The sequence below is a fragment of the Pseudonocardia sp. TMWB2A genome, from assembly GCF_017312135.1.
Window position 1 is genome coordinate 3237231 of the sequence record NZ_QKQY01000002.1, and the last position, 461373, is coordinate 3698603.

The 461373-nt window shown below is 74.4% G+C and carries 344 protein-coding genes and 10 pseudogenes (2 of these 354 running past the window's edge); 162 read left to right on the top strand and 192 right to left on the bottom strand.

All coding sequences use genetic code 11. The features are described 5' to 3' along the window. Positions 1-918, top strand: partial view of an FAD-dependent oxidoreductase gene (locus tag DMP17_RS30150; protein ID WP_337831282.1) — the 3' portion only. The gene continues 771 nt to the left of window position 1, outside the view; 918 of the gene's 1689 nt are visible here — the last part of the coding sequence; its start codon lies off the left edge, out of view; it ends in the stop codon at positions 916-918. A gap of 61 nt (positions 919-979) precedes the next feature. Here DMP17_RS30150 and DMP17_RS30155 read toward each other — a convergent pair whose 3' ends face one another. After that, complete coding sequence (locus DMP17_RS30155) at positions 980-1903, bottom strand: TIGR03621 family F420-dependent LLM class oxidoreductase (RefSeq protein ID WP_337831283.1); 924 nt, start codon at positions 1901-1903, stop codon at positions 980-982. A 92-nt stretch (positions 1904-1995) separates the two neighbouring features. On the opposite strand from DMP17_RS30155, the gene DMP17_RS30160 reads away from it, so the two are divergent. Both DMP17_RS30160 and DMP17_RS30165 read left to right on the top strand, forming a co-directional pair. Beyond that, positions 1996-3159, top strand: a complete 1164-nt coding sequence (locus tag DMP17_RS30160) for a CaiB/BaiF CoA transferase family protein (RefSeq protein ID WP_337831284.1) — start codon at positions 1996-1998, stop codon at positions 3157-3159. Positions 3160-3266: 107 nt separating this feature from the next. Further along, positions 3267-4409 (top strand): aromatic ring-hydroxylating oxygenase subunit alpha, encoded by a 1143-nt coding sequence (locus DMP17_RS30165; RefSeq protein WP_337831285.1) that lies wholly within the window; start codon positions 3267-3269, stop codon positions 4407-4409. Positions 4410-4430: 21 nt separating this feature from the next. Here the strand turns inward: DMP17_RS30165 and DMP17_RS30170 are convergent, their stop codons facing one another. Continuing rightward, a complete protein-coding gene (locus DMP17_RS30170; protein ID WP_226356776.1) occupies positions 4431-5036 on the bottom strand; it encodes a TetR/AcrR family transcriptional regulator in 606 nt (201 codons plus the stop codon). 39 nt (positions 5037-5075) lie between these two features. Next, positions 5076-6104, bottom strand: a complete 1029-nt coding sequence (locus DMP17_RS30175; protein WP_337831286.1) for an LLM class F420-dependent oxidoreductase — start codon at positions 6102-6104, stop codon at positions 5076-5078. 85 nt (positions 6105-6189) lie between these two features. Between DMP17_RS30175 and DMP17_RS30180 the strand changes: the two genes are divergently transcribed. The 3 genes from DMP17_RS30180 (at position 6190) to DMP17_RS30190 (ending at position 8730) form a co-directional block, all read left to right on the top strand. Next, positions 6190-6951 (top strand): SDR family oxidoreductase, encoded by a 762-nt coding sequence (locus tag DMP17_RS30180; protein WP_226356778.1) that lies wholly within the window; start codon positions 6190-6192, stop codon positions 6949-6951. Positions 6952-7042: 91 nt separating this feature from the next. Continuing rightward, complete coding sequence (locus tag DMP17_RS30185) at positions 7043-7885, top strand: enoyl-CoA hydratase/isomerase family protein (protein WP_226356779.1); 843 nt, start codon at positions 7043-7045, stop codon at positions 7883-7885. Then, entirely contained in the window at positions 7882-8730 is an 849-nt protein-coding gene (locus DMP17_RS30190; protein WP_337831287.1) for a glucose 1-dehydrogenase, read from the top strand. Before DMP17_RS30185 ends, DMP17_RS30190 begins: the two co-directional genes overlap by 4 nt. A gap of 45 nt (positions 8731-8775) precedes the next feature. On the opposite strand, the gene DMP17_RS30195 is transcribed toward DMP17_RS30190, so the two are convergent. Then, on the bottom strand, positions 8776-10302 hold the full coding sequence (locus DMP17_RS30195) for a class I adenylate-forming enzyme family protein (protein ID WP_226356781.1): 1527 nt from the start codon (positions 10300-10302) through the stop codon (positions 8776-8778). Positions 10303-10336: 34 nt separating this feature from the next. Further along, a complete protein-coding gene (locus DMP17_RS30200) occupies positions 10337-11713 on the bottom strand; it encodes an MFS transporter (protein WP_337831288.1) in 1377 nt (458 codons plus the stop codon). 339 nt (positions 11714-12052) lie between these two features. On the opposite strand from DMP17_RS30200, the gene DMP17_RS30205 reads away from it, so the two are divergent. Both DMP17_RS30205 and DMP17_RS30210 read left to right on the top strand, forming a co-directional pair. After that, a complete protein-coding gene (locus DMP17_RS30205) occupies positions 12053-13390 on the top strand; it encodes an MFS transporter (RefSeq protein ID WP_337831289.1) in 1338 nt (445 codons plus the stop codon). Positions 13391-13513: 123 nt separating this feature from the next. After that, on the top strand, positions 13514-14662 hold the full coding sequence (locus DMP17_RS30210) for a thiolase family protein (RefSeq protein ID WP_337831290.1): 1149 nt from the start codon (positions 13514-13516) through the stop codon (positions 14660-14662). A 672-nt stretch (positions 14663-15334) separates the two neighbouring features. On the opposite strand, the gene DMP17_RS30215 is transcribed toward DMP17_RS30210, so the two are convergent. Further along, positions 15335-15949 (bottom strand): TetR/AcrR family transcriptional regulator, encoded by a 615-nt coding sequence (locus DMP17_RS30215; RefSeq protein WP_226356785.1) that lies wholly within the window; start codon positions 15947-15949, stop codon positions 15335-15337. Between the two features lie 94 nt (positions 15950-16043). Here DMP17_RS30215 and DMP17_RS30220 point away from each other — a divergent pair, with 94 nt between their 5' ends. Together DMP17_RS30220 and DMP17_RS30225 are read left to right on the top strand one after the other, a co-directional pair. Beyond that, positions 16044-16982, top strand: coding sequence for an alpha/beta fold hydrolase (locus tag DMP17_RS30220; protein WP_226356786.1), 939 nt, complete (start codon positions 16044-16046; stop codon positions 16980-16982). Positions 16983-17189: 207 nt separating this feature from the next. After that, entirely contained in the window at positions 17190-17615 is a 426-nt protein-coding gene (locus tag DMP17_RS30225) for a VOC family protein (RefSeq protein WP_226365385.1), read from the top strand. Here DMP17_RS30225 and DMP17_RS30230 read toward each other — a convergent pair. The 10 genes from DMP17_RS30230 to DMP17_RS30275 are packed head-to-tail and all read right to left on the bottom strand — an operon-like array spanning position 17591 to position 51347. Then, positions 17591-18391, bottom strand: coding sequence for a thioesterase II family protein (locus DMP17_RS30230; RefSeq protein ID WP_226356788.1), 801 nt, complete (start codon positions 18389-18391; stop codon positions 17591-17593). The genes DMP17_RS30225 and DMP17_RS30230 overlap by 25 nt on opposite strands. Beyond that, on the bottom strand, positions 18388-19521 hold the full coding sequence (locus DMP17_RS30235; protein ID WP_226365384.1) for a class II histone deacetylase: 1134 nt from the start codon (positions 19519-19521) through the stop codon (positions 18388-18390). Before DMP17_RS30235 ends, DMP17_RS30230 begins: the two co-directional genes overlap by 4 nt. A gap of 1 nt (position 19522) precedes the next feature. Then, positions 19523-19828 (bottom strand): hypothetical protein, encoded by a 306-nt coding sequence (locus DMP17_RS30240; RefSeq protein ID WP_208818543.1) that lies wholly within the window; start codon positions 19826-19828, stop codon positions 19523-19525. 30 nt (positions 19829-19858) lie between these two features. Continuing rightward, a complete protein-coding gene (locus DMP17_RS30245) occupies positions 19859-23797 on the bottom strand; it encodes an aminotransferase class I/II-fold pyridoxal phosphate-dependent enzyme (protein ID WP_337831291.1) in 3939 nt (1312 codons plus the stop codon). Continuing rightward, positions 23794-24912 carry a DNA alkylation repair protein gene (locus DMP17_RS30250; RefSeq protein WP_226356792.1) on the bottom strand — a complete coding sequence of 373 codons (1119 nt, stop codon included), beginning with the start codon at positions 24910-24912 and terminating at the stop codon, positions 23794-23796. Before DMP17_RS30250 ends, DMP17_RS30245 begins: the two co-directional genes overlap by 4 nt. Before the next feature lie 45 nt (positions 24913-24957). Then, the gene (locus tag DMP17_RS30255) at positions 24958-31035 is read right to left on the bottom strand and encodes a beta-ketoacyl synthase N-terminal-like domain-containing protein (protein ID WP_337831292.1); all 6078 of its coding nucleotides are present in this window, start codon (positions 31033-31035) and stop codon (positions 24958-24960) included. Position 31036: 1 nt separating this feature from the next. After that, positions 31037-39688 carry an SDR family NAD(P)-dependent oxidoreductase gene (locus DMP17_RS30260; protein ID WP_337831293.1) on the bottom strand — a complete coding sequence of 2884 codons (8652 nt, stop codon included), beginning with the start codon at positions 39686-39688 and terminating at the stop codon, positions 31037-31039. After that, a complete protein-coding gene (locus DMP17_RS30265; RefSeq protein WP_337831294.1) occupies positions 39685-48909 on the bottom strand; it encodes an amino acid adenylation domain-containing protein in 9225 nt (3074 codons plus the stop codon). The genes DMP17_RS30260 and DMP17_RS30265 overlap by 4 nt, the downstream gene beginning before the upstream one ends. Further along, a complete protein-coding gene (locus DMP17_RS30270) occupies positions 48906-50075 on the bottom strand; it encodes an aromatic ring-hydroxylating oxygenase subunit alpha (RefSeq protein WP_226356796.1) in 1170 nt (389 codons plus the stop codon). Before DMP17_RS30270 ends, DMP17_RS30265 begins: the two co-directional genes overlap by 4 nt. Positions 50076-50105: 30 nt before the next feature. After that, on the bottom strand, positions 50106-51347 hold the full coding sequence (locus tag DMP17_RS30275) for an NAD(P)/FAD-dependent oxidoreductase (RefSeq protein ID WP_337831295.1): 1242 nt from the start codon (positions 51345-51347) through the stop codon (positions 50106-50108). A gap of 204 nt (positions 51348-51551) precedes the next feature. Between DMP17_RS30275 and DMP17_RS30280 the strand changes: the two genes are divergently transcribed. Together DMP17_RS30280 and DMP17_RS30285 are read left to right on the top strand one after the other, a co-directional pair. Next, positions 51552-53135, top strand: coding sequence for an acyl-CoA carboxylase subunit beta (locus DMP17_RS30280; protein WP_443217923.1), 1584 nt, complete (start codon positions 51552-51554; stop codon positions 53133-53135). 74 nt (positions 53136-53209) lie between these two features. Further along, entirely contained in the window at positions 53210-53413 is a 204-nt protein-coding gene (locus DMP17_RS30285; protein WP_308253128.1) for a hypothetical protein, read from the top strand. Here DMP17_RS30285 and DMP17_RS30290 read toward each other — a convergent pair. Further along, positions 53346-53681, bottom strand: a complete 336-nt coding sequence (locus DMP17_RS30290; RefSeq protein ID WP_226356799.1) for a hydroxyisourate hydrolase — start codon at positions 53679-53681, stop codon at positions 53346-53348. The two genes, DMP17_RS30285 and DMP17_RS30290, sit on opposite strands and share 68 nt — an antisense overlap. Positions 53682-53956: 275 nt before the next feature. Between DMP17_RS30290 and DMP17_RS30295 the strand changes: the two genes are divergently transcribed. After that, positions 53957-56827, top strand: coding sequence for an AfsR/SARP family transcriptional regulator (locus DMP17_RS30295; RefSeq protein WP_337831296.1), 2871 nt, complete (start codon positions 53957-53959; stop codon positions 56825-56827). 138 nt (positions 56828-56965) lie between these two features. Here the strand turns inward: DMP17_RS30295 and DMP17_RS30300 are convergent, their stop codons facing one another. Beyond that, positions 56966-57712: a Crp/Fnr family transcriptional regulator gene (locus tag DMP17_RS30300; protein ID WP_226356801.1), complete on the bottom strand. Its 747-nt coding sequence runs from the start codon at positions 57710-57712 to the stop codon at positions 56966-56968. A gap of 163 nt (positions 57713-57875) precedes the next feature. Further along, positions 57876-59369 carry an MFS transporter gene (locus tag DMP17_RS30305; RefSeq protein ID WP_226356802.1) on the bottom strand — a complete coding sequence of 498 codons (1494 nt, stop codon included), beginning with the start codon at positions 59367-59369 and terminating at the stop codon, positions 57876-57878. A 78-nt stretch (positions 59370-59447) separates the two neighbouring features. Here DMP17_RS30305 and DMP17_RS30310 point away from each other — a divergent pair, with 78 nt between their 5' ends. Together DMP17_RS30310 and DMP17_RS30315 are read left to right on the top strand one after the other, a co-directional pair. Further along, a complete protein-coding gene (locus tag DMP17_RS30310) occupies positions 59448-60059 on the top strand; it encodes a TetR/AcrR family transcriptional regulator (protein ID WP_337831297.1) in 612 nt (203 codons plus the stop codon). A gap of 487 nt (positions 60060-60546) precedes the next feature. Next, positions 60547-61438, top strand: a pseudogene (locus DMP17_RS30315) (IS5 family transposase); the annotation flags it as partial. A gap of 106 nt (positions 61439-61544) precedes the next feature. On the opposite strand, the gene DMP17_RS30320 reads toward DMP17_RS30315, so the two are convergent. The 4 genes from DMP17_RS30320 to DMP17_RS30335 all read right to left on the bottom strand — a co-directional run bounded on the left by DMP17_RS30320 (position 61545) and on the right by DMP17_RS30335 (position 66360). Beyond that, positions 61545-62870, bottom strand: a complete 1326-nt coding sequence (locus DMP17_RS30320) for an enolase C-terminal domain-like protein (RefSeq protein ID WP_337831298.1) — start codon at positions 62868-62870, stop codon at positions 61545-61547. Further along, positions 62867-64375 carry an aldehyde dehydrogenase (NADP(+)) gene (locus DMP17_RS30325; RefSeq protein WP_337831299.1) on the bottom strand — a complete coding sequence of 503 codons (1509 nt, stop codon included), beginning with the start codon at positions 64373-64375 and terminating at the stop codon, positions 62867-62869. Before DMP17_RS30325 ends, DMP17_RS30320 begins: the two co-directional genes overlap by 4 nt. A 34-nt stretch (positions 64376-64409) precedes the next feature. Further along, entirely contained in the window at positions 64410-65342 is a 933-nt protein-coding gene (gene kdgD / locus DMP17_RS30330) for a 5-dehydro-4-deoxyglucarate dehydratase (RefSeq protein ID WP_337831300.1), read from the bottom strand. A 103-nt stretch (positions 65343-65445) separates the two neighbouring features. Beyond that, positions 65446-66360: a LysR family transcriptional regulator gene (locus tag DMP17_RS30335; RefSeq protein WP_337831301.1), complete on the bottom strand. Its 915-nt coding sequence runs from the start codon at positions 66358-66360 to the stop codon at positions 65446-65448. 192 nt (positions 66361-66552) lie between these two features. Here DMP17_RS30335 and DMP17_RS30340 point away from each other — a divergent pair, with 192 nt between their 5' ends. Then, a complete protein-coding gene (locus DMP17_RS30340) occupies positions 66553-67938 on the top strand; it encodes an MFS transporter (RefSeq protein WP_337831302.1) in 1386 nt (461 codons plus the stop codon). 61 nt (positions 67939-67999) lie between these two features. Next, positions 68000-69265 carry a glucarate dehydratase family protein gene (locus DMP17_RS30345; RefSeq protein ID WP_337832751.1) on the top strand — a complete coding sequence of 422 codons (1266 nt, stop codon included), beginning with the start codon at positions 68000-68002 and terminating at the stop codon, positions 69263-69265. A gap of 131 nt (positions 69266-69396) precedes the next feature. Here DMP17_RS30345 and DMP17_RS46515 read toward each other — a convergent pair whose 3' ends face one another. After that, positions 69397-69864 carry a nitrilase-related carbon-nitrogen hydrolase gene (locus DMP17_RS46515; RefSeq protein ID WP_443217924.1) on the bottom strand — a complete coding sequence of 156 codons (468 nt, stop codon included), beginning with the start codon at positions 69862-69864 and terminating at the stop codon, positions 69397-69399. A gap of 224 nt (positions 69865-70088) precedes the next feature. Here DMP17_RS46515 and DMP17_RS30355 point away from each other — a divergent pair. Continuing rightward, a pseudogene (locus DMP17_RS30355) lies at positions 70089-70986 on the top strand (IS5 family transposase). A 398-nt stretch (positions 70987-71384) separates the two neighbouring features. Further along, positions 71385-71720, top strand: coding sequence for a winged helix-turn-helix transcriptional regulator (locus tag DMP17_RS30360; protein ID WP_337832752.1), 336 nt, complete (start codon positions 71385-71387; stop codon positions 71718-71720). Positions 71721-71724: 4 nt separating this feature from the next. Here the strand turns inward: DMP17_RS30360 and DMP17_RS30365 are convergent, their stop codons facing one another. From DMP17_RS30365 to DMP17_RS30395, 7 genes are all read right to left on the bottom strand, one after another. Beyond that, entirely contained in the window at positions 71725-72630 is a 906-nt protein-coding gene (locus tag DMP17_RS30365; RefSeq protein ID WP_337831304.1) for a shikimate dehydrogenase, read from the bottom strand. Then, positions 72627-73601: an MsnO8 family LLM class oxidoreductase gene (locus DMP17_RS30370; protein ID WP_337831305.1), complete on the bottom strand. Its 975-nt coding sequence runs from the start codon at positions 73599-73601 to the stop codon at positions 72627-72629. Before DMP17_RS30370 ends, DMP17_RS30365 begins: the two co-directional genes overlap by 4 nt. Further along, positions 73598-74491: a hypothetical protein gene (locus DMP17_RS30375; protein WP_226356544.1), complete on the bottom strand. Its 894-nt coding sequence runs from the start codon at positions 74489-74491 to the stop codon at positions 73598-73600. Before DMP17_RS30375 ends, DMP17_RS30370 begins: the two co-directional genes overlap by 4 nt. An 11-nt stretch (positions 74492-74502) precedes the next feature. Then, positions 74503-76116, bottom strand: coding sequence for an ABC transporter ATP-binding protein (locus DMP17_RS30380; RefSeq protein WP_337831306.1), 1614 nt, complete (start codon positions 76114-76116; stop codon positions 74503-74505). Continuing rightward, positions 76113-76973, bottom strand: coding sequence for an ABC transporter permease (locus DMP17_RS30385; RefSeq protein ID WP_337831307.1), 861 nt, complete (start codon positions 76971-76973; stop codon positions 76113-76115). Before DMP17_RS30385 ends, DMP17_RS30380 begins: the two co-directional genes overlap by 4 nt. Further along, positions 76970-77938, bottom strand: coding sequence for an ABC transporter permease (locus DMP17_RS30390; RefSeq protein ID WP_226356547.1), 969 nt, complete (start codon positions 77936-77938; stop codon positions 76970-76972). The genes DMP17_RS30385 and DMP17_RS30390 overlap by 4 nt, the downstream gene beginning before the upstream one ends. A 69-nt stretch (positions 77939-78007) precedes the next feature. Continuing rightward, positions 78008-79630, bottom strand: a complete 1623-nt coding sequence (locus DMP17_RS30395; RefSeq protein ID WP_226365459.1) for an ABC transporter substrate-binding protein — start codon at positions 79628-79630, stop codon at positions 78008-78010. A gap of 389 nt (positions 79631-80019) precedes the next feature. On the opposite strand from DMP17_RS30395, the gene DMP17_RS30400 reads away from it, so the two are divergent. Beyond that, on the top strand, positions 80020-82674 hold the full coding sequence (locus DMP17_RS30400; protein WP_337831308.1) for a BTAD domain-containing putative transcriptional regulator: 2655 nt from the start codon (positions 80020-80022) through the stop codon (positions 82672-82674). Between the two features lie 161 nt (positions 82675-82835). Further along, positions 82836-85517, top strand: coding sequence for a LuxR C-terminal-related transcriptional regulator (locus DMP17_RS30405; RefSeq protein WP_337831309.1), 2682 nt, complete (start codon positions 82836-82838; stop codon positions 85515-85517). Here the strand turns inward: DMP17_RS30405 and DMP17_RS30410 are convergent. Beyond that, positions 85501-86568 carry a 3-dehydroquinate synthase family protein gene (locus DMP17_RS30410; RefSeq protein ID WP_337831310.1) on the bottom strand — a complete coding sequence of 356 codons (1068 nt, stop codon included), beginning with the start codon at positions 86566-86568 and terminating at the stop codon, positions 85501-85503. The two genes, DMP17_RS30405 and DMP17_RS30410, sit on opposite strands and share 17 nt — an antisense overlap. Further along, on the bottom strand, positions 86565-87023 hold the full coding sequence (locus DMP17_RS30415; protein ID WP_226356552.1) for a type II 3-dehydroquinate dehydratase: 459 nt from the start codon (positions 87021-87023) through the stop codon (positions 86565-86567). The genes DMP17_RS30410 and DMP17_RS30415 overlap by 4 nt, the downstream gene beginning before the upstream one ends. A gap of 210 nt (positions 87024-87233) precedes the next feature. Here DMP17_RS30415 and DMP17_RS30420 point away from each other — a divergent pair, with 210 nt between their 5' ends. The 10 genes and pseudogenes from DMP17_RS30420 to DMP17_RS30460 all read left to right on the top strand — a co-directional run bounded on the left by DMP17_RS30420 (position 87234) and on the right by DMP17_RS30460 (position 114909). After that, positions 87234-88400: a DegT/DnrJ/EryC1/StrS family aminotransferase gene (locus DMP17_RS30420; protein WP_226356553.1), complete on the top strand. Its 1167-nt coding sequence runs from the start codon at positions 87234-87236 to the stop codon at positions 88398-88400. Then, a complete protein-coding gene (locus DMP17_RS30425; RefSeq protein WP_337831311.1) occupies positions 88397-89494 on the top strand; it encodes a Gfo/Idh/MocA family protein in 1098 nt (365 codons plus the stop codon). The genes DMP17_RS30420 and DMP17_RS30425 overlap by 4 nt, the downstream gene beginning before the upstream one ends. Continuing rightward, positions 89491-90177 carry an HAD-IA family hydrolase gene (locus DMP17_RS30430; protein ID WP_226365455.1) on the top strand — a complete coding sequence of 229 codons (687 nt, stop codon included), beginning with the start codon at positions 89491-89493 and terminating at the stop codon, positions 90175-90177. Before DMP17_RS30425 ends, DMP17_RS30430 begins: the two co-directional genes overlap by 4 nt. Positions 90178-90228: 51 nt before the next feature. Then, positions 90229-103167, top strand: a complete 12939-nt coding sequence (locus tag DMP17_RS30435; protein WP_337831312.1) for an SDR family NAD(P)-dependent oxidoreductase — start codon at positions 90229-90231, stop codon at positions 103165-103167. 20 nt (positions 103168-103187) lie between these two features. Continuing rightward, a pseudogene (locus DMP17_RS30440) lies at positions 103188-107825 on the top strand (SDR family NAD(P)-dependent oxidoreductase); the annotation flags it as partial. A gap of 252 nt (positions 107826-108077) precedes the next feature. After that, a pseudogene (locus DMP17_RS46520) lies at positions 108078-108344 on the top strand (acyl carrier protein); the annotation flags it as partial. A gap of 2 nt (positions 108345-108346) precedes the next feature. Then, positions 108347-111394, top strand: a pseudogene (locus DMP17_RS30445) (type I polyketide synthase); the annotation flags it as partial. Further along, on the top strand, positions 111381-112154 hold the full coding sequence (locus DMP17_RS30450) for an arylamine N-acetyltransferase family protein (protein ID WP_337831315.1): 774 nt from the start codon (positions 111381-111383) through the stop codon (positions 112152-112154). The pseudogene DMP17_RS30445 and the gene DMP17_RS30450, both read left to right, overlap by 14 nt. After that, positions 112151-113722 carry a bifunctional 3-(3-hydroxy-phenyl)propionate/3-hydroxycinnamic acid hydroxylase MhpA gene (gene mhpA, locus DMP17_RS30455; RefSeq protein ID WP_337831316.1) on the top strand — a complete coding sequence of 524 codons (1572 nt, stop codon included), beginning with the start codon at positions 112151-112153 and terminating at the stop codon, positions 113720-113722. The genes DMP17_RS30450 and mhpA overlap by 4 nt, the downstream gene beginning before the upstream one ends. Beyond that, a complete protein-coding gene (locus DMP17_RS30460) occupies positions 113719-114909 on the top strand; it encodes a 3-deoxy-7-phosphoheptulonate synthase (protein ID WP_337831317.1) in 1191 nt (396 codons plus the stop codon). Before mhpA ends, DMP17_RS30460 begins: the two co-directional genes overlap by 4 nt. Before the next feature lie 10 nt (positions 114910-114919). Here the strand turns inward: DMP17_RS30460 and DMP17_RS30465 are convergent, their stop codons facing one another. After that, positions 114920-116344 (bottom strand): MFS transporter, encoded by a 1425-nt coding sequence (locus DMP17_RS30465; RefSeq protein ID WP_337831318.1) that lies wholly within the window; start codon positions 116342-116344, stop codon positions 114920-114922. A 275-nt stretch (positions 116345-116619) separates the two neighbouring features. Between DMP17_RS30465 and DMP17_RS30470 the strand changes: the two genes are divergently transcribed. From DMP17_RS30470 to DMP17_RS30480, 3 genes are all read left to right on the top strand, one after another. Next, the gene (locus DMP17_RS30470; protein ID WP_226356563.1) at positions 116620-117510 is read left to right on the top strand and encodes an ROK family protein; all 891 of its coding nucleotides are present in this window, start codon (positions 116620-116622) and stop codon (positions 117508-117510) included. A gap of 50 nt (positions 117511-117560) precedes the next feature. Beyond that, positions 117561-118265, top strand: a complete 705-nt coding sequence (locus tag DMP17_RS30475; protein WP_337831319.1) for a thioesterase II family protein — start codon at positions 117561-117563, stop codon at positions 118263-118265. 183 nt (positions 118266-118448) lie between these two features. After that, positions 118449-118835: a DoxX family protein gene (locus DMP17_RS30480; protein ID WP_337831320.1), complete on the top strand. Its 387-nt coding sequence runs from the start codon at positions 118449-118451 to the stop codon at positions 118833-118835. A gap of 119 nt (positions 118836-118954) precedes the next feature. Here DMP17_RS30480 and DMP17_RS30485 read toward each other — a convergent pair. After that, positions 118955-119728, bottom strand: a pseudogene (locus DMP17_RS30485) (IS256 family transposase); the annotation flags it as partial. Between the two features lie 50 nt (positions 119729-119778). Here DMP17_RS30485 and DMP17_RS30490 point away from each other — a divergent pair. Beyond that, positions 119779-119931 (top strand): hypothetical protein, encoded by a 153-nt coding sequence (locus DMP17_RS30490; protein WP_337832753.1) that lies wholly within the window; start codon positions 119779-119781, stop codon positions 119929-119931. A 130-nt stretch (positions 119932-120061) separates the two neighbouring features. Here the strand turns inward: DMP17_RS30490 and DMP17_RS30495 are convergent, their stop codons facing one another. Together DMP17_RS30495 and DMP17_RS30500 are read right to left on the bottom strand one after the other, a co-directional pair. Continuing rightward, the gene (locus DMP17_RS30495) at positions 120062-121813 is read right to left on the bottom strand and encodes an ABC transporter ATP-binding protein (protein WP_337831321.1); all 1752 of its coding nucleotides are present in this window, start codon (positions 121811-121813) and stop codon (positions 120062-120064) included. A 4-nt stretch (positions 121814-121817) separates the two neighbouring features. Further along, on the bottom strand, positions 121818-123566 hold the full coding sequence (locus DMP17_RS30500; protein ID WP_337831322.1) for an ABC transporter ATP-binding protein: 1749 nt from the start codon (positions 123564-123566) through the stop codon (positions 121818-121820). A 259-nt stretch (positions 123567-123825) separates the two neighbouring features. Between DMP17_RS30500 and DMP17_RS30505 the strand changes: the two genes are divergently transcribed. The 5 genes from DMP17_RS30505 to DMP17_RS30525 all read left to right on the top strand — a co-directional run bounded on the left by DMP17_RS30505 (position 123826) and on the right by DMP17_RS30525 (position 142702). After that, a complete protein-coding gene (locus tag DMP17_RS30505) occupies positions 123826-124056 on the top strand; it encodes an MbtH family protein (RefSeq protein ID WP_337831323.1) in 231 nt (76 codons plus the stop codon). 73 nt (positions 124057-124129) lie between these two features. Then, positions 124130-124543: an aspartate 1-decarboxylase gene (gene panD / locus DMP17_RS30510; protein ID WP_010227757.1), complete on the top strand. Its 414-nt coding sequence runs from the start codon at positions 124130-124132 to the stop codon at positions 124541-124543. A gap of 8 nt (positions 124544-124551) precedes the next feature. After that, complete coding sequence (locus DMP17_RS30515; protein ID WP_337831324.1) at positions 124552-126183, top strand: (2,3-dihydroxybenzoyl)adenylate synthase; 1632 nt, start codon at positions 124552-124554, stop codon at positions 126181-126183. Between the two features lie 2 nt (positions 126184-126185). Continuing rightward, positions 126186-141599, top strand: a complete 15414-nt coding sequence (locus DMP17_RS30520) for an amino acid adenylation domain-containing protein (protein WP_337831325.1) — start codon at positions 126186-126188, stop codon at positions 141597-141599. Continuing rightward, a complete protein-coding gene (locus DMP17_RS30525; protein ID WP_337831326.1) occupies positions 141596-142702 on the top strand; it encodes a TIM barrel protein in 1107 nt (368 codons plus the stop codon). Before DMP17_RS30520 ends, DMP17_RS30525 begins: the two co-directional genes overlap by 4 nt. Before the next feature lie 92 nt (positions 142703-142794). Here DMP17_RS30525 and DMP17_RS30530 read toward each other — a convergent pair whose 3' ends face one another. The 5 genes from DMP17_RS30530 to DMP17_RS30550 are packed head-to-tail and all read right to left on the bottom strand — an operon-like array spanning position 142795 to position 147696. Beyond that, a complete protein-coding gene (locus DMP17_RS30530) occupies positions 142795-143619 on the bottom strand; it encodes a siderophore-interacting protein (protein ID WP_337831327.1) in 825 nt (274 codons plus the stop codon). Next, complete coding sequence (locus DMP17_RS30535) at positions 143616-144467, bottom strand: ABC transporter ATP-binding protein (protein ID WP_060573135.1); 852 nt, start codon at positions 144465-144467, stop codon at positions 143616-143618. Before DMP17_RS30535 ends, DMP17_RS30530 begins: the two co-directional genes overlap by 4 nt. Then, entirely contained in the window at positions 144464-145555 is a 1092-nt protein-coding gene (locus DMP17_RS30540; protein ID WP_337831328.1) for a FecCD family ABC transporter permease, read from the bottom strand. The genes DMP17_RS30535 and DMP17_RS30540 overlap by 4 nt, the downstream gene beginning before the upstream one ends. Continuing rightward, positions 145552-146622, bottom strand: a complete 1071-nt coding sequence (locus DMP17_RS30545) for a FecCD family ABC transporter permease (RefSeq protein WP_337831329.1) — start codon at positions 146620-146622, stop codon at positions 145552-145554. The genes DMP17_RS30540 and DMP17_RS30545 overlap by 4 nt, the downstream gene beginning before the upstream one ends. A 30-nt stretch (positions 146623-146652) precedes the next feature. Further along, positions 146653-147696: an ABC transporter substrate-binding protein gene (locus tag DMP17_RS30550; protein WP_337831330.1), complete on the bottom strand. Its 1044-nt coding sequence runs from the start codon at positions 147694-147696 to the stop codon at positions 146653-146655. Positions 147697-148236: 540 nt separating this feature from the next. Here DMP17_RS30550 and istA point away from each other — a divergent pair. From istA to DMP17_RS30570, 4 genes and pseudogenes are all read left to right on the top strand, one after another. Continuing rightward, a pseudogene (gene istA / locus DMP17_RS30555) lies at positions 148237-149045 on the top strand (IS21 family transposase); the annotation flags it as partial. A 305-nt stretch (positions 149046-149350) separates the two neighbouring features. Further along, positions 149351-150097: a 4-hydroxy-tetrahydrodipicolinate reductase gene (dapB, locus tag DMP17_RS30560; protein WP_337831331.1), complete on the top strand. Its 747-nt coding sequence runs from the start codon at positions 149351-149353 to the stop codon at positions 150095-150097. A 91-nt stretch (positions 150098-150188) separates the two neighbouring features. Next, positions 150189-151835, top strand: coding sequence for a (2,3-dihydroxybenzoyl)adenylate synthase (locus DMP17_RS30565; protein WP_337831332.1), 1647 nt, complete (start codon positions 150189-150191; stop codon positions 151833-151835). A 3-nt stretch (positions 151836-151838) separates the two neighbouring features. Then, the gene (locus tag DMP17_RS30570) at positions 151839-153065 is read left to right on the top strand and encodes an FAD-dependent oxidoreductase (protein WP_337831333.1); all 1227 of its coding nucleotides are present in this window, start codon (positions 151839-151841) and stop codon (positions 153063-153065) included. Positions 153066-153139: 74 nt separating this feature from the next. Here the strand turns inward: DMP17_RS30570 and DMP17_RS30575 are convergent, their stop codons facing one another. After that, positions 153140-153373: an MbtH family protein gene (locus DMP17_RS30575; RefSeq protein WP_337831334.1), complete on the bottom strand. Its 234-nt coding sequence runs from the start codon at positions 153371-153373 to the stop codon at positions 153140-153142. A gap of 300 nt (positions 153374-153673) precedes the next feature. On the opposite strand from DMP17_RS30575, the gene DMP17_RS30580 reads away from it, so the two are divergent. After that, a complete protein-coding gene (locus DMP17_RS30580) occupies positions 153674-161452 on the top strand; it encodes an amino acid adenylation domain-containing protein (protein ID WP_337831335.1) in 7779 nt (2592 codons plus the stop codon). A 94-nt stretch (positions 161453-161546) separates the two neighbouring features. On the opposite strand, the gene DMP17_RS30585 is transcribed toward DMP17_RS30580, so the two are convergent. From DMP17_RS30585 to DMP17_RS30620, 8 genes are all read right to left on the bottom strand, one after another. Beyond that, entirely contained in the window at positions 161547-162245 is a 699-nt protein-coding gene (locus DMP17_RS30585) for a formyltransferase family protein (RefSeq protein WP_337831336.1), read from the bottom strand. Positions 162246-162330: 85 nt separating this feature from the next. Beyond that, positions 162331-164067 (bottom strand): ABC transporter ATP-binding protein, encoded by a 1737-nt coding sequence (locus tag DMP17_RS30590; protein WP_337831337.1) that lies wholly within the window; start codon positions 164065-164067, stop codon positions 162331-162333. Continuing rightward, positions 164064-165695, bottom strand: a complete 1632-nt coding sequence (locus tag DMP17_RS30595) for an ABC transporter ATP-binding protein (protein WP_337832754.1) — start codon at positions 165693-165695, stop codon at positions 164064-164066. Before DMP17_RS30595 ends, DMP17_RS30590 begins: the two co-directional genes overlap by 4 nt. Before the next feature lie 170 nt (positions 165696-165865). Continuing rightward, a complete protein-coding gene (locus DMP17_RS30600; protein ID WP_337832755.1) occupies positions 165866-166678 on the bottom strand; it encodes an ATP-binding cassette domain-containing protein in 813 nt (270 codons plus the stop codon). Between the two features lie 20 nt (positions 166679-166698). Next, positions 166699-167775 (bottom strand): FecCD family ABC transporter permease, encoded by a 1077-nt coding sequence (locus DMP17_RS30605; protein ID WP_337831338.1) that lies wholly within the window; start codon positions 167773-167775, stop codon positions 166699-166701. Further along, positions 167772-168704, bottom strand: coding sequence for a FecCD family ABC transporter permease (locus tag DMP17_RS30610; RefSeq protein WP_337831339.1), 933 nt, complete (start codon positions 168702-168704; stop codon positions 167772-167774). Before DMP17_RS30610 ends, DMP17_RS30605 begins: the two co-directional genes overlap by 4 nt. 98 nt (positions 168705-168802) lie before the next feature. Next, complete coding sequence (locus DMP17_RS30615; protein WP_337831340.1) at positions 168803-169774, bottom strand: ABC transporter substrate-binding protein; 972 nt, start codon at positions 169772-169774, stop codon at positions 168803-168805. A gap of 129 nt (positions 169775-169903) precedes the next feature. Next, on the bottom strand, positions 169904-171727 hold the full coding sequence (locus DMP17_RS30620; protein WP_337831341.1) for a siderophore-interacting protein: 1824 nt from the start codon (positions 171725-171727) through the stop codon (positions 169904-169906). Between the two features lie 290 nt (positions 171728-172017). Here DMP17_RS30620 and DMP17_RS30625 point away from each other — a divergent pair, with 290 nt between their 5' ends. After that, positions 172018-173472 carry an AraC family transcriptional regulator gene (locus DMP17_RS30625; protein ID WP_337831342.1) on the top strand — a complete coding sequence of 485 codons (1455 nt, stop codon included), beginning with the start codon at positions 172018-172020 and terminating at the stop codon, positions 173470-173472. Between the two features lie 131 nt (positions 173473-173603). Beyond that, positions 173604-175094: an FAD-dependent tricarballylate dehydrogenase TcuA gene (gene tcuA / locus DMP17_RS30630; protein ID WP_337831343.1), complete on the top strand. Its 1491-nt coding sequence runs from the start codon at positions 173604-173606 to the stop codon at positions 175092-175094. 39 nt (positions 175095-175133) lie between these two features. Here tcuA and DMP17_RS30635 read toward each other — a convergent pair whose 3' ends face one another. Both DMP17_RS30635 and DMP17_RS30640 read right to left on the bottom strand, forming a co-directional pair. Continuing rightward, positions 175134-175421 (bottom strand): phosphopantetheine-binding protein, encoded by a 288-nt coding sequence (locus DMP17_RS30635; protein ID WP_337831344.1) that lies wholly within the window; start codon positions 175419-175421, stop codon positions 175134-175136. Between the two features lie 122 nt (positions 175422-175543). Next, entirely contained in the window at positions 175544-176368 is an 825-nt protein-coding gene (locus DMP17_RS30640) for an alpha/beta fold hydrolase (RefSeq protein WP_337831345.1), read from the bottom strand. A 222-nt stretch (positions 176369-176590) separates the two neighbouring features. Between DMP17_RS30640 and DMP17_RS30645 the strand changes: the two are divergent. From DMP17_RS30645 to DMP17_RS30650, 3 genes and pseudogenes are all read left to right on the top strand, one after another. After that, positions 176591-188686: pseudogene (locus tag DMP17_RS30645) on the top strand (amino acid adenylation domain-containing protein); the annotation flags it as partial. A gap of 274 nt (positions 188687-188960) precedes the next feature. Beyond that, positions 188961-189230 carry a thioesterase domain-containing protein gene (locus DMP17_RS46525; protein ID WP_443217925.1) on the top strand — a complete coding sequence of 90 codons (270 nt, stop codon included), beginning with the start codon at positions 188961-188963 and terminating at the stop codon, positions 189228-189230. Then, positions 189199-189555 (top strand): hypothetical protein, encoded by a 357-nt coding sequence (locus DMP17_RS30650; RefSeq protein WP_337831347.1) that lies wholly within the window; start codon positions 189199-189201, stop codon positions 189553-189555. Before DMP17_RS46525 ends, DMP17_RS30650 begins: the two co-directional genes overlap by 32 nt. Before the next feature lie 366 nt (positions 189556-189921). Here DMP17_RS30650 and DMP17_RS30655 read toward each other — a convergent pair. The 6 genes and pseudogenes from DMP17_RS30655 to DMP17_RS30680 all read right to left on the bottom strand — a co-directional run. Continuing rightward, positions 189922-190583, bottom strand: a pseudogene (locus tag DMP17_RS30655) (DDE-type integrase/transposase/recombinase); the annotation flags it as partial. A 165-nt stretch (positions 190584-190748) separates the two neighbouring features. Further along, a complete protein-coding gene (locus DMP17_RS30660; RefSeq protein WP_337831348.1) occupies positions 190749-192509 on the bottom strand; it encodes an acyclic terpene utilization AtuA family protein in 1761 nt (586 codons plus the stop codon). Next, positions 192506-193342 (bottom strand): TIGR03084 family metal-binding protein, encoded by an 837-nt coding sequence (locus tag DMP17_RS30665; RefSeq protein ID WP_337832756.1) that lies wholly within the window; start codon positions 193340-193342, stop codon positions 192506-192508. The genes DMP17_RS30660 and DMP17_RS30665 overlap by 4 nt, the downstream gene beginning before the upstream one ends. A gap of 2 nt (positions 193343-193344) precedes the next feature. Continuing rightward, a complete protein-coding gene (locus tag DMP17_RS30670) occupies positions 193345-194106 on the bottom strand; it encodes an enoyl-CoA hydratase/isomerase family protein (protein WP_226356819.1) in 762 nt (253 codons plus the stop codon). A 1-nt stretch (position 194107) separates the two neighbouring features. Continuing rightward, positions 194108-196096: an ATP-binding protein gene (locus DMP17_RS30675; protein WP_337831349.1), complete on the bottom strand. Its 1989-nt coding sequence runs from the start codon at positions 196094-196096 to the stop codon at positions 194108-194110. Between the two features lie 9 nt (positions 196097-196105). Next, a complete protein-coding gene (locus DMP17_RS30680) occupies positions 196106-197707 on the bottom strand; it encodes an acyl-CoA carboxylase subunit beta (RefSeq protein ID WP_337831350.1) in 1602 nt (533 codons plus the stop codon). 305 nt (positions 197708-198012) lie between these two features. Here DMP17_RS30680 and DMP17_RS30685 point away from each other — a divergent pair, with 305 nt between their 5' ends. Further along, positions 198013-199731, top strand: coding sequence for an AMP-binding protein (locus tag DMP17_RS30685; protein ID WP_337831351.1), 1719 nt, complete (start codon positions 198013-198015; stop codon positions 199729-199731). Positions 199732-199809: 78 nt separating this feature from the next. On the opposite strand, the gene DMP17_RS30690 is transcribed toward DMP17_RS30685, so the two are convergent. Together DMP17_RS30690 and DMP17_RS30695 are read right to left on the bottom strand one after the other, a co-directional pair. Further along, positions 199810-200733 carry a DUF5996 family protein gene (locus tag DMP17_RS30690; protein ID WP_337831352.1) on the bottom strand — a complete coding sequence of 308 codons (924 nt, stop codon included), beginning with the start codon at positions 200731-200733 and terminating at the stop codon, positions 199810-199812. 32 nt (positions 200734-200765) lie between these two features. Next, positions 200766-201512, bottom strand: a complete 747-nt coding sequence (locus tag DMP17_RS30695) for a flavodoxin family protein (protein WP_337831353.1) — start codon at positions 201510-201512, stop codon at positions 200766-200768. A gap of 81 nt (positions 201513-201593) precedes the next feature. Between DMP17_RS30695 and DMP17_RS30700 the strand changes: the two genes are divergently transcribed. Then, positions 201594-204389 carry a helix-turn-helix transcriptional regulator gene (locus tag DMP17_RS30700; RefSeq protein WP_337831354.1) on the top strand — a complete coding sequence of 932 codons (2796 nt, stop codon included), beginning with the start codon at positions 201594-201596 and terminating at the stop codon, positions 204387-204389. Positions 204390-204506: 117 nt separating this feature from the next. On the opposite strand, the gene DMP17_RS30705 is transcribed toward DMP17_RS30700, so the two are convergent. Then, entirely contained in the window at positions 204507-205169 is a 663-nt protein-coding gene (locus DMP17_RS30705; protein ID WP_337831355.1) for a TetR/AcrR family transcriptional regulator, read from the bottom strand. A gap of 112 nt (positions 205170-205281) precedes the next feature. On the opposite strand from DMP17_RS30705, the gene DMP17_RS30710 reads away from it, so the two are divergent. The 5 genes from DMP17_RS30710 to DMP17_RS30730 are packed head-to-tail and all read left to right on the top strand — an operon-like array spanning position 205282 to position 211621. Next, complete coding sequence (locus DMP17_RS30710; RefSeq protein WP_337831356.1) at positions 205282-206592, top strand: MFS transporter; 1311 nt, start codon at positions 205282-205284, stop codon at positions 206590-206592. 53 nt (positions 206593-206645) lie between these two features. Beyond that, positions 206646-207578: a sugar phosphate isomerase/epimerase family protein gene (locus DMP17_RS30715; protein ID WP_226356828.1), complete on the top strand. Its 933-nt coding sequence runs from the start codon at positions 206646-206648 to the stop codon at positions 207576-207578. A 26-nt stretch (positions 207579-207604) separates the two neighbouring features. Next, positions 207605-209176, top strand: coding sequence for a GMC oxidoreductase (locus DMP17_RS30720; RefSeq protein ID WP_337831357.1), 1572 nt, complete (start codon positions 207605-207607; stop codon positions 209174-209176). A gap of 34 nt (positions 209177-209210) precedes the next feature. Next, a complete protein-coding gene (locus DMP17_RS30725) occupies positions 209211-210503 on the top strand; it encodes a Gfo/Idh/MocA family protein (RefSeq protein WP_226356830.1) in 1293 nt (430 codons plus the stop codon). Next, the gene (locus tag DMP17_RS30730) at positions 210500-211621 is read left to right on the top strand and encodes a GDSL-type esterase/lipase family protein (RefSeq protein ID WP_337831358.1); all 1122 of its coding nucleotides are present in this window, start codon (positions 210500-210502) and stop codon (positions 211619-211621) included. Before DMP17_RS30725 ends, DMP17_RS30730 begins: the two co-directional genes overlap by 4 nt. Before the next feature lie 84 nt (positions 211622-211705). Here the strand turns inward: DMP17_RS30730 and araA are convergent, their stop codons facing one another. Genes araA through araB form a run of 3 tightly spaced genes read right to left on the bottom strand, consistent with a single transcriptional unit; the run spans position 211706 to position 215635 of the window. Beyond that, on the bottom strand, positions 211706-213217 hold the full coding sequence (araA, locus tag DMP17_RS30735; RefSeq protein ID WP_226365349.1) for an L-arabinose isomerase: 1512 nt from the start codon (positions 213215-213217) through the stop codon (positions 211706-211708). 31 nt (positions 213218-213248) lie between these two features. After that, the gene (locus DMP17_RS30740) at positions 213249-213935 is read right to left on the bottom strand and encodes an L-ribulose-5-phosphate 4-epimerase (RefSeq protein ID WP_226365348.1); all 687 of its coding nucleotides are present in this window, start codon (positions 213933-213935) and stop codon (positions 213249-213251) included. Beyond that, complete coding sequence (gene araB, locus DMP17_RS30745) at positions 213932-215635, bottom strand: ribulokinase (protein WP_226356834.1); 1704 nt, start codon at positions 215633-215635, stop codon at positions 213932-213934. Before araB ends, DMP17_RS30740 begins: the two co-directional genes overlap by 4 nt. Positions 215636-216193: 558 nt before the next feature. Between araB and chvE the strand changes: the two genes are divergently transcribed. From chvE to mmsB, 3 genes are all read left to right on the top strand, one after another. Continuing rightward, positions 216194-217324 (top strand): multiple monosaccharide ABC transporter substrate-binding protein, encoded by a 1131-nt coding sequence (gene chvE / locus DMP17_RS30750; RefSeq protein ID WP_443217983.1) that lies wholly within the window; start codon positions 216194-216196, stop codon positions 217322-217324. A gap of 89 nt (positions 217325-217413) precedes the next feature. Beyond that, positions 217414-218931: a sugar ABC transporter ATP-binding protein gene (locus DMP17_RS30755; protein WP_337832757.1), complete on the top strand. Its 1518-nt coding sequence runs from the start codon at positions 217414-217416 to the stop codon at positions 218929-218931. Then, a complete protein-coding gene (mmsB, locus tag DMP17_RS30760) occupies positions 218928-220178 on the top strand; it encodes a multiple monosaccharide ABC transporter permease (protein ID WP_337831360.1) in 1251 nt (416 codons plus the stop codon). Before DMP17_RS30755 ends, mmsB begins: the two co-directional genes overlap by 4 nt. Positions 220179-220253: 75 nt before the next feature. Here mmsB and DMP17_RS30765 read toward each other — a convergent pair whose 3' ends face one another. The 5 genes from DMP17_RS30765 to DMP17_RS30785 form a co-directional block, all read right to left on the bottom strand. Continuing rightward, positions 220254-221261 carry an aldose epimerase family protein gene (locus DMP17_RS30765; protein WP_337831361.1) on the bottom strand — a complete coding sequence of 336 codons (1008 nt, stop codon included), beginning with the start codon at positions 221259-221261 and terminating at the stop codon, positions 220254-220256. After that, complete coding sequence (gene yjfF / locus DMP17_RS30770) at positions 221258-222283, bottom strand: galactofuranose ABC transporter, permease protein YjfF (protein ID WP_226356838.1); 1026 nt, start codon at positions 222281-222283, stop codon at positions 221258-221260. Before yjfF ends, DMP17_RS30765 begins: the two co-directional genes overlap by 4 nt. Further along, positions 222280-223461 (bottom strand): ABC transporter permease, encoded by a 1182-nt coding sequence (locus DMP17_RS30775; RefSeq protein WP_374203876.1) that lies wholly within the window; start codon positions 223459-223461, stop codon positions 222280-222282. The genes yjfF and DMP17_RS30775 overlap by 4 nt, the downstream gene beginning before the upstream one ends. Continuing rightward, entirely contained in the window at positions 223442-225016 is a 1575-nt protein-coding gene (locus DMP17_RS30780) for a sugar ABC transporter ATP-binding protein (RefSeq protein ID WP_337831362.1), read from the bottom strand. Before DMP17_RS30780 ends, DMP17_RS30775 begins: the two co-directional genes overlap by 20 nt. A gap of 109 nt (positions 225017-225125) precedes the next feature. Further along, positions 225126-226139, bottom strand: coding sequence for an ABC transporter substrate-binding protein (locus DMP17_RS30785; protein WP_226356840.1), 1014 nt, complete (start codon positions 226137-226139; stop codon positions 225126-225128). A 451-nt stretch (positions 226140-226590) separates the two neighbouring features. Between DMP17_RS30785 and DMP17_RS30790 the strand changes: the two genes are divergently transcribed. Continuing rightward, a complete protein-coding gene (locus DMP17_RS30790; RefSeq protein ID WP_337831363.1) occupies positions 226591-227580 on the top strand; it encodes a LacI family DNA-binding transcriptional regulator in 990 nt (329 codons plus the stop codon). Positions 227581-227591: 11 nt separating this feature from the next. Here DMP17_RS30790 and DMP17_RS30795 read toward each other — a convergent pair whose 3' ends face one another. After that, positions 227592-228587, bottom strand: coding sequence for an LLM class flavin-dependent oxidoreductase (locus tag DMP17_RS30795; protein ID WP_337831364.1), 996 nt, complete (start codon positions 228585-228587; stop codon positions 227592-227594). Positions 228588-228715: 128 nt separating this feature from the next. Between DMP17_RS30795 and DMP17_RS30800 the strand changes: the two genes are divergently transcribed. Further along, positions 228716-229090 carry a phosphotransferase gene (locus DMP17_RS30800; RefSeq protein WP_308016745.1) on the top strand — a complete coding sequence of 125 codons (375 nt, stop codon included), beginning with the start codon at positions 228716-228718 and terminating at the stop codon, positions 229088-229090. Between the two features lie 25 nt (positions 229091-229115). Here DMP17_RS30800 and DMP17_RS30805 read toward each other — a convergent pair whose 3' ends face one another. Then, entirely contained in the window at positions 229116-229610 is a 495-nt protein-coding gene (locus tag DMP17_RS30805) for a MarR family winged helix-turn-helix transcriptional regulator (RefSeq protein WP_443217926.1), read from the bottom strand. Between the two features lie 68 nt (positions 229611-229678). On the opposite strand from DMP17_RS30805, the gene DMP17_RS30810 reads away from it, so the two are divergent. Beyond that, positions 229679-230122, top strand: coding sequence for a Rid family hydrolase (locus tag DMP17_RS30810; RefSeq protein WP_226356843.1), 444 nt, complete (start codon positions 229679-229681; stop codon positions 230120-230122). Positions 230123-230129: 7 nt separating this feature from the next. Here the strand turns inward: DMP17_RS30810 and DMP17_RS30815 are convergent, their stop codons facing one another. After that, on the bottom strand, positions 230130-230612 hold the full coding sequence (locus DMP17_RS30815; protein WP_337831365.1) for a CGNR zinc finger domain-containing protein: 483 nt from the start codon (positions 230610-230612) through the stop codon (positions 230130-230132). Positions 230613-230708: 96 nt separating this feature from the next. On the opposite strand from DMP17_RS30815, the gene DMP17_RS30820 reads away from it, so the two are divergent. After that, positions 230709-231575, top strand: coding sequence for an alpha/beta fold hydrolase (locus tag DMP17_RS30820; RefSeq protein ID WP_337831366.1), 867 nt, complete (start codon positions 230709-230711; stop codon positions 231573-231575). Between the two features lie 28 nt (positions 231576-231603). Here DMP17_RS30820 and DMP17_RS30825 read toward each other — a convergent pair whose 3' ends face one another. Then, entirely contained in the window at positions 231604-232239 is a 636-nt protein-coding gene (locus DMP17_RS30825) for a TetR/AcrR family transcriptional regulator (protein ID WP_226356846.1), read from the bottom strand. A gap of 129 nt (positions 232240-232368) precedes the next feature. On the opposite strand from DMP17_RS30825, the gene DMP17_RS30830 reads away from it, so the two are divergent. Beyond that, complete coding sequence (locus DMP17_RS30830) at positions 232369-232986, top strand: hypothetical protein (protein WP_337831367.1); 618 nt, start codon at positions 232369-232371, stop codon at positions 232984-232986. A gap of 44 nt (positions 232987-233030) precedes the next feature. Here DMP17_RS30830 and DMP17_RS30835 read toward each other — a convergent pair whose 3' ends face one another. The 6 genes from DMP17_RS30835 to DMP17_RS30860 all read right to left on the bottom strand — a co-directional run bounded on the left by DMP17_RS30835 (position 233031) and on the right by DMP17_RS30860 (position 242407). Continuing rightward, entirely contained in the window at positions 233031-234587 is a 1557-nt protein-coding gene (locus DMP17_RS30835) for an FAD-dependent oxidoreductase (RefSeq protein ID WP_337831368.1), read from the bottom strand. A gap of 100 nt (positions 234588-234687) precedes the next feature. Further along, positions 234688-236406, bottom strand: a complete 1719-nt coding sequence (locus tag DMP17_RS30840; protein ID WP_337831369.1) for an ABC transporter ATP-binding protein — start codon at positions 236404-236406, stop codon at positions 234688-234690. A 157-nt stretch (positions 236407-236563) separates the two neighbouring features. Continuing rightward, on the bottom strand, positions 236564-237682 hold the full coding sequence (locus DMP17_RS30845; protein ID WP_337831370.1) for a sensor histidine kinase: 1119 nt from the start codon (positions 237680-237682) through the stop codon (positions 236564-236566). Continuing rightward, positions 237679-238332: a response regulator gene (locus DMP17_RS30850; protein WP_226356850.1), complete on the bottom strand. Its 654-nt coding sequence runs from the start codon at positions 238330-238332 to the stop codon at positions 237679-237681. Before DMP17_RS30850 ends, DMP17_RS30845 begins: the two co-directional genes overlap by 4 nt. Positions 238333-238403: 71 nt before the next feature. After that, positions 238404-239735, bottom strand: coding sequence for an alpha/beta hydrolase (locus DMP17_RS30855; RefSeq protein WP_226356851.1), 1332 nt, complete (start codon positions 239733-239735; stop codon positions 238404-238406). After that, positions 239732-242407, bottom strand: coding sequence for a phosphatidylglycerol lysyltransferase domain-containing protein (locus DMP17_RS30860; RefSeq protein ID WP_337831371.1), 2676 nt, complete (start codon positions 242405-242407; stop codon positions 239732-239734). Before DMP17_RS30860 ends, DMP17_RS30855 begins: the two co-directional genes overlap by 4 nt. Positions 242408-242631: 224 nt before the next feature. On the opposite strand from DMP17_RS30860, the gene DMP17_RS30865 reads away from it, so the two are divergent. The 3 genes from DMP17_RS30865 (at position 242632) to DMP17_RS30875 (ending at position 246386) form a co-directional block, all read left to right on the top strand. Beyond that, positions 242632-243924: a cation:proton antiporter domain-containing protein gene (locus tag DMP17_RS30865; protein ID WP_226356853.1), complete on the top strand. Its 1293-nt coding sequence runs from the start codon at positions 242632-242634 to the stop codon at positions 243922-243924. A 94-nt stretch (positions 243925-244018) separates the two neighbouring features. Next, the gene (locus tag DMP17_RS30870; protein ID WP_226365336.1) at positions 244019-245938 is read left to right on the top strand and encodes a S9 family peptidase; all 1920 of its coding nucleotides are present in this window, start codon (positions 244019-244021) and stop codon (positions 245936-245938) included. A 91-nt stretch (positions 245939-246029) separates the two neighbouring features. After that, the gene (locus tag DMP17_RS30875) at positions 246030-246386 is read left to right on the top strand and encodes a VOC family protein (RefSeq protein ID WP_226356855.1); all 357 of its coding nucleotides are present in this window, start codon (positions 246030-246032) and stop codon (positions 246384-246386) included. Between the two features lie 9 nt (positions 246387-246395). Here DMP17_RS30875 and DMP17_RS30880 read toward each other — a convergent pair whose 3' ends face one another. The 5 genes from DMP17_RS30880 to DMP17_RS30900 all read right to left on the bottom strand — a co-directional run bounded on the left by DMP17_RS30880 (position 246396) and on the right by DMP17_RS30900 (position 252630). Continuing rightward, positions 246396-248522: a DEAD/DEAH box helicase gene (locus DMP17_RS30880; RefSeq protein ID WP_337831372.1), complete on the bottom strand. Its 2127-nt coding sequence runs from the start codon at positions 248520-248522 to the stop codon at positions 246396-246398. Positions 248523-248837: 315 nt separating this feature from the next. Beyond that, entirely contained in the window at positions 248838-249833 is a 996-nt protein-coding gene (locus DMP17_RS30885; protein WP_226356857.1) for an amidohydrolase family protein, read from the bottom strand. A gap of 82 nt (positions 249834-249915) precedes the next feature. Continuing rightward, complete coding sequence (locus DMP17_RS30890; protein ID WP_337831373.1) at positions 249916-250539, bottom strand: TetR/AcrR family transcriptional regulator; 624 nt, start codon at positions 250537-250539, stop codon at positions 249916-249918. Between the two features lie 32 nt (positions 250540-250571). Then, positions 250572-251879 (bottom strand): cytochrome P450, encoded by a 1308-nt coding sequence (locus DMP17_RS30895; protein ID WP_226356859.1) that lies wholly within the window; start codon positions 251877-251879, stop codon positions 250572-250574. A 91-nt stretch (positions 251880-251970) separates the two neighbouring features. After that, complete coding sequence (locus DMP17_RS30900; protein ID WP_226365334.1) at positions 251971-252630, bottom strand: HAD family hydrolase; 660 nt, start codon at positions 252628-252630, stop codon at positions 251971-251973. A gap of 129 nt (positions 252631-252759) precedes the next feature. Between DMP17_RS30900 and DMP17_RS30905 the strand changes: the two genes are divergently transcribed. Continuing rightward, a complete protein-coding gene (locus DMP17_RS30905; protein ID WP_226356861.1) occupies positions 252760-253257 on the top strand; it encodes a bifunctional nuclease domain-containing protein in 498 nt (165 codons plus the stop codon). A gap of 16 nt (positions 253258-253273) precedes the next feature. On the opposite strand, the gene DMP17_RS30910 is transcribed toward DMP17_RS30905, so the two are convergent. From DMP17_RS30910 to DMP17_RS30925, 4 genes are read right to left on the bottom strand one after another with little or no spacing between them, the layout of a single operon-like run. Continuing rightward, positions 253274-254116 (bottom strand): glycosyltransferase, encoded by an 843-nt coding sequence (locus DMP17_RS30910; RefSeq protein WP_226356862.1) that lies wholly within the window; start codon positions 254114-254116, stop codon positions 253274-253276. Next, positions 254113-255399, bottom strand: coding sequence for a bifunctional PIG-L family deacetylase/class I SAM-dependent methyltransferase (locus DMP17_RS30915; RefSeq protein ID WP_337831374.1), 1287 nt, complete (start codon positions 255397-255399; stop codon positions 254113-254115). The genes DMP17_RS30910 and DMP17_RS30915 overlap by 4 nt, the downstream gene beginning before the upstream one ends. Beyond that, the gene (locus DMP17_RS30920) at positions 255399-256454 is read right to left on the bottom strand and encodes an acyl-CoA dehydrogenase (protein WP_337831375.1); all 1056 of its coding nucleotides are present in this window, start codon (positions 256452-256454) and stop codon (positions 255399-255401) included. The genes DMP17_RS30915 and DMP17_RS30920 overlap by 1 nt, the downstream gene beginning before the upstream one ends. 53 nt (positions 256455-256507) lie before the next feature. Then, positions 256508-258100 (bottom strand): phytoene desaturase family protein, encoded by a 1593-nt coding sequence (locus tag DMP17_RS30925; protein ID WP_337831376.1) that lies wholly within the window; start codon positions 258098-258100, stop codon positions 256508-256510. A 169-nt stretch (positions 258101-258269) separates the two neighbouring features. Between DMP17_RS30925 and DMP17_RS30930 the strand changes: the two genes are divergently transcribed. Both DMP17_RS30930 and DMP17_RS30935 read left to right on the top strand, forming a co-directional pair. Then, positions 258270-259298, top strand: a complete 1029-nt coding sequence (locus tag DMP17_RS30930) for a LacI family DNA-binding transcriptional regulator (RefSeq protein ID WP_226356870.1) — start codon at positions 258270-258272, stop codon at positions 259296-259298. 100 nt (positions 259299-259398) lie between these two features. Further along, positions 259399-261621: a cytochrome P450 gene (locus DMP17_RS30935; RefSeq protein WP_337831377.1), complete on the top strand. Its 2223-nt coding sequence runs from the start codon at positions 259399-259401 to the stop codon at positions 261619-261621. A 13-nt stretch (positions 261622-261634) separates the two neighbouring features. Here DMP17_RS30935 and DMP17_RS30940 read toward each other — a convergent pair whose 3' ends face one another. The 8 genes from DMP17_RS30940 to iolC all read right to left on the bottom strand — a co-directional run bounded on the left by DMP17_RS30940 (position 261635) and on the right by iolC (position 270883). Continuing rightward, entirely contained in the window at positions 261635-262792 is a 1158-nt protein-coding gene (locus DMP17_RS30940; protein WP_337831378.1) for a Gfo/Idh/MocA family protein, read from the bottom strand. Next, entirely contained in the window at positions 262789-263142 is a 354-nt protein-coding gene (locus DMP17_RS30945; protein ID WP_226365323.1) for a universal stress protein, read from the bottom strand. The genes DMP17_RS30940 and DMP17_RS30945 overlap by 4 nt, the downstream gene beginning before the upstream one ends. A 22-nt stretch (positions 263143-263164) precedes the next feature. Next, complete coding sequence (locus DMP17_RS30950) at positions 263165-264583, bottom strand: sugar porter family MFS transporter (RefSeq protein WP_337831379.1); 1419 nt, start codon at positions 264581-264583, stop codon at positions 263165-263167. 125 nt (positions 264584-264708) lie between these two features. Further along, positions 264709-266214: a CoA-acylating methylmalonate-semialdehyde dehydrogenase gene (locus DMP17_RS30955; protein WP_337831380.1), complete on the bottom strand. Its 1506-nt coding sequence runs from the start codon at positions 266212-266214 to the stop codon at positions 264709-264711. A 14-nt stretch (positions 266215-266228) separates the two neighbouring features. Then, complete coding sequence (iolD, locus tag DMP17_RS30960; protein WP_226356876.1) at positions 266229-268148, bottom strand: 3D-(3,5/4)-trihydroxycyclohexane-1,2-dione acylhydrolase (decyclizing); 1920 nt, start codon at positions 268146-268148, stop codon at positions 266229-266231. Between the two features lies 1 nt (position 268149). Next, entirely contained in the window at positions 268150-269019 is an 870-nt protein-coding gene (gene iolB, locus DMP17_RS30965; RefSeq protein WP_337831381.1) for a 5-deoxy-glucuronate isomerase, read from the bottom strand. After that, positions 269016-269915 carry a class I fructose-bisphosphate aldolase gene (locus tag DMP17_RS30970; protein ID WP_443217927.1) on the bottom strand — a complete coding sequence of 300 codons (900 nt, stop codon included), beginning with the start codon at positions 269913-269915 and terminating at the stop codon, positions 269016-269018. Before DMP17_RS30970 ends, iolB begins: the two co-directional genes overlap by 4 nt. Next, complete coding sequence (gene iolC / locus DMP17_RS30975; protein ID WP_337831382.1) at positions 269912-270883, bottom strand: 5-dehydro-2-deoxygluconokinase; 972 nt, start codon at positions 270881-270883, stop codon at positions 269912-269914. Before iolC ends, DMP17_RS30970 begins: the two co-directional genes overlap by 4 nt. A gap of 132 nt (positions 270884-271015) precedes the next feature. On the opposite strand from iolC, the gene DMP17_RS30980 reads away from it, so the two are divergent. After that, the gene (locus DMP17_RS30980) at positions 271016-271768 is read left to right on the top strand and encodes a GntR family transcriptional regulator (protein ID WP_062402928.1); all 753 of its coding nucleotides are present in this window, start codon (positions 271016-271018) and stop codon (positions 271766-271768) included. 29 nt (positions 271769-271797) lie between these two features. Here DMP17_RS30980 and DMP17_RS30985 read toward each other — a convergent pair whose 3' ends face one another. From DMP17_RS30985 to DMP17_RS31000, 4 genes are read right to left on the bottom strand one after another with little or no spacing between them, the layout of a single operon-like run. Further along, a complete protein-coding gene (locus DMP17_RS30985) occupies positions 271798-272679 on the bottom strand; it encodes a sugar phosphate isomerase/epimerase family protein (RefSeq protein ID WP_337831383.1) in 882 nt (293 codons plus the stop codon). After that, complete coding sequence (locus DMP17_RS30990; protein WP_226365317.1) at positions 272676-273677, bottom strand: Gfo/Idh/MocA family protein; 1002 nt, start codon at positions 273675-273677, stop codon at positions 272676-272678. The genes DMP17_RS30985 and DMP17_RS30990 overlap by 4 nt, the downstream gene beginning before the upstream one ends. A 43-nt stretch (positions 273678-273720) precedes the next feature. Beyond that, positions 273721-274503 (bottom strand): SDR family oxidoreductase, encoded by a 783-nt coding sequence (locus tag DMP17_RS30995; protein ID WP_226356881.1) that lies wholly within the window; start codon positions 274501-274503, stop codon positions 273721-273723. After that, positions 274500-275690: a phytanoyl-CoA dioxygenase family protein gene (locus DMP17_RS31000; RefSeq protein WP_337831384.1), complete on the bottom strand. Its 1191-nt coding sequence runs from the start codon at positions 275688-275690 to the stop codon at positions 274500-274502. The genes DMP17_RS30995 and DMP17_RS31000 overlap by 4 nt, the downstream gene beginning before the upstream one ends. Before the next feature lie 89 nt (positions 275691-275779). Here DMP17_RS31000 and DMP17_RS31005 point away from each other — a divergent pair, with 89 nt between their 5' ends. Then, entirely contained in the window at positions 275780-276790 is a 1011-nt protein-coding gene (locus DMP17_RS31005) for a LacI family DNA-binding transcriptional regulator (RefSeq protein WP_226365314.1), read from the top strand. An 83-nt stretch (positions 276791-276873) separates the two neighbouring features. On the opposite strand, the gene DMP17_RS31010 is transcribed toward DMP17_RS31005, so the two are convergent. The 4 genes from DMP17_RS31010 to DMP17_RS31025 form a co-directional block, all read right to left on the bottom strand. After that, positions 276874-277881, bottom strand: a complete 1008-nt coding sequence (locus DMP17_RS31010; RefSeq protein WP_226356884.1) for a Gfo/Idh/MocA family protein — start codon at positions 277879-277881, stop codon at positions 276874-276876. Beyond that, a complete protein-coding gene (locus DMP17_RS31015) occupies positions 277881-278696 on the bottom strand; it encodes an ATP-binding cassette domain-containing protein (RefSeq protein WP_226356885.1) in 816 nt (271 codons plus the stop codon). Before DMP17_RS31015 ends, DMP17_RS31010 begins: the two co-directional genes overlap by 1 nt. Positions 278697-278703: 7 nt before the next feature. Then, positions 278704-279786, bottom strand: a complete 1083-nt coding sequence (locus DMP17_RS31020) for an ABC transporter permease (protein WP_226365312.1) — start codon at positions 279784-279786, stop codon at positions 278704-278706. A gap of 68 nt (positions 279787-279854) precedes the next feature. After that, positions 279855-280829, bottom strand: coding sequence for a substrate-binding domain-containing protein (locus DMP17_RS31025; RefSeq protein ID WP_226356887.1), 975 nt, complete (start codon positions 280827-280829; stop codon positions 279855-279857). Between the two features lie 180 nt (positions 280830-281009). Between DMP17_RS31025 and DMP17_RS31030 the strand changes: the two genes are divergently transcribed. Then, on the top strand, positions 281010-281771 hold the full coding sequence (locus DMP17_RS31030; protein WP_337831385.1) for a GntR family transcriptional regulator: 762 nt from the start codon (positions 281010-281012) through the stop codon (positions 281769-281771). Between the two features lie 7 nt (positions 281772-281778). Here the strand turns inward: DMP17_RS31030 and DMP17_RS31035 are convergent, their stop codons facing one another. Beyond that, the gene (locus tag DMP17_RS31035) at positions 281779-282816 is read right to left on the bottom strand and encodes a LacI family DNA-binding transcriptional regulator (RefSeq protein WP_226356889.1); all 1038 of its coding nucleotides are present in this window, start codon (positions 282814-282816) and stop codon (positions 281779-281781) included. A 146-nt stretch (positions 282817-282962) separates the two neighbouring features. Between DMP17_RS31035 and DMP17_RS31040 the strand changes: the two genes are divergently transcribed. From DMP17_RS31040 to DMP17_RS31050, 3 genes are read left to right on the top strand one after another with little or no spacing between them, the layout of a single operon-like run. Beyond that, positions 282963-283889, top strand: coding sequence for a sugar phosphate isomerase/epimerase family protein (locus DMP17_RS31040; RefSeq protein ID WP_226356890.1), 927 nt, complete (start codon positions 282963-282965; stop codon positions 283887-283889). Positions 283890-283924: 35 nt separating this feature from the next. Further along, positions 283925-284920, top strand: coding sequence for a Gfo/Idh/MocA family protein (locus tag DMP17_RS31045; protein ID WP_337831386.1), 996 nt, complete (start codon positions 283925-283927; stop codon positions 284918-284920). Next, positions 284917-285804, top strand: coding sequence for a sugar phosphate isomerase/epimerase family protein (locus tag DMP17_RS31050; RefSeq protein ID WP_337831387.1), 888 nt, complete (start codon positions 284917-284919; stop codon positions 285802-285804). The genes DMP17_RS31045 and DMP17_RS31050 overlap by 4 nt, the downstream gene beginning before the upstream one ends. A 6-nt stretch (positions 285805-285810) precedes the next feature. On the opposite strand, the gene DMP17_RS31055 is transcribed toward DMP17_RS31050, so the two are convergent. Further along, positions 285811-286293 carry an Lrp/AsnC family transcriptional regulator gene (locus DMP17_RS31055; protein WP_443217928.1) on the bottom strand — a complete coding sequence of 161 codons (483 nt, stop codon included), beginning with the start codon at positions 286291-286293 and terminating at the stop codon, positions 285811-285813. Between the two features lie 81 nt (positions 286294-286374). On the opposite strand from DMP17_RS31055, the gene DMP17_RS31065 reads away from it, so the two are divergent. Both DMP17_RS31065 and DMP17_RS31070 read left to right on the top strand, forming a co-directional pair. Then, the gene (locus DMP17_RS31065) at positions 286375-286995 is read left to right on the top strand and encodes a LysE family translocator (RefSeq protein WP_337831388.1); all 621 of its coding nucleotides are present in this window, start codon (positions 286375-286377) and stop codon (positions 286993-286995) included. Positions 286996-287025: 30 nt separating this feature from the next. After that, on the top strand, positions 287026-287589 hold the full coding sequence (locus tag DMP17_RS31070) for a hypothetical protein (RefSeq protein WP_337831389.1): 564 nt from the start codon (positions 287026-287028) through the stop codon (positions 287587-287589). A gap of 283 nt (positions 287590-287872) precedes the next feature. On the opposite strand, the gene DMP17_RS31075 is transcribed toward DMP17_RS31070, so the two are convergent. From DMP17_RS31075 to DMP17_RS31090, 4 genes are all read right to left on the bottom strand, one after another. Continuing rightward, positions 287873-288673, bottom strand: coding sequence for a glycosyltransferase family 2 protein (locus DMP17_RS31075; RefSeq protein ID WP_337831390.1), 801 nt, complete (start codon positions 288671-288673; stop codon positions 287873-287875). Further along, positions 288670-289704 (bottom strand): glycosyltransferase, encoded by a 1035-nt coding sequence (locus DMP17_RS31080; protein ID WP_337831391.1) that lies wholly within the window; start codon positions 289702-289704, stop codon positions 288670-288672. The genes DMP17_RS31075 and DMP17_RS31080 overlap by 4 nt, the downstream gene beginning before the upstream one ends. After that, a complete protein-coding gene (locus DMP17_RS31085; RefSeq protein ID WP_337831392.1) occupies positions 289701-290762 on the bottom strand; it encodes a glycosyltransferase in 1062 nt (353 codons plus the stop codon). The genes DMP17_RS31080 and DMP17_RS31085 overlap by 4 nt, the downstream gene beginning before the upstream one ends. 146 nt (positions 290763-290908) lie before the next feature. Further along, complete coding sequence (locus tag DMP17_RS31090; RefSeq protein ID WP_337831393.1) at positions 290909-291811, bottom strand: WcbI family polysaccharide biosynthesis putative acetyltransferase; 903 nt, start codon at positions 291809-291811, stop codon at positions 290909-290911. 75 nt (positions 291812-291886) lie between these two features. Here DMP17_RS31090 and DMP17_RS31095 point away from each other — a divergent pair, with 75 nt between their 5' ends. Genes DMP17_RS31095 through DMP17_RS31110 form a run of 4 tightly spaced genes read left to right on the top strand, consistent with a single transcriptional unit; the run spans position 291887 to position 296282 of the window. Further along, entirely contained in the window at positions 291887-292900 is a 1014-nt protein-coding gene (locus tag DMP17_RS31095) for a glycosyltransferase family 1 protein (RefSeq protein WP_337831394.1), read from the top strand. Next, complete coding sequence (locus DMP17_RS31100; protein ID WP_337831395.1) at positions 292897-293856, top strand: hypothetical protein; 960 nt, start codon at positions 292897-292899, stop codon at positions 293854-293856. Before DMP17_RS31095 ends, DMP17_RS31100 begins: the two co-directional genes overlap by 4 nt. Beyond that, positions 293853-295103 carry a glycosyltransferase family 2 protein gene (locus DMP17_RS31105; RefSeq protein WP_337831396.1) on the top strand — a complete coding sequence of 417 codons (1251 nt, stop codon included), beginning with the start codon at positions 293853-293855 and terminating at the stop codon, positions 295101-295103. Before DMP17_RS31100 ends, DMP17_RS31105 begins: the two co-directional genes overlap by 4 nt. A 45-nt stretch (positions 295104-295148) precedes the next feature. Continuing rightward, on the top strand, positions 295149-296282 hold the full coding sequence (locus tag DMP17_RS31110; protein ID WP_337831397.1) for a hypothetical protein: 1134 nt from the start codon (positions 295149-295151) through the stop codon (positions 296280-296282). 347 nt (positions 296283-296629) lie between these two features. On the opposite strand, the gene DMP17_RS31115 is transcribed toward DMP17_RS31110, so the two are convergent. The 5 genes from DMP17_RS31115 to DMP17_RS31135 all read right to left on the bottom strand — a co-directional run bounded on the left by DMP17_RS31115 (position 296630) and on the right by DMP17_RS31135 (position 302329). Then, positions 296630-297877: a hypothetical protein gene (locus DMP17_RS31115; protein ID WP_337831398.1), complete on the bottom strand. Its 1248-nt coding sequence runs from the start codon at positions 297875-297877 to the stop codon at positions 296630-296632. Positions 297878-297988: 111 nt separating this feature from the next. Further along, entirely contained in the window at positions 297989-299731 is a 1743-nt protein-coding gene (locus tag DMP17_RS31120; protein WP_337831399.1) for a DUF222 domain-containing protein, read from the bottom strand. Between the two features lie 155 nt (positions 299732-299886). Then, entirely contained in the window at positions 299887-300861 is a 975-nt protein-coding gene (locus DMP17_RS31125; RefSeq protein ID WP_337831400.1) for a heme-dependent oxidative N-demethylase subunit alpha family protein, read from the bottom strand. Continuing rightward, the gene (locus DMP17_RS31130; protein WP_337831401.1) at positions 300858-301796 is read right to left on the bottom strand and encodes a PDR/VanB family oxidoreductase; all 939 of its coding nucleotides are present in this window, start codon (positions 301794-301796) and stop codon (positions 300858-300860) included. The genes DMP17_RS31125 and DMP17_RS31130 overlap by 4 nt, the downstream gene beginning before the upstream one ends. Next, positions 301793-302329 (bottom strand): dimethylamine monooxygenase subunit DmmA family protein, encoded by a 537-nt coding sequence (locus DMP17_RS31135; RefSeq protein WP_337831402.1) that lies wholly within the window; start codon positions 302327-302329, stop codon positions 301793-301795. The genes DMP17_RS31130 and DMP17_RS31135 overlap by 4 nt, the downstream gene beginning before the upstream one ends. A 72-nt stretch (positions 302330-302401) precedes the next feature. Here DMP17_RS31135 and DMP17_RS31140 point away from each other — a divergent pair, with 72 nt between their 5' ends. The 3 genes from DMP17_RS31140 to DMP17_RS31150 all read left to right on the top strand — a co-directional run bounded on the left by DMP17_RS31140 (position 302402) and on the right by DMP17_RS31150 (position 305560). Then, positions 302402-303382, top strand: coding sequence for a hypothetical protein (locus tag DMP17_RS31140; RefSeq protein ID WP_337831403.1), 981 nt, complete (start codon positions 302402-302404; stop codon positions 303380-303382). Positions 303383-303437: 55 nt separating this feature from the next. After that, the gene (locus tag DMP17_RS31145) at positions 303438-304100 is read left to right on the top strand and encodes an SDR family NAD(P)-dependent oxidoreductase (RefSeq protein ID WP_337831404.1); all 663 of its coding nucleotides are present in this window, start codon (positions 303438-303440) and stop codon (positions 304098-304100) included. Positions 304101-304201: 101 nt separating this feature from the next. After that, complete coding sequence (locus tag DMP17_RS31150; RefSeq protein WP_226356911.1) at positions 304202-305560, top strand: AI-2E family transporter; 1359 nt, start codon at positions 304202-304204, stop codon at positions 305558-305560. Here the strand turns inward: DMP17_RS31150 and DMP17_RS31155 are convergent. Next, complete coding sequence (locus DMP17_RS31155) at positions 305545-308088, bottom strand: HAD-IC family P-type ATPase (protein WP_337831405.1); 2544 nt, start codon at positions 308086-308088, stop codon at positions 305545-305547. The two genes, DMP17_RS31150 and DMP17_RS31155, sit on opposite strands and share 16 nt — an antisense overlap. A gap of 82 nt (positions 308089-308170) precedes the next feature. Next, a complete protein-coding gene (locus tag DMP17_RS31160) occupies positions 308171-309343 on the bottom strand; it encodes an acyl-CoA dehydrogenase family protein (RefSeq protein ID WP_337831406.1) in 1173 nt (390 codons plus the stop codon). Between the two features lie 126 nt (positions 309344-309469). On the opposite strand from DMP17_RS31160, the gene msrA reads away from it, so the two are divergent. Continuing rightward, complete coding sequence (gene msrA, locus DMP17_RS31165) at positions 309470-309982, top strand: peptide-methionine (S)-S-oxide reductase MsrA (RefSeq protein ID WP_226356914.1); 513 nt, start codon at positions 309470-309472, stop codon at positions 309980-309982. A gap of 90 nt (positions 309983-310072) precedes the next feature. Here the strand turns inward: msrA and DMP17_RS31170 are convergent, their stop codons facing one another. Then, positions 310073-310645, bottom strand: coding sequence for a L,D-transpeptidase (locus DMP17_RS31170; protein WP_226356915.1), 573 nt, complete (start codon positions 310643-310645; stop codon positions 310073-310075). Positions 310646-310959: 314 nt separating this feature from the next. On the opposite strand from DMP17_RS31170, the gene DMP17_RS31175 reads away from it, so the two are divergent. After that, a complete protein-coding gene (locus tag DMP17_RS31175; protein WP_226356916.1) occupies positions 310960-311538 on the top strand; it encodes an Rv1733c family protein in 579 nt (192 codons plus the stop codon). Between the two features lie 34 nt (positions 311539-311572). Here the strand turns inward: DMP17_RS31175 and DMP17_RS31180 are convergent, their stop codons facing one another. Further along, positions 311573-312031 carry a pyridoxamine 5'-phosphate oxidase family protein gene (locus DMP17_RS31180; protein WP_226356917.1) on the bottom strand — a complete coding sequence of 153 codons (459 nt, stop codon included), beginning with the start codon at positions 312029-312031 and terminating at the stop codon, positions 311573-311575. 81 nt (positions 312032-312112) lie between these two features. On the opposite strand from DMP17_RS31180, the gene DMP17_RS31185 reads away from it, so the two are divergent. The 12 genes from DMP17_RS31185 (at position 312113) to DMP17_RS31240 (ending at position 323296) form a co-directional block, all read left to right on the top strand. Continuing rightward, entirely contained in the window at positions 312113-313120 is a 1008-nt protein-coding gene (locus DMP17_RS31185) for an AraC family transcriptional regulator (RefSeq protein ID WP_226365287.1), read from the top strand. Positions 313121-313131: 11 nt separating this feature from the next. Next, entirely contained in the window at positions 313132-313716 is a 585-nt protein-coding gene (locus DMP17_RS31190; protein ID WP_337831407.1) for a dienelactone hydrolase family protein, read from the top strand. Beyond that, positions 313713-314663: a LysR family transcriptional regulator gene (locus tag DMP17_RS31195; RefSeq protein ID WP_226356920.1), complete on the top strand. Its 951-nt coding sequence runs from the start codon at positions 313713-313715 to the stop codon at positions 314661-314663. Before DMP17_RS31190 ends, DMP17_RS31195 begins: the two co-directional genes overlap by 4 nt. Positions 314664-314748: 85 nt before the next feature. Next, positions 314749-316056 (top strand): FAD-dependent oxidoreductase, encoded by a 1308-nt coding sequence (locus DMP17_RS31200; RefSeq protein WP_226356921.1) that lies wholly within the window; start codon positions 314749-314751, stop codon positions 316054-316056. Between the two features lie 48 nt (positions 316057-316104). Continuing rightward, positions 316105-317385: an aconitase X catalytic domain-containing protein gene (locus DMP17_RS31205; RefSeq protein WP_337831408.1), complete on the top strand. Its 1281-nt coding sequence runs from the start codon at positions 316105-316107 to the stop codon at positions 317383-317385. Beyond that, positions 317382-317834, top strand: a complete 453-nt coding sequence (locus tag DMP17_RS31210; RefSeq protein WP_226356923.1) for an aconitase X swivel domain-containing protein — start codon at positions 317382-317384, stop codon at positions 317832-317834. Before DMP17_RS31205 ends, DMP17_RS31210 begins: the two co-directional genes overlap by 4 nt. Then, positions 317831-318271 carry a Rieske (2Fe-2S) protein gene (locus tag DMP17_RS31215; protein WP_226356924.1) on the top strand — a complete coding sequence of 147 codons (441 nt, stop codon included), beginning with the start codon at positions 317831-317833 and terminating at the stop codon, positions 318269-318271. The genes DMP17_RS31210 and DMP17_RS31215 overlap by 4 nt, the downstream gene beginning before the upstream one ends. Next, positions 318268-319404: an amidohydrolase family protein gene (locus DMP17_RS31220; protein WP_337831409.1), complete on the top strand. Its 1137-nt coding sequence runs from the start codon at positions 318268-318270 to the stop codon at positions 319402-319404. Before DMP17_RS31215 ends, DMP17_RS31220 begins: the two co-directional genes overlap by 4 nt. Continuing rightward, a complete protein-coding gene (locus DMP17_RS31225) occupies positions 319401-320516 on the top strand; it encodes an amidohydrolase family protein (RefSeq protein ID WP_337831410.1) in 1116 nt (371 codons plus the stop codon). The genes DMP17_RS31220 and DMP17_RS31225 overlap by 4 nt, the downstream gene beginning before the upstream one ends. Then, positions 320513-321541: an ABC transporter substrate-binding protein gene (locus DMP17_RS31230; protein ID WP_226356927.1), complete on the top strand. Its 1029-nt coding sequence runs from the start codon at positions 320513-320515 to the stop codon at positions 321539-321541. The genes DMP17_RS31225 and DMP17_RS31230 overlap by 4 nt, the downstream gene beginning before the upstream one ends. A 47-nt stretch (positions 321542-321588) precedes the next feature. Beyond that, entirely contained in the window at positions 321589-322437 is an 849-nt protein-coding gene (locus tag DMP17_RS31235) for an ABC transporter ATP-binding protein (RefSeq protein WP_226356928.1), read from the top strand. Positions 322438-322441: 4 nt separating this feature from the next. Next, positions 322442-323296 carry an ABC transporter permease gene (locus tag DMP17_RS31240; protein ID WP_083474056.1) on the top strand — a complete coding sequence of 285 codons (855 nt, stop codon included), beginning with the start codon at positions 322442-322444 and terminating at the stop codon, positions 323294-323296. Positions 323297-323328: 32 nt separating this feature from the next. Here DMP17_RS31240 and DMP17_RS31245 read toward each other — a convergent pair whose 3' ends face one another. From DMP17_RS31245 to DMP17_RS31275, 7 genes are all read right to left on the bottom strand, one after another. Further along, complete coding sequence (locus DMP17_RS31245; RefSeq protein ID WP_337831411.1) at positions 323329-324171, bottom strand: alpha/beta fold hydrolase; 843 nt, start codon at positions 324169-324171, stop codon at positions 323329-323331. Between the two features lie 31 nt (positions 324172-324202). Further along, complete coding sequence (locus DMP17_RS31250; protein ID WP_226356930.1) at positions 324203-324829, bottom strand: TetR/AcrR family transcriptional regulator; 627 nt, start codon at positions 324827-324829, stop codon at positions 324203-324205. Continuing rightward, positions 324822-326792 carry an MFS transporter gene (locus DMP17_RS31255; RefSeq protein ID WP_337831412.1) on the bottom strand — a complete coding sequence of 657 codons (1971 nt, stop codon included), beginning with the start codon at positions 326790-326792 and terminating at the stop codon, positions 324822-324824. The genes DMP17_RS31250 and DMP17_RS31255 overlap by 8 nt, the downstream gene beginning before the upstream one ends. Before the next feature lie 167 nt (positions 326793-326959). Continuing rightward, a complete protein-coding gene (locus DMP17_RS31260) occupies positions 326960-327907 on the bottom strand; it encodes an acyl-CoA desaturase (protein WP_374228608.1) in 948 nt (315 codons plus the stop codon). 76 nt (positions 327908-327983) lie between these two features. Continuing rightward, positions 327984-329063, bottom strand: a complete 1080-nt coding sequence (locus DMP17_RS31265; protein WP_226356932.1) for an LLM class flavin-dependent oxidoreductase — start codon at positions 329061-329063, stop codon at positions 327984-327986. After that, on the bottom strand, positions 329064-329705 hold the full coding sequence (locus tag DMP17_RS31270; protein ID WP_337831413.1) for an isochorismatase family protein: 642 nt from the start codon (positions 329703-329705) through the stop codon (positions 329064-329066). After that, positions 329702-330358, bottom strand: a complete 657-nt coding sequence (locus tag DMP17_RS31275) for a GntR family transcriptional regulator (RefSeq protein WP_226356934.1) — start codon at positions 330356-330358, stop codon at positions 329702-329704. The genes DMP17_RS31270 and DMP17_RS31275 overlap by 4 nt, the downstream gene beginning before the upstream one ends. Before the next feature lie 138 nt (positions 330359-330496). Here DMP17_RS31275 and DMP17_RS31280 point away from each other — a divergent pair, with 138 nt between their 5' ends. The 4 genes from DMP17_RS31280 to DMP17_RS31295 all read left to right on the top strand — a co-directional run bounded on the left by DMP17_RS31280 (position 330497) and on the right by DMP17_RS31295 (position 333032). Further along, positions 330497-331396: an isocitrate lyase/PEP mutase family protein gene (locus DMP17_RS31280; RefSeq protein WP_337831414.1), complete on the top strand. Its 900-nt coding sequence runs from the start codon at positions 330497-330499 to the stop codon at positions 331394-331396. Between the two features lie 182 nt (positions 331397-331578). Beyond that, the gene (locus DMP17_RS31285) at positions 331579-331779 is read left to right on the top strand and encodes a hypothetical protein (RefSeq protein ID WP_337831415.1); all 201 of its coding nucleotides are present in this window, start codon (positions 331579-331581) and stop codon (positions 331777-331779) included. After that, positions 331776-332216, top strand: coding sequence for a DUF2795 domain-containing protein (locus DMP17_RS31290; protein ID WP_337831416.1), 441 nt, complete (start codon positions 331776-331778; stop codon positions 332214-332216). Before DMP17_RS31285 ends, DMP17_RS31290 begins: the two co-directional genes overlap by 4 nt. A gap of 351 nt (positions 332217-332567) precedes the next feature. Beyond that, entirely contained in the window at positions 332568-333032 is a 465-nt protein-coding gene (locus tag DMP17_RS31295; RefSeq protein WP_337831417.1) for a sodium-independent anion transporter, read from the top strand. 20 nt (positions 333033-333052) lie between these two features. Here the strand turns inward: DMP17_RS31295 and alc are convergent, their stop codons facing one another. The 6 genes from alc to DMP17_RS31325 are packed head-to-tail and all read right to left on the bottom strand — an operon-like array spanning position 333053 to position 339071. Continuing rightward, complete coding sequence (gene alc / locus DMP17_RS31300) at positions 333053-334045, bottom strand: allantoicase (RefSeq protein ID WP_100877899.1); 993 nt, start codon at positions 334043-334045, stop codon at positions 333053-333055. Beyond that, on the bottom strand, positions 334042-335208 hold the full coding sequence (locus DMP17_RS31305) for a glycerate kinase (protein WP_337831418.1): 1167 nt from the start codon (positions 335206-335208) through the stop codon (positions 334042-334044). The genes alc and DMP17_RS31305 overlap by 4 nt, the downstream gene beginning before the upstream one ends. Continuing rightward, positions 335205-336995, bottom strand: coding sequence for a glyoxylate carboligase (gene gcl / locus DMP17_RS31310; RefSeq protein WP_337831419.1), 1791 nt, complete (start codon positions 336993-336995; stop codon positions 335205-335207). Before gcl ends, DMP17_RS31305 begins: the two co-directional genes overlap by 4 nt. Beyond that, entirely contained in the window at positions 336992-337873 is an 882-nt protein-coding gene (locus DMP17_RS31315; protein WP_337831420.1) for a 2-hydroxy-3-oxopropionate reductase, read from the bottom strand. The genes gcl and DMP17_RS31315 overlap by 4 nt, the downstream gene beginning before the upstream one ends. Further along, on the bottom strand, positions 337870-338658 hold the full coding sequence (locus tag DMP17_RS31320) for a hydroxypyruvate isomerase family protein (protein WP_337831421.1): 789 nt from the start codon (positions 338656-338658) through the stop codon (positions 337870-337872). The genes DMP17_RS31315 and DMP17_RS31320 overlap by 4 nt, the downstream gene beginning before the upstream one ends. A gap of 20 nt (positions 338659-338678) precedes the next feature. Continuing rightward, positions 338679-339071, bottom strand: coding sequence for an allophanate hydrolase-related protein (locus DMP17_RS31325; protein ID WP_226356942.1), 393 nt, complete (start codon positions 339069-339071; stop codon positions 338679-338681). A 225-nt stretch (positions 339072-339296) separates the two neighbouring features. Here DMP17_RS31325 and DMP17_RS31330 point away from each other — a divergent pair, with 225 nt between their 5' ends. The 6 genes from DMP17_RS31330 (at position 339297) to DMP17_RS31355 (ending at position 344881) form a co-directional block, all read left to right on the top strand. After that, a complete protein-coding gene (locus tag DMP17_RS31330; protein ID WP_255655331.1) occupies positions 339297-340835 on the top strand; it encodes an NCS1 family nucleobase:cation symporter-1 in 1539 nt (512 codons plus the stop codon). Further along, positions 340835-341569, top strand: a complete 735-nt coding sequence (locus DMP17_RS31335) for an aspartate/glutamate racemase family protein (RefSeq protein ID WP_226356944.1) — start codon at positions 340835-340837, stop codon at positions 341567-341569. The genes DMP17_RS31330 and DMP17_RS31335 overlap by 1 nt, the downstream gene beginning before the upstream one ends. Further along, positions 341566-342975, top strand: a complete 1410-nt coding sequence (gene allB / locus DMP17_RS31340; protein ID WP_226356945.1) for an allantoinase AllB — start codon at positions 341566-341568, stop codon at positions 342973-342975. Before DMP17_RS31335 ends, allB begins: the two co-directional genes overlap by 4 nt. Positions 342976-342984: 9 nt before the next feature. After that, positions 342985-343806 carry an IclR family transcriptional regulator gene (locus tag DMP17_RS31345; RefSeq protein ID WP_337831422.1) on the top strand — a complete coding sequence of 274 codons (822 nt, stop codon included), beginning with the start codon at positions 342985-342987 and terminating at the stop codon, positions 343804-343806. A 158-nt stretch (positions 343807-343964) separates the two neighbouring features. After that, positions 343965-344237 (top strand): type IV toxin-antitoxin system AbiEi family antitoxin domain-containing protein, encoded by a 273-nt coding sequence (locus tag DMP17_RS31350; RefSeq protein ID WP_337831423.1) that lies wholly within the window; start codon positions 343965-343967, stop codon positions 344235-344237. Beyond that, positions 344234-344881: an endonuclease domain-containing protein gene (locus DMP17_RS31355; RefSeq protein ID WP_337831424.1), complete on the top strand. Its 648-nt coding sequence runs from the start codon at positions 344234-344236 to the stop codon at positions 344879-344881. Before DMP17_RS31350 ends, DMP17_RS31355 begins: the two co-directional genes overlap by 4 nt. A 96-nt stretch (positions 344882-344977) precedes the next feature. Here DMP17_RS31355 and DMP17_RS31360 read toward each other — a convergent pair whose 3' ends face one another. The 4 genes from DMP17_RS31360 to uraD are packed head-to-tail and all read right to left on the bottom strand — an operon-like array spanning position 344978 to position 348210. Beyond that, positions 344978-346456, bottom strand: coding sequence for a nucleobase:cation symporter-2 family protein (locus DMP17_RS31360; RefSeq protein WP_337831425.1), 1479 nt, complete (start codon positions 346454-346456; stop codon positions 344978-344980). Between the two features lie 28 nt (positions 346457-346484). Next, the gene (gene pucL, locus DMP17_RS31365) at positions 346485-347399 is read right to left on the bottom strand and encodes a factor-independent urate hydroxylase (RefSeq protein WP_337831426.1); all 915 of its coding nucleotides are present in this window, start codon (positions 347397-347399) and stop codon (positions 346485-346487) included. Positions 347400-347401: 2 nt separating this feature from the next. Further along, on the bottom strand, positions 347402-347707 hold the full coding sequence (locus tag DMP17_RS31370) for a hydroxyisourate hydrolase (RefSeq protein ID WP_100877890.1): 306 nt from the start codon (positions 347705-347707) through the stop codon (positions 347402-347404). Further along, positions 347704-348210 (bottom strand): 2-oxo-4-hydroxy-4-carboxy-5-ureidoimidazoline decarboxylase, encoded by a 507-nt coding sequence (uraD, locus tag DMP17_RS31375; protein ID WP_226356950.1) that lies wholly within the window; start codon positions 348208-348210, stop codon positions 347704-347706. The genes DMP17_RS31370 and uraD overlap by 4 nt, the downstream gene beginning before the upstream one ends. A gap of 359 nt (positions 348211-348569) precedes the next feature. Between uraD and DMP17_RS31380 the strand changes: the two genes are divergently transcribed. Further along, positions 348570-350213 carry a purine-cytosine permease family protein gene (locus tag DMP17_RS31380; RefSeq protein WP_226356951.1) on the top strand — a complete coding sequence of 548 codons (1644 nt, stop codon included), beginning with the start codon at positions 348570-348572 and terminating at the stop codon, positions 350211-350213. Between the two features lie 58 nt (positions 350214-350271). Here DMP17_RS31380 and DMP17_RS31385 read toward each other — a convergent pair whose 3' ends face one another. The 6 genes from DMP17_RS31385 to DMP17_RS31410 are packed head-to-tail and all read right to left on the bottom strand — an operon-like array spanning position 350272 to position 354758. Then, the gene (locus tag DMP17_RS31385; RefSeq protein ID WP_226356952.1) at positions 350272-351024 is read right to left on the bottom strand and encodes an urease accessory protein UreD; all 753 of its coding nucleotides are present in this window, start codon (positions 351022-351024) and stop codon (positions 350272-350274) included. A 1-nt stretch (position 351025) separates the two neighbouring features. Beyond that, complete coding sequence (gene ureG, locus DMP17_RS31390; protein WP_337831427.1) at positions 351026-351751, bottom strand: urease accessory protein UreG; 726 nt, start codon at positions 351749-351751, stop codon at positions 351026-351028. Then, positions 351741-352424 (bottom strand): urease accessory protein UreF, encoded by a 684-nt coding sequence (locus DMP17_RS31395; protein WP_337832760.1) that lies wholly within the window; start codon positions 352422-352424, stop codon positions 351741-351743. Before DMP17_RS31395 ends, ureG begins: the two co-directional genes overlap by 11 nt. After that, on the bottom strand, positions 352421-354136 hold the full coding sequence (locus DMP17_RS31400; protein ID WP_337831428.1) for an urease subunit alpha: 1716 nt from the start codon (positions 354134-354136) through the stop codon (positions 352421-352423). The genes DMP17_RS31395 and DMP17_RS31400 overlap by 4 nt, the downstream gene beginning before the upstream one ends. Next, the gene (locus DMP17_RS31405) at positions 354133-354459 is read right to left on the bottom strand and encodes an urease subunit beta (RefSeq protein ID WP_226356955.1); all 327 of its coding nucleotides are present in this window, start codon (positions 354457-354459) and stop codon (positions 354133-354135) included. Before DMP17_RS31405 ends, DMP17_RS31400 begins: the two co-directional genes overlap by 4 nt. Further along, a complete protein-coding gene (locus tag DMP17_RS31410) occupies positions 354456-354758 on the bottom strand; it encodes an urease subunit gamma (protein ID WP_020622559.1) in 303 nt (100 codons plus the stop codon). The genes DMP17_RS31405 and DMP17_RS31410 overlap by 4 nt, the downstream gene beginning before the upstream one ends. Positions 354759-355007: 249 nt before the next feature. Here DMP17_RS31410 and DMP17_RS31415 point away from each other — a divergent pair, with 249 nt between their 5' ends. From DMP17_RS31415 to yidC, 3 genes are all read left to right on the top strand, one after another. Then, positions 355008-356933, top strand: coding sequence for a solute carrier family 23 protein (locus DMP17_RS31415; protein ID WP_337831429.1), 1926 nt, complete (start codon positions 355008-355010; stop codon positions 356931-356933). A gap of 91 nt (positions 356934-357024) precedes the next feature. Further along, positions 357025-357363, top strand: a complete 339-nt coding sequence (locus DMP17_RS31420; RefSeq protein ID WP_226356957.1) for a DUF6412 domain-containing protein — start codon at positions 357025-357027, stop codon at positions 357361-357363. 97 nt (positions 357364-357460) lie between these two features. After that, positions 357461-358360, top strand: coding sequence for a membrane protein insertase YidC (gene yidC, locus DMP17_RS31425; RefSeq protein WP_337831430.1), 900 nt, complete (start codon positions 357461-357463; stop codon positions 358358-358360). A gap of 7 nt (positions 358361-358367) precedes the next feature. Here yidC and DMP17_RS31430 read toward each other — a convergent pair whose 3' ends face one another. Beyond that, entirely contained in the window at positions 358368-359921 is a 1554-nt protein-coding gene (locus DMP17_RS31430) for a PucR family transcriptional regulator (RefSeq protein WP_337831431.1), read from the bottom strand. Between the two features lie 92 nt (positions 359922-360013). Between DMP17_RS31430 and DMP17_RS31435 the strand changes: the two genes are divergently transcribed. Genes DMP17_RS31435 through DMP17_RS31445 form a run of 3 tightly spaced genes read left to right on the top strand, consistent with a single transcriptional unit; the run spans position 360014 to position 364921 of the window. Next, positions 360014-361390, top strand: coding sequence for an 8-oxoguanine deaminase (locus DMP17_RS31435; protein ID WP_337831432.1), 1377 nt, complete (start codon positions 360014-360016; stop codon positions 361388-361390). A 4-nt stretch (positions 361391-361394) separates the two neighbouring features. After that, positions 361395-362201 carry an FAD binding domain-containing protein gene (locus DMP17_RS31440; RefSeq protein ID WP_337831433.1) on the top strand — a complete coding sequence of 269 codons (807 nt, stop codon included), beginning with the start codon at positions 361395-361397 and terminating at the stop codon, positions 362199-362201. Continuing rightward, positions 362198-364921, top strand: a complete 2724-nt coding sequence (locus DMP17_RS31445; RefSeq protein WP_337831434.1) for a molybdopterin-dependent oxidoreductase — start codon at positions 362198-362200, stop codon at positions 364919-364921. Before DMP17_RS31440 ends, DMP17_RS31445 begins: the two co-directional genes overlap by 4 nt. 25 nt (positions 364922-364946) lie before the next feature. On the opposite strand, the gene hchA is transcribed toward DMP17_RS31445, so the two are convergent. Beyond that, positions 364947-365825 (bottom strand): glyoxalase III HchA, encoded by an 879-nt coding sequence (gene hchA, locus DMP17_RS31450; protein WP_337831435.1) that lies wholly within the window; start codon positions 365823-365825, stop codon positions 364947-364949. A 140-nt stretch (positions 365826-365965) separates the two neighbouring features. Between hchA and DMP17_RS31455 the strand changes: the two genes are divergently transcribed. Then, complete coding sequence (locus tag DMP17_RS31455; RefSeq protein ID WP_337831436.1) at positions 365966-367021, top strand: alcohol dehydrogenase catalytic domain-containing protein; 1056 nt, start codon at positions 365966-365968, stop codon at positions 367019-367021. 708 nt (positions 367022-367729) lie between these two features. On the opposite strand, the gene DMP17_RS31460 is transcribed toward DMP17_RS31455, so the two are convergent. After that, complete coding sequence (locus DMP17_RS31460) at positions 367730-368464, bottom strand: GntR family transcriptional regulator (RefSeq protein ID WP_202968498.1); 735 nt, start codon at positions 368462-368464, stop codon at positions 367730-367732. A gap of 125 nt (positions 368465-368589) precedes the next feature. Between DMP17_RS31460 and DMP17_RS31465 the strand changes: the two genes are divergently transcribed. From DMP17_RS31465 to DMP17_RS31485, 5 genes are read left to right on the top strand one after another with little or no spacing between them, the layout of a single operon-like run. Further along, positions 368590-369765, top strand: a complete 1176-nt coding sequence (locus tag DMP17_RS31465; protein ID WP_337831437.1) for a TIGR03364 family FAD-dependent oxidoreductase — start codon at positions 368590-368592, stop codon at positions 369763-369765. A 14-nt stretch (positions 369766-369779) separates the two neighbouring features. Then, on the top strand, positions 369780-370691 hold the full coding sequence (locus DMP17_RS31470; RefSeq protein ID WP_337831438.1) for a phosphate/phosphite/phosphonate ABC transporter substrate-binding protein: 912 nt from the start codon (positions 369780-369782) through the stop codon (positions 370689-370691). Continuing rightward, on the top strand, positions 370688-371431 hold the full coding sequence (locus DMP17_RS31475; RefSeq protein WP_226365258.1) for a phosphonate ABC transporter ATP-binding protein: 744 nt from the start codon (positions 370688-370690) through the stop codon (positions 371429-371431). The genes DMP17_RS31470 and DMP17_RS31475 overlap by 4 nt, the downstream gene beginning before the upstream one ends. Next, on the top strand, positions 371428-372258 hold the full coding sequence (gene phnE / locus DMP17_RS31480) for a phosphonate ABC transporter, permease protein PhnE (RefSeq protein ID WP_226365257.1): 831 nt from the start codon (positions 371428-371430) through the stop codon (positions 372256-372258). The genes DMP17_RS31475 and phnE overlap by 4 nt, the downstream gene beginning before the upstream one ends. Beyond that, the gene (locus tag DMP17_RS31485) at positions 372255-372929 is read left to right on the top strand and encodes a phosphonatase-like hydrolase (protein WP_337831439.1); all 675 of its coding nucleotides are present in this window, start codon (positions 372255-372257) and stop codon (positions 372927-372929) included. The genes phnE and DMP17_RS31485 overlap by 4 nt, the downstream gene beginning before the upstream one ends. Here the strand turns inward: DMP17_RS31485 and DMP17_RS31490 are convergent. Next, positions 372917-373204, bottom strand: a complete 288-nt coding sequence (locus tag DMP17_RS31490) for a YrhK family protein (RefSeq protein WP_337831440.1) — start codon at positions 373202-373204, stop codon at positions 372917-372919. The two genes, DMP17_RS31485 and DMP17_RS31490, sit on opposite strands and share 13 nt — an antisense overlap. A gap of 56 nt (positions 373205-373260) precedes the next feature. After that, entirely contained in the window at positions 373261-373734 is a 474-nt protein-coding gene (locus DMP17_RS31495) for a MarR family winged helix-turn-helix transcriptional regulator (protein WP_226356971.1), read from the bottom strand. Between the two features lie 84 nt (positions 373735-373818). Here DMP17_RS31495 and DMP17_RS31500 point away from each other — a divergent pair, with 84 nt between their 5' ends. Further along, positions 373819-375621, top strand: coding sequence for an ABC transporter ATP-binding protein (locus DMP17_RS31500; RefSeq protein WP_337831441.1), 1803 nt, complete (start codon positions 373819-373821; stop codon positions 375619-375621). Between the two features lie 19 nt (positions 375622-375640). Here the strand turns inward: DMP17_RS31500 and mdlC are convergent, their stop codons facing one another. Continuing rightward, positions 375641-377230 (bottom strand): benzoylformate decarboxylase, encoded by a 1590-nt coding sequence (gene mdlC, locus DMP17_RS31505; protein ID WP_337831442.1) that lies wholly within the window; start codon positions 377228-377230, stop codon positions 375641-375643. A 40-nt stretch (positions 377231-377270) separates the two neighbouring features. Then, a complete protein-coding gene (locus tag DMP17_RS31510; RefSeq protein WP_226356973.1) occupies positions 377271-377492 on the bottom strand; it encodes a hypothetical protein in 222 nt (73 codons plus the stop codon). Between the two features lie 199 nt (positions 377493-377691). On the opposite strand from DMP17_RS31510, the gene DMP17_RS31515 reads away from it, so the two are divergent. Both DMP17_RS31515 and DMP17_RS31520 read left to right on the top strand, forming a co-directional pair. Further along, positions 377692-378609, top strand: a complete 918-nt coding sequence (locus DMP17_RS31515; protein ID WP_226356974.1) for an MEDS domain-containing protein — start codon at positions 377692-377694, stop codon at positions 378607-378609. After that, positions 378606-379547, top strand: coding sequence for an ATP-binding protein (locus DMP17_RS31520; RefSeq protein WP_226356975.1), 942 nt, complete (start codon positions 378606-378608; stop codon positions 379545-379547). Before DMP17_RS31515 ends, DMP17_RS31520 begins: the two co-directional genes overlap by 4 nt. 21 nt (positions 379548-379568) lie before the next feature. Here DMP17_RS31520 and DMP17_RS31525 read toward each other — a convergent pair whose 3' ends face one another. Continuing rightward, entirely contained in the window at positions 379569-380336 is a 768-nt protein-coding gene (locus DMP17_RS31525) for a PIG-L deacetylase family protein (protein ID WP_226365251.1), read from the bottom strand. A gap of 14 nt (positions 380337-380350) precedes the next feature. Then, positions 380351-380773: a hypothetical protein gene (locus DMP17_RS31530; RefSeq protein WP_337831443.1), complete on the bottom strand. Its 423-nt coding sequence runs from the start codon at positions 380771-380773 to the stop codon at positions 380351-380353. Positions 380774-380822: 49 nt separating this feature from the next. On the opposite strand from DMP17_RS31530, the gene DMP17_RS31535 reads away from it, so the two are divergent. Next, positions 380823-381986, top strand: coding sequence for an SGNH/GDSL hydrolase family protein (locus DMP17_RS31535; protein WP_337831444.1), 1164 nt, complete (start codon positions 380823-380825; stop codon positions 381984-381986). Between the two features lie 27 nt (positions 381987-382013). Here the strand turns inward: DMP17_RS31535 and DMP17_RS31540 are convergent, their stop codons facing one another. After that, positions 382014-382703, bottom strand: coding sequence for a DUF4190 domain-containing protein (locus DMP17_RS31540; RefSeq protein ID WP_226365249.1), 690 nt, complete (start codon positions 382701-382703; stop codon positions 382014-382016). Between the two features lie 183 nt (positions 382704-382886). Here DMP17_RS31540 and DMP17_RS31545 point away from each other — a divergent pair, with 183 nt between their 5' ends. From DMP17_RS31545 to DMP17_RS31555, 3 genes are all read left to right on the top strand, one after another. Continuing rightward, positions 382887-383564 carry a maleylpyruvate isomerase family mycothiol-dependent enzyme gene (locus tag DMP17_RS31545; RefSeq protein WP_337831445.1) on the top strand — a complete coding sequence of 226 codons (678 nt, stop codon included), beginning with the start codon at positions 382887-382889 and terminating at the stop codon, positions 383562-383564. 70 nt (positions 383565-383634) lie between these two features. Beyond that, the gene (locus tag DMP17_RS31550; RefSeq protein ID WP_337831446.1) at positions 383635-387045 is read left to right on the top strand and encodes a bifunctional proline dehydrogenase/L-glutamate gamma-semialdehyde dehydrogenase; all 3411 of its coding nucleotides are present in this window, start codon (positions 383635-383637) and stop codon (positions 387043-387045) included. A 40-nt stretch (positions 387046-387085) separates the two neighbouring features. Further along, entirely contained in the window at positions 387086-387934 is an 849-nt protein-coding gene (locus tag DMP17_RS31555) for a CBS domain-containing protein (RefSeq protein ID WP_226356982.1), read from the top strand. 3 nt (positions 387935-387937) lie between these two features. Here DMP17_RS31555 and DMP17_RS31560 read toward each other — a convergent pair whose 3' ends face one another. Next, positions 387938-388243: a hypothetical protein gene (locus DMP17_RS31560; RefSeq protein WP_226356983.1), complete on the bottom strand. Its 306-nt coding sequence runs from the start codon at positions 388241-388243 to the stop codon at positions 387938-387940. 244 nt (positions 388244-388487) lie between these two features. Here DMP17_RS31560 and DMP17_RS31565 point away from each other — a divergent pair. Next, positions 388488-389113, top strand: a pseudogene (locus tag DMP17_RS31565) (class II aldolase/adducin family protein). Here the strand turns inward: DMP17_RS31565 and mtnA are convergent. Both mtnA and DMP17_RS31575 read right to left on the bottom strand, forming a co-directional pair. Further along, positions 389031-390086, bottom strand: a complete 1056-nt coding sequence (gene mtnA / locus DMP17_RS31570) for an S-methyl-5-thioribose-1-phosphate isomerase (RefSeq protein WP_226356985.1) — start codon at positions 390084-390086, stop codon at positions 389031-389033. The pseudogene DMP17_RS31565 and the gene mtnA sit on opposite strands and share 83 nt — an antisense overlap. Before the next feature lie 104 nt (positions 390087-390190). Further along, positions 390191-391543 (bottom strand): PQQ-dependent sugar dehydrogenase, encoded by a 1353-nt coding sequence (locus DMP17_RS31575; protein WP_337831447.1) that lies wholly within the window; start codon positions 391541-391543, stop codon positions 390191-390193. Between the two features lie 69 nt (positions 391544-391612). Here DMP17_RS31575 and DMP17_RS31580 point away from each other — a divergent pair, with 69 nt between their 5' ends. Continuing rightward, positions 391613-392032, top strand: coding sequence for an SRPBCC family protein (locus tag DMP17_RS31580; protein ID WP_208825606.1), 420 nt, complete (start codon positions 391613-391615; stop codon positions 392030-392032). On the opposite strand, the gene DMP17_RS31585 is transcribed toward DMP17_RS31580, so the two are convergent. Genes DMP17_RS31585 through DMP17_RS31595 form a run of 3 tightly spaced genes read right to left on the bottom strand, consistent with a single transcriptional unit; the run spans position 391969 to position 395296 of the window. Then, on the bottom strand, positions 391969-392856 hold the full coding sequence (locus tag DMP17_RS31585) for an alpha/beta fold hydrolase (RefSeq protein ID WP_226356987.1): 888 nt from the start codon (positions 392854-392856) through the stop codon (positions 391969-391971). The two genes, DMP17_RS31580 and DMP17_RS31585, sit on opposite strands and share 64 nt — an antisense overlap. Further along, complete coding sequence (locus tag DMP17_RS31590; protein WP_337831448.1) at positions 392853-393713, bottom strand: SDR family NAD(P)-dependent oxidoreductase; 861 nt, start codon at positions 393711-393713, stop codon at positions 392853-392855. The genes DMP17_RS31585 and DMP17_RS31590 overlap by 4 nt, the downstream gene beginning before the upstream one ends. After that, complete coding sequence (locus DMP17_RS31595) at positions 393713-395296, bottom strand: flavin-containing monooxygenase (RefSeq protein WP_337831449.1); 1584 nt, start codon at positions 395294-395296, stop codon at positions 393713-393715. The genes DMP17_RS31590 and DMP17_RS31595 overlap by 1 nt, the downstream gene beginning before the upstream one ends. Positions 395297-395414: 118 nt before the next feature. On the opposite strand from DMP17_RS31595, the gene DMP17_RS31600 reads away from it, so the two are divergent. The 5 genes from DMP17_RS31600 to DMP17_RS31620 all read left to right on the top strand — a co-directional run bounded on the left by DMP17_RS31600 (position 395415) and on the right by DMP17_RS31620 (position 401536). Then, complete coding sequence (locus tag DMP17_RS31600) at positions 395415-396446, top strand: AraC family transcriptional regulator (RefSeq protein ID WP_226365241.1); 1032 nt, start codon at positions 395415-395417, stop codon at positions 396444-396446. Positions 396447-397186: 740 nt separating this feature from the next. Beyond that, entirely contained in the window at positions 397187-397828 is a 642-nt protein-coding gene (locus tag DMP17_RS31605; protein WP_337831450.1) for a GntR family transcriptional regulator, read from the top strand. A gap of 51 nt (positions 397829-397879) precedes the next feature. Continuing rightward, positions 397880-398884 carry a 1-aminocyclopropane-1-carboxylate deaminase gene (locus DMP17_RS31610; protein ID WP_337831451.1) on the top strand — a complete coding sequence of 335 codons (1005 nt, stop codon included), beginning with the start codon at positions 397880-397882 and terminating at the stop codon, positions 398882-398884. A gap of 62 nt (positions 398885-398946) precedes the next feature. Continuing rightward, positions 398947-400140 carry a M20 metallopeptidase family protein gene (locus DMP17_RS31615; RefSeq protein ID WP_337832761.1) on the top strand — a complete coding sequence of 398 codons (1194 nt, stop codon included), beginning with the start codon at positions 398947-398949 and terminating at the stop codon, positions 400138-400140. A 109-nt stretch (positions 400141-400249) separates the two neighbouring features. Continuing rightward, positions 400250-401536: an MFS transporter gene (locus tag DMP17_RS31620; protein ID WP_226356993.1), complete on the top strand. Its 1287-nt coding sequence runs from the start codon at positions 400250-400252 to the stop codon at positions 401534-401536. Between the two features lie 5 nt (positions 401537-401541). On the opposite strand, the gene DMP17_RS31625 is transcribed toward DMP17_RS31620, so the two are convergent. The 6 genes from DMP17_RS31625 to DMP17_RS31650 all read right to left on the bottom strand — a co-directional run bounded on the left by DMP17_RS31625 (position 401542) and on the right by DMP17_RS31650 (position 407129). Beyond that, complete coding sequence (locus DMP17_RS31625) at positions 401542-402549, bottom strand: DUF5914 domain-containing protein (RefSeq protein ID WP_337831452.1); 1008 nt, start codon at positions 402547-402549, stop codon at positions 401542-401544. Between the two features lie 23 nt (positions 402550-402572). Beyond that, on the bottom strand, positions 402573-404183 hold the full coding sequence (locus DMP17_RS31630) for an FAD-dependent oxidoreductase (protein ID WP_337831453.1): 1611 nt from the start codon (positions 404181-404183) through the stop codon (positions 402573-402575). Then, positions 404180-404938, bottom strand: coding sequence for a class I SAM-dependent methyltransferase (locus DMP17_RS31635; protein WP_226356996.1), 759 nt, complete (start codon positions 404936-404938; stop codon positions 404180-404182). Before DMP17_RS31635 ends, DMP17_RS31630 begins: the two co-directional genes overlap by 4 nt. An 85-nt stretch (positions 404939-405023) precedes the next feature. Beyond that, entirely contained in the window at positions 405024-406142 is a 1119-nt protein-coding gene (locus DMP17_RS31640; RefSeq protein WP_226356997.1) for a polyprenyl synthetase family protein, read from the bottom strand. 215 nt (positions 406143-406357) lie between these two features. Continuing rightward, the gene (locus DMP17_RS31645; protein ID WP_226365236.1) at positions 406358-406753 is read right to left on the bottom strand and encodes a hypothetical protein; all 396 of its coding nucleotides are present in this window, start codon (positions 406751-406753) and stop codon (positions 406358-406360) included. Between the two features lie 46 nt (positions 406754-406799). Further along, entirely contained in the window at positions 406800-407129 is a 330-nt protein-coding gene (locus tag DMP17_RS31650; RefSeq protein WP_226356999.1) for a hypothetical protein, read from the bottom strand. A gap of 91 nt (positions 407130-407220) precedes the next feature. Here DMP17_RS31650 and DMP17_RS31655 point away from each other — a divergent pair, with 91 nt between their 5' ends. After that, positions 407221-408087 (top strand): hypothetical protein, encoded by an 867-nt coding sequence (locus DMP17_RS31655; RefSeq protein ID WP_337831454.1) that lies wholly within the window; start codon positions 407221-407223, stop codon positions 408085-408087. Here DMP17_RS31655 and DMP17_RS31660 read toward each other — a convergent pair. Beyond that, positions 408041-409237 (bottom strand): acyl-CoA dehydrogenase family protein, encoded by a 1197-nt coding sequence (locus DMP17_RS31660; RefSeq protein ID WP_226357001.1) that lies wholly within the window; start codon positions 409235-409237, stop codon positions 408041-408043. The two genes, DMP17_RS31655 and DMP17_RS31660, sit on opposite strands and share 47 nt — an antisense overlap. 31 nt (positions 409238-409268) lie before the next feature. Then, complete coding sequence (locus DMP17_RS31665) at positions 409269-410486, bottom strand: CaiB/BaiF CoA transferase family protein (RefSeq protein ID WP_226357002.1); 1218 nt, start codon at positions 410484-410486, stop codon at positions 409269-409271. A gap of 57 nt (positions 410487-410543) precedes the next feature. On the opposite strand from DMP17_RS31665, the gene DMP17_RS31670 reads away from it, so the two are divergent. The 3 genes from DMP17_RS31670 to DMP17_RS31680 all read left to right on the top strand — a co-directional run bounded on the left by DMP17_RS31670 (position 410544) and on the right by DMP17_RS31680 (position 412964). Beyond that, positions 410544-411254: an IclR family transcriptional regulator gene (locus DMP17_RS31670; protein WP_226357003.1), complete on the top strand. Its 711-nt coding sequence runs from the start codon at positions 410544-410546 to the stop codon at positions 411252-411254. 46 nt (positions 411255-411300) lie between these two features. Continuing rightward, entirely contained in the window at positions 411301-412398 is a 1098-nt protein-coding gene (locus tag DMP17_RS31675; protein WP_337831455.1) for a baeRF2 domain-containing protein, read from the top strand. Between the two features lie 86 nt (positions 412399-412484). Then, complete coding sequence (locus DMP17_RS31680) at positions 412485-412964, top strand: SRPBCC family protein (protein ID WP_226357005.1); 480 nt, start codon at positions 412485-412487, stop codon at positions 412962-412964. Here DMP17_RS31680 and DMP17_RS31685 read toward each other — a convergent pair. Next, a complete protein-coding gene (locus DMP17_RS31685) occupies positions 412961-413389 on the bottom strand; it encodes a DoxX family protein (RefSeq protein ID WP_226357006.1) in 429 nt (142 codons plus the stop codon). The two genes, DMP17_RS31680 and DMP17_RS31685, sit on opposite strands and share 4 nt — an antisense overlap. An 88-nt stretch (positions 413390-413477) precedes the next feature. On the opposite strand from DMP17_RS31685, the gene DMP17_RS31690 reads away from it, so the two are divergent. From DMP17_RS31690 to crcB, 6 genes are all read left to right on the top strand, one after another. Beyond that, complete coding sequence (locus DMP17_RS31690; RefSeq protein ID WP_226357007.1) at positions 413478-413765, top strand: hypothetical protein; 288 nt, start codon at positions 413478-413480, stop codon at positions 413763-413765. Positions 413766-414114: 349 nt separating this feature from the next. Further along, a complete protein-coding gene (locus DMP17_RS31695) occupies positions 414115-414582 on the top strand; it encodes a MarR family winged helix-turn-helix transcriptional regulator (protein WP_226365233.1) in 468 nt (155 codons plus the stop codon). An 85-nt stretch (positions 414583-414667) separates the two neighbouring features. Further along, positions 414668-415108, top strand: a complete 441-nt coding sequence (locus tag DMP17_RS31700; protein WP_226357009.1) for a MarR family winged helix-turn-helix transcriptional regulator — start codon at positions 414668-414670, stop codon at positions 415106-415108. Then, complete coding sequence (locus tag DMP17_RS31705) at positions 415105-416352, top strand: MFS transporter (protein WP_337831456.1); 1248 nt, start codon at positions 415105-415107, stop codon at positions 416350-416352. Before DMP17_RS31700 ends, DMP17_RS31705 begins: the two co-directional genes overlap by 4 nt. Further along, positions 416349-416738, top strand: a complete 390-nt coding sequence (locus DMP17_RS31710) for a fluoride efflux transporter FluC (RefSeq protein ID WP_337831457.1) — start codon at positions 416349-416351, stop codon at positions 416736-416738. Before DMP17_RS31705 ends, DMP17_RS31710 begins: the two co-directional genes overlap by 4 nt. After that, complete coding sequence (gene crcB, locus DMP17_RS31715) at positions 416735-417103, top strand: fluoride efflux transporter CrcB (RefSeq protein WP_226357012.1); 369 nt, start codon at positions 416735-416737, stop codon at positions 417101-417103. Before DMP17_RS31710 ends, crcB begins: the two co-directional genes overlap by 4 nt. 27 nt (positions 417104-417130) lie before the next feature. Here crcB and DMP17_RS31720 read toward each other — a convergent pair whose 3' ends face one another. Continuing rightward, entirely contained in the window at positions 417131-418054 is a 924-nt protein-coding gene (locus DMP17_RS31720; protein WP_337831458.1) for a LysR family transcriptional regulator, read from the bottom strand. 27 nt (positions 418055-418081) lie between these two features. Further along, positions 418082-418597 (bottom strand): mycothiol transferase, encoded by a 516-nt coding sequence (locus DMP17_RS31725; RefSeq protein ID WP_337831459.1) that lies wholly within the window; start codon positions 418595-418597, stop codon positions 418082-418084. Positions 418598-418650: 53 nt separating this feature from the next. On the opposite strand from DMP17_RS31725, the gene DMP17_RS31730 reads away from it, so the two are divergent. After that, positions 418651-420954: a molybdopterin-dependent oxidoreductase gene (locus DMP17_RS31730; RefSeq protein ID WP_337831460.1), complete on the top strand. Its 2304-nt coding sequence runs from the start codon at positions 418651-418653 to the stop codon at positions 420952-420954. On the opposite strand, the gene DMP17_RS31735 is transcribed toward DMP17_RS31730, so the two are convergent. The 6 genes from DMP17_RS31735 to DMP17_RS31760 all read right to left on the bottom strand — a co-directional run bounded on the left by DMP17_RS31735 (position 420935) and on the right by DMP17_RS31760 (position 426681). Continuing rightward, a complete protein-coding gene (locus tag DMP17_RS31735) occupies positions 420935-422332 on the bottom strand; it encodes a sugar porter family MFS transporter (protein WP_226357016.1) in 1398 nt (465 codons plus the stop codon). The genes DMP17_RS31730 and DMP17_RS31735 overlap by 20 nt on opposite strands. Before the next feature lie 44 nt (positions 422333-422376). Next, on the bottom strand, positions 422377-422859 hold the full coding sequence (locus tag DMP17_RS31740; protein WP_337831461.1) for a DUF4188 domain-containing protein: 483 nt from the start codon (positions 422857-422859) through the stop codon (positions 422377-422379). 63 nt (positions 422860-422922) lie between these two features. Next, a complete protein-coding gene (locus DMP17_RS31745) occupies positions 422923-424107 on the bottom strand; it encodes a CaiB/BaiF CoA transferase family protein (protein WP_337831462.1) in 1185 nt (394 codons plus the stop codon). Between the two features lie 50 nt (positions 424108-424157). Next, positions 424158-425429: an HNH endonuclease gene (locus DMP17_RS31750; protein ID WP_337831463.1), complete on the bottom strand. Its 1272-nt coding sequence runs from the start codon at positions 425427-425429 to the stop codon at positions 424158-424160. A 152-nt stretch (positions 425430-425581) separates the two neighbouring features. Beyond that, positions 425582-426214 (bottom strand): hypothetical protein, encoded by a 633-nt coding sequence (locus DMP17_RS31755; RefSeq protein WP_337831464.1) that lies wholly within the window; start codon positions 426212-426214, stop codon positions 425582-425584. Between the two features lie 107 nt (positions 426215-426321). Beyond that, positions 426322-426681: a YchJ family protein gene (locus DMP17_RS31760; RefSeq protein ID WP_337831465.1), complete on the bottom strand. Its 360-nt coding sequence runs from the start codon at positions 426679-426681 to the stop codon at positions 426322-426324. A 129-nt stretch (positions 426682-426810) separates the two neighbouring features. Here DMP17_RS31760 and cobT point away from each other — a divergent pair, with 129 nt between their 5' ends. Genes cobT through cobM form a run of 3 tightly spaced genes read left to right on the top strand, consistent with a single transcriptional unit; the run spans position 426811 to position 430535 of the window. After that, on the top strand, positions 426811-428529 hold the full coding sequence (gene cobT, locus DMP17_RS31765) for a nicotinate-nucleotide--dimethylbenzimidazole phosphoribosyltransferase (RefSeq protein ID WP_308016673.1): 1719 nt from the start codon (positions 426811-426813) through the stop codon (positions 428527-428529). Next, positions 428522-429733 carry a precorrin-6y C5,15-methyltransferase (decarboxylating) subunit CbiE gene (gene cbiE / locus DMP17_RS31770; RefSeq protein WP_226365224.1) on the top strand — a complete coding sequence of 404 codons (1212 nt, stop codon included), beginning with the start codon at positions 428522-428524 and terminating at the stop codon, positions 429731-429733. The genes cobT and cbiE overlap by 8 nt, the downstream gene beginning before the upstream one ends. A 10-nt stretch (positions 429734-429743) precedes the next feature. Next, complete coding sequence (gene cobM, locus DMP17_RS31775) at positions 429744-430535, top strand: precorrin-4 C(11)-methyltransferase (protein ID WP_226357023.1); 792 nt, start codon at positions 429744-429746, stop codon at positions 430533-430535. Here the strand turns inward: cobM and zwf are convergent. Further along, a complete protein-coding gene (gene zwf, locus DMP17_RS31780; protein ID WP_251782743.1) occupies positions 430529-432046 on the bottom strand; it encodes a glucose-6-phosphate dehydrogenase in 1518 nt (505 codons plus the stop codon). The two genes, cobM and zwf, sit on opposite strands and share 7 nt — an antisense overlap. Before the next feature lie 119 nt (positions 432047-432165). Then, complete coding sequence (gene galK / locus DMP17_RS31785) at positions 432166-433302, bottom strand: galactokinase (RefSeq protein WP_337831466.1); 1137 nt, start codon at positions 433300-433302, stop codon at positions 432166-432168. A 122-nt stretch (positions 433303-433424) separates the two neighbouring features. On the opposite strand from galK, the gene DMP17_RS31790 reads away from it, so the two are divergent. Continuing rightward, entirely contained in the window at positions 433425-434162 is a 738-nt protein-coding gene (locus DMP17_RS31790) for a GNAT family N-acetyltransferase (RefSeq protein WP_226357026.1), read from the top strand. 5 nt (positions 434163-434167) lie between these two features. Here the strand turns inward: DMP17_RS31790 and DMP17_RS31795 are convergent, their stop codons facing one another. Then, positions 434168-435346: an ROK family transcriptional regulator gene (locus DMP17_RS31795; RefSeq protein WP_337831467.1), complete on the bottom strand. Its 1179-nt coding sequence runs from the start codon at positions 435344-435346 to the stop codon at positions 434168-434170. Between the two features lie 139 nt (positions 435347-435485). On the opposite strand from DMP17_RS31795, the gene edd reads away from it, so the two are divergent. The 3 genes from edd (at position 435486) to nhaA (ending at position 439306) form a co-directional block, all read left to right on the top strand. Beyond that, positions 435486-437327 carry a phosphogluconate dehydratase gene (gene edd, locus DMP17_RS31800; RefSeq protein ID WP_337831468.1) on the top strand — a complete coding sequence of 614 codons (1842 nt, stop codon included), beginning with the start codon at positions 435486-435488 and terminating at the stop codon, positions 437325-437327. Between the two features lie 25 nt (positions 437328-437352). Further along, positions 437353-437970, top strand: coding sequence for a bifunctional 4-hydroxy-2-oxoglutarate aldolase/2-dehydro-3-deoxy-phosphogluconate aldolase (gene eda, locus DMP17_RS31805; RefSeq protein WP_337831469.1), 618 nt, complete (start codon positions 437353-437355; stop codon positions 437968-437970). A gap of 97 nt (positions 437971-438067) precedes the next feature. Beyond that, positions 438068-439306, top strand: coding sequence for a Na+/H+ antiporter NhaA (nhaA, locus tag DMP17_RS31810; RefSeq protein ID WP_443217984.1), 1239 nt, complete (start codon positions 438068-438070; stop codon positions 439304-439306). A 6-nt stretch (positions 439307-439312) separates the two neighbouring features. On the opposite strand, the gene DMP17_RS31815 is transcribed toward nhaA, so the two are convergent. Together DMP17_RS31815 and DMP17_RS31820 are read right to left on the bottom strand one after the other, a co-directional pair. Beyond that, the gene (locus DMP17_RS31815; RefSeq protein ID WP_226357031.1) at positions 439313-439540 is read right to left on the bottom strand and encodes a hypothetical protein; all 228 of its coding nucleotides are present in this window, start codon (positions 439538-439540) and stop codon (positions 439313-439315) included. After that, positions 439537-439719, bottom strand: a complete 183-nt coding sequence (locus tag DMP17_RS31820; RefSeq protein WP_226357032.1) for a hypothetical protein — start codon at positions 439717-439719, stop codon at positions 439537-439539. The genes DMP17_RS31815 and DMP17_RS31820 overlap by 4 nt, the downstream gene beginning before the upstream one ends. Before the next feature lie 223 nt (positions 439720-439942). Between DMP17_RS31820 and DMP17_RS31825 the strand changes: the two genes are divergently transcribed. The 4 genes from DMP17_RS31825 to DMP17_RS31840 all read left to right on the top strand — a co-directional run bounded on the left by DMP17_RS31825 (position 439943) and on the right by DMP17_RS31840 (position 446343). Further along, positions 439943-441169, top strand: coding sequence for a metallophosphoesterase family protein (locus DMP17_RS31825; RefSeq protein WP_337831471.1), 1227 nt, complete (start codon positions 439943-439945; stop codon positions 441167-441169). After that, positions 441166-444705, top strand: coding sequence for an AAA family ATPase (locus DMP17_RS31830; protein ID WP_337831472.1), 3540 nt, complete (start codon positions 441166-441168; stop codon positions 444703-444705). The genes DMP17_RS31825 and DMP17_RS31830 overlap by 4 nt, the downstream gene beginning before the upstream one ends. Before the next feature lie 26 nt (positions 444706-444731). Further along, positions 444732-445664, top strand: coding sequence for an aldose 1-epimerase family protein (locus tag DMP17_RS31835; RefSeq protein ID WP_226357035.1), 933 nt, complete (start codon positions 444732-444734; stop codon positions 445662-445664). Between the two features lie 79 nt (positions 445665-445743). Beyond that, complete coding sequence (locus DMP17_RS31840; RefSeq protein ID WP_443217985.1) at positions 445744-446343, top strand: malonic semialdehyde reductase; 600 nt, start codon at positions 445744-445746, stop codon at positions 446341-446343. Positions 446344-446364: 21 nt separating this feature from the next. Here DMP17_RS31840 and DMP17_RS31845 read toward each other — a convergent pair whose 3' ends face one another. From DMP17_RS31845 to DMP17_RS31880, 8 genes are read right to left on the bottom strand one after another with little or no spacing between them, the layout of a single operon-like run. Then, positions 446365-447948 (bottom strand): ABC transporter ATP-binding protein, encoded by a 1584-nt coding sequence (locus DMP17_RS31845; RefSeq protein ID WP_337831474.1) that lies wholly within the window; start codon positions 447946-447948, stop codon positions 446365-446367. After that, positions 447945-448808: an ABC transporter permease gene (locus tag DMP17_RS31850; RefSeq protein WP_337831475.1), complete on the bottom strand. Its 864-nt coding sequence runs from the start codon at positions 448806-448808 to the stop codon at positions 447945-447947. Before DMP17_RS31850 ends, DMP17_RS31845 begins: the two co-directional genes overlap by 4 nt. Next, a complete protein-coding gene (locus tag DMP17_RS31855) occupies positions 448805-449779 on the bottom strand; it encodes an ABC transporter permease (protein WP_226357039.1) in 975 nt (324 codons plus the stop codon). The genes DMP17_RS31850 and DMP17_RS31855 overlap by 4 nt, the downstream gene beginning before the upstream one ends. Then, on the bottom strand, positions 449776-451326 hold the full coding sequence (locus DMP17_RS31860; protein ID WP_226357040.1) for an ABC transporter substrate-binding protein: 1551 nt from the start codon (positions 451324-451326) through the stop codon (positions 449776-449778). Before DMP17_RS31860 ends, DMP17_RS31855 begins: the two co-directional genes overlap by 4 nt. A 51-nt stretch (positions 451327-451377) precedes the next feature. After that, positions 451378-451839 carry a thioesterase family protein gene (locus DMP17_RS31865; protein WP_337831476.1) on the bottom strand — a complete coding sequence of 154 codons (462 nt, stop codon included), beginning with the start codon at positions 451837-451839 and terminating at the stop codon, positions 451378-451380. After that, positions 451836-452819 (bottom strand): 3-hydroxyacyl-CoA dehydrogenase NAD-binding domain-containing protein, encoded by a 984-nt coding sequence (locus DMP17_RS31870; RefSeq protein ID WP_337831477.1) that lies wholly within the window; start codon positions 452817-452819, stop codon positions 451836-451838. Before DMP17_RS31870 ends, DMP17_RS31865 begins: the two co-directional genes overlap by 4 nt. Further along, a complete protein-coding gene (locus tag DMP17_RS31875) occupies positions 452812-453705 on the bottom strand; it encodes a 3-keto-5-aminohexanoate cleavage protein (RefSeq protein WP_337831478.1) in 894 nt (297 codons plus the stop codon). Before DMP17_RS31875 ends, DMP17_RS31870 begins: the two co-directional genes overlap by 8 nt. Beyond that, positions 453702-454622 (bottom strand): TetR/AcrR family transcriptional regulator, encoded by a 921-nt coding sequence (locus DMP17_RS31880; protein WP_226357044.1) that lies wholly within the window; start codon positions 454620-454622, stop codon positions 453702-453704. The genes DMP17_RS31875 and DMP17_RS31880 overlap by 4 nt, the downstream gene beginning before the upstream one ends. A gap of 208 nt (positions 454623-454830) precedes the next feature. Here DMP17_RS31880 and DMP17_RS31885 point away from each other — a divergent pair, with 208 nt between their 5' ends. Both DMP17_RS31885 and DMP17_RS31890 read left to right on the top strand, forming a co-directional pair. Beyond that, the gene (locus tag DMP17_RS31885; protein WP_337831479.1) at positions 454831-456312 is read left to right on the top strand and encodes a mannitol dehydrogenase family protein; all 1482 of its coding nucleotides are present in this window, start codon (positions 454831-454833) and stop codon (positions 456310-456312) included. A gap of 80 nt (positions 456313-456392) precedes the next feature. Then, positions 456393-456938: a dihydrofolate reductase family protein gene (locus DMP17_RS31890; protein ID WP_226357046.1), complete on the top strand. Its 546-nt coding sequence runs from the start codon at positions 456393-456395 to the stop codon at positions 456936-456938. A gap of 12 nt (positions 456939-456950) precedes the next feature. On the opposite strand, the gene DMP17_RS31895 is transcribed toward DMP17_RS31890, so the two are convergent. Continuing rightward, the gene (locus DMP17_RS31895; RefSeq protein ID WP_337831480.1) at positions 456951-457574 is read right to left on the bottom strand and encodes a TetR/AcrR family transcriptional regulator; all 624 of its coding nucleotides are present in this window, start codon (positions 457572-457574) and stop codon (positions 456951-456953) included. A gap of 144 nt (positions 457575-457718) precedes the next feature. Between DMP17_RS31895 and DMP17_RS31900 the strand changes: the two genes are divergently transcribed. Continuing rightward, on the top strand, positions 457719-459143 hold the full coding sequence (locus DMP17_RS31900) for a carboxypeptidase regulatory-like domain-containing protein (RefSeq protein WP_337831481.1): 1425 nt from the start codon (positions 457719-457721) through the stop codon (positions 459141-459143). Here the strand turns inward: DMP17_RS31900 and ppgK are convergent. Together ppgK and pgm are read right to left on the bottom strand one after the other, a co-directional pair. Continuing rightward, positions 459112-459861: a polyphosphate--glucose phosphotransferase gene (ppgK, locus tag DMP17_RS31905; RefSeq protein ID WP_226357049.1), complete on the bottom strand. Its 750-nt coding sequence runs from the start codon at positions 459859-459861 to the stop codon at positions 459112-459114. The genes DMP17_RS31900 and ppgK overlap by 32 nt on opposite strands. Beyond that, a protein-coding gene (gene pgm / locus DMP17_RS31910) for a phosphoglucomutase (alpha-D-glucose-1,6-bisphosphate-dependent) (RefSeq protein ID WP_226357050.1) crosses the window boundary here: on the bottom strand, positions 459858-461373 show its 3' portion. It continues 140 nt past the right edge of the window; only the last 1516 of its 1656 coding nucleotides appear in the window; the start codon falls outside the window, past its right edge; it ends in the stop codon at positions 459858-459860. Before pgm ends, ppgK begins: the two co-directional genes overlap by 4 nt.

A 461373-nucleotide genomic window follows, 5' to 3' on the forward strand; every position in this document is an offset into this window, starting at 1 on the left:
GCCCTCGACGTGGCCCGCATCCTGGTCGCAGGGACGGACCACCTGGCGGCCACCGACATCTCCTCGGCCGCGCTCGACGGGCTCTCCCGGAGTGCGGTGCGCGAGGTCGTGGTGCTCGGCCGCAGGGGGCCCGCGCAGGCGTCGTTCACCACGCCGGAGCTGATGGCGCTCGGTGATGTCGAGGGCGTCGACGTGATCGTCGACCCGGACGAGGTCCGGCTGGACGAGGCGTCCGCGGCGCAGCTCGCACGCGAACCGGACCCCGTGGTCATGCTCAAGCTCGAGGCTCTGCGGGAGCTGGCCGAGCGCGAGCCCGCGGGCCATGACCGGCGCATCGTCCTGCGGTTCCTCGCGTCGCCGGAGGAGGTGGTCGGCCGGGACCGGGTCGAGGGCCTGCGCGTCGCGCGCACCGCGACCGAGGTCGACGGGGACCGGATCGTGGCCCGGCCGACCGGGGAGACCTCCGACATCGGGTGCGGCCTGGTCCTGACCTCGGTCGGGTACCGCGGCGCCCCGGTGCCCGGTCTGCCCTTCGACGAGCGACGCGGCGTGCTGCCGAACGACGGTGGCCGGGTGGTCGATCCCGGGACCGGCGAGCCGGTGCCGGGCACCTACACCGCGGGGTGGATCAAGCGGGGACCGAGCGGGGTGATCGGCACCAACCGCTGGTGCTCCGAGGACACCGTGCGCGCTCTGCTGGAGGACTACTCCGCCGGGCGTCTCGACCCGCCCGCCGCCGGTGGGCCGGAGTTCGCCGAGCTCGTCGCGCGGCGGCGCCCCGAGGCACTCGGTCTCGCGGCCTGGAAGGCGATCGACGCGCACGAACGACGGGCCGGCCGCAGCGCGGGCAGGCCACGGGTGAAGCTCGTCGACCTGCGGGACATGCTCGACGTGGTCGAGGCCGCGTCGAGCCGCTGAGCCCGGCGCACGTCGCACCGGCCCCGGCCGCGCTCCGGCGGGGCCGGGCCGGTGCGTGCGGTCAGGTCCCGGTCAGCTCCGCGACGACCGGTGCCATCCGGTCGAGCAGCACCTCGTTGACCGTCAGGTAGCCCACCCCGGTCTCCGCGCGGCGTCGGCGCAGCTCGTCGCAGATCGCGGCGGTGTCGCCCACGAGCACACCGGGGAGCCGGGGCACCTCGGCGGGCGGCACGTCGAAGGTGTCGGCCAGCTTGTCGATGCGGGCCGTGTCCGCCCGGTCGACGACAGCGGTGATCGACATGTGCAGCTCGACCGTGGCCCCGCGGCGGGCTGCGGCCTCGCGGATCCGGGCCGCCTTCGCCGCCACCGGACCGCGACCCGTCGTCCGTGCCGCGGCCCGGCCGATCCGCCCGGAGCGCATGTCCGGCGCGATGCCCACGATGTCGGCGTGCCGGGCCGCGAGATCCAGCACCCGTCGCCCGCCGCCGCCCACGAGCAGCGCCGGTGGGTGCGCGGTGGCGCAGCCCTCGGGCATCGCGTCCAGTGAGTAGTGCGTCCCGGCGAACGACGTCCGGCCCGCCCAGCACCCGCGGATCAGCTCCAGGGCCTCGCCGAGGCGGTCCACCCGCGCGGCCGGCTCCCGGAACGGGTGGCCGAGCATCGTGTGGTCGGCGGCCATCCAGCCCGCGCCGATGCCCAGCTCGAAGCGGCCGCCGGTCTCGGCGGCGAGCCACGCCGCGTCCCGCGCGACGACGGCCGGGTGACCGGTCTCGTTGTCCAGCACCAGGGTGCCCACGGTGAGGTGCGTCGTGGCGGCCGCCGCCATCGCGAGGGAGGGCAGCGGCGGGACGGAGGGGACGCTGAAGTGCTGCGGCACCTGCAGCACGGAGAAGCCCGCGTCCTCGACCCGTCGGGCCAGCGTCGTCCAGCCCCCGGGGCTGCTGGTGGCACCGGTGCTGAGGACGCCGAAGCGGAAGATCGACACGCTCTCATCCTACGGGCATAAGGTTTCCCGCGGCCTGAGATGTTTGACGAATCTTGTCTCATGTGTCACCGTCGAACGGTGAGGGGAGAACGATGAGCGGGTACTCGTTGCTGGAGGGCGTGCGGATCGTCGAGGTCGCGCAGCTGGCCCCGTCCTCGGTCGGCGGCCACCTCGCCGACCTCGGTGCGGACGTCATCAAGATTGAGACGCCGGGCCGCGGTGAGGGGGTCCGCCACGCCGGGGCGCGTGCCGTCGGCGGCCCGGACGGCCCCGGATTCATGCATCTGCGGTGGAACCGGGGGAAGCGCAGCGTCGAGCTCGACCTGCGCACCGAGGAGGGTGCCGCCACCTTCCTGCAGCTCGCCGCCACCGCCGACGCGGTGGTCGAGGGCACCCGGCACGGATACCTCGACCGTCTCGGGCTCGGCTGGGAGCGACTGCGTGCGCAGCGTCCGTCGACGGTGCTGTGCGAGGTCTCGGGCACCGGGGCCGACGGTCCGTACCGTGACCTCGCGACCGGAGGGATGTGGTTCGACGCCTACGCCGGGCTGCGCACGGTCGACACCCGGCAGCCCTCGCCGCCCGGGGTGATGGGCGGGTCGGGCGAGACCCCGCAGGCGATGTACGCCGTCGGTGCCTACGGCGCGATGGCGGTGCTGGCCGCGGTCCTGCGCGCCCGGTCGACCGGGGACGGCACCCGCGTGCAGGTCAGCAGCGCCGACGTCGCGATCGCCTGGATGCCCGACAGGATCGACGCCGCGCTGAACGCCGACCGCACCCATGCACGGCCCGGCTGGACCCCCGACGGGCGGCTGCCGGACTGGCCGCTGCTCGACGCGTACGCCACCGCGGACGGCGGCGCGATCGTCTTCGGCTCGCACACGCCGAAGTTCTGGCAGGCGTTCTGCGGCGCGGTCGGGCGGCCCGACCTGCTGGAGGTCGACCTCACGTCGGTGGACGAGGGCTCGGAGGACCGTGCCCGGCACGTGTGGCGTGAGCTCGATGCGCTGTTCCGGACCCGTACCCGGGCCGAGTGGACCGAGCTGTTCCTCGCGCACGACATCGCGGGGGGCCCGGTCAACACCGTGGCCGAGCTCCTCGAGGACCCGCACTTCACCGCCCGCGCCACCACCTACGAGCAGGACGGGCACCGCTTCGCCGCCAGCCCCGTCCGGGTCGTCGGCCAGGAGTTCGCGCCGGGACGGGCACCGGACCTGGGTGCCCACACCGAGGAGGTGCTGTCGGAGCTGCGGTGAGCGACCGCTCCGCTCCGCACGATCCTGCGCGCGTGCCCCGCGCGCCCCGTACCAGGCGCCGCCCGACCCGGGTGACGCCGGCCACCACCACTCCGGGGGACCGAACCATGACCCTGTTGAACAACGACGTCGCCCACACCCTGGCCGAGCACCTCCGTGCCGGGACCACGGAGATGTCCCCGACCGACCTGCGGGTCCCGATCTCGCACTTCGTCAGCGAGGACCGGGCGGCTCGGGAGCGGGCGCTGCTCCAGCGGCTCCCGGTGATCATCGGACACGGCTCGGAGATCGCGGCCCCGGGCAGCTTCATGACCCGTGAGGTGCTCGGCATCCCGCTCATCACCGTCCGCCGGTCCGACGGCTCGGTCGCGTCCTACCTGAACATCTGCCGGCACCGCGGCGGCCGGGTGGAGGACCAGCCGTGCGGGTCGAAGCGCATCTTCACCTGCCACTACCACGGCTGGAGCTACTCCCGCGAGGACGGCGGGTTGCGCGGCGTCCCCTACGACGACTTCTACACCCACGTCGACAAGGACCGGCACTCCCTGCACCGGGTCCGCACCGAGGAGCGGCACGGGTTCCTGTTCGCCGTGCTGTCCGGCGACCAGGACTGGAACCTCGACGAGTGGGTGGGACCCGAGGTCGACGCCCAGCTCGAGCCGTTCGGCCTGGGCGGCGCGGAGATCTTCCTCGACAGGTCGTTCACCCTGGACATCAACTGGAAGCTCGTGCTCGACGGCGCGATCGACGTGCTCCACCCCAAGTTCCTGCACCCGAACGGCGTGGGCAAGCTGATCGAGACCAACACCAGCGTCTGGCGCCAGTACGGCCGGCACGGGCAGTCCTTCAGCCCCCGGACCCGGATGGGCGACCTCGCGCGTGCCGGCGAGGACGTCGACGCCGACTTCCGGCTGATGGGCTCCAACCTGTTCCTCTACCCGAACTCGATGGTGATCTCCACGCCCGACCACGTCGAGTTCTGGACGGTCTGGCCGGACGCCGACCCGAACCGGTCGACGACGCAGATCCGGTTCCTGGTGCGCCCGGAGAAGCGGACCGAGAAGATCGAGAAGCGGGTGCTGCGCAGCTGGGAGATCCTGGAGCAGGCAGCGGTCGAGGAGGACTGGCCCATGGAGCTGTCGATCCAGCGCAACGCCGCGGCGTGGCCGCACGGCACCTACCTCTACGGCCGCAACGAGCAGTCCTGCCAGCACCTGCACCGTCAGCTCGCCGCCGACCTGGGGGAGTGACCGCACCGGTGCCGGCCGGGATCACCCGGCCGGCACCAGCGCCGGCACGACGAAATCGGCCACCAGCCTGCGGATCCGGTCGAAGTCGTCCGGTGTGTCCCTCAGCTGGATGATGAACATGATCTCGAGCCGGGAGATCCACTCGCAGAGCCCGACGAGGTCGACGTCCTCGCGGATCTCCCCGGCCTCCCGGGCGGCGGTCAGGATCGGCTCCCAGAACATGCGGGTCAGCTCGGTCGCCAGTCCGGTCGAGCTGAGCAGCGTGTTCGCCAGGGCCATCTGCTCGGGTGAGACCAGCGCGTGCATGAGCGGGTCCCGATGGCCCACCCGGACGTTGAGGGTGATCCCCTCGACCACGCGCTCGGTGAGCGTGTCCATCGCCATGATCCGCGACCGGCTGCGCGCGATGTTCATCTCCGCGCGGCGCCGGACGAGCGCGGTCAGCAGGCTCTCCCGGTCGGAGAACGTCCGGTAGAGGGTCGCGCGCGAGATCTCCGCCGCCGACGCGACGTCCTCCATCGTCGTCTTGCCGATGCCGTAGTGGGCGAAGCAGGCATCGGCGGCGTCGAGGATCCGTTCGACCGCCGCGGAGGGCCGGGCGGTCACCGGAGGTGGGCGGTCGGGCACCGGATCAGCATACGGAGCACCGGCCCGCGGTCCCGACGCTCACCCGCCGACCACCTCGGCGATCCGGGCCAGTCCGCGGGGGCCGGCCCGGACGATCAGGGTGTCGACGACGGTCTCCTCCCACCGGCACAGCTCCTCGCGCACCTTGGCCGGCGGCCCGATCAGAGCGGTGTCCTCGACCATCGCGGTCGGGACGGCGGCGGCCGCCTCCTCACGCCGCCCCTCGAGGAAGAGGTCCTGGATCCGTTCGCAGGCGGCCTCGTGGCCCAGCCGGGCGAACACGTCGCGGTGGAAGTTCGTGTCGCGCGCGCCCATGCCGCCCACGTACAGCGCGAGCATGGGCCGGATCCGGTCGGCGGCCCGCTCCACGTCGTCGTCGACGACCACCGGCACGGTCGCCGCCACGCGGAAGTCCGCGGGCGTCCGCCGGGCCCCCGGCCGGGCGAACCCCTCGGCGAGCGCCTCGCGGTAGAAGCCGTCGAGCCGCGGGGAGAAGAACAGCGGGAGCCAGCCGTCGGCGATCTCGGCGGCCAGCGCGACGTTGCGCGGCCCCTCGGCCGCGAGGTGGATGGGCAGGTCGGGGCGCAGCGGGTGCACGGTGGAGCGCAGCGGCGTCCCGAGCCCGGTCCCGCCCGGGTGGGGCAGGGGGTAGTGCTCCCCGTGGTTCGTCACGCGCTCCTCGCGGGCGAGCACGCGGCGGACGATCCCGACGTACTCCCGCGTCCGCGCGAGGGGACGTGGGTACGGCTGCCCGTACCAGCCCTCGACGACCTGCGGGCCGGACACGCCCAGGCCGAGGACGAACCTGCCGCCGGAGAGATGGTCGAGGGTCATCGCCGCCATCGCGGTGGCGGTCGGCGTGCGTGCCGACATCTGCAGCACGTTGGTCCCCAGGGTGATCCGCCCGGTCGACGCGCCCCACCACGCCAGCGGCGTCAGGCAGTCGGATCCGTAGGTCTCCGCGGTCCAGGCCGAGTCGAAGCCGAGGTCCTCGGCCCGGCGCAGGGACTCCTGCGCGCCGCGGGGCGGACCGGCTCCCCAGTAGCCGAGGTGCAGACCGAGACGCAACGGGACCTCCGGATGCTGTTGAAACAATAGACGATACTCGTATCACGTGTCACGATGCGGAGGAAACCGACGAGAGGATCTCCACGTGCCGTCGCCCCCTGACACGCCCACGCGGGTCGCGTTGCTGACCGGAGGAGCCCGCGGGATCGGCGCCGCCATCGCGCGTCGGCTCGCCGCGGACGGCCACGCCGTCGCCGTCAACTACGCCACGAGCGCCGCGGCCGCGGAGGAGCTGGTGGCGGAGATCGGGAGATCCGGGGGGACGGCCCGCTGCTGGCGCGCCGACATCTCCGACCCCGATGCCGTGACCGGGCTGGTCGAGGCGGTGACCGCGGCATGGGGCGCACCGTCGGTGCTGGTCAACAACGCCGGGCTCAACATCACCGCGTCCGCCCGCAGACTCGACCCCGCGGACTGGGACCGGGTGATCGGAGCGAACCTCAGCGGGGCGTTCTACTGCACGCACGCCGTGCTCCCCGCGATGTACGCCGCGGGGCGGGGGCGGGTGGTGTTCGTGGGCAGTGCGGCCGCGGGCCGCACGGTGCTGCCCGGCACCGGCGCCTACGCCGCCGCCAAGGCCGGGGTCGGCGCGCTGGTCGAGGTGCTGGCGAAGGAGACCGCCCGCCGGGGGATCACCGTGAACTCCGTGATCCCCGGTTTCGTCGACACCGACATGACCCGCGGCGAGGGCGACGAGGCGATGGCGGTCATGCGCGCGCAGTGGCCCGAGGTCCCGGCCGACGCGATCGCCGATGCGGTGTCCTACCTCGTGTCCGACCGCGCGGCACACGTCTCGGGGGAGCAGCTCGGCGTCTGGCTGGGCGGACCCTCCGGGCAGCTCCGGTGAGCCGCCCCGTCCCACCGCCCGCGCGCCCGGCGAGCACCTGCCGGCGCGCCCTCCACCCATGCCGGAGCACGACACCCGAGGAGCCGACACGATGACCACCGACCGGACCGCACCGGGGGAGGCCGCCCCCGCCGTCCTCACCGACCGCCCCGAACCGGGCATCCTGCGGATCACCCTGAACCGCCCCGGGGCCCTCAACGCAATGAACACCGACCTGATCGAGGCCCTGCACGAACAGCTGCGTGCGGTCCAGGAGGACTCCGAGGTGCGTGCGGTCGTGCTCACCGGGGCCGGACGGGCGTTCTGTGCGGGCATCGACCTGGGCGGGTACGGCGTCCCGCCGCAGAGCCCGGCCGAGGAGGAGGGGCGCTCGCAGGCCGGGATGCGCGTCCAGCAGCACATCTCCAGCCTCGGCGAGGCGTTCCGCCGTGTCCGGGCACCGATCATCGGGGCGGTCAACGGTGCGGCGGTCGGCGGGGGCATGGCCCTCGCGGTGTTCTGCGACATACGGCTGATGGCCCGTTCGGCGATCCTGGAGGCTTCGTTCATCCGGCGCGGGCTCGGCGGGACCGACATCGGCCTGAGCTGGCTGCTGCCCCGCATGATCGGGTTCGCGCGGGCGACCGACATCATCCTCACCGGTCGCAGGGTCGATGCCGAGGAGGCGGAACGGATCGGCCTGGTCTCCGCGGTCGTCGACGACGAGGTCCTGCAGGAGGCCGCGCTGGAGCGGGCCCGTCTCATCGCCGGGCACAGCCCGTTCGGTGTGTGGATGAGCAAGGAGGTGCTGTGGGCGAACCAGGAGATCGCGAGCTTCCAGGCCGCGGTCGAGCTCGAGAACCGCTCGCAGATCCTGACCGCGCTCACCAGGGACCACCGCGAAGCGGTGACGGCCTTCCTGGAGAAGCGCCCGGCCGTGTTCCGGAACCGATGACCGGCCCCGCCCTGGCCGGCCGGACCGCCCTGGTGACCGGCGCGGCCAGCGGCATCGGCGCCGCCGTCGCCACGCGTTTCGTCGCCGAGGGGGCCTCGGTACTGCTCTGCGACGTCGACGAGGAGCGGGGCACGGCGCTGGCCGCGGAGCTGGGGACCGCCGCGCGGTTCCGGAGGGTCGACGTGACGGAAGAGGACGACGTGGCGGGCGCCGTCGCCGAGGCCGTGGAGCGCCACGGCCGGCTCGACTGCATGGTGAACAACGCCGGCGCGGTCGGGCGGTGGCGCTTCGTCGACGACGTGCCGGCCGCGGAGTGGGACGCCGCGTTCGCGCTGCTCTGCCGCTCGGTCCTGTTCGGGATCAAGCACGCGGTCGCGCCGATGCGGGCGGCCGGAGGTGGCAGCATCATCGCCACCGGAAGCGTCGCGGGACTGCGCACCGGCTACGGGCCGCACGCCTACGGTGCGGCGAAGGCGGCCGTGGTCCAGCTGGTCCGCAGTGCGGCGGTGGAGCTCGCCGCGGACCGGATCCGGGTGAACACGCTCGTGCCGGGCGGCGTGGCCACCCGGATCGTGGGGCACGGCGCCGGCCTGACGGGTGACGCGCTGGACCGTTCGGTGGACCTGGTCCGGGCCGACCTGCGCTCGTTGCAGCCGATGCCCCGGGCCGGTGAGCCGGACGACCTCGCCGCCGCCGCGGTGTTCCTGGCCTCGGACGCCTCGGGCTTCGTCACGGGGCAGGAGCTGGTCGTGGACGGGGGCGCCTCGGTCGGCCGGCAGTGGCCCGCGGACGCGGTGCGGATGGCGGAGCGGGCGCGGCAACGCGACCGCGAGCGCGGCCGGTGACGGTGCGGTCCCGGACCGGGGTCCGGTCCGGGACCGCACCTGCCGTCAGGCTCTGGCCTCGTCCTTCAGCGCCACCGCCTCGGGCGGCACCTCGGTGAACCGCTCCCGCAGCGCGGCCTTGGTCAGCTTGCCGGAGAAGGTCCGCGGCAGCGGCTCGGGCGAGGCGAGAGCATGCCGGGGCTGCTTGAACCGGGCGAGTCGCGTGCGGGCCGTGGCGGCGAGCTCGGCGACCACGGCGTCCGGGTCGCGCTCGGAGTGGAACACGACCATCGCCACCTCGCCCCAGGTCTCGTCCGGCACGCCGATCACGGCGAGGTCGCTCACTCCCGGTACCGCCGCCAGCACCTTCTCGATCTCGGCCGGGTAGACGTTGATCCCGCCCGAGATCACCAGGTCCTTGCTGCGGTCGACGATGTACAGGAAGCCCTCGTCGTCCATCCGGCCCAGGTCGCCGGTGCGCAGCCATCCGTCGACGACGGTCTGTGCCGTGGCCTCCGGCCTGCGCCAGTACTCGCGCATCACGTGCGGACCGCGCACGAGCACCTCGCCGACGTCGCCGACGGCGGCGTCGACCCGGATCGAGGTGCCGACCAGGGCCCGTCCGCAGGACTCCGGGCGCTGCAGGGCGTCGTGCCAGGCCAGGCTGGTGACGAGCCCGGAGGCCTCGGTCAGGCCGTACACCTGGTTGAGCGGCACACCCCGCTCCCGGTAGACGCGCAGGGTCTCGGTCGCGACCGGGGCGCCACCCGCGGCGGCGTAGGTGAACGCGGCGAGGTCGGCGTCGGCGAAGCCGGGGTGTGCGGCCATCCGCTGCCAGATCACCGGGACGAACGTCGCCGCGGTGACCCGTTCGCGCACCATGATGTCGATGCTGCGCTCCGGATCGAAGTCGGCGAGCAGGACCATGGTCGCGCCCGGGTAGATCACGAGCTGGACGAACACCGAGACGACCGACCCGGTGTAGACCAGGGGAGCGGGGACCAGGACGCGGTCCCGCCACGACAACGAGTGCGCGATCATCTGCGACTGCGCCGGTGCGAGCACACTGCGGTGGGTCAGCAGCGCACCCTTCTGCACGCCCGTGGTGCCGGAGGTGTAGCAGATGAAGGCGCCGTCGTCGTCGGCGATGTCGGCGGTGGGGGCCGGGCCGGGCGTGCCCTGGAGGGTGTCGAAGCCTGGGACGTCGGTCGAGCCGAGCGACACGACCTGGTGGCGCCCGGCCTCCGCGCTCCCGGCGACCAGGTGCAACAGCCTGTCCTCGGTCACGACCAGCACGCAGTCGGCGTCGGCCAGCAGCTCGTCGATCTCCCCGGCCAGCAGCCGGAAGTTCAGCGGCACGCAGACCGCGCCGAGCTTGAGGACCGCGATCATGGTGCGGGCCAGCTCCGGGCGGTTGTGCATCAGCACGGCGACGCGGTCGCCGTGCCCGACCCCGCGGGCCGCGAGACCGCGGGCGAGGTCGTCGGTCGCGGCGTCGAACGCGCTCCAGGACTCGGCGGTGCCCTCGAAGGCGATCGCGTCGTGGTCGGGACGGGTGCGCGCCCAGAATCGGACGAGTTCGGGAACGTTCATCGGCTGCTCCGGTGGTGGGTCGGTCGGGAACGGGTCAGGAGGACGTCGCGGCGGTGGACCCGGCCGCGGCGGGGGCCGTCGCCCGGCGGGCGCGGTGCACGCGGACGACGAGGAGGGCGAGCGAGACGGCCCCGATCGCCGCCGGGACGGCGATCAGCTGGAAGATCACGCCGCCGGCGACGCCCGCGGCCATCAGCGCCCCGCCGGCGAGCGGGGCGATCAGCGACCCGATCCGCCCGGCGCCGAAGGACCAGCCGACACCGGTCGCCCGGATGTCGAGCGGGTAGATCTCGGCGGTGATGGTCGACAGGGCCTGGTTGACGCCCACGGCGAAGAAGCCGATGAGGCAGATCAGGACGGTCAGCAGCACCGGCTGGTCGAACACCGCCGGTACGGCGAGGATGACCACGACCGCGACCGGCAGGCCGACGGTGAGCGAGGCGTAGTCGCGGCGGCGGTCGATGATCACGCCCTGGGTCAGGCCGCCGACGGTGTTGGCCAGCAGGCACAGCGACATGGCCAGGATGGCCACGCCGGGGTCGACGCCCACCTGGCCGAGCAGGGTGGGCAGCCAGCTGTAGAGGAAGTAGACGATCACGTAGGTCGCGAACCAGGTGATCCACAGCAGCGTCGTCGCCGGCGCGCGACCCCCGGTGAACAGGGCGCGGACCGGGATCCGGGTGGTGCGGGCGGGGGCCGGACCGGCCGCGGGGTCGTCGAGCCGCACCGTGGCGGCCTCGGGGGAGATGCGGCCGAGCAGTGCACGGGCGCGGTCGTGCCTGCCCCGCCGCACGAGCATGCCCAGGGAGTCGGGCAGCAGTCGCCAGCACACCAGCACGAGTACGACGGGGAGGACGGCACCGATCAGGAAGACCGACCGCCAGCCCAGTGTCGGGACCGCCGCACCGGCCACGATGCCGCAGAGGAAGCCGCCGATCGTGATGCCGCACAGGACGACGAGCACCGCCTTCCCGCGTGCCCTGGCCGGCATGTACTCGGCCGACAGCGCCACGAGGTTCGGCACCACCGCGCCGAGCCCGATGCCCGCGACGATCCGTACCGCGGCCAGCTCGCCGACCGTGGAGACCAGGGGGATGACGGCGGTCGCGGAGCCGTAGAGAAGGGTCGAGCCCAGGAGCACGGTGCGCCGGCCGATCCGGTCGGCGAGCGGTGCGATCACGGTGGTGCCCACGACCATGCCGATGAGGCCGATCGTGATCGCCGGTCCGAACGTCGACGCCGGCACCGCCCACTCCGCTGCCATGGCCGGCAGCAGGTAGCCGATCGCGAGTGCGTCGAACCCGTCGGCCAGGCCGAGCAGGAAACACAACAGGACGGTCCGTTTCTGGAACCAGGAAACGGGACTCCGGTCGATGACCTCACGCATCGACTGTCCGGGCTGCTGCGGCATTGCATCCTCCGCTCCGGCGAGCGCTCCGGCGGCCGCAACGGTGCGACCCGGCCGGCGCTCGCCTGTCCAGAGTGACACGTGAGACAAAAGACGTCCACAGTCTCATGACGCTGCCCGGCCGACGGTTCGTCGGGCCTGCGAGGTTGGTCCGGATCGCCCTTGACGGCGTTTTATCTACGACCATAAGGTGAGTCGGGCGGTCCGGTACACGGCGAGTTCGTGCCTCCGGCGGCTACTCCCGGCCGGGCGCCGCGACGGCTCAGCGCGTGTGCCCGGCGGTCCCTCGGCGATTCCGCGCCCCTTCCCGGTCGGTCGTACCGACGTACACGGAGGACAACGATGTCCAGATCCACCACACGGAGCGCCGGTTTCCGGACGGTCGTGTTCACCTGTCTCGCGGTGACGGTCCTCGACGGCGTCGACCTGCTCATGTTCGGCGCCGTCCTGCCGGTCCTGCTCGGCGAGCAGGTGTGGGGCATGACGACGGTCGAGGCCGGCTTCGTGGGCAGCCTGTCCCTGTTCGGGATGATGATCGGCGCGATGCTGGCCGGCTACCTGACCGACATCGTCGGGCGGCGGCCGATCGTGCTCGCCTGCGTCGCTAGCTTCAGTGTCTTCACCGGTCTGTGCGCCATCGCCCCCAGCCTGGAGATCTTCGGCCTGTTGCGCTTCCTGGCCGGTCTCGGCTTCGGTGGTGCGCTCCCGACGGTCATCGCCCTCACCATGGAGTACGTGCGGATCGACCGCCGCCAGTTCTACAACGGCGTGGTCCAGACCGGATTCCCGATCGGCGGCGCGCTGGTGTCGGTGGTGGCGATCGTGGTCATCCCGTTGTTCGGCTGGCAGTCCCTCTTCGGCGCCGCGGGCCTGATCGGGCTCGTGCTGTTCGCGGTCGCCTACCGCAACCTGCCGGAGTCGTTCGCCTTCCTCGTCGCCCGCGGCCGGCACGACGAGGCGGCCGAGCTGGCCCGCCGGTTCGACATCGGCACCGGCGCGGAGTCCGGCCTGGCCGTGGCCGGTGGCGACGCCCCGGCCGCTCGTCGTTCGGCGCTGCAGCTGCTCGCCGCGCCCGGGTTCCGCGTCGCCTCGCTGCTGTTCCCGCTGATCAGCTTCTTCGGTCTGCTGGTCGCCTACGGGATGAACACCTGGATCCCCCAGATCCTGCGCAGCACCGGCTACGACCTCGGATCCGCGTTGTCGTTCATGCTCGCGTTCAACCTCGGCAGCGCGGCGGGGATGGTCGTGCTGACCGGTCTCGCGGACCGTTTCGGGTCCCGCCGGATCATCGCCTCCGGTTTCCTGGCCGGGGCGGCCGCCGTCGCGTCGCTCACCCTCGCACCGGTCCAGGCGGTCGTGTTCGCCATCGTGCTGGTCATCGGGTTCTGCTCGTCGTCGCAGTCGGCGGTGTACGGCTTCGCCGGCGTCTACTACCCCCCGGCCGCCCGGGGCACCGCGCTCGGCCTGTGCGCCGGCCTCGGCCGGCTGGGTGGTGTGGTGGGCCCGATCATGGTCGGGATCGTGATCGCCACCCCGGCGGGGGCGGGCGGGGTGTTCTGGGCCTTCACGGTCGTCGGCCTCGCCGCCGCGTTGCTCGTGGCGGTGGTGCCGCGCAGCGGTCTCACCGACCGCCGGCGTCCCCCGGCGTCGACGGGGACTGCGGAGCAGGTCGCGGCGTGACGAGCCCGGGCCGGGCTGCATCACGCAACACATGACGGACGACGTCATTGATCATCCGGTGGTTCCGGCGGCATCGCTCGTGGTGCGCCCGGAACCGCCTGACATCGAGCTCTGGAGGTAGTCGTGCGGGATGCGGTCATCGTCGAGGCGGTGCGGTCTCCGGTCGGGAGGCGCAAGGGGGGACTGGCCGGGGTGCACCCGACCGACCTGTCGGCCCACGTGCTGCGCAGCCTGGTGGAGCGGTCCGGTGTGGACCCGGCCCACATCGAGGACGTCATCTGGGGCTGCGTGTCCCAGGCCGGGGAACAGACCTTCGACATCGGCCGCAACGCGGCACTGGCCGCCGGGTTCCCCGAGACCGTCACCGGTGTGACCGTGGACCGGCAGTGCGGGTCGAGCCAGCAGTCGGTGCACTTCGCCGCGGCCGGGCTGATCGCGGGCCAGTACGACGTCGCCGTCGCCGGTGGTGTCGAGTCCATGACGCGCATCCCGATGTTCTCCTCCAGCCAGGGGCAGGACCCGCTGGGCTCGGACTTCGCCGCGCGTTACGGGGTGGCCCCCAACCAGGGCGTCGGCGCGGAGATGATCGCCGAGAAGTGGGGCTTCTCCCGTACCCGGCTCGACGAGTTCGCGCTGCTGTCGCACGAGCGTGCCGCGCAGGCGCAGGACGACGGCCGCTTCGAGGGCCAGATCGCACCCATCGCGGGCGTTTCGGCCGATGAGGGCATCCGCCGGGGCGGCACCCTGGAGGGCCTGGCCCAGCTCAAGACGGTGTTCAAGGACGCCGACCAGGGTGGCGTGATCCACGCGGGCAACTCCTCGCAGATCTCCGACGGCTCCGCGGCGTTGCTGATGACCACCAGCGAGAAGGCCAAGGAGCTGGGTCTGACCCCGATCGCGCGGGTGCACACCGCGGTGCTGGCCGGTGCCGACCCGGTCATCATGCTGACCGCCCCGATCCCCGCGACGCAGAAGGCACTCACGCGCTCCGGCCTGTCGCTGGACGAGATCGGCGCGTTCGAGGTCAACGAGGCCTTCGCCCCGGTGCCCCTGGCCTGGCTGGCCGACATCGCTGGTGAGGACACCTCGGTCGCCGAGCGGCTCAACCCCAACGGCGGCGCGATCGCACTCGGTCACCCGCTGGGCGGTTCCGGCGCGCGGATCATGACCACCCTGATCCACCACATGCGCGACAACGGCATCCGTTACGGCCTGCAGACCATGTGCGAGGGCGGCGGCCAGGCCAACGCCACCATCCTCGAGCTCCTCTGACACCCGCACGACCCGGAGGGCAGCCACAGATGGACGTCGACGGATCGGCCGCCGTCGTCACCGGCGGTGCGTCGGGCCCCGGCGTCGGCGGGGTCGGGGAGCGGTCGGACGGCATGCACTCGTCCCGTGAGGCCCCCGGCGGGCCGGGGGAGTGCGCCGTCGACACGGGTCGATCGACGAGGCCGGGCTCCACGGTCGCGGGCGCTGCTCGGCCCACGGTCCACGCAGGTGCCGGCGACCACGCCCCGCCGCCCCACCACGGCCGTCGGTGCCGCCGGGGCGGCGCCGGCGTCGTGACCGTGGGCGTCGCATGATCGCCCACGGTCGACGCGGCAGGTGGTACGGGTTCACTGCGGACGAGGCGGCGGACGCCCGGTCGACCGACCGGATCCGTGTGGACGCGCCCGTGGTGGCGACGTACGACGACCGTCACGTGGACGGCCGTGGGACGCCCTTCGACTGCTTCAACAGTGGCGCGGGGTGTGGACGAGGCGCCGCGGTCGGCCGATCCTCGACCGAGGCAGGTCTCGGCCGGTCGATCCTGTCGCGTCCTCCGTCAGAAGCGTGAGCTGACGGTCGCCGACCTGGCGGATGCGTCGGGCTCACTCGGCAGGTTGCTGGACCTCGGTCTCCGGTCGACACGATGCCTCCTCGGGTGGGGTCGGCATGCGGCTACTGCTCGGTTCCGCCACACCGGCCAGGAACCGCTGCCAGCGCCTGCTGCACGGGAACGAGGGCGACGGCGACGACGGCACGCAGGTCGGTGGCGGCCGCACCGCCCCGGCTCAGGACGGCGAGCGACTGGTTGACCGCCGCGAGGTGCAGGGCGAGGTCGTCGCGCCGGGCGGACGCGACCGGGGCGCTGTCGAGGGCCCTCCGGAGCCGCCCGCGCTGGTGGCCGACGAGCGCGGACGCGCGCGCGGCGACCGCGACGGGCAGCGACGGTGCGGTCATCACGGTCTGTGCCACCAGGCAGCCGTCGGGACGTGACGGATCGGCGATGCGGTCCAGGGTGACGTCGAAGAAGGCGGCCACCGCCTCGGACGGATCCTCCGCAGCGTTCGCGAGTGCCGCGTCGTAGAGCTCGCCGTAGCGTCGCGCGTACCGCTCGAGGCACGCCAGGAACAGCGCCTCCTTGTCCCCGAACGTGGCGTAGAGCGAGCTGCGGCCCAGTCCCGTCGCCGCCGTCAGGTCATCGACGGTGGTGGCGGTGTACCCGCGCTCCCAGAAGACCGTCATCGCCTGATCGAGTGCCGCGTCGACGTCGAACTGCTTGCGTCCTGCCATCCGCCGTGCGCCTCCTGTCGCGTCGTCCCGGGCACAATCTTGGACTGATCAGTTCAAGATGCCATAGGCTCGTCCTCCCAGGGAGGAGAGCACGATGACCGCACCCGCTCACAGTGACGTCGACGTCCCGTTCGACGTTCTCCAGGGCTTCACCCACCGCATGGTCGACGTCGACGGGGTGTCGCTGCACGCCGTCGACGGTGGCGTCCCGGGGGCTCGCACCGTGGTCCTCCTCGCCGGCGCGCCGCAGACCTGGTGGGCCTGGCGCCTGGTGATGCCCGTCCTCGCCGGGGCCCACCGGGTCGTGGCCCTCGACCTGCCCGGGCAGGGACACTCCGACCGGCCCGCCGACGGCTACGACACCCGCAGCGTGGCGCGGGTCGTGCGGCGGGCCGTCGAGATCCTCGGGGTCGGCGAGCACTGGCTCGTCGCCCACGACATCGGGGCGTGGGTCGCCGTGACCTACGCCCTCGACGCGCCAGCGGCCGGCGACGGGCCCGATCTGCTCGGCCTCGCCCTGCTCGACGCCGGGATCCCCGGCGTCAGCCTCCCCACCAGCGTGTCCCTCGATCCGGCGAGCGCGCAGAAGCTCGCCCACTTCGCCTTCAACCTCGTGCCGGACCTTCCCGAGACGCTCATCAGCGGGCACGAGCGGGACTACGTGGCCTGGTTCCTGACCCACAAGGCCGCCTCGGCCGACGTGTTCTCCGATGCCGACATCGACCGGTACGCGCGTCTGTTCGCCGCGGCCGGCGGGGTCCGGGCGATCCTCGCCTACTACCGGGCCGCGCCGGAGTCGGCGAGGCAGAACCGCGAGCTCGCGGCCCGCCGGAGGATCGACGTGCCCGTCGCGGCGGTCTCCGCCGAGCACGGCTCGATCCCCGACATGGCGGCAGCCGTGCGGCCGCTCGTCGGCGACGCGGCCGACGTCCTCGACGTCCGGGCGGCCGGTGCCGGTCACTTCGTGCCCGAGGAGGCCCCCGGCCAGGTGGTCGGCGCCATCGAGGAACTCGTCGCCCGCAGCCGCCCCTGAACCGGGGCCTCCGGCGCGGGCCGGGCCGGCGGAGGGCGGCGCCGACCACCGCAGGTCCCGTCTCCGTCGGGCCGGACGGACAGGGTGCGGCGTAGCCGCGCGACCGCCACGGCCGCGGTGCGCCCGGTCGAGATCGCCCATCCGGGACGGAGCGGACGCCGCGTCCCTCGCTATGATCGTCGGGTCTTCTGGACGACGGGGAGTGTCATGCGGCCTGCCAGTGTGTATCCGGTCCTGTGTACGGAGAAGATCGAACAGTCGAAGGACTTCTACGTGGGTCGCCTCGGCTTCGAGACGACGTTCGAGGCCGACTGGTACGTCAGCCTCCGGTCACCCGGCTCGCGTCCGTTCGAGCTCGCGTTGATCGCCCACGACCACCCCACGCTGCCGAGCGCCTACCGGCGGCCGGTACAGGGCCTGCTGGTGAACATCGAGGTCGACGACGTCGACGCCGAGTGGAAGCGGGTCGTCCTCGACGGCGGTGTGCCCGCCGAGCTCGAGCTGCGGGACGAACCGTTCGGGCAGCGACACTTCATCGTCGCGGACCCGAACGGTGTCCTGGTCGACGTCATCACCCCCATCGAACCCACGGCGGAGTTCGCGGCCCTCTACGCCGAGGACGCCACCGCCTGAGTGACGGTCGGCTCCACGCCCGGGTCTCCGCGCAGCGCGTCGACCAGGACCGGGACGACCACCTCCGCCACGGGGCGCCGGTACAGGTAGAAGTGTCCTCCGTCGAACGACAGGCGACGGAAGCCGGACGTCGTCTCCACCGACCAGAGGAACATGCGCTCGGCGATCACGATCGGGTCGTCGGTCGCGCAGAGCGCGACGATCGGGACCGAGGTACCGGTCGGTGGGCGGCGGTAGGTCTCCAGCGCCTCCAGGTCCGCCCGGATGGCGGGCAGCGAGGGGCGGAGCAGCCCTCCCACGTCGGCGACGCCGTCCGGTGCCCCGCCGATGCGGTGCACGTGCCGGACCAGCTCGTCGTCGGGTAGGCGGTGGGAGTAGGGCGGCCTGCTGGGGAAGCACGGCGGCTGCCGTGCCGACACCGCGACGAGCCGCGGCCCGGCTCCGCGTCGTTCGAGCGAGCGGGTGAGCTCGTAGGCCAGCACACTGCCGAAGCTGTGCCCCACGACGACGGTCGGCAGCGGGTCGCGCGCTGCGAGCGCGTCGGCCAGGGCCGCCACGATCGGCCCGGTCCGGCGGAGCGGCTCCTCCGCCGACCGTGTCCCGCGGCCCGGCAGCTGGGCGGCGAGCAGTTCCACGTCGTCCGGGACGAGCTCCATCCAGGACCGGAAGGCCGACGGCCATCCACCGGCGTGGGGCAGGACCACGATCCGGCCGACGGGCTCCGGCCGGTGCGTACGGCCGGACCGTCGTCCGAGCGCGGTGAGCCACCCGGTCACGACGCCACCGCCGCGGCCGAGAGCAGCGGGTGGTGCGTCCGGAGGTGGTCGAGGACGCGCCGCTGGTGCGCGGCGAGCCGCTGTCCCGGCAGGTTCTCCAGGGAGTGCAGGAACGGGTCGTCCGGAGCGGGCAGACCGGCGACCGCGGCGGCGACCGCGAGCAGCAGGGTGGGCTGGTACCAGGCCGAGTAGCCACCCTCGTGGGCCAGGACGATGCGCCCGGCGCAGAGCTCGTCCGCCAGCTCGCAGAGCGAGGTGACGACGCTGTGGAAGGTGCGGCTGGTGGCCATCATCCGGCCCATCGGGTCGTGGGCGCCGGCGTCGAGCCCCGCCGCGACCAGAACGAGGTCCGGGGCGAACGCGCGGGCGACCGGGGCGACGACCGTCTCCATCGCCGCCAGGTACCCGCCGTGCCCGGTGCCCGCCGGGAGCGGCACGTTCACCGTGGTGCCCGCCCCCGCACCGGACCCGGTCTCGGCGGCCGTCCCCGAGGCGGGCGGGAACAGTCCGTCCTGGTGCAGCGACACGTAGCAGACGTCCGGGTCCTCCCAGAACACGTGCTGCAGGCCGTTGCCGTGGTGGACGTCGAGGTCGACCACGAGCACGCGGCGCGCCCCGTTCCGCTGGGCGACCCGGGTGGCGACGGCGAGGTTGTTGAACAGGCACAACCCCATCGCCCGGTCGGGCTCGGCGTGGTGGCCGGGTGGACGGACGAGGCAGTAGGCGCGCCGGTGCCCACCGGCCAGGACCTCCCGGACGGCCGCGGTGCAGGCACCGACGGCCAGACGGGCGGCGGCCGCGCTGTGGTGCCCCGCGGGGGCGTACACCCCGGCGTCGCCGCCCCGGGCGGAGGTGGCCTCCACCCGGTCGACGTGGGCGCGGGTGTGGACGAGGAGGAGGTCCGCGTCGGGGGCGGGTGCGGGGGTGTGGCGGGTGAACCGGTCGAGGACACCGGACAGCCGGACGAGCCCCTCCGCACGCCGGAGGTCCGGGTCGACCGCGAACTGTCGCAGCGGCTCCACCCCCGGGCCGACCGGGAGGTGGCCACTGCCCGCGCCCGGGTCGTGCCAGAAGCACAACTCGTGCGAGAACCATGCCGGTGGCGGCCCGGCCGGCCCACCCGCGGTCATCTCAGACCGCCGCGCCGGCGCGGACGACCGAGACGCCGGAGACCCGGGAGATGTGCCCGGTGTGGAACTCCCGGTCCGCAGCGGGGGTCCGCTTGGTGGTCAGGACCGTGTCGAGCAGCGCCAGCACCTGCTCGGCCTCGGACGTCGTCGGTGCCCGGTCGCCGATCTCGGCCTCGATCTCGCGGATCCGTCCGGCCGGGGCGATGACCCCCGCCTCGTACTCGGCCGTGTCGTCGTTGTGGTTGCGCGTGCAGGCCACCGCCCGCAGCACGGCACCGAAGAACGCCTTGCCGTTGATCTCACCCATGATGATTCCCTTCGGGACGGAGTGGACGGTTCAGACGAGCCCGAGCCGGCGGCCGGCGCGGGCGAGGACCTCGACGGCGAGATCGATGTCGTTGTCGGTGTGGGACAGGTTCACGATGGTCCGCAGCCGGGGGAGGCTGCGCGGCACCGCCGGGTAGACGATGGGCTGGACGAACACGCCGTCGGCCTGGCACAGCCGGGCGAGGTCCTGGGCCTGGGCGTCGTCGCGGCAGAGCACCGGCACCACCGGCGACTCGCTGTTCAACGTGTCGAAGCCGAGCCGGTGCAGCGCGTCGCGGTAGCGCCCGGTGCGGCGGCGCAGCTGCTCGGCCATCCCCGGCGCGGCCGTCATGACCTCGACGGCGGCCAGCGCGGCGGCCGCGTTCGCCGGGGTGACGGCGGCGGAGAACATCCAGCCGCGCGCGTTGTTCTTCAGCGCGAACACCAGGTCCGCGGATCCGGCGACGTAGCCGCCCGCGCTGGGAACGGTCTTCGACAGCGTGCCCATCTTGATCGCCACCCGCTCCGGGACGATGCCGAAGTGCTCGGTGATGCCGCGGCCGGTCCGCCCGAGCACCCCCATGCTGTGGGCCTCGTCGACCATCAGCGGGGCGTCGTGACGCTCGCAGAGCTCGACGATGCCCGGCAGCGGGGCGAGGTCGCCGTCCATGCTGAACACGGCGTCGGTGACGACGAGCCTTCCGCCGTCGCCGGCCTGGCGCAACGCGCGCTCGAGGTCGTCGAGGTCGTTGTGGGCGTAGGTCAGGACCCGGGCCCCCGACAGCCGGTAGCCGTCGAGGATGCTGGCGTGGTTGTAGACGTCGCCGATCACCGTGTCACCGGGCCCCACCAGCGCGCCGACCGTGGCGACGTTCGCCATGTAGCCGCTGGAGTAGACGATCGCGTCCTCGGTGCCCAGGAACCGGGCGATCGCCAGCTCCAGCTCGCGGTGCAGGTCGAGGGTCCCCGCCAGCAGCCGGACGCCGTGTGCTCCGGTGCCGTGCCGGCGCACCGCCTCCTGTACCCGGGCCCCGATGTAGTCGTGCCCGATCAGGCCCAGATAGCTGTAGGAGGCGAAGTTCAGGTACCACCGACCGTCGAAGCGGATCCAGGAGCCCGTCTCCTCCTCGACGACCGGCTCGTAGAAGTAGCGGCCCTCGGCGACGACGGCCCTGTCCTCCCGGGACAGGTCGTCGATGCGGCGGTCGAGGAACCCGCCGGACGGCCGGTCGGTCAGCCTGCCCGGGAGGGTGCGTCCCGGGACCCCCGCGGGCGCGGCCGGGAGCGTGGGGGGCTCCGGGCGGCGCGCCGGCGCCGCGGGCCCGGGGAGTGTGTCCCTCCCGGCGGTCCGCGGGCCCGGCGCGGAGCCCGTGGGCGGCCCGCCCGCGGGAGACGCGGGAACGGCGGCCGGCGGGGGTACGGGGGCCTGCGCGGGACCGGAGGCTCCGGAGACCGCGACGGCGGGCGACGGGGCGGCGGACCCGTCCGGCCCGGTCCGGAACCGGTCCCAGTCCGGCCGGAAGGCCGCGGGGTCCGGCGTCGTCGACCGCTCGTCCCGCGGGGCGGTCCCGCCGGTCTGCGGCGCGGGGTCCGGCCCGCCGGTGGCGGAGACGGGCGAGGGCCCGCCGCCGGCCGCGGGCGTGGCGACCGGCGTGGGCGTGGCGACCGGTGCGGGTGGGGCGAGGGGCGTGGTGGTCGCGGCGGGGGGCGGTCCGAGGTGGTCGAGGAGGTCCTGCACCCGGGTGAGCTCGAACAGGAGTGCGGGGTCCACCTCGTAGCCCGCCTTCGCCAGGCCCGCGGTGATCTCGACGGCCATCATCGAGTCCAGCCCGAGCTCGAGCAGGTCGTCGCCCGGCGCGACCGCGGGCAGGTGCATCGTGGAGGTCAGGATGGAGCTCACGGACGTCCACGCCTCCGTGGTGCCCAGCGTGCTGGTCATCGGTTCGTCCTTCGGTCGGGCGGGTGCGGACAGGACGTACTGGCCGGGCGGGCGGCCCAGCACCTCGGACAGCAGGGCCAGACCCGCGTCCGGTTCGAGCGCCGGGATGCCGCGGGCCGCGGCCGCGGCGACCACGTCCTCGCCCATCCCGGCGTTCCACAGGCCCCAGTCGAGGCTCCACCAGCGCTCCCCGTCGGAACGGCGGCGGGCGGCGTAGCCGTCGAGGAAGGCGTTCGCGGCGGCGTACGCGCTCTGCCCCAGGTTCCCCTGGACCGCGCTGATCGAGCCGAACAGGACCACCGCACCTGGGCGGTGGTCGCTGTCGAACAGCGCGTCGAGTGCCTGCACACCGGAGATCTTGGGGGCCAGGACCTGCGCGATCCGCTCAGGAGTGAGCGTCCGGGCCAGACCGTCCCGCAGCACCCCGGCCGCGTGGACCACCAGGTCGAAGCGGTCGCGGCCCAGAGCGGGGTCCGGGTCGGTGACGTCGGTGGTGAGCACCCGTACCTCGCACCGCCCACGCAGCCGGTCGACCCGGGCCGCCCGCCCGCCCGCGGGCGGGGTGCGCCCCACGAGCGTGAGGTGTGCGCACCCGAGTGCGGCGAGCCGCTCCGCGGTGAGCAGCCCCAGCCCGGTCAGACCCCCGGTGACCAGGACCCGCTGTCCCCGCGGCTCGAACGGCGGCCCCTCCGCGGGGCCGGCCGGGCTCGCGTGCGGGACCAGGTGCGCCCCGTCGCGGAAGCGGTGCTCGCCGCCGTCGTACGGGACGGTGGGCGGTGCCGTCGGCGCGGACGTGTCGAGGTCGACCAGCGTGACCGGTGTCCGGGGGTGCTCGGTGCGCACCGAGCGGAACAGTCCCCACAGCGCGGTGTGGGACGGGTCGGGACGCACGCCGTGGGCGTCCCGGGTGAGCACGGTCAGTGCCGGGAACGGCCGCGCGGTGGCCAGCACCCGTACCAGTGCGGCCGCCTGCTGCACCACGGCCGAGGGGTCCTCGCCACCGGCCGGGGCGTACACGACGAGCCCCGGCGGGTCGTCGGCCAGCCGGGCCCGCAACGTCCCGTCGGCGACGGCGTCGAGACCGAGACGTCCGACCGGCCCCGCGGGCCCGGGGACCTGACCCAGGACCAGCGTCCGCGGGGGCGTCGACGGCGCCGGGGGAGCCGTCGCGGCACGCCAGCCGGGGACCGTCGTCGCACCGGGCGGGCGACCGGGCGCGGTCCCGGTGGCCGGCCGGGGCCGGGGGACGGCGGGCCGGTCCGGACCGCCGGGGACGGCCCGCAGCACGATCCGGTCCAGCTCGAGGACGACCTCACCCTGTTCGGTGCAGACCGTCGCCCTGCCCCGGCACCCTGCCGCGTCCGGGCCGCCCGGGGTCCGTTCGACGAGGGCGAGCAGCGTGCCGCGGACCGGGCGCCGGACCGTGACCCGCCCGATGTACCACGGCAGGCACGGACCGGCCGCCCCGTCGTCGAGCAGCCCGAGCCCCTGGAGGACGGCGTCGAGCACGGCCGGGTCGACGACGGCGCCCGGCTCGGCGGCCGCGGGGCGCAGCACCCCGAACAGCCGGTCGCCGTCGCGGCGCAGGGAGCGGATCACCCGGTACCGCTCCCCGTAGGCGATCCCGCTCCCCGCGCGCCACCCGTCCAGGACCGCCAGCGGGGTCTCCGGTCCGGCGGAGGCCTCCATGGCGGCGGTGTCGAGATAGGTCGGAGGGGGCAGCGGGGCGCCGGCGGCGACGGCGCGGGCGTGCAGCCGGGCCGGTGCGACCGGGTCGGCCGCGGGGCGCGAGCGCAGGGCGAGCGCACCGTCGTCGGCGACGTCGACGCCGAGCTCGACCCCGCCGTCGCCGACGGTGAGCGGCTCGGCCAGCACCACGTGCTCGAGCCACCACCGCCGCGACGACCGCCCGGCGCCGACGGCCTGCAGCATCAGGTCGATCTGGGCCGCCGCCGGCAGCACCCCCACCCCGCCAATGCGGTGGTCGGCGACGACCGGGTCCTCGGCGGTGACCGTGCGGCGGCCGGTCATGTGACGAGCTCGAATCCGTCGCCGGCGACGACCCGCCCGTTGACCTGGAGATCGACGACGTGGGTGCCGGGGTAGTACCGGCGGGTCGTGACCTCGCGGACGGGGTGACGCTTCTCCAGCACCCGGCTCTCGCCGGGCCCGAGCTCGACCGCGGCGAGCTTGAACACCTTGGGCAGGGTCCGCCCGTTGCCCCGCACGTGGTGCACCACGTAGTCGACGGCGACGGTGTGCGCCCGCCGGTCGGTGTTGCGGATCTCGGCGCGCAGGGTGACCGACTCGCCGAGCCGGATGGTGGCCGGGCTGAGCACCAGCCGGTCGGCCCGGACGTGCTCCCCGCCGGTCACGCCGGACAGGGCGAGCGCCCGCTGGTCCCCGTTCTTCACCAGCACCCGCAGCGCGTGCCTGCTGATCCACCCGGTCTCCGGGGTCGGGCTCTCCACCGCCCAGCGCTCCAGCACGTCCAGCACGGAGTCCGGGTGGTCGCGGGCGATGTCGTTGAGGTTGTTCGCGACCGACTTGCGGACGTAGGGCGACGGGTCCGAGCGCAGCACCTCCAGGACCTCCAGCACCGGAGCGGGGTCCTCGACGAACCGGTGCAGGGTCCGGGCCCACGGCAGCCGCGGCCGGATGCCCTCGCTCGCCAGACGTCGCACGTTGAGGCTGGGTGACCCGGCCCAGGACCGCACCCGGTCCATCGTGGCGTCGTGGTGGCGGTCCAGGTAGGGACGGATCGCGTACTCGCCGGTGTGCCTGCGGGTGATCTGCTCGATCGCGTCGAGCGACTCCTCCGGATGACCGAGGCCGTGGTCCTCCACGAACCGGGCCACCGGCATCAGGTACCAGCTGGTGTTGAACATGCCCTCGCCCTCGCCGAGCTCGTCGCCGAGCACCGACAGCAGGATCGCGAGTGCCTGCGGGTAGTCCCCGGGCAGCCTGGTGCGCAGGCCGTCGGACAGGACCCGGACGCGGTCCTTCAGCTCGAGCGGGGGCACCAGCGCCCCGACCTCGGCCACGTAGCCGTCGAGGTCGAACGGCGGGTGCACCTGTGCCACCAGGTCGCCGAGCAGGCGGGCCGCCCCGCTGTCGAAGTGTCGCTTCAGGCCGTACTCCGTCATGGACGTACTCACTCTCCGGGGTCGCTGGGGAACCGTGCGTCGACGCTAGAGGCTCGTCCTATCGGTCAGCTTTCGCTCCTGTCGTCCGGTGTCCCCGTCGCCGACCCAGTAGCGGCTACGGGCGAACGGGAACCGGGGGAGGTCCGCGATCCCGGGGCCGGGCCGCCGCGGCGCCCCCGCCGGGTCGATGTCGGGATCGGCGGTGTTGTGGTGGTCGCACAGGTGGCGGTGCAGGGTGTCGTCGCGTCCCCGCGCGAGGGTCGAGCGGACGAACCCGGCCTCCGGGGCCAGGTCCGCGGCCAGCCGGGCGAGCACGGGCTGGGGCCCGATCTCCCAGTAGCCGGCCGGGGCCGTGCGGTGCACCTCCGACAGCGCCTCGTGGAACAGCACCGGTGTCACGAGGCCGTCGGCCCAGGTCTGCGGGTCGGTCGCGGTCGCCGCGGTGTGCCGGGTCCCGGTCACCGTCGAGGTGAAAGCGATCTCCGGCGGCCGCAGCCCCGACGTCGCGAGCTCGGCCCGCAGCGCCGGGACCGCCCCCGCCATGTCCCGCGAGTGGAAGGCGTGGCTGACGCTCAGCGGCGTCACCGCCACCGGTCGTGCGGCGGCGGCGAGGCTCGTCCGCAGGGCCGCGACACGCTCGCGCGGTCCGGCGACGGCGGTGTTGGACGGGCCGTTGTGCGCGGCGATCTCCAGCTCCGGGTGGTCCCGCAGCAGCCCGGCGACGGTCGCCCGGTCGGCGTGCACCACGGCCATCGAGCCGGTCGCCGGCCGGTCGAGCATGGCCCGTCCCCGGCAGGCGGTGACCCGCATGAGCTCGGGCAGGGCCAGGCAGCCCGCGGCCCAGGCAGCGGTGAGCTCACCGACGCTGTGCCCGATCACGTGCCCGGGGCGGACCCCCCAGGAGTCCAGCAGCCGGACCAGGCCCACCTGGACCGCGACGATCGCGACCTGCGCATGGTCGGTGCGGGTCAGCACCCGGGCCTCGGAGTGGAACAGCAGGTCGTGCAGCCCGACCGTGAGCCAGGGCGCCAGCAGGGACGCGCAGTCGTCGACGGCCGCGCGGAACACCGGCTCGTCGCGGTAGAGCACGGACCCCATGCCCGGGTACTGCGAACCCTGCCCGGTGAACAGGAACACCGGCGGTCCGCCCGCTCCCGTACCGGCCCGGGCGACCGGTGCCGCGTCCGGAGCGGTCGCGGCGACGGCGTCGAGACGCGCGGCGAGCTCGGCGCGTGTCGTGCCGTGCACGGCCACCCGGTGCCGCTGGCGGGCCCGGCCCGCGCAGGCCGTCCACGCGACGGCCGCGAGGTCGTCGTCGCCGGGCAGGGCGGCGACCGTGCGGGCGTAGCGGCCGGCGAGGTCGCGCACCGCGTCCTCGGTCGGCGCGGACACGGTCACCACGTGGTTCCGTCCGGCAGGGGCGGCAGCACGGTCGGCGACGGCGGGTTCCTCCAGCACGACGTGGGCGTTCACCCCGCCCATGCCGAAGGCGGACAGCGCCGCCCGGCGGGGCCGGCCGTCGACCCGGTGCCAGGGCAGCGGGTCGACGGCGGGGAAGAAGGGCGTGTCCTCGAACCGGATGTGGTCGTTCGGCCTGGTCAGGTGCAGGGTGGGTGGGATCGTCGCGTGCTCGAGGGCGAGCAGGACCTTGACCAGCCCGGCCAGCCCGGCGGCGGGTTCGAGGTGGCCGATGTTCGACTTCACCGAGCCGATCGCGCAGAACTGACGACGGTCGGTGTGCGGACGCCAGGCCCGGGTCAGCCCGTCGATCTCGATCGGGTCGCCCAGGCTGGTGCCCGTGCCGTGCGCCTCGACCAGCGAGATGGAGTCGGGGGACACGGCGGCGTCGCGCAGGGCCGCGGTGATGACGTCGCGCTGGGCGGTCGGGCTCGGGGCGGAGTAGCGGCTCGTGCGGCCGCCGTGGTTGACGGCGGCGCCGATGACGAGTCCGCGGACCCGGTCGCCCTCGGCGGCGGCGTCACCCGCGCGGCGCAGCACGACCGCGGACGCGCCCTCGCCGGGGACGAACCCGTCGGCCTCGGCGTCGAAGGCGGCGCACCGGGCCCTCGGGGAGAGGGCCCGCATCGCCCCCATCGAGGTGAAGTACTCGGGGCTGATCGCGGCGTGCACCCCCGCGACCACGGCGGTGTCGATGTCGCCGGACCGCAGGTGCGCCAGGGCGGTGTGCAGCGCGACCAGGGCCGACGAGCACAGGGTGTTGACGACCATGCTCGGCCCGGTCCAGTCCATCAGGTGCGAGAACCGGTTCGGGATCATCGCCTCGAGGCCCAGCCCCCGGCCGTCGCCGACGCCCAGCCGGGCGCGTTCCTCGTGGTAGTGGTCGTGGCTGTAGGCGATCCAGAGTCCGGTCCTGCTGCCCTCGGCGCGCGGACCGATCCGGCCACCGTCCTCCAGCGCCTCCCAGATCGTCTCGTAGACGATCCGCGCCTGTGGGTCGATCATCGGGGCCTCGCGCGGCGAGATGCGGAACGGTGCCGGGTCGAACCGGTCGATCGACGGCAGGAACGACGCGCGGGGCCCGTCCCCCTCGTGGCCGGTCCACCGTCCGGGTGGGAGCCCGTCGACGGTGTCGACCCCGTCGCGCAGCAGCTGCCACATCTGCTCGGGTGTCGAGGCGCCGGGCACCCGGATCGCCATCCCGACCACAGCGACGTCACGCGACGGGTCCCGGTCCGTCCGCCCGGCCGGATCCGGCTCGGCCGGGGCCACCGCCGCCGGTGCCGCCACCGGTGCCGCCGCGGGTGCTGTCGCCGCCGGCGGGGTGGCCGCCGGAGACGGTGTCCGGGTGGGGGCCGCGGGTGGGGGTGTCCCGGCGACGGGAGGCCGCCCGGTCCCGCCGCTCCCGGCACCGGGGGTGACGGGCCGCTCGCTGCGCAGCGCGCGCACCAGCGCCGGTGCATCCTCGGCCAGGAACGCGGCGAACCGCTGCGGGGTCGGGAACTCGAAGAACACCGTCGGGTAGAGCGACAGGTCCCGTTCGCGGGACAGACGCTCGCTCAGCTCCACCAGCCCCACCGAGTCGAAGCCCGCGGAGAGGAACTCCTCGTCCGCGGCGTCGCGGCCGAGTCCGGTCTCGGCCAGGAACCAGTCCAGCACCACGGCGGGCGCCGGCCGCCCGTCCGGGCCGGACGGGTCGCCGGCCTCCGCGGCCTTCGCGGTGACCGGAGCCGGGGCCGGCGCGGCCGCCGGAGCCCGGGCGGGCCCGTCGGCCGTCCGCACGGACGCCTCCGTGTCGGCCTGCGGGGCGAAGGCCGTGGGCGGAACCCGCTTGGAGGAGATGTCGCGCAGGACGAGCAGGACCTCGCCCTCGTCGTCGGTGACGGTCTGGGTGACCCGGCACGCCTCCTCGTTCCAGAAGCCGACCCGGGTGTGGACGAACGCGGCCCGCTCCAGCGACCCGTGCACCTGCACCGCGCCGATCGACAGCGGGATGAACACCGGTGCGTCGGCCCGGCCGGCGATCGGGTGGTCGAGGTCGAGCGCGGCGATCGTGACGCTGTCGAGGAGCCCCGGGAACAGCTCGACGTCGGCGTCGTTCCAGCGGCGCTGCCGTGCGCCCTCGATGCGGGCGAGCGTGCCGTCGGGGACGGCCGCGACCCAGGAGATGTTGCGGTAGTAGCGGCCGTGCCGGTAGCCGAGCGCCCGCAGCCTGCGGTACAGCGTCGTGCCGGACCGCAACGGCCCGCAGGTCCCCAGCAGGGGAGCGAGGTCCAGCCGGTCCGGTGGCCCCCCGGCGCCGGGGAGGTAGCGCCCGTGCGCGTACGGCCCGTCCGGGCCGCGAAGCTCGAACGCGCCGTCGCCGGTCGCCCGGCACGTCACGAGCTCCGGGTGGGGCGCGCGCAGCGGGCGGTGGAAGACCAGGTCGGCCAGCCCGCCGAAGCCGCCGGTCGCGGCGACCGCCCCGGCCCGCAGCAGGTCGAGCCAGGCCATCCCGGGCAGCATCGCCGTCCCGAAGACGGAGTGCTGGGCGATAGGGGTCTCACCGGGGCCGTGGAGACGCTCGAACGCGAATCCGTCCGGACCCTGCGGCTCCAGCACCCGCAGCGGCCCGCCGGGCGTGGCCGAGCGCTGCGGTTCCCGCAGGTCCAGCACCCGTCCGTCGGCCTGGGCGACGGGCACGTCGGCCCGCCGGAACCAGCGGCCACCGCGATGGCCGTCCCAGTCGAGGTCGTGTCCGTCGGCGTACAGCGCGGCCAGGACCGCGTCGAGCCGTCGGACGAGGTCGTCGGGGCCGGTCGTGCCGTCGAGGGGGCCGGGACCGCCGATCGGGCTCCCGGTGGCCAGCAGCGCCGCGACCGTCGCGGTGGGGTCCGGGTCGTCGCCCAGCGCGAAGGCGGCGGCCGCGGCGCCCGGGCCCTCGGCGGGCAGCGCCGCGCCGGGTGCCCCCAGTGCGGCCAGCGCGACCGGCCAGGCGATCGCCCCGCAGAGAGCGGCCCGGCGGCCCCCCCAGCCGTCGACCGGGTCCCCGGTCGCCGCGACGAACCGGTCCACCAGACGTGCCACGGCCGGCACGTGCGCCGACAGCCAGGGCAACCACCGCGCGGCGTCGCCGCCCGGCACCGACGGCGCGGTGGCCCGCCGCGGTGCGGGCCCCGGCCCGGTACGCAGCAGGGTGCGTCGCAGGGCCGCGCCGAGTGCGTCGGCGTCGTCGCCGCACACGGCGACACGCACGGCGCGGTGCGGCCGGGACAGCCTGCTGGTGGCGCAGGCGTCGTCGAGCCCGTCGCCGAGCCGGGGGAGTGCCTCGAGCCACTGGGCCGCCAGCTCGCGCAGTCCGTCGTCGGTCCGTGCGGACAGCGTCAGCACGAACGGTCCGGTGCCGACCGACGGCGGCGCGGGGGCCGCCGCGGTGACCACGGCGTGCACGTTCGTGCCGCCGAACCCGAACGCGCTCAGCCCGGCGCCGCGGACCGGGACGGCCGGCCACGTCTCGGCGGCACCGGTCAGCCGCAGCGGGCCGCCGTCGATCTGCAGACGCGGGTTCGGCTGCTCGACGCCCACGCCGGGGAGGACCCCGTCGCCGAGCGCGCAGAGCAGCCCCGCCAGGCCGGCGAGACCGGCGGCGGAGTGCAGGTGCCCGATGCGGCGCTTGAGCGAACCCAGCGCGACCGAGCCCGGCGCGACCCCGTGCCGGGTGAACACCTCGGTGAGGGCGCGGACCTCGATCGGGTCGCCGATCGCGGTGCCGGTGCCGTGCGTCTCGACCATCTGCACGGTGGCGGGGTCGACCCGGCGGTAGACCTCGTCGAGGAGCTCGACCTGGGCCTCCAGGTTCGGGGTGGTGACCCCCATCGTCGCGCCGTCGTTGTTGGCGGCGACGTGCGCGACGGTCCCCAGCACGCGGTCACCGTCCCGCCGCGCCGCGGCCAGCGGTTTCAGCACCAGCGCCACCGCGCCCTCCCCGGGCACGTAGCCGTCGGCGCGGCGGTCGAAGGTGCGGCACAGCCCGTCGGCGGACAGCGCCCCGGCTCCGTCGAGCAGCCGGTAGGTGAGGGGGTCGACGAGCAGGTCCACCCCGCCGACCACGGCCAGGTCGCAGTCACCGCTGCGCAGGCTCAGCCCTGCCAGCCACAGGGCGGTCAGCGACGACGAGCACGCCGTGTCGACCACCAGCGCCGGACCCGCGAGGTCGAGCCGGTCGGCCAGCCAGGCCGCGGCGAAGTTCTGGGACCGGCCCCACAGCGTCGCGGCGGGGGGTCCGGCGGGGACCTGCGGGCCGGGCGTGCCCGCGTCGTAGCCGTAGGCGTTCATCCGGCCGCCGACGAAGACCCCCGCCCGCAGGCGTCGGCGACCCCGGTACCCGGACTCCTCGAGCGCACGGGCACCGACCTCCAGCATCACCCGGTGCTGCGGGTCGATGCGGACCGCGTCCTCGGCGGACAGACCGAACGCCTCGTGGTCGAACGCGTGCGGGTCCTGCAGGAACGCGCCCCGCAGATCCGGGCGCGGGAGCAGCTCCGGGGCCCAGCGCGCGGCCGGGACCGGCGACACCGTGACGGTGTCCCCGGCCAGGAAGGCGCGCAGGTCGGTGACGTCCTCCGCCCCGGGGAGCCGGACGGCCAGTCCGATGACGGCCAGGTCGTGGGTCGGGTGGTCGGTCATGTCAGGCCTTCCCGTCCGTGCGAGGGTCGTCGAGATCGCTCAGCAGGCTGCGCAGGTCGCCCGGCGCATCCGGCGCCGGATGTGGCGCCGGCATCGGCGGCGCCGGGGCCGGTCCGGGTGCCGTACCGCTGACGGCGGTGACGAGGTCGGCGACCGTGTGGGCCCGCAGCAGGACCGAGGGGTCCAGTGACCGGCCGCTGCGGGCCTCGATCGCCGCGGTCAGCTCGGCGACGGTGATGGAGTCGAGGCCGAGTGAGCCGATCGTGACGTCCCCGGGGTCCTCGCCCAGGACGGCGTCGAACGCACCGGACACGGCCGCTGCCGCCGCCGCGCGGCCCGGTGCGGCCGGGCCGGCCGGGTCCGGGGCCGCGCCGGGGTCGCGGGGTGCCGCGGACGCCGGAGCCGGGGCGGGTGTGTCCCCGGTGGGCTGCGCGGCGGTGCCGAGGACCACGACCGCGCCGCCGTGGTCGAACGAGGCGGCGAACGTGGCCCGGCCCTGCTGCGGGGTGAGCGAGTGGCGGACGGCGAAGGCGGGGTCGGCGGTCATGCCGGTGCCGGTCCAGTCGGGCCAGGCGTGCGCGGTCACCCGCAGCGCGGGGGTGTCCTCCCGCTCGGCCAGCGCGAGCTGGTAGGCGTTGGCGGCGGCGTAGTCGACGACACCGCGGCCCGCCTCCGGCAGCCACCCGGCCACCGAGGAGGCCAGGGCGACCCAGCGTGCCCCGTGCCGGCGGGCCAGCGCGACGACGGCGTCGGATCCGGTGGTCTTGGGGGCGAGCACGCGTTCGGCGTCGGCGGAGCTCCGGCGGATGAGTGCACCTACCGGGTTCACGACCCCGGAGCAGTGCACGACCCCGCGCAGCGGTCCCCACCGTTCGGCGGACCGAGCGACGACGGCGTCGAGTCCGGAGGGGTCGGTCACGTCCGCGCGGGCGCAGGCCACCTCCGCCCCGGCGACGGCGGGCGGCTCGACGACCGACCGGCCGACCACGACGATCGCCCGGGCCCCGCGTGCGGCCAGCGCGGCGACGAGCTCGCGGCCCACCGCGCCGTGACCACCGACGACCAGGTGGAAACCGGAGGCGTCGGCGTCGCGGGGCGTCTGCTGCGCCAGCCGCTCGTGGTCACGGTGGAGCCGGCTCCCGGCCCGCAGCGCCCGCTCGGCCGGCTCGCCCGGCTCGGCCGCCGCGAGCGCGTACAGTTCGGCGGGCAGCTGCTCCACGGCGGCCGTGTCGTCGCGCCGGATGTCCACGGTTGCCGCCGACCAGCGGCGTTCCGCCGCGGCCGCGCGCACCGCCGCGCCACGGGCGACCGCCCACGGTCGCAGGTCGGCCCCCTCGCGCGGATCGACGGCCGCGGCGTCGTGCAGCACCCAGAGACAGACCGCGCCGGTCCGCAGCCCGGCGGCGACGCCGCGCAGCCGCTCCCAGAACCCGGCCGTGGTGGAGCCGGGGTCGTCGAGCACGACCACGGCGTCCGCGGCGGACAGCCCGTCGGCCGGGAGGCACCCGTCGGCGACGAGCCGGTCGAGCAGCGCGGCCCGCCGGTCGGGCCCGCCGCCGTCGACGAGCACGGCCAGGCCCACCGGGGGCCGCCCCGCCGGGGTGGACCCCGTGCGCCACACCGGTCGCGCCACCGTGGGCGGAGGCGCCGGGTCCCGCGGCCGGTCACCGGTGGTGTTCCAGTGGGCCTCGTCGGCGAAGGGATAGCCGGGCACGGTGGTCCGCCGCGCGGTCGGCGCGGAGAACGCCGCCCAGTCGAGCCCGTCGGCGCCGGCCAGGGCCGCGGCCACGAGGTCGTCCGGGCCCGCGGGTGCCGACGCCGGCGCCGCCGCGCCGCCGCGCACCACCGGGGCGGCGCCGGAGGCCACCGCGAGCAGCCCGGTCCGCAGCTCGGCCGCGGACCGGCCGGCGACGGCGGCGCGCCGGGTGAGCTGGGCGCGGCCGGTGTTCGCGGTGTGCACGACGTCGGCGAGCTCGGTGTCGTCCCCGGCGGCGCCGATCCGGTCCGCATAGGCGCGGGCCAGCCGCCGCACCCCCTCCTCGGTCGCCGCGGAGATCCGCAGCGCGTGCTCCCGGGCCGGGATCGGTGTGCGGGGCCCGCCCGCGGGCGGTTCCTCGACGATCACGTGGGCGTTGACGCCGCCCATGCCGAAGGCGGAGAGCGCGGCGCGGCGGGGGGCACCGTTGCGGTGCCACGGGGTGGGGGTGAGGACGGGGTGGAACGGGGTGTGCTCGAAGCGGATGCGGTCGTTGGGCCGATGGAGGTTGCGGGTCGGGGGAAGGGTGTCGTGGCGGAGAGCCAGGATGATCTTGGCGAGCCCGGCGAGGCCCGCGGCGGGCTCGAGGTGGCCGATGTTGGTCTTCACCGAGCCGATGGCGCAGTACTGGCGCCGGGTGGTGTGCGGGGTCCACGCGCGGGTCAGCGCGTCGATCTCGACGGGGTCGCCCAGCGCGGTCCCGGTGCCGTGGGCCTCGAGGTAGCCGATGGTGTCGGGGGAGACCCCGGCGTCGTGCAGCGCCGCGGACACCACCTCCTGCTGGCCCGCCACCGACGGCACGGTGAGCCCGGAGGTCCGGCCGCCGTGGTTGACCGCGGTGCCGGTGACGACGGCGTGGACGGGGTCGCCGTCGGCGAGCGCGTCGCGCAGCGGCTTCAGGACGACGGTGACGACGCCCTCGCCGGGGACGAAGCCGTCGGCGTCGTCGTCGAAGGCGCGCGCGGAACCGCTGGGGGACAGCGCCCCCAGGTTGCCCATCGCCGTGTAGTGCAGCGGTGAGAGCGCGAGCCGGACCCCGGCGACGACGGCGTGGTCGCACTCCCCGTCACGCAGGCTGCGGACGGCGGTGTGCAGGGCCACCAGGGACGACGAGCAGAGCGTGTCGACGGTGAGGCTGGGGCCGTGCAGGTCGAAGAACCAGCTGACCCGGTTCGCCAGGAACGCGTTGTGGTTACCGAGGCCCGCGGCGGCGTCCAGCTCGCGGTCCACGTTGTACTCGCGGTAGTGCTGGTAGCTGGCGCCGACGAACACCCCGGTGCGACGGGGAGCGGCGGTCGGGTCGACGCCGGCGGACTCCCACGCCTGCCACACCGTGCGCAGCAGCCACCGTGCCTGCGGGTCGAGCAGGCGGGCCTGACGCGGGTGGAGCTCGAACAGGCCTGCGTCGAAGCCTGCGATCCCGTCGACGAACCCGCCGAGCGGCCGGTCCTGCCCGTCCCACCGCTCCGGCGGCGCCGGGCGCAGGGCGTCGCGCCCGTCGCGCAGCAACGGCCACAGCCCGTCGATGTCGTCGGCGCCGGGCAGGACCCCGGCCAGGCCGATGACGGCGACGTCGTGCCGGTCGCCGGTGGGCCGGTCGGGGAACGTGCGGCGGGCCGCGACCGCGGGAGCCACCGCCTCCTCCACGGCCTCGACGAGTGCGGCGTCCGCGACCGGCGGCGCCTCGTGCCCGGCTCCGGCCGTGTCCCCGGAGGCCGTGTCCCCGGAGGCCGTGTCCCCGGAGGCCGTGTCCGCGGAGGCCGGTGGCCCGTCCGGGAGCCCGAGGGCGACGGCGAGGGCGCGGCCGTCGCGGGCGGCCAGGACCTCGACCGGCGACACCGGGGCCCCTCCGGCGGCGCCGAGCTCCGCGGCGACCTCACCGGCGAGCATCGAGTCCATGCCCACGGCGGACAGCGGTGTCGTCGCCGCGACCGAGGGGTCGGCCAGGACCCCGCGCAGGATCTCCAGCAGCCCGGCCGCGGTGAGCGACGACCCGGGAGCCGTGTCGTGGGCGTCCGCCGTCCGGGAGGGTCCGCCGGTCCCCGCCACGGGCCGGAACCGGATCCCCTCCAGGACGAGGACCGGCCCGTCGGCGCCGATCAGCCAGGCGTCCGCGACGTGGGTCCCGTCGTGCCAGCCCCGTGACCGCAGCCGGACCGCGACCGCGTCGGCGGGGTCGCCGGTCGCGACGACCCGGGCGATGCCCACCGGGAGCAGGGCGGTGTCGGACAGCGCCGGGTCCCCGAGGGTCAGCACCGCCATCGCCTGCAGTGCCGCGTCGACCGCGGTGACCCGGTCGGCCGCCGACCCGTCTCCCGGCAGCAGTTCCGCGGTCACCGCACCCGTCCCGTGCCGGATGCCGTCGATGCGGCGCAGCGCCGGCGCGTAGCGGGTGCCGTGGGTGTCGAACCAGGCGTAGAGCCCCGCGGGGTCGAGCTCGCGCGGGCACGGGGTGTCGTCGGGTGCGGGCGGCCGCACCGGTCCGGGCTCCGGGCGCAGCCGGGCGATCACGCGGCCGTCCTGGTGCAGGGTCGCCACCGCGCCGTCGGGGAGGTCGTCGAGATCGTGCTCGGGACGGGTGGTGCCCGTGCCGCGGGTGGGGAAGGTGACCTCCCGCAGTACCGGCGCCCGGTCGAGCCCCAGGCACAGCAGCAGCGCCGCGGGCACCGTCGGCCGTCCGAAGACCTCGTGCCCGGCGATCAGGGCGGCCGACGCGGCCGCGTCCGGCGCGGTGGGCGACGGCTGCGGGCGCGGGGTCCGGAAGGGGTAGGGCGGCAACGGCGCACGCCGGTCGGCGGCGCCCGGCCCGAGGGGCCCGCGAGGTCCGCCGGCGGCCCAGGCCCGGGCCGCCCCGGCGAGGCCGGCGACGGTGTCGTCGGTGTCGTCGGGGTGGACGACGGCCCCGGCGCCGCGACCGGCGGCACGGTGCAGCCCGTCGGCCAGCTCGCCGGCGCCGCGGGCGACGACCGCGACCCGCAGGGCCAGGTGCCTGCGGCCCTGCCCGGCCGCGGTGTACAGCACGCCGGGGTCGGCCCCGGCGCGTACCACCGCGAGCAGGTCGGCGATCCGCCGGGTCAGGGCCTCCGGCGTGTGCGCCGACAGGTGCAGGACACCGGCGGCGCCGGGGTCGTGTCCGGCCCCGGTGGCCTCCGGCCAGTCCTCGACGACGACGTGGGCGTTGGTGCCGCCCATGCCGAAGGCACTGATCCCGGCCCGTCGCGGCCGGTCGCCCGGGGCCCAGCCGGTCGGTGCGGCGGGGATCGCCAGGACCCCCTCGGGCATCCGCAGCCGGTCACCGGTCCCACGGTGCCCGGCGACCGGCGGGATCTCGCCGTGGCGCAGGCACAGCAGGACCTTGACCAGGGAGGCGAGGCCGCTGGCCGGTTCGAGGTGGCCGATGTTGCCCTTCAGCGCCCCGAGGAGCACCGGGGCGGCCCGCTCCGGGCCGAACACCTCGGCGAGCGCCGCGATCTCGATCGGGTCGCCGAGCGGGGTCGCCGTGCCGTGGGTCTCCACGAGGTCCACCGACGACGCGTCGACGCCCGCGTCGGCGAGCGCGGCCCGCAGGACGTCGGCCTGCGCGGCGCTGCGCGGCACCGACAGTGCGCCCGCACGGCCGCCGTGGTTCGTCGCGACCCCACGGATCACGCCGTGCACGTGGTCGCCGTCGCGGAGCGCGTCGGCCAGGGGGCGGAGCAGGACGGCCACCGCGCCCTCGCCGGGGACGAAGCCGTCCGCCGCCGCGTCGAACGGGCGGGGCAGGTCGGCCGACAGCGCGCCGAGCCGGCTGAGGCTGCGGTAGTACCAGGAGGTCAGGCCGACGTGGCAGGCGGCGACGACCGCCGTCCCGCACCGGCCGGCCCGCAGCGCCGACACCGCCTGCTCCAGGGCGACCAGCGACGACGAGCACAGTGTGTCGACGGTCAGCGAGGGCCCGGTCAGGTCCAGCGCGTAGGAGATGCGGTTGGCGAGCAGTGCGTTCATCGAGCCGAGCGCGGTGTGCGGACCGACCCGGTCGAGGCCGGCCGCGTCGCGGTGGTGGGTGTAGGTGGCCCCGACGAACACCCCGACGTCGCGCCGGTCCGCGGCACCGCCCTCCTGCACGACCGACCAGGCGTGCTCCAGCAGCAGCTTCTGCTGGGGATCCATCTCGGCGACCTCGCGGACGGCGAGCTCGAAGAACCGGGGGTCGAGCCGGTCGATGTCGTGGAGGAAGGCGCCGGTGCCGCAGTAGGTGCCGGTGGTGGCGGTGTCCCTGTCCTGGAGCACCTCGCCGACGTCGAAACGCTCGGGCGGCACCGGACCGAAGGCGGTGTCGCCGCGGCGCAGCATCGCCCAGAGACCGTCGAGGTCGTCGGCGCCGGGCAGGTCGCCCGACACCGCCACGACCGCGATCGCCCCGTCGGGCACCTCGCGCGGCCCGGGCCCGCCGGCGGCGGGCGCGGCGGGTGCGGTGGCGGGGACCGGCGCCGGAGCGGGGACCGGCCCGGGCTCCCCGCCGGCCGGGGCGACGCCGTGCCGGTCGCGGAGCGCCGCGACGACCGCACGGACGTCGGGATGCTCGAGGAACAGGGTGGGGGGCAGCGTGACGTCCCAGCGCCTGCCGAGGGACTCGCTCAGCTCCACGCTCGTGATCGAGTCCATGCCGAACTCGGCGAATGCGGTGTCCGCGGCCAGGTCCTCGGCGCCGAGCCGGGCGACCAGCGCGGCGGTGACCTCGGCGGCGAGCGGATCGGCCGGGCCGGAGCCCGACGGCGGTGCGGTGCGGGCGGACGTGGTCCGGGCCGGCGGGGGTGCGGCGGCGGGAACGGGCTCCGGGGACCCGGGTTCGCGGTCCGGGTGGGCCACCACCACCTGTCGTTCGCCGGACAGGACCGCGGCGGTGAGCGCGTCCAGGCCCTCGGTGGTGCCGAGCGGGTGCACGCCCCGGCGGCGCAGCCGGTCGGCCACCTCCACCCCCATCCCGATCTCGCCCCACAGACCCCAGTCGATGCTGGTCCAGGGCGCGCCGAGCCGGTGTGCCGCGGCGTCGAGGTGGGCGTTGGCGGCGGCGTACCCGGCCTGGCCGAGGTTGCCGAAGGCGCCCGACACGGAGCCGAACAGCACGGCGAGCTCCAGCTCGGTCCCGGCGACGGCGGCGACGAGCTCGCGCAGGCCGTCGGCCTTCGGTGCGACCACCGCCCGCAGGTCCTCGGCGGAGACGCTCCGCAGGAGGCCGTCGCGCAGCACCCCGGCCGCGTGGACGACGCCGCGCAGGGGCCGTCCGCCCAGGTCCGCGACGAGCGCGGCGAGCGCGCCGGGGACCGCGACGTCGATCGCGTGGGACCGCACGAGCGCACCGTGCGCGGTGATCGGGGCCGTCGCCGACGGGTCCAGCCGGGACCCGCCCGAGCGGCTCACCAGGTGGATCTCGCCCGCACCGTCGCGGGCGAACCGCTCCGCGACCGCGAGCCCCAGCCCGCCGTGCCCGCCGAGCACGAGGTAGGCGCCGTCGGGCCGCACCGGCAGGCGCGTGCCGGGTCCGGCGGGCAGCGGCTCCCAGACCGGGCTCAGCCGCGCGTCACCGCGGATCGCGCTCTCCGGCGGGCCCGCGCCCAGGTCCGGGCCGGTGACGGCCCCGCCGGGCGCGGTGTCGACCATCCGCAGCGACAGGCCCGGGTACTCGATCGCCGCGGTCCGCAGCAGCCCCCAGACCGACGCGCGGCCGGGGTCGGGCCGGTCCCCGGGCGCGGCCGCGGCGGCCCCCTCGGTCAGCACGACGAGGCGCAGCCCCGGCCCGCGCCGGGCGGTCAGCGACCGGACGACCCGCAGTGTGTCGAGCAGGTCCCGGTCCCCGGAGGGATCCCCGGTCGCGGTGGCCAGCACGACCCCGTCCGGGCGGTCGTCCGCGGCCGGATCGCCCCAGAGCCGGGCGAGGCCGTCGTCGTCGGGGACCCCCGTCGTGACCTCCTCGACCCGCGACCCGGCCGATCGCAACGCGTCGGCGGCCGACGCGCCGGCGCATCCGGGGGCGCCGGGGTGCAGCACCACCCAGCGGCCGCCGGGGGCGGGTGCCGGGGCGGGCCCGGACGGCACCCAGCGCAGCGTCCGCATCGGCGCGGGCGCCGGTTCCGGTACCGCTGCCGGCCCCGAGAGCGCGGTCGCCACGACCGCCGCGCGCATCCGCAGCCCGAGCAGCTCGGCCACGACCCGGCCGGTCCCGTCGACGACCACCGCGTCGCACCGCCCCGTCCCGTTCCCGGCCGGCTCCGGACACCGAGCGCGCACGGTCACCTCCGGACCCCGCAGCGGCGCGTGCACCACGACCCGGTCGACGCCGACCGGGTACAGCGGGCGCACGTCCTCGGGTGCCGTCGCCCCCTGGAGGACCAGGGCGGACAGCTGCAGGACACCGTCGAGAAGCAGGGGGTGCCCGATCCACGGGCGCGTGTCCTCGCTGCGCAGCACGGCCTCGGCCGCCCCGTCGCCGACGACCAGCGAGGACAGCGTCCGGAAGGACGGCCCGTACTCCAGCCCGGCTCCCGACCAGGCCGCGTAGACCCGCTCCGGGTCCCAGGACGTGCCGTCGACCGCGGGTGGCGGCGCCGCCGCGGCCGGCGCCGCCACGGTGCCGGCGGGGGTCGCCGTGCCGACCGGCCCGCCGATCCCGTCGGCGTGCAGCCGCACGGTGCCCGGAGCGGCCCCGGAGCCGACCAGCCGCACCGTCGCGGAACCGCCGTGGGGGAGGACGACCGGCCTGCGGAACGACACGTCCCGCAGCGCTGTGCCCCCCGTCGCGACGAGCGCCAGCTCGATCTGGACGGCGGCCGGCAGCAGCGCCCGGCCGTCCTTGCGGTGGTCGCCGACGAGCGGGTCGGCGTCGGTGAAGGTGAGCTGGAGCAGCTCCGAGTCGGTCATGACGCCAGGCCTCCGGAACGTCCGTCGAGGAAGGGGTGACGGGCCGCTGCCGCGGCGCCGTCGGTCGGGGCGGCCACCGGGGGCACGCCGGGCAGGGCGGAGTGCCGGACGCGGGCGAACGGGTAGGTCGGGATGCGGACGGTGACGTGCGGCTTGCCCCGGTGGTGGGCGGCCGGGTCCAGGCCCGCGTCGGTCTCGTCGTGGTGGTCGGCCAGCGCGCGGTGCAGCGGCGCCGTGCCCTCGTCGCGCCGCAGCGTGGCGCGGAACCGGGTCCGGCCCTCGCGCGGGGCGACGATCCGGCGCAGCAACGGCAGCAGCGCGGGCTGCGGACCGATCTCCCACCAGACGTGGGCCTGCTCCTCCGGCACCCGGGCGTCGAGCTCCGCGGCCGCCGGCCCGAACAGCACCGGGGCACGGACCGCCCGGGCGTAGGACGCCGGGTCGGTGGCGGTCTGCGACGTGTGCAGCCCGCCTGTCAGGGTCGAGGCGAACGGGATCGACGGCGCCCGCAGCCCGAGACCGGCGAGGTGCTCGGCGAACGGGTCGACGACACCGGCCATCGCCGCGGAGTGGAAGGCGTGCGCCACCGGGAGCGCGGTGGCCCGCACGGCACCGGAGGCGAGGAGGGCGGCCACCGCGTCGGCGGGACCGGTGACCGTCGTCGCGCCCGGGCCGTTGTCGGCGGCGATCTCCAGGCCCGGGTGGGCCGCGATCGCGGCCCGGGTGAGGTCGAGGTCGCCGCGGACGACGGCCATCGCCCCCGGTCCGGGCGCGGACGCCATCAGCCGCCCCCGCAGGGCGGTGGCGCGCAGCAGCTCCGGCAGGTCGAGCACCCCGGCGGCCCAGGCGGCGGTGAGCTCGCCGACGCTGTGCCCGACGACGGCGTCGGGGCGCACCCCCCAGCTTGCGAGCAGGGTGACCAGGGCGATCTGGGTCGCCACGATCGCCGGCTGGGCGTGGTCGGTGCCCAGGAGCGGGTCGCGTTCCAGCAGCGTCTCCAACGGCACGTCGAGGTGGCCGCGCAGTGCGGCGGCGCACTCGTCGAACACGGCCGCGCAGACGGGTTCGGACCGCCACAGCGCGCGGGCCATGCCTGCCCACTGGGCGCCCTGGCCGGTGAAGGCGAAGGTCACCGGGGTGGGTGCGCGCCGGGCCGGGGCGGGCGCCGGCCCGGTCCCGTCGGCGACGGCGTCCAGCGCCGCGACCATGCCGTCCCGGTCGCGGGCGTGCAACAGCCGCCGCCACCGCTGCCCGGCCCGCCCGGTGTTCGCGGTGCGGGCGACGTCGTCGAGCCGGTCGCCGGGGCGGGTGCGCAGGTGGTGGGCGTAGCCGGCCGCGACGGCACGCAGCCCCTCCTCGGTCGGCGCGGTCACCCGCAGCACGTGCGACCCGGCCGGCTCCTCGGCCGGACGTGCGGGTCCGCTGCGCAGCGGTGGTTCCTCGACGATGACGTGGGCGTTCACCCCGCCCATGCCGAAGGCGGACAGCGCCGCCCGGCGGGGGGCGCCGTCGCTCCGGTGCCACGGCATCGGCTCGACGACGGGGAAGAAGGGCGTGTTCTCGAACCGGATGTGGTCGTTGGGCCGATGGAGGTTCCGGGTCGGGGGGAGGGTGTCGTGGCGGAGAGCCAGGATGATCTTGGCGAGTCCGGCGAGGCCCGCGGCGGGTTCGAGGTGACCGATGTTGGACTTGACCGAGCCGATGGCGCAGTACTGGTGACGGCCGGTGTGGGGGCGCCAGGCCCGGATGAGCCCGTCGATCTCGATGGGGTCGCCCAGGCTCGTACCGGTGCCGTGGGCCTCGACGAGGGTGATGGTGTCGGGCGAGACGCCGGCGTCGCGCAGGGCGGCGGTGACGACGTCGCGCTGGGCGTTGGTGGTCGGCACCGTCACCCCGGCGGCCCGGCCGCCGTGGTTGACCGCGGTGCCGGTGATCACCCCGTGGACGGGGTCGCCGTCGGCGAGCGCGTCGCGCAGCGGTTTGAGGACGACGGTGACGACGCCCTCGCCGGGGACGAAGCCGTCGGCGTCGTCGTCGAACGCCCGCGAACCACCGGTCGGGGAGAACGACCGCAGACGGGATCCGAGCTGGAAGTACTGCGGCGACAGGGCCATGTGCACGCCGGCGACGAGCGCCACCCGGCACTCGCCCTCGCGCAGGCTGCGGACGGCGGTGTGCAGCGCGACCAGCGACGACGAGCAGAGCGTGTCGATCGTCATGCTCGGGCCGCGCAGGTCCATGAACCAGCTCACGCGGTTGGCGAGCATCGCGTTGTGGTTGCCCAGCCCGGCAGCGGTCTGGACGACGTCACCGACGACCTGGTCGCGGTAGTGCTGGTAGCTGGCCCCGACGTAGACGCCGACGGTCGTGTCCGCGGTCCGTCCGGACAGGCCGGCGTCCTCCAGCGCCCGCCACGCCGACTGGATCAGGTGGCGCTGCTGCGGGTCCATCCAGCCGGCGTCGTTCGGCGCGATCCGGAAGAAGGCCGCGTCGAAGCCCTCCAGGTCGTCGACGAACCCCGCACGGCGCAGGTAGACGGTGCCGGGGGTGGAGTCGGTCGCGTAGTACTCGTCGAGGTTCCAGCGGTCGGTGGGGACCTCGGTCAGGCAGTCCCGGCCCTCGACGAGCACGTCCCAGAGCCCGTCGACGTCGCCGGCGCCGGGGAACACCCCGTCGACGCCGATGATCGCGATGTCGTGCAGGCCGCGGTCGTCGGTGGGCCGGTCGTCCCGGCCACGGTCCGCCGGGGCCGGCTCCGGTGCCGCCGGCTCGGTCGTCGACGGCGCGGGCGGCACGTCCGGTACCGGGACCGTACCCGGCCGGACGACGTCGGAGCCGCCGGGGCCGGTCGCGGAACCGTCGTCGGTCCCCTCGGCGGGCGTCGAGGTCACGCCGTAGACCTCGCGCAGCTCCCGCACCAGGCCGTCGAGCGTGCCGACCTCGAGCACCAGCGTCATCGGCAGGTCCACACCGAGACGGTCACGCAGGTCCTGGGCGACCGAGACGGCCAGCATCGAGTCCAGGCCGAGCTCCTGCAGCGGCCGGTCGGGCTCGACCTCGGCCGTGTCGATCTCCAGCACCCGGGCGATCCACTCCGCCACGACGGCCCCGAGGTCCCGCCCACCGGCGTCGGGGCGGTGCGCCCCACCGCCGGCCGGCGCCGGGTGCCCGTTCGTCGCCGGTGACGCGGTCACCGCGGGGACCCCGTTCCGCACGGGCCCGTCCCCGGTGGACCCGGCCGCGTCGTCGTCGGACGGGACCGGCCCCGTCGCGGCGAGCCGGGTCCAGGTGACCCGTTCGGCCCGCAGCAGGACCTCGTCGCCGGCGTGGACGGTGATGTCGGCGACGACGGTCCGGTCGTCCCCGGACCCGCGGTCGGTCCGCTGCGCAAGCACGGTGAGGCGCGGCGGCAGCGGGCCGTGGACGGTCAGCCGGTGCACCGAGAACGGCACGTAGAGGCCCCGCGCCCCGCAGGCGGCGAGCGCGACCTGGAACGCGCCGTCGAGCAGCGCCGGCTCGAGCACACCGGTGACGTCGCCGTCGAGCGCGAGCTCGCCGGTGGCGACCCCGTCGCCCACGACGAGCGTGCGCAGGCAGCGGAAGCGCTCGCCGTAGGCCAGGCCGTGCCGTTCCAGGTCGCGGTAGAACGCGGCGATGTCGGCCGCGTCGCCGGTGGCCGGTTCCACGGCGGCGGGGCGTGCCGGGACGGTGTCGAGAAGCCGGGCGTCGCACACCAGCACCCCGTCGCCGTCGCGGAACCGGACGGTCCCGTCCGCGAGCCGTGCGGACAGGAGCGTGGGCGGACGGACCACCGCCCGGAACGTCATGTCCTGCAGGGCGAACGGCAGTCCGCCCCGCAGCTCCGCGACCTTCTGCGGGTAGGCGGCGCCGGGCAGTACCGGTGCGCCCAGCACGACGTGCCCCTCGGCCTCGGGCAGCTCGCCCCACTCCCGGTCCCGTGTCCCGCCGAAGACCGACGCGGCGGCTCCGAGGGCGGCGCCGGGATGGACCTGGCCCCCGCGCCGTGCCGCCCGTGCGGCGGGGCGTTCCAGCCAGAGCCTGCGCTCCTCCAGCGGGACGGTCGGGATCCGCACCGCCCGGGCGGTGCCGGTGACCACGGGTGCGCCGCCGGCGACGAACCGTCGTGCGGCCTCGTCCAGGGTCGCCCGGTCGTCGCCGTGCACCCCGAACCGCTCCGGCGGCGACGACGGGTCGGCCGGTGCCACCCCGGTGTGGCTGGAGCGGCTGTCCCGGTTCCCGGCGAGGAACAGCATGAGCTTGTCCTCCAGCTGCTCCGCCGAGTCGACGACGCAGGCGAACCGGTGGGCGCGGTGGTGCCGGCGCAGGGCGGTGGCGCACAACGCCGCCAGGCCCGGTCGGTGCTCGGACCGCAGGAACAGCAGGAACCTCTCCGCGAGGCGGTGCAGCGCGCGCTCCGAGCCCGCGGACAGCACGAGCAGGCCCGGGCCGCGGTCGTCGTGGGTGGGGGCCGGGACGGCGGCGAGCACCGCGTGGGCGTTCACCCCGCCGAACCCGAAGCTGCTCACCCCCGCCACCCGGGGTCCGGTCCAGGGCACCGGCCGGTCCGGCACGAACAGCGGGGAGGCCTCGAACCGGAACCGGGCGTTGGGGGTCTCGATCCCGGGGGTCCCCGGAACGGTGCCGGCCTGCAGCGCCAGGACGGTCTTGATCAGACCGGCGAGCCCGGCCGCGGGCTCCAGATGGCCGACGTTGCTCTTGACCGAACCGATCGGGACCGACCCCGCGGCGGCGGGGCCGAGGGCCTCGCCGAGCGCCTCGAGCTCGACCAGGTCGCCGAGCCGGGTCCCGGTGCCGTGGGCCTCGACGTAGCCGATGCCGTGCGGGCCGACCCCCGCGGCCGACAGGGCCTCGCGGACGACCTCGGTCTGCGCGGGGCCGCTGGGCGCGGTGAGGAACCCGGCCCCGGCGCCGGTGTGGTTCACCGCGACGCCGCGGACGACCGCGAGGACGGCGTCGCCGTCACGGACGGCGTCGGAGTACCGCTTCAGGACGATCGCGGCCGCACCCTCGCCGCGCACGTAGCCGTCGGCGTCCTCGTCGAAGGCCCGGCAGCGGCCGCGCGGCGAGAGCATGCCGTTGCGCGCGAACGACCGTGACTTGGACGGCGTGAGGATCAGGTTGGCCGCCGCGACCACCGCGGCGTCGCTCTGCCGGGCACGCAGCTGCAGCACGGCCTGGTGCAGGGCGACCAGCGACGAGGAGCAGGCGGTGTCCAGGCAGAAGCTGGGCCCGGTCCAGTCGAACACGTGCGACACCCGGTTCGCCAGCAGCGCCATCGCCGAGCCGGTGGCCGCGTGCGGGTCGGCGTGGCCGTCGGCTGCGGCCACGAGCTCGCCGAAGTCGCCGGCGATGGTCCCGACGAACACCCCGGTGCGGCGCCCGAGGGACGCCGGGTCGTGCCCGGCGGACTCCACGGCCTCCGCGGTGACGGTGAGCAGCAGCCGCTGCAACGGGTCGGTGCGGCGGGCCTCGCGGTCGGACATGCCGAAGCGGTCGGGGTCGAACAGCTCCACGTCGGCCAGCCAGCCGGCCCGCGTCTCGTCGTCGTCGGACCACAGGGAGTCCCAGCCCCGGTGCCCGGCCGGGGCCGGGCCGACCGCGACGTGGCCCCCGGTGAGGGCCGCCCAGAACTCGTCCGGGGTGGCCGCGCCGGGGAACCGGCAGGCCATGCCGACGACGGCGACCGGCTCGTCGGCGGCCGGCCCCTGCGCCGGGGGCACCTCGTGCGGGGCACGCTCCGTCACGGCCGCCGCCGGACCGGTGGACGCGGGGACGGGCACCGCCGCCGGGCCGGTGGGAGCGGGGACGGGTGCCGGGGTGGGTGCGGCGGCGACCTGCTGCTCCCGGGGTGCGCCCGCCCGACCCAGGAGCGCGGCCAGCCGCGCCGGGGTGCCGGTCGCGAGGATGCCGGTCGGTCCCACCTCGGACCCCAGCCTGCGGGTGAGCGCGGTGGCCGCGGTGACCACCGTGATCGAGTTGCCGCCGAGGTCGAAGAAGTTGTCGGTGGGCCCCAGGGCGGCGATGCCCAGCACCTCGCCGAGGACCTCCCCGATCGCGGCGACCGGGTCGTCCGTCGTGGCCCCGGCGGGCGGCTGCCCGGAGCCCGCCCGCAGGATGGTGTCCCGGGTGGGGACCGGCAGCCGTGCCCGGTCGACCTTGCCGTTGCCGGTGAGCGGGAGGTCCGCGACCGGGACGAACGCGGCGGGGACCATGTAGCCGGGCAGCTCGCGGCGCAGCGCCGCGGTCAGCTCCTCGCGGTCGCAGGGCCCGGTCGTCGTGAGGTAGGCGGTCAGCTGCGGTTCGCCACGACCCTCGAACGCCGCCGCCACGACCACGGCCGCGCCGACCGTCGGCCGGCGCTCCAGCACCGCCTCGATCTCGCCCGGCTCGATGCGGAAGCCGCGGATCTTGACCTGCGCGTCGGCCCGGCCGAGCCACTCCAGACGGCCGTCGGTGTGCAGCGCGACCAGGTCACCGGTCCGGTAGTACCGGGTTCCGGAGCGCGGGTCGTGGACGAACACCTCGGCGGTGCGCTCCGGGCGGTTGACGTACCCGCGGGCCAGGCCGGTGCCCGACAGGTGGAGCTGACCGGTGCCGCCGGGGGCGACGGGTTCGAGGTCGTCGTCGAGCACGTGCAGCCCGATCCCCGGCAGCGGTGCCCCGAGACCGATCACGGCGGCGTCGTCGATCCGGGCACAGGTCACCCAGATCGTGGCCTCCGTCGGGCCGTAGAGGTTCCACAGCGCCCGGCCGCCCAGCAGGCGTTCGGCGACCGACCGGGGGAGGGCCTCCCCACCGGACAGCACCGTCAGACCGGGGTGCGGGGTCCACCCGTCGTCCAGCACGATCCGCCACAGGCTGGGGGTCGCCTGGGCGACGTCGACACCGGCCAGCAGCCCGGCCAGTGCGCCCGGGTCCGCCGCCTCGGAGCGCGACGCGAGCACCACGCAGCCACCGGTGGTCAGCGGCAGGAACAGCTCGAGCAACGAGATGTCGAACGCCGTCGTCGTGTGGGCGAGGACCCGGTCACCCGGTGCGCTGCCCAGCACCCCGGCGATGCCGGTCAGGAAGTTGCCCAGCGCGGCGTGCCCGATCTCGACGCCCTTCGGCTCACCGGTCGAGCCGCTGGTGAACAGCACGTAGGCGAGGTCGGTGGGGTCCACCGCGGGCGGCACGGCCAGCACCCGGCCGTCGTCGACGCCGATGCGTCGGACGGTGCCGAGCTCGTGGCCGAGCTGCTCGCAGGCCGCGTCGGCCAGCACCGGACCGGCGCCGGCCACCTCGAGGTAGCGCCGTAGCCGCTCCCGGGGGAACCCCGGGTCGAGCGGGAGGAACGCCGCCCCGCAGCGCAGCACGCCGAGGACGGCGGGCAGCAGGTCGGGACCCCGTCCGGACAGGACCGCGACGATGTCGCCGGGGCCGACGCCCTCCTCGTACAGCGAGGCCGCCACCGCGTCGGCCCACCGGTCCAGCTCGGTGTAGCTGAGGGTGCGTCCCCCGCAGCGCACCGCGTCCGCGTCGGGGTGGGCCGCCACGGCGGCGTCGAACAGCTCCAGGACGGTAGCCGGAGCCGGAGCCGGAACCGCGTCCGGGGCGGGGCCGGCGGGCGACGGCGCGGTCCCCGCGAGGGCCCGACGGGCCTGTTCCTCGACCTCCTCGGCCAGGTCCAGGGCCGCGGCCCCGTCGAGCCAGGTCGCCCGTACGCACAGCAGCGGTGCCGTCCCCGGCACCGACACCAGCGCGACCTCGGTGTCCGGGTCGATGGACGCGTCCTGGTCGTGCTCGCGCCGCAGCAGCGCGGCGCGGGTGAAGGAGGGTGTGTCCGAGCCGAGCGGGCGCGGCGCGAGCCCGGCCCGGATCTCCAGGTCCGCGGCGTAGCCCACCCGCTCGTCCGCCTCGGCACAGGCCCGTTCGAACGACGACGGTGTCGTGGCGTCCCAGCGGACCGGGACGCGTTCGGCGACCAGCTGCGCGGTGACCTCGCCGGTCGTCCGCGCGGCGGTGGTGGACCACGCCACGTCGAAGACCGGTGCGCCGGTGCGCCGGGACAGCACCTGCAGCAGTGACTGCTCGACGAGCGCGGTCTCCTCGGGAGCGGCGGGGACGACGGCCAGGGGGAGCCGCGAGTAGTGGGCCGTCGCGGCGGAGAAGTCGTCGGCCGCGAGCGGGACCGGGCGGATGTCGTCGAGCCGGTCCCGCCACCAGGTCTCGTGGGGGCGCACCGCGCGCAGCGCCGCGGTGACGGCGGCGAGCCGCGCGGGGTCCACGGGGGGCAGCGGCGAGCCCACGACGGCTCCCAGCCGCTGCGCGGCCGCGGTCCCGGACAGTCTGCTGCCGTCGGCCGCGGTGAGGTCCGAGAGCACGAGGTCGGCGTCGGTGCAGGCCACGGTGATGGAGGAGGGGAGCACCGAGGTGACGGTCGGTCCGGCCCGGTGCACCTCCCGCGGGACGGCGCGCAGCTGCCGGCACAGCACGGCACCGGCGCCGGTGAGCACGGCCGGGATGCCCAGTGGGTTCGGGAACGACCCGAAGTCCATCGCCCGGCCCAGCCGCTCCGCCCGGTCGGCCGGGGTACCGGGGTGGACGAGCCCGTCGTCCATCCGCGCCGCCCGTCGGTGGAACCGCCGCTCGCGGCCGCCGACGTCGACCGGCGTCGGCAGTGTCCGCCGGACGAGGTCCCCGACGATCCCGTCGAACAGCGCGATCCCCGCCTCGGTGGCCTCCCAGGTGAGCGAGAGCCCGGTCGAGTGCGGGCGCACCGGGAACCACCGCTCGGCCAGCACCGGCCCGGCGTCGACCCGGTCGGCCATCACGTGCCAGGTCACCGCGTGCCGGGGCGCGCCGTCGAACACCGCCCAGGCCGCGACGTTGCTGCCGGCGTAGTGGGGCAGCGGGCCGTCGTGGAAGTTGACCGCCGCGATCGACGGCAGCGCGAGGACCTCGGCCGGGAGGACCCGCTGGTTCACGATGCTGAACAGGAAGTCGGCCGGCTCGGCGGTCAGCGCCGCGACGAGGTCGTCCGACGCGGGACGGCAGGGGACGCCGTGCTCCGCGGCCCAGGCACGGACCAGCGGGTCGTCGCTGAACACCCCGCGGACGGTCGCACCGGCGGCGAGCAGCGCGTCGCCGCAGCGGGTCAGCACCCGGGTGCCGCCCAGGAGGTGGCAGGTGGCGCTCACGTCGCGGTCCCCGTTCCCCCGGCGGCGGGGTCGGTGGCCCGTGCGACCCAGGCGTCGATCTGGGAGACGACCTCCTCGTCGAGCGAGAGCTGACCCGGGCTCCACAACGGGTTCGACAGCCCCCGGTGGGTGCGCTCGCACAGTTCCCAGTCCTCGTGGTTGGCCTTGTCCCACAGGGCGAAGACCGCCTCGTGGGAGAAGTCCGGGCGCGCGGTCTCGGAGGGGTGGAACAGCCAGAAGTGGCGGACGGTGCAGGTTCCGGGGCTCTCCGGCCACACCCACTGCGCCATCACGTAGTCCGCGGTGAACCCGAAGAGCAGGTTCGGCAGGATCGTGATCCAGTTGATCTTCTGCAGGTCGCCCTCGGGGACCGACGGGATGGGACGACGGTCGCTGCGGCCGGTCGAGGACACCGAGTTGTAGCCGTCGCGGATGACCTGCCAGGCGCCGACGAGGTCGCCACCGAGCATGTAGGTGCCCGCGTCGTCGAAGTCGGTGACGCGGTGCAGGTCCTTGTGCGCGGTCGGGAAGTGCAGGCTCTCGTTGACGTTGTGCGCCACCAGCTTCCAGTTCGAGGCGACCGGGTAGTCCTTGGCCTGTACGACCTGCAGGTCGGCCAGCTCGTAGGCGCGGGCGAACTCGCCGAACTCGGCGAGCGCGTCGTCCAGGTCCGGCGCGTCGTCGGAGAAGCTGACGAACACCATGCCGAAGCGGACCTCGGTCCGGATCGGGATCAGGCCGTTCTCGCCCTTGTCGAAGAAGTGGTCCAGGTAGGTGCCGTTGAGGCTCTTCAGCGCGCCGTTCCGGTCGTAGACCCAGCAGTGGTAGAGGCAGACGATGCTCTGACGCCGCCCGCTCGGCTCCTCGACGAGCTTGTAGCCCCGGTGCCGGCAGTAGTTGTGGTAGGCGCGGACGCCCTCGTCGCCGTGGAGGAGCAGGATCGACCCGGTGCCGATGTCGAGCGTGGTGTAGCTGCCCTTGTCGCCCAGCCGGGAGACGTGGTCGACGGGCAGCCAGCGGCGCCCGTAGATCTCCTTCATCTCCCGGCGGAACTGCTCCTCGCCGGTGTAGAAGTCGTGGGAGCGACCGGTACCGCCGGTGGCGAAGTAGTCGCGGTCGGGGTCCTGCTCGCCGATCCGGTCGAACATGCTGGGGACGCTGGTCATCGTGGGCTCCTCGCGGCGGGCTGGTGGAGGTCAGGCCGTGGGGTCGTAGACGCGCCGCTCCTCGGGGAGCCCGGCGTCGTCGTAGAGGGACTGGAGGCCCTCGGGGGAGAAGATCTCGTGGTCGGGGACCCCGCCCGCGATCCAGCCGAGCATCGCCCGGGTCCACTTGTCACTGGACCCGGCGGCCTCCAGGACCGCCTGGAAGAAGGGCGGTAGCTCCGCGAGCTCGGCCACGGTGGTCGTGTAGTCGTAGAGCACCGCGGTGTCCTCGTCGCGGCGCTTGCCGTACTCCGCGAGCGCCGCGGAGGGGTCGGTCTCCCCGGACGCCGACCGGGTCACCGCGTCCGCGAGCATCTCCGCCTGCAGGAACGCGTCGGTGATGCCCCAGCCGGTCAGCGGGTCCTTGTGGTAGCCCGCGTCGCCGACCAGCGCCCAGCCCGGGCCCGAGGCCTGCCGGTAGAAGTTGTCCGGGTACCGCATCGGGACGAGGGGCTCGAGCGCCCGCCCGCGGTCGCGCATCTGCTCGCCGAGCTCGGGTGCGACATCGTCCAGCACGGCCTGGAAGTGGCGCGGCACGTCCTGGCGGAACTCGCGCAGCAGTTCCTTGCGGCCGATCACGGCGACGAGCTGGCCACCGTTGGTGGGCCAGGTGCCGGCCCAGGTGCCGTGGTGCCCGGTCCGGTGGTGCAGGCCCCAGTCGTCGAGGCCCTCGAAGTAGGAGTAGTAGGTGAAACCCGCGGCCGGACGGACGTTGTAGGTCTCCGCGCCGACGCGCTTCGCGACCGTCGAGTGGGCACCGTCGGCGCCGACGACCAGGGCGCCCCGGAACTCGCTGTCGACACCGGAGGCCGAGCGCCCCCGCACCCCGACCACGCGCCCCTCGTCCCAGATCACGTCGGTCACGGTGAAGCCGTCGACGACCTCCGCTCCCGCCCGCCGCGCGGCGTTGACCAGGATCTCGTCCAGGACGACCCGGCGCGGGCAGTAGACCGCGTCGATCCCGTCGACGGGGTCGGCGAAGCCGATCATCGTGACGTCGCGGTGGGCGTAGTGCATCGACCGGGACGCGGGCGTACCCGCGGCGACGACCTCGTCCAGCAGGCCCCACGCCTGCAGCCGCGCCAGACCCGCCTGGTGGAGGTAGTGGGTCGACACGGTGTCCGAGGGCAGCGCGGCCCGGTCGAGGACCAGCACGCGGTGGCCCCGGCGGGCCAGCAACATGGCCAGCGGGGACCCCCCGCACCGGGCTCCCACGATGATCGCGTCGTACATGCTGGTGCTCCTTGTCGGTCGAACGCCGGGCGAGCTGCCCGAATGGGTTCCGGTGCAGTTGGTACGCATGCCCGGCACGGGCGGCCGCTCAGAACTGCGCGTCGCCCCGGACCGCCGCGAGGCTGCTCAGAACTGCGCAGGGCACCGGCCCGCCGCGTCCTAGCGTCGGGCCGCGCGAACCGTGCAACCGAGAGGAGCGGCCCCGTGACCGTCCTGGAGAACCGTCCGCCCGACCGTGCGGCGCCACCCACCCTGCGCGGACTGGTCGAGGAGCTGCACCGGCGGCGGGAGGCCGTCGTCGCAGGCGACGCCGAGGCCACCGCCCGGCAGCACGCACGCCGCAAGCTGACCGTGCGCGAGCGGCTGGACCTGCTGTTCGACGAGGGGTCGTTCGTCGAGGTGGAGGCGATGCGCCGGCACCGGGCGAGCGCGTTCGGGATGGACCGCAGGCGCCCCGAGACCGACGGCGTCGTCGCCGGGTGGGGCACGGTGCACGGGCGCACGGTCTTCGCCTACGCCCACGACTTCCGGATCTTCGGGGGCTCGCTGGGCGAGGCGCACGCCGAAAAGATCCACAAGGTGATGGACCTGGCGCTGTCCGCCGGCGCCCCGCTCGTGTCACTCAACGACGGGGCCGGCGCGCGCATCCAGGAGGGGGTGACGGCCCTGGCGGGCTACGGCGGCATCTTCCGGCGCAACGTGGCCGCCTCCGGGGTGATCCCGCAGATCAGCGTCATGCTGGGTCCGTGCGCGGGCGGGGCCGCGTACTCGCCGGCCCTGACCGACTTCGTGTTCATGGTCCGTGACGTGGCCCAGATGTTCGTCACCGGGCCGGACGTGGTCGCCGCGGTGACCGGCGAACAGATCGGGCACGACGCCCTGGGCGGCGCCGACGTGCACGCGACGACCGGCGTGGCCACCTTCGTGCACGACGACGAGCGGTCCTGCCTGCTCGACGTCCGCCACCTGGTGGCGCTGCTGCCCGCCCACGGGGACGAGGCCCCGCCCGCGACACGGGTCGAGGACCCGCCCGGGCGGCTCTGCGAACGGCTCCTGGACCTGGTGCCGGCCGACCCGTCGAAGCTCTACGACATGCGGGAGGTCGTCGAGGAGATCGTCGACGACGGCGAGCACATGGAGCTCCACGAGTTCTGGGCACCCAACATCCTGTGCACCCTCGCGCGGATCGGCGGGCGGGTCGTGGGGATCGTCGCGAACCAGCCGCTCGTGCAGGCGGGCGCCCTCGACATCCCGGCCTCGGAGAAGGCGGCCCGCTTCGTCCGCACCTGCGACGTCTTCAACATCCCGCTGGTCACGCTCGTCGACGTGCCCGGGTTCATGCCCGGTACCCGCCAGGAGCACGGCGGGATCATCCGGCACGGCGCCAAGCTGCTCTACGCCTACTGCGCCGCCACGGTGCCCCGGATCCAGGTCATCCTGCGCAAGGCCTACGGCGGGGCCTACATCGTGATGGACTCCCGCTCCATCGGGTGCGACGTGTCCTTCGCCTGGCCGGGCAACGAGGTGGCGGTCATGGGGCCCGACGGGGCCGCCAACGTCATCTTCCGTCGGGAGATCGACGCCGCGGACGATCCGGAGGACGTCCGCGGCCGGCGGACGGCCGAGTACCGGGAGGAGCTGGTCCACCCGTATTACGCGGCCGAACGCGGCCTGGTGGACGACGTGATCGACCCGCGGGACACCCGTCGGCTGCTCCACCGGACGCTGGAGATGCTGCACGACAAGCACGTCGGCGAGGCCGCCCGGCACGGGAACCCGCCGCAGTGAGCAGCCGGCCGGTGGTCGATCTGCGAGTCCTGCGCGGTACCCCCACCGACGACGAGCTGGCCGCACTCGTCGCCGTGCTGGCGGCGCTCACCCCGGTGGCACCGTGCGTGCCGCGCCGGTTCGCGCCGCGATCGGCCGCGCGCTCGCGCCGTCGCGGACCCGGACGGCCCGCGCGCGCGGGCCGGGCGCCGTCCGGCAGGCGACCGCCGCTCACCCGGTCTGGCCGGCCCAGACCGCGTACCCGTGCGGGGCGATCTGGAGGACGACGGTCCGGGTGACGCCGGGACCGACGGTCCCGGCGTTCACCGTCACGTCGTCGGTCGTGCAGCGGACCCCCTGCGCGGCGAAGTAGCGGCGGGTGTCGAGGACGACGCGTACCGCTCGGCGGTGCCGGTGGGGCGCCGCGCCGGTCAGCACGCCCGAGCCGTCGGTCAGGGTGGTGTGGACGACCTCCCACCGGCCGCCCACCTCGTGCTCCACCCGGGCGTGCAGCTCCACGGCCGGACGGCCGTGGAGCAGGTCGTACACCTGGACCGTCACCGACACCGGATCACCTCTCCACATGGGTGAGTCGGTGCGACCGTTCGGCCCAGGGGGGACGAGGCGGGGCGGGCGGACCTGGGGAACAGGGCGACGTTTCGTCCGATGTGCACCACTCGTTCGTGGACTTCTGTAGACGATCTCTCTACTGTCGGTGACGGTTTCACGACGGATCGCGGCAGTGGCCATGGGGGGCGTCGGTGCGGCTGAGGGTTCTCGGTGCTCTCGACGTCCAGCGCGTGACGGGTGACGTCGTCGATCCGGGAGGTCCACGACTCCAGGTGGTCCTCGCATGCCTGCTCCTCGAGTGTCCGGCGGCGGTCTCCACCGAACGTCTCGTCGACGCGGTGTGGCCGGACGCCCCGCCGGCGACGGCCCGCAGCCAGATCCAGATCTGCGTCTCGCACCTGCGGCAGCGCCTGGGGACGAGCAGCGCCCGGATCGTCACCCGGCGGTCCGGGTACGCGCTCGAACCGGGCGGGGCCGAGCTGGACCGGCTGGAGTTCGAGCGCGCCGTCGACCGCGCCCGCGAGCTCGTGCGGTCCGGCCGGATCGCGGAGGCGGTCACCGTCCTGCGCGGGTCGCTCGACCTGTGGCGGGGACCCGTCGTCCTCCCGGAGATCAGCAGCCCCGTGGTGCGTGACCGGGCGGTGGTGCTCGAGGAGAGCCGCGCGATCGTCGTCGAGGAGCTGGCCGCGCTGATGCTGTCGGGGGGCAGGCACTCGGAGCTGGTGCCGCTCCTCAGCCGCGAGATCCTGGACTACCCGCTGCGCGAGCAGATGCGCAGCCAGCTCATGCTGGCCCTGTTCGGGGCGGGCAGGCAGGCCGACGCGCTGCGGGAGTACCGGCGCGCCCGTGACGTGTCGATCGCCGAGCTCGGCATCGAGCCCGCGGAACCACTGCGCTCGCTGGAGGCCGCGATCCTGCGCGGCGACACCTCGCTGCTGCGGGGGCAGTCCCCGGCGACGACCCCCGCACCGGCTCCCGCGATGCTCCCGGCGGGCGTCGGTGACTTCACGGGACGGGCCGACGCGGTCCGGGACATGCTCGCCGCGGTCCACGGGGGAGCCCGCAACGGGACCGGCGCCGCGGTGCTCGTCCTGTCCGGCCACGGCGGGGTCGGCAAGTCCGCGCTGGCCCTGCACCTCGCCCACCGCATCGCCGACAGGTTCCCCGACGGCCGGTTCTACGCCTCGATCGGCAGCGACCCGGCGGGCACGGACCGGGCGCTCGAGCGCTTCCTGCGCGCGCTGGGGACGCCGCCCAACTCCATCCCGGAGTCGTCCGAGGAGCGGCAGGCGGCCTTCCACGAACGCATCGCCGGCCGTTCGGTCCTGATCGTCGTCGACGACGCCACCATCGAGTCCCAGCTGCTTCCGCTGATCCCCCCGGACTCGTGCGGTGCGCTGATCGTCACCAGCAGACGCCGCCTGACCGCGCTGCCGGGGGCGACCCGGTTCGAGATCGGGGCCTTCGCCCCGGCCGAGTCGCTGGCGCTGCTGGAACGCATCCTCGGGAGCGAACGCATCCGCGCCGACCCCGACGCCGCGAGCACCCTGGCGCGGTACTGCGGGCACCTCCCGCTCGCGGTGCGGATCGCGGCGGCCCGCCTCGCGGCTCGGCCGCACTGGACCCTGCGTGCCATGTGCGCGCGGTTGGCCGACGACTCGGCGCAGCTCGACGAGCTCCAGCACGGGGACATGGCCGTGCGGGGGAGCCTGCTGCTGACCTACGAGTCGCTGGCCCCGGAGACCCGCCGGCTGCTGCGGCTGCTGTCGCTGCTGGACAGCCCCCGGATCGGCGGGTGGACGTGCGCGGTGCTGCTGGGCTGCGACGCCCGCACGGCGGAGGGCCGTCTCGACGAGCTCGTCGAGCTGCACCTGCTCGAGATCGTCGCCGTCGACGCGGACGAGCCGCTGTCCGGGCAGTTCCGGCTGCACGAGCTGGTCCGGCTCTTCGCCCGGGAACGGGCGATGGCCGAGGAGACGGCATCCGGGCGTGTCGAGGCCATCACCCGTGTCGTGCAGGCCTTCCTCCGGCTGGTCGAGCAGACCCACCTGCACGAGTACGGCGGGGACCTGCTGCTGCGCGGCGACGGGCCGCGGACGGTGCTGGACAGCCGGATCACCGACCGGCTGCTCGCCGAACCGCTCGTGTGGCTGCGCCGGGAACGGGCCGCACTGGTCGCCACCGTCTCCCAGGCGTCGGCCCTGGGGCTGCACACGGAGTGCTGGTCCCTCGCGGTCACCGCGGTCGTGCTGTTCGAGGCCTACGGGTTCTACGACGAGTGGCGGTCCACCCACCTCACCGCGCTGAGCGCGGTGGTCCGGGCGGGGGACCGTCGCGGCGAGGCGGCGGTCCGCTACTCGCTCGGGTCGCTCGAGCTGTTCGAGCAGCACTACGGCAGTGCGCGGGCCGACCTCGACCGCTCCTCGGCGCTGTTCGCCCAGCTCGCCGACGACTACGGCGGGGCGCTCGTGGGTCGCAACCTCGCCATCCTCGACCGGCTCACCGGGGACTACGACCGTTCGGGTGCGCGGTCCCGGGCCGCGCTCGCGGTCCTGCGTTCGCACGGCGACCACTCCGGTGAGGCCCACGTCCTGGCCAACCTGGCCCAGCTCGCCATGGACACCGGCCGGGTCGACGAGGCCCTGGCCGTCATCGACGGCGCCGCACGCGCGGCGGAGGACCTGCCGAACCGCAGGCTCGCCGCGCAGATCACCCACCGGCGCGGGCTCGTCCACCTGCGGCGTGGCGAGGGCGAGACCGCGGAGGCGCTGTTCGGCGAGGTGCTCACCTTCGCCCGCGCCGTCGACGACCGGTCGGCGGCGCTGCACGGGATGGTCGGGTTGGGCGAGGCACTGGAGCTGCGAGGTGACCCGGTCGCGGCGCGGCGCTCGTTCGAGCAGGCCGCCGCGCTCGCGGCGACCCTGGGCGAGAAGCGGATGCGTGCCCACGCGCTGCTCGCGATCGGTCGGCTGGACCTGCGCCTGGGCGACCGTGTCGCGGCCGCCGCGGCGGCGGTCGAGGCGCTGCGGGTGGTCGAGGGGAGCGGCCTGCCCCTGCTGGAGCAGCGGTGCCGATCCGCGTTGGCGGCGGCGCGTGCGGACACCCCCGGAGGGGCGGCGGGCGGTGCGCGGCCGCCGCCCTGACCCCGGGGGCGGCACCGCGTCAGTCCCAGACCGTGTTGCGCGGTCGTCGTGGGGCGATGACGGTTCCGGTGGGAGTGTGCGTCATGACCGGCTGGCTCCTTCGTGGTGGTGGCGACCGCGTCCGGCGGTCCGGAGCGGTCAGCCGGCGTCGGCTCGGGCGTCGAGGTAGAAGCGGAGGGCCGCCGGTCGCACCCGCAGGACGCGCCCGGTACGGAACTCGACCGCTCCCGCCTCCTCGAAGCGGCGCAGGAAGTACCCGATCCGTGACCGGGTGGTGCCGACGATGTGCGCCAGCTCCTCCTGCGTGATGCGGTCGTGGATGGTGACCCCGGCGGGCCCCGGGCGTCCCAGCCGGTCGGCGAGGTCGAGCAGGGTCACCCCCAGCCGTTGCTCGCTGTCATCGGTCACGAGGTGGCTGATCGAGGTCTGCTGTTCGGCCAGCCGGCCCGCGAGGTGCTGGATGAGGTGCCGGTGGAGCACCCGTCCGTCCAGGGCGCGGAAGAGCGACTCGGCGGAGAAGCGCAGCATGTCCACCGGGTCCATCGCCACGGCCGTCTCGGTGCGTGCCCCGTCGAGGAGGGCGAGCTCGCCGACGACCTCCCCGGCTCCGTAGATGCGGAGCAGGCACATCTTGCCCGACCGGGAGTGCACGATGGTCTTCACCCGTCCCGCGAGGACGAGGTAGATCGACTCGTCGGGATGCTGTCCGCGGTAGACGGTGCTCCCCCCGGCGAACGACGTCCGTGTGTAGGAGAGCTGTCCTCTCCGGACGAGGTCGCCGAGCAGTTCCGGGAACTCCGTCCGGGCCGTCGTCCCGGTGTTCCCGGGACGACGGCTCGGCAACGGTTCCAGCTGCCCCACCATCACCTGCGCGAGGTCCCCCACAGCGCCTCCATGGCGTCTCGGACTCCTGCCCGGTCTGGGCGGTGAGTTCGGTACGTCCGACGGTAGGTGTGTGGGCTATCGGGGCCCTATCGAGTTGTATGTCCGGTACGGGCCTGATGGTGACGATCGGGTGTGTCCGGTCGTCGCACCCGGGCCGGGCCGGTCAGCTCCTGCTGCGCAGCCCGAGCACGATGGCCACGGCCATCACCGCGGAGAGCACGGCGCTGACGAGCCCGATCGTCGAGAGCGCCGAGGTGAACGCCTGGGTTCCGGCCGCGACCAGCTCCGCGCCCTCGGCACCGGGCAGCCCCCCGGCGGCCTCGACGGTGCCGGCGAAGGTGTCGGTGCCACCCGCGACCGGTGCGTCCGCGAGCTGGGTCCGGTAGATGAACGTGCCGAGCGCGCCCAGCACCGCGACACCGAGCGCCATGCCGAGCTCGGTGCTGGTCTCGGAGACGGCGGCCGCGGAGCCCGCCTTCTCCGGCGGGGAGGACCCGACGATCAGGTCGGTGCCCAGTGCGATCAGCGGACCGCCACCGGCGTAGGTCAGGCTGAAGCCGACCACGGCCACCCACAGGGCGCTCTCGGGGCCGACCGTGGCGAGCATCAGGTGCCCGACGATGGAGATCAGCAGACCGCCGGCGACGATGTGCGCCGGGGCGAAGCGGCCGGCCAGGGCCGGTGCGGCCATCGAGGTCACGATCAGGCCGAGCGCCGCGGGGAGCAGCCAGAGGCCGGCCGTCATGGGGGACTGGCCCTGGGCCAGCTGCAGGTACTGGGTGACGTAGAGGTAGGTGCCACCGGCGACGAACATCGCCATCAGCATCGCCACCGCCGCGGTGCTGAACGCCGGGCTGCGGAACAGGGTGAGGTCGATCAGCGGCGTGGTCAGGCGACGCTGCCGGCGGGCGAAGACGTAGCCGAGTGCCGCGCCGACGACGATCGCGACCGTGGCGACGACGGTGTTGCCGCCGACGGCCAGCTCCTTGAGGCCGTAGACGACGGGCATGATCGCCCCGAGGGAGAGGGCGACGCTCACCAGGTCGATCGGGTCCGCCTCCGGGGCGCGGTACTCGGGCAGCAGCAGCGGCCCGGCGACGAGCAGCAGCGCCATGACCGGGACCGCGATGAGGAAGACCGATCCCCACCAGAAGACCTGCAGCAGTGCGCCACCGATCACCGGGCCGAGTGCGATGCCGACCGAGAACATGGTGACCCACAGCCCGATGGCCATGCCCCGCTGGCGCGGGTCGACGAACATCGCGCTGATCAGCGACAGCGTGGAGGGCATCAGGGTCGCGCCGGCGATGCCCAGGGCGGCCCGGCTGATCAGCAGTGCCTCCGGCGTGGTGGCCAGGGCGGCGACGATCGACGCGACGCCGAAGGCGGCCGCACCGATGAGCAGCAGCTTCCGGCGCCCGATGCGGTCGCCCAGGCTGCCCATCGTGACGAGCAGGCCGGCGATCATGAAGCCGTAGATGTCGATGATCCACAGCATCTGCTGTGCCGTGGCGCCGAGGTCCAGGGTGATGGCCGGACCGGCTAGGTGCAGGACGCTGACGTCCATCGAGACGAGGAGGGTGGGCAGTGCCAGTACCGCGAGGCCGAGCCATTCGCGGGTACCGGCGCGCTGCTCGCGAGGCGCGACGGTGGTCATGTCGGGACTCCTTGGGGAGATTTGGCGTACCATCGGTACGTACGAGGAGACCGTAGCAGATTCACGTACCATCGGTACATGAGTTCGGGAGGGTTGATGACCGGAGTGCGGATCCGGCAACGGGAGCAGACGCGGAAGGCCTTGATCCACGAGGCGCGGACGTTGTTCGCGCAGCGTGGCTACGGCGCGGTCGGGCTGGCCGAGATCGTGGCCGCCGCGGGCGTCACCAAGGGCGCCCTCTACCACAGCTTCGACGGCAAGATCGGCCTGTTCCGCGAGGTCCTGGCCCAGGTCCAGACGGAGGTGGCCGAGCGGGTGTCCACATCGGTCTCCTCCGATGCGGACCCCTGGACCTCGTTCGTCGCCGGCTGCCGGGCGTTCCTGTCGGTGTCGAACGACCCGGAGCTGTCGCGGATCATGCTCATCGACGGGCCTGCCGTCCTCGGCTGGTCGGAGTGGCGCCGGCTGGACGAACAGACCTCCGCGCGTCACCTGGCGGAGTCGCTGCAGCAGCTCGTCGACGACGGGGTGATCGTGTCCCAGCCCGTCGAGCCGCTGACCCGGCTGCTCTCCGGCGCGATGAACGAGTCAGCTCTGTGGCTGGCCGAGTCCGGGGGCGCGGGGGACGGCGAAGCCGTCTGGAACGCTTTCCACGGGCTGTTGTGCTCGCTCCGTGACCGGCAGTTGTAGCCGGGCGCTGATGGACCGATCGGTCGTCATCGCCGTCACGATCATTGACCGATACGTGTGGAGCAAACGTGGAGCACGCTGCTCCACGGTGCGAAATGGGGTCAGGGTTCTGCTCCACGATTGTTGTGCCGTTCGGGTGAATCTCGTGCGGTGTTCTGCGGTTGGGTGCAGATCGGTGCCGGAGCGGTGGGTGTGCGCTCGGGGTGGTCGACCGGGTGTGGGTGTCGGGTAAAGGGGGCGGACCCGGGAACCTGTGGCTGCCTCGCCGCCCGGCGGAGTCTGAACCGGCGCTGTGTCCTCGGCGGGATTCGATAAAGATCTGAATGAGACCGACGGTGATTCTCGTCGGCTGACATGCTGACTGTTGACAGTCCCGAGGGCCTCGATGGTCGTGTGTCATGAAGAGGGTTCGGTGTCGGTCTCAGCCGGTCGTTCGCTAGGGCGTGTCTCCTAACCCGGCCGTTCGGGAGTGCGGGATGATCATCGGGTGTCGCGCCGTGCTGTCCTGAACGATGCTCAGTGGGCTCGGCTTGAGCCGTTGTTGCCGTCCTCGGACGGCCTGCCGGGACGGCCGTTCGCCGATCACCGTCGGGTGGTCGAGGGGATCATCTACCGGTTCCGCTGCGGGCTGGCCTGGCGCGATGTCCCGGTCGAGTTCGGGCCATGGCAGACGCTGTGGAAACGCCACCGCCGCTATGCAGGTGACGGCACCTGGGATCACGTTCTCGCAGCTCTGCTGGCCGATGCCGACTCCGCCGGTCTGGTGGACTGGGCGGTCAGCGTCGACTCGTCGATCATCCGCGCCCACCAGCACGCCGCGACCCTCACCCGTGACACAGGGGGCAGGATCGAACTACAAGAATCGGCTGATCGAGCCGCCCGATCACGCCTTGGGCCGGTCCCGCGGCGGGCTGACCACGAAGATCCACCAGCTCGTTGACGGACACGGCCGCCCGCTGGTCGTGCTCGTCGGTCCCGGCCAGGCCGGCGACGCCCCGATGTTCGGGCACCTGATGAGTGACCTGCGTATCGACCGGGTCGGTCCGGGCCGGGCGCGGACCCGCCCCGAGCGGGTCCGCGGCGACAAGGCCTACTCCTCACGCGCGATCCGCCGGCACCTGCGCGAACGACGGATCGTCGCGGTCATCCCGGAACCGGCTGACCAGCAGGGACACCGGAAACGCCGCGGCTCCCGCGGCGGTCGGCCACCGGCGTTCGACCGCGAGGACTACCGCGGCCGCAACGTCGTCGAACGCGGGTTCTGCGACGTCAAACAGTGGCGCGGCCTGGCGACCCGCTACGACGAACTCGCCCTGACCTACCGCGGCGGGGTCGTCCTGAAGACCATCGTGACCTGGCTACGCGCGTTAGGAGACACGCCCCAGGCCCCGACGACTGGGTGCACCGGCGCCGCAGGGTCCCGGTCCGCCCGGACGGCTCGACCGCCTGGATGTAGCCCGGCGGTCGAGCGGTCGGGGCACAGGGTCAGCGCACGAGGGCGGGTGCCTTCGGGTCGAAGGTCCAGCCGGGCACCACGTACTGCATCGCCGCGGCGTCGTCGCGGACGCCGAGACCGTGGTCGAGGTAGCGCTGGTGCGCCGCGACGAGCGCGTCCTCGTCGAGGGTGACGCCGAGCCCCGGGGCGTCGCCCACGGCGATCCGGCCGTTCTCGATCCGGAACGGCGCTGTGGTCAGCGCCTGCCCGTCCTGCCAGATCCAGTGCGTGTCCAACGCCGTGATTTCTCCCGGGGCGGCCGCCCCGACCTGGGCGAACATCGCCAGCGAGATGTCGAAGTGGTTGTTGGAGTGCGAGCCCCAGGTCAGCCCGAAGTCCGCGCACAGCTGGGCGACGCGGACCGCGCCGCGCATCGTCCAGAAGTGCGGGTCGGCCAGCGGGATGTCGACGGCGTGCTCCCGCACGGCGTGCGCGAGCTGGCGCCAGTCGGTGGCGACCATGTTCGTCGCCGTCGGCAGCCCGGTCCGGCGGCGGAACTCGGCCAGCACCTCGCGGCCGGAGTAGCCGCCCTCGGCGCCGCACGGGTCCTCGGCGTAGGCCAGCACGCCGTGTGCGTCCCGCAGCAGCCGCACGGCGTCGTCGAGCAGCCAGCCGCCGTTCGGATCCAGGGTGATGCGGGCGTCGGGGAAGTGCGTGGCCAGCGCCCGAACCGCCGCATACTCCTCTTCTGGGGCGAGCACCCCGCCCTTGAGCTTGAAGTCGGCGAACCCGTAGCGCTGCTGCGCCGCCTCGGCGAGTGCGACGACGGCGTCCGCGTCGAGCGCCGGTTCGCGACGCAGCGCCTCCCAGCGGTCGGTCGCGCCGGTGCCGTCGACGTAAGGCAGGTCGGTGCTGGTGCGGTCGCCGACATAGAACAGGTAGCCGAGCACCGGGACGTCGGTGCGGCGGCGGCCCTCGCCAAGCAGCTCGCACACCGGCACGCCCAGGGCCTGGCCGTGCAGGTCCAGCAGCGCCGACTCCAGCGCGGTCACCGCGTGCACGGTGACCCGCTGGTCGAAGGTCTGCAGGCCGCGCCCGCCCGCGTCGCGGCCCGCGAACCGGCCCGCGACGGCGTGCAGCAGTGAGCCGTAGCGGACCACCGGTGCGCCGACCAGCAGTTCGGCCGCGTCCTCGACGGTGGCCCGGATCGCCTCCCCGCCGGGCACCTCGCCGAGCCCGGTGCGGCCGTCGGAGTCGGTGATCACGACGACCGTGCGGGTGAAGAACGGCCCGTGCGCCCCGCTGAGGTTGAGCAGCATGCTGTCGTGCCCGGCGACGGGCACCGCCCGCACCGCCGCGATCGTGGCTCCACTCACGGCAGGACCAGCACGCCGTCGATCCGGCGGGGGAGGTCGATCGGCCCGTCGACCAGCTCGGTGGGAAGCAGCTCGGCAGGTGCGTCCTGCCAGGTCACTGGGCGCAGGAAGCGCCGGATTGCGGTGGTGCCGACCGAGGTGTGCTGAGTGTTGGTCGACGGCCACGGACCGCCGTGGTGCTGGGCCCAGGACACCGCGACCCCGGTCGGGAACCCGTCGAACAGGATCCGGCCCGCCCGCGGCCGTAGCGCGGCCGAGACGGCGCCGGGCAGCTCGGTCTCGCCCGTACCGCGGTGCACGGTGGCGGTCAGTGACGACGGCAGCGCCGCGAGCAGCGCGAACAGCTCGTCGGCACCGTCGTAGCGGACGACGACACCGAGCGGGCCGAAGCACTCCTCGGTCAGGCCGTCGGGCAGCCCGTTCGCGGCCAGCAGCAGGGGTGTGGCGGTGAAGCCGCCGGTGTCCTCCCCGGTGGTCCCGGTGGCGACGGTGGTGACGCCCGGCAGCCCGCGCAGGCGCTCGGACAGCGTCCGGTAGCCCTGTGCGATCCCGGCGTTGAGCAGCACCGGCGCGGCGGCGTCGCGCACGGCGCCCGCCATGGCGTCCAGCACGGCGTCGCCGTCGGGGCCCGCGGGCAGCAGCGTGAGACCGGGCTTGGTGCAGAACTGGCCGCCGCCCAGGGTGAACGAGCCCACCAGGCCGGTCCCCAGGGCGGCCGCCCGCTCGGCGGCCGCGGCCGGGGTGACGAGGACCGGGTTGAGGCTGGCCAGCTCGCCGAAGAACGGGATCGGCTCCGGCCGCCGTTCGATGATCTCCATGAGGGCTTTCCCGCCGGTCAGCGAGCCGGTGAACCCGACCGCGCGGATCTGAGGGGCGGCGACCAGCGCGGCCCCGGCGGCGAGACCGTGGACGATCCCGGTCGTGGCGTCGGGCGCGCCCGCCTTCGTGGCGGCCGCAGCCAGGATCTCCGCGCACAGCTGCGAGGTGGCCGGGTGCGAGCCGTGCGCCTTGATCACGACCGGGTTGCCCGCTGCGAGCGCGGCGGCGGTGTCGCCGCCGGGTACGGAGAAGGCGAGCGGGAAGTTGCTCGCGCCGAACACGGCGACCGGGCCCAGGGGGACGAGCATCCGGCGTAGGTCGGGGCGCGGCCCCATCGGGGTGTCCCCGGCGTGGTCGACGGTGGCCTCGACGTACGAACCCTCGCGCAGCACCTCGCCGAACAGACGCAGCTGGAAGCAGGTGCGGGTGAGCTCGCCGTTCAACCGGCCCGGGCCCAGCCCGGTCTCGCGGTCCGCGACGGCGACGACGTCCTCACGGCGCGCCTCCAGCGCGTCGGCGAGGGTGTCGAGCAGCTCGGCGCGACCGGTGCGGCCCAGCGCCTCCAACCCGGGCGCGGCTGCTGCGGCGGCGGCGACCAGCGCGTCGACCTGGTCGGGGGTGGTCTCGGTGGTGACGGTCTCGACGGCCGCGCCGGTGCGCGGATCAATGCTCACGACGTCGGTCACGGGTTTCTCCTCCAGCAGGGGGTCACGCCGGGGTTCAGGCGGCGTGTGCGGCGGGCACGACGGCGTCGATCAGGGTCGCCAGCTCGTCGCGCTCGGCGTCGGTCAGGTCGGTCAGCGGGGGGCGGACGCGGCCGCCGTCGCGCCCGACCGCGGTGAGCCCGGCCTTGACGATCGAGACGGCGTAACCCCTCCGCTGGTCGCGCAGCACGGTGTACGGCAGCACGAAGGTGTTGAGCAGACGGTAGACCTCGGTGCGGTCCTGGGCCCGGACCGCGGCGTAGAAGCGCAGCGCGAACTCCGGCAGGAAGTTGAACAGCGCCGAGGAGTAGGTCGACACGCCCAGCTGCAGCAGCGGCAGCGCGAAGGTCTCGGCGGTGGGGAGTCCGCCGACGTAGACCAGGCGGTCGCCGAGCCGGGCGTAGGTGCGGGTCATCCGTTCGATGTCGCCGACGCCGTCCTTGAGCCCGATCAGGTTCGCGTTGCGCTCGGCGATCCGGGCGACGGTGAGGTCCTCCAGTACGGCGTTGGCCCGGCTGTAGGCGATCACACCCAGGTCGGTGGCGGCGCAGACGGCGTTGACGTGGGCGGCCAGCCCGTCCTGGGAGGCCTCGGTCAGGTACGGCGGGAGCAGCAGCAGACCGTCGGCGCCCGCGTCCTGCGCGGCGCGGGCCTGGGCGACGGCGGCCGCCGTGCCGCCGGTGGCGGGGGCGAGGACCGGGACCCGTCCGCCGACCTCGTCGACGGCGATCCGCACGACCCGGTCGATCTCGGCCGGGGTGAGGGAGAAGCCCTCGCCGGTGCCGCCCGCGGCGAACAGGCCGGCCACGTCGTAGCCCGCCTGCCAGTCGAGGTGCTCGCGGTAACGGGCCTCGTCGACTTGCAGCGCGTCGTCGAAGTGGGTCACGGGGAACGACAGCAGACCGGACGCCACACGGCCGGCCAGCTCGTCAGGATGCATCGTCGCCACGGCGTTTCGTCCTCGCTTCTGGGGTGCGCACCGCCCGGGAACGGCGGTGCGGGGCACGGTACGACCCACGCTAGGAACCGTCGGTGATGCTGTACAGAACCGATTAGGCATCGTGTGATGCCTCGGAGGAATGGGATTCGAGGAGTCGCAGGGCCGACCACAGGGCCGGGTTGCGGGAGTCCCGGCGCCAGATCAGGTGCAGCTCGACGGGGTCGGCGGGCACGTCGGCGGGCACGGCCAGCTCGGCGAACGCGACGCCGTCGATGCCGAGGCGGCGGGCCGAGGCGGGCACGAAGGCCAGCCCGCGGCCCGCCTCGACCAGCCACAGCATGGTGAGGATCTGACCGACGGTGTGCACCACGCACCGATGGTCGACGTGGAGCAGGCGGACGATCAGGTCGTAGAAGTACCGCGCTTCCAGCGGCGAGTGCATGATCAGTGGCTCATTGGCGAGGTCGGCCGCCGTCAGCGGTCGCCCGGCCCCCAGCAGCGGGTGCCCGGTGGGCAGTGCGACGAGCATAGCCTCGCGGTGCAGGAGGCGGGAGCCGAATGCGTCGGGATCCACCGGTGGTCGCCCAACCCCGAGGTCGATCCGCTCGTTGTGCAGATCCGCGACCTGGTCGCGGGTCACCCGCTCGGACAGTGCCAGCTCGACCTCCGGCAGCCCGACGGACAGCGCGTTCAGCAGCGCGCCCAGCCCGCCGAACGTCGACGCGGCGGTGAACGAGATACGCAGCAGCCCGGCCGACCCGGCGGAGACCCGGCGGGCCAGGTCTGGTGCAGCGTCTGCCAGCGCGAGCAGTCGGCGGGCCTCGGCGAGGAAGACCTCGCCCGCCGGCGTGAGTGCGACGTTGCGGTTGTCGCGTTCGAGCAGCTGAGCCCCCACGGTCCGTTCCAGTTTTTGGATCTGCCTGCTCAACGGTGGCTGGGTCATCTGCAGCCGGGTCGCGGCCCGGCCGAAGTGCAGCTCGCGGGCGACGGTGACGAAGCCGCGCAACTGCTCCAGCGTGAAACTCATGCCGTGAAGGTATCAAGTACGGCTGTGACTGACCGTGTGCAAATCGTGGCGCTCCGCCCGCGGCACACAGCGATGCCGAGACAGCATGGCTCAATGCAGAACGAGTTCTGTACGAGTATTGCACGCCACATCTAGCGTCGACCGCGAATCGAGCGGAACCCGCACGTTTCCTTCCACAGATGTGAGGAATTCATGAGGTCATCACCCACGCCGCCGACTGAGGTAGCCGACGACCCCGCCGAGCTCCGCAGCGCCGTGGCGAAGTTCTTCCGGCGGGCCATGCCGCTGCTGGTCGTCATGCTGGTGATCAACCAGATGGACCGGACCAACATCGGGTTTGTGCAGAAGCACCTGGAGGCCGACCTCGGCATCGGTGCGGCCGCCTACGGTCTGGGCGCCGGCCTGTTCTTCATCGCGTACGCGATCTTCGAGGTGCCCAGCAACATGCTGCTGGAGCGGTTCGGGGCCCGCGTGTGGCTGGCCCGGATCATGGTCAGCTGGGGCGTCGTCACCTTCGCGATGGCGTTCGTGACCGGCCCGACCAGCTTCTACATCGGCAGGTTCCTGCTCGGCGTGGCCGAGGCGGGCTTCTTCCCGGGGGTCATGTTCTACCTGACCCGCTGGCTCCCCGACCGCTACCGCGGACGTGCGGTCGCGATCTTCCTCGGCGGCTCGTCGACCGCCTACATTCTCACCGGACCGATCTCCGGCGGGCTCCTGGAGCTCGACGGCGTCGCCGGGGTGGCGGGCTGGAAGTGGATGTTCGTGGTCCAGGGCGTGGCGTCGGTCCTCGTCGGGTTCTACGCGCTGATCAAGCTCGTCTCCAAGGTCGACGACGCCCGCTGGCTCAGCGCCGGGGAGAAGCAGGCGCTGGCTGCGGCCGTGGCGGCCGACGACGTCCGTCGGACGAACTCGGCGGGCTCGGCGACGGTGTCGAAGATCCGCCTGGCCCTGCAGCCGCAGGTCCTGCTGCTGTGCCTGATCTTCTTCGCGATGACGCTGAACGGCTACGCCGTCACGTTCTGGCTGCCGAGCATCGTCGACAAGATCGGCGACCTGTCCGACTTCAGCATCGGCCTCATCTCGGCCGTTCCGTGGATCTTCGCGCTGGTCGCGATGCTGCTCCTGGGCCGCTACACCGACCGGACCGGCGTGCGGCGCCCGTGGGTGCCCGTGATGATGCTGCTCGCCGCAGTCTCCACGTTCGTCTCGACGCTGGGCACCCCGATCCTGGGTGTGGTGATGATCGGTGTCGCCGCCGTCGCCTTCAAGTGCGCGGCCTCCCAGTTCTGGCCGATCGCCCAGCAGGCCATGCCGCTGTCGGTCGTCGCGGCGGGTATCGCGCTGATCAACTCGCTGGGGAACCTCGGCGGGTTCGTGGCCCCGACGGCGTTCGGCCTGATCGAGGAGAACACCGGCAGCACCGACCTGGCCATGTACGGCCTGTCGATCGCCTCGGTGCTCGCGGCGGGCCTGTGCCTGCTGATCCGCGCCGTGCCGCGGGCTGAGGCGGGCGAGGGACTGCCCGCCACCCCGGCCACCACCCCGGCCGCCGCTCCGCAGTCCGGCGCATCCTGACCGCGCCCGGTCCCCGCCGGCCCACCCCTGCCGTCGCCCGTCCCGAGGAGACACGATGAACATGGCAGCCCCGCACCGCATCAGCTCGGTCACCGTCACGCCGGTCGCCTTCCGCGACCCGCCGTTACTCAACAACGTCGGCGTGCACGAGCCGTACGCGATCCGCGCCGTCGTGCAGGTCCACACCGACCAGGGCCTGACCGGGCTGGGCGAGACCTACGCCGACGCCGCCCACCTCGACCGCGTCCGCCAGGTCGCGGACCGGGTCGTCGGCCTCGACGTGTGGGACGTGCACGCCCTGGAGCGGACGGTCCGCAGCACCCTGGAGGGCGAGGCCGGGCACGACAGCGGCGGCACCGGCGGCATGATCAGTACCGGGATCGCGGACCGGGTGCTGTCCCCGTTCGAGGTCGCCCTGCTCGACCTGCAGGGCCGCGAGACGGGTCGCCCGGTGTCGGCACTGCTCGGCGGGGCCGTCCGGGACCGCGTCGACTACTCGGCGTATCTGTTCTACAAATGGGACGCCCACCCCGGCGGCGAGGCCGACGCCTGGGGCGCCGCGCTCGACCCGGCCGGGATTGTCGCCCAGGCCCGAACGATGATCGACGACTACGGCTTCACCGCGATCAAGCTCAAGGGCGGGGTGTTCGAGCCGGACGCCGAGATCGCCGCGATCCGGGCGCTGGCCGACGAGTTCCCGGGCCTCCCGCTGCGTCTGGACCCGAACGCCGCCTGGTCAGTGTCAACCTCCGTCCGGGTCGGGCGCGAACTCGGTGACACCCTGGAGTACCTGGAGGACCCGGCCAAGGGCATCCCGGCGATGGCCGAGGTCGCGACGCAGGTGCCGCAGCCGCTGGCGACCAACATGTGCGTCGTCGCCTTCGACCACCTCGAACCCGGACTGCGGCAGAACGCGGTCGGGGTGATCCTCTCCGACCACCACTACTGGGGCGGACTGCGGCGCTCGGCGTCGCTGGCACGGATCGCGGGCACCTTCGGGATCGGGCTGTCCATGCACTCCAACAGCCACCTCGGGATCAGCCTCGCCGCGATGACCCACCTCGCGGCCGCGACCCCGGAGGTCACCTACGCCTGCGACACCCACTGGCCGTGGAAGGACCCGGCCGAGGACGTGATCGTCGACGGGGTGTTCTCCTTCGAGAAGGGCGCGCTCACCGTCCCCATCACGCCCGGCCTGGGCGTCGAACTCGACGCAGACCGGCTCGGGGCACTGCACGAGCAGTACCTGCGGTGCGGCATCCGCAACCGGAACGACACCGGGTACATGCAGTCGATCGTCCCCGGTTTCGAGGTCCCCACCTGGTGATCCGCCGGTCGGCCAGGTAAGGGGTGCGCCCGCCGCGAGGTGAGCGTGCCCCGGTCCAGCTCGGCGCGCACCCCGTCCGGCGCGGGCGACGCCACCGTCCGGTCCGGCCACACAGGACGGCACGCCGTAGGTCAGCGAACCCTCGGTCCCGCAGTAGCTGGCGTAGGCCACGTAGACCTGCACCGGCGGGACGTGGTCGTGGGGGAGCATGTTCGCGGTCGGAACGAGGACCGCGTCCGCCCCGGCCAGTGCGAGTGACTGGACGGTCTCGGGGAGCTCGACGTCGTAACAGACCAGCAGGCCCAGGCCCCAGCCGTTCCAGCGCAGACGGCGGGTGGGCCGGCACCGGCGGTGAAGCAGGTCCGGTCGAGCTCGCCGCAGAGGTGGGTCTTGCGGTACCCGGCGAGCCGGACACCGTTCGGACCGACCAGTGTCACGGCGTTGAACACGTCGTTGCAGACCCACTCGGGATGGCCGTGGAGCACCGCGGTGCCGGTCCGGGCGGCGATCGCGGCGACGGCCGCCGCGGTGGGGCCGTCGGTCGGCTCGGCGAGCGCGCGCACCGCGTCCGCGCCGATGTCGTAACCGGTCAGGAACATCTCCGGGGTGACGACGAGGTCGGCGTCGCCTGGTGCAGGCCGCCGCCAGCCGCGCCACGTTCGCGGCGACCCCGCGCGGGTGCGAGGGCACCTGCAGCAGCGCGACGCGCATCAGTCGGGCATCGCGCGCGGCGCCAGCTCGGCGAAGCGGTCCCCGGGGCCGGGATATTCGACTAGGACGTGTCTCCTAATCTGGTCGCTCGGGACTGCGGGATGATCGTCGGGTGTCGCGGCGAGCTGTCCTGAACGATGCCCAGTGGGCGAGGCTTGAGCCGTTGTTGCCGACCTCGGACGGTCTGCCGGATCGCCCGTTCGCCGATCACCGCCGGGTGGTCGAGGGGATCATCTACCGGTTCCGCTGCGGGTTGGCCTGGCGTGACGTTCCGACCGAGTTCGGGCCCTGGCAGACGTTGTGGAAGCGGCATCGCCGCTACTGCGGTGACGGCACCTGGGATCGGGTTCTCGCAGCTCTGCCGGCCGATGCCGACTCCGCGGGGCTGGTGGACTGGGCGGTGTCGGTGGACTCGTCGATCATTCGTGCTCATCAGCACGCCGCGACCCTCAAGCGGGACACAGGGGGCAGGATCGAACTACAAGAATCTGCGCGTGGAGCCCGACGATCACGCACTCGGTCGGTCCCGCGGCGGGCTCGGCACGAAGATCCACCAGCTCGTTGACGGCCGCGGCCGTCCGCTGGTCGTGCTCGTCGGTCCCGGCCAGGGCGGTGACGCCCCGATGTTTGTGCACCTGATGAGTCATCTGCGTATCGACCGGGTCGGCCCCGGTCGTCCGCGGACTCGCCCGGAGCGGGTCCGCGCAGACAAGGCCTACTCCTCGCGTGCGATCCGCCGGCATCTGCGTGAGCGCGGGATCGTCGCGGTCATTCCCGAGCCTGCTGACCAGCAAGGGCATCGGAAACGGCGAGGTTCGCGCGGCGGTCGACCACCCGCGTTCGACCGTGTCGACTACCGCGGCCGCAACGTCGTCGAGCGCGGGTTCTGTGACGTCAAGCAGTGGCGCGGCCTGGCGACCCGCTACGACAAACTCGCCCTGACCTTCCGTGGCGGAGTCGTGCTGAAGGCGATCATCACCTGGCTACGGGCTTTAGGAGACACGCTCTAGTTGCCGCTGGGTCGCGGTAGCCCGAACTCTCGGCAGGCTGCTCTGATGAGCGAGAGCAGTATCGTGCACGTCGATCCCAGGACGTGACCCGGGTTCCTGCACTTCTGCAGGTGGCGCGATCTCGTGGAGGGGGACGTGGACGATCAGCCTGCGCTGTCCCGGCTTCCGAACCGTCCGACCATGCGTGCGTCGGCGCTGTTGTCAGCTCCAGCAGGGCATTCGGACCCTGTGAGGTGGTAGGCGACGACGTCGTCGTGATCGCCATGATTGCCTCGTTCTGCTGTGGATCCGCCGCTTGGTTACGTACAATTACAGAGGTGTCGAGTAGTGACCACGAGGCGGCGGCCGACCAGAGCGGTCGGACCGGGCCGGCCGGCGGGCATGACGCCGTCCGCCATATGTGCCCGTTGAACGAGGTCCTGGACCGGGTCAGCGGGAAGTGGGCGATCGGCGTCCTCACGCTCATCGGCGCGGAGGAGGTCGCGCGCTTCACCGAGCTCGAGCGCGGCATCCCGGGCATCAGCAGACGGATGCTGACCTTGACGTTGCGGAACCTCGAGCGGGACGGGTTGCTGACCCGCACGGTGTACGCGACGGTGCCGCCCAGGACGGAGTATCGGTTGACCGAGGCGGCCCGGGAGCTCGCGCAGACCCTGTCGCTGCTCACCGACTGGGCCAAGCGGCACCAGACGCACATCCAGGTGTCCCGCCTCGACTACGACGGGACCCACTGACCTCTCACGGGTGAGTCGCCTCGAACCGCCTCAGCATGCGGTCGGCGTCGGCCCGTCGGCCGGTGAGGACCTCGAACCCGTCCGCCGCCTGCAGCACGACCATCGGCCCACCCCCCAGCACGCGGCAGCCTGCCCGCTCGGCCCCGATCAGCAGGGCGGTGCGGCGTGGCCGGTAGACGATGTCACTGACCCACAGACCTGGGTGGAGCGCAGACGTGGGCACCGGATGTCCCTCGTGGCCGGTCATGCCGACCGGCGAGGCGTTCACGATCCCGGTGACGTCGGTGAGCAGAGCGGGCAGGTCGTCGGGCCGACCCGTGCGTAAGGTCCGGTCCCGGTGTCGTCGTCGGAGCGTCGCTGCGAGCGCCGACGCCCGGTCGTGGTCGATGTCGACCACCCAGAGGTGTGCGACGCCGATCGAGAGCAGCGCGTGGGCGACCGCCGAGCCCGCCCCACCGGCACCGACCAGCACGACGGAACGCAGGTCGTCGTCGGTCAGTCCCCCTGGCAGACAGGTACGGAGGCTCCGCGCGTACCCGGACCAGTCCGTGTTGTGACCGATCGCCCGTCCCCGGTCGAAGACGACGGTGTTGACCGCGCCGATGGCGGCCGCGTCGGGGGTGATCGCGTCGAGGAGGGGGATGATCGTCTGCTTGGCCGGGTGGGTGACGGTCACCCCCTGCCAGCCCGCGGCCCGGACCTCCCGCAGGACACCGCCCAGGACCTCGACACCGTGACCGAGTTCGTCGAGATCGAGGAGGGCGAACGCCGCCCGGATGCCGTGGGCGGCGGCCTCGGTCTCGTGCAGCAGGGGTGAGGCGGACGTCGTGATGCCGGACCCGATCAGTCCGGCCCGGTAGGTGGTCGATGGGCTCCCCAGGAGCTCGGGGTCGAGCACGGTCGTGGTCATCGCGACGGACCGGCCACGGCGGAGCGGATGCGGTCGCCCTCGCCGAGCGCGGCGACGATGCGGCCGAGACTGCCCAGCTTGTCCTCGCCGTCGGTCAGGTTGGAGGTCAGCATGAGCTCGTCCGCCCCGGTGGTCTCGGCCAGTGCGTGCAGGCGTCGTCGCACCGTCGCCGGCGAACCGACGGCCTGCTCGTCGAGCAGCCGGGCGGCGTCGTCGAGCTGGTCGGAGGTCCAGGGCAGGGCGGCCGCCACGTCGGGAGCGGGGAACGGGCTCCGAGGGCCGAGCCCCGCGACACCGAGCGCGGGTGCGAGCGCAGGGGCGACGAGCCACCGGGCGTGGGCGTCGTCCTCGCCGCAGACGGTGTGGACGGTGAGCATGGCGTGCGGGACGGAGCGGGTGGGCCCCGGACGGAAGTTGCTCCGGTAGGTCTCCAGCGCCCGGACGGCGTCGGTGGGGCCGAAGAAGTGGTGTGCGAAGGCGTACGGGAGACCCCGCTCGGCGGCGACGAGTGCGCTGGCGACGCTCGAGCCCACGAGCCAGACCTCGGCGGGGGCGCTCGCGTGCGGCAGGGCCGATCCGAGCGGGTCGGTCAGATGGCCGCCGAGCTGGTCGAGCTGCGCGTCGAGGGAGACCGTGGTGCCGCCGCCCCGCCCGACACCGAGATCGATCCTGCCGGGGTACAGGGCTGCGAGGACCCCGAACGCCTCGGCGACGGCCCGTGGCTGCCGCCCGGAGAGCAGGACGGCTCCGGAACCGATGCGCAGGGTGCGGGTCCGTGCGGCGATGGCGGCGATGAGTACCTCGGGGGTGGAGCTCGCGATGCCGGGCATGCCGTGGTGCTCGGCGACCCAGAACCGGGTGAAGCCGAGCCGGTCGGCGCGGCGGGCGAGGTCGACGGTGGTGGCGAGTGCCCGTTCCGGGGACTGCCCCTCACCGACCGGGGCGAGGTCGAGCAGGGACAGAGGAATCATCGGGGGCCTCCGGAGCGGACGCCCGCCGGGCCGGGGAGGGCGCCGACGGCGACCGTGAGTTCGGAGACCTGGACGGCCTGGGCGCGGACCTCGGCGTCGGTGACACCGCGACGGCGGTCGTGCAGGCGCTGGGCCTGCTCGACGGCCTGGTCGGCCCGTCGTATCGCGGCGGCGGTGGCGGCGGTCGTGCCGTAGGTCGTGCGGGCGGCGAGGGCGATGTCGAGCAGGACGAGGTCGAGGGTGGGGGCCAGCAGCCCGTTGTAGGGGCGGGGCTCGAACCGCTTGTCCACGTGTCCCAGGGCACCGGTCCAGGGGATGTCCGCGTCGCTGACCTCGATGCGGGCGCCATCGTGACCCGGGACGCTGATCCCCGGGTGGGAGGTGTAGGCGAGAGCGCTGATCGGTGTCGCCACGTCGGAGCGGGCGCCCTGCAGAATGGTGATCGTCGAGACGTCGGCGCCCACGGCGGGTGCGATGCGGCCGTCGAAGAGCATGGCCTCGCCGTCGTCGACGACGGTGAGCTCCGCGGCGCAGGGGTCGGACGCGCCGCAGTAGAACCACCTGCTCCGGGTGGAGACCTCACCGATGTGGTCGATCTTCTCGTCGGTGCCGATGAACTCGGCGATCCAGTACCAGACGTAGTGGCGTCCGAGCAGCTCGGCGATGGTGGGGTCGACGCGTGCGATCTCACGGACGACCCGGTGCGCGACGCGCCACGGTTGCTCCGCGCCGCCGTGGCGGGCGGGACCGAGCAGGGTGGTCAGGCCGTTGTCGGCGAGTGCGGCCACGGCGTGCCGGCGACGAGCGGCTCCGTCGGTGTCGGGCAGGTCCTCGGCGAAGGAGCGAGCGACCTTCTCCCACCAGGCGGCATCATCGGCTGTGTCGGGCACGGGTGCACTCCTCAGGGGTGGGACGGCGTCGTCACCGGCCGGTGGCGACGGGGATCGGGGACCGCATCGAGCAACGCCCTGGTGTAGGCGTCCTGCGGGTCGGACAGGACCGTCGCGGCAGGCCCGTGCTCGACGAGACGGCCGGTGCGCATGACGGCGACGTCGTGGGCGATCTCGCGCGCGACGGCGAGATCGTGGGTGATGAACAGGTAGCCGATGCCCCGGTCACGCTGCAGCCCGGAGAGCAGATCGAGGATGCGTGCCTGGACGGACACGTCGAGTGCCGAGACCGGTTCGTCGAGGACGACGAGCTCGGGGTCGAGGGCGAGGGCCCGCGCGACGGCCACCCGCTGGCGCTGACCGCCGGAGAGCTCCGCAGCCCGCCGGTGGAGGGCGTCGGCGGGGAGGTGCACGACGTCGGCGAGCTCGGCCGCACGTCGTCGACGATCGGCGGAGCTGCCGATGCGGTGCGCGTGCAACGGGTCCGCGATGATCGCCTCGACGGTCAGGCGCGGGTTCAGCGCCGTGAACGGGTTCTGCTGCACGAGCTGGACCCGGCGGCGCAGCGCGCGCAGCTCGGGCCCACGGGTGGTGGTGACGTCGAGACCGTCGAGGGTGATCCGGCCGGTGTCGGCGTCGACCAGCCGCAGCACCAGCCGTCCGACGGTCGTCTTCCCGGAACCGGACTCGCCGACCAGCGCAAGGGTGCGCCCGCGGGAGACGGTGAGGTCCAGCGCCTCGACCGCGGGTCGCTCGGCCGCCCGGCCGGTGCGGGACGGGTAGGTCTTGCCGACCCCGTCGAGCACCAGGAGCGGCGGCTCGTCGGCGTCGCGACCGACACGCTCGCTCACGCCGTCGCGCCGCGGTGCGGCGGCGGCCAGCTCGCGGGTGTAGGGGTGGCGCGGAGCGTCGAACACCTGGGCGGGATGGCCGGACTCGACGAGCTCTCCGGCCCGCATCACCAGCACCCGGTCCGCGCGCTCGGCGGCGACCGCGAGGTCGTGGGTGACGAGCAGCAGGCTGGTGCCGCTCTGCGCAGTCAGGGCCGCGAGATGGTCGAGGATCTGCTTCTGGACCGTCACGTCCAGCGCGCTGGTGGGCTCGTCGGCCACGATCAGCGCCGGGCCCCCGGCCAGCGCGGCCGCGATGAGGACCCGCTGGCGCATCCCCCCGGACAGCTCGTGCGGGTACCGGTGCGCGACCCGGTCCGGATCGAGTCCGGCACGGGCGAGCGCCTCCCGGGCGAGGGCCGCGGCTGCGCGCCCCGTAGCGAGACCGTGGATCTCCAGGACCTCGGCGACCTGCCGTCCGACCCGCATGACGGGATCGAGCGACGCGCCGGGGTCCTGGGGGACGAGGGCCACGGTGCGGCCCCGCAGCCGGCGCAGCTCACGGTCGTCCGACGCGGCGAGGTCGGTGCCGCGAACCACGACCCGTCCGGCGGTGACCGCCGCCCCCGGGGGCAGCAGTCCGAGCGCGGCGTGGGCCAGGGTGGACTTGCCCGAGCCGGACTCGCCCACGAGCGCGACCGTCTCACCCGGGTCGACGTGGAAGGACACGCCGCGCACGGCCTCGACGGACCCGTAGCGGACCGCGAGACCCTCGACCGTCAGCACCGGGTTCATCGCGGTCTCCGTCCGACGAGCAGCGACAGCCGGTTCGCGGCCAGCACGGTGGCCACGATCGCCAGGCCGGGAAAGGTGGTGAGCCACCACGCCGTGCGGAGGGAGTCGCGACCGGCGGCGACCATGGCCCCCCACTCCGGGGCGGGGGGCTGGGCGCCGTAACCGAGGAAGCCGAGCGCGGACACGGACAGGATGGCGGCGGCGAGCTCGAGGGCGGCGAGGGCGAGCAGTGGGGTGACGGCGTTGGGGAGGACGTGGCGCAGGGTGAGCCGCAGCGGCCGGTTCCCGCTGACCTGCGCGGCCTCGATGTAGGGGGAGGTCCGTACCTTGAGGACCTCCGACCGCAGGACCCGGGCGATGCCCGCGATGCTGCCGAGCGAGACGGCGAACGCGACCGCGGCGGTACCCACGCCGAGCACGGTGATCAGCGCGAGCGACAGCAGGATCCCCGGCACGGCGAACAGGACGTCCACCACCCGCATGACGACGATGTCGACGGCCCCGCCCGCCAGCCCGGCCAGCAGCCCCAGCGCGGAGCCGAACAGCACGCCCATCGCCACCGCGAGCACCGCCGTGCGCATCGTGAGCCCGGTGCCGTGCACCACGCGGGTGTAGAGGTCCCGCCCCACCGCGTCGGTGCCCAGCCAGTGCTCGGCCGAGGGAGGTTCCAGCTTCAGCGCCGGCACTCCGGCGAGTGGGTCCCCCGCAGCGAGCAGGTGCGGGACGAACACCGCGACCGCGACCGCGAGCAGCCATCCGCAGGCGAGGACCAGGCCCATCGGCGGCCGGCGACGATGGCGTCCCCCGGCCGGTCGCTGCGGTGCCGTGACGGGGGGATCCTCGAGGGCGAGCGTCATGCCGCACCTCCCGGCACCGAACGGGCCGGCCGTCGGCCGGCGACCCGGATCCGGGGGTCGAGGACCGGGTAGAGCAGGTCGACCACCAACCCGGTCAGCACGAACACGATCGCGGCGAGGACGACGACGCCCTGCACCACCGCCACGTCCTGCTGCTCGACGGCCTGTGCCACGACCCGGCCCAGACCGGGCCGGGAGAACACGGTCTCCACGACCACCGCCCCCGACAGCAGCCCGCCGACGATCAGCCCGGTCATGGTCACGGTCGGCAGAGCGGCGTTGCGCAGGGCGTGCCGCAGCAGGACCCGGCCGGTTCCGGCGCCGCGGGCGCGGATGGTGTGGATGTAGGGCTCGGCCAGCGTGGCGTCGAGGCTGCGGGTCAGCAGCTGGGCGATCGTGGCGCCGGTCGGGACGGCCAGCGCCACCGCCGGCAGCACCAGCGAGGCGGGGCCCTGCGCACCGAACGCGGGGAACAGCGGTATGCCGAAGGCGAACCACTGGATGAGCAGCAGCCCGAACCAGAAGGCCGGAACCGCGACCCCGAGAGGCGGGAGCACGCCGAGCAGCTGGGCGAGCCACCGCCGACCCGTCCCGACGGTCACCAGCGCCAGCACGGTCCCGCCGACGACGGCGACCGTCAGCCCGGCGGCCGTCAGCTGCAGTGTCGAGAGCAGGGCCTCGCCGACCACGTCGAGCACCGGACGGTTGCTGACGACCGAGTGCCCCCAGTCCCCGACGGCCGCGGCGCCCAGGCGGGTCGCGTACTGGACGACGAGTGGACGGTCGAACCCGTACTCGTGGCGCAGACCGTCGAGCTGGGCTGGGGTGAGGAACCCGACGCCCGTGCCCGCCATCAGGGTCACCGGGTCCCCGGGCAGCACGTAGAGCACCGCGAAGGTGATGGTGTAGGCGGCCCAGACCACCAGCAGGGCCTGCCCGAGGCGGCCCAGGACGTAGCGAGTCAAACGGAGCGCTCCCAGTTCGTGACCGTCAGGGGATCACCGGCTCCCGTGCGGGCGGGAGCCGGTGATCGCTCAGGTGGGGTCCTTCCAGGCGCCGACCAGCAGGTCGGGCCGCGAGTCCGCGCCGAGCACCACGCCGTGCACACCCCTGGTGGTGGCGACGATCCCGGTGTTCTCGTAGACCGGGACCTGGTAGTACTGCTCGGCGATCCGCTTCTGCACGTCCGCGAGCACCCCGAAGCGGACGGCCTGGTCGACGGAGGCGAGCTGGCGGGTCAGCAGGCCGTCGAGGGTCGGGTCCTTCACCTTGTAGAAGTTGGTGCCGCTCGCGGAGTACACGGTGCGCAGGATGTCCGGGTCCGACGCGCCGCCGGCGATCCACGCCGCGTCGAACGCGCCGCTCTGCCAGGCGGCCAGGAAGTCCGGCGCCGCCCCACCCGAGAGCACGAGCTCGACGCCCGCGGCGCGGAGCTGCTGCTGCAGCACCTCGACCGCGCTCTGGGTCTGGCCCGACGTGTTCATGTAGATCAGCTTCAGGGACAGCCGGTTCCCGTCCTTCGCCCGGATGCCGTCCGGGCCGGCAACCCACCCGGCGGAGTCCAGGTCGCGCCCGGCCGCGGCCGCGTCGAACCCGAACCACGAGCTCTGGTCGGACCACCCGGGGGTCGCCGCGGACAGGATGCTGGTGCCCACCGCGAACTCGTCGGTCACCGCGGTGTCGCGGATCTGCCCGGCGTCCACGGCGTGGGCGATGCCCCGCCGCACGGCGAGGTCACCCGTCGCGGGCCGGGACACGTTGAAGTAGAGGCCGTTGACGTAGCCCGGCGTGGAGCGGCTCACCACGGTGCCCGCCCCTTCCAGCTCGCCCACCGCCGTCGGGTCGACACCGTTGATCACATCGACCGAGCCGGAGGTCAGGCTGCCCGACCGGACCGTCGACTCGGGCACGACCGTGAAGTCGATCGCGTCCAGGTGCGCTGCCCCGGTGGTGGCGAACCCGGCGGGTGCCCACGCGTAGTCGGGCCGCCGCACCAGGGTGGTGGAGACGTCCTTGGTGTAGTTCTGCAGGACGAACGGACCCGAGCCGACCACGCCCTTGCCGGTCGCGCGCTCGTCGTAGGGGATCCTCGTCGTCGCCTGCGACACGATGCCGAGCATCACGCCCGCCGTGTTGGCGGGGAACGCGGCGTTCGGTGTGGAGAACCGGACCGTCACGGTGTCGGCGTCGACCGCGTCGGTGGTCCGGTAGCCGCTGAAGAAGCTTGCCGTGCCGGGACTCTTCGCCTTGTTCGCGACCAGGTCGTCGAAGGTCGCCTTGACGTCGTTCGCGGTGACCTTGCTCCCGTCGGAGAACGTGGCGTCGTCACGCAGCTCGAAGGTGAACGCCGTCGCGTCGGCGTTGCTCGACCAGCTCTTCGCCAGCCACGGTTCGAGCTTCTTGCTGTTCGGGTCGAGGTACAACAACGAGTCGAACAACTGCCGGGTGACCGTCCACGAGTCGTTGCCGGCATTGTTGCCGGACGGGTTGAACGACAGCGGATCGGTGCTCAGGGCGTAGGTGAGCCTGCCGCCACTGACCGGTTCGCCGGTCGGGGGCGTCCCGCTCGCCGCCGGGCCGGTCGAGCAGGCGCTGAGCAGAACGGCGATGGCTGCCAGGGCGGCGCCCGCGCCGAGTGTGGCGCGTCGAATGGACACGGTCGGTGGTCTCCTCGTGCGGGAAAGGGTGCCGGCGGCCCAGTCGAGAACTCGGCTCGGCGGGACGAGGGGCTGGATTTGCGCCGACGCTACGTGAGCGGACGGCGACGAAACCCCTGTCCGGGCCCCTACCGACCCCTATCGACATTGTCCGGTCACATTCCCTGGTGTTCCGCGATCCGGGATTGTCGTCGTCGGGCGGCCACGAATGGGGGACGGGCCGTTATCGTGTCCTCGCGCGCCCGGGAGCACGGCCGCGACGACGGCCGACGAGAGGACCGACGCGATGTCGACCCACGCGCGATGTGCCGGCACCGGGACCACCGGCCCGAGTGCCGTCCGTCCCGGACCGTCATCGGGTACATCGGAGTTCGCGTCGGGAGTGTCGGATGCAGTTCAACGTGCTGGGGTCGATCGAGCTACGCTCCGCCGGTAGAGCGCTCGCGCTCGGTGGGGTCCACCAGCGGGCGACGCTGGGCTACCTGCTGCTGAACGCGAACCGTACGGTGGCGACGAGCCGCCTGGTCGATGCGCTGTGGGGCGAGGACCCGCCGCCGACGGCCCGCAAGATGCTGCAGAACGCGGTGTCCGGGCTGCGGCAGCGGATCGCCGAGGCCGCGAGTGGCGCGGTGGAGGTGGAGCTGGTCACCCGGGCGCCGGGGTACCTGCTGCGGGTGCCGGAGACCCGGGTCGACATGCTGCGGTTCCAGGCGCTGACCGAGTGGGGGCGGACCCGGCTGGCCGTGGGCGACTGGGCGGGGGCCGCGCAGGCACTGCGGGACGGGCTGGGCCTGTGGCGCGGTCCTGCGTTCGCCGACCTCGCCGAGACGGGCATGGACTGGCCGGAGCTCGCCGCCCTGGAGAAGGCCCGGCTGGCGGCCTTCGAGGACCGTGTGGAGGCCGAACTCGCCCTCGGTCGGCACCAGGAGATCCTGCACGAGCTCGAAGCCGCCCGTGATGCCGAGCCCGCTCGTGAGCGGCTGTGCGGCCAGCTGATGCTGGCGCTCTACCGCTCGGGTCGCCAGACCGACGCCCTCGACGTGTTCCGTCGGGCCCGCAGCGCGCTGCGGACCGAGTACGGGCTGGACCCCGGTCCCGAGCTGCAGGAGCTGGAGCGGGCGATCCTGCACCACGACGAGGTGCTCACCCCGGTTGCGGCGCCCGGGGACACTCCGGCCCCGGCCGAACCGGCCACGCCTGCTGGTGTGCCCGAGACGGGTGCCGGTCCCGGGACGGTGTACGAGCGCAAGTGGGTCAGCGTGTTGCTGGTGCGGGCGGAGCCCGTGGACCGGGACGACGACCCCGAGGCGGTGGCCGAGCGCGCACGCGAACTGCGGGCGGTGCTGGAGGCGGAGGTGGGCATCTTCGGCGGGACCCTGCACAGTCGGCTGGGCACGACCTGGCAGGCGGTCTTCGGTCTGCGCCGCACCCACGAGGACGACGCCGAGCGGGCGATCCGGGCGGCCTGCTCGATCAGGCGCCGGCTCGACGGCAGCGCCGGACCCGTGGGACCTCGCGCGCGTGCCGGGTTCGCCGTCGCGACCGGCGAGGCGCTCGTGACCGCCCGGGCAGCGGGCGACGCGGAGGTGACCGGCGAGGTGGTCGACGGCTGCCTGCAGCAGCTCGCCGACCTGGGCCCGGGTGAGGTGCGGGTCTGTGCTGCAAGCCGGCTGGCCAGCCGGGGCGCGGTCGCCTACGCCCCGGACGGTCAGGTCCTCGGGGTACGACCGGAGCACGAGAACGCCACGTTCAGCGGACCGTTCGTCGGGCGCACCGCCGAGACGGCGATGCTGACACAGCTGGTCGAGGAGGTCGTCCGGGCCCGGCTGCCGCAGTCGGTGATGCTGTTCGGCGAGCCGGGCGTCGGGAAGAGCCGCGTGGTCCGCGAGTTCCGCACCCTGGTGGAGGGACGGGCACAGGTCGTCACGGGCCGGACACCGCGGTTCGGGTGGAACGCGCCGGTCACGCCACTCGCCGGCGTCGTGAAGGAATGCTGCGGCATCTCGGCCGCCGACGACGGCCCGACCGGGCTCCGCAAGCTCACCCGCGCCGTGCACGGCCTCGCCGACGACGCCCGCACGGCCGAGTGGATGGTGTCGGGCCTGCGCCCGCTCGTCGAGCTGTGCGAGAGCACCCGCGCCCCCGTCGAGGTCGAGCAGGTGGCGGCGGCGTGGATCCGCTTCATCGAGGAGTTCGCGCGGCGCAGGCCGCTGGTCGTCGTCCTCGAGGACCTGCAGACCGCGGACGCGGCGCTGCTCGACCTCGTCGAGGGGCTCGACCGCAGGCTCGGCCCGGTGCCGTTGCTCGTGCTGGCCACCGCGCGACCGGAGCTGGTCCGCCGGCGCCCGGGCTGGGGTGGCGGCACCACGGCCACCACGGTCCGGACCGTGGGACCGCTGTCCGACGACGAGATCCGAGAGCTGGTCGGGCTGCTGGACCGCCGCCTGCGCGAGGAGGCCGCGCCCGGAGGGACGGGCGGGTCGCCGCTGGTCTGCGGAGCCCAGCTCGTCGACCGGGTCGGCGGCAACCCCTTGTTCGCCAGCGAGTACGTCCTGATGCTGCGGTCCGACATCGGGGGCCGGGCTCCGGTGATCCCCACGCTCACGATCCCGTCCGCGGACGGCGGGGAGCCCGGTGAGCCGGGGACCGGGCGGATCCGGATCCCGCATGCCGTCCACACCATCCTGGCGGCGCGCCTGGACACGCTCCCGCAGCGGGAGAAGTCCGTGCTGCAGGACGCCGCGGTCATCGGTACCGAGGTGTGGGTCGGGCCGCTCCGCGAGATGAGCGGCGCCGACGAGCAGGAGGTCGCCGCCGTCCTCGACCGGTTGGAGCGGCACGGCCTGCTGATGCGCAGCGGACGGCGCCCCGACACCGGAGAGCTGGTGTACGCCTTCCGGCACCCCCTGCTGCGGCACGTGGTCGTGTCCCAGCTGCGTCGCCGGGACCGCCTCGAGCGGCGGACCCGGTGGGCGACGGCTCGTGGCCGCGCGTACGCAGGGGCCGAGACTCCCGTCCCGACGCGGGGTCGGCTCTCGGGGTGAACCCGGACCACGGCGGGCGATGACGGGACAGTTCCCGCCCAGTGGGTGCCCTCGGTGACGATCGGGGCGCGGGTCAGCCGATGGTGGCGAGGGCAGCGGCGTCCTGCGACGTCCGGCGTGTCACGACCCGTAACCCGGAGTGACGTGAAGGAGTCGTGGTCGTGGTCGGACGGGATGTGGTGGACCGCCGGATCGGGGAGCTGCTGGGCGGCGAGCCGTGTGGTGGATGCGCGCTCCTGGTCGAGGGGCCGGTCGGCGTCGGACGGACCGCGGTGCTGCGGGCGATCGCCGACCGTGCCGCGCAGCGCGGCCATGCCGTGCTGTCGGCGACCGGCTCGCGCGCCGAGCGGACCGTGCCGCTCGGGTTCGCCCGGCAGCTGGCCCCCCGCCGGTCACCGGACCCGGTGACGCCCGAGGACCGGGTGCTCCGGTTCGCGTCGCTGGCCGGGGACGTCGTCGAGCAGGCGGGGGGAGCCGACTCGCGGCTGATGCTCGTGCTCGACGACCTCCAGCTCGCCGACCCCGAGTCCCTGGAGTTCGTGCTGTTCCTCCTCCGGCGGATACCCGCACGCCAGGTCGTGCTGGTCGCCGCGTTGCAGACCCCGGTCCCCGCCGCGGCGGACTCCGTGGCCTTCGTCGCGGAGCTGTCCCGGACGTTGCGGGTCGAGCGCCTGCGCATCGACCGCTTCTCCCCGGACGAGGTGCGGGAGCACCTGGCCGCGCGCCTGGGCGCGGAGCGGGCGGCGGAGCTGGCCGGGCGCGCGGTCGCGCTGTCGGGCGGCAGTCCGCTGCTGCTCGACGCGCTGGTCGAGGACAACGTGCGGGGGGCCGCCCCGGCGTTGGAGGGGTACGCCCGGGCGGTCGCCGGCGGGATCCATCGCGGTGGACCCGTGGTGACCGAGGTGGCAGCCGCGCTGGCCGTCCTCGGACACTTCTGCTCGGCCCCGGCCGACTCGGTCACGGAGATCGCGCGGGTCGCCCAGGTCGGCCGGGAGGCCGCGGAGGTGTCCCTGCAGACCCTCGCGCAGGCGGGGCTGCCCGCCGAGCCGCGGTTCCCGGACGCCGCGGTGCGCGACGCCGTGCTCGATCGCGTCGACCCGGCGCGCCGGGCCGACATGCACCTCGCGGCCGCGGGTGTGGCGCACGAGTCCGGGCGGCCCGCCACGGTGGTCGTCGACCACCTCCTGGCGGCGGCGGACCGGTGCCGACCGGGCGCTCCGTGGGCGGTCGACGCGCTCGTCGAGGCGGCCGACCGGGCGGTGCTCGACGACGAGCCCGAACACGCGGCCCGGTGCCTGCAGGTGGCCCGGCACCACGGCGCGGCGGAGCGGGCGGCGTCGCTCGCGGCCCGGCTCGCCGCGGTGCTGTGGCGGGTCCGTCCGCTCGCGGCGCTGCCCCCGCTCGACGAGGCGCTGCGCCGGGGCGCCGGCGACCACGACGCCGCGGAAGCCGTGCGGCAGCTGGCGTGGCACGGCCGCATGGCGGAGGCCACCGCGCTCCTGGCGGACCTGGCGCGGCGCGCCGAACTGGACACGCCGACGCTGTCGGCGTTGGAGACGTGGGCGCGCCACCGCGCCCCCGGGGCGATCGCGGTGCCGAGGCAGCCGTGGGCGGGCCGGGCCCGGGAGACCCGGGTGCGGCCGGAGACCGACCCGTGGCTGCAGTCCGCGGCCCTGCTCGCCGACGCCCTCGAGCACGGGACCCCCGGTCACGTCGTGACACACGCCGAGATCGTGCTGCGCGACGTGCGGCACGGCCGGGGGAGCACCTGGTCCGAGGAGGCGATGGTGCTCGCTCTCGAGGTGCTGGCCCGGGCCGGCCGGGCGGCCGACGCGCTGGCCCGCGGGGAGCAGCTGCTGGCCGAGGGGCAGCCGGTGACGGGGCAGGCGAGGACCGCGGCGGTGCTGGCCGCGATCGCCCTCGAGCAGGGCGACCTCGCCGCGGCCACGCGGTGGGCCGCCGACGCCCTGCGCGTCCTGCCCGTGGCCGCGTGGGGGATCGAGGTCGGGGCGCCGCTCGGCGTGCTGGTGGATGCACTCGTCGGGACCGGGCGGCTCGACGAGGCCGCCCGGTGGTTGGTGAGCACGGTTCCGGCGGCGATGGACGTGGGGCTCGCGGGGTTGCGCTACCGCCTCGGCCGGGCCCGGTTCCGGATGGCGACGGGGCACCCCGCGGCGGCCTTGGCGGACTTCACCGAGTGCGGGGCGATGCTCACCCGCTGGGGACGTGACGTCGCGGGCGAGTCGGTCGCATGGCGCCTCGGGACCGCGACGGCCCGGCTGCAGCTGGGAGAGTCCGCCGAGGCGCGCCGGATCGCCCACGAGCTGGTCTCGACCCGGGACCCACGGACCCGCGCGTCCGCGTTGCGGGTACTCGCCGCGGCGAGCGCGGCGGAGCGTCGGATCGGCATGCTCACCGAGGCCCTGGAGCTGTTCGAGTCGGCGGGCGACATCGTCGGGCAGGCCTTCGTCCTGTCGGACCTGAGCGAGGCCTACCGCGCGGCGGAGGAGATCCGCACCGCACGGCTGACGTCGCGGCGTGCCCTGCATCTGGCCCGGGTCGCCAGCGTCGCCCCGCTCGTGCGGGAGCTGGAGCACGTCAGCGGGGCCGACCAGAGCGACACCGACGGTCCCGGGACCGTGGCCTCCGCCCTCTCGGACTCCGAGCGGCGGGTGGCGGGTCTGGCCGTGCGGGGCTACTCGAACCGCGAGATCGGGGCGCGCCTGTTCATCACGCCCAGCACGGTCGAGCAGCATCTGACCCGGGTCTACCGCAAGCTCGGCGTGCGCCGGCGTCGCGACCTCCCGCCGGACCTGTGGGCCGAGGTCAACCGGGCGAGCTGACCGGCCCGGTCCCGGCGGGGAGCGGGGAGGGCGGCATGGCCCGCAGGGCCCGGGTCACCACGTCGACCGGGACGTCCGGCACCAGCTCGGGTCCGGCGGGCCCGTCGAGCACGAACGTCAGGCCGTGCGCGACCGCCTTCTTGTCCGAGCGCATGAGGGTGACGAGTCTGTCGACGCCGACCCCGTCCGGCAGCGTGGTCGGCAGCCCGTAGTGCGCCACGACCTCCCGGTGCTCGGCGGCCCGCGCCGCGTCGATGCGGCCGAGCTCGTGTGCCAGCACCCCGGCGAACACCGTACCGACCGCGACCGCCTCGCCGTGGCGGAGCCGGAACCCGGTCGCCACCTCCAACGCATGGCCGAGGGTGTGCCCGTAGTTGAGGACGTGACGGCGCCCCGCGTCCCGCTCGTCGCTCGCGACGACGGCGGCCTTCATCGCCACGCTCGTCGCGATCTGCTCTGCCAACGGTCGCCCGCGCAGGTCGCCGGTGCCGATGAAGTGGGCCCGGGCGATCTCGCCGAGCCCGTTGGTGTGCTCGCGGGCGGGAAGCGTGCGCAGGTAGTCGGTGTCGCACAGCACCGCGGCGGGCTGCCAGTAGGCGCCGACGAGGTTCTTGCCCTCGGGCAGGTTCACCGCGGTCTTGCCACCCACGCTCGCGTCGACCTGCGCCAGCAGCGACGTGGGCAGGTGGATCACGGGGACGCCCCGGTGGTACAGCGCGGCGGCGAGCCCGACGACGTCGGTCGTGGTGCCACCGCCGCAGGACACCACCGCGCCGGCCCGCGTGAGCCCGGCCGCGGCGAACTCCCGGCACAGGGACTCCACCTGGCCGAGGGTCTTGTCGTGCTCCCCGTCGGTCAGCGTGACCTCGACCGCCGGCACTCCGGGCGGCGGCACGGCCCCGGCAGGCCGGGCCGAGACGACCACGACCCGGTCGGCGCCGAGCCCGGACACGATGCGGGGCAGGAGATGCCGGACCCCGGATCCGATGTGGACGTCGTAGGAGCGGGCACCGAGGTCCACCCGCACCCGGTGCGCGTCGTCGCGGCTCACCGTGTGCCCGCCCCCGGCTCCGGAGCAGGGACCAGGTCGAGCAGTGCCCGGGCGGCGAGCCGGTAGCCGGTCGCGCCGAGCCCGACGATCACCCCGGCCGCCAGCGCGGACAGGATCGACTCGTGGCGGAAGGTCTCCCGGGCCCAGACGTTGGACAGGTGGACCTCGACCCATGGCCGCGGGTAGGCGGCGAGGGCGTCGCGCAGGCTCCAGCCGTGGATCATCAGGGCCCCGGGGTTCACGATCGCACCCACCGTGTCGTACCTGTCCTGCACCGCGCGGACCAGCTCACCCTCACCGTCGAGCTGTACCGACTCCACGGTCCAGCCTCGGCCGGCGACCTCGGCCGCCACGTGCTCGGCGATCTGGTCCAGCGTCGTCGTCCCGTAGATCTCCGGCTGTCTCGTCCCCAGCGTTCCCAGATTGGGCCCGTTCAACAGAAATAGCGATGGCACAGTTCTCCTCGCAGATGGTGTCGTAATGCACGAACAATTCTAGGAGAATCTTCCGGGGTTGGCGGCCGAGGCGATGAAATAGGGGTTCCTAGGGGGCGTTAGGGGCGGTGACGCCCCGATTTACCAGGGTTACTCTCGAATGGTCCCGGCAGGTGTCGGGCAGTTTCCCGCGATGTCGCGCATTCCACCGTCAGAGAGAAGTGATGCGTCATGGCCGACCACCTGCAGCCCGCGCCGGAGCTCCCGGCGTGGCCTCAGTACTCCGATTCCGAACGGACCGGTCTGATCCGGGCACTGGAACAGGGGCAGTGGTGGCGGATCGGGGGCAGCGAGGTCGACTCCTTCGAGCAGGAGTTCGCGCAGTACCACGGATCCGAGCACGCGCTCGCCGTGACCAACGGCACCCACGCCCTCGAGCTCGCCCTCGAGGTCCTCGGCGTCGGGCCGGGCACCGAGGTGGTGGTCCCCGCGTTCACGTTCATCTCGTCGTCCCAGGCGGCCCAGCGGCTCGGCGCCACGGCGGTCCCGGTCGACGTGGACCCGCAGACCCTCAACATCGACCCGGACGCGGCCGCCGCCGCCATCACGCCGCGGACCCGGGCGATCATGCCCGTGCACATGGCAGGCCTGGTCGCCGACATCGACGCCCTGAACAAGATCGCCGCGGACAGCGGGGTGTCGATCGTGCAGGACGCGGCGCACGCCCACGGCGCCCGCTGGCGGGGGAAGCGGATCGGTGAGCTCGGCTCGGTGGCGGCGTTCAGCTTCCAGAACGGCAAGCTGATGACCGCGGGCGAGGGCGGAGCCGTCCTGTTCCCCGACGCCGGGCTGTACGAGGAGGGCTTCGTCCGGCACAGCTGCGGGCGACCGCGGACCGATCGCGGCTACTTCCACCGCACCTCCGGGTCCAACTTCCGGCTCAACGAGTTCTCGGCGAGCGTGCTGCGGGCCCAGCTGGAGCGGCTCGACGGCCAGATCGAGACCAGGGAGCAGCGGTGGCCGCTCCTGCGCTCACTGCTCGCCGAGATCCCGGGGGTCGTACCTCAGGCCGACGACGAGCGCGCCGACCGGAACCCGCACTACATGGCGCTGTTCCGGCTGCCGGGCATCGGCGAGGAGCGCCGCAACCTGCTCGTCGACCAGCTGGTGGCGCGCGGCCTGCCGGCCTTCGTCGCGTTCCGCGCCGTCTACCGCACCGCCGCGTTCTGGGAGACCGGCGCCCCGGACGAGAGCGTGGACGACCTCGCACGCCGCTGCCCGAACTCGGAGGAGATCACCGCCGACACCGTCTGGCTGCACCACCGGACCCTGCTCGCCCCGGAGGCCGACATCGAACGGGTCGCCGCGATCGTCGCCGAGACGGTGGCGGCACTGTGAGCGCAGCCGTCCGGGTCGCCGTCGTCGGTGCCGGGTGGGCGGCGCGGTCCATCTGGTTGCCCAGGCTCGCCTCGCTCCCCGGCTACGTCGTCACCGCCCTGGTCGACGCGGATCCCCGGGCGTCGGCGGCCGCTGCGGACCTGGCCCCCGCGGCGGCCCGGTACACCGGCGCCGACCAGCTCGATCCCGCCGCGATCGACCTCGCTGTCGTGGCGGTGCCCAACCACGCCCACGCCGCCGTCGCGAGCGGTCTGCTGCGGCGCGGGATCGCCGTCTTCGTGGAGAAGCCGGTCTGCCTGGACGCTGCACAGGCCGCCGAGCTGGCCGAGGCCGAGCGGGTGGGCGGGGCGGTGCTGCTCGCCGGCAGCGCCGCCCGCTACCGGGCCGACGTCCGTGCCCTGGTGGATGCCGCGGCCACGGTGGGCGAACTGCGCCACGTCGACCTCTCGTGGGTCCGTGCGCGGGGTGTCCCGGACGCGGGCGGCTGGTTCACCGACCGTCGGACGGCAGGCGGCGGCGCGCTCCTCGACCTGGGATGGCACCTCCTCGACGCCGCGACCCCCGTACTGGGACGGCTGGAGGCCGAGCACGTCGCGGCCGCGGTGTCCGGCGACTTCGTCAACGATCCCACCCGGCGGGCAGGATGGCGCCCCGACGCCGACACCCGCGAGCGGGCCCACGGTGACGTCGAGGACACCGTGCGCGCCTTCCTCGTCACCCGGTCCGGCGTGTCCGTGTCCCTGCGCGCGAGCTGGGCCTCGCACGAGGTGCGGGACACGACGGTGCTGACCGTCGAGGGGAGCCGGGCCGTCGTGCGGCTGCGGGCGACCTTCGGCTTCAGCCCCCATCGCGAGGGCGGATCGACCCTCACCACCACACGTGCCGGGGTGACCACCGAGCTCGACCCGGTCGACGAGCCGATCGGGAGCGAGTACGACCGCCAGCTCGTCGAGCTGCCGGCGCTGCTGCGCGACCCGAGCAGCCGCGGGGTGGCCATCGCGGAGGCCGAACGGGCCGTCGCCCTGATCGACCGGATCTACACCTCGGCCCGGGCCACCGAGCCGACCACGCTGGGAACGGGGAGCCGACCATGACGGTGCACACCGAGTCGTCGCACGTCCTCACGGTCGTCGGACCGACCACCCCCGCCGACGCCGTCGTCTTCGACCTCGACGGAGTCCTGGTGGACAGCTTCGACGTGATGCGCGAAGCGTTCGGCATCGCCTACGCCGAGGTCGTCGGACCGGGAGAGGCTCCGTTCGCCGAATACAACCGGCATCTCGGCCGGTTCTTCCCCGACATCATGCGGATCATGGGGCTCCCCCTGGAGATGGAGGAGCCCTTCGTACGGGAGAGCTACCGCCTCGCGGACCGCGTGTCGCTGTTCCCCGGGGTCGCCGATCTGCTGGCCGAGCTGGACGCCCGGGACGTGCCGCTCGCGGTCGCGACCGGCAAGGCGGGGGTCCGTGCCCGGTCCCTGCTCGACGGGCTGGGGGTGCTCGGCAGGTTCCGCCACGTGATCGGGTCGGACGAGATCAGCCGGCCGAAGCCCGCCCCGGACATCGTGCTCCGCGCGCTCGACCTGCTCGACGTCGCGCCGGAGCGGGCCGTGATGGTCGGTGACGCCGTCACCGACCTGCGCAGCGCACGCGGGGCGCGGGTCCGCTCGGTCGCCGCGCTCTGGGGCACGACCGAGGAAGCGGCGCTGCGGGCCGAGGGGCCGGACGTGGTCGCCACGGTCCCGACCGACGTGTTGGCGCTCGTCCGAGCCGCCTGAGCCCGACACCGCAGAGACGAGCCGCCGCGGCGGCCGGAGAGAACGAGGACCATGCGAAGCGATCTGATCCGCCCGCTGCCGGAGACCCTGCTGGCGCACGCGGCGGAGTCCGGCACCACCGTCGCTTTCCGGGACGCGCGCCGCGCGGTCACCTACGCCGAGCTCGAGGCCCGCACGGCGCGGCTCGCCGGGCACCTGGCGTCGGGCGGGGTGGGCCGCGGTGACCGGGTGGCGATCCTGCTGGGCAACGCGGTCGAGGTGATCGAGGGCTACCTCGCCGCGACCCGGGCGGCTGCAGTGGGTGTCCCGCTGAACCCGCAGGTCAGCGCGAGCGAGCTCGACCACCTGCTCGGGGACAGCGGAGCGCGGGTCGTCGTGACCGACCGGGCGCGGGCAGCCCTCGTGCGCCGCATCGCAGCGCGCGACGTCCGGGTCCTGGTGACGGGGGAGGGGCGGCTCCCCGACGGCACGGAGTCCTTCGAGGCGCTCGCCCGGACCGCGCCCGCGGTGTCCGCCCGCGACGACCTCGACCTCGACGAGCCGGCGTGGATGCTCTACACCTCCGGGACGACCGGGCTGCCGAAGGGCGTGCTCTCGACCCAGCGCAACGCCCTCTGGTCCGTCGCGTCCTGCTACGTGCCGATCCCCGGACTCTCGGCCGAGGACCGGGTGCTCTGGCCACTGCCGCTGTTCCACAGCCTGTCCCACATCGCGGGCTTCCTCGCCGTGGTCTCGGTGGGGGCCACCTCCCGCATCCTGGACGGGTTCGCCGCCGACGAGGTCCTCGCCGCTCTGCGGGAGGACCGAACCACCTTCCTGGCCGGCGTCCCGACCGTCTACCACCACCTGGTCGCGGCGGCTCGCGACACCGGCTTCACCGCTCCGGACCTGCGCATCGGGCTCGTCGGTGGCGCCGTGACCACCGCCGCGCTGCGGGCCGACGTCGAGGAGATCTTCGGCGTGCCGCTGCTCGACGCCTACGGCAGCACCGAGACCTGCGGCTCCATCGCCATGGTCCGGCCGGACGGACCACGGGTCGACGGCTCGTGCGGGCAGCCGGTGCCCGGGCTGGAGGTCCGGCTGGTCGACACGACGACGGGTGCGGACACCGCGACCGGCGCGGAGGGCGAGGTGTGGGTGCGCGGGCCCAGCGTCGCGGTGGGCTACCACCGCCGGCCCGAGGAGACCGCAGCGGCGTTCGGCGGCGGGTGGTACCGCACCGGCGACCTGGCCACACAGGACGGAGCCGGGTTCCTGACGGTCACCGGCCGGATCAAGGAGCTGATCATCCGGGGTGGGGAGAACATCCACCCCGTCGAGGTCGAGACCGTGCTGCGGCGCGGTGCCGGTGTCCGGGACGTGGCCGTCGGCGGCCGCCCGCACCCCGTGCTGGGCGAGGTCCCCGTCGCCTACGTGGTGCCAGGGCCGGACGGTCGCGACGGCCTCGACCCGGGCGCCCTCCTCGCGGCCTGCCGCACCGAGCTGTCGCCGTTCAAGGTGCCCGAGGAGATCCGACTGATCGCCGAGATCCCGCGCACCGCGTCGGGAAAGGTGACCCGCCACCTGCTCCTCGAGCGGCCCTCCCGGCTGGTCGCGACCGGTGCGAGCCACCACGAGCACCTCCTGCGCGTCGAGGACGGGCGCCTGGTCCGCGTGCCCGCCGGCGACACCGGCCCGGCGGCCCGGATCGCCGATCCCGTGCTGGTCACGGGCGCGGACTCGGCCGTGGCCGCGGCGGTCGCCACCCACCTCGTCGGTGCGCACGGGGTGCGCGAGGTCGTGCTGCTCAGCGACTGGGGCCAGGCCGACGGCGCCGGGCCGCTCGCCGAGGAGCTGCGCCGCCAGGGCGCCCGGGTCGTCGTCGTGGCCGGCTCGCCGAATGACCCCGAGCTGGTGCGCGTCGCCGTCGGCGCCGCGGGCGGTCGGTTCGGCACCGTCGTCCAGACACACCCGACCGCCGACCCGGGGCGGGTCGCGGCGGTCCTGGTGGACGTCGCGGCCTCGGCACCGGAGACGACCCTCGTGGTCCTGACCGCGCTGGCCCCGGGTGACGGCTACGGCACCGCAGGGGCCGCTCGCGCCCTGTCCGAGTGGGCGGCGGCCCGGCGTGGTGGCGGACTCCCCACCACGGTGCTCGCGGTGGGGCCGACGGCTCTCGACCCCACCGTCCTCGACACCCTTCCCGACACGGCACCCGGCCTCGGGGCGACCGTGCCGCTGGAGCCGGCGGAGCTGCTGTCGGCCTTCGACGCCGCCCTCGACCAGCCCCCCGGCGACTCGGTGATCCTGCGGCTCGACGAGCGCGCGGCGGCGGAGGTGCCCACACTGCGCCACCTCGTCGTCGAGCAGACGGGCCCGGGTTCGGGTGAGGGCCGGGCCCGGCTCGACGGGCTCACCGCGGCCGAACGGCGCCGGACGCTGGTCGGGGCCGTGCGCTCGGCCGCGGCCGAGCTCCTCGGCGTGCGCGACCCCGCCGACCTGCGCCCCGACCGGCCGTTCCGGGAACTCGGCCTGAGCTCGCTCGCCGCGGTCCGGCTGCGGACCGTCCTGGCCGCGCACTTCGGTGTCACCCTGTCCGCGACGGCGGCCTTCGACCACCCGACCCCGGACGCACTCGCCGACCACCTCGACGAGGTGCTGCGCGGCGGTCGCACCTCCTCCGTGGCGGTCCGGGAGCGGACGGCCGCGCCCGGCGAGCCCATCGCGATCGTGGCCGCGAGCTGCCGTCTGCCCGGTGGTGTGACCTCGCCCGAGGACCTCTGGCGGCTCGTCGCGGAGGAACGCGACGCGATCGGCGACTTCCCGGTCGACCGGGGCTGGGACGTCGAGGGCCTCTACGACCCCGAGCCCGGCCGTCCCGGGCGCACCTCGGTCCGACGCGGCGGGTTCCTCTACGACGTCGCCGACTTCGACGCGGACCTCTTCGGCATCTCCCCGCGCGAGGCCGCCGCGGCCGACCCCCAGCAGCGGTTGCTCCTGGAGCTGGCCTGGGAGGCCTTCGAACGCGCGGGGGTGGACCCGCGGTCGCTGCGTGGTGCCGACGTCGGCACCTTCACCGGCGTCATGCACCACGACTACGCGAGCCGCCACGACCAGGTCCCCGACGAGGTGGCGGGCTACCTCGGGATCGGGACGGCGGGCAGCGTCGCCTCGGGGCGGATCGCCTACACGCTGGGGCTGGAGGGGCCCGCGATCACGGTGGACACCGCGTGCTCGTCGTCGCTGGTCGCGCTGCACCTGGCGGTGCAGTCGCTGCGCAGCGGCGAGAGCACGCTGGCCCTGGCGGGCGGGGCGGCCGTGATGGCGACCCCGGGTGTCTTCCTGGAGTTCTCCCGGCAGCGCGCGCTCGCCCCGGACGGACGGTGCAAGGCCTTCGCCGACACCGCGGACGGGACGGGCTGGTCCGAGGGGGCCGGGCTGCTGCTGCTCGAGCGGCTGTCCGACGCGCGCAGGCTGGGCCATCCGGTGCTGGCCGTGGTGCGCGGCACCGCGGTCAACCAGGACGGCGCGTCGAACGGGCTGACCGCGCCGAGCGGCCCGTCGCAGGAGCGGGTGATCCGTGCGGCCTGGGCCGACGCCGGTCTCTCCGGGGCCGACGTCGACCTCGTGGAGGCCCACGGGACGGGGACGACGCTGGGCGACCCGATCGAGGCCCAGGCGCTGCTGGCCACCTACGGCCGGGAGCGGACGGCGGACCGGCCGCTGCACCTCGGCTCGCTGAAGTCGAACATCGGGCACACCCAGGCGGCCGCGGGCGTCGCCGGGATCATCAAGGTGATCGGTGCGCTGCACGCGGGGACGCTGCCCCGCACCCTCCACGTCGACCGGCCGTCCGCACAGGTGGACTGGACGAGTGGAGCCGTCGAGCTGCTCACCGAGGCTCGGCGGTGGACCGCGGCGACCGGGCCCCGGCGCGCCGCGGTGTCGTCGTTCGGGGTCAGCGGGACGAACGCGCACGTGATCGTCGAGGAGGCGCTCGACCCTGCGGTGGTGTCCGCGCCGCGGGTGGCACCTGCCGCCGTCCCCTGGATCGTCACCGGGCGGGGCGACGCGGCTCGGGAGGCGTTCGCGTCCCGGCTGCGGGCCGCGCTGGACACCGAGGACGCGGCCGGGAAGGAGCACACGCTCGCCGATGTCGGGTGGTCGCTGGCCACCGCGCGCGCGACGCTGGACCATCGCGGGGTCGTGGTCGCCTCCACCACGGGGGAGGCGCTGGCCGGGCTCGACGAGCTCGCCTCGGGCGCGCCCGCCGCGGTGGTCACCGGGGTCGCGGACGTCGCGGGCCGGACCGTGTTCGTGTTCCCCGGGCAGGGTGCGCAGTGGGTGGGGATGGGCACGGAGCTGGCCGAGTCCTCCCCGGTGTTCGCCGAGGCCGTCGACGAGGTCGCGGCCGCGCTGGCGCCGCTCGTCGACTGGGACCTGTGGGCGGTCCTGCGGTCCGAGCCGGGCGCACCGTCGCTGGAGAGGGTGGACGTGCTGCAGCCGGCGTCCTTCGCGGTGGGGGTCGGCCTGGCCCGGCTCTGGGGAGAGTTCGGGATCGTGCCGGACGCCGTCGTCGGGCACTCCCAGGGTGAGGTCGTCGCCGCGCACGTGGCCGGGGTGCTCGGCCTGGCCGACGCCGTGGAGGTCGTGGTCGCGCGCAGCCGTGCGATCGCCTCGGGGCCGGCGGGTCACGGGGGGATGCTCGCCGTCTCGCTCGCCGAGGACGAGGCGGTGGCCCGGGCGAGGGGCCGCGTCGAGCTCGCCGCGGTCAACGGACCCTCCGCGGTCGTGCTCGCGGGAGAGCGGACCGCCGTCGCGGACCTGGCCGCCGAGCTGGAGGCCGACGGTGTCCGGGCCCGGGTGATCCCGGTGGACTACGCGTCGCACACCGCGGCGGTCGACCCGACCCGGCCGGAGATCCTCACCGCGCTGGCCGGCATCCGGCCCGGCCGGGCCCGGATCCCGTTCTGGTCCACCGTGGAGGACGGGTGGGTCTCCGGCGAGGAGCTCGACGCCGGCTATTGGTTCCGCAACCTCCGCAGGCCGGTCCGCTTCGGTGCGGCCGTGGACGGGCTGGTGGGCGCCGGGTTCGCCGCGTTCGTCGAGGTGAGCCCGCACCCCGTGCTGACCTACCCGATCGAGGCGGGCCTGGAGCGCCTCGACGTCGCCCGTGCCGTCGTCACCGGCACCCTGCGCCGCGACGACGGCGGCCTCGGCCGGTTCCTGCGATCGGCGGCGGCGCTGTTCGTGCGGGGGCTGCCGGTCGACTGGGCGCCGGTCTTCGCGGGGACGGGTGCGGTGCGCGTCGACCTGCCCACCTACCCGTTCCAGCGGGAGCGGTTCTGGCTCGGGTCGACGGCGCCCGCCGGGGTGGCGGCGGCCGGGATCGAGGCGGCGGACCACCCGCTGCTCGACGCCGTGGTCCCCCTCGCGGGCCGCGACGCGAGCCTGGCCGTCTCGCGGCTCTCCGTCCGGGACCATCCCTGGCTCGCCGACCACGTGGTCGACGGCGCGGTCCTGCTGCCCGGCACGGCGCTGCTCGACGCGGTGGCCGCGCTCGCCGACCGGCTGGGCGCACCCGTGGTCGAGGAGCTCACGGTCTCCGCACCGATCGTCGTCCCCGCCGCGGGGGCGATCGACCTGCAGGTCGAGGTCGGCCCGGAGGAGGGTGGACGGCGCGCGGTGGCCGTGCACGTGCGGTCGCGGCCGGAGGAGCCGTGGGCCGAGCACGCCACCGGCACCCTCCTGGCCGACACACCCGCGCCGCGCGCGGAGACGACCGCCTGGCCGCCGGCGGGGGAGCCGGTCGAGGTCGCCGGGCTCTACGAGCGGCTGACCGTCGACTACGGGCCGGGCTTCCACGCGGTGCGCGCCGTGTGGCGCGACGACGAGCGGGTGCACGCCGAGATCACCCTGCCCGACGCGGTCGACGCCGCGGGCTACGGCCTCCACCCGGCGCTCCTCGACGCCGCCCTGCACCCGGTGCCGGTGACCGACCTGCTCGACGCCGGCCGGGGCGCGCGGCTGGCCTTCTCGTGGGCAGGCGTCCGCCGGTACGCCACGGGAGACCGGACACTGCACGTCACCCTCGTGCCCGCCGGGCCGGATGCGATCTCGCTCCGTGCGACCGACCCGTCCGGCGCCCCGGTGCTGGAGGTCGACCGGCTCGTCCTGCGGCCGGTCCCGGCGGCACGCGACGACTCGCTGTTCGAGATCGCCTGGGTGGTGGCACCCGGCGGTGACGATCCCGGCGAGCTGCGGCTCATGGCCCCGGACGAGGACCCGGCGGGCCCGGGGACCCCGGTCCTGGTGCCGGGGACCGGCCCGGTCGGGCCGAGCGTGCCGGAACGGGCGCGTGCCGCGGGGCTCGGTGCGCTGACGGCGCTGGCGAGGTGGCTGGGCGACGAGTCCGTGACCGACGTCGTCGTCGCCGTGCAGGCCGGTGACCCGGCGGGGGACGTCGTCGCCGGGCTCGTGCGCTCCGCGCAGTCCGAGCACCCCGGCCGGATCCGCCTGCTGGAGCTGGACCGGGTCGACGAGGCGGCCGTCCGGACCGGCCTCGCCGTCGACGGCGACGAACCGCGGGTCGCCGTCCGGGACGGGATCGCCCTCGTGCCGCGCATGCGCCGGGTGCAGGTGCCGGACGCCCGTCCGGCCTGCCTCGCGGGCGGCGCGGTGCTGGTGACCGGGGCGACCGGCGGGCTGGGTCGGCTGGTCGCCCGGCACCTGGTGACCGCACACGGGGTGTCCGAGCTGGTCCTCGTGACCCGCTCCGGAGTGCCGGACGCACAGCGCGAGGAGCTGGTCCGCGCCGGTGCCTCGGTGCACGTGGTGGCCGGCGACGCGGCGGACCGCGCGGTCCTCGCGGAGGCCCTGGAGCTCGTCGGGGACCGGCTCGTCGGCGTGGTGCACGCCGCGGGGATCGTCTCCGACGGTGTCCTCGCCGCCCTCGACGCGCAGCGGTGGGACCGGGTCGTGCGCACGAAGGCGGACGCGGCCTGGCACCTGCACGAGCTGACCGCCGGTCGGGACCTGGCGGCGTTCGTCCTGTTCTCGTCGGCGGCGTCGACCTTCGGCGGGGCGGGACAGGCCAACTACGCGGCGGGCAACGCGTTCCTGGAGAGCCTCGCGGCCAGGCGCCACGCCGCCGGGCAGCCCGCGACCGCGCTCGCCTGGGGTCTGTGGGAGCAGCAGGCGGGGATGGGCGGCCGGCTCGCCGAGGCCGATCTCGCCCGGATGGCCCGGGTCGGCACCGTGGCGCTGTCCGACGAGGAGGGTCTCGCGCTGTTCGACCGGGCCCTGGCAGGTGACGCGCCCACACTGGTGCCGATCCGGCTCGACCTGGCCGCGGTGCGCGCCTCCGGCGAGGTGCCCGCGCTCCTGCGCGAGCTGGCCCCCCGCCGGGCGACCGTGCCGAGGACGGAAGGCCTGGCCGGACGCATCGCCGGTCTCCCCGAGAAGGAGCGGGCCGCCGCCGTCCTCGACGAGGTCCGGACCCACGTCGCGGACGTCCTCGGCCACGGTGCGGCGACGGCGGTCGACGCCGCGCGCGCGTTCAAGGACCTCGGGTTCGACTCGCTCACCGGGGTGGAGCTGCGCAACCGGCTCACCGCGAGCACGGGCGTGCGGCTCCCGGCCACCGTGGTGTTCGACCATCCGACCCCGGAGGCGCTGGCCGCGCACCTGCTGACCGAGCTCGTCGGCCTGCGACGTGGCGTGCCCACCGCGCCGACGCGTCGCGTCGCGACCCCGGACGACGACGCGGTCGCGATCGTCGCCGCGGGCTGCCGGTTCCCCGGCGGCATCACCTCCCCCGACGCGCTCTGGCGGTTCGTCGAGGCCGGGGGCGACGCCATCGGTCCCTTCCCCACCGACCGCGGCTGGGACCTGGACGCGGTGTTCGCGGCCGATCCCGACCGCGCGGGCACGACGTACGTCCGAGCGGGCGGCTTCCTCGACGACGTCGCCGGGTTCGACGCCGAGTTCTTCGGCATCAACCCGCGCGAGGCACTGGCGATGGACCCGCAGCAGCGGCTGCTGCTGGAGGTGTCCTGGGAGACCCTGGAGCGGGCGGGCATCGACCCGGCCGGGCTGCGCGGCGGCCCCACCGGCGTGTTCGTCGGCACCCACGGTCAGGACTACGGCACGGGTGACCAGCGCGGCGCGGGGGCCGACGAGGGCTACCTGGTGACCGGCAACGCGGGCAGCGTGCTGTCCGGCCGGATCGCCTACGCGCTCGGCCTGGAGGGGCCTGCTCTCACCGTCGACACGGCCTGCTCGTCGTCGCTGGTGGCGCTGCACCTGGCCACCCGCGCGCTGGCCGCGGGCGAGGTCTCGCTGGCGCTGGCGGGCGGGGTGTCGATCATGTCGACGCCCGACGGCATCGTCGGGTTCTTCCGGCAGCGCGGGCTGGCCGAGGACGGGCGCTGCAAGGCGTTCGCCGAGGGTGCCGACGGCTTCGGGATGGCCGAGGGAGTGGGGGTGCTGCTGCTCGAGCGGCTCTCCGACGCGCGCAGGCTCGGCCATCCCGTGCTGGCGGTGGTGCGCGGCAGCGCGGTGAACCAGGACGGCGCGTCGAATGGGCTGACGGCCCCGAACGGACCGTCCCAGGAGCGGGTCATCCGGGCCGCCTGGGCGGACGCCGGCCTGGCCGCGGCGGACGTCGACGTCGTCGAGGCGCACGGGACCGGCACCGCGCTCGGCGATCCGATCGAGGCCCAGGCGCTGCTCGCCACCTACGGCCGGGACCGTGCGGACGCGGCACCGCTGCTGATCGGGTCGGTCAAGTCGAACATCGGCCACACCCAGGCCGCCGCCGGTGTCGCGGGCGTCATCAAGATCGTCGAGTCGCTGCGGCACGGCCGGTTGCCCGCGACCGCGCACGTCGACCGGCCGTCGTCGCACGTGGACTGGACGAGCGGAGCCGCGGAGCTGCTGACCGCGCCACGGGAGTGGCCCGCGGGGGAGCGGACGCGGCGGGCGGGGGTGTCGGCCTTCGGGGTCAGCGGCACCAACGCGCACGTGATCCTGGAGGAGCCGCCGGCCCCCGAGACACCCGAGACACCCGAGGCTCCCGAGCCGGTCGAGGAGCGGCCCGCCGCGACGCCGGTGCCCTGGCTGGTGTCGGGGCGGACCGAGCAGGCGTTGGCCGCGCAGCAGGCGCGGCTCGCGGACCTCCTCGACGAGCGTCCCGACCTCGCCCCCGCGGACGTCGCGCTGTCGCTGGGCCTGCGGTCGGCGTTCCACCACCGCGCGGTGGTCCTGGCGGCCACCCGCGAGGACGGGGTCGCCGGGCTGCGGTCGGGCGCCCAGGTCCTCACCGGGGAGGCCGACGTGACGGGCAAGCGGGTGTTCGTCTTCCCCGGCCAGGGCACGCAGTGGGTGGGCATGGGCGTGGAGCTCGCCGCGGCGTCGCCGGTGTTCGCCGCGGCACTGGACGAGGTGGCCGAGGCGCTCGCCCGGTACGTGGACTGGGACCTGTGGGCGGTGCTGCGCTCCGAGCCGGGAGCGCCGTCACTGGACCGGGTCGACGTGGTGCAGCCGGCGTCGTTCGCCGTCGGGATCGCTCTCGCGGGGCTCTGGCGTTCGCTCGGGGTGGAGCCCGACGCCGTCGTCGGGCACTCGCAGGGCGAGGTCGCCGCCGCGTACGTGGCCGGGGCGCTCACCCTGGACGACGCCGTGCGGGTCGTGGCGCTGCGCAGCCGGGTCATCGCGCAGCGGCTCGCCGGCCGCGGCGGCATGGTCTCCGTCGGTCTCCCCGCCGCCGACGCGGCCGAGCGGCTGCGGGCCTGGCCCGAGCTCGAGACCGCCGCGGTCAACGGCCCGGGCTCCGTCGTGGTGGCAGGTCCTCCGCAGGCCCTGGACGAGGTGGTCGCGGTGCTCGACGCCGACGGTGTCCGGGTGCGCCGGATCCCGGTCGACTACGCCTCGCACACCTCGGCGGTCGAGGCGGTCGAGGCCGACCTCGCCGCGGCACTGGCCGGGCTCGCCCCCCGGGCGGGCTCGGTGCCGATCTGGTCCGGCGTGGACGGTGGCTGGGTCTCCGGCGAGGCCCTCGACGCGGCCTACTGGTACCGCAACCTGCGCAGCCCGGTCCGCTTCGGGGAGGCCGTCGCCGGGCTGGTCGAGGCAGGGCACCGGGCGTTCGTCGAGGTCAGCGCCCACCCGGTGCTCACCTTCGACGTCGCCCAGGAGCTCGACCTCCACGACCAGCCGACGGTGGTGACCGGCACCCTCCGGCGCGACGACGGCGGTCCGGCGCGGTTCCTCGCCGCCACCGCGGCACTCGCGGTCCGCGGGATCGGCGTCGACTGGTCCCCCCTGATCGAGGGCGCCCGGCCCGTCGCACTCCCCACCTATGCGTTCCAGCACCAGAGGTTCTGGCTGGACGCGGTGCCCGGCGGTGTCGGTGACGTGCGCACCGCCGGCCTCGACCCCGTGGAGCACCCCCTGCTCGGCGCGGTCGTCGGTCTGCCAGGGGCGGGCGGTGCGGTGGCGACCGGTCGGGTCTCGCTCGCGACCCACCCGTGGCTGGCCGACCACGCGGTCACCGGCACGGTCCTCGTGCCCGGTGCCGCGATCCTGGAGCTCGTCGCGCGGGTCGCCGACGAGGCCGGCCTGGCCGCCGTCGACGAGCTGGTGGTGGAGGCCCCACTGCTGCTGCCGGAACGCGGTGCCCTGCAGCTGCGGGTGACCGTGACGGCCGACGGCGGGATCGAGCTGCACGCCCGGACCGAGGACACCGGGCCCGACGGCGTATGGACGCGCCACGCCCGCGGCCGGGCGGTCACGGAGCCGTCCCCGGCGCCGGCGGACCAGGGCACGGTGCCCACGCAGTGGCCGCCCGGCGACGCCGAGCCCGTCGAGCTGGACGAGTTCTACCCGCGGCAGGCGCAGGCAGGGCTGGAGTACGGGCCGGCGTTCCGGGGCCTGCGGGCGGCGTGGCGGCGCGGCACCGAGGTGTTCGCCGAGGTCGCGCTCCCGCCGGAGCTGCGGGGCAGCTCCTTCGGGTTGCACCCGGCGCTGTTCGACGCCGCCCTCCAGTCGGCGAACCTGGGGGCCGCTCCCCAGGCCGGATCCGACGAGGTGCTGCTGCCCTTCGCATGGCACGGGTTCGCGCTGCGGCGGACCGGCGCGACCACGCTGCGGGTGTACGCCGCACCGAGCGCCGACGGCGTGCAGGTGAGTGTCGCGGACCCGACGGGCGCACCCGTGGCGTCGTTGCGGTCGCTGGTCCTGCGGCCCGCGCCGCGGGCCGGCCTGACACCGCGGGCCGGGGCGCTGTACCGCACCGAGTGGGTGCCCGTCACGGCGTCCGGCCGTGGTGACACGCCGCCCGTGCTGGACCTGAGGCCGGGCGCGGTCGGGACCGTCCTGGACCGGGTGCGGGCACTCACCGGGTCCGCCCTCGCCGGTGTCCAGACCCACCTCGCCTCCGCCGCGGCGGAGCCCCTGGTCGTCCTGACCGGTGGCAGCGACGACCCCGCGGCCGCGGCCGTCTGGGGACTCGTCCGGTCCGCGCAGACCGAGCACCCCGGACGGTTGGTCCTCGTCGACACCGACCAGCCGGAACCGCCCCTGACCACCCTGGTCGGGGCGGGTGAGCCCCAGCTGCGCCTCCGCGACGGGCAGCTCGCGGCGCCCAGGCTCGTCCCGGTGCCGTCCGCGCCTGCCACCCGGGGGTTCGGCGCGGGCACCGTGCTCGTCACCGGAGGCACCGGAACCCTGGGCGGCCTGGTCGCCCGGCACCTGGTCACCGACCACGGGGTGCGACGGCTGCTGCTCACGAGCCGCAGCGGGCCCGGTGCGCCCGGCGCCCGGGAGCTCCGGTCGGAGCTCGTGGCGCTGGGTGCGGAGGTGTCCCTCGTCGCCGCCGATGTCGGGGACCGGGCACAGGTCGCCGCGCTGCTCGATGCCGCGCCGGATCTGACGGGTGTGGTGCACACCGCGGGAGTGCTCGACGACGGTGTGGTCGAGAGCCTCACCCCGGCTCGGCTCGACACCGTGCTCCGTGCCAAGGCGGACGCCGCATGGCACCTGCACGAGCTGACCGAGGGTCGGGACCTCGCCGCCTTCGTGCTCTTCTCCTCCGGGGCGGGCACCTTCGGCAGCGCGGGCCAGGCGAACTACGCGGCCGCCAACGGCTTCCTCGACGGGCTCGCCCGACGGCGGGCGGCCGCCGGGCTCCCCGCCCTCTCGCTGGCGTGGGGGTTCTGGGAGCAGGCCAGCGCGCTCACCGGTGAGCTCGGCGACGCCGGGCGGGCCAGGTTGGCGCGCGGCGGCGAGGCCGGGCTGTCGAACGGGGAAGGCCTCGCCCTCCTGGACGCCGGCCTGGTCGCGGGGGAGGCCGCACTGGTCGCGACGGCGCTGGACCTCGGCGCGGTCCGGCGACTCCCGGACGTCCAGCCCCTGCTTCGGGGGCTCGTCCGAGCCCCACGACCGACCCGCCACGCGGCACCCGAGGGCGGTGACACCCCGGTGGACCTGCGGACCCGGCTCGCGGGCCTGGAGCCCGCGGCCAGGGGGCGTGCCGTGCTGGACCTCGTCCGTGGCCTGGCCGCGGACGTGCTGGGCCACGACGGGCCGGCGGCGGTGCGGCCCGGCCGGGCCTTCACCGACATCGGCATCGACTCGCTCACGGCTGTGGAGCTGCGCAACCGGATCGCCGCGGCCACCGGCGAACGCCTTCCGGCCACGGCGGCGTTCGACCACCCGAACCCGGCCGCCCTCGCCGCCGTGCTCCGGGAGCGCCTCGGGGTCGACACAGGGTCCGAGGCAGGGGCCGACGCGGGGCCGGACGCAGGGTCCGCCCCGCCGCCGGACCCGGCCCTCGCCGAGCTCGACCGGCTGGAAAGGGCGCTGGCAGCGGCCGACGGCGGCGTCCGGGAGCAGGTCGGGCTCCGGCTCGCCGAGCTGGCCCGCTCCTGGGCCGGGCGCACCGGTCCGGACGTCGAGACCGACACCGACGACGAACTCTTCGCGCTCCTCGATCAGGAACTGGGACGGTAGCGATGGCGGACGACGACAAGCTGCGCGAGTACCTCAAGGCCACGCTCGGCGAGCTGCGCCGGACGCGGGCCCGGCTGCAGGAGCTGGAGGACGCGCGCTCCGAGCCGATCGCGGTCGTGTCGGGCGCCTGCCGGCTGCCCGGCGGGGTGCGCACCCCGGAGGACCTGTGGCGGCTGGTGGCCGAGGGCCGCGACGCGATCGCGCCCTTCCCGGTCGACCGCGGCTGGCCGCTGGACGCGCTGTTCGACGACGACGCCGACCGGGTCGGCACCACCTACGCCACTGAGGGCGGATTCCTCGACGAGGCGGGCGGCTTCGACGCGGCGCTGTTCGGCATCTCCCCACGCGAGGCACTGGCGATCGACCCCCAGCAGCGGCAGCTGCTGGAACTGGCCTGGGAGGCCTTCGAACGGGGGCGGATCGACCCGACCTCGCTCCGCGGCGCCCCGGTCGGCGTCTACGCGGGCCTGATGTACCACGACTACGCGGCGAACCGGATCACGCTGCCGGAGGGACTGGAGGGCTACTTCGGGATCGGCAACTCGGGCAGCGTCGCCTCGGGCCGGATCTCCTACACCCTGGGCCTGCAGGGTCCGGCGCTCACCGTGGACACGGCGTGCTCGTCGTCGCTGGTGGCGGTCCACCTCGCGGTTCGGTCCCTGCGCTCGGGGGAGACCGACCTCGCGCTCGCCGGTGGCGCCGCGATCATGGGCACCCCCGAGGTGTTCGTGGACTTCGCCCGCCAGCGCGGCCTGGCCCGCGACGGGCGCTGCAAGGCGTTCGCCGACGGCGCGGACGGCACCGGCCTGGCCGAGGGCGCCGGGCTCCTGCTGCTGGAGCGCCTCTCCGACGCCCGCCGCCACGGCCACCCGGTGCTCGCGGTGATCCGCGGGACCGCGGTCAACCAGGACGGGGCCTCGGCCGGGCTCACGGCACCGAACGGTCCGTCGCAGGAGCGGGTCATCCGCGCCGCGCTGACCGACGCGGGCCTGACCACCGCCGACGTCGACCTGGTCGAGGCGCACGGCACGGGCACACCGCTCGGGGACCCGATCGAGGCCCAGGCCGTCCTCGCCACCTACGGGCAGGGCCGCAGCCCGCGGCGGCCCGTCCACCTGGGCTCGGTCAAGTCCAACCTCGGCCACACCCAGGCCGCGGCGGGGGTCGCCGGGATCCTGAAGGTGATCGGCGCGCTGCGCCACCGGACGCTGCCCAGGACCCTGCACGCCGAGACGCCGACGTCGAAGGTCGACTGGTCCGACGGCGACGTGGCGCTGCTCACCGACAACAGGGACTGGGCCTCGCCGGACGGGCCCCGTCGGGCGGCAGTGTCCTCGTTCGGGGTGAGCGGGACGAACGCGCACGTGGTGCTCGAGGAGGTGACGCCCGAGGAGGTGCCCCGCACGGCACCGACGGGCGCGCCGGTGCCGCTCGCGATCTCCGGGCGATCCGCTGCGGCACTGCGGGCCCAGGCGGAACGCCTGCTCGCCGTCGGCGACCGGGACCCGCGCGCCCTCGGGTTCGGCCTCGCGACCACCCGGGCCGCTCTCGACGAGCGCGCGGTCGTGGTCGCGGCGCGCGCCGAGCGGACCGCCTCCGGCCTGCGCGCGCTCGCCGGCTCCCGGCCCGCGGCGAACCTGGTGACCGGCCGCGCGGACATCGACGGTCGTACGGTCCTGGTCTTCCCCGGTCAGGGTGCCCAGTGGTCCGGGATGGGCGCTGCGTTGCTGGACGAGTCTCCCGTGTTCGCCCACGCCTTCGGCGAGGCGGCCGCGGCCCTGGCCGAGCTGGTCGACTGGGACCCGGTGGCCCAGGTGCGGGCGGTGCCCGGACCGACCCGGGTCGACGTCGTCCAACCGCTGTCCTTCGCCGTGGCCGTGGGGCTGGCCGCGCTGTGGCGGGCCCACGGCGTGGTGCCGGACGCGGTCGTCGGCCACTCCCAGGGCGAGATCGCCGCGGCGTACGTGGCGGGCGTCCTGTCCCTGTCGGACGCGGCCCGGGTCGTCGTCGCGCGCAGTCGTGCCATCGCCGCGGGCCCGGCCGGGGGCGGCGGGATGCTGGCGGTCGGACTGCCCGAGGCGCTGGCGCGGAACCGGGCCGCGGGGCGGGCCGAGGTCGCCGCGGTGAACGGACCCTCGTCGGTGGTGCTCGCGGGCGAGCGGGCGGCCCTCGACGACCTGGCCATCGAACTCGACGCGGCGGGGGTGCGGGTCCGTCGCATCCCGGTCGACTACGCCTCGCACACCGCCGCGGTGGACCACACCGAGACGGAGATCCTGCGGGCTCTCGACGGGCTGCGACCGGGGCGGCCGCTCGTGCCCTTCTACTCCACGGTCGATGGGCGTTGGGTGCGGCCGGGCGAGCTCGACGGCGACTACTGGTACCGGAACCTGCGCCGGACCGTCCGGTTCGCCGAGGCGGTCGAGGCACTGGTCGCGGACGGGCACCGGGCGTTCGTCGAGGTCAGTCCGCACGCCGTGCTGACCGGCGCGATCGAGGAGGCGCTCGACGCGGCGGGCGAGCCGTCGGTGGTGACCGGGACGCTGCGCCGCGACGACGGCGGCCTCGACCGGTTCCTCGCCTCGGCCGCACAGCTCTGGATCCGTGGGGTCCCGGTGGACCTGCGGCCCGCGTTCGGTGCCGAACCCCCCGGGCCGGTCGACCTCCCCACCTACCCGTTCCGTCACGAGCGGTACTGGCTGCGCCCCGGCGACGGCCGGAACCTCCACCACCCCCTGCTCGACGCCGTGGTCTCGCTGCCCGAGACCGGTGGCGCGGTCGGATCGGGGGTCCTCTCCCTGTCCCGGCACCCCTGGCTGGCCGATCATGCGGTCGAGGGCCGGGTCCTGCTCCCCGCCACCGGGCTGCTGGAGCTCGTGCTGCCCGCAGCCGAGGAGTCCGGGTCCCCAGTCGTGGAGGAGCTGCTGGTCGAGGAGCCGCTGACGCTGCCGGACCGCGGCGCGGTCGAGGTCCGGGTGACCGTGGGCGAGGTCGACGGCACGGGCAGGCGTCCGGTCGGCGTCCATGCCCGACGACAGGACGGCCCGGACGACTGGACCCGCCACGCCCGCGGCTACCTCGGTGTCGGCGAGCACCCGGCCGGACAGGTCCTCGCGGACCCCGGGGAGGTGATCGCGCTCGACGCCTTCTACACCGACCTCGGTGACCGGGGGTACGGGTACGGCCCCGCCTTCCGCGGTCTGCGAGCGGCGTGGCGGACGACCGACGCGGACGAGATCGTCGTCGACGTCGCCCTGCCCGCGGAGGCGGTGACCGACGGTCCCCCGTTCGTCGTGCACCCTGCGCTGCTCGACGCGGCCCTGCAGGCCACCAGCCTCGTGCGGCCCGCCGAGGCCCGCCGTCGGTTGCTCCCCTTCGCCTGGGAGGGCGTGCGGGTACACGCGACCGGGGCCACCGCCCTGCGGGTGCGCGTGCGGCGGCTCGGCCAGGACGTCTTCGCACTCGTGGCCACGGACCCGGCGGGCGGGCTCGTGGCGACGGTCGAGGCGCTGACACTGCGGCCCGCCGCGGAGGCGACCCTGCGGCCCGCCGCGGAGGCGGGACCGGCCCCGGTCGACGACCTGTACCGGGTCGTGTGGCGTCCGCTCGTCCTGGCAGGCGCGTCGGCCACGGACCTGCCGCCCGTCGTCGACCTCACCGCCGCGGACCCGGGAGCACCGCCCGCCGCCGCCCGGGCCGCCGCGACGACCGTGCTCGACGCGCTGCGCGCCGTCGAGGGTCCGGTGGTCGTCGTGACCGGCGCGGACCTCGACGACCCGGTCACCGGGGGCGTGTGGGGCCTGGTGCGCACCGCGCAGTCGGAGGAGCCCGGCCGGATCACGCTGGTCGCCGCCGCGGACGCCGCGGACCCCCTGCTGCCCGCCGTCGTCGCGTCGGGGGAGCCGCAGGTGCTGCTCCGCGCAGGCGAGGCCTTCGTGCCCCGGCTCGCCCGCGCGTCCGCCGGAGGCACCGGTCGCCCGTGGGACCCCGACGGGACGGTGCTGATCACCGGCGGCACGGGCACCCTCGGAACCGCCGTGGCCCGGCACGTCGCCCGCACCCGTGGCGTCCGGCACCTCGTGCTCGTCGGCCGCACCGCGACGGAGGACCCCGCGCTGCGGGCCGAGCTGGCCGAGATCGGCACGCAGGTGCGGTTCGCCGCGGCCGACGTCGCCGACCGGGCGGCACTGGCGGCCGTGCTCGCCGCGGTCCCCGCAGGCCATCCGCTGACGGCGGTGGTCCACGCGGCGGGTGTGCTCGACGACGGCGTGCTGACCGCACTGACTCCCGAGCGGGTGGACGCGGTGTTCCGGCCCAAGGTCGACGGCGCCTGGAACCTGCACGAGCTGACCCGGGACGCCGACCTGGCGGACCTGGTGCTGTTCTCCTCGGGCGCCGGCACGTTCGGCACCCCGGGGCAGGGGAACTACGCGGCGGCCAACGGGTTCCTCGACGGGCTCGCCGCCCTGCGCCGCGCCGCGGACCTCCCCGCCGTCTCGCTGGCCTGGGGGCTGTGGTCGGAGACCAGCGGCCTCACGGCCGGGGCGGACCGCCGCCGGCTCGACCGCGCGGGGCTGCGCGGGCTCTCGACGGAGGAGGCGCTCGCGCTCTTCGACGCGGGCCTGGGCGGTGCGGACCCGGTGGTGCTGCCGACCCGTTTCGACGTCGCGGCCCTGCGCGGACAGGCAGCGGACGGGACGTTGCCCGTCCTTCTGAGAGACCTCGTCCGGGCCCCGCGCCCCACCGCCCCCACGGGCGCCGCCGGGACGCCGTCCGCACCCCCGGTGTCGCTGCGGGACCGACTCTCGGAGCGGACCGACGCCGACCGGGTGCGCGAGCTCGTCGAGCTGGTCCGCAGGCAGACCGCGGCGGTGCTCGGCCACGCCGACATCGACGCCGTGGCCGCCACCCAGGCCTTCCGTGAGGCCGGGTTCGACTCGCTCGCCGCCGTCGAACTGCGCAACCGGCTGGCCGCCGCGGCCGGGGTGCCACTGCCCGCGACGGTGGTCTTCGACCATCCGACGCCCACGGCGCTCGCCCGGCGGCTACGCGACGAGCTGTGGGGCGAGCCCGCACCGGACGTGCCGGCGGCCGCGGCGCCGGGCGAGATCGACCTCATCGAGTCCATGCAGGTCGACGACCTGATCGCACGAGCGTTGGGAGGTGCCGGCCGATGACCGACGACCGGTTGGTGGCGGCTCTGCGGGCCGCGTTGGTGGAGAACGAGCGGCTGCGCAGCGGCGCGGTGACGCGCGCGGAGCCCATCGCCGTCGTGGCGGCGGCCTGCCGGCTGCCCGGCGGTGTCCGTTCACCGGAGGACCTGTGGGAGCTCGTCGCCGCGGGCCGGGACGCGGTCGCGGAGTTCCCGACCGACCGCGGCTGGGACGTCGAGGCCCTCTACGACCCCGACCCCGGCGCGGCGGGCCGCTCGTACGTCCGGGAGGGCGGCTTCGTCGACGGCGCGGGGGACTTCGACGCCGGCTTCTTCGGCATCTCCCCGCGCGAGGCGCTGGCGATGGACCCGCAGCAGCGGTTGCTGCTCGAGCTGTCCTGGGAGCTCGTGGAACGGGCCGGCATTGACCCCACGTCGCTGCAGGGCAGCGACACCGGGGTCTACACCGGTGTGATGTACCACGACTACGCCTCCGGACTGCGCGAGGTGCCCGAAGGGTTGGAGGGCTTCCTCGGTACGGGCAACTCCGGGAGCGTGGTGTCCGGGCGGGTCGCCTACACCCTCGGCCTGCAGGGGCCCGCGATCACGGTGGACACGGCCTGCTCCTCCTCGCTGGTCGGCGTGCATCTCGCGGCGCAGGCGCTGCGGGCCGGCGAGTGCTCGCTCGCACTGGCCGGCGGTGTCGCCCTCCTCTTCGGACCCGCGCCGTTCGTCGAGTTCTCCCGCCAGCGCGGGCTGGCCCCGGACGGACGCTGCAAGGCCTTCGCCGACGCCGCGGACGGCACCGGCTGGGCCGAGGGGGCCGCGGTGCTCCTGCTCGAACGCCTGTCCGACGCCCACCGCAACGGCCACCCCGTGCTGGGGCTCGTCCGGGGCTCCGCGGTCAACCAGGACGGCGCGTCGAACGGGCTCACCGCCCCGAACGGGCCCGCCCAGCAGCGGGTGATCACGCGGGCGCTCGCCGATGCCGGACTCGGCCCGGCCGACGTCGACGCAGTCGAGGGGCACGGGACGGGGACCACGCTGGGCGACCCGATCGAGGCCCAGGCCCTGCTGGCCACCTACGGGCGCGACCGGCCCGCCGACCGGCCCCTGCTGCTCGGCTCGCTCAAGTCCAACATCGGCCACACCCAGGCGGCCGCCGGGGTCGCGGGGATCATCAAGATCCTCGAGGCGCTGCGGCACGGTGTCCTGCCGGCCACCCTGCACGTGGACCGGCCGTCGTCACAGGTGGACTGGTCCGGCGGCGCGGTCGAGCTGCTCACCGAGGCACGGCGGTGGCGACCGGGTGGGAGCCCGCGTCGGGCCGGTGTGTCGTCCTTCGGGGTCAGCGGCACGAACGCGCACGTGATCGTGGAGGAGGCCCCGCCCGGGCCCGTGGACGACGGCCCGACGGGCCCGCCACCCGAGACGGTCCCGCTCGCGGTGTCCGGCGTCGACGGCGAGGGACTCCGGGCCCAGGCCGCCCGGCTCGCGGACGCCCTGGACGTCGGAGAGGCCGGGCTCGCCGACGTCGCCCTGTCCCTCGCCACCGACCGGGCGGCGCTGGCCCACCGCGCCGTCGTCGTCGCCGGGTCCCGCGCGGAGGCGGTCTCGGGGCTGCGTGCGTTGGCCGTGGGCGACCCGGCCCCCCGGTTGGTCACCGGGTCCGCCCGGGTCGACGGCCGGATCGCCCTGGTCCTGCCCGGCCAGGGCGCGCAGTGGGAGGGCATGGGCGCCGAGCTCCTGACCTGGCCGCGCTTCGCCGAGGTGGTCGACGAGGTGGCCACGGCGCTGCGCCCGCACGTCGACTGGGACCTGCGCGCGGTGCTGACCCGGGCACCGGGCGCTCCCGGTCTGGACCGGGTGGAGGTGGTCCAGCCGGCGTCGTTCGCGGTCGGGGTGGCGCTGGCCCGGCTCTGGGAGTCCTTCGGGCTCCGCTCGGACGCGGTCGTGGGCCACTCACAGGGCGAGATCGCCGCCGCCACCGTGGCCGGTGCCCTGTCGCTCGCCGAGGGCGCGCTCGTCGTCGCGGCGCGCAGCAGGCTGATCGCGCAGACGCTGTCCGGACACGGGGGCATGGCCTCGCTGGCGCTCACCGCCGACGAGGTCGCGGACCGGCTGCGGCACCGGGCGGGCGCGCTCGAGATCGCGGCGGTGAACAGCCCCCGTTCGGTCGTCGTGGCCGGTGATCCGGACGCGGTCCGTGAGCTGGTCGCCGAGGTCGAGGCCGAGGGCGGCCGGGCACGCCTGGTCCCCGTCGACTACGCCTCGCACACCGCCCACGTCGAGAAGATCGAGACCGAGCTGCGCGAGGCGCTGGTCGACGTCCGCCCGCGGGCCTCGACCGTCCCGTTCTACTCGACCGCCGAGGGGGCCTGGGTCGACGGCACCGCGCTCGACGCCGACTATTGGTACCGCAACCTCCGGCGCCCGGTCGGTTTCGCGGCCGCCACGTCGGCCCTGCTCGCGCAGGGCTATCGGGTGTTCGTCGAGGCCGGCGCCCACCCCGTCCTGACCAGCGCCGTCCAGGAGAGCCTCGACGGTTCCGGAGCGGTCGCGGCCGTGACGGGCTCTCTACGCCGCGACGACGGCGGACCCGCCAGGTTCCTGACCTCGCTGGCGACCCTGCACGTCCACGGCGTGCCCGTGGACTGGTCCCCGCTCTACGACGGCACGTCCACCCGCCCGACCACCCTGCCGACCTACGCCTTCGCGCGCCGACGGTACTGGCTCGAATCGGAGAACTCCCAGGTGACGACCACGCCCGAACCGGAGACCGCGGCCGAGGAACCGGATATCGCCGCCCTGCCCGAAGCGGAGCGGGTGGCCCTACTGACCGACATCGTGCGCGCCGCCGCTGCCGCGGTCCTCGGACATTCCGGACCCGAGGCCGTCGCGCCGGACGCGGTGTTCTTCGAGACCGGGTTCACCTCGCTGACCGCAGTGGAGGTGCGGGACCGGCTGGCCGCGCGGACCGGCCTGGAGCTCCCCTCGCTGCTGATCTTCGACCACCCCACGCCGCAGCTGCTCGCCGACCACCTCGCCCAGGAGCTCGCCGATGTTCGACGTTGACCGCTACCTCGCAGTCCTCGGGCAGCCGAGCCGTCCCGAGCCGACGCGCGCGACCCTCGCCCAGCTGCACCGGCGCCACCTGGCGACCCTCCCGTACGACAGCTCGCTCAACGCCGGCCGGGGGCTCGCCCTGTGGGCCGGGATCGACATCGACGTCGACACGGTCTTCGACGAGATCGTCACCGGAGACCGCGGTGGCGTCTGCTACGAGCTCAACGGCCTGTTCCGGGAGCTGCTGGCCCGGCTCGGCTACGAGGTGGGGGTGCTCGCGGCCGGGATCCGGCAGGTCGACGGCTCCTTCGGCCCCGACCTCGAGCATGTCCTGTCCTTCGCGCGGGTCGACGGCGAGCTGCTGCTGGTCGACGTCGGGTTCGTCGGGCCCTCCTACCTCGAGCCGCTGCCGGTGAGCGAGCAGGTCCAGCACCAGGCGGGCAGCGACTTCCGGGTCGTCCCCGACGGCGGCTACCAGGTGGTGCAGCGGCGCGGTCGCGCCGGTGACTGGCAGCCCGTCTACCGGCTGCACCCCCGCCCCCGCGACCTGGCCGAGTGGCAGCGGCCGGACACCGGGCTGGAGGAGTTCGCGCGCCTGCTCGCGGGTGCGGGCACGGTGGTGCGGGGCCGGGCCACCGACACCGGCCAGAAGATCCTCATCGGGCGCAGGCTGCTCGTCGTCGACGACGGCAAGGACACCCTGCGCGGCCTGGTGACGCAGACGGACCTCGACGAGGCCGTGGCGGACATCCTGCGGCGGCCGGCGTGAGCGGGTCCCGCCTGGAGTCCGACGTCGTCGTGGTCGGGTTCGGCCCCGTCGGGCAGGTGGCGACCCTGCTGCTGGCGCGTCCGGGTCGACGTGTGGTGGTCCTCGAGCGGTGGCCCCGGCCCTACCCGATGCCCCGGGCGGTCTCCTTCGACGGCGAGTCCGGCCGGATCCTCGCCGCCACCGGCATCGGTGACCGGCTCGCCGAGGTGACGGAGCCCTCCCGGGACTACGTCTGGCAGAACGGCGCGGGCACCGTCCTGTTCGAGGTCGACGTCTCCGACCGCGGCCGGTCGGGCCACCCGGACTCCAGCGCGGTGTACCAGCCGGGCCTGGAGGCGGCGCTGGCGGAGCGCGCGGAGTCCCTGCCTGGGGTCACCGTGCTGCGGGGCCACGAGGTCGTCGCGCTCGACCAGGCGGCCGAGCGGGTGCGGGTGGTGACCGCCGGGCCGGAGCCCCTCGTCGTCGAGGCCTCGTGGCTCGTCGCATGCGACGGCGCCAACAGCACCGTGCGCTCGGCACTCGACCTGCCCGTGACCGACTTCGGCTACTTCGACGACTGGCTGACCTGCGATGTCACCGTGCACGACGGCCGGGCCTTCGAGCCGAACAACCTGCAGGTCTGCGATCCCGCCCGGCCCCGCACCGCCGTGTCGGCTGGTCCCGGTCACCGGCGGTGGGAGTTCCTGCGGCTGCCCGAGGAGGATCCGGCCGAGTTCGGCACGGTCGAGTCGGCGTGGCGGCTGCTGGCGCGCTTCGGGCTGGACCCGGACAACGCCACGCTCGACCGGCACGCGGTCTACACCTTTCAGGCGCGCTTCGCGAACGACTGGCGCTCCGGACGGGTCCTGCTCGCCGGGGACGCCGCGCACCTGATGCCGCCGTTCGCCGGGCAGGGCATGTGCTCGGGGCTTCGGGACGCGGCGAACCTCGGGTGGAAGCTCGACCTCGTCCTGCGGGGCGCGGCCGCCGACTCGCTGCTGGACAGCTACACCGTCGAACGCCGGGCGCACGTGCAGCACGCCATCGGCATGTCGATGAACCTCGGCCGGGTCATCTGCCAGACCGACCCGAAGGCCGCCGCGGACCGCGACACGGCGATGGCGGCCGCGGCCGCGCGCCGGCGCGGGACACCGGCCGAACCCGCGGTCACCGCGCTGACCCGCGGGGTGGTCCGCAAGGACGCCACCGGGCTGGGCGGCGTGCTCGGCCCGCAGGGCACGGTGACCCGCGACGGCGTGACCGGGCTGTTCGACGAGGTCGTCGGCACCGGGTTCGTCCTGCTCACGACCCTGCCCCTCGACGAGATCCTCGATGCGGCCCTGCGCGCCCGGCTCACGGGGCTCGACGCCCACCTCGTGCAGGTCGTGCCCCGCGGGGTCGAGGCGCCGGGTGCCGTCCAGGACGACGACGAGGTCTACCTGCCCCTGCTGGACGAGGCCGGCGCCGTCGCGGCGCTGGTCCGCCCCGACTTCTACCTCTTCGGCGGGGCGAGCGACGCGGCCGGGGTGCGAGCCCTGGTCGACGACCTCGCCACCCACCTCGGCTCGGAAAGGCTCTCCCCGGTATGACCTCCCTCGCCCCCGCGCTGCCGACCGACCCGCTCGGTCCGGCCGGCGCGCGCATCGCCGCCGCCACCGCGCGTCCCGCCCTCCAGCAGCCCGACTGGCCGGACCCGGAGCGGGTCGCGGCCGTCCGGCGGGCGCTGGCGCTCATGCCACCGCTCGTCGCCGCCCGCGAGGTCGACGGTCTGCGCACCCGCCTCGCCGAGGTCGCGCGGGGCGAGGCCCTCGTCGTGCACGGCGGCGACTGCGCGGAGACATTCGACGGCAACACCCGCGAGCACCTGCTGGGCAACCTCGCGACGCTCGACGCCGTCGCCGACGTGCTGCGGGGCGGCGCGAACACCCCGGTCGTGCGGATCGCCCGGATGGCGGGCCAGTACGCCAAGCCGCGCTCGAACTCCTCGGACGCCGACGGCCTGCCGGTCTACCGGGGGGACATCGTCAACTCGGCGACCGGGACGCGCGCCGCCCGCGCGGCCGACCCCCAGCGGATGCTGCGCGCGTACGCGGACGCGGCGAGCGTCCTGGACCGCATCCGGACGCACCCGCAGAAGGTGTTCGCCGGGCACGAGGCGCTGCTGCTGGACTACGAGTCCGCCCTGGTCCGACGCTCCACGGCCGGCCTCTACGGGGGATCGGGCCACTTCCTCTGGATCGGCGAACGCACCCGGCACGCCGACGGGGCGCACGTCGCCCTGCTCCGCCTGCTGGACAACCCCGTCGGGATCAAGATCGGGCCGGGAGCGACACCCGCCGAGGTCTCGTCCTACCTGCGGCTGCTCGATCCGGGCCGCCTCCCGGGGCGGCTCTCGCTGATCGTCCGGATGGGTGCCGAGCGGGTGGCGGATGCGCTGCCGCCGATCCTGGCGGCCGTCGCGACCGCCGGACATCCGGTCGCGTGGCTGTGCGATCCCCTGCACGCCAACACCGAGACCTCCGCCTCGGGACTGAAGACCCGCCGTCTGGACCGCGTCCTGGCCGAGGTGCGCGCCTACGCCGCGGCGCACCGGGCGGTGGGCACCCACCCCGGCGGTCTGCACCTCGAGCTCACCGGCGACGACGTCACCGAGTGCGTCGGCGGCGCCGTCGCACCCGGTGACCTCGGCGACCGCTACCGCACCGCCTGCGACCCGCGGCTCAACCGCGCGCAGGCGGTCGAGGTCGCCGCGGTCGCCGCGCACGAGTTCGCCTGACCGGACCCGCTCATGCGCCCGTCAGCTGCTCCTGCGGGGCGGTGCGCGAAGGGCGCAGGATGGCCGCGGCCAGGCCGACCCCGACCAGGGTGACCGCCGCGGCCACCCACCCGGCGAGCCGCAGCCCCGCGACGACGGCGTCCGGGGTCGCGTCGGGGCCCAGCCCGGCGCCGGCCACCGCGACCAGGGCGGCCAGGCCGACCGCTGAGCCCAGGTACTGCGAGGTCGAGGCCAGGGCGGAGGCGACGCCCTGCTGTTCGGGTGCCACGCCGGTGGACACCGAGACGAACAGCGGGGGGAACGCGAGCCCGGCCGAGGTGCCCCACAGGAGCACACCGGGCAGGACGGCCCAGTAGGAGCCGCCGACGGACATCCCGAGGGCCAGCACCACCAGCGACGCGGTCACGCCCGTCATACCGATGACGAGGGTGGTGCGGATGCCGAGCCTGCCCAGCAGCAGGGGGACCAGCGTCATCGACGCGAGCAGGCTGCAGATGCTGAGCGGCAGGAAGGCGAAGCCCGCGGTGAGCGGGGAGTAGCCCAGCACCGTCTGCAGGTAGGTGGTGAACAGGTAGTACTGGGTGCCGACGGTCCCCATGAAGACGAAGATCACCACGGTGGCGGCGACGATGTTGCGGTTGCCGAACAGGCGTAACGGCACGAGCGGGTCGCGGGTGCGGGACTCCACCAGCACGAACAGGCCCACCAGCACCAGGCCGAGCGCGAGCGCGCCGACGCCGCGCAGGGTGAGCCAGCCGACCTCCGGGCCCGACACCAGGCCGAGCACGACGAGGGTGAACCCCGCGGTGGCGAGGACGGCCCCCGGCAGGTCGAACCCGCCCGCACTCGTCGCACGGTCGCGGGTCAGCAGGGACGGCGTCGCGGCGAGCGCGAGGGCCATCAGCGGCACGTTGACGAAGAAGACCCATTCCCAGCCGAGCAGGCTGGTGAGCACCCCGCCGCCGAGGGCGCCGACCGCGGCGCCGGTCGCGCCCGCGGCTCCCCAGACCGCGAGGGCCTTGTTGCGTGCGGGGCCCTCCGCGAAGTGCGCGGTGACGAGCTTGAGGGTGGACGGGGTGAGCAGCGCCGCGCCGAGTCCCTGTACCGCGCGGGCGAGAACGAGCACGGTCGGTCCGCTCGCGAGGCCCGCGACCAGCGAGGACAGTCCGAAGACCACGAGCCCGACGACGAACATGCGCCGCGCTCCCAACCGGTCCGCGGCCCGCCCGCCGAGCAGGAGGAAGCCGCCGAGGACGACGGTGTAGGCGCTGACGACGGTCTGCAATGAGTGCTCGGAGAAGCCGAGGTCGCGGCCGATCTCGGGGAGCGCCACGAAGACGATGTCGAAGTCGATCGCGGTCATGAACTGGGCGAACGCGAGCAGGGCCAGGGTGAGCCCCGGCCGGGGGACGGTACGGGACGGAGCGGTGGACACGGGGGGCCCTTCGTCGAGACGGGTGTGCGTCTCGCAGCATCGGTGGGCAGCGCGACCGGCAGTAGAGGGAACATTCGGGTCGCCTGGGGAACAGCGATGTGACCGTCCTGGTCGGCGCGGGCCCGACGACGTCGCTGTGGCCCGGATCACCGAACGTGCCCGGCCGGTGACCATGGGATGAGCCCGCGATGGGCGTCGCCGCCGATGCTGACCTGCGACGGCTACCCGAGCAGGTGAGGACGGACGATGCCCGACACACCCGTGCGGTGCGACCGGTGAGCATCCTGGCGATCGACATCGGCGGGACGAAGGTCGCCCTGCGTCGCGAGGGAGCCGGAACCCCACCGCACGAGACGGTCGTGCGGTGGTCAGAGGGGGCGAGCAGGTCCGACGATCTCGCTCTCCTGCGCGCAGCGGTGGCCACGATGGGGAGCGGATCCCGCGCCGTCGGCGTGTCCCTCCCCGCGACCGTCGCCGTGTCGGGGAACGTGACGAGCTGGCCGAACCGCCCGAGCTGGGTGGGCCTGGACTGGGCCGGGTTCGTCGCGGATCTGTTCCCCGCGACCCCCACCGCGACCGCGGACGACGGAGATCTCGCGGCGCTGGCCGAGGCCGAGCACGCCGGCCGGTCGGATGTGGTCTACCTCGGGGTAGGAACCGGTGTGGGCGGCGGGATCGTCTCCGACGGCCGGCTGCTCCCTCGGTCGGGACGCGGATCCTGCGAGGTGGGGCACATGATCGTCGCGCTCGACGGCCCACGATGCGACTGCGGCAGACGCGGATGCCTGCAGGGGATCGCATCCGGGCCCGCGGTGCTGCGGGCCGCGGGCGCCGCGTTCGGACACGAGACCGGCCATGAGCAGCTGCTCGACGGATGGCGCGCCGGTGCCCCGTGGGCGGATGGGGCGGTCCGGGCGGCGGGTCGGGCGTTGGCCGCCGCGGTCATCGGGGTGGGGGAGCTGTTGCGGGTCGATCTCGCCGTGATCGGCGGAGGGTTCGCCGCCGGTGTCACGGACCTGGCAGCCGTCGTCGCGGACGAGGTGGCGGGACACGCGCGGGTGGGGCATCCCGTCCCGGAGGTCCGTGCGGCCGCGCTCGGGGGGACGTCGTCCCTCCACGGGGCGCTGTCGCTGGCCAGGTCCCTCCGGGCCGAGGCCGTGCCGTGAGCCCGGCTCCCGGGCCCGCGTTGGCGGCGGCTCGCCCCTGGCTGGTCCCCGTGCGTGACGTCGACCCCGCGGCGCCGTTACTCCTGTGCTTCCCGCACGCGGGCGGTACCGCCGCCTACTTCCACCGCTGGTCGGTCGAGCTGGCGCCGGACGTGGCGGCCCTCCCCGTCCACTATCCGGGGCGTTTCGACCGCCGGTCCGAGGCCGCCCCCGACGATCTCATGACCCTCGCCACCGCGGTGGCCGATGTCGTCGCGCCGCTCGCCGCGTCGCGGCGCACCGTCCTGTTCGGGCACAGCATGGGCGCCGTGGTCGCCCACGAGGTGAGCCGGGTGCTGCAGGCCCGCGGTGCACCGTCCGCCGCTCTGGTGGTGTCCGGACGACGGTCACCGCGGTCGGCCTGCACCGAGCGGTTGCCGGCCGACGACGAGGCCGTGCTCGCGGACGTCCGGCGGCTCGGCGGCCGCGGAACGGCGTTGCTCGACGATCCGGACGTGCGCGCGGCCTTCCTACCGGTCATCCGCGGTGACTACGGGCTCCTCGACCGCCACCGGTTCCGCCAGGGCCCGCCACTGGACATCCCGGTCACCGCCGTCGTCGGGGACGCCGACCCCCGCGCCACGGCCGCCGACGCGCACGGGTGGGGCGCTGTCACGACGGGGCCCTTCCGGCTGTTCACCCGCCCCGGCGGGCACTTCTACCTCGACAGCGACACACCGTTCCTGTTCGAGATGGTCAGGAGACTGCTCGAATGACCTGCTCCCGAGCTGCTCCCGGCGCCGGGTGGTGGCTCCACGGCCGTGTCGATGGGCCGAGTGGACGAGCGATGACCCGGCGATGGGCGGTGGATGGGCCGCGGATCGGAGCATGGGCTCGACCGTCTGCGTCACCTGCGGTCCGACCTCGGGACGACAAGTCCCGGACGAAGGGAGTCCTCCATGCGCGTCGCACTCGGTGTCCTGTCGGTACTCGGCGCGATCGCCTTCCTCGCCATCGGCGGCGGCAAGATCGTCTCGACGGCGACGTTCGTGGACCAGCTGGGTCTGTCGGCGGCGCTGGTGGTGGTCATCGGACTGCTCGAGGTCGCGGGCGCGCTCGGCCTGCTGGTGGGGCTCCGCGTGCGTGCCATCGGACTCGCCGCGTCCACCGGCCTCCTGCTCCTGCTCCTGGGCGCGGTCGGCTTCCACCTGCTGCGCGGTGACCTGATCCCGGCAGGCACGTCCGCGCTCGTCCTGCTCGTGGTCGCGGGCGCACTGACGGCGCTCCACGCGCTCCTGGCGCGTCCGGTGTCCGCTGCCCGGACGACCACGGAGCCCGCAGCCTGACCCTTCCGGGTACGGGAACCGGCGGTACCGCAACCGCGAAGGCCGCCCGGCCCGGTCCTGGTGTCTACCCTGCTCGCCCGGGACTGTCCGATCAACGGTGTAACCGGCGTTGATGGGCTTCAGGTGTTGCTCGCGACGATACGGCCTTCGAAGGTGATCGCGAACGCGTTCAGTGCCGGCTTCCAGCGCATCGACCACCGCGCCCTGCCCTTCCCGGTCGGGTCCAGGGACCGGGTGACCAGGTAGAGACACTTCAGCGTGGCCTGCTCGGTGGGGAAGTGCCCGCGGGCGCGGACTGCGCGCCGATAGCGAGCATTCAAGGATTCGATCGCGTTCGTGGAGCAGATGACGCGGCGGATCTCCACGTCGTAGTCCAGGAACGGCACGAACTCCGACCACGCCCGCGTCCAGAGCGTGCCGATCGCTGGGTACTGCTCGCACCAGCGTCCGGCGAACTCGTCGTAGCGGGCCTGGGCGGCCTGCTCGGTCGGCGCGACGTAGACGGGCTTGAGGTCCTTGGCCATGGCTTCCCAGTCGCGGCGGGAGGCGTAGCGGAAGGTATTGCGGATCAGGTGCAGGATGCAGGTCTGCACCACGGTGGCCGGCCAGACGGTGGTGATCGCGTCCCCGAGCCCGGTCGGGCCGTCGCAGACCGCGATGCACACATCCGCGGTGCCCCGGTTCTTGATCTCGGTGAGCACCGCGAGCCAGTACTTCGCGCCCTCGCCGCCGACACCGGCCCAGATCCCGAGCACGTCACGGCGACCGTCGACGGTGACGCCGATGACGACGTAGAAGGGCCGGTTGGTGACCTGGCCGTCGCGGACCTTGACGTGGATCGCGTCGATGAAGATCACCGGATAGACCGGGTCAAGGGGCCGGTTCTGCCACTCGGGGATCGTGGCGGACCCGTGAGCAGGCCGAGAACGAGCTGTTCGCCTACATCGACGGTTGGTACAACACCGAACGCATCCAGGCTCGCCTCGGGTGGCTCTCACCGGATGAGTACGAGGCCACCTGGCGCGCGCGGGAGGACGTCCTGGACGATCAACCCGGATCACCCGCCGACGGGGCCGCCCCGGCCCCGGTCAGCTAACCAGCACTCCGAGCTGGCGGGGGAACCTCAGGTTGCTGCGATCGGCACATCGGGTCCCGTTCGTGTGGCGTGGGGTCGAATCGGAGCCAAGCGATCCGGTGGCCGGGGCGGGCTCACCGTTCGTCTGCGATCACTGGGCGTTGCCGCCGCTCCAGGAGCGCCACAGCTGCGCGTACGGCCCGTCCACTGCGGTCAGTTCGGCATGTGTGCCTACTTGCACCACCCGCCCGCCGTCCATGACGACGATCCTGTCGCAGGTCGCGGCCTGTGAGAGCCGGTGCGCGATCACCAGTCCTGCCCGTCCTCGCAGCGCAGCCTCCGAGCAGCGGTCGAGAAGCTCGGCCTTGCTCGACCCGGCCTCCGCGGTCGCCTCGTCGAAGATCGCCAGTTCGGGGTCGGCGAGCAGCGCCCTGGTCAGCGCGACCTGCTGCGACTGCGCCGAGGTCAGGGTGTGCCCGGCCGCTCCCAAGGTCGTGTCCAGACCGTCGGGCAGCAGATCGAGCAACCCGGCCGCGCCGGTCGTGTCGAGTGCGGCCACGATTCGGGCGTCGTCTGCTTCCGGTGCGGCCAGGGCCAGGTTCTCCCGCAGCGTGCCGGCGAAGACGTGGGCGTCCTGGGTGATCAGGATCGTGTGATCAGGTCGGGTGACGGCGCCGTGGTCGGGTTGGTGGATCCCGGCGAGCAGGCTCGCGACGGTGGTCTTTCCTGCACCGGACGTGCCGACCAGCGCGACCCGTTCGCCGGGCCCCACGGTGAGGTCGATCCCGTGCAGTACCCGTGGTCCACCTGGGTAGCCGAAGCTGACGCCGTGCAGCCTGGCTACCGCGGTGTCCGCCGACGTCGCGGTCGGCGGCCCTGCCGGTCTGTCGTGCGCGGGCACCGTGATCACACCGACGATCCGGTTCAGCGCGGCGATGGCCGCCTGCAGGACATCGATCACCATCAGCAGCAGGGTGATGGGAGCGAACAGCCGCAGGAAGAACAACATCGCCGTGGTCGCGGTACCGACGGTCGAGGTCCCGGCTCCGATCAGCAGGCAGCCGGTGATCAGGATTGCGGACAGGCCAAGGTACTCGGCCAGGTTCAGTCGTCCGACGAACATGTTCTGCACGGTGCGGGCACGCATGGTGTGACGCAGCATCGTCCACGATGCCTTGATCACCCGGTGGTGGCGGTGCGGGCCGAGTCCGTAGGCCTGCACGGTCTGGAATCCGTGCAGCGACTCCAGTACCTGTTGGGCGCGTGCACCCGCCGCGGCTCGCTGTGCCGCGTAGATCCTCGGCGCGGTAGCGAGGTACCAGCGCAGAGCGACCAGGTACACCGGCAGTGTCAGTGTCAGCGCGAGTCCGTATCTCCAGTCCAGCGCGGTCAGGCCGGCCAGCGCGACCACGATGGTGAACGCCGCCGAGGTGAGTGCGGGGATCACCCGTTGCGCGGACCCGGCGATCTGCGCGACGTCGTCGCTCGCGCGGGCGATCAGGTCACCGGTCCCGGACCGTTCCACGACGCTCTGTGGCAACCGCATCGCGTTGGCCACCAGCCGTTCGCGGAGCTCGGCCAACATCGTCTGGTACAGCCGACCCGCCAGCACGGCGGTGACAGCGGCTCCCGCCGCACCGGTCGTGGTCGCACCCACCATCGCGGCGATGCTCCACCCGACAGTGGTCGCGTCGGCGGTCCCGGCGGCGACGGAGTTGATGAGGCGGCCGAGTACTACCGGCATGGCGAGTTCGAACGCGGCGCTACCGAGCCCGCACAGCACGACGGCGAGGAGCCGGAGCCGGTGCCCGCGGCTCGCCCGCACGAGCTCACGCCATGTCTCGCTGCCGGTGGCGACGGGCAGGCCCCCGACCGCCGTCGCGCCGTCCGCTGTGGTCGTCACCGGCTCACCGGAGCCCTGGCGTGGACGACCGGCGGCCCAGCTCGACGACCCGGTCGCAGCCCTCGAGCAGTACCGGCGAGGTGGTGATCACCAGGGTCGACCGGCCCGCGCGCGCTGCGCGCAGCCGCTGGGCGATCGCAGTGCCGGTCACCGAGTCGACCGCAGTCGCCGGTTCGTGAAGGACCAGCACGGCGGGATCGCGGTTGTAGGCCCTGGCCAGGGCCAGGCGCTGGCGCTGACCGCCGGAGAGTCGGTTGCCGTTCTCACCGACCTGGGTGCTGAGGCCGTGGTCGGCGCCGAGGGTGAAGTCCTCGCAGACGGCGGCCCACAGTGCCGCAGTCCGTCGCTCCGCCGGGACGCCGGGCAGGTCCAGGTTGTCGGCGACGGTCCCGCTGAACAGGCTTGCCTCGTGTGGCGCGACGAGAACTACCTCCCGGTAGCCCGCCGGATCCAGTCGCCCAGCCGGGTCCCCGTCGACCAGGACCGTCGTGGCACCGTCACTGTCGCGGGGAGAGGCCAGCGCCTGGACGATCCCGGCGGCGGTCCGTTCGTCGGTGTGCAGCCCGAGCAGGTCCCCCGGGGCGAGGTGGACCGGGGCGTGCCCGTCGATGCTGATCTCCAGGGTCGGCAGGTGTGTGGGTGCCGGGGCGGGTATCCGCACCGAGTGGTCGCCGGTTCCCGGGGCGCTGTGCAGCAGGTCCAGCACCCGTGCGCCGGAGCCCACCGCTGCCGCCCACACGGCGCCCGCGTTGGCGGTCAGCATGTTCAGCGGCGGGAGGAGTGCCTGGGTGAGCCCCGCGACCGCGATGAGCTCGCCGATGGTAATTGTCCCGGTGACCGCGAACCAGCCCGCCAGCCCGGCGACCGCGGCCACGAACACGCCGCCGATCGTGTTGCTCCCGGCGAGGTAGCGGCCGAGGGCGTCGGTGTTGCGGTACGCGCCCTCGAGGGCGGTCCGGCTCTCCTGGTGGTAGCGGCGGGTCGCCTCGTCCTCAGCTCGGATGCCCTTGATGACCCGGTAGCCGGTGACGAGGTCGGTGGCCCGGCCGACAGCGTCGGCGAGAAGTGCCTGGGCGTGCCGCGCAGTCCGTGCGAACGGCCCGCTCAGCGCGCCCATCAGCCAGACCACGACCGGTGCGCCCAGCAGCACCACGGTCCCGATGGGCCAGTGGATCATCAGCAGTGCCACCGCGATGAACGCGATCCCGGCCAGCTCGCCGACCGGGTAGACACCCAGGTTCACCGCTGTCGCAAGTCGGGTGACGTCGTTGGTCGTGGTGGACAGGAGCGATCCGTTGGCCTGTCGTACTCGTCCGTCGAGCGGGTGGAGGACCGTGCCGGACAGGGTGCTGCGCAGCCGGTGCTCGACCATCTGGACCGCTCGTGCGGCGAGCTGCGCGCTGAACCGTGTGCCCACGGCCAGGAACACGAAGTTCGCCCCCAGAAGTAGCAGCCATCCGGTCAGCTGGACGAAGTTGCCGCTCCGCAGCGCCCGGTCGATCGCCAGCCCCATGATCACCGGTACCAGCGCGGTGCAGGTGTGCTGGATGACGGCGAGCCCCGCAGCCGGGACCGTCAGCTTCGGCGCCGAGGTGGCGACCCGGGCGGTGAACCGCCGCGCGCTGATCCGCCCGTCGACGGTGAACGGATCCACCGCGAGTGGGTCCGGCGGGACCTGCAGGAACACCGGAAACCGGCGGGTGAGCCGGCCGCGGCCGAGGTCCGCCGGGTCGGCGAGGCGGTTACCACGCACGAGCTGCTTGGGAAGTCGTCATGTCATCCATTGCGATGGTCGGTGTGGGCGTCTGGCAGCCGTCCAGGGAAAAGGGCAGGCTAACCAAAGCGAACAGAGTCGACGAAGCGGACAAAGCGGTGACTCTACCCACATAAGTAAAGCTAGCCTAAACTAAGAGTCAAGACCTATTGTCCGTTTCCGGATCCCGCACCGGCATCGACCACCGCGTCGACCGTGCCACGACCGGCGGGACGCAACCCCGACGAAGACGGATGCGATGGCCACGAACCCGTTCGACGACGCCGACGGAAGCTTCTACGCACTGGTCAATCGCGAGGGTCAGTACTCGCTGTGGCCGACGTTCCAGGTGGTGCCGAGCGGGTGGACCGTCGCCCACGGCGACCCCGCGGGCAGACCACGCCAGGAGGTCCTCGACTGGATCGAACAGACCTGGACCGACCTGCGCCCGCGATCGCTGCGAGACCGCGCCGACACCGCGAGCCCGTGACCGGGCCCGCCGCGACCTGTCCGCGGGACACGTCCGCAACGTCGCTCTGATAGCCGATCCCGAGAGGAACCCGATGCTTCGCACCGTCCTCGGTGGAAAGATCCACCGCGCGACCGTGACCCAGGCTGACCTGCACTACGTCGGTTCGCTCACGCTGGACTCCACGCTGGCTGCCGCCGCCGGACTGGTCGAGGGCGAGAAGGTACAGGTCGTCGACATCACCAACGGCGCGCGGCTCGAGACGTACGTGATCCTGGGCGAGCCCGATTCGGGCGTCATCTGTATCAACGGTGCCGCCGCCCACCTGGTCCACCCCGGTGACCTCGTCATCATCATCTCGTACCTGCTCGCCGAGGACGCCGAACTCGCCGGACACGACCCGCGCGTCGTCCACGTCGACGCCGAGAACCGCATCGTCAAGCTCGGCGAGGACCCGGGTGAACCGGTGCCCGGGGCGACCGACCAGTTCGATTCCCGGGTCTCGTGAACCCCGCGATGCCCGGGCCCCAGCCGCTCGTCCTCGACGGCGTCGTGGGATACCCCGAAGAGATCGCCGCCCGCTACCGGCGGGACGGCTACTGGATCGACCAGACGTTCTCCGAGATGTTGTTCGAGACCGTCGACCGGGTGCCCGACGACGTCGCGATCATCGCCGGCGACACGCGGTTGAGCTACGCCGAGCTCGGCGAGCGGGTGCTGCGCCTGGCCGCCGGATTCCGCGACCTGGGGATCGGGCGCGGCGACCGCGTCGTCGTCCAGTTGCCCAACGTCGGGGAGTTCATTCCGCTGGTGTTCGGACTGTTCGAGCTCGGCGCGATCCCGGTGCTGGCGCTCGCCGCGCACGAGCGCAGCGAGATCGCGCACTTCGCCGACCTGGCCGAGGCGCGTGCCTATGTGACCGTGGACCGGCACGACGGCGTCGACCTGGGCGCCCTGGCGGCGCAGATCGCGGAGTCCTCGCCGACCGTGGAACACACCGTCGTCCTGGACCGGTCCGGTGGAGGCGCGGCCCTCGAGACGCTGCTGGCTCACGACCCGCTGCCCCGCGAGCGTCGCTGCCTACCGGGAGACGTCGCGTTCCTGCAGCTCTCCGGTGGTACGACCGGGACATCGAAGCTCATCCCGCACACCCACGAGGCGTATCTCGGGTCGATGCGGCAGGCGGTGCGCGTGGGAGGGACCACCGCGTCGTCGGTCCAGCTGGTCGTGCTGCCGATGCCACACAGCTTCGCGATGCGCTCCCCGGGGTTCCTGGGGGCCCTACACGTCGGCGCCACCGTCGTCGTGGCTTCCGACCCCAGCCCGGACACGGCGTTCGCGCTGATCGCCCGGCACCGGGTGACCGAGACCGCACTGGTCCCGCCGTTGGCCCTGTTGTGGCTGAACTCGTCGCTGCGGCCGGAGACGGACCTGTCCAGCCTGCAGGTCGTCCGGGTCGGCGGCGCGAAGTTCGGCGCCGAGGCGGCCCGGCGCATCCGGGAGGAGCTGGGCGCGACGCTGCAACAGAGCTACGGCATGGCCGAGGGGTTGCACACCTTCACCGATCTCGACGCCGACGAGGACACGATCACCACCCGGCAGGGCAGGCCGACCTCCGAGGCCGACGAGATCCTGGTCGTGGACGACGAGGATCGGCCGGTCCCCCCGGGCAGCCCCGGGCACCTGCTGACCCGCGGGCCGGCCACCGTGCGCGGCTACTACCGCACTCCCGCCCACGACGCGCAGGTCTTCACTGCAGACGGCTTCTACCGCGTCGGCGATCTCGTCGAACAGGACGACCGCGGCTACCTCACGGTGGTGGGGCGGGCGAAGGACCAGATCAACCGGGGCGGCGAGAAGATCGCGCCCGAGGAGGTCGAGAACCACCTCCTCGCCCACCCCGCGGTGCACGACGCCTCGGTCGTCGGGGTCCCCGACGACGCGCTCGGCGAGCGCACGAAGGCCTACCTCGTGCCGCGTCAGGGGGCCGACCGGTCCGCCCTCACCGTCGCCGGGGCACGGTCGTTCCTGCGGGAGCGCGGGCTGGCGGCATACAAGCTCCCCGACCTCGTCGAGGTCGTCGAGACCTTCCCGAGCACGGTGGCCGGCAAGGTCAGCAAGCGGGCTCAGCGAGCGAAGAAGGAGTGAAGGTGACGCCTCCGGTGCGCCTGCCGTTGTCCGTGGCGCAGCGCGGGGTCTGGTCCGCGCAGCAGCTGTTCGCGGACTCGACCGTCTACCGCGTCGGCCAGATCATCTGGTTGTCCGCACCGGTCGACCCCGACCGATTCGTCGCCGCGATCGACGCCGCCGTCGCCGAGACCGAGGCGCTGCGCGTCCGGTTCGACGTGTCCGGCGGCGTCCCGACGCAGTGGGTCGACGACACGGTGACGGTGCCGACCGAGGTGCACACCGACCCGTTCGACGATGCCGCAATCGTCGAACGGGCCCGGGTGGACTACCGCTCGGGCGCGACCGAGGAGGCGTTGTACGCGTCGTCGTCGATGTTGTTGCGACGCAACGCAGGCGGCTGGGCGTGGGCGTTCACCCACCACCACCTGATGCTCGACGCCTACGGGGTGGCACTGTTCGTCCGGCGGGTCTCCGAGCACTACACCGCACTGCGAAGCGAGGACACCGCGCCGGAACCGTGGTTCGGACGCCTGGCCGACGCGGTCGGCGACGGCGGCGGGCCGGATGCGGACGGCGAGGCCTACTGGCGCTCAGTGCTCGACGTCGAGGGCGACGACCGCGGCGACGCGGGCGAGCTGGCCGACGCGTTCACGTTCGAGCCGCACACCGTTTCGGTCCCGCTGGCCGCAGATGTGCGGGACCGGCTGGGCGTCTATGCCCGGACGGCCCACCTGTCCTGGCCGGACACCCTGGTCGCGCTGTGGGGCGTGTTCACCGCCCGCAGCACACATGCCGACAGGATCGCGGTTCGGATGCCGTTCATGCTGCGCGGCGGGCCGGCGCTGCTGCGCACTCCGTCGATGGCGTCGCGAATCTTCCCGGTCGTCGTCGGCATCACGCCCGCGATGCCGCTGACCGACGTTCTCCGGGCGACCTCGGCGCAGATCCGGGGCGTCGAGAAGTATCAGGGGATCGAGGACTCGCAGCTGGCCCGGTTGTGGCCCGGCGGCGAGGCCGACTACTTCGCGCTGCCGGTCGCCAACGTCAAGGTCCTCGACTACGAGGTCGATTTCGCGGGCACCCCGGGCGTCGAGCAGACCGTCAACCCGGGCCCGGTCGGGCGGCTCGACCTGTCGGTCTACAACGACCCTGTGCACGGCTTCCGGCTCGATCTGCGCGGCCGCGAGCCGTCCTACGCCGGGCAGCCTCTGGAGTCCTGGGCCGGCCGGTTCGCCGCGTTCCTGGACACCGCGCTCGAGCTCGGCACCGAGGTCACCCTGGCCGAGCTCGACCGGGCCCTGGCCGTCGACGCTCCCGTCGCGCCGGCGACCGGTACCGCGAGCATCGAGGGCACCGTGCTCGCGCTGCCCGCGACCACCGTCGACGACCTCGTGCGGGCCGAGGCCGCCCGGTCGGCCGACCGGATCGCCGTCGTCGGGGACGCCGATGGGACGCGCTGGACCTTCGCCGATCTCGACGCCCGGGTGAATGCGCTGGCCACGCTGCTCGTCGAGCGCGGGGTGCGGGCCGGGGACCGGGTGGGTGTCCTGCTACCGCGGTGCCCCGACCTCGTCGTGGCGCTCGCCGCGGTGCTGCGCGCCGGTGCCGGTTATCTACCCGTCGACCCGGCGCTGCCCGCCGGACGGATCGCGGCGATCGTCACCGACGGCGGGCCGCGACTGACGATCACCGACTCCGATGGCGCGGACCGTGTGGGCTCGGACGTCTTGCTGCTCGACGACGCCACGGTCGCCGCCGCGTTGCACCGCGGTCGCGCCACACCGCCGGAGCTGTCCCGGGCCCCGACTGCGGACGACCCCGTCTATGTCATTTTCACCTCCGGCACGACCGGGCGCCCCAAGGGCGTCGTTGTCCCGCACCGGGCGCTGGTCAGCCGGCTGGCCTGGGGCCGGTCCCGCTACCCGCTCGCGGACGGGGAGATCGTGCTGATGAAGACCCCGGTGTCGTTCGACGTGTCCGCGCCGGAGGTGTTCGCCCCGCTCACCGAGGGCGGGACGCTCGTCGTCGCTGCCGACGAGCGACACGGTGACCCCGAGTACCTGCACGACGCGGTCCGCCGCCACGGCGTGAACCGGATCAACTTCGTGCCCTCGATGGGCGAGGAGTTCATACGGGCCGGCAGCGCGTTGCTGCCGTCGGTGACCACGACGATGGTCGCGGGCGAGGCCTTCCCGACCACGCTGTCCGCAGCGCTGAGCACGATCACCGGCGGCACCGTCCTCAACGTGTACGGGCCCACCGAGACCGGCGAGATCACCCATCACGAGGTCGATCCCACCGCGGTACCGGCCGGCGCGGTGGTGCCGATCGGGATCCCGATGGCCAACACCCGCGCCCGGGTGCTCGACTCGTGGTTGCGCGAGGTCGGCCCGGGAGTGCCCGGCGAGCTCTATCTCGGTGGGGCTCAGCTCGCCGAGGGTTACGCCGGCCGGCCGGGGCTGACAGCGGAGCGGTTCGTCGCCGACCCCGGCTCAGCGGTGGGGGAGCGCCTCTACCGAACCGGCGACCTGGTCTCGCACGACCAGTTCGGCGTGCTGCACTACCTCGGCCGGGCCGACGATCAGATCAAGATCCGCGGGCACCGGGTCGAGCCCGGTGAGGTCGGGAGCGCGCTTGAGCGCCACCCGTCGGTGACCCGGGCGATCGTGGTCGCCCACGAGCACCCGGTGGCCGGGACCCGCCTGGTCGGCTACGTGACGACGGTGGGCACGGCGTACGGCGCCGCCGGGGACCCCGACGAGCTGCGGGAGCACCTCGCCGCGCTGCTGCCGGGCCACATGGTCCCCGCCGCGATCGAGGTGCTCGAGGCGTTCCCGGTCACCCCGAACGGGAAGATCGACCGCAGGGCTCTGCCCGAGCCCACCGGCCTGACCGCGGCCACCGGCCGCGCGCCCAGCACCCGCACCGAGCTCGCGCTCGCCGCCGCGTTCCGCGAGGTGCTCGGGTTGCCCGTCGACACTGAGCTGGGCGTCGACGACGACTTCTTCGCCCTCGGCGGGCACTCGCTGCTCGCGACACGTGTGGTGGCGCGAGTGGGTGCCGCGGCGGGCGTCCGGATCACCCTGCGCGATGTGTTCGACCGGCCCACCGTGGCCGGGCTCGCGGACCTGCTCGGCGAGCTGCCCGCCACGGCTCCGGCTGCGCCGGTGCCCGCACCGCGCCCGGACCGGATCCCGGCGTCGGCGGGGCAGCGGGCCCTCTGGCTCGTCGAGCAGCTCGGCGGACCCGGCGGGCGCTACGTCGTTCCGACCGTCGTGCGGCTGACCGGTGCGCTCGACGAGGACGCGCTGGAATCCGCGCTGCGCGACGTCGTGACCCGGCACGAACCGCTGCGCACCCTGCTGCAGGAACACGACGACCAGCTGCTGCAGGTGATCGTGGATCCGGCCGAGACGGCGGACCGGGTGAGGGTCGCTGTCGAGGATCACGTGGGGGCGTCCCGGGCGGTCGTCGAGGACCGGGTGGCCGCGGTGGTGCGGGCCCGGTTCGACCTGGGCGCGGATCTCCCGGTGCGGGCGGTGGTGCTGCGGACCGGTGCCGGTGCGGACCCGGAGTGGCGGCTGGTGCTGGCGGTGCATCACCACGCGGTGGACGAGTGGTCGTTGCCGTCGTTGCTGGCGGACCTCTCGGCGGCCTACCGGGCGCGGGTCGCCGGTGCGGAGCCCGGGTGGGCGCCGCTGCCGGTGCAGTACGCCGACCACACCCTCGCCGAGCTCGCCGCACTCGGCGATCCCGACGACGAGGGCTCGGTTCTGGCCGGGCACCTGCGGTACTGGCGCGACGCGCTGGACGGCGCGCCGGACGAGTCGACGATCAGCCCGGACCGGGCCCGACCGGCAGCGCCGACGCACCGCGGACAGGACGTGCCGTTCGCCCTGGAGCCGTCGCTCGTCACGGGCCTGCACGAGACCGCCCGCGCGCGGGGACTGACCCCCTTCATGCTCGCGCAGGCCGCCGTGGCGCTCGCGGTGTCCGCACTCGGTGGCGGGGACGATGTCGTCGTCGGGTCCCCGGTCGGCGGCCGCACCGCCGACGGCGTCGCCGACGCCGTCGGCTACTTCGCCAACATCGTGCCGGTCCGGCACCGGATCGGTGCCGCCGACACCGTCGCCGACGTGCTGGCCCGGGCCCGCGAGACGGTGCTCGACGGGTTCGCCCACCAGGAGGCCCCGTTCGAGAAGATCGTCGCCGCGGCCGGCGCCGCCCGGGACACCGGCCGCAATCCCGTCTACCAGGTGATGCTCACCCATCAGCAGCTCACCGGCGAGCCGTACCCGCTCGCGCTACCCGGCGTCGGCGTCCACCCGGACTCCGCGGACATCGGTGCGGTCAAGACCGACCTCGACGTCTACCTCACCGACGCTCCGGCCGGGATCGAGGGCTTCGTCTCGGCGGCGACCGACCTGTTCGACCGGGCGACCGTGGAGCGGTTCGTCGCGGTGTTCACCCGGGTGCTGGAGGTCGTCGCGACGGACCCGGGGCGGGCGGTGGCGCGGTTGGACGTGCTGCCGGCGGCGTCGTCGTCCGAGGTGACGACCTGGTCGCTGGGCCCGGATGTCGACGCGCCGGCCGCCACTGTGGACGGGTTGCTGCGTGAGCAGGTCCGGTCCACCCCGGACGCTCCGGCGGTGCTCGATGCGACCGTGGGGATCCGGTGGACCTTCGCCGAGCTGGACGCCCGGATCGACGCGTTCGCCGCGACCCTGACCGCCCGCGGTGTGGTCACCGGCGACCGGGTCGGAGTCCTCCTGCCGCGCAGCGCCGATCTGGTGGTCGTGCTGGCCGGGGTGCTGCGTGCCGGTGCCGCCTACGTCCCGCTCGACCCTGCGCACCCCACCGCGCACGTGGCCCGCATCGTCGAGGTGAGCCGACCCCGGCTGGTCGTCAGCGATCCGCCCACCGTGCGGGCGCACCGGGCGGTCATCGACGCCGTTCCGCACCTCGTGGTCGAGGGCGGCACGGTCGAAGGCGGCACGGTCGACGGGACGGTCCCGGCCGTGAACGGCGCGATGGCGCCGGTCCTGAGCCCGCACGACACCGCCCAGGTGATCTTCACCTCCGGCACGACGGGTGAGCCGAAGGGCGTGCAGCTCTCGCACGGCGCGATGGTGAATCGGCTCGGCTGGGGCGCAGTCCTGCTCGGCCTCGACGGCGACGCCGTCGGGCTGGTCAAGAGCGGTGTGGGATTCGTCGATGCCGCGACCGAGCTGTTCGGCCCGCTCACCGCCGGCGCGGCGGTCGTCGTCGTGGCCGACGAGGACGCGAGGGACGCGATCGGCCTCGCCGCCGCCGTCCGGGTGTACGGGGTCACCCATCTGCTCACGGTGCCGGGGCTCGCCGACACCATGGCCGGGGTCGACGACACGGCGTTCGGGTCGCTACGGCACTGGGTGTCCTCCGGGGAGGCACTCACCCCCGGCACCCGCGACACCATGCACCGAGTCGCCCCGCACGCGGTCCTGCACAACTTCTACGGCTCCACCGAGGTCACCGGCGACGCCACCGCCGTCCGCGTCGACCCCGGCGGGGAGTTCCGCCCTGGCACCGGCGGCGCCGTGGTGCCGATCGGTCGCCCCCAGCCGGGCGTCTCCACCCGGGTACTGGACAGGTGGCTGCGTCCGGTCGCCGCCGGTGTCGCGGGCGAGCTGTACGTCGGTGGCGTGCAGTTGGCCGACGGCTATCTGGGGCGCGCCGTCGCGACCGCGGAACGGTTCGTCGCCGACCCGTTCGGGGCCCCCGGCGCCCGGCTCTACCGGACCGGGGACCTGGCTCGCTGGAACTCCGACGGTGCCCTGGAGTACCTGGGCCGCGCCGACGACCAGGTCACGATCCGCGGACACCGGGTGGAACCGGACCGGACCCGGGCCGTGCTGCGCGAGCACCCGGCCGTCACCGGTGCCGTCGTCCTCGGCCGGGAGCACCCGGCCGGCGGCACCCGCCTGCTCGCCTGGGTCACCACCGGCGGTCCCAATCCTGATCTCGCCGCGGAGCTGCGCGAGTTCGTGGCGTCCCGGCTGCCGGATTACATGGTCCCCGCCGCGTTCGAGGTGCTCGAGGAGTTCCCGCTCACCCCGAACGGCAAGATCGATCGCCGGGCGCTGCCGGTTCCGGAGGCCAGCGGTGCTACGAGCGCCGGCCGGGCCCCGCGCACCGATGCTGAGCGGCTGCTGGCCTCGGCGTTCGCCGACGTCCTGGCGCTGCCCGCGGGCACCGAGCCGGGGATCGACGACGACTTCTTCCGCCTCGGGGGGCACTCGCTGCTCGCGACCCGGCTGGTGGCGCGGGTGGGTGCCGCATCCGGTGCTCGGATCACCCTGCGGGACGTGTTCGACCGGCCCACCGTCGCCGGGCTCGCCGCGCTCGTCGAGAACAGCACCGCCGCCCAGCCGGTCGCGACGCTCGGCGAGATCGCCCGCCCGGCCGCGATCCCGGCGTCCTACGGGCAGCAGTCGCTGTGGTTCGCCGACCGGATGGGCGGCCCCGAGGGCCGATACGTGGTGCCGATCGTGGTGCGGCTGACCGGGAGGCTCGACGAGCCGGCGCTGCAGGCGGCGCTGCGCGACGTCGTGATCCGGCACGAGGCGCTACGCACCGTGCTGCGCGAGGGCGACGGCCGCCTGCTGCAGGAGATCCTGGACCCCGGGGACGTCCCGGCCCGGGTGGCGGTCGCGGTGGAGGACCTTGTCGGTGCGGCCCCGGCGGCCGTCGAGGACCGGGTGGCCGCGGTGGTGCGATCGCGGTTCGACCTGGCCTCCGAGCTGCCGGTTCGCGCGGTGTTGCTGCGCACCGGTGCCGGTGCGGCACCGGAGTGGCGGTTCGTGGTCGCGGTGCATCACCACGCGGTGGACGAGTGGTCGTTGCCGTCGTTGCTGGCGGACCTTTCGGTGGCCTACCGGGCGCGGGTCGCCGGTGCGGAGCCCGACTGGGCGCCGCTGCCGGTGCAGTACGCCGACCACGCCCTCTGGCAGCGCACGCACCTCGGCCGCCCGGACGACGAGGGCTCGGTGCTGGCCGGGCACCTGCGGTACTGGCGCGACGCGCTGGACGGAGCGCCGGACGAGTCGACGATCAGCTCCGACCGGCCGCGACCGGTCGAGCCGACACACCAGGGCGAGGACGTGCCGTTCGCCCTCGAGCCGCCCGTGGTGGACGGTCTGCGGGAGGTCGCCAGGGCACAGGGCGTCACGTCGTTCATGGTGTCCCAGGCCGCAGTGGCGCTGGCGGTGTCCGCACTCGGCGGGGTCGACGAGGTGGTCGTCGGCTCCCCGGTGGGCGGCCGCACCGAGGAGGGCGTCGCCGAGATCGTCGGCTACTTCGCGAACACGCTGCCGCTGCGGCACCGGATCGGTGCCGCCGACACCGTCACCGACGTGCTGGCCCGGGCGCGGGAGACGGTGCTCGACGGGTTCGCCCACCAGGCAGCCCCGTTCGACCAGATCGTCACCGCAATCGGGGCGCAGCGCGCGGCCGACCGCACGCCGCTCTACCAGGTCATGCTCACCCACCTTCAGCGCAGCGGCACCGAACAGGAGCCCCTGGCACTGCCCGGTGTCCGGGCCCGGCGCGAACCGGCCGAGCTCGGCGCGGTCAAGACCGATCTCGACATCTACCTGATCGACGGCGCGGACGGGGTCGAGGGCTTCGTCTCGGCGGCGACCGACCTGTTCGACCGGGCGACCGTGGAGCGGTTCGTCGCGGTGTTCACCCGGGTGCTGGAGGTCGTCGCGACGGACCCGGGGCGGGCGGTGGCGCGGTTGGACGTGCTGCCGGCGGCGTCGTCGTCCGAGGTGACGACCTGGTCGCTGGGCCCGGATGTCGACGCGCCGGCCGCCACTGTGGACGGGTTGCTGCGTGAGCAAGTCCGGTCCACCCCGGACGCTCCGGCGGTGCTCGATGCGACCGTGGGGATCCGGTGGACCTTCGCCGAGCTGGACGCCCGCATCGACGCGATCGCCGCCCGGGTCGCGGCGCGGGGTGTCACGGTGGGCGACCGGGTCGCCGTCCTCCTGCCGCGCAGCGCCGACCAGGTCGCCGTGCTCGCCGGGCTGCTGCGCGCCGGCGCGGCCTACGTACCCGTCGACCCGGCCCATCCGGCGGCGCACGTCGCCCGGATCCTCACCACGGCCACTCCGGCCCTGGTGGTCACCGACCGGGCCACGGCCGCCGCGCACGACCTTCCCGCGGATCGGCTGCTGCTGGTCGACGAGCCCGCCGCCGAGGCGGACCGGTGGTCGGGCCCGGCCCGGCCGGTGACCCCGCGCGACACCGCCCAGGTGATCTTCACGTCGGGCACGACCGGGGAGGCCAAGGGCGTCGGGCTCCCGCACGGCGCGGTCGCCGACCGACTCCGCTGGGGCAATGCGCTGCTGGAACTCGACGGCACCGCCGTGTGCCTGGCCAAGAGCGGCGCCGGCTTCGTCGACGCGGTGACCGAGCTGTTCGGGCCACTGACCGCGGGGGCCGCCGTCGTGGTGGTCGGCGACGGGACGGCGCGCGACGCGGGCGCACTGGCCGAGCTGATACGCGAGCACCACATCACCCATCTGCTGACCGTGCCCGGCCTCGCCGACACCCTCGCCGACTCCCGCACCGGCAGCGGACCGGGGTTCGGCTCGTTGCGGCACTGGGTGTCGTCCGGGGAGCCGCTGACGGCGGCCGGCCGGGACGCCATGCGTCGTGCCGCCCCGCACGCCGTCCTGCACAACTTCTACGGGTCCACCGAGGTCACCGGAGACGCCACCGCCGCCCGCATCGACACCGGGGATCCGGACCGGCGGGTGGCGATCGGCCGCCCGCAGCCCGGGAGCTCCGCACGTGTGCTGGACCGGTGGCTGCGACCGGTGCCCGCCGGTGTCGCCGGGGAGCTCTACGTCGGCGGCGGGCAGCTCGCCGACGGTTACCTCGCGCTGCCGGGGCTCACCGCCGAGCGGTTCGTGGCAGACCCGTTCGGCCACCCCGGCTCCCGGCTCTACCGCACCGGGGACCTGGCCCGTTGGACTGCCGGCGGCGAGCTGGAGTTCCTCGGCCGTGCCGACGACCAGGTCACGATCCGCGGACACCGGGTCGAGCCGGAACAGGTCCGCGGTGTGCTGCGGGAGCACCCGGCGGTGACCGGCGCCGTCGTCCTCGCGGCGGAACGACCCACCGGCGGGCCGCAGCTGCTCGCCTGGGTCACCGCCGGTGGTCCCGATCCCGGCCTCGCCGGGGAGCTGCGCGAGTTCGTGGCGTCGAGGCTGCCGGAGTACATGGTGCCCGCGGCGGTGACGACGCTGGCGGAGTTCCCCCTCACCCCGAACGGCAAGATCGACCGCAGGGCGCTGCCCGCGCCGGACCTCACCGAGGGGGCGGGGGCCGGTGGGCGCAGCCCGGAGACCGCGACCGAGCGGGCGCTGGCCGAGCACTTCCGAGAGGTCCTGCGGCTCGACGGAGGCGCCGGTCCGCGTGCGGCTCTCGCGGTCGATGCGGACTTCTTCCGTCTCGGCGGGGACTCACTGCTCGCAGCCCGGCTGCTCACCCGCATCAACACCACCTTCGCGTCCGCCCTGCGGCTGCGGCACGTGTTCGGTACCCCGACGATCGCCGGACTGGCCGAGGCCGTCACCGGGGTGGCCCGGCACGACGGCTCGCCGGTGTCGCCGATCACCGAGGTGGTCCGCCCCGATCCCGTCCCGGCGTCCTACGGCCAGCAGGCGCTGTGGCTGCTCGACGAGCTCGGGATGGGACCGGCCTACCAGGTCGGGATCGTCCTGCGGATTCCCGGCGGCGCCGACCCCGCCGCCCTGCACCGCGCGGTGGCCCGGTTCACCGAGCGGCACGAGATCCTGCGCACGGCGTTCGTCGCCGGACCGGACGGCGAGCTGACCCAGCTCGTCCGGCCCCCGGACGACGCGCCGGTCCTGGCGGTCGAGACCGTCGCGGCGGACGCGGTACCGGCCCGGATCGGTGCGCTGCTGGCGCAGCGATGCGACCTGGCCGCCGACGGCGGTGCCGGGTTCACCCTGCTGCGTACCGGCGGCGACGACCTGCTCGTGGTGCACGGCCACCACATTGTCATCGACGAGGGTTCGGTCCGGCCGCTGGTCCGCGACCTCGACGTGCTCTACGACGCCGAGCTGTCCGGCACCGCGGCCGCGCTGCCGCGGCTGCTCGTGCAGTCCGCGGAGTTCGCGGTCTGGCAGCGCAGCACGCTCGGCGACCGGGACGACCCGGACTCGCGTTTCCGGGGCGAGCTGACGTTCTGGGAGAAGGCGCTCGCCGACCTGCCGGCCGAGACCCCGCTGCCGCTCGACCGGCCCCGGTCGGAGACCACCTCGCGCACCGTGCGCACCGTCCGCGACCCGCTGCCGGCCGCCGACTCGGCGGCCGTCGAGCGGCTGCTGGCCGAGCGACGGGCGACCCCGCTGCAGGGGCTGATCACAGCACTGGCGCTGGGTCTGTGGACCGAGGGCGCCGGGAACACGGTGCCGGTCGGCACCCCGGTCGAGCTGCGCGACCAGCCGGAGCTCGACGACGCCGTCGGGTACTTCGTCAACACCGTCGTCGTCCGCGCCGAGATCGACGAGACGGTCGGCTTCGGCACGCTGCTGTCCGGTGTCCGGGACCGGGTGGTCGACGCGGGCGAGCACAAGACGGCGCCGTTCGACAGCGTCGTGGAGGCCCTCGGACCGCCGCGGATCCCCGGCGTCAGCCCGCTGTTCCAGGTGATGGCCGCATTCCTGGACGACACCGCCCGCGACCCCGTGGCCGGGCGTCTGGTCCCGGACCCTGCGGCGGTGGCCGAGGCCACCGGCGACCGGCCCGCGCTGTTCGACCTGGTCTACGCGATCGTCCGGCGTCCGGACGGCGCGCTGGACCTGCAGCTCAACGCCACCCGCGAGCTGTTCACCGCCGACACCGGTGCCCGGCTGCTCGCCGGGGTGCGCCGGTTCCTCGTGCTGGGGGCCCGGTACCCGCAGCTACCGCTGCGGCACCTGGTCGAGCTGGTCCGGGCCGTCACCGACCCCGCGGACCTCGGTGCCGCACCGGACGGGCCGGGGGCGAGGATCCCGCTGCCCGGCTTCACCCCGGACGAGACGACGTCCTGGCGGGCGGCCGCCGAGTACCTGCGCCACGTCGTCCCCGGGGCCGGGATGCTCGCGCTCGAGGTACGCGACGACGGCACCGGCGAGCTGACCGGGACTCCCACCGGCCCGGACGCGGCCGCGCTGCTGGCCGGCCTCGCCGGCGAACTCGTGGAGAGCTACCGGTCCACCGTCGCGGTGCGTCTGGAGTGGCCCGACGACACCGCACGGGGGACGCTCGCGGGGGTGCGGCCGAGGCTGCGCCGGGCCGACCGTGCCCGGGTCTCCCGGGCCGATGCGCGGCGGATCCGGGCCGAGCACGGCGAGGACAGCAGGTTACTGCCGTTGTCGTCGCTGCAGAGCGGACTGCTCTACCACATGGTGCGGGCCCGCGAGACCGGCGATCACAACGCCTACGTGTCGCAGATCCTGCGCGAGATCGAGGGCGAGGTCGACCCGGCGCACCTGGAGTCCACCACTTGCCGGGTGCTGGAGCGGTACCCGAACCTGCGGGCCGCGTTCGTGACGCTGCGCGACACCGAGGTCCAGGTGATCCCGCAGCGCTCCGAGGTCCCGTTCCGGGTCGTCCGGCTCGACCCGCCGGGCGGCCCCGGGCGTGCGGAGTTCCTGGAGGCCGAGCGCCAGGAGCCGTTCGACTTCGCGACCGGGCCGCTGATCCGGTTCACCCTGCTCGAGCACGGGCCGGGGGCCTGGACGTTCGCGATGACCTTCGAGCACATCCTGATGGACGGCTGGTCGATCAACGCGCTGCTCGGCGAGATCGTCGACGCCTACGCCGATCCCGGACTGCTCGACCGGGTCCGGCCCGTGTCGTTCGAGTCCTACCTGGATTGGCGCGAGACCCGCGACGCCGCGGCGGGCGACCGCGCGTGGGCGGGCTACCTCGCGGAGGTCACCGAGCCGACCCTGCTCTGGCCCGAGGGCGGTGACCTGGGTCTGACCCGGGTCGAGACCGGGGACCTGCACCGGGATCTGAGCCCGGCCGAGGCCGCGACCGTGTACGCGGCCGCCCGCAGGGCCGGGGTCACCGTGGGCACGCTGCTGCAGACCGCGTGGGCGGTGACCCTGGGCCGGGTGACCGGCCGCGGTGATGTCGTGTTCGGCAACACCGTCTCCGGACGGCCACCGGAGCTGCCCGGTTCGGACCGGATGATCGGGCTGCTGTTCAACACACTGCCGATGCGGGTCCGCGCCCGCCCGGACGAGACCGTCACCCAGCTGCTGGCCCGGGTCCGGTCCGAGCAGCTCGAGGTGCTCGACCACCCGGACGTCGAGCTGACCCGGATCCAGAACGCGGCCGGGCTGGGTGCCCTGTTCGACACCCTGTTCGTCGTCCAGAACCTGCCCTTCGACCCGTTCGAGCCGGAGACGACGCCGGTCGGCGGGCTGCGGGTGACCGGCGGGACGGTGAACGACGCCACCCACTACCCGGTCACCGTGGCGGTGAACCCGTGGGAGCACGACGGCGCCGCGACCGTGCACGTCCGGCTGTCCTACCGGCGCGACGCACTCGACGAGGCCGCCGCCGAGCGGCTGACCGAGCGCTACCTGCACGTACTGCGCGCGCTCGCGGCCGGTCCGGACACCGCACTGGGGCGGATCCCGGGCTACCTGCCCGGCGAGGACGCTCCGTCGCCGGCCGGTGTCACCCGGGCCGTCCCCGAGGTGACGGTCGCCGACCTGCTGCGTGCCCAGGTGGCCCGCTCACCGCAGGAGACCGCGCTGGTCGCCGGGGACCGCAGCTACACCTTCGACGGGTTCTCCGCCGAGGTGCACCGGTACGCGCGGGTGCTGCTGGCCCGCGGCGTGCGGCCCGAGCACCGGGTGGCGCTGCTGCTGCCCCGCGACGAGCGCATGGTGATCGCGATGTTCGCGGTCTTCGCGGTCGGCGCCGCCTACGTGCCGATCGATGCCGAGCACCCGGACGAACGGATCGCGACGATGTGCGACATCGCCCGGCCCACCGTGACACTGGTGACCGGCCGCGATGCGGCACGCCTGCCCGGCACCGCCGCCGGGCAGGTGCTCGACCTCGACGAACCCGTGCTGCGCGCGGAGATCGCCGACGCCGGCCAGGGCCCGGTCACCGACGCCGAGCGCGGCGGCCCGATCGACCCCGACCACCTCGCCTACATCATCTTCACCTCGGGCTCGACCGGGCTGCCCAAGGGAGTCGCGGTGGGCTACCGCGGCCTGACCAACATGTACGCCAACCATGTCGAGGAGATCTTCGACCGGGTCGTCGCGCACCAGGGCGGTCGCCGGATGAAGATCGCCCACACCACGTCGTTCTCCTTCGACGCGTCCTGGGAGCAGCTGTTCTGGCTGCTCAACGGGCACGAGGTGCACGTGATCGACGAGGAGCTGCGGCGCGAGCCACAGCAGCTGCTGGCGCACTACGACGACGCCCGGATCGACGGGTTCGACGTCACGCCGTCCTACGGGCAGGTGCTGGTGGACCAGGGTCTACTCGACCGGGACCGGCCTGCCGGTCGATCGGTCGCCGCGGACGCGCCCGGGGTGGTGTTCGTGTCGCTGGGCGGCGAGGCCGTGCCGGACACGCTGTGGCGGCAGCTGCGTGAGGCGCCGGGGGTGGAGTCCTACAACCTGTACGGCCCCACCGAGTACACGATCAACGCGCTCGGCGCGGACCTGGCCGACACGGCGACCTCCAGCGTCGGCCGGCCGATCTTCAACTCGCGGGCCTACATCCTCGACGACAACCTCCAGCCCGCGCTGCCGGGTGTACCGGGGGAGCTGTACCTCGCCGGCGCCGGGACCGCCCGCGGATACTGGGCCCAGCCCGGGCGCACCGCGGAACGGTTCGTCGCCTGCCCGTGGGAACCCGGGACCCGGATGTACCGCACCGGGGACCTGGCCCGCTGGACACCCGGCGGGACGATCGACTACCTCGGTCGCGCCGACGACCAGGTGAAGATCCGTGGCTACCGGATCGAGCCGAGCGAGGTCGCCGACACTCTGGCCGGGGACCCGCAGGTCGCCAGGGCTGCGGTGATCGCCAGGGCGGACGCCCGGGGGGCGCTGCAGCTCTACGGCTACCTGGTCCCCGCGGCGGACGGGCCCGGCACCGTGGACCTCGACGCCGTCCGGGCCCGCGCGCGCACCCTGCTCCCGGACTACATGGTCCCGGCCGGGCTCGCCGCTCTCGACGATCTGCCGCTGACCGTGAACGGCAAGATCGAGACCAAGGCGCTGCCGGTGATCGAGTCCGCGGCCGCGGAGTACGTGGCACCGGCGTCCGGGACCGAGGTGGTGGTCGCCGGTGCGGTCGCCGAGCTGCTCGGCACCCGGGAGGTGTCGGTGTCGGCGAACTTCTTCGACGTCGGCGGCAACTCTCTGCTGGCCATGCGACTGGTCGCCCGGCTCAACGAGCGACTCGGCTCGGAGCTGCTGGTGTCCGACGTCTTCGCCGCGCAGGTGCTCGGCACCCTCGCCGCGGTGGCCGACGACCGGTCCGCGCCGTCCACCTCCGAGGACGTGGCCGGCGACGTGGCCGGCGCTGTCCTGGTCCCGCTGCGGGCCGCGGCGGCAGGTCGGCATCTGTTCTGCGCACACGCCCGCTACGGGCACGCCTCGCTCTACTCCGCGCTGGGCAGGTACCTGCCTGACGGTGTCGGCCTGGTCGGGCTGCAGGACCCGGCGCACGCCGGGCTCGGCGCCGAGTTCGGCTCGATGGCCGAGCTGGCCACGGTCTACGCCGACGCCGTCCAGCGGGTGCAGCCGCACGGCCCCTACGACCTGCTGGGCTGGTCGTTCGGCGGCCACATCGTGGTCGCCGTCGGGCGGGAGCTCGTCGGCCGCGGGGAGCGGATCGGGTCGGTCACGATCGTCGACACCACCCCGACGGGGCCGGATCACGCACCGGGGCCGGGCGACGTCCTGCCTCGCCCGGGGGTACCGGTCGCCGAGGACGAGCAGCGGCAACGCGAGTTCCTCGACGTCAACTCCGCCGAGCTGCGCGCGCTGCTCGGGCCCGAGGTGAGCGCCGAGCTCTCCGCCGAGGCGCTCACAGCGTTCGCGGTCGCCGGCCTGCGCTGCGAGCGGCACATGGCCGAGCGGACCGTCGGCGAGCTCGACGCCCCGGCGCTGCTCGTCGCGGCGGGTGCGCCGGCCGAGGCCGACCGCGCCGCGGGCACCGGGATCGCCGCGTGGGGCGCGCACCTGCCCGGGGCCCGCACCGAGTACGTCGACGGCGAGGACCACCACTCGATCATCGACCCGGACCGCGGCCTGCCGCGCTGGGCCGACCACCTGACCGGGCTGCTCGAGGGCGGCACCGCGGGGACCACGCACGAGGAGAGGAAACGATGAGTCTCACCGCCGCCGATGTGACCGCGGACGTCGCGGAGGCGCTGTTCCTGCAACCCGCGGAGCTGGACCACCAGCTGGACCTTCGCGACCAGGGGATGGACTCCGTGCGCACGATGGAGCTGGTCGACCGGTGGCGCCGGGCGGGGGTGCCCGGGATCAGCTTCATCGCGCTGGCCGAGGACCGTCGCCTGGAGCGGTGGATCGAGGTCGTGCGCGAGCTGCAGCCCGTCGCGGCAGAACCGCCCTCGCTGCGCACCTGCATCGCGACGGTGTCGCTGGGCGGTTCGCTCACCGACAAGCTGGACGCCGTCGCGGCGGCCGGGTTCGACGGCATCGAGCTGCTCGACGCGGACCTGCGCGACTCGTCGCTGTCCGCGTCCGAGGTGGCCGCCCGCTGTGCCGACCTGGGACTGACCATCGACGCCTACCAGCCGTTCCGGCGTGCCGAGGGGGTCAGCGCGGCCGAGTTCACCGACGTGCTGGCGCGCTTCCGTGGCGAGCTCGACGTCATGGCCGGGCTGGGCACCGGCTCCATCCTGGTCGTGTCCAACACCGACGACGACGCCGACCCGGACCGCGACCTGTCGGCCCGGCAGCTGTCCGCGCTCGCCGACGCCGCCGCCGAGCGCGGCATGTCGGTGACCTACGAGGCGCTGGCCTGGGGCACCCACGTCGGCCGTTTCGCCGATGCCTGGGACGTGGTCCGCCGCGCCGGCCACCCGGCCCTGACGGTCACCGTCGACACCTTCCACATGATCAGCCGCGGCGAGGACGCCGGGGCCCTGGACGGCGTCCCGATGGACAAGATCAGCCTGGCCCAGGTGGCCGACGCGCCGATGCTGTCGATGGATCTCAAGCAGTGGAGCCGCAACCACCGGTGCCTGCCCGGCGACGGCGAGTTCGACCTGCGCACACCGTTGCGGGCGCTGTGGGCGGCGGGCTACCGCGGCCCGCTGTCGCTGGAGATCTTCAACCCGGAGATCCGGGCGCAGCCCCCGCACGATGTCGCGGCCCGCGGTGCGCGGGCCCTCGACGCGCTGCTCGCCGAGCTGGACGGGGCCGTGCCGGGGCCGGACGCGAGCGGGGACCCGGTCCGGGCCTAGCCACGCGGCCCGGCGACGCACCCGGTGATCGGGGGTCGGGTGGGGCCGAGCGCGGTACGCGCGGCCCTACCCGGCCCCCGGTTCCAGGTGGCTCAGATCTGCCCGACGGCCTCGCGCTTCTCGGACTGGAACACGTCCTCCTTCCGGCCGTGCGCCCAGTAGGCCGACAGCGACAGCTGGGACCGGTCGAGGCCGCGCTCGTCGGTGAGGTGTGGGCGCAGCGACTTCATGGCGGCCCGCTCGCCGTGCACGAAGACCTGTACCCGCCCGGCGGGCCAGTCGAGACCTCGGACGGCGTCGACGAGCAGGTCGGTCGTCCCGGCCTCGGCGCCGTCACGGTGCAGCCAGCGCACCTCGAGACCGTCGGGCGCGGTAAGGTCGAGTTCGTCGGCGGCGGAGTTGACCTCGAGCAGTGCGACGCCGCGTGCGTCGGCAGGCATCGCCTCCAGCGCGGACGCGATCGCGGGCAGGGCCGACTCGTCACCGGCGAGCAGGTGCCGGTCGGCCTGCGGGTCGGGGGCGTAGCCGCCGCCGATCCCGCCGAGCACCACCGGGGAGCCGGGCTCGGCCGTCGCCGCCCAGGGCCCGGCCACGCCGGTGTCGCCGTGCACAACGAAGTCGATCCAGATCCGCTGGTTCTCCAGGTCGAAGCGGCGGATGGTGTAGGTGCGGGTCGACGGCAGCGCCTCGACCGGCAGCTCTTCGCGCAGCGCGGCGAGGTCGTAGGGCGGGGTCAGGTCGCTGCCGGGGGGTGCGAACAGCATCTTCGTGTAGGCGTCGGTGTGCCCGTTGTCGGTGACGTCGGCGATGCCGGGCCCACCGGCGACGATGCGCACCATGTGCGGCGTGAGCCGGGTGCGCTCGAGCACCTCCAGCACGATCTGCGGCCGCCGCGGGCGGTTTCCGGGAGTACTCATCGATGTCCTTCCGTGCTCACGGTGCGGGGGTCGAGCGGCACCACCGTAGGGGTGCCGGTGACGGGGTCGGGCACGACCAGGCAGCGCAGCCCGAACACCTCGTCGATCAGCTCGGCGGTGATCACCTCGTGCGGCGGGCCCGCGGTGACGACCCGGCCCTCCCGCATGACGACGAGGTGGTCGGCGTACCGGGCCGCCTGGCCGAGGTCGTGCAGGACGGCCACGATCGTCCGGCCGCCCTCGTGCAGCGACCGGAACAGCTCCATCAGCTCGTACTGGTGGGCGATGTCGAGGAACGTCGTCGGCTCGTCCAGCAGCATGATGGGGGTGTCCTGGGCGAGCAGCATCGCCACCCACACCCGCTGCCGCTGCCCGCCGGACAGCTCGGCGACCAGCCGTCCGGACAGTTCGGTCAGCCGGGTCGCCTCCAGCGCCGACCGGACGGCCTCCTCGTCGGAGCCGCGCCACTGGTGGATCAGGTTCTGGTACGGCGCCCGCCCGCGGGCCACCAGGTCGGCGACCCGGATGCCGTCCGGGGCGAGCGAGCTCTGCGGGAGCAGCCCGATGCTGCGGGCGGCCTCCTTCGGCGGGTAGGACGCGATCTCCTTGCCGTCGAGCAGGATCTGCCCGGACGACGGCGGCAGGATCCGGGACAGCGCGCGCAGCACCGTGGACTTGCCGCAGCCGTTCGGGCCGATGATCGCGGTGAACGAGCCGTCCGGGATGTCCAGCGACAGGTCGTCGGCGACGACCCGCCCGCGGTAGCCGATCGCGGCGTCGCGGGTGACGAGCCGAGCGTGCGTCCCGTGTGACGAGGTGTTCAACGAGGGGGCTCCCGGGTCGGTCATGCGAACGTTCCGTACTGCCGCCGTGCCTCGCGGACGAGCAGCCAGATCAGGTAGCAGCCGCCGAGGCAGACGGTGATCAGCCCGACCGGGATGGCCCGGTACACCTCGGCGATCGCCAGGCTCAGCAGGTGCGCCGAGGCGAGCAGCGCCGCGCCCATCGCGGCGGAGGCCGCGGTGCTGACCCCGGGGGAGCGGGTGAGCCGCCGGGCCAGCTGCGGGGCGGCGAGCGCGACGAACCCGATCGGGCCGGCCGCCGCGGTCACCAGCGCGGTGGTCGACACGCCCACCACGAGCAGCCCGAGCCGGGCCGCGCCGACCCGGGTGCCCTGGGTGACGGCGGCGTCGTCGCCGAGCTCGAGGCGGCGCAGCGCCGGGGACAGCAGCACGGTCGCGACGACGATCACCGCGGCGATCCCCAGCGAGGGCAGCATCGGCGTCCAGGTCACGTTGGCGATCGAGCCCGCCGCCCAGAACCCGACGACCATCGCGTCGTCGATGTCGGCGCGGGTGACCAGGTAGGAGTTGACCGAGGTGAGCATCGCCGAGATCCCGATCCCGACGATGATCAGGCGGAACCCGGCGATGCCGCCACGGTAGGCCAGCACGTACACCGCGAACGCGGTGAGCAGGCCGCCGGCCAGCGCCGCGAACGCGACGTTCCAGTAGCTGCTCGCGCCGACGACGAGCAGGGTCAGCACTACCCCGGTGTAGGAGCCGGCGTCGAAGCCGATCACGTCCGGGGAGCCCAGCGGGTTGCGGGTCAGCGACTGGAAGATCGCCCCGCCGATGCCGAGCAGCGCACCGAACACCAGCGCCGCGAGCACCACCGGCAGCCGCCACTCGGTCACGATGATGCGCTGGAACTCCCGCCCGCCGCCGAGCAGTGCCTGCACGACCTCGCCGACGCCGAGCCGGAAGTCGCCCAGCCCCAGCGACACGACGGAGACCGCCACGGCGACCGCGAGGACCGCCGCGGAGACCGCCAGCAGCCGGACGCCGACGCGGCCGGAGAGCCACCGGGTGCGGACCGTGCGGGTTGTGTAGCCGAAGTCCACCCGCTCGTCGGGGCGGGTCGGTGTGGTCGTCACAGGCTGCTCGCCTCCCTCCGGCGGACCAGCGCGATCAGCACCGGTGCGCCGATGACCGCCGCGACGACCCCGACCTCGATCTCGCTGGGGCGCACGAGCACCCGGCCCAGCACGTCGGCGACCAGGACGAGCACCGGCGCGGCCAGCGCCGAGTAGGCGATGATCCACCGCTGGTCCGGGCCGACGAACCAGCGCACCACGTGCGGCACCATCAGCCCGAGGAACGCGATGCCGCCGGTCAGGGCCGTCGCGCCGCCCGCCAGCAGGGTGACGACACCGATGCCCAGCGCCCGGGTGCGGCCCACCCGGGTGCCGAGCGAGGCCGCCAGGTCGTCACCGAGGGCGATCGAGTTCAGCGGCCCGGCCAGCGCCAGCGCGCCGATCAGGCCGACCAGGAGGAATGGCGCGACGAGCAGCGTGTCCTCCATCGTGGTCCGCGCCAGCGACCCCAGGCCCCAGTTGCGGAACGACCGGAACGTGTCCGGGTCGATCAGGGTGAGGAACGTGGAGAACCCGTTGAGCATCGCGCCGAGCGCCACTCCGGCCAGGACCAGGGTGACCGGGGACGCCGTCCCGCCGCCCGCGGAACCGATCACGAATACCACGACGGTGGTCACCGCGGCGCCGAGGAAGGCGAACCACACGTACTGGGAGATGCCGGCGAGCCCGAACACCCCTGCGCCCAGGGTCACGGCGAAGCCGGCGCCTGCGTTGACCCCCAGGATTCCCGGCTCGGCGAGCGGGTTGCGGGTGAGCGCCTGGATCAGCGCTCCGGCGACGCCGAGCGCGGCGCCCACGGCGACCCCGAGCAGCGTACGGGGCCACCGCTCGGTCCAGATGATGATCGACGCCTGCGAACCGTCCCGCCTCCACAGCCCCGACCACACTTGGTCGTAGCCGAGCGGGTTCGCGCCATGGGCCAGACTCAGGATCGTCGCCACCCCCAGTCCGCCGAGGATCACGGCCAGCCCGAGTGCCCGGCGCCGGTACAGCGATGACCGGGCGGGGGAGTCCCCCCGCCCGGTACGCCGTGCGGTCGCGACGCCGGCTCGCGGTGCGTCGTTCATGTCGCGCCCGTCCCGATCACGTACACACGGTCAGGCGGTGCCCAGCGCGTTGATCCGCTCGGACAGCCGCTGGACGGTCCACGGCAGGCTGGTCACACTCGCGCCGCGGCGCAGCACCCAGGTCATGGCGCTGTCGGGGTCGTCGATGGTGATGCCGAGGTAGCGGCCTTCGGCGACAGGGGGCAGCGATTGGAACAGCGGGGTGGCCTCGCGGGCGGTCTTCGAGGCGGGGTCGGTGTAGAACACGACGAGCACGTCGGCGTCGAGCTGGCCGATCTGCTCGTCGGCGACGCCGGCGTCGGCGGTGAAGTTCTCGGCCAGCGGATTCGGCCTGAACCCCATCTGGCGCGTCGCGGCCTCGGCGGTCCCGCCGGCGGCGGTGTAGTAGTCGATACCGCTCTGGGTGTAGTCGGTGGCGATCGTGATCGTACGGTCCGCGTACTCCGGGTTCTCCTGCGCGACCCGCTCGATGGTCTGCTCGGCCTCGGTGACCGCGGTGTCGGACGCGGCGCTCAGGTCCAGTGCCTCGCCGATCATCCGCTGGGTGTCCTGCCAGCTGATCTGATCACCCTTGACCTGGGTCGGGTTCTCCAGCACCGGGGCGATCGAGCTGAGCCGCTCGAAGGTGGGCTCGTCCTGGACCCAGTTGGTAGCCACGATCAGATCCGGACGGGTCGAGGCGATCCCTTCGAAGTTGATCGGGTCGCGCCGGGTGACGGTGTCGCGGAACTCGACTCCCGACAGCCACTCCTGGCTCCGCCACGGCCACTCGCTCTCTTCGGCCATCGTGTAGACCGGGGTGACGCCCAGGGCCTCCAGCGCGTCCATGTTCGGCGAGAAGCCGATCACGGCGATCCGCTCGGGCCGCTGCTCGAGCACCGTCTCGCCCGCCCACGTGGTGAGCGTCAGCGGGTACTGCGTGGCTCCCTCAGCGGGCGGCAGGGCGGTGGAACCGGGGGTCGCGGCGTCACCGTCGTCGGTGGGTGTCGTGCAGCCGGCCAGCGCGAGGAGTGCTGCGAGCGCGATGGCAGGCACCACGTACCACCGGCTGCGACAGGGCACCGTGAAGGCCATGACCGTCCTTTCGAGAAGTGGGACGAGACTTGATACAGCACAGGTAAGATCCGGACTGATCGGACACTACGGGGGAAGTTAGGTAAATCTACCCTGACAGGATATAGATCACGATGTGCTCGAGGTACGACACTGTATGAAGTGGCTGGAGCAGGACGATGGCTGCGGCCGGCAGCAGGCGAGCGGGGCCGGTACCGGATGAGTTCTTCCAGTTCAGCGGCTTGTTGGTGAAGTCTCGCCCGGCGAGGCTGGTGCCGTATGGAGCCGGGGGTCTGTCGGCCGCCGGTCTTCTGGCCGCCGCTGTTCGCCGCTGTCCGCGATCGCGTGTCCTTGGGCGTCCTCGTCCTCGGGGTGCGCTCGTCGGGACACCGGCCGTGATCCCGCGCCCGGCTGTGGAGTCTCGATAGGCCTGGTGGTGCCGGCAGGGCGCGACCTGAGGTACCACGGGTTTCGTCGCCCCGACGCAAGTGTCGACGACGGGTGAAGACCGGACAGATGCCGACGGCTGAAAAGTGACCACCCCTCCGAGATCGTGAGGGGGTGATCAAGGTGGAGGACTGGGCGGAGATCCGCCGGTTGCATCGGGCCGAGGGGGTGTCGATCAGTGAGATCGCTCGTCGGCTGCAGATCTCCCGGAACACGGTGCGCTCGGCATTGAGCTCGGACCGGGCGCCGAAGTATCAGCCCCCGCCGCGGGGATCGTTGGTGGATGCGGTCGAGCCGCGGGTGCGGGCGTTGTTGGTGGAGTTCCCTCGTATGCCGGCCACGGTGATCGCCGAGCGGATCGAGTGGCCGCACTCGCTGACGAGCCTCAAGGACCGGATCCGCACGATCCGACCTGAGTACGTCGGCGACGACCCGGCTGACCGCACGGTCTGTGAGCCGGGCGAGATCACCCAGTGCGACCCGTGGTTCCCCGACGTCGCGATCCCGGTCGGCGCGGGCCAGGCCCACACACTGCCGGTGCTGGTGATGGCCCATGGCTACTCGCGGTTCCTGTCCGCGGTGATGCTGCCCTCGCGCCAGACCGGGGACCTGCTCTCGGGGATGTGGCAGCTCATCGCCGGGGTCGGGCGGGTGACGAAGATGCTGGTCTGGGACCGTGAGGCCGGATCGGCGGCAGCGGGCGGATCACCGCACCCGCGGCGGCGTTTGCCGGGACCCTGGCCACCCGGATCCGGTTGGCCCCACGCCACGACCCGGAGTTCAAAGGGGTCGTCGAACGCGGCAACGGCTATCTGGAGCCCTCGTTCCTGCCCGGACGCCGCTTCACCGGCCCGCACGACTTCAACGCCCAGCTCGCTGACTGGCTGACCCGCCGCGCGAACACCCGCCGGGTCCGGTCGGTCGCGCCCGGCCGGTCGAACCGACTCCGCGGTCGGCAAGGCAGCACCCATCACCAGACTGAACAACCTGGCTGGGCATCACAACTAGCTCGACGCAAACAGCTCGGTGGCCTCGTCGTGGTCGCATCACGCGTGCGCTCCGCGACGGCGCGAGTTGCACGGGGGGCGACCCCGTCGGCCACGGAGCGCTCGGGTCCGGGACCCGCCCTGCTCAGTGAGCCCTGAGCCCTGAGCCCGGAGTACAGGAAGCGGTTGCGTGCGGACATGACTCTTCCGTCAGCGGGGATGGGTTAGGGTAGGCTACGCATATGATTCGGATCGCTGTGGTCGGAGCTCTCGGACGGATGGGGCGCGCATCGGTGCGCGCGATCGGCGACAGCCCTGACATGAGTGTCGTCACCGAGATCGATGTCGACGACGACATGAACAGTGTGGTCGACCAGAACGCCGACGTCGTGCTCGTGTTCTCTCCGCCTGGGGTCGCCCACGAGCAGGTGCAGTGGTGTATCGAGCAGGGGCGTCACGTCGTGGTGGGTACGTCCGGTTTCGATGAAGCGGCCATCGAGAAGATTCGTGCTGCCATCGGCAAGTCGGATGCAGTCAATGTGCTCGTCGTCCCCAACTTCTCCGTCGGCGCGGTACTGATGACCCGGTTCGCCGCGCAGGCCGCCCCCTTCTTCGAGTCCGTCGAGATCATCGAGATGCACCACCCGGGCAAGGTCGACGCGCCGTCCGGGACTGCCCAGCACACGGCTGAGGTCATGGCACGGGCGCGGGCTGAGGCGAATTGCGCTCCGTCTCCCGATGCGACCACCAGCGATCCCTATGGGGCCCGTGGTGGACAGGTTGAGGGAATCGGGGTTCACGCGGTCCGTGTCCGCGGGTTCATGTCGTCCCAGCAGGTTCTGCTCGGCATAGAGGGCGAAATCCTCACGCTGCGCTATGACTCGGTGACGCGTGAGTCGCTCATGCCCGGAGTTCTGGCCGCACTGCGTGCTGTTCCGACTCTCCCGGGAACGACGGTGGGGCTGGACGCGGTGCTGACTCTGAGCTGAGCCGGCGCGAATCCGCACAGCCCGATCAGTGGTGATCCGTGAGCAGACACGTGGTCGACGAAATCGTGGGCGATCGCCCGGAAGGACCCGCATGACTATCGAACCGCTGACCCTCGACGGTGTCGTTCCGTATCCGGCGGAGACGGTGGCAGAGTACGTGAGCAAGGGCTACTGGCGCGATCAGACGCTGCCTGAGCTGTTGTTCGAGACGGCCGGTCGGCTCCCCGACAAGGTCGCAGTCATCGACCGTGATTCGCAGCTGACCTACGCCCGACTGACCGGTGAGATCCTACGGCTGGCGGCCGGACTCAACGCCCTCGGCCTGCGTCGGGGAGATCGGGTGGTGGTGCATCTGCCCAACACCTATGAGTATATCGTCTTCGTCTTCGCCCTGTGGGAGCTCGGGGTGGTTCCGGTCGTCGCGCCCATCGCACACCGGCGCACCGAGATCGAGCACTTCGTCATGGTCGCGGAGGCGCGCGCCTACATCACCGTCGAGTCCGACGGCGGTACCGACCTCCGCGCGATGGCTGACGAGCTGAAGCAACGGTGGTCGCACCTGGAACACACCGTCGTCCTCGGCCGTGGTGGCGGTGGGAGCGAGTACGAATCGCTGCTGTCGCACGGTTCGCTCGAACACGACCGCCGGACCAGCCCACAGGACGTCGCGTTGCTGCAAATCTCCGGTGGGACGACGGGCGTTCCGAAGCTGATGCCGCACAGCCACTGCACATATGGTTACGCGCTGCGCAGGAGTGTCGGCGAACGCGGGATCGTCGAGAGCACGGTGCATCTTCTGGTCATTCCGATCTGCCACAGCATGTCGACGCGCTCACCCGGATTCCTCGGCGCGTTCAGTGTCGGTGCCACCGTCGTCATCGCCGCCAACGGCAGTCCCGACGTCGCGTTCCCGTTGATCGAGAGGCACCGGGTGAACCGGGTGTCACTGGTGCCGCCGATCCTTCTGGCCTGGTTGAACTCGTCGCAACGCGGTGCGTATGACCTCTCGAGCCTGAAGACCGTCATGTGCGGGGGCGCCAAGCTGGGGGAGGAGGCGGCGAGCCGCGTCGAGCCGGAGTTCGGCGTGCAGCTGTCGCAGAGCTTCGGGATGGGTGAAGGTCTCGTCGTCAGCAACCCGGCCGACGTCGACCGTGAGACCAGCGTGCGATACCAGGGACGGCCGGCGTCCGCGGCCGATGAGATCCGGGTGGTCGACGACCAGGGCGACGATGTGCCACCCGGTCTGCCGGGTCACCTGTTGACTCGCGGTCCGTCGGTGATCCGCGGGTACTACCGCAATCCCGAGCAGAATGCCCTGGCGTTCACCGCGGATGGGTTCTATCGAACCGGCGACATCGTGGAGCGTGACGACCGCGGATTCATCCGGGTGGTCGGACGCTCCAAGGACCAGATCAACCGGGGCGGCGAGAAGATCGCCCCCGAGGAGCTGGAGAACGCCATTCTGGCGCACCCCGGTGTGCACAACGCATCGGTGGTCGGCATCGATGACGAGCACCTCGGAGAACGTGTCAAGGCGTACGTGATCCCTCGGTCGCCGGACGGTGTCGCCGATCTCACCGTGGGGAAGATCCGCCAGTTCCTCCGAGCCGGAGGCCTGGCCACGTACAAGCTCCCCGACGTGGTGGAACTCGTCGACGAGTTCCCCTACACCGCCGTCGGCAAGGTGAGCAAGCGTCTGCAGCGGATGCTGGGCCAGGAAGCGAAGACCGACCTCTGAACGATGAACACATCGCATGGAACCAACCGCGTGGTCGTAGCGGGTGCGGGCCCCGTGGGTGCGGTCTGTGGACTGGCGCTCTCGCGTATGGGTGTACCGGTCACCGTCCTCGAGGCGGATCCCTCGCCCGTGCAGGACCAGCGCGCCGCGTCGATCCATCCCAGCACCCTGGAGATGCTCGATGAGTTCGGTCTCGTGGAGAGGATCCGTGATCGGGGCCTTCGGTCCAGCGTCTATCGATTCCACGATCGGCCGACCGGCGAGGTGGTGGCCGAGTTCGATCTCGGCCGACTGAAGGACGAGACCCCGTTTCCGTACGTTCTGCAGTTCGAGCAGTACAAGCTCACGGCGGCGATCGTCGAGGAGTACGCGAACGACTCCGATTTCGACATGCGCTTCTCGCACACGGTGACATCGCTGACCGAGACCGACCGGGGGGTCGAGGTCGAGTGTTCGACGCCGACCGGGACGGAACGCATGAGGGCGGCGTACGTCGTCGGATGCGATGGCGGCAGGTCGACGGTGCGGAAGCTCGCCGGAATCAAGTTCGAGGGGTTCACCTATCCGGAACGATTCATCAAGATCGCCACGAGCTTCGACTTCAAGACCGTGAAGTCGAATCTGTCGCTGCGGAACTACTTCTCCGATCCGGCGGAGTGGGCGAACGTGTTCAAGGTGCGGGGGGAGGCTCCCGAGGGCCTCTGGCGAGTCATTCTGCCGATCGGGTCCGATGAGGAGGAGTCGGTCGCTCTCTCGGAGGAGCGGGTCGAGCAGAGACTGCAGAAGTTCTTCCCGAAGGCCGGCGCCTACCACGTCGAGTACGCCAAGGTCTACGGAGTCAGCCAGCGTGTGGCCGCCACCTTCCGGCGCGGAAGGATTCTTCTCGCCGGTGACAGCGCACATGTCAACAATCCCATCGGCGGGATGGGAATGAACGGTGGGATCCATGACGCCATCAATGTGGCGGGCAAGATCGCCGCGGTGATCGCGGGTTCGTCCGGCGAGTCCGTGCTCGATCTCTACAGCCGTCAGCGCCGTCATGCCGCCGTCAACTACGTGCAGGCGCAGACCATCGCCAACAAGCGGTTGCTGGAGGAGCGCGATCCCGCTGTTCGTCGGCGCAACCTCGACGACCTGCGCCGCACGGCGGACGACGCCGATGCTGCGCGCGCCTACATGCGTCGTGCCGCGCTGTTCGACAGCCTGCGCGACGCCGACGCGATCACCTGATCGTGAGGCCCGACGTCCATCCGGGCTCGGTCGGACCACTGGTGCGCCCGACCGGGCCTGGGACGTCGGCGAACTCAGCCGGCGACGGAGTCGTGCGCCTCGACCGGCACGTCGAGGGGGCGGATGTCCTGCCAGGAGGCATCGACGTAGTCGAGACATGCTCGGCGGTCGGTGCCCGACGGTCCCCCGTACCGGACTTCCCAGCCGCCGGGAACCTCGGCGAAGGACGGCCACAGTGAGTGCTGGCCCCGGCTGTTCACCAGGACCAGGAAGGTTCCGTCTTCGTCATCGAATGGATTTCCGGACAAGATTCTCGACTCCAGTTCCTGGGAGTGCACTTCATGAAACGAAGTTAGGTTAGCATAACCTGTGGTTGGACCCGGTCCGTCCACCCGCCCGGGTGGCCTCCGGCGGTGTCGGAAGTGATGGAGAGGGGTGGCCGCAGGGTGCAGTGGGGGTGACGGCGGTAGAAATTAGGGCAGGCTAAGCTAATGTTCGGCGGTGGTCGCCGCATGTCCTCGGAGACTCGTCGGCATCCAGGCGATCCCGCTACCGATGGCAGCTCCGATCGAGATCGGAGCGTTGCGCTGCGAAAGTGAAGGATGCGGGTGGACGACTCGAAGACACTGCACGGACCAGAGGGCGCCGGACAGGCCGACATCGCATGGCCGCACGAGTCGTGGAACCATCGTTCGACGCCACAGGTCACGGCGACTGTCCCAGAGCTCTTCGCGGCGGCGGTCCACTCGAACCCCGACGCACTCGCTCTGGTCGACGGCACGAGGCGCCTGACCTACGACGAGCTCTCGGTGAAGGTGGCCCAACTGGCGCGCCACTTGCGCGCGGGTGGTGTCGTCGCGGAGGACGTGGTCGCGATCGCCATGCCGCGGTCGGCCGAGATGGTGATCGGCGTCCTCGCGAGCATGGTCGCGGGCGGTGCGTTCGTCCCGGTCGATCCCGAGTGGCCCGAGGCCCGTCGCGAGACGGTGGTGGCCGACGCGTCGGCGAAGGTCGTGCTGGTCTCGGCGGAGCAGCAGGCGTCGCTGTCGGCCGAGCAGATCCTGGTGAGCCTCGACGACTGGCGGTTCGGCGGGCTCGATCCCTGGCTCCCGGATGTGCCGATCGCCGGTGGGCAGCTGGCGTACGTGATCTTCACCTCGGGCTCGACGGGCGTCCCGAAGGGCGCGATGATCCGTCACGAGGCGATCTGTGAGCGCCTGATGTGGCAACGCGACCACGTCCTGCTGTTCGGGCCGGGCGACGCATCGCTGTTCAAGGCTCCACTCGCCTTCGACATCTCGGTCAACGAGATCCTCTTGCCCCTGGTGTCCGGCGGGTACGTGGTGGTGGCCGCGCCGGACGGTGAGAAGGACCCGGACTACCTGTTGGACGTCATCGCGGCGGAGCGCGTCACCTATCTCTATCTCGTCTCGTCGATGCTCGATGCCCTCCTGGCCCTCGACCTGAACCGGTCCGAGCAGGCGGAGTCGTCGTTGGCGAGCGTGCGGCACGTGTGGTGCGGCGGCGAGGTTCTCACCCCGGACCTGTTCGACAGGTTCCGCAGGCAGCTCTCGACCACGCTGTACCACGGGTACGGCCCGGCGGAGGCCACGATCGGCGTCTCGCACGTGATCTACCGGGATCGTGCCGAACGCATCTCGACCTCGATCGGACGGCCCAATCCGCACACGCAGCTCTACGTGTTGGACGACCGGCTCGAGCCGGTGCCGGTCGGGACCGGCGGTGAGCTCTACGCTGCCGGGTTCCTCCTCGGCCGCGGATACGTCGGCAAACCCGGACTCACCGCTGCGAGTTTCGTCGCGAACGCCTTCGACTCCGACGGCTCGCGGATGTACCGCACCGGTGATCTCGCCCGGTGGAACCCGGATGGTTCGCTGGAGTTCCTCGGCCGCGCCGACAACCAGGTGAAGATCGGTGGCAGGCGTGTCGAGCTGGAGGAGATCGAGGTGTCGCTGGCGCGGCACCCCGATGTCCGGCAGGCGGTCGTGACCGCGCACGGCCGCGGCAGCGGTCCCAGCCTGATCGGCTACCTGACACCGATGCCGGGAGCACGGCTCGAACCCGACGCCGTGCGGGAATGGTGCCTGTCGCAGCTGCCCGACTACATGGTGCCGTCGGTGCTGCTGGTCCTGGACTCCTTCCCGCTCAACACGAACGGCAAGGTCGACCGCGCAGCCCTGCCGGAACCCGCGGACGTCGAGCGGGACGACGTGGTCGCGCCGGAGACCTCGCACGAGAGTCTCCTGTGCGAGGCCTTCGCGACGATGCTGGGCGTCAGCGAGGTCGGCGTCGACGACGACTTCTTCGCACTCGGTGGTGACAGCATCGTGGCGGTCGGCCTGGTGCGGTCCCTGCGGGCCGCGGGAATCGTCGTGCGGGTCAAGGACCTCACCGCGTACCGCACACCGCGGCGCCTGGCCGCGGTGGTCGGGCCGGGGAGCGGGCAGACCGCCGGCCGGGCCCGGCCGGCGGATCCGACCGATCGCCCCCTGGTCGTTCTCGACGACGACGATGCCGCCGAGCTCTCCTCCGCCCTGCCGGACCTGCGCGCGGTGTTGCCGCTGACGGCTGTCCAGTCCGGGATCTACTTCCACTCGGTGGCCAACGGCACGGACGACACCTACATCGTCCAGCAGGTCGTGGACGTCATCGGCGCACTCGATCCGGCCCGACTGGCGCGGGCGACCCACGCGGTCGTCGAGCGTCACGAGGCACTCGCCGCAGGGTTCCACACCGCACCGTCCGGCAGGCTCGTCTCGACGATAGGAACGCCGCGCGCACCGGGGTTCCGGACACTGGAGCACATCGGTCGACCGGATGCGGAGACAGCGGCCTTCGTCGCGTCGGCCGCCCAGGAGGACAGGGACGAGGGATTCGACCTCACCCGCCCCCCGTTGATGCGCTACACGCTGATCGACCTCGGGGACGATCGGCACTGTCTGGTGCAGACGGTCCATCACCTCGTCGCGGACGGCTGGTCCGTCGCCGTGATCTGGGACGACATCATGGCCGCGTATCGCGGCGAGACCCCTGCGGCGCCCGCGCCCCAGTTCGGGGATTTCCTCCGGTGGTGGGTGCATCAGCGGGACGCCGCCGGCGACGTCGCGGCATGGAGCCGGTACCTCGCCGGGGCCGACGCGCCGACCCTCGTCACGGACGTCGTACCGGCCGGTGCGGCGGTGGGATTCGGTCGGCGCCATCGGGTGCTGGACCCGGATCGGCGCCGTGCGCTGCGCGACTACGCCCGTACCCGTGCGGTCACCGAGGCGGCGGTCCTGACCGTCGCCTGGGGGATCACCCTCGGCTGCGTCATGACCCGGACCGACGTCGTGTTCGGGTCCACGACGGCAGGTCGGGGTGAGGACGTCGGCGGTATCGACCGGATCGTCGGGATGGTCGTCAACACGGTCCCGACGCGGGTGCAGTGGTACCCCGAGGACACCGTCGACGAGATCGTGCAGCGCTTCGTCGTGGCCGAGGCCACGGTGCTGGACCACCAGCACGTGCCGCTGCTCGACCTGCACTCGGGCACCGGACTCAGCGAGCTCTTCGACACCCTGTTCTCGATCCAGAACCTGAAGCGGCCGGACTCGGCCGAGGAACCGCGCCTCGGACCGATCCGCTACGTCGAGACGCCGCACTACCGGCTGAGCGTGCTGGTGAACCTGCACGAGTCGGTCGCGGTGGAGGTCACCAACGACCGGACGGCCGTCGGCGACGAGGTCGCCGACCGGATCGTCGACCTCTATCTCCGGGCGGTCTCGCTGATCGTGGGATCACCCGGGGTGCCCGACGCCCCACCGCGTGGGGCGGGGCCCCTCGAACCCGTGCAGGCCGATCCCGCAGGCCCGGTCAGGGCACCGGTCGACCGCGGGGTCCGGGCCCACCTGCCGTCGCCGCCGCCGCAGACGTCGGGACTGGTGCCGATCGCCGTCGCGCATGCGGGGCTGCCGGGATTCGAGTCGTTCACGCAGTCGTCGATGTTCACCACGCCCGCGGGTCTCGATGCCGCCGCGCTCGAGCGCGTCCTGAGCCGGGTCGTCACGCACCATCCGGCGTTGGGCGGTCGTCTCCTGCGGGACACGGCGTCGGGTACCTGGCGGTTCGGGGTGGACGATCCGGTCGACATGGACGTCGCCTCCCGGATCTCGACCGACACCGTCAGCGATGCACGGGGATCGGACTCGTGGCGACACCGGGTGGCCCGGGCGGCTGCGGAGATGTCGCGGTCGCTGGACCTCGAGGGCGGGGTGCTGTGGCGCGCACGGTGGTTCACCGGCCACGCGGAGCCCGAGGGGCGGTTGCTGCTGGTCGTCCACCATCTCGTGGTGGACGGGGTCTCGTGGCGCATCATCGGTGATGATCTGGCGCAGGCATGGCAGATCGAGACCGGGGTGTCGACGGCGTCGCTGTTGTCGGTCGGGACGAGCCTGTCCGCATGGTCCGCGGCTCTGGCCTCCCGTGCGCACGACGCCGATGTCGTCGCCCAGATCGACCACTGGTCAGGGGTGCTGGGAGGAGAGGACCCGCTGCTGGGGTCGCGCCGGACCGACCCCGGGCTGGACACCTACGGGGGCTCGGGCGAGGTCCGGATGTCGGTTCCGGCCGACGTGACCCGGGCTGTTCTCTCTGAGCTCCCGCGCGCATTGGCCGTGGAGATCAACGACGTGCTGCTGGGCACCCTCGCGGTCGCGGTGGGGGCCTGGCGGGCGCGGCGTGGCGTGAGCTGCCGGCGTGTGCTGGTCGGGCTGGAGGGCCACGGCCGGGAGGAGGGCGTGGTCGACGGCGCGGACCTGACCTCCACGGTCGGATGGTTCACGTCCTGGTATCCGGTGGCGCTGGACACCGAGGACGTCGATCCGGTGGAAGCGATCACCGACCCGGCCGCGAGCGCGCGTGCGGTGCTGCGGGTGGGGGACTCCCTGAGGCGGGTCCCGGACCGTGGCGTCGGGTACGGGCTCCTGCGGTATCTCAATCCCTCGACGGCCGGCGCTCTGGCGAGCGCTGCCGCACCCCAGATCGGGTTCAACTACCTGGGACAGTTCGGGAGCGTCGGCGCCGGCGGGACGACGCCGTGGCAGGTCGCTCCGGAGCGGCCGGGCATCGACTGGTACGCCCCGGACGTGCTGCGATCGCCTGCCGCGATCGACGTCAACGTCGCTGCGGTGCCGGGTGGGACGGGCCTGGTGCTGGAGGGGGGGTTCAGGTTCGCGGCGGGCGTGCTCGACGAGGTCGACGTCCGCGAGCTCGTCGAGCTCTGGCAGGAGGCCCTCGGCACGCTCGGCCGGCTCCGGCAGACGGTGGGTGCCGGGCGTCGCTTCGCCGACCTCACGCTCCTGCGCGAGGAGGACCGGCGCCGGATCGACGGATGGTCGTCGGGCACTGCGCTTCCCGTCGCGGACACGACGGTCGACGCGCTCGTACGGGAACAGGTCCGACGCACCCCCGACGCGGTGGCCGTGGTGGCCGACGACGGCGTGGAACTGACGTACCGGCAGTTCGACGCGCGGGTCGACGCGCTCGCGCACGTGCTCGTCGAGCGGGGCGTCGGCGTGGGTGACCGCGTCGCCGTGCTGCTGCCGCGGAGCGCGGACCTGGTGGTGGCGCTGGTCGCGGTACTGCGTGCGGGAGCGGCGTACGTGCCGATCGACCCGGGCCATCCCGCCGAGCGGGTGCGGGCGGTCCTCGCCGACGCCACCCCCGTCGTGGTCGTCACCGAGCAGGACGCCGTCGGCCCGCACCGGGCCGTGTTCGACGAGTGCGCGACGGAGGTCGTCGAGCTCGACCGGGAACCGGTGCGCGGGCTGATGGGAGCCGGTGCGTCGACGTCACCGGTGTTGACGCGCCCCCTCACCGCGGCGGATCCGATGTATGTGATCTTCACGTCCGGTACGACGGGTCGACCCAAGGGCGTCGAGCTGTCCCACGGAGCGGTCGTCAACCGGCTGTACTGGGCGCGCGACGACTATGACGTCGGCCCGTCGGACAGGATTCTCCAGAAGACACCGAACACCTTCGACGTGTCGGTGTGGGAGTTCTTCCTGCCGTTGATCGTCGGAGCCCGTCTCGTGGTCGCAGCACCCGACGGCCACAAGGACCCGGACCACATCGCTGCCGTCATCGAGCGACAGCGGGTCACCGTGGTGCACTTCGTGCCGTCGATGCTGCAGGCGTTCCTCGGTTCCCGCCCGGATCCGGCGCAGCTCGCGTCGGTGCGGTGCGTCTTCTTCTCCGGTGAGGCGCTGCCGGCCGCGGCTGCGGTCGAGGCCGTGCAGACCTTCGGCGACGCCGGTCTCCACAACCTGTACGGCCCCACGGAGGCGGCGGTCGACGTGACCAGCCATGCCGTCGTCGCCGAGGAGCTGGGGCAGGCGGTGTCCGTACCGATCGGCCGTCCGGTGGCGAACACGGTGGTGCGGGTACTGGACGGGTGGTTGCGTCCGGTGCCGGTGGGAGTCACCGGCGAGCTCTACCTGGGTGGCGTGCAGCTGGCGGACGGCTACGTGGGACAGCAGGGACTGACCGCGCAGCGGTTCGTCGCCGACCCGTTCAGCGGCACCGGCGAGCGCCTGTACCGCACCGGGGACCTGGTCCGATGGAACGAGAGCGGCTGTCTGGACTACCTCGGCCGGTCCGACGGCCAGGTCAAGGTCCGCGGGTTCCGGATCGAGCTCGACGAGATCCGGTCGGTCCTCGAACGGCACGGGAGCGTCTCCGGTGCGGCGGTGGTCGCGCGGGACCACCCCGCAGGAGGGCTCCTGCTCGCGGCGTACATCACGGCCGCCGACAGCTCCTGCGACGAGAGCGAGCTGTTCGACACCCTGCGCGGGCACCTGGCGGGACGACTGCCGGAGTACATGATCCCGGCCGTGTTCAGCCGGATCGATGCCTTGCCCGTCACCGCGAACGGCAAGCTCGACGGGCGGGCCCTGCCGGCTCCGGACCTCGCGACGGGTGCGGCCGGTGGCAGGTCCGCGGGGACCGACGCCGAGCGGACGCTGGTCGAGCTCTTCCGCCGGGTTCTCCACCTCGACGACGGTGTCGCCCTGTCCGCCGAGGACGACTTCTTCCGCCTCGGCGGCGACAGCCTGTCCTCGATCGCGTTGGTCCGCCAGGCGCGGAGGCGGGGGATGGACTTCACGATCCGCGACGTGTTCACGATGCGCACCCCCGCGCGGCTCGCGGCCGTTCCGTCTCCGGACGCCCGGGCGACCGCGCCCGACGGGGCCCCGTCCCAGGACGCCGGTTCGCCGGTCGCCGTGACCCCGACGGTGAACCAGCACCGTCTGCGGTTGTCGGGTCTGCCGCTCGACGGTCACCTGGTCACCGAAGTGGCCGACGTCGACGCCGGTGCCGACGCCGACCGGCTGCACGACGCGGTCGCAGCGCTCCTGGAGGAGGTCGACTGGCTTCGTCAGCGGGTGTCGCCGCGTCACCGCCGCCTGTGGACGACCGAGATCCTGCCGATGACGGGAGACCTCGTCGCGCAGAGCTCCTCGATCCACGACCGGTCGACTATGACAGCCGACGAGGCGTTCCGGGACCTCCGGGCACAGATCGTCGACGGAGTCGACATCACACGTGGGCAGGGTGTGCACGCAGCGATCGTCACGTCGTCGCAGGGCCGTCATCTGATGGTCGCGGCGCACGGCCTGGCCGCGGACCGCGCGACCGTGCACCGGATCGTCGCCCGGCTGGCTGCGCGGGTGAACGGGAGCTCCGCCGAACCGGGGACGGCGGTCGCTTCGATCGTCGACGTGGCGGCGGCACTCGACGCGGCGGCCCAGTCCGCTGCCGGAGAAGCCGCACGGGTCGAGTGGGCGGACCAGCTCAGCGGTGTACCACCGTTCCCCGACGAGCCCGAGGACCGTCGCGAGGTGTTCTCCGCCCGTGTCGGGTCCTCGGCGGAGTCGTCCGACTCCTGGTCGGAGGCCGTGGAGTCGGCGTTCATCGCGGCGTTCACGGACTGGGCCGGCGCAGAGTTCCCCGTCGACGTGGAGTGTGACCTCCGTATGCATCTCGAGGCGCTCCACCCGGATCCGGCGTGCCTCCCCGGATCGTTGACGGCCGTGTACCCCAGGTCGGCGGGGCGGGACGCCTCGGTGCCGATCGCGCAGTGGCACGACCTGGTGCGCTACCAGAGCAAGCGCGGAAGCAGGACGTTCCGAGGAGTGCCGAACGCGGGTGCCCTGTTGGTCCGGCTCGCCGGGCGGCCCGTGGACCCGGCCGTACTCGAGGGTTTCGAACCGCTCTATGCGGTCGTCGCCCGGTTCACGGTCACCGAACACGGCACGGACCTGAGCGTTCTCGGTCCCGTCGGTGCCGAGACCCTGCTGCAGCGCTGGGTGGACTCCCTGTCCTCCTAGAGTGCGGCGGCCGGACGCCCGACCAGGGCGCCCGGCCGCCGCACCGACCCGCGCCGGACGAGTCGTGGTCGAACCGGCAGGTCCAGCCTCACAGTCAGCCGAGGTGACCGCGCATCGTGCTGAACAGGTCGGCGAAGGAGGGGTAGTACTCGTCGAGGACGCCGAGGTCGGTCGCCCGGGCGAAGTTCGGGTGATCGCGGTAGTTCTCCAGGGACGCCAGCTGCCTGGCCCCGAAGTACTCTCCCGCGTCGGCCGGATCGGACGAGACTTCCGATGCCGGGGCCCGGCCGAGGTCGTCCAGGTTGGCGGTGAGGATGGCGTGACAGTGCTGCGTCACCTCGATCGACAACTCCTCCAGCGTGGCCGAGCGCGAGAGCGGGAACATGCGCCGATCGATGATCGGGCCGGTGTCGATACCCGCATCGACACGATGGAGGGTCACACCGAACTCCCGTTCCGACCGCAGGATGGCGAAGGCGGCGGTCGCCAGGGGCAGCCCGCGATACTGCGGCAGCGGCGCCCCGTGCACGTTGACGATCGTCAGCCCCAGACTCAGGACGGGCTCCCGGAAGATGAACGGGTTGCCGGTGGAGCACACGAGCCCGTCGCCACACGAGTCGCGGAAGAGGTCGGCGTGCTCGTTCACGTCGCGGACATCGACGCAGTTCAGGGAGGCGGCCTGCGGCGGAACCTCCTCGCCGCGGGGGTGCACCACCGCGTCGACGGTCCTGCCGACCTGGGTGGCGTAGGTCGCGGCGCGCCACAGCAGGGCACCGGAGCCGACGAAGATCATGTGGGCAGTCCGTCCCGGGTCGACGGGATGGGAACGGGGGAAGTCATCGTTGCGCTCCTTCGTCGGCGGATGCCTCGGTCGTGCTTCAGTCCTGCCATGCCGCCCACAGCCCGGCGTAGACGCCCCCGGCCGCGACCAGGTCGTCGTGCGTCCCGATCTCGATGATCCGGCCGCGCTCCATCACCACGATCCGGTCGCAGGCCGCGGCCTGCGACAGGCGGTGGGCGATCACCACGCCGGTGCGGCCGCGCAGCGCGACCTCGGCCCCCCGGTCGAGCAGTCCCGCGTAGGTCGAACCCGCCTCGGCCGTGGCCTCGTCGAGGACCGCCAGTTCGGGATCGAGCAGCAGCAGCCGCGCCAGTGCGAGCTGCTGTGCCTGTGCATCGGTGAGCTGGTGCCCGCCCGACCCGACGACCGTGTCGAGGCCCTCGGGTAGTGCGTCCAGCAGGGACGAGGCGCCCGTGGCGTCGAGAGCGGCGCGGATCTCCCGGTCGTCCGCGTCGGGCTCGGCGAGGGTGAGGTTGTCCCGCAGTGTCCCGGAGAACACGTGGACCTCCTGGCTGATGACGGCGGTCCGCTCCGGGCGCGTCACGGTGCCCGTCCCGGGAGGATGGATTCCCGTGACCACCGTGGCGAGCGTGGTCTTGCCCGCTCCGGAGGCACCGACCACGGCCACGTGCTCGCCCGCTGCGATCTCCAGTGAGATGTCGTCGAGCACGCGGGGACCGTCCCCGTAGCGGAACCCGACGGAGTGGAGGCGGACCGCCGCCTCCTGCCCCGGTCGCTCCGCCTGCCCGTCGGGCTGCGCCGCGGACAGGGTGACGACACCGACGATGCGGTTGAGGGACGCCGCGGCGGACTGGATGGTGTCGATGACGAACAGCAGCTGGTTGATCGGCTCGAGCAGCCGCAGCACGACCAGCGTGGCGGTCGTGGCGGCGCCCACGGTCGACACCCCGTTCCGGATGAGCAGGAAGCCGACGACGAGGATCGCCGTCAGCGACAGGCATTCGGACAGGTTGAGCCGTGCGTTGAACATGCTCTGCACGGTGCGTGCCCGCAGCGAGTGGATCGCGACGCCCCAGGACGCGGCCATCACGGCACGATGCCGCTGCCCTGTCAGGCCCAGCCCGAGTACGGTGTCGTAGCCCCGCTGGGACTCGAGTATCTGCTGGGCTCGGGCGCTCGTGGCGGCGCGCTCGGTGCGGTACACACGAGGTCCGGTGCGCAGGTACCAGCGCATCGCGAGCACGTAGATCGGCACCACGACGGCGAACACGACGGCGTAGGGCCATTGCAGCGCGGCGAGTCCGACCAACGAGACGACGACGGTGAACGCGGTGGTGGTGAGCACACCGGTCACCGCAGGGGCGGCGTCGGCGATCGCGGTGACGTCGTCGCTGGTCCGCGCCACCAGATCGCCTGCGCCGGCCTCCTCCACGCGGTGCTGGGGAAGCACCATCGCCCGTTCGACGAGCTGCTCCCTGAGCTCCGCGAGAACCGTGTGGTAGATGCGTGTCGCCAGCACGACGGTGACGGCGGTCCCGCACACCCCCACCCCGGCCGAGACGGCCATCACCGCGGTCGTGCCCAGGACCGTCCCCAGGTCCGCGGTGCCGGCCTGCACCCTGTCGATGAGAGCCCCGACCGCAACCGGCGGGATCAGACTGACGGCGGCGCTCGCGAGCCCCAGCACGACCACCGCGACGACCCACATCCGGTGGGGTGTGGTGAGCAGCGAGATCTGCCGGACGGTGGCACGGCCGCTCGCGACCGGAAGTCCTGACCCGACCGTGGTCGTCGGCTCCGGGGATCGGCTCATTGTGTCCTCGCAACGTCGGTCGACAGCGCGACGTGCACCGCCGTGGCGGTACGCAGATCGATGACCCGGTCGCAGCAGGCGAGCAGGGGGGAGGACGAGGCGACCAGAACGGTGGAGCGTCCGTCGCGGAGGTCCCGCAGCCGTGCGGCGATGGAGGCCTCGGTCGCAGAGTCGATGGCTGTGGTCGGGTCGTGCAGGACCAGGACCGGCGCATCGGTGGCGAGCGCGCGGGCGAGTGCGACCCGCTGACGTTGCCCGCCGGAGAGCCGGTTGCCGTTCTGCCCGACCGGCATGTCGAGGGTGGCGACGAAATCGGTGCAGGCGGCGGCGTGCACGGCTGCCGCGACGAGTTCCGGTGTGCTGGTCGGGGTGGTGAGGTTCTCACCCACGGTGCCGCTGAACAACGTCGTGCGGTGCGGGGCGACGACGACCCGGGCGCGGTAGTCCGCGAGGTCCAGGTCGGCGGTCGGAATGTCGTCGATGCGGACCTCGACGTCGCCGTCGGCGCCGGGACGCAACAGCGCGCTGAGCAGCTCGGCTGCCGTCCGGTCGTCGCTGCGTACACCCACGAGCTCGCCGGGCTCGACCCGGATGGTCCGGTCGGGCAGCCGGATCTCCACCGGGGGCACGTCCCGGGCCGGGGTACGCGGCGACGGCCGCGACGTGCGCTGGCCGTCGCCGTCACCGGTGAGACCGGCCTCCGCGGGGACGCTCGCGCCGGCGAGCGTGTCGAGGATCCGGGCGGACGAGGCGCGCGCGTTCGCGAGGTTGGGGATCGAGGAGTTGGCGATGCCCTGGATCTGCGGGAGCAGCGCCTGCGCGAGGCCGACGGTGGTGATGAGCTCACCGACGGTGAGCGCTCCGCTGACCGCGAACCAGCCCGCCGCCCCGGTGACGACGGCGACGAACGTGGCGTTGACCGCGCCGGAGATCGACTGCGCCCGGCCCAGCAGCCCCGCGTTCCGCCGCGCTCCGGTCAGCGTCTCCTGGCTGGCCTGCCGGTATCGGCGTGTCACCTCGGCCTCGGCGCGGACACCCTTGACGACGCGATATCCGGACACCAGGTCAGTCGCCCTGGCGACGGTCCCGGCCAGCAGGTCCTGATACCGGCGGGTGTCCCGCGACAGTCTGTCGCCGAGCATCCCCATGAGCCACACCACCGTCGGCGCGCCGATGAGCACGATGACGCCGAGCGGCAGGTAGATGACGAGCAGCGCGATCGCGACGAACCCGATCGCGGCCAGCCGCGCGACGGGCATCGTCAGCAGCAGACCGGCGTTGGAGAGGCGGGTGACGTCGTTGGTCATCGTGGACACCAGGCCGCCGTCGGGCGCCGGGGTGGCCTGGTCGACGGGGTGCAGGATCCGCTCGGAGAGGGTGGCCCGCAGCCGGTGCTGCAGCATCTGGAGGGCGTAGACGTTGAGCCGGTTGGCGAGCCTCGCCGCCGTCGTCAGGGCGAGGTAGAGGACGACCAGGATCCCGATCCACAGGACCAGGGCCTCGGCGTCACCGGTGACCAGTGCCCGGTCGATGGCGATCCCCATGACGACGGGGACGGCGGCCTCACCGACCTGCCAGAGGATGGCGAACCCGATGGCAGGGACGGTGATGCGGGGCAGGGAGAACATCACCCGCGCGAGGAATCGTCCGGGGGTGTCGCCCGTCGTGGCCCCATAGGGTTCCGGCTCAGGAGGGGTGGAGGGCGCTCGTCCGAACACGGGGAGTCGTCGGGTCAACGGGCCACGGCCCAGCCCGGCGGGGTCGGTCTGTCGCATGGTCGAGTCGGTGCTTTCGTGGGTCATGTCGTGTCGACGGGGCGAACGGCGTGCAGGCGCTCCCGCCCGAGGGGAACCACTGCGGGGGTCCCGGCGACCGGGTCGGCGACGACGATGCATCGCAGGCCGAACACCTCTTCGACGAGGTCGGCGGTGACGATCTCCGCCGGCGGCCCCTCGGCCACCACGTCCCCGTCCTTCATGGCGATCAGATGGGTGCCGTATCGGGCGGCGTGGTTGAGGTCGTGCAGGACCGCCACGAGGGTGTGGCCCGCGTGATTCAGATCGGTGAACAGCTCCAGCAGTTCGATCTGGTGTGTGATGTCGAGGAAGGTCGTGGGCTCGTCCAACAACAGGATGTCCGTACGCTGGGCCAGGACCATCGCGATCCATACCCGTTGACGCTGTCCACCGGACAGTTCGTCGACGACGCGGCCGGACAGGTCCGTGGTACCGGTCGCCTCCAACGCTCCCGCAACGGCGTGCTCATCGATGTCGGTCCACTGCCGCACCAGGTTCTGGTACGGATACCGGCCGCGCGCCACGAGATCGGCGACCGTGATCCCGTCGGGCGCGATCGAGGTCTGCGGCAGCAGCCCGATGTGTCGTGCCACGGCCTTGCTCCGGTAGGAGCTGATGGCCCGTCCGTCGAGGATGACGTCTCCGGCGCTGGGCTTGAGCAGCCGGGACAGTGTCCGCAGCAGGGTGGACTTGCCGCACGCGTTCGGTCCGACGATCACGGTGAACGACCGGTCGGGTATCGACACGGACAGGTTCTCGCTGATGGTCCGCCTGCCGTAGCCGATCGTCGCGGCATCGACGTGCAGCCGGGACATCGATCCGTCGCGTGACGCGGTCACAGCCTTCTCCTTGCTTCGACGAACAGCAGCCACCCCAAGTAGGTGCCTCCGATCATGACCGTGACGACACCGACGGGCAGCGGCGTCGGGGTGAGGTGCTGGGCGACGAAGTTGGCCGCTGCCAGCAGCAGGGCACCCACGAACGCGGCCGGTACGAGCGTGATGCCCGGGGTGCCGGTCAGGCGTCGGGCGATCTGCGGGGTCGCGAGCGCCACGAATGCGATGGGTCCGGCTGCAGCGGTCACCGTCGCGGTGAGCGCCACACCGAGGATGATCAGGCCGAGCCGTGCGGTCCCGATCATGACACCCTGCGAGGCAGCGGTGTCGTCGCCGAGTTCCATCTGGCGCATCGGCCGGCTGAGCGACGCGGTGAGAACGAGCAGGACCAGGATGACGGCTCCGCCGACCGCGACCTGGTTCCACGTGACCGCGTTGAGGGACCCGGCTCCCCACGCCGCGGCGGCGATGGCCACCTCGAGGTCGGCCTTGAGAACCAACCACGTGTTCACCGAGGCGAGCATCGCCGACACCGCGATGCCCACGATGATCAGCCGGAAGCCCTGGACACCCTGGCGATAGGCGAACAGGTACACCGCCAGCGCGGTGACGATCCCGCCTGCGAGGGCACCCAGCGCGACGGTCGCGTACGAACCTCCGACCACGAGGACCACGATCAGCGCCCCCGTGTAGGAACCGGTCGAGAACCCGATCACGTCCGGCGATGCGAGCGGGTTGCGCATCAACGACTGGAAGATCGCACCGCTCACGCCCAGGGCCGCACCGAATACGACGGTCGCCGCGACCTGCGGCAGCCGCCACTCGACGACGACGTCGTGGACCAGCCCGCGCTCCCGCCCGGCCAGCGCCGACACCACCTGGCCCAGGCTGAGCTGGTAGGTACCGCTCGCCAACGTAATGAGGGCGATCACCATCACCGCAAGGGCCACCGCGGTGCACACCGCAACGCTGCGCGCGTCGATCCGCACACTCGCGCGTCCGCTGCGCAGTATCGCCGTCCTGCGGCCGAAGGAGACCCGGGTCGGGCGTCCGGGCATCCGGAGATCGGTACTCACAGTCCACTCGCCGCCTTCCGACGGACCAGGAGGATCAGCACCGGCGCCCCGACGAACGCGGTCACGACACCGACGGGGATCTCCGACGGTGTCATCACGATCCGGCCGAGGACATCGGACGCCAACAGCAGGCTGGGAGCCAGTACCAGGCTGTAGACGAAGATCCAACGCTGATCCGGCCCGACGATCCAGCGAGCGACGTGGGGCACCATGAGGCCGACGAACCCCACCGGTCCCGCGATCGCCGTGGCTCCACCGGCGAGCAGCGTCAGTGCCGCGACCGCGAGGGCGCGGGTCCGGATCAGCCGGACGCCGTGGGCGACGGCGACGTCGTCGCCGAGGCCGATGGCGTTCAACGAGCCCGCGATCGCCAGGGCCACGACGAGGGCGACTGCGAGGAACGGGACGATCGGCCACAGCACCTCCAGCGGCCTACCGACGATCGAGCCCGCGTTCCAGGCGCGCATCCGGTCGAAGGCGTCCGGATTCGTCAGGGTCAGTGCGGTCGTGGCTCCGGTCAGTACCGCGCCGACGGCCACGCCGGCGAGCACCATCATCACCGGCGAACTCCCGCGTCTCGTCGCGCCGAGGAGCATCACCATGAGGGTCACGACAAGCGCGCCGGCGAAGGCGAACCACATGTACCCGGCGATGTCGGTGATGCCGAGAACGCCGACGGCGATCGCGACGGCAAATGCCGAGCCCGCATGCACGCCGAGAATCCCCGGCTCCGCCAGGGGGTTCCGGGTCAGAGCCTGGATCAGTGCCCCGGCCAGTCCGAGTGTCGCGCCGACGACGAGCCCGACGACGGTGCGTGGCATCCGGTAGTCGCGGATGGCGAACTGGTCGGGAGTCGGCGACGGATCGAACAACGCGTCCCAGATCATCGGCAGTGGGATCGATTTGGAGCCGATCATGATGCTGATCACCAGCAGTGCGCCCAGGACGACCAGAGCCGCCGCCAGACCGGTCCGGCGACGGGCCGGCAATGATGGACGCACTGCTGGTGGTCGTGTGTGCCCGGACTTCACCCGGTCACAGCGGGCAGCGTGCTCAACGCCGTGTCGAGCGACTTGAGGTTGGCGATGCCGTCGGGGTAGGAGAGCCCACCGGTGCAGGTGACGCCACGCGTCCGGTTCGAACTCGCCTGCGGCAGGGCCTTCCAGGCGTTGGAGTCCAGGACCGGCAGCACCTCCGGCTTCGGGTTCCCGTCCGGTCCCAGCGGGTAGAGGAGCGCGCTGTACTTGGCGAGGTCGCCGATACGCTCCATCGACGTCTGATCACCCGGCTGGTTCGCCGTCTCCGGGAACTTGACACCGAGTTCGGTGCCGAAGGTGGTGCAGTAGAAGGAGCGCCCTTCGACGAGGAACTGCCCCTCCTTGGTGCTCTTGTGCCGGTTGATCAGTGCGAAGGTGCTGGACGCGAGGACGTCCTTCCGATCCGTCCGCATCTTCGCGATGAGGTTGTCGTACTCCGTCTTCCGCGCCTCGAACTCGGCGGACTTACCGAGCGCATCGGCCACACGCGCCTCCTGAACCTTCCAGTTCGCGTTGCTCACCTCGATGTACACCGTCGGGGCGATGGACTGGAGGCGCTCGTTGTCCCAGCTGCCCTCCCAGATGAAGTCCGGAGTGCTGACGACGATCAGGTCGGGCTTGAGGCTCGCGATCTTCTCGTAGTCCACCGTCTTGAAGTCGGCCACGACCGGCGTCGAGTCGTACACGGCGCGCTGTGCGGGCGGCAGCCACACGGGGTCCTCGTTCAGCTGGCCGAGGCCGACCGGCTTCATACCGAACTCGAGCATGTTGCTCGCGCCGCGCTGGATGCCGATGATCCGCTGTGGATCGACGGGGATGTCGATGGTCCCGTTGTCGGCGGTGAAGCTGCGTGTCGCGGACGGCGCGGTCTCTGCATCACCACTGCTGCACGCGGAGAGGACGAGGGCGGCGCCCATGAGCGCGGCCACGAATGCCGCGAAGCGTCGTCTCTGGTAGGTCATGACTCGTTCTGCTTTCTGATCAGGATGTGACAGGGACGGTGGGGGTGGGGTGACAACCGGCTCGTGTCGTCGGTCGGGCGCTGCCCGGGCCGGTCGGGGGTCCGCGTCGTCGGCCCACCGCTGTGTCGTTCAGCCGGGACCACGCACCATCAGCTCGTGGATGGTGGTGCCCCAGCCGACCGTGTGGACGGCGCTGCGGACGAGTCCTGCTCCGTCGATGACCTCGTCGAGCTCGTCGGGTGTGCGCATGCCCGAGCCGTGGACCGTCAGCGCGATGAGATCCGCCTCGCAGGCGTGTTCGTCCAGGTCGTCGGTGTCCAGGGTCTCCTCGACCAGGAGCACGCGTCCGCCCGGCACCAGGTTCTCGGCCGCTCTGCGCATCGCGTGTGCGGCGTCGGCGTCGGGGAGCGCCCGGAAGGCGCGGCTGATGAACACGGCGTCGGCGACGGGACTCGGTTCGAACACCGACTGCTCGACGATGCTCACGCGCGCGCGTTGCCCGTCGTCGGGCATGGACTCGGGCAGGTCGCGACGGAGCCAGTCCGCTTGGCTGGGCAGGCAGCAGATCGTGATGCGGAGATCGGGGTGCTTGGCGACGAACTCGCGTGCGTGGGCGCCCGCACCTCCGGAGTGGATCACCAGGTGCTCCACTCCGGTGAGCAGGTCGGAGCTCGCGATCGGCTCGGCGAGGGCGGGCTGGAACTTCGCCAGGTACTCGAGGTAGCGGTCCTCGTAGTCCTGGTCGGTCCGAACTTCGGCGAAGGTCTGGCCGGTGACGCCGGAGTAGGAGGCGAGGCCGGTGCGGACGGACTCGGTGAGCCCGTGGATGCCGAGCATCTCGCGCCCCTGCACACCGTTCGGATGCAGTGCGTCGGACATGGCGTCGGTGGTCAGCACCTCGCCGACCGGGGTGAGCCGGTAGTGGCCCGGAGCGCTCTCGGCGAGCAGGTCGAGCGAAGTCAGGTAACGGAGGAGCTTGCCGAGTGCGCGTTCGTCGCTGCCAGAGGTCACGGTGAGCTCGCCGGTGCCGGTGACACCACGGGAGATCAGATCGGGAATCCCCAGTTCGACTGCGGTCCGGATCGCGATCGGCGGGACCAGCTCGGTCAGCTCGTGGAGTTTCTCGAACGGCGTGACCGTCTTCTCCGGGTCGGGAACCGCCTCGTCCTCCTCGAGGGAGACCGCCTCCCCACGACGCCAGTAGCCGGTGAACTCGATGTCGGTCTTCGGCAGACCCCGGTCCTCGACCAGGTGCCGGCGCAGATCCCGGACGGCCGTGTGCTCGCCCGCGATCCACGCGAACGGGCGCCCCTGCGCCCATGCGCAGTCCTTGACGGCCCTCAGCAGGAGATCGCCTGCGTTCGACCCGTCCCGGACCAGCCAGGTCACCTCGACGCCGGGGAGGCTGCGCAGCGCGAGCCCGTCGTTCTCGGCGCCGACCTCGATGAACACCCGTGCCCGGGCGTCGTCGGGGAGCTCGTCGAGAAGACGCGCGATCGCGGGGACCGCCGTGTCGTCGCCGGCGACGAGAAGCCAGTCCGTGTCGATCGGCAGCGCCCGGGAGACCGACGGACCGAAGACGTGGATGCGGTCACCCGGCTGCGCACGGTAGGCCCAGGTCGTTCCCACACCGATGCCGTGTCTGACGAAGTCGATGTCGAGCTCTCCCGTTCGCCGGTTCCACCGACGGACCGAGTAGGCCCTGGCCAGCGGCCGAGGGTCCCTCGGCATGCGCAGGCCGGTCTCCTTCTGCTCGGGCAGGACGGCTTCGGTACGGCCGGGATAGGGGAACACCAGCCGGACGTCGTCATCGAACCCCGACGAGTCGAAGGCGGGCTGGGCGAACCCGTCGGCCGTGGTGAATTCGCGAAGCTGGGAGCCCGCCAGGGTGACCCGCCGCATCCCTGGTGAGAGGTCCACGGACCGGACGACCTCGACCTCGCGGAGGGTCAAGGGGCGCACGGTGAGTGGACGTGAGGTCTTCGGCATTCTGTGAGCGGCCCTTCCGATTGCTCCGCGGTGACGTCAGCCGCACCCGCTGCCGGCAGGAGGGCCACCGCTAAGGTTAGGCAAACCGCACGCACGATGGTGTGCGCAGGCTGTCGAATACTTAGGATCGTCTGATGTCCCTCCCGGTGCACACGAGCACGGGTGACCCTCCGCCGGTTCCCGCCGTCCGCTCGGATCCGGCGGCTCACGTGCGGCGCCCACTCCTGGTCTGGGTCCGCACCGGTGCGGCGTACGTGCGTATCGACGACGCCGAGGTGATCCGTCTCACGGCAGGGGAGGGCGTGTGGATTCCGGCGGAGGGGTGGGGTTCGCGGGCCGTCGTGACCGACCCCGGGACCGTCGCGTTCCCGGTGTGGGCGGACCTGGGGGCGGCGTCGTCGCCGGAACCGACGCGGTTCGAGGTGTCGCGGTCGTGGCAGGACTGGCTGATCCAGTACTTCAACCTGCAGGTGACACCACTGACCGGCCAGGGGTACTCGCCGGCCAGGATCGCCGCGCTCGTGCGCCGTTCCCGAACGCGACCGCTCTCCGGCGACCCTGCAGGCGGGCCCGCACAGGGGAGGATCGCCCCGCTCGCTCTGCCGAACACCCGCAGGGCCGCGGCGGTCGCCGAGGAGGTGCTGCGCGATCCTGCCTGCGATCTCACCGTGGAGCAGTGGGCGGCACGAGTGCTCTGCAGCCCGCGGACCCTCCGACGCGACTTCCTCGCAGGCAGTGGGCTCACCTTCGAGCAATGGCGGCTGCGCTGCAGGCTGCGGGCTGCGGTCGAGCTCCTGACCGCGGGATGTCCGGTCGACCAGGTGACTGCGCGGGTGGGGTTCACGAGTCGCAGCGGCCTGAGTCGCGCGTTCAGGCACGAGATCGGGGTGACGCCCCACCAGCTCCGTCGGCAGGTGCTCGCCGAACGCGGCGCGGAGCGGGGCGGTTCCGCGCCGTGTCCGGACGATGCCGATGTCCCCGTGCCGTGGGGCCGGGGGGCGGTACCCGATCCGTTGCCCGCCGTCCACACACCTCCGCACACCAACAACAGTCATGTACTCAGCTGGATGTACCGCGGCACGGGATACCTCGACATCGGCGATCGGCGGTATGTGCGGCGGCGCGGCGTGGCGACGTGGGTACCGGCGGACACGGAGCACACCACCGGAGTCCGTGAGAACTCGGTCTCGCTGCCCCTGGGCAACGCCGGGACCGGCGAGCTGCTGCTGACCGAACCGCTGCAGGTCCGGTTCTCCCCGGCGTGGGACGACTATCTGATGTACTGCTCGATCAGCGCCCGCTCCATCCTCCGCCCGGACGACTACGACCCGCGCCACGTCGTCGAGCTGTTCGCCAAGCAACTCGCCGCGCAGCGGGCGATGTCGGTACCGATGCCCACCGACCCGGTCGCCCGATCCGTGGCGCTGGACTATCTGCGGCGTATCGCGGTGACGGGCGAACCGGCCGCGTCCGATGTCGGTTCCGCGATTCATGAGGCGTTCCGGAGAGAGACCGGTATGAGTTTCAGTCGTTGGTGCTACGGAGTCCGCATGCGTACCGCGCGGGATCTGCTCATCGGCGGATCCACACCCAGTGCCGTCGCTCGTCGGATCGGCTACCGTCATCTCCCGACGTTCAGCGCCGCCTTCACGCGTTTTCACGGTATGTCGCCCCGGACCTATCAGGAACGTGAGATCGGCCAGTCGTGAGGTTCCCCACGAACCGTCTTCGACGGCGTTGCAGCCACGTTTTCCTCGTGCGTAGTACGATGAACTGATAACCGTGGTCAACGGTTCGGACCGGTAAGTCGGGTCCCGGTCGACATTGTCGCGCTCTGCCGGTGAGAGTTCTGTTCGGGCCGCGCGACGAGAACGAGGTGGACGTGCGCAACGCAGATGTCGTCGTCGTCGGCGGAGGGTGCGCCGGATACTGTGCGGCACATGCAGCCGCACTGCGCGGGCGGCGGGTGCTGCTGCTGGACAAGGCTCCCCGTTCGAGTGCCGGCGGGAACAGCTACTACACGATCGGTTCCACCCGTGTGGTCCATGACGGGCTCGCCGACCTCCTCCGGATCGTCGAGCCGGACGAACGGCATGCTCGGACGGAGGTTCCGCCGTACCCGGCGGCGGACTTCATCGCCGATATGGAGCGAGTGACCCAGGGGCGCGGTGACAAGGCGCTCGCGGAGGTCGTCGCCCACGGTTCCCGGGACGCTGTCGGTTGGCTGCATGCACTGGGTGTGCGATTCGAGCTGATGTACGACCGGCAAGCCCACGAGCGCGACGACGGGACGTTCGCGTTCTGGGGAGGCATGCATCTCAGCAGCGTCGGAGGCGGCCCAGGCCTGATGTCCGACCACGTCCGGGTGGCGTCCCGACTCGGCGTCGAGGTCCGATACGAGTGCGCAGTCACTGGTCTCGTCACCGAGAACGATGCGGTTGTCGGCGTCCGTTCGGGGGAGCGGGAGTTCCGCGCGGATTCAGTGGTGATCGCGAGCGGCGGATTCGAGGCGAACGAGGAATTGCGGCAACGCCACCTCGGCGACGGGTGGCAACATGCAAAGGTGCGTGGCACACCGTACAACACCGGTGATCTGATCGAGGCGGCCCTGGCCATCGGCGCCGATCGAGGCGGGGACTGGGCGGGGTGCCACAGCGTTCCGTGGGACGCATCCTATCCTGCGAACGAGAGCAATCGTAGTCTGACGAACCGGCTCAGCCGGTACGGCTACCCGCTGGGAATCGTGGTGAATCGCGACGGCAGGCGTTTCGTCGACGAGGGTGCAGATCTCCGGAACTACACCTATGCCAAGTACGGCAGGCGGATCCTGGAGCAGCCGGGATCAGTGGCGTACCAGATCTTCGATGCGACGTCACGATCGATGCTGTACGGGTACGAGTACGACATGCCCGGCATACGTCCGGTCGTCGCCGAGCGACTCGACGAGCTCGCGACGGCCGCGGGTATCGATGCCGACGGGTTCGTGCGGACGGTGGCGGAGTTCAACGCGTCGATCGACACGGCGCGCCCGTTCGACCACACCGTCAAGGACGGGCGTCGTGCCTCGGTGGAGCCGGCCAAGAGCAACTGGGCGACGGCGATCGACTCCCCGCCCTACTACGCGTATCCCGTGACCTGCGGCATCAGCTTCACGTTTGGAGGGCTCCGAGGTGATCTCGACGGCCGCGTACTAGACCGTTCGGGAATGCCCATTCCTGGTCTCTTCGCCTGTGGCGAAGCGCTGGGCGGGCTGTTCAGCGGCAATTATCCCACGGGGGCGGGCCTGATCGCGGGAATGGTGATGGGGCGCCGCGCAGGCTCGCTGGCGTGAGATGCCGGCGCGGCGCCCGATGTGCGCTGCCCCGCGCAGTCAGGTGGTGGCCGTCATCTTGGCCTCGAGCACGTGCCACCAGCCGTCCACGGTGGAGTCGTCGACGAGGTCGAAGAAGCGTACGTCGATCCCTCGGCCCTGCCACTGGTCGACCAGACGCATCGTCCCGATCGAGTCCAGGCCGCAGTCGATCAGGTCCGAACCACCGGTGAGCTCCTGCGTCTCGACCCCCAGCACCGCGGCGAGGTCGCCGAGGAAGGACTCCCTGCTCATGGCAGGGCTGGAGGTCGCCGCGGAATCCGTTCCCGGGCCGGTACTGCTGTCCATGCTTTGCTTCCGCCTTCGAGTTCGTCTCTGTCGTCGTGACCGTGCGGGCCGCACTGCCCGCTGACCGGGCGCCGCCGGAACGGGGACGCGGCCACCACCGCGGTTCGGGGCTCACAGGGTGCTCACAGTCCTGCGAGGAAGTCGAGTGCCAGGGTGTTCACCTCCCCCGGGCGTTCGAGGTATCCGAGATGACCCGTATCGGGCACCTCGACGTAACGGGCGCCGGGGACGGCGTCGGCGACCTCACGGCCGAGATGGGGAGGGACGATCAGGTCGTCGGCGAATCCGATGACGAGCAGCGGCCGGTCGATCGCCCGGTAGTCCTCGGTGCGATCTCCCAGACGCTCGGACGCGCCGAGCTGGCCCCGTTCGCCCGACGATATCGGCGCCGCGGCGTGCTCGAAGATCGCAAGCCAGTCCCGCGCCGTGGCGGGATCCCGCAGTGTCGCGGGCGAGAGGTTCAGCATCGCGTTCACCGCGGCCTGGTACTTCGTCGGAAGAGCGATCCGGCGGTCGAACAGTTCCTGTTCGCCTGCGCTGTACAGATCTGTTGCGGCTTCGGTGCGCGCGTGCGCCCCCATCGCGATGACCCCGCGGACGAGTTCACGGTGGGCGAGAGCGAGCTCCTGCACGATCCGGGCGCCCAGGGATGTGCCGATCACGTGCGCCGGTCCGCCGGCGTGCTTGATGAGCTGGGCGAGATCGGCGACCAGTTCGCCCACACCGATCTCGGGACAGAAGGAGTCGTTCTGTCCCGGCACGGGGCTGATTCCGCGATTGTCGTAGGTGATCACCCGGTATCCGGCGGTGACGAACTCCGGAACCTGATGGAGGCTCCAGACGTTGCCTTTCGCTCCGGTTCCCTGCACCAGGACGACCAGGGGAGCGTCGGCATCACCGTACTCCCGGTAGTGCAGCGCGATCCCGTTCACGGACAGGGCCGGCATGGATCCCTCCGTCTCGCCCTCGTCGCGGGCGGGAGTCAGTCGGTCGTGGGTGAGCGGACGGAGCCGATGGCAGCGCCGCCTCGACGGTCGGGGTGGTGGTCCGGAGCCCGTGCGAACGCCGGTCGTCGGAGGTGTGAGCCCTCCTGCTTGATCGATGAGGCCCTCTCCAAGTAAGTGTAGTCTAGCCTAACTTTTCGGCCGACTGAGATGCGGAGGCTGCCAATGGCGCCGAAGGCCCGTTCCACCGAGGTGGCGACTGTGTGCGACTCGATCCCCCTGTCCCGCAGTCAGCGGGGGATCTGGGCGGCACAGCTGCTCTTCCCCGGAGCGAGGGCCTTCCACGTCGGACGGTTGATGTGGTTCGACGGGGCTGTCGACACCGAGGTGTTCGCCGCGGCGGTCGCCCACACCTTCTCGGAGACCGAAGCGTTGCGCGTGCGGTTCTCGGACGAGACCGGAGAGCCGTCGCAGGTGGTGTGCGATGAGGTCTCGCTCGACACGGAACTGTTCGACGAGGCCCGGAGCGACGGTGAGATCCGCGCCGAAGCACGGGAGCGTGCCGTGCACGGCCGGACGGGTGCGGTCGAGGACTCCACCGTGTCGATGCTGTTCAGGCGGGAGGCCGGCGGCTGGGCCTGGTGCTTCATGACGAACAACCTCCTGCTCGACGGGTACGGCTACTTGCTCGTCACCCGACGCGTCGCCGAGGTCTACTCCGCGATGGTCGACGAGGCCGCCGTGCCGCCACGACGATTCGGTCGCCTCGCCGACGTGATGACCCCGACGACGCCGGAGCAGGTGGCGCGGGACATCGACCACTGGCGTGAGGTGCTCGGTGTGGAGGTCGATGCGACGACCACGGACGAGATGCCGCTCGCGGCCCTGTTCGCGTACTCCTACGACCCTGATCAGCTGGTGTTACCCGCCGACATCGGTGGCCGGCTGGAGGCCCTGGCGCAGAAGCTCCAGGTCGCGTGGACCGATGTCCTGATCACGGCATGGGGGTTGTACACGGCACTGGTGCAGGGCCGCGACCACCTCGCCGTGCGAGTGCCGCTCATGCTGCGTGACGGCTCACGGGAGATCCGCACCACTCCGTGTGCGATCGCACGGGCTCTGCCGGTCGTCGTCACCATGCGCCCGGACGACTCCTTCTCCGACATCATCACGGCAGTCGCCTCGCAGGCACGTGAGATGCGCCGGCACTCCGCCATCGAGGATCACGAGCTGGCCAGGTTGTGGACAGGTCATGAGTCGTCCTACCTCTCCCTGCCCACGATCAACATCAAGCTCTTCCAGGCCTCCCTGGACTTCGGGGGACAGGAGGCTCGTTCGGAATCGATCAATCCAGGACCGACGGGTCTACTCGACCTGTCCGTCCACGGCACCCCGGCACGGGGGCTCCGGCTGGACCTGTCCGGCCGTTCCCCGCTCGTCTCCACGGAGGAGTCCCACCGCCACGCCGTCGCCTTCGCGTCCTTCCTCGACACGGTGACCGACGGCCCCGATGCCGTGGCCGTCAGCCGGTTGGCTGCCAGGGCGCTCCCGTACGACCCGTCGACGGACATCGGTGTGTGGTCGGTGGGTGCTGGGGTTGTGGTGGGGGATGTGACGGTTGATTCGTTGTTGTGTGAGCAGGTGGTGCGGTCTCCGGGGGCGGTTGCTGTTGTTGATGATGTGGATGGGGGTGAGTTGTCGTATGGGGTTTTTGATTCGCGGGTGAATGCGTTGGCGCAGTTGCTGGTGGATCGTGGTGTGTCGGTGGGGGACCGGGTGGCGGTGGTGTTGCCGCGTGGTGTTGATCTGGTTGTGGCGTTGTGTGCGGTGTTGCGTGCGGGTGCGGCGTATGTTCCGGTGGATCCGGAGTATCCGGGTGAGCGTGTCGCGGCGATTGTGGAGGATTCTGCTGCGGGCGTTGTTGTTGTTGATGGGGATGTTGCTGGTGTTCATCGGGATGTTTTCGGTGGGGCTGGTGCGGTTGTCGTGGTGGTGGATGAGGAGTCTGTCCGGGGGTGTGTGGTTGCGGGGCGGTCGGCGCGCCCGGTGCTGTCTCGTCCGGTGACGTCGGCTGATTCTGCGTATGTGATTTTCACGTCGGGGACGACGGGTCGTCCCAAGGGTGTTGTGTTGTCGCACGGGGCGGTGGTGAACCGGCTGTTGTGGGGGCGTGACGCGTTGGGGTATTCGTCGGCGGATCGGGTGTTGTTGAAGACTCCGGCGACGTTCGATGTTTCGGTTCCGGAGTTCTTCCTGCCGTTGGTCGTGGGTGCGACGATTGTTGTCGCGGTCGACAAGTTGCATGGTGATCCGGAGTATGTTGCGCGGGTGCTGCGGGATCGTGAGATCACCAGTGTGCATTTTGTTCCGTCGATGTTGCAGGTGTTCCTGGATTCGGGTGTCGGTCCTGGTCGGTTCCCGTCGGTTCGTATCGTGTCGTTCACTGGTGAGGCGCTTCCGGTGGGGGCTGCTGTGCGGGCGCGGGAGGTGTTCGGTGGGGCGCAGTTGTTCAATCTGTACGGTCCTACCGAGGCTGCGGTCGAGATTACTAGTTACGATGTTTCGGAGTTGGTCGACGGTGCGGAGTCGACTCCGATCGGTGTTCCGATCGCTAATTCGTTCGTGCGGGTTCTGGATGGGTGGTTGCGTCCGGTTCCGGTGGGTGTGGCGGGTGAGTTGTATCTGGGTGGGGTTCAGCTTGCTGACGGGTATGCGGGGCGGGCGGGTCTGACTGCTTCCCGGTTCGTTGCCGATCCTTTTGCGGGTGTCGGTGGCCGGTTGTATCGGACGGGGGATGTGGTTCGGTGGAACCGGCGGGGTGAGTTGGAGTACCTGGGTCGTTCCGATGACCAGGTGAAGGTGCGCGGGTTCCGGATCGAGTTGGACGAGATCCGGTCTGTGTTGGAACGTCATGAGTCGGTGTCGGGTGCGGCTGTGGTGGTTCGGGAGCATCCTGCGGGTGGGACGTTCCTTGCGGCGTATGTCGTCGTGGTCGACGGCGTGGTCGAGGGTGTCGATGATTCGGTGTTGTTCGACGGGCTGCGTCGTCATGTGGCTGAGCGGTTGCCGGAGTACATGGTTCCGGGTGCGTTCGCGCGGCTTGACGTGTTTCCGGTGACGGTGAGTGGGAAGCTCGATCGTAAGGCGCTTCCCGAGCCTGATTTCGGGGATGGGGCGGGTGGCGGTCGGGCGCCTGAGAGTGTTGTCGAGCGGGCTCTTGCGGATGTTTTCCGTGATGTTCTGCATCGTGCTGTGGATGCGCCGTTGTCGGTGGATGATGATTTCTTCAATCTGGGTGGGCATTCGTTGCTCGCGACTCGGGTGGTTGCTCGTGTGAATGCTGATCTGGGGTCGGCGCTCACGTTGCGGGATGTTTTCGATCATCCGACTGTCGGTGGTCTGGCTCGGGTTCTCGCTGAGGCGCCCGAGGGGGTGGAGCCGGCGTTGCGGGTCGGTGATGTGCCGCGTCCGGATGTGGTTCCGGCGTCGTACGGCCAACAGGCACTCTGGGTGATCGATGCTCTCGGAGGCCCGGGCAACCAGTACGTCGTGCCGACGGTGATGCGACTCGTCGGTGACGTCGACGGTGATGCACTGGCGGCCGCGGTCCGCGATGTGGTCGATCGGCACGAGACCCTTCGAACGCGGCTGATCGCGGAGAACGGCATGGTCCACCAGGTGGCGGTGCCGGCCGAGCACATCGACACCCGACAGATCTTCGCGCTCGAGGATCTCAGCGAGGCGGGGGAGGAGGCCGTCGAGGCGCGCGTCGGGCAGGTGGTCCGGTCGGGATTCGACCTGGCGGTCGATGTCCCGTTCCGCGCCCGGCTCCTGCGAGTCGCGGACACGCAGTGGACCCTGGTGCTGGTCGTCCATCACCACGCGATCGACGAATGGTCGCAGCCGGTGCTGTTGAGGGACCTTTCGGCCGCCTATCGGGCCAGACTGGCCGACGAAGCCCCGGACTGGGCGCCGATGCGCGTGCAGTACGCGGACTACGCGCTCTGGGAGCGCCACGTTCTCGGAGACCCGGACAATCCCGGCGCCGAACTCGCCCGGCATCTGGACTACTGGAGGAACAGCCTGACGGGGATTCCGGACGAGTCGACGATCGTGGCCGATCGGCCGCGTCCGGTCAGCCCCACCCATCACGGCGACGACATCGCGTTCACGATCAGCGAGGACACCGTGCTCGGGCTGCGGCGGGTCGCCGAGGCCCGTGACGTGTCCATGTTCATGATCGTGCAGACGGCCGTGGCACTGTCCGCCTCGCTCCTCGGGAGCGGCGACGACGTCGTGATCGGGTCTCCGGTCGGTGGGCGCACCGAGGACGGGCTCGAGGATCTCGTCGGGTACTTCGTCAACACCCTCCCGATCCGTCATCGGTTCCGGCCGGGAGACACCGTCGGTGATGCTCTCGACCGTGCTCGCGACGCCGTGCTGGAGGGGTTCGCCCACCAGGCGGCGCCCTTCGAGCGGATCGCAGCCGCGGTCGGTGCCGAACGATCGGCGAACCGGAACCCGCTGTTCCAGATCATGCTCACCCACCGGACGATCGCCGGCAGGCAACGCGTCGTGGACTTTCCCGGGGCGACGGCACACCGGCGTCCGGCGTCCATCGGGGCGGTCAAGTCCGATCTCGATCTGTACGTCTTCGACGGCACCGACCAGCTCGCCGGGTTCGTGGGGTACGCGACCGAGCTCTTCGATCGAGCCACGATCGAACGCTTCCTCATCGTGTTCAGGCGCGCGCTGGCGGCGATCGCCGCCGATCCGACTGCCCGCATCATCGACATGGACCTGCTGTCGGGACCGGACGTCAGCGACATCGGTGTGTGGTCGGTGGGTGCTGGGGTTGTGGTGGGGGATGTGACGGTTGATTCGTTGTTGTGTGAGCAGGTGGTGCGGTCTCCGGGGGCGGTTGCTGTTGTTGATGATGTGGATGGGGGTGAGTTGTCGTATGGGGTTTTTGATTCGCGGGTGAATGCGTTGGCGCAGTTGCTGGTGGATCGTGGTGTGTCGGTGGGGGACCGGGTGGCGGTGGTGTTGCCGCGTGGTGTTGATCTGGTTGTGGCGTTGTGTGCGGTGTTGCGTGCGGGTGCGGCGTATGTTCCGGTGGATCCGGAGTATCCGGGTGAGCGTGTCGCGGCGATTGTGGAGGATTCTGCTGCGGGCGTTGTTGTTGTTGATGGGGATGTTGCTGGTGTTCATCGGGATGTTTTCGGTGGGGCTGGTGCGGTTGTCGTGGTGGTGGATGAGGAGTCTGTCCGGGGGTGTGTGGTTGCGGGGCGGTCGGCGCGCCCGGTGCTGTCTCGTCCGGTGACGTCGGCTGATTCTGCGTATGTGATTTTCACGTCGGGGACGACGGGTCGTCCCAAGGGTGTTGTGTTGTCGCACGGGGCGGTGGTGAACCGGCTGTTGTGGGGGCGTGACGCGTTGGGGTATTCGTCGGCGGATCGGGTGTTGTTGAAGACTCCGGCGACGTTCGATGTTTCGGTTCCGGAGTTCTTCCTGCCGTTGGTCGTGGGTGCGACGATTGTTGTCGCGGTCGACAAGTTGCATGGTGATCCGGAGTATGTTGCGCGGGTGCTGCGGGATCGTGAGATCACCAGTGTGCATTTTGTTCCGTCGATGTTGCAGGTGTTCCTGGATTCGGGTGTCGGTCCTGGTCGGTTCCCGTCGGTTCGTATCGTGTCGTTCACTGGTGAGGCGCTTCCGGTGGGGGCTGCTGTGCGGGCGCGGGAGGTGTTCGGTGGGGCGCAGTTGTTCAATCTGTACGGTCCTACCGAGGCTGCGGTCGAGATTACTAGTTACGATGTTTCGGAGTTGGTCGACGGTGCGGAGTCGACTCCGATCGGTGTTCCGATCGCTAATTCGTTCGTGCGGGTTCTGGATGGGTGGTTGCGTCCGGTTCCGGTGGGTGTGGCGGGTGAGTTGTATCTGGGTGGGGTTCAGCTTGCTGACGGGTATGCGGGGCGGGCGGGTCTGACTGCTTCCCGGTTCGTTGCCGATCCTTTTGCGGGTGTCGGTGGCCGGTTGTATCGGACGGGGGATGTGGTTCGGTGGAACCGGCGGGGTGAGTTGGAGTACCTGGGTCGTTCCGATGACCAGGTGAAGGTGCGCGGGTTCCGGATCGAGTTGGACGAGATCCGGTCTGTGTTGGAACGTCATGAGTCGGTGTCGGGTGCGGCTGTGGTGGTTCGGGAGCATCCTGCGGGTGGGACGTTCCTTGCGGCGTATGTCGTCGTGGTCGACGGCGTGGTCGAGGGTGTCGATGATTCGGTGTTGTTCGACGGGCTGCGTCGTCATGTGGCTGAGCGGTTGCCGGAGTACATGGTTCCGGGTGCGTTCGCGCGGCTTGACGTGTTTCCGGTGACGGTGAGTGGGAAGCTCGATCGTAAGGCGCTTCCCGAGCCTGATTTCGGGGATGGGGCGGGTGGCGGTCGGGCGCCTGAGAGTGTTGTCGAGCGGGCTCTTGCGGATGTTTTCCGTGATGTTCTGCATCGTGCTGTGGATGCGCCGTTGTCGGTGGATGATGATTTCTTCAATCTGGGTGGGCATTCGTTGCTCGCGACTCGGGTGGTTGCTCGTGTGAATGCTGATCTGGGGTCGGCGCTCACGTTGCGGGATGTTTTCGATCATCCGACTGTCGGTGGTCTGGCTCGGGTTCTCGCTGAGGCGCCCGAGGGGGTGGAGCCGGCGTTGCGGGTCGGTGATGTGCCGCGTCCGGATGTGGTTCCGGCGTCGTACGGCCAACAGGCACTCTGGATCACGGAGCAGGTCGCGAACCGGCCGATGTTCCGATTCCCCGTCGTGCTGCGCGCTCAACGGCGCATCGACGACGACGCACTCGAGCGGGCGGTCCGTCGCCTCGTCGAACGACACGAGATCCTGCGCACGACCTTCGTCTTCGACGAGGAAGCCGGTGTGCTCACACAACGGGTCCACGCCGTGCCGGGCGACGACGCACCGTTCGTGAGGGTCGAGGACGTGGGTGCGGGAGACGTCGGCGAGGCCGTGATCCGCTGCATCTCCCGGCCGTTCGACCTGACATCGGAGTTCGGACTGCGCTTCCAGCTGGTCCGGGGCCGGGAGGAGGACGTTCTCGCCGCTACCGCGCACCACATCGTGATCGACCAGCAGTCGGTCGGCCCCCTCCTGCGCGACCTCAACGCCCTGTACCTCGACGAGGCCGACGGGGTGCGCCCGGTGCTCGGCGACCCGCCGGTGCAGTACGCGGACTTCACCGTATGGCACCGAGCGCTTCTCGGGGACCGGGATGACCCGCGGTCGACCTTCCGGAGCGACCTCGACCACTGGCGTCGGACCCTCGATGGCGCGCCGTCGCAGATCGAACTGCCGGTCGATCACCCGCGCTCGGACAGTTCCTCCCGTACGGTGCGCCGGCACGCCCACCGTCTGCGCAGCGACGAGAGCGCAGCGCTGGACGAACTGCTCGTCGAACGCCGTGCGACGCCGCTGCAGGCGCTGATCGGGGCGCTCGCGCTCGCGCTGTGGACGGAGGGGAGCGGCACCACCGTCCCGGTGGGAAGCCCGGTGAGCCTGCGCGATCTACCCGAGCTGGACGATGCGGTCGGGTACCTCGTGAACACCGTCGTCATCCGGGCCGACGTCGAGCCCGCCGAGGGATTCGGCGCACTCCTGCAGAACGTCCGTGAGCGCACACTCGGCGCCGAGGAACACAAGTCCGTGCCGTTCGAGAGCGTGGTCGAGGTGGTCGATCCGCCACGGACCCCCGGGGTCGGACCGCTCTTCCAGGTCATGGCGGCCTACGTCGACCAGCAGGACTCGACGGTCGATCAGGAGGCCCCCTTCTCGCTCAGCAGCCCTGCGATGGGCGACAACCGGAACAGGTCGCAGCCGGCGATCTCGGACCTCGTGTGGTCTCTCGCGCGCAGCGACGGCGGACTGATCCTGAACCTCAACGCCACGAGGGAACTGTTCGACGAAGCGACGAGTGAGCGGATCCTGCGGAAGGTCCACCTGTTCCTGACCCTGGGAACGAGGTACCCGCAGCTGCCCACCGTCCATCTGGCACAGCTGGTCGCGACGGTGCAGGACGGCGTCGGTGAGCCGCCCGCCTCCGTCGGCGGGGCGCTGCCGATGTTCGGGATTCCCCTGACCGACTTCGAGATCGGCGACGCACCCCGGTGGCGTGCGGCCGTAGAGCAGGTGGCGATGACGTCGGGGATGCCCGACCTGGGCCTGCGTGTCCTCGACGACGGACGTGGCGAACTCGTCGCCGCCACCGACAACCCGGCTGCGCTCGATCACGTGTGCGACCTCGTGACGCAGCTGTTCGCCGCGTTCGCGTCGCCGACCGCGATGGAGATCGGAAACCGGCAGCCCGCCGGTGCGTCCCGGACGTCCGACGAGATCGCCCGTCTCCTCGACGACCCCCGGTGGGACGACTGGGTGGACGGGTTCGTCGACGCACCCGAGAGCGACCTCGTCGTGGGCGACACCCCGGCGGCGTTCGGGGCGGGCTCCGCCACCGTCGCGCGCGACACGACCCGACCGGCGGCCGACCCCGACGCGGCCCTGGCCGCGGTGCTGCTCACCGTGGCCGCGGAGCTCCCCGGGAGCATCACGGGCGACGGACTGCTGGCGGAGGTACGCGGGTCCCGGAGCACGACGATGACCCGCGACCACCCCGTCTTCGTCGACCCGGGGCTGCTGCTCGCGTCGCCGGCGACCGCTCCCGGCGGCGCGGAGCCGAGCGAGGTGCTCGGTCTGACCGGGGCGCAGGCGGCAGAGTTCTCGGCACTGTCGCGTGACCCGGAACTGAGCCGGTACTTCGACGAGCTTCCCCGACCGAGTGTGCGCATCGGGTTGTTCGCGAGTGAGGCCTGCCGTGTCGCGCCGGAGGGCGGGACCAGCGGGGTCGACGTGGAGATCCGTGTCCTGGTCGGCGCGATCTCGTCCGCGGGTCTCCGGACCCTGCGGGTCGAGGTCGAGACCGCATCCGGGGTCGGGGTCGACCCGCAGGCGCTCGCCGACCGCCTCACGACAGCACTGTCCGCCTCGCAGGTGCTGCCCGACCTCGTCGCCGAGCAGAACCCGCTGACGCTGGTCCGCGCCGACCGGCTCCCGCTGTCACGGGAGGAGGAGTCGCGGATCCGTGAGCGCTACGGCGACGACGCGGAGATCCTGCCCCTGTCGACCCTGCAGCGCGGAATCTTCTACCACATGGTCCGCGCGCTGGAATCCGGTGACGACAACTCGTACCTCTCACAGGCGAGTAGCGAGCTGACCGGAGCCGTCGACGTCGAACGCATGATCCGGGCGGTCGACACGGCGGTCGGGCGCTACCCCAACCTCCGCGCCGCGTTCGTCCCGTCGGGCGAGGTGCAGGTGATCCCCGCCCGGGTCGACGTCCCGTTCAGCGTCGTGCCGTTCGAGGAATGGTCCGCGCTCGGCCGGGGCCTGACCGAGTTCCTCGCCGAGGACCGCCGGCGCCGGTTCGACTTCGAGACGGCTCCGCTCATCCGGTTCACGCTCATCGAGCACGCCAGGGACGCCTGGACCCTGGTCACGACGTTCGAGCACATCCTGCTGGACGGCTGGTCGCTGAACGCCTTCCTCGCCGAGATCATCGAGATCTACGCCGATCCGACGTACGACGACCGGATCGCACCGTCCTCGTTCCGCGCGTACCTCGACTGGCTCGACACCCGCGATCCGGACGCGGCCACCCGCGCCTGGAGTGAGTACCTCGCCGATCTCGCCGGCCCGGTGATCCTGTGGCCTGAGGGGGGTGACCTCGGCACGCGTCGGGGCGAGACAGGGGAGCTGCACCACGATCTCGACGGCGACGTGGCGGAGGCGGTCTTCCGCGCCGCCCGCAGTACCGGCGTCACGGTGGGCACCGTCGTCCAGACGGCCTGGGGGATCACCCTCGGGCGGCTCGCCGGCGCGACCGACGTGGTGTTCGGCAACACCGTCTCGGGCCGTCCCGCCGACCTCGCCGACGCCGATCGGATCATCGGGCTGCTGTTCAACACGGTTCCGATGCGGGTGCGGGTGTCCCCGTTCGAGACCGCTGGCGACCTGCTGAAGCGCGTGCAACTCGAGCAACTGCTGGTCATCGACCATCCTGAAGTGTCGCTCACCTCCATCCAGCGCGCGGCCGGCATGGCCAACCTCTTCGACACGCTGTTCGTCGTGCAGAACCATCCTTTCGGTCGCGCCGCGCCCGCGAAGGACGGGGCGGGCGTGCAGCTGCTCGACCTGTCGGTGGACGACGCGACGCACTACCCGGTCACCTTCGCGGTGAACCCGTGGGAGCAGGACGGCTCGTCGCGGGTCCATGTGCGGCTGTCGTACCGTCGGGACGCCTTCGACGACGCGACGGCCGGACGGGTGCTCGAGCGCTACATCCACGTGCTCGACTCTCTCGTCGCCGGGCTCGACCGTCACGTGGGCGAGCTGTCCGCGCTGTTGCCTGCGGAGGCCGACCCGCGTACCGGACTGTGCGCCGCCGACGACCGGGAGATCGCGCAGGTCACCGTGGCCGACCTCCTGGACGAGCAGGTGCGCCGGTCGCCGGGTGAGACCGCGCTGGTCGCCGGGCCGCGGAGCTACACGTTCGTCGAGTTCTCCGCCGAGGTCAACCGTTACGCCAGGCTCTTGCTGGAGCACGGCGTGCGACCCGAGCACACGGTGGCGCTGCTGTTGCCGCGTGACGAGCGGATGGTGATCGCGATGTTCGCGGTGTTCACCGTGGGCGCCGCCTACGTGCCTGTCGACACGGAGCTGCCCGACGAGCGCATCGAGTACATGCTCGGTATCGCGACTCCGACGGTCACGCTCGTCACCGGGCGGGACGCACATCGGCTCGGTGGGGCCGCAGGCCGGATGATCGATCTCGACGATCCAGCCGTGCGGGAGGACATCGCGCGGCACGGTGCAGAGCTGGTGACACCGGAGGAGCGCGGCGGGGAGATCTCGCTGGACCATCTCGCCTACGTCATCTTCACGTCCGGTTCCACGGGCCGCCCGAAGGGCGTGGCCGTCGGATACAGGGGTCTGACGAACATGTACCTCAACCACGTGGAGAAGATCTTCGATCAGGTGGGCGCACATCAGGACGGGCGGAGGCTGCGGATCGCGCACACGACGTCGTTCTCGTTCGACGCCTCGTGGGAGCAGTTGTTCTGGCTGCTCAACGGCCACGCCGTGTACGTCATCGACGAGGCGATGCGCCGCGATCCGCAACGGCTCCTCGCGTACTACGACCACGAACGGATCGATGGCTTCGACGTGACGCCGTCGTACGGGCAGGTCCTCGTCGACGAGGGGCTGCTCGAGCGCGACCGACCGGCCGGGCGATCGGTCGCGGCCGACGCGCCGGGGGTCGTCTTCGTCTCGCTGGGTGGCGAGGCGGTCCCCGAGAGGCTGTGGCAGGAGCTGCGCGACGCTCCCGGTGTCGAGTCGTACAACCTGTACGGGCCGACGGAGTACACGATCAACGCGCTGGGTGCCGACCTGGCGGACAGCGCAACCCCGAGCGTCGGCCTCCCGATCTTCAACACCCGCGCCTACGTCCTCGACGAGAACCTGCAGCCCACGCTCCCCGGTGTCGCTGGTGAACTGCATCTCGCGGGAGCCGGGATCGCACGGGGCTACCTGAGGCAGTCCGCGTTGACCGCCGAGCGGTTCGTGGCGTGCCCGTGGGAGCCCGGGGAGCGCATGTATCGCACGGGCGACCTGGTCCGGTGGAACCGCGAGGGCCACATCGACTTCCTCGGCCGGATCGACGAGCAGGTGAAGATCCGCGGTTACCGCATCGAACCCGACGAGGTCCGTACAGTGGTCGAGGCGCACCCGCTGGTCACGGGTGCGGCCGTGGTCGCGGCCGACCACCCGTCGGGCGGCAAGTTCCTCGTCGCCTACCTCACCGTCGTCGAGGGGGCCGGTGCCGACGAGATCGCCCTGCGGGACCAGGTGCGAGGTTTCGTCGCGGAGCGGTTGCCCGAGTACATGGTCCCCACGTCCTACGTCCGTGTGGGAGCGTTTCCGCTCACGCCCAACGGCAAGCTCGACACCCGTGCGCTGCCTGCACCCGATCTCGGACAGAGCGCGGCAGCGGTGCGGGAGCCGGAGACCGAGACGGAGCACATGCTCATGGGGGTCGTGCGCGACGTGCTCGGGCTCGACGGCGGTGCCGAGTTCTCCGTCGACGACGACTTCTTCCAACTCGGCGGCGACAGCATCCTGTCGATCAAACTCGTGTCGCGGGCACGCGCCGTCGGTGCGGCCTTCACCGCCGCGGACGTGTTCTCGGCCCGGACCGTGGCCGCGCTGGCCCGCATCTCCGACGACCAGCGGGCGCCGGTGGCGACGACTGCCACCGACTCCGACGACGAACGGCTGCTCGCCGCGATCCGGGTGCCGATCGCCCCCGCGGCACAGGCGCGGAACCTGTTCGCGGTGCACCCGATCCAGGGTTTCGCGCTCGTCTACTCCGCGCTCGCAGAGCACCTCCCCACGGGGATGGGGCTGGTCGGGCTGCAGGATCCCGCTCACGGAGGTCTCGACGTCGATCTCGAGACCCCGCGAACGCGTGTCCTCGGTGTACGCCGATGCCGTTCAGGCGAGCCAACCGGAGGGTCCTTACGATCTCCTGGGCTGGTCGCTCGGTGGTCGGATCGCCTTCTCCGTCGGGCAGGAGTTGGTGGCGCGCGGAGAGCAGGTCTCGTCACTCACCATCGTCGACACGTTCTCGCGGTGGTGGGCCGCGAGGAGCGGGCCGGCCGACCAGGTACGACGTGACCGTCCCAGTCATAGGGACCAGGACGCCCAGGCGCGGGGTGATCGAGCAGTCCCGCGACAGATGGCGTGACCTGCTCGGCCTGGACGACGACGACCGGGGCGCCGACGAGGTCATGACCGCCATGGCGATCTCGACCCTTCGGGGTGCCGGGGTGATGGCGACGCCGACAGCGGGTGAGCTCGGGGTGGACGCGCTGCTCGTCGCGACCGGGGAGTTCCTGGACTCCGAGCGTGATTCGGGAGAGGGGACGGGAGATCTGCTGTGGGGGCCGCACCTGCGCAGCTGTGAGGTGGTCCGTGTGGATGGTGTGGACCACTACTCGATCATGGACCGGGACAGGGGCGTGCCGCAGTGGGGGAAGCGCCTGTCGGCCTATCTCACCCGGCCGCGATAGAACACGCCGGCAGGGGCCTGTCGGCGCGATCGTGTGTGCGTCAGTGATCCGGCAGGTCGGGGCGGACGCTCCGGCCCGCCGGCCTGACGCGCAGCAGCGCAGGTCGGTGGCGAGTGAGCCCTCTCCGGGCCGGTGATCTGCGATGTCGACGGCGGTGACGCCGCATCCACTACGGACACGCCGGGCTGTCCAGCGACACCGAGGACATGCTCGCAGGCCCTCGCTGAGCGGTAGTCACTCAGTACTGGGAATGCCCGGCGTCGGACGGGCCCGGAGGCGCTGCCTCGGGGGACGACGAGGGCGACCATGTCGCGGAGGGCGTCACGAGTACGACGACGTCGGCGCCGGAGAGCGGGGCCTCGTCGGTCAGCCGGATCGCCTCCGCGGTGGATGTCCAGGCCGGTTGGTCGGGCGGCTGATCGGCGGTAGGCTGTCGGTTGCGCTGTGGGCCGGCGGTGATGTTGGAGGCGCAGCCAGTCGGGGAGGGGAGCCTGGGCAGTCCCGGGCGTCTCGACGAGCGGTCCCGCAGGGGCGAAGCGGGCGTAGGCCCACCCGTCGGCGAAGGTGTGGCGGAAGCGTTCGATCCTGCCGTTGGTCTGGGGTCGGTAGGGGCGGGTCCGTTCGTGGATGATGCCCGGTCGGTGCAGGTGTCACGCCAGGCATGCGACCGGTAGCAGCTGCCGTTGTCGGACAGGAGCCGCTCGACGGTCACGCCGCGGGCGTTCAACCAGTCCACGGCCCGGCGTGGCACGGCGGTGACGGCTTTCTCGTCGCGGTGGATCTCGGCGTGGGCGACGCGGGGGCGGTCGTCGATGGCGGTGTGGACGAACTCTCTGCCGGTGCGTGGCTCGTGGTCGGTCCCCTTCGGGCAGCCCGGGAGTGGCCTGCTTGTTCAGAGCGCTTGCCGACGGCCGACGAAGCGGAGCCCGCCTCCGTCAGGGTTGTTGCCGAACCTGGTGACGTCGACGTGGATCAGCGAACCGGGATGGGGGGTGTTCGTAGCGGCGCAAGGGCTCGCGGGTGACTCGGCTGCGGGACGGTCCGTCGGACCGTGTCGGCGAAGTCCACGGGCCCTCCCCGGAGGAAGTGCCCCACGTCGACTCCCACGGCAGGGTCATGCGTTCCTCTCTCCCGGACGGGTGCCCGTCCGCGCCGGAGGGGACGCGGCGGACGGGCGGGTCCGCCGCCAGGGGTCAGCCCGGCAGCAGGGCGACGGGGATGTCGACGAGGCGGCTGCGCAGGTACTCGCCGAGGCCCTTGGCCTGCGGGTCCGGCCGCGTGGCGGAGGCGACGCCGTCGCCCAGGATCCCGACCACGACGAGGTTCAGCGCCCGCAGGTTGGGCAGGTCGAAGCGGCGGATCTCCAGCCCGGCGGCCTCCGGCAGCAGCGCGCGGACGCGCTCGACGGTGAGGTGGCCGCGCAGCCACGCGTACTCGTCGTCGGTGCGGGTCCAGAGCCCGATGTTCGCGTTCCCGCCCTTGTCGCCGGAGCGGGCCGCCGCGATCTCGCCCAGCGGCAGCCGCCGGGTGGGCCCCGGCACGGGTGCCGGCACGACCGGCTCGGCCGGGGCGGGGCTCCCGGCGGTGACCGGGCTGTGCGGCACCGTCGTCGTGGTGCCGTCGGGCAGCGTGACCAGGTGCTCCACCTCGGAGGCGGGCACCAGGGTGGGCCAGTAGACGCCGAAGGCGCTCTCGGCCGACGGCGGGGTGGTGGTGTGGAAGCCGGGGTAGCCGCCGAGGGCGAGTTCCATGGTCGTGTTGGAGAAGGCACGGCCGACCTTGCGCCGGTCCGGGTCCTTGACGGTGACCCGCAGGTGGGCGGTCGCCTGCGGGTTCGTGGGCGCGTCGGGGTGGTCGAAGCGCAGCAGCTGGATGTCGAGCTCCTCGAACCGGTCCGCGCCGCCGAGCAGCTCGGTGAGCTGCTCCGACGCCCAGGCCGCCTTCTCCTCGATCTTCGTGCCGGTGAGCACCAGCGTCATGGTGTTGCGGTAGCCGCCCTCGTAGTTCAGCGCGACCTTGAGCCGGTCGGTCGGCGCGCTGCCGCGGGTGCCGGAGATGCGCACCCGGTGCTCGCCGTCCTGGGTCAGCTGCAGCGAGTCGAAGTGCGCCACGGCATCCGGTCCGGGGTAGGCGGGCTCGGCGATCTCGTAGAGCAGCTGTGCGGTCACCGTCCCCGGCGAGACGAGCCCGCCGGTGTCCGCGTGCTTGGTGATCACGCTGGAGCCGTCGGCGGCGACCTCGGCGATCGGGAAGCCGGGGTAGCGGCGGTCGGTGATCTCCTCGAAGAAGGAGTAGTTCCCGCCGGTGGCCTGCGGGCCGCACTCGATGACGTGCCCGGCGGCCATGGCGCCGGCGATCGCGTCGAAGTCGGTGCGCTCCCAGCCGTGCCACCACGCGGCGGGGCCGACGACCACGGACGCGTCGGTGACCCGCCCGGTCACCACGACGTCCGCCCCGGCGCGCAGCGCCTCGGTGATGCCCCACGCGCCGAGGTAGGCGTTGGCCGACACCGGGGTCACCCCGGCGTCGGCCAGGGTGGCGCCGGTGTCGAGGTGGGCCAGGGCGTGTCCGGCGCCCTGGAGCTCGTCGAGCCGGTGGACGAGGTCGTCCCCGTGGACGTGGGCGATCCTCGGGGCCAGGCCGAGCCGCCCGGCCAGCGCGGCGAGGTCGGTGGCCAGGCCCGCGGGGTTGAGCCCGCCCGCGTTGGACACGATCGCGATGCCGCGGTCCAGGCAGGTGCCGAGCACGTGCTCGACCTGGGTGAGGAACGTCTTCGCGTAGCCGCCGGTCGGGTCCTTCTGCCGCGCCTTGTAGAGGATCAGCATGGTCAGCTCGGCGAGGTAGTCCCCGGTCAGGACGTCGATCGGCCCGCCCTCGACCATCTCCCGCGCGGCGGTGATGCGGTCGCCGTAGAAGCCGGAGCAGTTGCCGATGCGCACCGGTGCGCGGGTCATGCGGGCCCTCCTGCGGGGGTACGGGTCGGGGCGGGGAACGCCGCGGCGACGGCGCCCGGGGCGCGGCCGGGGCCGGGCGGGTTGGCGAAGGTCTGGGCGATCGAGACCCATTCGGCGGCGACCGGCCCGGTCGTGGCCACGTCGGTGTCGTCGGGGTGCCTGCGCTGGGTCGCGACCAGGCAGAAGCCGAGCGCGGAGCCGGTGACCCGGTCCGCGGCGTCCTCCGGGCCCCAGGTCCACAGCGCACCGGAGGGAGCGACCAGCTCCACCCGCACCGGCACCTCCGGGACCTCGCGGCCGTTGTTGCGGAAGGTGAAGCCGAAGGTCTGCACCCCCAGATGGGCGACGTGGCGCAGCCGGTCCGTCGGCTCCCGCAGCACCCCGAGCGCGTCGGCGACGTCCTGGCCGTGCGCCCAGGTCTCCATCAGCCGGGCGGTGACCGAGGACAGGGCGCTCATGTCCGGCCCGTACCAGGGCAGCCGGGTCTTCGGCCCGATGCCGCGGAAGGTGCCGACGAGGGCGTCGCGGGCCCCGGCGAACCAGGCCCGGACCTCCTCGGCCCGCAGACCCGCGTGGTCTGCGGCGATCCGGTCGGGGAAGCCGGGCCCGAGCTCCTGCAGCCCGTCGGCCCGCGTGCGGAAGGTCGCCGGGTCCGTCGCGGCGAGGGTGGCCGCCTCGTCGAAGTAGGCGAGGTGGGTGAGCTGGTCGCGGACGGTCCAGCCCTCGGCCGGGGTGGGGCCGCCGATGGCGGCGTCGTCGAGGTCGGCGACCATCGCGCGGACGACCGCGCTCTCGGCCTCCAGGTCGTCGAGGACCGCGTCCATGGACACCATGGTCATACCCCCTGCCAGACGGGGGCACGCTTCTCCCGGAACGAGAGCGGGCCCTCCTGGGCGTCCTGCGAGAGGTAGACCGGCTCCCAGATCTCCTCGGCGCGCTCGTAGGCCTCGGCGCGGGTGTGGCTCGCCGACAGGTACGCGGTCCGCTTGGCCGCGAGCACCGACAGCGGGGCGTTGGCGGCGATCCGCTCGGCGAGCCGCTGGGTGTGCCCGCGCAGCTCGGCGGCGGGCACCACGTCGTTGACCAGCCCGTGGCCCTGCGCCTCGGCCGCGCCGATCGGGTCTCCGGTGAGCAGGATCTTCATCGCGACCCGCGGCGGGACCAGCCAGGACAGCGGCGCCGCCCACGGGGAACCGCGGCCGATCCGGACCTCGGACACCGCGAAGCGGGCGTGCTCGGCGGCCACCACCAGGTCGCACTGCTGGGCCAGGAGGAACCCGCCGCCGTAGGCGATGCCGTTGACCGCGGCGATCGTCGGCTTGGGGACGTCGATGTTGCGGCCGAGCTGGGGCAGGAAGTCCGGGGGCGGGACCCGGAGCGCGACGTCGTTCATCTCCTTGAGGTCGCCGCCCGCGCAGAACGCCTTCTCCCCGGAGCCGGTCAGCACCAGGACCTTCGCCGTGTCGTCGGCGTTGAACCGGTGGACGCCGTCGAACAGGCCCTCGCGGACGGCCCTGCTGAGGGCGTTGCGGGCCTCGGGGCGGTCGATCGTCAGCCAGGCGACGCCCTCGGTCACCTCGTAGGTCACGTCGCTCATGTCAGGCCTGCGCCTCCTCGATGACGGCGAGGACCTCGCCGGACTCCACGGTGTCGCCGACCTGCACGCCCAGCTCGGCGACGGTGCCGGCGACGGGGGCGCGCACGAGGTGCTCCATCTTCATGGCCTCGAACACCACGACGACCGCACCCTGCTCGACCTGCTGCCCGACCCCGGCCGCGACCCGGACGACGGTGCCGGGCATGGGGGCGAGCAGCGAGCCGGGGGCGGCGTCGGTGCCGGGCTCGGGCAGCCGGGCGCGCTCGGTCAGCGTGGTGGCGCCGAGCGCGCTGTCGACGTGGACGGTGTCGCCGACGCGGTGCACACGCACGGCACGCCGCACACCGCCGACCCGCAGGTCGACCCGGTCCGCGGTGGCGGCGAGCACGGCCGCGCCCGGGAGCGCGGTCCCGTTCACGCCGGCCTCGAGCGTGCCGCGGCCGAGCCGGTAGGTCACGTCGAGGTCGATGTCGCCGGCCCGGTACTCCGCGTGCTGGGCGGCGCTGCGGACGTTCCGCCAGCCCGACGGCACCGGCTGCTGGACCGCGGCGCCCGCCCGGCGGCCGGCCTGGTCGGCCAGGGCGGCGGCGAGGGCGTGCACGGCGAGGGTGGACTCCGCCGGGGTGCCGACGAGTGCGGTGGGCTCGTGGCGGGTGAGGTAGCCGGTGTCGGTCCGCCCGGCCAGGAACTCCGGCTCGCGCAGGACGGCGACGAGCAGGTCCCGGTTGGTGACCGGGCCGTGGATCTCGGCCTCGGCGAGGGCCCGCGCGAGCTTCCGGGCGGCCTCGGTGCGGGTGCGGCCGTGGGCGATCACCTTCGCCAGCATCGGGTCGTAGTGCGTCCCGACCACCGAGCCGTCCCGCACACCGGTGTCGACGCGCACGCCGGGCAGGGCGGGCACGGAGAACCGGTGGAGGGTCCCCGAGCCGGGCAGGTAGTCCCGGCTCGGGTCCTCGGCGTAGAGCCGGGCCTCGATCGCGTGGCCGGTGATCGTGGCCCCGGTGACCTCCGCGGGCAGCGGCTCGCCCTCGGCGACCGCGATCTGCAGCGCCACCAGGTCGAGGCCGGTGATCTCCTCGGTGACCGGGTGCTCGACCTGCAGACGGGTGTTGACCTCGAGGAAGAAGAACTCGCCGTCCTGCGCCATGACGAACTCGACGGTCCCGGCGCCGGAGTAGCCGATCGCCGCACCCGCGGCGACGGCCGCGTCGCCGAGACGGGTGCGCAGCGCGTCGTCGACGGCGGGGGAGGGCGCCTCCTCCACGATCTTCTGGTAGCGGCGCTGGATCGAGCACTCCCGCTCGAACAGGTGCACCACGGTGCCGTGGGTGTCGCCGAAGATCTGCACCTCGACGTGGCGCGGGTCCTCGACGAACCGTTCGAGGAACACGGTGCCGTTGCCGAAGGCCGACGCGGCCTCGCGCCGGGCCCCGGTCACGGCGTCGACCACCTCGGACGCGGAGCGGACGATGCGCATGCCGCGCCCGCCACCGCCGAAGGCGGCCTTCACCAGCAGCGGGTAGCCGATGCCGTCGGCGAGGGCGGAGACGGCGGCGGCGTCGACCTGTTCGGCGTCGTCGATCGTGGCGCCGGGCAGGACGGGCACGCCCGCCTTCTCCATCAGCTCCTTCGCCGCGATCTTCGAGCCCATCGCCTCGATGGCCTCGACCGGCGGGCCCACGAAGGTGATCCCGGCGGCCGCGCAGGCGCGGGCGAAGTCCGCGTTCTCGGACAGGAAGCCGTAGCCGGGGTGGATCGCGTCGGCGCCGGTGAGCAGCGCGGCCTCGATGATCAGGTCGGCGCGCAGGTAGGTCTCCGACGGGGCGGCGCCGGGGAGCCGCACCGCCTCGTCGGCGGCCTCGACGAACAGGGCGTCGGCGTCCGGGTCGGAGTGGACGGCGACGGTGGCGATGTCCAGCGCGCGGGCCGAGCGGACGACCCGCTCGGCGATCTCCCCGCGGTTGGCCACGAGCAGCTTGTGGACGGTCATCTCCTCACCTCACATCCGGAAGACGCCGTAGCCACGCTGGCCGGCGACGATGTTCGAGTGCGCGGTCGACAGGGCGATGCCGAGCACGGTGCGGGTGTCACGGGGGTCGATCAGGCCGTCGTCGTAGAGCCGGGCCGTGACGAAGAAGGCGTGCGACTCCTGCTCGATCTGGGCCTCGATGGCGGCGCGGTTGCGCTCGTCGGCCTCGGCGTCGAACTCCCGGCCCGACGACGCGGCGGACTGCCTGGCGACGATCGACATCACGCCGGCGAGCTGGGCGGCGCCCATGACGGCGAGCCGGGAGCCCGGCCAGGCGAACATCAGCCGCGGGTCGTAGGCGCGTCCGGACATGCCGTAGTTCCCGGCGCCGAAGGAGGCGGCCAGGTTCAGCGTGATGTGCGGGACCTTGCTGTTCGCCACCGAGTTGATCATCTTGGAGCCGTCCTTGATGATCCCGCCCTGCTCGTAGCTCTTCCCCACCATGTAGCCGGTGGTGTTCTGCAGGAAGATCAGCGGAGTGTCCGTCTGGTTGGCCAGCTGGATGAACTCCGAGGCCTTCTTGGCCTCCTCGCTGAACAGCACGCCACGGGCGTTGGCGAGGATGCCCACGGGGTAGCCGTGGATCGACGCCCAGCCGGTGACGAGGCTGGTACCCCACAGCGGCTTGTACTCGCCGAACCGGGAGCCGTCGACGACGCGGGCGATGACCTCGCGCGGGTCGAAGGGCACCTTGATGTCCGACGGCGCGATGCCCAGCAGCTCGTCGGGGTCGTGGACCGGCTCGTCGGCGGGCAGCGTGGGGCCGGGGCCGAGCTTGTGCCAGTTGAGCTCGGAGACGATCCGGCGCCCGATCCGGATGGCGTCGCGCTCGTCGACGGCGAAGTGGTCGCAGAGACCGGAGACCTTGGCGTGCATCGCCGCGCCGCCGAGCTCCTCGTCGTCGGACTCCTCGCCGGTGGCCATCTTCACCAGCGGCGGTCCGCCGAGGAACACCTTGGCCTGCTGGTCGACCATCACGGCGTGGTCGCACATGCCGGGCACGTAGGCGCCGCCCGCAGTGGAGTTGCCGAACACGAGCGCGATCGTCGGGATCGCCATCGACGACAGCTCGGTCAGGTCGTGGAAGATCTTGCCCGCGTGCACGAACAGCTCGGACTGGGTGGGCAGGTCCGCCCCGCCGGACTCGACGAGGTTGATCGTGGGGAGCCGGTTGATGCGCGCGATCTCCAGGGCGCGCAGCGTCTTCCGCAGCGAGTACGGGTTCATCGCGCCACCGCGGACGGTGGGGTCGTGGGCGATGATCATGCACTCGACGCCGGAGACGACGCCGATCCCGGTCACGATGGAGGCGCCCACGGTGAACTGGGTGCCCCAGGCCGCGAGCGAGGACAGCTCGAGGAACGCGGCGTCGCGGTCGAGGAGCAGCTCGATGCGCTCCCGCACGAGCAGCCGCCCGCGGTCGCGGTGGCGCTGCTGGTAGCGCTCGCCGCCCCCGGCGATGGCGGTCCGGACCTGCTCGTCGAGCTCGGCCAGGACCTGCTCCGCGTGCGCGCGGTTGGCGAGGTAGACCTCGTCGGAGGTGTTGAGCGCGGAGCGCAGGACGGTCGTCACGGGTGTCCCCCCTGGTCCGAGCGGGCCGGGCCCGGGCCGTGTTCCCGGAGGTCCCTGTGCCCGGAGCTCTCCCGAACGTCCACATCGACTCCTCTGCGCATCCGGCCGGCCGGGCGTCGTCGCCCGCACGAGTGCATCGTCGTTCACTAACCATGCCCGTGGCAAGTCCTGTCGCCGCCACCGGCCGGGCTCGGCGCGTACGCGTCCGGACCCGCGTGGGCGGCCCGGTCGCGGCGTCGCGCCGGCGCCCTCCAAGTTGTGAACGACGAGTGACTAAGGGCTTGTGGTCGGCAGGTGATGCCGCGATGCTGTCCGCCTCAGGTGAGCTCGGCAAGGAGGCTGGTGTGGACCTGCAGGGACAGCTCGGGAAGATCGATGTCACGCGCCTGCGCGGACGACGTGCGGTGAACCGGTGGGAGCGGACCTCGGTCGGGGACGTGTTCGAGCGTCTGACCTGGAGCTACCCCGACAAGACCGCGATCACCGGCCGGCCCGGTGCCTACGGTGAGGAGCGGTTCGCCTCCGTCACCTACCGCGAGGCCGACGGGATCACCAGCCAGGTCGCCCACGCCCTCGCGGCCCGGGGGTTGGAGCCGGGCGCGCGGGTGCTGCTGTTCTGCGAGAACTCCGTCGAGGCCTACCTGGCCAAGGTCGGTGTCGCAAAGGCGGGCATGGTGGCCGTACCGGTGAACCCGGCCCTCGCCCCGGACGTGCTCGAGCACCTGATCGGCCAGGCCGAGCCGGGCCTGGCGATCGTCGACGCGGAGCTGTGGCCGCGGGCCGAGCAGGCGTTCACCGCCACCGGGCTGCGCGTCGGCGCGACGATCACCATCGGCGGCGGGCCCGTCGCGGGGAGCCCGAGCTTCGGGGACCTCCTCGACGGTCTGCCGACGACCGAGCCCGACGTCGAGATCCACTCCGACGACATCTGGGAGATCCTCTACACCTCGGGCACCACGGCGATGCCCAAGGGCGTGATGATCTCGCACGGGTCGACCCACCTCGCCGCGCTGAACTTCACGGTCTCGCTGACCCGCGGCCTGCGGGTGGAGACCGACCTCAGGGTCGCCACCGCGCTGCCGATGATCTACCACGTCGGCGACCAGATCTTCACCTTCTCGGCGTTCCTGGCCGGCGGCTCCCTGGTGCTGAGCCGGCGCCCGCTGCCCGACCAGCTCGTGGCCACGATCGCCGAGGAGCGGCCGACCGCGCTGTGGGCGGGCTCCCCGCAGTTCGTCGCCGCGCTCGACGCCGTGGCGGAGCGGACCGGCGCGGACCTGTCCAGCCTGACCGTGCTGGTGTACGGCTGGGGCGCCCTCGAACCGGCCGTGTACGCGCGGCTGCAGGACCGGGCCCCCGGCCTGGTGGTGCTGGGCATCTTCGGGCAGACCGAGGCGATCGCCTGTCACCGGTTCTGGCCCGCCACGTGGAGCGAGGTCTACGCGCGGACGGCTCCGTCGGTGAACTACGTCGGCGTCCCGAGCCCGCTCCTCGCCTCCGACGTCGTCGACGAGACCGGGGTGTCGGTCCGGGACACCCCGCACGTCCCGGGCGAGGCGGTGTACCGCAGCCCCATCGTCACGGCGGGCTACTACCTGAACGAGGAGGCCACGCGGGAGGCGTTCCGCGGCGGCTGGTTCCACTCCGGGGACAGCGCATCCGTCGACGAGGACGGTCTGCGGATCATGGTGGACCGCTTCAAGGACATCGTGAAGTCCGGCGGGGAGAACGTCTCCAGCCTGCGGGTGGAGTCGGTCCTGCACGGGCACCCGGCCGTGGAGAAGGCGGCGGTGATCGGGCTCCCGCACGCCCACTGGGGCGAGGCCGTCACGGCGGTCGTCGTGCTGCGGGAGGGCGCGGCGGCCGACGCGGAGTCGATCATCGCGCACTGCCGGGCGAAGCTGGGCGGGTACGAGACGCCGAAGGCGGTCGTGTTCGTGGACGGCCTGCCCGAGACCGTGGGCGGGAAGGTCCTGAAGTACCGGCTCCGCGCGCAGCACGGAGCCCTGTTCGAGCAGGTCTGAGCGCGGGCGGGGCGCCCACCGGCGCGGCCGACCCGCGGCCGCGCCGGGCGGGCCGCGGGACGGCCGGCACCGCGCCGGTCACGCCCAGCGGAGCGGGTCGTCCTCCAGCGCGGAGCGGTCCCAGCGCCCGAGGTCCGCGGCGGCCTCGTAGGTCGTGCGGAGGAACTCGGCGACCGCGCGGTCCGGGTCCGGTGCGGCGCGGGCGACCTCGTAGGGCAGCAGGAACTGCTGGAAGTCCGCGCTGTAGAAGGCACCGTCGGGGCCGACCGGGGCCTCGGCGAAGCCGTCGGGCGCGGGGTAGGCGTAGGAGTAGAAGGCGCCCTCATCACCCCCACCGGGCCAGAACCCGCAGCTGGACAGCTCCCGCGAGTAGCCCTCGACCATGACCCAGTCGCCGCAGTTGGGCACCCCGCCCGGGTGCGGCGGCGCCGTCCGCCCGGAGAAACGGGTGCAGGCCAGGTCCATGCCGCCCCAGAAGAAGTGCACCGGGCTGACCTTGCCGACGAAGTGCGACCGGAACTCACCGATCACCCGGTTCGCCTGCAGCAGCTGCCGCCAGAACAGGGTGGCCGCCTCGGCGTCGTAGGAGGCGTGGGTGTGGTCCTCGGCGAACGGGATCGCCGGGTCGACCTCGTTGGGGTGCGGCCGGATCGGCGCGGCGACGCCGAGCCTGCTGAGCACGTCCAGGACCCTGCCGTAGAACTCGGCGACCGGCATCGGCGCCAGCCCGAAGCCGAGCGCGCCGCCGTCGCTGCTGCGGACCTCGAGCCGGTGGCCCAGCAGGTCCAGCTCGATATCGAAGGCCCCGGCGCCGTACGGGACCGCCGACGTCGTCAGCCCGCGCGGGCCCACGTACAGCGTCACCTGCCACCAGTGGTTGAGCAGCGGGGCGTGGGCCATGCGGATCTTGCCCACGATCTGGGTCCACATGTGCAGGGTCTCGCGGGTGGCGGTCCAGTCCGCCACGCGCAGGCTCGGCCAGCTTGTCGTCGTGCTGCTCATCGGGTCTCCTCGTGGGTCGGCCGTCGCCCGCGTCAGCGGTACTCGGGGTTGGTGTTTCCGGGGTGGGTGCCGGCGTCCCAGGCCGTGCGCTGGTTGCCGTGGGCCGGGAACCCGCCCGCGCCGCGGATCATCGCGGCGAGGTGCATCAGGTTGTAGGTCATGAACGCGATGTTGCGGTTGGTGAAGTCGTTCTCCGGGCCGCCGGAACCCTCGTCCAGGTAGGACGGGCCGGGGCCGACCTCGCCGAGCCAGCCGGCGTCGGCCTGGGGCGGGACGGTGAACCCGATGTGCTGGAGGCTGTAGAGGATGTTCATCGCGCAGTGCTTGAGGCCGTCCTCGTTGCCGGTGAGCAGGCACCCGGCGACGCGGCCGTAGTAGGCGTACTGGCCGCTGGGGTTCAGCACGCCGGAGTGGCCGTACAGGCGCTCGATCACCCGCTTCGTCACGGAGCTGTTGTCGCCCAGCCAGATCGGCCCGCCGATGACGAGGATGTCGGCGGCGAGGACGCGGTCGAGCAGTGCGGGCCACGCGTCGGTGTCCCAGCCGTGCTCGGTCATGTCGGGGCGGACGCCGGTGGCGATGTCGTGGTCGACGGCGCGGAACCGGTCGACGTCGACCCCGTTCGCCTCCATGATCGCGATGCTGCGGTCGATGACGCCCTGGGTGTGGCTGCGGCCGGGGGAGCGGTTGAGGGTGCAGTTGACGTAGGTCGCGCGGAGCCCGGTGAAGTCGGGGCTCCCGGACGTCGCGGCCGCATCGGTGGGTGCGGGGCGGGTCACCCGGCGAGTGTCGGGCCCGGCCCGTCCCGGCGGATCGGTCACCGGATCGGTCGCCGGGACGATCCGGACGACGTGGTTACGGTGGTGCGACGGATCGGCCGTGCCACGGTGGCCGGCGGGACGGGGCTGCGGGGGGTCATGGAGCTGTTCGGGCGGCGTGCCGAGACCGCGGCACTGGAGCGGCTGCTGGTACGCGCGGCCGACGGCGCGGGTGCCGCGCTCGTGCTGTGGGGCGAGCCGGGGATCGGCAAGACCGCACTGGTCGACCACGTCGTCGACGCCGCGTCCGGGGTCACCGTGCTGCGGACCCGGGGCACCCGGATGGAGACGGGACTCGCCTTCGGCGCGCTGCACGCGCTGCTGTGGCCGGTGCTGGACCGGCTCGACGAGCTCCCCGACCCGCAGGCCGCCGCGCTGCGCGGCGCGTTCGGGATCAGCCGGGACCCGGCCAACCGCTTCCTCATCGGCGCGGCCGTGGTGTCGCTGCTCTCCGGCCTGGCCCGGGAGCGGCCGGTGCTCGTCGTCGTCGACGACGCGCAGTGGGTCGACGAGGCGACCGCGCACTGTCTGGGTTTTCTCGCGCGCCGGGTGCGGACCGAGCCGGTCGTGGTGATCCTGACCGACCACGCGGACCCGTCCCCGGGCCCCTGGGAGGGGGTGCCGGCGCTGGAGGTCGTGGGCCTCACCGGCGACGACGCCCGCCGGCTGGTCGCCGCCGCCGTCCCCGACGCCGACGAGGCCCTCGTCGAGGGCACGGTCGCGATGGCGGGGGGCAACCCGCTCGCGCTGCAGGAGCTGCCCACCGTCGGGCGCGACCCCGCCGACGGGGCGTCCGGGGAGCCGATGCCGGTGGGGCCCCGGTTGCGGCAGGCGTTCTGCGCCCGTGCCGAGGCGCTGAAACCGGCCACCCGGGCGTTGCTGCTGCTGGCGGCCGCCGAGGGGCGGGGCGACCGGCACGTCCTCGACCGGGCCGGTGCCGGGTGGGGTGTCGACGCCTCCACCTGGGACGAGGCGCTGCGCTCTGGCCTGCTGCAGGCCTCGGGCGCCCGCCTCCGGTTCCGCCACCCGCTGGTCCCGGCCGCCCTCTACGACGGCGCCCCCTTCCCGGACCGCCGGGCCGCGCACCGCGCGCTGGCCGCGGCGCTGCCGGCCGAGGACACCGAGCACCGCGCCTGGCACCTGGCGGCCGCCGCGGACGGCGCCGACGAGGACGTCGCGGCGCTGCTGGAGCAGGCGGCCGCCCGGTGCCTGGAGCGCAGCGCCGGCCCACTGGCGGCACGCACGCTGCGGCGGGCCGCCGACCTGTCACCGGACCCCGCGGACGCCGCGCGCCGGCTGGCGGTCGCCGCCCGCGCCGCCTGGGACGCCGGCGACGCCGAGGGGGCCCGGCGGCTGCTCGACGACGCCGAGCGCCTGGGCGGGGTGGAGCCCGTCGTGCGGTGCAGCGGCGGGCTGCGCGGGATCCTCGAGTTCACCGTCGGCCTCTCCGAGCGCGCCCACCACTACCTGGTGGGGGACATGGCCGTCGTCGACGGGACGCGCACGGCGATGGAGCTGGGCACGGTGGCGGCCCGCGCGGCGTGGTCGGCGGGCCGCCCGGACCTGCAGCAGGCGGCGCTGGCGCGGCTGCTCGCCCTCGACCCCGGCGGCGAGCTGGCACCGGTCATGCCGACGCTGCGGGCCTGGTGGGCCTGCTACGACGGGACCGGCCGGGCGGCCGGGCCGCTCCCGGCCCCGGATGCCGCCGCCGTCGGCCTGCTCGGGACCGTGCCGTGGGAGCTGCTGCCGCCCGTGCCGCTGGCCCAGGCCTGGGGGGTCGAGGGGCCCCTGCACGACGTGCTGCGGGTGCAGGCCGCGCAGCTGCGGCGGCGGCACGAGCTCGCCGCGCTCGCGATGGTGCTCGCACAGAGCGCGGTCCTCGACGCCGCGGCGGGCCGGTGGGAGGCGGCCGAGGCCGGGGCCACCGAGGGCCTGCGGCTGGCCGAGGAGGTCGGAGCGGACCACGTGGCGAGCCAGTGCCGGCTCTGTCTGGCCAACCTGGCCGCGGCCCGCGGCGACGCCCCCGGACTGGACGGGCACACCACCCGGGCGCTGGCCGTCTCGGTCCGGCAGGAGGTGCGCGCGCTCACCGCGTCGGCGTACTGGGTGCGCGGCCGGGCGGCGCTGTTCGACGGCAGGCCCCGCGAGGCCCTGCACCACCTGATGCCGCTCGACGAGCCCGGCCACGAGGCCGCCCACCCCACGTTCGCGCTGCTCGCCGCCCCGGACACCGCCGAGGCCGCGACGCAGGAGGGCCGCACGGAGACGGCCGCGGCCCGGCTGGCGGCCGTCGAGACGTGGGCCCGGCGGACCGGCGCCCCCTGGGCCCGTACCGCCGCCCACCGTCTCCGCGCCCTCGCCGCCGGCGGGCCGGACACGGAGGCCGCGTACCGGGCCGCGCTCGACGGCGCGGGCACCGCCCCGGACCCGTTCGAGCAGGCCCGCACCCGGCTGCTGTACGGCGAGTGGCTGCGGCGGGTCCGCCGGCGCGCCGACGCCCGGCACGAGCTCACCGGGGCGGCCGAGACCTTCGCCCGCCTCGGCGCGGCGCCGCTGCGGGCACGGGCGGTGCGGGAGCTGGGCCTGGCCGCGCAGTCCGGGGCGCGGCACGAGCCGGCCGGGGCCGGGCTCACCGCCCAGGAGCTGCGGGTCGCCCAGCTGGCCGCCGAGGGGCTCACCAACCGGGAGATCGCGGCCCGGCTGCTGATCAGCCACCGCACGGTCGGGCACCACCTGGGCAGCGTCTACCCCAAGCTCGGCGTCACCTCCCGTGCCGAGCTCGCGCGGATCGACATGGCGGGCGACCTGCGGTTCCGCACCCCCGGGCGCGGGGAGTGACGCGGCCCGCCGGCCGGTGACCGGTTGCGCGCTGCGGCCGCCCTGCCGGTCGACGGCGTCGCCGGTCGGCTCGCGGAGTTCGAGCTCGTCGCCGGCTGAGACGCGACGCCGGAGGGCTCAGATCGCCGGCGAGCGGGACGTCGACCGGACCGCCGGTGCGCCCGGGGACGTGCTCACCGCGTTCGCGCGTCCGGTCGCGGGGAGGATGATCTCGGACCCGGGAAGCCCGGCGAGCACCTCCTCGAGCGAGGCCGAGGCGGACGGGGCGTAGTCCCGCGCCCGGCGCAGATCGTCGCTGATGACGAGGATCTCCAGGGCGAACGACGCCGTGAGCCGCACCGAGAGATCGCTCGCGGGCCGCCCCATCCGCTCCGCCAGTGCGGCCTCCAGCTGTGTCCGCGTGCTCAGGTGGAAGTCCCAGAGCCGCGCCCGGGGGACCGGCGCGACGTCCACCAGTTGCCGGATCTCCGGTATGCGCAGGTCCGGGGTGTCGAAGTCCGCCGCGGCCTCGCGCAGCACCGCGGTCAACGCCTCGCCGACCGGCTCGTCGGCCGGTCGGGCCCGCAGACGCTCCCCGATGTCCATGCCGCGCACGACCCGGTCGAGCAGGAGGAGGTCCTTGGTCGGGAAGTACCGGTAGAGCGTCGTCGTGCCGACCTCGGCCCGCTCGGCGATCTGTTCCATCGTCGTGTCGTCGTAGCCCTGCTCGAGGAACAGCTCCACGGCGACGTCGATCATCCGCTGCCGTGTACGTGCCGACTTGATCTCCCGCAGGCCCATGGCGCGACCCTACCCGGCGCCGACTCCCATGCGGGCTTGACAACGTTTGGGGGGTGACTTCAATGTGGTAGTCACTACCGATCAGGAGTCGGTACCACACAAGGGAGTGTCGATGTCGGTTCCCGTTCCCGGCGCCCCGGTGGTGAGCGGCCCTCCTGCGGCCGAGACCCCCACCGGCCGGCTCATCTCCGCGATGTTCCTCTCGAACGCGAGTGCCTTCGTCGGGCTGCTGACCCCGCTGCAGCTACTGCTGACGCTGCACCTGACGCGCATCGAGGGCCCGGGCGCCGCGGCGGCGTTCGGGGTCGTCACCGGCTTCGGCGCGGTGTTCGCGCTGGTCGCCAACCCGCTCGGCGGGCGGATCAGCGACCGGACGGCGGCGCGGTTCGGCCGGCGCCGCACCTGGATCCTGACCGGCTCGCTGGCCGGTGCACTCGTCGTCGGGGCCATCGGGTTCACCACCGAGGTGTGGCAGGTCGCGGTGCTGTGGTGCGCCGCGCAGACCCTGTTCAACTTCCAGCTCGCCGCGACCAGCGCCCTGATGGCCGACCAGGTTCCGCAGGCCCGGCGGGGCACGGCCTCGGGGATGCTCGGACTCGCGGCGGCACTGGGTCCGCTCGCCGGTATCGGCGCGGTGAGCGCCGTGCGGGACCCGCTGCTGCAGTGGGCCGTCGCGGCCGTCGCCGTCGTGCTGCTCGGTCTGCTGGCGCTGGCGCTCATCCGGGAACGGCCGCTGCCCGGGCGCACCGGCGCCGCGCAACTCGGTGCGGTCGAGCTGATGACCTCGCTGTGGCTGAACCCGCGTCGGCACCCCGCGTTCGGGTGGGCGTGGCTCGTCCGGTTCCTGCTCGCCTGCGGGGTGGCGAGCGCGACCTACAACGCCTTCTTCCTGATGGACCGGTTCGGCCTCGGCACGGACGAGGTCGGGGGGCCGGTGCTGGTCCTGGCCGTGATCAACGTCGCGATGCTGGCCGTGTCGAGCGCGGTCGCCGGACCGGTGTCGGACCGTCTCGGCCGGCAGAAGCCGTTCGCCGTCGCCGCGGGCGTCCTGGCCGCCGTGGCGCTGGTCCTGATGGCCCTCGCCACCACCCTGTGGGTGGTCTACGTCGCGGTCACCCTGCTCGGGATCGCGACCGGCCTGATGGTCTCCGTGGACACGGCGATGTGCGTGCGGGTCCTGCCGAGCCGGGAGAACGCCGGGAAGGACCTGGGCGTGGTCAACATGGCGAACACGCTCCCGCAGTCGATCGTGCCGTTCGTCGCCCCGGCCCTGCTCGCGCTGGGCGGGTTCACCGCCGTCTACCTGGTGCTGGCGGTCGTCGCGGTGCTCGGCGGCGTGGCCGTGCTGCGGATCCCCGAGATCGGCCGGGAGGGCGATCCTCGCTGGGCCCCCATCACCCGCGACGAGTGGGCGCCGGCATGACGCCCGCCGGCCACGAGGCCCCGCACGGCGGGGCACCCCACGAGAGGAGACCGATGAACATCCTGTCCGTGTCGTCCTACAGCCTGCGCGAGCAGCTCGGACCGACCGATCTCGCCGTCGTCGCCCCCGACGGGCGCGAGATCCGGTTCACCACCGACTTCCCGGCGCTGGTCGACATCGCCGAGTTCCCCCAGCTGGCGGCCGACCGGTTCGGTGTCGCGGGGGTCGAGACGGTGGCGTTCCAGTTCACCGGCCCGGACGACCCCCGGCTCGACCGGTTCGCCGCCGAGTCGGCGGCCGCCGGTGCACGGCTGCTCAACGTGGCCGTCGATGTCGGCGACCTGCTCACCGAGGACCCCGTCCGGCGCGCCGCCGACGTCGCGGCCCTGACGACCTGGATCGACCGGTGCGCCGAGCTCGGGTCGGCCTTCGTCCGGGTGAACCCGGGCTCGCCGCTCAGCCCGCACCACGGGACGACACCGCCGGAGCACCTCATCGAGGCGCTGACCGGCCTCGGTGCCCACGCCCGCGCCCGGGGCGTGCGCCTGCTCGTGGAGAACCACGGCGGGCCCTCCAGCGACGCCGGGTGGATGAACCGCCTGCTCGACGCCGTCGGCCGGGAGAACCTCGGCCTGCTGCTCGACCTGGGGAACTTCGACGTGATCATGGCGCCGATGATGGCCGCGCTCACCGGAGATCCGGACGGCCCGCCGGTGCCGCTGCGCGGCAGCCCCGAGCTCGAGCCCGTCTACCGGGGGATCGACGCGCTCGCCGGGCGCGCCGAGCTCGTCCACGTCAAGGCGCACGACGTCGACGACGACGGGACCGTCGGGCTCGTCGACCTCCCGCGGGCGTTCGGGATCCTCGCCCGGCACGGCTACGCGGGACCGCTGACGGTCGAGTACGAGGGCACCGGCGGCGACCCGTGGGCCCGGACGCGGCGGGTGCTCGACCTGACCGCCGCGGCGTTCACCACCACGAGCTGACTCCACCGACTCCGGAAAGGACCGAGATGACCTCCATCGACGCAGACGGCTCCCGGGTCGACGTGCTCGTGATCGGGAGCGGCCCCGCAGGCTCCACCTACGCCCGGACCATCGGGGACGCCGTCCCGAGCGCCCGGATCCTGATGGTCGAGGTCGGCCCGGCCGTGCCCGGTGCCCGCGGCGACCACACCCAGAACATGTCGGAGTCCGACCGCGCCGCGGCCCAGCTGCTCACCCAGGGTCCGGACGCCGGCGTCGAGCGGGCGGCGGCGCTGTCCGACGTCGCCGCCGGCATCGACCCGAGCCTGGAGTTCCGGCACACCATCCTGCCGGGCCTGTTCTTCGCCGACCCGCGGCCGGCACCGGCCGCCGGGGAGGTCGGGCTGCCCGCGGCCAGCATGGCCAGCGGCGTCGGGGGGATGGGGATCCACTGGGGCACCTCGAGCCCCCGTCCGCAGCAGTCCGAGCGCATCCCGTTCGTCCCCGCGGCCGAGATGGACGCCGCGCTCGACCACGCCGAGCAGCTCCTGGGCACCACGACCCCGCCCATCCCCGGGCACGGGCTGCCCGAGGCGGTCCGGGCGGTGCTGGCCGACGAGTTCGACGGGCCGGGGCTCACCCCGACCGGGTTCATGCCGACCTCCACCCACTGGGAGGGCGACACGCTCCGGTTCACCGGGACCGGGAGCATCCTGGGCGACCTCGAGGCGACGGTGCCCGGCTTCGAGCTGCGGACCGAGACCCTCGCCCGCCGGGTGATCGTCGAGGACGGCACCGCCGTCGGCGCGGTGCTCGAGGACCGGCGTTCCGGGCGGACCTACGAGGTCCGGGCCGGCCACGTCGTCGTGTGCGCCGACGGCCTGCGCACGCCACAGGTCCTGCACGCCTCCGGTATCCGTCCGGCGGCCCTCGGGCGCCACCTCAACGAGCACTTCCAGGTGAGCTCGTTCGTGGTCCTGGACGACGGGTTCGACCCGTCGCTGTTCCCACCCGAGCCGCGCAACGTCCGCTCGGTGCTCACCCCGTTCTCCGACGCCCGCCCGATGCAGGGCGGGGCGATGCTGCTCGCGAACTCCGCGTACCGGATCAGCCTGGGCGACGGAGACCCGCTCGACGGTGCCGGGTCGGACCGGCTCGCGGTACTGGCCTGGTACGGGGCGAAGGACATCCGCCCCGACGACGCCGTCGAGTTCAGCGACACCGAGACCGACTTCTACGGCATGCCGCGGATGCGGATCCGCTACTCCCACACCGCCCGGGACCGGGCGACGATCGAGGAGATGACGACCAACTCGGTCCGCGCCGCGAACCGGCTGGGCACGCTGGTGGAGCCCCCGGCACTGGCCGCGGGCGGGTCCTCGCTGCACTACCAGGGCACCGTCCGGATGGGCGAGGTCGACGACGGCACCTCGGTGTGCGACCCGTGGCTGCGGGTCTGGGGGGTCGGCAACCTCCACGTCGGCGGGAACGGTGTCATCCCCACCGCGACCGCGTCCAACCCGACCCTGACGACGGTCGCGCTGGCGTGGCGGGCCGCCACCGCGATCGCGGAGACCCTGACCGCGGCCCGCATCGACACCTCCGCGGCCACGGCGTAGACCGGGCCCGCGAACCACGAACGAGGAGCACGTCATGGCCACCCGTACGACACTGGGCGTCGGCATCGTCGGCGCCGGATTCATCGGCCGGTTCCACGTCCGGTCGTGGCAGGGCGTCCGCGACGGTGACGTCGTCGCCACCGCCTCCCGCACCCGGGCCTCGGCCGAGGCGCTCGCGCGCGAGGCCGAGGGGCTCGGCGTCGGGACCGGTGTCACCGCCTACGACGACGTCGCCGCGCTCGTCCGGGACCCGCGGGTCGACGCGGTCTGGGTGCTGGTCCCCAACCACGCCCGCCTGGAGGTCGTCCGCGCGATCTGCGCGGAGGTGACCTCCGGCCGGGCGCAGCTGCGCGGCATCGCGATCGAGAAGCCGGTCGGACGCACGGTCGCCGAGGCCGCCGAGGTGCTGGGGCTGGTCACCGGTGCCGGCCTGCTGCACGGCTACCTGGAGAACCAGGTGTTCGCGCCGGCGATCACCCGCTCGCACGCCCTCATCTGGAGCCGGGCGGTACCGGGGGCGGGGACGCCGTACCTCGCCCGGGCGGCCGAGGAGCACTCCGGGCCGCACAACACCTGGTTCTGGAACGGCGAGCAGGAGGGCGGCGGGGTGCTCAGCGACATGCTGTGCCACTCGGTCGAGGCCGGCCGCTACCTGCTCACCCCGCCCGGGACGGACCCGGCCACCTGGCTCACCCCGGTCTCGGTGTCGGCGTCGATCGCGTCGCTGAAGTGGGGCCGGTCCCGGTACGCCACCGAGCTGCTGGAGCGGTATCCGGGCGTCAACGACTACCGGCGCACGCCGTCGGAGGACTACGCGCACGCCGTCTACGAGTTCCGCAACGGCGACGGCGAGCCCGTGGTCGTCGAGGCCACCACGTCCTGGAGCTACGTCGGCGCGGGGCTGCGGCTGTCGTTCGAGATGCTCGGACCCGAGTACTCGATGTCCGCGGACACCCTCGACACCGAGTCGAAGGTCTTCCTGTCCCGCAGGCTGATGCAGGACGAGGGCGAGGACCTGGTGGAGAAGCAGAACGCCGAGCAGGGCCTGATGCCGATCGTCCCCGACGAGTCCGCGAGCTACGGCTACACCGCGGAGAACGCGGCGTTCGCGACGGCGTTCCTGCGCGGCGAGCAGCCCGCGGAGTCCCTCGCCAACGGCCTGGAGGTGGTGCGCCTGCTGATGGCCGCCTACGCCTCGGCCGAACAGGGCCGCACCGTCTCCCTGGAGGAGGGGTTCGAGGACTTCGTCCCCGCCGTCGCCCGGGGAGCGTGGAACCCGCGGGCCGCGGGCCCGCCGGCCGGGCCGTCCGGGGACGCGCGGTCGTGAGCCCGGCCTGGACCGCGAGCTGGACCCAGGCCGTCACCGATGTGGCCGTGGCCGACCTCGAGCTGCGCGACGTGACGGTGCGGATCACCGTGGAGGCCGGCGTCGGCGGTGAGCGGCTGCGGGCGGGCCTCAGCAACCGCTTCGGGACCACGCCCCTGCACGTCGGCCGGGCCGCGGTGCGGGTGGACGGACGCGCCGCCCCGATGCGGTTCGGCGGACGGTCCGCCGTGGACGTCCCGGCCGGGGAGGACCTCGTCTGCGATCCGGTGGACCTCGCGGTCGTCGCCGGCGCCGCGGTCGAGGTGGACCTGTACCTGCCGGGGCCCTGGCGGTACGCCACCGCGAACGTGTCCACCGCGACGTGGCACCCGTCCGCACCCGGCGACCACGCCGGGTCCGACCACTTCCCGGGCCGGGCCACGCCCGTGCTGACGCTGCCCGACGGTGCCGAGATGGAGCTGCCCGCACCGGTGCTGCGCGACGTCGAGGTGCTCCGCGACGTCCCCACCCCGGTGGTGGTCTGCCTCGGGGACTCCATCACCGCGGCGGGCTGGCCGGAACGCACGGCCCGGCGGCTGCGGGACCGGCCGGTCGCGGTGGTCAACCGGGGCATCGCGGGCAACCGGCTCCGGCTCGACGGGGCCGGGCCCTTCGGACCGGTCTTCGGGGCCTCGGGCCGGTCGCGGTTCGACCGCGACGTGCTCGCGACCGCCGGGCGGACCCACGTCGTCGTCGCGCTCGGGGTCAACGACCTCGGTCATCCGGGGACGATGGCGCCCGAGGACCAGCTGCCGAGCTCGGAGCAGCTGATCCGGGCGCTGGACGGGATCGGCGCCCGGGCCCGGGACGCGGGCCTGTCGGTGCTGACCGCCACCGTGACCCCGTTCGACGGGGCCGAGGGCTTCGACCGCGAGCGCGAGCTGCGCCGCGCCGAGGTCAACGAGTGGATCCGCGGCCTGGGCAGCGGCGTCGTCGACTTCGACGCCGCCCTGCGATCCGGGCCGGGCGCGATCGCGCTCGCCCCGCGCTTCGACAGCGGGGACCACCTGCACCCGGGCGACGCGGGCCTCGACCGCATGGCGGACGTGGCGGCCGAGGTGCTCGGTCGATCGGTCTGAGCCCGGGGGAGGGTCCTCGGCCCCGTGGACCACGGTGCCGGCCACCCGTCGGGGGCGGCCGGCACCGGGGCCGGGGAGCGGAGCTCAGAAGCCCCGCGCGAGCCGGTGGTAGGCGTTGTTCCAGCGCAGCTCGTGCAGGAAGGTCCGCGGGCTCGTGCTGTCGCCTATGTGCACCAGCTCGGTCCCGACGATCTCGGCCAGGTCGTCGAGGGCCTCGACGCCGACGGCGGTCGAGAGCACCGTGTGGTGCGGGCCGCCCGCCATCAGCCAGCACTCGGCCGAGGTGGCCAGCGACGGTTCCGGGACCCAGGTCGCCGTCGCCACCGGCAGCCTCGGCATGGGCTCGTCCGGGTCGACGACCTCGACGTCGTTGCTGACCAGGCGGAACCGCTCGCCGAGGTCGCAGATGCCGAGCACCACGCCCGGGCCCGGGTCGGCGGTGAACCGCAGCCGGACGGGGTCCTCGCGCCCGCCGATGCCCAGCGGGTGGATCTCCAGCGACGGCCGGGACCCGGTGATGCTCGGGCAGACCTCCAGCATGTGCGCCCCGAGGATGCGTTCACGGCCGGGCCGCAGGTGGTAGGTGTAGTCCTCCATGAACGACGTGCCGCCGGGCAGCCCGGTGGCGACGACCTTCACCGCGCGCAGCATCGCCGCGGTCTTCCAGTCGCCCTCGGCGCCGAAGCCGTAGCCGTCGGCCATCATGCGCTGCACCGCGAGACCGGGGAGCTGGCGCAGTCCGCCGAGGTCCTCGAAGTTCGTGGTGAACGCCTGCGCGCCCGCCGCCTCCAGGAACGAGCGCAGCCCGATCTCGACCCGCGCGCCGTAGCGGAGCGCCTCGTGCCGGTCGCCGTCGGGGAGCAGCTCGGGGGCGACGGCGTAGACCTCGGCGTACTCGGCGACGAGCTTGTCGACGTCGGTGTCGGGGACCTGGTCGACGACGGCGACGAGGTCGTTCACGCCGTAGGTCTGCACCGACATCCCGAACACCCGGGTGGCCTCGACCCGGTCGCCGTCGGTCACGGCGACGTCGCGCATGGAGTCGCCGAACCGGACCAGCCGGAGCGCGCGCAGCTCGGCGGCACCGGCGGCCGCGCGGGTCCAGGTCCCGATGCGGTCCCGCAGCACCGGGTCGGAGACGTGCCCGGCGACGGTCTTGCGGGCCAGGCCGAGCCGGGTCTGGACGTAGCCGAACTCGCGGTCGCCGTGCGCGGCCTGGTTGAGGTTCATGAAGTCCATGTCGATCTCCGACCAGGGGAGGTCGACACCGGCCTGGGTGTGCAGGTGCAGCAGCGGGCGGGTCAGCGCCTCGAGCCCGGGGATCCACATCTTCGCCGGGGAGAAGGTGTGCATCCAGGTGATGACGCCGAGGCAGCGGTCGTCGGCGTTGGCCTCCAGGCAGATCCGCCGGATGGCGTCGGCGTCGGTGAGGACGGGCTTCCACACCACCCGCACCGGGATCTCGTCGGCGGTGTCGAGCCGGTCGGCGACGACCTTCGACTGGTCGGCGACCTGGGCGAGGGTCTCCTCGCCGTAGAGGCCCTGGCTCCCGGTCAGGAACCAGACCTCGTAGCTGTCGAGCAGCGAGCCACTCATCGGACATTCCTCCTTCGGGGGCCTGCGGCGCTCAGCGCTGCCCGTAGACGTTCTGGTAGCGGTCCCAGAGACTGTCGATCTCGTCCTGGGGGATGGGCACGGTGTCGCCGAGCTGGCGGGCGAGGTGCACGGTGCGGGCGACGTCCTCGCACATCACCGCGGCCTTCACCGCGGCGCGGGCGTCGGCGCCGATGGTGAACACGCCGTGGTTCTGCATGATCACGGCGGGGGAGCGGCTGCCGGTCAGGGTCTCGACGACGCCGCGGCCGATCGACTCGTCGCCGATCAGCGAGAACGGGCCGACCGGGATGTCCCCGCCGAACTCGTCGCTCATCGCGGTGAGCACGCACGGGATCGGCTCGGCGCGCGCCGCCCACGCGCTGGCGTAGGTGGAGTGGGTGTGCACCACGCCGCCGACCCCGGGCATGGCCCGGTAGACGTGGGCGTGCGCCGCGGTGTCCGACGACGGCGTCAGGTCACCCTCGACCGGGGTGCCGTGCAGGTCGCACAGCACCATGGTCTGCGGGGTCAGGTCGTCGTAGGAGATCCCGCTGGGCTTGATGACCATCAGGTCGTGGCCGGGGACGCGGGCCGAGACGTTGCCCGCGGTCCAGACGACCAGCCCGTAGCGGACCAGCTCGGCGTGCAGCGCACACACCTGCTCGCGCAGCCGCGCCACGGTGGCGGCGACGCCGGGGGAGGCCAGGGTGTCGGTCATGCGTCGAGGTCTCCTTCTCGCTGGGCGCGCGCCTCGCGGCGGATCGCGCGCAGGCGGTGCATCACGTCGTCGCCGCCCCGGCCGAAGTGGTCGTGCAGGCGCGTGTACTCGGCGAACAGGGCGTCGTAGGACTTCGCCGACTCCTCGTCGGGCAGGTGTGCGCCCTCCCGGACGCGGCCCATCGCGGCGGCCGCGGTGGGCATGTCGGGGTGGACCCCCGCGGCGACGGCCGCGTGGATCGCCGAGCCCAGGGCCGGGCCCTGCCCGGTCTCGACGACGGTGAGCGGCAGCCGGGTCACGTCGGCGTAGATCTGCATGAGCAGGGCGTTCCGGGTGAGCCCGCCGGAGACGATCAGCTCGGTCACCGGGACGCCGGAGGCCGCGAAGGTCTCCACGATCATCCGGGTGCCGAACGCGGTGGCCTCCAGCAGCGCCCGGTAGGTGTCCTCGGGCCGGGTCGCGAGGGTCTGCCCGACGACGACGCCGGACAGCTCGTGGTCCACCAGCACCGACCGGTTGCCCGAGTGCCAGTCCAGCGCGACGAGCCCGTGCTCGCCGACCGCCTGCCCGGCGGCCAGCTCGGTCAGGTACTCGTGCACGCCGAGGCCCCGCGCCCGGGCGGCCTCGTGGTACGCGGGCGGCACGCCGTGCTCGACGAACCAGCCGAAGATGTCGCCGACGCCGCTCTGCCCGGCCTCGTAGCCCCAGAGCCCGGAGACGATGCCGCCGTCGACGACGCCGCACATCCCGGGCACCTCGCGCAGCACGTCGGAGCTCATGACGTGGCAGGTGCTGGTCCCCATGATCGCGACCATCTGCCCGGGCCGGACGGCGTTCGCCGCGGCGGCGGTGACGTGGGCGTCGACGTTGCCGACGGCGACCGCGATGCCCTCGGGCAGCCCGGTCCAGCCTGCCGCCTCGGCGGTCAGCGTCCCGGCGACGGCGCCCAGCTCGCCGATCTCGTGGGCGACCTTGGTCTCGGCGAACCCGGCGAAGGCCGGGTTCAGCGCACCGAGGAAGTCGCGGCCGGGATAGGCGCCGTCCTGCAGGATCCCCTTGTACCCGGCCGAGCAGGCGTTGCGGACGTAGCGGCCGCACAGCTGCCAGACGATCCAGTCCGCGGCCTCGACCCAGCGTTCGGTCCGGGCGTAGACCGCGGGGGCCTCCTCCAGGACCTGCAGGCCCTTCGCGAACTCCCACTCCGAGGAGATGAACCCGCCGTAGCGGGGGAGCCAGCTCTCGCCGCGCTCGGCGGCGAGGGCGTTGATGCGGTGGGCCTGCGGCTGGGCGGCGTGGTGGCGCCAGAGCTTGGTGTAGGCGTGCGGCTCGTCGGCGAGATCGGGCACCTCGTTCAGTGGGGTGCCGTCGTCGAGGGTCGGGACCATGGTGCAGGCGGTGAAGTCGGTGGCGATGCCGACCACCCGTGCCGGGTCCACCCCGGCGGCGGCGACCGCCTCGGGGACGGCGTGGCGCAGGACGTCGACGTAGTCCGACGGCACCTGCAGCGCCCAGTCCGGCGGCAGGCGCAGGTCCGGCCGGCCCGGCAGGGCGTCGGTGACGACGGCGTGGGTGTAGGCGTGGACGGCGGTGCCGAGCTCGGCCCCGTCGGCGGCACGGACGACGACCGCCCGTCCGGACAGCGTCCCGAAGTCGACGCCCACCACGAGGGCGTCGGCGGGGTCGACCGGTGGTCGGATCATGAGCACTTCCTCGGGTCACGAAACGGCCGGCCGAGCGATCGGGCGGCGAGCAGATGTTATCGCTAACAGCGTACGAACTCAACGGTCAGATCCCGGTCCCTGCTCGCAGCGGGGTCGATCGTGCGGCACGTTCACCTGCTGTGCGTCGCCGCCGGCCGGGTCGTCGGGGCCGGTCGCCAGGCCGGGGCGCCGGGTCGGGCGGGGCCGGCGCCGGTGGCCGGCGGCGCCGGCGTCGGGGGTGTCGGCGGTCGCGGCGGCCCGTTCCGGCACCTGCCGCTTCGGCTCGAGCCGGGGGCCGGTCGCGCCCCGGCGGTTCCTCGGCTCGTGTTAACCCTCACGTGAGGCGGAACGTTCGCGTCGTCGTGGGCGCCGCCCGCACCGGGCGGTGACCGGTACGGGACTGATCGACTCTGTTCAGGGCGGTACATAACGGACGGATAACGACACTTCCGTCGCTCTTCGTCGCTGGTTAGCGTTCACATTCAGTGTCTCTCCCGACCTGACCGGTGAGACCCGCCCGCTGCCGTCTCGACGAGGAGATCGCCTGTGTTCACGAGGATGCGCACCGTCGCCGTCGGTGCCCTGCTGGTGCTGGGACTGGCCGCCTGCGGCGGCCAGGGAGCCGGGGGAGGTGGCGGCGCGGGGGCGGGTGCGGCACCCGGTGACCTGACGGTCGGCGTGTCGATGCCGACCCAGACCTCCGAGCGCTGGATCGCCGACGGCAACGCCGTCCGCGACCAGCTCACCGCGGCCGGCTACCAGGTCGACCTGCAGTACGCGGGCGACGACATCCCGACCCAGTCCCAGCAGATCGACCAGATGGTCACCAGCGGTGCCGACCTGCTGCTCGTCGCGGCCATCGACGGCACCGCCCTGTCCGGGCAGCTGCAGGCGGCCAAGGACGCCGGCATCCCGGTCATCGCCTACGACCGGCTGATCCGGGAGAGCCCGAACGTCGACTTCTACGTCACCTTCGACAACTTCCAGGTCGGCGTCGCCCAGGCGAAGGCCCTGCTGCGCGGCATGGGCCTGCAGGACGCCGACGGGGCGCCCGGCCCGGAGAAGGGCCCGGTCGTCGTCGAGCTGTTCGCGGGCTCGCTCGACGACAACAACGCCTTCTACTTCTTCGACGGCGCCATGTCGGTGCTCAAGCCGCTGATCGACAACGGCACGGTCCGGGTGAAGAGCGGCCAGACCACCATCGAGCAGGCGGCCACGCTGCGCTGGGCGCAGGAGACCGCACAGAAGCGCATGGAGGACCTGCTCACCTCCTCCTACAATGACGGCAGCCGCCCCGACGGCGTCCTCTCGCCCTACGACGGCATCTCCCGCGGTGTCATCACCGCCCTGCAGAACGCGGGCTTCGGCACCGCGGCCAAGCCGATGCCGACCGTCACCGGCCAGGACGCCGAGATCGCCTCGGTGAAGCTGATCGACGACGGGGTGCAGAGCTCCACGGTCTTCAAGGACACCCGCAAGCTCGCCGAGCAGGCCGTCACCGCGTCGAAGGCGTTCCTCGACGGCGGCACCCCGCAGGCCAACGACACCACCACCTACGACAACGGGGTGAAGGTCGTGCCGTCCTTCCTGCTGCCGGTCCGGACCGTGTTCAAGGCCGACATCCGGCAGGTCCTCGTCGACTCGGGCTACTACACCGCCGAGGACGTCGCCCGCGGCCGCCAGGGCTGAATCAGTCGAGCCGGCCCATCCCTTCCGCGACGGAGGACGACGTGACCGACCACGACCCCGGCGGCGACCCGCCGGAGAACATCCTCGAGATGCGCGACATCACCAAGACCTTCCCGGGGGTGACCGCGCTGTCGGAGGTCTCGCTCGCGGTGCGCCGCGGCGAGATCCACGCGATCTGCGGTGAGAACGGCGCCGGGAAGTCGACGCTGATGAAGGTGCTCTCCGGGGTGCACCCCGCAGGCACCTACGACGGCGAGATCGTCCTCGACGGCCGGCCGGCCCGGTTCGCCGGGATCCGCGACTCCGAGGCCGACGGCGTCGTGATCATCCACCAGGAGCTCGCGCTGGTGCCGCACCTGTCGATCGCCGAGAACGTGTTCCTCGGCAACGAGCGGCGCGGCCGGCTGGGACTGGTCGACTGGCGGCGCACGCACGCCGAGGCCGCCCGCCTGCTCGCCGAGGTGGGCCTCACCGAGAACCCGGCGACGCCGGTCGGGCGGCTCGGCGTCGGTAAGCAGCAGCTCGTCGAGATCGTCAAGGCGATGACCAAGGACGTGCGCCTGCTCGTCCTCGACGAACCCACCGCCGCGCTTAACGACACCGACTCCGCCCACCTGCTCGAGCTGATCCGGCGCTTCCGTGACAACGGCATCACCTCGATCATCATCTCGCACAAGCTCGACGAGATCGTTGCGATCGCCGACCGCACCACCGTCGTCCGCGACGGCCGGACCGTCGAGACCTTCACCGTCGCCGACGAGCCCGCCCCGCGGAACCGCATCATCCGCGGGATGGTCGGCCGCGACCTCACCTCCTTCTACCCGGACCGCGTGAGCAGTCCGGGGGAGGAGCTGCTGCGGATCAGCGACTGGACGGTCTGGCACCCGACCCAGGACCGCAAGGTCGTCGACGCCGCGTCGCTGTCGGTGCGGGCCGGGGAGGTCGTCGGCATCGCCGGGCTGATGGGGGCGGGCCGCACCGAGCTCGCGATGAGCGTGTTCGGGCGGTCCTGGGGCCGCGACGTCAGCGGCACCCTGCGGGTCGGGGGCCGCGAGGTCCGCGCCCGCTCGGTGTCCGACGCGATCAAGGCCGGGCTGGCCTACGTCACCGAGGACCGCAAGCACCTCGGCCTGAACCTGGTCGACGACATCCGGCGCAACGTCTCCGGCGCGGGCCTGCGCCGGCTCGCCCGCCGCGGCTGGGTCGACGGCGACGCCGAGCTGCGCGTCGCCGAGTCCTACCGGCGCGACCTCGGCATCCGGGCGGCGAGCACCAGCGTCGGGGTCGGGACCCTGTCCGGCGGCAACCAGCAGAAGGTCGTGCTGGCCAAGTGGCTGTTCACCGAGCCGGACGTGCTGATCCTGGACGAGCCGACCCGCGGGATCGACGTCGGCGCCCGCTACGAGATCTACGTGATCATCAACCGGCTCGTGGAGGCCGGCAAGGCGGTCCTGGTGATCTCCTCCGAGCTGCCCGAGCTCCTGGGGATCTGCGACCGCGTCTACACCCTGTCGGCCGGACGGATCACCGGTGAGGTGCCGGTCGCCGAGGCCACCCAGGAGGGCCTGATGGCCCTCATGACCCAGGAGGCGGAGAGCTCCGCATGACCAGCACCCTCCCGAAGAAGGACCCCTCCTCCGACGAGCGTCCCGGCGCCGGGGCGGCGGCCCTGCACTCCGGCACGAGCGACCTGCGACGACTGTTGGCCGGCAACGTCCGCCAGAGCGGCATCGTGATCGCGTTCGTGGCGATCGTCGCGCTGTTCGCGGTCCTCACCGGCGGCGTCTCGCTCAGCCCCGGCAACATCACCAACATCGTCCTGCAGTACTCCTACATCCTGGTCCTCGCGATCGGGATGGTGATCGTCGTCGTCGGCGGGCACATCGACCTCTCGGTGGGGTCGGTGGTCGCGCTGACCGGCGCGGTCGCCGCGGTCCTGGTGATCGGCGGCGGGCTGCCCTGGTGGGTCGGCGTCGTCGCGGCCGTCGGCGTCGGCGTGCTGGTCGGTGTCTGGCACGGCTTCTGGGTCGCCTACGTCGGCATCCCCGCCTTCATCGTCACCCTCGCCGGGATGCTGCTGTTCCGCGGGCTGACCCTGCAGGTGCTGGGCAACATCTCGCTCTCGCCGTTCCCCGCGGGCTACCAGCAGATCGCGGGCGGCTTCGTCAACGGGCTCATCGGCGGCCGGGGCTACGACGCCTTCACCGTCCTGATCGCCGCGCTCGGCGTCGCCGGGTACGCGGTGCTCGCCTACCGGAGCCGGGTCGCGAAGGTGCTCGACCTGCAGCAGGTCGAGTCCTTCCCGCTGTTCGCCTGCCGGATCGCACTCGTCGGGCTGGTCGTCATGGCGTTCGCCTGGCAGCTGGCCTCCTCCCGCGGGCTGCCCGTGGTGCTGGTCGTGCTCTCGGTGCTGGTGCTCGCCTACGGGCTGCTCACCCGGCACACGGTGTTCGGGCGGCACGTCTACGCCCTCGGCGGCAACGCGGCCGCGGCCCGGCTGTCCGGGGTGCGGGTCAGGGCCGTCACGTTCTGGATCTTCGTGAACATGGGCTTCCTGGCCGGCGTCGCCGGGGTCATCTACTCGGCGCGGTCCAACGGCGCCCAGCCCGCGGCGGGCACCATGTTCGAGCTCGACGCGATCGCCGCCGCGTTCATCGGCGGTGCCGCGGTGACCGGCGGGATCGGGACCGTGGTCGGCGCGCTGGTCGGTGGCCTGATCATGGCCGTGATGAGCAACGGCATGCAGCTGATGGGGGTCGACCAGTCCGTGCAGTCGGTCGTCAAGGGGCTCGTGCTGCTGCTCGCCGTCGCGTTCGACGTGTGGAACAAGCGGCGCGCCCGCGGCGACGCCTGAGCACCGCTCCCGGCGACGACGGCGGCCGGCCGTGGGGGATCCCCCCCCGCGACCGGCCGCCGTCGTGCGTGGTGTTCAGGCCGGGACGACGCCGCAGCGCAGCAGGATGCGGCTGCGGTAGGTCCCGCCCGGGCGCAGCACCGTCGACGGGTAGTCGGGACGGTTGGGCGCGTCCGGGAAGTCCTGCGGCTCCAGGCAGAACGCGGCGCCCCGGCGGGCGGGCCGCCCGTCGGGGAAGGTGATCGAGCCGTCGAGCATCGTCCCCGAGTAGAACTGCACGCCCGGCCGGTCGGTGAACACGGTGAGGGTGCGGCCGGTGAACGGCTCGGCCACCCGGGCCGCGCCGCGCAGGCCGTCGACGACCGGGCCGCCGTCGTCGAGGACGAAGGTGTGGTCGAAGCCGCCGGCCACCGCCAGCTGCGGGTGGTCCCGGCCGAGCCGCTCGCCGACCCGGACCGGGACGCGCAGGTCGAACGGGGTGCCCGCGACCGGGGCCGGGGGACCGGGGAGCGGGACGAGACGGTCGTCGACGGGCAGGTAGCGGTCGGCCCAGACGGTGATCTCGCAGCCGGCCACCCCGGCCCCGCCGAGGGTGAAGTAGGCGTGGTTGGTCAGGTTCACCACGGTCGGGGCGTCGGTCCGGGCGGTGAGCTCGATGGCCACGTCGGACCCGGTGACGGTGTAGACGACGGCGACGTCCAGGGTGCCGGGGTAGCCGCCGTCGCCGTCGGGGCTGCGGTGGGTCAGCGTGACGCGCCGTCCGCCGGGCACCTGCTCGACGGGCCCGGCGGCGAAGTCGGCGTGGTCGAACCCGGCCGACCCGCCGTGCAGCGACGCCCCGGGCTCGTTGCGCGTCAGGACGTGCTCGGTGCCGTCGAGGACGAACCGCCCGCCGGCGATGCGGTTGGCGAAGCGCCCGACCGTCGCGCCGCGGAACGCCGGGTCGGTGCGCGGGTCCGCGCAGCCGAGCAGCACCTCGTCGACGACGCCGTCCCGGTCGGGCGCGCGCAGCCCGGCGAGCCGGGCGCCGTGCGGGTCGACCGTCACCGCGACCGGCCCGCCGGGCCCGCCCAGGTCGATCACGACGCGCCCGGCCCGCGCCGGGCGAACGCCCGCTGCAGCAGCACGAACACCAGCAGCAGGGCCCCGATCACGATCCTGGTCCACCACGAGCTGAGGGTGCCCTCGAAGGAGATGAAGGTCTGGATCAGGCCGAGCACCAGCACCCCGAGCAGCGACCCGACGACCAGGCCGACACCGCCGGACAGCAGCGTCCCGCCGATGACGGTCGCGGCGATGGCGTCGAGCTCGGTGCCGACGGCGGCCAGGCTGTACCCGGACAGCGAGTAGAAGGTGAACAGCAGCCCGGCCAGCGCCGAGCAGAACCCGCTGATCGCGTAGACCGCGACTCGAGTGCGCCCGACCGCCAGTCCCATCAGCATCGCCGAGTGCCGGTTGCCGCCGACGGCGTAGACGGTCCGGCCGAACCGGGTCCGGTGCAGCACCCACGCGGCGACGGCGACGACGACCAGCGCCACGACCACCGACGGGCTGACGAAGGACCTGCCGCCCAGCGGGATCGCGGCCTGCGCGATCGCGGTGAACGTCGGGTCGGTCACCGGGACCGACTCGACGCTGATCACGTAGCAGAGCCCGCGGGCGAGGAACATCCCGGCGAGCGTCACGACGAACGGCTGGATCTCCAGGTGGTGGATGACCAGCCCCATCGCCGTCCCCAGCGCGACGCCGACGACCAGCACCGCGAGCATCACCGCCGGCGCGGGCCAGCCGTCCGCGAGCAGCGTCGCGGCCAGCACCCCGGACAGCGCGACCACCGACCCGACCGACAGGTCGATGCCGCCGGTGAGGATCACGAAGGTCATGCCGACCGCGAGGACGATCAGGTAGGCGTTGTCGACGAACAGGTTGAGGAAGACCTGCGGGGACAGGAAGTTGTCGTAGCGGACCGACCCCGCGCCGAACAGGAGCACGAACAGCACGAACGTCGCGAGGACCGGCAGCACCTGCGTCGAGGGCCGGGGCAGGCGGGACAGCAGCGATCCGGTGGGGTCCGGCCGGGTGGGCCGGGGCGTCGTGGTCGTCATCGGGACACCGCCTGGGAGGTGGTCGGGGTGCCGGCGGGCTTCCGTCGCCTGCGGGCGAGGGCGGACCGGACCTTCGGGGACTGGAGCAGGCAGACCGCGATGATCACGACGGCCTTGAACACCAGCGTCACCTCGGGCGCGATGCCGACGGTGTAGACGGTGGTGGTGAGCGTCTGCAGGATCAGCGCGCCGACCAGCGTGCCGCCGATGGAGTACCGGCCGCCGGACAGCAGCGTCCCGCCGATCACGACGGCGAGGATCGCGTCGAGCTCGATCCAGAGCCCGGCGTTGTTGGCGTCGGCCGCGGTGACGTTCGAGCTGATCAGCAGCCCGGCGACGCCGGCGCAGAGCGCGACGAACAGGTAGACCGACCAGACGATGCCGCGGGCCCGCACCCCGGCCAGCCGGCTCGCGGTGGGGTTGATGCCGACCGACTCCAGCAGCATCCCCAGCGCGGTGCGCCGGGTGAGCAGGGCGACGGCGAGGTAGACCAGTGCGGTGAGCACGACCGCGACCGGCAGGCCGAACCAGAACCCGCTGCCGAGCACGGCGTAGGTCGGGTTGGACACGGTGACGATCTGCCCGTCGGTGATCAGCATGGCGATGCCGCGCCCGGCGGTCATGAGGACCAGCGTCGCGATGATCGGCTGGATCCCGAGCACCGAGACGATCGCCCCGTTCCAGACGCCGAGCACCAGCGCCAGCACCAGGGCGACGCCGATCCCGGACAGGGCCGCGCCGGGGGAGGTGGGGTCCGGCGAGGACGCGATCCAGGTGCAGGCCACCGCCCCGGAGATCGCGACCGTGGCGCCGACCGACAGGTCGATCCCGCGGGTCGCGACGACGAGGGTCATCCCGAGCGCGATCAGCGCGGTCGGGGCGCCGTTCTTGGCGATGTCGACCAGGCTGCCGTAGAGGGCGCCGTCCTGGACGGTGATCGTGAAGAACCCGGGCGACCACACCAGGTTGGCCAACAGCAGCGCCGCCAGGGTCAGGACCGGCCAGAACAGCGACGACCCGACGACGCGCGACCAGGGGCGCGGCCCGGTGCCCCGACCCGGTGACGGGGGAGCGGCCGGGGCGTCCGGCGCCGCCGTCGCGGGGGCGGCCGCCGTAGGTCCGTCCGGGTCGCCGGTGGCGGTCCGGGTGGGGGCGGGGTCAGGCAGCAGGGGTGCCACGGTGGGTGCCTCCCTCGGCGACGATCTCCATGACGGCGGCGGTGGAGGCCTCGGCGCGGCTCAGCTCCGCGACCTTGTGCCGGTCGCGCAGCACCGCGATCCGGTCGGAGAGCCGCACGACCTCCTCCAGCTCGGCGGAGACGAAGACGACGGCCATGCCGTCGCCGGCGAGCTCCGCGACCAGCTTCTGGATCTGGGTCTTGGCGCCGATGTCGATCCCGCGGGTCGGTTCGTCGAGGATCAGCAGCTTCGGGTCGGTGATCAGCCAGCGGGCGAGCAGCACCTTCTGCTGGTTGCCGCCGGAGAGGTTGCCGACGAGTGCGTCCGGGTCCGCCGGGCGGACGTCCAGCGCCGAGATCCACTTCGCGACGAGCGTGTCGGCGGTGCGGCGCGGGATCCGGCGGGCCCAGCCGCGCCGGGCCTGCAGGGCGAGCACGATGTTCTCGCGCACCGACAGGTCGGCGATGATGCCCTCGCCCTTGCGGTCCTCGGAGCAGAACGCGATGTGCTCGGCGACGGCCGCGGTCGGGCCGCCGAGGGTGACCTCGCGGCCGTCGACCCGGATCGACCCGGTCTCGGTGCGGTCGGCGCCGAACAGCAGCCGCACCAGCTCGGTGCGGCCCGACCCCAGCAGCCCGGCGACGCCGACGACCTCCCCCGGGTGCACCGCGAGGTCGGCGGGGGCGACACCGCCGGCCCGGCCGATGCCCCGGGCGTCGAGGAACGGGGTCCCGGTGCGCGTGGCGCCCTCGCCCGCGGGCTGGCGGTCGAGGTCCTCCAGCTCCTCCAGGGCGTGGCCGACCATCTTCGACACCATCTCCAGGCGCGGCAGGTCGGCGATCGCGTACTCGCCGACGAGACGGCCGTTGCGCAGGATCGTGGTGCGGTCGGCGAGCTCGTAGACCTGGTCGAGGAAGTGCGAGACGAACAGGATCGCCACCCCGGCGTCGCGCAGCTCGCGGATGACGCGGAACAGCTCCCAGACCTCACCGGCGTCGAGGCTGGAGGTGGGCTCGTCGAGGATCAGCACCGACAGGTCGGTGGCGACGGCCCGGGCGATCGCGACGAGCTGCTGCACGGCGAGCGGGTGGTCACCGACGAGCGAGGCCGGGTCGAGGTCCAGCCCGAGCCGCCCGAGGACCGCGACGGCGGTGCGCCGCACCGCGGCCCGGTCGATCCGCCGCCCGCCCCACCACGGGGCCCGCGGCTCGCGGCCCAGCATGATGTTCTCGGCGACGGAGAGGTTCGGGCAGAGGTTGACCTCCTGGTAGACCGTGGCGATCCCGGCCTCCTGGGCGTGCCCGGGCCCGGTGAACTCCCGGCGTTCGCCGCGGACGGTGAGGGTGCCCGCGTCGATGCCGTGGACCCCGGTCAGGGCCTTGATCAGGGTGGACTTGCCGGCGCCGTTCTCGCCCATCAGGGCGTGCACCTCGCCGGGGAACAGCCGCAGGTCGACCCCGTCGAGGGCCTTCACCCCCGGGAACCCGATCTCGATGCCGTGCAGTGCCACCACGGGATCGGTCGTGGCGGCCGGGGGTGGTCCGGTCTCGGTCATCGTCGTCTCCGGGAGTCGTCCCGGGCGCGGCCGCGCGCGGCACCCGGGAGTGGGAACCGCCCGGTGCCGGTGGATCGTGCTCCACCGGCACCGGGCGGACGGTGCGGGATCAGTACTTGCGCTCGGCCAGGACGGCCGCGGCCTGGGCCTGGTCGAAGGTGGTCTCGGTGACCTCGACGCGGGCCGGGACCTGCTCCCCGGCGGCGACCTTCTTCACCATGTCCATCAGCTGTCCGCCGAGCAGCGGGTTGCACTCGACCATGTAGTTGATCTTCCCGTCGGCGGTCGCCTGCATCCCGTCCTTGGTGGCGTCGACAGAAATGATCGTGATGTCCTTGCCGGGCACCTTGCCCGCCGCGGTGATGGCCTCGATGGCGCCGAGAGCCATGTCGTCGTTCTGGGCGTAGACCACGTCGATCTTCGGCTGGGACTTCAGGAACGCCTCCATGACCTGCTTGCCGCCGGAGCGGGTGAAGTCACCGGTCTGCGAGGCGACGACCTTGATCGCGGGCGTGCCCGCCGTGGCCTGCTTGAACCCCTCGGTGCGGTCGATGGCCGGGGCGGCGCCGGTCGTGCCCTGGAGCTCGACGACGTTCACCTCGGGCTTGCCCGCCGAGTCCTTCACCAGCCACTCGCCGGCCTTCTCGCCCTCCTTGACGAAGTCGGATCCGATGAAGGACTTCACCAGCGACGGGTCGGCGGAGTCGATCGAGCGGTCGGTGAGCACGACCGGGATCCGGGCCCGCTTCGCCTCCTGGAGCACGGTGTCCCAGCCGGTCTCGACGACCGGGCTGAACGCGATCACGTCGACCTGCTGCTGGATGAACGACCGGATCGCCTTGATCTGGTTCTCCTGCTTCTGCTGGCCGTCGGAGAACTGGAGCTCGATCCCGGCCTGCTTCGCCGACTCCTGGATCGAGGCGGTGTTCGCGGTGCGCCAGCCGGACTCCGCGCCGACCTGGGCGAAGCCGAGGGTCAGCGTGTCCGGGGCGGCTCCGCCGGACCCGCCGGAGCCGCAGGCCGCGATCCCGGCGGTGAGGGCGATGGCCGCGGCGACGCCGGCCAGCCGGCGGAAGACGCGGCGCCCGGTGGGTGCCGTCGGGGTGGGTGTCGTCGTCGACATCGGGATCCTCCGTGTGGTGCGCGGCGGTGCGCGGCCTGCGGGGTGAGGGCCGGAGCCGGATCCTGTGCGGTCCGGTGTGCCGGCGGTCTCGGTGGTGAGCAATTGTTAGCGCGAACACGGCGGTGGGTCAAGGGTCGGTGTGGCCGCCGGACCGATCGTCCATCGATAGGTGATCGCGTCCGCTGCCGGTCCTGGACATCGTTGATGTGAAGGTTAACAATCACGCTGTCCGGTTCCCGCGGTCCGCGGGCGCCGGACGGTCTCCCGGCCGCCCGGGGGACGCGTCGGCGGGGTGGCCGGGAACGTCCCGGTCGTGCAGGGGTCCGGCGAACGCCCTCCGAAGGGGAGACGGTCACGGACGGCTACGCTGCACCGATCGGAGGGGGACGGCGTGGGGATCGCGATGGAGCCGGGGTCGGGGCCGAGGCCGGGGCCGGGACGGGCACCGTCCATGTTCGACGTGGCCCGTCGTGCCGGGGTCTCCCACCAGACGGTGTCGCGGGTGCTGAACGCGCACCCGAACGTCCGGGAGAGCACCCGGGTGCGGGTCCGGACCGCGATCGAGGAGCTCGGTTACCGGCCGAACCGTGCCGCCCGCACCCTGGTGACCGGCCGCGACCGGGTGCTCGGCGTCGTCGCGCCGCGGTCCACGCTGTTCGGCCCGGTGTCGCTGCTCGCCGCGTTCGAGGAACAGGCGGTCGGCGCCGGGTTCGGCGTGAGCGTCGTGCGGGTGCGCGAGATCGACGGCGAGTCGGTGCGCCAGGCCGTCCAGCGCCACCTCGACGGACAGGTCGCGGGCATCGTCGTGATCGCGCCGGTGGCGTCGGTGGCCGAGGCGCTCGACACCGTGCCGCGTGACGTCCCGCTCGTCACCGTCGACGGCGATCCCGACCAGCAGCTGCCGATGGCCACGGTCGACCAGGTGGAGGGCGGCCGGATCGCGACCGAGCACCTGCTGGCCGCCGGCCACGCGACGGTCTGGCGCGTCGCGGGCCCCACCGACTGGTTCGACGCGGCGGGCCGTGCGGCCGGCTGGGCCGCGGCGCTGCACGCGGCCGGGGCCGAGGTGCCGCCGGTGATGGCTGCGGACTGGAGCGCGGACGCCGGGTACCGGGCGGGTGAGCTGATGGCCCGGATGCCCGAGGTGACCGCGGTGTTCGCCGCGAACGACGCGCTGGCCACCGGCCTGCTCCACGCCTTCCACGACCGCGGCCGGAGCATCCCCGGGGACGTCAGCGTCGTCGGGTTCGACGACGTGCCCGTCTCGGCGCACCTCATCCCGCCGCTGACCAGCCTGCGCGCGGACTTCGAGGCCGTCGCGCGCGAGGCGCTCGACCTGCTGCTGAACCACGAGGCCGGGCCGGACGTGTCGCAGGCGGTGCACCGGAAGATCGCCCCGGTGCTGGTGTCCCGCGACAGCGTCGGCCCGCCGCCCCACTGACGGCGTCGCCGTCAGCTCGTGTTCTGGACCTTCCTCGCCAGCAGCTCCCAGCTGCGCCACCAGCTCTCCCGGCGCGGCGCCGGACCGGTGACGATCAGCTCGTCGGCGTCGGCGCGGGCGGCGAACTCCTCCAGGTAGGTGGTGACGGTCTCCGGTGTCCCGACCGCGGTGTAGCGGGTCATCGACCGGATCTGCCCGCCCGAGGCGCTGTCGAGGACGGCGTCGGCCTCGGCGTCGGTGAGCGAGGCCCCGCGACGGCCGGTGAACAGCCGGACCCGGGACCGCTGCACCTCACGCTGGATCTGCTGTGCCTCGTCGTCGGAGTCGGCGGCGATGACGTTCACCCCGGCCAGGACGTGCGGGGCGGACAGCTGCTCCGACGGCCGGAACTCCCGGCGGTAGAGCGCCACGGCCTGCTCCAGGGCGTCCGGCGCGAAGTGCGAGGCGAAGCCGTAGGGCAGCCCCAGCGCGGCCGCGACCTGGGCGCCGTAGAGCGAGGACCCCAGGATCGTCAGCGGGACGCCGGTGCCGCGGCCCGGGTGGGCCTCGACGCCCCGGACCAGGCTGGTGGTCCCGAGGAACGCCTGCAGCTCCTGCACGTCCTGCGGGAAGGTCTCCGACGCGCGCGGGTCCCGCCGCAGCGCCGCGACGGTCGCCTGGTCGGTGCCGGGCGCGCGGCCGAGCCCCAGCTCGATGCGGCCGGGGTGGAGCTCGGCGAGGGTGCCGAACTGCTCGGCGATCTGCAGCGGCGAGTGGTTCGGCAGCATCACACCGCCGGAACCGAGCGTGATGCGCTCGGTGTGCGCGGCGACGTGGGCGATGAGCACGCTCGTCGCCGCCGACGCGATCGAGCCCATGTTGTGGTGCTCGGCGTACCAGATCCGGCGGAACCCCCACTCCTCGGCGCGTTGCGCCAGCTGGGTGCTGGCCTCCAGGCCCTGGGCGACGGTCTCACCCCGGGCGACGGTGGCCAGGTCCAGAATCGACAACGGCAGCGGTAGCGGCATGACAGCACCTCACGATCGACACGGTGACCTCTCCGTCAACGAACCGGAGGCGCATCCTCTTCCGCTCCGCGGGATCCGGAACGGAAATGTGGTGAGCCCGGCTCCGGCACGGGGGCGAACCCCTCGACATCGGCGCCGCGACCGCGGCCTGGGAGGCGGCGCTCGCCGTCCCGGGGCCGACCGGCCCGCCGGTATGGGTGCACGCCGACCTCATGCCCGGCAACCTGCTGGCGCGCGGTGGCCGGCTCGCCGCGGTCCTCGACCTGGCGACCGCGGGGCTCGGCGACCCGGCGGTGGACCTCGTCCCCGCGTGGAACCTGCTCCCTCCGCCGGCCGTCGCGGCCTTCCGGGGCGCCGTCGACGCCGACGACGCGACCTGGGCCCGCGGGCGCGGCTGGGCGCTGGCCATGGCACTGGTGCAGCTGCCGTACTACCGCGACAGCCACCCGGTCATCGCCGCCAACGCCCGTCACGTGCTGGGCCGGATCCTCGGCGACGGCTGACCGGCGCCCTCCCGGTCGCGCCGGCTCAGGACGGCGGGAGGTCCTGCACCCCCAGCGCGACGGCGATCCGGCCCAGCGCCGCCCGGTCCGCCGCGTCGAGCCGGTCGAGGACGAGGGCGCGGACCGCACGCAGATGGGTCGGCGCCGCGGCGTGCACGACGTCGAACCCGGCGTCGGTGAGGGCCGCGAGGGTGTAGCGGCCGTCGTCGGGGTCGGGGGAGCGGTGCATCCAGCCGCGGCCCTCCAGCCGTTTGACCACGTTGGACAGCCGGGACAGCGAGCCGTTGGTCAGGAAGGCGAGCTCGCTCATCCGCAGGCTGCGCCCCGGCGCCTCGGACAGGTGGCTGAGCGTCAGGTACTCGAACAGCGTCAGGCCGTGCGCCTGCTGCAGCGGTGCCTCCAGCCTGCCGGGCAGCAGCATGATCAGCGAGACCAGGCCCGTCCACGCGGCCTTCTCCCCGCCGTCGAGCCACGTCGGCCCGTCACCGCCTGCCTCCGGTGTCGCCCCGTCCGTCGTCACCCGTCGCTCCTGTCCGTGGGTACCGGAGCGCACTTTACAGGTGAACTCATGACTTGTAGCTTGAATTCATGGATGAAGTCATCGACCGCGAGACCGCCACCTTCCACGTCACGCCGGGCTACGGCGTGACCGCCCGCGACCTGCTCGGCTACAGCCAGGCGGTCCGGATCGGCAACCGGGTGGAGACCTCGGGCCAGGGCGGCTGGGACGACGACCTGGTCGTCGCCGAGGACCTGGAGCAGGAGATCGTCCAGGCGTTCGACAACGTCGGGCGCACGCTCGCCGAGGCGGGCGCGACCTGGGCCGACGTCGTGCACGTGAACTCGTACCACAAGGTCGCGCCCGGGTCCGACGCCATCGGCGACGAGCACAACCGGATCATGGTCCGGGAGTTCCGCAGCCGGCTCGGCGGGCGGGCCCCGGTCTGGACCCAGACCGGCGTCACCGTGCTCGGGGTCGCCACCATGCGGGTCGAGATCCGGGTGACCGCCCTGGTGGAGGGGACCGGCTGAGGGTGCCTCAGTGGGTCCGCTCGTAGTGCCGGCGCGCCTTGGCGCGGTTCCCGCAGACCGCCATCGAGCACCACCGGGCGCGGTTTGCGCGGCTGCGGTCGAGCAGGAACAGCTGGCACGCGTCGTTCGCGCAGGGGCGCAGCCGGCCGGGCAGCTCCTCCTCGACGGCGGCCCAGGCGAGGACGGCCTCGACGGCGAGCCGGGCGTGCGGGGGGGCGACGGTCCGCCAGGTCAGCCGCCCGTCGGTGAGCTCCGGCGTCCGGTGCACGCCGTCGAGGAGCGGGGCCAGTGCGACGCCCGGGTCGGTGTCCCCCCGTGCGACCCGGGTGAGGGCGTCCCGGGTCTCGCGCAGCGCCGCCAGCTCCTCCGGGCCGCCGTCGCCGCCGTGAGCCCGGGCCCAGCGGCTCCCGGCGACGGGGTCGCGGAGGGCGTCGCGCTCCGTGCCGTCGACCAGGGGTCTGCTGTTGAGCAGGTCCAGCAGCAGGTCCACGTCGTCTCCTAACCGCATCGAGTCCTTTGACAGGTTACATGCGGGCGTGCTTCCGTGGGGAAGTCTAACCATATCAAGAATGTGAAGGAGTTAGTCATGCCGCTCGTCCACCACCGGACCGCGACCGTCGACGGACACGAGATCTTCTACCGGGAGGCCGGTCCCGCCGACGCGCCCACGATCGTCCTGCTGCACGGCTACCCGACCAGCTCGTCGATGTTCCGGCAGCTGATCCCGCTGCTGGCCGACGACCACCACGTGATCGCGCCGGACCACCTCGGCTTCGGGTACTCCGCCGCCCCGTCGGCGTCGGAGTTCGACTACACCTTCGACGCGCTCGCGGACATCACCGACGGGCTGCTCGAGCTGCTGGGCGTCGACCGCTACGCCCTCTACGTTCAGGACTACGGCGCACCGATCGGCTGGCGGCTCGCACTCGCCCACCCGGAGCGGATCACCGCGATCGTCACCCAGAACGGCAACGGCTACGAGGACGGGTTCGTCGAGTCGTTCTGGACCGACGTCTGGGCCTACGGGGACGCGCCCGGCCCGGAGACCGAGCCCGCCGTCCGTGCCGCCCTCGGCCTCGACGCGATCCGGTGGCAGTACCTGCACGGGGTGTCCGACCCGGGCACGGTGGACCCGGACACCTGGCACCACGACCACGCGCTCGTCTCCCGCGAGGGCAACGACGCGGTCCAGCTCGCGCTGTTCCGCGACTACCGCAACAACCGCCCGCTCTACCCGCGCCTGCACGGGTTCCTGCGCACCACCGGGGTCCCGGTGCTGGCGGTGTGGGGGCGCAACGACGAGATCTTCGGACCGGACGGGGCGCGGGCGTTCGCCCGCGACGCCCGGGACGTCGAGGTGCACCTGGTGGACGGCGGCCACTTCCTGCTCGAGAGCCACCTCGACGTCGTCGCCGGCCACCTGCGACGCTTCCTGGAGCGGGTCCCGGCGTGACGCGTGCACCCGGGGGCCGGATGCGCGATCAGGACCGGCCGTCGTCCTGGGTCTCGCCGCCCGGGTCGCCCAGGACGGCGTCCACGGCCAGGTAGAGGGTCTCGGTCTCGGTCCGCAGGATCGAGTCGGCGGCGGGCAGTGCCCGTTCCATGCCGAGCCCGTCGACCACGGTCATGAGGAACCGTGCCCGCCGGGCGTTGTCGCCCGGGGCGAGTGCGCCCTCGTCGACCAGGGTCGTCAGCCAGTACTCGACCCGGCGCCGCACCTCGCGCTCGATGGCGAGGTAGGCCCGCCGGTTCTCCTCGGTCGGCTCGGGCACGACGAAGGTGTCGACCGCGGTCCGCAGCGCCCGGCGCGCCTGCTCTCCGACCCCGGTCCGGGTCAGCACCTCCCGCAGGCAGGCGGCGAGGCGGTCCCGGGCCGGCACCGCGGTGTCGTGGATGGCGTCGTCGGGGGCGACGAGGTCGTAGACGCGGGTCAGGACCTCGTCCTGCAGCGCCCGCTGGGTCGGGAAGTGGTGGCGCAGCGAGCCGGTGCTGACCCCGGCCCGCGCGGCGACCGCGCGCACGCTCAGCCGGGTCCCCGGGTCCTGGCCGAACAGCTCCATCGCGGCCAGGAGCACCCGGTCCCGGCTGCCGAGCCTCCGCCGCTGCGTCTCGTCCACCCCTGGCAGCCTACTAGTACACCGTGTTAGCGTGCCGGCGCACGGACCAACACAGTGTGTTGGTCAAGGACACGGGTTCGGGGGGACCAGATGTTGACCGAGTGGCGACGACACCGCGCCGTCCGACGGGTGAGGCCGGGCGACGGCAGTCCGCTGAAGCGTTTCCGCTGGTGGCAGATGTTCCTGGGGCGCGCCCTGCTGCACCTGGACCTGGTCGGCGCCGACGGGCGGCCGGCGCGGTACTCCGTCGACGTGCGCCACCAGGGCAGCGGGGAGAACGGGCAGGTCGTCGCGCAGGTGTACCGCGACGGGCGGCACCACGCGTCGTCGCGGGTGCCGGCCGTCGTCCCGGTCGAGGGCGGCGCGATCGAGGTCGCGACGAGCGGGTTCGGGGTGAAGCGCTGCCGGTACGTCACCGCGGCCGGTGCGGTCCGGCAGCTCGTCCCGGACCCGCGCTCGGCGGAGGGCCGCCGGGCCCGCCTGGAGCGCGAGCACCCGTCGCTCAGCCGCGTGCTCGGAGTCGTGTCGGTGGTGGCGCTGGTCGTCGGCGTCGGGCTGAACCTGCTGCAGCTGCTGGAGCCGCTCAGCCGGATCCCGCCGGTCGCGGCGGCGGTCGGGGTGTTCGAGTCGCCGGTTCACCTGCCGATCTGGCTCAACATCGCGCTCGGTCTCGCGGCCGCCCTGGCCAGCACCGAACGGGCGCTGCGGCTGCGCTACCACTGGCTGCTCGACGGCGTCGGCAACTGAGCCGGGCGTGCCCCGGCGGTCCGCCCGCCGGGGCACGCCCCCGGTCAGGCGGCCGGCTCCCCGAACCAGCGGCGGGCCGCCCGCCCGAACGCCGCGGGATCGGGCCGGTCCCCGCCGACCCAGGCCACGACGCCGTCGGGGCGCAGGAGGACGGTGCCGGTGCCGAGGTCGTCGCGCAGCGGGCCGGTGACGCGGCGGATCCGGTCCGCCCAGCCGCGCGCCGCGGTGCCCAGTGCGGGGTCGGCCCCCGGGTCGAGCAGCACACCCGAGCCGGTGGTCGTCAGCTCACCGAGCCAGGTGCCGTCGGCGAGGCGGAACTCCGGCGCGACCCGCCCGACCATCGGGTGTGCGTCGCCGAGGTCGAGACGCAGGCCCGCGCCGGAGGTCCGCAGGTAGACGTAGCCCGCGCCGTCGCGGGTGGTGAGCAGGTCGCGCACCACCGCCTGGAGGGCGGCGGCCTGCGGGCCGGGCCGCATGAGCGCCACCTGGGCGCGGGACCAGTCGAGCACGGCGGCCGCGACCGGGTGCCGTTCGTCGTCGTAGGTGTCGAGCAGGCCGTCCGGGGCGGTGCCCCGCGCCGTGGCGGCCAGCTTCCAGCCCAGGTTCAGCGCGTCGGCCAGGCCGGAGTTGAGGCCCTGCCCGCCCAGCGGGGAGTGGATGTGCGCGGCGTCGCCGGCGAGCAGCACCCGTCCCCGCCGGTAGGTCGTCGCCTGCATGGAGCGGTCGGTGAAGCTGGAGGCGTTCCACACCTCGAGCAGGGTCACGTCGGTGCCCGACACCCGGCGCAGGACCTCCTGGAGGTGCTCGGGCGTCGGCGGCCGCGAGCGGTCGAAGGCACCGCCGTCGAAGTCCATGATCCCGAGGTGCCCGTCGGTGGGCATCCGTAGGTACATGCCCTGCGGGGTCAGGGTGAAGCCGCGGTCGAGCTTGTCGAGGTCGTCGACCCTGGCGTGCAGCACGTAGCCGGTGAACTGCGGCTCGGTGCCGACGAAGTCGAACCCGGCGAGCCGCCGGACGGCGCTGCGGCCGCCGTCGCAGCCGACCACCCACCGGGCGGGGAACGTGCCGGTGCCGCTGTGCACGACCACCCCGTCGTCGCCCTGGTCGAGGCCGGTGACCGGGGTGTCGCGCAGGATCCGGACCCCGAGCTCGCCCGCGCGCCGTGCCAGCATCCCCTCGACGTCGGCGAGGTGGATCATCAGCCGGTCCGTGGCCGGGGTGGGGAGCCGGGGCGGGAGCGCGGTCTCGTCGAGCTCGACCCCGCCCAGCATGATCCCGGCGAAGTGCCCGGCCCGCGGCGGCGGCAGCACCCCGTCCCCGGCCTCGGCACCGGGGTCGGTGCGGTCGTCGGCCGCGGGGTCCGGGCCGAAGCCGGCCGGGGTCGGGCCGACCGCCTCCCGCAGCGCGGGCAGCAGCCCTCGCCGGTGGAAGGCCTCCACCGAGGCCGCGGTCAGCCCGCGCATCCCGAGCGGCGCGGTCCGCCAGGGGTTCTCCCCGCCGGGCTCGCGTTCGAGCACCGTCACCGAGCAGCCCGCGAGACCCAGCTCGCAGGCGAGCAGCAGACCGACCGGGCCCGCTCCCACGATCACCACGTCGTCCACACCGATCGCCTTCTTCCGTCGTCGAGGTCGTGACCCGAGACTGCGCCCGGCCGCTGGCGCGGGGCACGCACGCGGCACGCACGGCCCTGGCACCGCCGGGTCAGGCCCCGGCGCCGACGGCCTGGGCGGCGGCCAGCGAGCGGTACAGCTCGTCGGAGGCCAGCAGCTCCTCGTGCGTGCCGACCGCGCGGACCCGGCCGCCGTCGAGCACCACGACGGCGTCGGCGTCGCGCACGGTGCGCAGCCGGTGCGCGACGACCAGCACCGTCGCCCCCGTACGGCGCCCGGACAGCAGCTCGTGCAGCGCCTCCTCGGTGCCGCTGTCCAGGTGCGCGGTCGCCTCGTCGAGCAGCAGCAGACCCGGCCGGCGCAGCAGCGCGCGGGCGATCGCGACCCGCTGCCGCTCCCCGCCGGACAGGGTGACCCCGCGGGCCCCGAGCGGGGTGTCGAGCCCCCGGGGCAGGCGTTCGACCAGCTCGGTGAGCCGGGTCGCCCACACCACCTCGGCCAGTGCGGGGGCGGTGGCGTCCGGGGCGCCCAGCAGCAGGTTCTCCCGCAGCGTCCCGTCCAGCACGGGCGAGTCCTGCTCGACCACACCGACCCGGCTCCGCCAGGTCGCGCGCGGGACCGCGGCCAGGTCGACCCCGTCGACGGTCACGGTCCCGCCGGTCGGCGGGTGGAAGCGCAGCAGCAGCGACAGCAGCGTCGACTTCCCCGCCCCGGACGGCCCGACCAGCGCGACCCGGGACCCGGCGGGGACGGCGAACCCGACCCCGCGCAGCACCTCGGCGCGGCCCGGGTGGGCGAAGCGGACGTCGTCGAACACCAGCGACGGCGGTCCGGTCCGCGGCGGGACCGGGAACGCGCCGGGGTCGACGTCGTCCTCGACCGGGATGTCCTCCACCTCGGCGAGCCTGCGGGCGGCGCCGAGTCCCTGCTGCAGCGTCCCCACCGCCGACACCAGCTCGGTCAGCGGCGTGGCCAGGTAGAACAGGTACAGCAGGAACGCGACCAGCGTGGACACCGTGAGCGCGCCGGTCGCGACCAGCCCGCCGCCGACGGCGAGCACCACGAGGAACGACGCCTGCAACGCGAACTCCGCCCCGGCGACGAGCAGCGCCTCCCAGCGCGCCTGCACCACACCGGCCCGGAACGCGGCGGTCGCGGCGTCGTCGACGGCGGCCTGCTCGCGGCGCTCGGCCCCGTACGCCTTCACGGTGCGGGCCGCGCCCAGCACCCGGTCCAGGACGGACCCGACGGTGCCGACGGCGGACTGGGCCTGCTCGGTGGCCCGGCGGATGCGCGGCAGCACGAGCGCCGCGGGGGCACCCACCACGACCAGCACCGCGACGGTCACGCCGAACAGGCGCAGGTCGAGCACCGCCATCAGCACCAGCGCCCCGACCATGCCGACCGCACCGTTGACCAGGGTGACCGGCGCCGAGGTCGTCGCGTGGCGGACCAGGCCGGTGTCCGAGGTCGCGCGGGTGACCAGGTCACCGGGGGCGCGGGTGTCGAGCTCGGGCACCCGGATGCGGACCAGCCGCGCGGCGAGCCGCCGCCGGATGCTCAGCACCACGTGCTCGCCGGTGCGGTCGAGCAGGTAGCTGTTGACGCCGTTCGCGACCGCGCTGCCGAGCACCAGCAGGCTGAGCAGGACGACCGGGACGAGCAGCGAGCCGCCCCCGCCGAGCGAGTCGATCACCGACTGCGCGGCGAGTGGCTGGGCGAGGCCGGCGGCGCTGCCGAGCAGCGCCAGGACCAGGCCCGCGGCGAGCAGCCCGCGGTGGGCGGCGGCGTGCCGGAGGAGGTAGTGCATCGTGCGGTCGTCTCCCTGTGCTCCCGGCCGCGATCCCGGGGGCGGCCCCGGCCGGACCCCCAGTCCACCGGGTGCCGGGCGTGCGGGGGACCGGCCGGGGTGCCGGAGCGGTCCGCCGTCCGGCGGGGACCGGCCCCCTCCGGGTGGCGGGTCCGCCTCAGCTCCGGCGGGGGAGCGGCAGGTGCAGCGCCAGGCGGAAGCCGCCGTCGTCGTCGGGGCCCGCGGAGAGCTCGCCGCCCGCGAGCTCGGCGCGCTCGCGCAGCCCGACCAGGCCCTGGCGGGACCCGGGCAGTCCCAGCGGCCCGCGGTCCGGGCGGGTGTTGTGCACCGTCGTCGTCACCCGCCCGCCGGCCCGGGCGACCCGGACGGTGACCCGGGAGCCGGGGGCGTGCTTGCGGGCGTTGGTCAGTCCCTCCTGGACGGTCCGGTACACCGCCCGCTGCGCGTGCGGGTCCAGGTCGATGCCCGGCTCCTGCGCCAGCTCCGCGTCGACGCCGGCGCCCGCCACCAGCGCGGCCAGCTCGGCGAGGCCGGGCTGGGGCTCCAGCGGCGTCCCGTCCCCGCTGGGCGCCCGCAGCACCGCCACCATGTGCCGCAGCTCGTCGAGTGTGGACACCCCGAGCCTGCGGATGGTGCGGGCCGCCTCCCGGGTGGTGTCGTCGACCGCCCCGACCTGCAGCGCCCCCGCCTGCACCGCGATCAGTGACACCTGGTGGGAGACGACGTCGTGCATCTCCCGGGCGAGCCGGTTGCGTTCGCGTTCGAGCACCTGCTCCTCGCGCAGGTCCTGCTCGACGCGGTGGGAGTCGGCGAGCTCGCGCAGCCGCCTGCGCAGCGAGTCCTGCGCGCGCACGAGCTGCCCGAGCGCGGCCGGGGCGGCCCCGGACATGATCCCGTAGACCAGGTCGAGCAGCGACTGGCGGTCGAGCAGGTCCAGCCGGACCGGGAAGGTGATGCCCGCGCCGACCGCGGTGGCCGTCGCGGCGAGCACCACCAGCGTCCGGTTCGAGGTGCCCCGGGCCAGCGTGTACAGCGTCACCAGGGTCGCGATCAGGGCGTAGGAGGTGACCAGGCCCGGCAGCGTCGCGAGGAACCCCAGCACCGGGTACCGCCGGCGCAGCGGCACGCCGAGCAGTGCCAGTCCCGCCGCGACCCACGGCCACGCCCGGTCCGACGCGGTGATCTCGAGCAGCGAGTCCAGGGCGGCGACGGCGAACAGCGCCACCTCGGTCGCGACCGTGAGCGCCGGGCCGCGCCACCGCGCCGGGACGCTCACGCGTCGTCGCCGGGGCGGCGGAGGCCGGCCAGCTGGGCGAGCAGCGCCGCGCGCACCCGGCTGGTGACCCCGAGCTTGCCCAGCAGGGTGCTGACGTGGTCCTTCACCGTGCTGGGGGACAGGTAGAGCTCCCGGCCGATCTCGGCGTTGGACAGTCCCTCCGAGACCAGCGCCAGGACGTCGCGTTCGCGGTCGGTCAGCGCCGCGACGTCGCGCTCGGCGGCGCGGCGGTCCGCCGAGAGCCGCCCGCCGACGACGGGCCGGGCCGCGCCCGGGGACAGGACGACCGCACCGGCGGCGAGCGCCCGCACCGACTGCACGAGCTGGTCGGGGTCGGTGTCCTTGAGCAGGAACCCCGACGCGCCCGCGGCGAGCGCCTGCTCGATGTACTCGTCGGTGTCGAAGGTCGTCAGCATGGCCACAGCGGGGGCGTCGCCCGCCGCGAGGACCCGGTCGAGCACGGTCAGCCCGTCCACCCCGGGCATCCGGATGTCGAGCAGGACGACGTCGGGCCGGGCGAGCGCGATCTCCCGCTCGGCGTCGGCGCCGGTCGCGGTCGCCACCACCCGGATGTCGCCCGCGGCCTGCAGGATCATCGTGAACCCGGACCGCACCAGGGCCTCGTCGTCCACCACGACCACCCGGATCATCGCCGTCCCCCGCCCGTCCGTGCCGATCCCGCCGCGTGTCCCGCCGGCGCCGCCCCATCCTGCTCGGTCGCTCATCGGGGCGGGCCGGGGACCAGACCACCGCGGGCGGCGACGCCGGGCAGCGCGAGCTGCAGCGCGGCCGTCGCGACCGCCCAGGAGTGCCCGCCCGGCAGGACCAGGTAGCGCACGTCCATCCCGGAGGTGCGGGCGAGCTCGGCGAGCCGCCGGGCCCGCTCCACGTCGCCGCCCTCGTCCGCGCCGACGACGACGGTGCCGCTCACCCCGTCGTAGCGACGGGTGCGCAGCAGCTCCTGCGGGTCGGCGGCCCGGAACGCGGCGTCGTCGCCGCCGAACAGCGCACCCACCGTCTCCTCCCGGGTGCCCAGCGACGGCTGGTCCTGACCGCCGACGTCGAGGAACGCCGGGTACACCTCGGGGGCGCGCACGGCGAGCTGCAGCGCGCAGGTCCCGCCGTAGGAGAAGCCGCCGATCGTCCAGCTCCGCGGGTCGGGGTCCACGTCGAACGTCCGCCGGATCCAGTCCGGGACGTCGCGGCGCAGGTAGGTCTCGGCGGCGCCGCGCCGGGAGTCCATGCACAGCGGGTTGTCGAAGGTGCCGCCGGTCGCGTCCGGCACCACGACGACCGGGGCGAGCCCGCGGTGCGCCGCGGCGAACTCGTCGAGCACCGCGGCGAGCCGCCCCGCGGTCAGCCAGTCCGCGGGGCCGCCCGGTGCGCCCGCGACCAGGACCAGCACCGGCAGCCTCGGCCCGCCGCGGACCAGCGCGGCCGGTGGCAGGTAGACCACCCCGGGCCGGGCCGGGAAGCGCGAGACGGTGCCGGGGATGGCCATCCGGGCGACGCCGCCGTGGGCCGGCAGGTCCGCGGGCGGCACCCACCGGGCCGCGGTGACCGCGCCGCCCGCGCGGGGCGGGATGCGGGCCGGGTCCAGCGCGTTCGCCTCGGGCAGCCCGAGCAGCTGCCGGGGAGTGGGGTAGTAGCCGTAGATCGCGTTGACCTTGACGCCGCTGGTGGCGAGAACGAGCAGCACCGCGGGCACGACCAGCAGGCGGGCGGCGCGTCCGCCGCGCCGCAGCACGAGCACCCCGCCGAGCAGCGCCGCGAGCGCCACCCCGGACCAGACGAACAGGCGGGCGGGCAGCTGGTCGGGGATCGGCCGCCACAGGTCGTTCAGGACGAACGCGGCCAGTGCGGGCAGCGCCGCCGCGACGACGACCGCGAGCAGCGCCGGTCGCCACCAGCGCGGCCCGCGCGGCCACAGCAGGAACGCCGCCGCGAGGACCCCGGCGACCGAGATCACCAGCGGCAGCGTCCCGGCGACGAGCGACAGGTCGAGCGGTGTCGTCGCGGGCACCGGGGGCGGCGGGAGCGGGGTCACGGTCACCGGGCGTCGTCCCCTGCCGGGAGCGCCGGGAGCGCGGGGAGCGCGGGCAGGGCGGCGAGCGCCGCGAGGTCGGCGCGGGCCGTCGCGAACGGCAGCACCCCGCGGTCGAACACCGCGGCCGCCGGGCCGGTCCCGAGCGCCCCGCCGAGCAGCGCCGGGTCGGTCAGCCCGGTGGCGGCCGCGGCGACCTCGTGGCCGTCGAGGGTGACCCGCCACGCGTCGGCGGTGTCCGGGGCGTCGTCGCGGGGGCGGGCCAGCGGCTCCGTCGCGACCGGCGGCGCCGTCTCCACCACGGGTACCGGCCCCCCGGTCACGGCACCGGCCGCGGGGAGGGCGTCGGCGACCCGGTCCAGCACCGACCACAGCGCGTGCGCGTCGGCCAGCGACGCCCGCAGGTGCAGCACCGGGCGGGCGGACCGGTCGATGTGGAACAGCCGCTCGACCACCCCGTCCGGGGCGGGCCCGGCGCCACCGGGCAGCGCCGGGTGCACCGGCGGGACCGCCGACGCGGCGAAGCCCGCGGTGAGCAGGGCCTGCTCGGCGGCGTCGGCCAGTGCGTCGGCGGGTGCGGGGTGCGCCGCGCCCGCGAGCCGGGTGAAGGATCCGGCCAGTGCGGACAGCTCACCCGAGCGGGAGGTGACGACCTCGCCGTGGACCAGGACGAGGTCGTCGGGCCCGACCGTGGCCTTCCACCCGGTGAGCGCGTCGGCGCCGGTGGTGGTCTCGTCGACGATCACCTGGATCCGCCCGGTACCGGCGTGCAGCGTGGCGAACGCCAGCGCGCCGAAGGTGCGGCGGGCCCGCACCCGGCCCACGACCGTCGCCGGGCGGCCGGTGCGGACGTCGCGGTCCAGCCCGGCGTGCTCCCGGCGCAGCGCGGCGAGGTCGTCGACCCGGGTCGCGACGGCGGGGTGGGAGGCACGCCGCGGCGCCGACGGCCCGGGACCGCAGGCCGGGGCCGGAGGACGTCCCGGGCCGCGGACCGCGGGCCGGGGCAGCGGCAGGAAGCCCTCCGCCGCGGCGGCGGCCACGGCGGCCCGGGCCGTGCCGCCCGACCAGCACAGCAGCCGCGGTGTCCACTCCGGCTCGAAGGTCAGGCTGAAGCGGTGCAGCGACTCCAGCTGCACGAACGACGACGCGGCCCGCAGCACGGCCCGCCGGGCGCGCTGCACGGGACCGGCACCCAGGCGCCCGCCGGTCTCCAGCGACTCGCGGAACAGCACGAAGTTGAGCGAGGCCCGCCGGATCCCGTGCGCGGGACCGGCCGCGGCCAGCTGACCGATCATGAACTCCATGATGCCGGGTGGCGAGCCCGGAGCCCGCCGCATCACGTCCAACGACACCCCGTCGGTGCCCCAGGGCGCGAACGTCAGCACCGCGCACGGAGCGCCGTCCGGCCCGGTCGCCTCGACCAGCACGACGTCGACGTCTGCGGGGTCGCCCACCCGGCCCGAGGCCATCGAGAACCCGCGCTCGGTCGGCCCGTGCCGCCAGCGCTCCGCCCGGCCGGCGACGGCGGCCAGCTCGGCCTCCGGCACGTCGCGGACCCGCCGGACCGTCGCCCGGCAGCCCTCGGCGGACAGCCGGCGCACCGCGCGGCGGATCCGGCCCTCCCGGCCCCCGGTGTGCAGCAGCCGCGGCAGGTCGACCACGGCCTCGTCCCCGATCCGGCGGACCCGCAGCCCGTGCCGCCGGTAGAGCGCCGCACCCCGCTCCCCGGCCGCGAGCACCACGGGCTGCCACCCGTAGCGGCGGGCCTCGGCGAGCCAGGCGTCGACGGCGCCGGGCCACCGTCCCGGCGCGCCGACCGGGTCGCCCGCGGCGACCGAGGACCCGCCGACCACCCGGTACGCGACGGCCGCGCGGCCGTCCGGGGAGAACACGACCCGCTTGTCGCGGCGCGTCGCGAAGAAGGCCAGCGGGTCCGCACCCCCGTGGCCGGCGACGAGCGCACGCACCCGTTCCTCGTCCCCGGCGGTCGCGGTGCCGTGCGCCCGCGCCCCGCGCAGGAACGTCGCGAGCGCCGCGACCAGCACCGCGCCGCCCACCAGGTCGAGCGCGGCGGGCAGCCACCCGTCGTCGACACCCGCGGCGGTCAGCTCGAACGCGCCGCCGGTGAGCCGGTCGGCCACCCACACCAGCCGCGGCCACGCCCCGGCCGGGGCGCCGGGTGCGCCCGGGGCCAGCAGCCAGCCCGCCGCGACCGCGGCGCCGAGCCCGGCCACGGCCACGACCGCGGCGCGACGCCGGGCGCCCGGCGCGACCCGGGCCCCGAACTCCGCGCGCCGCGCCACCAGCGTCGCCGCCCACAGCGCGGGGACGGCCACCGCCGCCGTCCCGGTGGGCGGGTCGAGCCCGGCGAGCGCCGAGACCACCAGCAGCACGAGCAGCACCCCCGCCCCGGCACGCCTGCCGGCCCGCAGCGCCGCGCCCAGCAGCAGCAACGCGAGCCCGACGAGCAGGCTCGGCCCGGTCGGGACGCCCAGCAGCCCGAACGCGTCGTCGACGGCGGTGACCGGCGGCGCCCCGAGGACGACCTCGGCCAGGCAGGCCACCCCCGCCACGGTGACGACGAGCGCGGACACCGCCCGCACCGGGGTGCGCCGGACCGGCGGGCCGGACGCCGCCACCGGGGGACCGGCCGGTGCCGGTCGGGTCGTGGTCGTGGTCATGTGCGGGCCCCCGTCGGTGTCGGAGCCCCGAGCCTGGCCGCGCGGCCCGGGGGACCGGCACCCGCCGTGGGCGGGACCGGGGCCGCCGCCGGGCGGGTGCCGACCCGCCGGGTGGCGGGTATCGACGGCGGGCGGGGTCCGCCGCGTCACACCCGCCGGGACGGTGGGGCCGTGCTCGCTAGCGTCGGGACGGCCCGCACCGCGCCGACACCCCGGACGACACGATGATCCCGACCCTGCTGGCCGCCGCCGTCGCGGCCGTCCTCTGTGCCCTCGCCGCGCGACGGCTGGAGCGCTGGAACATCGCCGTCCCGGCGGTGATGGTGGCGGCCGGGGCGGTCGTCGGGCTGACGGTGGAGGGGTCCGTCGGGGCCGTCCTGAACACCACCGCCGCGCAGCGCGTCGCCGAGATCATCCTGGCCGTCCTGCTGTTCGTCGACGCCACCGAGGTCCGCGGCGGGCGGCTGTGGGGGCGCGCGCCGGGGACCGCCGCCCGGATGCTGCTGGTCGCGATGCCGCTGAGCATCCTCGCCACCGTCGTCGTCGGTGGGCTGTTGTTCCCCGCGCTGCCCTGGCCGGTGCTGCTGGTGCTCGCCTGCGTGGTGGTCCCGATCGACTTCGCCTCCAGCGAGCGGGTCGTGCGCGACCGGCGGCTGCCCGCCCGGCTGCGCAGCGCGCTGAACGTCGAGGGCGGCTACAACGACGGCATCGTCTCGCCGGTCTTCCTGGTCGCGCTCGCCCTGGCCGGCGGTGCGGCCACGCAGGGCTCCGGTCCGTGGCACGCGCTGTCCACGGCGGTGCCGCACGCGGTCACCGCGATCGTCGTCGGACTGTTGCTGGGCACCGTGCTCGGCGGGGCGCTGGAGCTGGCCACGGTGCGCGGCGCGACGACCGACCGGTCCCGGCGGACCGTCGTGCTGATCGCCCCGGTCGCCACCTACACCGCGGCGCTCGGCCTGGGGGGGAACGGCTTCGTCGCCGCGTTCGTGTGCGGCATCGCGTTCCGGTACGTGCACCGTGTGCTGCTGGCCCGGCGGCTGCGCGGCACCGACGGCGGCGTCCGCGCCGCGGGCGGTGCGGCGGTCGCGATGGGCCGCGACTTCGTGCTGCTGGAGGACGTGACGGCGATCCTGACCGCGGCGATGTGGTTCGTCGTCGGCATCGCCGGGGTGTACCTCGCCTCGGCCGTGGACCTGCCGATCCTGGTGTTCTGCGTGCTCGCGCTGACCGTGCTGCGGATCGTCCCGGTCGCGCTCGCCCTGGTCGGCAGCGGTCTGGGTGCCCGCGAACGGCTGCTCGCGGGCCTGCTCGGCCCCCGCGGCACGACGACGATCGTGTTCGGCCTGCTGGCGTTCAACGGGCTGCCCGACGGCGACCCGGCCGACACCATCCTCATCGCGACGGTGCTGTGCGTGGCCGGGAGCGTCCTGCTGCACGGACTCGGCTCCTCCGCGGCGATCGCCCGGCTCGCGCCCGAGCGGACCCGGGAGACCGCCGCACCCCGCGCCGGCGGGTGACCCGGGTCACGATCGCTGGAGTGTGCCGCGACGGCCGACGGTGCCATGGCCCCCAGGCACCGGGGACGGTCCCCGGCTCCGTGAGGAGGCACCGATGACCCACGCACCGATGACCCGGACACCCACCCGCACCCGCATCAGCCTCGAGGACTTCTTCGCCGACCCGGAGTTCGCCGGGCCGTCGCTGTCGCCGGACGGGACGCGCATCGCCTACCTCGCGTCGCACCGCGGACGGCGCAACCTCTGGGTCCGGGGCGTCGACGAGACCCACGCCGACGCCGTCGCGGTCACCCACGACACCCGCCGCGGGATCTCCCGCTACCACTGGACCGGCGACCCGCGCTGGATGCTCTACGAGCAGGACACCGACGGCAACGAGGACTGGCACCTGTACCGGGTCGACCTCGACGCCCCCGGGGAGCCCGCCGTCGACCTCACGCCGATGGCGCCGGGCTCGCGGGTGTTCGGGGTCGAGCCGGCGCACGAGCGCCCCGGCACCGTGCTGGTCTGGATGAACCCCGACCCGATGTCGATCGACATGTTCCGGGTCGACCTCGCGACCGGGGAGACCACCCTGGAGCTGGCCCAGCCCGGGCTGCGCGAGACCTGGCTGACCGACCGCGAGGGGCGCCCGGCGTTCCACTCGGTCATGACCGAGGCCGGCGACTACGAGTTCTCCGCAGTCGACCCCGACGGCGGGCGACGGCTGCTGCTCACCGTCGGCGGCCCGGAGCACCCGGTCGGCGTGTACCCGCAGATGGTCACCCCCGACGGCACCGGCCTGCTCCTGGGGCTCCACCAGGACTCCGACGACCTGCGGTTGGTCCGGATCGACCGGGAGACCGGCGAGCAGACCGTGGTGTCCGCGGTGGACGGGAGGAGCCTGGACACGCTGGGGATGCTCGGCCCCGGCCTGCCCCAGACGCTGCTCACCGACCGCGCCACCGGCGAGGTCGTCGCCGCCCGGTACGTGGGGGACCGGCCGCACCTGGAGATCCTCGACCCGGAGTTCGCGCCGGTCTACGAGGCCCTGTCCGCGCTGTCCGACGGCGTGCTGGAGTCGGTCTCCTCCGACGAGTCCGGGCGGCTCTGGATCGCCGGCTGGACCCACGACCGCGAGCCGGGCGTGTACCGGCTCTACGACCACGCCACGGGGGAGAGCCGGGAGCTGTTCCGCGGTCACCCGCAGCTCGACCCGGCCGACCTCGCGCCGATGGACGCGGTGTCGTTCACCGCCCGCGACGGCCTCCCGCTGCACGGCTTCCTGACCCTGCCCGTCGGCACGACCCGGCAGGACAGCGAGCGCCTGCCCCTGGTCCTGGTCGTGCACGGCGGGCCGTGGGCGCACGACACCTGGGGCCATGACCCCGAGGTCCAGTTCCTCGCGAACCGCGGGTACGCCGTGCTGCAGGTCAACTTCCGGGGCTCCACCGGCTACGGCCGCCGCCACCTCACCGCCGCGATCGGTGAGCTCGCGGGCGCGATGCACGACGACCTGATCGACGCCTGCGACTGGGCCGTCGGGCAGGGCTGGGCCGACCCGGACCGGATCGGCATCTACGGCGGCTCCTACGGCGGGTACGCCGCGCTGGTCGGCGTGACCGTCACCCCGGACCGCTTCGCCGCCGCCGTCGACTACGTCGGCATCTCCGACCTGGCCAACTTCATGCGCACCCTGCCCGAGTTCGTCCGGCCCTACCAGGTCAACGCCTGGTACCGCTACGCGGGCGACCCGGACGTGCCGGAGCAGGCGGCCGACCTCGCGGCCCGCTCGCCGATCACGATGGTCGACCGGATCCGCACGCCGCTGCTGGTCGCCCAGGGCGCCAACGACGCCCGCGTCGTGCAGGCCGAGTCGGACAACATCGTCGCCTCGCTGCGCGAGCGCGGGGTGCCGGTGGAGTACCTGCTCGCCACCGACGAGGGGCACGGCTTCGCCAACCCGGAGAACCGGATCCGGCTGTTCCGGGCGATGGAGCGCCACTTCGCCGAGCACCTCGGCGGCTCCGCCTGAGCCCGTCGTTTCGCCGCACCGCCCCGGGGTAGCCGTCCGGGGACAGGGTGTCGAGCGACACGTCGGCGCACGCCGGCGGAACGGAGTGGACATGGCGAAGCACGTGGCAGCGGTCTGGGTACCGGTGACCGACATGAAGCGGGCGACCGCGTTCTACCGGGACGTCCTCGGCCTGACCGTGACGATGGAGAGCGACGACTGGACCGAGCTCGACGCCGGCGGCCTCACCATCGGGCTCAACGGCCGGGAGACCGCGGAGACCGCCGACCACGGCGGCGCCGTGATCAGCTTCCACCCGGAGACGTCCATCGAGGAGGCCCTGGACGACCTCAAGCAGCGCGGCGGCCACGTCCAGGGCGACATCAGCGAGCACTCCTGGGGACGGATCTTCCCGTTCCGCGACACCGAGGGCAACGACCTGCAGTTCTACACGCCGCCGGCGAGCTGACCCGGCCGCTCACGCCGCCAGGTCGGCCTCCAGCGCCTCGGTGAGCAGCGCGACCAGGGCCTCGCGCTGCACGTCGGCCGACGACCCGGACACGTCGTCGGCGCCGTCGAGCGCCGCCGCCGCGAGGCCGGCCTTGGAGTCGATCAGGTCGGCGATCCGGGCGTCGATCGTCTGGGCGGCGAGGATCCGCCACGCGGTCACCGGTTCGGACTGTCCGATCCGGTGGCTGCGGTCGATCGCCTGGGTCTGCTCGGCCGCGGTCCAGGACAGCTCCGCGAGCACGATGTTCGAGGCGACCTGCAGGTTCAGCCCGACCCCCGCCGCGGTCAGCGAGCACACCGCCACCGCGACGCCCGGGTCGTTCACGAACGCGTCGATGTTGCGCTGGCGCACCGACGGCGTCTGGTCGCCGCGGATCGAGGAGTACCGCACGCCCTGCTTGGCGAAGGTCTGCTCGGCGGCGTCCATGACGTCGACGTGTTTGGCGAAGAACACGACCTTGCCCGCGCTGCGCGCGATCTGCACCGCGTAGTCCGCCGCCAGCCCGGCCTTGGCCCGGCCGAGGCGGCGCATCATCGTGAACACGTTGTCCCCGGAGCCCGCCTCCGCGGCGTCCTTCTGCTCCCAGCCCGCGACGTCGCGGACCAGGCCGTGGTCGATGCCCTCGACCGTCGGGCCGGACCGGCGGGCGGCGAGCGCGGCGGTGTAGCGGGCGACCATCCGCCGGGCCAGTGCCTTCTCCGCGGCCCGGATGGACCGGCCGGTCGGGCCGTCGATCTCGACGGGCAGGTCGGCGATGCGCCGGGCCGGGATGTCCGCGGCGACGTCGATCTTGCGACGGCGCACGATGCCCATGTCGACGACGCACTGGCGGGCGGCGCGCTCGAACAGCCCGTCGGCCGGGGTCATGCCGGTCGCGGTCAGCGCGTCGAGCAGCTGGGCGCGCGGCTTGGTCGCGTCGATCCAGCCGAGGAACTGCCAGATGGCCAGGAAGTCCTCGACGTCGTTGATCAGCGGGGTGCCGGTCAGCGCCATCAGCAGCGGCCGCGGGATGAACGCCCGGATCTTCTCGGCGATCTCCAGGACGTGCTTGGACCGCTGCGAGGTGCGGTTCTTGATGAAGTGCGCCTCATCGACGACCATCCCGCGGAACCCGAAGTCGCCCAGCCAGCCGATGTGCCGGTCGAGCACCTCGTAGTTGACGACGACGATGTCGGCGAAGCCGTCGACGGAGTCGCCGTTGCCCTGGATCGCGGTCGCGGCCCGGCGCGGCGCCCACAGCGCGGCCTCGCGCACCCAGTTGGTCTTCACCACGTTCGGCACGACGACCAGCAGCGGGTAGGCGTTCGCCGCCTCCGCCGCGCGCAGCGCCTGCGCGGTCTTGCCCAGGCCGGGCTCGTCGGCGAGCAGGAAGGTGCGGTGCCCGTCCTCCGCGGCGGCGACGAGCTTCGCCTGGTGCGGCATCAGCTCCCGCCCGCCGGGGACCGGACGGGTCGAGGGTTCGGGCAGCTCCATGCAGGCCGGGGCACCCGCCCCGGCGCGCTCGAAGGAGCGCAGCAGCGGGCCGAGCAGCTCCCAGCCGGTCAGCGGCGTCGGGCGCGGGCCGCTCGGCGGCGCGGCGGAGAAGTCGGGCGCGAGGAACGGGTTCGCCATCTGCCGGGCCACCACGGACTGCGGCACGACCTGCGGCTTCGCCGGGACCAGCGGGACCTCGACGGGCTCCGGCTCCGGCTCGGGCTCGTCGACCTCGATCCCGGCCGAGCGCAGCATCTCCCGCTTGAGCGCGCGCGCCGAGTCGGAGACGACGGCGTCGTCGGCGAGCAGCGCCAGCAGTCCCGCGTCGCGGACCGCGTCCATCGCCAGTGCCTTCGCGATCTCGTCGAGACGCTGCAGGGTCTCGGCCCGCTTCGCGTCGTCGTGCCGGTCGCGGACCCGGGCCCGTTCGTCGCGCAGCAGCAGCGCCACCGTCTGGAACTTGGTGCGGGTGGCCGGGGTGACCCGGCCGGTCCGCAGGGCCGTCCGCACCTCGCGTGCGGCCCCCGTCAGCACCGACATCACGTCGTTGCCGCGCGGGCGGCGACGTCGCTGGGGGGTGCCCTGGCGAGCCCCGGTCCGGGGCCTGCCTCCTCGCGCCACGTACTGCTCCTGTCGACGTCCTGCGGCGCCGGTCCGTGGCCGCGTCCCGTTGGGGGCCGCGGCCGGACGTGCTCGACGTGACGAAGGGCCGGATGGCCCCTCCGCACCACGAACCGGCCGGTGGGGGATCGCAGTCACGGAGGTCGGCGGTCCGGCTGCGGGAAGCGCCACAGGCCGTCGACGGTGTCCGGGACCCGCCGTACGACCCGGCCGTGGAACACCCGGGACGGTCGGCAGATCTGATCCGTGTCCCACCCTACCCCGCGCGGGCCCGTACGGCGCGTGACACACCGGTGGCGGACGACACCACCGCCGCTACCGGTCCGGGCCGACCGGTCCCTCGATGCGGAACAGCCGTCGCGCGTTGCCCTCGGTGAACAGGTCGCGGTCGGCGGCGGTGAACTCGTCGAGGAACCCCGCGACCTCCGCCCGCGACGGGTGCTGGAAGGGGTGGTCGGTGGAGAACAGCAGCCGGTCGGGCGTCGTCACCGCCAGCGTGTGCCGCAGGTGCGCGGGGTCGAGCATCCCCGAGCAGGTGAGCACGATGTTCTCGCGCACGTACTCGGGCACCGAGCGCTCCAGCCCGGCGACCCGGGCGACGCCGTTCGCGCGGTCGGCCCAGTAGGGCAGCAGCTCGCCCCAGTGCCCGAGCACGACGGTCAGGCCGGGGTGCCGGTCGAAGGTGCCGCGGGCGATCAGGCGCAGCACCGCGACGGCGGCCTCCACGTGCCAGCCCCACCCGAACGTCGCGAGCGCCAGGTCGGTGGTGTCGCCGAACCCGGAGTAGGACGCGTCGCGCACGGCGGGCGGCGGGACCTGCGGGTGCACGAACACTGGCAGCGCGCGTGCCGCGGCGACGGCGAACAGGTCGTCGAGGCGGGGGTCGTCGAGCAGGATGTCGCCGCTGCGGCCGTAGACCATCGCCCCGACCAGGCCCCGGTCGGCGGCGCGTTCCAGCTCGGCTGCGACCGCCGACGGCTGCGCGGTGGGCAGGGTCGCCATCGCACGCAGGCGCCGCGGGTGGTCGGCGACGGCCGCGGCGGCGGTGTCGTTGAGCTCGCGGCACAGCGCGACCGCGTCCGCCGGGTCCAGCGGCCCGGTCGACGGCGGGGCGACCGAGAGCACCTGCAGGTCGACGCCCTGGGCGTCCATCGCGGCGAGCCGGCCCGCGCCGAGGTCGTGCAGCTGCGCGAGGTGGTCACCGATGTCGTTGAGGGCCGTGCTGGGGTCCCGACGGTCCGGCGGCAGGGCGGCCAGTGCCGCGTCCAGCGCGGGGGAGGTCCAGTGCTCCTCGACGGCGATGATCGACATGGGTGCTCCCGCGGCTGTCGGAGGACCGGCCGCGCGACCGCGGCGCCGACGACGATGCTGCCAGCGCGGAGACGGCGGGGCCTCAGCGTTCGGTGCCCCCGCCCGGCGGGTCGACGCGCAGCAGCCGCAGCGCGGAGTCGATCTCCGCGGCGAGCCGGGCCGCGTGGTCGGGGCCGCCGGAGGCCAGGCCACGGGCCTGGGCCACCCGCAGCGCGGCGAGCGCGACCGCGGCGAGGACCTGCGCGTCCCCGGCGGGTGCCCGGTCGGCGATCGCCGCGGCCAGCGCGGACTCCTGCTCCAGGAGGACCGCCATCTGCCGGGCCTGCAACGCCGGGTCGTGGTGGGCCAGGTGGAGCGCGGTCCGGGTGTCCGGGTCCCCGTCGTCGCCGGCGAGCACGCCCAGCGCGGCCTCGCGCACCGCGTCGAGCACCGGCTCGTCCGCGGGCCGGGCGCGGAACGCCTCGACCAGGTCCGCGGCCCGGACACGCACGACGGCGAGGACCGCGTCCTCCTTGCTGGGGAAGTGGTTGAAGAACGTCCGCACCGACACCCCGGCCTCGTGCGCGATCATCTCCACGGTGACGCCGTCGAGGCCGTGCCGTTCCGACAGCCGGACCGCCGCGGAGCGCACCCCCTCGCGGGTGGCGAGCTTGCGCCGCGCACGCACACCGGGCGACGGCGGCCGGGTCCGGTCGGAGGTGTCCACCCCGGGCATCCTGCACTCCGGACGGCGGGTCCTCAGCCCCAGGTCACCGGCAGCGCGTGCACACCGAAGATCAGCATCTCGTTGCGCAGCGGCACCTGCTCGGCCTCGACGGCCAGGCGCAGCCCGGGGATCCGGGTGAACAGACGCTCGAAGCCGACCTGCATCTCCACCCGGGCCAGCTGCGAGCCGATGCACTGGTGCACCCCGTGCCCGAACGCGAGGTGCGGGACGCGCCGGCGGGACAGGTCCAGCTCGTCACCGGCCTCGACGGTGCGCGGGTCGCGGTTGACCTCCGGCACGGCGACGACCACGGTCGACCCGGCCGGGACGGTGACCCCGCCGACCTCCAGGTTCTCGGTGGCGACCCGGCTCACGCCGAGCTGGATGATGCTGAGGTGGCGCAGCAGCTCCTCGACGGCGTCGTCGACGCGGTCGGGGTGCTCGCGCAGGAAGGCCAGCTGCGCGGGGTTGCGCAGCAGGGCGAACGCGCCCAGCCCGAGCATGTTCGCCGTCGTCTCGTGGCCGGCCCCGAGCAGCACGAGCGCGATGTCGACGAGCTGGTTGTCCGGCAGCGGCGGGTCGGTGTCGTGCACGAGCCCGGACAGCAGGTCGTCGGCCGGGTTCTCCTTCTTGTGCGCCACCAGCCCGGCCAGGAAGGTGTACAGCTCGCCCAGGGCGCGGGCCCGGTCGGCGTCGGACGAGGCGGAGCTGAGTCCGACCGCGGTGTTCTCCTGGAACCGGGCCCGGTCGGCGTAGTCGACGCCCAGGAGCTCGCAGATCATCTGCGACGGCAGCGGGAGTGCGTAGGCGGTCACCAGGTCCGCGCCGGGGCCCGCGGCGAGCATCGCGTCGATGTGCTCGTCGGCGATGGCCCGCATCCGCTCGGTCAGCGCCCGCATCCGGCGCACCGTGAACTGGCCCTGCAGGAGGCGGCGGATCCGGGTGTGCTCGGGCGGGTCCATGAAGACGAACATGCCGTCTGTGCGCTCGACGTCGGCCGGCCGGACCGGCTCGCCCCGCTCGGCCGCGGCGGCGAGCTCGGCGACCTCGTGCGGCTGCAGGGCGGTGGCGTCCTTGTAGCGGACGCGGTCCGAGCTGAACCGGGTGTCGGCCAGCACCTCGCGGGCCTCCTCGAAACCGAGGACGAGGAACGCGCGCGCCCCGTTGCGCAGCTCGACGGTCTGCACGGCGCCGCCACCGCGGCGGGCGGCCAGCCCCGGGGCGGGGTCGAACGGGCAGCCGGGAGGCCGTTCGAGCAGGTCCTCGGGCACGATGCTGCGCAGCCCGACCGGCGAGCCGGTCGTCTCGGTCGTCCCGGGCGCGGCGGCGTCACTCGACATGGGGCTCCCTGCGGTGGGTCGGTCGGTCCGTGGTGGGGCGCCGCCGACGCTACCAACTCGCTGCACGGTGTGCAGCGAAATCGGCGCCGGGTCAGCCGCGCAGGATCCGCGGGATCGCCTGCCGCACCGCGGCCAGGTCGGTGAGGACCTCGACGGCACCGGCCGCGGTCAGCTCGTCGACACCCGCTCCGCCGGTGCGCACCGCGTAGGCGGGGTGCCCGGCGGCCGCGGCGGCGCGCACGTCCCACTCGGAGTCGCCCAGGACGAACGCGGTCGACCCGGCGACCCGGCGCACCGCCGCCTTGACCAGGTCCGGGTCGGGCTTGGTGCGGCGCGCGTCGGACCGGGTGAGGCAGGCGTCGGCGAGGTCGCCTCCGCCGAACAGGTCCAGGTAGGCCTCGACGTGCTCGGGATCGCCCGAGCTGGCCAGCACCACCTTCATCCCGAACCCGTCGCGCAGGTCGACGAGCAGCTCCGCCGCCTCGGGCAGGGCGACGACCTCGCCGAGCAGCGGGTCGAACTCCTCCTTCCACGCGGCGCGGGCGTCGTCGCCGTGGGTGTCCTCGAACCCCTGACCGGCGACGGCGGGAACCAGCTGGTCCCCGCCCATCCCGACCGCACGGTGCAGCCGCCACAGCGGCACCGTGACGTCGAACCGGCGCAGGGCGCGGGACCAGGCGATGGTGTGGTGGTAGTTCGTGTCGACGAGCGTGCCGTCGACGTCGATCACCGCGGTGTCGGGGGTCGTCATCCGCGCGGGGTACCCACGCGCCCGGCGTCCACGCGGTACCGGCCGGTGAGTTCGGACCCGCGCGCCGCGCGGGTGTGGACCGTCGCCCGGCGGGTACCCCGAGCGACGCCGAGGACGGGATGTGCGCAGATGCCGCAGGTACGGGTGAAGGCCGTCGGCACCGACGCGGCCACGACCAGCCGGGTCGTCCTGCTGGAGGAGACGTCCGGGGCGGGGCGGATCGTCGTCGTCGCGGTGGGGGAGGCCGAGGCGCTGGCCGCGGCCGCCGCGCTGGAGGGGGTGCAGAGCGCCCGCCCCGGTACGCACCGCCTGATCGGCGCCGTGCTGCGCGCCGCGGGCCGCCGCCTGGTCCGGGTCCGCGTGCACACCCTGCGCGACGCGGTGTTCCACGCCGAGCTCGACCTCGACGACGGCACCCGCGTCGACTCGCGCACCAGCGACGCGGTGGTCCTGGCGCTGCTGCTCGGCGCCGACATCGTGGTCGCCGACGCGGTGCTGACCGTGGCCGGGGTCGACCCGTCGACGGTCGTGGTGGAGGGGCTGGGCACGGGCTCGGGCGAGCTGGAGGCGTTCCGCCGGTTCCTCGACACCGCCACGCCCGACGACTTCGACGAGCCTCCGCGCTGACCCCCGGCGGCCGCGTTCAGGCGACCGGCCGCCCCGTCCCGCCCGCGCCGACACCCGGCCCGGCCTGCGGGTGGGCCGCCGCACCGGCGTCGCGCAGCAGGTCGGCGAGCCCGCCACGGGCCCGGCCGCGGGTGCGGGCGCTGGTCCGCACCGTCGCGGGCGCACCCGCGACGACCCGGTAGCCGCCGGCCCGCAGCCGGGCGACGAGCCCGTGGTCCTCGCCGCAGGCCAGCGGCGGGAACCCGCCCACCGCGGCCCACGCGTCGGCGCGCACGCCCAGGTTCGCGCCGTACACCGGGTGCTCGGGCGGCGCGGGCTCCCCGGGCGGGCGCGGCAGCCCGGGCACGTCGAGCACCACCCCACCGGCGACGGCGTCGGCGCCGGCCGCGGCCAGCGCCAGGTGTGCGGCGACCCAGCCGGGGGCCACGGTGCCGTCGGCGTCGGTACCGAGCAGCCAGGTCGTCGCCGGGGCGGCGCCGTCGGCGGCGAGCAGCGCGGCCAGGGTGACGGCGGCGAGCTCGCGGACCGCGCCGATCGTGACCGGCCCGGCGACCTCGTGCGGCCGCGGCGCGGACCGGCAGCCGGGCAGCGGGGCCACCCCGGCGGTGGGTTCGAGCACCGTCACCCGTACCCGGGCCGCGGCCGGGTGCGTCGCGGCGGCGGCCCGGGCGAGCGCGGCGGTGGCGTCGGAGCAGCGGTCGGCGACCACGCACAGCGCCCGCGCGGTGAGCCCGGGCGCGTGGTCGAGGGCGGTCAGCACGGACCGGACGCAGGCGGTGATGGTGCCCGCCTCGTCGTGGGCGGGGACGAGCACGCCCGCGGCGGACGGTGCGGCACCCGGCCGCGTGGTCCGGCTCACCGGCGCCGGACCACGTGCAGGAGGAACTGCTCGTCGGTGTGCTCGACGAGGGTGTCGAAGCGGTCGTCGGCCACCACCCGCGCGTGCACGGTGGCGGCGTCGGCGGGCGCCTCGGCGGGCCACTGCCGCCAGTGCACCAGCACCAGGTCGCCGCCCGGCACCAGCGCGCCCGCGATGCGGTCGAGCACGGCGCCCACCCGCGCGGCGGGCAGGTAGTAGAGGAACTCGGCGAGCACCACGAGGTCGACGCCGCCGGGGACCGCCCGGTCGTCGTCGACGTCGGCCCGCAGGACCTCGACTCCCGGGGTCCCGCCGAGGGCGTCGGTGGTGGCGGCGACGGCCTCGTCGACCACGTCGGAGGCCACCACCCGGTCGCAGCGCACCGCCAGGTCCCGGGTCAGCTCGCCGAGCCCGCAGGCCGGTTCGGCGGCCAGCGCGTAGCGCTCCCGCGGCAGGCAGGCCAGCAGCACCTCGCGCTTGCGCCGCTCGTAGAACGACGTGCGCACGGCCCAGGGGTCGGCGCCGTCGCGGTAGAGCCCGGCGAACAGCTCCGGCGGTGCCCCCGAGGGCGGCGGCTCCCGGAAGTAGACCTCGTGACCGCCGTGGAAGTGGGCGAGCGTCGCCGCGGACAGCACCGCCCGGGTCCCGCCGCGCGGCACTGCGGACTGCGACGCGTGCGCGGCGATCGCGCGGCGCTTGGCCGCGCGGTCGCCGGCGGACAGCGGCAGCCGGTGGGCGCGGTCCCACGGCACGCCGGGGTCGGTCGGCGCGATCCGGGTGCGGGCCCAGATCGGGAACCCGAAACCGTGCGCGGTCACCGGGGCCGCCTCCGGGCAGGCCCGGCCGACCGCGGCGTGGTCGGGGTGCGGGTCGCCGCGCCACGGGCTCGCCCAGGCGTCGGCGCCGGCGAGCAGCCCGGTGAGGGGACCGACGAGCTGGTCCTCGCGCAGCGCCGAGTCGGGCAGCCCGAGCCGGTGCACCGTCGCGGGCACGCCCAGCTCGGCCAGCGCCGCGTCGAGCTCGGCGCGGCGGGTGCGGGCCAGCCCGGCCCGGTCGATCGACCCGACCTCGGGCAGGGCGGCCTCCCCGTCGCTGGCCAGGACGATCTCGACGGTGCCGCCCGCGGCGACGACCCCGCGCATGAGCCCGGCCGCGCCGAGGGTCTCGTCGTCGGGGTGGGCGCACACCACGACGAGGCGGCCGAACGACGACGGGTCGAGCCCGCGCCGGGCGAGGGTCACGGCCGCGTGCTCCCAGACGTCCGGGGGCTGCACGGGTTCCATCAGGTCGCCGGGGTGACCAGGGCGCGCCCGAGGGCGGCGAGGTCGCGTCCGCCGTGGTGCTGGCGCAGGTAGATCTGCAGGTCCGCGAGGCGCGCGGTGAGCAGCGGCGACCCGGCCAGCACGGCGACGCCGGCGATCTCCGGGGCGGCGTCGAGCACGGTGCGGCACGCCCGCTCCACCGCGGCCCGCACGGTGGCCACCGCGTCGTGGTGGGCGGTGGCGGGGTCGGCGTCGATCCGGGCGGCGGTGACGACGAGCAGGGCGTCCGCGGCGGCGACGGCGGCGTGCACCGTCCCGAGCGCGGCCAGCCGGTGCGGGTCCGGGTCGGCGGTGCGCAGCGGCGCCGCGACGTGGTCGACGACCGCGGCGGCCGCGCCCAGCCACACCGCGGCGACCCCGGCGCCGCCGTGCGCGAACCCGGGGCGGTCGGTGTAGGCGTCCGGCCCGCCGACCACGGCCTCGGCCGGCACGGGCGCGTCGTGCAGGACGACGTCGTGGGTGTCGCTGGCGGCCATCCCGGCCGCCCGCCAGGCCGTCACCCGTTCCACCTGCGGGGCGCGCAGGTCCAGGTCCACGAGCCGGGTGCCGTCCCCGGTCCCGGCGACGACGAGTGCCCGGTCGAGCAGGTGGGTGCCCGAGCAGAACCGCACGGTGCCCGACAGACGCAGCCCGTCGCGGCCGCCGTCGAGCCGGGCCCCGCCGCCGGAGCGCGACGCCCACACCCCGTAGCCGGCGCCCGGGACGGGGGAGCGGTGGTGGTCGGCGAGGATCGCGACGGCGTCGGCGTGCCCCTCGGCGAGCCGCGCGACCGGCAGGTCGCGTCGTGCGATCCGGGCCAGCCGCGCCCACCGGGTCGTGGTCGCCCCGGAACCGGGCAGCGGGAGGTCGAGCTCACCGGCGGCGACGGCGGCCGCGAGGGTGGCCCCGGCCCCGCCCGGGAACGGCTCGGCGGGGCCTCCGGGTGCGGGCACCGGGTCCAGGACGGTGGTGCCCGGCCCGGGTCGCCCCTCCCGGTGGTCGCTGCCGGGGACGTCGGGTCGGTGATCGAGGCTCACGGGCTGCCGTATGTCCGGTCCCGGCGGGTCCAAACCCGACCGCAGGGTGGGGCTCAGCCGTAGAGCCGCCGGTGGGCGAACCGCACCGCGCCGCGGTAGAGCCCCCCGGTCGTCCCGGACGCGGCCAGCGCGGCCCGCGCCGCGTTGGCGCCGGGCCCGCCGTGCACCGCGCCGCCCGGGTGCGCCGACGCCCCGGCCAGGAACAGCCCCGGCACCGGGGTGTCGGCGCGGCCCAGCCCCGGCACCGGCCGGAACACCAGCTGCTGGTGCACCGCGGAGGTGCCCGCGGTGATCGCCCCGTCGACGAGGTTGCCGTCGCGGCCCTGCAGGTCCGCGGGCCCGGCGACGGCGCGGGCCCGCACCCGCGACCCGAACCCGGGCGCGTGGTCCTCGACGACCTGCTGCATCCGGTCGGCCCAGCGCAGCACCTCGTCGCGGCCCCAGCCCAGGCCGCGCGGCACGTGGGTGTAGGCCCAGGCGGACTCGGTGCCGGGCGGGGAGCGGGTCGGGTCGGCCCTGGTCATCTGCCCGAACAGCAGGAACGGGTCGCCGGGCAGCCGGCCGGCGGTCAGGTCGGCGGCGTAGCGGCGCAGGCCGTCGAGGTCGGCGCCGAGGTGCACGGTGCCCGCCGACCGGGCACCCGGCGCGGTCCACGGCACCGGACCGTCGAGCGCCCAGTCCAGCTTGACCGTGGAGAAGTCCCAGTCGAACCGGGCGAGGTCGGCGACGAAGCGGGCCGGCAGGTGCTCCTCCCCGACGAGGTCGCGGTAGAGGCGGGGCGCGTCGACGTCGGCGAGCACCGCCCGGCGGGCGAGGACCCGCTGGCCGGCCGCGTCCACGACGCCGCAGGCCCGGCCGGACGGTCCGACCAGGACGGTCCGGATCGGCCGTCCGCAGTCGATCCGCCCCCCGCGGCCCGTCAGCCGGGCGACGAGCGCACCGGTCAGGGCACCGGCCCCGCCTGCCGGGACGGGGAAGCCGACGCGCTGGCCGAGCATCGCGAGCAGCCAGCCGTAGGCGGCGCCCGCCGCGGAGTCCGGCCCGAGGTCGGTGTGCAGGGCGTTGCCCGCGAGCAGCAGCGGGGCGGCCCGGCCCCCGAAGTGCTCCTGGGCCATCCGCGCCACCGGCTGCACCAGCATCCGGGCCAGCCGCAGGGCGTCGCCGGTGCCGAGCGTGCGCAGGAGCCGGGATGCCGGCCGGACCGGCGGGAACGGGCGCAGCGCGGCGGCGACGACGTCGTCGCCGATCCGGTCCCACTGCGCGACCAGCGCGCGCCAGGCGTCGCCGTCGCCGGGGTGGTCGTCGTCGAGCGCGGCGGCGGTGTCGTCGAGGCGGCGGTGCAGCATCGCGCACCGGCCGTCGGGGGTGGGGTGGGCGAGGACGGCGGGGGCGTGGCGCCACTGCAGCCCGTGCGCGCCGAGGTCGAGCTCGCGCAGCACCGGTGAGGCGGCGCCGAGCGGGTGGAACGCGCTGGCCAGGTCGCTGACGAAGCCCGGCGCGGTGATCTCCGCCGAGCGCACGGCGCCACCCGGCGCCTCGGCGGCCTCGCAGACCAGGACGTCCCAGCCGGCGTCGGCGAGCAGGTTCGCCGCGACGAGGCCGTTGTGCCCGGCCCCGACCACGACGGCGTCGACCCGTTCGGTCACCCGGTTCCCCCTCGCCCGTCGGTCGGGGCAGTGTGCCCCGACCGGCGGGGGTGTACCTCCGGGGGGGCCGCGTCCACACCCGCTCCGGCCGGGCGGGCGACGGACGGCCGGGGTTGGAGCGCTCCACTGCTACGGTGACCGCCTCCCCGGACCGGACAAGGAGCCTGCCGTGGCCGACGCCGCCCGCCGCCCGGCCCGACGGGCGGGCCGCCGCCCCACCCTCGACGACGTCGCGGCCGCCGCCGGGGTCTCCCGCGCCATGGTGTCGATCGTGCTGCGCGGCGCCCCGGGGTCGCGCCCGGAGACCCGGGAGCGCGTGCTCGCCGCGGCCGAGCGCGTCGGCTACCGGCCCGACACCCGGGCCCGGCTGCTGGCCAGCGGCAGCTCGCGCCAGCTCGGCGTCGTGCTGGGGATGTCCGGGCGCTTCCACGCCGAGCTCCTCGACGGCCTCTACGACGCCGCCGCGGCGTGCGGCTACGAGCTGTTCCTGTCCGCGCTGACCCCCCGCCGCGACGAGCGCACCGCCGTGGAGACGCTGCTCGACCTGCGCTGCGAGGCGGTCATCCTGCTCGGCTCGGGGCTCGACGGCGTCCCGGTCCTGGCCGGGCGGCTGCCGGTCACCGTCGTCGGCTGGCGGGTGCCCGACCCGGGCGTCGACGTCGTCCGGACCTCCGACACGGCCGGGCTGCGGCTGCTCACCGACCACCTGACCGGGCTGGGCCACCGCCGCATCGCTCACGTCGACGGCGGCCCCGGCCCGATCGGCGCCGCGCGCCGGACGGCGTTCCGCACCGCACTGCGCCGGCACGGCCTCGCCGCGGACGGGCTGGTCGTGCCGGGCGGGGACAGCCTGGAGGCCGGGGTGCGCGCCGCCCGGGAGCTGCTGCGCCTGCCGACGCTGCCGACCGCCGTCGTCGGGTTCAACGACGACGTCGCCGCCGGGCTCGCCGAGGGGCTCGGGGCGCACGGCGTCCGGGTCCCCGGCGACGTCTCGGTCACCGGCTGGGACGACAGCTCGCTGGCCCGGCTGCCGGAGCAGGGGCTGACGACGCTGCGCCAGGACCCGGTCGAGCTGGCCCGGCTCGCCGTGGAGCGCAGCGTGGCCCGGCTGCGCGGCGAGGAGCCGGAGCGTCGCGAGATCGTCCTCGACCCCGAGCTCGTGGTGCGCGGCTCGACGGCGCCCCCGCCCGCGGCCTGACCCCGCGCTCGCCTGTTCGGACGCATTGACGCGGAGTTGTTAGAGCGCTCTAATCAACTGTATTGGAGCGCTTCAACCATCCGGCTGCGAGGAGGCCCCCGTGACGGCGGTCGAGTACGACCCGTTCGACCCGAGCTTCTACACCGACGACCCGTTCGGGACCTACCGGCGGATGCGCGACGAGGAGCCGGTCCACCGCAGCGAGCGGTACGGCTGGTACGCCCTGACCCGCTTCGACGACGTCCGCGCCGCCATCACCGACGCCGACACCTTCCTCAGCTGCGAGGGCATGGACATCGACGACTCGCGCCTCGAGCACGTCCCGCCGGGGTCGATCGGGTCGATGGACAACCCGCGCCACGACCAGGTCCGCCGGGTCGTGCAGCCGTTCTTCGTGCCGCGGCGGATCGCCCGCCTGGAGGGGGGGATCCGCGGCGTCGTCCGCGAGCTCGTCGGCTCCTGGGCCGGGCGCGACCGGGTCGACGTCGGCCGTGAGCTGGCCTGGCCGATGCCGTTCGACGTGTTCTTCCACCTCATGGGCTTCCCGAGCCGGGCCGAGGCGGGCGACGCCGAGCGTGCCCGCCGCGAGCAGCTCGAGCACTGGACCCACGAGCTGAAGGACCGGATCCCCGGCACCCCGCACCTGGGGCCGAAGGCGAAGGCCGCCACCCCGAAGGTGCAGCAGTACTTCGTCGACGTGCTGGAGTCCCGTCGTCGCGCCGGCCGCGACGACCTCATGACCTCGATGGTCACCGCCGACGTCGACGGCGAGCCGTTCGTCCCGGGGGAGATCACCCCGACCTCCGAGATCAGCGGCCTGATGATGATCCTGTTCCTGGGCGGGGTCGAGTCCACCGCCGGGCTGGTGACCACGCTGTTCAAGCTGCTCGCCGAGAACCCCGACCAGCTGGCGCTGCTGCGGGCGGACCCGTCGCTGGTCCCGGCCGCGGTCGAGGAGGCGATGCGCTGGGCGACCCCGCTGCAGCTGACCGCCCGCACCACCAGCCGCGAGGTGGACCTGCACGGCGTCACCCTCGCCGCGGGCTCGCGGGTCGTGCTGGTCCCCGGCGCCGCGAACCGCGACGAGCGCCGCTTCGCCGATCCCGACCGGTTCGACGTCACCCGCCCGCCCGGGCGCCACGTCGGCTTCGGCGAGGGCGTCCACGGCTGCCTCGGCGCGCCGCTGGCCCGGCTGGAGGCGCGGATCGCCCTGGAGGAGGCGCTGCCGCTGCTCGGGGACTTCACCCTCGACGCGACGCCGCGGTTCTACGCCAGCTCACCCAACATGTACGTCTGGCGGACGATGCCGCTCGCGCTCGCCGCACCGGTCCCCACGGCGGGGCCCGCGTCGCCGCCGCGCCGCCGACCGGCGCCCGGGGCGGAGACCGAGACCGAGGCGACCGTCGTCGCGAAGGACGCCGCGTCCGACGGCGTGGTCACCCTGACCCTGCGCGCCGCCGACGGGTCGCCGCTGCCGGCGTGGCAGCCCGGCGCGCACACCGACCTGCTCTGCGGCGGGGCCACCGCCCGCCAGTACTCGCTGTGCGGCGACCCGGCCGACACCACCACCTGGCGGCTGGGCGTGCTGCGCGAGGACGCCGGGCGCGGCACGTCGCGGCACGTCCACGACGCGCTCGCGGTGGGCGACACCGTGCGGCTGCGCGGCCCGCGCAACAACTTCCCGCTGGCCTGCTCCCCGCGCTACCTGTTCGTCGCGGGCGGCATCGGGATCACCGCGATCCTGCCGATGGTCGCCGCCGTCGACGCGCTGGGCGCCGACTGGCAGCTCGTCTACGGCGGCCGTCGCCGCGCGTCGATGGCCTTCCTCGACGAGCTCGCCCGCTTCGGCGACCGGGTCGTCGTCGCCCCGCAGGACGAGGTCGGCCTGCTCGACCTCGACACCCTGCTCGGCACCCCGCGCGAGGACACGCTGGTCTACTGCTGCGGCCCCGAGCCGCTGCTGGCCGCGGTCGAGCAGCGCTGCGCGGCCTGGCCGGACGGCGCGCTGCACGTGGAGCGGTTCAGCCCGAAGCCGGTCGGCGAGCCGGCCCGGGCGGAGGCGTTCACCGTCGAGCTGGCCCGCACCGGGGTGAGGCTGGAGGTCCCGCCGGAGCGGACGGTGCTCGACGTCGTCGAACGGGCGGGCGCGACGGTGCTGTCCTCGTGTGCCGAGGGGACCTGCGGGACCTGCGAGACCCGGGTCCTCGACGGCGAGGTCGACCACCGCGACTCCGTGCTCGACGACGCCGAGCGGGCCGCGGGGGACTGCATGATGATCTGCGTCTCCCGGGCCCGCTCGGCGCGGCTCGTGCTGGACCTGTAGCCCTCTGGTGCCCTCAGCCCAGGTCGACCCAGGCGCGCTTGTCCACCGACTCGGCGACGGCGTCGAGCACCCGGGCCGCGGCCAGCGCGTCGTCGATCGTCGCGCCGCCCGACCGGCCCTCGGCGATCCCGCGCAGGAACGCGGCGCACTCGGAGACCTTGAGGTCGTCGAAGCCGGTGGGGTTGCCGGCCCCGGGCTGGAACAGCGCGAAGTCGCCGTCGCCGGGGGCGGCCGCCCAGGTCGTCGCGGGCTGGTCGACGTACGACCCGCCCGCGGCGACGACGAGCTCGCCGGGGCGCCGGAAGTCGAACGACAGGTACCCGCGGGTGCCGTGGATCTCGAAGCCGTAGTCGTTCTGGTCGCCGACGGCGACCCGGCTGGCCTCCAGCGTCACGATCGCCCCGCCGACGGCGCGGCCCAGCACCGAGACGAAGTCGAGGTTCTCGACCTCTCCGGTGGGGGCGTCGGCGGCGGCACGGACGTACTGGCTCGCCCCGGCGGGGGCGACCGGGCGGCGGGGGACGAACCGGTCGCCGTCGGCCACGACCGCACCGAGGTCGCCGACCAGGTGACGGACGAGGTCGACGCCGTGCACCGCGAGGTCGTTGAGGACCCCGGAGCCACCGTGCTCCCGGGTGAAGCGCCAGCTCAGCACCCCCGACGGGTCGGCCGCGAAGTCGGTGAGCAGCCGGAACCGGGCGTGCGTGAGGGTGCCGAGGCGACCGTCGTCGATCAGCCGCTTCGCCCGCGCGACGGCCGGCACCATCCGGTAGTTGAACCCGACGGTCGCCTGCACACCCGCGGCGTGCACCGCCCGGGCCACGGCGGCGGTGTCGCTGGAGGACAGCCCGACCGGCTTCTCGATCCAGAGGTGTTTGCCCGCCTCGGCGACGGCGACACCGACCTCGCGGTGGGTGCTGTTCGGCGACGCGACGCTCACCGCCGCGATCGAGGGGTCGGCGACCAGCTCACGCCAGTCGGTGACGGCGCGGGCGAAGCCGTAGCGGGCGACGTGGTCCGCCCCGGCGGCGGCCACCGGATCGGCGACGGTGACCAGGCGCGGCCGCAGCGGCAGGTCGGTGACGTGGTGCGGTAGCCGGGCGTACGCGCGTGTGTGCAGGTGGCCCATCCACCCCGCGCCGACGACGCCCACCCCGATCTCGGTGGTCATGCGGTTCCCTCCGGTTTGACGGCCAGCACCGGGACCGGGCTGTCCAGCAGCAGTCGCTGCGACACGCTGCCGAGCAGCGCCTTGCTCACCCGGCTGCGCCGGCGCAGCCCGATCACGAGCCGCGCCACGTCGCCGCGCTCGGCGATCTCGTCGAGGACGGCGTCGACCGGGTCCCGGTCGCCGGGGCCGTGGCGTTCCAGCACGGCGGCCGCGGCCGGGAGTGGTCCCAGCGGGTCGAGCGTCAGGTTGACCACGACCAGGTCGGTGCCCAGCCGGTCGGCCTCGGCGGCCCCGGCGGCCAGGGCGGCGGCGCCCTCCGGGCCGGCGGCGACGGCGACGAGCACGCTCATGTGCACTCCCTCCCTGTCGGGCTCACGCGTAGCGGGTACGGAACTCGGCCTCGAGCTGCTCCAGCGACCGTCCGCGGGTCTCCGGGACCACCCGGTAGACGAAGACGAGCGCGGCGAGCCCGAGGGCGACGAAGACGAAGAACGAGCTGGCGATGCCGATCGCGGCGACCATCGGCGGGAACAGCAGCGCGACCAGCGCGTTGGCGATCCACAGCACGAACACGCTGATGCCGATGGCCAGGCTGCGGATCTTCAGCGGGAAGATCTCGGACAGGATCAGCCACACCAGCGGGCCGATGGTGCCCTGCATGGAGAACACGAACAGCACGACGAACACCAGGATGAACCAGGCCTTGGCGGTGCCGTCCGGCAGCAGCAGCGCCGACAGCCCGACGAGCAGGTGGAAGGTCGTGGTGAGGACGAACCCGCCGAGCAGCATCGTGCGGCGGTCGATCCGGTTGATCAGCAGCAGGCCGACGGTGACGCCCAGCACGGAGAACAGCCCGTTGAGGGTGTTCGCGACGACGGCGGCGTTCGCCGAGAAGCCGGCGTCACCCAGCAGCTGGGTGCCGTAGTACATGATCGAGTTGATGCCGGTGGCCTGCTGGAAGATCCCCAGCCCGGCGCCGATGAGGATGAGCCGACGGATCCAGCGCACCCCCAGGTCGGTGGCCCCGCCGGTGCGCGAGGCGCGCTCCTCGTCGGCGAGCCGGTGCACCTCGGCCATCTCGGCGCGGGCCCGCTCGTCGGAACGGACCTGGCGCAGCACGGCCAGCGCCTCCTCCTCGCGGCCGCGCGAGACCAGCCAGCGCGGGCTCTCCGGCATCCGCAGCATCCCGACGAACAGCACGATCGCGGGCAGCAGCGCGACCAGCAGCATGACCCGCCAGATCGCGTCGACCTCGCCCCAGACGCTGTAGATGGCCGCGTTCACCACGAACGCCGCGAACTGGCCGGAGACGATCATGACCTCGTTGCGGGTGACGAGCCCGCCGCGGCGCTCCACCGGGGCGATCTCGGCGAGGTAGACCGGGACGGTGGCCGACGCGCCGCCGACGGCGAGGCCGAGCACGAACCGGAAGACGGCGAGGACCTGCCAGCTCGGGGCCAGGACGCAGCCGACGGTGCCGACCATGAACACCAGCGCGAGCAGCAGGATGTTGTGCCGCCGGCCGTGCCGGTCGGACAGCGACCCGCCGACGATCGCGCCGACCGCCGCCCCGAAGATCAGGATGCTGACGACGAAGCCCTCGGTGAGCGGGGTGAGCCCGAGGTCGCGGCTCATCGGCTCCAGGGCGCCGTTGATGACGCCGGTGTCGTAGCCGAAGAGCAGCCCGCCGAAGGTGGCGACGACCGTGATCAGGCCGAGCCGCGACGAGTGCGGTCCCCGGGTGTCGGGCGGCAGTCCGGCGGGGGCGCCGGTCGCTCCGTGCGTGGTCATGGGTCCTCCGCATCGAGGGTGCGTGGCCGGATCCGGGTGGGTCGGGACGCCGGACGGACGGCGGCGGACGGTGTCCGGGTGCACCGGCGCCGGGCGGCCGCGCGGCGGCCACCCGGCGGGTGAGGTCAGGTGTTGGTCGGGAAGCCGAGGTTCAGCCCGGCGTGGCTCGGGTCGAGCCAGCGGGTGGTGACGACCTTGCCCCGGGTGAAGAAGTGCACGCCCTCGGTGCCGTGCGCGTGGGTGTCGCCGAACAGCGAGTTCTTCCAGCCGCCGAAGCTGTAGTAGGCCATCGGCACGGGCACCGGCACGTTGATGCCGATCATGCCGACCTCGACCTCGTTCTGGAAGCGGCGGGCGGCGCCGCCGTCGTTGGTGAAGATCGCGGTGCCGTTGCCGTAGGGGTTGGCGTTGATCAGCTCGACGGCGCGCGCGTAGGTCTCGACGCGCACCACCGACAGCACCGGGCCGAAGATCTCGTCGGTGTAGACGGTCATGTCGGTGCCGACGTGGTCGAGCAGGGTGGGGCCGACGAAGAAGCCGGACCCGTCGGCGTCGAACTCGCCCTGCCTGCCGTCGACGACGACGGTGGCGCCCTCGGACTCGCCGGCGTCGATGTAGCCCGACACCCGCTCCTGGGCCGCCCGGGTGACCAGCGGGCCCATGTCGCAGGAGCGGCGGCCGTCGCCGGTGCGCAGGGCGCGGGCCCGGTCGGCGATCCTGGAGACCAGGGTGTCGGCGATGTCGCCGACGGCCACGAGCGCGGAGACGGCCATGCAGCGCTCGCCCGCGGAGCCGAACCCGGCGTTGACCGCCTGGTCCGCGGCGAGGTCGAGGTCGGCGTCGGGCAGCACGACCATGTGGTTCTTCGCCCCGCCGAGCGCCTGGACGCGCTTGCCGTGCGCGGTGCCGGTCTCGTAGACGTAGCGGGCGATCGGCGTGGAACCGACGAAGCTGACGGACTTGACGTCCGGGCTGGTCAGCAGCGCGTCGACGGCGGTCTTGTCGCCGTTGAGCACGTTGAACACGCCGTCGGGCAGGCCGGCCTCGGACCACAGCTCGGCGATCCAGAGCGCGGCGGAGGGGACCTTCTCCGAGGGCTTGAGCACCACGGTGTTGCCGGTGGCGATCGCGACCGGGAAGAACCACATCGGGACCATCGCCGGGAAGTTGAACGGGCTGATGATCCCGACGACGCCCAGCGGCTGGCGCACCGAGTGCACGTCGACGCCGGTGGAGGCGTTCTCGGTCGCCGAGCCCTTGAGCAGGTGCGGCATCCCGCAGGCGAACTCGACGACCTCCTGGCCGCGCGCGACCTCGCCCGCGGCGTCGGAGAGCACCTTGCCGTGCTCGGCGGTGATCAGCGCGGCCAGCTCCGGGGCGCGGGCGTCGAGCAGCTCGCGGAAGCGGAACAGGATCTGGGTGCGCTTGGTGAGCGAGGTGTCGCGCCAGGCCGGGAACGCGGCCTTCGCGGCGGCGATCACCGCGGCGGCCTCGTCGGCGCTCGCGAGGGGCAGGTGCGCGGTGACCTCGCCGGTGGCCGGGTCGGTGACCTCGGACGTCCGCCCGGAGGTGCCCTCGACCCGCGCTCCCGCGACCCAGTGGTGGAGCGTCTTCTGCAGCGTGCTCGTCATGGTCCTCTTCTTCCTCAGCTGCTCGGGCGCAGGAACGGGCGCTGCGTCGCCTTGTGCTCGTCGTAGACGGTGCGGGCGGCCCGGGTGGAGTCGAGCCCGCTCACCTCCGACACCGGGACATCCCACCAGGACCGCGAGTCCGGCGCTCCGACGAGCGGGTCGGTCTCGACGTGGATCACGGTGGAGTCCTCGGCGGCCTTGGCGGTCTTGACCGCGTCGGCGAACTCGCCGGGGGTGGCGACCCGCAGCACGCGCAGGCCGAAGCTCTCCGCGTTCGCCGCGAGGTCCAGCGGCAGGACGTCGCCGTCGAGCCGGCCCGACCGCGCCGAGCGGTAGCGGTAGCGGGTGCCGAACCGCTGGGAGCCCAGCGACTCCGACAGCGCGCCGATCGAGGCGAACCCGTGGTTCTGCACCAACACGGTGATGATCTTGATGCCCTCCTGGACGGCGGTGGCCAGCTCGGTCGCCATCATCAGGTAGGAGCCGTCGCCGACCAGGACGAACACGTCCCGGTCCGGGCAGGCCAGCCGCACGCCGAGCCCGCCGGCGACCTCGTAGCCCATGCAGGAGTAGCCGTACTCGACGTGGTAGCCCTTGGCGTCCCGGGTCTGCCACAGCTTGTGCAGGTCACCGGGCATCGACCCGGCCGCGCACACCACGACGTCGCGCGGGTCGGACAGGTCGTTGACCATCCCGATGACCTCGCCCTGGGTCAGCAGGCCGCCGGCGCCGGCCGCCGGGACCGCCGGGTGGTAGGCGGCGTCGACGGTCGCGGTCCACGCGGCGTCGAGCCGGGTGTACTCCGCGACGTAGTCCTCGTCGACGCGGTGGCCGGCCAGCAGGGCGGTCAGCTCGGTGAGGGTCTCCCGGGCGTCGGCGACGACCGACACCCCGGAGTGCTTGACGGCGTCGATCGGTGCCACGTTGACGTTGACGAACCGGACGTCGGGGTGCGCGAAGGCGGTGCGGCTCGCGGTGGTGAAGTCCGAGTACCGGGTCCCGACGCCGATGACCAGGTCGGCGTCGCGGGCGATCGCGTTGGCCGCGGTGGTGCCGGTCGACCCGATCGCGCCGAGGCACTGCGGGTGGTCCCAGACCAGCGTGCCCTTGCCGGCCTGGCTCTGCCCGACCGGGATCCCGGTGGCCGCGCAGAACGCGGCCAGCGCCGCGGTGGCGCCGCTGTAGTGCACCCCGCCCCCGGCGACGACGACCGGCCGCTGCGCCGAGCGGATCAGCTCCGCGGCGCGCTCCACGGCCCAGGTCTCCGGCCGCGGGCGGGCCACGTGCCAGGTGCGCTCGGCGAACAGCTCCACCGGCCAGTCGTGCGCCTGGGCCTGCACGTCCTGCGGGAGGCAGACGGTGACCGCGCCGGTCGCGGCCGGGTCGGTGAGCACCCGCATCGCCGACAGCAGCGCGGCGGGCAGCTGCTCCGGGCGCCAGACCCGGTCGAAGTAGGCCGAGACGGGCCGGAACGCGTCGTTGACGGTGACGTCGCCGGCGTCGGGGCGTTCCAGCTCCTGCAGCAGCGGCGACGCCGCGCGGTCGGCGAAGGTGTCGGCGGGCAGCAGCAGCACCGGCAGCCGGTTGATCGTGGCGAGCGCGGCGCCGGTGACCATGTTGGTCGCGCCCGGCCCGACGGACGAGGACACCGCCCACGTCCTCAGCCGGTCGCTCGCCCGGGCGTAGGCGACGGCGGTGTGCACCATCGCCTGCTCGTTGCGGCCCAGCACGTAGGGCAGCAGGTCCGGCTCGGTCAGCTCGGCCTGCAGCAGCGCCTGGCCCAGCCCGGCGACGTTGCCGTGGCCGAAGATGCCGAAGCAGCCCTCGAACAGCTTCTGCCGCACGCCGTCGCGCTCGCTGTACTGCGCGCCCAGGAACCGCACGGTCGCCTGGGCGACGGTCAGCCGGACGGTGCCGCCGGTCGCAGCGCTCATGTCAGTGGCCTCCGTGTCCGGTGAGACGGGGATCGACGGCCTGGTCCGCCCACGTGTCGCGGACCCAGGCCTGGTCGGGGTGGTCGGTGATCCTCCAGGCGCGTTCCTCGCCGGGGCCGGCCATCACGTTGAGGTAGTACATGTCGTGCCCGGGTGCCGCGGCGCACGGCCCGTGCCAGCCCCAGGGGATGAGCACGGTGTCGCGGTCGTGGACCTCGACGGTGATGTCGATGTCGTGCCCGGGGGAGCTGGACGTGCGGTGGAACCCGAGGCCGGGCTGCCCGGCCGGACCGGGGGCGACCTCGAAGTAGTAGATCTCCTCGAGCTCGCACTCGTGAGCGGTCGTCTCGTCGTGCTTGTGCGCGGGGTAGCTCGACCAGTTGCCGCCCGGGGTGACGACCTCGACGCAGATGGCCGACGCGGCCTCGAACACCCCGGCCGCGCCGAAGTTGCGGACCTGCCGCGACGACTGCCCGGCGCCGCGCAGCTCGACCGGCACGTCCTCGCGGGGGCCGTACCGGAACGGCAGCGCGACCTCGGTGCGGGCGCCGCAGAGGGCGAACCGGCCACCGGCCGCGGAGGCGACGGTGACCGACGAGCGCACCGGGAGGTAGGCGAAGTCGGTCGGGCCCTCGAACACCCCGGACCGGCCGGTGAGCTCGTGGGTGGTGCCGTCGCAGGTCACCGTGGCCGAGCCGGACAGCGGCACGAGGAACATCTCCTCCCCGCCGGTCCCCACGACCCGCGACCCGCCCGGGGCGAGCGCGAGGATGCGCAGCGAGGAGTGCTCCCAGCCCGCGGACCCCTGGGTGATCTCCAGCTCCCAGCCGTCGCCGGGGGAGCTGCCTGCGGGGAGGACGTAGCCGGTCACGCCGCCCTCACCTCCTGCGGGCGCACCAGCGACACGGCGGTGTCGACGGCCGCGGCCACGTCGCCGTCCTCGGGGTAGAGCAGTGCGCGGCCGACGATCAGCCCGCGCACCGACGGCAGCTCCAGGGCCGCCTTCCAGGACGCGTAGGTCTCCTCGGGACGGGTGGTCGGGTCCCCGCCCAGGAGCAGGGTGGGCAGCGTCGTCGACTCCATCACCCGCTCCATCTCCTCGACCACGGGCAGCTTCATCCAGGTGTACGCGCTGGACGCGCCGAGGCCCTGGGCGATGTGCACCGAGCGGATGACGGCCTCGGGGGACAGGTCGTTGACCACGCGGCCGTCGATGCGGCGCGACAGGAACGGCTCCACCATCGCGACCAGCCCGGCCCGGTTGGCCTCGCTGACGACCTCGGCGCAGGTCTCCAGGGTCCGGACGCTGGCCGGGTCGGCCAGGTCGATCCGGGTCAGCATCTTGATGGCCTCGAAGCCGGCGTCGACGGTGCCGCGCACGTCGTAGCCGGTGAGCCGGTCGTCGAGCTCGAAGCTCGCGCCCTGCAGGCCGCCGCGGTTCATCGACGACACCACGACCTTGCCCTCCAGCGCACCCAGCAGCAGGAGGTCCTCGAGGATGTCGGCGGTGGCCAGCACGCCGTCGACGCCCTGGCGGGCCAGCGCGGTCCGCAGCCGGTCGAGCAGCTCCGGGCGGCTCGCCATCGCGTCCGCGCGGCCGCGGGCGGCCAGCGCGCCGCGGGCGGGGTGGTCGGCGGCGACGATCATCAGCCGGCCGTCGGCGGGGACGAACGGACGGCGCCGTCGTGCGGCCAGCAGGGCGGGGATGCGCTCGGGCGCCGAGGCCCTGATCTCGCGGACCTCGTCGTAGTCGCGCGCGAAGCTCACGACGCCTCCTTCTGGTTCGGGTCGCCGCCGGCGAGCAGGACGTCGATCTCCGCGGCGGTGGGCATGGCGGTGGAGCACTCCAGGCGGGACGCGACGATCGCGCCCGCCGCGTTCGCCCGGGCCAGCACCGTCTCCAGCGGCCAACCGGCGAGCAGGCCGTGCGCGAGCGAGCCGCCGAAGCTGTCGCCGGCACCGAGGCCGTTGTAGGGGGTGATCGGGATCGGCGGGCTCACGACGCGCTCGGTGCGCGACTTCGCGAGCACCCCCTCCGCGCCCTGCTTGACGACCGCCAGCCCGACGCCCGCGTCGAGCAGCGCGTCGGCCGCCCGCTCCGGGTCGGTCTCGCCGACCGCGACCTCGCACTCCTCGCGGTTGCCGACGGCCACGGTGACCTGGCCGAGGATCTTCTGCACCTGCTCGGTCGCGGCGGCGGGGGAGTCCCAGAACATCGGCCGGTAGTCCAGGTCGAGCACCGTCGGCCCGCTGCCCGCGGCCCGGGCGGCGAGCGCCTCGTGGTGCGCCGAGCGCGAGGGCTCCTCGGACAGCCCGGACACGCTGAGCCAGAACAGCCCGGCGGCGGCGATCGCGTCCCGGTCGAGGTCGGCGGGGGAGACCTGCAGGTCCGGGGCGGAGGGCCTGCGGTAGAAGTACAGCGGGAAGTCGTCCGGCGGGAAGATCTCGCAGAACGTCACCGGCGTCGGGAACTCGGAGTTCGTCACGACGTGCCGGTCGTCCACGCCCAGCCGGTTCAGCTCGCGGCGCACGTAGCGACCGAACGGGTCGTCACCGACCCCGGTGACGATCGCGGCACGCCGCCCGAGCCGGGCCGCGGCCACCGCGACGTTGGCGGTGGTGCCGCCGAGGAACTTCCCGAACGAGGTGACGTCCTCCAGGCCGACACCGACCTGCAGCGGATAGATGTCCACCCCGGCGCGGCCGAAGGTGAGGATCTCAGCGGGGGCGTTCATGGTCCTCGGTGACCTCTCGTGGGCGGTGCGACGGAACGGGCGACGAGGAGAACGGTAGGCCGCGTGCCCGCCGCGGTCAACAGTTTGTACAGACATAAGGACAACCGGACCTGGGCCGGTAGAGTGGTGGACATGGCCACCCGCTCCGACGCCGTCCAGGTCGACGTCCGCCTCGACCGGACGAGTCCGGTGCCGCTCTACCACCAGCTCTCGCAGGCCATCGAGGCCGCGATCGACAACGGCGACCTGCGCCCCGGGGACCGGCTGGAGAACGAGCTGTCGCTCACCGAGCGCCTCGGGCTGGCCCGGCCGACCGCGCGCCAGGCGATCCAGGAGCTCGTCCGCAAGGGGCTGCTGGTGCGCCGCCGCGGTCTCGGCACCCAGGTGGTGCGCCCGGCCATCCACCGCGACGCCCGGCTGACCAGCCTCTACAGCGACCTCGCCTCGGGTGGGCGCGAGCCCGACACCCGGCTGCTGTCGCACGACACGACCACACCGACCGCGGCCGGCATCGACCTCGGCGACGTCATGGCGCCGGACGCGCCGCTGCACGTCGTCCGCCGGCTGCGCTGGGCCGACGGCGAGCCGCTGGCGATCATGACCAACTACGTGCCGGCCCGCTTCGAGCTCGACGACGTCGCCCTGGCGGGGCGCAGCCTCTACGACCTGCTCCGCGAGCAGGGGGCCCAGATCGCGATCGCGCACCAGACGATCGGGGCGCGCCTCGCCGACGCCGAGGAGGCGGGACTGCTGGAGCAGCCCCGCCCGCTGGCGTGCGTCACCGCCGAGCTGATCGTCTACGACGACGCCGGCGCCCTGGTCGAGGTCGGGCGGCACCTGTACCGCTCCGACCGCTACACCGTGCAGACCTCCCTGGTGGTCTGAGCACGGACCGTGCGGTGCCCCGGCCGGTCTCAGCGGCCGAGGGCCTTGCGCAGGTTCTGCACGCTGGTGTGCACGTCGCCCGCCGGGCCGACGCCGGTGGGCGGGCCGTGCAGGATCGTGTCCTGCTCCAGGACGTGCCAGCCGTCGTAGCCGTGGGCGTCGAGGGTGGTGAGCACGCCCTCGAGGTCGACGTCGCCCTCGCCGAGCGGGCGGTACATGCCCGCACCCACGGCCTCGGTGTAGGTCAGGCGGCCGTCCTGCACCTGGCGGGCGAGGCCGAGGTCGACGTCCTTGAGGTGGGTGTGCGCGACCCGCTCGGGAGCCTGGCGGGTCAGCGCGGCGGGGTCGGTGCCGCCGATGAGCAGGTGCCCGGTGTCCAGGCACAGCGCGATCGACGAGCCCTCCAGGACGCGCGCGACGTCGTCGCCGGTCTCGACCATCGTCCCGACGTGCGGGTGCAGCACGGCGACGACGCCGCGGGTCGCGGCGTACTCCGCGATCCGGTCCAGGTGCGACAGCAGCAGCGCCCAGCCCGCGCCGTCGAGCTCGGGGCGCGAGTCGTAGCCGGTGCCGCCGGAGTCGGCGGACAGCACCAGGGTGCCGGCGTGCGCGGCGTCGTAGCCGGCGAGCAGCGCCTCGACGCCGGGCAGCGGGTCGTGCCCGGGCACGTGCAGCAGGGTCGGGGTGAACCCGCCGACGGCGGACAGGCCGTGGGCCTCCAGCGTCGCGGCCTTGGCGGCGGGCGCGTCGGGCAGGAAGCCGTCCGGGCCGAACTCGGTGGCCGACAGCCCGACCTCGCGCATCTCGGTGAGCACGCGGTCCGGGTCGAGCTGGAAGCCCCAGCCCGGGACCTCGCAGACGCCCCAGGAGATGGGGGCGCCGGCGATCCGGGGACCGGTGGGAGCGTTCATCGGACGACCTCCTCGAGGCGCACGGTGCGCCCGGACTGCAGCGATGCGGTGGCGGCCTCGGCGATCCAGCCCGCGGCCATGGCGTCGGCGACGGTGCACGGCGAGTGCGTGGTCCCGGCGACCAGCCCGGTGAACGCGGTCAGCTCCGCGCGGAAGGCGGGGGCGAGCCGGTCCATGAAGAACGCGTACGGGGTGCCGCCGGGGAAGGTGACCCCCGGCTCGACCGAGCGCAGCGGCAGCCCGGCGTCGAGGCCGACGGCGACCGAGTCGGCGTCGCCGTGCAGCTCCAGGCGCACGTCGTAGCCGCGCGGGTTGTAGCGGGAGTTCGAGACGACGGCGTGGCTGCCGTCGTCGAGGGTCAGGATCGCCTGGGAGGTCGAGACGTCGCCGATCTCGGCGAACACCGGGTCGCCGTGCGTGTCGCCGACGGCGTGGACCTCGACGACCTCGCGGCCGGTAACCCAGCGGATCGCGTCGAAGTCGTGCACCGAGCAGTCGCGGAAGATCCCGCCCGAGACGCGCAGGTACTCGGCGGGCGGCGGAGAGGGGTCCAGGGTGGTGGCCCGCACGGTGTGCACCCGGCCCAGCTCGCCGCCCGCGACGGCGGCCCGCGCGGCGGCGTAGCCGGCGTCGAAGCGGCGCGGGTAGCCGATCTGCACCCGCTCGTCGCGCCCGGCCAGCTTGGCGGCGAGCGCGACGGCGTCGTCGATCCGGCCGGCCAGTGGCTTCTCGCAGAACACCGGCAGCCCGGCCTCGACCGCGGCGAGCAGCAGCTCCGGGTGCGCCGGGGTGGCGGCGGCGATGACGACGCCGTCGACGCCGGAGGCGAGCAGCTCCTCCGGCGAGCCCGCGGTGCGGGCGCCGACCTGCGCGGCGACGGCGTCGGTGACGTCCGGGCGGGCGTCGGTGACGACCAGGGTGTCGACGGTGTCCAGCCCGGACAGGGTCCGCGCGTGGAACGCGCCGATCCGGCCGAGGCCGATGAGTCCGATCCTCATGAGGTGTCCTTCGGGTGGTTCGTGGTCGGGTCGGTCGTGGAGCTCAGTCGTGGGCGCCGACGACCTGCTGGTCCCAGTCCAGGACGGAGCCGGTGACCACGCCGGAGCGGTCCGAGAGCAGGAAGACGACGGCCTCGGCCGCGTCCTGGGGTGCGGCGAGGCGGCCCATCGGGAGCCGGGCCCCGGCGCGCTCGCGCCAGTCGTCGCCCGCGCCGTGGAAGCGGCGCTGGGTGGCGTCCTCGCCCTCGGTGTCGGTCCAGCCGATGGCCAGGCCGTTGATCCGGACCCGGTCGAAGCGGTGCGCGTGCGCGGCGTTGCGGATCAGCCCGGCCAGCCCGGCCTTCGCCGCGACGTAGGGCGCGAGCACCGGGGCCCCGCCGTGCGCGGCCTCGGACACGATCGCGACGACGGTGCCCGGGGCGCCGCGGCGCACCATGTCGGCGACGGCGGCCTGCATCAGGAAGAACGGGCCGCGCAGGTTGACCGCGATGTGGGCGTCGAACAGCTCGGGCGTGGTGTCGAGCAGGGTGCCGCGGTCGGTCAGCCCGGCCGCGGTGACCAGGCAGTCGACCCGCCCGAACTCCGCGACGGTGGCGTCGACGGCGGCGCGGCAGGCGTGCGGGTCGGCGATGTCACCGGGCACGGCCAGTGCGCGCACGCCCTGCTCGCCGAGCTCGGCGACGAGCTTCTCGCCCGGCTCCGGGCGGCGGCCGGTGACCACGACACCCGCGGCACCCTCGCGCGCCGCGGTCCGGGCGCAGGCGGCGCCGACCCCGGTGGTGCCACCGGCGACGAGCACGACCCGGCCGTCGAGCAGCCCGCTCACGACGCCACCCCGCGGCGGCGTGCGACCTGCCCGGCCAGCACGTCGTCGAGCCGCTCGGGGGCCCAGCCCTCGCGGACCGCGCGCAGCAGGACGTCGGCGGGCGAGGGCGGGGCGAGCCCGTCGACCGGCGGGTCGGCGTCGAGGTCGGTGGGGAAGGCGTAGCCCTCGGCGGCCGCGGCGACGGCGTTGGCGACCAGGTCGTCGGCGACCCCGGCGGTCCGCATCGCGGTGAGCGCGCCGAACACGGCGCGGGCGACGACGCCACGGTCGACGCTCTCCATCGCCCGGCCGAACGCCGAGGAGACCTGCAGCAGGTTCGCCGTCCGCCGGACGTCGGCGGAGCGGTTGTGCCCGGCGCCGTGCAGCAGCGCGGGGTTGAAGAACACGGCGTCGCCGCGGGACAGCGGCAGCTGCACGTGGTGCTCGGCGAAGTAGGCGCGGAAGTCCTCGCGGTCGGCGACGAGGTAGCCGTGCGGGTAGGTCTGCGAGCCGGGCAGATACATCGTCGGCCCGGTCTCGACCGGCATGTCGGTGTGCGCGACGGCGCCCTGCAGGGTCAGCGCGGGGGACAGGCGGTGGACGTGCGCGGGGTAGCGGGCGGCGCCGCCGGCGTCCATGAAGCCGAGGTGGTAGTCGCGGTGCGGGCTCTGCGCGGCCCCGCCCGGGTTGACCACGTTGACCTGGGAGGTGACCTGGTAGCCGGGTCCGAGCCAGGCCTCGCAGACCAGCGCGGTCGCGGGGTTGGCGTAGTAGGCGGTGAACGCGGCGGGCGCGCGCACCGCGAGCTTCTCCAGGGCGTTCCAGATCCGGTCGTTGGCGCCCGCGGTCGCGAAGTGGTCGCCGACCGTCGCGCCGGACGCGCGCTGCTCGGCGACGATCGCCTCGAACTCGGCGGTGACGGGGTCGAGCTCGGCGGCGGCGAACGCCCCGGCCAGCACGACGATGCCCGGCCCGTCGGCCAGCGCCCCGGCGAGCTCGGCCTGCACGGCGCGACGCCCGGCCGGGCCGGTGGCGGCCTCGGCGACGAGCGCGGCGGCGTCGTAGACCGGGACGCCCTGGTCGATGTGCCGGGCGCGGGGGAGCGCCGCCGGGTCGGCGGGGCGCTCGACGTGGGCCCGGAGGTCCTCGACGCGGGCGTCGGCCGGGTCGAGCCAGGCGGCAGGGGTGGGGGTGACGGTGCGGGTCATACCGCTCTCCTCGGGCTCGGCGGTGAGCTACCGGTCAGCGCTTTAAAGCGCTTTAATACCGGGACGAGTCTGCGGTGCGAGGGGAGATCATGTCAAGACAAAGTCCGGGAGCGGGGCGTCCGCGGCTGGCCGACGTCGCCGCGCGGGTCGGGTTGTCCCCGGCGTCGGTGTCGCTGGTGCTCCGTGGCGCCCCGGGGCCCAGCCCGGCGACCCGGGCGCGGGTGCTGGCCGCGGCCGACGCGCTCGGCTACCGGCCCGACCGCGCGGCGAGCATGCTCGCGAGCCGGCGCAGCGGCACCGTCGGCGTCGTGCTCGACATCCGCTCGACCTACCACGCCGAGCTGGTGGAGGAGCTGCTCGCCCTCGCCGAGCGGCGCGGCCGTGACCTGCTGCTGGGCGCCCGTTCCCCGGCCCGCGACGAGCGCCGCGCGGTCGAGTCCCTCGTCGACTCCCGCTGCGAGGCGCTGGTGCTGCTTGGCAGCGACGCCCCGGCGGACCGGCTCGCCGAGCTGGGCGCGACGCTGCCGGTGGTGGCGGTCGGGCGGCGGCTGCCCGGTGCCGGGGTCGACGTCGTCCGGGTGCCCGACGACGACGGCGCCGCCGAGCAGACCCGGCACCTGCTCGACCTGGGGCACCGCGAGGTCGTGCACGTCGACGGCGGCGCGGGCTCGATCGCCGCGGAGCGCCGCGACGGCTACCGGGCGGCGATGCGCGCCGCCGGGCTGCCCGGGCGGGTGGTGGCCGGCGGGCACGGTGAGGCCGACGGCGCCCGTGCCGCCCGCACCCTGCTGGCGGGGGAGTCCCTGCCGACCGCGGTCGCGGTGTTCAACGACCGCTGCGCGGTCGGCCTGCTCGACACCCTGGCCCGGGCCGGGGTCGACGTGCCCGCCACGGTGTCGGTGGCCGGCTACGACGACAGCCCGCTGTCCCGGCTCGCGCACGTGGACCTGACCACGGTCAGCCAGGACGTCCCGGGCACCGCCGAGCACGTGCTCGACCTGCTGGCCGAGCGGCTCGACGGCGGCCGGGACACCGCGCGCGAGGTCGTCCTCGCGCCGCGGCTGCTGCCCCGCGCCAGCACCGCCCCACCCCGGAGCTGAGCCCGGCGGACGGGGCGCAGGCGCGTTCCGCGGAACGCGGTCCGGGGGTGCGGTGACCGGCCCGGAGCGGCGGTGCCGCGCCCTCAGTGCACGGGCGCCGGCAGGCGCGGGTGCGGTGCCATCCCGGCGGCCGCGTAGGCGGCGTCGATCAGCTCCGCGTTGGCGACGGCGTCGTCGAGGTCCAGCGGGAACGGCGCCCCCTCGCGCAGGTGCGCCCGCAGCGCCTCCAGCTGGTAGAGGTAGGTCGGCCGGGTGCCGAGGTGCTCGGTGCGGGTGGTGCCGTCGACGGTGACCTCCACCCGGTCGTCGCGGGTGGGCAGGCCGAAGTTGCGGGCCAGGACCTCGCCGCGGTCCCCGACCACCCGGGCCGGCAACGCGAACCCGGCGGCCTCCATGTCGCAGCGCGCCCGGCCGGTCGCCCCGGACGGGAACTCCAGGTCCGCGGCGAGGCGCGCGTCGACGCCGGGCGAGCGCTGCGTCGCCTCCGCGGCGGTCACCCGGGGCTCCCCGCCCAGCACGACGCGTCCGAGCGTGCGCTGCACGTGGAGGGCGTAGCAGCCGATGTCCATCACCGCGCCGCCCGCGAGATCGGCGGACCAGCGTGGGTCGTCGTCGGCGGGGGCGGGCATCTCGAAGGTCGTCTCGACCCGGCGCACGGTGCCGATCTCCCCGGACGCGGCGATCTCCACGACCCGGCGCAGCACCGGGTGGTGCACGTGGTGGAACCCCTCGACCACGACCACCCCGGCCGCCCGCGCCGCGGCGGCGACCTCGCGGGCCTCCTCGGCGTTGGCGGCGAACGGCTTCTCGCTCAGCACGTGCTTGCCGGCCGCGATCGCGGCCAGGTTCCACGGCCCGTGCAGCGCGTTGGCCAGTGGGTTGTAGACGACCTCGACCGACGGGTCGGCGAGCACGGCGGCGTAGTCGTCGTGCACCCGCTCGACGCCGTGCTCGGCGGCGAAGGCCTCGGCGCGCCCGCGGTCCCGTGCGGCGACGGCGACGAGCCGGTCACCGGTGACGGCCGCGGGGTCGACCAGCGCCTCGCGGGCGATCCGGGCGGCTCCCAGGATCCCGATGCGCAGCGGCTCCATCAGCGCTTCAGCTCGTGGGCGAGCTCGGCGAGCTCCTGGCCGCCCGCCATCTCGGCGGTCAGCTCCTCGAGGGTGACCTCGGAGCGCTTGCGGTCGAGCACCCGGCGGCCGAGCTTCAGGATGATGAAGTGGTCGCCGACCATGTAGGCGTGGTGCGGGTTGTGGGTGATGAACACGACGCCCAGGCCGGCGGCGCGGGCGGCTGCGGTGTACTTGAGCACCACACCGGACTGCTTGACGCCCAGCGCCGCGGTCGGCTCGTCGAGGATCAGCACCCGGGCGCCGAAGTACACGGCACGGGAGATCGCGACGCACTGGCGCTGGCCGCCGGACAGCGTCCCGATGGGCTGGTTGATGTCCTTGACGTGGATGCCCATCTTGCGCAGCTCGGCGTCGGCGATCTCGCGCATGCCGGCGATGTCGAGCGGAGCCAGGGGGTAGTTGCCCTTGCGCAGCTCGGAGCCGAGGAAGAAGTTGCGCCAGACCTCCATCAGCGGGACGACGGCGAGGTCCTGGTAGACCGTCGCGATGCCGAGGTCCAGCGACTGGCGCGGCGAGGAGAACGTGGTGTCGCGCCCGTGCACGGTCAGGGTGCCCTCGGAGTGCGGGTGCAGCCCGGACATGATCTTGATGAGGGTGGACTTGCCGGCGCCGTTGTCCCCCAGCACGCAGGTGACCTCGCCGGCGTTGACGGTCAGGTCGATGCCCTCCAGGGCCCGGATGGCGCCGTAGGCCTTGCCCACCCCGCGCATCCGCACCAGGGGCTCGCCCGCGCGCAGGTCGGAGGCGGCGTTCTCGGCGATCGTGTCGGTCATCTCGGGCTCACTTCCGCGTCGTCGCGTAGTTCTTGATGTAGAGGTTCAGCACGACCGCGAGCAGCAGCATCGCGCCGAGGAAGGCGTAGAACCAGTTCGGGTCGAAGCCCGCGAACACGATGCCCTGGGTGGTCATGCCGAGGATGAACGCGCCGATCGCGGCACCGATCGCCGAGCCGAAGCCACCGGTCAGCAGACAGCCGCCGACGACCGCCGCGACGATGTAGATGAGCTCGTTGCCGACACCGAGGCCGGACTGCACGGAGCTGAAGTTGAACAGGATGTGCATGCCCAGGATCCAGCCGACGAAGCCGACCCCCATGAACAGGCCGATCTTGACCTTCTTCACCGGGACGCCGACGGCGCGGGCGGACGGGGCGTTGCCACCGACCGCGAAGATCCAGTTCCCGAGACGGGTGCGGAACAGGATCCAGGAGGCGACCGCGGCCAGCCCCAGCCACCACAGCACGGTGACCTTGACCGTCATGAAGCCCAGCGGGATGTCCGAGGCGAAGATCGCGTGTGCGGAGGCGAAGCCGTCCAGCTCGGAGGCGTTGTTGGTGGCCACCGTGCCGGTCACGGCCTTGGTGACGCCGATGTTCGCGCCGCGCAGGACGAAGAACATCGACAGCGTGATCAGGAAGCTCGGGATGCCGGTGGTGACCACCAGCCAGCCGTTGATGAAGCCCACCAGCAGCGCCGCCACCAGGCTGAGCACCACGCCGACCCACATGTTCAGCGAGAGCTGGTAGGCGAACAGTGCCGCGGTCAGCGCCGAGGTGGTGACCCCGACCCCGGACGACAGGTCGAACTCGCCGCCGATCATCAGCAGCGCCACACCGACGGCCACGATCCCGATCGTCGAGGCGGCATAGAGCACGGTCGCGAACGAGTCCAGCGTGCGGAACGGCTCGGCGATCGCGAAGAAGAACACGAAGATCACGACGGCGGCGATGATCGTCCCGAACTCGGGGCGGGTGAACAGCCGGGCCGAGAGCGAGCGGGACTGCGGGGCCGCGGGCGCCGGTTCGGGCGCGGGCGGGGTCGGGGTGGACGCGCCGGCCTCGCCGGCGGCGGTGGGTGTGCTCATGGGAGGCTCCTGGTCGAGGCGGACGTCCGGGGGCGGCCGGTGCGCGGGCCGCCCCCGGACGCGCCGGGTCAGCGCTTGTTGGCCTGGGTGTAGGGCAGGATCTGTCCGATGTTCGAGCTGTCCACCAGCGACGGGCCGGTGAGCACGGGCTTGCCACCGCCGAGGTCGTTGCCGTTGGAGAGGTTCAGCCACAGCGACTCGACGGCCATGTAGCCCTGGACGTAGGGCTGCTGGTCGACCGAGAAGAGGATCTTCCCGTCCTGGATGGCCTTGGCCGCGTCCTGGTTGAGGTCGAAGGTCGCGATCTTCGCGGTCGAGCCGGTGCCCTCCTGGGCCTGCATCGCGGCCAGCGCGATCGGGGCGCCGAGCGTGACGATGTCGGTGATCGACTTGTCCTCGGAGAGCTTGGCGTTCAGCGTCTGCTGCACCGACGGCAGGTCAGCGCCGTTGACCTGGATGTTCTCGGTGTTCGGGTAGGCCTTCTTGACACCCTCGCAGCGGGTCTCCAGCGCGACCGAGCCCTGGGCCTGGATCACACAGAGGACCTTGCCGCCGGGGCTGGTCTGGGAGAGCTTCTGCCCGACGGTCTGGCCGGCCAGGCTCTCGTCGGACCCGAAGTACATCTTCGCGCCGGCGGCCTTGTACTGGTCGATGCCCTGGTTGAAGGCGACGACGGGGATGCCCGCGTCGGCGGCCTTCTTGGCGACCGGGACGACGGCGTCGGCGGAGGAGAGGGTGACGGCGATGCCGTTCACCTTGGAGTCGATGGCGTTCTGGACGAGTGTGGCCTGCTCCGGGCCCTGCTCGTTGTTCGAGTACTTCAGGTCGATGCCGTGGGTGGCGGCGGCGTCCTCGGCCCCGGCGCGGATCTTGTCCCAGAAGGTGTCGCCCGCCTGCTCGTGGGTGATCATCGCGATCGTGTAGCGCTGCCCCTGGGTCGCCGCGGCGTCGTTCTGCGCGCCTCCCTGGCTGCTGCAGGCCGTCAGTCCGAGGACCAGCGAAGCTGCGGCCAGTCCGGCGCCGATCTTCCGAATACTCCTCATCGAGCATCTCTCTCTGTGATCGCGACGCGGGTCGACCGGTCGCGGCGAGTGTGGCGGTCTCCTCCGAGGGCCCCGATGTCGGAGGGTGATGCGGACCACGCATAGATGTACGCTCACCGCACTGTCTCGTCAATGGTTTGTCAGGACAAACTGACGCCCTCATCAGAAATGGGGAGTGCCGTGCCCGACCCGGTCGGCGTCCGCGTGGACCGCGGCAGCCCGGTGCCGCTGTACTTCCAGGTCGCGAGCCGGCTGCGGGCGATGGTGGAGTCCGGCGAGCTGCCCGCCGGGTCCCGACTGCCCGGCGAGGCCGAGCTCGTCGGGCGCCTCGGGGCGACCCGCCCGACGCTGCGCCGGGCGGTGTCCTACCTGGTGGAGCAGGGGGTACTGGCGAGCAAGCGCGGCGCCGGGACGCGGGTGCTGCCGCCCCCGCTGGCGCGACCCGCCGACCTGACGAGCCTGCACGACGACCTGCTGCGCGCCGGCCGGACGCCCGCGACGGTGCTGCGGCGGTGCACCACCGGGCCGGTCGACGACGGCGTCGCGCGTGCCCTCGGGGTGCCGCCCGGCACCGTCGCCACCCGGATCGAGCGGCTGCGCCTGGCCGACGGCGAGCTGCTCGCCCTGATGACCAACGTCGTGCCGGTGTCGGTCCTCGCGCCGCGCGTGGAGGACCTCGTGGCGCACGGGCTCTACGCGCTGCTGCGCTCCGCCGGTCACGCTCCGCGACTGGCCCGGCAGGTCGTCGGGGCCCGGGCGGCGACCGCGGACGAGGCGTCCGCGCTCGGCGAGCCGGCCGGCGCGCCGCTGCTGACGACGGTGCGCACCGCCTGGGACGAGTCCGGGCACGCCGTCGAGTACGGCACGCACCTGTACCGGCCGAGCCGCTACGCCATCGAGGTCACGCTGCCCGCCGGGGCCGCCGCGCCGGCCCCGGTCTGACGGCCGCTCAGCGGACGGGGCCGGTCGTGCCCCGCACCACCAGGTGCGGGTCCAGCACCAGCTCCACCGGCCCGGCCGCCGGGTCGTCGAGCCGGGCGCGGACGGCGTCGACCGCGCCCCGGGCCAGCGCGGCCGTGTCCTGGCGGACCGTCGTGAGGTCGACGTGCGCGAGCCGCGACACCCGGTCGTCGTTGTAGCCGGCGACCGACATCCGCCCGGGGACGTCCACCCCGGACCGGCGCAGCGTGTCCAGCAGGCCGATCGCGCACCGGTCGTTCCCGGCCACGACGGCCGTCGGCGGCGCGGGGTCGCCGGGCCCGCCGGCCAGCAGCCGGTGCGCGGCGGCGATGCCGGCCTCCTCGTCGTAGGCGCCGGGCAGCACGCGCACCTCCCCGGACAGCCCGGCGGCGGTCATCGCGGCGGTGTAGCCGTCGCGGCGGGCCGCGGCGTTCGGGCCCGGGCCGCCGTCGACGTGGGTGATCCGGCGGTGACCGGCGGCGATCAGGTGCTCGGTGACGGCGCGCAGGCCCGCCTCGTCGTCGGTGTGGGCGCTGTCCACCCCGCGCACCCCGCGCCCGACGACGACGAGCGCGGTCCGCCGGGCCAGCGCGATCAGCTCCGCGTCCGGGGCCTCGGGGCCGAGCAGGACCAGCGCCTCGCAGCGGTGGGCGAGCAGCTCGTCGACCGCGGTCCGCTCGTCGTGCCCGGGGGTGCGGGCGCTGAGCAGCACGCCGTAGCCGTAGCGGCCGGCCTCGGCGTAGAGGCACTCGATCAGCGCCGCCTCGAACGGCTCGCCGACCGTGGTGAGCACGCCGATGGTGCGGCTGCGCCCGCGGGCGAGCAGCCGTGCGGCGCTGTCGGGGGTGTAGCCGAGCTCGTCGGCGGCGGTGAGCACGCGGGCCCGGGTCGCGTCCGAGGCCCCGGGCCGGTCGCGGAACACGATCGACACCAGGGCGCGCGATACGCCCGCGCGCTCGGCGACGTCGGACATCGTCGGGCGCCGCCGCCGGGGCGTCGCGGCGGCGGGGGGATCCAGCTCGGGCACGGGGCCTCCCGTTCGTGCCGACGCGGCCGATCTTTGTCTTGACATAGTCGGTACGGCGCCGGATAGTTGCCGACCGAGCGTACTAGCGCGCTCTAGTTGTCTGCCGGTGGTGCCCCACCGGCGCACCGAGGACCGGGAGAGACACCGTGGCCACCCCCTCCAGGATCACCGTCGGTTCGGCACCGGACTCGTGGGGAGTCTGGTTCCCGTCCGACCCCGAGCAGACGACCGCGGACCGCTTCCTGCGCGAGGTGTCCGGCGCCGGCTACGACTGGATCGAGCTCGGGCCCTACGGCTACCTGCCCACCGACCCATCGGAGCTGGCCGATGCGCTCAGCACCCACGGGCTGCGGGTCTCGGCGGGCACCGTGTTCGAGCACCTGCACCGCCCGGACTCCTGGGAGGACGTCTGGAAGCAGGTCACCGACGTCGCCGCGCTGACGAAGGCGGTCGGCGGCGGGCACATCATCGTCATCCCCGAGCCGTGGCGCGACCACCGGACCGGGGCGGCCATCGAGAGCCCGGAGCTGCCCGCGGAGCAGTGGCGCGCGCTCACCACCGGCATGGACGAGCTGGGCCGGCGCATCCTCGACGAGTACGGCCTCCACGTGCAGTTCCACAGCCACGCCGACTCCCACGTCGGGTACCAGCGCGACATCGAGCGCTTCCTCGCCGACACCGACCCCCGGTACGTGAACCTCTGCCTCGACACCGGGCACGTGTCCTACTACCGCGGGGACAACGTCGACCTGATCCGCCGCCACCCCGACCGGATCGGCTACCTGCACCTCAAGCAGGTCGACCCGGCCGTGCTGGACCAGGTCGAGGCCGAGGACCTCACCTTCCCCGAGGCCGTGCGCCGCGGCGTCATGTGCGAGCCCCCGCACGGCGTGCCCGCGATGGAGCCGCTGCTCGACGCCGTCGCCGCGCTCGGCCGCGACCTCTACGCGATCGTCGAGCAGGACATGTACCCCTGCCCGCCCGACGCGCCGCTGCCGATCGCCCGGCGCACCCACACCCACCTCGCCGGCTGCGGCAACCGCGCCGTCGAGATCGGCACCCCCCGCCCCTGACCACGGGCATCGAAGACCGAGCAAGGAGGCTCACCATGTCCGAGCTGCGCGTCGCCGTGATCGGCGTCGGAGCGATGGGCGCGTTCCACGTGGACTCGCTCGCCCACCGGGTCCGGGGCGCCCGCGTCGCCGTCGTCGCCGACGCCGACGCCGACCGGGCCGCCGGGGTCGCCGCCGGGGTCGGGGCCCGGGTCGAGACCGACCCGATCGCCGCGATCACCGCCGACGACGTCGACGCCGTCGTCCTCGCCAGCCCCGGGGCCGCCCACGAGAAGCAGGTGCTGGCCTGCCTGGAGGCCGGCAGGCCGGTGCTCTGCGAGAAGCCGCTGACGATGGACGAGCCGAGCGCGCTCGCCGTCGTCCGCGCCGAGGCCGCGACCGGGCGGCGCCTGGTCCAAGTCGGGTTCATGCGCCGCTTCGACCGCGAGTACGCCGCACTGCGGGCGCTGGTCGAGTCCGGCGGGATCGGGGATCCGCTGATGCTGCACTGCGTGCACCGCAACCCGGCGGTGCCCGAGCACTTCACCTCGGTGTTCGCGATGGCCGACTCGGTGGTGCACGAGGTCGACTGCACCCGTTTCCTGCTGGGCGAGGAGATCACCGCGGTCACCGTGCTGACCCCCCGCGCGAGCTCGGCCTCGCCCGCGGGCAACGCCGATCCGATGCTGGTGCTGTTCGAGACCGCGTCCGGCCGGCTGGTCGACGTCGAGTCCTTCGTCCGTACCGGCGTCGGCTACGAGGTCCGCACCGAGCTCGTCGCCGAGCGCGGCCAAGCCACCATCGGGCTCGACCAGAACCTCGTCCTGCGTTCCGCGGGACGCTGGGGAGGGTCCCTCGCGCCGGACTTCGTGGTCCGCTTCGGGCAGGCCTACGACACCCAGATGCAGGCGTTCGTCGACGCCGCCGCCCGCGGCACGGTCGCCGGCCCCGGCGCCTGGGACGGCTACGCCGCCGTCGCCGTCTGCGCGGCCGGGGTGCAGGCCGTCACCACCGGCCGCCGCGTCGAGGTCCGGCTGGGGGAGCGGCCGTGAAGCTGGCGCTCGACCCGCAGATGTTCCACGCGACGCACGCGGTGCACGAGCTGCCCGACGTCGTCGCGCGGATGGGCTACTCCTGGATGGAGCTCTCGCCCAAGGACGACTTCCTCCCGTTCTTCCGGTACCCCCGCGCCGACGACGCCGCGGTCGCGCGGCTGCGCAGGCGGGCCGCCGACGCCGGGGTCGGGATCGCCTCGGTGCTGCCGGTGCTGCGCTGGTCCGGGCCCGGTGAGGACGAGCGGCAGGCCGCGGTCCGGGCCTGGAAGCGGGCGATCCGGATGACCGTCGACCTGGGCGTCGAGGTCATGAACTCGGAGTTCAACGGGCGCCCGGAGTCCCCGGAGCACGCCGAGAGCCAGTTTCTGCGCTCGCTCGACGAGCTCGCGCCGGTGTTCGAGCGCGAGGGTGTGCGGCTGGTGCTGGAGCCGCACCCCGACGACTTCGTCGAGGACGGGCACGCCGCGGTGAACCTGGTGCGCGGGCTGAACGCCGACTGGATCGACTTCCTCTACTGCACCCCGCACACCTTCCACCAGGGCGACGACGCCGCCGGGATCATCGCCGCGGCGGACGGGAAGCTCGCCCACGTCCACCTCGCCGACACCCTGGACCACACGGCGTCGCACGGACTGCGCTACATCGTCAACCCGCCAGGGTCGACGGTCCGGGTGCACCAGCACGCCGAGATGGGGCGCGGCGAGGTCGACTTCGACGCGGTGTTCGCCGCGCTCGCCGCGACCGGGTTCGACGGCGTGCTGTCCAGCTGCGTGTTCGGCTGGGAGGAGCACGCCGCCGAGATCAGCGTGCGGCAGCGGGAGACGATCGTCGCGCTGGTCGCGAAGCACTTCGGCGACGGGCACCTCCCGGCCGGCCGCTAGCCCGTCTCACCCCGCCCGGCCGGGGGCGAGCCCGTGCTCCAGCGGCAGCCCCCGGTCGGCGACGACGTCCTTCATCACCAGCGTCGAGGACAGCCGCTGCACCCCGGGCAGCGTGGTGAGGCGCTCGTCGTAGAGGCGCTGGAACGCGGGCAGGTCCCGGGTGATGATCCGCAGCAGGTAGTCCGGGTCGCCGAACAGCCGCTGGGCGGCGACGACCTGCTCGATGGCGTCGACGGCCGACTCGAACGCCTGCACCGTGTCCTGCACCGCCTCGTGCATGGTCACGAACACCAGCGCGTCGAAGCCCAGGCCGAGCCGGTGCGCGTCGAGGTGGGCGCGGTAGCCCGCGATCGCCCCGGAGGACTCCAGGGCACGCAGCCTGCGGTGGCACGGCGACACCGACAGCCGCACCCGGTCGGCCAGCTCGGTGACGGTCAGACGGCCGTCGGCCTGCAGCTCGGCAAGAATCTTCCGGTCGATCGCGTCCACGGAGAGGAATCTTGCACCATCCAGGGCTCTCGGTGGGAACATCGGGAACACCTGTCGGCGCTTCCTGCCTAGCGTCGGGGCATGCCGATCGGAAGCGTGCTGGGGTTCTCCGGCCTGTCGTTGCTGCTGGTCCTGACGCCCGGCGCGGACTGGGCGTACATGATCCGCGCGGGGCTGCGCGGTCGGACGGTGCTGCCGTCGCTGGCGGGTCTGCTCAGCGGGCACCTGGCACTCGCCGTGCTCGTCGCGGCCGGGATCGCGGCGGTCGTCGCGCGCCGGCCGGAGGTCCTCACCGTGCTCACCGCCGTCGGTGCCGCCTACCTGCTGGTCCTCGGCGCGACGACGCTGCTCCGCCCGGCCGGCCCCGCCACCGCGGCCGTGGACGGCGGCGGGTCCGGGCTCGGCGACCTGGTCCGCGGCGCCGGGGTCAGCGGGCTCAACCCGAAGGCGCTGCTGCTGTTCCTGGCGCTGCTGCCGCAGTTCACCGACCCGTCGGCGCCGGTCCCCGTCGGCGGGCAGATCCTCCTGCTCGGTCTCGTGCACGTGCTGGGCTGCGCCCTCGTCTACACCGGCGTGGGCGTCGGCGCCCGCACCGTCCTGGCCGCGCGGCCCGCCGCGGCGCGCGTGGTGTCCCGGGTCGCGGGCGCGGCGATGGTGACCCTCGGCGCCGTCCTGCTGGCGTCGCAGCTCATTACGGTGTAATCCTGTAATCATCGATGCAGGAGGTGCGCGATGACAGGACGAGGACGCGGACGGGGTGGCTGGCAGCAGGCCGACCTCCCCCCGGCCGACGACGCCGCGGCGTGGTTCACCGGACGGCTGCCCGACGGGTGGTTCACCGGCGCGCCGGAGGTGACGGTCGACCGGGACGAGATCGTGGTGGTGGGGGAGCTGCCCCCGCCGGGTGGCGACCACCCCGACACCGATGCGGGACGGGCCGACGCCGCGGCCGCCGAGACCGGGCGGATCGCGCGGTTCCGCGAGGAGACCCGGGACCGGCGGATCGAGATCGCCCGCCAGGCCGAGAGCCGCTACCGGCGCAAGGTCGCCTGGGGCGCGCGGATCGGCGGGACCACCGAACTGTTCACGACGATCTCGGTGCCGGTGATGACCCGGCTGCGCCAGCCCGAGCGGGCGGTGCTCGACACCCTCGTCGACGCCGGTGTGGCCCGGTCCCGATCGGACGCGCTGGCCTGGTCGGTGCGCCTGGTCGGCCGGCACGCCGACGAGTGGCTGACCGAGCTGCGCGAGGCGATGGGACGGGTGGAGGAGCTGCGCTCGCAGGGCCCGGAGTGACCCCGCGCTGAAACGGTCGGCCGCAGCCGCTCGCCCGGACGTCGCGGCGGCTGCGGCCGTCCGCCGCAGCTGCGGGGCCGCCCGTCCCCTCGACCGCTCCGGTCGCGTGTGACGGCGGTGTCCCCGGGAAATGTCCCGGTCATGTCGATCCTCGCGTTCGCACACCGGGCCCTGACCCGCCGTGCGCGGCCGGGCCGGGCGTCGGACCTGTGCTACTCGTGCATGCGGCCGGTGCAGTTCTGCGCCTGCCCGCCCCGCACCGACCGCTGAGCCCCGGCCGGTCTCACCCGACCCGCAGCACGTCACGCCGCGGGTCGAACTCCACTGCGCCCGCCGCGTGCAGCTCGCGCAGCCAGCCCGCCATGGGCCACCACCCCCAGCGGTCGTGGAACAGCCGGGCGTTGCCGACGATCTCGGCGATCCGGGCCGGGTCGGTCCGGGCCGGCGGATGGTGCTGGTGGTACGCGTGCGCCCCGCCCACCCACACCAGGTCCAGCCCGCAGGACAGCGCGAAGTCGGTGTCCTCGCCGCCGTAGCCGGCGTAGTCCTCGCAGAACCCGCCGCCGGCCCGCCACGCGTCGGCGGAGACGGCGAACGACAGGGACCAGAACAGCTCCCGGCGCGGCTCCGGGACCAGCGCCCCGTCGGCCGGTGCCGGGCGCGCCGGGTGCGGGTCGGTGTGGTGGTGCAGGTCCCGCTCCGGCAGCACCCCCGCCGGCAGGTAGGTGACCGGCCCGCACAGCAGCGCGTCCGGGCGTCGTGCCGCGGCGCGGAGGTAGCCGTCGACCAGGCCGTCCCCGGGCAGGCAGTCGACGTCGAGGAACATCAGCAGCGTCGCCCCGCCGGCGAGCGCGGCGCCCGCCCCGGCGTTGCGCGCCGCCGCCAGCGGCAACGGCCCCGGCGCGGGCACGCTGAGTACCCGGGTCGGCGGGCCCGCACCGTCGGTGGCGGGCTCTTCGCCCATCCCGACGACGACGTGGGTCACCGGCGGTCCCGCGGCGAGCACCCGGCGCTGGCGGGCGAGGTGGCCGGCGCGGCCGCGGACCACGGTGACCACGGCGACCCGCGCTCCGGGCGCGCTCACGCGGCGATCCGGTCGAGCACCGCGGCCGCGCGTTCCGCGGCGCGCCCGTCGGACCAGCGCGACCAGCCCGCCCCGCCGCGGGAGACCGCCTCGTCGAGCACCCCGGGCCAGTCGGCCGGTGCGGGCCAGTGGTCGCGGACCGTGGCGAGCCCGGCCGCCCGCAGCACCGCGCCGGTCGCGACCTGCTCGCCGTAGGGACGCTCGGCCGGGACGATGACGGCGGCGCGGCGCGCGGCGGCGATCTCGGCGACGACGTTCTGCCCGGCGTGCCCGACGACGACGTCGGCGTCCTGCAGCTCGGCCCACACCCCGCCCGTCCACCCGGCGCAGGCGAGGTTCGGCGGGGCGTCGCGCAGCGCGCCGGTGAGGCCGCCGGCGACCCGCCAGGTCCAGTCCGGGGTGGCGGCCGCGGCGGCGGCGAGTGCGGCCGGGTCGGCGCCGCCGTCGCCGCTGCCGGTCAGGACCAGCACCCGGCGACGGCCCGGACCCGGGCGGGCGGTGCGGTCGTCGTAGCGGGACAGGCCGCCCAGGTGCACCGTCCGGCCGGTCAGCTCCGGGCGCCACGGCCGCGGCGGATCGGCGGGCCACGGCGCGAGCAGGACCTCCGCCAGGTCGTAGACGGTGCGGTGTGCCCGGTCGAGCCGCTCCCCGGGCTGCGCGACGACGGCGACCGGTACCCCGTGCAGCCGGGCCAGCAGCGCGATCTCCACCGACACGTCGGCGACGAGCAGCCGGGCCGGGCCCGCGGCGAGCAGCGCCGAGACCGCGGCGGTCCGGGCGCGCAGACCGTCGTGGTGGCGGGGCACCCAGTGCAACGTCCCGCCCGCGGTCACGTCGGCGGTGCCGGCGGTGTCGCTGTCGCTGCCGCCGGTGTCGAGGGGCAGCTCGTGCCAGGTGCCGGGCCAGCCGTGCGGGGCGGGCCGGGACCCGACCCCGACGACCGGGGTGCGGCAGTGCGCGGCGATCGCGGCGGCGCGGTGGGCGTGCCCGCTGCCGTGGTGGTGCACGTAGTAGACGATCGTGCCGGTCATGCCGCGGCCAGGGCCTGGTAGAGCCGCTCGTAGCCGTCGATCATCACCTCGGCCGAGCAGGTCGCCTCGGCGTGCCGGCGGGCGTCGGTGCGGTGGAGCAGCGACGCCGCGCGGATCGCCTCGGCCAGCCCCTCGACGTCGCCGGGCTCGGCCAGCACCCCGCTGAGCGGGTCGACGATCTCGGGCAGCGCACCCCGGGCGAACCCGGCGATCGGGGTGCCGCAGGCCAGCGCCTCGGCGACGACCAGGCCGTAGGGCTCGTCCCAGCACGGCGACACGACGGCGACGGTCGCGTCCCCGACCAGGCGGGCCAGCGCCCGGTGGTCGAGGTGCCCGACGTAGTCGACGCCGTCGCCCAGCAGCGGGGCGACGCAGGCGTCGAAGAACGCCCGGTCCGGGCACGGCCCGGCCAGCCGCAGCCCGGTCCCGGCCAGCCGCGCCGCGCGGATCGCCTCCACCGGGCCCTTCTCCGGGACGACCCGGCCCGACCACACCGGGACCCCGCCGCCCGGCCCGTACTCCCAGGCCGCGGTGTCGACCCCGTTGCGGACCACCGTCGCGCGGGCACCGGTCGGCGCCCAGGCGCGGGCGGTGTGCGCGCTGACCGCGGCGAACCGCAGCCGGTGCGGGTCGCCGAGCCGCACGGCGGACTCCATCCACGGCGTCGGCGGCGTGTGCAGCGTGGTCAGGACGGGCGCGTCGAGGGTGTCGGCCAGCGCGAGCGGCAGGTAGTGCAGGGAGTTGTTGTGCACCACGTCGTAGCGGCCGCGCTCGCGCGAGAGCGCCAGCAGCAGCTCCAGGTAGGAGTGGTGCTCGGCGAGGAACCACTCCGGCGGCATGCCGACGTCGCTGCGGGCGGCACGCGAGATGGGGGGCAGCACCGCCATCTCCCGGACCCGCAGTCCGGGGTCGGAGCCGGGCGCGCCGAAGACGGTCACGTCGTGGCCGCGGCGTCGCAGCCGGGACGCGAGCCCGGCGGTGTGCGCCTCGAGCCCTCCCGGGAACGGTTCACGGATCGGGTAGCGGGCGGAAGCGATGAGGGCGATCCGGACGGTCACCGGTGGAAGGCGGACGGGATCATGGGTCGATACGCTCCGAGGCTCGTAGGGCGGAACCGTGCGAGCTGGCGGCTGAACCCGGACGTTCCACCGATCATGCGGTGCCCCGGGCCCCCCCACAACTCGACCTTGGGCCCCCTGTCCGGCTACAGCCCCAGCAGCTCCAGGGTGTCGGCGTGCCGGGCCAGTCCGGCGTCCACCCATCCGGGGTGCGTGGCGTACCAGGCCCGTTGCGCGGCGGCGACCTCGTCCTCGCCGATCGCCTGGTCGGAGACGCACCAGTGCGGGCGCGGCGGCGTGTCCAGCCCGAGGGCGTCGACGACGTCGGCGCGCAGCGGGGCCCGGATCCCGCCGAGCAGGGTGCGTCCGGGGTCACACACGACGCCCGGCATCCCGGCGGCGTCGAGGATCCGGCCGGCGAGCAGCATCAGCACCCCGTTGCCGGGGTGGTTGAGGGTGTGCGCGGCCGCCGCGCCGAACCCGGCGATCGCGTCGGACACCCCGGCGTCGGTGTCGCGGGCCTCCCGCCGGGCGAGCTCGGCGATCCCGCGGCGGCCCACCTCGCGCAGGGCGTCGGGCGTCGGCGGCGGCCCCGGCTCGCGTCCCGCGGCGGCCGCGAGGGCCCGCAGGTCGTGGTAGGGCACCCCCGGCGGGACGGCGGCCGGGTCGGACGGGTGGCGCACGATCGCCGACCACGGGTGCAGCGCGGGGTGGCGGATCACCGGCCAGCGCACGACGACCGCCCCCGGCGCCAGCCCGTCGGCGATCTGGGTGGTCCCCAGCGGCAGGTCGCGGTAGTCGTCACGGACCGGCTGGGACGCCAGCAGCCGGGTCCGGGACAGCAGCCGGCGCAGGTGGGGCAGGTCCTCGGCGGTGAGCTCGTGCACCGGCGGGATGCGCACCGGGGTGACCGGCAGGCCGTCGACGCCGGCGAGCAGCACCCGGACCGACTCGGCCTGGCAGTTGCCCCACACCAGGGCGAGCGGTCCCGGCGGCGGCGGCTCGAGGCCGTAGAGGACGCCGTAGTGGCGGCGGCGCGGATCGGTCACCCGGTCATCGTGGCCCGCGCGGTTGATCCGCGCCCGGACGGGCATCCCGGAGGACCCGAGGAGAGGAGCCGTCGCGTGCGCGTGGCGTCCGTGCCCACCGCCCATCCCTACGTGGCATCGCTGCACCACCCCGAGGTGGTCCGGCTCCCGGACCCGCCGGTCCCGGGTGCCCGTCCGGGGGTGTGGTGGCCCTCGCCCTGGCTCGACGCCGACCACCTGCGCGCGCATGCGGCCGAGGTCGACCTGCTGCACGTCCACTTCGGCTTCGACGACCGCACCCCCGACCAGCTGCGCGCACTCGTCGCGGCACTGGGGGAGACGGGTGTCCCGCTGGTGCTGACCGTGCACGACCTGCGCAACCCGCACCACGCCGACCCCGCGCCGCACGCCGCTGCCCTCGACGTGCTGGTACCGGCCGCCGCCGGGCTCGTCACGCTGACCCCGGGTGCCGCCGCGCGGATCCGGGAACGCTGGGGACGCGAGGCGCTGGTGCTGGGGCACCCGGCCGTCGTCGGGCCGGAGTGGCTGCGCCGCCCCCGGCCCCGCCGCGCCGACGGGTTCGTCGTCGGCCTGCACGCCAAGAGCCACCGCACCAACGCCGACCCGGTCGGGGTGGCCCGCGCGCTCGCCGCGACCGCCCCGCGGGACGTCCGGCTGCGGGTCGACGCGCACGACGACGCGCGCGGCCGCGCCGTGGCCCACGCCCTGCGCGACGAGCCCCGCCTGGAGCTGCGGGTGCACCCCCCGTTCGACGACGACGCCCTCCACACCTACCTCCAGGAGCTCGACGTGTCGGTGCTCCCGTACCGGTGGGGGACCCATTCCGGCTGGCTGGAGGCCTGTCACGACCTCGGCACGACCGCGCTGGTGCCCGACGTCGGGCACTTCCGCGAGCAGGCGCCCTGCCTGACCTACACCCTCACCGACGACGGTCCCGACCGCGCCTCGCTGCGCGCCGCCGTCGCGCTCGCGCACCGGACCCGCCCGGCCTGGCGGGCCGACCCCGGAGACCGGGAACGGCGCCGCGCCGAGGTCGCCGACGCCCACGCCCGCGAGTACCGCCGCGTCCTGGCCGGGGTGGCGCGGTGACCGTCACCGTGCGGGTCGTCGCGCCCGGGGCGTCCGGGCACGGCGTGGTCCGGCACGCCGCCGCCGTCGCCGCCGCGGTGGTCGCCGACGGCGTCGTCCCGGTCGGCTCCGGCCAGGCCGACCTCACCCACGCCCAGTTCACCGACGCGCTGTGGGGCGCCGGGGTCGCCGCGGCCGCCGACGCCTTCGTCGAGCAGGCGCAGGTCCTGCCGCGGCCGCTGGTCGTGACCCTGCACGACCTGCCCGGCGCCGACCCCGACCCGGCCCGCGACGTCCGCCGCTGCGCCGGGTACCGGCGCGTGGTCGCGGTCGCCGACGTGGTCGTCGTGTCCGCGGGGCACGAGGCCGACAAGGCCCGCGCGCTCGGCGCGACCGACCCGGTGACCCTGCCGCTGCCGCTGCCGGTCGTCGTGCCCGCGGAGCAGGCGCCGGGCTGGGCGGGGCGCCCCACGCTGGGCGTGCTCGGGTTCGTCTACCCCGGCAAGGGGCACGAGGCCGTCATCGACGCGGCGGCGGCGCACCCGGACCGGCCGGCGGTCGTCGCCGCGGGGGCGGTGTCCGACGGGCACGACGAGCTCGCGCGGTCCCTCGCCGGGCACGCCCGATCCCGCGGGGTGGACTGGATCCTCACCGGGCACCTGGAGCCGGCGGCGCTCGCCGCGGCCGCCGCCGCGGTCACCGTCCCGGTCGCGCCGAGCCGCACCGTCAGTGCCAGCGGCTCGCTGCTGGCGTGGCTGGCCCACGGCCGCTACCCGCTGGCCGCAGCCGGTGCCTACGCCCACGAGGTCGACGCCGCCGCCCCGGGCGCGGTGGCGCTCTACGACGACGACACCCGCCGCGACGCCCTCGTCGCCGACGCCCTGACCCGGCCCGGCGCGACCCGCGGCCCGGTCCCGAACTGGCCGGACGCCGGGGCCGGGCACGCCGCCCTCTACCGGCGGATGGTCGCCCGGTGAGCGTGCCGGGGAACCGCTGGGACCTGCTCGCGCCGCACACCGGGCCGCCGCCGTCGGTGGGGGTGGTGGTGTGCCACTACCGCCAGCCCGCGCAGCTGGCCCGCACCGTCGCCGCGCTGCAGACGCAGACGCGGCCGCCGGTGTCGGTGGTCGTCGCCGACGACGGGTCCCCGGAGCCGCCCGACCCGGGCGCGCTGGGGCCGGTCCCGGTGCGGGTGGTGACCCAGGACGACCGCGGGTTCCGCGCCGCCGCCGCGCGCAACCGCGGCGCCGCGCAGGTCGAGGGTGACGTCCTGGTGTTCCTCGACGCCGACACCGTCCCCGGGCCCGGCTTCGTCGCGGCGCTCACCGCGCGGATCGCGGCCTGCCCGGACGTGCTCGCCGTCGGGCGTCGCCGGCACGCGGACCTGTCCGGCACCGCCCCCGGCGACGACCCGGCCGCCGCGCCGCAGCTGCCCGACCCGGCCTGGCTCGCCGACGGCTACCGCCGCACCCGCGACCTGCTCGACGCGTCGGGCACGGACTGGCAGCTGGTCATCAGCGCCGTGCTCGCCCTGCACCGCAGCCTGTTCGACGACCTCGGCGGCTTCGACGAGCGCTACGTCGGCTACGGCGGCGAGGACTGGGATCTGGCCTACCGGGCCTGGAACAACGGTGCGCTGCTCGTCCACGAACCGGCCGCGGTGGCCTGGCACGACGGCCCCGACTGGGGTGCACGTCCGGAGGACCACGACGCCGTCGGCGGGGGCAAGGACGGCGAACGCATCCGGATCGCCGCGCTCGTCCCCGACCCGGGAGTGCGCGGCGCACCGCTGCCCGGCGCGGTCCCGGACGTGCTCGCGACCGTCGACGCGGATGCGCACGGCTGGGAGCTGGTGGAGATCGTCGACGCGGTGCTGAACCAGACCCATCGCGACGTGCGGGTCCGGCTGCCCGGCGGCGACCCGCGGCTCGACGAGCTCTACCGCGGCGTCGCCGACACCGGCCCGTGGAGCACCGACCGGCTGCGCCGCGCCCGGGCCCGGCTGCACGTCCACGCGCCGCTCCCGCCCGACGCGCTGGCCCGCGCGATGGACCTGCTCACCGGCCACGACCTCGGCCGCGTCGAGATCGCCGGTCCGGACGGGCGGACCCTCGCCGCACTCGTCTCCAGCCGGGCGGCGGGCCGGGCCCGGCGCGGGCGGGTCGACGACGCCGTCACCCAGCACCGGCAGGGCGTCGCGACCCTGCTCGCCGCGATGCCGTAGCCCTACGGAGGCCCGACCGCCCCGGATGGCCCTAGCCTCGCCGGCATGACCGCACCAGCTGCCTCCCCGGTCCGCGGGGCCCGCCGCGCGATGATCGTCGCGGTGGTCGCCTCGCTGCTCGTCGCCTCGCTCTGCGGGATCGTCGCCCTGCTCGGCGGCGGCTTCGGTGACCTGCAGGCCCGGATCGTCGCGACCACCCTGATCGTCGCCGCGTTCGGCACCTCGGCGCTCTGCCACCTCGCCGTCGTCACCCGCGCCGTGCGGGCCCTCGGGTTCGCCGGCCTGGCGGCGAGCGTCGTCGCGGCGGGGGCCGCGCTGTGGCTGGTCTGGGGCGGCGACGGGCTCTTCGAGGGCGACGGCGACGGCTCGGTGCTGAAGACCCTGCTGGTGGCGACGATCGTCGCGATCAGCCTGGCGCACGCGAACCTGCTCCTGCTGCTCGCCGAGCGGCGCCGCACCGTGATCCGCGCGGGCCTCGGGCTGACCCTGGCCGCGATCGCCGTCGTCGCGACGATGCTGGCGCTGCCGGTGATCACCGACGGCGCGGTCGGCGACCGCGAGTGGTACTGGCGCTGGTTCGGTGTCGCGGGGATCGTCGACGCGCTCGGCACCATCGCCCTGCCCGTGCTGGCGCTCGTCCTGCGCGGCCGGCGGCACGAGCCCGCTGCCACCGAGCTCGCGCCCACCGAGCCCGCGCCCAGCGAGCCCGCCGCCACCGAGCCCGCGCCCACCGAGCCCGCGCCCACCGAGCCCGCGCCCACCGAGCCCGCCGCCACCGAGCCCGCCGCCACCGAGCCCGCCTCCGCCGGGACTCAGCCCGCCTCCGCCGGGGCCGCCACCGAGGCGGTGTCGTCCGGGACCGCCTCCGCCGGGTCCACGTCTCCCGGGCCCGCGTCCGCCGGGAACACGGCCACGCGGGCCGCGACCGCCGGCACCGCGTCGGCCGGTGCGCGGGCCGACGGTGAGGCGACGACGGCACCCACTGCCGCTGTGGTGGGTTCCGACGGCGCCGGGGGCGACGACGCCGGTACCCCTAGCGCGGAGTCGGACGTGGCGCCGGTCCGGATCGTGCTCGACCTGTCTGCGGACCTGGTCGCCCGGCTCGACGCCGCCGCGGACGGGCAGGCACGGGACGCCGCGGCGCTGCGCGTTCTGCGGAACGCTCTCGCCCAGGGCTGACCCGCCGGATCCACCCCGGTTCCGGGTTCACCGCACCGCACCGCGCGTGACGGACGGCGTCCTCGATGCGGTGCTTGCGCTCCTTGAGCTCGACCTCGGTCGCCGCGCCGGCCTCGCCAAGCTGGCCGGCGGCGTCGCCGTCCGCACCGCACCGCGACACACCGCGCCGCACCGCCGGTCCGGCCGTCACGACCGCTGCCGGAGCCGCGCGGACACCGTCGTCATCGGCACTGTCGCCGCCACTGCCCGGGAGTGCAGTCGGTGCGACAGCCGGTCCGCCGTCGTCAGGGAGCGACCGCAAGCCGCAGCCGCGGCCGTGGCCGGAGCGGGCGCGTGGCCGGTGTCGGTCAGGCCGGGGTGCCCCCGCCGTGGTCACCGTCGTCGGCCCGGTCCAGCCGTGCCCGCCGTTCCTGCTCCCGGCGGCTGTATGCGGCCTGGCGGACCGCGCCGTCGTCGGCGAACCCGGAACCGAGTGCCCCGGCGACCGTCCCCATGGACGTCGACAGCCAGGCGATCATGATCCAGTCGTCCGGTCCGGACTCGCGCATCAGCGTCGCGGAGAGATAGTCCGGCGGGATGACGAGGACCGCCGCCACCAGCGCCAGGACGAACAGCAGCGCGAACATCGCCAGCACCCCGCACGCCACCGTGATCACCGTCGACAGGTTCGACAGCAGCATCTCCTCGCGCAGCGAGCGGTGCCGCCGCGACTCCCACAGCCGGTTGTCGAGGATCAGCCACGCGGTCATCCCGACCAGGGCGATCAGCATGACCGTCACCTGCCGGGCGGTCCCCAGAGCGGTCGCCAGCTCCCAGATGTTGGAGTAGAAGATCCCGAACGCGGCACCGGCGGCTGCCGCGGCGATGGCGGGGGACAGGCTCGGCACCAGCCGCCACGGACGGTTCGCGCGGACCATCCCGGCCAGCAGCCGGACCCGCCCACGGAGCCCGGTGAGGGCGAGACGGACGTCGACGTCGTCCTCCACCCCGCCGCTGCCGGCATCGGAGTCGTCCGCGGGCCCGCGCCGGGCGGGGTCGCTGTCCGCCCGATCCCGATCCCGGTCGCGGTCCTGATCGCGGTCCTGGTCGTGGTGGTCGCCGTCGGTCCCGGCCCGGGGCCCCGAGTCGATCCGGGTCAGCGGTCCCGCATGACCGCCGTCCGGCGCTCCGCTCTCCCCGGCGCCCGCGCGGTCCGGGGGCACCAGGTGCCCGGTCACGAGACGGACCACCGTGTCGCGGCACCGCCGGTACTGGTTGATCGCGCCCAGCGCGGGCAGCGACACCAGGCCCACCCGGTGCCCGGTCCCGCCGTCGGCGACGACCGGATCCGCCCCGGAGCGGCGCGGCAGGTCGGTGAGCAGCACGACGGCGTCGGCGCCGTCCCGCTCGCGCACCCGGTCGCCGATGTCGAGAGCGGGCAGCGCGCCGCGCTCGTCCAGGACGATCGGCTCGTCGGCGAGGCGGACCTCCCAGCGGGCGTCGTCGTGCTCCCCGAGCGCGGCGGGCAGGTCGCGGACGAGCCGGTGGGCGAGCTCGGTCGGCAGCCCGGGGTCGGCGACGAGGTCGAGCACGGTGGTGCGGGTCGCGTCGGTCACGGCGCGCGAGGCTAGTACCTGTCGGTCGCGATCGGGCGGTGGGTGGTCGGGCGGTGCAGCGCGATGCCGTCGCGTTCCGCGGAACGCGGGCGGCGGCACCTGCTCGTGGTGTCAGGCCGCGGCCGCCGGAGCGGTGACGGGAGGCAGGAGCGCGTTTAGGATGGGGCCGGGATCGAGGCGGTCGCCGTACCAGTCGGGGGTCAGGGTGTCGCGGTCGATGCGGAGCCGGGCCCGGGTGTTGATCTCCAGGAGGGTGTCGGCGCAGCCGTCGAGCGGAGCTCCGGTGGGACGGACGACGGTGCCGTCGGGGCGGTGGAAGGTCCAGGTCTCCCCGGGCGGCCGGAGGATCGCGTAGCCGTGGTCGTGCACGAGCCGGTGGTGGAAGCTGCACAACAGCACGAGGTTGTCGACGTCGGTGGGGCCTCCGTGCAACCAGTGGCGGACGTGGTGTGCATGCAGGTGCCGGGTGTGTGCGCAGCCGGGGAAGCGGCACCCGGGCCGGCCCTCGGCGACGCCTGCGGCGCTGAGCGCGGCGATCTGTCCGGGTCCGGCGAGCCGACGGGAGCGGCCCAGGTAGAGGTGGTTCGCGTGGCGGTCGGTGAGCAGGACACGGGCCCGCGCGTCGCAGGCGAGCCGCTCGGCCGTCGGCGCGGGGATCTCGGGGCCGCCGTCGAGGCGGGCGGTGCCGGTGGCGGCGTCGACGACGACCGTGACCCGGGTGTCGGGACGGGACACGACCGGTCCGCCGGTGTCGTCGCCGTCGCGCGTGGCGAGGTGCAGTAGTGCATCGGCGCGGCGGGCGGCCAGGGTGTCGACGACGGCGCCCGGGGCGTGCTCGGCGGCCTCGCGGGCCCGCTCGTGGGGACCGACCCGCGGGTCGGGTTCGGGGGACGGCGCCGCGGTCGAGGGAGCCACGGCGACGACATGTGCCTCGATCGCGGCGACCAGGGCCGCGCCGTCGTCGGGAGTGAGGCGGGCGCGCAGGACGAACGAGCCGTCCGTGTCGTGGTACCAGCTCACACCACGCAGGGCCGCGGTGTGCGCGGGCGGTGCGACGCGGCGGCGGGCCGCGCGGACCACGGTCTCGACGTGGCTCGCGGTGCCGGTCAGGGCCAGGTCGAGCAGGACCTGCTCCGCGGACGGGGGTGCGGATGCCGGCGACGCGGTGTCCGCAGCGGGGTGGGTCGCGTCGGTCGGGCCGTCGGTCGGTCGCGCGGGCGCGGGTGGGGTGCCGTCGGTGCCGAGCCCGGCCGGGTCGGGGCCGCCGGTGGGTGCAGCACGCGTCGCGGGTTCGGGGGCCCTGTGCGATCCGGTTCCCGCGGGGGCGCCCGCTCCGGCCTCGGTCCCCGGGGCGGTGCTGGTGTCGGGGGTGATGTCGGCAGTGCGGTCGTCGGCCGGAGGGTCGGTGCCGGGGTCCGCGTCGGAACGGGTGGATGCGGCGGTCCGGGACGGGGCGGCGGCCGGTGACGTGTGGGTGGCGGTGATGCGGGCCAGGACGGAGTCCTCGGCGCCGGCGAGGCGGGTGATCGCGCGGACCTTGGAGTAGGAGATCCGGCCGGCCGCGAACGCCTCGGTGATCCGGGGCAGCCGGGTCAGCGCGTGCGCGACGCGCAGGTGCTCGGTGGCGGTGCGCAGGCTCATCCCCGCGCGCCAGGTCAGCCAGTGGGCGCAGGACCGGACGCCGACGCCGCACCAGCCGCCGCGGTCGTCGAACTCGGCGAGCAGGCGCAGGAACCGGCACTCGGCGGCGGCGATGTGGCCGGCGAGACCGAGCAGCTCCGACTCGAGGGCGTGCAGACTGAGCGGTGGGCCGGGCTCCGCTGCGGGGGTGGTCGGGTCGACGGACGGATCCACTGCGGCCTCCTGTATCGAACGTGTGTTCGCATGAGTGTGGCCGAGGGGTCCGACAGTTGGGGGCGAGCCGTAGGGGAGACGGGGCTCTGGGGCGCGTTCCGCGGAACGCGCACGGACGCCCCGCGCACCGGTAGGGACGCCACCGCCGGTGCCGGTCAGGACCCGGCGCGCAGCCACCCCGCGGCGATCGAGGCCAGCGGCTCCAGCTCCTTGTACTCCGCGACCTCCGGCGGCAGCGTCTCCAGGACCGACACGAGGCGCTCGCGCCAGGCCGGGACCCGCGCGACCTCGTCCAGCGGCAGCAGGCGGATCCCGATCAGGAACAGCACCGCGCCGGTCAGCGGCAGCCGCACCAGGTGCTGCACCTCGGTGCGCAGGTGGATCTGCCGGCCGGGGTCGGAGAGGTCGAGCCGGGTCCGGGCGGGCTGCCACAGCGGGGCGGCGTCGAGGGACAGGTCGCGGCGGTCGTCGGGCTGCAGCCCCCAGTTCAGACGGCGGTAGGCCTCGCCGGGATGCAGCCGCAGCAGGAAGCGTTCGGCGCGCTCGAACACCCCGCCCGGACCGTTGCCGGGGACCGGGCCGTGCAGCTCCCGGAAGCTCATGCCGGCGTCGAACCCGAGCGACCAGACCGAGGCGAACGCGACGGCACCGGCGTCGAGCCACAGCGCGTCGTCGCGGGCGCCGAGCACCACCACGTCCTCCGCGACGAGCCGGGACACCCAGCGCAATGGGTGCTCGGGCAGGGTGGCGTCGTCGCCGAACACGAACTCGTGGTCGGTGCCGGTGGCCGCGTCACGGAACCGCCACCCGTCCGTGCTGCCGGGCCGGCCGGGGGTGCGGGTCAGGGTGCAGGTGCCGGGCTGCTCGGCGGCGAGGCGCCCGAGCAGGTACAGGCAGGCGTCCCAGCAGGACGCGCGGGCGTGCGGTGCGGCGACGAACCGGGCGGGTTCGCGGTCCAGGGTCGACGCACGTTCGGCGGCGACGGCGGGACGGTCCGGGCCGTCGTGCACGATCCGCGCGCCCCAGCGTCCGGCCTCGGTGCGGCGCTCGACCCCGGCCGGTTCGACGTTCGCGCTGATCCGGTAGGTCGGGTGCGGCAGCGGGAACGGGTAGTCCTCGACGCCGGTCACAGGTCCAGCTCCAGTGTCGTCCCGGCGGCGCGGGACACGCAGAGCGCCATCCGGTCGGCGCGCTCGTCGGCGGTCAGGACCGTGTCGCGGTGCTCCACCCGGCCGTCGACGACGGGTGTCACGCACTCCCCGCAGACCCCGCGCCGGCACATCGCGGGCGCGGCGACCCCGGCGCGGTGCACGGCGTCGAGCAGGGTCTCGCGGGCACCGACCTCGACCGTGCGACCGCTGCGGCGCAGCACCGCACGGAACGGGGTACCGGGCTCGGGTTCGGGGACGAACGCCTCGGCGTGGATGCGGGCGTCGACCCAGTGCGCGGCGCGGGCGGTCCGCGCGGCCGCGGCGATCAGACCGGGCGGGCCGCAGGTGTGGACGTGGCTGCCGAACGGCGCCGTGGTCAGCAGCCGCTCCAGCGCGGCGTGGGCCTCGACGCGGCCCGTGGCCTCGACGAGCCGGTCCCCGCAGAGCGCGCGCAGCTCGTCGCGGTGCGGGCCGGGACCGGTTCGTTGGACGGTGAGCACCGCGAACGGGTTCCCCCAGAACGCGTGCCAGCGGGCGTGGGACAGGACCGCGGTCACCCCGATCCCGCCCGCGACGAGCAGGTGGTGGCGTGCGGTGTCGACCGGCGGGAACGAGCTGCGCGGCGTCGTCGCCACGACCGCGTCGCCCGGGGTGAGACCGTGCGCCCACACCGAGCCGCCGCGGGAGCCCGGGCGTCGCGCGACCGAGACGTGCCAGCGGTCGGGTGCGGGGGACGGCGCGGTCAGCGAGTAGGAGTTCCAGCGGCCGGGCGCCCACTCGACGCCGATGTGGCCGCCGGGCGGGGCCGCGGGCAGCGGCCCGGTCCCCGGTGCGGCGGCGAGCTCCAGGGAACGGACTCCGGGCGCGGCGTCGGTGACCGCGGCGACCCGCAGGTGCACGACGGGCCGGGTCACGGCGCCCGCTGCGCGGTGGGCGCGCCGAGGAACGCCGCGAGCCGGCGCGAGTGGTGCGCGGCGACGTGCAGCACGAGCCGGCAGCCGGGGCAGGCCACGGCGTCCCCGACGTCGGCGTGCACGACGACGCGGTGGTGGCAGTGTCCGCAGTGCACCGTCCGGTCCCGGGTGGGGTCGGCGACGTCGGTCGGGACCAGGACGAGCTCCTCGTCGAGGGCGCCCCGGTGCAGCGCCGCGGCGCGCACGGCCTGCACGACGCTCTCGGGGCCGGTGACCAGGATCCGGGTGCCGGTGACCGGCGTCGCGAGCTCCCGGTCCAGCAGGCTCTCCGTGTCCCCGCCGGTGGGCAGCCGGACCAGGCGGTCGTCGGGTCCGAGGCCGGGATCCGGCGCGGACCCGGCGACGACGACCAGGTGCGGCGCGTCGCCGCGGCCGGCAGGGCCGGCGTAGCGCGGCACCGTGGTCCGGCCCGGTGCGACGTGCGCGGACGGGGCGGCCGCGCCGGTGCGCAGCGGGCGGACGGGCTCGGCCATGACGGGTGCGATGCTACGAGCGTCGCGTGAACGGCGGATGGCGCCCAGCGAGTGCGCGGGTCGCCATTTCTGGTGAAACTGTCGGGAGTCGGTGACGATCTCGGCGCCGGCGCGATGAACTGCGTGAAGCGCCCGCACGCCGGAGAGGGGGACGTCATGGACGGCACGTCGTACCGCCCGCGGCACGCCCTGCGTGAGACCCCGCCCACGATCGCCGTTCCGGCGCAGCGGGGCGCCCCGCGGGCCGAGGCCGTGACCCGGCCGGACGTCGACGGCCACCGCGCCGCCGCACCGCAGCGGGAGGTGTCCGCCCACCGGATCGCCGTCCCGCAGCCCCGCCCGGCGCCGCGGACCACTGCGCAGCAGCACGGCGCCGCGCCGCAGCACGGCACCGCGCCCTGGTGGGCGGCCGTCCCCGCACCCCGTGACGGGGCGCACCCCGCGCCGCCCGCCCCGGCACCGGAGCGGCCCTGGTTCACCCCGGCCCCGGTCGTCGTCGAGCCCGCCGCTGGACCCGGCGCCGACGGAAGGCTGCCCGGCTTCCCGACCACGCTGCTGCCGCGCCGCCGTCGTCCGCTCGCGGTCGGTGCGGGCCTGGCCGCCGGGATCGCCGGGATGCTCGTCGTGTTCGCGGTGGTCGTCGGCGCCGCGGGTGCGGCGGGCCGTGGGATCGACGACGCCGCCACCGCGACGGCCGCGGTCGGCGACTGGCGCGCCGCCGGCGGCCAGGTGCACGTCACCGCGATCACCGAGGCCCTGCGCGACATCGCGCGCGCCGGGTCCGGCGGCGGGACCGTCGCGCTGGTCGAGGCCTGCCGCGACCTGCGCGACGAGGTCGCCTCCGCGCAGGCGTACCCGGCGATCCCGGACGCCGTCGCCCAGGTGTACTGGCGTGACGGGCTCGCCGCGGGCGCCGACGCCGCCCGGCACTGCATCGCGGGCGCCTCCCTCGGCGACCCCGGGCTGCTCGGCGACGCCGCCCAGGAGCTCAACGGGATGAGCACCCAGCTGGGTGCCGTCGCGGACCGGCTCACCCTGCTCTCGGGCGGCTGACCCCGCGGGCACCGCGGACCGTGCGCGTCCGCGCCACGACCCGCATGATCACGCCATGACCACCATCGCGATCGTCGGTGCCGGACCGGGGCTCGGCGCGGCGACGGCCCGGCGCTTCGGGCGCGAGGGGTTCGACGTCGCCCTGATCGGACGGCGCCGCGACCGCGCCGAGACGCTGGCCGCCGAGCTGGCCGCCGACGGCGTCGCCGCGCACCCCTTCACCGCCGACGCCCGCGACCCCGCCGCCCTCGCCGCGACGCTGGAGCGGGTCGCGGAGACCGTCGGGCCGGTCGAGGTGCTGCAGTACAGCCCCGCACCGCAGAAGGACTTCCTGCGGCCGCTGCTCGAGACCACACCGGCCGACCTCGTCGGGCCGGTCGAGATGTCGGTGTACGGCCCGGTCGCGGCCGTGCACCAGGTGCTGCCCGGGATGCGCGCGCTGGGCCGCGGCACGGTGCTGTTCGTCAACGGCGGCAGCGGGGCCCGGCCGTCGTCGCGGGTGGCGGGCACCTCCATCGCCTTCGCCGGGCTCGGCGCGTTCGCGGCGATGCTGCACGACGAGCTGGCCGGCGACGGCGTGCACGTCGCCCAGCTGATCGTCCCCGGCGCGATCGAGCCCGGGCACCCCCGCAAGGACCCCGCCGTGCTCGCCGGGACCCTGTGGACCCTGCACCGCGACCGGCCCGCCGGGTTCCGCCATCTCGCCGACGACCTCTGAGCGCCCTCCCGGGGGTGTGGCGTAGTCGTTGCGGCGGGCACCGGGGCTCCTGCGCCGCTAGGGTTCCCGCCGCAGATCAACCGGTACGAACGGAGTGGGTCATGGATTCGGGGTCGCAACCGACCGCGCGTGCCGGGAACCGTGGGGCGCGGCGGGACCCGGCGGGGGGCGGGCTGCTGAGCCCGTCGCCGACGGCCCCGGCCGCGAGCCGCGGCACCGTCATCGGCAACGGGCTCACCTGGCTGGCGGCGTGGAGCCTGCGGGTCGCGCTGATCGCCGTCGGGCTGGTGATCCTCGGCTACGTCATCGGCATGCTGTGGGTCGTCGCCTGGCCCGTCGTGCTCGCGATCCTGCTGGCCACCGTCCTGCGCCCGCCCGCGGCACTGCTCATCCGGTGGCGGGTGCCGGCCGCGGCGGCCTCGGCGATCGTGCTGCTCGTCGGCATCGCCGCGGTGACCGGGCTGTTCGTGAGCATCGCGCCGTCGATCGCCGGGCAGACCCAGCAGATCACCTCCGGGGTGATCGCGGCGCTTGGGCAGATCCAGCAGTGGGTGTCCGGGCCGCCGCTGAACCTCGGCGACGGCCAGATCGGTGACATCGTCAACCAGGTCACCCAGCAGCTGCAGCAGAGCGCGACCGCGATCGCCGGCGGCGTCCTGACCGGGGTGTCCACCCTGGCGTCCGGGCTGATCTCGCTGGTGCTGGCGCTGGTGCTGACGTTCTTCTTCGTCAAGGACGGGCCCCGGTTCCTGCCGTGGCTGACCTCGATCACCGGGCGCAGCGCGGGCGGGCACATCGCCGAGGTGCTGCGCCGGATGTGGGACGTCCTCGGCGGCTTCATCCGCGTCCAGGCCCTGGTGAGCCTCATCGACGCCGTGTTCATCGGCATCGGCCTGGTGCTGCTGGGCATCCCGCTGGCGCTGCCGCTCGCCGTGCTGACCTTCGTCGGCGGGTTCATCCCGATCGTCGGTGCGGTCGTCGCGGGCTCGCTGGCGGTGCTCATCGCGCTGGTCACGCAGGGCTTCGGCACCGCGGTCGCGGTGGCGGTGCTGGTCGTGGCGGTGCAGCAGATCGAGGGCAACGTGCTGCAGCCCTTCCTGCAGGGTCAGAGCCTCAAGCTGCACGGCGCCGTCGTGCTGCTGGCGGTGACGGCGGGCGGGTCGCTGGCCGGGATCGCCGGTGCGTTTCTGGCGGTGCCGATCGCGGCCGTCGTCGCGGTGCTGCTGCGCTACCTCGGCGAGCAGATCGACCTGCGGGACCGCCGGTTCTCCGGTGTCGACGACGTCGCCGCGGGCACCCCGGTCACCGCCGCCGACGGCGCGGCCCCGGCCTCCGCCGCAACCGGCACCGGCACCGACACCGGCACGAAGACCGAGACCGAGACCGACACAGCCACCGGGAACGAGAACAAGACCGCCGTGCCCGCCCCGCCGGACTCCGCCCGTCAGGACGGCGGCTGACCGACCCGCCCGGGCAGCCGGTCGGTCCCCAGCATCCGGTCCATCAACCGGAACCGCAGCACCACCCACATCAGGGCGAACCAGCAGACCAGGACCGGCAGCACCACCAGGAACACCGGCCGCGCCGCGCCGGTGAGCCCGAAGTACGACGACAGCGTCGGGGTCCCGACCACGCCCGCGAACACCACGATCAGGCCCAGCACCAGCCAGGCCGGGCGACGGTCGGACACCGGCGCCGTCCACGCCGCGAGGAACCGGTGCGGCGGCAGCAGGAACAGGATCAGCACGAACGACGCCAGCCCCACGAACGTCGACAGCCCGGTCTGCGCGCCGAGCGTCGCGGCCGCACCGGCGAAGTCGGCGTCGGTGCCGTAGGTCAGCCCGGTGTAGCTCTGGAACTGGTCGATCACCTGCGCCGGGGTCCGCCCGCTGGTGAAGCCCTGCAGGATGCCCTGGTAGAGCACCGTGTAGACGACCGTCCCCGCGCCCGCGGTCACCACCGACGCCGGCACCACGAAGCGGGCGAGGTTGCCCAGCAGGTCCGGGTCCGGCTCGGACGGCGTCGCCCACAGCGTCAGGAACAGCGTGGGCACGCCGACGGTCAGCAGCGTCAGCCCGACCTGGGTGGGGGAGTAGGGGAACCCGAGCCCGAGCATGGTCACGGCCATGATCACCAGGCCCTGGGTGGCGACCCGGGTGAGGAACACGTACATCGACACCGCGATGCCGTCGATGATCCGGCGGCCCTCGGTGCGCGCCGGCAGCAGCGCGGCGAACGAGTCGTCGACGAGCACGATGTCCGCGACGTCGCGGGTCACCGCCGAGCCGCTGCGCATCGCGACGCCGACGTGGGCCCGCTTGAGGGCACGGGCGTCGTTCACACCGTCGCCGAGCATCGCGACGTGCGCACCGCCCCGGCGCAGGCTCGCGACGACCCGCTCCTTCTGCTCCGGGGTGACCCGCCCGAACACCGTGGTCCGGGCGACGAGCGCGTCGAGCGCGGCCCGGTCCCCGGCGGAGTCGTCGAGCTCCTCGATCTCGGACCCGGCGACCGCCTCACCCACGTCGAGTCCGGCCTTCGCGGCGAGCGCGGCGACGGTGCGCGGGTCGTCGCCCGAGAGCACCTTCACCGCGACCCCGTCCGCGGCGAACCGCTCCAGGGCGTCGGCGACGCCGGGACGCAGCTCGTCGGACAGCACCACCAGCGCCACCGGCTCCAGGGCGGGCAGGGTGGGACGGCCGTCGTCGTCGCGCAGCCCGGCGCCCGCCCGCGCGGCCCGGGCCAGCAGCAGCACCCGCAGCCCGGCGGTGGCACGGGCCTCCACCCGGTCGGCGACGGCGTCGGGGTCGCCCAGGTGCGGCGCGAGCGCGTCCGGGGCGCCGAGCACGAACGCCTCCCCGCCGGTGGTGACCTGCCCGGACCAGCGCAGCGACGAGGTGAACGCGACCTCGTCGCGCAGCTCCCACGGCGTGCCGGGCAGTGCCGCGGCGAGCGCGGCGGAGGTGAGGTTCGGGTCGGCCACCGTCGCCGCGAACCGCGCGAGCACCGGCCCCGGGTCGGTGCCGTCGAGCGGGTCGAGCCCGTCGAGGCGCAGCGCGCCGGTGGTCAGGGTGCCGGTCTTGTCGGTGCAGACGACGTCGACGTGGGTGACCGCCTCCACCGCGTTGACCTGCTGTACCAGCGCGCCGCGCCCGGCCAGCCGGGCCGCGCCGCGGGTGTAGGCGACGGCGATCAGGAAAAACAGGCCGTAGGGGACCAGCCCGGACAGCACCGCGGTGATCTGCACGACCGGCAGCAGCGAGAACCCCTCCAGGAACGCCTGGGCCAGGATCGCGCCGCTCATCAGCACGACCAGCACCATGGTCAGCCGGACGACGAAGTCGATGCGCCGCTGCAGCGGTGTCGCCTCGGTGGTGTCCGCGCGGGCCTGCAGCGTCAGCCGGCCGGCGTAGCTGTCGGCACCGACGGCGGCCGCGCGCTGGCGGGCGGTCCCGGCGACGCAGTGGCTGCCCGAGCGCAGCAGGTCGCCGGGGGTCTTGACGACCGGGTCGGACTCGCCGGTGAGCAGCGACTCGTCGGCCTCGGCGCGCCCGGTCAGTACCGGCCCGTCGACGACGACCTGCTCGCCCGCCCGCACCACCAGCACGTCCCCGGCGACGACGTCGGCGGCGGGCACCCGCTGCTCGGCCCCGTCCCGCACGACGGTGACCTCCGCGGCGTCGAGCAGCTGCAGCCGGTCCAGCTTCCGCTTGGCCCGCATCTCCTGCACCGCCCCGACGACGGCGTTGACCAGGCCGAGACCGACGCTGGTCAGGGCGTCGCCGTAGCGGCCCAGCACCAGCAGGACCAGGCCGATCGCGAACAGGATCGTGTTGTAGGAGGAGAAGACGTTGGTGCGCAGGATCCGCCCGTAGCCGCGCGTCCCGGCGGTCACCGGCGCATTCGTCCGGCCCGCCCGGCGCGCCGCGGCGACCTGTGCCGCACTCAGCCCGTCGTCGGGTGCCGCCTCCACGATCCCGGCCGCCACGCCGTCCCCTCCCCGCCGTCGGTCCCTCGAGTGGCGATCATGGCAGGCCCCGATGTGTGCCGACTGTGCGTGAGCTGAAGGCTCACCAGCGTTCCAGGCCCCCGCGCTTGACGAGCTGGGCGGCGATCACGTTGCGCTGGATCTCGTTGGTGCCCTCCCCGACGATCATCAGCGGGGCGTCGCGGAAGTACCGCTCGACGTCGAACTCGGTGGAGTAGCCGTAGCCGCCGTGGATGCGCACCGCGTCCAGGGCGACCTCCATCGCGGTCTCGGAGGCGAACAGCTTCGCCATGCCCGCCTCCATGTCGCACCGCTGTCCGGACTCGTACCTCCGGGCGGCGTGCAGGATCAGGGTCCGTGCGGCGGTGATCTTCGTGGCCATGTCGGCGAGGTGGTTGCCGACCGACTGGTGCTGCCAGATCGGCTTGCCGAACGACTCGCGTTCCTGGGCGTAGGCCAGGGAGTCGGCGAGCGCGGCGTCGGCGACGCCGAGTGCGCGCGCCGCGACCTGGATCCGGCCGGTCTCCAGGCCCTTCATCATCTGGGCGAAGCCGCGTCCGGGCTCCCCGCCGAGCACCGCGTCGGCGGGGACGGCCATGTCGGTGAACACCAGCTCGCAGGACTCGACGCCCTTGTAGCCGAGCTTGGGCAGGTCCTTGGACACGGTCAGGCCCGGGCCGTGCTCGACGAGCAGCACCGAGATGCCGCGGTGGCGAGGTTCGGCGGCCGGGTCGGTCTTGCACAGCAGCGCGATCAGCCCCGAGCGCCGCGAGTTGGTGATCCAGGTCTTGGCCCCGTTGACCACCCAGCCGTCGTCGGTGCGACGGGCGTGGGTCGTCATCGCCTGCAGGTCCGAGCCGCCGCCGGGCTCGGTCAGCGCCATCGTCGCGCGCAGCTCACCGGTCGCCATCCGCGGCAGGTACCGGTCCTGCTGCTCGCGGGTGCCGAAGGCGACCAGCAGCTTCGCGACGACGGTGTGCCCACCCATCGCGCCGGCCAGGCTCATCCAGCCACGGGCCAGCTCGGCGGTGACCAGGGCGTAGCAGGGCATCGACACCGGGGCCTCGCCCCACGGCTCGGGGACGGCGAGCCCGAAGATCCCGAGCTGCTTCATCTGCTCGATGAGCTCCTCGGGATAGGTGTTCGCGTGCTCCAGCTCCCGCACCACCGGGCGGACGTCCCGGTCGACGAAGTCGCGCACCGTCTCCACGACGGCCTGTTCCTCGGTGGTCAGTTCACCCGTGCCCGCTCCCATGTGTGTGAGCATCGGTCATCGGCGGGGCCGGCGCGAGACCGGGGAGACCCGTCGTGCGCGACGGAACATCGGCGGTGCCCGCACCGTTGTAGCCGTCGAGACCCGATACAGGGAGGTTCAAGCCTGATGACCGAGACCGCGATCCTCGCCGGTGGGTGCTTCTGGGGTGTCCAGGAGCTGCTCCGCGAGCGCCCGGGCGTCGAGTCCACCCGGGTCGGCTACTCCGGCGACCCGAACACCCCGAACGCGACCTACCGGCGCCACGGCGACCACGCCGAGGCCGTCGAGATCGTCTTCGACCCGGAGCGGATCTCCTACCGCGAGATCCTGGAGTTCTTCTTCCAGATCCACGACCCGTCGACGAAGGACCGGCAGGGCAACGACATCGGCCGCAGCTACCGCTCCGCGATCTTCTACACGAGCGAGGAGCAGAAGGCGGTCGCCCTGGACACCATCGCCGACGTCGACGCGTCCGGGCTCTGGCCGGGCCGCGCGAGCACCGACGTCGAGCCGGCCGGTGACTTCTGGGAGGCCGAGCCGGAGCACCAGGACTACCTGCAGAAGTTCCCCTACGGCTACACCTGCCACTTCCCGCGCCCGAACTGGGTGCTGCCGCGGCGGGCGGCCAGCACCAGCTGAGCACCCACCGCTCCCACCGCACCCGGACCGGCCCGCGACCCCAGGTCGCGGGCCGGTCCCGTGTGGGGGGCGGGCGCCGGCCGGCGTCGCTCAGACGCGGCCGCGGGCCTCCGCGCGGTGCCTGCGCTCCACCGACCCGTTCACGACCTGCACCTTGTCCCCGACCTGTAGGGTCTCGAAGAACCGCTTCGCGTCGCGGGCGCCGAGCTTGACGCAGCCCGCCGACTCGCGGCTGAGGTCGCCGCCGTGGAAGGCGATCCCGCCGTCGGCGAAGAACACCGACCACGGCATCCGCGCCGGGCGGCCGTCCGGGCCGGGGAACTCGCCGCTGCGGTGGTCGGCCTCCTTGCGGTACACCCGGAACGAGTGCCCGACCGGGGTGGCCTTCCCCTCGCCCCCGGTGGTGACCCGGAACGGTCCGCCGGTGACCTTCCCGTCGCGGACCAGCCACGCCTGCCGCGTCTCGAGGTCCACGCACGCCCGCACCGACGCCGCGCACGGTGTTCCGGGGGCGGCCGGCTCGGCGTGCGCCTGCTTCGCGACCCGGCTCTGCTCCGGGTCGGCGGTGGCGATCGCGGTGCCACCCAGCCCCACCCCGGCCACGAGCACGAGCCCGGTCACCAGAACGCCACGACGGCGACGGAGCCGCTCGGTCCGGGACATGCCCACCTCCACGTCACAGATCACCCACCCGGGTGACATCGGGGCAGACGCCCGTCCGGGTGTCGCGGTTGCCCGGGCGGGCCCCGCGGCGGCGAGTGGGCAGCGGTGCACGGCGAACGGGTGGGCGGCGGGCCCGGCGGCGGATCGTTGCGCGGCCGACCGTCCGGGTACGGGAGGGGACCGCACGGCGTCCGGAGGGCGTGATCTCCGTCCCGAGGGGATGTCACGGGGCGATAACGGGGGTAGTTCTCGGTGACCGCCCCCTCACCCGCGGTGCTGGGGACGACCCGTCGTGACCGACCCCTGGAGGAACGATGCGCGCAGCCGACCGGCCGGGCTCCGAGCCGGGACCCGCTGACCGGCTCCGCCGTCGGGCGTCCCGTCGCGAGGACCTGCTCGCGGTGCTGCTCGGGCTGCTCGCCGCCTGCGGGCTGGTCGTGGCGTGGCTCGCCGGTGCCGCGGCCCACGGGTCGGTCCTGGAGCGGGGCGCGGTCGAGGCCCACCAGCGGGTGCCGGTCGCAGCGACGGTCACCGCGCGGGCGAGTGCGGTGGGCGACCTGCAGACCGGCCAGCAGTCGCTCACGCTGAGCTGGACCGGCCCCGACGGGCAGCCGCACTCCGGCGGCAGCACGCTGCCCGGCGTCTACGACGTCGGCGACCGGGTGCCGGCCTGGGTCGGCACCGACGGACGGCTGGCGCCGCCGCCGTCGACCCCCGCCGACGCCGTCACGGTCGCCGTCGCGGCCGGGTTCATCACCGCGGTCGTGTGGGCCGCCGGGGTGCTGGTCGCCGGACGGCTGGTCTTCGCCTGGAACGGGCGTGCGTTCGCCCGTGCCTGGGAAGAGGACTGGGCGGCCGTCGAGCCCGAGTGGTCGGGCCGCCGCACCCCCTGAGCCGGGCGCCCGGAGCGGCGGGGTCGGACCGGGGTCAGAACATCAGCCGCCGCACCCGCTCGGGGTGGATCACCAGCCGCACCTGGTCCTCGGCGAGGATCGCCGCGAGGTCCGCGGCGCGCGTGGGGTCGTCCAGGTCCCAGTAGCGCTGCGCCAGCCGCTGCGCCAGCGCGTGCGCCCCGTCGGTCTCGACGGTCGTCAAGCCCTCGACCGCGACCCAGCGCTCGCGTTCCCCGACCGGCGCGGCGACGACGATCGAGGCCCGCGGGTCCTTGCGCCTGCGGCGGATGTGCAGCGACTCCGGTCCGGTGAACAGCTGCACGGTGCCGTCGTCGGTCGCCTCGAACCAGACCGGGCGGGGCTGCGGCGGCACCGGGCCGCCCGCGACGCTCAGGAAGCCGTGCAGCGGGCGGGCGAGGAAGACGCGGTCGTCGTCGGTGAGTGCGGTGCGGTCGTCTGTGTGGGTGTCGGTGTGGACGTCGGTGGTGGGCATGGGTCCACGACACCACCGCGGCGCGGACGACGACATGGGTGAGACGCCGGAACTCCTGTCCGGTCGTCTAACCTCGGTGCGGTGGACCCCTTCGGTGACCTCGTCCGCGGGCTGCGGTCGCACGGCTCGCTGTTCGGCAGCACCACCCTGACCCCGCCCTGGTCGCTGTACTTCGTCGACGGCGCACCGCTGACCCTGTGCGCGATGCTCACCGGCGCGGGGTGGATCCTCGTCCCCGGAGCCGACCCGGTGCGGCTGGCCGCGGGGGAGACCGCCGTCGTGCGTGGCCCGGCCGGTTTCCACGTGGTCGACGAGGTCGGCACCCCGGCCGAGCCGATCGTCTGCGGCGTGGACTGCGCGACGCCCGAGCAGGGCGGCACCCGCCACCGGCTTGGCTGGCACGACCCGGCGCCGGCGCCGGGCAGCGACGCGAGCACCCTGATCACCGGGGCCTCCCCGGCCGGGGGCGAGGTCGGTGCCCGGCTGCTCGACGCGCTCCCGCCGGTGCTGCGGGTCGGTGCCGGGGGCAGCGGGGACACGGTGCTCGACCACGTCGCCGCCGAGGTCGCCGTCGACGCCCCCGGCCAGCAGGTGGTGCTCGACCGGCTCCTGGACTGGCTGCTGGTCTGCACCCTGCGCGAGTGGTTCGACCGGCCGGACGGACGCCGTCCGCGCTGGTGGACGGCCCAGCACGACCCCGTGGTCGGGCGGGCGCTGCGGCTGCTGCACGCCGACCCCGCCGCGGCCTGGACCGTCGCCGGGCTCGCCGCCGCCACCGGGGTGTCCCGGGCGACGCTGGCCAAGCGGTTCACCGACCGGGTGGGCGAGCCGCCGCTGACGTACCTCACCGGCTGGCGGATGACCCTGGCCGCGGACCTGCTGCTCGCCGAGCCCGGCGCGACGCTGGCCGGGATCGCGCGCCGGGTCGGGTACGCCGACCCGTTCGGCTTCAGCGCGGCCTTCACCCGGGTCCGCGGCGTCACCCCGAGCGCGTTCCGCCGGGGCGAGCGGCAGGGTGGGGGACAGGGCGGGGGACAGCGCGGACGGCACGGTGACCGGGTGGGTGCTCCGGACGGGGTGAGCGGCTAGCCTGCGGCGCCGTGACCACCGTCGCCGTCCTGCACCACGCCCTCGGCCGCACCACGGGTGTGACCGGCTTCGCCGGGACCCTGGCCGCCGACGGGCACACCGTCGTCGTGCCGGACCTGTTCGACGGCCGCACCTTCACCGAGGTCGCCGACGGGGTCGCGTACGCGGACGCGCTCGGGCCCGAGGCCGTGGCCGCCGGCTTCGACGCCGCGGTCCCCGCCGGGACGGACCCGCTGGTCGTCGTCGGGTTCTCACTCGGGGTGCTCGGCGCGCAGCGGATCGCGCAGACCCGCCCCGGTGTCGCCGGCGCGGTGCTCTGCCACTCCTGCATCCCGGCGGCCTGGTTCGGCGCCTGGCCCGCCACGGTCCCGGTGCGGGTGCACGCCTGTGCGGCCGACCCGTTCTTCACCGGCGACGGCGACGACGCCGCCGCGCGCGAGCTCGTCGCCGCCGTCCCCGGCGCGATGCTGCACCTGTACCCGGGCGCCGGGCACCTGTTCGCCGAGCCGGGCACCCCCGACCACGTCCCGGCCGCCGCGGCGCTGCTGGAGCGCCGGGTGCGCGCCTTCGTCGCCGCCGTGAGCGGCCGGTCGTGACGACCCCGCCCACGGTCCGGCTGGCCAACCTCGACCTCAACCTTCTCGTCTCGCTGCGCGAGCTGCTGCGCGAACGCAACGTCACCCGCGCCGCCGCCCGCATCGGCATCTCCCAGCCCGCCGCCAGCGCGGCCCTGTCCCGGCTGCGCCGCCACTTCGACGACGACCTGCTGTCCCGCCACCCCGGCGGCTACGTCCTCACCCCGCTCGCCGCCCAGCTCGTCGAACAGGTCGAGGGCGTCTGCTCGGCCGCCGAGCGGCTGTTCGGCACCGGCCACGGCTTCGACCCGTCGAGCGCCCGGCGCGGTTTCACCCTGCTCGTCGCCGACTACACCGTCGCCGTGCTCGGGCCCGCGCTGTCCGCGGCGGCGGCCCGGCGCGCCCCCGGCATCGAGCTGCGGCTGCGGCTGGTCCGCGAGTCGTTCTCCGCCGACATCGGCGAGACGATCCGGCTCATCGACGGCCTCATCGCCCCGCCCGCCGCCCGCTTCGAACGCCCCGAGCTGCGCTCCACCGCCCTGTTCGACGACCGCTGGGTCTGCGTCGTCGACGCCGCCAACCCGGTCGCCGCCGGGCCGGACCCGACCCTGGACCTCGACGAGCTCGCCGCGATGCCCTGGGTGGTGCCGTTCGCCCCGGACCGCGGCATGTCGGCGGCCGCGCCGATGACCCGCCAGCTCGCCCGCCTCGGCGTCGAACCCGACATCAAGGTGCGGGTGGAGAGCTACCTGTCGGTGCCCTACCTGGTCGCCGGGACCGACCGCGTCGCGCTGCTGCAGGAACGCCTTGCGCGCCAGGTCGCCGACCGTCTCGGGCTGGTCGTGCTGCCCTGCCCCGGCGATCCCGGACCGATCCACGAGCGCCTCTGGTGGCACACCGACCTCGACCCGGACCCGGCCCACCGGTGGCTCCGCGAGCTCATCGTCGAGCTGTCGGGCACCCTGTAGAGCTGCGACTATTCGTCCGGTCGATGGTCCGGCAGGCGAACGTTCTATTTCCGGGACGGCGCGCGCCGTTCCTAGTGTGTGAGCCATGCCTCACCCGCTGACGCCCCTGCCGGTCCACACCGTGATCCGGGACGCCCCCCTGCGCGCCGGCGACCCGGCCGAGCACGCGGTGACCGCCGACGTCTGCGTCGTCGGCTCCGGCATCGCCGGGCTCTCCGCCGCCGTCGAGTCCGCCCGCCTCGGCCGCGACGTCGTCCTCGTCGACGCCGCCCCCGTCCTCGGCGGCCAGATGGTCAACTCGCTGATCGGGCTGTTCTGCGGGGTCTACGGCAACGGCCCCGAGTTCCGGCAGCTGACCCACGGCCTGTTCGACTCGATGTTCGCCGACCTCGAGGCCGGCGGCGACCTGTTCCGCCGCACCGGCCACACCCTCACCGTCGGCTACGACGAGGTGCGCCTCGGCCGCTGGGTCGAGGACACCGTCCGCGCCCACGGCATCCGGGTGCTCACCAACGCCACCCTCACCGGCGTCGAGCGCGACGGCGACCGCGTCCTCGGCGCCCGCTTCGCCACCCGCTACGGCGCCGTCGACGTCACCGCGGCCGGGTTCGTCGACGCCAGCGGCGACGCCGCGCTCGCCTGGGCCGCGGGCCTGGAGTGCCGGCTGCCCGACCGGGAGATCTACGGCAGCCAGCAGCTCGTCGTCGAGCACCTCGACGCCAGCGCCGCCCCGCCGCCCGCCGAGCTCGCCGACCGGGTCGCGGCCAAGGCGGGCGACTACGGCCTGCTCCGCCGCGACGGCCTCGCCTTCTACTTCCCCGGCCGCGACACCGCGGTGCTCAACATGACCCACATCGAGGCGCCGCTGGACCCGATCGCCGCCGCCGAGGCCCAGCTGGAGGGCAAGGCCCAGGCCGACCGGGTCGTCGAGTTCCTGCGCGCGGAGTTCCCCGAGGTGTTCGGCAAGGCCACGGTGCGCTCCTACGGGCTGCCCGGCCGCCGCCAGACCCGCTGGATCGCCGCCGCCCACCAGCTCACCGTCGAGGAGGTGCGCGCCGGGGTCCGCTTCGACGACGCCGTCGCCCGCACCGCCTGGCCGATCGAGCTGCACGACAGCCCCGACGGCTACGTCTGGGAGACCTTCGACGCCGACCACCTGCACTACGTGCCGCTGCGCTCGATGCTGCCGCCCGCCGCGTCGAACCTGGTCGCCGCCGGCCGCTGCATCGACGGCGACGCCGCCGCGCTGTCCAGCGTGCGCGTCATGGGCCCGTGCGCGGCGATGGGCCACGCCGCCGCGCACGCCCTCGACCTCGCCGGACCGCAGGGCAGCCTGCACGACGTGCCCGCCGACGCCCTCACCGACCGCATCCGGGAGAACGTCGAGGACTGACCCCACCCCCACCACGAGGAGACAGGCAACGATGCCCGGAGGCGCCCCGTGATACTCACCGACGACGACCGCAGGATGCTCGACGGGGCCGAGGGGCCCGCCGTCGCCGCCGCGATGGATCTGCTCACCCGCTACGCCGAGGCACTGGACGCCGAGCGGCTCTGCTCGGTCCGCAACGTGGCCGGGACCGCCACCCAGCCCTCCCCGCTCAAGGCCCGCCTGGTCGCCGAGGGCGGCTGGGACCGCGCCTTCTCGGTGATCAACCTCGACAGCGACGAGACCCACGAGATCCCGCCGATGGCGGTGCCCACCTGCCAGCTCCAGCAGGGCTTCGGCGCCGACGCGGCCGCCGTCGCGCCCTACCCGGCCGAGTTCGTCGAGCTGCAGGCCGACGCCGAGACCTTCTACGGCCGTCGCGGCGTCTCCATCCTCGCCACCTGCACGCCGTACCAGGTCGGGAACCTCCCGGTCCGCGGCGAGCACTGCGCCTGGATGGAGTCCTCCGCGGTCGTCTACGCCAACTCGGTGCTCGGGGCCCGCACGAACTGCGAGGGCACCGCGTCGACCGGCGCGGCCAGCCTCACCGGGCGCGTCCCGTGCTGGGGCAACCACCACGACGAGCACCGGCGCGGCACCCACCTGGTCCGGGTCGACACCCCGGTCGGCGGGTTCCTCGACTGGGGCCTGCTCGGCTACTTCACCGGCGACGTCGTGCAGGAGGCACGCCCGGTCGTCACCGGCGACCTCGCCCTGCCCGACCTCACCGACCTCAAGCACTTCGGCGCCGCGGCCGCCTCCTCGGGCGGGGTCGAGATGTACCACGTCCCCGGGGTCACCCCGGAGGCGCCGACCGTCGAGGCCGCGTTCGGCGGCGGCGTCCCGGCCGACGCGGTCGTCTACGGCGCCGCCGAGCGGGCCGCCACCTACGCCCGGCTCAACGACCAGGGCACCAGTACGGACGTCGACTTCGTCCTGCTCGGCTGCCCGCACGCCTCGCTCGACCAGATCCGCGACGTCGCCCGGCTCCTCGACGGCCGCAGGCTGCACGACGGCACCTCGCTGTGGATCATGGCGCCGCGGGCGCTGGCCGCGGTCGCCGAGCGCAGCGGCTACACCGCCACCATCGAGGCCGCCGGCGCGAAGGTCCTCACCGACTCCTGCCCGGCGATGTCCCGCCTGGCCCCGCCCGGGACCCGGGTCTTCGCCACCGACTCCGCCAAGCAGGCCCACTACCTGCCCGCGATCCTCGGGATCGAGGCGTGGTTCGGCACCACCGAGGACTGCGTGCGGGCCGCGGTCACCGGCCGCTGGTCGGGTGAGCTGCGATGACCGCGACGGTCGGGACCGTCCTGCGCGGACGGACCGTGGTGCCCGGCGTGGTCACCGGCGAGGCGCTGGTGTCGCCCGAGACGATCTCCGGCTGGGGCGGCATCGACCCGGCGACCGGCACGATCGTCGAGGCCCGGCACGCCCTGCAGGGCGTCTGCTTCACCGGGAAGATCCTCGTGTTCCCCGGCGCCAAGGGGTCCTCGGGCTGGTCGGCGTTCTTCCAGAGCACCCGGCTGCTCGGCACCGCCCCGCTCGGGATGGTCTTCACGGTCACCACGACCAAGGCCGCGCTCGGCGCCGTCGTCACCCGCGTCCCCGCACTGGCCGACCTCGACGCCGACCCGGTGCAGGTGCTGCGCACCGGTGACCGCATCCGGCTCGACGCCACCGCGGGCACCGTCGAGCTCCTCGCGCGGGCGGGCGAGCACCGGGCGGGGGAGGGGACGTGAGGCTCGCCGTGCTGCCCGCCGACGAGCTCGCCCCCGGCGAGCACCGCGTGGTGCGGGTCGGCACCCGCTCGATCGGCGTCTTCCGGGTCGGCGACGACTACTACGCCCTCGCCGACCACTGCCCGCACCAGGGCGGCCCGCTGTGCCGCGGCTCCGTCGCCGGGGCCCCGGTGGCGACCGGTCCCTCGGACGTGCGGCTCGACGAGGGCCACGTGCTCGTCGCCTGCCCCTGGCACGGCTGGGAGTACGACGTGCGCACCGGCCGCTCCTACCAGCCCGGCGACGCGCCCGCCCGCAGCCTCCCGGCGTCGGTCGAGCCGGGCCCGCCGGGCATGACACCCGGCCCGTACACCGCCGAGACCTTCGAGGTGACCGTCGAGGACCGCTGGGTGGTCGTCGACACCGGCCGTCGCCCCGCCACCGAGGAGACGTCATGACCACCATCGACTCCACCGCGGCCACCACCCGGGCCCCGGCCCGGCGTCGCGCCCGGACCCCGATCGTCGACGCCGACATCCACCCGGTCGTCACCGCCGACCGGCTCGCGGCCGCGCTGCCCGAGCCCTGGCGGCGACGGTTCCTGCGGTTCGGGCTGCGCGGCGCGCCGCCGCCCGCGGTCTACCCCCGGGTCCGGCACGGCGGCATGCGCCGCGACTCCCACCCCGAGGCCGGCCCGCCCGGCAGCGCCGTCCGGCCCCCGGGCAGTGACCTGGACCTGATGCGCAGCCAGCTGCTCGACCCCTACGACGTCGTCGCCGGGGTGCTCATCCCGATGCAGGGCCACACCGCGGGCGCCGAGGAGCCCGCGTTCGCGGCCGCGCTGTGCCGCGCGTACAACGACGTGCTGGTCACCGACTGGCTCGACCCCGAGCCGCGGCTGCGGGCCAGCATCTGCATCCCGCACGAGTCGCCGGCCGAGGCCGTCGCCGAGATCGAGCGCCGCGCCGCGGACCCCCGGTTCGTGCAGGTCCTGTTCCCCAGCGGCACGTTCCTGCCCTGGTCGGACGCCAAGTACCGGCCGATCTACGCCGCGGCCGCCGCGCACGGGCTGCCGGTGGCGATCCACCTCGGCGGCACCGAGGGCCACCGCGGCGACGGCTGGCCGTCGTTCTACCTGGAGCAGCACGCGTGGTACGGCAACGCCGTGGCCGTCGCGCTGACCGGGCTGGTCGCCGGCGGCGTCCTCGAGGCGGTGCCGGACCTGCAGTTCGTGCTCGTCGAGGGCGGGGTGTCCTGGCTGCCGTCGCTGCTCTGGGGGCTCGACGACGCCTGGGAGCTGTGCCGCGACGACGTCCCGTGGCTGACCCGCCCGCCGTCGGAGATCGTGCGCGAGCGGGTGTGGTTCACCACCCAGCCGATCGACGAGCCGCCGGTGCCCGCACACCTGGCGACGACCTGGGAGCAGACCGGGATGACCGACCGGATCCTGTTCTCCTCCGACTACCCGCACTGGGACTTCGACGACCCGATCACCGCGCTGCGGGTGCTGCCCGCGGCGCTGCGCCGGCCGATGGCGGCCGCCAACGCCGCCCGCCTCTACGGCCTGACCCTGCCCGGGAGCGACGCATGAGCGCCGACCAGCCCGAGGAGTTCTTCGACGCCGACACCCACGTCGCGCCGGCCTCGTTCGCCGACCTCGCGGGGCTGCTGAGCCCGTACTGGCGCGACTACGCGGCGGGCGCCGCCCTGCGCGCCGACCCCGTCCAGGGGGGTGCCTACCCGCCCGCGATGGTCGACGGGCCCGCCCCGCACGACGTCGCGGCCCTGCGTGCCGCGGTCCTCGACGCGCCCGCACCCGGGGGCGGCCGGATCGGTACGGCGGTCCTGACCTGCACCACCGCGTTCGACGTCAGCCGCAACCACGCCTTCGAGGCCGCCCTGTGCCGGGCGGTGAACACCTGGACCGCGCAGCGGTTCCTCGACCACGAGCCCCGCGCCCGCGGCTCGGTCGCGGTGCCGCTCGGCGACCCGGCCGCGGCCGTCGCCGAGATCGAGCACTGGGCGGACGACCCGCGCTTCGTGCAGGTCCTGCTCCCGGTGCGCGGGCACGACCTGCGCTGGGGCCACCCGGTGTTCCGGCCGGTCCTCGCCGCGGCCGCCGCGGCCGGGCTGGTCGTCACCCTGCACGCCTGGGGCCGGGTCGGCAGCGCCCCGACCACGACCGGGTTCACCCACACCTACCTGCAGGACTACCTGTCCCACGGGCAGGTCGCCCAGTCCCAGCTGGTGTCGCTGGTCGCCGAGGGTGCCCTCGGCGCGCTGCCGGGGCTGCGGGTGACCGTCGCCGAGTGCGGCTCGTCCTGGCTGCCGCCGCTGCTGTGGCGGCTGGACAAGGAGTGGCGCGGCATCCGCCGCGAGGTGCCGTGGGTGGACCGGATGCCGTCGGAGTACGTCCGCGAGCAGGTCCGGTTCACCACCGCGCCGGTCCACCTGCCGCGCGACCCCGGCGAGCTGCGCGACGCCCTCGACGTCCTGGGCGCCCCGGAGCTGCTGCTGTACTCCGGCGACCACCCGCACCGCCACGGCGACGGCGCGGCCCGACTCCTCGCCGCCCTCGACCCCGCCGCCCGCGCCGCGGTCACCCACCACAACGCCGCCGCGTGGTACCGCGGCAGCCACACCGTCGGCGCATCGGCACCGTCGCCCGCGTCGGCCCAGCACGCACCGGAGGTCCCCCGATGACCCGCACGACGACCCGGCTCGCCGCGGTCCTGCTCGCCGCCTGCCTCGTCCTCGCCGGATGCGGCGCGGGCGGCGGCCAGGACGGCCGCGACCGGATCACCTTCCTCAACATCCTCCCGATGGAGTCGCTCGGCTACGCCGCCGAGATGATCGCCGACACCAAGGGCTTCTTCGCCGCCCACGGTCTCGACGTGACCTTCGAGGCCACCCAGGGCTCGGCGCCGGCCATCCAGACCCTGCTCGCCGGGTCCGCGGAGATCTCCCGGATCGGCGACATCGAGACGATGGTCGCCGCGGGCGAGCGCGGCGCACCGCTGGTCGCGATCGGCGGTGTGGTGCACAACGGGCCGTTGCGCCTGGTCTCCTCGCAGCGGGCGCCGGTCACCGACGCCGCGCAGCTGCGCGGCAAGCTGGTCGGGACGCCGTCGGAGGGCGGCACCAGCTCGATCACCCTCGACCTCGTCGCCGGGTCGGCCGGGATCGCCCCCGCCGAGCTGCGCCGCCAGGTCGTCGGGCTCAGCCCCGGCGTGTTCGACCTGGTGAACACCGGCCGCGTCGACGCGTTCATCGTCTCGCTCGACACCGCGATGCTGCTGCAGGCGACCCGGCCCGAGGCCGTCGTCTACGACCCCAACGACGCCATCTCGGCCGGGTCGCAGATCTACGCCACCTCGAAGGCCACCGCCACCGATCCGCAGGAGCAGGACAAGCTGCGCCGCTACCTCGCGGCGATCGCCGACGCCACCGCGTTCATCACCGCCGACGAGGCGAACGGTTTCGCCGAGACGATGCAGCTGATCGGCTCGAAGTACCAGGTCTCGGCGCTGGACCGGCCCGAGGTCGCCCGCGCCGCGCTCGCCGCCTACGTCGACGGCTACGCCGCGGGCCAGGGTCCGACCGGCATCTCCCCGCAGCGCTGGCAGGCCACCTACGACGAGGTGTCCTCGGTCGGTCAGGTCCCCGCCGGTCTGGACCCGGCGCAGTGGCTCGACGCCGGCCTCAACGGCACGGAGGGCGCCCGATGAGCACCCCGACGACACGACGGTCCTCGGCACCGGAGCAGGAGACGAGCATGACCCAGGAGACAGCGACCCAGGCGACGGCGACCCGTCCCGGGGCGCACGCGGCCCCGACCGGAGGCGCGGTCGGCCTGCGGGTGTCCGGTGTGGACAAGGTGTACCCGACCCGGCGGGGGGAGGTGCGCGCACTGTCCGGGATCGACCTGGACGTCGCCCGCGGCGAGTTCGTCTCGCTGGTCGGGCGCTCGGGCTGCGGCAAGACGACGCTGCTGCGGATCCTGTCCGGCCTGCTCGCCCCGTCCGCGGGACTGGTCGAGGCGGGCGGACGGCCCGCGTGGGCCGCCGGCCGTCGTGACGACGCGGTCTTCGCCGAGTTCGGCCTGGTGTTCCAGGAGGCGAACCTGTTCCCGTGGTTCACGATCACCGACAACGTCGCGCTGCCGCTCAAGCTGCGGGGGGTGCCGCGTGCCGAGCGCCGCGCCCGGGCCGCCGAGCTGTGCGCCACCGTCGGGCTCGGCGGGTTCGAGGACTCCTACCCGCGGGAGCTCTCCGGCGGCATGCGCCAGCGGGCCGCGATCGCCCGCGCCCTGGCCTGCGACCCGTCGGTGCTGCTGATGGACGAGCCGTTCGGCGCGCTGGACGCCCTGACCCGCGACCGGATGAACCTGGAGCTGCAGCAGATCCACGCGGTCTCCGGCGCCACCGTCGTGTTCGTCACCCACTCGATCCCCGAGGCGGTGTTCCTGGCCGACCGGGTCGTGCTGCTGACCCCGCGCCCGGGACGCATCCGGTCGATCACCACGATCGACCTGCCCCGGCCGCGGTCCGCCGCGACCGAGACGACACCGGAGTTCGGCGCGCTGGTCGCCGGGCTGCGCACCGAGCTGGACCGGGAGGACTGAACCGATGACCACGACCGAACGGCCCGCTCCGGCGACCGACCCCGCCACCCCCGTCACCGACCCCGGCGGCCCCGAGAAGGAGTCGCCCTGGCTGCGGCGCCTGCCGTGGATCTCCGGGCCGGTGCTCCTGCTGCTGCTCGTGGGGGCCTGGCAGTTCACCGTCTCGGTGGTCGGGGTCTCGGAGTTCATCCTGCCCGCACCGGCCGCCGTCGTCGGCGCGCTGGGGGAGCTGCTGGCCGACCCGGCGATCTGGGGCCACATCGGCGTGACGCTGCTGGAGGTCCTCGTCGGGTTCGGCGCCGCGCTCGTCGCCGGTGTCTGTGTCGGCGCGCTACTCGGGCGGATCGAGTGGCTGCGCCGCGCGGTGCAGCCCGCCCTGGTCGCGCTGCAGGTCGTGCCCAAGGTGGCGTTCGTGCCGATCTTCGTCATCTGGTTCGGCTTCGGCCCCACCTCGAAGATCATCATGGCCGGGCTGCTCGCGTTCTTCCCGATCATGCTCAACGTGATGCTGGGGGTGCGCTCGGTCGAGCGCGGGCACCGCGACGTCATGACCGGGCTGGGCGCCTCGCGCTGGGCGACGTTCCGGAACCTGGAGCTGCCCGCGACCCTGCCCTACGTGTTCGCCGGCGCCGAGGTCGCGATCGTGTTCTCGGTGATCGGCGCGATCGTCGGTGAGTACCTCGGCGGCAGCGCCGGGCTCGGCTACCTGGTGGTGTCGAGCCTCAACGCCCTCGACGCGCCACGGCTGTTCGCGGTGATCGTGCTGCTCGCGGTGCTGGGGTCACTGCTCTACCTGATGGTGACCACCGCGAAACGCCTGGTCATCCCGTGGCACGAGTCGGTGAACACCGGGGTCTGAGCCGCAGCGCCCGCACGCCGACGCCGCCGGGGTCACGCCCCGGCGGCGTCGCGGGCCCAGCCGGTCAGCACCGGCACGACGACGTCGAGCGCCCCCGGCTCGCGCGCCCACCCGAAGTGCGGGCGCGCCGCGGGCACGTCGAGGTGGTGGCGGCGCAGGGTCGCCGCGCCGAACATGTCCAGCAGCGCGTCGACCGAGGCGGGCGGGGCGAGCCCGTCGCGCTCGAACCCGATCCCGAGGACCGGCAGGTGCACCGCGGCGATCGACGGGGTGTGGTCGATCCGCGGCGTGCCGAACGCGAGCCGCCCGGTGCGGGCCCACCGGCCCCAGTCGCGCATCTGCCCGCGGGCCTCCCGCCCGGCGAAGCCGACCCGGTCGCCCGGGAAGTGCCCGATCAGCATCGCCGCGGCCACGACGGCCTGGGTCCGCAGCAGGTGCGCGGGCCCCCAGACCCGCCAGTCGACGCTGCCCGACCCGACGAGGGCGACACCGTCGACGCGGTCGGGGTGCCGCGCGGCGTGGGCCGCGGCGAGGTGCCCGCCGAGGCTGTGCCCGACGACGAACACCGGCGCGCCGGGCCGCTCGGTGTGCACCGCCTCGACGGCGGCGGCGAGGTCGCCGACGAGGTCGTCGTAGCCGAAGTCGTTGCGGCGCCCGGGCGGGGGAGCGGGGCGGGCCTGGTGCCCGCGCAGCTCGGTGACCGCGGCGGCGACGCCGGCGTCGGTCAGCGCCCTCAGCAGCGGGGTGTAGAACGACGCGCGCATCCCCATCGCGGGCACGACCAGCAGCACGGGTGCACCGGGGTCGGGCACCGGGTGCAGGGTCAGCTCCAGCGGTGCCGGGGCCGGGCGGTCCAGGACGGTGGTGACGGGCACGCCGGTGATCCTCTCCCGGCCGCCCGCCGGGTCAGGCCGGGGCCCCCGCCAGGGCGCGCAGGCCGGCGTCGAACACGGCCATGGCCTCGTCCACCAGCTGGGTCAGCGACGGCGAGCGCGGGTCCGTGCCGTGGTCGCCCAGCCAGTGCTGCACCGCGACGCGCAGCCCGGTCACCGCGGCGGCCGCGGCCAGGGTCGGGTAGAGGTCGCGGGCCGGGTCGGACCCGGTCCGGGCGACGACGGCGTCGGCCAGCGCCCGCTCCTGCGCGGCGAACGCGGCCATCTGGTGCGCGACGATCGTCGGGTGCTCCCGCAGCGCCCGGAGCGCCTGCACCCGGTCGAGGTAGCAGGGGTCGGTGACCACGGCACGCAGCGCGTGCCGCAGCGACTCGGCGACCGGCTCGTCGTCGGGGCGGGCGGCGAACGCGGTCAGCAGGGTGTCCGCCGACGACGCGTTGCCCGCGACGACCGCCTCCTCCTTCGAGGTGAAGTAGTTGAAGAAGGTGCGGGGCGCGACGTCGGCGGCGTCGGCGATCTGCTCGACGGTCACCGCGTCCGGGCCGTGGGCGCTGCACAGCCGCAGCGCGGCGCCGGCGAGCGCGGCCCGGGTGGCGGCCTTCTTGCGCTCGCGACGCCCGGGGGCGGCCTGCTCAGCCACGGTCGGCCCCCGTCCGCTCGCGCTCGGGCGCCTCGATGACCGAGACGAGCTCGTGCCGGCCCGGATGCCCGCCGGCGGTGCGTGTCGTGCCGTCGGCGGGTGCGCCGGCCGGCAGGTCGACGTCGAGCCGCAGCCCGTCCGCGCCGACCCTCACCCGGTGCGCGGCGGGACGTCCCTCCCAGCGGTACACGGTGGACACGATGCCGGTGGCGACGCAGATGCGGTAGTGCCCGTCGGCGTCGGCGCGGGTGCGGCCGACCTCGTCGCCGGTGCCGTCGAGGACGGTCAGCACGGCACCGCCCGCCGGGGCGCCGTCGGCCCGCACGAACCCGTGCAGCACCGGACCGGTCGGACCGGTCGGCGGGGCCGGGGTGGTGGCCGCGGCACCGGCCGCGGGGTCGGCGGGCTTCTCGATGTCGAGGGTGTCGCGCAGCGGGACCTCGCGCAGGGCCAGGATCGCCAGCAGGGCCAGGAAGGCCAGCGGCGCGGCCACCAGGAAGATCATCGAGGTGGCGTGGCCGTAGGACTCCATGACGATCGAGCGCACCGGCTCGGGCAGGTCGGCCAGATGCGGCACCTGCCCGCCGCCGACGGCCGCCCCGCCGTCGACACCGGCGTCGGCCAGCCCGGCCGCGGTCCGGGACCCGACCACGGAGGCGAGCAGCGCGCCCAGCCCCGCGACGCCGGCCGAGCCGCCGAGCGAGCGGAAGAACGTCACCGTGGAGCTCGCGGCGCCCATGTGCCGCAGCGCGACGGTGTTCTGCACGGCGAGCACCAGGTTCTGCTGGGTGGTGCCGACGCCGATGCCGACCAGTGCCATCGCGACCGCGACCAGCCAGTACGGCGCGGTCGAGGAGATGACCGCCGCCCCGAGCGACAGGCCCGCGGTCAGCGAGACCGCGCCGCCGACGAGATAGCGCTTCCAGACGCCGGTGCGGGTGATCAGCTGGCCGGCCACGTTCGACGCGCCGAACATGCCGACGATCATCGGCAGCGTGAGCAGCCCGGCCTCGGTGGCGCTGGCGCCCCGGGCGAGCTGGAAGTACTGGGACAGGAAGATGGTGGAGCCGAACATCGCGACGCCGACGAACAGGCTCGCGACGGTGGCGAGCATGACGGTGCGGTCGCGGAACAGGAACGGCGGCACGACCGGGTCCTTGGCCCGTCGCTCGACGACGATCGCGCCCACCAGCAGCACCAGGCCGGCACCGATCAGGCCGAACGAGGTCGGCGAGGCCCAGCCGAACTGCTTGCCGGCCAGCGAGGTCCACAGCAGCAGGGCCGACACCGCGGCGGCGATGAGGGTGGCGCCCAGGTAGTCGATGCTGGGGCGCTCACCGTCGGCGCGCACGGGGGTGGGCACGTTCAGGGTGCGCTGCAGCACGAGCAGCGAGAGCGCGGCCAGCGGGACGCCGACGAAGAAGCACCAGCGCCAGCCCAGCGGCGAGTCGACGATGATGCCGCCGAGCAGCGGACCGCCGACGACGGCGATCGACATGATCCCCGAGAGGTAGCCCATGTAGCGGCCGCGCTCGCGCGGGGTGATGATCGCCGCGATCACGACCTGGGTCAGCGCCTGCAGCCCGCCCATGCCGAGGCCCTGCAGCACCCGGAAGCCGATGAGCTGCCCGGTGGAGACCGCCAGCCCGCAGAGCAGCGAGCCGACCAGGAAGATCCCGATCGCGGCCTGGACCAGCAGCTTCTTGGAGTAGAGGTCGGCGAGCTTGCCCCAGATCGGGGTCGAGGCCGTCATCGCCAGCAGTGACGCCGAGACCACCCACGTGTACTCGGCCTGGGTCCCGCCGAGGTCGCCCAGGATCCGGGGCAGCGCGTTCGACACGATCGTGCTGGACAGCACGCCGACGAACAGCGCCATCAGGAGGCCGGTCAGGGGGAGCAGTACGTCGCGGCGGTGGGCCGCGGCCTCCTCGGGGGTGCGCACGGGGCGGGTAGTTGACGTCACGCAACGAGTCTGGCCCAAAGATGCAGGCTGTGCAACTTTGCCGGACGTGCGTCCGCGCACAGTCTGCACGGTTGCGCCGGCCCGTCCGCGCGACGACGCCCCGCGACCGGCGGGGGCCGGTGGCGGGGCGTCGCCTGCGCCGCGTGCGGGCCCGGACGGCCCGGCGGTCAGGCCGCGGCGGTGCCCTCCGGGTGGACGGCCAGCCTGGCCAGGCGCTTCTCGGTGGGCCAGCGGACGTTCCACGCCCAGCCGAGCCGCTCGAACAGCCGGATCGTGCCGGCCGAGATGTCGATCTCGCCGCGGCCGACGCCGTGCCGGGCCGAGGTGGGGTCGGCGTGGTGAAGGTTGTGCCAGGACTCGCCCATGCTGGGGATGGCGAGCAGCCAGACGTTGGTGGAGCGGTCCCGGGCCTTGTACGGCCGCTCACCGACGAGGTGGCAGATCGAGTTGGTCGACCACGCGACGTGGTGCGACACCGCGACCCGGACCAGCCCGGCCCAGAAGAACGCGGTGAACGCGCCCCACCAGGACCAGGTCACCAGGCCGCCGACGACGCCGGGCCCGAACACGGACAGGATCGTCAGGACGGTGAAGCCGCGGTGGACCCGGTCGATGTCGGGGTCGGCGAGCAGGTCCGGGGCGAAGCGGCGCTGGTCGGTCAGCGACCGGTCGAAGATCCAGCCCATGTGGGCGTGCCAGAAGCCGCGGACCAGCGCGGCGGGGGAGGTGCCGTAGCGCCACGGCGAGTGCGGGTCGCCCTCGGCGTCGGCGTAGGCGTGGTGACGGCGGTGGTCGGCCACCCAGTGCCGGACCGGCCCCTGCACGGCGAGGCTGCCCGCGACGGCGAGCGCGATCCTCAGGGGCCGGTTCGCGGTGAACGAGCCGTGGGTGAAGTAGCGGTGGAAACCGACGGTCACCCCCAGCATGGACACGACGTACAGGCCGAGTGCGAGGCCGGCGTCGAGCCAGGTCAGGCCCCAGCCCCACGCGAGGGGGACCGCGGCGACGAGCGCGATCGCCGGGACGATCGCGAACGCGTAGACGAACAGGTGCGGAACGGGATGCCGGAGCCGGTCGGAGAAGTCGGAGCGCGGCGCGGGCCGGGTGTCGGTCACACCCTCCGATGGTTCCGGCTCGCACCAGAACGGACAGTGGGGACAACCCCCCTCACGCACCGTGAGTGGGGACTCCTCAGGCCGTGGCGGGCTGGGCCGCCTCCCGCAGCAGCGGCTTCACGCGCTCGCCGAACTTGGTGACGCCGTCGACGAAGTCGGGCCAGGTGAGCAGCGCCCCGTCGATGCCGGTGGTCGCGGCGATCTCGTCGAGCTGGGCCGCGACCCGCTCGTAAGAGCCCTTCACCACCGGCAGTGACAGGAACGCCATGTTCCCCTCCGACGCGGGACGCTCCAGCGAGGCCAGCAGCTGGGCCGAGGTGCCGTCCGGGTTGGTGTCCAGCGACGCCCCGGTGGTCATGTAGCTGATGGCCTCGAGGTCGGCGTTCTCGACGATGTGCGCGCACAGCCGGTCGGCCTCGTCGTCGGTCTCCTCGGCGATGATGCAGTACAGCGCGTAGGTGCCGACGTCGCGGCCCGCCTCGTCGCCGAGCCGGCGCACCCCGGCGGCGATGTCCCCGACCTTCGAGCGCTCGGCCATGATGAAGTTCCGGTCGCCGTGCTCGGCGGTGAACGCCTGGCCCGCCGGCGACTGGCCCGCGCAGACGATCGTCGGGGTGTGCAGCGGCTTGGGACGCATGTCGGCGTCGTCGAAGGAGAAGAACTCGCCGGAGAAGGTCGCGGTCCCCTCGCTCCACAGTGCCCGCAGCGCCCGGACGTACTCGGCGGCGTAGGCGTAGCGGCGCTCGAAGTACTCGTCGCCGGGCCACAGCCCCATCTGCGTGTACTCGGGCTTGTTCCAGCCGGTCACGATGTTGAGCCCGCAGCGCCCGCCGGAGATCTCGTCGATCGTCGCGACCATCCGGGCGGCCATGATCGGGTGGGTGGCCAGTGTGGTCACCGACGGGTAGAGCCCGATCCGCTCGGTCACCGCGGCGAGCCCGCCGAACAGGGTGAACGACTCCAGGCACTCGCCCCAGAAGTCGCTCGGCCCGCCCGACCCGCGGTGCTTCATCATCGAGAGCACGAAGTCGAGGCCCTGGCGCTCGGCCTCCTGGGTGATCGCCACGTTGTGGGCGAAGCTCGGCCGGTACTGCGGGCTGCCGGTGGACAGGATGTAGCCGTTGGTCGCGTTCGGGATGAAGACGCCGTAGTGCACTCAGACCTCCGGGGTGGACAGCTGTGTGACGGTGCTGGGCAGGTCGGCGACGTCGGCGTACTTGGCGTCGAGGTCGGCGAGGTTGCGGGTGTGGACGCCGGCGTCGCGGTCGGCGCAGGCGTCGGCGACGACGACCGGGCGGAACCCGGCGGCGAGCGCATCGGTGGCGGTGGCGCGGACGCAGCCCGACGTCGACACCCCCGTGACGACGACGGTGTCGACCCCGCGGGCCCGCAGCGTCGCGGCGAGCGAGGTCCCGGCGAAGGCGGACGCGTGCTGCTTGGCCAGCAGCGTCTCGCCCGGCGCCGGGTCGAGGACGAGCCGGCCCCAGTCCCCGGGGGCGCCCTCGGCGAAGCAGGACAGTGCGGGCACCTTCGCGGCGAAGAACCCGGCGTCGGCGAGGTCGGCGGCGTAGCGCACGACGGTCCAGACGACCGGGTGCCCGCCCGCGCGGGCCGCGGCGACCACGGCGTCGCAGCCGCCGGTGACCCGCTCCGCGGTGGCGGCGTCCCCGAGGAAGAAGGGCCCGTCCGGCTCGGTGTAGGCGGCCACGAGGTCCACCACGACGACGGCCGGTGCCGCGCCCCAGCCGACCCGGCCCGAGAACGGCGCACCGTGCGGTCCTGCCCCGGCGCCGGTCACCGGCGGTCCCCGGTCATCACGGCGCGGGCGTTGGCGATGTGGCTGACCATCACCGCGGCGGCCCAGGCGCCGTCCCCGGCGCGCAGTGCGGCGACGATCTCGGCGTGGTGGGCGAGGCTGCGGGCCAGCGACGCCGCGTCGTAGGTGTGGAAGGTGCGCAGCACGACCGGTGCGTGCACCACGCCGGCCAGCGCGGAGGCGAGCGCGGGGGTGTCGGCGATCTCGAGCAGCCGGGCGTGGAACCGCCGGTTCAGGGCGACCAGGGCGTCGAGGTCCTGCCCGGGGCCGGGGCCGCCGACGGCGAGCATGCGGCCGGCGAGGTCGTCGAGCTGGTCGAGGTCGGCGGCGGTGGCGCGGGCGGCGGCCAGCGCGGTGGCCCGCGGCTCCAGCGCGGTGCGGACGCCGAAGATGTCGTCGAGGTCGGCCTCGGAGAACGTGGCGACCCGCGCACCGCGGTGCGGGTGCAGCTCGACCAGCCCCTCCGCGGCGAGCCGGGACAGCGCCTCGCGGACCGGGGTGCGCGACACCCCGAGCCGGTCGGCGAGCTCGACCTCGCCCAGGTGGGCGCCCGCGGCCAGCGCGCCGGTGAGGATCTCCTCGCGCAGCGCGGCCTGGGCGCGCTCGGAGGCGCGCCGGGGAGTCGTGTCGACCATCGTCACCTCCGGCGTCGGAATGTATGCAACCTACGAGTGCCGCCGGTCACGCACAAGGCTCCACCTGTTGTTACGTCCGGATGACGGGCAGAGTGGGCGATGCGTGTACACAATCAAGCTCGACGAAGGGACCCCGCCGTGGCCGACCTCCTCAGCCGACCCGGGAACCGCCGGGCGCGCCTGCGTGCCCTGCTCGACGCCGGCACCCCGGTGCTCGCCCCCGGCGCCTACGACGCGCTGTCCGCGCGGCTGGTCGAGCAGGCCGGGTTCGACGTCGTCTACATGACCGGGTTCGGGACGACGGCCGGGCTGCTCGGCCGGCCCGACGTCGGCCTGCTCGGGGGAGCGGAGATGGCCGCGCACGCGGGCAGGCTGGCCGACGCCGTCGACCTCCCGCTGATCGCCGACGCGGACACCGGCTACGGCAACCCGCTCAACGTCATCCGCACCGTTCGCGACTACGAACGGGCCGGGGTCGCGGCGCTGCACCTGGAGGACCAGGTCATGCCCAAGCGGTGCGGGCACCTCGCGGGCAAGCAGGTGGTGCCCGCCGCGGAGATGGCCGCGAAGGTGCGGGCCGCCGTCGACGCCCGCACCGACCCGGACCTGCTGGTGATCGCGCGGACCGACGCCGCCGCCGTCGACGGGCTGGACGCGGCGATCGACCGGGCCCGCCGGTTCGCCGACGCCGGCGCCGACCTGCTGTTCGTGGAGGCGCCGACGTCCGAGCGCGACATCGAGACCGTCGCGACCGCGCTGGCCGGGCACCGGCTGGTGTTCAACTGGGCCGAGGGCGGCCGCACCCCGCCGCTGTCGCGCGACCGGCTCGCCGAGCTCGGGTTCGCCCTGGTCCTGTTCCCGGTGGGCACCCTGCTCGCGGCGACGGCCGGGATGCGGGAGCTGCTGGAGCGGCTGCGGGCCGAGGGCACCCCGGCGTCGCTGATCGACCGGCTCGGCGGTCTCGACGAGTTCGCCGAGCTCGCCGGGATCGGGGAGGTCCGCGAGCTGGAGCAGCGCTACCGCGCGGAGGGGGAGTGAACAGTTCCCGGCCGCCTCACGCCGCAAACGTCCCTCTACGGAAGGGTCGGTAATACACGGCCAGGAGTGGCGGGTCGATATGTCGTCCACCACACTCAGCGGAGATGACCTTGCTGACCTGCGGACGTCGACCGGAACGGGTCAGGCAGGCAGGGTCCCGGAATCGCCCCAGGCGGTGGATCGTGCAGCAGAACACTCCCCGGCTCCGCATCTGCGAACGATGCTGGTCGTCGGTCGCGGACGGCTCGGTCTGTCGGATCTTCCGGCACTCCGACCCCGCGACCCCGCTGGAGAGGCCCACCTTCTCCTACCGGCACCTCGACGGTGACCCGGCGTGCAGCGGGGCGCAGCAGCCCGAGCTGGAGACGGGGTGGGCCGCGTGAGCGCACCCCCCGTGCCGGGACGCGCGCTGCGCCCGGTCCCCGCGCCGGTGCCCGCCGCCCGGACCGTGCTGTCGCCGGTCGACCCACTGCCGGTGTCCCCGGGCGACCTGGACCGGCTGCGCGAGAACCTCGGACGCGTGCTGGCCGGTCTGCGCTGGCCCGCCCACCGCTGGCAGGTCCTCGCCGAGGCCGAGGCGTGGGGGGTGAGCGGCGTGGTCCGCCAGCAGCTCCTCCCGCTGCCCGACGGGCGGTACCCGTCGTTCGAGGCCGTCGTCGAGGTGCTCACGGCCGCGGCGCGGAGCCGGCTGCGCCCGGCCCCGGTCCGGCCCGCGATCGGCGCCGACCGGCTGCACCCCGCCGAGCGGGCCGGTGTCCCGCCGCGCCTGCCGCGCGCCCACGGCAGGCCCGCACCCGCGCCGGGACACCGCCCGGCCTGACCTCCGACGGGGCCGTGCGACCGCCCCGGACGGAGGCGGTTGGGGCCGAGTCGGCCGGGGTCGGCGGTCCCGAATCCGCCGGCCCCGGCCGGGGCGGCCACCCGTCCGCTCCCCAGCGACGGGTGGTGGGTCCTCGGGGTGCGTGGCCCGCGACGAGGCGGGTGCGTGCCGGTGGGAGACCGGCTGCTCACGCGAGGTGATGTATATCACGCGGTGCGGCCGGATTGGTCCGGTTTCCCCGAACCGGGCGACGGTATCGATCAAGCCGTCCGTGCGCGTGTAGACCGCGGAGCACCGGGAAGGCCGGGGGTGTCCGGGCCCGGGCGGGCCCGGCGCGGCGAGGAGGCGGACGTGGCGGGGCAGACGGCGATCGGGCTGGCGGTCGAGACGGCGGGACCGGGGGTGCGGCTGGTCCGGGTGTCCGGGCGGCTGGACCGTCCGGGAGTGGAGGCGCTGGCGCGGATGCTCGACGCCCAGGCGCGGTGCGGCCGGACCCCGGGGCACGTCGTCGTCGACCTCTCCGGGGTCAACGCCTTCGACGGGCCCGCCACCGAGCGGCTCGGCGCGGTCGTCGCCCGCTCGCGTGCCGACGGCGTGCGTCTGCACCTGGCCGGGTGCGGCGGCCGGGCGGAGCTGCTGCCGCTGCGCGCCCGCCAGGTCCTGCAGCGCTGCAGCGCCTTCCCCTCCGCCGAGGTCGCCGTCCGGACGCTGACCGCGGCCCGCGCCGGTACCGCCGGTGCTGCCGGGACCGTGCCCGGACCGCGCCGGGCCGGCGACGACCGCGCCGGTGGCCGGCCGGTCGCCTCCGGTACCTGACCCCGACCGGCCCGGGGCCGTCAGCCCGCCGCGTCGAGGGCGCGGCGCACGGCGGCCGCGCCGTCCTCGTCGAGCTCGCCCCAGCACCGCAGCCGGGACAGCCCGCCGTCGGGGAACACGTCCAGACGCAGGTGGGTGGCCGGTGCGGCGCCGGGCAGCAGGAACCGGTGCCGGGTGTCGGGCTGCACCCGCTCGCGGTCGCGCAGCACCGTCCACGACCCGCCGGTGCGTTCGTCGCGGGTGCTGACCGAGACCCAGCCCGGCGCGTTCCCGACGAACCAGGTCGTGTCGACCTCCACGTGCCGCGGGACCCCGCCCGCGGCGAGCGCGAACTCGACCCAGTCGTTGCCGCCGTCGCGGCGCCGCGCGTTCTCCCAGCCCTCGCCCATGTGCCGCGCCTTCCCGGGCAGCAGCAGGTTGCCGGGGGAGGAGTAGAACTCGTCGGAGCAGCCGGTGACGTGCCCGCCGTTCTCCGCCGCGAGCAGGTCCACGGTGCCCTCGAGGAACCGCGGGTCGGGCAGCACCCGGCCGAGGACCCGGAACCGGGCGATCCCGCCGTCCGGGTGCATGATCAGCCGCAGGTGGGTGGCCCGGCGGGTGTCGGTCACCGGGTAGACGTTCGCGGTGTGCCCGGCGCACGCCGAGCGCGGCACGATCTCGTGCCAGGGCGCCTTCTCCAGCTCGTCAGGGGAGGGGTGGCCGTCGACGGCGGTCGCCTCGACGGCGATCTCCGGCGGGTAGTTGCCCCTGAACCAGGAGGTGTCGACGACGACGTGGTCCACCACCCCCGGCGCACCCAGGCGGACCAGCGCCCAGTCGTGGCCGGGCTCGCGGCGGCGACGGGTCTCCCAGCCGTCGTAGACCTTGCCTTTGAGACCGAACTCGTCGGGGTCGAAGCGGGGCGGGGCGGCGGTGATGAGGTTCTCGCGCTGGGCGAAGAACTCGTCGTTCGCGGCGACGACCGAGCCGCCGAGCGCGCGGGAGGCCAGGTCGATGAGCGAGGGGTCGGTCACGGTCTGCTCCTGATCATCGGGCGGGTGGGGGACGGGTGGTCGGTGGCGATCCGGGCGCCGAGCAGCCGCAGCAGCTCGGCGGCGCGGTCGACCGCGTCGCGGTGGTCGAGGGCGGTGTCGGTCAGGGCGTAGGTCGCGACGAAACCCGCGGCCCGCAGTGCGGCCGGGCCGAGGGTCACCTGCCCGGCGACGGCGACGACCGGCGTCCCGGCCGCGCGGGCGGCGGCGGCGACCCCGGCCGGAGCCTTGCCGTGCAGGGTCTGGGCGTCCAGCCTGCCCTCCCCGGTGACGACGAGACCGGCGCCGGCCAGCTCGTCGTCGAAGCCGGTCAGCTCCAGGACGGTACCGACGCCGGGTGCGACACGCGCCCCGCAGACGGCGGTCAGCGCGAGCCCCGCCCCGCCCGCGGCCCCGGCGCCGGGTGCCGCGGCGAGCGCGTCGGCGTCGGTGCCGGTGGCGGCGGCGAGCACCCGCACCCAGCGGGCCAGCGCGTCGTCGAGCGCGGCGACCCCGGAGGCGTCGGCGCCCTTCTGCGGGCCGTAGACGGCCGCGGCGCCGTGCGGGCCGAGCAGCGGGTTGTCGACGTCGGCGGCGAGCCGGACCCGCACGGCCGGGTCCCGCAGCCGCGGGTGCAGCCCGGCCAGGTCGAGCCGGTCGGCCCGGGCAAGCGCCGCGCCGCCCCGCCCGACCTCGGCGCCGCCGGCGTCCAGGACCCGGGCGCCGAGCCCGCGCAGCAGCCCGGCTCCGCCGTCGGTGGTGGCACTGCCCCCGAGCCCGACGACGACGTCGGTGCACCCGGCGTCGAGCACCGCGGCCAGCACGGTGCCGAGCCCCTCGGTGCCCGTGCCGCCCGGGTCGCGCACCCCGCCGGGCAGGACCGCGAGCCCGGCCGTCGAGGCCAGCTCCACCAGCGCGGACACGCCGTCGCGGGCCCAGACGGCCGTCAGCGGAGCCCCGGTGGGGCCGGTCGCGGTGGTCGTGACCGGCTCCCACCCGGCGGCGAGCGCCGCGGCGACGGTGCCCTCGCCGCCGTCGGCGACCGGGCAGCGGCGCACCGGACGGCCCGGGTCGGCGTCGGCGATCCCGGCCGCGAGCGCGTCGGCGACGGCGGCGGCGTCCAGCGAGCCCTTGAACTTGTCCGGGGCCAGCAGGATCGCGCTCACCGGCGGTGGGCCAGCGCGGTCGGGGCGTCGGCGGGGGTCTCGGCGAGGTCCTCGAACTCGGTGACGGCGTCGATCTCGGTGCCCATCGCGATGTTCGTGACCCGCTCCAGCACCACCTCGACCACGACCGGCACCTTGTGCTCCGAGGCCAGCTGCGACGCCCGGCGCAGGGTCGTGGCGATCTCGTCGGGCTCGGTGACCCGCAGCCCCACGCAGCCCAGCCCCTCCGCGACGCGGACGTGGTCGACGCCGTAGCCCTTGGGCAGCCCGGTCAGCTCCTCGTCGGCGTGCATGTTGTCGAAGGCCAGGGAGACCTGGAAGTCCATGTCGAACGCGCGCTGCGCCTGCCGGATCAGTCCCAGGTAGGAGTTGTTGACCACGACGTGGACGTAGGGCAGCCCGAACTGGGCGCCGACCGCGAGCTCCTCCAGCATGAACTGGAAGTCGTAGTCGCCCGAGAGCGCGACGACCGGGGTCGACGGGTCGGCGACGACGGCGCCCAGCGCGGCCGGGATGGTCCAGCCGAGCGGTCCGGCCTGGCCGCAGTTGACCCAGTGCCGGGGCCGGTAGACGTGCAGGAACTGGCCGGCCGCGATCTGGGACAGCCCGATCGTCGTCACGTAGCGGGTCTCCGGGCCGAAGACCCGGTTCATCTCCTGGTACACCCGCTGCGGCTTGATCGGGACGTGCGGGAAGTCGGTGCGCCGCAGCAGCGTCGCCTTCCGCTCGCGGCACGACTCCGCCCACGCGCCGCGGTCCGGCAGGGTCCCGGCGTCGCGGCGGCGGCGGGCCTCGGCCAGCAGGGCGCGCAGGGCGGCCCCGGCGTCGGAGACCACGCCGTAGTCGGGGGCGAAGACCCGCCCGATCTGGGTGGGCTCGATGTCGACGTGCACGAACCGGCGCCCGCGCCGGTAGGTGTCCAGCCCACCGGTGTGCCGGTTCGCCCAGCGGTTCCCGATGCCGACGACGACGTCGGAGGCCAGGAAGGTGGCGTTGCCGTAGCGGTGCGCGGTCTGCAGCCCGACCATCCCGGCGGCGAGCGGGTGGTCGTCGGGGATCGTGCCCCAGCCCATCAGGGTCGGCACGACCGGGACGCCGAGGATCTCGGCCAGCTCGACGAGCTCGGCGGAGGCGTCGGCGTTGACGATCCCGCCGCCCGCGACGATCAGCGGCCGCTCGCCCTCGGCGAGCAGGTCCAGCACCCGCGACGCCTGCGGGCCGGTCATCGCGGGGCGGTGCACCGGCAGCGGGGCGTAGGTGTCGGGGTCGAAGTCGATGACGGTCTGCTGCACGTCGATCGGCAGGTCGATCAGCACGGGACCGGGCCGGCCGGACCGCATGAGGTGGAACGCCTGGGCGAACGCGCCCGGCACCTGCGCGGCCTCGCGCACGGTCATCGCCATCTTGGTGACCGGTGCCGCGATGGCCGCGATGTCGACGGCCTGGAAGTCCTCCTTGTGCAGCCGTGCGACCGGCGCCTGCCCGGTGATCGCCAGGATCGGGATCGAGTCCGCCGACGCCGAGTACAGCCCGGTCACCATGTCGGTGCCCGCCGGGCCGGAGGTGCCGATGCAGACGCCGATGTTGCCCGGACCGGAGCGGGTGAAGCCCTCGGCCATGTGCGAGGCGCCCTCGACGTGGCGGGCCAGGACGTGGCCGATCGTGCCGCGGGCGCGCATCGCGGCGTAGAAGGGGTTGATCGCCGCACCCGGCACGCCGAACGCCTGCGTGGCGCCCTCGGCCTCCAGGATGCGGACGGCGGCCTCGGCCGCGGTCATCCGGGTCATGACGACTCCCCGTTCAGGCGGCGGACGGTGCGGTGCAGGGCGGAGTGGTCGAGGCCGCCGTCGCCGGCGGCCCGGGTGGCGGCGACGAGCTGGGCGACGAGCGCGGTCACCGGGGCGACCACCCCGGCCTCGCGCGCGGAGTCGGCGACGATGCCCATGTCCTTGTGGTGCAGGTCGATCCGGAAGCCGGGGGCGTAGTCCCCGGCCAGCATCTTCGGGGCCTTCTGGTCGAGGACCTTCGAGCCGGCGAGCCCGCCGCCGAGCACACGGGCGGCGGCGTCGAGGTCGGCGCCGTGCGCGCGGAGGAACTCGACCGCCTCGGCGAGCAGGGCGATGTTCCCGGCGACGATCAGCTGGTTCGCGGCCTTGACGGTCTGCCCGGCCCCGGACGGGCCGACGTGCACGACGGTCGCACCGAGGACGTCGAGCAGCGGGCGGGCGGCGGCCACGTCGGCCTCCTCCCCGCCGACCATGATCGACAGGGCGGCGTTCTCGGCGCCCGCCTGGCCGCCGGAGACCGGGGCGTCGAGCATCCGCAGGCCGCGTTCGGCCGCGCGGGCGGCGAGGTCGCGGGCGACGTCGGGGCGGATCGTGGAGAAGTCGACCACCAGGGTGCCCGGCTCCGCGGTGTCGAACACGCCGCCGTCGCGGGTGCAGACGTCGACGACGTCGGGGGAGTCGGGCAGCATCAGCGCGACCACGTCGGCGCCGGTCACCGCCTCGGTGACCGTCGCCGCGGCCCGGCCGCCGTCGGCGGCCAGGGCCTCGGCCTTCTCCGGGCTCCGGTTGTGGCCGACGACGTCGTGGCCGGCCTTCACGAGGTGGCGGGCCATCGGGCCGCCCATGATCCCGAGGCCGACGAAGGCGATGGTGCTCATGCGGGGGCTCCTTCCCTGGTCAGCCAGCCGAACGGGTCGGCGGTGACGGGCTTGTACTCGAGGCTGACCGGGCCGTCGTAGCCGGCGGCGACGACCCGGGCGAGCAGGTCGGCGATCGGCAGGTCCCCGGTGCCGGGTTCGCCGCGGCCGGGGGCGTCGGCGATCTGGACGTGGCCGATCCGGTCGGCGTGGCGGTCGATCGCGGCCGCGGGATCGTCGCCGTTCACGGCGAGGTGGTAGACGTCGAGCAGCAGCCGCAGGTGCGGCGACCCGACCCGGTCGAGCACGGCGACGGCGTCGTCGGCGGTCCTCAGGGGGTAGGCGTCGACGCCGCTGACCGGTTCGAGCAGCGCGACCGCGCCGATGCGGGCGGCCGCGTCGGCGGCCAGTGCGAGGCTGCGGACGGCGGTCTCGTCCTGGACGCGCGGGTCCAGGTCGTCGCGCCGGTTGCCGTACAGGGCGTTGAAGCCGAGCGTGCCGAGCCGCTCGCCGATGCCGACGGCCACGGCGACGTTGTCGGCGAACTCGCTCGCGCGGGCCGGGTCGGACAGGATGCCGCGCTCGCCGGCGGGCATGTCGCCCGCGGTGAAGTTGAGCCCGGTGAGGGTGACGCCGGCGTCGGCGACGGCGGTGACGAAGGCGTCGACCTCGTGGTCGCCGGGCACGGAGTCCGCGAACGGCCACCAGAACTCGACGGCGTCGAAGCCGGCCGCCGCGGCGGCCGCGGGCCGGTCGAGCAGCGGCAGGTCGGGGAACACGATGGAGCAGTTGACGGTGTAGCGCACTTCAGGGGCCTCCTCGGTCCTCAGGCGGGCTCGGGCAGTCCCCGGTAGGCCCGCCACCCGCCGTGGGTGGTGATGTCGGTGAGCTCGTCGCGCTGGCGCTCCAGCACGCCGGGCCGCAGCCCGACGGCGAGGACGTCGCGGCCGTCGTCGAGCTCGATGACGGTGAGCTCGAGCTCCGGCGGCTCGTCGGGCAGGAAGTCGGTGCGGATCGCCGAGAGCGGGACGTCGTAGATCTCCCCGGCCAGCGCCACGCCGCCCGACGGGTCCTCCAGCAGGGCCGGGAACTGGTCGCGTACCGAGTACATGCGGTAGTGCGGAGCGGTGCGGACCCCGCCCAGGAACGGGTGGGCGGACACGTTGTGGTGGAGCCGGCCGCCGCGCATCGCGTCACCGGAACAGAAGAGGGCAGTCACCGGAGCCTCCAATCATTCCGCAATGCGGAAAAGTGATTCCGTTGTGCGGTGTGAATCGGACCACGGCATCCGGGGGCTGTCAAGCATCGTCGTCGGCGGCGACCCCTTGACGCTTGCGTGACCGGCGCCATAGCTTGATTCCGCCAGGTAAGAGATTCGTTTCACATCGCGGAAATCAGCGCGTTACGTTGGACGCGCCACGACGTGGGAACCGAGGTGGCCCCGATGACGGGACCCGGAACGAGCGACCGATCCGCAGCAGCCCCGACCGGTGAGCGGGTGGCCGCCGTGCCCGTCACGCAGGACGGGGCGGACGCACCGAGCCCCCGGCTCTACAACCGCGACCTCGCGCCGACCACCGTCGAGGGACGGTCGTGGAAGGCCTACAACATCTTCACCCTGTGGGCCGTCGACGTGCACAGCCTGGGCAACTACGGCTTCGCGCTCGGCCTGTTCGCGCTCGGCCTCGGCGCCTGGCAGATCCTGGTCTCGCTCGGCATCGGTGCGCTGGTGCTGTTCGTGCTGCTCACCGTCGCCGGGTACATGGGCTACCGGACGGGCCTGCCGTTCCCGGTGATGAGCCGGATCTCCTTCGGCGTGCGCGGCGCCCAGCTCCCGGCCCTGGTGCGCGGCGCGGTCGCGATCGCCTGGTTCGGCATCCAGACCTACCTCGCCACCCGGGTGCTCGTCGTGATGGTCCTGGCCGTGGCTCCCTCGGCCGGTGCGCTGGAACAGGTGTCGTTCCTGGGGCTGTCGGTGCTGGGCTGGATCTGCTTCGTCGTCCTGTGGGTCGTGCAGGTGGCGATCCTGCTGCGCGGCATGGACGGCATCCGCCGCTACGAGGCCGTCGCCGGCCCGATCGTGCTGGTGACCCTCGCGGTGCTCGCGGGCTGGGTGCTGTGGCAGACCGGTGGCGACATCGCGCTGTCGGTGCCCGAGCCGCTGACCGGCGGGGCGATGTGGGTGCAGATCCTCGCCGGGGCGTCGCTGTGGACGGCGATCTACGGCACCTTCGTCCTCAACTTCTGCGACTTCACCCGCGGCGCGGTGTCCACCGGCGCGGTCCGGCGCGGCAGCTTCTGGGGGATCCTGCCGAACACGCTGTTCTTCGGTGTCGTCGTCGTGGTGCTGGCGGGCGGCCAGCTGCGGATCGGCGGCCAGGTGATCTCCAGCCCGGCCGACGTCGTCAACACCATCCCCAACACCCCGCTGCTGCTGGTCGCCTCCGCCGCGCTGCTGATCCTGACGATCGCGGTCAACCTGATGGCGAACTTCGTGGCCCCCTGCTACGCCCTGTCGAACCTGTTCCCGCGGGTGCTCGACTTCCGCCGGGCCGGGGTGGTGAGCGCGCTGATCGGGCTGATCATCCTGCCCTGGAACCTGTACGACTCCCCGGTGGTGATCACCTACTTCCTGGGTGTGCTCGGCGCGCTGCTCGGCCCGCTGTTCGGGATCGTGATGGCCGACTACTGGCTGGTCCGGCGCGGACGCATCGACGTCCCCGCGCTCTACACCGAGGCGAGCACCGGCGCCTACCACTACCGCGGCGGGGTCAACCGGCGCGCGGTCGCGGTGTTCGTGCCGTCCGCGGTGGTCGCCGTCGCCGTCGGGTTCGTCCCCGCGCTGGAGCCGGTCGCGCCGTTCAGCTGGTTCCTCGGCGCCGGGATCGCGGCGCTGCTGACCGTGCTCGTCGCCCCGCGCGGACGGGAGTACCGCGCGGTCTCCGGGGAGTCGCTGGCCGTCGCACCGACCGGGGGGCACTGATGCGCATCGTCGTCGTCAACGTCAACACCACCGGGTCGGTGACCGAGGCCATCGCCGCCTCCGCCCGCGCCGTCGCGGCACCGGGCACCGAGATCGTCGGGCTGACGCCCCGGTTCGGCGCCGAGTCGGTCGAGGGCAACCTGGAGAGCTACCTGGCCGCGGTCGGGGTCGCCGACGCCGTCGCGCGCTACGCCGCCTCCGGCGAGCGGTTCGACGCGGTGATCCAGGCCGGCTACGGCGAGCACGGCCGCGAGGGCCTCCAGGAGATGCTCGACGTGCCCGTCGTCGACATCACCGAGGCCGCCGCGACCACCGCGATGTACCTCGGCCACCGCTACTCGGTGGTGACCACCCTGGACCGCACCGTCCCGCTGATCGAGGACCGCCTGCTGCTGGCCGGGCTGGACCGGCGCTGCGCCTCGGTGCGCGCCTCCGGGCTCGCGGTGCTGGAGCTGGAGCAGGACCCGGACCGCGCGGTCGCCGCGATCGTCGAGCAGGCCCGGGTCGCGGTCGAGCAGGACCACGCCGAGGTGATCTGCCTCGGCTGCGGCGGCATGGCCGGGCTGGACGCGAAGGTCCGCGCCGAGACCGGGGTGCCTGTCGTCGACGGGGTGCAGGCCGCGGTCACCGTCGCCGAGTCGCTGGTCCGGCTCGGCCTGACCACCTCGACGAGCCGCACCTACGCGGCACCCCGTACCAAGAAGATCACCGGATTCCCCCTGGAGATGTCATGACCAGCTACGACCTGGTGGTCCGCGGGAAGCGGATCATGACCACGGCGGGCGAGCAGCCCCGCGAGATCGGCGTGACCGGCGGGCGGATCGTCGCCATCGAGCCGCTCGGCAACGGCCTCGACGGGGCCCGGGTGATCGACCTCGCCGACGACGAGGTGCTGCTGCCCGGCCTCGTCGACACCCACGTGCACGTCAACGAGCCCGGCCGCACCGAGTGGGAGGGCTTCGCCTCGGCGACCCGGGCCGCCGCGGCGGGCGGGGTCACCACGATCGTCGACATGCCGCTGAACTCGATCCCGCCGACCGTCGACGTCGCGGCGCTGGAGGTGAAGCGGAAGGTCGCCGAGCACCAGGCGTTCGTCGACGTCGGGTTCTGGGGCGGCGCGGTGCCCGGCAACCTCGGCGACCTGCGTGGTTTGCACGACGAGGGCGTCTTCGGGTTCAAGTGCTTCCTGCTGCACTCCGGCGTCGACGAGTTCCCGCCGCTCGACGCCGACGAGATGGAACGCGACATGGCCGAGCTGGCCACCTTCGACGCCGTCATGATCGTGCACGCCGAGGACTCCCGGGCCATCGAGAAGGCCCCCACCCCGCACGGCGCGAAGTACGACACCTTCCTGCGCTCGCGCCCGCGCGGCGCGGAGAACCTGGCGATCGCCGAGGTCATCGAGCGGGCCCGCTGGACCGGGGCGCGCGCGCACGTGCTGCACGTGTCCTCCTCCGACGCGCTCCCGATGATCGCCACCGCGCGGCGCGACGGCGTCCGGATCACCGCCGAGACCTGCCCGCACTACCTCACGCTGTTCGCCGAGGAGATCCCCGACGGCGCCACCACGCACAAGTGCTGCCCCCCGATCCGCGAGGCGTCGAACCGGGAGCTGCTGTGGGAGGGGCTGCTCGACGGGACGATCGACTGCATCGTGAGTGACCACTCGCCCAGCACCGCCGAGCTGAAGCTGCTCGACTCCGGGGACTTCGGGCTCGCCTGGGGCGGGGTGTCGTCGCTGCAGCTGGGGCTGTCGCTGGTGTGGAGCGAGGCCCGCCGGCGCGGCATCGGGCTCGCGCAGGTGGTGCAGTGGATGGCGTCGAAGCCCGCCGACCTGGTCGGGCTGCGCTCCAAGGGCCGGATCGCACTGGGCTACGACGCCGACCTCGCCGTCTTCGCCCCCGACGCCGCCTACGTCGTCGACCCGGACCGGCTGCACCACAAGAACAAGGTGAGCGCCTACGCCGGCCGGTCGCTGTCCGGCGTGGTCCGGCGCACCGTCCTGGGCGGCCGCGACGTCGACGTCTCCGGTGAGCCGCACGGCAGGCTGCTGCGCCGCGGCTCGGTGGAGCGGGTGACGGGTGCACCCGGCGCCCCGGACGGCCCCGAGGTCCCGGCCGCACCGCCCGAGCAGGGCTAGACTTCCGTCATGCGGAAGAACGATCCCGACAGCCGTGTCGACGCCGGTGCGGACGTCACCGCGTCCGCACCGGCCCGCTCGGGCACCGTGCAGTCCGTGGAGCGCGCCGTGGACCTGCTGGAGGCGATGGCCGACGCGGGCGGCACGGTCAGCCTGTCCCACCTCGCGGCCACCTCCGGGCTCCCGCTGCCGACCATCCACCGGCTCGTCCGGACCCTGGCCGGGCGCGGCTACGTCCGCCAGCAGTCCTCGCGCGAGTACGCCCTCGGCCCCCGCCTGGTGCGCCTCGGCGACACCGCGGGACGCCTGGTGGGCATGTGGGCTCGCCCGCGGCTCGCCGGCCTGGTCGACGACCTGGGGGAGAGCGCCAACCTGGCGCTGCTGGAGGGGAACCAGGTCGTCTACGTCGCCCAGGAGCCCGGCCGGCACTCGATGCGGATGTTCACCGAGGTCGGACGACGGGTGTCGCCGCACTGCACCGCCGTCGGGAAGGCGCTGCTGTCCCGGATGCCGGTCGAGCGGGCGCGGGAGGTGCTGCGGCACACCGACTTCGTGCGGCACACCGACAACACGATCACCTCGCCCGAGGAGTACTTCGCCGAGCTCGACAAGGTCCGTGCCGCCGGGTACGCCGTCGACGAGGGCGAGCAGGAGCTGGGGGTGCGGTGCGTCGCCGTCGCGCTCGACGGGCCGCTGCCCGCCGCCGTGTCCATCTCCGGCCCGACGACCCGGATGACCGACGCACTCCTCGACTCCGCCGTGCCGAAGCTGCAGTCCGTGGCCGACGCGCTGGTGGCCGAGCTGGCCCGGCAGGACACCGCGGGGGCCTGAGGCCGGCCCGACCATGATCGGAGATCCGGAGGGGATCGGTGCCACTGCCGGCACCGATCCCTTCCGAGTCCTCGATCACCACGGGGACGCGGTTCGCGATCGCCACCGGAACGGAGCGAACGGGCCCGGCCGGGCCGCCGCGGCCGGATGCTCCGGCGATGACCGGGAGCCCCGACGGCCACGACGCCCCCTCCGCCGGTCCCTCCGGCGCGACCGGAGCGGTGGCCGCGTTGCTGGTCCGGCAGGCCGGTGTCATCAGCCGGGCCCAGGCCCTCGCCTGCGGGATGTCGGGACGCACCGTCGCCCGCCGGGTGTCGACCGGAACGTGGTGCGTGGTGCACCCCGGGGTCTACCTGGTCGCCGGCCATCGGCCGGGACACGAGAGCAGGGTCAGGGCGGCGGCGCTCTGGGCGGTCCGCGGGCGACGTTGAGCGGACCCGCCGCCGCGTTCTGGCACCGGATGCTCGACGAGCCGCCCGGCGCGGTCGGGTTCACGGTCCCGCGCACGATGCACCGGGTCCCGGTCCCCGGGGTGACGCTGCGCAGGCGGGTCCTGGACCCGGCCGACCGGACGGTGCTGCACGGCGTCGCGGTGACGACGCCGGCGCGCACCGTGCTCGAGACCGCCCCGGTCGCGGGACCACGGTTCCTCGACCGCGCGCTGCAACGTCACGTCGGCTTCGCCGAGCTGCACGCGGCCTACTGCCGCCACATGGGTGCCCGGGGGAACCGGGGGATGGGGGAGCTCCTCGTCGCGTGCGCCGACCGCGCCGACTCGGTGGCCGAGCGCCGGATGATGCGGTTGCTCCGGGACGCGGGTGTGACCGGGTGGGTGCACGGCCACCGGTTCGGCCCGTGGACCGTGGACCTGGCGTTCCCCGAGCGCAGGCTGGCGATCGAGGTCGACGGCTGGGCCTGGCACGTGGACGCCGAGCGCTTCGCCGCCGACCGGCGCAAGGGCAACGCGCTCGGCGCCGCGGGGTGGGTCCTGCTGCGGTTCACCTGGGCGGACCTGACCGGGGCCCCGGAGCTCGTCGTGCGCCGTGTCCGTGAGGTCCTGGCCGCCGCGGCGTGACCGGCCCCGGACCGGCAGCGGTGATCGTCGTCCCGGAAGGGACCCGTGCCACGGACGGCACCGGACCCTTCCGGAACGACGATCATGCGGCGGCGCTCAGTCCTCCCTGACCTGAGTGCCCGGCTTCGCCGTGACCGGCTCGTAGGACTCCGGGCCCAGCACCTCGCCCGAGGCCAGGATCCGGATCTCCCCGGTCTGCACCAGCACCGGCGGGCCCGCCGCGACGACCGACGGCGCCGACGGCCGCCCGGGGGCGAACACGTTGAAGAACAGGTTGAGCAGCACCGCGACGATCGCCGCCGAGCTGATGCCGGAGTGGAAGATCGTCGCGAACCAGTCCGGGAAGTTCGCCCAGAAGTCCGGCGACACCACCGGGACCAGGCCGAACGCCACCGACGCCGCGACGATCACCATGTTGTTGGTCCCGCGGTACTCGACGGCGGCGAGCGTCCGGATGCCGCTGGCGGCGACCGTGCCGAACAGCACGATGCCCGCCCCGCCGAGCACCGGCTGCGGGATCGCCGAGAACACCGCGGACGCCATCGGCGAGAGCCCCAGCACGAGCAGGAGGAGCCCCCCGGCGGCGACGGCGAACCGGCTCCGGATGCCGGTCAGCGCGACGAGCCCGACGTTCTGGGCGAACGCCGTCGCCGGGAAGGAGTTGAACACCGGCGCGACCACCGAGGCGGCCATGTCGGCGCGCAGCCCGTCGCCGACCCGGCGGGCGTCCACCCGGGTCTCGACGACCTCGCCGACCGCGAGGATGTCGGCGGTGGTCTCCACCATGATCACCAGGACCACGATGACCATCGAGACGGTCGCCCCGACCGTGAACAGCGGGGTGCCGAACGCGAACGGCGCGGGCAGCGCCGCGACGCTCGCCCCGCCGACGCCGGAGAAGTCGCTCAGCCCGGCCACCAGCGCGACGACGGTCCCGACCAGCAGTCCGAGCAGCACCGACAGCCGCGACAGCACCGCGATCTTCCCGGCGACGACCACCACCAGGAACGTGAACCCGGCCAACGCGATCGAGGGCAGCGCGGCGAACTCGGGGTTGGGCACCGTCGCCCCGCCCACGGTGACGGTCTCCCGGCCGGTGATCCAGCCGGTCGCCACCGGCATCAGCGACAGCCCGATCACGGTGATGATCGACCCGGTCACCACCGGCGGGAACAGCCGTACCACCCGGGCGAAGAACGGGGTGATCAGCAGCCCGACCGCGGCCGCGACGATCACCGCGCCGTAGACGGTGCGCAGGCCGTCGGTGCCGTCGTCGCCGACGATCGCGATCATCGTCGACACCGAGGCGAACGAGGTGCCCTGCACCAGCGGCAGCTGCGACCCGAAGAACGGCAGGCCGAGGGTCTGCAGCAGGGTGGCGAGCCCGCTGACGAACAGCCCGGAGGCGACGAGCACGGCGCTCTGCGCGGGGGTGAGCCCGGCCGCGCCGCCGATGATGATCGGTACCGCGATCACGCCGCCGAACATCGCGAGGATGTGCTGGACGCCGTAGCCGACCGTCGGCCCGATCCCGAGCCGTTCGTCCTCCGGACGTGGTGCCTGTTCCGTGCTCATGGCGGATCCCCTCGGTGGGAGTGGCGGGTCAGACGGAGGACGGCATGTCGGTCCACGCCTCCGGCGCCGGGGTCACGCCGTCGCGGACGACGGTGCCCTCGATCAGGCCGTAGGGGCGGTCCGCGGCGTGGAACACCTCGTTCGGGTTCTTGAGCCCGAACGGCGACAGGTCGGACAGGAAGTGGTGCTTGTTGGGCATCGCGAACCGGATCTCGGCGACGCCGTCGCAGGCCTCGATCGCGGCCCGGCCCATCTCGTAGAGCGACTGCTGCAGCGCGAGCGAGTGGGTGGTGGCGAACGCCGACAGCATCGCCGCGCCGATCGCGTCGTAGGCGCCGTTGAAGTCGATCCCGGCGGCGACAGCGTCGGGCAGGTAGCGCCAGCGCGCGGTGACCGAGGTGGCGAGGATGCGGTCGTCGGTCTCGACGAGGGTCGTGTACCGGTCGCGCGGGAAGCCGTGGAACTCGCTGCCGGTGGACTTCAGCACGGTGAGGTCCTTCAGCCCGGCGGTGACGTGGGTGGCCCCGCCGGTCTTCTGCACCGTCGCCAGCCGGGTGGCCCGGCCCTTCCGGACGAACGAGTGGTCGTGCCCGGCGCCGTCGACGACGATCCGCTCCCACTCGTACTGCTCGGCCTGCCAGAGCCCGCCGGTGATCCAGTCGAACTCGCCGGTGAAGTGGTCGCCGAGCAGCAGCAGGAACTCCTCGGGTGAGGTGATGCCGTGCTCGGACGCGAAGGCGTACACCACGTTCTTCTGGGTGTCGGTGGCGACGACCTTGGAGTTGTCGCCGGTCAGGTAGCTGCTCTCGAGCGCGGCGCCGCGCAGCTGGCTGGTCACGTTGAGATCGGTGATCTCGTGCCGGGCGGTGTCGCGCACGACCCGCACCACGCGGACCTCCGCCTTCCCGTACTTGTTGTCGCCGAGGTGGACCGAGACGGACATGATCAGCTCCCGAGATAGGTGGAGTAGGAGTAGGGCGACAGCAGCAGCGGGACGTGGTGGTGGCGGTCGGTGCGCTCCGGGCGGAACGCGATCGACACCTCCGGGAAGAACGGGCTCGGCGTCGTGAACGTGATCCGGTGCAGCACCCCCGCGGTGAGCGCGGCGGACTCCGGGGCGCGCCAGCGGCCGTCGTCGTCGGTGGTGCCCGACGCCAGCACGGTCCCGTCGGCGCCGGTCAGGGTGACCGGGACGCCGGTGGCCGGGCGGCCCGCCGCGGCGTCGAGGACGTGGGTGGAGAAGCTGCTCATGCCAGCACCTGCCGCATCCGCAGCGCGGTGATCTCGGCCAGCTGCCCGGCGGCCTCGGCGCGCTCGGCGGCCGGGTCGTTGCCCAGCCTGCGCTCCAGCTCCGCGAGGATCTGACCGGCGTCGCGGCCGGCGGCCCGGATCAGGAACACGTGGCCGAAGCGCTGCTCGTAGGCGGCGTTGCCGGCGGCGAGCCGGGCGGCGGTGTCCGCGCCGCTGTCCACACCGGACTGCTCGGAACGGGAGAACGCGGCGCCGTCGGCGTGGGCGCCGCCGGGTCGCTCGCCGATCCGGGGGTGCCCGGCCAGCGCGGCGTCGATCTCGGCGCTGTCCAGGGCGAGGACCGCCTTCTCCGCCGCGGCGACGGCGTCGTCGACGCTGCCGTACGGGCGCCCGGCCAGCATCCGGTCCGCCCACACCGGCGAGGTGGCGCAGGCACGCAGGGCCGGGCGCAGCTCGTCGGGCGGGGCGGTGTTGAGTCGGTCGAGGGTCAGGTCGTCCGGCATGGGTCCTGCTTCCGTGCTCGTTCCGTGAGTTTCACGATGCGGAATCGTGGTTCCGAAGTGTCATCAGTGTTGGTTTCGCGACGGGGAGGTGTCAAGGGTCACTCCGTCGAGCGGCTCCGTCCGCGGCGGGGTCCGGCCGACCAGGCTGCGGGACACGGCGCCGGGGGACACCGGACCCGGCCGGTTCGTCACGTACTCGTCCCGCCGCGCAAGGAGATCGTCATCCGACGCCGGTTGTGTCCGGTGTGCGTGGTTCCGGCGTCACGCAGTCGTGACCCGCGGGCAACCGGCGCCGTCGTTGCGGAACGCAGCATTCCTCATCGGTGGTCCCACCGACCCGGCCACCGTGGGGGCATCGGATGACACAGGAGATGAACCGGCCGGCACCGGCGGCGTCGGAGGCCGGGGCCGCGCGCGAGACGCTGGAGGACTACACGCTGCGGTTCGCGCCGCGCAGCTACCGCCGCTGGTCGCCCGGCGTGGTCGGGGTGACCGCGCTGGGCGGCATCGCCTACCTCGCGGACTTCGCGATCGGCGCCAACATCGGCATCGCCTACGGCACGACGAACGCGCTCTGGGGCATCGCGGTGTTCGCGCTGGTCGTCATCGCGACCGGGCTGCCGCTGGCGTACTACGCGGCCCGCTACAACCTCGACCTGGACCTGATCACCCGCGGCAGCGGCTTCGGCTACTACGGCTCGATCCTGACCAACGTCATCTTCGCGACGTTCACCTTCATCTTCTTCGCCCTCGAGGGCTCGATCATGGCCCAGGGCCTGCAGCTGGGCCTCGGCGTCCCGCTCTGGGCCGGCTACGCCGTCTCCACGGTGATCATCTTCCCGCTGGTCGTGTACGGGATGTCGCTGCTGTCGACCCTGCAGGTGTGGACGACGCCGCTGTGGCTGGTCCTGATGGTGCTGCCGTTCGGCTACCTGCTGGTCGCGCACCCGGACTCGGTCTCGACCTTCCTGGCCTACCAGGGCGAGGACGGCCGGGGCGCGCCGAGCCTCGGCTCGGTCATGCTCGCCGCCGGGGTCTGCCTGTCGCTGATCGCCCAGATCGCCGAACAGATCGACTACCTGCGGTTCATGCCGCCGAAGACGCCGGAGAACGCGCGCCGCTGGTGGGCCGCGACCCTGCTCGCCGGGCCGGGCTGGGTGCTGTTCGGCGCCGCGAAGCAGGTCGTCGGGCTGTTCCTGGCGGTGTACCTGATCGCGAACGTCGCCGACGGCGCGACCGTCGCCAACGAGCCGGTGCACCAGTTCCTGTCGATCTACTCCGACCTGATGCCGGGCTGGCTGGCGATCACCCTGGCCGTCGTGCTGGTCGTCATCAGCCAGATCAAGATCAACGTCACGAACGCCTACTCCGGCTCGCTGGCTTGGACGAACTCCTTCACCCGGATCACCGGGACCTACCCCGGCCGGCTGGTGTTCCTCGGCGTCAACCTGGTGATCGCGCTGGTGCTGATGGAGGCGAACATGTTCGACTTCCTCAACACGATCCTCGGGTTCTACGCCAACATGGGCATCGCGTGGATCGTCGTCGTCGCCACCGACATCGTCGTGAACAAGTACCTGCTGGGGATCTCGCCGAAGGTCCCCGAGTTCCGCCGCGGGATGCTCCACGCGGTCAACCCGGTCGGGTTCGGATCGGTCGTCCTGGCGGGCGGGCTGTCGATCGCGGCGTTCTTCGGGCTGCTGGGGGAGGCGCTCGCGCCGTTCTCGCCGCTGGTCGCGATCGTGCTCGGCGTCGTCCTGCCGCCGGTGATCGCGGTCGCCACGAAGGGCCGGTACTACCTGCGCCGCCCGGACGACGGCATCGACCTGCCGATGTTCGACGAGCACGGCAACCCCTCGGACGCCGTGCTCGGCTGCCACGTGTGCGGCCAGGACCTGGAGCGCCCGGACATGACGGCCTGCACCGCCCACGACGCGCACGTCTGCTCGCTGTGCCTGAGCACCGACCGGGCGCGGGAGCACGTGCTCCCGGCCCAGGGGTGATCACGACCGGCGAGGGGATCGGTGCCGGATCCGGCACCGATCCCCTCACCGGTGCCGATCATGGTCCGACGGGGTGCGAGGCCGCCGCGGCGACCGCCCCGGCCAGCCGCCGGGCGGCGGTGACCGCGTCGTGGCCGACGGCCGTCGCGAGCATCCCGCGCACGGCCAGGGGCGACAGGCTCCAGCCCTCCCCGCAGGCCGGGGACACCGGCTCGCCGCCGGGGCCGATCACGACCTCGGTGCCCAGCACCCGGTGCCCGGCCAGGTGGGCGGGGGAGGCGTCGAGCAGCGGGTCGCCGATCTCCTGGGTCTGCACCAGCAGTGGGCGGCCGTCCTCGGTGACCCGGACGGTGCCCCGGTAGCGGCCGGCCCGCTCGCCGGTCCGCCCGGCGACGAGCACGTCACGGGCGTGCAGCGTCGCCGTCGGGGCCAGCCGCACGTCCAACACGGTCTCGTGGTCGGCGCGGGCGGTGACCACCGTCGGCTCGGGGCGGTAGGTCAGCGACCCGCCGTCGGCGACGGTGGCGCGCAGCACGGTGCGGCTCGGACGTCCCGCCCCGGGCAGCGCGACGGCGGCGGCGACGCCGGTCAGCACCAGGTGGGCGCCGGGCCCGACGGTGACGGTGAGCTCGACGTCGTCGCCGGCCAGCGGGGTCGACGCCGACCCCACCAGGTGCACGACGGCCTCGGGGCACGCCGCGCCGGCCACCCCGCGCCGCGGCACCAGCGCGAGCGGGGCCTGCGCCCGCAGCGCCGTCACGACCGTGCGGCCCTCCCGCGCCACGACGCCCAGCTGCGCGCAGGCCCGCACCTCAGACCGTCGCCCGGACCGCGGCGACCTGCTCGCACACCCACGCCCCGACCCGCGCGGCGCCCGGGTCCTCGACCAGCGACTGCGCGATCACCGGCAGCTCCCCGCGGATCCGTGCGGCGTCCCCGGTCATCACGGTGAGGTCGGCGCCGACCAGCGGCGCCAGGTCGGTCTTGTTGATCACCAGCAGGTCGGCGGTGGTGACGCCAGGGCCGCCCTTGCGGGGCACCTTGTCCCCGCCCGCGACGTCGACGACGAAGATCTGCCGGTCCACCAGCCCCCGCGAGAACACCGCGGTGAGGTTGTCCCCGCCGGACTCGACGAGGACCAGCTCCAGGGCCTCGTCACCGGAGAACCGCTCCTCGAGGAGGTCGATCGCGTCCAGGTTGGCGGTGATGTCGTCGCGGATCGCGGTGTGCGGGCAGCAGCCCGTCTGCACCGCCTCGACCCGCTCCGGGGGCAGGACGGCGTTGCGGCGCAGGAAGTCCGCGTCCTCGGTGGTGTAGATGTCGTTGGTGACCACGGCCAGGCGCACCCGCCCGGCGAGGCTGCGGGCCAGCGCCGCGACCAGGGCGGTCTTGCCCGAGCCGACCGGGCCGCCGATGCCGATGCGCACGGCGCGGCCGCCGGTCGGGGCGGGTGCGTGGTGGTCGTGGTCGGCGACGGTCGGGTCGAAGCTGATCACGTGACCGTGCCCGTGACCGGTGCCGGTGGGTTCAGGAGGCAAACAGACGCACCCTCTCGCGGTGGTGGTGGACGTGGGACTCGGCCATGAGGTCGAGCACCGGCGCACCGGGCGCCGGGAGGTCCTCGGGCGGGCCGTCCGCCATGGCGGCGGCCTCGTCGACGACGGCGGCCAGGTCGTCGCCGAGCGCGACGATCGCGGCGTTCACGGCGAACGGGTCCAGCCCGAGCAGCCGCACCGCCGCCGACGCCGGTCCGGAGACGGCCAGGTAGGCGACGCAGCGGGCCGCGGCCGACGGCGGCTCCCCGGTGCCGCCGACCACCGCCCCGGTCAGCAGCGGGTGGTGCGGGCGGGGGTGGGCGGAGAGCAGCGCGCCCAGCACCGGCGACGGCCACGCCGCCCGCACCGCCCGCAGCGACGCCCGGCCCTGGGCCCGGGACGCCTCCCGCTGCGCCGCCGAGGGGGTGCGGGCGTCGAGCGCGGCGTCCAGGGCCGCCCACCCGTCGCCCCCACCGTCGACGGCGAGCTGCGCGGCCGCCGCGGCGGCGCAGGCGGCGACCCGGCCCGCGGTGCGCAGCCGCCCCCGCAGGAACGCGTGCAGCGAGGCGACGTCGCCGACCAGGCCGCGCTCGGCGGCCTCCTCCAGGCCACCGGAGTGCACGTGCCCGCCGCCGGGGAACCGGGCGTCGGACAGGACGAGCGAGGCGAGCATCAGAACAGGAAGTACCGCTGCGCCATCGGCAGCTCGGCGACCGGGGCGGGCTCGACGACGTCCCCGTCGATCGTCACGGTGAACGAGTCCGGGTCGACCCGCACGTCCGGGGTGGCGTCGTTGAGCAGCATCCCGGCCTTGCGCACCGAGCGGGTGTCGGCCACCGGCACCGCGGGCGTCGCCAGGCCGAGCCGGTCGGGGACGCCGTCGGCCAGCGCCGAGGGGGCCATGAACGTCAGCGATCCCAGCGCCGCGGGGATGTGGGCGTAGCCGAACATGGGCCGCCCGTAGACCGGGCCCGGGGTCGGGATGGAGGCGTTCGCGTCGCCCATCTGCGCCCACACGGCGAACCCGCCCTTGAGCACGACCTCGGGGCGCACCCCGAAGAACTTCGGCTCCCACAGCACCAGGTCGGCGAGCTTCCCGACCTCCACCGAGCCGACGTGGTCGGCGGCACCGTGCGCCAGCGCCGGGTTGATCGTGTACTTCGCGACGTAGCGCCGGGCGCGCAGGTTGTCGGCGCGGTCGGAGTCACCGGGCAGCGGCCCGCGGGCGGCCTTCATGACGTGTGCGGTCTGCCAGGTCCGGATGACGACCTCGCCGATGCGGCCCATCGCCTGGGAGTCCGAGCTCATCATCGAGATCGCGCCCAGGTCGTGCAGCACGTCCTCGGCGGCGATCGTCGTCGGGCGGATCCGGGACTCGGCGAAGGCCAGGTCCTCGGGCACCGACGGGTTCAGGTGGTGGCACACCATGAGCATGTCGAGGTGCTCGTCGAGGGTGTTGACGGTGTGCGGACGGGTCGGGTTCGTCGACGACGGCAGCACGTGCGAGGTGCCGACGACCTCGATGATGTCCGGGGCGTGCCCGCCGCCCGCGCCCTCGGTGTGGAAGGCGTTGATCGAGCGGCCGTCGATCGCGGCCAGGGTGGACTGCAGGAACCCGGCCTCGTTGAGGGTGTCGGTGTGGATCGCGGCCTGCACGCCGGTCTCCTCGCACACCCGCAGACAGGCGTCGATCGCCGACGGGGTGGTGCCCCAGTCCTCGTGCAGCTTGAACCCGCCCGCCCCGGCGCGCAGCTGCTCGTGCAGCGCCCCGGCCGAGGTGGTGTTGCCCTTGCCCATCAGCAGGAGGTTCACCGGCTGGTGGTCCATCGCCTGCAGCATCCGGGAGATGTTCCACGGGCCGGGCGTCACGGTCGTGGCCTTGGACCCGTCGACCGGGCCGGTGCCGCCGCCGAACAGCGTGGTGACCCCGGAGGCGAGCGCGGTCTCGACCAGCTGCGGGCAGATGAGGTGCACGTGCGCGTCGATCGCGCCGGCGGTGAGGATGCGCCCGTTGCCCGACAGCACCTCGGTCCCGGGCCCGATCACCAGCGCCGGGTCGACCCCGTCCATGGTGTCCGGGTTCCCGGCCTTGCCGATACCGACGATGCGGCCGTCCTTCACCCCGACGTCGGCCTTCACCACGCCCCAGTGGTCGAGCACGACGGCGCCGGTGATCACCAGGTCCGGGCAGTCCGCGGCCAGGACGGCCGCCTGACCCATCGACTCCCGGATCACCTTGCCGCCGCCGAACATGACCTCGTCGCCGGACGCCGGGCCGCGCGAGCGGTCCTCGGTGACCTCGATCAGCAGGTTCGTGTCGGCGAGCCGGATCCGGTCCCCGACGGTCGGGCCGTAGAGGTCGGCGTAGCGCGCGCGGTCGATGCTCACTGCTCGTAGCTCCGCTCGTCGAGGGCGCCGGCCCGTTCCGGACGCAGGCCGGGGACCCGGCGCGCCCCGGCGATCGGCACCAGCGTCACCTCGCGCTCCACCCCGGGCTCGAACCGCACCGACGTCCCGGCGGGGACGTCGAGCCGGTGCCCCCACGCGGCGTCGCGGTCGAAGGACAGGCCGGGGTTCGCGGCGGCGAAGTGGTAGTGCGACCCGACCTGCACCGGGCGGTCCGCGGCGTTGACCACGGTGAGCGTCAGCCGGGGGCGGCCGGGGTGCAGCTCGACCGGCTCGGTGCCGACGAGGATCTCGCCGGGGGTCACGCGATCGGCCCGTGGACGGTGACGAGCTTCGTGCCGTCCGGGAAGGTGGCCTCGACCTGCACCGAGTCGAGCATCTCCGGGACGCCGTCGAGGACGTCGTCGCGGGTCAGGACCTCCCGGCCGCTGCTCATCAGCTCGCTGACGGTGCGGCCGTCGCGGGCGCCCTCCAGGACGTGCTCGGTGATCAGCGCGACCGACTCCGGGTAGTTCATCCGCAGACCCCGCTCCCGACGCCTGCGGGCGACGTCGGCGGCGACGTGGACGAGGAGCTTGTCGCGCTCGCTCGGGCTGAGGTGCATGCCCCGCATTGTCTCCGGTCCCGGGTTGCGACGGGATTGCCGGGAGGTTCCGAACGGTGTCCCGACGGGGGCCCGATGTCCGGGTCGACTGTCGGAACCTACGAAAGCCCCGCGACGAGCGGCCCGGGGTTCGTCGGGGACGGCGGTGCCGGGCGGTCCCGGCCCGGGCGCATGGTGATGCAGGTCGCAATCCGGCCCCCTCAGCGCGCCCTGCCCAGTCACACCCTCCGGCTCCCATCGAGGTCACCGATGCGCCTGCGCCGATCCACCAGCCGAACCACCGATCCCGCCCGTCCCGTCCACCCGGTCGACCGGGTGCCGCCCGCCGGGCGGCTCGCCGTCTACGGCATGCAGCACGTGCTGGCGTTCTACGCCGGCGCCGTCGTCGTGCCGATCCTGCTCGCCAACGCCATCGGTCTCGACGAGCGCCAGCTCATCCACCTGATCAACGCCGACCTGTTCACCTGCGGCATCGCCTCGATCCTGCAGTCTGTCGGGATCGGCCGGATCGGGGTGCGGCTGCCGCTGCTGCAGGGCGTCACGTTCACCGCGGTCTCGCCGATGATCGCGATCGGGCTCGCCGCGGGTGGTGGCACCGCCGGGCTCACCACCATCTACGGCGCGGTGATCGTCGCCGGGCTGGTCACCTTCCTCGCCGCGCCCTACGTCGCGCGGCTGCTGCGGTTCTTCCCGCCGGTCGTCACCGGCACGGTGATCACCGTGATCGGGCTGGCGCTGCTGCCGGTCGCCGCGACCGACGCCGTCGGCGGCGCGAACGCCCCCGACCCCGGCAACCCGCTCTACCTCGGGCTCGCCCTCGGGACGCTCGCGGTGATCGTGCTGATCCAGCGGCTGTTCCGCGGCTTCCTCGCCACCGTCGCGGTGCTCGCCGGGCTCGTGCTCGGGACACTCGCCGCGGTGCCGTTCGGGCTGGTCGACCTGTCCGCGGTGGGGGAGTCGGACTGGGTCGGGGTGACCACGCCGTTCCACTTCGGCTGGCCGCAGTTCTCGATCGCCGCGATCCTGTCGATGATCGTCGTCATGATGATCACCGCGGTCGAGACGACCGGCGACGTGATCGCGACCGGCGAGATCGTCGACCGGAAGGTGGGCGCGGACGACGTCGCCCGCGCCCTGCGCGCCGACGGCGTCGCCACCACCCTGGGCGGGGTCCTCAACTCCTTCCCCTACACCTGCTTCGCCGAGAACGTCGGCCTCGTCCGGCTCACCCGGGTCTCCAGCCGCTGGGTGGTCGCCGCCGCGGGCGGCTTCATGATCCTCATCGGGCTGGTGCCGAAGGCCGGGGCGCTGGTCGCGGCGGTGCCGCACCCGGTGCTGGGCGGGGCGGCGCTGGCGATGTTCGCGACCGTCGCCGTCGTCGGGATCCAGACGCTGTCGCGGGTCGACTTCCGCGACCACCGCAACGTCGTCGTGGTCGGGTCCGGGCTCGGGGTGGCGTTGTTCGTGACCGTGCAGCCGGACGTGGCGCAGGCCCTGCCGGAGTGGGCGGGCATCGTGCTCGGCTCCGGGATCACCGCGGGCAGCGTCGTCGCGATCGGGCTCAACCTGCTGTTCTTCCACACCGGGCGCCGCCGCGGCGCCGCCCCCGCGACGGCCGGCGGGGACACCGTGACCTTCGACCGGCTCGCCGCCGCCGACGCCGGTGAGTTCGCCGCGGTCCTCGGGCGGCTGTTCGAGGGACCGACCGCGGTGCCCGGGCGGGTGCACGCCCGCGGCCCCTTCACCGACGCCACGGCGCTGCGCGCCGCGGTGCAGGACGAGCTGTTCGCCGCGCCGCCCGAGGAGCAGCGGGCGCTGATGGGCCACTACCCCGATCTGGGCGGTCTGGTGGGCACCGGCTCCGCCGCCCCGGCGCCCGACCGCGACGGGGGCACCGCGACCACGGGCGCCGGCGCGGCGGCACTGCGCGACCGGGCCGGTCTGGCCCTGCTCGACGGCGACGACCGCGCCGAGCTCGGCCGGCTCGCCGCGGCCTACCGGGAGCGGTTCGGCTTCCCACTGATCGTGTGCCTGCGCGACGCCGGGGACCGCGGCGCCCTGCTCGCGACCGCGCGACGCCGGCTCACCCACCCGCCGGCGCAGGAGCACGCGGCCGCGCTCGTCGCCGTCGCGACCGTCGCCGGGCACCGCTTCGACGACCTCGTGTCCGGCTGAGCGTCCGGCCGGGCCACCGACCGGGCCGTCCGGCCGGCGCGGGACGTCCGCGCCGGCCGTCGCGGTCGTTCCGGGCCGGTACGGTGGCGGCGTGGACCTGGCGATCGGACGGCGCGCGCGGGCGGGGGCGGCCCTGCTGGTCGCGTCGCTGCTCCTGCTCGCCCCGGTCCTGCTGCCCGCCGACGTCGACACCGGTCTCGTCGGCGCCGTCGTCGCGCTCGCCGTCCTCGCCTGGGCGGGGCACCGCGAGCTCGGCGCGATCCACCTTGTCGCCACCGCCGCGACCACCCCGGTCCGCGAGGCCCGCCGGGCCCGGACCCGGGCCGGGACCGTCCGCCAGACCGACCCCGACGCGGCCGGCCGTGCCCGGCCCCGCGCCCCGGGAGCGCTCCGCCCGGAGCAGGTCCCCGGCACCGTCGCGGCCGCCTGACGCGCGCGGTCCGCCGGCCGGTGCGCGGTGCGCACCGGACCGTCGTCGTCCCTGCTCCGGGACCCGTCCCGCCCCTCGGACGTCCCTGGAGTGATCCGTGCTCGACTTCCTGTACTACCCCGTCTCCTTCGTCATGCGCTTGTGGCACGAGCTGTTCGGCGCCCTGTTCGGACCCGCCACCGGGCTGTCCTGGGCGCTGTCCGTGGTGTTCCTCGTGCTCACCGTCCGGGCGCTGCTGGTGCGCTCGGCCTGGACCCGGATGCGGGCCGCCCGGATCGGCCGCGCACTGGCCCCGCAGGTCGCCCGGCTCCGCGAACGCCACCGCGGCGACGCCCGGGCCCTGGCCGAGGCGACCGCCGCGCTGCACCGCACGCACGGCTCGTCGCCGGTCGCCGGGCTCGGGGTGGTCTTCCTGCAGATCCCGGTGTTCGTCGCGCTGCTGCACGTGCTGCGCTCGTTCAACCGGCCCGGCCTGACCTTCGAGCAGAACGCCGCGATCGCCAACTACGCCTTCCCGCCCGACCAGGTCGCCTCGTTCCTGCAGGCCCGGCTGTTCGGGGCGCCGCTGTCGGCGTGGCTGCGGATGCCCGCCGAGCAGCTCGCCGCGTTCGGGGGGACGCCCGTGGACGGGGCGGCGGTCGCCGTCGTGGTGGTCGTGCTGACCGTGCTCGCCGCGGTCTGCACCCACCTCAGCATGCGCTACGCCCGGGTCGACCCGGGTGCCGCGCCGCAGGGCGTCGCCCGGGTCCTCGCGACCCTGCCCTGGATCGCACCGGTCGGCGTCCTCGCCGGCGGGCTGCTCTACCCGGCGCCGGTCGCGCTGCTGCTCTACTGGATGACCGGCAGCGTCGCGACCCTGGTCCAGCAGCTCGTGCTCACCCGGCTGCTCGACCGCAGGCCACCGGTCGTCGTCGCCCCGCCGGCCCCGGAACGCAGCCGGGCGCCACGGCCGGGGGCCAAGCCGGTGCGCCGCCGCCCCGCCGGTGCCCGCCGCTGAGCTGCCGTCAGCGCGAGCGCAGCGCCAGGTAGAGGTCGACGCGGTCGGCGAACGACGACGGGTCGCGCCCGGTCAGCTCCGCCACCCGGCCGATCCGGTACCGGACGGTGTTGACGTGCAGGTGCAGCCGGGCCGCGGTCCGGTTCCACGACCCGGACTCGTCGAGGAAGACCTCCAGGGTCTCCAGCAGCCCGGTGCCCGACCGCGCGTCGTGGTCGAGCACCGGGCCGAGGACCTGGGCGGCGAAGCCGCGCCGCACGTCGTCGGGGACCCCGGCCAGCAGCGCCACGTGCGAGGTGATCTCCCCGGCCCGCACCGAGGTCACCGGACCGGACCGGGCCGCCGCCAGCCCCGCGGCGTGCCCGGCCTCGGCGAGCGCACCGGACAGCGCGTCCGCCGCCGACGGCCGCGACACCCCGGCCGAGAGCCGGCCGCCGGCCAGGCCCGGCCCGAGCCGGTGCACCGCGGCCAGCACCTGCTCCACCGGGTCCGGGGCGTCCCGGGCCCCGGGCACCGCGACGACGGCGACCGCGTCGCCGCCCTGCACCCCGATCGCGGCCGGGCCGGTGCCGACCAGCGCGTCGAGCAGCACGGTGTGCGCGGTGTCGGCCGGGTCCGCGACGCCCGAGGCGCGCAGCACGACCACGGCGAGGGTCCCGTCCGGCTCGACCCCGGCCTGGCGCAGCCGCACCCGGGTCTCGGGGCGGTCGCCGGTGTCGGCGGCGATCCGGGCCAGCGCGTCGTCGGCGATCGGGCGGGCCACCGCCGCACCCTCACGGCGCCGGGACCGGTCCAGCGCGGCGATCGCGGCCAGCTCCCCGACGGCGTCGACGGCGTCGGTACCCGCCTGCTGCACGCCCGGCGGCAGCTGGGCCGCGACCAGCCAACCGGTGGCCCGGGCGGTCCCCGGTGCCGCGGGCACCACCAGGTGCGCCGCACCCGCCGGGCCGGCCGGGACGGTCACCGGCAGCCGGCCCGCGGTCAGGAACCCGGCGACGACGGCGTCCCGCTCGGCGTCGGGCAGGCCCGGCCCGGCGAGCAGCCCGCCCGCTGCGGTCAGCACCCGGCAGACCAGGCCGGTGCCCGCCGACACCGACCCGGCCAGGTCGGCCAGCTCCGCGCCGCCGGCGAACGCGGCGAGCAGCCGCCGGTGCCGGCCCAGGGTGTGGGCGAGCCGGTCCCCGCGGGCCGCGGACAGCGCCCCGATCACCGCCTCGGTCACCGCGCCGAACGACACGTCCACCGGCACCGCGACCAGCACGAGGTCGTGGCGTCGGCAGGCGTCGACGACGTCGGCCGGGATGTCGCCGAACACGGCCTCCCCGGCCACCAGCGCCGCCGCCCCGGACCGCGCGACCGCCGCGACGAACCGCTCCGAGTCCGCGGGCGTCCGCCGCCACACCAGGCCGGACACGACCAGCTCACCGCCGCCCAGGTAGCGCGACGGGTCGGGCAGGTCGGTCGGGTACACCCAGCGCACGGACCGGTCCAGGTCGGCCGCCGAGCCGTGCAGGACCCGCAGCCGCAGCTCCGGACGTGCGACGAGCTCCGAGAGCAGCATGGGAGGAACCTACAACTCGGTGCGCCGCGGGGGACCCCGATTCGTCACGGCGGTGCCTTCTCCCGGTGACCGGCGCGCGGTGCACTGGGTCCATGCAGCAGCCGAGCGCCGGCCGGACCGCACACCGGATCGCCATCGAGGGTGCCCACGTCGTCACCGTCACCGGGGAGGAGCTCCCCTGGGGGCACGTCGTCGTCGAGGGGGAACGGATCGCGGAGGTCGGGTCCGGTCCCGCCCCGGCGGGGTCCTACGACCGCCGGGTCGACGCCCGCGGCTGCCTGCTCACCCCGGGCCTGGTCAACACCCACCACCACCTCTACCAGTGGGTGACCCGCGGGCTCGCCGTCGACCACACGCTGTTCGAGTGGCTGACCACGCTGTACCCGGTGTGGGCGGGCATCGACGAGCACGCCGTGCACACCGGCGCCACCGGCGCGCTGTCCGCGCTCGCGCTGTCGGGCTGCAGCACCACCACCGACCACCACTACGTCTTCCCCCGCGAGGGCGGTGACGTGCTCGGCGCCGAGATCCGTGCCGCGCAGCAGGTGGGGCTGAGGTTCCACCCGACCCGCGGCTCGATGGACCTCGGGCGCAGCGCGGGCGGGCTGCCGCCGGACCACGTCGTCTCCGACCGCGACGAGATCCTCGCCGCGTCCGCCGACGCCGTCGCCCGCTGGCACGACCCGTCGCCGGGGTCGATGCTGCGGATCGCGCTGGCCCCGTGCTCGCCGTTCTCGGTGACGCCGGAGCTGATGCGCGAGTCCGCGACGCTGGCCCGCGAGCTCGGGGTGCGGCTGCACACCCACCTCGCCGAGACCGACGACGAGGAGGCGTACTGCCGGGAGCGCTTCGGCGCCACTCCCACCGAGTACGTCGCCGACCTGGGCTGGACCGGGCCCGACGTGTGGTTCGCCCACACCGTGCACCTCGACGACGACGCCGTGAAGACCATCGGCGCCACCGGCACCGGCGTCGCGCACTGCCCCACCTCCAACGGTCGTCTCGGCGCGGGCATCGCGCGGGTCCGCGACCTCGTCGACGCGGGCGCCCGGGTCGGGATCGGTGTCGACGGCGCCGCCTCCAACGAGGGCACCCACCTGCTGGAGGACGTCAAGCACGCCGTCCTGTTCGCCCGCGCCGCGGGCGGCCCCCGTGCCCTGTCGGTGCGCGAGGCCCTGGAGCTCGGCACGCTCGGCGGCGCCCGGGTGCTCGGTCGCGAGGACGAGATCGGGTCGATCGAGACCGGCAAGCTCGCCGACCTCGCCCTGTGGCGGCTCGACGGGTTCCGGCACCGCGACGTCGCCGACCCGGTCGCCGCCCTCGTCCTGGGCACCCCGCCGCCGCTGGAGCTGCTGCTCGTGCACGGCCGCCCGGTCGTCGAACGGGACACCGTGCTCACCGTCGACACCGACGCCGTCGCCGCCGAGTGCGCCGCCGTGCACCGCGACCTCGTGGCCAAGGCCGGGTGAGCGGATGGACCTGCACACCGTCACCGGGTTCCGGCGCGCCCGCGAGCGCGCCGACCTGGCGCTGGCGCCGGGGGAGCGGATCCTCGCCGGCGGGACGTGGCTGTTCTCCGAGCCGCAGCCCGGCGTCACCGGCCTGGTCGACCTCACCACGATGGGCTGGGAGCCGCTGTCCGACCTGCCCGGCGGCGGCCTGTCGGTGGCCGCGACCTGCCCGATCGCCGACCTCGCCGCGCACGGCGAGCGCACCGGGACCCCGCTGTTCGCCCAGTGCGCGCACGCCCTGCTCGCGTCGTGGAAGATCTGGCACACCGCGACCGTCGGCGGGAACGTGTGCCGCGCCTACGCCGCCGCCGGGATGGTCGCGCTCGCCGCGACGCTCGACGGGCTCGCCGTCGTCTGGACCCCCGACGGCGAGGAGCACCGCGTCCCGGTCGCGTCGCTCGTCACCGGCAACGGCACCACCGCGCTGCGCCCCGGCGAGGTCCTGCGCGCGGTCGAGCTGCCCGGCGCCGCACTCCGCGCCCGCACTGCCTTCCGCAAGATCGCACTCGCCGAGCTCGGCCGCTCCGGCGCCGTGCTCACCGGGCGGGTCGACACCGCACCCGACGGCGGCGCCGCCACGTTCGTGATCACCGCCGCGACCGAGGCGCCCACCGTCCTGCGCTACCCGGCCGGCGTGCCCGACGCGGACCGGCTGCGCGCCGACGTCGACGCCGTCGACGGCTGGTACACCGACCCGCTCGGTTCCGCGGACTGGCGCCACGGGGTCAGCGCGGTGCTGCTGGAACAGATCCGGGAGGAGCTGTCGTGAAGCTGCACGTCAACGACACCGAGCTGGAGGCGGAGCCCGCCCCGGGGCAGTGCACCCGCACGTTCCTGCGCGAGCACGGGCACCTGGAGGTCAAGAAGGGGTGCGACGCCGGGGACTGCGGCGCCTGCACCGTCCTGCTCGACGACCGGCCCGTGCACTCGTGCCTGATCCCCGCCCAGCGCCTCGACGGCGCGCGGGTCACCACCGTCGCCGGGCTGGCCGGGCCGGACGGGGAGCTGCACCCGGTCCAGCAGGCTTTCGTGGAGAAGTTCGGGTTCCAGTGCGGGTTCTGCACGGCCGGCCAGATCGTCACCGCCACCGCGCTCACCCCCGACGACCTCGACGACCTGCCGCGGCGGATGAAGGGCAACCTGTGCCGCTGCACCGGCTACCGCAGCATCCGCGAGGCGATCGAGACCGGCGTCCGTGGCGGCTGCACCCCCCGCACCCCGGGCGGGACCGCCGGCACCGTCGGCTGCTCGGCACGGCCCCCGGCCGCGGAGCGCATCGTCACCGGCAGCGAGCCGTTCACCTTCGACACCGACCTCACCGGGGCCCTGCACCTGCGGATCCTCGGCTCCCCGCACGCCCACGCCCGCATCCGGTCGATCGACACCACCGCCGCGCAGTCCGCGCCGGGCGTCGCGCTGGTGCTGACCCACCACGACGTGCCGGACCTGCGCTACTCCACCGCCCGGCACGAGCACCGCACCGACGACCCCGACGACACCCGGATGCTCGACGACGTCGTCCGCCACGTCGGGCAGCGGGTCGCCGCCGTCGTCGCCGAGACCCCGGCGCAGGCCGAGGCGGCCTGCGCGCTGATCGCCGTCGACTACGAGGTGCTGCCCGCCGTGCTCGACCCGGAGGCGGCCCGGCGGCCGGGCGCTCCGCTGGTGCACCCGGACCGGACCCCGGCCGACCGCGTCGACGACGCCGGACGCAACGTCGTGCTCGCCCTGCACGGCGGGCACGGCGGCGACGTCGACGCCGCACTGCGCGCCTCCGCGCACACCGTCACCGGCACCTGGCGCACCAGCCGCGTCGCGCACGCCCAGCTGGAGTGCCACGGCGCGATCGGCTCGCTCGACGCCGACGGCAGGCTCGTCGTGCGGGCGGGCACCCAGGTCCCGTTCCTCACCCGCGGCGAGCTCGCCCGGGTGCTCGGCCTCGACCCGGACCGGGTCCGGGTGCACACCGCGCGGGTCGGCGGCGGGTTCGGCGGCAAGCAGGAGATGTTCGCCGAGGACCTCGTCGGGCTCGCGGTGCTGCGGACCGGGCGCACCGTCGTCCACGAGTTCACCCGGTCCGAGGAGTTCACCCGCACCGCGCTGCGCCACCCGATGCGGGTCGCGGTCACCCTCGGCGCCGACGACGAGGGCCGCCTCACCGCGATGAAGCTCGACGTCCTGTCCGACACCGGCGCTTACGGCAACCACTCCCGCGGGGTGCTGTTCCACTCCGTCGCCGAGTCGGTCAGCGTCTACAACTGCCCCGTCAAGCACCTCGACGCCGAGGTCGTCTACACCCACAACGTGCCCAGCGGCGCGTTCCGCGGCTACGGCCTGGGCCAGGTGATGTTCGCCGTCGAGTCCGCGATGGACGAGCTGGCGATCGCGCTGGACGTCGACCCGTTCGACCTGCGGCGACGCAACATGGTCCGGGCCGGGGACCCGCTGCACGTCGCCCACCACGGCGAGCCCGAGCACGACCTGCACTGGACCAGCTACGGCATGGACCAGTGCCTCGACCTCGTGCAGGACGCCCTGGCCGACGGTACCGGCGGCCCGGTCCCCGACGGCCCGACGTGGCGGGTCGGCGAGGGCGTCGCCCTGGGCATGATGACGACGATGGCCCCGTTCGGGCACGCCGCCACCACCACGGTGACGCTGCTGCCCGGCGGGCGCTACCGGCTCGGCGCCGGCACCGTCGAGTTCGGCAACGGCACCACGACCACGCACCGCCAGGTCGTCGCCACCGTGCTCGGTACGACCCCGGACCGCGTCGACGCCCACCACGGCGACACCGACGCCTGCGGCTACGACACCGGGGCGTTCGCCTCGGCGGGCACCACCGTCGCGGGCAAGGCACTGCACGCCGCGGCGACCGCGCTGCGGGAGCGGATCCTCACCGTCACCGGCGGCGGGGAGCTGCACGCGGCCGGTGTCACGGCACCCGGCGGCGAGTGGACGCTCGACGACGTGCTGGCCGCCGCGTCGTCGCCCGCGGGGCTGGCGGCCACGGGGGAGGAGCCCGGCACCGCGCGGGCGATCACCGCGAACTGCCACGGCGTGCGCGCCGCGGTGGACACCGCGACCGGCGAGGTCCGGGTGCTGCGGTCGGTGCAGGCCGTCGACGCCGGCACCGTCCTGAACCCCGAGCAGCTGCGCGGGCAGGTCGAGGGCGGCGCCGCGATGGGACTCGGCAGCGCGCTCTACGAGGAGGTGTACGTGGGAGAGTCCGGGGAGGTCCTCAACCCGGTGTTCCGCACCTACCGGGTGCCGCAGATGGCCGACGTCCCGGATACCGAGGTGCGCTACGCCCGCACCCACGACGCGCTCGGCACCTACGGCGCGAAGTCGATGAGCGAGGCTCCCTACAACCCGGTGGCACCCGCGGTCGCGAACGCGATCCGCCGGGCGCTGGGGGTGCGGCCGTACCATCAGCCGTTCAGCCGCGACCGGGTGTGGCGGCTGGCGGCCGACGGCACGGCGCCCTGAGGCACGGCGTCCCGAGACGCAGTGGTCAGCCGCGGCGGCGGGCGTGCTCCAGCAGTGCGGTCGCGGTGAGCTTGCCCAGCTCGTTCGCGGCCAGGGGGCTGTCGCCGGTGATGAGGTTGCGGTCGGTGGTGCAGCGGCCGGTCATGTCGTCGTTGACCACACGGACGCCCTCGTCCTGCAGGGCCTTGCCGAGCAGCCACGGCATCTCGCCGGGCAGGTAGCCGATGTCGATGTTGGCGCCGGCGTCGAGCGCGTCGGGGAACACGCACATCTCGTAGCCCTCGAACACCGACCGGCCGCGGCCGATGCGGGTCGAGAGGAACGCGGCGGGCCCGTGGCACAGTGACACCACGAGCCGGTCGGTGCGCATCGCCCACTCCAGGGTGTCGCGGACGTCGGTGGAGAACGGCAGCCCGGACAGCGCACCGTGCCCGCCGGGGACGAACACCGCGAGGTAGTCCGAGTCCTCGCCCAGCTCGCGCTCGACGACCTCGGCCAGCGACTTCGGGGCCCGCCACTGGGCGATCAGCTTGTCGCGGGCGCTGCCGACCGCCTCGTCCTCGCCGGGGTAGGCCCACCACTCGAACTTCGCCGGGTTGCCGGTGAGCGTCGCGATCTCGACGCCGAACCCGGCCTCCAGGACGTGGTGCAGGGGGAGCAGGGTCTCCACCGGGTGGTTGCCGGTGGAGAAGAAGGTGCCGTTGCCCATGCGCAGGTAGCGCTCGTCGGTGGCCAGGACGAGCACCTTCCAGCGGCCGCCGGACCAGGCGTGCCGCTCGGTGGCGAGACCGTCGAAGTCGGTCCTCGGCGCGGTGTAGGCGTCCAGCGAGTACGGCGACGGGAAGTAGGCCTCGTGCTCCGCCGGGTCCGCGGTGGGGTCCTTGCTGAGCGTGCTGTCGGACATCGGGGTGCCTCCGGGTCGTTCGTGCGGTGCCCGCGCGGCGTACCCCCGCCCGGTGCCGGTGAACCGCGCCGCCGTGCGTTCACCAACTTGTCCATACAGGGTGGTGGACGGCCCGGCGAGGTGGTGCGACCGTCGCGGGCATGGCAGCTCCCGTGACGACCGCCCGCTACGCCCGCTGGGACGGCGTCGGCGCCCCGTTCCGCCTGGTCACGACCGCGCTCGGCGAGCCGGGGCCGGGTGAGGTCCTGGTGGCGGTCGATCTGGCGACGGTGTGCGGTTCGGACCTGCACACGACCCGCGGGCACCGCTCGTCGCCGGTGCCGGGCGTGCTCGGGCACGAGCAGGTCGGGCGGGTCGTCGCGACGGCGCCGGGCCTGCGCCACGTCGACGGCGCGCCGGTCCGGACCGGCGACCGGATCGTCTTCTCGGTCGCCGCGTCCTGCGGGGAGTGCCGCCGCTGCCGTCGCGGGATCCCGCAGAAGTGCACCGACCTGCACAAGTACGGCCACGCCCCGCTGGACGAGGCCCGCCCGCTGACCGGCGGGTTCGCCACCCACTGCCTGCTGGCGCCGGGCACGGCGACGGTCGTCGTCCCCTCGGCGGTGCCCGACGAGGTCGCCGCACCCGCCTCGTGCGCGACGGCCACGGTCGCCGCGGTCCTCGACGCCGCCGGCTCGCCGGGCCCGGGAGCGCGGGTGCTGGTGACGGGTGCGGGCATGCTCGGTGTGACCGCGGCGGCGATGGCCTCCCGCGCGGGCGCCGAGGTCGTGGTCGCCGACCCGCACGCCGACCGCCGCGACCGGGCCCGCCGCTTCGGCGCCGCGGACACGGTCGGGACCCCGCCGGAGCGGGCGTTCGACGTCGCGCTGGAGCTGTCCGGTGCACCCGCCGCCGTGCGCGCCTGCCTCGACGCGCTCGACGTCGGCGGCACCGCCGTCCTCGCCGGTTCGGTGTCGCCCGGCCCCGCGGTGGGACTCGACCCGGAACGCCTGGTCCGCGGGCTGCACACGGTCGTCGGCGTGCACAACTACGCCCCCCGCCACCTCGCCGCCGCGGTCGCGTTCCTCGTCGCCGAGCACACGCGGTTCCCGTTCGCCGAGCTGACCGGTGGCCCGTGGTCCCTCGACGCGCTCGACGACGCCTTCGCCGCCGCCGGGGCGCCGGGTGCGGCGCCGCGCCAGGCCGTGCGTCCCTGACGTCGCTCCCGATCGTCCGGCCGGGCCGGGCCGGGCCGGACCGGGTCGGGTCGGGCGCGGGTGCGGGTCCGGTGGGGCCGGGGCGCTGCCGTCGCCGCCGCCCGCCCGAAGAGGTTCCGAGCACCATGTCTGGGCTTCTCCGGGCGTACGGATGCCGGCCGCTGGTGTGGCGCGCATCCACCCGATGCGCCACGGCGGACCCGACTCCGGGGGTCTGCGGGAACAGCTCATCGCATGAACCGATTCGGCAGGGCGGTTGTCCTCCCGCTCCGGAGGGGGATGTGTGTCGATTCGCTTACCCGGTAAGCGAATTCAGAACAGGGGCACCTCTGGGTGGCGGCGGCAGGGGTGGCGGCGACGAAGGCGGCGGCGACTGTGGCGGCGGTGCGACTCCGGTCCGGTGCCGTTGTGCAGCGGACCGCGGGCGCGGTCCCGGTGGCGGTCGATCATCGCGAAGCCCGGAGCTGGAGCCGGGCCGGGCCAGGCCAGGCCGGGGCGGAGCCGGGGCGGGGCGGAGCCGAGCCGGGACGGAGCCGAGCCGAGCCGGGACGGAGCTGAGCCGAGCCGAGCCGGAGCCGAGCCGGGCCGGGCCGGGGGGCGAGCCGGAGCCCGAGCCCGCGGGCCCCGATCCGTGGCGCGACCGGGCCCGGGCACCGCGGTCGCCGGCGGGGACTCGTCGCCGCCGGCCCGCGGGCGCCCCCCACCCGCTCACTCCCGCGCGAACCCACCCCGCCCGCTGCGGGTGTTCGTCACCGTCACGGTCGCGACGTCCGGGCGGTAGCGGTCCTCCGACCACTCGAGGGCGTCCCCGGCGGAGTCCCAGGTCAGCCGTCGTTCGCGGAGCAGGGGGTGTCCGACCTCGACGTCGAGCAGGGACGCGTCGAGCTCGTCGGCGGCGACGGCGTCGAAGGTGTGCCGGGCCGCGTGCAGGTCGACGCCCTGGCCGGTGAGCAGGGCGTAGATCGACCCGGCGTTGAGGTCGGCGTCGAGCAGGGCGCGCCCGACCTTCTCCACGTAGGTCATCCGCTCCAGCATCGCGGGACGGTCGTCGAGCAGGCGCAGCCGGATCAGCTGGACCGCGTAGTCCTCGGGCTCCAGGCCCAGCGCCGCCGCGACCGCGGGCGACGGGTGCCGCAGCGCGATCTCGTGCAGGCGCTGGCCCGGGACGTGGCCGGTCAGCTCCGCGCGCCGGGTGAAGGACAGGAACGACTCGAACGGCTGGGCCGGCACCGCGTCGAGCACCACCGGGCGCCGGCCCTGCCCGCCGCCGATCAGGCCCTCGTCGCGCAGGGCGGCCAGTGCCTGGCGGACGGGGCCGCGCGAGGCCGAGAACTCCCGGCACAGCTCGGCCTCGGACGGCAGCGCCTCGCCGACACCGATCGCGCCGCTGCGGATCCGGGTGCGCAGCTCGTCGGCCAGTGTGCGGTGCAACGGGGTCCCCACGGACGGTGACTCTACAAGCGTCAGGCCGCTGAGCACGACGTCCAGGGGTCGGGCAGGTGAACGGATCCCGACTTGTATCGACAAGTCATTGCGGTGCGGGACATCCGGCTGGCACCGTCGCCGCCGTGACCCGGACGAGTGACCTCCTGATCGTCGGGGCCGGCGTCGTCGGCCTCGCCCACGCCGTCGAGGCCGTCGAGCGCGGCCTGGCCGTGACCGTGCTCGAGCGCGACGAGCACGCCGTCGGGGCCTCGGTGCGCAACTTCGGCCACGGCTGCCTCACCGCCCAGACCGGCGACGCGCTGGAGTTCGCCACCCGTGGCCGTGGCACCTGGTTGCGGCTGGGCGCCGAGGCCGGGTTCGGCGTCGCCGAGTGCGGCACCGTGGTCGTCGCCCGGTCGGCCGAGGAGCGCGCCGCGCTCGAGGAGCTCGCGGCCATCCGAGGTGACGACGTCGAGCTGCTCGACCCGGCGCGGGTCGTCGGCCGGGTCCCGGTCGCCCGCGAGGGACTGCACGGCGGGGCGTTCCTGCCGCGTGACCTGAGGATCGAGCAGCGCCGGGCGGCCGGGGCGATCGCGGCGTGGCTCGCGGCCCGGCCCGGTGCCGAGATCCACTTCGGCTGCCCGGTGCACGGCATCGACGCGGCCGGCGCCGGGGCCGGCCCGGGCGGGATCGGCGCGGGCGGGATCGGGGACGCGAGCGGCGACGGCCCGGTGGTCGTCCGCACCGGGCGCGGGGAGTTCCGGGCCCACCGGGTCCTCCTCTGCGTCGGTCACGACCTGGACCGCCTCGTCCCCGGCCTCGCCGACGACGCGGGCCTGCGGCGCTGCGTCCTGCAGATGCTGCAGGTCCGCCCGCACACCCCGCTCACGATCGGCCCGGCCGTGCTCACCGGCAGCTCGATGCTGCGCTACCCGGCCCTGTCGGGCACCGCGGGCGCCGCCGCGCTGCGCGAGCGCTGGCGCACCGAGCGGCCGGAGCTGCTCGACGCGGGCGTCAACCACATGCTCACCCAGCTGCCCGGCGGCGACCTCGTCGTCGGCGACACCCACCACTACGACCGCACACCCGAACCCTGGACCGACGAGACCCTCGACGACCTGCTGCTCGCCGAGACCCGGGCGCTGCTCGGGACCGGCGTCGACGTCGTCCGCCGCTGGCGGGGCGTCTACGCCGACGCCCCCGGCGAGTTCCTGATCCGCCCGGTCGCACCGGCGACGACCGCCGTCGCGGTCACCTCCGGCATCGGCATGACCACCGCGTTCGGCCTCGCACCGGCCGTGCTCGACCGCGTCCTCTGAAACGGGAGACCCCCATGCGCCGCCCCCGCCTGCTCGTCGTCGCCGCACTGGCCGCGAGCCTCGCCCTCACCGCCTGCGCCGGCCCGTCCGGCCCCGCCGCCGCCGAGTCGCCCACCTGCCCCGGTGGGCAGATCCGGATGGGCATCGAACCCTTCGAAGACCCGGCGAAGCTCGTGCCCGCCGCGGAGATCCTCGGCGACGCCCTCGAACGCCGGCTGAGCTGCCCGGTCCAGGTGCAGGTCACCGACGACTACGCGGCCGAGGTCCTCGCCATGCGCAACGACCGCCTGGAGATCGGGATCTTCGGCCCGCTCGGCTACGTCTTCGCGTCCGAGCGCGCCGGGGCCGAGCCGGTCGCCTCGTTCGGCACCGCGACCGGTGAGCTGTCCGCCTACACCGCCGGGATCTGGGTGCCGCGCGGTTCCGACGTCACCACGGTGGCCCAGCTGCGCGGCCGCACCCTCGCCCTCGGCTCGGTCGGCTCCACCTCCGGTGACGCCCTCCCGCGCAAGGCGCTGCTCGACGCCGGGCTCGCCCCCGCCGACGTCCGGGTCGACTACGCCGGCGGCCACCCCGAGGCGCTGCTCGCGCTGACCAACGGCACCGTCGACGCCGCCGAGATCAACTCCCAGCAGCTGGCCTCGGCGACCGCGTCGGGGACGTTCGACCCGGCGGGGTTCCGCCGGGTCTGGACGTCCGCGCCGATCCCCAACGACCCGGTGACCGTGCGCGGCAACCTCGCCCCGGCGTTCAAGGCCGCCGTCACCGACGCCCTGCTGAACCTCGACCCGCAGGCGGTGGGGGAGATCGGCGCACTGCTCGACGTCACCCCGCCCGGGAAGCTCGTGCCGGTCACCCGCGACACCTACGCGCCGCTGTTCGAGCTGGCCCGCACGCTCGGCCTGACCGAGAAGGACGTCCAGTGAGCGCGCTGCTGGCGGTCCGCGGCGCCCGGGTGCGCTACGGCGACCGCGAGGTCCTCCACGGCGTCGACGTCGACGTCCACGCCGGGGAGCTGCTCGCCGTCCTCGGCGCCAACGGCTCGGGCAAGTCGACGCTGCTGCGCGCCGCCGCCGGGCTGACCCCGCACCTCGGCCGGGTGCTCGTCGACGGCCGGCCGCGCGGACGGCTCGACGTCGCCCTGGTCTTCCAGCGGATCCACCTCGTCACCCGGCGCACCGTGCTCGACAACGTCTGCGCCGGCGCACTGGGACGGCTCCCGCTGCGGTCCTCGCTGGTCCCGGCCCTGTTCCCGCGGGCGCTGCGGGAGGAGGCGGTGGGCTGCCTGGACCGCGTCGGCCTCGCCGACCGCGCCCACGACCGCGCCGGGTCGCTGTCCGGCGGGCAGCAGCAGCGGGTCGCCGTCGCCCGCGCACTGTGCCAGCGCGCCCGGGTCCTGCTCGCCGACGAGCCGGTGTCCGCGCTCGACCCGGCCGCCGCCGAGCAGGTGCTCGGCCTGCTCGCCGAGCTCGCCCACACCGAGCGCCTCGCCGTGCTCGCCGTCCTGCACCAGCCCGACCTCGCCGCCCGGCACGCCGACCGCGTCGTCGGGCTGCGGTCCGGGCACGTCGTCCTCGACGGACCACCCGGCGGCGACGTCCGCGCGCTCTACCCCGACACCGCCGACCACCGTGAGCCGGCGGCCGCCCTGGAGGCCGCACCGTGACCAGCACCGCCCCGGACGTCCGTCGCGTCCCCGTCCCGCCGCGGCGCCGCGACCCGCGCACCCTCGCCCTGGCCGCGACGGTCGTCGTCGTGCTGCTCGTCGTGCACGTCATCGCCTGGCGCACCACCGAGATGTCGTTCGCGACGCTGCTCGGCGGCGCCGACGGCATGGCCGAGTTCCTCACCGAGGCGATCCCGCCCGATCTGTCCTGGGCGGTCCTGGGGCCGAGCCTGCAGGGAGCCCTGGTCACGCTGTGGATCGGGCTGCTCGGCACCACCCTGTCGATCCCGTTCGCGCTGGCGCTCGCCCTGGCCGCCGCCCGCGGCACCGCTCCCGGGCCGGTCACCTACCAGGCCGCCCGTGGCCTGCTGTCGTTCCTTCGTGCCGTGCCCGACGTCGTGTTCGCACTGGTCTTCGTCACCGCGGTCGGGCTCGGCCCGTTCCCCGGGGTGCTCGCGCTGGTCCTGCACAACATCGGCGTGATGGGCAAGCTCTGGGCCGAGACCGTCGAGGACGCCGACCCCGGCCCGCCCACCGCGCTGCGCTCCGCGGGCGCCGGACGGCTGCAGGTCGCCGTGCACGCGCTGCTGCCGTCGGTCACCCCGCAGCTGGTGGGGCTGCTGCTCTACCGCTTCGACGTCAACGTCCGCTCGTCGCTGGTGCTCGGCCTGGTCGGCGCCGGCGGCATCGGGTTCCTCATCAACCAGTCCATCCAGCTGTTCCGGTTCGACGAGATGCTCACCCACATCCTCGTCGTGCTGGTGCTGATCGTCGCGGTCGACCAGCTGTCCGCGCTGGTCCGCCGCCGTCTCGGGAGTGACACGTGATCCGACTCGCCGCACTGGACATCGCCGGGACCACCGTCGACGAGGGGGGAGCGGTCTACCGGGTCCTCGCCGAGGTCGTCCGGGAGGCCGGGCACGCGGGCGACGACGCCGCGATCCGCCGCTGGATGGGCGCCGACAAGCGCGAGGCGCTGGCCGCGCTCACCGGATGCGGCGACCCGGCCCACGTCGAGGAGCTGCACGACGCCTTCGTCGCCGCGCTCGCCGACGCCTACGCCGCCGCACGGCCGCGCCCGCTGCCCGGCGTGATCCGGGCGTGCGCGGCGCTGCGGGCCGCCGGGACCGCCGTCGTGCTCACCACCGGCTTCGACCGGCAGGTGACCGACCCCCTGCTGGCCGCGCTGCCCGCGGCGTTCACCGGCGCGCTCGACGCCGTGGTCTGCGCCGAGGAGGTCGGCGCGGGCCGTCCCGACCCGGCGATGGTCCACCGGGCGATGGCGCTGACGGGGGTCGAGGACCCCGGTGCGGTCCTCACCGCGGGCGACACGGTGCTCGACGTGCAGGCAGGCCGCAACGCCGCCGCCGGGCGGGTGGTCGCGGTGCTGTCCGGCGCGCAGACCCGCGCCGAGCTCCTCGCGGCCGGGCCGACCGACGTCGTCGACGGCGTCGCCGACCTCCCCGGGCTCTGCGCGGTGGCCGGTCAGAAGTCGTGACCGGCCTCGGGCGGGTTGCCCGAGATCCGGCGGAGGTGCAGGTGCCGGGCCAGCCGGATCACCGGGCGGATGAGCATCTCGATCGATCCGACGACGAACAGCCACGTCCCGGCGTAGCTCGTCGCTTCGGAGAGGAACAGCACGCTGCCGACGACGAACCAGATCCCGATCAGGACGTCGTTGGCGATGCTGAGCGCCTCGTAGCGGCGGCGGATCACCAGCTCCGCGTGGCCGACGGTGAGGGTGAGGGTCCGGCCGTTCTCGGCGATGTCCATGCCGGGGGACTACCCCGCGCCGGGCCTGTCCGACGCGCGGTGTGACCCGGGTCGGGTCAGGGGGCGGCGGGTGCGTCGCAGCCCGGCCCGCGGTGCGCGTCGCGGTGCACCTCGTCGCGCAGGGTGCCCAGGATCCGGGCGAGCTCGGCCCGGTCGTGGTCGCCGAGCCTGCCGAAGAACTGCTGCGCCTCGTCGGCGCGGCCCGCCCGGATCGCACCGGCGGTCGCCGCGCCGTCGCCGGTCAGCCGCAGCAGCACGGCCCGGCGGTCGCCCGGGTCCGCCGCGCGCTCCACCATCCCGAGCCCGGCCAGCGCGTCGACGACCTCGGTCGCCGAGCGGGGCGCGATGCGCAGGTGCCCGGCCAGCTCGCCGGGGCGCATCTCGCCGTGCCGGGCCAGCACCATCAGCGCCCTGGCCTGCGACGGCGACAGCCCCCAGTCCGCCAGCCGCTCGGCGGAGGTGTGCCGCAGCCGCCGCGCCACGGCCCAGAACGCGTCGACGAGGTCACTCGGAAAGTCGGGTTCCGGCACGGGAACAGACTAGCAAGCGACACTGTTGTTGCCTCATAGTGAGGTAACCACAGCATTGTGGCGCAGCATCGTGAGGAGCTCCCCTTGGACCCCCGACCCCCGAACCGGCCCGGCCGGCCCGACACCCGCACCTCCTCACCGGAGGAGAAGGAACAGGCCCGCGCGGTCTCGCTACGGCGCATCGGCGCCCTGTTCGCCCCGCACCGGGGCCCGCTCTCGGTCGTCGTCGTGACGATCGTCGCCTCGTCGATCGTCGGGATGGCCTCGCCGTTCCTGCTGCGCGAGGTCATCGACGTGGCGCTGCCGCAGCGCGACGTCACCCTGCTCGCCTGGCTCGCCGGCGGGATGGTCGCGGTCGCCGCGGTGACCGCCGCGCTCGGCGTCGCCCAGACCTGGATCTCCACCCGCATCGGCCAGGAGGTCATGCACGGGCTGCGCACCGGCGTCTTCGCCCACCTGCAGCGCCAGAGCCTGGCCTTCTTCACCCGCACCCGCACCGGTGAGGTGCAGTCGCGCATCACCAACGACATCGGCGGCATGCAGTCGGTGGTCACGAACACCGCGACCTCGGTCGCGTCGAACCTGACCACCACCGTCGCGACCCTGGTCGCCATGCTGGCGCTGTCCTGGCAGCTCACCCTGGTCTCGCTGGTCGTGCTGCCCCCGGCGATCCTGCTGACCCGCCGGGTCGCCCGTACCCGCCGCGCGATCACCGCCGCCCAGCAGCGGGAGCTGGCCGACCTGAACGTCACCGTCGAGGAGAGCCTGTCCGTCGACGGCGTCGCGCTGTCCAAGACCCTCGGCAGCGGACCGGAGCTGACCCGCCGGTTCACCACCTCGTCGTCGCGGCTGATCGGGCTGGAGCTGCGCTCCCAGCTCGCCGGACGCTGGACGATGGCCGTCACCCAGGTCGTGTTCGCCGCCGTCCCGGCGGTCATCTACCTCGCCGCCGGCCTGCCGTTCGCGGCCGGGACGATGAGCATCGGCACCCTGGTCGCGTTCACCGCGCTGCAGGGCGGGCTGTTCCGGCCGGTCATGGGGCTGCTCAGCGTCGGGGTCCAGATCGTGGCGTCGCTGGCGCTGTTCGCCCGGATCTTCGAGTACCTGGACCTGACCGTCGACGTCGTCGAGCCCGAGCACCCGGTTGCGGTGGACCACGACCGCGTACGCGGGCACGTGCGCCTCGAGGGCGTCACGTTCGCCTACCCGGGCAGCGACGCCGCCGCCGTCGCCGGGATCGACCTCGACGTCCCGGCCGGGACCACCCTGGCGCTGGTCGGCGAGACCGGCTCGGGCAAGACCACCCTGGCGGGGCTGGTCGCGCGGCTGCACGACCCGACCGCGGGCCGGGTCACCATCGACGGCGTGGACCTGCGGGACATGGCCGCCGCCGACCTCACCCGGATCGTCGGTGTCGTCGGGCAGGACACCTACCTGCTGCACGCCACCGTGCGGGAGAACCTGCGCCACGCCCGTCCGGACGCGACCGACGCCGAGATCGAGGCCGCCGCGCGCGCCGCGCAGGTCCACGACCTGATCACCGGCCTGCCCGACGGCTACGACACCGTCGTCGGCTCGCGCGGGCACCGCTTCTCCGGCGGGGAGAAGCAGCGCATCGCGATCGCCCGCACGCTGCTGCGCGACCCGAAGGTGCTGGTCCTCGACGAGGCCACCAGTGCGCTGGACACCCGCACCGAGCGCGCCGTGCAGGCCGCGTTCGACGCGCTGGCCCACGGCCGGACGACGATCACCATCGCGCACCGGCTCTCGACCGTGCGCGACGCCGACCGGATCGCCGTCGTCGACCACGGCCGGATCGTCGAGTCCGGCAGCCACGACGAGCTGCTCGCCGACGCGGGCCGCTACGCCGCGCTGGCCACGGTGTGAACGGCGACCGTGTGAGCGCCTACGCCACGCCCGGCGCCGTGACGACCTCGACCAGCCGCGGCCCGTCGGCGGCGAACGCATCCTTGAGCGCGGCCGCCGCCGACGCGGCGTCGGACACCGACACCGCCGGGACGCCGTAGCCCTCGGAGATCTTCACGAAGTCCAGGCCGGGGACGTCCAGGCCCGGTGTCTCCCCGGTGCCCAGCAGCCCCGCGAAGCCGCGCAGCGCACCGTAGGTGCCGTTCTTCAGGATCACGAAGACCACCGGCACCCGGTACTGCGCCGCCGTCCACAGCGCGGTGATGCCGTAGTTGGCCGACCCGTCGCCGACGAGTGCGACCACCCGGCGCGCGTCGCCGTGGGCCAGCTGCGCCCCGACGGCGGCGGGCAGCCCGAACCCCAGGCCGCCGGAGGCGGGGAACAGGTAGCTGCCCGGCTCGGTGAGGTCGGCCTGGGCGACGAAGTCGTCGATGGTCGAGGTGGACTCGCAGACGTGCACGGTCCCGGCCGGGGCCGCGTCGCGGACCAGCGCGAACAGCTGCTGCGGCGGGACGTGGTCCCCGGCGCCCCGCGGTGCGGGCGGCCCGGACCGGGGCGGCAGCGGCTCCCGCCCGGAGGCGGGCACCCGTCCGGCGAGCGCGGCCAGCGCCGGGCCGACCGGGCCGACCCACGCCTCGCCCATCGGGGCCCGCGCGGCCTCGGCCGGGTCCGCGGTCAGGTGCAGCAGCCGGGTGCCCGCCGGCAGCAGGTCACCGGGGACCCACTGGTGGTAGCGGAACACCGGAGCGCCCGCGACGAGCACGACGTCGTGCCCGGCCAGCCGGTCGGACACGTCGCGCACCGAGGCCGGGAGGATCCCGCGGAACGCCGGGTGCCGGGTCGGGAACGGGCACCGCGACGCCGACGGCGCGATCCAGACCGGGCAGGCGAGCCGCTCGGCGAGGGCGACGGCGTGGTCGTTGGCCCGGTCCGCGTCGACCTGCGGGCCCAGCACCAGCACCGGGTTCGCCGCCCCGGCCAGTGCTCCGGCCAGCTCGGAGAGCGCCGCCTCGCCGAGCTCGGCGGCGGCGGTCGCACGCCGGGACGGCAGGTGCGCGGCGTCCGGGCCCGCCTCGCGGGACCAGTCGTCGTAGGGGACCGAGAGGTAGACCGGCCCCCGGGGGGCCAGCAGCGCGGTGTGCACCGCCTGGGACAGCGCACGCGGCACGTCCTGGGCCGACGCGGGCTCGGCGGCGTACTTGACCAGCGGGCGCGGCAGCGCGGCCGCGTCCACGTTGGTCAGCATGACCTCCTGGCCGACCGTGGACCGCACCTGCTGGCCCGCGGTCAGCACGAGCGGGGAGTGGGAGTAGACGGCGTTGGTGAGCGCGCCCATCGCGTTGCCCGACCCGGACGCCGCGTGCAGGTTGACCAGCGCCGGGCCGCCGGTGGCCAGGGCGTAGCCGTCGGCCATGCCCAGTACGGCGCCCTCGTGCAGGCCGAGCACGTAGCGCACCCCGTCGGGCATCGCCGCGAGGAACGGCAGCTCGTTCGAGCCGGGGTTGCCGAACACGGTGTCGATGCCGTGGGCGGTCAGCACCTGCCAGCCGGCCTCGCCGACGGTCGTCATGGGGGCTCCTCGGGTCGCGGGACCCCCACCGTAGGTGCCGTCAGCGGCGCGCGGCGACCCGCTCGGCCCGGGCGCCGCGGCGCACGTGGGCGACGACCAGCGGCCGCACGGCCAGCGCGGCGGCGGCCAGGACCAGGGTGACTGCGGTGGGGGCCAGCGGCACGGAGACGATCGTGGCGACGGCCAGCAGCACCATGAGCACACCGGCGAGCACGACCGTGCGCACCTCGGTCGCCCGCGACTGCGGAGCGGCTCGGAACATGGCGTCCACCTCCTGATCGGCGCCCGTGCCCCCTGCTCGCACCGTGCGCCCCGAACACCGGAGTTCGGTCCGGCTAACTCTACGCCTCGGCACGCCTGAACAACAGCGTCGGGTCGCCGTCGGACCCGTGATCACTTATCGTGTACGCAGCGTCACACCTGTCGGGGGGCCGTCGGGGACGCCACGACGGGGGTGACGTGTGACCGCACCGGTACGGGATCCCCACCGGCACGTGCTGACCGTGCCGGTCAGCGACGAGCAGCTCGCCGAGGACGTCGCCGCGTTCCTGGCCGAGGGGCTCACGGCGGGGGAGCGGGTCGCCTACTTCGACGACGACACCGCCGGGCTGGTCCTGTCCCGCCTGGCCGACGACGGCGTCGACGTCACCGGGCCGCTGCGGTCCGGGCAGTTCCAGCTCGTCCCGGGCGAGTTCACCCGCGCCGCCCTGCACGCCCCGCTCGACGAGCTGACCGGGGTGATGGAGCAGAACGTCACCTCCGCCCTCGACGACGGCTGGGCCGGGCTGCGCTTCAGCGGCCAGATGGACCACGGCCTGCGCCGGCCCGGGGGACAGGTGCTCGACGAGTACGACCGCAGGCTCGACGACGCCGTCCGCGACCACCCGCTGCGCGCGCTGTGCGTCTACGACCACCTGCGCTACCCCGACGAGCTCATCGCGACGATGCGCAGCCTGCACCCCGCCGAGCTGACCGCCGCCCCGCTCTACGACGACAGCCTGCTGCGCGTCACCGAGATCGGCCCGGCCCGGGTCCGGCTGGCCGGCGAGGTCGACCACGCCAACCGGCCCCAGGTCCGCCGGGTGCTGGCCAGGCTGATCGACCGGGTCGTGCGCGGCGACGTCGGCGAGGGCACGCTGACCGCTGACCTGTCCGCGCTGCGGTTCGTCGACGTCGCCGGTGCGGTCAGCCTCGTGCACGCCGCCGACGAGCTCCCGGTCAGCGTGCGGCTACGGCTGGTGAACCTGCGTCCCGGTGTGGCCCGGCTGCTCGAACGCTGCGGTGCGGGGTTCGCCCCGCAGCTGGAGATGAGCACCCGCGAGCGGCACGCCCTCTGCCCCGCCGACGCGCTGGGCCTCGCCGGAGGTGGGTCGGAGTGAGCGGGCTGGTGCACGCCCTGTGCCGGCACGGCGGCGACGGCGACCTGACCGACCGGCTCGCCGACACCGTGCTCGACGCGCTCGCCGCGGGCGGGTCGGTGGCGACCCTGCTCCGCCCGGTCACCGAGGTCGCGCTGCGCGGCCGGGTCGCCGAGGCCCTCGGCGCGGACGCCGTCGCCGGGCTGCTGCGGCTGCGCCGCGACTGCGGGCCCGACGGTCCGTCGGGCCAGACCGAGGCGGCGCGGCTGGCCCGGGTCCTGCGGGCCCGCCACCGGGCGGTCGCGGGGCCGGTGACCGTCGTCGTCGAGCACTCCGCGGACCTCGACGACCCGCGCGGCGCCTACTGGGGCGAGGTCGAGGCGGCCGCGGCGCTCGCCCTGGCCGACCTGCCGCTGCGGCTGCTCTGCTTCTTCCCCGCCGACCTGCCCGGGCCCATCGCCGAGGTCGTGCGACGCGCGCATCCGTTCGTCCTCGACGACGGCCGGCCCGTCCCGACCGGTGTCGACGCCGACCCGCGCCGGCTGCTCGACGGCCTCGGCGCCCCGGTGCCCGCCGAGCTCGGCGCCCCCGCGCAGGAGTTCCGCTTCGACGCCACGCAGCTGCGCGACGTGCGCCGCGCCGTCGACGAGGCACTGCGCGGCCAGGGGTTCCCCGACAGCCGCGCGGAGGACGTCACCGTCGCGGTCAACGAGGTCGCCACCAACGCCGTCCACCACGGGACGCACACGGCGCGGCTCATGCTGTGGACGCCCGAGCAGGACGTCGTCTGCGAGGTCCACGACGGCGGCCGGCTCGCCGACCCGCTGCCCGGCCTGGCCCCGCCGGACCCGGGCCGCGCGCACGGGCGCGGGATCTGGATCGCCCGCCAGCTCTGCGACCTGCTGCACGTCTGGGGCGACGACGCGGGCACCCACGTCCGCATCCGCGCCGCCGCCTGAGCGCACCCGGGCCCGGGGGCCTCAGCGCGTGTCGAGCGCGTGGAAGGACTCCACCAGCCGCCCGGGCGGGAACCCGGCCCGCTTCGCCAGCGACCCGGACCACTGCCCGATCATGTCCTCCAGGCCGGTCATGTGCGCGGTCTGGCTCGCGTGGGCGCGCAGCGCCGCGATCTTCACGTCGATCGTGTCGGTGATGTCGACGTGCCGTGCCCCCTCGGGGTCGTCGGCCGGGGCCGGACCCAGGACCCACACCTCGCCGACCGTGTGCGCCTCGTACCCGGCCTCGGCCAGCTCGGGGAAGGCGTAGGGGTTGCGCGCGTCGGGGTAGACCGCGCACAGGGCGGCCTCGCCGGTCGCGGTGTGGTCGGGGTGGCTGCCGTACATGCTGCGCAGGTCGCGCACCGGCTGCGGCACGACGACCCGGTCCGGGCGGACCTGCCGGATCACCCGGGCCAGGTCGCGGCGCAGCTCCAGGGTGACGGTCAGCCGCCCGTCGGGGTGGCCGAGGAACACCAGGTCGGTGACGCCGGCCTCGGCGGCCGCGGCGGTCTGCTCGGCCCGGCGGATGCCCGCGATGTCGCTGCGCGGCACGGCCGGGTCGAAGCCGCCCGCGTCGCCGTCGGTCACGAGGCAGTAGGTCACCGCGACCCCGGCCGCGGTCCACACCGCGACGGTGCCGCTGCAGGAGAAGTCGATGTCGTCGGGGTGCGCGGCGATCACCAGCACGCGCTCCACCCCGGTGTGCGCGCGGTCGTCGGCCGCCGTGCGCTCGTCCTCGGTCGCAGTCACCCGGCCATCCTGGGTCACGCGCCGGAGGCGGTCACCAGCAGGACCCCCACCACGGACCCGGCCGACCACACCAGTGCGCGGACCAGGTTGACCCGCAGCAGCCGGCGCAGGTCCCCCGGGTGCGCGGCCGGGTCGAGCCGGCCGTGCAGCGACACCGCGGGCAGGGTCACCGCGACGCCCGCGGCGGCCGCCACCGCGGCCACCCACACCAGCGGCTCGCCGGGCGCGAGGACCAGCAGCGCCGCCGTCGCGAGCCCCTGCGCGACCCACGGCGGCCCGACGACGAGCGTGACCGCCCGGCTGTGCGCGGCGTGGTAGCGGACCCAGGACCCGGCCGGGACCAGCGCGAACGCCGGGTAGACCACCACCTGCACGGTCCAGGCGATCCCGGCCAGCAGCACGGTCGCGACGGCCTGGACGACGGCGGCGATCAGCACCGTCCGATTCTCGGGTGAACCGGCGCCGCGCGCGTGCCAGGCTGCCGGGGTGATCACCACCGCGATCGGGCCCGAGCTGCTGCACGGCGTCCTCGACGCCGTCGACGGCGAACGGGGCCTGCTCCCGCAGCGGCTGCCCGCCTCCGCCCGCGCCCGCAACACCGACCCGCAGCTGGCCGGCGCGCAGAGCCAGCCGTCCGGGGTGCGCGTCGTGTTCCGCACCGCCGCGCGGACCGTCGAGCTGGAGACCCTGCGCACCCGGATCGGTCTCGTCGGCGCCCCGCTGCGGCCCGACGGCGCCTACGACCTGCTCGTCGACGGCCGGCCGGCGGGCAGCGCCACGACCTCCGGCGGCAAGCTCCTCATGACCGACCCGGCGACGGGGGAGGTCACGGTCACCGACGGCCCACCCGGCCCGGTGCGGTTCACCCTGCCCGGCCGCGACGCGCTCGTGGAGATCTGGCTGCCGCACAACGAGATCACCGAGGTCGTCGCGCTGCGCACCGACGCGCCGGTCGCCGTCGTCCCGCCCGGCGGGCGCCCCGTGTGGCTGCACCACGGCAGCTCGATCAGCCAGGGCAGCAACGCCGCGGGCCCCAGCACCACCTGGCCCGCGCTCGCCGCCCGCTCCGCCGGTGTCGAGCTGGTCAACCTGGGGTTCTCCGGCAGCGCGATGCTGGACCCGTTCGTCGCTCGCACGCTGCGCGACACCCCGGCCGCGATGATCAGCGTCAAGATCGGGATCAACATCGTCAACGCCGATCTGATGCGCCGACGGGCCTTCGGACCCGCCGTGCACGGGTTCCTCGACACGATCCGCGACGGGCACCCCGACACCCCGCTGCTGGTGGTGTCCCCGGTGCTGTGCCCGATCCACGAGCACACCCCGGGCCCGGGAGCGCCGGAGGTCGTCGACGGGCGGCTGCAGTTCCGGGCGACCGGCGACCCGGCCGAGGTGGCGGCGGGGAAGCTGACGCTGTCGGTGATCCGCGAGGAGCTGGCCCGGATCGTGGCCGGCCGCACCCCGCAGGACCCGGCGCTGGCCCACCTCGACGGCCGCGAGCTCTACGGCGACGCCGACGCGGCCGAGCTGCCGCTGCCCGACCGGCTGCACCCGAGTCCCGAGGCGCACCTGCGGATGGGGGAGCGGTTCGCCCGGCTGGTGTTCGGTGCGGGGGGTGCGTTCCACGCCGCGGGCCCGGGCGACCGGTGACCGGCCACGGGGCCCGCGGGCGCGGGCTCAGTTGCCGTCCTGGTCCAGCTGCCCCCGGAGGCGGTCCTCGAAGTCCTGCTGGCACTGCGCGATCGCGGACTGATCGGTGCCCGCCTGCTGCACGCAGCTGACGTACTCGTCCCCGCCGACCTGGTTGAACACGCTGAGGCCGAAGGCGACGACGGCGATCGCGATGACGATGCCGACCAGGCCGAGCACGAGCCCGGCGATCGCGACCCCGCGGTTGGTGGCGGCGCCCTTGGACGCCCGGCTGATCCCGACGATGCCGAGCGCGACCGCGACGACCCCGAACAGGGCGCCGATCAGGAAGAACCCGAGCAGCACGGCGAGGATGCCGAGCACCAGCGCGGCGATCCCGATGCCGTTGCGCGGCGGGGTCGCGGGCGCCCCGCCCTGCGGCCACCCCGGCGGCCCGGCGGGCGGCCGGTCCGGGTAGGCGGCCGGGTCGTGGCCCTGCGCGCCGTAGGGCTGCTGCCCGTACGGCTGCTGCCCGTACTGCTGGCCGGGGGGCTGCTCCCCGTACTGCGGCTGCTGTCCGTACGGCTGCTGTCCGTGTGGCTGCTGCCCGTACTGCTGACCGGGCTGCTCGCCGTACTGCTGCCCGCCGTAGGGCTGGTTCTGCTGCGTCGGCTGGTCCAGGTTGTTCGGGTCCTGCGGGTCCCCGGGGCGACCCGGGTACGGGGGTGGGCTGCTCACGCTCGTCCTCTCCTCACCGACGCACCGGGTGGTCCCCGGTGCCGGCGGTGCCGTCCGGCGGAGTCGCCGTGACCGTCCTCGCCGTCGTGTCCGGTTCGATGATCCCCAGGTGCCCGGGCGCGGTCCAGGCAAAACACCCATGGGGGCGGCGCGGGAGCCCCGGTCGTGATGGGATCGGTGCCCGTGAGCGGTATCGACGAGATCGAGGAGTGGACCCGGGCGCAGCGCCGGGTCATCGACCTGGTGCGGGACCTGCCGCCCGAGCGCTCGGAGCTGACGGTCCCGTCCTGCCCGGACTGGACGGTGCGCGACCTGTTCTCGCACATGGTCGGTCTGGGTGCGGACGTGGTGCGCGGCGACGAGCCCGACGACCACAACGAGGAGTGGACGGACCGGCAGGTGCGGGCGCGGCGTGACCACGACGTGGCGGCACTCGTCGCGGAGTGGGAGTCGCTGACCGGCCCGCTGCGCGACTGGATGGCGGGGAACACGACCCGCCCGCTCGGCGACGTGATCATCCACGAGCAGGACCTGCGTGGTGCGCTGCGCGAGCCCGGCGGGCAGCACACCCCCGGCCTCTACGCGATCATGGACAAGTTCCTGGGCCGGTTCGCCGACGCCCTCGGGGACCTCCCGCCGATCGCGCTGGTCGGCGACGGCCGCCGCTGGGTGTCCGCGGGCGACGAGGCGGGGGCCGCGGTCGTCGTGCGGGCCCCGGACTTCGACCTGGCCCGTGCCCTGGTCACCCGCCGGTCGGCGGCGCAGCTGCGGGCCTGGACCGAGCGCGGCGACGTCCAGCCTTACCTGGACGCGTTCGCCCTGCTCGGGTCGCTGCCCGACACCGACCTCACGGAGTCCTGACCACGGTCGTCACCGGATTGTCAGCACCGTCGACGTGACACGGTCCTGACAGTGGGTCCAGACTGGGCGGGTGAGCGTGCACCCCACCCACCCCGTCCCCGCTCTCGACGACGCGCTGACCGGGCGCGCCGTCGAGCGCGTCCGCCGCTGGACCGAGCGCACCGGTACCGCCCCGTCGTCGGGCTCCGGCCGCGGAGCGGACCCGACGCAGCGGCTGGCCGCGCTGATGCACGACCCCGCCGGGGTCGACTTCACGCTGCGCTTCGTCGACCGCGTCGCACGCCCCGCCGACGACCGGGTCGCGGCCCGTGAGCTGGCCCGGTTGGCCGGGGCGGGCGCCGCGCTGCCCGCGTTCGTCGCCGGCACCGACCGGCTGCTCCTGCGGGCCGGCGGCCGGCTGGCGACGGCGCTGCCGCACGTCGTCGTGCCCGCGGCGCGGTCGCGGCTGCGCAGCCTGGTCGGGCACCTGATCGTCGACGCGGGCGGGCGCGGCCTGGACCGCCGCCTCGCCGCGGCCCGGCGCGACGGCCACCGGCTCAACCTCAACCTCCTCGGCGAGGCGGTCCTCGGCCACGACGAGGCGGACCGTCGCCTCGCCCGCACGATCGCGCTGCTGCGCCGGCCGGGCGTCGACCACGTGTCGGTCAAGGCGTCCTCGGTCGTCGCCCAGCTCGTGCCGTGGGACCTCGAGGGCAGCCGGGACCTGCTCGTGGACCGGCTGTTGCCGCTCTACCGGGCCGCCCGCGAGCACGGCGTGTTCGTGAACCTCGACATGGAGGAGTACAAGGACCTCCACCTCACCGTCGCGCTGTTCACCACGCTGCTGGCGCGCCCGGAGTTCCACGACCTGCCCGCCGGGATCGTCCTGCAGGCCTACCTGCCCGACTCCGTCGCCGCGCTCGACGAGCTCGGGGGGTTCGCCGCCCGCCGCGCCGCCGCGGGCGGGGCGCCGATCAAGGTGCGCCTGGTCAAGGGCGCGAACCTGGCGATGGAACGGGTCGACGCCGAGCTGCACGACTGGCCGCAGGCGCCCTTCGCCACCAAGGCCGAGGTCGACGCCAACTACGTCCGGCTCCTCGACCGCGGCATCGGCGGCCCGCACGCCGACGGGATGCGCCTGGGCGTCGCGTCGCACCACCTGCACCACGTCGCGCTCGCCCTGGAACTGGCCGACGCCCGCGGTGCCCGGTCCCAGCTGGACCTGGAGATGCTCCAGGGCATGGCCCCCGCGTTCGCCGACGCCGTCGCGGGCGACCTGCCGGAGTCCGGTCCGGGCTCGCAGCTGGTGCTCTACACCCCCGTCGTGCACCGCGGCGACTTCGACACCGCCGTGTCCTACCTGGTCCGGCGGCTGGAGGAGAACGCCTCCCCGGAGGGCTACCTGTACACGCTGTTCGCTCCCGATTCGGGCGGCCCGGCGACCTACCAGGAGCGGTTCCTCGCCTCGGTGCGCGACCGCGACGCCGTCGCCGACACCCCGCGCCGCACACAGGACCGCACCGTGTCCGCACCCGTCGGGACCGACGGCCCGCTGCCCGGGGACCCCGTGCCGGCCGGGTTCCGCGCCGAGCCCGACACCGACCCGTCGCTGCCCACGAACCGGGACTGGGCCCGTCGCGCCGCGACGACCGCCGTCGCGCGGACCGAGGTCCCCCTCGTCACCGACCCGGCCGCGGTCGACGCCGCGGTCGAGCGCGCCCGCACCTCCGGCTGGCGCGACGTCCCCGCCGCGGAGCGGGCTGCGACGCTGCGCCGCGCCGCCCGCGCGCTGGCCGCCGCCCGCGGGACGCTGTTGTCGGTGATGCTGCACGAGGCGGGCAAGACCGTCGCCGAGGCCGACCCCGAGATCTCCGAGGCCGTCGACTTCGCCGCCTACTACGCCGAGCGCGCCGCCGAGCTCGACGGCGCCCCGTTCACCCCGGACCGGGTCGTGGCCGTGACCCCGCCCTGGAACTTCCCGGTCGCGATCCCGCTCGGCGGCTGCCTCGCCGCGCTCGCCGCGGGCGCCCCGGTGCTGCTCAAGCCCGCCCCGCAGGTCCGCGAGTGCGCCGAGGCGGGCGTCGCCGCACTGCACCGCGGCGGGATCCCGCGCGAGGCACTGCAGCTGCTGCCCACCGACGAGGCCGACGCCGGACGCCGGCTGGTCACCCACCCCGACATCGACCGTGTCGTGCTCACCGGCTCCTCGGAGACCGCCGCGCTGTTCCGGTCCTGGCGGCCCGACCTGAACCTCGTCGCCGAGACCAGCGGCAAGAACGCACTGGTCATCACCCCCGCCGCCGACCCGGACCTCGCCGTCGCCGACCTCGTGCGCTCGGCGTTCGGGCACGCCGGGCAGAAGTGCTCCGCGGCGTCGCTGGCCATCCTCGTCGGCCCCGCCGCGACCGGCTCGGCCATCGGGAGGCGGCTGCGCCGCCAGCTCGTCGACGCCGTCACCACCCTGCGCGTCGGCCCCGGTACCGACCTCGCGACGACCATGGGCCCGCTCATCGAGGCGCCCTCGGCGAAGCTGCACCGGGCACTGACCACGCTGGAGCCGGGGGAGCGGTGGCTGGTGCGCCCGCGCCGGGTCTCGGAGACGGTGTGGACACCGGGCGTGCGGGCCTGGGTGTCGCCGGGGAGCTGGTTCCACCGCACCGAGTGCTTCGGCCCGGTGCTCGGCCTGATGGCCGCCCGCGACCTCGACGAGGCGATCGCCTGGCAGAACGACACCGGCTTCGGCCTCACCGGTGGCATCCACTCCCTCGACTCCGACGAGATCGCGCACTGGCTCGACCGCGTCGAGGTCGGCAACGCCTACGTCAACCGGCACATCACCGGCGCGATCGTGCAGCGCCAGTCCTTCGGCGGCTGGAAGGGCTCGGTGCTCGGCCCGGGCGCCAAGCCCGGCGGACCCAACTACGTCGCCCAGTTCGGCACCTGGCACGACGGCGACCTCCCCGGGCCGGGACCGGCCTCCGGCCCGGCCGCGGACCGCGTCCTGGCCGCGGCGGCCGACCTCGACCCGGCCGCCCGCGACCGCCTCGCCCGCGCCGCCGCCTCCGACGCCCGCGCGTGGGACACCGAGTTCGGGATCGAGCACGACCCGACCGGGCTGGCCGCGGAGTCCAACGTGTTCCGCTACTGGCCCGCCCCGTCGGTGACGCTGTGGTGCGGCACCGGTACCGCCCGCGCCGACGTCCTGCGGGTGCTGCTCGCCGCCGCCACCGCGGGGGTCCCGGTACGGCTGCACGGGCCGGGGATCCCGCCGGGCGAGGTCCCGGGCGGGGTGCACGGCGGCGAGGGGCTCGTCCCCGTCGCGGGCGAGCGGATCCGGGCCCTGGGCACCGTGCCCGAGGGTCTGCGGGCGGCCGCCGCGGAGGTGGGCGCGTCCGTCGTGGACACCCCGGTCGTGCTCGACGGACGCCGGGAGATCCCCACCGTGCTGCGCGAGCAGGCGGTCAGCCGCACCCGGCACCGGTTCGGCCACCTCGAACGGTGAGCGATGGCGGCCGCGACGTCGCCGTGGTTACGGTGCGTCCATGGTGGTGCGTGCCCGCGATGTCATGACCGAACGCGTCGTCACGATCTGGGCGGACGCTCCGCTGGCGCGGGCGCAGGAGCGGATGGCCGAGTCCCGGTTCTCCGCCCTGCCCGTGGTCGACCGGCGGTTCTCCCTGGTCGGGGTGATCTCCCTGGTCGACGTGCTGCGCCACCGCGACGACCCGCACGCCGTCGTGGGCGACGCGATGACCGAGCAGGTCGTGTCGGTGCTCCCGACGACGAACATCTCCATCGTCGCGCACCGCATGCGGGTCTACGGCGAGCTGCGGCTGGTGCCCGTCGTCGACAAGGGCATCCTGGTCGGTGTGATCACCCGCAGCGACCTGCTGCGGCACCGGCACTCCGGGGGGCGGCTGCGCCGCACCGCCCGCCGGATCGGCGGTGTCGTGCCGGTGGCGCCGCTGCCGGAGGCGATGGCGCCGCGCGGGGCGGGCCGGATCGGCGGCCGCCCGACGTCGTCGCTGCGGGTCGCGGACGTGATGACCGACGGCGGGCTGGTCGCGATCCCGCCGGAGCTGGCCCTCGACGAGACCGCCGAGGTCCTGTTGTCCTACCGGTTCACGGCGGTCCCGGTCGTCGACGACCGGGACCACCTGCTGGGCATCGTCTCCGAGGCCGACCTCATGCACGGCTCCCTCGACGGCGGCCGGCGGCTGCGGGCCCGCACCGTCTCGGAGGTGATGACCCGCGACGTCGAGGTCGTGCACCCGGGCGACCCGCTCACCGACGCCGAGGACCTGCTGTCCCGGCGCGGGTTCCGGGTCGTCCCGGTCGTCGACGCCGACGACGTGCTGGTCGGGGTGCTCAGCCGCAGCGACCTGCTCTGAGGATCAGCTCGCGGGCGGGGTGACCGGGGCCGGTGTGCCGGGGGCCCGGACCTTGTCGCACGCCTGCGCGGCCTGGGCGGCCGTCGCCGAGAACCCGATGGGGTCCTTCAGCGCGTCGCCGGTCAGGTTCGTGAAGTCCATGTACTTCTGCAGGCAGGCGAACTGGGCGGCCTGGTCGGCGGGGCTCAGCGGCGGCTCGACGGGCGGCGCGGGCTGCGCCGACGCCGTCCCGGCGGTGACGGCGGCCAGGGCGAGTGCGGCGGCGACGGCGCCCGCCGCGGTGGTGGCGGCGCGCAGGGCGGTCCTCACGATGTGCTCGCTTCCTGCGCCGGGAGCCGGCGCGGTCGGGGTCCTACCGCCCTCCGCGTGGCGTCCCGGCCGAGCCCGGCGTCCGCGGTGGCACGATCCTGCGGCCCCGGCGGCACCCGGCGCGCCCCGACGGGCACGGGTCGACCCGGAGGTGTGACCCCCGGTCGGGTGGGCGTGGGATCCTGCCCGGGTGCCCCACTACCACACCCCCGCCCGCGAGCTGCTCTGCACCTGGTCCCGCCGGATGGTCCGCGACGGCCTCGTCGTCGGCACCTCGGGGAACCTGTCGCTGCGCACCGGGGACCTGATCGCGGTCACCCCGTCCGGTGTGGACTACGAGACGATGACCGCCGCGGACGTCGTGCTCGTCGACGCGGAGGGCACCGTCGTCGACGGCACCCGGGAGCCGACCAGCGAGCTCGGGCTGCACGTGGCCGCGCAGGCCCGGCCCGGCACCGTCGCGGTGGTCCACACGCACTCCCCGGCGGCGGTCGCGCTGTCGACGCTGTCCGACCACGTCCCGGCCGTGCACTACCAGCTCGCGATGTTCGGCGACGGCGTGCGGGTGTCGGAGTACGCGCCGTTCGGCAGCCGTGAGCTGGTCGTGAACGCGCTCGCGGCGCTGGGGGAGTCCACCGCCGTCGTCCTCGGCAACCACGGCACGCTGGTGCTCGGCGACACCCTCGGCGCCGCCTACGACGGCGCCCGCCAGCTGGAGTGGCTCTGCGACGTCTGGCTGCGCGCGCCCGCGCCGTCGGCGAGCCGCGGCTGCTGCCCGACGCCGAGATCAGTGCGGTGCGAGGGCGGTTCGCGGCCCAGCGGGCGAAGGTGCGGGCGACGAGCCCGGTCCCCACGCCCGCTCCTCGGTGACGATCGCGGTCACCAGGTCGAACGGCGTCACGTCGAACGCCGGGTTGTAGACCGGGGTCCCGGGCAGGGTGAGCAGGGTGCCGCCGTGCTCGCGGACCTCCTCGGCCCCCCGCTGCTCGACGACGATGTCGGCCCCGGTCGGGGTGTGCGGGTCGATCGTCTCCTCCGGCGCGACCACCACGAACGGGATCCCGGACCGGGCCGCGGCGCAGGCCAGCATGTAGGTCCCGATCTTGTTCGCGACGTCGCCGTTGGCCGCGATCCGGTCGGCACCGACGAACACCGCGTCGACCAGCCCGGACGCGATCGCCGCGGGACCGGCCGAGTCGACGCACAGCCGGTGCGGCGCCCCGGCCGCGGCGAGCTCCCAGACGGTCAGCCGCGCGCCCTGCAGCAGCGGGCGCGTCTCGCACGCCAGCACCTCGGCCAGCGCGCCGCGCTCGTGCAGGCGCAGGACCGCCCCCAGCGCGGTGCCGCCGTCGCCGGTGGCCAGCGGGCCGGTGTTGCACACCGTCAGCGCCCGCAGCGGGCGGTCCGGGCACAGCTGCTGTGCCAGGTCCGCGGCCCGGCCGGTCGCCGCGGCGTTGACCCGGGCGGCCTCCGCGGCGACGGCGCGGGCCTGCGCGAGCACCGCGGGCGGGCCGCCGTCGAGCGCCTCCAGGGCCTGCGCCACCCCCAGCCCCAGCGGGACGGCGGTGGGCCGGGCGACGGCGATCCGCTCGGCCGCGGCCCGCACCGCGGCGACGGCGACCGGCGTCGCCGTCCCGTGCAGGTGCGCGGCCAGCGCGACCCCGAAGGCGCCGGTGATGCCCAGGCTCGGGGCACCGCGCACGGCCAGCGACCGGATCGCCTCGATCAGCTCGTCGACGGTGCGCAGGTACAGGTGCTCGGTCGCGCCGGGCAGCGCGCGCTGGTCGAGCAGGACCACCGCCGGGCCGCCCTCGTCGTCGCCGGCCCAGTCCACGATCCGCATCGCCCCGTACCCTTCCCGGTCACCCGTCCTCGGGCGACCGGGGTGAACCTACCCCGGCACCGCGGGCGGCCGGGCCGACTGCGGCCCCGGTCACGGGCGGGCGCTCACCGTCCGGGCGGGGCCACCCGGTAGACCGCGCCGGCGTCGTCGTCGGTGACGTAGACCGCGCCGTCCGGCCCGGCGACGGCCGCGACCGGCCTGCCCCAGCGCGACCCCGACGGGTCCTGGAACCCGCCGACCAGCGTCTGCTGCGCGCCGAGCGTCCCGTCGCGCCACGGGAAGAACGACACCTCCGGGGCCCGCGGCGGGTCCGCGTTCCAGGAGCCGTGCACCCCGGCCAGCGCCCCGGCCGCGTACGGCGCGGGCAGCACCCCCTCGGTGAACGACAGTCCCAGCGGCGCCGAGTGCGCCGGGAACGACTGCTCCACCGGGGCCAGCGCCGCACAGTCCATCGCGCGCCCGCCGGGGCTGAGCTCGGCGTCGGCGACCAGGCCGACGTCGGCGAAGTCCTGCGCGGACCCGGCGACACCCGGGTCGGTGTCCGGGTCCGGGTTGCAGAACGGCCAGCCCAGCTCGCGGCCCGGGGTGAGGCGGGCCAGCGGCTCGGCCGGGTGGTCGGTGACGTAGCCGTCGACGACCTTCCCGAACGACGAGCCACCGGCGTCGCCGTAGGGCCGGTCGTAGGGGTAGGGCACGTTGTCGCGGCCGTTGACCGCGGTCCAGACCGACCCGTCGGGCGCGGTGGCCAGCCCGGTGCCGTTGCGGACCCCGGTGGCGAACGGCGCCGCGGGCCCTCCGGTGGGCGGCATCCGCAGGATCGACGCGCGCGGGGGAGTGGCGTCCCGGTCGGCGACCGAGATGTTGCCGGTCGACCCGATCGAGACGTAGACCGCGCCGTCCGGGCCGACGGTGACCGACTTCAGCTCGTGGCCGTAGGCGCCGCGCAGGTCGGGGGAGTTGGCGTCGGGCAGGCCGGGGACGACGACCCGCCGCCCGGTCGCCGCGCCGCGCGCCCAGGCGTACGCCGACACCTGGTTCGACTCGGCGACGTAGAGGGTGCCGCCGTCCGGGGAGAACGCGAGCCCGTGCGGCTGGGTGAGCCCGTCGAGCAACGGCCGCTGCTCACCGGTGCGCGACAGCGCCAGCACCCGGCCGTCGTCGGGCACCGAGACGAGCAGCTCGCCGTCCGGGGTCCAGACGGCCAGCCGGGCGTTCGGGACGCGGGCGAACACCGACACCGTCCACCCGGCCGGGACGAGCGCCTCGCGGGGCTCGTCGAACGGGGCGGTCGCGGCCCCGGGCGGCACCGACACCGTGACCGGCACCAGGCCCGCGCCCGCCGCGGCGACCGGGGCCTCGGCGCCGGACAGCGCGTTGGTCACCGGGTTGGGGCCGGTGCCGCAGGCGGCGAGCAGGGGGAGCGTGACCAGGGCGGCCAGCCAGGGGGCGATCCGCATGAACCCGACGCTACGGCCGGTACCGGCCCGTCGCGCGGCGGGGGCGCGCAGCCGCCAGGATCGTCGTCGATGCGCCTGACACTGCACGCCCGCGGCCCGCAACCCGCCGACGAGGTCTGGGAGCGCTACGCCGTGCCCGCCCGCTGGCCGGAGTGGGCGCCCTACATCCTCGGCGTCGACACCGCGGCGGACCGGATCCGCCCCGGCGTGACCGGGCAGGTCCGCGGCCCGCTCGGCGTCACGGTGTCCTTCGCCGTCACCGAGGTCGACGAGCGCGCCCGCACCTGGGCCTGGGACGTCGCCCTCGGCGCCAGTGCCTCCCCGCTGAACCGGGTGCGGCTGAGCCTGGACCACGGCGTGCGGCCGTCCGGGGCCGGTACCCGGACCTGGCTGACCGTGCACGGCCCGCCCGCCGTGGTCCTGCCCTACCTGGTGCCGGCGCGGCTGTCGCTGGAGATGCTGGTCCGCCGCCCCGCCCGGGCGAGGTGATCGCAGGCCAGCGTCGCGAACGCGCCGGGCACCTCGATCTGGGGCATGTGCCCGACCCGGCCGAACACGTGCGTCGTGACCTGCGGGAGACGGCCCGCCGCGCGCAGCTGGGCCGCGGGCAGGATCAGGTCCCGCTCACCCCACACGACCAGCGTCGGCTTCGGGGCGCGGGCGAACGCGTCGAGCAACGCGCGCCGCCAGCCCGGCCGGACCCCGCGGACGGTGCCCAGCTCGGCCGCGACCTCGGCGAAGGTCAGTGCGAACTCCGGCCGCCGCGCGATCTCCACGGCGCGGGCGACCCGCTCGTCGGTGACCAGGGAGCCGTCGACGAACAGGGACCGCTCCGAGCGTCGCGCCGCCGTGGCGTCCAGGTGGCCCAGCAGGAACCGGCCCAGCAGCGGCACCCCGATGACCCGCAGCGCCGGGGTCACCTCGGCACCGAACCCGGCGGGGTCGGCCAACACCAGCGAGACGACCCGCTCGGGGTGCCGGGTGGAGATCAGCAGCGCGACGGCGCCGCCGAGCGAGTTGCCCATGACGTGCGCCGGCCGGGTCTCCCCGAGCGCGTCGAGGGTGGCGAGCGCGGTGTCGGCGAGCTTCTCCAGCGTCGCCGGGCCGGGCACCCGGTCGGAGTGGCCGAACCCGGCCAGGTCGAGCGCGACCACCCGGTACCGGGACAGGAACTCGTGCTGCGGGTCCCAGTCCTCCAGGCTGCGGCCGATCCCGTGCAGCAGCAGGACCGGCTCACCGGCGGGGTCGCCGGACTCGCGGACCCGGATCCGGGTGCCGCCGACGTCGACGAAGCGGGTCTGCGGGAGGGTCATCGCGTGCGCGCCGCCTTCGCGTTCCCCGAGGCGCCCACCAGCTTCGCGAAGATCCGGATGCTGTTCGCCGGGGCGAGCCGGGCCAGCAGGTCCGGGACCTTCGCGCTGATGCCGATGAGCAGCCGCGGGCGGCGCTTCGCGATCGCGTCGACGATCAGCTCGGCGGCCTTCTCCGCGGGGAAGGTCAGCAGCTTCTCGAAGTCCTTCTTGCCGCGCTCGGCCTCCTCGGCCGGGATGTTGACCCCGACCCGGGCGCCGGCGGCGATCCCGGTCCGGATGCCGCCCGGGTGCACCGTGGTGACGGTGGCGCCGACCTGGGCGAGCTCGGCGCGCAGTGCCTCGGAGAAGCCGCGGATCGCGAACTTCGACGACGAGTACGCCGACTGCCCGGGCGGGGCGATCAGCCCGAACAGGCTGGACACGTTGACCACGTGCGCGCCGGGCCGCGCGGTCAGCGCGGGCAGCAGGGCGTGGGTCAGCCGCACCGGGGCGCGGAAGTTGACGTTCATGACCCAGTCGAACTCGTCGAGGGTCAGCCGGGCGAAGTCCCCGCCGAGCGCGACGCCGGCGTTGTTGACCAGCAGCCGGATCTCCGGGTGACCGGCGAGGATCCGGGTGGACAGGGCGTCGACGGCGTCGCGGTCGGCCAGGTCGACGGTCTCGGTGGTCACCGACAGGCCGGGGTGCTTCGCGCGGATCGCCGACGCGACGGTGTCGAGCCGGTCGCCGTCGCGGTCGACGAGCACCAGGTCGCTGCCGCGCTCGGCGAGCAGGCGGGCCACGTGCTCGCCCATGCCACCGGCGGCACCGGTGACGACGGCGGTGCCCTCGGCGAAGCGGAACGGTGAGCGGGCCATCAGGAGGCCACCTCCTGCTGTGCGGTCGCCGGGGCGGCGACGGTGTCGGCGGCGATGCCGGACGCGGTCGGGGTGGGGACGCGGGCGTCACGGGCACCCAGCGCCGAGGCGGGGGTGAGGATCATGTCCCGCTTGAGGTCGGCGCGGCCGAGCCCGACGGCGTCGAGGAAGAAGTTCTGGTGCAGCCGCCACGGGTCCTTGCGGCCCTGGCGCGGGAACAGGTGCTCCGAGCGCTTCACGTAGTTCGACTCGATGTCGAGCAGCGGCCGGTCCGGGGACGCGGTCGGCGCCGGCGTGGCGACGGCGATCCGCTCGCGGTCCATCAGCGCGAGCAGCTTCGGCACGTAGCGGGCGACGAGGTCGGCGCGCAGCGTCCAGGACGCGTTGATGTAGCCGATGCAGAACGCCAGGTTCGGCAGGCCCGACAGCATCAGGCCGCGGTAGGTGACGGTCTTGCCGATGTCGACCTGCTCGCCGTCGACGTGGATCGTGATGCCGCCCAGCGGGCTCAGCGACAGGCCGGTCGCCGAGACGATCACGTCGGCCTCCAGCTCCTCGCCCGACCGCAGCCGGATGCCCTTCTCGGTGATCCGCTCGATGTGGTCGGTGACCACCGAGGCGTCACCCCGGTTGATCGACTTGTAGAAGTCGCCCTCGGGGATGACGCACAGGCGCTGGTCCCACGGGTCGTAGCTCGGGGTGAAGTGCTTGTCCACGTAGGACTCGTCCTTGAGGAACTTCAGCGCGAGGCCGCGCAGCACCTTCTTCACGCGCTCCGGGCGGCGCCGCGCGAGCTGGTAGAACGCCTGGGTCAGCGTCACGTACTGCAGCCGCAGGATGGCGTGCGCGACCGTGGCGGGCAGGAAGCGGCGCAGCTGGTCGGCGACCGGGTCCTTGCTGGGCAGCACCGTCAGGTACGACGGCGAGCGCTGCAGCATCGTGACGTGCCCGGCCTTCGCGGCCAGCGACGGGATCAGCGTGACGGCGGTGGCGCCGGACCCGATGACGACGACCTTCTTGCCGGTGTAGTCGAGGTCCTCCGGCCAGAACTGCGGGTGCACCCAGGTGCCGGCGAAGTCCTCCCGGCCCGGGAACTCCGGCTGGAAGCCCTTGTCGTAGTCGTAGTAGCCCGAGCACATGAACAGGAACGAGCAGGTGTAGCGCTTCGGGCCCTGCGCGGTGGTGGTGTCCACCGTCCAGCGCGCGGTGGCCGAGTCCCAGGACGCACCGACGACCTTCGTGCCGAAGCGGATCCGCTCGGTCACGCCGTACTCGCGGGCGGTCTCGGTGATGTAGCGGCGGATGTCGGCGCCGTCGGCGATCGACTTCGGCTCACGCCACGGCCGGAACGGGTAGGCCAGGGTGAACATGTCCGAGTCCGAGCGGATGCCCGGGTAGCGGAACAGGTCCCAGGTACCGCCGATGTTCTCGCGGCCCTCGAGGATCGCGTAGTCCTTACCGGGCAGCTCCTGGTGCAGCCGGGCCGCGGCGCCGATGCCGGAGAGCCCGGCCCCGACGATGATCACGTCGCGGTGCTCGCCGGCGGTGCTGTCCGGAGCGGGCGTCGTGCCGGCCTGCGTCATGTGGTCCTCCTCATCGGGCGCGTCCGCGCTGACTACCTCTGTTGACCGAGATCCAGTCTGCCCCAAACCTACCCGGAGTAACTTGACCTGGCGCGACAACAACTTACCCTCGTACGACATGGGCACCGGATCACTCACCCGGGCGAGGGCGTTGCGGGGGCTCGTCGCACTCGTCGGCGAGCTGGGCGGCGACGGAGCGGAGCTGTTCGCACGGTTCCGCATCCCGATCGACGCCGTCGAGGGAGTCGACCCGGATGCGCTGGTCCCGACCCGGTCGGTGGCCCGGGTGCTGGAGACCGCGGCCGCCGAGCTCGGGTGCGGCGACCTGGGCCTGCGCCTCGCGCAGCGGCAGGGCCCGGAGATCCTCGGGCCGCTCGCCGTCGCCGTCCAGAACTCGGCGACCCTCGGCGACGCGCTCGACTGCGCCTCGCGCTACCTCTACGTGCACAGCCCGGCGCTGACGATCGGCGCCGTCGCCGACCCGGAGGGCGTCGCCGGGGTGACCGGGCTGGAGTACGGCAGCACCGACCCGCTCCCGCCGCAGGCCGCCGACCTGGGTGTGGGGGTGCTGCATCGGATCGTCGGGCTGCTGTCGGGCGGGCCCTACGGGCTGCGGTCGGTGCACCTGCCGCACCCCGCTCCCGCCGACGCCGACCGCTTCCGCGAGTTCTTCGGCGCCGAGGTCCGCTTCGACCGGCCCGCCGCCGTGCTGCGCGTGCCCGCCGACCTCGTGCGACGCCCGCTGGCCGGCGGCGACGAGACCGTGCGCGCCATCGCCATCGAGTACCTGGAGACCCATTTCGACCGGCCCGGGCGCACCGTCACCGACCGGGTGCGGGCCGCCGTCGACCGGTCGCTGGGGTCGGGGCCGGTGCGGATCGGCTCCGTCGCCCGGCTCCTGCGGGTGCATCCCCGCACGCTGCAGCGTCACCTCGCGGGGGAGGGGGCGACGTTCGAGCAGGTCGTCGACGACGCCCGCCGGGACACCGCCGAGCGCCTGATCCTGCGGACCGACCTGCCGTTCACCCAGGTCGCGGCGATGATCGGGCTGGCGGAGCAGTCGGCGCTGTCCCGCGCGTCGCGGCGGTGGTTCGGGACGCCCCCGCGGGAGCTGCGCAAGGCCGGGCCGGCCGGGCTGCCGGTGGGTTGACGGCTCCGCCGGTTCCGCCGCTTCCGCCGGTCCCGGCGCGTCCGTCGGTCCCGCCTGCCTTGCCCGCGTCCGTCGGTCCGGCCGGGTCTGAGTCCCTGCCGGCACCCGTCCCGAGCCCGGTCCGCAGTCGCCTGCATCCGCTCTGCGGTCCCTGTGCGCGACGATGTCCGTCGCGCGGTCCGCGTCCGCGACCCGCTGCGCGTTTCGTGGACGCTCCAGGGTGGGCGGGGCTCATGATCGTCGTCCGGGAAGGGATCGGTGCCGTATGCGGCACCGATCCCTTCCGTGGTGCCGATCATGATGTGCGCGTCCGGTCCGGCTCGCGGGCGCCCGGCCCCACTCGGCCTCGTCCGACCGCCCGGCCCCGCCAGGCTCGTCCGTCCCGGTCCGACCGCCCGGCTCGCCTGGTCGCCAGGCCCGCGATCCCGGACCCGCCCCCGCCCCGGGCTTCGCCGCGCTGTCCCCACCTCGGCAGGCCTGGTGCGCGGTCCGTTCCCGCCGGGCCCTGGGGCCGCGGACGACTCGGGTCCGGACAGCTCCAAGATCGCTACGAGAGAGCGGATCGGTGCCGTATGTGGCACCGATCCGTTCCGAGAAACTGATCATGATCGTTCCGCCCCGGCTCCGCCCGGCCCGATCCGCCGCCCCGGCCCTGCCCCCACCCGCCCCGATGCCCCGGACAGCAACCCACATCCAGAATGACTCTTACCTACATCCGAAATATCGGATACCGTCGAGCCATGCCCATCCCGTCCCGTGCCGCCGGAACCGACCGCATGCTGTTGCGCGACCAGGCGTTCCGGACGCTGCGTGCGGCGATTGTCGACGGCACGCTCGAACCGGGGGAGCGCCTCAACGACGCCGAGCTGTGCGAGTGGCTCGGCGTCTCCCGCACCCCGGTGCGCGAGGCGATCGCCCGGCTCGAGCAGATCGGGCTGGTCAGCGTCCGCCCCGGCAGCTCGACCACGGTGAGCGCGCTCGACGTGCGCGCCACCGTCGAGGCGCAGGCGGTGGCGGCCGCGATGCACGAGCTCGCCGCCCGCGAGGCGGTACCCGTGCTGACCCCGGCCGACCTCGACGCGATGGTCGCGGCCAACGACGACTTCGCCGCGTCGCTGGCCGCCGGTCAGGTCGACGCGGCGATCGCCGCCGACGACGCGTTCCACGGCGTGCTGGTCCTCCGGTGCGGCAACCGGCGGGTCACCAGCGTGCTCGACGACGTCACGCCGCTGCTGCGGCGGATGGAGCGGTCCCGGTTCGCGTCGCTGACCGGCCGGTCCTCGGTCGCCCAGCACGCCGGGATCGTCGAGCTCGCCCGCGCGGGGGACGCCGAGGGCGCCGCCCGCGCGAACCGCGACAACTGGCTGACACTGCGTCCCTGAGCGGACGCGGCACCCGGAGCCCACCCACCCCGACCAGGTCAGGAGACCGACGTGTCACTGGACGACTTCGCGCGCCACCCGCTGCTGTTCGGCCCGAGCCCGGTCCACCCGCTGGACCGGATGACCGCCCACCTCGGCGGGGCCTCGATCTGGGCCAAGCGCGAGGACTGCAACTCCGGGCTGGCCTACGGCGGCAACAAGACCCGCAAGCTCGAGTACATCGTCCCCGACGCACTCGCCGCCGGTGCCGACACGCTCGTCTCGATCGGCGGCTACCAGTCCAACCACACCCGCCAGGTCGCCGCCGTCGCGGCGAAGCTCGGGCTCAAGGCCCGGCTGGTGCAGGAGAAGTGGGTCGACTGGCCGGACGCGGTCAACGACAAGGTCGGCAACATCCTGCTGTCCCGGATCATGGGCGCCGACGTGCGGCTGGACCCGGCCGGGTTCGACATCGGCATCCGCGACTCCTGGGAGCGGGCCATGGAGGAGGTCCGGGCCGCGGGCGGCACGCCCTACGGCATCCCGGCCGGCGCCTCCGAGCACCCGCTGGGCGGGCTGGGCTTCGCCAACTGGGCCCGGGAGGTCGCACAGCAGGAGGCCGAGCTGGGCGTCTTCTTCGACACGATCGTCGTCTGCTCGGTCACCGGGTCCACCCACGCGGGGATGATCGCCGGCTTCGCCGAGCAGGACCGGCCGCGCCGGGTGATCGGCATCGACGCCTCCGCGACGATCGAGAAGACCCGCGACCAGGTCGAGCGGATCGCCCGCAGCACCGCGAAGCTCATTGGCCTGGACCGCGAACTGCGCGCCGACGAGATCTCGGTGCTGGAGGGCTGGGCCGGCGACCTCTACGGCATCCCCGTGCCGTCCACGATCGACGCGATCCGGCTCACCGGCGAGCTCGAAGGCATGATCATCGACCCGGTGTACGAGGGGAAGTCGATGGCCGGGCTGATCGACCTGGTCCGCTCCGGCGAGATCGGGCCGGACTCGACCGTGCTCTACGCCCACCTCGGCGGGCAGCCGGCGCTCAACGCCTACGCCGGCGCGTTCTGAGCGCCGCCGTGACCGACACCGTGAGCACCGTGGGCGGCACGACGCTGCGGGCGGCCCGGCGGATGCGCGACGGCCTGGTGACCCTCCGCCACGAGCTGCACGCCGACCCCGAGATCGGCCTGGAGCTGCCCCGCACCCGGCAGAAGGTGCTCGACGCGCTCGACGGGCTCCCGCTGGAGATCCGGCAGGGCTCCTCGTGCACCTCGGTCACCGCCGTCCTGCGCGGCACCCACTCCGACGACGACGCCCCCGTGGTGCTGCTGCGGGCCGACATGGACGCCCTCCCGGTGCACGAGGAGATCGACGTCGCCTACCGGTCCCGCACCGACGGGGTGATGCACGCCTGCGGGCACGACCTGCACACCGCGATGCTCGTCGGGGCGGCCCGGCTGCTTGCCGACCGCCGCGACGAGCTCGCCGGCGACGTCGTGCTCATGTTCCAGCCCGGCGAGGAGAACTTCGACGGCGCCCGGCACATGATCGACGAGGGGGTCCTCGACGCCGCGGGCCGCCCGGTCACCGCCGCCTACGGGCTGCACGTGTTCTCCGCCGACCTCGAGCCGGGGGAGTTCGCGACCCGGCCCGGGACGTTGATGTCGGCCACCGACGAGGTGCACGTGACGATCACCGGGCGCGGCGGGCACGGGTCGATGCCGCACCTCGCGGCGGACCCCGTCCCGGCCGTCGCGGAGCTGGTGACCGCGCTGCAGACCATGGTGACCCGCCGGTTCGACGTGTTCGACCCGGTCGTGCTCACCGTCGGGTCGCTGCACGCCGGCACCAAGGCCAACGTCGTGCCGGAGACCGCGCGCCTGGAGGCCACGCTGCGCACGTTCTCCGCGGCCACCCGCGACCGCTGCCTGGCCCTGGTCGACGAGCTCGCCCGCGGGATCGCCACCGCGCACGGGGTCCGGGCCGACGTCGAGGTCGTCACCCTCTACCCGGTCACCGAGAACGACCCGGACGAGGCCGCCCTGCTCGCGGCCACGGTGGCCACCGAGTTCGGCCCGGACCGGTTCCGGCACCTGGCGAACCCGCTCGCCTGCTCGGAGGACTTCTCGAAGGTCCTCCAGCACGTCCCCGGCTGCTTCGCGGCACTCGGGGCCCGGCCGGCCGCGCTCCCCGCGGAGGCGGCCTCCTACAACCACTCGGCGCACGCGCAGTTCTCCGACGACGTCCTCCCGGACGGAGCGGCGCTGCTCGCCGCGCTCGCGCTGCGGCGGTCCACCGGCCGCCCGGACCGCGCCCGCACCTGACCCGGTGCGGCGCAGCACCACCCCGGTCGACGAGGGGACCGACCACGGCCCGTCGACCGGTCATGACGCACGACCACCACCGTCCCTCCGGCACGAGGAGTGATCGTCCATGGCCAGCCTCGACGACAGGTCCACCGTCATCCCGGGCGCGGACCGGCGCACGTCCCGCCGCGCCGTCGTCGCCGCCTCGATCGGCAACGCCCTCGAGTGGTACGACATCATGATCTACAGCTACTTCGCGGTCGTGATCAGCGCCCTGTTCTTCCCCGCGGAGAGCGAGTTCGTCGCGCTGCTGCTGACCTTCGGCACGTTCGCGATCTCCTACGTCATCCGTCCGATCGGCGCCGTCGTCATCGGCAACATCGGTGACCGCCGCGGGCGCAAGGCCGCGCTGAACCTGACCATCGTGCTGATGTTCGTGGGCACGCTGGTGCTGACGCTCGCGCCCACGCACGCACAGATCGGGGTCGGCGCCGCCGTGCTCGTGCTCGGCGCCCGCCTGCTGCAGGGCTTCTCCGCGGGCGGCGAGTTCGGCTCGGCCACCGCGTTCGTCACCGAGAACGCCCGCCGCGGCAAGGCGTTCTACGCGAGCTGGCAGTCCGCCACCCAGGGTGCGGCGCTGCTGCTCGCCGCCGTCGTCGGGCTGCTGCTCACCACGGGGCTGAGCGAGGAGCAGCTCTACTCCGGGGGATGGCGGACCGCGTTCGCGGTCGGCCTGCTGATCGGCCCGGTCGGGCTGTACATCCGGCTGCGGATGGACGACACCCCGGAGTTCCGGGCGGCCGAGACCGTCAAGTCCCCGATCCGCGAGACGCTGCGCAGCAACCGGCTGCGGATCGTCACCGCCGCGGGCTGCGTCGGGCTCGGCACGGTCAGCATGTACCTGCTGCTCTACATGCCCACCTTCGCGATCGCGAACCTCGGGCTGCCGAGCTACGCGGCCTACATCGGGGGTGCGATCGGTGGCGCCACGGTGCTCGTGGCCGCCCCGCTCATCGGGGGCCTCGCCGACCGGGTCGGCTGCACCCCCATCATGGGCGCCGCGGGCGTCTGCGGCGCGGTGCTGTTCGTCCCCATGTTCGCGCTGCTGAGCGACCGGCCCAGCGTGCTCGGGCTGACGCTGTTCCAGGCCGTCCTGGGTCTGGTCCTGGCGTTCTACTTCGCGCCGCTGCCCGCCCTGCTCAGCTCGCTGTTCCCGACGAACGTGCGGGTCACCGGGATGTCGATCGCCTACAACGTCGGCGTCCTGCTGTTCGGCGGCACCGCACCGCTGGTGTTCACGACCCTGCTCGAGACGACGGGGTCGCCGGTCTCACCGGCGTACTTCATGGTGTCGGTGGCGGTCGTCTCGGTGCTGGCCGTCACCGTGGCCCGGCGCCGCTTCGCCCAGCGCTGACGGTCCTACCGGGCGCGCAGCGCGTAGCGGCGCTCGGCGTAGTCGAGGTCGTCGCGCCACAGCCGGGCGGCGGCCGCGGCCATCGCCGGGCGGATCGCCGGGGCGAGCTTCGAGGCCACGGAGAACCCGGGCCGGTCCGACCCGGCGACGACGGCCTCGATCACCGCGGTCCGCGGCCGCCCGTCGCGGTCGGTACCGCGCGGGGTCGCGTGGGTCTCGACGACCGAGCCGACGCCCTCGCCCTCGACGATGCGCATCACCACCGTCCGCGGCTCCGGGCACACGAACTCCGCCCGCGCCGGGACGCCGAGCCCCGGCCCGACCTTGAAGGTGACGGTGACCAGGAAGCGGTCGTCGGACTCGGCGACGTCGGTGACGGCGGGCGCGGAGTCCACCGTCAGCTTCTGGAACGAGTACGGGTGGAACCAGGCGCCGTGCCACGGGTCGAGCCGGTTGGCGACGATGTCCTCGGGCTCGCACACCCCGGTCAGGGTGGTCACGGCGTCGAGGACCGCGCCGGCCGGGCGGGCCGGGACGACCGGGGCGTCGGTCGGCTCCTCACCGCCGACGTCGTCGAGCCGGGTCCAGACGAGCACCCCGTCGTCGTGGACCGGGTGCACCGCCCAGCCGGGGCCGGACCGGGCGCCCAGGCGCAGCCCGTGCCAGCGGCACACCAGCTCGCCGCAGTCGACGGCCGCCAGCGCCATCGGCGCACCGAGGTGCGGGCAGGCGCCGGGACCCACGCGGACCGTCCCGTCCTCCTCCCGCCACGCGACGAGCTCGACCCCGCCGATGCGCACGCCGAGCGGCCGGTCGCCGCGGACCTCCCGGCTCGCGGCGACCACGAACCAGTTCCCCGACGGGCGCGCCTGCGCCCGCTCCAGCGCGGCCGAGATCAGCTTCGGGTCCGCGCCGGCGTAGGTGGGCTTCTGGGCCGCCCACTTCTGCGACGGCAGCGGCTGCAGCGGCCAGTGGGACGGCCAGTTCGCGGTGAGACGGGAGAGCAGGGTCATGACGTGGTGTCCTTCGACGGGTGTCAGGTGCGCATCGCGTACTGGGCGGCGCGCCGCAGCGGACCGAGGCGGCCGCTGGTGGGGACGGTCTCGAGGGGGTGGCCGGCCAGGCCCCAGCCGGCGAGCAGCCGGTTCGCCGCCTGCCAGCCGGTGCTCGCGGCACGCTCCATGAGCGCGACCGGCAGGTCGATCCGGATGCCGTCGCCGGCCAGCACCAGGCCGTCGACGGGGGTGGCGACGGTGGGCCGCCGCGCGAAGTCGCCGACCCCGAACATCGGGCAGTCCGCCCGCCACTGCACCAGCTCGCCGACCACCCCGGCGCCCGCGGTCTCCGGGTAGAGCTCGTGCAGCCGGGCGACCGAGCGCCGGCGCAGGTCGGCGGTCCAGGTGTCGTCGTCGACGCCCGGGGGCGGGGCCGCGGAGTAGGCGTGCAGCTCCACGACGGACCCGCCGTGCCGGTCCGCCCAGCCCGCGGCGTCGCGCTCGTAGCGGTCCAGCACGGAGATGTTGTCGAGCGGGTCGAGCCCGCCGGTGCCGAGGAACGGCGGCCGGGTCGCGTCGACGGGCCGGTCGAGCCAGAGCCGCTGCACGAGGAACGGCGGGGCGCTGCCCAGCGCGGCGACGTCGTCGCGCCAGCGGGCGAGCACGTCCGGCCCGTCGACGGCCGACGCGGGGTCGCCCAGGCCGGGGGAGGCGGCGACGATGTCGCGCAGCCCCCGCACGTCCGTGGCCAGCACGACCGCGTCCGCCTCGCTGCCGCCGCCGTCGCGATGATTCACGTGGAACCGTCCACTGCCGACACCGTCCACCGGGGACCGTTCCACCGAGGACACCTCGACCCCGGTCCGGAACGTGACGCCGCGGGTGGTCAGGTAGTGGCGCAGCGGCTCCCACAGCGCGGTGTCGAAGCCCGCGTCGGGCACGTCGAACATCAGGCCCTCGGAGGAGCCGAGGAAGTAGATGTGGAACATCGTCGCGAGCTCGGCGGCCGACATCGTCGAGGGCGGCGCGAAGAAGCTGCGGGAGAACACCTCGAACGCCAGGTGCCGGGCCGCGGGCGGGAAGTTGATCGACTCGACGAAGCTCTGCGCGTCGACGTGGTCGATCGCCTCGTAGATGCCGGGCACGCTGACCGCGGCCAGCGGCGCGGCGGCGCGGGCGTCGAGCCGCAGCAGGTCCGACGGGCGGAACGTGGGGCTGCGCAGCGCGAACAGCACGGCGTTCCACGGGGGCGTGCGCGGCAGCCCGCGGAAGGTGTCCCGGCGCCCCTGCGCGTCGACGAGCGGGTAGTCCTCCAGCGGCACCAGCCGCTCCAGCCCGGGGTCGCCGCGGCGCAGCAGCGCGCGCAGGTTGTAGTACTGCCGGAAGAAGGCGTGGAAGCCGCGGCTCATCGACACCGGCGTGCCGTCGGGCAGCGTCTCCGACCAGCCACCGACCCGCCCGCCCAAGTAGGGCTCACGCTCCAGCACCTCGACGACGACGCCGCGCTCGGCCAGCCCGGTCGCCGCGGCCAGCCCGGCGATCCCGCCCCCGACGACGACCGCCCGCGGCCGCCGCCCCAGCTGCCCGGCGTCGCCGAGGCCACCGGCGGGCTCGTGGCGGACGCGGCGCGGGTCGGTCGGGCGGGCGGTCACGACCGCGTCCCGAGCACGGTGTGCACGACGCCGTTCTGCCAGCCGGTCATGGTCTCGGAGTGCACGGCGTCGAACCCGGCGGCGCGCACGCGGTCGCGCAGGCGGCCGATGCCGTCGAAGGTGTTCACGCTGCGCCACAGGTGCCGGTACAGCGCGGTCTCGCCGGTCGTCATCCGGCCGAGCGGCACGATGATCCCCCAGCAGACCGCGTGCCAGGACAGCCGGGCGCGGGGGGAGTCGGCGACCGAGTACTCGTGCAGCGCGAGCACCCCGCCCGGGCGCAGCAGGTCGTGGAAGCGGCGCAGCTGGGCGTCCGGGTCGTCGAGGTTGCGCAGCAGGTAGGCGGCGAGGATCCCGTCGAACGGGCCCTCGACCCCGTTCTCGGCGAGGGTCTCGGCGGTGGAGTGCACGAACCGCACCGACGCCGGCCACGGCTTGGTGCGGGCGCGCTCGAGCATCCCGGCCGAGGCGTCGACGGCGACGATCTCGGCGCGCGGGGCGACCCCGAGCAGTGCCGCGGTGGAGGCTCCGGTGCCGCAGCCCGCGTCGAGCAGACGCAGCCCGGCCCCGTCACGGGGGAGCCGCATCCGGGCCGCGGACGCGCGCAGGTGGTCGTGGTAGCCGGGGTTCATCCCCACCAGGCGGTCGTAGTCGGCCGCGCCGTCGTCGAAGTGCGACGGGACCTGCTCGCGGGGCAGGCCGCCGCGGCCGACGGTTCCGGGGCGGGTGGGACGGGACGGGGAACGGTCGGCCATGTCCGCGAGCCTAGGACCGCCGGCGTCGCACGGCGCGTCGGGTCGCATCCTGTTGCACCGCAGCCACTCGCGGGGGTGAGCCCGGTCAGGAGACCCGGTCGGCGCAGCGCACGGCCATCGCGCGCAGCACCGCGGCGACGTCGTCGCCGAGCACCCCGTCGGCGACCGCGCCGTCGACGAGCCGCAGCGCACCCTGAACCCGGGTGGCGATGAGCTCCTCGATGCGGCGGCGGGCCCCGGTCGACTCGATCGCCACCCGCGCCGCGGCGACGTCGACCGGGCCGTCGGCCTCGTCGGAGCCGTGCAGCAGCGCGTCGAGGGCGCCCCGGGTGGCCGGTCCGGCGACCTCGCGGGCCAGCACGACCAGGCTGGTGGCCTTGCGCTCGGCCAGGTCGTCGCCCGCGGACTTGCCGGTGGCGTCGGTGCCGAACACGCCCAGCACGTCGTCGCGCATCTGGAAGGCCTCGCCGACCATCGTCCCGTAGTCGCCGAGCGCCGCCAGCAGCTCCGGTCCGGCCCCGGCCATCGCGGCGCCGAGCTCCAGCGGGCGCCGGACGGTGTAGTTGCCGGACTTGCGGCGCAGCACGTCCATCACCTCGTCGAGGGTGGGGACGCGGCGGGCCTCGTTGAGCAGGTCGGCGAACTGTCCGACGGCCAGCTCCGAGCGCATCTCGTCGTAGCGCGGCCAGCCGCGGTCGAGCACCGCACGCGGCAGCCCGCTCTCGCGCATCGCCTGCTCGGCCCACACCAGGCACAGGTCGCCCAGCAGCACCGCGCCGGACTCGCCGAACCGGTCCGGGCAGCCGGACATGCCCTGGCCGCGGTGCCAGGAGGCGAGCTGGACATGCACCGTCGGCCGGCCGCGGCGCAGCTGCGAGCGGTCCATGACGTCGTCCTGGAGCAGGGCGAAGGCGTGCAGCAGCTCCAGCCCGGACACGGCCGCCAGCGCGGCGGGGGAGTCCGGGGCGGCGGCCCGCCAGCCCAGGTATCCGAACATCGACCGCAGGTACTTGCCGCGGCCGACGAAGTCGCTCAGGACCCCGGCGACGAAGTCCGCACCGCGCATCGAGTGCACGTGCTCGGCGCACCGGAGCCGCACGGTCTCGTCGACGTGGGCCCGGACCCGGCCGCGGATCTCCGCGACCCAGTCCGGGTGGGTGGGGACGTGCTCGAGCCGCCGGTCCTGCCCGGTCTCCACGAACATCGCGCGGCCTCCCGTCGGGTCGCCTGGGGTGGTGAGCGGCCGGACGTCGGCGTCCGGACCCGGTCGGGGGCCGAGGGCACCGCCGGGCCGGGTCCTGTCGAGGGTATGGGGGGTGTCGTGATCGCGCGCGCCGAATCGGACGGACCACCCCGGTCGGGTTCGGACGGAGCGGCCACGTGGTTCGGGTGACCCACGTCACTGGCCGTCCGGGCCGGTCAGCCGGCCCGGAGGAACGACCAGGCGGCCAGCCACACCGACCCGGCGACGAGTGCCATCGCCCCGGGCACGTGCACGATCAGGCCCGGGATGTCGCCGAACCACGCCTGGACGAAGGTGAACGCGAAGACCGCCACGGCGAGGACCGACGGCCACCACGCACCGGCGGTGACGACGCGGAGCCACACCGCGGCCGCCGCGGCGAGCCCGGTGACGACGTGCAGCACGATCGCGCCGGTGCCGTGCGGGCCGACGTCGCCGCCGGTGAACAGGCCGGCGGCGGTCACGAACTGCCAGGCCAGGACGACGACGGACGCGGTCGCGAGCATCCGCAGGACCAGGACGGGGGTGGAGCGGGTGACGTCGGGGGCCGCGTGGCGGTGTGGGGCGGACATCCTCGCAGTCTGCCGACAACCGGCCGCAGGTGCACGAACCGGGCGTTCAGGCCATCGCGGGCGCGAGCTCGCGCGCGACGACGACGGCGGCCCAGGCCGGGAGGAAGTGCCGCGCCGGGTCGAGCGCGGGGGAGCCGGTGACCGGGGTGAAGTGGTGGTCCACGAACGCGCGCAGCGCCGCGGAGTGGCCGAGCCGGTCCGGCACGAACGGCACGTCGTCGCGCCAGCCGCACTCGCAGGCCGCGCGGTAGGCGACGGCCGGGGCGCGGCGTGCGTCGGTCCAGATCCCCGTCGCGCGGCCGTCGGCGGTGTCCGCGCTGACGAACCCCTCGTGGTCGTCCGACCCGGGGATCTCCACCGGTCCGATGTAGAGCACGCGGTGATCATCCCCGGGTGCCGCAGGTGCGCAACCCGGGGTGGGACGGGTGGGCGCTCCGGTTCGTCCGGCGGTCGTCCGGCGGTCCCGCGTGGCAGGCTGGACCGGTGGCGGACGACGAGCGGGGCGAGGCGGTGCTGGCCGCGGCGACCGACGCGGCCGCCGCGAGTTCGGTGACGACCTGGTGGCGGCCTACACGCTCGGTAGCCTCGCGCACGGCGGGTTCGCCCCCGCCGTCAGCGACGTCGACCTGGCCCTGGTGCTGCGGGAGACCGGCGGCGGCACGGCCTCGCGGGTGCACGACGTCGTCGCCGCGGCCCGGGACGCCGCCGCGGGCACCGACGGGCTCGCCGAGCGGCTCTCGGTGTTCTGGGCCGACCCGGACACCGTGCGCCACGGCCCCGGCGGCCGCCCGGCCCGCCTGCCCGCCGTCGACCGGCTCGACCTGCTCGACTCGGGCGTGCTGCGCCACGGCACGGACGTCCGCGACGGCGCCGTGCCGCCCACCCACGACGAGCTGGTCCGCGGCTCGGCGGAGTTCCTCGTCGAGCGGGTGGACGACGCCTGGCTCGCCGGGGTCGCCGACCCGGCGGCACTGCTGGCCCGTGGGCCGCGGGCGGTCACCAAGACGGTGCTGTTCCCGGTCCGGTTCCTGCACACCCTCGTGACCGGGGAGATCGGCCGCAACGACGCCGCCGTCGCGTCCTACGACGGCGCCCACCGCGACCTGGCCGCCGCGGCGCTGCGGTGGCGCGACGGGGCGCTCGGCGAGCGGGTCGCGGCCTGGACCCTGCTGACCGACCACCTCGCGGGCCTGTACCAGGAGTGCGTCGACGCCCATCTCGCGGCGCTGCCCGGTGACGACCCCGCCGTCACCGGGCTGCGGGCGCTGCGCGACGCCCTGGCGGTGCTCAGTGCTTCGCGGGCCGCCGTCCCACGAACGCCCCGATCCCGGTGACCGCGCGCCCCACGACCAGGGTGTTGATCTCCTTGGTGCCCTCGTAGGAGTAGAGGGCCTCGGCGTCGTTGAAGAAGCGGCCGACCTTGTTCTCCAGCAGGATCCCGTTGCCGCCGAACACCTCCCGGGCCCGGGCGACCGCGTCGCGCAGCATCAGCGTGGCCTGCCGCTTGGCCAGGGCCGCCTGCTCGTCGCGGAAGGTGCCGTCGTCCTGCATCTGGGCGACCTTCACGGCCATCCCCAGCGAGGCGACGACGGCGCCCAGGATCGACACGAGGTGGTCCTGGACCAGCTGGAACGACGCGATCGGCTGCCCGAACTGGACGCGCTCGACCGCGTAGTCGCGGGCCAGCTCGAAGACCCCCGCCATCGCGCCGACCGCGTTCCAGGCGACGCCGCCCCGGGTCACCCGCAGCACCCGGTTCGTGTCGGCGAAGGTCTGTGCGCCGGGCAGCCGGTTCGCCTCCGGGACGCGCACGCCGTCGAAGGTGAGGTCGGCGTTCTGCACGGTGCGCAGCGCGAGCTTGCCCTCCATCTTGGTGGCGGTGAACCCGGGCATGCCCTTCTCGACGACGAAGCCCTTGACCGAGTCGTCCGCCACGTCGCGGGCCCACACGACCACCAGGTCGGCGAAGGTGCCGTTGCCGATCCAGCGCTTGGCGCCGTCCAGCACCCACTCGTCGCCCTCGCGGCGGGCGGTGGTCTCCAGCCCGCCCGCGACGTCGGACCCGCCGTGCGGCTCGGACAGCGCGAACGCGCCGATCTTCTCCATCCGGCGCATGGCGGGGAGCCAGCGGTCCTTCTGCTCCGGTGACCCGCACAGGTCGATCGAGGTCAGCGCGAGCCCGGCGTGCACCCCGAAGAAGGTCGCCATCGACGGGTCGACGCGGGACAGCTCCATCGACACGAACGAGGTGAGCAGCCGCGAGTGGGCGGGCCGGTCGGGCCACTCCCGCGCCAGCCCGACGACGTCGAGCTCGGCGAACCCCGGGATCAGCTCGTGCGGGAACTCCGCGCGGTCCCAGTAGTCGTCGGCGATCGGGGCGATCTTCTCCTCGGCGAAGGTGCGGACCCGGGCGAGGATCTGCTGCTCCTCGGGGGCGAGCAGGTCGACGTAGCCGAAGAGGTCGGCGGGAAGCGGTGCGGTCATGACTCCTCCAGAGTGGCGGGCACGGCGGTCGTCATCGGGCGAGCACCCCCTGCTCCTGCAGGGCGGCGATCTCGTCGTCGGTGCGGCCCAGCTCGCGCAGCACGTCGGCGCCGTCGGCGCCCAGCGCGGGGGCGGGGGTGCGCATCCCGCCCGGGGTGGCGGTGAACCGGACCGGGAAGCCGATGGACCGGTAGCGGCCCTCGGTGGGGTGCTCGGCCTCGGTGAGCAGGCCGCCGTCGGTGACGTAGGGGTCGGTCTCGGCGTCGTCGACGGCGAGGACGGGCGCGAACGGGACCGAGTGCCGCGCACACAGCCGCGCCCACTCGTCGGTGGTGCGCTGCGGGGCCAGCTCGCCGATCAGCGCGTACAGCTCGGGCTGGTGCGCGGCCATCGCGGGGGAGGTGGCGAACCGCTCGTCGGCGGCGAGGTCGTCGCGGCCGGCCGCGGTGAAGAAGTCGGCGATGTTGCGCGGGGTGTAGGGCAGGATGCAGGCCCAGCCGTCCTTCGTCGCGACGGCCTCGTGCCCGGCGGCCATCGACCGGTTGAACCCGGTCGGGCCCTCCGCGGGCACGAAGGTGTGCCCGGACAGGTGCTCCACCAGGTTGAACGCGAGCAGCGTGTCGGTCATCGGGACCTCGACCAGCTGCCCCTCGCCGGTGGCCCGCTGGTGGATCACCGCGGCCAGCGTGGAGTAGGCGATCGTCAGCGCGCACACCTTGTCGGCCAGGATCGTCGGCGCGTAGGACGGGGTGCCGGTCGCCCGGCGCATCAGGTCCACCATCCCCGAGGACGCCTGCACGATCTCGTCGTAGGCGGCGCGGTCGGCGAGCTCGGAGTCGCTGCGGAAGCCCTGCGCGCGGACCTGGACCAGGCGCGGGAAGCGCTCGGCGACCCGACCGGGGTCGAGCCCGAGCCGGTCCAGCGCACCCGGGCGCATGTTCGTCACGAGGACGTCGGCGGTGTCGAGCAGGTCGTCGAGCACCGCGCGGCCGGCGTCGGTCTTGAGGTCGAGCGCCACCGAGCGCTTGTTGCGGTTCACGTTCAGCGCGAGCGCGCCCATCCCGGGGTTGCGCTGCGGCAGCGTGCGGCGGGTCATGTCCCCGGCCGGTGGCTCGATCTTGATCACCTCGGCGCCCAGGTCGCCCAGGATCTGGCAGGCGTACGGGCCCATGACCACCGACGCCAGGTCGATCACCCGCAGCCCGTCCAGTGCGCCACCCATGTCGTGCTCCCCTCGGTCGCTCGCCATCACGTTCTCCATGAGCATGGCTAACTTCTCTCGCTCCTGCGAGCTAGTCTTACCCATATGCGTAACCACCACCGGACCGTGGACCGGGTGGCCGGTCTGCTGGAGGCCGCCGCACGCCGACCCGACGGCAGCACCCTGTCGGAGCTGGCCCGCCGCGTCGGCGCCCCGGTGTCCTCGGTGCAGAAGCTCGTCGACGGCCTCGTCGCCACCGGCTACCTCGACGACCGCGACCGTCGGTACACCCTGGGCCCCGCGCCGTGGATGCTCGCGGCGAGAGCGGGGGAACCACCCGTCCCGGCGATCCCGCACGAGGCGCTCGACCAGCTCGCCCGGCACACCGGGCTGCCGGTGCTGCTCGCCGCCCGGATCGGCGACGACGCCGTCTACCTCGACTGGGCGGGCGCCGACGAGGGCTTCGACGTGGCGCTGTCGGCCCGGGTCCGCGCACCGCTGCCCGACACCGCGGCCGGCCGGGTCCTGCTCGCCCACCTCGGCCCGGCCGAGCGCAAACGGGTCGCGCTCGCCGCGCACGAGGGCGACCCCGGCGCTGCCGCCGCGCTCCTCGACGCCTGCGCCCGGATCCGCGCCGACGGGTTCGAACGCGGCGCGAGCGGCACCCTGCTGCCCGGCGCCGTCGCCGTCGCGGTCGCGCTGCGCCACGACGGCCGCGTCACCGGGGCGCTCTCGGCCGCCGACCGCGGGTCCGGGCCGCTGCCCCCCGGGGTCGCCGAGGCCCTCGCCGACGCCGCCCAGGCCTGGTCGACCTGAGCCGGCGCGACGTTTGCCCCCCGGTGTGCCGGGAAGGCGACGGGTGATGCGTACCGACTGGATCCGACCCCTGAACGACAGCGACGGCCCCTTCGCGACCGTCGTGCTCGACGCCACCCACGACACCTCCGACGCCACCGAGCAGTACCGCCTGCGCTGGCGCGACCTGCGGGAGCGCCTCATCGACGACGGAGCGGACGAGTCGGTGCTCGCCGTCCTCGACGAGGCCGTCACCGCCGCCGACGCCCCCGACGGCACGGCCGGGCGGGTCCTCGTCGCCGACGCCGCACGGGTCCTGCTCGACCGGCACACCGAGTTCCCGCCCGAGCGCGGGACCGCGGCCTGGGGCTCGGTGCCGGACCTGCTGGGCGTGCTCGGCGCGGTGGGGGAGGACGTGGCGACCGTCGTCGTCTCGGTCGACCGGACCGGGGGCCGGGTCCGCGGTGTGGACGGCACGGTCTCCGAGGTGTCGGCCGACTCCGGCGGCCCGGTCCACAAGGCGAGCACCGCGGGCCCCGGCGAGGGCTCCGCGGACGCCCGGGTCGAGGAGACCTGGAAGCGCAACGCCCAGGCCGTCGCCGAGCGGGTCGAGAAGTCCGTCCGCGCCGGCAACGCGGGCCTGCTCGTCGTCGCCGGGGACGCGGAGTCCCGGGCCCGCCTGCGCGACGAGCTCCCGCCGGGCTCGGCCGGGATCATGGCCGAGATCGAGAACACCGGCGGCACGGTGCCCGAGCAGGTCGACGACACCGTCCGTGCCGCCGCCGACGAGGTCCGCGAGACCCGCCGCGGCGAGGCCCTCACGAGCTTCGCGACCGCGTCCGGGCGCGGCGACGGGCTCGCCGTCACCGGGCTCGGCGACGTCACCGGGGCCACCCGCGCGCACGCCGTCGAGACGCTGCTGGTCGACCCGGCCGCGGTGCCCGGCACCGAGCTGGTCGCCGGCTCCGACCCGGCCGCGGTGGGGGAGAAGGCCGACGAGCTCGTCGGCGACACCCCGGTGCTGTCCGGTCCGGCCGCGAACGTCCTGGTCCGCGCCGCCGCCGCGACCGGCGCCGCCGTCGTGCTGATCCACCCCGGCGACGACGTCACGCTCACCGACGGCGTCGGCGCCGTCCTGCGCTTCCCGGTCGGCCCCGCCTCCTGAGCGCGCCACCGTCGTGCCCCGTCCCCGTCCCCGTCCCCGTCCCCGTCCCCGGGCCGGACCGGCCGGGACGGGGCATGATCGGGTCCATGAGCGACCAGCGGATCGAGACCTCGCGCATCGTCGACGCGAGCCCGGCCGAGATCTTCGCCGTGCTCCGTGACCCGCGCGGGCACGTGGCCATCGACAGCTCCGGGATGCTGATGTCGGCCGAGGGCGAGCCGGTCTCGGCGGCCGGGGACACCTTCGTCGTGCACATGGACCGCGAGTCGCTCGGCGACCGCCCGATGGGCCGCTACGACGTCACCGTGCACATCGCGAGCTACGTGCCCGACCGCGAGATCTCCTGGACCATCGTCGGTGTCATGCGCCCGCCGGTCGGCCACGTCTACGGCTACCGGCTGGAGCCGGTCGGCGAGGCCGACGGCGGCGGCACCCGGGTCGTCTCGTGGTGCGACTGGTCCGACATCCACCCGCAGTACCGCGACTCCGGCCTGTTCCCGGTGATCTCCGCGGCGTCGCTCAAGGCGACCCTGGGCATCCTCGCCCGGACCGTGCAGACGTCCTAGGCGACGCGGCGGCGGCCCCGCCGCAGCAGGACGCCGGAGCCGCACGCCCACAGGGCCCACACCACCAGCAGCGGCTGGACGAGCAGCCGGGTCGCACGGGCGCCGTCGCTGTCCAGGCCGAACGCGTCGGTGCCGGTGACGTACTGCGCCACGTTGCCGGGGAACACCAGCACGAACAGCGCCGCCGCGACCAGCCCGGCGTGCGGCCGCAGCCGGGCCGGTGCGAGGAGCACCGCGGCCCCGACCGCGATCTCGACGAGCCCGGACACGAGCACCACCGCGCCGGGCGCGGGCAGGAACGGTGGCACCTGGGCCAGGAACCGGGCCGGGACGAGCAGGTGGGCGACGCCCGCTCCGACGAGGAACGCGCCCAGCAGCAGCCGGGCGGTGGTGCGGACCGCGTGCACGGCGCCTCCGGACGTCATCGATTCTGGGTATCCGCGGCCCCCGGCCGAACCGGGGACCGGACGGGGCGCGGACACCCCGGGACCACCCTTCCACGGAGGCCCCGACATGACCGCTCCTGAGACCGTCCCGCCACCCGGTGACTACGGCGACGGCCCGGTGTTCCTGCGCGTGCACCGCGCCCGAGCCGCCGGGCACTGGCCGGTACCCGGTTTCGACCGCGAGGTGAACGACCGCGTCCTGGCCGCCGACCCGGACCACGACTGGGTCCGCGTCCCGCAGGGCAACAGCCGGTGCGGGCACGCCGACCGCGACCGGCTGCTCGCCGACCACGCGCTCCCCGGTGACGCGGTCGAGGTGGTGCGGTTCCGCCCGCCACCCGGCCGCCGGCGCTGACGGGCGGTCGCGGTACCGCCGTCGTACCGACCCGCCGGTACCCCGTTGCCGCAGCGGGGTACCGGCGACCGGGTCACGGTGCGCGTCCGCACTGGGCGCTGCGGGTGAACCGCAGCCGTTTGCGATTGAATCGCGCAGAGTCGGGGAAACTGCATGACACGAGCTTCTGCACGGACCGGGCGCTGGGGAGCCTTCCGGTCCGTCGGCCCCGGGTCCGGGGTGCGACCGCTTCGGGGGTGGTCGCGCCCCGGACCCGTTCCTCGCCTCCCCGACCTGCGGGCGCCGTCGCGGCGAGCCCGATCCTGCGGGCTCGGATGAACTCCCGACATCGAGCGCTTACCCTGTGGGAATGACCGAGCCCGGAACCGTTGCGCCGCTGGCGCTCGACGAGCAGCTCTGTTTCGCGCTCCACTCGGCGTCCCGTGCGATGACCGGGTGCTACCGCCCGATCCTCGACTCCATCGGCCTGACCTACAGCCAGTACGCGGTCCTGCTCGTGCTGTGGGCCGAGGAGACGGTGCCCCAGCGGGAGCTCGGCGAGCGGATGTTCCTCGACAGCGGCACGTTGTCGCCGATGCTGACCCGGCTGGAGGGTCACGGGCTGGTCACCCGCGCCCGTCGCCCGGACGACGAGCGCACCGTGCAGGTGTCGCTGACCGAGAAGGGCAAGGCGCTGCGCGAGCAGGCCGCCGCCGCGCAGGACCAGGTCATCAAGGCCACCGGCATGTCGATGGACGAGCTGTTCCGCCTCCGCGACGACCTGCAGCGGCTCGCGTCCCGGCTCCGGTCCGCCGAGTCCGAGGCCGCTCCCGCCTGACCGGGGCGCCGCCCCGTCCGCCCGCGCCCGGCGCGGATCGTTGCACGGGTATATGCTTGCTGACAGGCAAACATATGGAGTGTGCATGAGCGGCCTCGACCCCGACGAGCTGGCGCGGCTGCGCACGGACCTGGCCCGGATCGCCCGGGGCCTGGACCGGGCCACCCGCGGCTCCGACCTCACCCGCAGCGCCCTGTCGGTGCTCGGCACCGTCGCGGTCCGCGGCCCGATCGGGATGGGGGAGCTCGCGACCGTCGAGGGCGTCAACCCCACCATGCTGTCGCGCCTGGCCGGCAAGCTGGAGGCCGCCGGGCTGCTCGTCCGCGACACCGACCCCGACGACGGGCGCGCCGTGCGCGTCGCGGTCACCGAGGCCGGTGCGGCCGAGCACCGCCGGCGCCGCGAGGAACGCACCCGGCTGCTCGCCGCACACGTCGACGCCCTGACCCCCGACCACGCCGCACGGCTGCGGGCCGCGCTGCCCGCGCTCGACGCGCTCGCCGGCGCCCTGCGGGACGCCCGGTGAGCGCCGGTCCGGACCAGGCGCCCCGCTCGACGCTCGCCCGCACCTTCGCCGCGCTGTCCGGCCACAACTACCGGCTCTGGATCGGCGGCCAGTCGATCTCCCTGGTCGGCACCTGGATGCAGTCGATCGCCCAGTCCTGGCTGGTGTACGAGCTGACCGGGTCCGCTGCGGTGCTCGGCACCGTCGTCGCCGTCCAGACCGTGCCCACCCTGCTCCTCGGGCCCTACGCCGGGGTGTGGGTGGACCGCCTCGACCGGCGACGGCTGATGGTCGGCCTGCAGACGATGATGGGCCTGCAGGCCGCGGCACTCGCCGTGCTCACCCTCACCGGCACCGTCGCGCTCTGGCACGTCTACGTGCTGGCCGCGGTGCTCGGGCTGAACAAGGCCGTCGAGAACCCGGCCCGGCAGACCTTCGTGCACGAGCTGGTCGGGCCCGAGGACCTGCGCAACGCCGTCACCCTCAACTCGGTCCTGGTCAACGCCGCGCGCGCGGTCGGACCGGCCGTGGCCGGGCTGGTCATCGTCGCGGGCGGGACCGGGATCTGCTTCGCGGTGAACGCGGTCAGCTTCGTCGCCGTCGTGACCTCGCTGCTGCGCCTGGACACCTCCGCGCTCATGCCCACCGCTCCGGCGCCCCGGGCGCCCGGACAGCTGCGCGAGGGGCTCGCCCACGTGCGCGGCAACCCCGAGCTGCGCGTGCCGCTGGTGATGATGGCGCTGATCGGCTGCCTGGCCTACGAGTTCCCGGTGGTGCTGCCGGTGGTGGCCTCGCAGACCTTCGGCGGCGACGCGGCCACCTACGGCTGGCTCACCGGCGCGATGGGCGTCGGCGCGGTCGTCGGGGGGCTCGTCGTCGCCGGGCACGGGCGGACCGGGGTGCCGATGCTGGTGCGCACCGCGCTGCTGTTCGGCCTGGTCCTGGGGCTCGCCGCGGTCGCGCCGTCGCTGTGGGTCGCGCTGGTCGCGATGGGGCTGGTCGGGATGGCCAGCGTCGCGTTCATGGCCGGCGGCAACTCGACGCTGCAGCTGGCCTCGGCCCCGCACATGCGGGGCCGGGTGATGGCGCTGTGGTCGGTGGCCTTCCTCGGGTCCACCCCGATCGGCGGCCCGATCGCCGGGTGGGTCAGCGAGCAGTGGGGCGGTCGCGGCGGGCTCGCCCTGGGTGCGGTGGCCTGCCTGGTCGCGGCCGCGATCGGCCTGCCCACGGCGCGCCGCGCCGCCCGGGCGGAGGCCGCCGGGTGAGCGCGCCCGGCCGGCCGGCGGTGCTCGCGGCGGTCGCCGCCGGCGGGGTGGTGGGTGCCGAGGCGCGCTGGCTGCTCGGGCTCGTCGGCCCGCCCGCCCCGTGGACGACGCTGATCATCAACGTCACCGGCTGCCTGCTGATGGGGGTGCTGATGGTGCTGGTCACCGAGCGGTTCCGGGCCCACCCGCTCGTCCGCCCGGCGCTGGGCGTCGGGGTGCTCGGCGGGTACACGACGTTCTCCACCTACGCCGTCGACGTCGCCGCGCCGGCCTTCGGCTCGCCGGGGTCGCTGGCGCTGATGGTCGGCACCCCGGTGCTCGCCGTCGCCGCGACGGCGCTCGGCGCGACCCTGACCCGCGCGCTCGCCGGGGGAGGAGCCCGGTGACGGCGCTGTTCGTCGCCCTCGGTGCGGCCGTCGGGGCGCCGCTGCGCTACCTCGTCGACACCGCGGTGAAGGCGCGGACGCCCTCGGCGTTCCCGTGGGGCACCTGGGTGATCAACGTGGCCGGGTCCTTCGTGCTCGGCGGCGTGGTGGCGCTGACCCCGCTGTTCGGGCCGGGGTTCGCCGCGCTGCTCGGCACCGGGTTCTGCGGGGCGTTCACCACCTACAGCACCTTCGGCTGGGAGACGCTGTCGCTGCTCGAACGCGGCCGCACCGCGCTCGCCGTGGGCTATGCGGCGGCGAGCGTGGTGGTCGGTGTCGCGGCCGCACTGGCCGGGCACGCGCTGCTCACCGCCGTCGCCGCCTGAGCCGGGTCGCGCCGGGGTCCGGCCGGGTCAGCGGATCCGGCCGCCGGTGGCGATCCGCAGCAGGTCACGGGCGGTGCCGCGGGGCGAGGTGCCCTCCCGCCAGACGGCGCGGAACTCCCGGGTCAGGTCGAGGCCGCGGACGTCGACGACGACCAGCGACCCGGCCGCGACGTCGGCGCCGACCACCGCCCGCCCCAGCACCGCGGGGCCCTCACCGGCGCGGACCGCGGCCCGCAGGGCGGCGTCCGCGGCGTACTCGCGCCGCGGCGGCACGGGCCCACCGGCACCGGCGGCGTCGAGCGCGGCCTCCAGCGCGGGCCGGGCCCCGGCACCGGGCGGCCGGGTGAGCAGCGGGGTACCGGCCAGCTGTGCGGCATCGACGCCGTCGGACCCGGCCCACGGGTGCCCGGGGGCGACGACGAGCGCCAGCGGGTCCGATCCCACCGTCGCCGCGTGCAGGTCCTCCAGCGGGCCGGGCGTGGACACCACACCGACCGCCGCGTCACCGGCCCGGACAGCCGCCGCCGGGTCCGGGGTGTCGCGCAGCACGACCCGCCCGCCCGGACCGTCGCGCAGCTCGACCAGCCAGGCCTGCAGCAGACACTCCGCGACCACCGGGTTCGCGGCCAGGACGACGGTGTCCTCCCCGGCCGGCTCGTCGCGCAGCGCCGCGACCGCGACGTCCAGGTCGGACGCGGCGGCCAGCAGCGGGCCCGCCCACTCCACGAGCAGGACCCCGCGGGTGGTGAGCCTGCTGGACCGCCGCCCCCGACGGGCCCGTTCGAGCACCGGGCCCCCGACCTGCTGCTCGGCGGCCCGGATCCGTGCGGACGCGGCCTGCACCGTCAGCCCGAGCCCCTCGGCCGCGGCGGACATGCTCCCGGTGCAGGCGATGTCACGGAGCAGGGCGAGAGCGGTCAGGTCGGGGACGCGTGCGGGTGCGGTGGCCATCGGGACCAGCCTAGGTGGCGGGCGGGGTCACACTCCGAGCAGCCCGCGCAGGTAGGCCGCCTGACCGGCGTGCTGGAGGTCGTCGCCGAGCACGCTGACCAGGCGTTCGCCGAGAGTCACGCTCTCCCCCCAGGTGGGCGGCAGGACGCGGGACAGGTCGTCGTCGGCGAGGCCCGCGAGGTGCCCGACGGTGCGCTCGTGCACCGCCGCGCCGTAGCCGGCCAGCAGGTCCGCGGTGGTGCGCACGGCGTCGACCTGCGACGACGCGTGCCCGAACCCGGTGTCGGCGACGTCGAGGTCCAGGCCGAAGCGCTGCGCCCAGCCCTCGCCGGTCCAGACCTGGTCGGACCCGAATGCCTCGGCGACGTGGTCGTCCTGCACCCGCAGCAGGTGCCACACCAGCCAGCCGATCGGGTTGCCGGGGCCGTCCGCACCCTCCGGGCGGCGGGCGAGGTCGGCCTCGGACAGGCCGTCCACCACCTCGCGCACGAGCTCGTCGATCCGGCCGAAGTGGTCGGTCAGCAGTTCCGCGGTCGTCGTCATGGGGCGGGCTTTCCCGTATGCGGGCCCCGGCATGCGGGTTACGGTGGTAGGTGGTGACCGAGAACGTGAGGACCCACAGTGCGCACTGGGGCGTGTTCCACGCCCGCTGGGACGGCAGCAGGCTGCGGGTCCGCCCGCATCCGGGCGACCCGGACCCGTCCCCGGTGCTGGACAACATCCCCGCGGCCGTCGGGCACGCCGCCCGGGTCGCCGCGCCCGCGGTGCGCCGCGGCTGGTGGGACCGCGGCCCGGGCCGTGACCCCGGTCGTGGGCGCGACGGCTACCGCACCGTGTCCTGGGACGCGGTGCTCGACCGGCTCGCCGAGGAGACCCACCGGGTCCGCTCCACCCACGGCGACGAGGCCGTCTACGGCGGTTCCTACGGCTGGGCGTCGGCCGGGCGGTTCCACCACGCCCAGGGCCAGCTGCACCGGTTCCTGGCGCTGACCGGGGGCTACACCCGCTCGGTCAACACCTACTCCGGCGGCGCCGCCGAGGTGGTGCTGCCGCACGTGCTGGGCACCTTCGACGCGGTGACCCGCTACGCGGTGACCTGGGACCAGGTCGCGGCGCACACCGACACCGTCGTCGCGTTCGGCGGGATGGCGCTGAAGAACTCCGCGATCGCCGCGGGCGGGGTCAGCCGGCACGTCGAGCGCGGGGCCATGCGCGCCGCCCGCGACCGGGGCGCGGTGTTCGTGCTGGTCAGCCCGCTGCGCCCGGACCTGCCGGAGGAGGTCGACGCCACCTGGCTGCCGATCCGGCCCGGCACCGACGTCGCGCTGATGCTGGCGCTGATGCACACCGTCGTCGAGGCGGGGCGGGCCGACACCGACTTCCTCGCCTCGCACTGCGACGGCTGGGACCGCCTGCGCGAGTACCTGTTCGCCGCCCCGGCGCGCGACGCCGGGTGGGCCGAGGGCGTCACCGGCATCCCGGCGGCGACGATCCGCGAGCTGGCCTGGCGGATCGCGCACGGCCGCACCCTGGTGACCGTCGCGCAGTCGCTGCAGCGCGCGGAGCACGGCGAGCAGCCGGTCTGGGGCGGGACGGCGCTCGCCGCGGTGCTCGGCCAGATCGGCCTGCCCGGCGGCGGCTTCAACTACGGCCTCGGGTCGCTCGGGCACTACGGGCGCCCGCGCAACGCGGTGCCGGTGCCCACGTTCTCCCGGGCGCCGAACCCGGTGACCTCGTTCATCCCGGTCGCGCGGGTCGCGGACATGCTGCTGCACCCGGGGGAGACCTACTCCTACCAGGGCGTCGGGCACTCTTACCCGCACGTGCGGATGGCGTGGTGGGCCGGCGGCAACCCGTTCCACCACCACCAGGACCTGCGCCGGATGCGGCGCGCGGTCGCCGAGCTGGACACGTTCGTCGTGCACGACCCGATGTGGACGGCCACCGCGCGGCACGCCGACGTCGTGCTGCCGTCGACGACGACCCTGGAACGCGACGACATCGGCGCCACCAGCTCCGACCCGCTCGTCGTCGCGATGAAGCAGCTGGTGCCCCGGCACGGCGAGGCCCGCGACGACTACGACGTGCTCGCCGACCTGGCCGTGCGGCTCGGGCACGGCGAGGCCTTCACCGAGGGCCGGACGTCGCACGAGTGGCTGGTCCACATGTACGACCGCACCCGCAAGGGCCTGGCCGACCGCGGGCTCGACGCGCCGTCGTTCGAGGAGTTCTGGGAGCGAGGCGAGCTGGAGCTGCCCCAGCGCCCCGACGACGGCGGGGTGCTGGCCCGCTTCCGCGCCGACCCCGTCGCGCACCCGCTGCCGACGGCGTCCGGCCGCGTCCAGGTCGGGTCCGGCCCGATCGCCGCGCTCGGGCTGCCCGACCACCCCGGCCACCCGGCGTGGATCGAGCCGACCGAGGTCCCCGACGACCGGCACCCGTTCTGGCTGGTCTCCAACCAGCCGGCGACCCGGCTGCACTCCCAGCTCGACTTCGGCGCCCACTCGGCCGGGTCGAAACGCTCCGGGCGCGAGGTCGTGCGCATCCACCCCGACGACGCCGCCCGGCTCGGCATCGGCGACGGCGACGTCGTCCGCCTCCACAACGACCGGGGCGCCTGCCTGGCCGCGGCGCGGGTCACCGACGACATCCGGCCCGGCGTGCTGCAGCTGCCGACCGGGGCGTGGTGGGACCCGCGCCCCGACCCGGACCGTCCCGAGCTCGGCGACGACGGCCTCTGCGTGCACGGCAACCCGAACGCCGTGACCCGCGACCGGGGGACGTCGGGCTTCGCGCAGGGGTGCAGCGGTCAGCTGTGCGCGGTCGCGGTGGAGCCGTACCGCCACGAGGCCCCGGAGGTCACCGCGCACACCCCGCCGGTCACGCCGGCTTCGCCGTGACCGGCTGGGCCAGGTCCCGCTCGATCTCCTCCAGGCTGCGGCCCTTCGTCTCGGGCAGCAGCCGGGTCGCGTAGACGTAGGCGGCCGCCGTCGTCACCGCGAAGAACAGGAAGTTCCAGCCCGCGCCGAACGCCTCGAGCAGCGACGGGAACAGCAGCGCGACGGTCATGTTGAACAGCCAGTTGAACGTCACGCAGAACGCGACCGCGCCGGCGCGGACCCGCAGCGGGAACAGCTCCGGCAGCAGCACCCACTGCACCGGGCCCCAGGAGATCGAGAACGAGGCGATGTAGACGACGATCCCGGCCAGGGTCAGCCCGAGCAGCAGCGGCCCCTGCTCCAGCCCGACCAGGTTCGTCACCGCGAGGACGATCATCGCCACGCACATGCCGACCGCGCCCCAGCGCAGCAGCGGGCGTCGCCCGGCGCGGTCGATCAGCCACATCCCGGGCAGCGTCATCAGCATGTTCACCGCGCCGATGCCCACGTTGGCGCCGATCGCGCCGGTCGCCCCGAAGCCGACGTCGGTGAGCAGGGTCGGCGCGTAGTAGATGATCGTGTTGATGCCGACGAAGTTCTGGAAGAACACCAGCAGCATCCCGATGAGGGTCAGCCGCCGCAGCCGCGGGGAGAACAGCGTCCCGATCGCGACCTTCTCGGTGTTCTCGCGCTCGACGCGCACGCTCTCCCGGATCTCCGACAGCTCGGCCTCGGCCGCCTCCGGGGTGCCGCGCAGCCGCTGCAGGACGACCCGCGCGTCCTCCTCGCCGCCGTCGGGCTTCTGTGCGACCAGCCAGCGGGGGCTCTCCGGCTGGGTGTAGATGCCGATCGCGAGGATGACCGCGGGGATCACGCCGAGACCGATCATCCAGCGCCAGTCCCGGGACTCGGCGAAGGCGAAGTCGGTGACGTAGGCCAGGAAGATCCCGACGGTCACCAGCAGCTGCATCAGCGACGTCAGCCGCCCGCGGATGCGGGCCGGGGCCAGCTCGGACAGGTACATCGGCACGACCACCGACACGATGCCGACGCCGACGCCCATCACGAACCGGAACCCGACGAGCATCGCGACGTTCACCCCGAGGGCGGCGCCGAGCGTGCCGATGACGAACACGATGCCGCCGAGCAGGATCAGCAGCCGCCGGCCGAGGGTGTCGGCGAGCTTGCCGGAGACGCCCGCCCCGAGCATCGCGCCGACCAGCAGCCCGGACACCACGGTGCCCTGCTCCAGCGACGACAGCGGGATGTCGTCGGGGATGAACAGGATCGCCCCGGAGATGACGCCCGTGTCGTACCCCCACAGGATCCCGCCGAGTGCCCCGAAGAACCAGATCGCCCACTGTGACGGCCGCTTCGCCGTCTGCGCCCCCGAACTCATCGGCCGATCCTCCGGTGGCCCGTTACGGGCCGCAACAGGAGGCGTCAGGCGGCGTGTCGTGAGGCGTCCAGCCGGCGGCGGCCGCCGTCGGTGGCGGCGTCGATCTCCCGCACGCCCAGTGCCTTCGCCAGCCCCAACGGCGGCATGTCGCCGTAGATCGTCTCGAACTCCCCGGCCACGAAGGTCTCGTGCCAGATCCCGACGGCGCCGGGGTAGCGGCGGGCGCGGCGGTTGAACGCGGCCCAGGCCGGCCGGTGCGTCGCCGCGGTGTCGCTCGCGTAGGCGTAGAGGGACTCGCGGTCGCGCCAGTACTGCACGAGGAACGGGCCGCCGGGGCCGATCCCCGAGCGGGTCCCGAGCAGCCCGTGGGCGGGGTCGCGCTCCAGCTCGCGCAGCATCCCGGACATCGCGCTCACCACCGGCAGCCAGGCCCGGACCTTCCAGGGCCGGTTGAAGCGCATGCCGATGAGGAACACGACGACCGGCCCGTCGGCCGGCTCGTTGGTCGTGCGGGTGTACGGCGCCATCGGTCCACTCCCTCGTCACGGTGCTGTGCGGATACCGAGACTATCCGATGATGGCGAGTGGCGCTATCCGTTCCGGTCGAGCCAGGCCCGCACCTCGGCGGAGTCGGCGCCCAGCGGCGGGGGAGAGCGGCGGTAGGACGGCGGGGTCACCGACCAGGTGACCGGGTTGCGGACGGTCGGGACGGCGGCGGCGTCGTCGGCCCGGACGACCGGGTCGAGGCCGAGCTCCTCGGCGAGGGCGACACCGCCGTCGACGGTGTTGATCGGGCCGCAGGGCACGCCGGCGGCGGTGATCGCGTCGTACCACTCCTGGGCGGTGCGGGTGGCGAGGCGGGCGCGCAGCCGCTGCTCGATCTCCTCGCGGTGGCCGATCCGGTCGGACATGGTCGCGAAGCGCGGGTCCTCGGCCATCGCCGGGTCGCCGAGGACGGTCGCGAGCTTGCGGAACTGGCCGTCGTTGCCGGCGATGACGATGAGGTCGCCGTCCGCGGTGGGCATCGGCTGGTACGGGAAGACGCTGGGATGGGCGTTGCCCATGCGGCGGCCGACCGCGCCCGCGGCGACGTAGGCCTCGGTCTGGTTGACCAGGGTGGACATCGCGACCGACAGCAGGTTGGTCTCCAGCAGCTGCCCCTGCCCGGTCCGCTCGCGGTGCCGCAGCGCCGCGCCGACCGCGAGTGCGGCGTGGAGCCCGGTGAGGACGTCGAACACCGCGACCCCCGCGCGGAACGGCGGCCCGTCGACGTCGCCGGTCAGGCTCATCAGCCCGGACACCGCCTGGACGAGCAAGTCGTAGCCGGCCAGGTGGGCGCCGCCGCGGGCGCCGAACCCGGTGATCGAGCAGTACACGACCCCGGGGTTGCCGGCCGAGACACTGCCGTGGTCCAGCCCGAACCGCGCCGCACCGCCCGGCCGGAAGTTCTCGACGACGACGTCGGCCCGCCGCGCCAGCTCGCGTGCCGCCGCGAGGTCGCCCGGGTCGGTCAGGTCGAGCACCACGGACCGCTTGTTCCGGTTGATCGACAAGTAGTAGGTGGAGATGTCGCCCTGCTCGGGGTCGCTGACCACCGGCGGCTTCCAGGTGCGGGTGTCGTCGCCGCCCGGACCCTCGACCTTGATCACCGTCGCGCCGAGGTCGGCCAGCATCATCGTGGCGTAGGGCCCGGCGAGGACGCGGGAGAAGTCGGCGACCAGCACGCCGTCCAGCGGTCCGCCGGTGGGGTCGTCGCCGAACGGGGAATGATCCACGTCCCGGCACGCTAGCCGCGTCGCCACACCGGCGACAGTCGCGACGCGGCTCACGGTGGGTCGGGTGCGAGGTAGGTGTGCCCGGTCGGGGTCCTGGTGACCACAGTCCCGTCCGGGGCTCGGGCGATGTGCCAGCCGGGTTGTTCGCGGACGTGGTTGTGGAACTCGCACACTCCGCGACCGTTGTCGAGCTCGGTGCGTCCGCCGTCGGCGTCGCGGTGGATGTGGTCGAGGTGGCGGACGGGAGCGTCGCAGTAGGGCTCGGTGCACCGGTTATGCGCCCGTGCCTTGACCAGGGTGGCGAGCAGGCCAGTGAAAGTGCGCTGCCGGGAGTCGCCGCCGATGATCAGACCGTGGTCGGTGAGCAGGCGACGCAGGGACTTGGTGCCCTCGGGGTTCGCGAGCAGGTCAGCCGGGACCGGTCCGAGGCCGGGGATCTCCGCGGGGAGTGGGGACTGCGGGTCGAGCAGGGCCTGGATCGGGACGGTGACCTGGACTTCCAGGTTCACCGCCGTCGCGGTGACCTGTCCGGTGACGCGTTCGACGAGGGTGTCGGCCAGGACCTGCCCGCGGGTACGGGTCAGCGGTTCCGGGTCGACCTGGACCTCGACGAAGGCCTTCTGCAGCGCCGCCAGGCAGGCGGCGCCCTGTTCGACCGGGACGTAGGCGGTCAGATAGCTCATCGCGTCCGGCGCGGGCCGCAGGGTGACCCGGCGCTCGGCCCGGGCGGCGTGGACCCGGGCGCGGAACCGGTCGGGAGCGATCTCGGCGACGAGCCGGCGGGTCATGGCGCGGAGCCGTCCGATGCCGAGCCGGGTCAGGTCGTGCACGGCGAGGCGGGCATCGACCTGCCTGCGCCGGCGCGCATCGAGGTCGCGGCATTCGACGGCGATCGCGGAGACCTTCGCCGCGCTGAGCTCGCCGGCGATGTGCAGGTCCCGGACACGACCGAACCCGGCGTACAGGTCCCGGGCGTTCGCCACCCGGGTGCGGGCCTCGGCCGTGGAGACCCGGCAGGCGAGCTGGACCTGCGCGACCACGCTGCGGTGGAGCCCGTCGACGTCGGCCCGGTCGTCGGTGAGGCGGTTCTCGACGTGTGCCTGGGCGAACGCCCGGATGCGCGTCGCCTGGAGCGCGGCGAGGGAGGCCTGCAGGGACTCGATCTGCCGGATCTGGTCGATCAGGTCGGCCTCGGAGAGCACGGTGATGTCGTCGTCGACGACCTGGTCGACCAGGAGGCGGAGCAGGGCCAGGTCACCGGACGTGAACCCGCCGCCCGGCACGCCGGTGGCGTGGACGGGTGGTTCCTGGGTCGCGGTCACGTCGTCGATCGTACTCGAACATGTGTTCGATATCCAGCCCGTACGTCGGGTGGACTCCGGACCCGGCGCTCGCCGGTGCGCGGTGTCGATGGGGCCGCCCACGGAGCCCCCGTCGTGTGGGTCGCACGCCGTCGACGACGCGGCCCGCCCCCTCATCCCAGGGAGAGCCGGAGGTCCCCGTCCCGGACGGCGGCGTCGGTGAAGGTCACCTCGCCGCGGTGGCCCACCTCCACGGTGTAGAAGTCCGAGACCGGGACGTCGTCCACCGTGAACGAGAAGGCGCACCCGTAGCTGCTCCCCGTCCCGCTGCCCAGCGCGCCGACGCCGGCGATCGTGCCGGAGGAGTCGCGGACGGTCACGGTCGTCCCGGCGGTGATGTCGTCGTAGCCACCGGACAGGGTGCAGGCACCGTAGGAGGAGCCCGAATAGAGCGACCCCGAGCCGCTCACGACCGTCATGACACCGGAGACGGTGCGGGTCGACGGAGCCCCCAGATCGGCGATCGCCGCGATCACGATCATCGCCAGGACCAGGACGATCCCGGACGAGGCGGCCATCAGCAGACGCCGGGCGGTGCGGGAGCCGAGCTGCACGTGACGCGGAGTAGGCACCGGGGCGGCCGCCGCGGCCCAGGGCACCTGCTGCTGCGGGGCCGGAGACTGCGTGACCCGGGACTGCGCGATCCGGGACTGCGCGAGCCGGGACTGTGCGTGCTGCCATTCCTGGAAGCGGGCCCACTCGACGCGCTCCCGCTCCGACATGGACTGCCACTGCTGCACGTTCATGGTCTCCCGATCTCCGCCGCCCGGCCGCACCCGACTGGTCCGTTCGGTCGGCATGTCGAGGGCGGTGACCGGCGTGTTGCAGGGAGTCCCCAGTTCTGATGAGGCGCCTACCCGACGTCCCCGTCGACGTAGAACCACCGCCCGTCCTCCCGGACGAACCGGCTGCGCTCGGCCAGCACCCCGTCCGTCCGGTGGGCCCGGAACTCGACGGTCCCGTCGGTGGAGAACATCGTCCCGCCCGAGCGCGCCACGATCTGCAGCCCCGTCCACACCGAACCCGGCTCCAGCCGCAGCCGTCGCGGACGCGTCGACGGGTGCCACGAGGCCAGCAGGTACGCGCGGTCGCCCCGCACGAAGGCGGTGTAGCGGCTGCGCATCAGCGCCTCCGCCGTGGCAGCGGGGCGCCCGGCGAGCACGGGGGCGCAGCAGGTGTCCTCGGGGCGGCCGGTACCGCAGGGGCAGAGCACGGTCGTCGAGCATGCCCCATCCGGCACATGTGAGGTGCCCGACCGACCCGAAGGGACAGTTGACCACCTCTACGGACGTGTGGTCGTCTCATCCGTCGCCGAGCCGTGTACCGCAGGAGGAATGCCGACGTGACGGACTTCTACGACGTCCTGCACTCCCGCCGCGACGTCCGCACCGGCTTCCGGCCCGACCCGGTCGACGACGACGTCCTCACCCGCGTCCTGCAGGCCGCGCACGCCGCCCCGAGCGTCGGGTTCTCCCAGCCCTGGGACTTCGTCCTGGTCCGCGACGCGGGCGTCCGCGAGCGCGTGCACGCCCTCGTTTCCGCCCAGCGCGACCGCTACGCCGCGTCGCTGCCCGCCGCCCGCGCCGAGGCGCTGCGCGCGATCCGGGTGGAGGCGATCCGTGAGACCCCGCTGAACGTCGTCGTGACCGCCGACGCCACCCGCGGCGGCCGGCACACCCTCGGCCGCCACGAACGCCCCGAGATGGGCCCCTACTCCGCCGCGCTCGCGGTGCAGAACCTGTGGCTGGCCGCCCGCGCCGAGGGCCTCGGCGTCGGCTGGGTGTCGTTCTTCGGCGACGACGGCCTCACCGAGCTCGGCGCGCTGCTCGGGCTGCCCGCGCACGTCGAGGTCGTCGCCTACCTGTGCGTCGGCCACGTCGACGCCTTCCCCGACCGGCCCGAGCTCGAGCAGCACGGCTGGGCCCGTCGCCGCCCGCTGGACTGGGCGGTGCACCAGGACACCTGGGGCGCCCGCGGGCTGCCCGGCGCCGCGCCCACCGCGCTGCTGGAGTCCACCGTGGACGCCGTCGCACCGGTCGACGACGTCGCCCGGTCCGCGGCCCGCGACCGGCTCGACCGGATGACCAAGCCGCGCGGCGCGCTCGGCCGGGTGGAGGACGTGGCCGTCGCGCTCGCCGGGATCGCCGGTGCCGAGGTGCCGCCGGTGCCGTCCCCGGCCGCGGTCGCGATCTTCGCCGGTGACCACGGCGTGCACGCCCAGGGCGTCACCCCGTGGCCGCAGGAGGTCACCGCACAGATGGTCGCGAACTTCACCGCGGGCGGTGCGGTGGTGAACGCGTTCGCCCGCCAGCTCGGGGCGGAGGTGCTCGTCGTCGACGTCGGGGTGGCCGCCGAGCTCGACCCGGTGCCCGGCCTGCTGCCCCGCAAGGTCGCCCGCGGCACCGCCGACATGACCACCGGCCCGGCCATGACCCGCGAGCAGGCCCGCGCCGCGCTCGAGCACGGCATCGAGGTCGCCCGCGACCTGGTCGCCGCGGGGAACCGCTGCCTGCTCACCGGGGACATGGGCATCGCCAACACCACCGCCGCGGCCGCGCTGGTGTGCGCGTTCACCGGCGCCGACCCGGCCGTCGCGACCGGGCGCGGCACCGGCGTCGACGACGAGACCCTGGCCCGCAAGACCGACGTCGTGCGCCGCGCCCTGGAGCTGCACCGGCCCGACCCGGCCGACCCGCTCGGGGTGCTCGCCGCCGTCGGCGGGCTGGAGCACGCGGGGCTGGCCGGGTTCGTCCTGGGCGCCGCCGCGCTGCGCACCCCGGTGGTGCTCGACGGCGTCATCGCCGGCTCCGCCGCCCTGGTCGCCGCCGCGTTCGCGCCGGACGTCGTCGGCTACTGCCTGGGCGGGCACCGCTCCGCCGAGCCGGGCGGCGCGCTCGCCCTCGACCACCTCGGCCTCGCGCCGCTGCTGGAGCTCGACATGCGCCTCGGCGAGGGCACCGGCGCGCTGCTCGCGCTGCCGGTGCTGCAGGGCGCGGCGCGGGCGATGGCCGACGTCGCCACCTTCGACGCCGCCGGGGTCACGGACAAGACCGGTGGGTGACCCGCTCACCGTCGTCGGGGTCGGCGCCGACGGCTGGGCCGGGCTGCCGGAGACCCACCGCGACGCGCTGCGCGACGCCGAGGTGCTGCTCGGCGGGCCCCGCCAGCTCGACCTGCTGCCCGCCGACGTGGCGGGGGAGCGCCGGGCGTGGCCGTCGCCGCTGGTCCCGGCGCTGCCGGGGATCCTCGACTCCCTCGCCGACCGGCGCGTCGCGGTGCTCGCCTCCGGCGACCCGATGTTCTTCGGGATCGGCGCCACGCTGGCCCGCGTCGCCGGGCCGGACCGGCTGCGGGTGCTGACCCACCCGTCGTCGGTGGCGCTGGCCTGCGCCCGGCTGGGCTGGGGCTCGGAGCACGTGGCGGTACTGAGCGTCGTCGGCCGCCCGCTCGACGCGCTGCGCCGCGCGCTGGCCCCGGGCGCCCGGCTGGTCGTGCTCTCGGCCGGAGCCGGGTCACCCACCGAGATCGCCGGGCTGCTCGCCGGCGCCGGATGGGGCGGCTCGCGGATGACGGTGCTGGAGCGGCTCGGCGCGCCCGACGAGCGCCGGGTGTCGGCCACCGCCGCGGCCTGGCGGGGCGACGCGGACGCGCTGAACGTCGTCGCGCTCGAGTGCGTCCCCGACGCCGGGCTGGTCCCGCCGGGGGAGACGCCCGGCCTGCCCGACGACACCTACGACCACGACGGTCAGCTCACCAAGCGCGAGGTCCGCGCCGTCACCCTCGCCCACCTCGCGCCGCGCGCGGGGGAGCTGCTGTGGGACGTCGGCGCCGGGTCCGGGTCGATCGGCATCGAGTGGATGCGGGCGCACCCGCGGTGCCGCGCGATCGCCGTCGAGACCCGCCCCGAGCGCGCCGACCGGGTCGCCGCCAACGCCGCGGCGCTCGGCGTCCCCGGCCTGCGGGTGGTGACCGGTCCCGCGCCGGACGTGCTGGCCGGGCTGGAACGGCCCGACGTCGTGTTCGTCGGCGGCGGGCTGACCCGCGCGGGCGTCCTCGACGCCTGCCTGGCCGCGCTGGGCCCGGGCGGACGCCTGGTCGCCAACGCGGTCACCGTCCAGACCGAGGCGGCGCTGGCCGCCGCCCACGCCGCGCACGGCGGGGACCTCGTACGGGTGCAGGTCGCCCGCGCCGTCCCCGTCGGCGGCTTCCACGGATGGCGCCCCGCCATGCCCGTGACCCTGTGGAGCTGGAGGAACGTGCTGTGAGGACCGAGCTGTGACGGTGCACTTCATCGGGGCCGGACCCGGTGCGGTCGACCTGCTGACGCTGCGGGCCCGCGACCTCATCGCGGCCGCGCCGGTCTGCCTCTACGCGGGCAGCCTGGTGCCGCCGGAGATGCTGGAGATCTGTCCGCCCGGCGCCCGCACCGTCGACACCGCGCTGATGACGCTCGACGAGATCCTCGACGAGATGGTCCGCGCCCACCGGCACGGGCTCGACGTCGCCCGGCTCGCCTCCGGCGACCCGTCGGTGTTCTCCGCGATGGCCGAGCAGATGCGCAGGCTCGAGGCCGAGGGCGTGCCCTACGACGTGTGCCCCGGCGTCCCCGCCTACGCGGCGGCGGCCGCGGCGCTGGGCCGCGAGCTCACCGTCCCCACGGTCGCCCAGACCGTCACCCTCACCCGGATCGCGGCGCGCGCGACGCCGATGCCGGAGAACGAGGGACTCGACAAGCTGGGTGCCGCCGGCGGCACCGTGGTGCTGCACCTGGCCGTGCACCGCATCGCCGAGGTCGTCGACGCCCTGGCCCCCTCCTACGGCGGTGACTGCCCGGCCGCGGTGGTGGCGCACGCGTCGCGTGCGCACGAGATCGTGCTGCGCGGGACCCTGGAGCAGATGCCCAAGGCCGTCGACGAGGCCGGGATCCAGCGCACCGCCGTGATCATCGTCGGGGAGGCGCTGGCGGCCCGGCACTTCCCGGACTCGCACCTCTACAGCGACGGCCGCTGCCGTGCCCCGGAGACCGCGGTGTGGCAGCCCGCGGGGCAGGACGTCCCCGGTCAGTAGTCCTCGTGCCAGGCCCGGCCGTCGCGCTCGATGAGCGCGGTGGCCGAGGCCGGGCCGTGGCTGCCCGCGGTGTAGGGCCGCGGCCGCTGGTCGGTCGCCTCCCAGGTCCGCAGGATCGGCTCGGCCCACCGCCACGCGGCCTCGATCTCGTCGCGGCGCATGAACAGCGTCGGGTTGCCGCGCAGCACGTCCATGAGCAGCCGCTCGTAGGCGTCGGGCAGCCGGTCGCCGAAGGTGCGGGCGAAGCTCAGGTCCAGCGGCGCCGGGATCGGGCGGATCCCGCCGGGACCGGGCTGCTTGGCCGTCATGTGCAGGCGGACGCCCTCGTCGGGCTGCAGCCGCAGGACGAGCCGGTTGGCCGGGATCTCCTCACCGAACGCCGGGAAGATCGAGTGCGGGACCGGCTTGAACTGCACCACGATCTCCGACGCGTGCGTCGCCAGCCGCTTGCCGGTGCGCAGGTAGAACGGCACCCCCGCCCAGCGCCAGTTGGCGACCTCGGCGCGCAGCGCCACGAAGGTCTCGGTGGAGGAGCGCTCCCGCTCGCGCGGGGTCCCGGCGCGGGACTCGGCCAGCTCGGTGGCGTAGCCGGGCACCGCGGTGCCGTCGACGAGGCCCTCGGCGTACTGCCCGCGCACGGTGTCGCGCACGACGTCGGGGCCGTCGAGCGGCCGCAGCGACTGCAGGACCTTGAGCTTCTCGTCGCGCACGCCCTCGCCGTCGATCTTGGCGGGCGGCTCCATCGCGACCAGGCACAGCAGCTGCAGCAGGTGGTTCTGCACCATGTCGCGCAGCGCGCCGGAGCCGTCGTAGTAGTCCGCGCGGTTCCCGACGCCGATCGACTCGGCGACGGTGATCTGCACGTGGTCGATCTGCGAGGCGTTCCACAGCGGCTCGAACAGGGAGTTGCCGAAGCGCAGGACCAGCAGGTTCTGCACCGTCTCCTTCCCGAGGTAGTGGTCGATCCGGTAGATCTGCTCCTCGGCGAAGACCGAGCCGACCTCGTCGTTGATCGCCTGCGCCGAGGCCAGGTCGGTGCCCAGCGGCTTCTCCAGCACGACGCGGGTGCGGTCGTCGACGATGCCGGCGGCCGCGCTGCCGACGCAGATCCGCCCGAACAGCTGCGGGGCGGAGGCGAGGTAGAGCACCCGGGTGCGCCCCGGGGAGGGCGCCCCGATCAGCTCCGACAGCAGCGACCAGTCGTCGTCGGCGACGTCGAGGGTCACGTGGTGCAGCCGGTCCAGGAAGCGGTGGTGCTGCGCGTCGTCGGCGCAGGCGTCGGGGCCGGCCCAGCGCGGCGCGGTGCGCCGCAGCTCGGAGTCGACCTTGTCGCGGTAGCCGGGGTCGTCGAGCCCGGAACGGGACACGGCGACGATGCGGGTGTCGTCGGCGAGCTGGCCGTCGCGGTCGCGGAGGTAGAGCGCGGGCAGCAGCTTGCGCATCGCGAGATCGCCGGTGCCGCCGAACACGACGACGTCGGCGGGGTCCATGACGGGAAGGGGGTGCGGCACGAGCCGTCTCCTCGGTAAGCGAACGGGTGCGGGTCGAGCGGTGCCAGGGCCCGCGTGACGGGGCACTTCCGTACTGTACCGATTCCGTTCCGCTCGCGAAAGGCGGAAGGGGTCCCCGGTCAGGCCAGCCGGTCCGCCCCGTCCGACGGCGTGCCCGGGAACACGACCGGCTCGGCCCAGCCGCGCTGCGCGTAGGCCTCCCGCACCGAGGCGGTGACCGCGGCCGCCCCGTCGGCCTCGACCAGCGCGATCACGCAGCCGCCGAAGCCGCCGCCGGTCATCCGCGCGCCGGTCGCGCCGCCGTCGCGGGCCGCCTCGACGGCCACGTCGACGTGCGGGACGGTGATCTCGAAGTCGTCGCGCATCGAGGTGTGCGACGCGTCGAGCAGCGGCCCGATCGCCCGCGGGTCCGCGCCGCCGGACAGCAGCCGCACGGTCTCGGTGACCCGGGCGTTCTCGGTCACGATGTGCCGGGCCCGGCGGCGGATCCGCTCGTCGGCGATCCGGGGCAGGTCGTCCGGGCCCGCGTCCCGCAGGGCCGGGACGCCGAGGGCGGCGGCCGCGGCCTCGCAGTCGGCGCGCCGGGCGCCGTACTCGCCCGAGGCGTGCGCGTGCGGCGCCCGGGTGTCGATGACCAGCAGCTCCAGGTCGTGCGCCGGCAGGTCGAAGGGGACCAGCTCGACGGTGTCGTCGCGGGTGTCGAGGAACACCAGCCGGCCGGCGCGGCCGTGCATCGAGGCCATCTGGTCCATGCCGCCGGTGGGGGCGCCGACGAACTCGTTCTCCGCGCGCCGCGCGATCCGGGCCAGCGTGGTCGGGTCGACGTCGGCCCCGGCGAGCCCGGCGAGCGCGACGCCGACCGCGCACTCCACCGCCGCCGACGACGACAGCCCGGCCCCGACCGGCACGTCGGAGTCCAGCTCCAGCTCCACCTCGCCCACCGGGTAGCCGGCCTCGCGGAACGCCCAGCAGGTCCCGGCCACGTAGGCCGCCCAGCCGGGCACCTCGCCCGGCACCACCGACGCCGCGGAGAACTCCACCGGGGCGCCCGGCTCCTGCACCGAGCGGACCCGGCTGCGGCCCCCGGTCGCGGGTGCCGCGGCGACGACGGCCCGGTGCGGCAGCGCGAAGGGCAGCACGAAGCCGTCGTTGTAGTCGGTGTGCTCGCCGATCAGGTTGACCCGCCCGGGGGCGAACCAGACCCCGGTCGGGGCCGCCCCGTGACGGGTGGCGAAGGCGTCGGCGACGGTGGACATGGCGGCTCCGGTCGAACGAGGGTGCTGGTCGGGAGGTGGGTGCGCGGCGGGTGGCCGGGGGCGCGGGCACGGTAGCCGACCCCTGCGCCGGACGGCCGGGGCGCCGGGGCACGATGACGGCCGTGCCCGACGCCCCCGACTGCCTCGACACCGCCCTGACCGACCCGGTGGCCTCCGCCCTGCGCGGGCGGCTGGCCGGCTTCGGCGCGACCCGCGGTGCCGCGGTGCGCTTCGACCCGGAGGTGTCGCCGTTCGCGGCGCTCCCGCTCGACGCCGACGGGCACGGCCGCGCCGGGGACTGGGCCGATCTCGCGGCGCTCTGCGCGCCGGGCAGCGAGGTCGTGGTGGTGCGCGCCGCCGCCGGGCCGCCGCGGATCCCGGCGGGCTGGGAGCTGCTGCGCGCGTTCCCCGGGGTACAGATGGACGGCGCCGCGGTGCCGGGCGCGGCCGCGGACGACCTCGTCGAGCTGGGGCCGCCGGACCGGGCGGAGATGGCGGAGCTGACCGGCCGCACCCGGCCCGGGCCCTGGCTGGCGCGCACCGCCGAGCTGGGCCGCTACCTCGGCGTCCGCCACGACGGCCGGCTGGTCGCGATGGCGGGGGAGCGCATGCGCATCGGCGGCGACGGCGCCGCCGGGGCGACCGAGATCAGCGCGGTCTGCACCGACCCGGAGTTCCGGGGCCGGGGGCTGGCCCGCCGGCTGGTCGACGCCGTCGCCGCCGGGATCGTCGCCCGCGGCGAGCGCCCGGTGCTGCACGCGGCCGCGGACAACCACGGCGCGATCCGGCTCTACGAGGCGATGGGGTTCACGCTGTCGCGCACGATGCGGTTCGACCTGCTCCGCGCGCCGCACCGCTGAGCGGCTCAGGCCGACAGGGCGGCGTCGACGGAGCCGGGGGAGAGCACCTCGTCGAGCACCAGGATCGCGCAGCCCATCACGCCCGACCGCCCGCTGAGCAGGCCCGGCTCGATGCGCAGGTTCTGGGTGGCCGCGGCCATCGAGCGCCGGTAGATCGCCTCCCGCACACCCGCGACGAGCGGGTCGAACGCCCCGACCAGGTCCCCGCCGATCGCGACCAGCGCGGGGTTGACCAGGTTCACCGCGGCGGCGAGGACCTCGCCGAGCCGGCGCCCGGCGATGCGCACCAGCCGCACCGCGTCCGGGTGGCCCTGCTTGACCAGCGCGACGACGTCGGCGATCGCGGTGACCGGCTGCCCGCACTCGGCGAGGTCGCGCACCAGGGCGCGGCCCGAGGCCAGCACCTCCAGACAGTCGATGTTGCCGCAGCCGCAGCCGATGCCCGGCCCGTCGTGGACCGGGGTGTGCCCGATCTCGCCCGCCGCACCCCAGGCGCCGCGCTGCAGCACCCCGCCGCAGACGAGCCCGGCGCCGACCCCGGACCCGATCTTGACCATCAGCAGGTCGTCGACGTCGGGGTGGGCGTCGTGCTCGGCCAGGGCCATGACGTTCACGTCGTTGTCGACCAGCACCGGGGCGGGGAAGCGGGCGGTGAGCAGCGGCGGCAGCGCGATCCGCTCCCAGCCGGGCAGCGCGGGGACGCCCACCGACCAGCCCTGCGCGCCGTCCACGGTGCCGGGGATCGACAGCCCGATGCCGCGGATCGTCGCGTCGTCGACCCCGGCGGTGAGCAGCAGCTTCTCCAGCCGGATGACCGCCTCGGAGAGCAGATGCTCCGGCCCGGCGGAGGCGGGGATGTCCACGACCTCCTCGGCGAGCACGGCGCCGGACAGGTCGCACACGGCGGCCTTGGACCGGCTGACGCCGACCGACAGCGCCAGCACGGTGCCGCCCGCGGCGTTGAACTCCAGGCGCGCGGCGGGTCGTCCGCCGGTCGCGGCGGCGCCGACCACCTCGGTGACCAGGCCGTCGGCGAGCAGCCGGTCGACGCGCGCGGCGACCGCGGTCCGGGACAGGCCGGTCTCGCGACCGATCTCGGTCCGGGTCCCGGCCACGCCGTCCCGGACCAGCCGGAAGATCTCGCCCGCCGTGGCGGGCGCGCTGGTCGGGGTGCGTCCTCGCATTCGTCCAGTGAACCACAGGGCTTCGACCTGGTAAAACGCTGATCGGGTCTCACTAACGTCTTGTGAGTACATAAGTAAGTCGGTAGAGTGCTTATCGAACGGTTCGCCACGCACCCCACCACCTGGAGATCGACGTACCGTGACCGCTTCCGTCCCGCTGCACCCCGTCGTCGACGCCGTCACCCGGCGGGTGACCGCCCGCTCGGCCACCACCCGCGCCGCCTACCTCGAGCGCATCCGCGCGGCCGCCGCCGCGGGGCCCGCCGCCGGCCCCGGCCGCGCCGACCTCGGCTGCGCCAACCTCGCCCACGCCGTCGCCGCGTGCGGGCCGGACAAGCTGACGCTCACCGCGTCGCCCGCCCGCAACATCGGCATCGTCACTGCCTACAACGACATGCTCTCGGCCCACCAGCCGTTCGAGACCTACCCCGCGCGGATCAAGGCCGCGGCCCGCGACGCGGGCGGGGTCGCCCAGGTCGCCGGCGGGGTCCCCGCCATGTGCGACGGCATCACCCAGGGCCGCGCCGGCATGGAGCTGTCGCTGTTCTCCCGCGACGTCATCGCCCTGTCCACCGCCGTCGCACTGAGCCACGACATGTTCGACGCCGCGGTGCTGCTCGGGGTCTGCGACAAGATCGTCCCCGGGCTGGTGATGGGCGCGCTGTCCTTCGGGCACCTGCCGGTGCTGCTCGCCCCCGCCGGCCCGATGACCTCGGGCCTGCCGAACAAGGAGAAGGCCCGCATCCGGCAGGCGTTCGCCGCGGGCGAGGCCGGCCGCGCCGAGCTGCTCGAGGCCGAGTCGGCCAGCTACCACGGCCCCGGCACCTGCACCTTCTTCGGCACCGCGAACTCCAACCAGCTGCTGATGGAGGTCATGGGCCTGCACCTGCCGGGGTCGTCGTTCGTCAACCCCGGCACCGCGCTGCGCGACGCCCTGACCGACGAGGTCGCCCGCCGCGCGCTCGACGCCGCGGGTGACCCGGACAAGGCGATGGGTGCGGTCGTCGACGAGAAGGCCGTGGTCAACGGGATCGTCGCGCTGCTGGCCACCGGCGGCTCCACCAACCACACGATGCACCTGGTCGCGATGGCCGCCGCCGCGGGCGTGCAGATCACCTGGGACGACTTCTCGGACCTGTCCGCCGTCGTGCCGCTGCTGGCCCGGATCTACCCCAACGGCAAGGCCGACGTGAACCACTTCCACGCCGCCGGCGGCACGGCGCTGCTGATCCGCGAGCTGCTCGACCACGGCCTGGCCCACGACGACGTCCGCACCGTCGACGGCCCCGGCCTGACCCGCTACACCCGCGAGCCCTTCCTCGACGGGGACACCCTCGTGTGGCGTGAGGGCGCCACGGAGAGCCTGGACAAGTCGGTGCTGCGCTCGGTCGCCGACCCGTTCTCCCCGGACGGCGGGCTGCGCGTGCTGCACGGCAACCTGGGCCGCTCGGTGGTCAAGACCTCCGCCGTCGAGCCCGACCACCGCGTCGTCGAGGCCCCGGCCGTGGTCTTCGACGACCAGGACGACCTGCTGGCCGCGTTCGCCGCGGGCGAGCTCGACGGGCGTGACCTCGTCGCCGTCGTCCGGTACCAGGGACCGCGCGCCAACGGCATGCCCGAGCTGCACAAGCTGACCCCCGCGCTGGGGCTGCTGCAGGACCGCGGGCACCAGGTCGCGATCGTCACCGACGGCCGCATGTCCGGCGCCTCGGGCAAGGTCCCCGCCGCGCTGCACGTCACCCCGGAGGCCGCGCAGGGCGGACCGCTGCGGAACGTGCGCGACGGCGACCTGGTACGCCTGGACACCCTGAACGGCACCCTGTCCCTGCTGGTCGACGCCGACGAGTTCGACGCCCGCGAGCCCGCCCGGCCCGCAGGCCCGTCCGGTCCGACGACCGGCACCGGACGCGAGCTGTTCGCCGCGTTCCGCGCCGCCGTCGGGCCCGCCGACACCGGCGCGACCGTCGTCCTGCCCCACTGAGAGACCGTCCCGTCCGAGAGGAACCATGAGCGAGAAGCTGCTGGAGCTGGCCCCCGTCGTCCCCGTCGTCGTGCTGCCCGACGCCGCGTCGGCCGTCCCGCTCGCCCGTGCCCTGGTCGACGGCGGGCTGCCGGTCATCGAGGTGACCCTGCGGACCCCGGCCGCGCTCGAGGCCGTCCGCCGGATCGCGGCCGAGGTGCCCGACGCCATCGTCGGCACCGGGACCGTCCGCACCCCCGACGACGTCCGCGCCTCGGTCGACGCGGGCGCCCGTTTCCTGGTCAGCCCCGGTGCGACGCCGCGGCTGCTCGACGCGATGGAGGACTCCGGGCTGGACTTCCTGCCCGGCACCGCGACGATCTCGGAGATGATGGCCGTCGCCGAGCGCGGCCACACCGCCTGCAAGTTCTTCCCCGCCGAGGCCGCGGGCGGGCGCCCGTTCCTGACGTCGGTCGCCGGGCCGCTGCCGGACCTGCGGTTCTGCCCGACCGGGGGGATCACCGTCGACTCGGCACCGGGCTACCTGGCCCTGCCCAACGTCTCCTGCGTCGGGGGCTCCTGGCTCACCCCGGCCGACGCCGTCGCGGCCGGGGACGTCGACCGGATCCGCGGGCTGGCGGCCGCGGCCGCGGCCCTCGGCTGACCGGCGCCCGGGGGCGGGACGAGGGGTCCGCCCCCGGGGCCGGGAGGGTAGGGTCCCCTCCGGTGTGCCGGGAAGTCTGGTCGGCGAGCGATGTCTCCTGCCCGCCCGACCTCCCCGGAGCCCCGTGAACGCCTCCCGTACCGCCCGCCGCGTCGGCGACGTGCTGCGCACCGAGACCGTCGGGGGCGTCCTGCTCGTCGTGGCGGCCGCGGTCGCGCTGCTGTTCGCCAACTCGCCCTGGCGCGACGCCTACACCGCGCTGTCCGAGCTCACCGTCGGGCCCGCCGCGCTGCACCTGGACCTGTCGCTCGCGACGTGGGCCGCCGACGGCCTGCTGGCGATCTTCTTCTTCGTCGTCGGGCTGGAGCTCAAACGCGAGTTCCTGGCCGGTGACCTGCGCGACCCGCGCACGGCGCTGCTCCCGGTCGCGGCGGCCGTCGGCGGCATGGCGGTGCCCGCGCTGATCTACGTCGCGATCAACCTCGCGAACCCCGGGGCCCTGGTCGGCTGGGCGATCCCGACCGCCACCGACATCGCGTTCGCGCTCGCGGTGCTCGCCGTCATCGGGACGCACCTGCCCACCGCGCTGCGGACCTTCCTGCTCACCCTCGCCGTCGTCGACGACCTGCTGGCCATCACGATCATCGCCGTGTTCTACACCGAGCAGCTGTCGGTTCCCGCGCTGCTCGGTGCGCTCGTCCCGCTCGCGCTGTTCACCCTGGCCGTGCAGCGCGGGGTCCGGTCCCGGTGGGTGCTGCTGCCGCTCGCCGCGGTCACCTGGGTGCTGGTCCACTCCTCGGGAGTGCACGCCACCGTCGCCGGGGTCCTGCTCGGGTTCGCGGTGCCGGTCCTGGGGCGGCGCCGGGTGCACGGGGTGTCGCTGTCGGAGCACTTCGAGCACCGCTGGCGCCCGGTGTCGGCCGGTTTCGCGGTGCCGGTGTTCGCGTTCTTCGCCGCCGGGGTCACGGTGGTCGGCGGTGACGGTGACGGCGGTGGGTTCGGCGCGGCCCTGGTCGACACCGTCACCCTCGGCATCGTCGCCGGCCTGGTGGTCGGCAAGACCGTGGGCGTGCTCGGCTCCACCTGGCTGGTGCAGCGGTTCACCCGGGCCGAGCTGTCCGACGACCTGTCCTGGTGGGACCTGCTCGGCCTCGCGCAGCTCGCCGGGATCGGGTTCACCGTGTCGTTGCTGGTCGGCGAGCTCGCGTTCGGGACCGGGACCCCGCAGGACGACCACGTCAAGATCGGGGTGCTGTGCGGCTCGCTGCTCGCGGCGCTGCTCGCGACGGTGGTCCTGCGCGCCCGCAACGCCCACCACCGGCGCCGGGCGGGCTGAGCCGGGTCAGCGGTGGTCGGCGCGGGCCGCGGCGTGCCGCACCGCGGCCGGCGACAGGCCACGACGACCGCGGTCCCAGTCACCGGTGTCCGGGCGCACGCAGGGCAGGGCGTGCACGAAGCTGCGGGCCGGTCCGCCGTCGGCCGCGGTCCCGCCGTGGGTCCTCAGCCGCAGCGGCTCGCGGGTGGGGTCGATCGGGTTGAGGCAGCGCTCGCACAGCGCGTCCCGGATCACGCGGCCCACCGCCCGGCCGGGACGACGGTGCCCGCGGGGACACACGCCGCGACGTGCACGACGGCCTCGCGCCAGGTCACCTCGCCGGCCGCGTCGGCCGACTCGATGTGGGACAACCGGTAGACGCGTTCGGTCGCGGCGTCGACGGGGGCGAAGCAGCGCTCGCAGAGCTGGATCATCGGGCTCGACCTCGCGGCTCTCTCTCGGGATCGGACGGCCAGGATCTACCCACCGGCCATCATCCGGACACCGGAACGTGACCGGCGCCGCTGTGTGGCCCGCCCCACCTGACCTGCGACGTCGTCATCGGTGAGCGGGCGGGCGGTGTCGCGGCGGGGAACGGTGGGGGCCCCGTCCTAGACTCGGCGGTTCCCCGTACCCGACCGCTCCGGGAGTTCCTCCGTGCGCTTCGTGCACGCCGCCGACCTGCACCTCGACAGCCCGCTGCGCGGCCTGTCGCGGCTCGGCGACTCCGAGCTCGCCGCGACGCTGCGCGCGGCGACCCGGCGGGCCTGCGAGAACCTCGTCGACGCGGTCGTCGACTCCCGGGCCGAGGCGCTGGTGCTGCCCGGCGACGTCTACGACGGCGACTGGAAGGACTACGCGACCGGCGCGTTCTTCGTCCGGCAGCTGTCGCGGCTGCACGACGAGGGCATCCCGGTGTTCCTCATCAGCGGCAACCACGACGCCGAGTCCGAGATCACCCGGTCGCTGCGGCTCCCGCCCAACACCCACCGGCTCTCGGTGGACGCCCCCGAGACCGTCGTCGACGACGACCTCGGCCTCGCCGTGCACGGCCAGGGCTTCGCCCGCCGCGCGGTGCTGGAGAACCTCGTCCCCGCCTACCCCGACCGCATCCCCGGCCTGGTCAACGTCGGGATGCTGCACACCTCGGTGCAGGGCGACGACCGGCACGACACCTACGCCCCCTGCCGCCCCGAGGACCTGTCCGGCTGCGGCTACGAGTACTTCGCCCTCGGCCACGTGCACGAGCAGCGCGCCGTCTGCGAGGGCCCGCACCCGGCCTGGTTCTCCGGGAACCTGCAGGGCCGCCACCCGCAGGAGCGCGGCGCGAAGGGCGCCCTGCTCGTCGACGCCGCCCCCGAGCGGTGGGCGACGGTCACCCCGCTGGTCCTCGACGTCGCCCGCTGGGAGCTCGTCGAGGTCGACATCGCCGGGCTCGGCGGCGCCGACGAGGTCTACGAGGCCGTCGAGTCCACGCTGCGCGAGCGGTGCGCCGCCGCCGCGCCGCGCACCGTCGTCGCCCAGGTGACGCTGCACGGCGCCGGGCCGGCCGCCGCGGACCTCACCTCCGCCGAGGGGGTCCGCACCGAGCTGGAGCTGCTCGCCGAGCGCTGCGGCGCGGTGCTGGAGAAGGTCCGCAACCGCACCCGCCCGCCCGCCGGGGCGCTCGCCGTCGACCCGGAGCTGACCGCCGCGGTGTCCGCCGCCGCGGCCGGCCTGGCCGCCGAGCCGGACCGGATCCGCGAGCTCGCCGCCCCGCTGGAACGCGAGGTCGGCCGCCGGCTGCGCGAGGCGGGCCTGCTGGACCTGCGCGACGACGAGCGCCTCGCCGCGCTGGCCCGCCAGGCCGAGCAGCAGCTGCTGGCCCGGATGGCCGGGTCGTGAGCACGACCGCGCGGCTGCGCACCCTGGTCCTGGAGCGCTACGGCGCCTACGAGGGTCGCGAGCTGACCCTCGGCGACGGTCTGACGATCGTGTCCGGGCCCAACGAGGCCGGCAAGACCACCCTGCTCGACGCCCTGTCCGACCTGCTGTGGGGGATGCCCCGCCCGGTGCGCCACGCCTACGCCGTCGGCCCGTCGCGGCTGGCCGTGTCGGCCCGGGTCGCCGGTCCCTCCGGCGAGACCGTGCTGCGCCGCACCACCCGCGGCCTGCACGACGACACCGGCGCCGTCGCCGACGCGCCCTGGGGCGAGTCCGGTGCCGACGCCCGGCGCCGCTGGCGGGAGGGCTTCGGGCTCGGCCACGAGGAGCTGCGCGAGGGCGGCCGGGCACTGTGCGCGGGGGAGGGGGACCTCGCCGAGCTGGTCTTCACCGCCCGCAGCGGCCGCGACGCCCGCGCCCTGATCGCCGCGCTGGACACCGAGGCCGACGCCCTGTTCAAGGACCACCGGGGCAACCGGTCGGTCGAGGTGCGCGCGGCGTTCGCCCGGTTCACCGAGACCGAGAAGGCCGTGGGGGAGCGGGTGTCGCGGGCCGGCGAGGTCACCGCACTGGCCGAGGAGATCGCCCGGCTCGAGCGCCGCGCCGCGGAGCTGACCCGCACCCGTCGCGGGGCGGCGGGGGCGGCGGACCGGGCCCGGCAGGCCGTCCGCGGCCAGGACCCGGCCCGGGAGCTGGCCGCGCTGCGCGCCGAACGCGCCGCCCTGTGCGCGACCGGCGCCGCCCTCGACGCGGCCTCGCTGGAGGAGTACACCCACGCCACCGCCGCGCTGGCCGACGCCGAGACCGCCCGCGACGAGCACCGCGCCACCGCCGACGCGCTGCGGGCCCGCCGCGCCGAGCTCGACCTCGACGAGGACCTGCTCGCCGACGCCACCCGCGTCCGCGAGCTGGAGTCCGCCGCCCAGGCCCGCCGCGCCGACGCCGAGCGGGCGGCCCGGCTGCGCGCCGACGCCGCCGAGGCCCACCGCCGTGCCGAGACCGCGCTGGCCGGGCTGGTCGCCGAGGACGGGCGCAGCCCCGCCGACCGGCTCGCCGCCGTCCACCTGCCGGCCGACCGGGCCCGCGACCTCGACGAGCACGCCCGCCGCCTCACCGAGGCGCTCGCCGAGCAGACCCGCGCGGAGCGGCTGCACACCGACGCGCTCGCCGAGGTCCGCGAGGTGGCCGACGTCCCGGGCGGTCTCGACGCCGACCGGGTCGGCCGGGTCGCCGAGGTCCGCCGCGCGATCGAGGCCGATGGCTCCGCCGCCGCGCTGTGCCGCTCCGCCGTCGCCGACCGTGACGGCGCCCGCACCCGGCGCGCCGAGGCGCTCGCCGCGGCCGGGTACCGCGGCACTCCCGACGGCACCCCCGGCACCCGGGGCGTGCTGGCCCCGCCGCGCCGCGAGGTCCGGGAGCTGCGGGCCGCACTGCGCACCGCCGAGCAGGACCAGCGCGGCGCCGAGCGGGCCGCCGCGGACGCCGCGGACCGCGCGCACCGCGCCCGGGCCGCCCGCGACGGGGTGGCCGCCGACGGCCGCCCGGTCGGCGCGGACGCGCTCGCCGCGGCCCGCGCCGCCCGCGACACCGCGCTGGAGCAGCTGCTCGCCGCGGGGCCGGACGGCGCCGCCGCGGCCGCGGGCAGGCTGTCCGCCGCGCTCGCCGGGGCCGACCGGGTCGCCGACGACATGATCGCCTCCGCGGACCGGGTCGCCGAGCTGGCCCACCGCGACGCCGAGCTCGACACCGCCGACGCCGAGGCCGCCCGCACCGCGGCCGCCTCCGCCGTGGCCGGGGAGCGCACCGCCGCCGCCGGCGCGGCCTGGGCGACGCTGTGGCGGGCGCACGGCGTCGCCGTCCCCGACCCGGACGACGCCGACGCCGTCGTCGCCGCGCTGGCCGAGGCCGCCCGCGCCGAGGACGACGCCGCCCGCGCCGACGAGCGCCTGGCCCGGCTGCGCGACCAGGCCGAGGTGCAGGAACGGGCGCTGGGCTCCGCGCTCGCCGCGGCCGGGCGCCCGCGCGACGGCGCCCCGCTGGACGTGCTGCTCGTCGCGGCCGCCGACCTCGCCACCGAGGCCGAGCACGCCCGGGACCGGCGGGTGCTGCTGGCCCGGCTGCGCAGCGAGGCCGAACGCGCCGGGGGAGCGGCCGACGCCGCCCGCCACGAGCGGGAGCTGGCCACCCAGCGCTGGCGGTTCGCGCTGCGCGGCGCCGGGCTGCCCACCGACCTGGAGCCCGCGGGCTGGGACACCCGCCGCGACACCGTCGCCGACGCCCGCACCGCGGGGGCGCTCGCCCGCCAGGACGACGAGGAGGCCCGCCGCCTGGAGCGCTCCGTCGCCGCCCACGGCCGGGCCGTCGTCGCGCTGGTGGAGCGGCACCTCGAGCCCGCACCGACCGGCACCGCGGCCGCGGACCGGCTCGGCGAGCTCGCCGACCGCGTCCGCGAGGTCACCAAGGCCGCGGTGTCGGCAGGCCACCTCGACGACGGCATCGCCGCCGCCGAGGACGACGTCACCCGGGCCGCCCGCAGCGCGGCCGCGGCCACCGCGGTGCTGGACCGGCTCGCCGTCGAGCTGGCGCTGACCGAGGCCCCGGAGCCGGGCGGGCTGGAGGCCGCGGCACAGCGCGGCGCGCACGTCGCCGGGCTCGACGTCCGCATCGCCGAGCAGGAGCGGCTGCTGGCCGCCGCCGCCCCCGACCTCGACGCCGTCGAGCTGGTCGCCGCCGCCCCGGACACCGAGCCCGGCGCGCTGACCGAGGCGCTCGACCGGGCCGAGACCCACGAGCGCGACCTCGGCGCCGAGCAGGACGAGGTGCGCGAGCAGCTGGGCGGGCTGCGGGCCCGGCGCCGCGAGCTGGAGGAGGCCGAGGGGGCCGCCGAGCTGCACGCCCGCGCCCAGTCCGAGCTGGCCGGCGTCGCCGACGCCGCGGAGCGCTACCTGGTGCTGCACCTGCAGCGCGAGATCCTGCGCCGCGAGCTGGAGGCCTACGAGCGCAGCCACGCCTCCCCGCTGCTGGTCCGTGCCGGGGTGGTGCTCGAACGCCTCACCGGCGGCCGGTTCGTCGCGCTGCGGCCCCCGGCCGAGGCGGGCGGCGCCGGACGCAGCCTGGTCGCGGTGCGCGCCGACGGCGAGGAGCTCGCCCCGACCCGGCTCTCGGAGGGCACCGCCGACCAGGTGCACCTGGCGCTGCGCCTGGCCGGGATCGAGCAGCTGCAGGCCGACCGGGTCGCCGCCGGGCTGCCGACGGTGCCGGTCGTGTTCGACGACGTCCTCATGACCTTCGACGACGAGCGCGGCGCCGCCGCCGTCGCCGTGCTGGGGGAGCTGGCCGCCACCGCGCAGGTGCTGCTGTTCACCCACCACGAGCACGTCGTCGGCCTCGCCCGCGACGCGGGCGTCGGGTTCACCGTCGCCGAGCTGGGGCCGCCCGCCCCGGTCGAGGTCGTCGGCGACGCCGACACCGCCCGCGCCACCCCGCTGGCCGGCTGAGCGGGGCGATCACGGAGACTGCCGACGTGGACGCGTGCGGTGAACGGTTCGTGATCGTCAGCGGCGACTCCCGGGCCGAGGTCGACGAGGTCGGGGCGGCGCTGGCCGGGTTCTCCCAGGGCGGCCGGGTCCGGGTCGAGCCGCACCCGCCCACGGCCCGCCCGCCGAAGGGCTCCGGCGCGGTGCTCGCGCCCTGGCCGAACCGGGTCCGCGGCGGCGCCTGGACCCACCGCGGGACCCGCAGGCAGCTCGCGCTGACCGAGCCGGACGCCGGCAACGCCATCCACGGCCTGCTGCGGCACGTGACCTGGACCCCGGTGGAGCGGGCGGGGGACCGGATCACGCTGACCGCCGTCGCGCCGGTGCAGCCCGGCTGGCCGCAGCCGGTGCGGGTCACGGTGACCTACGCCGTCGGCCGCGACGGGCTCACCGTCACCACCGAGGTGGAGAACCTCGGGGACGCGCCCGTCCCGTTCGGCCTCGGCTTCCACCCGTACCTGCGGGTCGGTGACGTGCCGACCGACGAGCTGGAGCTGACCCTGTCCGCGCGGACCGAGCTGCCGCTGCGCGACCAGCTCCCGGACGGCCCGGCGCGGCCGCTGGACGGCGCGGTCTCCCGGACCCGGCTCGCCGGGCTGGTCCTGGACAGCGCGTTCGGCGGCTGCACCCCCGGCGACGGCCCGGACGGCGGCGCCGACGGCCGGGTCCGGCACCGCGTCGGGTCCCGGGACGGCGGCGGCACCGAGCTGTGGGCCGACGCGGCGTTCGGCTGGGTGCAGGTCTTCACCCCGTCGGACTTCCCGCGCCAGGGCCCGGACGGGGTCGTGACGCCGTCGCGGGCGATCGCGGTCGAGCCGATGACCTGCCCGCCGGACGCGCTGAACTCGGGCACCGACCTGATCGAGCTCGTCCCCGGCGAGTCCCAGGTGCTGCGCTGGGGCGTCCACGCCACCGGGTGATCCGGATCATCCCCGGAGCGGAATACCGGAGAGGTCGTTGAACGCTCTACCGATCGTGACTGTCCAGACCGCTTCCCCGGTGCTCCTGCCCCGTCTCGACGAGGCCGGTCGCGCCGCCCTGTTCACCGAGGCCCGCACCGCCAACACCTTCACCGACGAGCCCGTCACCGACGAGACGCTCCGCGCGGTGTGGGACCTGGCCCAGTGGCCGCCGACCGCGGCCAACACCCAGCCGCTGCGCGTGACCTTCGTCCGCAGCGACGAGGGGAAGCAGCGCCTGCTGCCGCTGCTCGCCGAGGGCAACCGGGCCAAGTCCGAGGCCGCCCCGGTCATCGCGATCCTGGCCGCGGACCTCGACTTCCACGAGCACTCGGACACCACGTTCCCGGTCAAGCCCGGCTTCCGCGAGGGCCTGGAGTCCCAGGGCCGTGCGGGCCGCGAGCCGATGGCGCGGTTCAACGCCTCGCTGCAGATCGGCTACGTCCTGCTCGCCGCCCGCGCGCACGGCCTCGCCACCGGCCCGATGGCCGGCTTCGACGCCGACGCCGTGACCGCCGAGTTCTTCCCCGGCGGCCGGCACCGTGCGCTGCTCGTGGTCAACCTGGGCCACCCCGGCCCGGACGCCTGGCACCCGCGGCTGCCCCGCCTCGAGGCCGGGCAGGTCCTCGACTTCGCCTGAGCGGGCCCACCCCCGCGGCCGTCACCGCACGGCCGTCATCGAGGGGGTGTGCTGCAGCAGGGTGCGCGTGTAGTCGTGCCGCGGCGCGGTGAGGACCTCCTCCACCGTGCCCTGCTCGACGATCCGGCCCTGCTGCAGCACCGCGATCCGGTCCGCGACCTCCCGGGCCAGGGCGATGTTGTGCGTCACGAACAGCATCGCCGTGCCCAGCTCGCGGCGGACCGTCGCCAGCAGCTCGACGATCGAGGCCTGCACCGACACGTCCAGCGCCGAGGTGACCTCGTCGCACACCAGGACGTCCGGGGCGGTGACCAGGGCGCGGGCGATCGCCGCGCGCTGACGCTCACCACCGGACAGCCCGCCCGGGTAGCGGTGGGCGAAGGACTCGTCGAGCCGCACCTGGCGCAGCATGTCCAGCACCCGGTCCCGGCGGGCGTCGGCGTCGAGGTCGGTGAGGTGGCGCAGCGGCACCTCCAGCGAGCTCGCGACGGTGCGCCGCGGGTTCAGCGACGCGAACGGGCTCTGGAACACGTACTGCACGCTGCGCAGCTGGGCGTAGCTGCGCGGGGTGGCCAGCGCCTCGCCGTGCAGGCTCAGCTCCCCGGCGTCGAGGGTCAGCAGCCCGGACAGGCCACGGGCCAGGGTGGTCTTCCCCGACCCGGACTCGCCGAGCAGCATCAGGCACTCCCCGGCGGCCAGCTCCAGGTCGACGCCGTCGAGCACGGGGCGGTCGCCGTAGCGCTTCCCGGCGCCGCGCACCCGCAGCACCGGCTCCCCGGCCGTCGTCGGCTCCCGTCCGCTGGCCCGGTGCAGGTCCGGCACCGCCGCGATCAGCGCCCGGGTGTAGGGGTGCTCCGGCGCGGTCAGCACGTCGCGCACCGGCCCGGTCTCGACGACCTCACCGGCCTGCATGACCGCGACCCGGTCGGCCAGCCCGGCGACGACGGCGAGGTCGTGGGTGATGTAGAGCGCGGCGGTCCCCGAGCGGGTCACCAGCTCGCGCACGGTGTTGAGCACCAGGTCCTGGGTGGTGACGTCCAGCCCGGTCGTCGGCTCGTCGAGCACGACGACGTCGGGCCGGTGCACGAACGCCGCCGCGATCCCGACCCGCTGCTGCTGGCCGCCGGAGAGCTGGTGCGGGTAGCGGCCGAGGAAGGCGTCGTCGCCGGGCAGCCCGACGTCGGTCAGCACCTCCCGCACCCGGGCGGTCACGTCGCCCTCCCAGCCGTGCGCGGTGAGGACCTCCGCGACCTGTGGCCCGATGCGCAGCACCGGGTTCAGCGACAGCGCCGGGTCCTGCGGCACGTAGGACACCAGCCGCCCCCGGACCCCGCGCAGGGTCGCCGCGGGCAGCGTCAGCAGGTCGTCGTGGGACTCGGTGTGCCCGGCGAAGCGCATCGTCCCGCCGGTGTGGGCCAGCCCGGCCCGGAAGTGGCCGAGCGCGGCCAGCGCCGCGGTCGTCTTGCCCGAGCCGGACTCGCCGACCAGGGCCAGGATCTCGCCCGGTGCGACGGCCCAGTCCACGCCGTGCAGGACCTCCCGGCCGTGGGTCGTCGCGACCCGCAGCCCCGTGCACTCGATCGTCGGTGTCGCCGTCGGTGTCATGCCCCGCCCCCCGTCGTGTCCGCGGACTCCTTCGCCAGCGCGTCGGTGATCATGTTCGTGCCGACGGTGAGCACGGCGATCGCGAGCACCGGCAGCAGCACCCCCCACGGGGTGACGATCAGCGCGATCCGGTTCTCGTTGATCTGCAGCCCCCAGTCCGCGGCCGGCGGTTGCACCCCCAGCCCCAGGAACGACAGCGACGCCACGTAGCCGATGGAGTAGGTCAGCCGCAGGCCGAGCTCGACCATCAGCGGGCCGGTGATGTTGGGCAGGACCTCGGTGGCGAGGATCCGCCGCCGGGGCATCCCGTACATCCGGGCGGCCAGCACGTAGTCCTGCCCGGCGACCGACAGCGTCGCCTGCCGGGCGACGCGCGCGACCCGCGGGATGTGGGTGATGCCGATGACCAGCACCAGCAGCCAGCCCGACGAGCCGAGCACCGCGACCGCGAGCAGGGCCAGGACCAGCTGCGGGAACGACAGCAGCACGTCGCCGCCGCGCATGATCAGCGTGTCCAGCCTGCTGCCGGTGGTGCCGGAGTAGCCGGCGAGCATGCCCAGCGCGGTGCCGCCGACGATGCCGATCGCGGTCGCGGCCAGCGCGTAGAGCAGCACCGGACCGCCGCCGGCGAGGAAGCGGGTGAACACGTCGCGGCCCAGGTCGTCGGTGCCGGCGACACCCTCGGCGCGGAACGGCCGCCCGGCGAAGTCGTCGACGCCGTAGCCGGTCAGCAGCGGGCCGAGGACCGGACCGAGCAGCGCGACCGCGACCACGACGACGGTCAGGACGGCACCGATCCGCGCCTGGCGGCGGCGGAAGGTCCGGCGCAGCAGGCCGGAGGGGACGGTCGGGGCGCTCATGCGGAACCTCCGGTCGAGGAGTGCCGGATCCGCGGGTCGGCCAGGATCCCGGCGACGTCCGCGGCGAGGTTCACCACGACGTAGAACGCCGCGATGATCAGCGTGATCGCCTGCACGACCTGCACGTCCCGGTTGGCGACGGCGTCGATCAGCGCCTGGCCGATCCCGGGGTAGCGGAACAGGAACTCGACGACGACCACACCCCCGGCGAGCCAGGCCAGCTGGAGCGCGATCACCTGGGCGACCGGGCCGATCGTGTGCGGCACGGCGTGCCGGAACAGCACGGTCCGCTCGGGCAACCCCTTGAGCCGGGCCATCTCGACGTAGCCGGCGTCGAGGGTCTCCGACAGCGTCGCGCGGGTCATCCGCACCACGTAGGGGATCACCACCAGCGCCAGCGTCACGACCGGCAGCACCAGCTGCTCGGGCCGCGCCCACACCGGCTCGCCGGGCCGGGCGATCGTCACCGACGGGAGGATCTGCAGCACCGAGGTCGCGAACAGCACGACCAGCAGCACACCGATGACGAATTCGGGCAGTGCCGCCAGCACCAGCGAGGCACCCGACAGCGCGGAGTCGGTACGGGTGCCGCGGCGGACCGCGGCCCGCGCGCCCAGCGCGAGCGCGATCGGGGTGGAGACGACCGCGGTCAGCACCAGCAGCAGCGCCGAGGCGCCGATCCGGCCGCCGAGCAGCTCCGACACGGGTCCGCCGGTGGCGGCGGAGAAGCCGAGGTCGCCGGTCAGGACACCGCCCAGCCAGGTCAGGTAGCGCTCGGGCGCGGGCCGGTCGAGGCCCAGCTGCGCGGTCAGCGCCGCCACCCGCTCCGGGGTGGCCTGCTGGCCGAGGATGGCCCGGGCGGGGTCGCCGGGCAGCAGCAGCGTCGCGGCGAAGATCAGCACCGACACGACGAGCAGGATCAGCACCGACAGCGCGAGGCGCCGCAGGATCATGCGGACGAGCGGGCTCATGCGTCCACCCACGCCTTCCGGAACTCGTAGCCGGACAGGGACAGCCCGGTGCGGTTCGGGACGAGCCCGCCGACGTAGGCCTGGTGGGCGTCCACCCGGTCCGGGAAGCCCCAGATCAGGTAGCCGCCGCGGTCGAACTCGATCCGCTGCGCCGCGCGCACCAGCTGGGCGCGGCGCCCCGGGTCCAGCTCGGACCGGGCCCGGCGGACCACGCCCTGGTACTGCGCGTCGGTCCAGTGCGTCTCGTTGAACGGCGCGTCGGGCATCGACGACTGCGAGGCCTGCGGCAGGTAGTTGCGGGTGTTCCAGAAGCTCTGCGCGAACTCCCACTGCAGGTACTGGTCGGAGAAGAACGTCGAGGTGTCGACCCGGCGCAGCCCGATGTCGATCCCGGCGCCGCGGGCCTGGGTCGCGAGCACCTGCGCGGCCTCGACCGTGCCGGCCTGGATCGGGGAGGTCACCAGCTCCACCGCCAGGTTCGGCTTCCCGGCCGCGGCGAGCAGGTCGCGGGCCCGCGCGAGGTCCTGCTCGCGGGACGGGTCGAGGTAGTCCGGGTCGAAGCGGGCGTAGAGGTCGACGCCGGCGGCGCCCTGCCCGGACAGCACCTGGTTGACCAGCTCGCCGCGGCCGGTGACCAGGCGCAGCGCCTGGCGGACCCGGACGTCGTCGAACGGGGCGACGTCGACGCGCATCGTGAACGGCAGCCACGACCCGGTCTCCGAGGTCAGCAGCCGGATCGAGTCGTAGGAGCCGACCACCTCGGTCAGCGACAGCGGGACCTGGTCGATCGCGTCGACCTGCCCGGACAGCAGGGCGTTGATCCGGGCGTCGTCCTCGGAGAAGTTGATCAGTTCGAGGCGGTCGACCCAGGGCTGGTCCGGGCGCCAGTAGCCGTCGTGGCGGACGAACGCGCTCTGCTGGCCCGGGGTGAACGACTCGAACCGGAACGCGCCGGTGCCGACCGGGCGCTCCAGGGAGAAGTCGGCCGGGACGATCCCGCACGAGTACTCGGCCAGGTACTGGTCGAACACCGGGGACGGCTCGGACAGCACGAACCGCACCGACCGGTCGGACGCGACGACGACGTCGTCGAGGATCCCGAACTGCGACGCCCCGGACTTCGGGTCGGCCGGGTCGGTGATCCGCGCGAAGGTGGCGACGACGTCGTCCGGGGTTACCGGGCGGCCGTCGTGGAAGGTGATGCCGGCGCGGATCACCGCGGTCCAGGCCCGCGCCCCGGGCTCCGGCGTCACCGACTCGGCGACGGCCGGCTGCAGGGTGTAGGCGTCGTCCCAGTGCAGCAGCGGCTCGTAGAGGCTGAGCGTGCGGGCGATGTCGGGGTTCGTGGCGGGACTGTGCGGGTCCAGGGTGTCCGACGATCCGCCGCCGGTCACCCCCACCCGCAGGACGCCGCCGCGGCGCGGGGGGCCGGCGTCGCGGGCCGCGGCGGGGCCGCCGCAGCCGGCGAGCACGGCCGCCGCGGCGAGTCCCGCCGCGCCGCCCAGCAGTCGCCGCCGGGACAGCGGCGTCAGGGTCGGGCTGGTCATCGAGCTGTCTCCTCGGGGAGGGCCCCGCACCTGCGGGGCCGCGGTCGCGGGTCAGGTCGGGGGCCGGGGCACCTCCTGCACCGCGCGCCCGGCGTGCTCGGGGGCGGGGTCGCCGGTGACCAGCGCGTCGAGGTCGGCGGCGACGCCGTCCGGGAACGGCGTGGCGCCGCCCGGGCCGACGTGCAGGCACATCAGCTCCTCGGTGGCGCAGAGCCGGCCCGCGCTGCGCAGCTCGTGCCACAGCCGCAGCCGCTTCGCGTCGCGGCCGAGGACCCGGGTGGTGACCTCCAGGGGTGCGTCCGGGCCGATCTCGCGCAGGTACCGGACGTGCGCCTCGACCGTGTACAGCGAGCAGCCGGTCGCGTCCCGGTAGCCGGCGTCCATCCCGGTGCGCTCCATCAGCGCCGTCGTGGCGTCACCGAACACGAGCACGTAGTACGGCTCGGACAGGTGGCCGTTGTAGTCGATCCACTCGGGACGGACGACGTCGTGGTGCACCGGCGGCGCGCTCACCGGGTGCTCTCCCGGGTTGCGGCCCCCCGGGCCGCGGCGACGGCCCGGCGGACCGCGATCACGGCCCGGTCGCGCTCGGCCACCAGCTCCGCCATCGGCCGCCCACCGGCGGAGACCTCGGCGCCGGCGACCATGTCGTCGCGCAGCTGCGGGGTCAGCTCCGGGGCCTCCAGACGCGTCCACGGCGCCTTCAGCGACGGTCCGAAGTGGTCCAGCATGTGTGCCATCCCGCCCTGGCCACCGGCCAGGTGGAAGGTCAGGCAGGGACCGTGCACCGGCCAGCGCAGCCCCGGGCCGTCGGTGATCGAGCGGTCGATCTCCTCCGGGGTGGCCTCGCCCGCGGCGACCATGTGCAGCGCCTCGCGCCAGATCGCCTCCTGCAGCCGGTTCGCGATGAAGCCGGGCAGCTCCCGCTCCATCTCGATCACCGACTTGCCGATGTGCCGGTAGAAGTCCGCGGCCCGCGCCGCCGCCCAGGCCTCGGTCCTCTCGCCGCCGACGACCTCGACCAGCGGGATCAGGTACGGCGGGTTGAACGGGTGCCCGACGACGAGCCGGCCCGGCTCGGCCGCGGTGGTCGCCATGTCGGTCATCGGGAACCCCGAGGTCGACGACGCCACCACCACGTCCGGCCCGGCCGCCACCGCGGCGTCGGCCAGCTCGGCCAGCAGGGCGCGCTTGAGCTCCAGGTCCTCCGGGGCGCTCTCCTGCACGAAGTCGGCGCCCGCGACGGCCTCGGCCGCGGTCGGGTGCACCGTCAGCGCGTCCCGGTCGGCGCCGCAGGCCAGGCCCAGCTCGGTGAGCGCGGGCCAGGCGGCGTCGACCACCCGGCGCAGCTTCTCCCCGGCGTCCGGGGCGGGGTCCCAGGCCCGGACCCGCAGCCCGCGGGCCAGGAAGTACGCCGCCCAGCCGGCGCCGATCACCCCGGCGCCGATGCAGGCGACGGTCCGGATCTCCGTGACGGGACGCGGCTCAGGCACCGGTGCGCTCCTTCAGGCCGAGGATCTCCCGGGCACGGTCCGGCGTCGCGATGGCCGCGCCGAGGTTCTGCACGATCTCCACCGCCCGCTCGGTCAGCTGCTCGTTGGTCGCCTTCACCCCGCGCGAGAGGTAGAGGTTGTCCTCCAGCCCGACGCGGGCGTGCCCGCCGGCCAGCACCGACTGCGCCACCCAGCGCAGCTGGTCGCGCCCGATCGCGAACGAGGCGAAGTTGGCCCCCTCGGGGAGCAGGTTCACCTCCGCCGCCAGCACGCCCGGGTCGGCCGGGGCGCCGTAGGGGATGCCCATGCACAGCTGGAACAGTGCCGGGGCGTCGATCAGCCCCTCCTCGACCAGCACGGTGGCGAACCACAGCTGGCCGGTGTCGAAGATCTCCAGCTCCGGCTTCACGCCGAGCTCCTGGACCCGCCTGGCGCCGGTGCGCAGCATGTCCGGGGTGGAGATGTAGAGCTGGTTGCCCTCGCCGAAGTTGAGCGAGCCGCAGTCCAGCGTGCAGATGTCGGGCAGCAGCTCCTCGACGTGCGGGAGCCGCTCCAGAGCGTTGACCAGGTCGGTGCCGTCGATCGGCTTCAGCGGGTCCTCGGCGTCGATCACCAGGTCACCGCCCATGCCCGCGGTCAGGTTCAGCACGACGTCGACGCCCGAGTCCCGGATCAGGGTGACGGTCTCGCGGTAGAGCTCCACCGCCCGCGACGGGCTGCCGGTCTCCGGGTCGCGCACGTGGATGTGCACCACGGCGGCGCCGGCCCGGGCCGCGGCGATCGCGTCCGCGGCGATCTGGCCCGGGGTGACGGGCACGTGCGGGCTGCGGCCCACCGTGTCCCCGGCCCCGGTCACCGCGCAGGTGATGATGACGTCACGGTTCATCCGTTCTCCGTTCGCTCCGTGCGTGCCGGCGCCGCGAGCACGGCCCGGTCGATGAAGTCGTGCAGCAGGGCGCGCATCCGGTCGGTACCGGCGCGCGGGGTCATGGCGAGCACCTGGATGCCGAGCCCGTCCACCAGCGCGGTGAGCTGGTCGGCCAGCGCCTCGGTGCGGCCGGACACGAAGACCCCGGCCTCCGCCCCGTCGGCGATCGTCATCGCGATGCTGCGGTACCAGCGGTCGTAGGCGTCCCAGTACAGCTCGCGCCGGGCCGGGTCGATCGCCGACTCCGCCCACACCTGGATCCAGATCGACCACTCGCGGCGCAGCAGCGCGCCGTCGGGGAGCTGCAGGTCGATCAGCCGCAGCAGCCGCTCGTGCGGGTCGGCGATCGTGTCGAGCTCGGCGACCTGGCGGTCGAAGGCGAGGCGCACGTTGTGCCGCAGCGCGGAGTCGAGCAGCTCCGAGCGGGTGGGGAAGTGGTAGTGGATCGCCGCCGGGCTGGTGCCCGCCGCCCGCGCGACGTCGGCGGTGCGGACCCGGTGGTAGCCGTGGTCGGCGATCAGCTCCCAGGCCGCGTCGAGGATCCGGCCGCGGGTGCCGTGGGTGCCGCCGGGCTCGCGGCCGGGGTCGGGTTCGGCGGCCGCGGCGGCGGCCCCGGTGGGGACGGCGGTCCGGGCGCGGGCGCCGTCGCGGCCGTGCAGCAGCCGCGCGACGGTCTCGCCGGTGACGTCGGCGATGCGGACGAGCTCGTCGGCGGCGAAGCGGCGGCGCCCGGCGAGCGACTTGGACAGCTTGGTCTCCTCCAGCCCGACCGCGGCGGCGAACCGGCGCTGGGTCCAGCCGTCGCGCTCCAGCAGGGCGCGCACCCGACCGGCCACCGCGTCCTCGGCGGTCCGGGGGGCACGGGGGTCGGTCACCGGGCGACCGTAGGCCGGTACTTGCGATTAGCGCAAGCATCGGCTCCGGATCGTCGCAGCGCACGAGGGTGCGATACGGGCACGTCCGGTGCGTCGGCCAGTTCGCGGGAGCCGCTCGCGGAAGCGCTTGCGTCGGACAGTGTGAGCGGTAGGGTCGGCCTCTCACCCGACGGCGCCGTGGGGCGCCGGGGACGTGGCGAGGGGGACCATGCGTTCGCTGGACGAGACCGGGATCTGGACCGACGGGATCGAGGGCGTGGAGGTCCCCGGCTACGACCGGGCCGCCGTGGGCCGCGGTATCGTCCACATCGGCGTCGGCGGTTTCCACCGCGCGCACCTCGCGATGTACGTCGACGCGCTGCTCGCCTCCGGCGGGGCGCCGGAGTGGGGGATCTGCGGGGTCGGGGTGCTCGCCGCCGACGACCGGATGCGCGACGTGCTCGCCGCCCAGGACGGGCTGTACACGCTCGTGCTGAAGGAGGCCGACGGGACGCTGACGCCCCGGGTCGTCGGGTCGCTCGTCGACTACCTCTACGCCCCCGACGACCCCGAGGCCGTCGTCGAGCGGATCGCCCACCCCGACACCCGGATCGTCTCGCTGACGATCACCGAGGGCGGCTACGCGATCGACCAGAAGACCGGCGAGTTCGACCCGGACTTCCCCGGCGTCCGCGCCGACCTCGACGCGATGGCCGCCGGCTCCGCCCCGACCGGGGCGTTCGGGCTGGTCGTCGAGGCGCTGGCGCGCCGCCGGGAGCGCGGCACCGGCCCGCTCACGGTCATGAGCTGCGACAACATGCAGGGCAACGGCGACGTCGCCCGCCGGGTGTTCACCGGCGTCGCCCAGCTCCGTGACGCCGACCTGGGCGCCTGGGTCGCGGAGTCGGTCACCTTCCCCAACTCGATGGTCGACCGGATCACCCCGGCCACCGCCGACACCGACCGCGAGGCCCTCGCCGAGCGCTTCGGGCTGCGGGACGGCTGGCCGGTCGTGTGCGAGCCGTTCACCCAGTGGGTGCTCGAGGACCACTTCGCCGCGGGCCGCCCGGAGTTCGAGCGCGTCGGGGTCCAGGTCGTCGACGACGTCGTCCCCTACGAGTTCATGAAGCTGCGCCTGCTCAACGCCACCCACCAGGCGCTGGGCTACCTCGGCTACCTCGCCGGGCACCGCTACGTGCACGAGGTCGCCCAGGACCCGACGTTCGCGGCGTTCCTGCGCGGCTACATGGACGACGAGGCCACCCCGACGCTGCGCCCGGTGCCCGGCATCGACCTCGACGCCTACAAGGACACCCTGCTGGAACGCTTCGCGAACCCGGGCGTCGCCGACACCCTGATGCGGATCAACTACGGCAGCTCCGACCGGATCTCGATCTTCCTGCTGCCGGTGGTGCGCGAGCAGCTCGCCGCGGGCGGGCCGGTCGAGCGGGCCGCGGCCGTCGTCGCCGGGTGGTGCCGCTACGCCGAGGGCACCGACGAGCAGGGGCGGGAGATCACCCAGCAGGACCGTCTCGCGGAGGAGATGACCGCGCTCGCGCGGGCCGAGCGGGACACCCCGGGGTCGTTCCTGTCCCACCGCGGGGTGTTCGGCGACCTCGGCTCCGACGAGCGGTTCGCCGGTGCGTTCCGCTCGGCGCTGGAGTCGCTGTGGTCCCGCGGCGCCGCGGCGACCGTCGCCGACCTCGCATGACCGGCGTGGGGAACCGATGAGTTCCCCACGCGTCTGCGGTCGTAGCCGATGACCCCTCGCCTCGACCCCGGGAGACCACAGTGGGCACGATCGACGTGCACGAGTTCATCAGCCTCGACGGGGTCGTGTCCGACCCGTCCTGGACGGCGGAGTACGGCTTCACCGACGCGATGGGGGAGGCGATCGGCCGGCTGACCGACGCGGCGATCCTGCTCGGCCGCAACACCTACGAGATGTTCCACCCGGCCTGGTCGGCCCGCGGGCACGACGTCGAGTCCGGTGGCGCGTTCTTCAACGGCGCGCCCAAGCACGTCGTCACCTCCACCCTGGCCGACCCGCTGGAGTGGGAGAACTCCCGGGTGCTCGGCCCGTACGACCCGGCGCGGATCCGGCAGCTCAAGGACGCGACCGACGGCGGCATCTACGTCTCCGGCAGCGTCACCCTGGTCCGTGCGCTGCTCGCCGACGGCCTGGTCGACACGCTCAACCTGTTCGTCTACCCGGTGTCGCTGGGGGCCGGGCTGCGGCTGTTCGCCGAGGGCGCGCGGGTGCCGTTGCGGCTGCGCGAGTCCGAGGCCTACGAGAACGGCGTGGTCCGGCTGACCTACGGTCCGCCGCTCGCCTGAGTCCGGGCGCGCTCAGTCCGGCAGTGCCGCGAAGGCCTCCCGGGCGGCCGCCAGCACGTCGCCGTAGACCCGGCGGGCCGGTGGGCCCGCCGGGTCGGCCAGCCAGCCGGCGACGGCGACCTGCATCACCGCCATCGCACCGGCCGCGGCGAGCCGGTGGGCCGTCGCGGGGGTGTCGGCGCCGTCGCGCTCGGCGAGCGCCTGCGCGACGGTCTGCTCCACGGTCCGCCCGACGTGGGCGATCCGCGGGTGCAGCTCGGGGTGGGTGCGCAGCAGCTCCATCTGCCCGTGCCAGGTCGGGCTGGTCGTCAGCGCCACGCTGACCTCGGCGAGCACCGCCGTCGCCGCCCCGAGCGGTGAGGCCTCGGTCCGGGCGCGGACCTCGGCGGCGAGCTCCTCGAGGGAGGCGGTGTCCCAGTCGAAGAGCACCGCGTCCTTCGACGGGAAGTGGTTGAAGAACGTGCGCGGCGCGACGTCGACGTCGGCGCAGATCTCCTCGACGGTGAACGCGTCCGGGCCCTGGGTGCGCGCGCGTTCCAGTGCCGCGGCGCGCAGCGCCTGGCGGGTCCGCACCTTCTTGCGCTCCCGCAGCCCGTGGCAGCGCGCCTCCTGGTCGGTCAGCATCTCGCCGATCATGCCCGTCCCACCTCTCCCGCCGGTCCCGGCGCGGCTCGCACCCTCGAAACGTGCGGGGAGTGCAGTCGTGCAGTCACTGCAGTGTGCTTGTACATTCGTGAGCACCGCAAACTATTGCACGGCGCAAGCCCGCATGGAGGACGCGTGTCACAGGAGCAGGTGCAGGAACCGGAGCGCTCGCGCACGGCGAAGGACCTGGCCCTGGCCCTGTGGTTCCCCGCCTTCTTCGTGCTGGGGTTCATGCTGTTCTACCTGCTGCCGTTCCACGCCCCGGCCCCGCACGGCATCCCGGTCGGGGTCGTCGGGCAGCAGGCCGCCGCGACCGTGTCCGCCGAGCTGGCGCAGGCGTCGCCGGGCGGGTTCGACGTCACCCCGGTCGCCGCCGCGGCCGACATCCGGGACGCGATCTTCCACCGCGACGTCGTGGCCGGGTACGACCCGGCGGGCCACACGCTCTACATCGCCCGCGCCGACGGCCTGCAGCTCGTCCAGGTCCTGCAGGGGATCTTCACGCCGCTGTCCACCGGGTCCGGGGCGCCGCTGCAGGTGGTGGACCTCGCGCCGACCGCGCCCGGCGACGGCTTCGGCACGTCGCTGTTCTACATCGCGATGGCCTGCAACATCTCCGGCTACATCGCGGTCATGATGATGATGCAGGCCACCGCGCTGTCGCGGCGCACCAAGCTGACCGCGCTCGCCGGATTCGGCCTGTTCGCCACCGTGGTGTGCTGGGCGATCGGCACCGCGATCCAGGCGATCCCGTTCCACCCGGCCGTGCTGGTCATCGGTTTCCTGCTGTCCCAGGCCGTCGCCTGGACGACGTTCGGGCTGGCCCCGTTCGTGCGCCGCGCGCTGCCCGGCGTCGCGATGGGCCTGTTCGTGCTGATGTCGATCCCGTCCTCGGGCGGGGCGATCCCGAAGGAGATGGTGCCGGGCTTCTTCCAGGTCCTGCACCACGTCATGCCGCTCGGGCAGGCCATCGACGCCGCCCGCGGCATCCTCTACTTCGACGCCACCGCGATCACCGTGCCGGTGCTCGGGCTGCTGGCCTGGTGGGCGTTCGGTGCGCTGCTGGTCGCGCTGGGTGCGTGGCGGGACCGGCGCGCCGCCGGGCGCGAGGCCGCGGCCGGGCCGGAGGAGGCGGCCGTCGACGCCGAGCGCGAGCGGGAGCACCGGATCGCCGAGGCCGTCGCCGACGAGGCCTCGGTCGGCGGCGCGCACCCGGACGCCCTCGCCGACGCCCGGCTGCTCGCCCACCCGGTCCCGACGCTGATCGGCCGGGTCGTCGACGACGCGGGCCGGCCCGTGCCGCGGGCGCGGGTGACCGTCGTCGACCACACCGGCGGGCAGGTCGACGTCGCCGCCGGGTCCGAGGACGGCCGGTTCGCCGTCCGTGGCCGCGCCGACGGGTGGGTCACCGTGCTGGTGTCCGCGCCCGGCCACGACCCGGTGTCGGAACGGCTGCGCCTGCACGGCGCGGTGTCGCACCGCAGCGTGGTCCTGCGCCCGGCCGCCGCGCCGGCACCGGGGGAGCCGGTCAGCCGTGCGCCAGCAGCGCTGCCCCGATGATCCCGGCCTCGTTGAGCAGCCCGGCCGGGACGAGCTCGGTGCGGGTCCGCACGTAGGGCGACCACTTCTCGAACTTCTTGCTCACCCCGCCGCCGACCACGATCAGGTCCGGCCACAGCAGGTTCTCGACGTGGGTGAAGTAGCGCTGCAGCCGCCCGCCCCACTCCTCCCAGTCCAGGTCCTCGCGCTCGCGGGCGGAGTCGGCGGCGCGCGACTCGGCGTCGAACCCGTCGATCTCCAGGTGCCCGAACTCGGTGTTGGGGACCAGCTTCCCGTGGTTGACCAGCGCCGACCCGATGCCGGTCCCGAGGGTCGCGACGAGCACGAGCCCGTGGTGGTGGCCGGCGGCCGCGCCGAACTCGGCCTCGGCGACGCCCGCGGCGTCGGCGTCGTTGACCAGCAGCGCGTCCCGGCCGGTGACCCGGCGCAGGACTGCGGCGGCGTCGCAGTCGATCCAGGCCCGGTCCACGTTGGCCGCGGTGCGGGTCACCCCGTGCTGGACGACGGCCGGGAACGTGCAGCCGAAGGAGTCCCGCCAGTCGAACTCGTCGAGGATCTGCTTGACGGTCTCGGCGACCGCCTCCGGGGTGGACGGCTGCGGCGTCGGGATCCGCACCCGGTCCGCGGCCAGCTGGCCCTTGTGCAGGTCCACCGGGGCGCCCTTGATGCCCGAGCCGCCGATGTCGATACCGAACCCGAGTGCGTGCTTGCTGCTCACGCGCCCGATCCTTCCAGGGCCGCCGCGACCACGCCGCGCGCCTCGTCCTGGATGCGCGTCAGGTGCTCCGGTCCGCGGAAGCTCTCGGCGTAGACCTTGTACACGTCCTCGGTGCCCGAGGGGCGGGCGGCGAACCACCCGGCGTCGGTGACGACCTTCAGCCCGCCGATCGCGGCGTCGTTGCCCGGGGCGCGGGTGAGCTTCGCGGTGATCGCGTCCCCGGCGAGCTCGGTGGCGGTGACGGCGTCGGCGTCCAGCTTCGCCAGCGCCGCCTTGTCCTCCCGGGAGCAGGCGACGTCGGTGCGGGCGTAGGCGGGGGCGCCGAACCGCTCGGTGAGCCGGGTGTAGTGCTCGCTGGGGGTCGACCCGGTGACCGCGGTGATCTCCGAGGCCAGCAGGGCGAGCAGCAGGCCGTCCTTGTCGGTGCTCCACGGCGAGCCGTCGCGGCGCAGGAACGACGCGCCCGCGCTCTCCTCCCCGCCGAACCCGATCTCCCCCGAGCGCAGGCCGGGCACGAACCACTTGAACCCGACGGGCACCTCGACCAGCCTGCGGCCGAGGTCACCGGCGACCCGGTCGATCATCGACGAGCTGACCGCGGTCTTGCCGATCCCGGCGGCCGCGGGCCAGCCGGGACGGTGGGCGAACAGGTAGCCGATCGCGACGGCGAGGTAGTGGTTCGGGTTCATCAGGCCGCCGTCGGCGGTGACGATGCCGTGCCGGTCGGCGTCGGCGTCGTTGCCGGTGGCGATGGTGAACGGCGCCGGGTCGGCCTCCATCCGGGCCCGCAGCGACGCCATCGCGTACGGCGAGCTGCAGTCCATCCGGATCTTCCCGTCCCAGTCCAGGGTCATGAAGCCGAAGGCCGGGTCGACGTCGGGGTTCACCACGGTCAGGTCCAGGCCCCAGCGCTGCGCGATCACGCCCCAGTAGTCGACCGAGGCGCCACCGAGCGGGTCCGCGCCGATGGTGACGCCGGCGTCGCGGACCGCGGCCATGTCGAGCACCTGGTCGAGCTGGTCGACGTAGGTGCCGAGGTAGTCGTAGCGGTGCGCGGCGGCGGCGTCGAACCGGGCGCGGCGCACCTCCTTCAGGCCGTTCTCGAGCAGCTGGTTGGCCCGGTCGGCGATCCAGGACGTCGCCTCGGTGCCGGCGGGGCCGCCGTCCGGCGGGTTGTACTTGAAGCCGCCGTCGGCGGGCGGGTTGTGCGACGGGGTGACGACCACGCCGTCGGCGAGGTGCCGGCCGTCGCGCCCGGCGTTGGTCACGAGGATCGCGTGTGAGATCGCCGGGGTCGGGGTCAGCCCGTCCCGGGAGTCGACGACGACGTCGACGCCGTTTGCCGCGAACACCTCGGCCGCGGTGAGCCAGGCCGGCTCGGACAGCGCGTGGCTGTCGCGGCCGAGGAACAGCGGGCCGTCGGTGCCCTGCGCGGCCCGGTACTCGACGATCGCCTGGCTGGTGGCGGCGATGTGGTCGTCGTTGAAGGTCGCGGTGAACGCCGACCCGCGG

Bases quoted from the DNA above. Each gene is read 5' to 3' on its own strand.
- DMP17_RS30160 (WP_337831284.1), top strand. From the start codon at position 1,996: ATGAGCGGGTACTCGTTGCTGGAGGGCGTGCGGATCGTCGAGGTCGCG.
- DMP17_RS30165 (WP_337831285.1), top strand. From the start codon at position 3,267: ATGACCCTGTTGAACAACGACGTCGCCCACACCCTGGCCGAGCACCTC.
- DMP17_RS30185 (WP_226356779.1), top strand. From the start codon at position 7,043: ATGACCACCGACCGGACCGCACCGGGGGAGGCCGCCCCCGCCGTCCTC.
- DMP17_RS30190 (WP_337831287.1), top strand. From the start codon at position 7,882: ATGACCGGCCCCGCCCTGGCCGGCCGGACCGCCCTGGTGACCGGCGCG.
- DMP17_RS30195 (WP_226356781.1), bottom strand. From the start codon at position 10,302: ATGAACGTTCCCGAACTCGTCCGATTCTGGGCGCGCACCCGTCCCGAC.
- DMP17_RS30200 (WP_337831288.1), bottom strand. From the start codon at position 11,713: ATGCCGCAGCAGCCCGGACAGTCGATGCGTGAGGTCATCGACCGGAGT.
- DMP17_RS30205 (WP_337831289.1), top strand. From the start codon at position 12,053: ATGTCCAGATCCACCACACGGAGCGCCGGTTTCCGGACGGTCGTGTTC.
- DMP17_RS30215 (WP_226356785.1), bottom strand. From the start codon at position 15,949: ATGGCAGGACGCAAGCAGTTCGACGTCGACGCGGCACTCGATCAGGCG.
- DMP17_RS30220 (WP_226356786.1), top strand. From the start codon at position 16,044: ATGACCGCACCCGCTCACAGTGACGTCGACGTCCCGTTCGACGTTCTC.
- DMP17_RS30225 (WP_226365385.1), top strand. From the start codon at position 17,190: ATGCGGCCTGCCAGTGTGTATCCGGTCCTGTGTACGGAGAAGATCGAA.
- DMP17_RS30235 (WP_226365384.1), bottom strand. From the start codon at position 19,521: ATGACCGCGGGTGGGCCGGCCGGGCCGCCACCGGCATGGTTCTCGCAC.
- DMP17_RS30240 (WP_208818543.1), bottom strand. From the start codon at position 19,828: ATGGGTGAGATCAACGGCAAGGCGTTCTTCGGTGCCGTGCTGCGGGCG.
- DMP17_RS30245 (WP_337831291.1), bottom strand. From the start codon at position 23,797: ATGACCGGCCGCCGCACGGTCACCGCCGAGGACCCGGTCGTCGCCGAC.
- DMP17_RS30250 (WP_226356792.1), bottom strand. From the start codon at position 24,912: ATGACGGAGTACGGCCTGAAGCGACACTTCGACAGCGGGGCGGCCCGC.
- DMP17_RS30255 (WP_337831292.1), bottom strand. From the start codon at position 31,035: ATGACCGACCACCCGACCCACGACCTGGCCGTCATCGGACTGGCCGTC.
- DMP17_RS30260 (WP_337831293.1), bottom strand. From the start codon at position 39,688: ATGACCGACTCGGAGCTGCTCCAGCTCACCTTCACCGACGCCGACCCG.
- DMP17_RS30270 (WP_226356796.1), bottom strand. From the start codon at position 50,075: ATGACCAGCGTCCCCAGCATGTTCGACCGGATCGGCGAGCAGGACCCC.
- DMP17_RS30275 (WP_337831295.1), bottom strand. From the start codon at position 51,347: ATGTACGACGCGATCATCGTGGGAGCCCGGTGCGGGGGGTCCCCGCTG.
- DMP17_RS30305 (WP_226356802.1), bottom strand. From the start codon at position 59,369: ATGACCACCGTCGCGCCTCGCGAGCAGCGCGCCGGTACCCGCGAATGG.
- DMP17_RS30310 (WP_337831297.1), top strand. From the start codon at position 59,448: ATGAGTTCGGGAGGGTTGATGACCGGAGTGCGGATCCGGCAACGGGAG.
- DMP17_RS30335 (WP_337831301.1), bottom strand. From the start codon at position 66,360: ATGAGTTTCACGCTGGAGCAGTTGCGCGGCTTCGTCACCGTCGCCCGC.
- DMP17_RS30340 (WP_337831302.1), top strand. From the start codon at position 66,553: ATGAGGTCATCACCCACGCCGCCGACTGAGGTAGCCGACGACCCCGCC.
- DMP17_RS30345 (WP_337832751.1), top strand. From the start codon at position 68,000: ATGGCAGCCCCGCACCGCATCAGCTCGGTCACCGTCACGCCGGTCGCC.
- DMP17_RS46515 (WP_443217924.1), bottom strand. From the start codon at position 69,864: ATGTTCCTGACCGGTTACGACATCGGCGCGGACGCGGTGCGCGCGCTC.
- DMP17_RS30360 (WP_337832752.1), top strand. From the start codon at position 71,385: ATGTGCCCGTTGAACGAGGTCCTGGACCGGGTCAGCGGGAAGTGGGCG.
- DMP17_RS30365 (WP_337831304.1), bottom strand. From the start codon at position 72,630: ATGACCACGACCGTGCTCGACCCCGAGCTCCTGGGGAGCCCATCGACC.
- DMP17_RS30370 (WP_337831305.1), bottom strand. From the start codon at position 73,601: ATGATTCCTCTGTCCCTGCTCGACCTCGCCCCGGTCGGTGAGGGGCAG.
- DMP17_RS30380 (WP_337831306.1), bottom strand. From the start codon at position 76,116: ATGAACCCGGTGCTGACGGTCGAGGGTCTCGCGGTCCGCTACGGGTCC.
- DMP17_RS30385 (WP_337831307.1), bottom strand. From the start codon at position 76,973: ATGACGCTCGCCCTCGAGGATCCCCCCGTCACGGCACCGCAGCGACCG.
- DMP17_RS30400 (WP_337831308.1), top strand. From the start codon at position 80,020: ATGCAGTTCAACGTGCTGGGGTCGATCGAGCTACGCTCCGCCGGTAGA.
- DMP17_RS30420 (WP_226356553.1), top strand. From the start codon at position 87,234: ATGGCCGACCACCTGCAGCCCGCGCCGGAGCTCCCGGCGTGGCCTCAG.
- DMP17_RS30430 (WP_226365455.1), top strand. From the start codon at position 89,491: ATGACGGTGCACACCGAGTCGTCGCACGTCCTCACGGTCGTCGGACCG.
- DMP17_RS30435 (WP_337831312.1), top strand. From the start codon at position 90,229: ATGCGAAGCGATCTGATCCGCCCGCTGCCGGAGACCCTGCTGGCGCAC.
- DMP17_RS30450 (WP_337831315.1), top strand. From the start codon at position 111,381: ATGTTCGACGTTGACCGCTACCTCGCAGTCCTCGGGCAGCCGAGCCGT.
- DMP17_RS30460 (WP_337831317.1), top strand. From the start codon at position 113,719: ATGACCTCCCTCGCCCCCGCGCTGCCGACCGACCCGCTCGGTCCGGCC.
- DMP17_RS30480 (WP_337831320.1), top strand. From the start codon at position 118,449: ATGCGCGTCGCACTCGGTGTCCTGTCGGTACTCGGCGCGATCGCCTTC.
- DMP17_RS30505 (WP_337831323.1), top strand. From the start codon at position 123,826: ATGGCCACGAACCCGTTCGACGACGCCGACGGAAGCTTCTACGCACTG.
- panD (WP_010227757.1), top strand. From the start codon at position 124,130: ATGCTTCGCACCGTCCTCGGTGGAAAGATCCACCGCGCGACCGTGACC.
- DMP17_RS30515 (WP_337831324.1), top strand. From the start codon at position 124,552: ATGCCCGGGCCCCAGCCGCTCGTCCTCGACGGCGTCGTGGGATACCCC.
- DMP17_RS30525 (WP_337831326.1), top strand. From the start codon at position 141,596: ATGAGTCTCACCGCCGCCGATGTGACCGCGGACGTCGCGGAGGCGCTG.
- DMP17_RS30530 (WP_337831327.1), bottom strand. From the start codon at position 143,619: ATGAGTACTCCCGGAAACCGCCCGCGGCGGCCGCAGATCGTGCTGGAG.
- DMP17_RS30535 (WP_060573135.1), bottom strand. From the start codon at position 144,467: ATGACCGACCCGGGAGCCCCCTCGTTGAACACCTCGTCACACGGGACG.
- DMP17_RS30545 (WP_337831329.1), bottom strand. From the start codon at position 146,622: ATGAACGACGCACCGCGAGCCGGCGTCGCGACCGCACGGCGTACCGGG.
- DMP17_RS30550 (WP_337831330.1), bottom strand. From the start codon at position 147,696: ATGGCCTTCACGGTGCCCTGTCGCAGCCGGTGGTACGTGGTGCCTGCC.
- dapB (WP_337831331.1), top strand. From the start codon at position 149,351: ATGATTCGGATCGCTGTGGTCGGAGCTCTCGGACGGATGGGGCGCGCA.
- DMP17_RS30565 (WP_337831332.1), top strand. From the start codon at position 150,189: ATGACTATCGAACCGCTGACCCTCGACGGTGTCGTTCCGTATCCGGCG.
- DMP17_RS30570 (WP_337831333.1), top strand. From the start codon at position 151,839: ATGAACACATCGCATGGAACCAACCGCGTGGTCGTAGCGGGTGCGGGC.
- DMP17_RS30585 (WP_337831336.1), bottom strand. From the start codon at position 162,245: ATGATCTTCGTCGGCTCCGGTGCCCTGCTGTGGCGCGCCGCGACCTAC.
- DMP17_RS30590 (WP_337831337.1), bottom strand. From the start codon at position 164,067: ATGAGCCGATCCCCGGAGCCGACGACCACGGTCGGGTCAGGACTTCCG.
- DMP17_RS30595 (WP_337832754.1), bottom strand. From the start codon at position 165,695: ATGTTCTCCCTGCCCCGCATCACCGTCCCTGCCATCGGGTTCGCCATC.
- DMP17_RS30600 (WP_337832755.1), bottom strand. From the start codon at position 166,678: ATGTCCCGGCTGCACGTCGATGCCGCGACGATCGGCTACGGCAGGCGG.
- DMP17_RS30615 (WP_337831340.1), bottom strand. From the start codon at position 169,774: ATGACCTACCAGAGACGACGCTTCGCGGCATTCGTGGCCGCGCTCATG.
- DMP17_RS30635 (WP_337831344.1), bottom strand. From the start codon at position 175,421: ATGGACAGCAGTACCGGCCCGGGAACGGATTCCGCGGCGACCTCCAGC.
- DMP17_RS30640 (WP_337831345.1), bottom strand. From the start codon at position 176,368: ATGCCGGCCCTGTCCGTGAACGGGATCGCGCTGCACTACCGGGAGTAC.
- DMP17_RS30660 (WP_337831348.1), bottom strand. From the start codon at position 192,509: ATGACCCGCGCACCGGTGCGCATCGGCAACTGCTCCGGCTTCTACGGC.
- DMP17_RS30665 (WP_337832756.1), bottom strand. From the start codon at position 193,342: ATGGTGTCCATGGACGCGGTCCTCGACGACCTGGAGGCCGAGAGCGCG.
- DMP17_RS30670 (WP_226356819.1), bottom strand. From the start codon at position 194,106: ATGAGCGACGTGACCTACGAGGTGACCGAGGGCGTCGCCTGGCTGACG.
- DMP17_RS30675 (WP_337831349.1), bottom strand. From the start codon at position 196,096: ATGACCGTCCACAAGCTGCTCGTGGCCAACCGCGGGGAGATCGCCGAG.
- DMP17_RS30685 (WP_337831351.1), top strand. From the start codon at position 198,013: ATGCTGTCCGCCTCAGGTGAGCTCGGCAAGGAGGCTGGTGTGGACCTG.
- DMP17_RS30690 (WP_337831352.1), bottom strand. From the start codon at position 200,733: ATGAGCAGCACGACGACAAGCTGGCCGAGCCTGCGCGTGGCGGACTGG.
- DMP17_RS30705 (WP_337831355.1), bottom strand. From the start codon at position 205,169: ATGGGCCTGCGGGAGATCAAGTCGGCACGTACACGGCAGCGGATGATC.
- DMP17_RS30710 (WP_337831356.1), top strand. From the start codon at position 205,282: ATGTCGGTTCCCGTTCCCGGCGCCCCGGTGGTGAGCGGCCCTCCTGCG.
- DMP17_RS30715 (WP_226356828.1), top strand. From the start codon at position 206,646: ATGAACATCCTGTCCGTGTCGTCCTACAGCCTGCGCGAGCAGCTCGGA.
- DMP17_RS30720 (WP_337831357.1), top strand. From the start codon at position 207,605: ATGACCTCCATCGACGCAGACGGCTCCCGGGTCGACGTGCTCGTGATC.
- DMP17_RS30725 (WP_226356830.1), top strand. From the start codon at position 209,211: ATGGCCACCCGTACGACACTGGGCGTCGGCATCGTCGGCGCCGGATTC.
- araA (WP_226365349.1), bottom strand. From the start codon at position 213,217: ATGAGTGGCTCGCTGCTCGACAGCTACGAGGTCTGGTTCCTGACCGGG.
- DMP17_RS30740 (WP_226365348.1), bottom strand. From the start codon at position 213,935: ATGACCGACACCCTGGCCTCCCCCGGCGTCGCCGCCACCGTGGCGCGG.
- araB (WP_226356834.1), bottom strand. From the start codon at position 215,635: ATGATCCGACCACCGGTCGACCCCGCCGACGCCCTCGTGGTGGGCGTC.
- chvE (WP_443217983.1), top strand. From the start codon at position 216,194: ATGCGCACCGTCGCCGTCGGTGCCCTGCTGGTGCTGGGACTGGCCGCC.
- DMP17_RS30755 (WP_337832757.1), top strand. From the start codon at position 217,414: ATGCGCGACATCACCAAGACCTTCCCGGGGGTGACCGCGCTGTCGGAG.
- mmsB (WP_337831360.1), top strand. From the start codon at position 218,928: ATGACCAGCACCCTCCCGAAGAAGGACCCCTCCTCCGACGAGCGTCCC.
- yjfF (WP_226356838.1), bottom strand. From the start codon at position 222,283: ATGACGACCACGACGCCCCGGCCCACCCGGCCGGACCCCACCGGATCG.
- DMP17_RS30780 (WP_337831362.1), bottom strand. From the start codon at position 225,016: ATGACCGAGACCGGACCACCCCCGGCCGCCACGACCGATCCCGTGGTG.
- DMP17_RS30785 (WP_226356840.1), bottom strand. From the start codon at position 226,139: ATGTCGACGACGACACCCACCCCGACGGCACCCACCGGGCGCCGCGTC.
- DMP17_RS30790 (WP_337831363.1), top strand. From the start codon at position 226,591: ATGTTCGACGTGGCCCGTCGTGCCGGGGTCTCCCACCAGACGGTGTCG.
- DMP17_RS30795 (WP_337831364.1), bottom strand. From the start codon at position 228,587: ATGCCGCTACCGCTGCCGTTGTCGATTCTGGACCTGGCCACCGTCGCC.
- DMP17_RS30810 (WP_226356843.1), top strand. From the start codon at position 229,679: ATGGATGAAGTCATCGACCGCGAGACCGCCACCTTCCACGTCACGCCG.
- DMP17_RS30820 (WP_337831366.1), top strand. From the start codon at position 230,709: ATGCCGCTCGTCCACCACCGGACCGCGACCGTCGACGGACACGAGATC.
- DMP17_RS30840 (WP_337831369.1), bottom strand. From the start codon at position 236,406: ATGCACTACCTCCTCCGGCACGCCGCCGCCCACCGCGGGCTGCTCGCC.
- DMP17_RS30850 (WP_226356850.1), bottom strand. From the start codon at position 238,332: ATGATCCGGGTGGTCGTGGTGGACGACGAGGCCCTGGTGCGGTCCGGG.
- DMP17_RS30860 (WP_337831371.1), bottom strand. From the start codon at position 242,407: ATGACCACGACCACGACCCGACCGGCACCGGCCGGTCCCCCGGTGGCG.
- DMP17_RS30865 (WP_226356853.1), top strand. From the start codon at position 242,632: ATGATCCCGACCCTGCTGGCCGCCGCCGTCGCGGCCGTCCTCTGTGCC.
- DMP17_RS30870 (WP_226365336.1), top strand. From the start codon at position 244,019: ATGACCCACGCACCGATGACCCGGACACCCACCCGCACCCGCATCAGC.
- DMP17_RS30875 (WP_226356855.1), top strand. From the start codon at position 246,030: ATGGCGAAGCACGTGGCAGCGGTCTGGGTACCGGTGACCGACATGAAG.
- DMP17_RS30885 (WP_226356857.1), bottom strand. From the start codon at position 249,833: ATGTCGATCATCGCCGTCGAGGAGCACTGGACCTCCCCCGCGCTGGAC.
- DMP17_RS30895 (WP_226356859.1), bottom strand. From the start codon at position 251,879: ATGTCGAGTGACGCCGCCGCGCCCGGGACGACCGAGACGACCGGCTCG.
- DMP17_RS30900 (WP_226365334.1), bottom strand. From the start codon at position 252,630: ATGACGACCCCCGACACCGCGGTGATCGACGTCGACGGCACGCTCGTC.
- DMP17_RS30905 (WP_226356861.1), top strand. From the start codon at position 252,760: ATGCCGCAGGTACGGGTGAAGGCCGTCGGCACCGACGCGGCCACGACC.
- DMP17_RS30915 (WP_337831374.1), bottom strand. From the start codon at position 255,399: ATGGAACCCGTGCAGCCCCCGGACGTCTGGGAGCACGCGGCCGTGACC.
- DMP17_RS30940 (WP_337831378.1), bottom strand. From the start codon at position 262,792: ATGACCACCGAGATCGGGGTGGGCGTCGTCGGCGCGGGGTGGATGGGC.
- DMP17_RS30945 (WP_226365323.1), bottom strand. From the start codon at position 263,142: ATGAGCGTGCTCGTCGCCGTCGCCGCCGGCCCGGAGGGCGCCGCCGCC.
- DMP17_RS30950 (WP_337831379.1), bottom strand. From the start codon at position 264,583: ATGACCACGCACGGAGCGACCGGCGCCCCCGCCGGACTGCCGCCCGAC.
- DMP17_RS30955 (WP_337831380.1), bottom strand. From the start codon at position 266,214: ATGACGAGCACGCTGCAGAAGACGCTCCACCACTGGGTCGCGGGAGCG.
- iolD (WP_226356876.1), bottom strand. From the start codon at position 268,148: ATGAGCGCTGCGACCGGCGGCACCGTCCGGCTGACCGTCGCCCAGGCG.
- iolC (WP_337831382.1), bottom strand. From the start codon at position 270,883: ATGAACGCCCCCGCTGAGATCCTCACCTTCGGCCGCGCCGGGGTGGAC.
- DMP17_RS30980 (WP_062402928.1), top strand. From the start codon at position 271,016: ATGGCCACCCGCTCCGACGCCGTCCAGGTCGACGTCCGCCTCGACCGG.
- DMP17_RS30985 (WP_337831383.1), bottom strand. From the start codon at position 272,679: ATGAACGCTCCCACCGGTCCCCGGATCGCCGGCGCCCCCATCTCCTGG.
- DMP17_RS30990 (WP_226365317.1), bottom strand. From the start codon at position 273,677: ATGAGGATCGGACTCATCGGCCTCGGCCGGATCGGCGCGTTCCACGCG.
- DMP17_RS31000 (WP_337831384.1), bottom strand. From the start codon at position 275,690: ATGACCCGCACCGTCACCCCCACCCCTGCCGCCTGGCTCGACCCGGCC.
- DMP17_RS31005 (WP_226365314.1), top strand. From the start codon at position 275,780: ATGTCAAGACAAAGTCCGGGAGCGGGGCGTCCGCGGCTGGCCGACGTC.
- DMP17_RS31010 (WP_226356884.1), bottom strand. From the start codon at position 277,881: ATGGAGCCGCTGCGCATCGGGATCCTGGGAGCCGCCCGGATCGCCCGC.
- DMP17_RS31015 (WP_226356885.1), bottom strand. From the start codon at position 278,696: ATGACCGACACGATCGCCGAGAACGCCGCCTCCGACCTGCGCGCGGGC.
- DMP17_RS31020 (WP_226365312.1), bottom strand. From the start codon at position 279,786: ATGAGCACACCCACCGCCGCCGGCGAGGCCGGCGCGTCCACCCCGACC.
- DMP17_RS31025 (WP_226356887.1), bottom strand. From the start codon at position 280,829: ATGAGGAGTATTCGGAAGATCGGCGCCGGACTGGCCGCAGCTTCGCTG.
- DMP17_RS31045 (WP_337831386.1), top strand. From the start codon at position 283,925: ATGTCCGAGCTGCGCGTCGCCGTGATCGGCGTCGGAGCGATGGGCGCG.
- DMP17_RS31065 (WP_337831388.1), top strand. From the start codon at position 286,375: ATGCCGATCGGAAGCGTGCTGGGGTTCTCCGGCCTGTCGTTGCTGCTG.
- DMP17_RS31070 (WP_337831389.1), top strand. From the start codon at position 287,026: ATGACAGGACGAGGACGCGGACGGGGTGGCTGGCAGCAGGCCGACCTC.
- DMP17_RS31080 (WP_337831391.1), bottom strand. From the start codon at position 289,704: ATGACCGGCACGATCGTCTACTACGTGCACCACCACGGCAGCGGGCAC.
- DMP17_RS31110 (WP_337831397.1), top strand. From the start codon at position 295,149: ATGACCGCACCAGCTGCCTCCCCGGTCCGCGGGGCCCGCCGCGCGATG.
- DMP17_RS31135 (WP_337831402.1), bottom strand. From the start codon at position 302,329: ATGGCCGAGCCCGTCCGCCCGCTGCGCACCGGCGCGGCCGCCCCGTCC.
- DMP17_RS31145 (WP_337831404.1), top strand. From the start codon at position 303,438: ATGACCACCATCGCGATCGTCGGTGCCGGACCGGGGCTCGGCGCGGCG.
- DMP17_RS31150 (WP_226356911.1), top strand. From the start codon at position 304,202: ATGGATTCGGGGTCGCAACCGACCGCGCGTGCCGGGAACCGTGGGGCG.
- DMP17_RS31160 (WP_337831406.1), bottom strand. From the start codon at position 309,343: ATGGGAGCGGGCACGGGTGAACTGACCACCGAGGAACAGGCCGTCGTG.
- msrA (WP_226356914.1), top strand. From the start codon at position 309,470: ATGACCGAGACCGCGATCCTCGCCGGTGGGTGCTTCTGGGGTGTCCAG.
- DMP17_RS31170 (WP_226356915.1), bottom strand. From the start codon at position 310,645: ATGTCCCGGACCGAGCGGCTCCGTCGCCGTCGTGGCGTTCTGGTGACC.
- DMP17_RS31175 (WP_226356916.1), top strand. From the start codon at position 310,960: ATGCGCGCAGCCGACCGGCCGGGCTCCGAGCCGGGACCCGCTGACCGG.
- DMP17_RS31180 (WP_226356917.1), bottom strand. From the start codon at position 312,031: ATGCCCACCACCGACGTCCACACCGACACCCACACAGACGACCGCACC.
- DMP17_RS31200 (WP_226356921.1), top strand. From the start codon at position 314,749: ATGCCTCACCCGCTGACGCCCCTGCCGGTCCACACCGTGATCCGGGAC.
- DMP17_RS31210 (WP_226356923.1), top strand. From the start codon at position 317,382: ATGACCGCGACGGTCGGGACCGTCCTGCGCGGACGGACCGTGGTGCCC.
- DMP17_RS31220 (WP_337831409.1), top strand. From the start codon at position 318,268: ATGACCACCATCGACTCCACCGCGGCCACCACCCGGGCCCCGGCCCGG.
- DMP17_RS31225 (WP_337831410.1), top strand. From the start codon at position 319,401: ATGAGCGCCGACCAGCCCGAGGAGTTCTTCGACGCCGACACCCACGTC.
- DMP17_RS31230 (WP_226356927.1), top strand. From the start codon at position 320,513: ATGACCCGCACGACGACCCGGCTCGCCGCGGTCCTGCTCGCCGCCTGC.
- DMP17_RS31235 (WP_226356928.1), top strand. From the start codon at position 321,589: ATGACCCAGGAGACAGCGACCCAGGCGACGGCGACCCGTCCCGGGGCG.
- DMP17_RS31240 (WP_083474056.1), top strand. From the start codon at position 322,442: ATGACCACGACCGAACGGCCCGCTCCGGCGACCGACCCCGCCACCCCC.
- DMP17_RS31275 (WP_226356934.1), bottom strand. From the start codon at position 330,358: ATGGTCGACACGACTCCCCGGCGCGCCTCCGAGCGCGCCCAGGCCGCG.
- gcl (WP_337831419.1), bottom strand. From the start codon at position 336,995: ATGACCCGGATGACCGCGGCCGAGGCCGCCGTCCGCATCCTGGAGGCC.
- DMP17_RS31315 (WP_337831420.1), bottom strand. From the start codon at position 337,873: ATGAGCACCATCGCCTTCGTCGGCCTCGGGATCATGGGCGGCCCGATG.
- DMP17_RS31330 (WP_255655331.1), top strand. From the start codon at position 339,297: ATGACGGGACCCGGAACGAGCGACCGATCCGCAGCAGCCCCGACCGGT.
- DMP17_RS31335 (WP_226356944.1), top strand. From the start codon at position 340,835: ATGCGCATCGTCGTCGTCAACGTCAACACCACCGGGTCGGTGACCGAG.
- allB (WP_226356945.1), top strand. From the start codon at position 341,566: ATGACCAGCTACGACCTGGTGGTCCGCGGGAAGCGGATCATGACCACG.
- DMP17_RS31345 (WP_337831422.1), top strand. From the start codon at position 342,985: ATGCGGAAGAACGATCCCGACAGCCGTGTCGACGCCGGTGCGGACGTC.
- DMP17_RS31350 (WP_337831423.1), top strand. From the start codon at position 343,965: ATGACCGGGAGCCCCGACGGCCACGACGCCCCCTCCGCCGGTCCCTCC.
- DMP17_RS31360 (WP_337831425.1), bottom strand. From the start codon at position 346,456: ATGAGCACGGAACAGGCACCACGTCCGGAGGACGAACGGCTCGGGATC.
- pucL (WP_337831426.1), bottom strand. From the start codon at position 347,399: ATGTCCGTCTCGGTCCACCTCGGCGACAACAAGTACGGGAAGGCGGAG.
- DMP17_RS31370 (WP_100877890.1), bottom strand. From the start codon at position 347,707: ATGAGCAGCTTCTCCACCCACGTCCTCGACGCCGCGGCGGGCCGCCCG.
- uraD (WP_226356950.1), bottom strand. From the start codon at position 348,210: ATGCCGGACGACCTGACCCTCGACCGACTCAACACCGCCCCGCCCGAC.
- DMP17_RS31380 (WP_226356951.1), top strand. From the start codon at position 348,570: ATGACACAGGAGATGAACCGGCCGGCACCGGCGGCGTCGGAGGCCGGG.
- DMP17_RS31410 (WP_020622559.1), bottom strand. From the start codon at position 354,758: ATGCACCTCAGCCCGAGCGAGCGCGACAAGCTCCTCGTCCACGTCGCC.
- DMP17_RS31415 (WP_337831429.1), top strand. From the start codon at position 355,008: ATGCGCCTGCGCCGATCCACCAGCCGAACCACCGATCCCGCCCGTCCC.
- DMP17_RS31430 (WP_337831431.1), bottom strand. From the start codon at position 359,921: ATGCTGCTCTCGGAGCTCGTCGCACGTCCGGAGCTGCGGCTGCGGGTC.
- DMP17_RS31435 (WP_337831432.1), top strand. From the start codon at position 360,014: ATGCAGCAGCCGAGCGCCGGCCGGACCGCACACCGGATCGCCATCGAG.
- DMP17_RS31440 (WP_337831433.1), top strand. From the start codon at position 361,395: ATGGACCTGCACACCGTCACCGGGTTCCGGCGCGCCCGCGAGCGCGCC.
- hchA (WP_337831435.1), bottom strand. From the start codon at position 365,825: ATGTCCGACAGCACGCTCAGCAAGGACCCCACCGCGGACCCGGCGGAG.
- DMP17_RS31455 (WP_337831436.1), top strand. From the start codon at position 365,966: ATGGCAGCTCCCGTGACGACCGCCCGCTACGCCCGCTGGGACGGCGTC.
- DMP17_RS31470 (WP_337831438.1), top strand. From the start codon at position 369,780: ATGCGCCGCCCCCGCCTGCTCGTCGTCGCCGCACTGGCCGCGAGCCTC.
- DMP17_RS31490 (WP_337831440.1), bottom strand. From the start codon at position 373,204: ATGGACATCGCCGAGAACGGCCGGACCCTCACCCTCACCGTCGGCCAC.
- mdlC (WP_337831442.1), bottom strand. From the start codon at position 377,230: ATGACGACCGTCGGCGAGGCCGGCTGGCAGGTGCTGACCGCCCACGGC.
- DMP17_RS31510 (WP_226356973.1), bottom strand. From the start codon at position 377,492: ATGTTCCGAGCCGCTCCGCAGTCGCGGGCGACCGAGGTGCGCACGGTC.
- DMP17_RS31555 (WP_226356982.1), top strand. From the start codon at position 387,086: ATGGTGGTGCGTGCCCGCGATGTCATGACCGAACGCGTCGTCACGATC.
- mtnA (WP_226356985.1), bottom strand. From the start codon at position 390,086: ATGCGGATCGTGGACTGGGCCGGCGACGACGAGGGCGGCCCGGCGGTG.
- DMP17_RS31575 (WP_337831447.1), bottom strand. From the start codon at position 391,543: ATGCGGATCGCCCCCTGGCTGGCCGCCCTGGTCACGCTCCCCCTGCTC.
- DMP17_RS31580 (WP_208825606.1), top strand. From the start codon at position 391,613: ATGCGCCTGACACTGCACGCCCGCGGCCCGCAACCCGCCGACGAGGTC.
- DMP17_RS31585 (WP_226356987.1), bottom strand. From the start codon at position 392,856: ATGACCCTCCCGCAGACCCGCTTCGTCGACGTCGGCGGCACCCGGATC.
- DMP17_RS31590 (WP_337831448.1), bottom strand. From the start codon at position 393,713: ATGGCCCGCTCACCGTTCCGCTTCGCCGAGGGCACCGCCGTCGTCACC.
- DMP17_RS31595 (WP_337831449.1), bottom strand. From the start codon at position 395,296: ATGACGCAGGCCGGCACGACGCCCGCTCCGGACAGCACCGCCGGCGAG.
- DMP17_RS31600 (WP_226365241.1), top strand. From the start codon at position 395,415: ATGGGCACCGGATCACTCACCCGGGCGAGGGCGTTGCGGGGGCTCGTC.
- DMP17_RS31605 (WP_337831450.1), top strand. From the start codon at position 397,187: ATGCCCATCCCGTCCCGTGCCGCCGGAACCGACCGCATGCTGTTGCGC.
- DMP17_RS31615 (WP_337832761.1), top strand. From the start codon at position 398,947: ATGCGCGACGGCCTGGTGACCCTCCGCCACGAGCTGCACGCCGACCCC.
- DMP17_RS31620 (WP_226356993.1), top strand. From the start codon at position 400,250: ATGGCCAGCCTCGACGACAGGTCCACCGTCATCCCGGGCGCGGACCGG.
- DMP17_RS31625 (WP_337831452.1), bottom strand. From the start codon at position 402,549: ATGACCCTGCTCTCCCGTCTCACCGCGAACTGGCCGTCCCACTGGCCG.
- DMP17_RS31635 (WP_226356996.1), bottom strand. From the start codon at position 404,938: ATGGCCGACCGTTCCCCGTCCCGTCCCACCCGCCCCGGAACCGTCGGC.
- DMP17_RS31640 (WP_226356997.1), bottom strand. From the start codon at position 406,142: ATGTTCGTGGAGACCGGGCAGGACCGGCGGCTCGAGCACGTCCCCACC.
- DMP17_RS31645 (WP_226365236.1), bottom strand. From the start codon at position 406,753: ATGTCCGCCCCACACCGCCACGCGGCCCCCGACGTCACCCGCTCCACC.
- DMP17_RS31660 (WP_226357001.1), bottom strand. From the start codon at position 409,237: ATGACCGCACCGCTTCCCGCCGACCTCTTCGGCTACGTCGACCTGCTC.
- DMP17_RS31665 (WP_226357002.1), bottom strand. From the start codon at position 410,486: ATGGCGAGCGACCGAGGGGAGCACGACATGGGTGGCGCACTGGACGGG.
- DMP17_RS31670 (WP_226357003.1), top strand. From the start codon at position 410,544: ATGCGTAACCACCACCGGACCGTGGACCGGGTGGCCGGTCTGCTGGAG.
- DMP17_RS31675 (WP_337831455.1), top strand. From the start codon at position 411,301: ATGCGTACCGACTGGATCCGACCCCTGAACGACAGCGACGGCCCCTTC.
- DMP17_RS31680 (WP_226357005.1), top strand. From the start codon at position 412,485: ATGAGCGACCAGCGGATCGAGACCTCGCGCATCGTCGACGCGAGCCCG.
- DMP17_RS31685 (WP_226357006.1), bottom strand. From the start codon at position 413,389: ATGACGTCCGGAGGCGCCGTGCACGCGGTCCGCACCACCGCCCGGCTG.
- DMP17_RS31690 (WP_226357007.1), top strand. From the start codon at position 413,478: ATGACCGCTCCTGAGACCGTCCCGCCACCCGGTGACTACGGCGACGGC.
- DMP17_RS31695 (WP_226365233.1), top strand. From the start codon at position 414,115: ATGACCGAGCCCGGAACCGTTGCGCCGCTGGCGCTCGACGAGCAGCTC.
- DMP17_RS31700 (WP_226357009.1), top strand. From the start codon at position 414,668: ATGAGCGGCCTCGACCCCGACGAGCTGGCGCGGCTGCGCACGGACCTG.
- DMP17_RS31720 (WP_337831458.1), bottom strand. From the start codon at position 418,054: ATGGCCACCGCACCCGCACGCGTCCCCGACCTGACCGCTCTCGCCCTG.
- DMP17_RS31725 (WP_337831459.1), bottom strand. From the start codon at position 418,597: ATGACGACGACCGCGGAACTGCTGACCGACCACTTCGGCCGGATCGAC.
- DMP17_RS31735 (WP_226357016.1), bottom strand. From the start codon at position 422,332: ATGAGTTCGGGGGCGCAGACGGCGAAGCGGCCGTCACAGTGGGCGATC.
- DMP17_RS31740 (WP_337831461.1), bottom strand. From the start codon at position 422,859: ATGGCGCCGTACACCCGCACGACCAACGAGCCGGCCGACGGGCCGGTC.
- DMP17_RS31755 (WP_337831464.1), bottom strand. From the start codon at position 426,214: ATGAACGTGCAGCAGTGGCAGTCCATGTCGGAGCGGGAGCGCGTCGAG.
- galK (WP_337831466.1), bottom strand. From the start codon at position 433,302: ATGTCCACCGTCGCCGACGCCTTCGCCACCCGTCACGGGGCGGCCCCG.
- DMP17_RS31795 (WP_337831467.1), bottom strand. From the start codon at position 435,346: ATGCGAGGACGCACCCCGACCAGCGCGCCCGCCACGGCGGGCGAGATC.
- eda (WP_337831469.1), top strand. From the start codon at position 437,353: ATGAGCGAGAAGCTGCTGGAGCTGGCCCCCGTCGTCCCCGTCGTCGTG.
- DMP17_RS31820 (WP_226357032.1), bottom strand. From the start codon at position 439,719: ATGATCCAGCTCTGCGAGCGCTGCTTCGCCCCCGTCGACGCCGCGACC.
- DMP17_RS31845 (WP_337831474.1), bottom strand. From the start codon at position 447,948: ATGACACCGACGGCGACACCGACGATCGAGTGCACGGGGCTGCGGGTC.
- DMP17_RS31850 (WP_337831475.1), bottom strand. From the start codon at position 448,808: ATGAGCGCCCCGACCGTCCCCTCCGGCCTGCTGCGCCGGACCTTCCGC.
- DMP17_RS31855 (WP_226357039.1), bottom strand. From the start codon at position 449,779: ATGAGCCCGCTCGTCCGCATGATCCTGCGGCGCCTCGCGCTGTCGGTG.
- DMP17_RS31860 (WP_226357040.1), bottom strand. From the start codon at position 451,326: ATGACCAGCCCGACCCTGACGCCGCTGTCCCGGCGGCGACTGCTGGGC.
- DMP17_RS31875 (WP_337831478.1), bottom strand. From the start codon at position 453,705: ATGAACCGTGACGTCATCATCACCTGCGCGGTGACCGGGGCCGGGGAC.
- DMP17_RS31885 (WP_337831479.1), top strand. From the start codon at position 454,831: ATGCGTTCGCTGGACGAGACCGGGATCTGGACCGACGGGATCGAGGGC.
- DMP17_RS31895 (WP_337831480.1), bottom strand. From the start codon at position 457,574: ATGATCGGCGAGATGCTGACCGACCAGGAGGCGCGCTGCCACGGGCTG.